Source organism: Rhodococcus sp. P-2 (assembly GCF_016598535.1).
Classification (GTDB): domain Bacteria; phylum Actinomycetota; class Actinomycetes; order Mycobacteriales; family Mycobacteriaceae; genus Rhodococcus_F; species Rhodococcus_F baikonurensis.
In genome coordinates, this window is the sequence record NZ_CP066779.1 from 692,057 (window position 1) to 1,153,429 (window position 461,373).

The 461,373-nt window shown below is 62.7% G+C and carries 405 protein-coding genes, 4 tRNA genes, 3 pseudogenes and 2 riboswitches (2 of these 414 only partly in view); of the genes and pseudogenes, 151 read left to right on the forward strand and 261 right to left on the reverse strand.

Going from position 1 to position 461,373, the window contains the following annotated elements; genetic code table 11:
* The 4 genes from I7X09_RS03290 to I7X09_RS03305 form a co-directional block, all read right to left on the reverse strand.
* Positions 1–595: the 5' portion of a response regulator transcription factor gene (locus tag I7X09_RS03290; protein WP_003940916.1), read on the reverse strand. 86 nt of this gene lie to the left of the window's left edge; 595 of the gene's 681 nt are visible here — the first part of the coding sequence; its start codon is at positions 593–595; its stop codon lies off the left edge, out of view.
* 37 nt (positions 596–632) lie between these two features.
* Positions 633–1,199 carry a PH domain-containing protein gene (locus I7X09_RS03295; protein WP_095969067.1) on the reverse strand — a complete coding sequence of 189 codons (567 nt, stop codon included), beginning with the start codon at positions 1,197–1,199 and terminating at the stop codon, positions 633–635.
* A 73-nt stretch (positions 1,200–1,272) separates the two neighbouring features.
* On the reverse strand, positions 1,273–1,848 hold the full coding sequence (locus I7X09_RS03300) for an HdeD family acid-resistance protein (protein ID WP_003941007.1): 576 nt from the start codon (positions 1,846–1,848) through the stop codon (positions 1,273–1,275).
* Between the two features lie 118 nt (positions 1,849–1,966).
* Positions 1,967–2,821: a biotin--[acetyl-CoA-carboxylase] ligase gene (locus I7X09_RS03305; RefSeq protein WP_200315556.1), complete on the reverse strand. Its 855-nt coding sequence runs from the start codon at positions 2,819–2,821 to the stop codon at positions 1,967–1,969.
* A gap of 115 nt (positions 2,822–2,936) precedes the next feature.
* Between I7X09_RS03305 and I7X09_RS03310 the strand changes: the two genes are divergently transcribed.
* From I7X09_RS03310 to I7X09_RS03320, 3 genes are read left to right on the forward strand one after another with little or no spacing between them, the layout of a single operon-like run.
* Positions 2,937–4,577, forward strand: a complete 1,641-nt coding sequence (locus I7X09_RS03310) for an acyl-CoA carboxylase subunit beta (RefSeq protein ID WP_003940853.1) — start codon at positions 2,937–2,939, stop codon at positions 4,575–4,577.
* The gene (locus I7X09_RS03315) at positions 4,574–4,915 is read left to right on the forward strand and encodes an acyl-CoA carboxylase epsilon subunit (RefSeq protein ID WP_200315558.1); all 342 of its coding nucleotides are present in this window, start codon (positions 4,574–4,576) and stop codon (positions 4,913–4,915) included. Before I7X09_RS03310 ends, I7X09_RS03315 begins: the two co-directional genes overlap by 4 nt.
* Before the next feature lie 16 nt (positions 4,916–4,931).
* Entirely contained in the window at positions 4,932–5,573 is a 642-nt protein-coding gene (locus tag I7X09_RS03320; RefSeq protein WP_007731146.1) for a Maf family protein, read from the forward strand.
* Between the two features lie 108 nt (positions 5,574–5,681).
* Here I7X09_RS03320 and I7X09_RS03325 read toward each other — a convergent pair.
* Both I7X09_RS03325 and I7X09_RS03330 read right to left on the reverse strand, forming a co-directional pair.
* Positions 5,682–6,978: pseudogene (locus I7X09_RS03325) on the reverse strand (DUF222 domain-containing protein).
* Positions 6,979–7,040: 62 nt separating this feature from the next.
* Complete coding sequence (locus I7X09_RS03330) at positions 7,041–8,738, reverse strand: MFS transporter (RefSeq protein ID WP_124566425.1); 1,698 nt, start codon at positions 8,736–8,738, stop codon at positions 7,041–7,043.
* 151 nt (positions 8,739–8,889) lie between these two features.
* Here I7X09_RS03330 and I7X09_RS03335 point away from each other — a divergent pair, with 151 nt between their 5' ends.
* The 9 genes from I7X09_RS03335 to I7X09_RS03375 all read left to right on the forward strand — a co-directional run bounded on the left by I7X09_RS03335 (position 8,890) and on the right by I7X09_RS03375 (position 17,838).
* Positions 8,890–10,386 (forward strand): condensation domain-containing protein, encoded by a 1,497-nt coding sequence (locus I7X09_RS03335; RefSeq protein ID WP_095969061.1) that lies wholly within the window; start codon positions 8,890–8,892, stop codon positions 10,384–10,386.
* A complete protein-coding gene (locus I7X09_RS03340; protein ID WP_124566427.1) occupies positions 10,386–11,849 on the forward strand; it encodes a condensation domain-containing protein in 1,464 nt (487 codons plus the stop codon). The genes I7X09_RS03335 and I7X09_RS03340 overlap by 1 nt, the downstream gene beginning before the upstream one ends.
* 118 nt (positions 11,850–11,967) lie before the next feature.
* Positions 11,968–12,873 (forward strand): sulfurtransferase, encoded by a 906-nt coding sequence (locus tag I7X09_RS03345; protein ID WP_095969059.1) that lies wholly within the window; start codon positions 11,968–11,970, stop codon positions 12,871–12,873.
* Complete coding sequence (locus I7X09_RS03350; RefSeq protein WP_095969058.1) at positions 12,870–13,286, forward strand: SufE family protein; 417 nt, start codon at positions 12,870–12,872, stop codon at positions 13,284–13,286. The genes I7X09_RS03345 and I7X09_RS03350 overlap by 4 nt, the downstream gene beginning before the upstream one ends.
* Positions 13,287–13,291: 5 nt before the next feature.
* Positions 13,292–14,692 carry a condensation domain-containing protein gene (locus I7X09_RS03355; protein ID WP_095969057.1) on the forward strand — a complete coding sequence of 467 codons (1,401 nt, stop codon included), beginning with the start codon at positions 13,292–13,294 and terminating at the stop codon, positions 14,690–14,692.
* Positions 14,693–14,830: 138 nt separating this feature from the next.
* Positions 14,831–16,627, forward strand: a complete 1,797-nt coding sequence (locus I7X09_RS03360) for an acetyl/propionyl/methylcrotonyl-CoA carboxylase subunit alpha (RefSeq protein WP_095969056.1) — start codon at positions 14,831–14,833, stop codon at positions 16,625–16,627.
* A gap of 76 nt (positions 16,628–16,703) precedes the next feature.
* Positions 16,704–17,129 carry a DUF1707 SHOCT-like domain-containing protein gene (locus I7X09_RS03365; protein WP_003940708.1) on the forward strand — a complete coding sequence of 142 codons (426 nt, stop codon included), beginning with the start codon at positions 16,704–16,706 and terminating at the stop codon, positions 17,127–17,129.
* On the forward strand, positions 17,129–17,479 hold the full coding sequence (locus tag I7X09_RS03370) for a hypothetical protein (protein WP_003940792.1): 351 nt from the start codon (positions 17,129–17,131) through the stop codon (positions 17,477–17,479). The genes I7X09_RS03365 and I7X09_RS03370 overlap by 1 nt, the downstream gene beginning before the upstream one ends.
* A complete protein-coding gene (locus I7X09_RS03375; RefSeq protein WP_095969055.1) occupies positions 17,476–17,838 on the forward strand; it encodes a VanZ family protein in 363 nt (120 codons plus the stop codon). Before I7X09_RS03370 ends, I7X09_RS03375 begins: the two co-directional genes overlap by 4 nt.
* Here I7X09_RS03375 and I7X09_RS03380 read toward each other — a convergent pair whose 3' ends face one another.
* Positions 17,839–18,639, reverse strand: a complete 801-nt coding sequence (locus I7X09_RS03380; RefSeq protein WP_095969054.1) for a tyrosine-protein phosphatase — start codon at positions 18,637–18,639, stop codon at positions 17,839–17,841.
* A gap of 144 nt (positions 18,640–18,783) precedes the next feature.
* On the opposite strand from I7X09_RS03380, the gene uraD reads away from it, so the two are divergent.
* The 6 genes from uraD to I7X09_RS03410 all read left to right on the forward strand — a co-directional run bounded on the left by uraD (position 18,784) and on the right by I7X09_RS03410 (position 25,502).
* Positions 18,784–19,302, forward strand: a complete 519-nt coding sequence (gene uraD, locus I7X09_RS03385) for a 2-oxo-4-hydroxy-4-carboxy-5-ureidoimidazoline decarboxylase (RefSeq protein WP_200315560.1) — start codon at positions 18,784–18,786, stop codon at positions 19,300–19,302.
* Positions 19,299–19,628: a hydroxyisourate hydrolase gene (gene uraH / locus I7X09_RS03390; RefSeq protein ID WP_095969052.1), complete on the forward strand. Its 330-nt coding sequence runs from the start codon at positions 19,299–19,301 to the stop codon at positions 19,626–19,628. The genes uraD and uraH overlap by 4 nt, the downstream gene beginning before the upstream one ends.
* Before the next feature lie 64 nt (positions 19,629–19,692).
* A complete protein-coding gene (gene pucL / locus I7X09_RS03395) occupies positions 19,693–20,610 on the forward strand; it encodes a factor-independent urate hydroxylase (RefSeq protein ID WP_172436498.1) in 918 nt (305 codons plus the stop codon).
* A gap of 53 nt (positions 20,611–20,663) precedes the next feature.
* Positions 20,664–21,977 (forward strand): 8-oxoguanine deaminase, encoded by a 1,314-nt coding sequence (locus I7X09_RS03400; protein ID WP_234036933.1) that lies wholly within the window; start codon positions 20,664–20,666, stop codon positions 21,975–21,977.
* Positions 21,978–21,984: 7 nt separating this feature from the next.
* On the forward strand, positions 21,985–22,794 hold the full coding sequence (locus I7X09_RS03405; protein ID WP_095969277.1) for an FAD binding domain-containing protein: 810 nt from the start codon (positions 21,985–21,987) through the stop codon (positions 22,792–22,794).
* On the forward strand, positions 22,791–25,502 hold the full coding sequence (locus tag I7X09_RS03410; protein WP_200315564.1) for a molybdopterin-dependent oxidoreductase: 2,712 nt from the start codon (positions 22,791–22,793) through the stop codon (positions 25,500–25,502). Before I7X09_RS03405 ends, I7X09_RS03410 begins: the two co-directional genes overlap by 4 nt.
* Here the strand turns inward: I7X09_RS03410 and lat are convergent.
* Both lat and I7X09_RS03420 read right to left on the reverse strand, forming a co-directional pair.
* Positions 25,499–26,827, reverse strand: a complete 1,329-nt coding sequence (gene lat, locus I7X09_RS03415; protein WP_200315566.1) for an L-lysine 6-transaminase — start codon at positions 26,825–26,827, stop codon at positions 25,499–25,501. The two genes, I7X09_RS03410 and lat, sit on opposite strands and share 4 nt — an antisense overlap.
* Before the next feature lie 65 nt (positions 26,828–26,892).
* A complete protein-coding gene (locus I7X09_RS03420; protein WP_003940830.1) occupies positions 26,893–27,357 on the reverse strand; it encodes an Lrp/AsnC family transcriptional regulator in 465 nt (154 codons plus the stop codon).
* 30 nt (positions 27,358–27,387) lie between these two features.
* Here I7X09_RS03420 and hglS point away from each other — a divergent pair, with 30 nt between their 5' ends.
* Positions 27,388–28,704, forward strand: a complete 1,317-nt coding sequence (gene hglS, locus I7X09_RS03425; protein ID WP_200315568.1) for a 2-oxoadipate dioxygenase/decarboxylase — start codon at positions 27,388–27,390, stop codon at positions 28,702–28,704.
* Positions 28,701–30,206, forward strand: a complete 1,506-nt coding sequence (gene amaB / locus I7X09_RS03430; RefSeq protein ID WP_095969046.1) for an L-piperidine-6-carboxylate dehydrogenase — start codon at positions 28,701–28,703, stop codon at positions 30,204–30,206. The genes hglS and amaB overlap by 4 nt, the downstream gene beginning before the upstream one ends.
* Here the strand turns inward: amaB and I7X09_RS03435 are convergent.
* The 3 genes from I7X09_RS03435 to I7X09_RS03445 are packed head-to-tail and all read right to left on the reverse strand — an operon-like array spanning position 30,157 to position 33,393.
* The gene (locus I7X09_RS03435) at positions 30,157–30,942 is read right to left on the reverse strand and encodes an alpha/beta fold hydrolase (protein WP_200315570.1); all 786 of its coding nucleotides are present in this window, start codon (positions 30,940–30,942) and stop codon (positions 30,157–30,159) included. The genes amaB and I7X09_RS03435 overlap by 50 nt on opposite strands.
* A complete protein-coding gene (locus I7X09_RS03440) occupies positions 30,939–32,021 on the reverse strand; it encodes an isopenicillin N synthase family dioxygenase (protein ID WP_200315572.1) in 1,083 nt (360 codons plus the stop codon). The genes I7X09_RS03435 and I7X09_RS03440 overlap by 4 nt, the downstream gene beginning before the upstream one ends.
* Positions 32,002–33,393 carry a uracil-xanthine permease family protein gene (locus I7X09_RS03445; protein ID WP_200315574.1) on the reverse strand — a complete coding sequence of 464 codons (1,392 nt, stop codon included), beginning with the start codon at positions 33,391–33,393 and terminating at the stop codon, positions 32,002–32,004. The genes I7X09_RS03440 and I7X09_RS03445 overlap by 20 nt, the downstream gene beginning before the upstream one ends.
* 134 nt (positions 33,394–33,527) lie before the next feature.
* Between I7X09_RS03445 and I7X09_RS03450 the strand changes: the two genes are divergently transcribed.
* From I7X09_RS03450 to I7X09_RS03460, 3 genes are read left to right on the forward strand one after another with little or no spacing between them, the layout of a single operon-like run.
* A complete protein-coding gene (locus I7X09_RS03450) occupies positions 33,528–34,091 on the forward strand; it encodes a helix-turn-helix domain-containing protein (RefSeq protein WP_200315576.1) in 564 nt (187 codons plus the stop codon).
* A gap of 54 nt (positions 34,092–34,145) precedes the next feature.
* Positions 34,146–35,150 (forward strand): acyl-CoA dehydrogenase family protein, encoded by a 1,005-nt coding sequence (locus I7X09_RS03455; protein WP_200315578.1) that lies wholly within the window; start codon positions 34,146–34,148, stop codon positions 35,148–35,150.
* Positions 35,151–35,202: 52 nt separating this feature from the next.
* Complete coding sequence (locus tag I7X09_RS03460) at positions 35,203–36,294, forward strand: N-formylglutamate amidohydrolase (RefSeq protein ID WP_200315580.1); 1,092 nt, start codon at positions 35,203–35,205, stop codon at positions 36,292–36,294.
* Between the two features lie 21 nt (positions 36,295–36,315).
* Here I7X09_RS03460 and I7X09_RS03465 read toward each other — a convergent pair whose 3' ends face one another.
* Positions 36,316–37,647 carry an anaerobic C4-dicarboxylate transporter family protein gene (locus I7X09_RS03465; RefSeq protein ID WP_095969040.1) on the reverse strand — a complete coding sequence of 444 codons (1,332 nt, stop codon included), beginning with the start codon at positions 37,645–37,647 and terminating at the stop codon, positions 36,316–36,318.
* 106 nt (positions 37,648–37,753) lie between these two features.
* Here I7X09_RS03465 and I7X09_RS03470 point away from each other — a divergent pair, with 106 nt between their 5' ends.
* Complete coding sequence (locus I7X09_RS03470; RefSeq protein ID WP_200317645.1) at positions 37,754–42,301, forward strand: ATP-dependent helicase; 4,548 nt, start codon at positions 37,754–37,756, stop codon at positions 42,299–42,301.
* 48 nt (positions 42,302–42,349) lie between these two features.
* Positions 42,350–43,141, forward strand: coding sequence for an Fpg/Nei family DNA glycosylase (locus I7X09_RS03475; RefSeq protein ID WP_200315582.1), 792 nt, complete (start codon positions 42,350–42,352; stop codon positions 43,139–43,141).
* Here the strand turns inward: I7X09_RS03475 and I7X09_RS03480 are convergent.
* A complete protein-coding gene (locus I7X09_RS03480; protein WP_054781863.1) occupies positions 43,128–43,697 on the reverse strand; it encodes a TetR/AcrR family transcriptional regulator in 570 nt (189 codons plus the stop codon). The genes I7X09_RS03475 and I7X09_RS03480 overlap by 14 nt on opposite strands.
* An 83-nt stretch (positions 43,698–43,780) precedes the next feature.
* Here I7X09_RS03480 and I7X09_RS03485 point away from each other — a divergent pair, with 83 nt between their 5' ends.
* From I7X09_RS03485 to I7X09_RS03495, 3 genes are all read left to right on the forward strand, one after another.
* Positions 43,781–44,722: an oxygenase MpaB family protein gene (locus I7X09_RS03485; protein WP_166811062.1), complete on the forward strand. Its 942-nt coding sequence runs from the start codon at positions 43,781–43,783 to the stop codon at positions 44,720–44,722.
* A 17-nt stretch (positions 44,723–44,739) separates the two neighbouring features.
* A complete protein-coding gene (locus tag I7X09_RS03490; RefSeq protein ID WP_003940745.1) occupies positions 44,740–45,276 on the forward strand; it encodes a hypothetical protein in 537 nt (178 codons plus the stop codon).
* A gap of 101 nt (positions 45,277–45,377) precedes the next feature.
* Positions 45,378–46,262, forward strand: coding sequence for an aldo/keto reductase (locus tag I7X09_RS03495; RefSeq protein WP_200315584.1), 885 nt, complete (start codon positions 45,378–45,380; stop codon positions 46,260–46,262).
* 42 nt (positions 46,263–46,304) lie between these two features.
* Here the strand turns inward: I7X09_RS03495 and I7X09_RS03500 are convergent, their stop codons facing one another.
* Together I7X09_RS03500 and I7X09_RS03505 are read right to left on the reverse strand one after the other, a co-directional pair.
* Positions 46,305–47,048: a 3-hydroxybutyrate dehydrogenase gene (locus I7X09_RS03500; RefSeq protein ID WP_095969037.1), complete on the reverse strand. Its 744-nt coding sequence runs from the start codon at positions 47,046–47,048 to the stop codon at positions 46,305–46,307.
* The gene (locus I7X09_RS03505; RefSeq protein WP_200315586.1) at positions 47,045–48,421 is read right to left on the reverse strand and encodes an MFS transporter; all 1,377 of its coding nucleotides are present in this window, start codon (positions 48,419–48,421) and stop codon (positions 47,045–47,047) included. The genes I7X09_RS03500 and I7X09_RS03505 overlap by 4 nt, the downstream gene beginning before the upstream one ends.
* A gap of 153 nt (positions 48,422–48,574) precedes the next feature.
* Between I7X09_RS03505 and I7X09_RS03510 the strand changes: the two genes are divergently transcribed.
* On the forward strand, positions 48,575–49,522 hold the full coding sequence (locus tag I7X09_RS03510; protein WP_200315588.1) for a LysR family transcriptional regulator: 948 nt from the start codon (positions 48,575–48,577) through the stop codon (positions 49,520–49,522).
* Here the strand turns inward: I7X09_RS03510 and I7X09_RS03515 are convergent.
* The 3 genes from I7X09_RS03515 to I7X09_RS03525 form a co-directional block, all read right to left on the reverse strand.
* Positions 49,491–50,207: a GAF and ANTAR domain-containing protein gene (locus I7X09_RS03515; RefSeq protein WP_200315590.1), complete on the reverse strand. Its 717-nt coding sequence runs from the start codon at positions 50,205–50,207 to the stop codon at positions 49,491–49,493. The genes I7X09_RS03510 and I7X09_RS03515 overlap by 32 nt on opposite strands.
* Positions 50,208–50,257: 50 nt before the next feature.
* Positions 50,258–50,800 carry a hypothetical protein gene (locus I7X09_RS03520; RefSeq protein ID WP_200315592.1) on the reverse strand — a complete coding sequence of 181 codons (543 nt, stop codon included), beginning with the start codon at positions 50,798–50,800 and terminating at the stop codon, positions 50,258–50,260.
* A 100-nt stretch (positions 50,801–50,900) separates the two neighbouring features.
* Entirely contained in the window at positions 50,901–52,643 is a 1,743-nt protein-coding gene (locus tag I7X09_RS03525) for a glycerol-3-phosphate dehydrogenase/oxidase (protein ID WP_200315594.1), read from the reverse strand.
* Positions 52,644–52,751: 108 nt separating this feature from the next.
* Between I7X09_RS03525 and glpK the strand changes: the two genes are divergently transcribed.
* Together glpK and I7X09_RS03535 are read left to right on the forward strand one after the other, a co-directional pair.
* Positions 52,752–54,242: a glycerol kinase GlpK gene (gene glpK, locus I7X09_RS03530; RefSeq protein WP_200315596.1), complete on the forward strand. Its 1,491-nt coding sequence runs from the start codon at positions 52,752–52,754 to the stop codon at positions 54,240–54,242.
* A gap of 191 nt (positions 54,243–54,433) precedes the next feature.
* A complete protein-coding gene (locus tag I7X09_RS03535) occupies positions 54,434–55,849 on the forward strand; it encodes an MFS transporter (RefSeq protein WP_200315598.1) in 1,416 nt (471 codons plus the stop codon).
* On the opposite strand, the gene I7X09_RS03540 is transcribed toward I7X09_RS03535, so the two are convergent.
* Positions 55,846–56,742, reverse strand: a complete 897-nt coding sequence (locus tag I7X09_RS03540) for a LysR substrate-binding domain-containing protein (RefSeq protein ID WP_095969030.1) — start codon at positions 56,740–56,742, stop codon at positions 55,846–55,848. The genes I7X09_RS03535 and I7X09_RS03540 overlap by 4 nt on opposite strands.
* A gap of 84 nt (positions 56,743–56,826) precedes the next feature.
* Between I7X09_RS03540 and I7X09_RS03545 the strand changes: the two genes are divergently transcribed.
* Together I7X09_RS03545 and I7X09_RS03550 are read left to right on the forward strand one after the other, a co-directional pair.
* Positions 56,827–57,741, forward strand: a complete 915-nt coding sequence (locus I7X09_RS03545; RefSeq protein WP_124566453.1) for a CoA transferase subunit A — start codon at positions 56,827–56,829, stop codon at positions 57,739–57,741.
* Positions 57,738–58,523, forward strand: a complete 786-nt coding sequence (locus I7X09_RS03550) for a CoA-transferase subunit beta (RefSeq protein ID WP_124566454.1) — start codon at positions 57,738–57,740, stop codon at positions 58,521–58,523. The genes I7X09_RS03545 and I7X09_RS03550 overlap by 4 nt, the downstream gene beginning before the upstream one ends.
* Here the strand turns inward: I7X09_RS03550 and I7X09_RS03555 are convergent.
* Entirely contained in the window at positions 58,504–59,685 is a 1,182-nt protein-coding gene (locus tag I7X09_RS03555; protein WP_200315599.1) for an aminotransferase-like domain-containing protein, read from the reverse strand. The two genes, I7X09_RS03550 and I7X09_RS03555, sit on opposite strands and share 20 nt — an antisense overlap.
* 180 nt (positions 59,686–59,865) lie before the next feature.
* Entirely contained in the window at positions 59,866–61,269 is a 1,404-nt protein-coding gene (locus I7X09_RS03560; protein ID WP_003940987.1) for an NAD(P)H-quinone dehydrogenase, read from the reverse strand.
* 154 nt (positions 61,270–61,423) lie between these two features.
* Here I7X09_RS03560 and I7X09_RS03565 point away from each other — a divergent pair, with 154 nt between their 5' ends.
* Entirely contained in the window at positions 61,424–61,894 is a 471-nt protein-coding gene (locus I7X09_RS03565) for a gamma-glutamylcyclotransferase (protein WP_003940753.1), read from the forward strand.
* A gap of 13 nt (positions 61,895–61,907) precedes the next feature.
* On the opposite strand, the gene I7X09_RS03570 is transcribed toward I7X09_RS03565, so the two are convergent.
* Genes I7X09_RS03570 through I7X09_RS03585 form a run of 4 tightly spaced genes read right to left on the reverse strand, consistent with a single transcriptional unit; the run spans position 61,908 to position 66,056 of the window.
* Positions 61,908–62,984 carry a hypothetical protein gene (locus tag I7X09_RS03570; RefSeq protein WP_200315601.1) on the reverse strand — a complete coding sequence of 359 codons (1,077 nt, stop codon included), beginning with the start codon at positions 62,982–62,984 and terminating at the stop codon, positions 61,908–61,910.
* Positions 62,985–63,039: 55 nt separating this feature from the next.
* On the reverse strand, positions 63,040–64,188 hold the full coding sequence (locus I7X09_RS03575; RefSeq protein WP_124566456.1) for a M20 family metallopeptidase: 1,149 nt from the start codon (positions 64,186–64,188) through the stop codon (positions 63,040–63,042).
* Complete coding sequence (locus I7X09_RS03580) at positions 64,185–65,345, reverse strand: M20 family metallopeptidase (protein ID WP_200315603.1); 1,161 nt, start codon at positions 65,343–65,345, stop codon at positions 64,185–64,187. Before I7X09_RS03580 ends, I7X09_RS03575 begins: the two co-directional genes overlap by 4 nt.
* 12 nt (positions 65,346–65,357) lie before the next feature.
* Complete coding sequence (locus tag I7X09_RS03585) at positions 65,358–66,056, reverse strand: enoyl-CoA hydratase-related protein (RefSeq protein WP_095969025.1); 699 nt, start codon at positions 66,054–66,056, stop codon at positions 65,358–65,360.
* 67 nt (positions 66,057–66,123) lie between these two features.
* Between I7X09_RS03585 and I7X09_RS03590 the strand changes: the two genes are divergently transcribed.
* Together I7X09_RS03590 and I7X09_RS03595 are read left to right on the forward strand one after the other, a co-directional pair.
* Positions 66,124–66,921 (forward strand): purine-nucleoside phosphorylase, encoded by a 798-nt coding sequence (locus tag I7X09_RS03590; RefSeq protein ID WP_200315605.1) that lies wholly within the window; start codon positions 66,124–66,126, stop codon positions 66,919–66,921.
* Positions 66,918–68,510, forward strand: a complete 1,593-nt coding sequence (locus I7X09_RS03595) for a phospho-sugar mutase (RefSeq protein ID WP_200315607.1) — start codon at positions 66,918–66,920, stop codon at positions 68,508–68,510. Before I7X09_RS03590 ends, I7X09_RS03595 begins: the two co-directional genes overlap by 4 nt.
* Here I7X09_RS03595 and upp read toward each other — a convergent pair.
* On the reverse strand, positions 68,507–69,130 hold the full coding sequence (gene upp / locus I7X09_RS03600) for a uracil phosphoribosyltransferase (RefSeq protein ID WP_007727319.1): 624 nt from the start codon (positions 69,128–69,130) through the stop codon (positions 68,507–68,509). The two genes, I7X09_RS03595 and upp, sit on opposite strands and share 4 nt — an antisense overlap.
* A gap of 81 nt (positions 69,131–69,211) precedes the next feature.
* On the opposite strand from upp, the gene I7X09_RS03605 reads away from it, so the two are divergent.
* From I7X09_RS03605 to I7X09_RS03625, 5 genes are read left to right on the forward strand one after another with little or no spacing between them, the layout of a single operon-like run.
* A complete protein-coding gene (locus tag I7X09_RS03605; RefSeq protein ID WP_200315609.1) occupies positions 69,212–69,526 on the forward strand; it encodes a type VII secretion target in 315 nt (104 codons plus the stop codon).
* Positions 69,523–70,515: a C40 family peptidase gene (locus tag I7X09_RS03610; RefSeq protein ID WP_200315611.1), complete on the forward strand. Its 993-nt coding sequence runs from the start codon at positions 69,523–69,525 to the stop codon at positions 70,513–70,515. Before I7X09_RS03605 ends, I7X09_RS03610 begins: the two co-directional genes overlap by 4 nt.
* Positions 70,512–70,865: a hypothetical protein gene (locus I7X09_RS03615; RefSeq protein ID WP_387412440.1), complete on the forward strand. Its 354-nt coding sequence runs from the start codon at positions 70,512–70,514 to the stop codon at positions 70,863–70,865. Before I7X09_RS03610 ends, I7X09_RS03615 begins: the two co-directional genes overlap by 4 nt.
* A 5-nt stretch (positions 70,866–70,870) precedes the next feature.
* Positions 70,871–71,161 carry a YbaB/EbfC family nucleoid-associated protein gene (locus tag I7X09_RS03620; RefSeq protein ID WP_234036935.1) on the forward strand — a complete coding sequence of 97 codons (291 nt, stop codon included), beginning with the start codon at positions 70,871–70,873 and terminating at the stop codon, positions 71,159–71,161.
* 47 nt (positions 71,162–71,208) lie between these two features.
* Positions 71,209–72,447: a primosomal protein gene (locus I7X09_RS03625; protein WP_200315613.1), complete on the forward strand. Its 1,239-nt coding sequence runs from the start codon at positions 71,209–71,211 to the stop codon at positions 72,445–72,447.
* Positions 72,448–72,462: 15 nt separating this feature from the next.
* On the opposite strand, the gene I7X09_RS03630 is transcribed toward I7X09_RS03625, so the two are convergent.
* The 3 genes from I7X09_RS03630 to I7X09_RS03640 are packed head-to-tail and all read right to left on the reverse strand — an operon-like array spanning position 72,463 to position 75,250.
* Complete coding sequence (locus I7X09_RS03630) at positions 72,463–73,548, reverse strand: adenosine deaminase (RefSeq protein ID WP_200315615.1); 1,086 nt, start codon at positions 73,546–73,548, stop codon at positions 72,463–72,465.
* Positions 73,549–73,557: 9 nt separating this feature from the next.
* The gene (locus tag I7X09_RS03635; RefSeq protein ID WP_095969017.1) at positions 73,558–74,853 is read right to left on the reverse strand and encodes a thymidine phosphorylase; all 1,296 of its coding nucleotides are present in this window, start codon (positions 74,851–74,853) and stop codon (positions 73,558–73,560) included.
* Complete coding sequence (locus tag I7X09_RS03640; RefSeq protein WP_095969016.1) at positions 74,846–75,250, reverse strand: cytidine deaminase; 405 nt, start codon at positions 75,248–75,250, stop codon at positions 74,846–74,848. Before I7X09_RS03640 ends, I7X09_RS03635 begins: the two co-directional genes overlap by 8 nt.
* Before the next feature lie 322 nt (positions 75,251–75,572).
* On the opposite strand from I7X09_RS03640, the gene sdhC reads away from it, so the two are divergent.
* The 4 genes from sdhC to I7X09_RS03660 are packed head-to-tail and all read left to right on the forward strand — an operon-like array spanning position 75,573 to position 78,899.
* The gene (gene sdhC, locus I7X09_RS03645) at positions 75,573–75,908 is read left to right on the forward strand and encodes a succinate dehydrogenase, cytochrome b556 subunit (RefSeq protein ID WP_325100626.1); all 336 of its coding nucleotides are present in this window, start codon (positions 75,573–75,575) and stop codon (positions 75,906–75,908) included.
* Between the two features lies 1 nt (position 75,909).
* On the forward strand, positions 75,910–76,365 hold the full coding sequence (locus tag I7X09_RS03650; protein WP_003940699.1) for a succinate dehydrogenase hydrophobic membrane anchor subunit: 456 nt from the start codon (positions 75,910–75,912) through the stop codon (positions 76,363–76,365).
* A 15-nt stretch (positions 76,366–76,380) separates the two neighbouring features.
* Complete coding sequence (gene sdhA, locus I7X09_RS03655) at positions 76,381–78,132, forward strand: succinate dehydrogenase flavoprotein subunit (protein ID WP_003941011.1); 1,752 nt, start codon at positions 76,381–76,383, stop codon at positions 78,130–78,132.
* The gene (locus I7X09_RS03660) at positions 78,132–78,899 is read left to right on the forward strand and encodes a succinate dehydrogenase iron-sulfur subunit (RefSeq protein ID WP_003940925.1); all 768 of its coding nucleotides are present in this window, start codon (positions 78,132–78,134) and stop codon (positions 78,897–78,899) included. Before sdhA ends, I7X09_RS03660 begins: the two co-directional genes overlap by 1 nt.
* 58 nt (positions 78,900–78,957) lie before the next feature.
* On the opposite strand, the gene I7X09_RS03665 is transcribed toward I7X09_RS03660, so the two are convergent.
* The gene (locus I7X09_RS03665) at positions 78,958–79,980 is read right to left on the reverse strand and encodes a LacI family DNA-binding transcriptional regulator (protein ID WP_124566465.1); all 1,023 of its coding nucleotides are present in this window, start codon (positions 79,978–79,980) and stop codon (positions 78,958–78,960) included.
* Between the two features lie 75 nt (positions 79,981–80,055).
* Here I7X09_RS03665 and I7X09_RS03670 point away from each other — a divergent pair, with 75 nt between their 5' ends.
* Genes I7X09_RS03670 through I7X09_RS03685 form a run of 4 tightly spaced genes read left to right on the forward strand, consistent with a single transcriptional unit; the run spans position 80,056 to position 83,748 of the window.
* Positions 80,056–80,847 (forward strand): SDR family oxidoreductase, encoded by a 792-nt coding sequence (locus tag I7X09_RS03670; protein ID WP_095969013.1) that lies wholly within the window; start codon positions 80,056–80,058, stop codon positions 80,845–80,847.
* Positions 80,847–81,887: a Gfo/Idh/MocA family protein gene (locus I7X09_RS03675; protein ID WP_200315617.1), complete on the forward strand. Its 1,041-nt coding sequence runs from the start codon at positions 80,847–80,849 to the stop codon at positions 81,885–81,887. The genes I7X09_RS03670 and I7X09_RS03675 overlap by 1 nt, the downstream gene beginning before the upstream one ends.
* Complete coding sequence (locus tag I7X09_RS03680; RefSeq protein WP_200315619.1) at positions 81,884–82,750, forward strand: TIM barrel protein; 867 nt, start codon at positions 81,884–81,886, stop codon at positions 82,748–82,750. Before I7X09_RS03675 ends, I7X09_RS03680 begins: the two co-directional genes overlap by 4 nt.
* Positions 82,747–83,748 carry a Gfo/Idh/MocA family protein gene (locus I7X09_RS03685; protein ID WP_200315621.1) on the forward strand — a complete coding sequence of 334 codons (1,002 nt, stop codon included), beginning with the start codon at positions 82,747–82,749 and terminating at the stop codon, positions 83,746–83,748. The genes I7X09_RS03680 and I7X09_RS03685 overlap by 4 nt, the downstream gene beginning before the upstream one ends.
* A 58-nt stretch (positions 83,749–83,806) precedes the next feature.
* Here I7X09_RS03685 and I7X09_RS03690 read toward each other — a convergent pair whose 3' ends face one another.
* The 4 genes from I7X09_RS03690 to I7X09_RS03705 all read right to left on the reverse strand — a co-directional run bounded on the left by I7X09_RS03690 (position 83,807) and on the right by I7X09_RS03705 (position 87,909).
* Complete coding sequence (locus I7X09_RS03690; RefSeq protein ID WP_007727336.1) at positions 83,807–84,619, reverse strand: ATP-binding cassette domain-containing protein; 813 nt, start codon at positions 84,617–84,619, stop codon at positions 83,807–83,809.
* A 3-nt stretch (positions 84,620–84,622) separates the two neighbouring features.
* On the reverse strand, positions 84,623–85,681 hold the full coding sequence (locus tag I7X09_RS03695; protein WP_003940759.1) for an ABC transporter permease: 1,059 nt from the start codon (positions 85,679–85,681) through the stop codon (positions 84,623–84,625).
* A gap of 64 nt (positions 85,682–85,745) precedes the next feature.
* Positions 85,746–86,747: a substrate-binding domain-containing protein gene (locus I7X09_RS03700; protein WP_007727338.1), complete on the reverse strand. Its 1,002-nt coding sequence runs from the start codon at positions 86,745–86,747 to the stop codon at positions 85,746–85,748.
* A 160-nt stretch (positions 86,748–86,907) separates the two neighbouring features.
* A complete protein-coding gene (locus tag I7X09_RS03705; protein WP_200315623.1) occupies positions 86,908–87,909 on the reverse strand; it encodes a LacI family DNA-binding transcriptional regulator in 1,002 nt (333 codons plus the stop codon).
* Positions 87,910–88,024: 115 nt separating this feature from the next.
* Here I7X09_RS03705 and I7X09_RS03710 point away from each other — a divergent pair, with 115 nt between their 5' ends.
* The 4 genes from I7X09_RS03710 to I7X09_RS03725 all read left to right on the forward strand — a co-directional run bounded on the left by I7X09_RS03710 (position 88,025) and on the right by I7X09_RS03725 (position 91,559).
* Positions 88,025–89,050, forward strand: coding sequence for a Gfo/Idh/MocA family oxidoreductase (locus I7X09_RS03710; RefSeq protein WP_124566471.1), 1,026 nt, complete (start codon positions 88,025–88,027; stop codon positions 89,048–89,050).
* On the forward strand, positions 89,047–89,823 hold the full coding sequence (locus I7X09_RS03715; RefSeq protein WP_200315625.1) for a TIM barrel protein: 777 nt from the start codon (positions 89,047–89,049) through the stop codon (positions 89,821–89,823). The genes I7X09_RS03710 and I7X09_RS03715 overlap by 4 nt, the downstream gene beginning before the upstream one ends.
* A 172-nt stretch (positions 89,824–89,995) precedes the next feature.
* Positions 89,996–91,180 (forward strand): phytanoyl-CoA dioxygenase family protein, encoded by a 1,185-nt coding sequence (locus I7X09_RS03720; RefSeq protein ID WP_200315627.1) that lies wholly within the window; start codon positions 89,996–89,998, stop codon positions 91,178–91,180.
* A 61-nt stretch (positions 91,181–91,241) separates the two neighbouring features.
* Positions 91,242–91,559, forward strand: a complete 318-nt coding sequence (locus I7X09_RS03725; RefSeq protein ID WP_234036784.1) for a hypothetical protein — start codon at positions 91,242–91,244, stop codon at positions 91,557–91,559.
* 39 nt (positions 91,560–91,598) lie between these two features.
* Here I7X09_RS03725 and I7X09_RS03730 read toward each other — a convergent pair whose 3' ends face one another.
* From I7X09_RS03730 to I7X09_RS03750, 5 genes are all read right to left on the reverse strand, one after another.
* A complete protein-coding gene (locus tag I7X09_RS03730) occupies positions 91,599–92,024 on the reverse strand; it encodes a hypothetical protein (protein WP_234036785.1) in 426 nt (141 codons plus the stop codon).
* 5 nt (positions 92,025–92,029) lie between these two features.
* Entirely contained in the window at positions 92,030–93,520 is a 1,491-nt protein-coding gene (iri, locus tag I7X09_RS03735; RefSeq protein WP_200315631.1) for a rifampin monooxygenase Iri, read from the reverse strand.
* Between the two features lie 120 nt (positions 93,521–93,640).
* Positions 93,641–95,026 (reverse strand): MFS transporter, encoded by a 1,386-nt coding sequence (locus I7X09_RS03740; protein ID WP_234036786.1) that lies wholly within the window; start codon positions 95,024–95,026, stop codon positions 93,641–93,643.
* A gap of 30 nt (positions 95,027–95,056) precedes the next feature.
* Positions 95,057–96,205 carry a Gfo/Idh/MocA family protein gene (locus I7X09_RS03745; RefSeq protein WP_200315633.1) on the reverse strand — a complete coding sequence of 383 codons (1,149 nt, stop codon included), beginning with the start codon at positions 96,203–96,205 and terminating at the stop codon, positions 95,057–95,059.
* Positions 96,206–96,311: 106 nt separating this feature from the next.
* Positions 96,312–97,049 carry a GntR family transcriptional regulator gene (locus tag I7X09_RS03750; RefSeq protein ID WP_050654863.1) on the reverse strand — a complete coding sequence of 246 codons (738 nt, stop codon included), beginning with the start codon at positions 97,047–97,049 and terminating at the stop codon, positions 96,312–96,314.
* A 199-nt stretch (positions 97,050–97,248) separates the two neighbouring features.
* Here I7X09_RS03750 and iolC point away from each other — a divergent pair, with 199 nt between their 5' ends.
* Genes iolC through I7X09_RS03790 form a run of 8 tightly spaced genes read left to right on the forward strand, consistent with a single transcriptional unit; the run spans position 97,249 to position 106,436 of the window.
* Positions 97,249–98,253 (forward strand): 5-dehydro-2-deoxygluconokinase, encoded by a 1,005-nt coding sequence (gene iolC / locus I7X09_RS03755; RefSeq protein WP_200315635.1) that lies wholly within the window; start codon positions 97,249–97,251, stop codon positions 98,251–98,253.
* Positions 98,246–99,145: a Cgl0159 family (beta/alpha)8-fold protein gene (locus tag I7X09_RS03760; RefSeq protein WP_020969139.1), complete on the forward strand. Its 900-nt coding sequence runs from the start codon at positions 98,246–98,248 to the stop codon at positions 99,143–99,145. The genes iolC and I7X09_RS03760 overlap by 8 nt, the downstream gene beginning before the upstream one ends.
* A 21-nt stretch (positions 99,146–99,166) precedes the next feature.
* Positions 99,167–100,039, forward strand: a complete 873-nt coding sequence (gene iolB / locus I7X09_RS03765) for a 5-deoxy-glucuronate isomerase (protein WP_007727367.1) — start codon at positions 99,167–99,169, stop codon at positions 100,037–100,039.
* A 14-nt stretch (positions 100,040–100,053) separates the two neighbouring features.
* Positions 100,054–102,009: a 3D-(3,5/4)-trihydroxycyclohexane-1,2-dione acylhydrolase (decyclizing) gene (iolD, locus tag I7X09_RS03770; RefSeq protein ID WP_200315637.1), complete on the forward strand. Its 1,956-nt coding sequence runs from the start codon at positions 100,054–100,056 to the stop codon at positions 102,007–102,009.
* A 37-nt stretch (positions 102,010–102,046) separates the two neighbouring features.
* Positions 102,047–102,952 (forward strand): sugar phosphate isomerase/epimerase family protein, encoded by a 906-nt coding sequence (locus I7X09_RS03775; RefSeq protein ID WP_200315639.1) that lies wholly within the window; start codon positions 102,047–102,049, stop codon positions 102,950–102,952.
* 26 nt (positions 102,953–102,978) lie between these two features.
* The gene (locus I7X09_RS03780) at positions 102,979–104,025 is read left to right on the forward strand and encodes a Gfo/Idh/MocA family protein (protein ID WP_200315641.1); all 1,047 of its coding nucleotides are present in this window, start codon (positions 102,979–102,981) and stop codon (positions 104,023–104,025) included.
* Positions 104,022–104,906 (forward strand): sugar phosphate isomerase/epimerase family protein, encoded by an 885-nt coding sequence (locus I7X09_RS03785; RefSeq protein WP_200315643.1) that lies wholly within the window; start codon positions 104,022–104,024, stop codon positions 104,904–104,906. Before I7X09_RS03780 ends, I7X09_RS03785 begins: the two co-directional genes overlap by 4 nt.
* A 24-nt stretch (positions 104,907–104,930) precedes the next feature.
* Entirely contained in the window at positions 104,931–106,436 is a 1,506-nt protein-coding gene (locus I7X09_RS03790) for a CoA-acylating methylmalonate-semialdehyde dehydrogenase (RefSeq protein ID WP_200315645.1), read from the forward strand.
* A 62-nt stretch (positions 106,437–106,498) separates the two neighbouring features.
* Here the strand turns inward: I7X09_RS03790 and I7X09_RS03795 are convergent, their stop codons facing one another.
* A complete protein-coding gene (locus tag I7X09_RS03795; RefSeq protein ID WP_095968996.1) occupies positions 106,499–107,071 on the reverse strand; it encodes a dihydrofolate reductase family protein in 573 nt (190 codons plus the stop codon).
* A gap of 119 nt (positions 107,072–107,190) precedes the next feature.
* The gene (locus tag I7X09_RS03800; RefSeq protein WP_200315647.1) at positions 107,191–107,589 is read right to left on the reverse strand and encodes an Rv0361 family membrane protein; all 399 of its coding nucleotides are present in this window, start codon (positions 107,587–107,589) and stop codon (positions 107,191–107,193) included.
* A 103-nt stretch (positions 107,590–107,692) separates the two neighbouring features.
* On the opposite strand from I7X09_RS03800, the gene I7X09_RS03805 reads away from it, so the two are divergent.
* Positions 107,693–109,003, forward strand: a complete 1,311-nt coding sequence (locus I7X09_RS03805; protein WP_234036787.1) for a D-alanyl-D-alanine carboxypeptidase family protein — start codon at positions 107,693–107,695, stop codon at positions 109,001–109,003.
* Here the strand turns inward: I7X09_RS03805 and yhjD are convergent.
* From yhjD to I7X09_RS03840, 7 genes are all read right to left on the reverse strand, one after another.
* Positions 109,000–110,034 (reverse strand): inner membrane protein YhjD, encoded by a 1,035-nt coding sequence (gene yhjD / locus I7X09_RS03810; RefSeq protein ID WP_200315649.1) that lies wholly within the window; start codon positions 110,032–110,034, stop codon positions 109,000–109,002. The two genes, I7X09_RS03805 and yhjD, sit on opposite strands and share 4 nt — an antisense overlap.
* 51 nt (positions 110,035–110,085) lie before the next feature.
* Positions 110,086–111,120, reverse strand: coding sequence for a tryptophan--tRNA ligase (trpS, locus tag I7X09_RS03815; RefSeq protein ID WP_003941025.1), 1,035 nt, complete (start codon positions 111,118–111,120; stop codon positions 110,086–110,088).
* 26 nt (positions 111,121–111,146) lie between these two features.
* On the reverse strand, positions 111,147–111,641 hold the full coding sequence (locus I7X09_RS03820; protein WP_095968992.1) for a barstar family protein: 495 nt from the start codon (positions 111,639–111,641) through the stop codon (positions 111,147–111,149).
* Positions 111,641–112,174, reverse strand: coding sequence for a ribonuclease domain-containing protein (locus I7X09_RS03825; RefSeq protein WP_095969267.1), 534 nt, complete (start codon positions 112,172–112,174; stop codon positions 111,641–111,643). Before I7X09_RS03825 ends, I7X09_RS03820 begins: the two co-directional genes overlap by 1 nt.
* Before the next feature lie 26 nt (positions 112,175–112,200).
* Positions 112,201–112,947, reverse strand: coding sequence for an exodeoxyribonuclease III (locus I7X09_RS03830; RefSeq protein ID WP_234036936.1), 747 nt, complete (start codon positions 112,945–112,947; stop codon positions 112,201–112,203).
* Positions 112,948–113,082: 135 nt separating this feature from the next.
* The gene (locus tag I7X09_RS03835) at positions 113,083–114,291 is read right to left on the reverse strand and encodes an MFS transporter (protein ID WP_387412481.1); all 1,209 of its coding nucleotides are present in this window, start codon (positions 114,289–114,291) and stop codon (positions 113,083–113,085) included.
* Between the two features lie 130 nt (positions 114,292–114,421).
* Positions 114,422–115,645 carry an NADP-dependent isocitrate dehydrogenase gene (locus tag I7X09_RS03840; RefSeq protein ID WP_003940772.1) on the reverse strand — a complete coding sequence of 408 codons (1,224 nt, stop codon included), beginning with the start codon at positions 115,643–115,645 and terminating at the stop codon, positions 114,422–114,424.
* 305 nt (positions 115,646–115,950) lie between these two features.
* Positions 115,951–116,091, forward strand: a riboswitch (SAM riboswitch).
* 143 nt (positions 116,092–116,234) lie between these two features.
* On the opposite strand from I7X09_RS03840, the gene I7X09_RS03845 reads away from it, so the two are divergent.
* From I7X09_RS03845 to I7X09_RS03860, 4 genes are all read left to right on the forward strand, one after another.
* Positions 116,235–117,560, forward strand: coding sequence for a bifunctional o-acetylhomoserine/o-acetylserine sulfhydrylase (locus I7X09_RS03845; protein WP_200315651.1), 1,326 nt, complete (start codon positions 116,235–116,237; stop codon positions 117,558–117,560).
* Positions 117,557–118,693 (forward strand): homoserine O-acetyltransferase MetX, encoded by a 1,137-nt coding sequence (gene metX / locus I7X09_RS03850; RefSeq protein ID WP_124566485.1) that lies wholly within the window; start codon positions 117,557–117,559, stop codon positions 118,691–118,693. The genes I7X09_RS03845 and metX overlap by 4 nt, the downstream gene beginning before the upstream one ends.
* 116 nt (positions 118,694–118,809) lie before the next feature.
* Positions 118,810–120,639, forward strand: coding sequence for a DEAD/DEAH box helicase (locus I7X09_RS03855; RefSeq protein ID WP_234036788.1), 1,830 nt, complete (start codon positions 118,810–118,812; stop codon positions 120,637–120,639).
* Complete coding sequence (locus tag I7X09_RS03860; protein ID WP_095968986.1) at positions 120,639–121,214, forward strand: SWIM zinc finger family protein; 576 nt, start codon at positions 120,639–120,641, stop codon at positions 121,212–121,214. The genes I7X09_RS03855 and I7X09_RS03860 overlap by 1 nt, the downstream gene beginning before the upstream one ends.
* 5 nt (positions 121,215–121,219) lie before the next feature.
* On the opposite strand, the gene I7X09_RS03865 is transcribed toward I7X09_RS03860, so the two are convergent.
* The gene (locus I7X09_RS03865; RefSeq protein ID WP_003940740.1) at positions 121,220–121,504 is read right to left on the reverse strand and encodes a DUF3017 domain-containing protein; all 285 of its coding nucleotides are present in this window, start codon (positions 121,502–121,504) and stop codon (positions 121,220–121,222) included.
* 5 nt (positions 121,505–121,509) lie between these two features.
* A complete protein-coding gene (locus I7X09_RS03870; protein WP_185564411.1) occupies positions 121,510–122,367 on the reverse strand; it encodes a bifunctional methylenetetrahydrofolate dehydrogenase/methenyltetrahydrofolate cyclohydrolase in 858 nt (285 codons plus the stop codon).
* Between the two features lie 31 nt (positions 122,368–122,398).
* Between I7X09_RS03870 and I7X09_RS03875 the strand changes: the two genes are divergently transcribed.
* Positions 122,399–122,911, forward strand: a complete 513-nt coding sequence (locus I7X09_RS03875; RefSeq protein WP_234036789.1) for a GNAT family N-acetyltransferase — start codon at positions 122,399–122,401, stop codon at positions 122,909–122,911.
* Between the two features lie 32 nt (positions 122,912–122,943).
* Positions 122,944–123,219, forward strand: coding sequence for a DUF1905 domain-containing protein (locus I7X09_RS03880; RefSeq protein WP_124566488.1), 276 nt, complete (start codon positions 122,944–122,946; stop codon positions 123,217–123,219).
* A 6-nt stretch (positions 123,220–123,225) separates the two neighbouring features.
* Here I7X09_RS03880 and I7X09_RS03885 read toward each other — a convergent pair whose 3' ends face one another.
* Complete coding sequence (locus I7X09_RS03885) at positions 123,226–123,846, reverse strand: pentapeptide repeat-containing protein (protein ID WP_095968982.1); 621 nt, start codon at positions 123,844–123,846, stop codon at positions 123,226–123,228.
* A gap of 33 nt (positions 123,847–123,879) precedes the next feature.
* Positions 123,880–124,560 (reverse strand): excalibur calcium-binding domain-containing protein, encoded by a 681-nt coding sequence (locus I7X09_RS03890; protein WP_166810978.1) that lies wholly within the window; start codon positions 124,558–124,560, stop codon positions 123,880–123,882.
* Between the two features lie 136 nt (positions 124,561–124,696).
* Between I7X09_RS03890 and I7X09_RS03895 the strand changes: the two genes are divergently transcribed.
* Positions 124,697–125,161 (forward strand): tRNA (cytidine(34)-2'-O)-methyltransferase, encoded by a 465-nt coding sequence (locus I7X09_RS03895; RefSeq protein WP_200315653.1) that lies wholly within the window; start codon positions 124,697–124,699, stop codon positions 125,159–125,161.
* 6 nt (positions 125,162–125,167) lie between these two features.
* Here the strand turns inward: I7X09_RS03895 and I7X09_RS03900 are convergent, their stop codons facing one another.
* From I7X09_RS03900 to I7X09_RS03910, 3 genes are all read right to left on the reverse strand, one after another.
* Positions 125,168–129,352: a bifunctional nitrate reductase/sulfite reductase flavoprotein subunit alpha gene (locus tag I7X09_RS03900; RefSeq protein ID WP_200315655.1), complete on the reverse strand. Its 4,185-nt coding sequence runs from the start codon at positions 129,350–129,352 to the stop codon at positions 125,168–125,170.
* Between the two features lie 180 nt (positions 129,353–129,532).
* Entirely contained in the window at positions 129,533–130,366 is an 834-nt protein-coding gene (locus I7X09_RS03905; protein ID WP_200315657.1) for a DUF3626 domain-containing protein, read from the reverse strand.
* A 7-nt stretch (positions 130,367–130,373) separates the two neighbouring features.
* Positions 130,374–131,537 (reverse strand): FAD-dependent oxidoreductase, encoded by a 1,164-nt coding sequence (locus tag I7X09_RS03910; RefSeq protein ID WP_200315659.1) that lies wholly within the window; start codon positions 131,535–131,537, stop codon positions 130,374–130,376.
* A gap of 75 nt (positions 131,538–131,612) precedes the next feature.
* Here I7X09_RS03910 and I7X09_RS03915 point away from each other — a divergent pair, with 75 nt between their 5' ends.
* The gene (locus I7X09_RS03915; protein ID WP_200317657.1) at positions 131,613–132,293 is read left to right on the forward strand and encodes a TetR/AcrR family transcriptional regulator; all 681 of its coding nucleotides are present in this window, start codon (positions 131,613–131,615) and stop codon (positions 132,291–132,293) included.
* Positions 132,294–132,305: 12 nt separating this feature from the next.
* Here I7X09_RS03915 and I7X09_RS03920 read toward each other — a convergent pair whose 3' ends face one another.
* Positions 132,306–133,217, reverse strand: a complete 912-nt coding sequence (locus I7X09_RS03920) for a LysR family transcriptional regulator (RefSeq protein WP_019747644.1) — start codon at positions 133,215–133,217, stop codon at positions 132,306–132,308.
* 90 nt (positions 133,218–133,307) lie between these two features.
* Between I7X09_RS03920 and I7X09_RS03925 the strand changes: the two genes are divergently transcribed.
* Both I7X09_RS03925 and I7X09_RS03930 read left to right on the forward strand, forming a co-directional pair.
* On the forward strand, positions 133,308–134,393 hold the full coding sequence (locus tag I7X09_RS03925; protein ID WP_234036790.1) for a TDT family transporter: 1,086 nt from the start codon (positions 133,308–133,310) through the stop codon (positions 134,391–134,393).
* Between the two features lie 74 nt (positions 134,394–134,467).
* Positions 134,468–135,109: a dihydrofolate reductase family protein gene (locus I7X09_RS03930; RefSeq protein ID WP_200315662.1), complete on the forward strand. Its 642-nt coding sequence runs from the start codon at positions 134,468–134,470 to the stop codon at positions 135,107–135,109.
* A 46-nt stretch (positions 135,110–135,155) separates the two neighbouring features.
* On the opposite strand, the gene I7X09_RS03935 is transcribed toward I7X09_RS03930, so the two are convergent.
* Positions 135,156–135,464, reverse strand: coding sequence for a rhodanese-like domain-containing protein (locus I7X09_RS03935; protein ID WP_095968974.1), 309 nt, complete (start codon positions 135,462–135,464; stop codon positions 135,156–135,158).
* A gap of 84 nt (positions 135,465–135,548) precedes the next feature.
* Here I7X09_RS03935 and I7X09_RS03940 point away from each other — a divergent pair, with 84 nt between their 5' ends.
* Positions 135,549–136,388 carry a CPBP family intramembrane glutamic endopeptidase gene (locus I7X09_RS03940; RefSeq protein WP_200315664.1) on the forward strand — a complete coding sequence of 280 codons (840 nt, stop codon included), beginning with the start codon at positions 135,549–135,551 and terminating at the stop codon, positions 136,386–136,388.
* A 31-nt stretch (positions 136,389–136,419) separates the two neighbouring features.
* Positions 136,420–137,310 carry a dienelactone hydrolase family protein gene (locus I7X09_RS03945; RefSeq protein ID WP_200315666.1) on the forward strand — a complete coding sequence of 297 codons (891 nt, stop codon included), beginning with the start codon at positions 136,420–136,422 and terminating at the stop codon, positions 137,308–137,310.
* Here the strand turns inward: I7X09_RS03945 and I7X09_RS03950 are convergent.
* The 4 genes from I7X09_RS03950 to I7X09_RS03965 all read right to left on the reverse strand — a co-directional run bounded on the left by I7X09_RS03950 (position 137,297) and on the right by I7X09_RS03965 (position 143,018).
* Positions 137,297–138,304, reverse strand: coding sequence for a zinc-dependent alcohol dehydrogenase family protein (locus tag I7X09_RS03950; protein ID WP_200315668.1), 1,008 nt, complete (start codon positions 138,302–138,304; stop codon positions 137,297–137,299). The genes I7X09_RS03945 and I7X09_RS03950 overlap by 14 nt on opposite strands.
* 57 nt (positions 138,305–138,361) lie before the next feature.
* Positions 138,362–139,132, reverse strand: a complete 771-nt coding sequence (locus I7X09_RS03955; protein WP_200315670.1) for a glucose 1-dehydrogenase — start codon at positions 139,130–139,132, stop codon at positions 138,362–138,364.
* A 14-nt stretch (positions 139,133–139,146) separates the two neighbouring features.
* Positions 139,147–139,494, reverse strand: a complete 348-nt coding sequence (locus I7X09_RS03960) for a hypothetical protein (RefSeq protein WP_095969264.1) — start codon at positions 139,492–139,494, stop codon at positions 139,147–139,149.
* Between the two features lie 236 nt (positions 139,495–139,730).
* Positions 139,731–143,018: an error-prone DNA polymerase gene (locus I7X09_RS03965; protein ID WP_200315672.1), complete on the reverse strand. Its 3,288-nt coding sequence runs from the start codon at positions 143,016–143,018 to the stop codon at positions 139,731–139,733.
* A gap of 268 nt (positions 143,019–143,286) precedes the next feature.
* Here I7X09_RS03965 and phoA point away from each other — a divergent pair, with 268 nt between their 5' ends.
* Entirely contained in the window at positions 143,287–144,819 is a 1,533-nt protein-coding gene (gene phoA, locus I7X09_RS03970; protein ID WP_124566500.1) for an alkaline phosphatase, read from the forward strand.
* A 37-nt stretch (positions 144,820–144,856) separates the two neighbouring features.
* Here the strand turns inward: phoA and I7X09_RS03975 are convergent, their stop codons facing one another.
* Genes I7X09_RS03975 through I7X09_RS03990 form a run of 4 tightly spaced genes read right to left on the reverse strand, consistent with a single transcriptional unit; the run spans position 144,857 to position 148,486 of the window.
* Positions 144,857–145,627 (reverse strand): (2Fe-2S)-binding protein, encoded by a 771-nt coding sequence (locus I7X09_RS03975; RefSeq protein ID WP_095968967.1) that lies wholly within the window; start codon positions 145,625–145,627, stop codon positions 144,857–144,859.
* A complete protein-coding gene (locus tag I7X09_RS03980) occupies positions 145,624–146,457 on the reverse strand; it encodes an ABC transporter ATP-binding protein (RefSeq protein WP_200315674.1) in 834 nt (277 codons plus the stop codon). The genes I7X09_RS03975 and I7X09_RS03980 overlap by 4 nt, the downstream gene beginning before the upstream one ends.
* Positions 146,454–147,494, reverse strand: a complete 1,041-nt coding sequence (locus tag I7X09_RS03985; RefSeq protein WP_200315676.1) for a FecCD family ABC transporter permease — start codon at positions 147,492–147,494, stop codon at positions 146,454–146,456. The genes I7X09_RS03980 and I7X09_RS03985 overlap by 4 nt, the downstream gene beginning before the upstream one ends.
* Entirely contained in the window at positions 147,491–148,486 is a 996-nt protein-coding gene (locus I7X09_RS03990) for an ABC transporter substrate-binding protein (RefSeq protein WP_200317659.1), read from the reverse strand. The genes I7X09_RS03985 and I7X09_RS03990 overlap by 4 nt, the downstream gene beginning before the upstream one ends.
* 116 nt (positions 148,487–148,602) lie before the next feature.
* Positions 148,603–148,750: riboswitch (cobalamin riboswitch) on the reverse strand.
* Positions 148,751–148,819: 69 nt separating this feature from the next.
* Here I7X09_RS03990 and I7X09_RS03995 point away from each other — a divergent pair.
* The 5 genes from I7X09_RS03995 to I7X09_RS04010 all read left to right on the forward strand — a co-directional run bounded on the left by I7X09_RS03995 (position 148,820) and on the right by I7X09_RS04010 (position 154,238).
* Positions 148,820–150,940, forward strand: a complete 2,121-nt coding sequence (locus I7X09_RS03995; RefSeq protein ID WP_200315678.1) for an MMPL family transporter — start codon at positions 148,820–148,822, stop codon at positions 150,938–150,940.
* Between the two features lie 67 nt (positions 150,941–151,007).
* Positions 151,008–151,475 (forward strand): hypothetical protein, encoded by a 468-nt coding sequence (locus tag I7X09_RS04000; protein WP_234036791.1) that lies wholly within the window; start codon positions 151,008–151,010, stop codon positions 151,473–151,475.
* 280 nt (positions 151,476–151,755) lie between these two features.
* A complete protein-coding gene (locus I7X09_RS29575) occupies positions 151,756–151,878 on the forward strand; it encodes a hypothetical protein (protein WP_019747629.1) in 123 nt (40 codons plus the stop codon).
* Positions 151,879–151,928: 50 nt separating this feature from the next.
* A complete protein-coding gene (locus tag I7X09_RS04005; RefSeq protein WP_200315680.1) occupies positions 151,929–153,923 on the forward strand; it encodes an SDR family oxidoreductase in 1,995 nt (664 codons plus the stop codon).
* 99 nt (positions 153,924–154,022) lie between these two features.
* A complete protein-coding gene (locus I7X09_RS04010) occupies positions 154,023–154,238 on the forward strand; it encodes a hypothetical protein (protein WP_234036792.1) in 216 nt (71 codons plus the stop codon).
* 380 nt (positions 154,239–154,618) lie between these two features.
* Here I7X09_RS04010 and I7X09_RS04015 read toward each other — a convergent pair whose 3' ends face one another.
* Complete coding sequence (locus I7X09_RS04015) at positions 154,619–155,608, reverse strand: threonine ammonia-lyase (RefSeq protein WP_200315682.1); 990 nt, start codon at positions 155,606–155,608, stop codon at positions 154,619–154,621.
* An 81-nt stretch (positions 155,609–155,689) separates the two neighbouring features.
* On the opposite strand from I7X09_RS04015, the gene I7X09_RS04020 reads away from it, so the two are divergent.
* Positions 155,690–156,610, forward strand: coding sequence for a LysR family transcriptional regulator (locus I7X09_RS04020; protein WP_200315684.1), 921 nt, complete (start codon positions 155,690–155,692; stop codon positions 156,608–156,610).
* A gap of 18 nt (positions 156,611–156,628) precedes the next feature.
* On the opposite strand, the gene I7X09_RS04025 is transcribed toward I7X09_RS04020, so the two are convergent.
* The gene (locus I7X09_RS04025; RefSeq protein WP_200315686.1) at positions 156,629–157,213 is read right to left on the reverse strand and encodes a TetR/AcrR family transcriptional regulator; all 585 of its coding nucleotides are present in this window, start codon (positions 157,211–157,213) and stop codon (positions 156,629–156,631) included.
* A 77-nt stretch (positions 157,214–157,290) separates the two neighbouring features.
* Between I7X09_RS04025 and I7X09_RS04030 the strand changes: the two genes are divergently transcribed.
* Positions 157,291–157,956, forward strand: coding sequence for an NAD(P)H-dependent oxidoreductase (locus tag I7X09_RS04030; protein ID WP_200315688.1), 666 nt, complete (start codon positions 157,291–157,293; stop codon positions 157,954–157,956).
* Here I7X09_RS04030 and I7X09_RS04035 read toward each other — a convergent pair.
* The gene (locus I7X09_RS04035; RefSeq protein WP_095968955.1) at positions 157,920–158,501 is read right to left on the reverse strand and encodes a GNAT family N-acetyltransferase; all 582 of its coding nucleotides are present in this window, start codon (positions 158,499–158,501) and stop codon (positions 157,920–157,922) included. The two genes, I7X09_RS04030 and I7X09_RS04035, sit on opposite strands and share 37 nt — an antisense overlap.
* Positions 158,502–158,578: 77 nt before the next feature.
* Here I7X09_RS04035 and I7X09_RS04040 point away from each other — a divergent pair, with 77 nt between their 5' ends.
* Positions 158,579–159,562, forward strand: a complete 984-nt coding sequence (locus I7X09_RS04040; protein WP_200315690.1) for a hypothetical protein — start codon at positions 158,579–158,581, stop codon at positions 159,560–159,562.
* Positions 159,563–159,737: 175 nt separating this feature from the next.
* A pseudogene (locus tag I7X09_RS04045) lies at positions 159,738–160,142 on the forward strand (GNAT family N-acetyltransferase); the annotation flags it as partial.
* A gap of 143 nt (positions 160,143–160,285) precedes the next feature.
* Here I7X09_RS04045 and I7X09_RS04050 read toward each other — a convergent pair.
* From I7X09_RS04050 to I7X09_RS04065, 4 genes are read right to left on the reverse strand one after another with little or no spacing between them, the layout of a single operon-like run.
* Positions 160,286–161,176 (reverse strand): sucrase ferredoxin, encoded by an 891-nt coding sequence (locus tag I7X09_RS04050; protein ID WP_200317663.1) that lies wholly within the window; start codon positions 161,174–161,176, stop codon positions 160,286–160,288.
* 42 nt (positions 161,177–161,218) lie between these two features.
* On the reverse strand, positions 161,219–161,791 hold the full coding sequence (locus tag I7X09_RS04055; protein WP_095968953.1) for a YdeI/OmpD-associated family protein: 573 nt from the start codon (positions 161,789–161,791) through the stop codon (positions 161,219–161,221).
* 9 nt (positions 161,792–161,800) lie between these two features.
* Positions 161,801–162,304 (reverse strand): hypothetical protein, encoded by a 504-nt coding sequence (locus I7X09_RS04060; protein WP_200315694.1) that lies wholly within the window; start codon positions 162,302–162,304, stop codon positions 161,801–161,803.
* Positions 162,305–162,312: 8 nt separating this feature from the next.
* The gene (locus I7X09_RS04065) at positions 162,313–162,873 is read right to left on the reverse strand and encodes a TetR-like C-terminal domain-containing protein (protein ID WP_200315696.1); all 561 of its coding nucleotides are present in this window, start codon (positions 162,871–162,873) and stop codon (positions 162,313–162,315) included.
* Between the two features lie 289 nt (positions 162,874–163,162).
* Between I7X09_RS04065 and I7X09_RS04070 the strand changes: the two genes are divergently transcribed.
* The gene (locus tag I7X09_RS04070) at positions 163,163–163,996 is read left to right on the forward strand and encodes an alpha/beta hydrolase (protein WP_200315698.1); all 834 of its coding nucleotides are present in this window, start codon (positions 163,163–163,165) and stop codon (positions 163,994–163,996) included.
* Here I7X09_RS04070 and I7X09_RS04075 read toward each other — a convergent pair.
* Positions 163,993–164,949 (reverse strand): GlxA family transcriptional regulator, encoded by a 957-nt coding sequence (locus tag I7X09_RS04075; RefSeq protein WP_200315700.1) that lies wholly within the window; start codon positions 164,947–164,949, stop codon positions 163,993–163,995. The two genes, I7X09_RS04070 and I7X09_RS04075, sit on opposite strands and share 4 nt — an antisense overlap.
* Before the next feature lie 124 nt (positions 164,950–165,073).
* Here I7X09_RS04075 and I7X09_RS04080 point away from each other — a divergent pair.
* Positions 165,074–165,712 (forward strand): annotated as a pseudogene (locus tag I7X09_RS04080) (HD domain-containing protein).
* 9 nt (positions 165,713–165,721) lie between these two features.
* On the opposite strand, the gene I7X09_RS04085 reads toward I7X09_RS04080, so the two are convergent.
* The 7 genes from I7X09_RS04085 to I7X09_RS04115 all read right to left on the reverse strand — a co-directional run bounded on the left by I7X09_RS04085 (position 165,722) and on the right by I7X09_RS04115 (position 173,039).
* Complete coding sequence (locus I7X09_RS04085) at positions 165,722–166,678, reverse strand: R2-like ligand-binding oxidase (protein ID WP_095968950.1); 957 nt, start codon at positions 166,676–166,678, stop codon at positions 165,722–165,724.
* Between the two features lie 87 nt (positions 166,679–166,765).
* A complete protein-coding gene (locus tag I7X09_RS04090; protein ID WP_200315702.1) occupies positions 166,766–168,403 on the reverse strand; it encodes a sulfatase-like hydrolase/transferase in 1,638 nt (545 codons plus the stop codon).
* Positions 168,404–168,448: 45 nt separating this feature from the next.
* Positions 168,449–168,790 (reverse strand): DUF6292 family protein, encoded by a 342-nt coding sequence (locus I7X09_RS04095; protein ID WP_095968948.1) that lies wholly within the window; start codon positions 168,788–168,790, stop codon positions 168,449–168,451.
* A 67-nt stretch (positions 168,791–168,857) separates the two neighbouring features.
* A complete protein-coding gene (locus tag I7X09_RS04100; protein ID WP_124566516.1) occupies positions 168,858–169,613 on the reverse strand; it encodes an alpha/beta fold hydrolase in 756 nt (251 codons plus the stop codon).
* The gene (locus I7X09_RS04105) at positions 169,600–170,445 is read right to left on the reverse strand and encodes an alpha/beta hydrolase (RefSeq protein ID WP_200315704.1); all 846 of its coding nucleotides are present in this window, start codon (positions 170,443–170,445) and stop codon (positions 169,600–169,602) included. The genes I7X09_RS04100 and I7X09_RS04105 overlap by 14 nt, the downstream gene beginning before the upstream one ends.
* Before the next feature lie 165 nt (positions 170,446–170,610).
* Positions 170,611–172,164 (reverse strand): DNA polymerase Y family protein, encoded by a 1,554-nt coding sequence (locus tag I7X09_RS04110; RefSeq protein ID WP_200315706.1) that lies wholly within the window; start codon positions 172,162–172,164, stop codon positions 170,611–170,613.
* Positions 172,161–173,039, reverse strand: a complete 879-nt coding sequence (locus I7X09_RS04115) for a hypothetical protein (RefSeq protein ID WP_166810914.1) — start codon at positions 173,037–173,039, stop codon at positions 172,161–172,163. The genes I7X09_RS04110 and I7X09_RS04115 overlap by 4 nt, the downstream gene beginning before the upstream one ends.
* 227 nt (positions 173,040–173,266) lie before the next feature.
* Here I7X09_RS04115 and I7X09_RS04120 point away from each other — a divergent pair, with 227 nt between their 5' ends.
* Positions 173,267–174,466, forward strand: a complete 1,200-nt coding sequence (locus tag I7X09_RS04120) for a serine/threonine-protein kinase (RefSeq protein WP_200315708.1) — start codon at positions 173,267–173,269, stop codon at positions 174,464–174,466.
* Positions 174,467–174,493: 27 nt separating this feature from the next.
* Here the strand turns inward: I7X09_RS04120 and I7X09_RS04125 are convergent, their stop codons facing one another.
* Together I7X09_RS04125 and I7X09_RS04130 are read right to left on the reverse strand one after the other, a co-directional pair.
* Positions 174,494–175,882 (reverse strand): FAD-binding oxidoreductase, encoded by a 1,389-nt coding sequence (locus tag I7X09_RS04125; protein WP_200315710.1) that lies wholly within the window; start codon positions 175,880–175,882, stop codon positions 174,494–174,496.
* Positions 175,882–176,718 carry a class I SAM-dependent methyltransferase gene (locus tag I7X09_RS04130; RefSeq protein WP_200315712.1) on the reverse strand — a complete coding sequence of 279 codons (837 nt, stop codon included), beginning with the start codon at positions 176,716–176,718 and terminating at the stop codon, positions 175,882–175,884. Before I7X09_RS04130 ends, I7X09_RS04125 begins: the two co-directional genes overlap by 1 nt.
* Positions 176,719–176,853: 135 nt before the next feature.
* On the opposite strand from I7X09_RS04130, the gene I7X09_RS04135 reads away from it, so the two are divergent.
* The 6 genes from I7X09_RS04135 (at position 176,854) to I7X09_RS04160 (ending at position 182,433) form a co-directional block, all read left to right on the forward strand.
* Positions 176,854–177,531 carry a winged helix-turn-helix transcriptional regulator gene (locus I7X09_RS04135; RefSeq protein WP_200315714.1) on the forward strand — a complete coding sequence of 226 codons (678 nt, stop codon included), beginning with the start codon at positions 176,854–176,856 and terminating at the stop codon, positions 177,529–177,531.
* Positions 177,532–177,641: 110 nt separating this feature from the next.
* The gene (locus tag I7X09_RS04140) at positions 177,642–178,226 is read left to right on the forward strand and encodes a M15 family metallopeptidase (RefSeq protein WP_124566522.1); all 585 of its coding nucleotides are present in this window, start codon (positions 177,642–177,644) and stop codon (positions 178,224–178,226) included.
* A 2-nt stretch (positions 178,227–178,228) separates the two neighbouring features.
* On the forward strand, positions 178,229–178,870 hold the full coding sequence (locus tag I7X09_RS04145) for a phosphatase PAP2 family protein (protein WP_200315716.1): 642 nt from the start codon (positions 178,229–178,231) through the stop codon (positions 178,868–178,870).
* Between the two features lie 75 nt (positions 178,871–178,945).
* Positions 178,946–179,644 (forward strand): response regulator transcription factor, encoded by a 699-nt coding sequence (locus tag I7X09_RS04150; protein ID WP_200315718.1) that lies wholly within the window; start codon positions 178,946–178,948, stop codon positions 179,642–179,644.
* On the forward strand, positions 179,641–181,035 hold the full coding sequence (locus I7X09_RS04155; protein WP_095968936.1) for a sensor histidine kinase: 1,395 nt from the start codon (positions 179,641–179,643) through the stop codon (positions 181,033–181,035). Before I7X09_RS04150 ends, I7X09_RS04155 begins: the two co-directional genes overlap by 4 nt.
* A gap of 189 nt (positions 181,036–181,224) precedes the next feature.
* On the forward strand, positions 181,225–182,433 hold the full coding sequence (locus I7X09_RS04160) for an MFS transporter (RefSeq protein WP_200315720.1): 1,209 nt from the start codon (positions 181,225–181,227) through the stop codon (positions 182,431–182,433).
* Here the strand turns inward: I7X09_RS04160 and I7X09_RS04165 are convergent.
* Genes I7X09_RS04165 through I7X09_RS04175 form a run of 3 tightly spaced genes read right to left on the reverse strand, consistent with a single transcriptional unit; the run spans position 182,430 to position 185,870 of the window.
* The gene (locus tag I7X09_RS04165; protein ID WP_200315722.1) at positions 182,430–183,884 is read right to left on the reverse strand and encodes an MFS transporter; all 1,455 of its coding nucleotides are present in this window, start codon (positions 183,882–183,884) and stop codon (positions 182,430–182,432) included. The genes I7X09_RS04160 and I7X09_RS04165 overlap by 4 nt on opposite strands.
* A 49-nt stretch (positions 183,885–183,933) precedes the next feature.
* Entirely contained in the window at positions 183,934–184,593 is a 660-nt protein-coding gene (locus I7X09_RS04170) for a response regulator (protein ID WP_003940972.1), read from the reverse strand.
* Positions 184,590–185,870 (reverse strand): ATP-binding protein, encoded by a 1,281-nt coding sequence (locus I7X09_RS04175; RefSeq protein WP_095969254.1) that lies wholly within the window; start codon positions 185,868–185,870, stop codon positions 184,590–184,592. The genes I7X09_RS04170 and I7X09_RS04175 overlap by 4 nt, the downstream gene beginning before the upstream one ends.
* Before the next feature lie 236 nt (positions 185,871–186,106).
* Here I7X09_RS04175 and I7X09_RS04180 point away from each other — a divergent pair, with 236 nt between their 5' ends.
* Positions 186,107–187,501, forward strand: a complete 1,395-nt coding sequence (locus I7X09_RS04180; RefSeq protein ID WP_200315724.1) for a PspC domain-containing protein — start codon at positions 186,107–186,109, stop codon at positions 187,499–187,501.
* Entirely contained in the window at positions 187,498–187,731 is a 234-nt protein-coding gene (locus I7X09_RS04185) for a hypothetical protein (protein ID WP_019747594.1), read from the forward strand. The genes I7X09_RS04180 and I7X09_RS04185 overlap by 4 nt, the downstream gene beginning before the upstream one ends.
* A gap of 53 nt (positions 187,732–187,784) precedes the next feature.
* Here I7X09_RS04185 and guaA read toward each other — a convergent pair whose 3' ends face one another.
* Complete coding sequence (guaA, locus tag I7X09_RS04190) at positions 187,785–189,356, reverse strand: glutamine-hydrolyzing GMP synthase (protein WP_020969072.1); 1,572 nt, start codon at positions 189,354–189,356, stop codon at positions 187,785–187,787.
* Positions 189,357–189,723: 367 nt separating this feature from the next.
* On the opposite strand from guaA, the gene I7X09_RS04195 reads away from it, so the two are divergent.
* Positions 189,724–191,493, forward strand: coding sequence for an Ig-like domain-containing protein (locus I7X09_RS04195; RefSeq protein WP_200315726.1), 1,770 nt, complete (start codon positions 189,724–189,726; stop codon positions 191,491–191,493).
* A gap of 51 nt (positions 191,494–191,544) precedes the next feature.
* Positions 191,545–193,302: an Ig-like domain-containing protein gene (locus tag I7X09_RS04200; RefSeq protein WP_200315728.1), complete on the forward strand. Its 1,758-nt coding sequence runs from the start codon at positions 191,545–191,547 to the stop codon at positions 193,300–193,302.
* Between the two features lie 84 nt (positions 193,303–193,386).
* On the opposite strand, the gene I7X09_RS04205 is transcribed toward I7X09_RS04200, so the two are convergent.
* From I7X09_RS04205 to guaB, 3 genes are all read right to left on the reverse strand, one after another.
* The gene (locus I7X09_RS04205) at positions 193,387–195,141 is read right to left on the reverse strand and encodes a GMC oxidoreductase (protein ID WP_124566531.1); all 1,755 of its coding nucleotides are present in this window, start codon (positions 195,139–195,141) and stop codon (positions 193,387–193,389) included.
* A 173-nt stretch (positions 195,142–195,314) separates the two neighbouring features.
* Positions 195,315–196,454 (reverse strand): GuaB3 family IMP dehydrogenase-related protein, encoded by a 1,140-nt coding sequence (locus I7X09_RS04210; protein WP_021332462.1) that lies wholly within the window; start codon positions 196,452–196,454, stop codon positions 195,315–195,317.
* A 27-nt stretch (positions 196,455–196,481) separates the two neighbouring features.
* The gene (guaB, locus tag I7X09_RS04215; protein ID WP_020723641.1) at positions 196,482–198,005 is read right to left on the reverse strand and encodes an IMP dehydrogenase; all 1,524 of its coding nucleotides are present in this window, start codon (positions 198,003–198,005) and stop codon (positions 196,482–196,484) included.
* 244 nt (positions 198,006–198,249) lie between these two features.
* On the opposite strand from guaB, the gene I7X09_RS04220 reads away from it, so the two are divergent.
* A complete protein-coding gene (locus tag I7X09_RS04220; RefSeq protein WP_095968927.1) occupies positions 198,250–198,654 on the forward strand; it encodes a DUF5319 domain-containing protein in 405 nt (134 codons plus the stop codon).
* Positions 198,655–198,741: 87 nt separating this feature from the next.
* On the opposite strand, the gene I7X09_RS04225 is transcribed toward I7X09_RS04220, so the two are convergent.
* The 3 genes from I7X09_RS04225 to I7X09_RS04235 all read right to left on the reverse strand — a co-directional run bounded on the left by I7X09_RS04225 (position 198,742) and on the right by I7X09_RS04235 (position 201,236).
* Entirely contained in the window at positions 198,742–199,680 is a 939-nt protein-coding gene (locus I7X09_RS04225) for an anti-sigma-D factor RsdA (protein ID WP_442800585.1), read from the reverse strand.
* A complete protein-coding gene (locus I7X09_RS04230) occupies positions 199,664–200,242 on the reverse strand; it encodes a sigma-70 family RNA polymerase sigma factor (RefSeq protein WP_003940953.1) in 579 nt (192 codons plus the stop codon). Before I7X09_RS04230 ends, I7X09_RS04225 begins: the two co-directional genes overlap by 17 nt.
* 175 nt (positions 200,243–200,417) lie before the next feature.
* On the reverse strand, positions 200,418–201,236 hold the full coding sequence (locus tag I7X09_RS04235; RefSeq protein ID WP_234036794.1) for a hypothetical protein: 819 nt from the start codon (positions 201,234–201,236) through the stop codon (positions 200,418–200,420).
* Between the two features lie 653 nt (positions 201,237–201,889).
* Between I7X09_RS04235 and I7X09_RS04240 the strand changes: the two genes are divergently transcribed.
* From I7X09_RS04240 to I7X09_RS04255, 4 genes are all read left to right on the forward strand, one after another.
* Positions 201,890–202,186 (forward strand): WhiB family transcriptional regulator, encoded by a 297-nt coding sequence (locus I7X09_RS04240; protein WP_003940939.1) that lies wholly within the window; start codon positions 201,890–201,892, stop codon positions 202,184–202,186.
* A 165-nt stretch (positions 202,187–202,351) separates the two neighbouring features.
* Positions 202,352–203,017 carry a fasciclin domain-containing protein gene (locus I7X09_RS04245; protein WP_007728616.1) on the forward strand — a complete coding sequence of 222 codons (666 nt, stop codon included), beginning with the start codon at positions 202,352–202,354 and terminating at the stop codon, positions 203,015–203,017.
* An 88-nt stretch (positions 203,018–203,105) separates the two neighbouring features.
* Complete coding sequence (locus I7X09_RS04250; protein WP_124566533.1) at positions 203,106–203,774, forward strand: sigma-70 family RNA polymerase sigma factor; 669 nt, start codon at positions 203,106–203,108, stop codon at positions 203,772–203,774.
* 1 nt (position 203,775) lies between these two features.
* Complete coding sequence (locus tag I7X09_RS04255) at positions 203,776–204,513, forward strand: anti-sigma factor (protein ID WP_200315730.1); 738 nt, start codon at positions 203,776–203,778, stop codon at positions 204,511–204,513.
* A 76-nt stretch (positions 204,514–204,589) separates the two neighbouring features.
* On the opposite strand, the gene groL is transcribed toward I7X09_RS04255, so the two are convergent.
* Positions 204,590–206,200 carry a chaperonin GroEL gene (groL, locus tag I7X09_RS04260; RefSeq protein WP_003940715.1) on the reverse strand — a complete coding sequence of 537 codons (1,611 nt, stop codon included), beginning with the start codon at positions 206,198–206,200 and terminating at the stop codon, positions 204,590–204,592.
* Between the two features lie 86 nt (positions 206,201–206,286).
* Entirely contained in the window at positions 206,287–206,586 is a 300-nt protein-coding gene (groES, locus tag I7X09_RS04265) for a co-chaperone GroES (RefSeq protein WP_003940763.1), read from the reverse strand.
* A gap of 233 nt (positions 206,587–206,819) precedes the next feature.
* Between groES and I7X09_RS04270 the strand changes: the two genes are divergently transcribed.
* Positions 206,820–208,535, forward strand: coding sequence for a TIGR03767 family metallophosphoesterase (locus tag I7X09_RS04270; protein WP_200315732.1), 1,716 nt, complete (start codon positions 206,820–206,822; stop codon positions 208,533–208,535).
* A gap of 109 nt (positions 208,536–208,644) precedes the next feature.
* On the opposite strand, the gene I7X09_RS04275 is transcribed toward I7X09_RS04270, so the two are convergent.
* Entirely contained in the window at positions 208,645–209,205 is a 561-nt protein-coding gene (locus I7X09_RS04275) for a potassium channel family protein (protein WP_200315734.1), read from the reverse strand.
* Positions 209,206–209,366: 161 nt separating this feature from the next.
* Between I7X09_RS04275 and I7X09_RS04280 the strand changes: the two genes are divergently transcribed.
* Complete coding sequence (locus tag I7X09_RS04280) at positions 209,367–210,956, forward strand: Hsp70 family protein (protein ID WP_200315736.1); 1,590 nt, start codon at positions 209,367–209,369, stop codon at positions 210,954–210,956.
* Positions 210,957–210,974: 18 nt separating this feature from the next.
* Here the strand turns inward: I7X09_RS04280 and tsaD are convergent, their stop codons facing one another.
* The 7 genes from tsaD to I7X09_RS04315 all read right to left on the reverse strand — a co-directional run bounded on the left by tsaD (position 210,975) and on the right by I7X09_RS04315 (position 217,497).
* Positions 210,975–212,012, reverse strand: coding sequence for a tRNA (adenosine(37)-N6)-threonylcarbamoyltransferase complex transferase subunit TsaD (tsaD, locus tag I7X09_RS04285; protein WP_200315738.1), 1,038 nt, complete (start codon positions 212,010–212,012; stop codon positions 210,975–210,977).
* A complete protein-coding gene (gene rimI, locus I7X09_RS04290) occupies positions 212,009–212,503 on the reverse strand; it encodes a ribosomal protein S18-alanine N-acetyltransferase (protein ID WP_124566599.1) in 495 nt (164 codons plus the stop codon). Before rimI ends, tsaD begins: the two co-directional genes overlap by 4 nt.
* A gap of 10 nt (positions 212,504–212,513) precedes the next feature.
* Positions 212,514–213,197 (reverse strand): tRNA (adenosine(37)-N6)-threonylcarbamoyltransferase complex dimerization subunit type 1 TsaB, encoded by a 684-nt coding sequence (gene tsaB, locus I7X09_RS04295; RefSeq protein WP_200315740.1) that lies wholly within the window; start codon positions 213,195–213,197, stop codon positions 212,514–212,516.
* A gap of 78 nt (positions 213,198–213,275) precedes the next feature.
* The gene (gene tsaE, locus I7X09_RS04300; protein ID WP_200315747.1) at positions 213,276–213,767 is read right to left on the reverse strand and encodes a tRNA (adenosine(37)-N6)-threonylcarbamoyltransferase complex ATPase subunit type 1 TsaE; all 492 of its coding nucleotides are present in this window, start codon (positions 213,765–213,767) and stop codon (positions 213,276–213,278) included.
* Positions 213,757–214,809, reverse strand: a complete 1,053-nt coding sequence (locus tag I7X09_RS04305; RefSeq protein WP_200315750.1) for an alpha/beta fold hydrolase — start codon at positions 214,807–214,809, stop codon at positions 213,757–213,759. The genes tsaE and I7X09_RS04305 overlap by 11 nt, the downstream gene beginning before the upstream one ends.
* Positions 214,806–216,008 (reverse strand): alanine racemase, encoded by a 1,203-nt coding sequence (alr, locus tag I7X09_RS04310; RefSeq protein ID WP_200315752.1) that lies wholly within the window; start codon positions 216,006–216,008, stop codon positions 214,806–214,808. Before alr ends, I7X09_RS04305 begins: the two co-directional genes overlap by 4 nt.
* A 55-nt stretch (positions 216,009–216,063) precedes the next feature.
* Positions 216,064–217,497 carry an NAD(P)H-hydrate dehydratase gene (locus tag I7X09_RS04315; protein WP_200315754.1) on the reverse strand — a complete coding sequence of 478 codons (1,434 nt, stop codon included), beginning with the start codon at positions 217,495–217,497 and terminating at the stop codon, positions 216,064–216,066.
* A gap of 38 nt (positions 217,498–217,535) precedes the next feature.
* Here I7X09_RS04315 and I7X09_RS04320 point away from each other — a divergent pair, with 38 nt between their 5' ends.
* The gene (locus tag I7X09_RS04320; protein WP_095968914.1) at positions 217,536–217,907 is read left to right on the forward strand and encodes a plastocyanin/azurin family copper-binding protein; all 372 of its coding nucleotides are present in this window, start codon (positions 217,536–217,538) and stop codon (positions 217,905–217,907) included.
* A gap of 54 nt (positions 217,908–217,961) precedes the next feature.
* Here I7X09_RS04320 and glmS read toward each other — a convergent pair whose 3' ends face one another.
* Positions 217,962–219,824 carry a glutamine--fructose-6-phosphate transaminase (isomerizing) gene (gene glmS, locus I7X09_RS04325; protein ID WP_200315756.1) on the reverse strand — a complete coding sequence of 621 codons (1,863 nt, stop codon included), beginning with the start codon at positions 219,822–219,824 and terminating at the stop codon, positions 217,962–217,964.
* A gap of 112 nt (positions 219,825–219,936) precedes the next feature.
* On the opposite strand from glmS, the gene I7X09_RS04330 reads away from it, so the two are divergent.
* Entirely contained in the window at positions 219,937–220,776 is an 840-nt protein-coding gene (locus I7X09_RS04330) for a poly(ethylene terephthalate) hydrolase family protein (RefSeq protein ID WP_095968912.1), read from the forward strand.
* On the opposite strand, the gene I7X09_RS04335 is transcribed toward I7X09_RS04330, so the two are convergent.
* From I7X09_RS04335 to eccCa, 10 genes are all read right to left on the reverse strand, one after another.
* Positions 220,737–221,045, reverse strand: a complete 309-nt coding sequence (locus I7X09_RS04335) for a hypothetical protein (RefSeq protein WP_200315758.1) — start codon at positions 221,043–221,045, stop codon at positions 220,737–220,739. The genes I7X09_RS04330 and I7X09_RS04335 overlap by 40 nt on opposite strands.
* Positions 221,042–222,190 (reverse strand): hypothetical protein, encoded by a 1,149-nt coding sequence (locus I7X09_RS04340; protein ID WP_200315760.1) that lies wholly within the window; start codon positions 222,188–222,190, stop codon positions 221,042–221,044. Before I7X09_RS04340 ends, I7X09_RS04335 begins: the two co-directional genes overlap by 4 nt.
* Positions 222,187–222,492 carry a hypothetical protein gene (locus I7X09_RS04345; RefSeq protein WP_200315762.1) on the reverse strand — a complete coding sequence of 102 codons (306 nt, stop codon included), beginning with the start codon at positions 222,490–222,492 and terminating at the stop codon, positions 222,187–222,189. Before I7X09_RS04345 ends, I7X09_RS04340 begins: the two co-directional genes overlap by 4 nt.
* 140 nt (positions 222,493–222,632) lie before the next feature.
* Complete coding sequence (glmM, locus tag I7X09_RS04350; RefSeq protein WP_200315764.1) at positions 222,633–223,970, reverse strand: phosphoglucosamine mutase; 1,338 nt, start codon at positions 223,968–223,970, stop codon at positions 222,633–222,635.
* Between the two features lie 154 nt (positions 223,971–224,124).
* On the reverse strand, positions 224,125–224,637 hold the full coding sequence (rpsI, locus tag I7X09_RS04355) for a 30S ribosomal protein S9 (RefSeq protein WP_095968908.1): 513 nt from the start codon (positions 224,635–224,637) through the stop codon (positions 224,125–224,127).
* On the reverse strand, positions 224,634–225,077 hold the full coding sequence (gene rplM / locus I7X09_RS04360; RefSeq protein WP_003940842.1) for a 50S ribosomal protein L13: 444 nt from the start codon (positions 225,075–225,077) through the stop codon (positions 224,634–224,636). The genes rpsI and rplM overlap by 4 nt, the downstream gene beginning before the upstream one ends.
* Before the next feature lie 289 nt (positions 225,078–225,366).
* Complete coding sequence (locus I7X09_RS04365; protein WP_200315766.1) at positions 225,367–225,660, reverse strand: WXG100 family type VII secretion target; 294 nt, start codon at positions 225,658–225,660, stop codon at positions 225,367–225,369.
* Between the two features lie 86 nt (positions 225,661–225,746).
* Positions 225,747–226,052 carry a WXG100 family type VII secretion target gene (locus tag I7X09_RS04370; protein ID WP_095968907.1) on the reverse strand — a complete coding sequence of 102 codons (306 nt, stop codon included), beginning with the start codon at positions 226,050–226,052 and terminating at the stop codon, positions 225,747–225,749.
* A gap of 183 nt (positions 226,053–226,235) precedes the next feature.
* Entirely contained in the window at positions 226,236–227,678 is a 1,443-nt protein-coding gene (locus tag I7X09_RS04375) for a type VII secretion-associated protein (RefSeq protein WP_234036795.1), read from the reverse strand.
* Positions 227,679–227,731: 53 nt separating this feature from the next.
* Complete coding sequence (eccCa, locus tag I7X09_RS04380) at positions 227,732–231,775, reverse strand: type VII secretion protein EccCa (RefSeq protein WP_234036796.1); 4,044 nt, start codon at positions 231,773–231,775, stop codon at positions 227,732–227,734.
* Positions 231,776–231,972: 197 nt separating this feature from the next.
* Between eccCa and eccD the strand changes: the two genes are divergently transcribed.
* Together eccD and mycP are read left to right on the forward strand one after the other, a co-directional pair.
* Positions 231,973–233,439 carry a type VII secretion integral membrane protein EccD gene (gene eccD / locus I7X09_RS04385; protein WP_200315770.1) on the forward strand — a complete coding sequence of 489 codons (1,467 nt, stop codon included), beginning with the start codon at positions 231,973–231,975 and terminating at the stop codon, positions 233,437–233,439.
* A gap of 14 nt (positions 233,440–233,453) precedes the next feature.
* Complete coding sequence (gene mycP / locus I7X09_RS04390) at positions 233,454–234,866, forward strand: type VII secretion-associated serine protease mycosin (RefSeq protein ID WP_200315772.1); 1,413 nt, start codon at positions 233,454–233,456, stop codon at positions 234,864–234,866.
* 14 nt (positions 234,867–234,880) lie between these two features.
* Here the strand turns inward: mycP and eccB are convergent, their stop codons facing one another.
* Positions 234,881–236,347, reverse strand: coding sequence for a type VII secretion protein EccB (gene eccB / locus I7X09_RS04395; RefSeq protein ID WP_200315774.1), 1,467 nt, complete (start codon positions 236,345–236,347; stop codon positions 234,881–234,883).
* A 157-nt stretch (positions 236,348–236,504) separates the two neighbouring features.
* On the opposite strand from eccB, the gene eccE reads away from it, so the two are divergent.
* Positions 236,505–238,085: a type VII secretion protein EccE gene (gene eccE, locus I7X09_RS04400; protein ID WP_234036797.1), complete on the forward strand. Its 1,581-nt coding sequence runs from the start codon at positions 236,505–236,507 to the stop codon at positions 238,083–238,085.
* A 15-nt stretch (positions 238,086–238,100) separates the two neighbouring features.
* Here eccE and I7X09_RS04405 read toward each other — a convergent pair whose 3' ends face one another.
* Positions 238,101–238,658: an NADPH-dependent FMN reductase gene (locus I7X09_RS04405; protein WP_124566552.1), complete on the reverse strand. Its 558-nt coding sequence runs from the start codon at positions 238,656–238,658 to the stop codon at positions 238,101–238,103.
* Between the two features lie 22 nt (positions 238,659–238,680).
* Positions 238,681–239,259 (reverse strand): TetR/AcrR family transcriptional regulator, encoded by a 579-nt coding sequence (locus I7X09_RS04410; protein WP_095968901.1) that lies wholly within the window; start codon positions 239,257–239,259, stop codon positions 238,681–238,683.
* A gap of 57 nt (positions 239,260–239,316) precedes the next feature.
* On the opposite strand from I7X09_RS04410, the gene I7X09_RS04415 reads away from it, so the two are divergent.
* Positions 239,317–240,459, forward strand: coding sequence for an acyl-CoA dehydrogenase family protein (locus I7X09_RS04415; protein WP_095968900.1), 1,143 nt, complete (start codon positions 239,317–239,319; stop codon positions 240,457–240,459).
* Positions 240,460–240,516: 57 nt separating this feature from the next.
* Here I7X09_RS04415 and truA read toward each other — a convergent pair whose 3' ends face one another.
* From truA to rpsJ, 32 genes are all read right to left on the reverse strand, one after another.
* Positions 240,517–241,401 (reverse strand): tRNA pseudouridine(38-40) synthase TruA, encoded by an 885-nt coding sequence (truA, locus tag I7X09_RS04420; protein WP_200315778.1) that lies wholly within the window; start codon positions 241,399–241,401, stop codon positions 240,517–240,519.
* Positions 241,402–241,407: 6 nt separating this feature from the next.
* The gene (rplQ, locus tag I7X09_RS04425) at positions 241,408–241,965 is read right to left on the reverse strand and encodes a 50S ribosomal protein L17 (protein WP_095968898.1); all 558 of its coding nucleotides are present in this window, start codon (positions 241,963–241,965) and stop codon (positions 241,408–241,410) included.
* 29 nt (positions 241,966–241,994) lie between these two features.
* Complete coding sequence (locus I7X09_RS04430) at positions 241,995–243,056, reverse strand: DNA-directed RNA polymerase subunit alpha (protein WP_003941016.1); 1,062 nt, start codon at positions 243,054–243,056, stop codon at positions 241,995–241,997.
* Positions 243,057–243,176: 120 nt separating this feature from the next.
* The gene (gene rpsD, locus I7X09_RS04435) at positions 243,177–243,782 is read right to left on the reverse strand and encodes a 30S ribosomal protein S4 (RefSeq protein ID WP_003940769.1); all 606 of its coding nucleotides are present in this window, start codon (positions 243,780–243,782) and stop codon (positions 243,177–243,179) included.
* Between the two features lie 22 nt (positions 243,783–243,804).
* A complete protein-coding gene (gene rpsK / locus I7X09_RS04440; protein ID WP_003940683.1) occupies positions 243,805–244,218 on the reverse strand; it encodes a 30S ribosomal protein S11 in 414 nt (137 codons plus the stop codon).
* Complete coding sequence (rpsM, locus tag I7X09_RS04445; protein ID WP_003940834.1) at positions 244,218–244,592, reverse strand: 30S ribosomal protein S13; 375 nt, start codon at positions 244,590–244,592, stop codon at positions 244,218–244,220. The genes rpsK and rpsM overlap by 1 nt, the downstream gene beginning before the upstream one ends.
* Before the next feature lie 250 nt (positions 244,593–244,842).
* Positions 244,843–244,956, reverse strand: a complete 114-nt coding sequence (rpmJ, locus tag I7X09_RS04450) for a 50S ribosomal protein L36 (RefSeq protein ID WP_003938068.1) — start codon at positions 244,954–244,956, stop codon at positions 244,843–244,845.
* Positions 244,957–245,046: 90 nt separating this feature from the next.
* Entirely contained in the window at positions 245,047–245,268 is a 222-nt protein-coding gene (gene infA / locus I7X09_RS04455; RefSeq protein ID WP_003418601.1) for a translation initiation factor IF-1, read from the reverse strand.
* Between the two features lie 313 nt (positions 245,269–245,581).
* Positions 245,582–246,379 carry a type I methionyl aminopeptidase gene (map, locus tag I7X09_RS04460; RefSeq protein ID WP_003940806.1) on the reverse strand — a complete coding sequence of 266 codons (798 nt, stop codon included), beginning with the start codon at positions 246,377–246,379 and terminating at the stop codon, positions 245,582–245,584.
* Positions 246,379–246,924 carry an adenylate kinase gene (locus I7X09_RS04465; RefSeq protein ID WP_003940868.1) on the reverse strand — a complete coding sequence of 182 codons (546 nt, stop codon included), beginning with the start codon at positions 246,922–246,924 and terminating at the stop codon, positions 246,379–246,381. Before I7X09_RS04465 ends, map begins: the two co-directional genes overlap by 1 nt.
* Positions 246,921–248,240 (reverse strand): preprotein translocase subunit SecY, encoded by a 1,320-nt coding sequence (secY, locus tag I7X09_RS04470; protein ID WP_003940773.1) that lies wholly within the window; start codon positions 248,238–248,240, stop codon positions 246,921–246,923. The genes I7X09_RS04465 and secY overlap by 4 nt, the downstream gene beginning before the upstream one ends.
* 257 nt (positions 248,241–248,497) lie before the next feature.
* Positions 248,498–248,941: a 50S ribosomal protein L15 gene (gene rplO, locus I7X09_RS04475; RefSeq protein ID WP_003940829.1), complete on the reverse strand. Its 444-nt coding sequence runs from the start codon at positions 248,939–248,941 to the stop codon at positions 248,498–248,500.
* Positions 248,942–248,943: 2 nt separating this feature from the next.
* Entirely contained in the window at positions 248,944–249,123 is a 180-nt protein-coding gene (gene rpmD / locus I7X09_RS04480; protein WP_003940751.1) for a 50S ribosomal protein L30, read from the reverse strand.
* A complete protein-coding gene (gene rpsE, locus I7X09_RS04485) occupies positions 249,123–249,794 on the reverse strand; it encodes a 30S ribosomal protein S5 (protein WP_003940718.1) in 672 nt (223 codons plus the stop codon). The genes rpmD and rpsE overlap by 1 nt, the downstream gene beginning before the upstream one ends.
* A gap of 31 nt (positions 249,795–249,825) precedes the next feature.
* Positions 249,826–250,233: a 50S ribosomal protein L18 gene (rplR, locus tag I7X09_RS04490; RefSeq protein WP_003940996.1), complete on the reverse strand. Its 408-nt coding sequence runs from the start codon at positions 250,231–250,233 to the stop codon at positions 249,826–249,828.
* A 1-nt stretch (position 250,234) separates the two neighbouring features.
* Positions 250,235–250,774 carry a 50S ribosomal protein L6 gene (gene rplF, locus I7X09_RS04495; protein WP_003940970.1) on the reverse strand — a complete coding sequence of 180 codons (540 nt, stop codon included), beginning with the start codon at positions 250,772–250,774 and terminating at the stop codon, positions 250,235–250,237.
* 14 nt (positions 250,775–250,788) lie between these two features.
* Positions 250,789–251,187, reverse strand: a complete 399-nt coding sequence (gene rpsH, locus I7X09_RS04500; protein WP_003940873.1) for a 30S ribosomal protein S8 — start codon at positions 251,185–251,187, stop codon at positions 250,789–250,791.
* A gap of 451 nt (positions 251,188–251,638) precedes the next feature.
* Positions 251,639–251,824 carry a type Z 30S ribosomal protein S14 gene (locus I7X09_RS04505; protein ID WP_003940698.1) on the reverse strand — a complete coding sequence of 62 codons (186 nt, stop codon included), beginning with the start codon at positions 251,822–251,824 and terminating at the stop codon, positions 251,639–251,641.
* Between the two features lie 4 nt (positions 251,825–251,828).
* The gene (gene rplE, locus I7X09_RS04510) at positions 251,829–252,395 is read right to left on the reverse strand and encodes a 50S ribosomal protein L5 (protein WP_003940924.1); all 567 of its coding nucleotides are present in this window, start codon (positions 252,393–252,395) and stop codon (positions 251,829–251,831) included.
* A gap of 1 nt (position 252,396) precedes the next feature.
* On the reverse strand, positions 252,397–252,714 hold the full coding sequence (gene rplX, locus I7X09_RS04515) for a 50S ribosomal protein L24 (RefSeq protein WP_003941019.1): 318 nt from the start codon (positions 252,712–252,714) through the stop codon (positions 252,397–252,399).
* Entirely contained in the window at positions 252,714–253,082 is a 369-nt protein-coding gene (rplN, locus tag I7X09_RS04520; protein WP_003940951.1) for a 50S ribosomal protein L14, read from the reverse strand. The genes rplX and rplN overlap by 1 nt, the downstream gene beginning before the upstream one ends.
* 357 nt (positions 253,083–253,439) lie before the next feature.
* Complete coding sequence (gene rpsQ / locus I7X09_RS04525) at positions 253,440–253,721, reverse strand: 30S ribosomal protein S17 (protein ID WP_003941020.1); 282 nt, start codon at positions 253,719–253,721, stop codon at positions 253,440–253,442.
* Positions 253,718–253,954 carry a 50S ribosomal protein L29 gene (rpmC, locus tag I7X09_RS04530; RefSeq protein ID WP_003940734.1) on the reverse strand — a complete coding sequence of 79 codons (237 nt, stop codon included), beginning with the start codon at positions 253,952–253,954 and terminating at the stop codon, positions 253,718–253,720. Before rpmC ends, rpsQ begins: the two co-directional genes overlap by 4 nt.
* A complete protein-coding gene (gene rplP, locus I7X09_RS04535) occupies positions 253,954–254,370 on the reverse strand; it encodes a 50S ribosomal protein L16 (protein ID WP_003940899.1) in 417 nt (138 codons plus the stop codon). The genes rpmC and rplP overlap by 1 nt, the downstream gene beginning before the upstream one ends.
* A gap of 3 nt (positions 254,371–254,373) precedes the next feature.
* Positions 254,374–255,180: a 30S ribosomal protein S3 gene (gene rpsC / locus I7X09_RS04540; protein ID WP_003941003.1), complete on the reverse strand. Its 807-nt coding sequence runs from the start codon at positions 255,178–255,180 to the stop codon at positions 254,374–254,376.
* A complete protein-coding gene (rplV, locus tag I7X09_RS04545) occupies positions 255,180–255,584 on the reverse strand; it encodes a 50S ribosomal protein L22 (protein ID WP_003940717.1) in 405 nt (134 codons plus the stop codon). Before rplV ends, rpsC begins: the two co-directional genes overlap by 1 nt.
* The gene (gene rpsS, locus I7X09_RS04550) at positions 255,581–255,862 is read right to left on the reverse strand and encodes a 30S ribosomal protein S19 (RefSeq protein ID WP_003940820.1); all 282 of its coding nucleotides are present in this window, start codon (positions 255,860–255,862) and stop codon (positions 255,581–255,583) included. Before rpsS ends, rplV begins: the two co-directional genes overlap by 4 nt.
* A gap of 13 nt (positions 255,863–255,875) precedes the next feature.
* Complete coding sequence (gene rplB / locus I7X09_RS04555; RefSeq protein WP_003940895.1) at positions 255,876–256,712, reverse strand: 50S ribosomal protein L2; 837 nt, start codon at positions 256,710–256,712, stop codon at positions 255,876–255,878.
* Between the two features lie 39 nt (positions 256,713–256,751).
* Complete coding sequence (gene rplW, locus I7X09_RS04560; protein WP_003940990.1) at positions 256,752–257,057, reverse strand: 50S ribosomal protein L23; 306 nt, start codon at positions 257,055–257,057, stop codon at positions 256,752–256,754.
* The gene (gene rplD / locus I7X09_RS04565) at positions 257,054–257,728 is read right to left on the reverse strand and encodes a 50S ribosomal protein L4 (RefSeq protein WP_003940723.1); all 675 of its coding nucleotides are present in this window, start codon (positions 257,726–257,728) and stop codon (positions 257,054–257,056) included. The genes rplW and rplD overlap by 4 nt, the downstream gene beginning before the upstream one ends.
* Positions 257,725–258,381: a 50S ribosomal protein L3 gene (gene rplC / locus I7X09_RS04570; protein ID WP_003940826.1), complete on the reverse strand. Its 657-nt coding sequence runs from the start codon at positions 258,379–258,381 to the stop codon at positions 257,725–257,727. Before rplC ends, rplD begins: the two co-directional genes overlap by 4 nt.
* Before the next feature lie 17 nt (positions 258,382–258,398).
* Positions 258,399–258,704 (reverse strand): 30S ribosomal protein S10, encoded by a 306-nt coding sequence (rpsJ, locus tag I7X09_RS04575; RefSeq protein ID WP_003938093.1) that lies wholly within the window; start codon positions 258,702–258,704, stop codon positions 258,399–258,401.
* A gap of 565 nt (positions 258,705–259,269) precedes the next feature.
* On the opposite strand from rpsJ, the gene I7X09_RS04580 reads away from it, so the two are divergent.
* From I7X09_RS04580 to I7X09_RS04600, 5 genes are all read left to right on the forward strand, one after another.
* Positions 259,270–259,746 carry a hotdog fold domain-containing protein gene (locus I7X09_RS04580; protein WP_124566554.1) on the forward strand — a complete coding sequence of 159 codons (477 nt, stop codon included), beginning with the start codon at positions 259,270–259,272 and terminating at the stop codon, positions 259,744–259,746.
* 96 nt (positions 259,747–259,842) lie between these two features.
* Complete coding sequence (locus tag I7X09_RS04585; protein WP_124566555.1) at positions 259,843–260,367, forward strand: chorismate mutase family protein; 525 nt, start codon at positions 259,843–259,845, stop codon at positions 260,365–260,367.
* A complete protein-coding gene (pabB, locus tag I7X09_RS04590; protein ID WP_200315780.1) occupies positions 260,364–262,448 on the forward strand; it encodes an aminodeoxychorismate synthase component I in 2,085 nt (694 codons plus the stop codon). The genes I7X09_RS04585 and pabB overlap by 4 nt, the downstream gene beginning before the upstream one ends.
* Positions 262,449–262,456: 8 nt before the next feature.
* Positions 262,457–263,356, forward strand: a complete 900-nt coding sequence (locus I7X09_RS04595; protein ID WP_124566557.1) for a prephenate dehydrogenase dimerization domain-containing protein — start codon at positions 262,457–262,459, stop codon at positions 263,354–263,356.
* A 6-nt stretch (positions 263,357–263,362) separates the two neighbouring features.
* Entirely contained in the window at positions 263,363–264,307 is a 945-nt protein-coding gene (locus I7X09_RS04600) for a diiron oxygenase (protein WP_200315782.1), read from the forward strand.
* 7 nt (positions 264,308–264,314) lie between these two features.
* On the opposite strand, the gene I7X09_RS04605 is transcribed toward I7X09_RS04600, so the two are convergent.
* Positions 264,315–265,169: a glycosyltransferase family 2 protein gene (locus I7X09_RS04605; protein WP_019747547.1), complete on the reverse strand. Its 855-nt coding sequence runs from the start codon at positions 265,167–265,169 to the stop codon at positions 264,315–264,317.
* A gap of 434 nt (positions 265,170–265,603) precedes the next feature.
* On the opposite strand from I7X09_RS04605, the gene I7X09_RS04610 reads away from it, so the two are divergent.
* From I7X09_RS04610 to I7X09_RS04625, 4 genes are all read left to right on the forward strand, one after another.
* On the forward strand, positions 265,604–266,584 hold the full coding sequence (locus I7X09_RS04610; RefSeq protein ID WP_200315792.1) for an ATP-binding cassette domain-containing protein: 981 nt from the start codon (positions 265,604–265,606) through the stop codon (positions 266,582–266,584).
* On the forward strand, positions 266,581–267,444 hold the full coding sequence (locus tag I7X09_RS04615; protein ID WP_200315794.1) for an ABC transporter permease: 864 nt from the start codon (positions 266,581–266,583) through the stop codon (positions 267,442–267,444). The genes I7X09_RS04610 and I7X09_RS04615 overlap by 4 nt, the downstream gene beginning before the upstream one ends.
* Complete coding sequence (locus I7X09_RS04620) at positions 267,444–268,298, forward strand: ABC transporter permease (protein ID WP_200315796.1); 855 nt, start codon at positions 267,444–267,446, stop codon at positions 268,296–268,298. Before I7X09_RS04615 ends, I7X09_RS04620 begins: the two co-directional genes overlap by 1 nt.
* Positions 268,299–268,430: 132 nt before the next feature.
* The gene (locus tag I7X09_RS04625) at positions 268,431–269,480 is read left to right on the forward strand and encodes an alpha/beta hydrolase (RefSeq protein ID WP_200315798.1); all 1,050 of its coding nucleotides are present in this window, start codon (positions 268,431–268,433) and stop codon (positions 269,478–269,480) included.
* A 79-nt stretch (positions 269,481–269,559) separates the two neighbouring features.
* On the opposite strand, the gene I7X09_RS04630 is transcribed toward I7X09_RS04625, so the two are convergent.
* The 11 genes from I7X09_RS04630 to I7X09_RS04680 form a co-directional block, all read right to left on the reverse strand.
* Positions 269,560–270,198, reverse strand: a complete 639-nt coding sequence (locus I7X09_RS04630; protein ID WP_200315800.1) for a histidine phosphatase family protein — start codon at positions 270,196–270,198, stop codon at positions 269,560–269,562.
* Positions 270,195–276,053, reverse strand: a complete 5,859-nt coding sequence (locus I7X09_RS04635) for a non-ribosomal peptide synthetase (protein WP_200315802.1) — start codon at positions 276,051–276,053, stop codon at positions 270,195–270,197. Before I7X09_RS04635 ends, I7X09_RS04630 begins: the two co-directional genes overlap by 4 nt.
* A gap of 257 nt (positions 276,054–276,310) precedes the next feature.
* On the reverse strand, positions 276,311–290,059 hold the full coding sequence (locus I7X09_RS04640) for a non-ribosomal peptide synthetase (RefSeq protein WP_200315804.1): 13,749 nt from the start codon (positions 290,057–290,059) through the stop codon (positions 276,311–276,313).
* Between the two features lie 89 nt (positions 290,060–290,148).
* Positions 290,149–318,726: a non-ribosomal peptide synthase/polyketide synthase gene (locus tag I7X09_RS04645; protein ID WP_200315813.1), complete on the reverse strand. Its 28,578-nt coding sequence runs from the start codon at positions 318,724–318,726 to the stop codon at positions 290,149–290,151.
* Between the two features lie 460 nt (positions 318,727–319,186).
* The gene (locus tag I7X09_RS04650; protein WP_200317671.1) at positions 319,187–319,792 is read right to left on the reverse strand and encodes a 3-oxoacid CoA-transferase subunit B; all 606 of its coding nucleotides are present in this window, start codon (positions 319,790–319,792) and stop codon (positions 319,187–319,189) included.
* A 41-nt stretch (positions 319,793–319,833) separates the two neighbouring features.
* Positions 319,834–320,589, reverse strand: a complete 756-nt coding sequence (locus tag I7X09_RS04655; protein WP_007730192.1) for a CoA transferase subunit A — start codon at positions 320,587–320,589, stop codon at positions 319,834–319,836.
* A gap of 3 nt (positions 320,590–320,592) precedes the next feature.
* Positions 320,593–321,420, reverse strand: coding sequence for an HpcH/HpaI aldolase/citrate lyase family protein (locus I7X09_RS04660; protein WP_003942031.1), 828 nt, complete (start codon positions 321,418–321,420; stop codon positions 320,593–320,595).
* Positions 321,417–321,905: a MaoC family dehydratase gene (locus I7X09_RS04665; RefSeq protein ID WP_003942078.1), complete on the reverse strand. Its 489-nt coding sequence runs from the start codon at positions 321,903–321,905 to the stop codon at positions 321,417–321,419. The genes I7X09_RS04660 and I7X09_RS04665 overlap by 4 nt, the downstream gene beginning before the upstream one ends.
* Complete coding sequence (locus I7X09_RS04670) at positions 321,902–323,065, reverse strand: acyl-CoA dehydrogenase family protein (RefSeq protein WP_200315815.1); 1,164 nt, start codon at positions 323,063–323,065, stop codon at positions 321,902–321,904. Before I7X09_RS04670 ends, I7X09_RS04665 begins: the two co-directional genes overlap by 4 nt.
* Entirely contained in the window at positions 323,065–325,101 is a 2,037-nt protein-coding gene (locus I7X09_RS04675) for an acetyl-CoA carboxylase biotin carboxylase subunit (RefSeq protein WP_200315817.1), read from the reverse strand. The genes I7X09_RS04670 and I7X09_RS04675 overlap by 1 nt, the downstream gene beginning before the upstream one ends.
* A gap of 5 nt (positions 325,102–325,106) precedes the next feature.
* Positions 325,107–326,696 (reverse strand): carboxyl transferase domain-containing protein, encoded by a 1,590-nt coding sequence (locus I7X09_RS04680; RefSeq protein ID WP_042453308.1) that lies wholly within the window; start codon positions 326,694–326,696, stop codon positions 325,107–325,109.
* A 98-nt stretch (positions 326,697–326,794) separates the two neighbouring features.
* Here I7X09_RS04680 and I7X09_RS04685 point away from each other — a divergent pair, with 98 nt between their 5' ends.
* Entirely contained in the window at positions 326,795–327,394 is a 600-nt protein-coding gene (locus tag I7X09_RS04685; protein WP_003941968.1) for an SACE_7040 family transcriptional regulator, read from the forward strand.
* A gap of 48 nt (positions 327,395–327,442) precedes the next feature.
* The gene (locus I7X09_RS04690; protein WP_019744227.1) at positions 327,443–328,189 is read left to right on the forward strand and encodes a GTP pyrophosphokinase; all 747 of its coding nucleotides are present in this window, start codon (positions 327,443–327,445) and stop codon (positions 328,187–328,189) included.
* Positions 328,190–328,309: 120 nt separating this feature from the next.
* On the opposite strand, the gene I7X09_RS04695 is transcribed toward I7X09_RS04690, so the two are convergent.
* Positions 328,310–328,570, reverse strand: coding sequence for a GlsB/YeaQ/YmgE family stress response membrane protein (locus I7X09_RS04695; protein ID WP_003942027.1), 261 nt, complete (start codon positions 328,568–328,570; stop codon positions 328,310–328,312).
* Between the two features lie 188 nt (positions 328,571–328,758).
* Between I7X09_RS04695 and dctA the strand changes: the two genes are divergently transcribed.
* Both dctA and I7X09_RS04705 read left to right on the forward strand, forming a co-directional pair.
* The gene (gene dctA, locus I7X09_RS04700) at positions 328,759–330,198 is read left to right on the forward strand and encodes a C4-dicarboxylate transporter DctA (protein ID WP_200315826.1); all 1,440 of its coding nucleotides are present in this window, start codon (positions 328,759–328,761) and stop codon (positions 330,196–330,198) included.
* 475 nt (positions 330,199–330,673) lie between these two features.
* Positions 330,674–331,558, forward strand: a complete 885-nt coding sequence (locus tag I7X09_RS04705) for a glycosyltransferase family 2 protein (RefSeq protein WP_200315828.1) — start codon at positions 330,674–330,676, stop codon at positions 331,556–331,558.
* A 354-nt stretch (positions 331,559–331,912) separates the two neighbouring features.
* On the opposite strand, the gene I7X09_RS04710 is transcribed toward I7X09_RS04705, so the two are convergent.
* Positions 331,913–332,248: a hypothetical protein gene (locus I7X09_RS04710; RefSeq protein WP_200315830.1), complete on the reverse strand. Its 336-nt coding sequence runs from the start codon at positions 332,246–332,248 to the stop codon at positions 331,913–331,915.
* 512 nt (positions 332,249–332,760) lie between these two features.
* Here I7X09_RS04710 and I7X09_RS04715 point away from each other — a divergent pair.
* Positions 332,761–333,648 (forward strand): glycosyltransferase, encoded by an 888-nt coding sequence (locus tag I7X09_RS04715; RefSeq protein WP_200315832.1) that lies wholly within the window; start codon positions 332,761–332,763, stop codon positions 333,646–333,648.
* Positions 333,649–333,847: 199 nt separating this feature from the next.
* On the opposite strand, the gene I7X09_RS04720 is transcribed toward I7X09_RS04715, so the two are convergent.
* The 3 genes from I7X09_RS04720 to I7X09_RS04730 all read right to left on the reverse strand — a co-directional run bounded on the left by I7X09_RS04720 (position 333,848) and on the right by I7X09_RS04730 (position 339,078).
* The gene (locus tag I7X09_RS04720; RefSeq protein ID WP_200315834.1) at positions 333,848–335,212 is read right to left on the reverse strand and encodes an outer membrane protein assembly factor BamB family protein; all 1,365 of its coding nucleotides are present in this window, start codon (positions 335,210–335,212) and stop codon (positions 333,848–333,850) included.
* Positions 335,209–336,648 (reverse strand): hypothetical protein, encoded by a 1,440-nt coding sequence (locus tag I7X09_RS04725; RefSeq protein WP_095970282.1) that lies wholly within the window; start codon positions 336,646–336,648, stop codon positions 335,209–335,211. The genes I7X09_RS04720 and I7X09_RS04725 overlap by 4 nt, the downstream gene beginning before the upstream one ends.
* 183 nt (positions 336,649–336,831) lie before the next feature.
* On the reverse strand, positions 336,832–339,078 hold the full coding sequence (locus tag I7X09_RS04730; RefSeq protein WP_200317672.1) for an MMPL family transporter: 2,247 nt from the start codon (positions 339,076–339,078) through the stop codon (positions 336,832–336,834).
* Positions 339,079–339,302: 224 nt separating this feature from the next.
* Between I7X09_RS04730 and I7X09_RS04735 the strand changes: the two genes are divergently transcribed.
* Complete coding sequence (locus I7X09_RS04735; RefSeq protein ID WP_200315835.1) at positions 339,303–340,751, forward strand: hypothetical protein; 1,449 nt, start codon at positions 339,303–339,305, stop codon at positions 340,749–340,751.
* A 54-nt stretch (positions 340,752–340,805) separates the two neighbouring features.
* Here I7X09_RS04735 and I7X09_RS04740 read toward each other — a convergent pair whose 3' ends face one another.
* From I7X09_RS04740 to I7X09_RS04765, 6 genes are all read right to left on the reverse strand, one after another.
* Complete coding sequence (locus I7X09_RS04740; protein WP_200315844.1) at positions 340,806–341,918, reverse strand: NDMA-dependent alcohol dehydrogenase; 1,113 nt, start codon at positions 341,916–341,918, stop codon at positions 340,806–340,808.
* Between the two features lie 46 nt (positions 341,919–341,964).
* Positions 341,965–343,464 carry an aldehyde dehydrogenase family protein gene (locus tag I7X09_RS04745; protein ID WP_095970285.1) on the reverse strand — a complete coding sequence of 500 codons (1,500 nt, stop codon included), beginning with the start codon at positions 343,462–343,464 and terminating at the stop codon, positions 341,965–341,967.
* A 108-nt stretch (positions 343,465–343,572) separates the two neighbouring features.
* Positions 343,573–345,240, reverse strand: coding sequence for a sigma-54-dependent Fis family transcriptional regulator (locus I7X09_RS04750; RefSeq protein WP_200315846.1), 1,668 nt, complete (start codon positions 345,238–345,240; stop codon positions 343,573–343,575).
* A gap of 4 nt (positions 345,241–345,244) precedes the next feature.
* On the reverse strand, positions 345,245–346,882 hold the full coding sequence (locus I7X09_RS04755) for an AMP-binding protein (protein WP_200315848.1): 1,638 nt from the start codon (positions 346,880–346,882) through the stop codon (positions 345,245–345,247).
* Between the two features lie 207 nt (positions 346,883–347,089).
* Complete coding sequence (locus I7X09_RS04760; protein WP_200317673.1) at positions 347,090–348,367, reverse strand: MFS transporter; 1,278 nt, start codon at positions 348,365–348,367, stop codon at positions 347,090–347,092.
* Between the two features lie 331 nt (positions 348,368–348,698).
* A complete protein-coding gene (locus I7X09_RS04765) occupies positions 348,699–349,238 on the reverse strand; it encodes a hypothetical protein (protein WP_166811284.1) in 540 nt (179 codons plus the stop codon).
* 222 nt (positions 349,239–349,460) lie between these two features.
* On the opposite strand from I7X09_RS04765, the gene I7X09_RS04770 reads away from it, so the two are divergent.
* The gene (locus tag I7X09_RS04770) at positions 349,461–350,291 is read left to right on the forward strand and encodes a glycosyltransferase (protein ID WP_234036798.1); all 831 of its coding nucleotides are present in this window, start codon (positions 349,461–349,463) and stop codon (positions 350,289–350,291) included.
* Positions 350,292–350,306: 15 nt separating this feature from the next.
* On the opposite strand, the gene I7X09_RS04775 is transcribed toward I7X09_RS04770, so the two are convergent.
* The 18 genes from I7X09_RS04775 to mftA all read right to left on the reverse strand — a co-directional run bounded on the left by I7X09_RS04775 (position 350,307) and on the right by mftA (position 371,940).
* Entirely contained in the window at positions 350,307–351,605 is a 1,299-nt protein-coding gene (locus I7X09_RS04775; RefSeq protein ID WP_200315850.1) for a haloacid dehalogenase-like hydrolase, read from the reverse strand.
* Between the two features lie 82 nt (positions 351,606–351,687).
* Positions 351,688–352,461: an ethanolamine ammonia-lyase subunit EutC gene (gene eutC, locus I7X09_RS04780; RefSeq protein ID WP_200315852.1), complete on the reverse strand. Its 774-nt coding sequence runs from the start codon at positions 352,459–352,461 to the stop codon at positions 351,688–351,690.
* On the reverse strand, positions 352,458–353,882 hold the full coding sequence (locus I7X09_RS04785) for an ethanolamine ammonia-lyase subunit EutB (protein ID WP_019744243.1): 1,425 nt from the start codon (positions 353,880–353,882) through the stop codon (positions 352,458–352,460). Before I7X09_RS04785 ends, eutC begins: the two co-directional genes overlap by 4 nt.
* On the reverse strand, positions 353,879–355,351 hold the full coding sequence (gene eat, locus I7X09_RS04790; protein ID WP_200315854.1) for an ethanolamine permease: 1,473 nt from the start codon (positions 355,349–355,351) through the stop codon (positions 353,879–353,881). The genes I7X09_RS04785 and eat overlap by 4 nt, the downstream gene beginning before the upstream one ends.
* 165 nt (positions 355,352–355,516) lie before the next feature.
* Positions 355,517–356,077 (reverse strand): DUF779 domain-containing protein, encoded by a 561-nt coding sequence (locus I7X09_RS04795; RefSeq protein ID WP_021343525.1) that lies wholly within the window; start codon positions 356,075–356,077, stop codon positions 355,517–355,519.
* Between the two features lie 91 nt (positions 356,078–356,168).
* Positions 356,169–357,692 carry an aldehyde dehydrogenase gene (gene adh / locus I7X09_RS04800; RefSeq protein ID WP_007730158.1) on the reverse strand — a complete coding sequence of 508 codons (1,524 nt, stop codon included), beginning with the start codon at positions 357,690–357,692 and terminating at the stop codon, positions 356,169–356,171.
* Between the two features lie 143 nt (positions 357,693–357,835).
* Positions 357,836–359,149 carry a helix-turn-helix domain-containing protein gene (locus I7X09_RS04805; RefSeq protein ID WP_200315856.1) on the reverse strand — a complete coding sequence of 438 codons (1,314 nt, stop codon included), beginning with the start codon at positions 359,147–359,149 and terminating at the stop codon, positions 357,836–357,838.
* Positions 359,150–359,254: 105 nt separating this feature from the next.
* Entirely contained in the window at positions 359,255–360,736 is a 1,482-nt protein-coding gene (mftG, locus tag I7X09_RS04810; RefSeq protein WP_200315859.1) for a mycofactocin dehydrogenase MftG, read from the reverse strand.
* Positions 360,733–362,130 (reverse strand): mycofactocin biosynthesis glycosyltransferase MftF, encoded by a 1,398-nt coding sequence (mftF, locus tag I7X09_RS04815; protein WP_166811277.1) that lies wholly within the window; start codon positions 362,128–362,130, stop codon positions 360,733–360,735. Before mftF ends, mftG begins: the two co-directional genes overlap by 4 nt.
* Before the next feature lie 97 nt (positions 362,131–362,227).
* Entirely contained in the window at positions 362,228–362,920 is a 693-nt protein-coding gene (gene mftE / locus I7X09_RS04820) for a mycofactocin biosynthesis peptidyl-dipeptidase MftE (RefSeq protein WP_200315867.1), read from the reverse strand.
* 102 nt (positions 362,921–363,022) lie between these two features.
* Positions 363,023–364,261 (reverse strand): HNH endonuclease signature motif containing protein, encoded by a 1,239-nt coding sequence (locus I7X09_RS04825; protein ID WP_200315869.1) that lies wholly within the window; start codon positions 364,259–364,261, stop codon positions 363,023–363,025.
* A gap of 52 nt (positions 364,262–364,313) precedes the next feature.
* Entirely contained in the window at positions 364,314–366,263 is a 1,950-nt protein-coding gene (locus I7X09_RS04830) for a mycofactocin system FadH/OYE family oxidoreductase 2 (protein ID WP_200315871.1), read from the reverse strand.
* Entirely contained in the window at positions 366,263–367,090 is an 828-nt protein-coding gene (locus I7X09_RS04835) for a mycofactocin-coupled SDR family oxidoreductase (RefSeq protein WP_200315873.1), read from the reverse strand. Before I7X09_RS04835 ends, I7X09_RS04830 begins: the two co-directional genes overlap by 1 nt.
* Entirely contained in the window at positions 367,087–369,018 is a 1,932-nt protein-coding gene (locus I7X09_RS04840; protein ID WP_200315875.1) for a mycofactocin system FadH/OYE family oxidoreductase 1, read from the reverse strand. The genes I7X09_RS04835 and I7X09_RS04840 overlap by 4 nt, the downstream gene beginning before the upstream one ends.
* 26 nt (positions 369,019–369,044) lie before the next feature.
* On the reverse strand, positions 369,045–370,223 hold the full coding sequence (gene mftD, locus I7X09_RS04845; RefSeq protein WP_003942047.1) for a pre-mycofactocin synthase MftD: 1,179 nt from the start codon (positions 370,221–370,223) through the stop codon (positions 369,045–369,047).
* Between the two features lie 55 nt (positions 370,224–370,278).
* Positions 370,279–371,496: a mycofactocin radical SAM maturase gene (gene mftC, locus I7X09_RS04850; protein WP_003942089.1), complete on the reverse strand. Its 1,218-nt coding sequence runs from the start codon at positions 371,494–371,496 to the stop codon at positions 370,279–370,281.
* 76 nt (positions 371,497–371,572) lie between these two features.
* Positions 371,573–371,860: a mycofactocin biosynthesis chaperone MftB gene (gene mftB / locus I7X09_RS04855; RefSeq protein ID WP_007728309.1), complete on the reverse strand. Its 288-nt coding sequence runs from the start codon at positions 371,858–371,860 to the stop codon at positions 371,573–371,575.
* A complete protein-coding gene (mftA, locus tag I7X09_RS04860) occupies positions 371,845–371,940 on the reverse strand; it encodes a mycofactocin precursor MftA (RefSeq protein WP_063836238.1) in 96 nt (31 codons plus the stop codon). The genes mftB and mftA overlap by 16 nt, the downstream gene beginning before the upstream one ends.
* A gap of 150 nt (positions 371,941–372,090) precedes the next feature.
* Here mftA and mftR point away from each other — a divergent pair, with 150 nt between their 5' ends.
* A complete protein-coding gene (mftR, locus tag I7X09_RS04865) occupies positions 372,091–372,690 on the forward strand; it encodes a mycofactocin system transcriptional regulator (RefSeq protein ID WP_021343507.1) in 600 nt (199 codons plus the stop codon).
* A 29-nt stretch (positions 372,691–372,719) separates the two neighbouring features.
* Positions 372,720–373,553, forward strand: a complete 834-nt coding sequence (mftM, locus tag I7X09_RS04870) for a mycofactocin oligosaccharide methyltransferase MftM (RefSeq protein WP_200315877.1) — start codon at positions 372,720–372,722, stop codon at positions 373,551–373,553.
* 6 nt (positions 373,554–373,559) lie between these two features.
* Here the strand turns inward: mftM and I7X09_RS04875 are convergent, their stop codons facing one another.
* Positions 373,560–373,763 carry a DUF4287 domain-containing protein gene (locus I7X09_RS04875; RefSeq protein WP_007728313.1) on the reverse strand — a complete coding sequence of 68 codons (204 nt, stop codon included), beginning with the start codon at positions 373,761–373,763 and terminating at the stop codon, positions 373,560–373,562.
* Positions 373,764–373,904: 141 nt separating this feature from the next.
* Between I7X09_RS04875 and I7X09_RS04880 the strand changes: the two genes are divergently transcribed.
* Positions 373,905–374,117, forward strand: a complete 213-nt coding sequence (locus tag I7X09_RS04880; RefSeq protein ID WP_003942061.1) for a TOBE domain-containing protein — start codon at positions 373,905–373,907, stop codon at positions 374,115–374,117.
* A gap of 16 nt (positions 374,118–374,133) precedes the next feature.
* Here I7X09_RS04880 and I7X09_RS04885 read toward each other — a convergent pair whose 3' ends face one another.
* On the reverse strand, positions 374,134–374,559 hold the full coding sequence (locus I7X09_RS04885) for a DUF6314 family protein (protein ID WP_200315878.1): 426 nt from the start codon (positions 374,557–374,559) through the stop codon (positions 374,134–374,136).
* A 103-nt stretch (positions 374,560–374,662) separates the two neighbouring features.
* Between I7X09_RS04885 and I7X09_RS04890 the strand changes: the two genes are divergently transcribed.
* Together I7X09_RS04890 and I7X09_RS04895 are read left to right on the forward strand one after the other, a co-directional pair.
* On the forward strand, positions 374,663–375,139 hold the full coding sequence (locus tag I7X09_RS04890) for a MaoC/PaaZ C-terminal domain-containing protein (RefSeq protein WP_095970295.1): 477 nt from the start codon (positions 374,663–374,665) through the stop codon (positions 375,137–375,139).
* Positions 375,140–375,372: 233 nt separating this feature from the next.
* On the forward strand, positions 375,373–376,158 hold the full coding sequence (locus I7X09_RS04895) for a thioesterase family protein (protein ID WP_200315879.1): 786 nt from the start codon (positions 375,373–375,375) through the stop codon (positions 376,156–376,158).
* An 11-nt stretch (positions 376,159–376,169) separates the two neighbouring features.
* Here I7X09_RS04895 and I7X09_RS04900 read toward each other — a convergent pair whose 3' ends face one another.
* Both I7X09_RS04900 and I7X09_RS04905 read right to left on the reverse strand, forming a co-directional pair.
* Positions 376,170–377,837: an ABC transporter permease gene (locus I7X09_RS04900; protein WP_200315880.1), complete on the reverse strand. Its 1,668-nt coding sequence runs from the start codon at positions 377,835–377,837 to the stop codon at positions 376,170–376,172.
* Positions 377,834–378,769 (reverse strand): ABC transporter ATP-binding protein, encoded by a 936-nt coding sequence (locus I7X09_RS04905; protein WP_124568260.1) that lies wholly within the window; start codon positions 378,767–378,769, stop codon positions 377,834–377,836. The genes I7X09_RS04900 and I7X09_RS04905 overlap by 4 nt, the downstream gene beginning before the upstream one ends.
* A gap of 68 nt (positions 378,770–378,837) precedes the next feature.
* Here I7X09_RS04905 and I7X09_RS04910 point away from each other — a divergent pair, with 68 nt between their 5' ends.
* Both I7X09_RS04910 and I7X09_RS04915 read left to right on the forward strand, forming a co-directional pair.
* Positions 378,838–379,332: a GbsR/MarR family transcriptional regulator gene (locus I7X09_RS04910; protein ID WP_007728322.1), complete on the forward strand. Its 495-nt coding sequence runs from the start codon at positions 378,838–378,840 to the stop codon at positions 379,330–379,332.
* An 83-nt stretch (positions 379,333–379,415) separates the two neighbouring features.
* Positions 379,416–379,955 carry an RNA polymerase subunit sigma gene (locus tag I7X09_RS04915; protein ID WP_166811255.1) on the forward strand — a complete coding sequence of 180 codons (540 nt, stop codon included), beginning with the start codon at positions 379,416–379,418 and terminating at the stop codon, positions 379,953–379,955.
* On the opposite strand, the gene I7X09_RS04920 is transcribed toward I7X09_RS04915, so the two are convergent.
* From I7X09_RS04920 to I7X09_RS04930, 3 genes are read right to left on the reverse strand one after another with little or no spacing between them, the layout of a single operon-like run.
* On the reverse strand, positions 379,952–380,635 hold the full coding sequence (locus I7X09_RS04920) for a MadR family response regulator transcription factor (RefSeq protein ID WP_095970299.1): 684 nt from the start codon (positions 380,633–380,635) through the stop codon (positions 379,952–379,954). The genes I7X09_RS04915 and I7X09_RS04920 overlap by 4 nt on opposite strands.
* Positions 380,632–382,023, reverse strand: coding sequence for a MadS family sensor histidine kinase (locus tag I7X09_RS04925; protein ID WP_095970300.1), 1,392 nt, complete (start codon positions 382,021–382,023; stop codon positions 380,632–380,634). The genes I7X09_RS04920 and I7X09_RS04925 overlap by 4 nt, the downstream gene beginning before the upstream one ends.
* A 31-nt stretch (positions 382,024–382,054) precedes the next feature.
* Positions 382,055–383,260, reverse strand: coding sequence for an iron-containing alcohol dehydrogenase (locus I7X09_RS04930; RefSeq protein ID WP_003942060.1), 1,206 nt, complete (start codon positions 383,258–383,260; stop codon positions 382,055–382,057).
* Between the two features lie 433 nt (positions 383,261–383,693).
* Between I7X09_RS04930 and I7X09_RS04935 the strand changes: the two genes are divergently transcribed.
* Both I7X09_RS04935 and I7X09_RS04940 read left to right on the forward strand, forming a co-directional pair.
* Positions 383,694–384,056 carry an RNHCP domain-containing protein gene (locus I7X09_RS04935; protein WP_200315882.1) on the forward strand — a complete coding sequence of 121 codons (363 nt, stop codon included), beginning with the start codon at positions 383,694–383,696 and terminating at the stop codon, positions 384,054–384,056.
* A 14-nt stretch (positions 384,057–384,070) separates the two neighbouring features.
* A complete protein-coding gene (locus I7X09_RS04940; RefSeq protein WP_095970469.1) occupies positions 384,071–384,490 on the forward strand; it encodes an RNHCP domain-containing protein in 420 nt (139 codons plus the stop codon).
* Here the strand turns inward: I7X09_RS04940 and I7X09_RS04945 are convergent.
* From I7X09_RS04945 to mdo, 4 genes are all read right to left on the reverse strand, one after another.
* Complete coding sequence (locus tag I7X09_RS04945) at positions 384,479–384,826, reverse strand: hypothetical protein (protein ID WP_200315884.1); 348 nt, start codon at positions 384,824–384,826, stop codon at positions 384,479–384,481. The genes I7X09_RS04940 and I7X09_RS04945 overlap by 12 nt on opposite strands.
* A 54-nt stretch (positions 384,827–384,880) precedes the next feature.
* On the reverse strand, positions 384,881–386,404 hold the full coding sequence (gene madC / locus I7X09_RS04950) for a MadC family VWA domain-containing protein (protein WP_200315886.1): 1,524 nt from the start codon (positions 386,402–386,404) through the stop codon (positions 384,881–384,883).
* The gene (locus tag I7X09_RS04955; RefSeq protein WP_124568254.1) at positions 386,401–387,483 is read right to left on the reverse strand and encodes a MadB family AAA-type ATPase; all 1,083 of its coding nucleotides are present in this window, start codon (positions 387,481–387,483) and stop codon (positions 386,401–386,403) included. Before I7X09_RS04955 ends, madC begins: the two co-directional genes overlap by 4 nt.
* A gap of 86 nt (positions 387,484–387,569) precedes the next feature.
* Entirely contained in the window at positions 387,570–388,844 is a 1,275-nt protein-coding gene (mdo, locus tag I7X09_RS04960; protein WP_003942095.1) for an NDMA-dependent methanol dehydrogenase, read from the reverse strand.
* A 361-nt stretch (positions 388,845–389,205) separates the two neighbouring features.
* Here mdo and I7X09_RS04970 point away from each other — a divergent pair, with 361 nt between their 5' ends.
* Positions 389,206–390,261 carry a ferredoxin--NADP reductase gene (locus I7X09_RS04970; protein ID WP_095970470.1) on the forward strand — a complete coding sequence of 352 codons (1,056 nt, stop codon included), beginning with the start codon at positions 389,206–389,208 and terminating at the stop codon, positions 390,259–390,261.
* On the opposite strand, the gene I7X09_RS04975 is transcribed toward I7X09_RS04970, so the two are convergent.
* Together I7X09_RS04975 and I7X09_RS04980 are read right to left on the reverse strand one after the other, a co-directional pair.
* On the reverse strand, positions 390,233–391,540 hold the full coding sequence (locus I7X09_RS04975) for a glycosyltransferase 87 family protein (RefSeq protein ID WP_200315888.1): 1,308 nt from the start codon (positions 391,538–391,540) through the stop codon (positions 390,233–390,235). The two genes, I7X09_RS04970 and I7X09_RS04975, sit on opposite strands and share 29 nt — an antisense overlap.
* A gap of 38 nt (positions 391,541–391,578) precedes the next feature.
* A complete protein-coding gene (locus I7X09_RS04980; RefSeq protein ID WP_200315890.1) occupies positions 391,579–392,316 on the reverse strand; it encodes a DNA alkylation repair protein in 738 nt (245 codons plus the stop codon).
* A gap of 360 nt (positions 392,317–392,676) precedes the next feature.
* Between I7X09_RS04980 and I7X09_RS04985 the strand changes: the two genes are divergently transcribed.
* Positions 392,677–393,045, forward strand: a complete 369-nt coding sequence (locus I7X09_RS04985) for an SPW repeat domain-containing protein (protein WP_019744276.1) — start codon at positions 392,677–392,679, stop codon at positions 393,043–393,045.
* Positions 393,046–393,106: 61 nt separating this feature from the next.
* On the opposite strand, the gene I7X09_RS04990 is transcribed toward I7X09_RS04985, so the two are convergent.
* Positions 393,107–393,871 (reverse strand): glutamate racemase, encoded by a 765-nt coding sequence (locus tag I7X09_RS04990; protein ID WP_200315892.1) that lies wholly within the window; start codon positions 393,869–393,871, stop codon positions 393,107–393,109.
* Between the two features lie 42 nt (positions 393,872–393,913).
* On the reverse strand, positions 393,914–395,092 hold the full coding sequence (locus I7X09_RS04995; protein ID WP_234036938.1) for an NAD(P)/FAD-dependent oxidoreductase: 1,179 nt from the start codon (positions 395,090–395,092) through the stop codon (positions 393,914–393,916).
* A 184-nt stretch (positions 395,093–395,276) separates the two neighbouring features.
* Between I7X09_RS04995 and I7X09_RS05000 the strand changes: the two genes are divergently transcribed.
* From I7X09_RS05000 to I7X09_RS05020, 5 genes are read left to right on the forward strand one after another with little or no spacing between them, the layout of a single operon-like run.
* A complete protein-coding gene (locus I7X09_RS05000; RefSeq protein ID WP_003941912.1) occupies positions 395,277–395,744 on the forward strand; it encodes an Asp23/Gls24 family envelope stress response protein in 468 nt (155 codons plus the stop codon).
* Positions 395,741–396,100 carry a hypothetical protein gene (locus I7X09_RS05005; protein ID WP_200315894.1) on the forward strand — a complete coding sequence of 120 codons (360 nt, stop codon included), beginning with the start codon at positions 395,741–395,743 and terminating at the stop codon, positions 396,098–396,100. The genes I7X09_RS05000 and I7X09_RS05005 overlap by 4 nt, the downstream gene beginning before the upstream one ends.
* Position 396,101: 1 nt before the next feature.
* A complete protein-coding gene (locus tag I7X09_RS05010; protein ID WP_003942043.1) occupies positions 396,102–396,281 on the forward strand; it encodes a hypothetical protein in 180 nt (59 codons plus the stop codon).
* Positions 396,268–397,242 (forward strand): DUF6286 domain-containing Asp23/Gls24 family envelope stress response protein, encoded by a 975-nt coding sequence (locus I7X09_RS05015; RefSeq protein ID WP_166811237.1) that lies wholly within the window; start codon positions 396,268–396,270, stop codon positions 397,240–397,242. Before I7X09_RS05010 ends, I7X09_RS05015 begins: the two co-directional genes overlap by 14 nt.
* Positions 397,239–397,802, forward strand: coding sequence for a hypothetical protein (locus tag I7X09_RS05020; protein ID WP_200315895.1), 564 nt, complete (start codon positions 397,239–397,241; stop codon positions 397,800–397,802). Before I7X09_RS05015 ends, I7X09_RS05020 begins: the two co-directional genes overlap by 4 nt.
* A gap of 114 nt (positions 397,803–397,916) precedes the next feature.
* Here the strand turns inward: I7X09_RS05020 and tuf are convergent, their stop codons facing one another.
* The 14 genes from tuf to I7X09_RS05090 form a co-directional block, all read right to left on the reverse strand.
* Complete coding sequence (tuf, locus tag I7X09_RS05025) at positions 397,917–399,107, reverse strand: elongation factor Tu (protein ID WP_003941926.1); 1,191 nt, start codon at positions 399,105–399,107, stop codon at positions 397,917–397,919.
* 125 nt (positions 399,108–399,232) lie between these two features.
* A complete protein-coding gene (fusA, locus tag I7X09_RS05030; protein WP_007728394.1) occupies positions 399,233–401,335 on the reverse strand; it encodes an elongation factor G in 2,103 nt (700 codons plus the stop codon).
* A gap of 200 nt (positions 401,336–401,535) precedes the next feature.
* Positions 401,536–402,006: a 30S ribosomal protein S7 gene (rpsG, locus tag I7X09_RS05035; protein ID WP_003941856.1), complete on the reverse strand. Its 471-nt coding sequence runs from the start codon at positions 402,004–402,006 to the stop codon at positions 401,536–401,538.
* Positions 402,006–402,380, reverse strand: coding sequence for a 30S ribosomal protein S12 (gene rpsL, locus I7X09_RS05040; RefSeq protein WP_003941908.1), 375 nt, complete (start codon positions 402,378–402,380; stop codon positions 402,006–402,008). Before rpsL ends, rpsG begins: the two co-directional genes overlap by 1 nt.
* Before the next feature lie 421 nt (positions 402,381–402,801).
* Positions 402,802–403,302, reverse strand: a complete 501-nt coding sequence (locus I7X09_RS05045; protein WP_234036799.1) for a DUF3558 domain-containing protein — start codon at positions 403,300–403,302, stop codon at positions 402,802–402,804.
* Positions 403,303–403,325: 23 nt separating this feature from the next.
* The gene (locus I7X09_RS05050; RefSeq protein ID WP_095970315.1) at positions 403,326–403,874 is read right to left on the reverse strand and encodes a DUF3558 domain-containing protein; all 549 of its coding nucleotides are present in this window, start codon (positions 403,872–403,874) and stop codon (positions 403,326–403,328) included.
* A gap of 82 nt (positions 403,875–403,956) precedes the next feature.
* Positions 403,957–404,568 (reverse strand): TetR/AcrR family transcriptional regulator, encoded by a 612-nt coding sequence (locus I7X09_RS05055; protein WP_003942008.1) that lies wholly within the window; start codon positions 404,566–404,568, stop codon positions 403,957–403,959.
* A gap of 60 nt (positions 404,569–404,628) precedes the next feature.
* Positions 404,629–405,414: an enoyl-CoA hydratase family protein gene (locus tag I7X09_RS05060; protein WP_200315897.1), complete on the reverse strand. Its 786-nt coding sequence runs from the start codon at positions 405,412–405,414 to the stop codon at positions 404,629–404,631.
* A 25-nt stretch (positions 405,415–405,439) separates the two neighbouring features.
* The gene (locus tag I7X09_RS05065) at positions 405,440–406,600 is read right to left on the reverse strand and encodes an acyl-CoA dehydrogenase family protein (RefSeq protein WP_033236424.1); all 1,161 of its coding nucleotides are present in this window, start codon (positions 406,598–406,600) and stop codon (positions 405,440–405,442) included.
* Positions 406,600–408,585 (reverse strand): acetyl/propionyl/methylcrotonyl-CoA carboxylase subunit alpha, encoded by a 1,986-nt coding sequence (locus I7X09_RS05070; protein ID WP_124568244.1) that lies wholly within the window; start codon positions 408,583–408,585, stop codon positions 406,600–406,602. The genes I7X09_RS05065 and I7X09_RS05070 overlap by 1 nt, the downstream gene beginning before the upstream one ends.
* Before the next feature lie 8 nt (positions 408,586–408,593).
* Positions 408,594–410,192 carry an acyl-CoA carboxylase subunit beta gene (locus I7X09_RS05075; RefSeq protein ID WP_124568243.1) on the reverse strand — a complete coding sequence of 533 codons (1,599 nt, stop codon included), beginning with the start codon at positions 410,190–410,192 and terminating at the stop codon, positions 408,594–408,596.
* Entirely contained in the window at positions 410,189–411,337 is a 1,149-nt protein-coding gene (locus I7X09_RS05080) for an acyl-CoA dehydrogenase family protein (protein ID WP_124568242.1), read from the reverse strand. Before I7X09_RS05080 ends, I7X09_RS05075 begins: the two co-directional genes overlap by 4 nt.
* Positions 411,334–413,055, reverse strand: coding sequence for an acyclic terpene utilization AtuA family protein (locus I7X09_RS05085; RefSeq protein WP_095970317.1), 1,722 nt, complete (start codon positions 413,053–413,055; stop codon positions 411,334–411,336). The genes I7X09_RS05080 and I7X09_RS05085 overlap by 4 nt, the downstream gene beginning before the upstream one ends.
* A complete protein-coding gene (locus I7X09_RS05090) occupies positions 413,052–413,852 on the reverse strand; it encodes a TIGR03084 family metal-binding protein (protein ID WP_200315899.1) in 801 nt (266 codons plus the stop codon). Before I7X09_RS05090 ends, I7X09_RS05085 begins: the two co-directional genes overlap by 4 nt.
* 110 nt (positions 413,853–413,962) lie before the next feature.
* On the opposite strand from I7X09_RS05090, the gene I7X09_RS05095 reads away from it, so the two are divergent.
* The 3 genes from I7X09_RS05095 to I7X09_RS05105 are packed head-to-tail and all read left to right on the forward strand — an operon-like array spanning position 413,963 to position 416,192.
* Positions 413,963–414,763: a crotonase/enoyl-CoA hydratase family protein gene (locus I7X09_RS05095; protein ID WP_124568239.1), complete on the forward strand. Its 801-nt coding sequence runs from the start codon at positions 413,963–413,965 to the stop codon at positions 414,761–414,763.
* Positions 414,760–415,620, forward strand: a complete 861-nt coding sequence (locus tag I7X09_RS05100; RefSeq protein ID WP_166811221.1) for an EamA family transporter — start codon at positions 414,760–414,762, stop codon at positions 415,618–415,620. Before I7X09_RS05095 ends, I7X09_RS05100 begins: the two co-directional genes overlap by 4 nt.
* Before the next feature lie 44 nt (positions 415,621–415,664).
* Positions 415,665–416,192 carry a gamma carbonic anhydrase family protein gene (locus tag I7X09_RS05105; RefSeq protein ID WP_095970321.1) on the forward strand — a complete coding sequence of 176 codons (528 nt, stop codon included), beginning with the start codon at positions 415,665–415,667 and terminating at the stop codon, positions 416,190–416,192.
* Positions 416,193–416,232: 40 nt separating this feature from the next.
* Here the strand turns inward: I7X09_RS05105 and I7X09_RS05110 are convergent, their stop codons facing one another.
* The 7 genes from I7X09_RS05110 to I7X09_RS05140 form a co-directional block, all read right to left on the reverse strand.
* Positions 416,233–417,219: a pirin family protein gene (locus tag I7X09_RS05110; RefSeq protein WP_200315901.1), complete on the reverse strand. Its 987-nt coding sequence runs from the start codon at positions 417,217–417,219 to the stop codon at positions 416,233–416,235.
* Positions 417,220–417,238: 19 nt separating this feature from the next.
* Complete coding sequence (locus I7X09_RS05115; protein WP_200317676.1) at positions 417,239–417,712, reverse strand: MarR family winged helix-turn-helix transcriptional regulator; 474 nt, start codon at positions 417,710–417,712, stop codon at positions 417,239–417,241.
* Positions 417,699–418,793 (reverse strand): LLM class flavin-dependent oxidoreductase, encoded by a 1,095-nt coding sequence (locus I7X09_RS05120; RefSeq protein ID WP_095970472.1) that lies wholly within the window; start codon positions 418,791–418,793, stop codon positions 417,699–417,701. Before I7X09_RS05120 ends, I7X09_RS05115 begins: the two co-directional genes overlap by 14 nt.
* Positions 418,794–418,939: 146 nt before the next feature.
* The gene (locus I7X09_RS05125; RefSeq protein WP_200315903.1) at positions 418,940–420,472 is read right to left on the reverse strand and encodes a DHA2 family efflux MFS transporter permease subunit; all 1,533 of its coding nucleotides are present in this window, start codon (positions 420,470–420,472) and stop codon (positions 418,940–418,942) included.
* Positions 420,469–420,939, reverse strand: a complete 471-nt coding sequence (locus I7X09_RS05130; protein ID WP_003941890.1) for a MarR family winged helix-turn-helix transcriptional regulator — start codon at positions 420,937–420,939, stop codon at positions 420,469–420,471. Before I7X09_RS05130 ends, I7X09_RS05125 begins: the two co-directional genes overlap by 4 nt.
* Before the next feature lie 89 nt (positions 420,940–421,028).
* Positions 421,029–421,994, reverse strand: a complete 966-nt coding sequence (locus I7X09_RS05135; protein WP_200315905.1) for an NADPH:quinone oxidoreductase family protein — start codon at positions 421,992–421,994, stop codon at positions 421,029–421,031.
* Between the two features lie 79 nt (positions 421,995–422,073).
* Positions 422,074–422,730, reverse strand: coding sequence for a TetR/AcrR family transcriptional regulator C-terminal domain-containing protein (locus I7X09_RS05140; protein ID WP_200315907.1), 657 nt, complete (start codon positions 422,728–422,730; stop codon positions 422,074–422,076).
* 65 nt (positions 422,731–422,795) lie between these two features.
* On the opposite strand from I7X09_RS05140, the gene I7X09_RS05145 reads away from it, so the two are divergent.
* On the forward strand, positions 422,796–423,785 hold the full coding sequence (locus tag I7X09_RS05145; RefSeq protein ID WP_200315909.1) for an NAD(P)-dependent alcohol dehydrogenase: 990 nt from the start codon (positions 422,796–422,798) through the stop codon (positions 423,783–423,785).
* A gap of 44 nt (positions 423,786–423,829) precedes the next feature.
* Positions 423,830–424,588 carry an acyl-[acyl-carrier-protein] thioesterase gene (locus tag I7X09_RS05150; protein WP_007728423.1) on the forward strand — a complete coding sequence of 253 codons (759 nt, stop codon included), beginning with the start codon at positions 423,830–423,832 and terminating at the stop codon, positions 424,586–424,588.
* Here the strand turns inward: I7X09_RS05150 and I7X09_RS05155 are convergent.
* Positions 424,585–424,785 carry a hypothetical protein gene (locus tag I7X09_RS05155; RefSeq protein WP_003941897.1) on the reverse strand — a complete coding sequence of 67 codons (201 nt, stop codon included), beginning with the start codon at positions 424,783–424,785 and terminating at the stop codon, positions 424,585–424,587. The two genes, I7X09_RS05150 and I7X09_RS05155, sit on opposite strands and share 4 nt — an antisense overlap.
* 73 nt (positions 424,786–424,858) lie before the next feature.
* On the opposite strand from I7X09_RS05155, the gene I7X09_RS05160 reads away from it, so the two are divergent.
* Positions 424,859–425,356, forward strand: a complete 498-nt coding sequence (locus I7X09_RS05160) for a SixA phosphatase family protein (protein WP_095970326.1) — start codon at positions 424,859–424,861, stop codon at positions 425,354–425,356.
* A 13-nt stretch (positions 425,357–425,369) separates the two neighbouring features.
* Here I7X09_RS05160 and I7X09_RS05165 read toward each other — a convergent pair whose 3' ends face one another.
* Positions 425,370–426,377, reverse strand: a complete 1,008-nt coding sequence (locus tag I7X09_RS05165; protein ID WP_200315911.1) for an LLM class flavin-dependent oxidoreductase — start codon at positions 426,375–426,377, stop codon at positions 425,370–425,372.
* Positions 426,378–426,465: 88 nt separating this feature from the next.
* Between I7X09_RS05165 and I7X09_RS05170 the strand changes: the two genes are divergently transcribed.
* Positions 426,466–426,852, forward strand: a complete 387-nt coding sequence (locus I7X09_RS05170; RefSeq protein ID WP_200315913.1) for a glyoxalase superfamily protein — start codon at positions 426,466–426,468, stop codon at positions 426,850–426,852.
* 72 nt (positions 426,853–426,924) lie between these two features.
* Here the strand turns inward: I7X09_RS05170 and I7X09_RS05175 are convergent, their stop codons facing one another.
* The 27 genes from I7X09_RS05175 to I7X09_RS05305 form a co-directional block, all read right to left on the reverse strand.
* Positions 426,925–430,881, reverse strand: a complete 3,957-nt coding sequence (locus I7X09_RS05175) for a DNA-directed RNA polymerase subunit beta' (protein WP_003941914.1) — start codon at positions 430,879–430,881, stop codon at positions 426,925–426,927.
* 117 nt (positions 430,882–430,998) lie between these two features.
* Positions 430,999–434,505 carry a DNA-directed RNA polymerase subunit beta gene (gene rpoB / locus I7X09_RS05180; RefSeq protein ID WP_003942068.1) on the reverse strand — a complete coding sequence of 1,169 codons (3,507 nt, stop codon included), beginning with the start codon at positions 434,503–434,505 and terminating at the stop codon, positions 430,999–431,001.
* Between the two features lie 439 nt (positions 434,506–434,944).
* Positions 434,945–435,820, reverse strand: coding sequence for a hypothetical protein (locus I7X09_RS05185; protein WP_200315915.1), 876 nt, complete (start codon positions 435,818–435,820; stop codon positions 434,945–434,947).
* A 45-nt stretch (positions 435,821–435,865) separates the two neighbouring features.
* Entirely contained in the window at positions 435,866–436,594 is a 729-nt protein-coding gene (locus tag I7X09_RS05190) for a hypothetical protein (RefSeq protein WP_124568226.1), read from the reverse strand.
* 99 nt (positions 436,595–436,693) lie between these two features.
* Positions 436,694–437,941: an MCE family protein gene (locus tag I7X09_RS05195; protein ID WP_124568225.1), complete on the reverse strand. Its 1,248-nt coding sequence runs from the start codon at positions 437,939–437,941 to the stop codon at positions 436,694–436,696.
* The gene (locus I7X09_RS05200; protein ID WP_003941859.1) at positions 437,938–439,215 is read right to left on the reverse strand and encodes an MCE family protein; all 1,278 of its coding nucleotides are present in this window, start codon (positions 439,213–439,215) and stop codon (positions 437,938–437,940) included. The genes I7X09_RS05195 and I7X09_RS05200 overlap by 4 nt, the downstream gene beginning before the upstream one ends.
* Positions 439,212–440,465: an MCE family protein gene (locus tag I7X09_RS05205; RefSeq protein WP_200315917.1), complete on the reverse strand. Its 1,254-nt coding sequence runs from the start codon at positions 440,463–440,465 to the stop codon at positions 439,212–439,214. The genes I7X09_RS05200 and I7X09_RS05205 overlap by 4 nt, the downstream gene beginning before the upstream one ends.
* The gene (locus tag I7X09_RS05210; protein ID WP_003942053.1) at positions 440,465–441,460 is read right to left on the reverse strand and encodes an MCE family protein; all 996 of its coding nucleotides are present in this window, start codon (positions 441,458–441,460) and stop codon (positions 440,465–440,467) included. Before I7X09_RS05210 ends, I7X09_RS05205 begins: the two co-directional genes overlap by 1 nt.
* Positions 441,457–442,536, reverse strand: coding sequence for an MCE family protein (locus tag I7X09_RS05215; protein ID WP_003941932.1), 1,080 nt, complete (start codon positions 442,534–442,536; stop codon positions 441,457–441,459). The genes I7X09_RS05210 and I7X09_RS05215 overlap by 4 nt, the downstream gene beginning before the upstream one ends.
* A complete protein-coding gene (locus tag I7X09_RS05220) occupies positions 442,533–443,894 on the reverse strand; it encodes an MCE family protein (protein WP_003942007.1) in 1,362 nt (453 codons plus the stop codon). The genes I7X09_RS05215 and I7X09_RS05220 overlap by 4 nt, the downstream gene beginning before the upstream one ends.
* A complete protein-coding gene (locus tag I7X09_RS05225) occupies positions 443,891–444,751 on the reverse strand; it encodes an MlaE family ABC transporter permease (protein WP_003941894.1) in 861 nt (286 codons plus the stop codon). The genes I7X09_RS05220 and I7X09_RS05225 overlap by 4 nt, the downstream gene beginning before the upstream one ends.
* A 5-nt stretch (positions 444,752–444,756) precedes the next feature.
* Complete coding sequence (locus I7X09_RS05230; RefSeq protein WP_003942038.1) at positions 444,757–445,551, reverse strand: MlaE family ABC transporter permease; 795 nt, start codon at positions 445,549–445,551, stop codon at positions 444,757–444,759.
* 9 nt (positions 445,552–445,560) lie between these two features.
* Complete coding sequence (locus I7X09_RS05235; protein WP_007728450.1) at positions 445,561–446,682, reverse strand: ABC transporter ATP-binding protein; 1,122 nt, start codon at positions 446,680–446,682, stop codon at positions 445,561–445,563.
* A 259-nt stretch (positions 446,683–446,941) separates the two neighbouring features.
* Positions 446,942–447,328: a 50S ribosomal protein L7/L12 gene (gene rplL, locus I7X09_RS05240; protein ID WP_003941857.1), complete on the reverse strand. Its 387-nt coding sequence runs from the start codon at positions 447,326–447,328 to the stop codon at positions 446,942–446,944.
* 78 nt (positions 447,329–447,406) lie between these two features.
* On the reverse strand, positions 447,407–447,991 hold the full coding sequence (rplJ, locus tag I7X09_RS05245; RefSeq protein WP_003942074.1) for a 50S ribosomal protein L10: 585 nt from the start codon (positions 447,989–447,991) through the stop codon (positions 447,407–447,409).
* A gap of 402 nt (positions 447,992–448,393) precedes the next feature.
* Complete coding sequence (locus tag I7X09_RS05250) at positions 448,394–449,086, reverse strand: hypothetical protein (protein WP_200315919.1); 693 nt, start codon at positions 449,084–449,086, stop codon at positions 448,394–448,396.
* A gap of 119 nt (positions 449,087–449,205) precedes the next feature.
* Positions 449,206–449,925 (reverse strand): 50S ribosomal protein L1, encoded by a 720-nt coding sequence (rplA, locus tag I7X09_RS05255; protein ID WP_003941982.1) that lies wholly within the window; start codon positions 449,923–449,925, stop codon positions 449,206–449,208.
* 109 nt (positions 449,926–450,034) lie between these two features.
* Positions 450,035–450,469 carry a 50S ribosomal protein L11 gene (rplK, locus tag I7X09_RS05260; protein ID WP_003941896.1) on the reverse strand — a complete coding sequence of 145 codons (435 nt, stop codon included), beginning with the start codon at positions 450,467–450,469 and terminating at the stop codon, positions 450,035–450,037.
* A gap of 66 nt (positions 450,470–450,535) precedes the next feature.
* Positions 450,536–451,372 (reverse strand): transcription termination/antitermination protein NusG, encoded by an 837-nt coding sequence (gene nusG, locus I7X09_RS05265; RefSeq protein WP_095970336.1) that lies wholly within the window; start codon positions 451,370–451,372, stop codon positions 450,536–450,538.
* Between the two features lie 84 nt (positions 451,373–451,456).
* On the reverse strand, positions 451,457–451,960 hold the full coding sequence (gene secE / locus I7X09_RS05270; protein ID WP_172436548.1) for a preprotein translocase subunit SecE: 504 nt from the start codon (positions 451,958–451,960) through the stop codon (positions 451,457–451,459).
* Positions 451,961–451,991: 31 nt separating this feature from the next.
* Positions 451,992–452,064 (reverse strand) — tRNA-Trp (locus I7X09_RS05275).
* Positions 452,065–452,237: 173 nt separating this feature from the next.
* Positions 452,238–452,663 carry a (3R)-hydroxyacyl-ACP dehydratase subunit HadB gene (hadB, locus tag I7X09_RS05280; RefSeq protein ID WP_047268906.1) on the reverse strand — a complete coding sequence of 142 codons (426 nt, stop codon included), beginning with the start codon at positions 452,661–452,663 and terminating at the stop codon, positions 452,238–452,240.
* Positions 452,650–453,204, reverse strand: a complete 555-nt coding sequence (gene hadA, locus I7X09_RS05285) for a (3R)-hydroxyacyl-ACP dehydratase subunit HadA (RefSeq protein WP_019744315.1) — start codon at positions 453,202–453,204, stop codon at positions 452,650–452,652. The genes hadB and hadA overlap by 14 nt, the downstream gene beginning before the upstream one ends.
* Before the next feature lie 86 nt (positions 453,205–453,290).
* Positions 453,291–453,458, reverse strand: coding sequence for a 50S ribosomal protein L33 (gene rpmG, locus I7X09_RS05290; protein WP_003941903.1), 168 nt, complete (start codon positions 453,456–453,458; stop codon positions 453,291–453,293).
* 61 nt (positions 453,459–453,519) lie between these two features.
* Positions 453,520–453,592 (reverse strand) — tRNA-Met (locus I7X09_RS05295).
* Positions 453,593–453,637: 45 nt separating this feature from the next.
* Positions 453,638–453,710, reverse strand: a tRNA-Thr gene (locus tag I7X09_RS05300).
* A 299-nt stretch (positions 453,711–454,009) separates the two neighbouring features.
* Positions 454,010–454,092: transfer RNA gene (locus I7X09_RS05305), tRNA-Tyr, on the reverse strand.
* A gap of 224 nt (positions 454,093–454,316) precedes the next feature.
* Between I7X09_RS05305 and I7X09_RS05310 the strand changes: the two genes are divergently transcribed.
* The gene (locus tag I7X09_RS05310) at positions 454,317–454,808 is read left to right on the forward strand and encodes a YajQ family cyclic di-GMP-binding protein (protein WP_003941854.1); all 492 of its coding nucleotides are present in this window, start codon (positions 454,317–454,319) and stop codon (positions 454,806–454,808) included.
* Between the two features lie 70 nt (positions 454,809–454,878).
* On the opposite strand, the gene htpX is transcribed toward I7X09_RS05310, so the two are convergent.
* Together htpX and I7X09_RS05320 are read right to left on the reverse strand one after the other, a co-directional pair.
* Positions 454,879–455,742 (reverse strand): zinc metalloprotease HtpX, encoded by an 864-nt coding sequence (htpX, locus tag I7X09_RS05315; protein ID WP_029254860.1) that lies wholly within the window; start codon positions 455,740–455,742, stop codon positions 454,879–454,881.
* Positions 455,743–455,916: 174 nt separating this feature from the next.
* Positions 455,917–456,966 (reverse strand): polyprenyl synthetase family protein, encoded by a 1,050-nt coding sequence (locus tag I7X09_RS05320; RefSeq protein ID WP_037129929.1) that lies wholly within the window; start codon positions 456,964–456,966, stop codon positions 455,917–455,919.
* Positions 456,967–457,070: 104 nt separating this feature from the next.
* On the opposite strand from I7X09_RS05320, the gene I7X09_RS05325 reads away from it, so the two are divergent.
* A complete protein-coding gene (locus I7X09_RS05325) occupies positions 457,071–458,333 on the forward strand; it encodes a geranylgeranyl reductase family protein (RefSeq protein WP_442800591.1) in 1,263 nt (420 codons plus the stop codon).
* A 56-nt stretch (positions 458,334–458,389) separates the two neighbouring features.
* Here the strand turns inward: I7X09_RS05325 and I7X09_RS05330 are convergent, their stop codons facing one another.
* From I7X09_RS05330 to menD, 4 genes are all read right to left on the reverse strand, one after another.
* A complete protein-coding gene (locus tag I7X09_RS05330) occupies positions 458,390–459,028 on the reverse strand; it encodes a demethylmenaquinone methyltransferase (RefSeq protein WP_202426445.1) in 639 nt (212 codons plus the stop codon).
* Positions 459,029–459,125: 97 nt separating this feature from the next.
* Positions 459,126–460,271: a glycosyltransferase family 4 protein gene (locus I7X09_RS05335; RefSeq protein ID WP_200315923.1), complete on the reverse strand. Its 1,146-nt coding sequence runs from the start codon at positions 460,269–460,271 to the stop codon at positions 459,126–459,128.
* Between the two features lie 68 nt (positions 460,272–460,339).
* Positions 460,340–460,783, reverse strand: a complete 444-nt coding sequence (locus tag I7X09_RS05340) for a DUF3592 domain-containing protein (protein ID WP_124568219.1) — start codon at positions 460,781–460,783, stop codon at positions 460,340–460,342.
* On the reverse strand, positions 460,780–461,373 hold the final stretch of the coding sequence (gene menD, locus I7X09_RS05345) for a 2-succinyl-5-enolpyruvyl-6-hydroxy-3-cyclohexene-1-carboxylic-acid synthase (protein WP_060939060.1). It continues 1,020 nt past the right edge of the window; only the last 594 of its 1,614 coding nucleotides appear in the window; its start codon lies off the right edge, out of view — the gene reads right to left on this strand; its stop codon occupies positions 460,780–460,782. Before menD ends, I7X09_RS05340 begins: the two co-directional genes overlap by 4 nt.

Genomic DNA, 461,373 nt, shown 5'->3' on the forward strand with positions numbered 1-461,373 from the left:
GCAGCCACGACATGTGCATGTCGAGCGTCTTCGATCCACGAAGCTCGACGTCGCCCCACACCTCACGAAGGATCGTATCGCGCGAGACTACTTCCCCGGCATGCTCGAGGAGGACCCGCAGAAGCTCGTATTCCTTGTTGGCCAAGGCGATTTCGGAACCGTTGACGAGTACGCGTCGTGCCGCGGGCTCGAGTCTGATGCCACCGACCTCGACGATCGTGTCCTCACGGCCACCGTGGCGACGCAGGAGTGCTCGCACACGTGCCATCAACTCGGCGAGACGAAACGGCTTGCTGACGTAGTCGTCGGCGCCCGCGTCCAACCCGACCACGAAGTCGACTTCGTCGGTTCTGGCGGTCAACATCAGCACGGCGAGCGAGGTGCGATGCGCGCGGATCTGTCGACAGACCTCGAGGCCGTCCATGCCCGGAAGGCCGAGATCGAGAATCAACAGATCGAAATCACCTTCGAGCGCCTGCTGCAACGCAGCGGGTCCGGTCGGTTCGACGGTCACCGAATACCCTTCACGTCCCAATGCACGGGAAAGGGGTGCGGCAATGGCCTCGTCGTCTTCGGCTAGCAATACGGCAGTCACACGAACAGACTACGGACAACACGCCTTTGCACGTTGATTACCAGCCATTTCGATCGTTCGGGTCGTCGTTTTCGACGATCGGCCGCTGCAGTGGCTGCTGTGGCGGCTGCTGCGTTGAATCGAAAACCTGGTGATACAGGAGGGCGTGAACATGCTCGACATCCGGAATGTCGTCGAACTCGAGCGGATCGTCACTGGCCGATGCGATGACCAGAGTTCCGGTCTTGAGCATTCGATCGATCAGTCCGTGGCGGAACTGAACATTGCTGATCCGCCCCATGGGAATGTCGATACCGGTATGCGTGAGCACTCCGTGGCGGATGAGCACCCGCCGATCGGTGACGATGAAATGCGTGAACTTCCAGACCGTGAACGGCGCAACCGATCGCCAGGCCACGACGCCGAGCCAGATGATTCCGACGGCAATGGACGACACGGTGCGAGCCGTGCCGTCCAATCTCGTCTGTGCGAGGCCCAACAAGAACCCGGCGACGGCCGTCGCAAGCACGAACGTCAGCGCCGGAAGCACCAACATCTTCCAATGAGGATGGCGATGCAGTATCAGTTCCTCGTCCTGAGCGAGGGCGTCTTCGGGATATCCCATGACGGGAAGTCTGCCACCCCGCACCGACTTTCAGGCACACCGACTTTCAGGCACACCCATCTTCAGGGCACGCTCAGGGCTGCGCGATCTTTCGCAGCACCAGCGGGGTCACGACGATGATGATGCCGTACAGCACCATCCATACGCCGACCACGATGCGGAAGACGTCGAGCGAGAGTTCGGGCTGCAGAAGGACGATCGCGCCCGCGACGATGCTGATGACTCCGAGCACGATCGACAGACCGCGATCGACGGTGTGCCCGGACGCTGCGTCGACCAGATCGAGAACGCCGCGGAATACCCACCAGGCACCGATCACCAGTGCGATCAGAACCACCGTCTGCAAAGGGCTACGGAGAACCAGGAATCCGAGGAGCACTGCCAACGCGCCGGAGATCGCGACAAGCGTCCGAGTTCCACCTGAAGCCGTCACGTCCGCGAACGAACGGATGATCTGGACGATTCCGAATCCGAACAACTGAATTGCAATGACCACCGCGACCACGAAAAGGGTGGCATCCGGCCATGCGAGTACCGCGATACCCAGGCCCAATGTGAGGACACCGAGCAGCACCGTCACGCCGGTGAGTACGCGGCGAGCGCTCTCGGCCGTCTCGGCTTCGGTCGGAACAACGATCGGTGTGGTCATGACGCCCCTAGGCAGCTCAGTAGATCCCGCAGTTAAGTGAAATGAAGGACGGACGGTTGGTTCGAAAACCGGCCAGGGCCAAAAATTAGCACTTTGGTGCCAGAAAATCCGGCAAGGCTCATGATTCGGCTACCGGGGCGGCCCGAAGGTGCGTGATATCACCCGCAGCGACCGCAAAGGTCTTCCCATCTGTTCCCTCGATCTCGATGACGACGCGGCCGGAAGTGTCGACGTCGGTCGCGATACCGAACACCTCCTTGTCGCCCGGCAAGACCGCGCGGACTCGTTTGCCCAGCGTCCCGCAGCGCTGCCGGTATTCGGCAGCCAACACAGATGTATCCCATTTCGATGATTCCCAAGCACGGAACTGCGTCGCCAACTCACGGGCGATTGCTCGAACGAGGGTGTCGCGGTCGACAGTCGATGCTTCTTCGACGAGGAGTGATGTAGCGGTCGGGACGGGCAGCTCCTCCACACCCAGGCTCACGTTCAACCCGATGCCCACCACCACCGCGGGATCGGGCGCAGTCCTTGCCACCTCGGCCAGAATTCCGGCAACCTTCTTGTCGCCGATGAGAACGTCGTTCGGCCACTTGAGTTCTGCGGGCACTTCGGCCACGTTGCGCAGCGCGTCGACGACCGCGATTCCCGACAGCAGCGGGAGCCAACCCATGTCCGTGAGATTCATTCCGGGCATCGACAGCAGAACCGACATCGAGATCTGCGCTTGCGGCGGACTCACCCAGGTGCGCGAATGACGGCCGCGGGCACTCGCCTGATATTCGGCGATCAGAACGTGACGGTCTGCATCCGGATCTGCCGCTCGCGCAAGGAGATCCGCGTTCGTCGAGCCGGTCTCCTCGACCACGTCGAGGCGGTTCCAGAAAACGCGCGCGTCATCGTTGTCACTGCGCACGAGTGCGCGCCGTAGGGCATTGCCGTCGAGGGGCGGTCGGTTCAAGTCGGTCCACATAGTCCCAGCCTATGACGACAGCGAGAATGTACTGGTCAGTAGCTTGAGCCTGCAAGACAGCGACAATCGGACCTGCCTTCGAAGCCCCCCACGCACTCTCGTTAAGCTCACGTCCATGACCACTGTCCAAGAGCCGAACGCGCCGGAGGCGGCGGCCGCACCCGATATCCACACGACCGCGGGAAAGCTCGCGGACCTGCGGAATCGCCAAGCCCAGGCGCAGGCACCGAGCGGCGAAGCCGCCATCGACAAGGTGCACGCCAAAGGCAAGCTGACCGCCCGCGAGCGCATCACCGCCCTCCTCGACGAGGGCTCCTTCGTCGAACTCGACGCACTGGCACGGCACCGGAGTGTGAACTTCGGTCTCGCTGACAACCGCCCGGTCGGCGACGGCGTCGTCACCGGTTACGGCACCATCGACGGCCGCGACGTCTGTGTCTTCTCACAGGACGCCACCGTTTTCGGCGGATCGCTCGGCGAAATCTACGGTGAGAAGATCGTCAAGGTGATGGACCTCGCGATCCGCACCGGTCGCCCCCTCGTCGGCATCAACGAAGGTGCAGGCGCGCGCATCCAGGAAGGCGTCGTCTCGCTCGGCCTCTACGGCGAGATCTTCCATCGCAATGTCCAGGCATCCGGCGTCATCCCCCAGATCTCACTGATCATGGGACCCGCCGCCGGCGGCCACGTCTACTCCCCCGCGCTGACCGACTTCGTCGTGATGGTCGACGAGACCTCCCAGATGTTCGTCACCGGCCCCGACGTCATCAAGACGGTCACCGGTGAAGACGTCACGATGGAAGACCTCGGCGGTGCTCGCACCCACATGGTCAAGTCCGGCGTCGCACACTACGTCGCTTCCGGCGAGCAGGATGCCCTCGACTACGTCAAGGACCTGCTCAGCTACCTGCCGTCCAACAACCAGGCAGCAGCTCCCCGCGGCGAGATCACCGACCCGATCGTCGGTTCGATCGAAGACAGTCTGACCGCCGAGGACATCGAACTCGACACCCTCATCCCGGATTCGGCCAACCAGCCGTACGACATGCACGAGGTCATCCGTCGCATCCTCGACGACGACGAGTTCCTCGAGGTCCAGGCCGAGCGCGCGATGAACATCATCGTCGGTTTCGGTCGCGTCGACGGCCGCTCGGTCGGCATCGTCGCCAACCAGCCCACCCAGTTCGCGGGCTGCCTCGACATCGACGCCTCGGAGAAGGCCGCACGCTTCGTGCGCACCTGCGACGCATTCAACGTCCCGATCATCACCCTCGTCGACGTTCCCGGCTTCCTTCCCGGAACCGAGCAGGAATACAACGGCATCATTCGTCGCGGCGCGAAGCTCCTCTACGCGTACGGCGAAGCAACGGTCGGAAAGATCACGGTCATCACCCGCAAGGCTTACGGCGGAGCGTACGACGTCATGGGCTCCAAGCACATGGGCGCCGACGTGAACCTGGCATGGCCGACCGCTCAGATCGCCGTCATGGGTGCATCCGGAGCAGTCGGATTCGTCTACCGCAAGCAGCTTCTCGAAGCCGCCAAGAACGGCGAAGACGTCGATGCACTGCGCCTCAAGCTGCAGAACGAGTACGAGGACACCCTCGTCAACCCGTACGTCGCCGCCGAGCGCGGATACGTCGACGCTGTGATTCCTCCGTCGCACACCCGCGGACAGATCGTCTCCGCATTGCGACTGCTCGAGCGCAAGGCCGTTTCCCTTCCGCCCAAGAAGCATGGGAACATTCCCCTATGACCGCAACCACCGAGGACATTCTCAGCGAAGATGTCGCACTGGCGGAGACTGCACCGACCAACGGTGCGGTAGTCGAGGGAACCGCGACGGACGCGTCGCTCACGGAGCTGACCGAGACGTCGACATCCGACGCGTCGGTCATCAAGATCGTCAAGGGTTCACCCACCGACGTCGAGATCGCAGCACTCGTCAGCGTGCTCGCTGCCGCTGCCGGCAGCGGTCAAGCTCCCGAGTCGAACATTCCCGCGGAGACCTGGGGCGATCCGACTCAGTTCCACCGCACGCGTGCGCCGTTCTCGCCGTACGCGTACCTGAACCCCGCGATCCGTCGCAGCTGACGATCACTCTGCTGACGTGACTCAACTGGTTCTGGCTTCAGCGTCCCCGGCTCGCCTCGCAGTTCTGCGGGCGGCCGGGGTTTCGCCGCTTGTACGTGTCTCCGGTGTCGACGAGGACAAGATTGCCGACAACCTCGGCCCCGACGCCGCTCCCGAAAAAGTCGTGACGGTGCTGGCGGAGGCCAAGGCCGCCGAGATCGTTCCCGGTCTTGCCGCCGACAATCTCACCGACGTAGTCGTAGTCGGGTGCGATTCGATGCTCCTGATCGACGGGCAACTTCAAGGCAAGCCGGGCAGCGTCGATATCGCCCGAAAGCGATGGGCCGCAATGGCCGGACGCAGCGCCACTCTCTTGACCGGGCACTGTGTCCTGCGCGTCGCCGACGGCCGCATCGTTCGCATGGCCTCGGATCACAGCGCAACAGTCGTTCATTTCGCGCAACCGTCCACCGAAGATCTCGAGGCATACCTGGCAACGGGCGAACCTCTCCAAGTCGCCGGAGCCTTCACGCTCGACAGTCTCGGCGGCTGGTTCGTGGAGAGGATCGAAGGCGATCCCTCGAGTGTCATCGGTATCGGATTACCTTTGGTGCGAACGCTTCTCGAGCGTGTGGGAGTTTCCGTCTCGGATCTCTGGCGCACTCAGAGCATCTTCTGACACGAATTTCCAAGCACGAGTTCGCAAAGCACGACGACCAGCCTCGCATCGGGTCCAAATCGATGCGAAGCTGGTCGTTTCATGTTGTCCCCGAAAAGGATTGCTCCCTCAGGTTGTGAAGGTGGTGTTCGCCGGCCGCGGGTGCCGCTGGGGGTCGATCGACGGCGGTGGGATGAACCACGGTTTGTTGTCGACCCCGATCCGGATCTCCCACTTTCCGACGAACCCGGATTTGCGGTGCATCAGCCGGTGATGTGAACGGCACAGCAGGACCAGGTTGTTCATCACCGTCGGGCCGCCGTTGGCCCAGTGCCGGATATGGTGCGCATCGGTCCAGGCGGGCACGCATGTGCAGCCGGGGAACGCGCAGCCTTTATCTCTCGCGATCAGCGCCACTCTCTGTTCGGCGGTGACCAATCGTTTTCCGGGTTTCGCATCGAGCGGCGCTCCGTGATCATCGAGTAGGACAGTGGACAGGAAACAGTCGCACCCGAGAAGCCTGGTCTGTGACACCGACAGCGGTCCCAGCCAGGGCATGTGCCCCACATCGAGATCCGACACAGACCCACCACCAGTGGGTGTCGCGGCGCAATCGCGGTGCTCGGCGAGATCCCGGGCATTGATGTGCACGTTCACGTGCGGCCGCTGCCCACCATCCATACCGGTCTTCGCGCAGTCCAGATAGCGGCGGATCAGTTCGGTGAACCCGTCCGCGGTCCGCTTCGCCGCGGACCGGGCATCGGGGGTTCCGTCCGGTGCCGGGGTGGGCATCGTCAGATTCGACAGAGCCGACAGCAGCATTTCGCCGGTGAGGGCGTCGAAATCGCCACGCACCACCACCCGACCATTCAAGGTCGACGCGATGCGGAGTTCGTTGCGGTCGACGTCTTCGGCGGGTGGAATTTCATCGGATTCGAAGATTCGCTCCAACGTCGCGATGACGTTCCGCACCTTCGTGGTCGTTGCTTCCACACCGGAGGCGGCAGCCAACAACAAGTCGATGCAGCGAGGCATCGCTTCGTCCGGCATCCCCTTCGGCGGCGACTCACAAAACGAGACGATCAACACGGCGTGCTCGAACGAACAATCCCCGCAATCGAACCGAGCTGCCACTGCCGGAAACGGCCGCAGCGCAACACCGAGGGCGGCGATCTTCTTCCCGTCCCGCACCTGCAGCATCGTGTTCGCCGCCAACCACGCACCCACCCCGCGACTGGCGATCACCTGATCATCCGGGCGCAACGACAACTCGTCGACCACCGCCACCCGAACGGCTTCCAGGCGCAGAATCTCCGCACTCGCCTCGGATAGCAGCCTCACGCAACTCGGCAGCCGTCAACTGCCACAGACGTCCGCGTAACCCCACCGCAGAACCAGCCACCACATCCGACAACAGAACACTCATTGAATCCCCCGATCCCCTGAAACACAGGGTACTCGAACACCCGTTCGAGTCAAGAGCAATTCTCAGACTGGCGAATTGACCCGAGGTAGGGCAGTCGACGCCAATCCGATACCGAGCGCAATTGCTGCGATGATCGCGAGTACACGGCGCTGAGCTTCGAGAAATGCTTCGCCGGCCGCCGCCCGAGTAGATGCGTACGCGGCATCAACTGCCACCTGAACGGATTGCCCCCCGGGGCCGGCAGTTCCTTCGCGGCGACACTCCGGCGCCACCTCCATCGGCGTTCCGGACGCCAATTGGCTTGTCGCGCAATCGACAAATGCCTTTTCGGCGATATCGACGAGACCAGGACTCACCCCGGCGGCTTCAAGATTCGCAACATACTCAGGCCGCTCCCCCTGCACTGCTTGCGGAGCTTGCCCAGCGACGAGCGAGAAGAACACCACTCCGATCAAGGCCAGTCCGATGGAGCTGCCAACCTGCTGAACGGTCGGAAGCAGACCCGACACCGAACCCGCGTGCGCGGGTTCGACCGTCGCGAGGATCGCGGTTTGCAGCGGTGCCACGAACAGTCCGAGCCCTGCGCCTCCGAGAAGCAGCGGGCCGGCGAGCGCGAGCCAGCGCGGATCGGTTCCTTCGTGCTCGAGGATGACCGACAACGCGATCAGCGAGCCGGCAAAGACGACCATCCCCAGGATCAGGACGCGGTTTCCGAGCATGCGGTACACCGCCGACGAGAGAACCGCCGCCACGCCCATTCCGACGGCCCACGGCAGCGTCATGACGCCCGCTCGCAATGCGGAGAACCCGAAGCCGAACTGAAGCGTGAGACTGATGGTGAAGATCAGGGACGTCAGGGTTCCGAAGAACACGAACGCAAGAACCGCGCCGATCGCAAACGCTCGGTCGCGGAAGAGTTCGAGCCGAAGGACGGGATCACCGCCGCGTTTCCCCAGCCGCGATTCGTAGAGCACGAAGGCCAATGCCACCGGCACCGACATCGTGAGCATTACGACAAGACCTGTAGGCCATCCACGCGCCCTTCCCTCAGCCAGGGGAAGGATCAGCAGAAACAGTGCCAACGACGACAGCGCGGCGCCGATGAGGTCCAGTGAGCGCACATGCTCAGCGCGAGCATCGACGAGATGGAAATACCCGAGAATCAAGGCGGCGACGCCGATCGGGATGTTGACGAAGAAGATCAGGCGCCAGCCCCAGTCGAAGAGATTCCACTCGATCAGCAGTCCGCCCACCAGAGGCCCGCTGACCGTTGCCAGCCCTATCGTCGCGCCGTAAATCCCGAATACCCGCGGATGCCTCGCCTTCGGAAACAGACCGGAGATTATGGCAAAGGTCTGCGCGGACATCGAACCGGCCGCCAGACCTTGCAGACCGCGGAAGACGATCAGCATCGTCGCGCTCTGAGCGAGCCCGCACAGCAACGAGGCGGCGACGAACACGGAGAGTGCCGTCAGAAATACGACTCTGCGACCGAACAGGTCCCCCAGCCGGGCCGCAGTGATCAACGAACAGGCAAAAGCCAGGATGTACACGCTGACCATGAGCAACTGCGCCGAGACGCCGGCTCGAAGATCGACGGCGATACTCGGGAGCGCGACGTTGACGATGGTCGCATCGAGAAGCTGCATGAATGCCGCTGCCAGACTCGTCGCCAACCCGAGCCAAGGCGTCAGAGAACCAGCTCGCCGTCCGCCCTTGTGGTCGGCGCCGACAGCGTCACCTAAAGGGTCCGGAAGCACCGAATGATCCTAATCGAACAGGACGCTTCTAGAACCTGTTCTTGTTTAGATTGTAGTATTTCGGACAATTCAGTCCCCCAGATGGGATAGTTCGTCGTCTGCCCATTTTCAGAGCAGGCTTCTCGACGACACACGCAGGAGTTCTTACTCGATGGATCTGAACCTGATCACCCATTGGCACCCGCTTCCTGGACGGGTAATCGAATGGGGCGTCACGCATGCTTCCGCTCAGAGAGCCGCCGAAGCCGAGATCGACCGAGAACTACCCCCGACCACGATGCAGGATCGCCACTTGCGACGCGCCCGCGTCACCGCAGAGAAGGGCGATCCGCAGTCTCCATGGATCGGCATCGCCTTCGATTTCGCCGGAACTCTCGACCGCGACGCCATGACCAGGGCCCTGCAGCGCTACGTCCGTCGCCACGACACACTCCACAGTTGGTTCTCGTTCGACGAGGCCACCACTGACGCTGCGGACACCTCGTTCGAGGTCCGTCGTCACGTCGTGCCGGTCGAGGGAATCGAACTCGAGTACCGCGTCGGCGACGACGTCTCCGAATCCGAGGCGATCCGAGCGCTCGTCGCAACCAAGTTCGCCACGGAAACCAGCGCGCTGCAGTGGCCGGCATTCGTCTTCGGTGCCGTCGAGCACGATCACACCGACACGGAAACCGCGCCCGGTTTCACCCTGTTCCATGCCGTCGACCACGCTCATTCGGACATGAACTCGATGGTGCTGATGTACGCGGAATTGCGTCAGCTCTACGCAGCGGAAACGACCGGGTCACATCCCGAACTGGGCCCGGCGGGAAGTTACGCGCAGTTCGGCCGTATCGAGCGCGAGCGGACAACCGAACTGACGATGCAGTCACCCGAAGTTCACAAGTGGCTCGGTTACCTCATGCGCAGCGGCGGCTCGTTCCCCGGATTTCCTCTCCCGCTGGGCGCCGAGGACGCCCCCAAACCGGCAATCGGTTCACGCTTCGATTTGGCCGACGACGTCGAATGCGAAAAGTTCGGTGCGATCTGTAAAGCCAACGGGGCCAACTTCATCGGCGGGATCTTCACGGCACTCGCGATCGCGGAATTCGAGCTGGCCGGGCGCGACAAGTACATCGCTCTCTCGCCGGTCAGCACGCGAACCGAGGCCGACTCGTTTGCGCAGGGTTGGTACATCAACCTGATCCCCGTGGGAATAGACGTCGACGACAAGCGACGTTTCACCGAGTTGGCGAAAGTCGGGCAGCAGGGTTACCACGACGGCAAAGCGCTGTTGGACGTTTCCGTTCAGCAAGTCATCGACCTCGTTCTCTCCAGCATGTCGGACGAGAATTCTTCCGCTCCCGGCGGCCTGTCGAAGACGCTCACCCCGCCGCCGATCGTCTCGTACATCGACGGCCGACGCATGCCCGATCCATACAGTTACGCCGAGACGAAGGCAACGGGAATCGTCGGCGGCAAAGAGACTCAGATCGCATCGATGTGGATCAACCGGATGCACACCGGTACCTGGATCGCCGTGTCACACCCTGACACCCCCACGGCGCACGAATCTGCCACCCGCTTCGCCGAGCATGTCTCCACCATCATCAAAACTGTTGCAGCTCAGGGCGACTACTCGTTCTCGGCACCAGAGGGAGCGTCCTGATGCATGTCACCTCGATCGATCGATACGGACTCGAGCCGGGAATCGTCACCGAATGGTCGCTCCGGCCTGCAGACGGTGCCGTCACCGAGTCCGAGGTACCACCGTCGTACAACCAGCATTTTCATCTCGAAACTGCGCGAACACACGGCATGGGCCGGAGCGTATGGATGGCAGCGGCATTCGATCTTCCGGGCGAACTGAATCGGCCGGCACTCGATCTCGCGTTGCGCCTGTTCATCAGTCGCCATGACACGCTGCACACAGGGTTCGAGGTCGGCGAGTTCACCACCACCCGAATGGGTCTCGACCCCGACGGCACACATATCGAGACTTCGGAACCGCTGAAGTTCGATTCCACCGAGAATCTGCGAGCGCACCTCAAGAAGCGATTCACGACGGTCTGCGATCCACTGACCTTCCCTGCCTACACATTTGCCACGGTCGAACGCGAAGAGCACTACACAGTCCTGAGCGCCTTCGATCACACACTGGTCGACGGGTACTCGTTGGTCATCGCACTCGGGGAACTGCGACAGATCTACGAGGGACTGATCGCCCTACCCGACCTGACCGACCACTCGGCGGTCGACGCAGTGATGAGCCGACTGGGTGACCCGGGAAGTTTCGTGCGGTACTGCGAACTGGAGGCCGACGCTCTACTTCCCGTCGACAACGACCCTCGAATCCGGGAGTGGGCAAGGTTCTACGAGATTTGCGGTGGTACTTCACCGAGTTTCCCCTTGGATCTCGGCGTCGAGGGCGGAAAGCCAGCGCCGCAGGGCGCCGATGTGCGCGTGCTGCTCGACGAGGAGCTGACGGCGACGTTCGACGAGATCTGCCTGTCCGCCGGCGGTAGCGTGTTCACCGGAATCCTCACTGCGATGGGTCTTTCCGTCCACTCGTACACCGGACAGGCGACGCTTCCCCTGCAATTCCCGCTGCACATCCGCAAAGATCCCCGTTGGGCCGACGCGATCGGCTGGCTCACCACCAGCGCGCCGATCACGGTCCGGATCACTCCCGACGCGGATTTCGGTGCATCCCTTGCACATACGCACGCGTCGTTCCGAGTTGCGTTGACGCTCGAGGGCGTCACCATGGCTCAGGTTCGAGATGCTTTGGGCGACAAGATTCGACGCACGCGCACCGACGTCTTCATGGTGTCGTACATCGATTACCGCAAACTGCCCGGCACCGACGATCACGATCTCCTCAACGCTCATCACATCAGCAACGTGACGGTCGCCGACGATGCCCAGTTCTGGATTTCGCGAACGAACCGTGGTCTCTCGCTGCGGTCGCGCTTCCCGGACACCGAGACGGCGAACGAAACCATGGTGAATTTCCTCACCGAACTCGACCGGATTCTGAGAGAGGTCTGCGCCCGGGGTGTAACCCCGATCGGAAGTGTCACCGAACAATTGAGAGATTCGAGCGTCGGAGCAGGAACACCGAGAATTTAGTATCGGCAACGGGTACGAGCAGGCAGAACCTGCTTCAGGGCGTCTCACCTTGCGCACAGCGCATAGAATCGATCAAGTCCGTGTTCGAACCGAACGATTCGCCTTCAGGAGTACGCCCGTGCCCGTTGCCCCCGATCCCTCAACCGCGTTTGCCGAGTTCGCGCATCCCGACCGGTTGGTCTCGACGGAATGGCTCTCGGCGAATCTCGGTACGCCGGGCCTCAAGGTCGTCGAATCCGATGAAGACGTGTTGTTGTACGACGTCGGCCACATTCCCGGAGCAGTGAAGATCGACTGGCACCTCGACCTCAACGATCCGGTCACCCGCGACTACATCGACGGCGCGAAGTTCGCAGAGTTGATGAACCGCAAGGGCATCAGCCGCGACGACACCGTGGTCATCTACGGCGACAAGAGCAACTGGTGGGCCGCCTACGCACTGTGGGTCTTCACACTGTTCGGCCACGAGGACGTCCGTCTTCTCGACGGTGGCCGCGACGCATGGATCGCCGAGAACCGCGACACCGCTTTCGACGTTCCCGACATCACGTCAACCGATTACCCGGTCGTCGAGCGCAACGACGCTCCCATCCGCGCATTCAAGGACGACGTTCTCGCACACTTGGGCGACGGACCGCTCATCGACGTTCGATCTCCGCAGGAGTACACCGGCGAGCGAACCCACATGCCCGACTACCCCGAAGAGGGCGCGTTGCGCGGTGGACACATTCCCAGCGCTCTCAGCATCCCGTGGGCGAAGGCAGCGGCACCGGACAGCCGCTTCCGCACCCGCACCGAACTCGGCGAGATCTACGGCGATCTGTCGGCCGAGGACAACATCGTCGCGTACTGCCGCATAGGCGAGCGTTCCAGCCACACCTGGTTCGTGTTGACCCATCTTCTCGGCTACCCGAACGTTCGTAACTACGACGGTTCCTGGACCGAGTGGGGCAATGCAGTGCGCGTCCCGATCGTCCAGGGCGAAGAGCCCGGCGCAGTTCCTTCCCCCGTATCGGCGTCATGAACGCTCTTCCTTCGGCTCTGGCCGAGATCGTCGACGACTTCGCCGCCGTGGGCGCCTCGGACAAGCTCACCCTTCTTCTCGAGTTCAGCCGAGAACTACCGCCGTTGCCGGCGGAGCTCGAGCAGAGCGCGATGGAGCCGGTCCCCGAATGTCAGTCGCCACTGTTCCTCTCGGTCGACGATTCGGACCGCGACAACGTCCGCCTGTACTTCAGCGCTCCCCCCGAGGCTCCCACCACGCGCGGCTTCGCATCGATCCTCGCGCAGGGGCTCGACGGTCACAGCGCCGACGAGATCCTCGGTGTACCCGACGACTTCTATTCGGCGCTCGGTCTCGCAGAAGCTGTGAGCCCGCTCCGTCTGCGCGGAATGTCGGCCATGCTCGCGCGCATCAAGCGGCACTTGCGGGGCTGAAAAACATGGAGTTCACCGAACTGGCCGACTATGCGATTCCGGCCGGCGCACTCGTCGAATGGTTGCCGTGCGCAACCGGGCCCTGGGTTCCGGATCCGCGGCCCGTCTCCTACATTCACGAGGCACATCTCAGCCGTTCCGCTGCAGGCGCAGGCGACAAGTCTTGGCTGGGAACAGCTTTCGAGATTTCCGGTCCACTCGACGTCGATGCGTTCCGAGTCGCTCTCGGCCGGTGGATCGATCGCCACGAAGTTCTGCGCTCGCATACCGTCCTCGAGCCGTCGAGCGGCGAGATCACCCGGCATACCGTCCCGATCGGCGGGATCGACATCGGCGTCGTCAGCCACGGCTACGACGCGTCCAGCCAGGACAACTTCGACCACCTTCACCGCTTGTTCGACGACTACGCCTCCCCGCACAGTTGGCCGTCGTACGTCTTCGCGACGTTGACGCCACGCGGTGGCGACGGTCCGTTCACCGTGTTCTTCGCGGCGGATCACTCGATCATCGACGGTTTCTCGATCGTCCTGGTCGCCCACGAGATCGGTGCGCTGTACCGCGAGGCTTCGACCGGTAGTGCTGCAAATCTGTTTCCGGTGGGCAGCTACGTCGATTTCGGTGCCGTCGAACGCGAGCAGATGGCCGACATGGAAGCCGAGAAGGCTGCGGTCGAGATCTGGCGTAAGGCTCTCGGTACGGACGGGTTACCCCAGTTCCCGCTACCGATCGGTGAACGCGGAACCGATTCTCAGAACGGCCTGTCGACCTGGCTACTCGACGCCGACCAGTCAAAGGCCTTCAGCTCGACGTGCGCAGCAGCCGGTGTCGGGTATTTCGCCGGACTTCTCGGTGGTCTTGCGGCTGTGGGTCGCGAGGTCGCGGCGGCCGATCGATTCGAGGTCGTGACGCCGGTCCACACCCGCAGCGCTCAGGAGTGGGCGGGAGCGCTCGGTTGGTTCGTCGGCCTGTGCCCGGTCGAGTTCGCGGTGGGATCGGACTGTTCGTTCGGCGACCTCGCGTCCCGCGCCGCCGAGTCGATCGCTGCGGTCAAGCCTGCCGCCGCGGTTCCGTTCGACCGGATCGGCGAGCACCTCGGAACTCCGATCCGACCGCGATTCGTGGTGTCCTACATGGACGTTCGCTTTGTACCCGAGGCCGCTCAGTGGCCTGAGTGGAACGCGCGAGCACTCCGAAGCAAGGCGTACACGCACGACGTCTACATCTGGATCAACCGCACACCCCACGGCCTCAATCTCGCAGTCAGGTATCCAGGCAACGAAACGGCGAACGCCGCGGTCCACGCCTACGTGGCCGCACTGCGCCGGACCATCGACGACATCGTCACCGAACCGGACAAGCACACCTCCGACCGCTACTCATCGGTAGTTTTCGAAACCGTTTCCTAAGCCGGAGTGGGCTTTAGCGATCCGGTTACAACCAGCGTCGAAGCGATGCATACACTCCGAAGTGATGCCAATCCCCCGATGGTGAAATCCCAGAGGAATACACCGCGGAGACAGACTATGCGAACCACAGGAGGCTCAGTGCCCAGTCATGCCAGCGCGCACATTACGAAGGTGCTTGTCGCGAACCGCGGTGAAATCGCGGTACGGGTCATCCGGGCGGCCAAGGATGCCGGCTACGGCAGCGTTGCCGTTTACGCCGAGCCCGATGCAGAAGCGCAGTTCGTGAAGCTCGCAGACGAGGCATTTGCCCTCGGTGGACAGACGTCCGCCGAGTCCTACCTCGTGTTCGACAAGATCCTCGACGCAGCCAAGAAGTCCGGCGCCGACGCCATCCACCCCGGATACGGCTTCCTCTCCGAGAACGCCGACTTCGCCCAGGCCGTCATCGACGCCGGTCTGATCTGGATCGGTCCGTCACCGCAGTCCATCCGCGACCTCGGAGACAAGGTCACCGCACGCCACATCGCGGAGCGCGCGAAGGCACCGATGGCGGCCGGCACCAAGGACCCCGTCAAGGGCGCCGACGAGGTCGTCGCATTCGCCAAGGAATACGGCGTACCGGTCGCGATCAAGGCTGCCTTCGGTGGCGGTGGACGCGGCATGAAGGTCGCCCAGACCATCGAGGAAATCCCCGAACTGTTCGAGTCGGCCACCCGTGAGGCCATCGCAGCCTTCGGTCGCGGCGAATGCTTCGTCGAGCAGTACCTGGACAAGGCCCGCCACGTCGAGGCTCAGGTCATCGCCGACCAGCACGGCAATGTCGTCGTCGCCGGTACCCGCGACTGCTCACTGCAGCGTCGCTTCCAGAAGCTCGTCGAAGAGGCTCCCGCTCCCTTCCTGACCGACGACCAGCGCGCACGCATCCACGCGTCCGCGAAGGCCATCTGCAAGGAAGCCGGCTACTACGGCGCCGGAACGGTCGAGTACCTGGTTCAGGGCGACACCATCTCCTTCCTCGAGGTCAACACGCGCCTGCAGGTCGAGCACCCCGTCACGGAAGAGACCGCGGGCATCGACCTCGTGCGTCAGCAGTTCCTCATCGCCAACGGCGAAGAACTCTCCATCAAGGAAGATCCCACCCCGCGTGGACACTCCTTCGAGTTCCGCATCAACGGTGAAGACGCCGGCCGCGGCTTCATGCCTGCCCCCGGCCCGGTCTCCGTCTACCGTGAGCCCACGGGCCCCGGCGTTCGCGTCGATTCCGGTGTCGTCGCCGGCGACGTCATCGGCGGACAGTTCGACTCCATGCTCGCCAAGCTCATCGTCACCGGTGCCACCCGCGAAGAAGCCCTCCAGCGGGCATCGCGCGCCCTCGCCGAGTTCGAGATCGACGGCCTCGCGACCGTCCTCCCGTTCCACCGCCACATCGTCGAGAACCCGGCATTCGTCGGTGACGGCGAGAAGTTCGACATCTACACCAAGTGGATCGAAACCGACTGGGTCAACCCCATCGAGCCGTACGCGGGCGCCGGTGCTCCCGTAGACGACGAGGACGAGGCTCTGCCGCGTCAGAACGTCGTCGTCGAGGTCGGTGGACGTCGCGTCGAGGTTTCCCTCCCGGGCCAGTTCTCGCTCGGCAACGGCGGCGGCGCTGCCTCCGGTGCGATCCGCAAGAAGCCGAAGGCCCGCAAGCGCGGCGGCGCCGGCGGCGGAGCAGCATCGGGTGACGCTGTCACCGCTCCGATGCAGGGCACCGTCGTCAAGGTCGCAGTGACCGAAGGCCAGGAAGTCGCGGAGGGCGATCTGATCGCCGTTCTCGAAGCCATGAAGATGGAAAACCCCGTCAACGCGCACAAGGCCGGTGTCGTCACCGGACTGTCCGTCGAGCCGGGTGCAGCAATCACGCAGGGAACGGTTCTCGCAGAACTCAAGTAGGGCCTCCGGCCCCGTGCGCCTTTCCGGTAGTCCCCACTACCGGAAAGGCGCACAGTCGTTTGAGTAGGCTGTAACGATGGCTGACGTCCCCGACATTCGCATCGGCACTGCAGAACGCGAGCAGGCACTCGATCTTTTGAGCGAGCATTTCGCCGCAGGCCGCCTCACCGTCACGGAGTTCGACGAGAGAAGCGGAATCGTCAGTGCCGCAACAACTCGCAGTGAACTCGTTCCGGTGTTCGCCGATCTGCCGGGCAACTATCAAGCCCCCGGCACCGCTCCCCTGTCGATGGTGACGCCTCCCGACGCACCGGCGGAGCGCGGCTTCAACCCCGACTGGTCCGGTCGTGTCATGGCTGTCGTCCCGATTCTCGCGGTGATCCTGTTCTTCGTCACCGGTACATGGTTGTGGTTCCTCGCGATTCCCCTGGCCGGTGCGCTGCTGTTCGGTACCGACCGGGAACGCAAGGCCAAGCGCCGCCGCGAACGGGACTCCGACTGATGGAGCCGATCGAGATCAACGCAGGCGGCTGGTATCTGCGGGCACTGCGCGCAGACGAGCGTGTGGACGACCGCCCCGCTCTTGCCGACGGCGGTATCACCGACCCCGATTACGTGAGTCAGCGGAGCGCTCAGTGGCACGAGAACAGCGTCTACTCCTGGGCAGTGTGCCAACCCAACACCGGTGAGCTTCTCGCCGAGGTCGTTCTGACGCCTCTCGACTCCACCGCCCTGCTCACCGGCTGGGCCCGCGACGGGCACACCGAGGCACTCACGACAGCTGCCGACGCCGTGACGAGGTTCGCCGAAGGTGCACTCGGGCTCGTAGTGGTCGAGGGGCAGACGAATTGAAGAACAACCGGTACTGGCCGCTGGCGATAGCCGTGGTCGTCGCTCTGATCATGCTCTTCTCTCCGGGCTCCACCGTGCCGTCCAGCCCGGAGAACACCGACAAGATCACCCACACGTTGATGTTCGCGGTATTGGCGATCACCTCGTTGCACGCCCGGATCCCGGTGTGGCTCACGGCGGTGTGGTTGGTGATCTTTGCCGCGACATCCGAGGTTCTTCAAGCAGCGCTGCCCATTTCGCGTTCGGGTTCGATCTGGGACGGCAGCGCCGATCTGCTCGGCATTGCCGTCGGGATCGGTATCGTCAGCCTCGTGACGCGGCGTCGAAACGCCCGCAACGACCAGCCGAGCAGGTTCTGATCAGCTGAGCAGGTTGCTCCGCAATTGTTCCTGAGTCGACGCGTCGATCTTCAAGCCGTCGGTGAAGTAGGCCTCGATGGATCCGTGAACCTGTGCGAGCTCTGCCATCGACGCCTCCAGGTACTCGCGCCTGACACCGAGGACACCTTCGAGCAGGGTCGGGTCGATACCCTTGGCCTCGAAACGCTCGAGGAGCGGCGCGAACATCGGCAACAGAACCTTGTTGGTTTCGAGGTAGTCCGCGAAGACCGCGTCCTCGGAAGCCCCCAGGAACAGCAGCAGCGCGGCCGCGGCCCAGCCCGTGCGGTCCTTGCCCGTGGTGCAGTGAACGAGTGCCGGCGAGCTGGCCGGCTGCGCCAAGTCGACGAACAGTTGCCGGTACGACGCGACCGCACTCGGCAAGGTCACGAAATCGCGGTAACTTCCCTGAAAGTACTCGAGCGCCTGGCCGCTGCCCAACGCTTCGGCAGCAAACGCAGGGTCGGCGATCATCTGCTGCATCTGAGCCGGAATTGCGCGATACTGCTTGTCCGCCAGGACATCCAGGCCGAGTTCACGGATACCGTCCGGCGTCAGGTCCGGTGCCGTTTCCCGTTCGGATTCGGTGCGCAGATCGTAGATCGTGACGATGCCCAGATCGGCGAGGGTCTGTGCGCCGTCCGCGCTGAGCGATGCCAGATCAGTGGAACGAAACACGCTCCCGGTGCGGACGGTGCCTCCGAAGCTCGATTCGGGGCCACCGATGTCTCGGAGGTTCGCCAGCGACGGTACGACGGAAGACAACTTCGGAGTATCGGTCATACCTAGACTGTATCGGGCGTTCGACCGTGCCGGACAAGAGCCGGACCAAAGCCGGACAGGGCCGGCGAAAGAAAGTTTGCGACGCATCATCTCCCGTAATTGCTGCGCTACAGATCCGTAACATGCTCAAGTAATCCTGTGGACATGCCTACAACGAATTCCAGTGGTCTCAGAGCCTTCGATGCGCTCGGAGACCACCAGGCAGTCGCGGCGCTGCTCGAGTGTTGCCATTCCGCCGTGTGGGCACAGGAAATCGCCTCGTCTCGCCCGTTCGCCGATCTGGAGGCACTGCTCGACAAAGCAGATGCGGTGCTGGCCGAGCTTCCCGAGTCCGAGATCGACGACGCACTGTCCGGCCACCCGCGAATCGGAGAGCGAACAGAGAGCGCAGCCTCGGCCAGGGAACAGTCGGGAGTCTCGTCCGCGACAGAAGACGTACTCGAGGAACTTCGACAGAAGAACGCCGAGTACGAGGACACATTCGGCCATGTTTACCTGGTCTGCGCGTCGGGGAAATCTGGGACGGAGCTCCTCGACATCCTTCGAGGCCGTCTCCGAAACGACCCGGCGACCGAGCGTTCCGTGCTTCGAACCGAACTGGCCGCCATCAATCGGATCAGACTCGCCCGTCTGATCGATTCACTCGCCGGAGGCGCAGCATGAGCAAGACCCTCAGCACGCACGTTCTCGACGCTACGACGGGCAACCCCGCGGCGGGGATTCGCGTCGAACTTCGTGATCGAGACGGCGCCACCCTCACCACTGCGGAGACCGACTCCGACGGCCGTATCCCCGAACTTGCTCCCGGCGGTCTGACTGCCGGCCACTACACCCTGACTTTCGACACCGGAACGTATTTCGAGACCACCGGACAAGAGAACTTCTACCCGGAAGTGACAGTGACCTTCCGGGTAGACGACACGGCACGGGGCTATCACGTCCCACTGTTGCTGTCGCCCTTTGCTTATTCCACCTATCGCGGGAGCTGAACACGTGACTACCGAAAACATCACAACCGGCAACATCACGACCGGCAATACAAGCGCCGAACGGTTGAGCGGATCGATCGAACTCTCGGGTCACCAGTACGGCAAAGCGGAAAATCGAGTAGTCCGAATCTACCGAGACACCCCCCGTCACGAGATTCACGACATCAACGTCTCCACTTGCCTGCGTGGAGATTTCGCCGATGCGTACCTCACCGGTGATCAGTCGAAGGTTCTGCCGACCGACACGCAGAAACAAACGGCCTACTCCTACGCCAAGGAAAAAGGCCTGATCTCGATCGAGACGTACGGACTCGAACTCGCCCGTCATTTCGTCGACGACATCGAACCGGTCAGTGGCGCGCGGATCGAGATCGAGGAATACGCCTGGGAGCGTGCGATTGTCGACGGCAGCGAGCACGACTACACCTGGATTCGGAAGGGTCAAGAAGTTCGGACGGCGTCGATCACCATCTCCGACGCCGGGACGGCCGATGCCGGGACGTGGGTGATCGGCGGCTTGAAGGACCTGGTGATCCTCAAATCGACTGGTAGTGAGTTCTCGGGTTTCCTCGAAGATCCGTACACGATCCTCGAGCCGACCGACGACCGCGTCATGGCGACCACGTTGGTCGCCCAGTGGCGATTCGTCACCACCGACGTCGACTGGGAATCGGTCTACGTGGGCATCAAGGCACAAATCGTCAAACAATTCGCGCAGGTACATTCACTTGCCCTGCAGCAGACGCTCTTCCACATCGGCAAGGCAATTCTCGAAGAGTTTCCGATCATTGCCGAGGTTCGACTGTCCGCACCCAACAAACATCATTTCGAATATGCACTCGGCCGCTTCGGAGTCGAGAACGACAACGAGGTGTTCCACGCCGCCGATCGCCCGTACGGCCTTATCCAAGCCGCGGTCAGCCGATCCGACGCGCCTGACGCGGGACCATCGTGGACCACCTATGCCGGCTGGTTGTCGTGACCGAATCAGCGCTCGGGACAACACTCGTCATCGCCAATGCCCATGTGGTCACGATGGACGGCGACCGCTCCGAGTACTCCGACGGCTACGTCGTGATTTCTGGCAACAAGATTGTCGACGTGGGGAGCGGAAAGGCCCCCGCGTACCCGAATGCGCATGTGATCGACGGCAGCGGTTGCCTGATCACACCCGGACTGGTGAACACACATCATCATCTCTACCAATGGATCACCCGTGGCCTGGCAGCAGACTCGACGCTCTTCGAGTGGCTGACCACGCTGTACCCCGTCTGGGCGGGTATCGACGCCGACGCCGTCCACGTGGCGGCCACCGGCGGCCTCACCTGGTTGGCAAAAACCGGATGTACGACCACCACCGACCACCACTACGTCGTCCCCCGCGACGCCGGTGATGTTTTCGAGGCCGAGATCACCGCGGCTGCGCAGGTCGGCCTTAGATTCCACCCGTGTCGTGGGTCGATGGACCTCGGTCAGAGTTCCGGCGGCCTGCCGCCGGATCACGTAGTGGAAAAACTCGACGACATCCTGACCGGCACACAGTCGGTGATCGACCGCTGGCACGACCCGAATACCGGGTCGATGTTGCAGATCGCGGTAGCTCCCTGCTCACCCTTCTCCGTGACGGAGTCATTGCTCCGAGAGTCCGCGACTCTGGCCCGTGAAAACGGCGTGCGTATGCACACGCATCTGGCCGAGACCCTGGACGAGGAGCGCTTCTGCCGAGAGCTTTTCGGTTGCACGCCGATCGAATACATGGAACGCGTCGGCTGGGTGGGCCCGGACGTCTGGTACGCCCACGCAGTCCATCTCGACGACGCCGGTATCGAGACGATGGCGCGAACCGGAACTGCGGCGGCGCACTGCCCGACCTCCAATGCCCGCCTGGGAGCCGGTATCGCCCGTGCCGCCGATCTGGTGAACGGCGGGGTCACCGTGGGGCTCGGCGTGGACGGCGCCGCGAGCAACGAAGCATGCAGTCTGATCGAGGAGTCTCGTCATGCGCTCCTGTTTGCTCGGGCCAAGGGCGGACCGCAGACGATGAGGGTGCGAAGAGCCTTGGAATTGGGAACGATCGGCGGCGCACGAGTTCTGGGCCGTGACAGCGAGATCGGATCGATCGAGGTCGGAAAACTCGCCGACCTGGCGGTGTGGAAACTCGACACCCTCGCGCATGCCGGCATCACCGATCCGGTGGCAGCGCTCGTACTCGGCTCGACTCCCCCGCTGAAGTTACTGCTTGTCAACGGGCGAACCGTAGTTGCCGACGGACGAGTCACCACCGTCGACGAGGACGTCGTGGCCTCGGATGTCGCACGCGCACACCGCGACCTACTCGGAAAGGCTTGAGGCCGCGATGGACCTGCACAGCGTCGACGAAGTTCTGGTGCCGCGGACCCGGGCCGAACTACCCTGTGCGTCACCCGGCATCGGGTTCATCGGCGGCGGCACCTGGCTGTATTCGGAACCGCAGCCGCACCTGACCACGCTCGTCGACTTGTCCGGCCTCGACTGGAGGGCAGTCGAGGTCAGCGATCACGGGATCGAAATCGCGGCCACCTGCACCATCGAGGAACTGTGCCGCGCCGAGCTTCCCACATCTTGGTCCGCCGCAGCGCTGTTCCAACACTGCGCTGACGCACTGCTCGCATCGTGGAAGGTGTTGCGATACGCGACTGTCGGCGGCAACATCGCGCTCTCCTTCCCGGCCGGAGCGATGACGACTCTGTGCACCGCACTCGATGCCGAATTGACGATCTGGCGACCGGACGGTACCGAATACTCGGTCCCCGTAGTCGATTTCGTCATCGACGATTCTCGCAACGTGCTCGGACCCGGCGAGATCATCCGCTGCGTCCGAATTCCCGTGCATGCACTCACTGCGCGTACCGCGATGCGCAAGCTGGCACAGACGTCACTCGGGCGATCTGCCGTGGCCGTGGCCGGACGCTGCGGCGCCGACGGTTTCACCCTGGCGGTCACCGCCGCGACCCGCCGTCCGTACGCACTGAAATTCGACGAACTCCCCGACACCGCTGCACTTGCGGATGCATTGCGCAACAGGATTCCGGAAGACGCCTACTTCACCGATGTCCATGGAACTGCGCCATGGCGGAAGGCGATGACCGAGCTTCTCGCCGAAGAAATCCGAGGTGAACTGGAATGAAGTACTCGGTGGACGGAGTTCCCCGCGACGACCGACCCCGCCCAGGACAGTGCCTGCGAACCTTCCTCCGCGAGCACGGAACGAACTCCGTCAAGAAGGGGTGCGATGCCGGAGACTGCGGCGCCTGCTCGGTGCTGGTCGACGGTCACCCCACCCATTCGTGCATCTTTCCCGCCCATCGCATCGGCGGCCACGACGTCGTCACCGCCGCCGGCCTCGGTACGCCGGAGAAACTTCACCCCGTTCAACAGGCATTCGCGGACGCGGGTGGATTCCAATGTGGTTTCTGCACCGCAGGAATGGTGGTCACCACATCAGCGCTGTCGGTAGAACAAAAATCCGATCTCGCGTGCTCGATGAAAGGTAACCTGTGCCGTTGCACCGGCTATCGGTCCATTCGTGACGCCCTCGCGGGTACATCCAATACCGAGACTGCCAAAATAGGCGGGGCCCAAGGGCGTTCGATCGCAGCCCCGGCGTCCGCACGCATCGTCACGGGGACCGAGCAGTACACCATGGACTTCTCCCCGGGTGAGAAGCCGATCGACCTGCTTCACGTCGCAGTACTCGGCAGTCCGCACGCACACGCACACATAACCCGGATAGACACGGCAGCAGCCGAAGCGGCGCCGGGCGTCGCCGTGGTCCTCACCTTTCAGGACAGTCCGGACGTGCTGTTCTCGACTGCCCGACACGAGGACCGCAACGACGACCCGGACGACACGCGGGTGTTCGACAGCACCCTCCGTTTCCACGGCCAGCGGGTCGCCGCGGTCGTTGCCGAAACCCCGACGCAGGCAGAACGTGCACTCTCACTGATCGAAGTCGACTACGAGGTACTCGACGCGGTGTTCGAACCAGATCTGGCACGTTCCCCCGGCGCTCCGCTCCTGCACGGCGACAAAGACGAGAGCTCACGGATAGCCGAGGCACCCCGAAACGTGGTTGCCGCGCTTCACGACGGCGTCGGCGACCTGGACCGTGCGCTCGCGGATGCGACTGCAGTCGTCGAAGGTACGTGGAAAACTGCGCGAGTCCAGCACGTGGCCTTGGAAACTCACGGCGCTGTGGGGTGGCTCGACGAGGACGACCGCCTCGTCATCAGAAGCAGCACACAGGTGCCGTTTCTGGTTCGGGACGAATTGGCGCACATCTTCGATCTCGATCGCAGCCGAATCAGGGTGTTCGCCAAGCGGGTAGGTGGAGGCTTCGGCGGAAAGCAGGAACTACTCACCGAAGATCTGGTCGCACTGGCCGTCCTGCGAACCGGTAGGCCCGTTGCTTACGAGTTCAGCCGAAGCGATCAGTTCACCATCGCACCGTCGCGGCACCCGATGCGGGTATCGGTCCGTGCCGGCGCCGATGCCGACGGCACTCTCACTGCGCTGGCCATCGACGTCCTTTCCGACGCGGGGGCGTACGGGAACCATTCGATCGGAGTCATGTTCCACGGTTGCGCCGAATCCATGGCGGTCTATCGCGCTGCGACCAAACGCGTCGACGCCGAGGCTGTCTACACGAACAACGTTCCGTCCGGCGCCTTCCGTGGCTACGGTCTCGGTCAGATCATCTTCGCGGTCGAGTCGGCCATGGATCAGCTCGCGGATCGTCTCGGCATGGACCCCTTCGAGTTTCGGCGCCGCAACGTCGTCGTACCCGGAGACGATTTTGTCGACTGGCACGTCGAGGACGGTGATCTCGAATTCGGCAGCTACGGACTGGACCAGTGCATCGACCTCGTCGACAGTGCACTGTCGAGCGGACGCGGCGAGGCTGCACCAGCAGGGTCGCGTTGGCAGATCGGTCGAGGCATGGCAATTGCCATGATCGCGACGATCCCGCCGCGTGGTCACTTCTCCGACACCACCGTCGCACTCGAGGCCGACGGTCGGTACGTCGTGACTATCGGTACTGCGGAATTCGGAAACGGAACCACCACGATTCACCAACAGATCGCGGCCACCGAATTGCGGACGACAGTCGATCGCATCTCTATTGTTCAATCCGACACCGATGCCGGCGGATACGACACCGGAGCATTCGGGTCGACAGGAACGGTGGTCGCCGGAAAGGCGCTCCTGATCGCCTGCGAGCGCCTTCGCGAGCGGATACTGACCCGTGCGGCGCGATTGAGTGGCCGCGCCGCGCAGATCGACGATCTTTCGCCGGACGGGGTCGAAACGTCCCACGGTTGCCTCGATTTCGCGACGCTACTCGAAGGTGGCCCGCTCGCCGCTGACGGTCGCCACGACGGAACACCGCGCTCGGTCTCGTTCAACGTTCACGGTTTTCGCGTTGCCGTCGACACGGATACCGGCCGGGTGAAGATCCTGCAGTCGGTTCAGGCCGCCGATGCCGGCACCGTCATGAACCCGGCACAACTCCGCGGGCAGGTGGAAGGCGGTGTGGGACAAGCGCTCGGTGCTGCGCTGTCGGAGGAGATAGTCATCGAGGAAGGTAGGGTGGTCAATCCGCAGCTGCGCAATTACCACGTTCCCCAGATCGGGGATCTGCCGATCACCGAGGTACTGTTTGCCGACACGTACGACAAGCTCGGCCCTTTCGGCGCGAAATCGATGAGCGAGGCGCCCTTCAATCCGGTGGCACCGGCGTTGGCAAACGCAATCGCGAATGCTTGTGGAGTTCGGATGTACTCCACGCCGATGACACCGGACCGGGTGTGGGGCGAACTCCAGGCGGGGACCTAGGCTTCGCGTTCGAGTACGCGCTCGACGGCGTCGACCGCGTCGTCCAGTTCACTGGTCGTCACCGTCAGTGCGGGCCGGAACCGAATTCCTTGCTTACCCGTCGGCAGAATCATCACATGCTCGTCTTCCCGCAGTCGCTGGACGACGCGATCACGAAGGTCACTGTCCGCCAACGTGATCGCGCACATCAAGCCACGACCCCGAGGCTCGGTCGCCGTCGCGTAACGCCCGCACACTTCGGTCAACCGGGTAAGGAGATGCGCGCCCGTGAATCGCGCGCGGTCGATCAGTCGGTCCTGTTCGACGACTTCGAGTATCCGCCGGGCGCGCACCATGTCGGTGAGGTTGCCGCCCCACGTCGAATTGATCCGGGAACTGACGTGAAACACATTGTCGTGCACTTCATCCACGCGGCCACCGGCCATGATGCCGCACACCTGCGTTTTCTTGCCGAAGGCCACCACATCCGGGTGCAATCCCAATTGCTGGTAGGCCCAAGCGGTTCCGGTGATCCCGCATCCCGTCTGCACCTCGTCGAGGATGAAGAGGGCGTCATTCTCACGACACAGCTCTTGCATCGCCTGCAGGAATTCCGGCCTGAGGTGATGGTCACCGCCTTCGCCTTGGATCGGTTCGGCGATGAAACAGGCTATATCGTCGGGGTTGTCGGCAAACGCTCGGCGCGCTTGATCGAGAGTTCGCCTCTCCGCTGCTTCGACATCGCGGCCGTTTGCCAGGTACGGCGAGTCGATGCGGGGCCAGTCGAACTTGGGGAATCTCGCGACCTTGCCCGGTTCGGTGTTGGTGAGCGACATCGTGTATCCGCTACGACCGTGGAAGGCCTCGGTCAAATGCAGGACCTTCGTCCCCAGATCGCGTGACAATCCACGGCTTTCGTTCAACCGACTCTTCCAGTCGAAAGCAACCTTGAGCGCATTTTCCACCGCAAGTGCCCCGCCGTCCACGAAGAACAAGTGTGGAAGCGCCGAATCCCCCAGGACACGAGCGAAAGCCGCAACGAACCGCGCCATGGGTTCGGTGTAAATGTCGGAGTTACTCGGCTTGTTGGAGGCGACAACAGCCAACTCCTGCTGAAATTCCTCGTCGCCGGTGATCGCCGGGTGATTCATCCCGAGGGCAGAGGAACCGAAGAAGCCGAACATGTCCAGATACTCGGTTCCGTCTCGCAGGTCGCGAAGATAGGAACCTCGTGACCTTTCGACGTCGAGAATCAGATCGAATCCGTCGACGAGCATGCTGGCTTTCAACACCTCGTAGACCGGAAAGAGCGCACTGTCACCGAAGTCTCGCATCGCAGTACTCATACGCGAAGGTTATGTCAATTTTACGAGAGTGTCGATAGAACACCGTAAAAGTTATTGAACAAGCGTCATTCGTCGTAAAAAGTTTGTAGGATGATGGTGCTTCGTGTGTTGACGTTGGCTGCCGTACGGATCTCCTGCAGCAATCGCTCCAACGCCCGAGGTGACGCCACCCGGACCAGGAGGACGTAACTTTCACTCCCGGCCACCGAGTGGCACGAAACGACCGCCGGCAGGTGACGCAAACGAGCAGGAGCATCGTCGGGCTGCGAAGGATCGAGAGGAGTGATGGCGACAAATGCGGACAGATTGTGACCGAGTGCCTCAGGATCGATCTTCGCCGAGTAGCCACGGATCACCTTGCGAGACTCCAATCGACGCACTCTCGACTGGACTGCGGAGATCGAGAGTCCAGCCTTCTCAGCAAGACTCGCGAGAGTGGCACGGCCGTCCAAGACCAATTCACGCATCAAAAGTCGATCGGTTTCGTCGACCGGAACACCGGCAACGTCACTGGTTTCTGTTTCTCGCACCTGCGCAGGCTAACGCAATCGGACATTCGTATGGTTGAAACCTGGGAGCTACGTGCACGGTTCGCTGCGGCCCTCGCCAAGATGTACGGCGACGAGGTCCCCGCTTACAACACCTTGGTAGATGTAACGCTGCAGGTGAACCGTGATTTTGCTGCCGAACATCCGGATCCTGCGGAGCGCCTGGGCAGCCTGGCGAGAGTCAGCGCCGAGCGTCACGGCGCCATCCGACTGGGGACTCTCGACGAACTACGTGACGTGACCACCGTCTTCGGCGGATTCGGTATGTTTCCGGTCGGCTACTACGACCTCCGGCTCACCGACTCCCCCATTCCCGTTGTCTCGACGGCTTTTCGCCCCACCGAGCCTGCCGAACTCGCCCGGAACCCGTTCCGTGTTTTCACCTCCGTACTGACCGGCTCCGATTCCAGGTTTTTCGACACCGACCTCGAGCGTCGGATCACCGGGTTCCTGCGTCGCCGAACCCTGTTCTCTCCCGCACTTCTGCAGTGGGCACGGCAAGCAAACCGCGAGTGCGGCCTCCCGGAGCCCGAGGCGACACAATTCGTCGAAGCGGCAACCTCGGCGTTTCGGCTCGGCACCGAACCCATCGACGCCGGTTGGTATCGCGAACTTGCCGCGATCTCACCTGTCGCCGCAGACATCGCCGGCCAGGGCTCGACACATGTCAACCACCTCACCCCACGGGTACTCGACATCGACGAATTGTACCGCCGAATGACCGAGCGCGGCATCGCCATGATCGACCGCATCCAAGGCCCGCCGAGATGGAATGGGCCGCCACTGCTTCTGCGGCAGACGTCGTTTCGCGCACTGGCCGAAGACAGACGTTTTCGTCGGCCGGACGGATCGGTCACCACAGAACCTGTCCGCGTCAGATTCGGCGAGGTCGAGGCACGCGGAATCGCGTTGACCCGCAGCGGGAGGGCGATCTACGACCGACTGATCGCCAGGCCCGAGGACGCCGACTGGGGCAGCGAATTTCCGCACACCGAGGACGGACTCGACGACGCGGGGTTGGCGTACTTCACGTACCGAAGCGAAGGAACTGTCGTCGTCCGCGACCCGATCGTCTACGAGGACTTTCTACCGGCATCCGCGGCCGGGATCTTCGCGTCCAATCTCGATTCCGTGACCGGATTCGTTTCCGATGCGCCCGGCGCCGAATACGGGCAGGATCGATTGGAGGGCGCCATCGACCGCACCATCGAAGATCCGTTCGAGCTGTACCGCGCACAACAAGAGGCATCACGTGCCGTGCTTTCTCCCGCCCACAACCACCCCCGACTACAACCACCCCCGCCTACAACCACAGAGGACTCCCAGTGAACCTGCCTGATTCTTCGAGCCTCGCCGACCGCGCCGAGAACGCCCTCGCTGCCTGCGGTGTCGAGTGGCCCGCCGGCGATCTGAGCGCACATAGTCCGATCACCGGTACACAACTGCGTACGGTCCGGCAACACTCCGGCCGAGAAGTCGACGACGCCGTCGAAGCGGCTCATCGAGCGTTCCTCACCTGGCGCACCGTCCCCGCTCCGGCGCGCGGGGCGGTCGTGCGGCGGCTGGGAAGCCTACTGACCGAGCACAAGGAGGATCTCGCGGAGATCGTGACGCTGGAGGCAGGCAAGGTCACCTCGGAAGCTCTCGGCGAGGTACAGGAGATGATCGACATCTGCGAGTTCGCGGTCGGTCTCTCCCGGCAGCTCTACGGACGCACCATGCCGTCCGAGCGTCCTGGCCACCGGTTGACGGAAACGTGGCACCCGCTCGGCGTCGTCGGGGTCATCTCCGCGTTCAACTTTCCCGTCGCGGTGTGGTCGTGGAATACCGCCATCGCTCTCGTGTGCGGTGACGCCGTCGTGTGGAAGCCTTCGGAAACCACGCCACTGACCGCACTGGCATGTGACGCCCTCCTCCGACGCGCACTCGCCGACTGTGATGCGCCGATAGACGTCCACCAGTTGATCATCGGCGGACGCGACGTCGGTGAGGCCTTGGTGGACAACCCACTTGTGGCCTTGGTCAGCGCTACCGGTTCCGTGAGAATGGGCCGCGCCGTGGCTCCACGAGTTGCCGAGCGTTTCGGACGAAGTCTCCTGGAGCTGGGTGGAAACAACGCCGCCGTCGTCACGCCGTCGGCAGATCTCGAGCTTGCCGTGCGCGGAATTGTCTTCTCCGCCGCCGGAACTGCCGGGCAGCGCTGCACCTCACTGCGCCGGCTCATCGTTCACGAGTCGATCGCCGACAACGTCGTCGACCGCGTTGCGTCCGCATACGCGCAACTCCAGGTCGGCAGTCCCTTCGACTCCGGTGTTCTGGTCGGGCCGCTGATCAACGAAGCCGCGTTCGAGGCGATGCAGAAATCGCTCTCGGCCGCGCGCGCGGACGGCGGGACCGTAGTGTGCGGCGGCGACCGCGTCGGCGAATCCGGTTTCTACGTGACACCTGCACTCGTTCGTATGCCCGCACAGACCGAGGTGGTACGGGCCGAGACTTTTGCACCCATCCTCTACGTCTTGACCTACACCGATTTCGACGACGCCATTGCGCTGCACAACGATGTGCCTCAAGGTCTTTCGTCCTCGATCTTCACGCTCGATCAGCGTGAGGCCGAGCGTTTTCTCGCCGCCGACGGTTCCGATTGCGGCATCGCGAACGTGAACATCGGAACGTCCGGTGCAGAGATCGGCGGCGCTTTCGGCGGGGAGAAGGAGACGGGCGGCGGACGCGAATCGGGTTCGGATTCGTGGAAGGCATACATGCGCCGAGCCACCAATACCGTCAACTACTCGGACCAGTTGCCGCTGGCTCAAGGGGTCGAGTTCGGCTGAACACCTGCTGGGCGAAATCGGTGATCGCGTCGATCAGCTCCGGAAGCGCCGACAACTGAGGTGCATGATCGGTGCCCAGGCTGACCATCTGGGCACCGGGGACAAGTCTCTGCATGGCACGTTGAGCCTCGATCGGCACAGTTCGATCCAGGGTGCATTCGACATAGAGCCTCGGCACGGTTCCGAATCGCTCTTCGGTCCAGTCCGCTGCCATCAAACGGGCGGACTCCAATTGTGGGACAAGCATGCGCGCTGCGCCTATCGCATCGGCGACCGGCGCTTCGTGGAAGAACACGGCGGCAGCGGCTTCCGGCGGAACTGCCGTCGCTTCGCCTTCGCCGACAGGGACCAACCAACGCGAGATCCCGACCGGACTTTCCAAACCGGCTTCAGCACACAGCATCCCGAAATCCATCTGTGACGGCAGCATCATTCCCGCGACATATACAAGACCCGTTACCTGCGAAGGTATCCACTCGGCCACCTGCGAGGCCACGATCCCGCCGCCTGAGTGCCCGACCAGGATGGCCGGCCCGTCCAATGACTCCATCACTGACACAACATGTTCGGCGACATCGGCCAGATCGATCACGTCGTCGGGGTTCCAACTCCCGGAGCCGGGAAGCTCCACCACGACGGGATCGAAGCCGGCCGACTTCAGAGGGCCACGCACCCGATCCCAGACCCAACCACCTGCCCAGGCGCCGTGAATCAGGACGATGTTCCGAGGGCTCACTGCTTCACCTCGAACTCGGCCGCCGAGAGCACCCGTGCCGCCTCACGAACTGCGGCGGTATTGGACTTCCCCTGCCTCGACCCGGCCAGCTTGGCTTTGATGTGATCGCGAACAGTGATGGGTTCGTATTCCAGGCCGGAGTCGTCGCGAAAGCGCGGTAGTGTCGCGATCACCGCATCGACGTTTCCGTCGTGAAAGAACGCGGCCGATCGTCGACGTTTGACGGTGCCGTTCACCACCGGAGGCGCAACTCGGTGCAACGTGGACATCCACTTGTCGTTGGTCAGGCGCGCGGTGAGATCCCCAAGATTGACCAACAGCGCATCGTCTTCCGGCCAGACGTCGTGCCAGCGTCGGTCGCTCCCGAGCACTTGCAAACCTTCGACCTGATCCGCCCACAACACGGTGACCAGCCCGAAATCGGTATGTTCCCCCATCCCCTTCAACTCGCCGTCCAACGTCACCGCCCCTTCGGGCAATGCGTAATTGTTCATCCGCAATACGTCGATGGAATGGTCGGTGATCGACTCGAAGAATCCCGGGGTCAGGCCCAGTGCGTCGTCGAAAATGGTGGTGAGTGTCCGCGCCACCCGCTCGCCATGGGCGTAGTAGTTCTCCACTCGCTCCGCGAATCCACGCACTGCCGGCCACAGGTTGATTCCGTAATCCTCCTCCGACAGTTCGAGTTCGGTGAATGATCGGGCTTCGGTTCCTATGTTGAACGCCTCGAAAAAGTCGTTCATCCGGGTCGCGGATTCGACGCCGAGACTCAAGCTCAGCGACTCACTCTTGGGCGGACTGTACCCACGATTCGCGCCCGCGATTCGGTAGCCCGATTTGGTCTCCAGCGGCAGTCCGAAGAAGTCGTCCATGGCGTCGGCGAGGCCGGAAGAAATGTCGACTGGAACGCCGTGACCCCGAATCTGCATGAAACCGACAGTTCGACAAGCATGGTCGACGTCAGCAGCCACTCGCGCCTTGTCCTGGTCGGCACCACCGAGCACGTAAGGCGAGATGTCGATGACGGGCACTTCGAAGAGATCGGATCCTGACAGAGAATCAGACTGTGACGATGGCACTGGCGTCTCCTGCAGAACTGGTAGCGGGTTCATTTTTTGCAGTGGGGTGAAGGCTCTCGCGCGATCGTCTCGCGAGTTCACCGAGTCGGCTGTGATTGAACAGCAGGTTGAGCGAAAAGGCCGAGGCCGCAGCCAAAGTGATGCCACTACCGAGGAGGATCTGTGCCGAGGAGGGGAACCGCTCGAACATCCCCTCCGCAAATTCCGGCAGAATGCCGATTCCGACGGATACAGCAGCGATCGTGGTGTTGATCGGGTCACTGAGATCGACCTTGCGCAGCGTGTTGATTCCGACCACGGCGACAGTCGAGAACAAGATGATGCCAACACCGCCGACCACCGGATCAGGTAGGGCGGCAACCACTTCACCCATTCGCGGGATGAGGCCGAGGACGATCAGAATGGCACCGCTGGTAGCGGTCACGTACCGGCTGTACACCCGGGTAGTGGCCACAGCGCCGACATTCTGGGAGAAAACAGTGTCGACAAAGGCATTGAAGATTCCGCCCAGAACTCCCGACATACCGTCGGCCACCAGGCCTCGTGCCAGATCTGCTTTCTTCAAAGGCTTTCCGGTGATCTCGCTGACGGCCAGCATGCTCGCCGTCGATTCGGCGAAAACCACTGCCATGACGATACTCATCGCCACCACCGCGGTGACGGGAAACTCCGGAGCTCCGAAATGGAACGGCATCGGGAAACCCACCCAGGCCGAACCACTGACGCCACTCAGATCGATCAGACCCATCGGTATGGCAATCACGGTACCGATCACCAATGCCATCAGCACTCCGAGTTGTGTCCACATCCCGCGGCCGAGGCAGATGAACGCCACCGCGACTACGACGACAGCCGCAGCCAGCGCCAGGTTCTTCGGGTCGGCGAACGACGGGGAGGTGGGGTCGTTTCCGACGATCAAGCCTCCTGCGACCCCGATCAACGAGATGCCGATGACCGTGAGGACGACGCCGGTGACCAGGGGCGGGAAGTATCGGACGATCTTGGCGAACGGTACGGCCAGAGCTATGCCGACTACACCACCGACCAGCATGGACCCGTATACCGCCTGCAGGCCGTACTCCTTCGCGATCAGAATCATCGGCGTCAGTCCGGCGAAGGTCGCCCCGCACACGATCGGCAGCCGAACACCGGCGACCTTCCCGACGCCCAAGCTCTGAATGATCGTGATGATGCCTGCAACGAGCAAGTCCGCGCTGATCAGCATCGCGACTGTGCTGCGATCCAGCCCTACGGCGGCACCGAAAACCAGCGGAACCGTGATGCAGCCGGTGTACATGATGAGGACGTGCTGAAGAGCAAAAGCAGACTGGCGGGCAATGGGGAGCCGCTGGTCGACTGGATGGATGGCCATGCGCCGATCTCCGTCCGAAGCTGGAAGTGTTTCGTGTACGGGACTATTCAGCACGTCGATAATTTCTTACCGTGGTCGAATTTGTTTCGTCTGTGTAATCAAAACTTTCACCAGAGCACTGCTATCTTCGGCACATGGACGACGACCAGAAGACGATAGCGACCGCAATCGGGGCTGCCGTGCGGACGGCGCGCAAAGAAGCCGGACTGACGTTGCGTGAGGTCGCCGTGAAGTCGGGACTGTCGCAGCCCTTCCTGAGCCAGACCGAGAACGGCCACGCAGTACCCAGTGTCATGAACCTTCATCGCCTCGCGCAATCGATCGGCACCACCGCTCATGCGCTGTTGGCACAAGGTGAACGAACTCCGTCCAGCCTCGTCCGCGCCGGGGAAGGGCGAACGTTCGAACTGGCACACGATTCGGTGATCCGCTTCTGCTCCACCGGTTCACGCACCATGGAACCCAACGAGATCACGGCAGCCCCTCACTCCGAGGCAGGCGAACACACCGAGCATGCCGGCGAAGAGTTCATTCACGTACTCGAAGGATCTGTCGAAGTCGAGGTGGGACTGGACGAGCATCACGTCCTTCACGTCGGTGACACCCTCCTCTACACCTCGACCATCCCGCATCGGTGGTTCAATCGCACCGATGCGGTGGCGAGATTCCTCATCGTGAGTTCGCCGCCCTCGTTCTAGATGCGCGGTTCCGGTTCCACACCACAACCCCCGCTCACGGCTTACCCTGACAGCGTGACCAAGTGGCCGGAGCTTGCGCGTGAGATCGCCGATACCGTTCTGTTTCCCGTCGCCGACAGCGTCGACGCCGACGGAGAAATCCCCAGCAGCCATTTCGACGCGCTCGCCGCCGACGGCTTCTACGGCATCGCCGCCCTCGGGGAGGGCGGACCCAGCAGCGAAGAACTGGTCGACGTCCTCGAAACCTTGTGCGGCGGTTGCCTGGCAACGACCTTCACCTGGATGCAGCATCACGGCGTCGTCGGAGCCTTGGCTTCGAGTTCCAATATGTCTCTGCGCGAACAATACTGGGACGGGCTCGTTTCCGGCACGATTCGCGGTGGCGTTGCGTATGCCGGCGCCATCCCCCGGCCGCCGCTCCTGTGGGCGAAGCGGGTGAACGACGGCTACGTCCTCGACGGCATCGCACCCTTCGTCACCGGCTGGGGAATCGTCGATGTACTCCTGGTCTCGGCGCGAGACGAGTTCGACAATTCCATCGTTCACTCCGTCGTACCAGTGGGAGAGGCCCCGGGGCTGACGATCGAGGAACTTCCACTGATCGCGGCACGCGGGAGCAACACCGTCCGAATCGTCTTCGACGCTTTCGACATTCCCGACACCGATGTCTGTGCAGTCGTCAGTGACGAACAGTTCCAGAGCACCCAACTCCCCGGATTGTGGCTCAACGGCGCGATGGCCATGGGCATCACCCGCCGCGCAGTGACCGAACTCGCGAATCTGGGAGTCGACGCCGACGCGTTCGAGGAACAAGCCGCCCGGGCGCGCGCCGATCTCGATGCAGCACTGCGCAACGGAGGCGACATGTCGGCTGCACGCGCCCGCGCATCGGAACTTGCTGTGCGTGCGTCGGCCGCGCTCGTCACTGCGACCGGAAGCCGCGCCCTGGTCGGCAGCAACACCGCCGAGCGGCTCATGCGTGAAGCCACCTTCACTCTGGTCGCGGCTGGTCGGCCGGAGATCAAAGCAGCTCTCGTGGAACGACTCAGCGGATACTGAGTCTGCACGGTTGTACTCGATTGCACGGTTGCACTCGATTACGCTGGGGCTCATGACCAGTGGAGCACCAGTACTCATCCCGGCCGGAACCGTGTTCACGCCGGAGGACCTGACGTTCTATGCCGATCGCGACTCCCGCAGTCTCGACGACGCCATCGCCGAAGCCGACCTTCTCGTCAGTTGCCCACACTCGGGTTCCGCGATTCCAGCAGAACTCTCACGCTTTCTCGCACCTGAATTCACACAGCGACTGCAATTCGACTTCACCGACATGTCCACCAGTTCCATCGTGCGCCGTTGGGCCGAAATCGATTCGCGCATCGTGTACGTGGAGAATCCGCACCCTCGCATGATTCGCGATCCCAACCGTGCGAAGCCCGAAAACCTGGAAGCGTCACTGCGCGAAGCCTTCGCCCGCGTCCACAAGGCCGGTGCCGGCAACAGAGCGGACCTCACCGGCGTCGACGCAGTTCGCCCTGTCACATTCTCGTTCTACCCCCTGTTGCTCGAGCCGAGCGACGACGCGGGCTGGAAGGACCTCGCCGAGACCTTCACCGAGACAGCTGAACACGGTTTGGGCGTCTACGAAAGAACTCGCGACGCACTGATCGAAGCCATGGTGGAGAAGAGCTTCGAACTCGGCCGATCGTTCACGACGTTGTCGTTCCACGACACGATGAACCACACCACCCGGCGGGACGGCGCCGTCAATGTCGAACGGCCGGAAGCAGATCGGCTCCCCGACGTCGTTGCGCTCTCCAATCGTGGCGATCACGACGGCAATCGACGCGGCGACAATCCCGTGACTATGGATCCGGAGCTCATACGCACACTTGCGGTCGCACATCGCAAGGGATTTCAGGTCGACGATCCCGATGCGGTCGCTCTCAATCAGCCGTACCTCGGCAGTTTCGAAATCATCGCGGCCGGAGCCAGATTCGCCGACTCGCGCGCCCGCGCTGACGAGGCAGGGATCACGTTGAGCGCGGTTCAGGCCGAATTCAAACGAGAATTCCTACTGGGAGACGAACTGGCCGCATACATCATGGAACCCGGCGTCGACTGGCCTACACCCGACGCCGAACGGGTGGACCAGCTCGCTCACGCGTGCAAGGCGAGCTGGGACCACTACCGCAACAGCTGACGTAAGACTCAGCCTCAACTCTCAGCCGAGCACCACTCCGAACAGAGCACCGGCCGCAATCGTCGTCACGGCCAAAATGATGGTCGGCAGGAAGAACGAGTGGTCGACGAGCTTGGAGCCCAGCTTCGTGCTGCCCGAGAGGTCGAAGTTCGCAGCCGCGATCTGCGAACCGTTCGTCGGCAACAGATAGACACCGGCAAACGCTCCGGCCCACATTCCGCTCACCAGGCCGGGTGCAATCCCGGCTGCGAGACCGATCGGCACAATGGTCCGCGTCGCGGTCGACTGACTGGTCGTCAGTACACAGACCAGGAAGACACCGAGCGCGAAGATCCACGGCGCGGCGTTGACCCAGTCGCCGACGGTGCTCGTGATCAGCTCGGAATGGGCGCTGATGAATGTGTCCGTCAGCCATGCCAGACCGAACAGCGCGATGGCCGAGACCATACCGGCGCGGAACACGGTCGAGGACGGCACGTCGGCGACATTCGGGCGGCACACCAGCAGGATCAACGTGCCCACGACGAACATCAGCATTTCGATGATCGGTGTCATCCCCATCGGGGTACCGTCGGCGGCTTCGGGGCGAATTCCCTTGAACAGGCCGAATATCACGATAGCCAGGACGCCGGCCAGGAAGATCAGTGCCGCGTTTCGTCCGGTCTTCGTCGAGACGAGTTCGGTCTTGGACGCTGCACCCGGTCCGGCCAATTCGCCCGACTTCAACTTCGCCTGTATCTCCGGGTCGTCGTCGAGATCCTTGCCGAGGCGGTTGACCGCGATGGAGGAAAGGACGATGCCGACTACGGCAGCGGGGAAGGTGATCTTGATGATGTCGATGAGTTCGAAATCGTAAGGCGGCACGTCGGTCAGCGTGACCATTGCGGCCATCGCCGCGGACACCGGGCTACACGCCAGCGCCACGCCGGTCGAGACAACTGACAGCGACAGCGGCCGTGACGGCCGCACACCGTTCTTGTACGAGACGTCGTAGATGACGGGAAGCAGCGGGTAGAGGATGTTGGATGTACCGGCACCGACCGAGAACAGGAATGACACCAACGGCGCGATCAGCGTGATCTGTTTCGGGCGGGATTCGATCAACTTCGCTGCGATGGTGACCATCCAGTCGATACCACCGGCCGCCTGCATCATCGACGACGCAAGGACGACGGACAGGACGATGAGGAGAGCGTCGACAGGCGGACTGCCGACGTCCTCTCCGAAGACGAACACGAGGACGGCAACACCTGCGCCGCCCCACAGACCGAGCGCGACACCGCTCGATCTGGTACCCATGACAATCGCCCCGAGCACTACCGCCAGCTCGAGGACAATCTTGACTGCTTCCATCAGGCACTCGCCTTCTCGATAACAAGAGAATAGCTATAACAGGGCAAATAGTATGCTCTGCACTTCGGCTGCGGGCATGAACACGCTGTCGGTGGGAAGGGGCAATATGGTGGTCGTGACCAACGTCCTCGGTAGGTTCTCGCCCGCCACACGCGAGTGGTTCGGCGGCGCTTTCAGCGCTCCGACTGCTGCGCAGCTCGGCGCCTGGGAATCCATCGCGAGTGGCTCTCACACACTTGTCGTCGCACCCACCGGCTCCGGCAAGACATTGTCGGCGTTCCTCTGGGCTCTCGATCAGCTCGCAGCCAAGGACGAAGGCGAACGCACCACCAAAGTCCTCTACATCTCGCCACTCAAGGCGCTCGGGGTGGACGTCGAACGGAACCTTCGCGCTCCGCTGGTCGGTATCACCCAGACGGCGAAACGTCTGGGCCTCACTCCGCCCGAGATCACCGTCGGTGTCCGTTCCGGCGACACGTCCCAGGCCGATCGGCGCTCGTTGATCAAGCGGCCGCCGGACATCCTGATCACGACGCCGGAGTCGTTGTTCCTGATGCTCACCTCCGCCGCCCGGGAAACACTCGTCGGCGTCGATACCGTGATCGTCGACGAGGTTCACGCGGTGGCGGGCACCAAGCGCGGCTCACACCTTGCGCTCTCGCTGGAACGCCTGGATGGCTTGCTCGAGCGTCCGGCGCAACGCATCGGATTGTCGGCCACTGTCCGTCCGCACGAGGAGATCGGGCGGTTCCTGGCCGGTTCGGCACCCATACGGATCGTGGCACCGCCTGCCGCCAAGACCTTCGACCTCACCGTCCGTGTTCCCGTCGAGGACATGACCGAACTGGGGATCGCGACGCCGGCCGACGGTTCCGAATCCCCCACCCCGCAAGCCGGTTCGATCTGGCCCCACGTCGAAGAACAGATCGTCGACCTCGTTCTCGACCACCGATCGTCCATCGTGTTCGCCAACTCTCGACGCCTCGCCGAACGTTTGACAGCCAGGCTCAACGAGATTCATGCAGAACGCATCGGTCTGGCCGTCGAGAAGACACCTCGCCCGCCCGCGCAGATCGGAGCTCCCACCGAGGTCAACTACGGTGCAGAACCTCTCCTTGCGCGCGCCCACCACGGATCGGTCAGCAAAGACCAGCGCGCCCTCATCGAAGACGACCTCAAATCGGGTCGATTGCGATGCGTCGTCGCCACCAGCAGTCTCGAACTCGGAATCGACATGGGCGCCGTCGACCTGGTCATCCAGGTGGAGGCACCGCCTTCGGTTGCCAGCGGACTGCAACGTGTCGGCCGCGCCGGCCACCAGGTCGGCGAAATCTCGCGAGGGGTGGTCTTCCCGAAACACCGCACCGACCTGATTCACTGCGCGGTGACCGTCGAGCGCATGGTCGAAGGCAAGATCGAGGCGATGGCCGTTCCCGCCAACCCCCTCGACATACTTGCCCAGCAAACTGTTGCGGCCACTGCACTCGAGCCGATCGACGTGGACGACTGGTTCGAGACCGTGCGCCGAAGCGGTTCCTTTGCAACGCTTCCCCGTTCGGCCTACGAGTCGACTCTGGATCTGCTCGCCGGGCGGTACCCCTCGGACGAGTTCGCCGAATTACGTCCGCGTCTGGTCTGGGATCGCGAGTCCAACACGCTGACGGGCCGGCCGGGTTCGCAGCGTTTGGCAGTCACTTCCGGCGGTGCCATCCCCGACCGCGGGCTCTTCACGGTCTACATGGTCGGAGAGAAAGCATCACGCGTCGGCGAACTCGACGAAGAAATGGTCTACGAATCCCGGGTCGGCGACGTCTTTGCGCTCGGCGCCACCAGTTGGCGGATCGAGGAAATCACCTTCGATCGGGTCCTGGTCAGCCCCGCCTACGGCATGCCCGGTCGTCTGCCCTTCTGGCACGGCGACGGGCTCGGTCGCCCTGCCGAACTCGGACAGGCGTTGGGCCAATTCGTTCGAGAGACCGCGCTGGGTAACGAAGCCGACGTCGTCGAGCGTTGCCGCGTGGGCGGACTCGATCACAACGCCACAACCAATCTGATCCAACTCGTCGGTGAGCAGAAGACTGCCACCGGACAAGTACCGTCGGATCGCACGCTGGTGGTCGAGCGCTTCCGCGACGAACTCGGCGACTGGCGTCTGGTGCTGCATTCCCCGTACGGCCAACGTGTTCACGCGCCGTGGGCCCTCGCCATCGGGGCGCGCTTGCAGGAACGATACGGCGTCGATTCCAGTCCGACGGCCTCCGACGACGGCATCATCATCCGGCTCCCCGACACCGAGAACGAGCCTCCCGGCGCCGAACTGTTCACCTTCGACGTCGAGGACATCGAAGATCTGGTCACCCAGGAGGTGGGCGGCTCTGCGTTGTTCGCCTCCCGATTCCGCGAATGTGCCGCCCGCGCACTGCTTCTCCCCCGCCGCAATCCCGGAAAGCGTGCACCGCTGTGGCAGCAGCGTCAGCGGTCCGCGCAACTGCTGGACGTCGCCCGCAAGTTCCCGACATTCCCGATCCTGCTCGAGACCGTGCGCGAGTGCTTGCAGGACGTCTACGACCTGCCTGCACTGAAGGAATTGTTCGGCAAGATCGAACGGCGCCAGATCCGAATAGTCGAGGTGGAGACGCCCTCACCTTCACCGTTCGCGAGGGCTCTCCTGTTCAACTACGTGGGCGCGTTCATGTACGAGGGCGACAGCCCCCTGGCCGAGCGACGCGCCGCCGCTTTGTCCTTGGACTCCACGCTGTTGGCCGAACTCCTCGGCCGCGTCGAACTGCGCGAGCTTCTCGACGCCGGAGTGATCGAGCAGGCCGAACGTGAGCTGCAACGGCTCGTCCCTGAGCGAAAGGCCAAGGACCTCGAGGGTGTTGCCGACCTCCTGCGCATGCTGGGCCCGCTGACCACCGAAGAAGTCACCGAACGCTGTCTCGAGGATCCGGGCTCCTGGCTCGACAAGTTGGTTGCGGACAAACGCGCCCTCCACGTCTCCTATGCAGGCGAGAGCTGGTGGACGGTCGTCGAAGATGCAGCGCGGCTTCGCGATGGACTCGGCGTTCCACTGCCGATCGGCGTTCCGGCGGCGTTCATCGAGCCGGTCGATCAGCCACTCGACGACCTCCTGAGCCGATACGCACGTACCCACGGACCCTTCACTCTCGCCGACGCGGCTGCACGCTTCGGTCTCGGAGTATCCGTCGCGCGTGACGTTCTCGGTCGGCTCGCGCTCGAAAAGCGTGTTCTCGAAGGAGAATTCCGCCCGTCTGCAACCGGGAGCGAATGGTGCGACGCCGAAGTCCTACGTCGCTTGCGGCGTCGCTCGCTCGCCGCGGCCCGGCAGGAGGTCGAGCCGGTCAGCACCGCAACACTCGGACGATTTTTTCCCAGTTGGCAGCATGTCGGCGGCACGCTGCGCGGAATCGACGGTGTTGCAACGGTGGTCGATCAACTTGCCGGCGTTCCGATTCCGGCGTCCGCTCTCGAATCGTTGATCCTGCCGAGCCGAGTTGCCGACTACTCCCCCGCGATGTTGGACGAACTCACGTCGACGGGTGAAGTCCTGTGGTCCGGATCGGGAGCTATATCGGGCAAAGACGGGTGGGTGGTGCTGCACCCCGCCGACCTGGCACCGATCACGCTCAATTCGCCCGCCGACACCGACGTCTCGGAGTTGCAGAAGCGCATCCTCGACCTGCTGTCCGGCGGCGGTGCCTACTTCTTCCGCCAGTTGGTCGACGCGTTGCGAACCACGGAGTCGGCTGCGGACACGGTCGACAGTGCGGTGACGACGGCACTGTGGGAGTTGGTGTGGCTCGGACACATCGGAAACGACACCGTTGCACCGCTGCGCGCACTTCTCTCCGACACCACCCGGACAACAACAAGTCACCGATCCCCTCGACGTGTTCCGCGGGCACGTCCGTACCGCGGAATGGCACGCGCTTCCACCCCGGCCCGCACGGGACCGGCGACCGCTTCCGGTCGGTGGTTCCAACTGCCGGCGATCGAACCGGACCCGACCATCCGGGCGCACGCCACGGCCGATCTGTTGCTCGAACGGTACGGCGTCGTCACCCGCGGATCGGTGATGAGCGAGAACGTGCCGGGCGGTTTCGCGTTGATCTACAAGGTTCTGAGCACGTTCGAGGACAACGGGCGCGCTCGACGCGGATACTTCGTCGATACCCTGGGCGGCGCTCAATTCTCGACTCCTCCCGTGGTGGACCGCTTGCGCACGTTCGGTGATTCCATCGAGGGACGCCATACTTCCTCGGCTGCAGTCACTCTCGCGGCGTGCGATCCGGCAAACCCGTACGGCGCGGCGCTGCCGTGGCCGGCGTCGGGGGGCGAGGAATCACCAGGACACCGACCCGGACGAAAAGCCGGCGCACTGGTAGTTCTGGTGGAGGGTGAGTTGGTTCTGTTCGTCGAACGCGGCGGCCGCACGATCCTGACCTTCACCGACGACGGGGGCACCTTGCGGATGGCAGCACTGTCACTTGCACACAAGGTGACCTCTCGCGCCATCGACAAGTTGGTGGTGGAGAAGGTCGACGGAGAGACCATCCACGGCAACGATTTTGCTCCCGTCCTGGTCGAAGCCGGCTTCGCGGCCACCCCTCGCGGATTCCGCTTGAGATCATGATGGTTGAGAAGCTGAGTGTTGCGATCGTGAAGAGTGGGGGCGGCGACCATGCCTGAGGGCGATACCGTGTGGCGGGCCGCCAACGATCTGCGCGCTGCCCTGGCGGGGAAGGTACTCACTACCTGCGATGTCCGCGTTCCTCGCTACGCCACCGTTGATCTGTCAGGTCATCGTGTGGATTCCGTCGCCAGTCGCGGAAAGCATCTGCTGATCCGCGTGGGCGAAGCGTCCGTTCACACGCATCTGAAGATGGAAGGTCAGTGGCAGATTTATCGCCCCGGCGAGCGCTGGCGCAGACCCGCCCATCAAGCGCGCATCATCTTGGCCACCGAAGACTCTGTAGCAGTGGGCTTTTCACTGGGAATCACCGAGATCCTCGAACTCGGGCAGGAACAGGAGGCCGTCGGACACCTCGGAACGGACCTCCTCGGAACGGACTGGGACAGTTCCGTGGCCGTCGAAAATCTGCGCGCTGCAGACTCCGAACCGATCGGAATCGCGCTCCTGGATCAGCGGGTGATGGCCGGACTGGGCAACGTGTACCGAAACGAGATCTGCTTCCTACGAGGCATTCACCCGAGAACGCCGACACGTCTCGCCGGAAATCTCGACGCGATAGTCGACCTGTCGTTCCGCACCATCAACGCCAACAAGTCACGTCGCATCCGGGTCACGACCGGCGACACCCGTCCAGGTAGGCAGACCTGGGTGTACGGCAGACGCGGAAAACCCTGCCGCCGTTGCGGAACTCGCATCACCGAAGACACCCTCGGACCGGATCAGCTCACCGAGCGAAATATCTTCTTCTGCCCGGCCTGCCAGCCCTTCACGCCTGGTTAGCGTTGATCAGCAGCCTGACGCAGTGGCGAACAAATCGTTCGCGGTCCACGACGATCGTGCCGTCCAGATAACCGATGAACAGCGTGAACAACGCCCCGACCAGTCCGACGGCCACCAGTTGCTTGTCCACGGGGTCAGCGATCTCGGACAACTGGTCGTACACGAGGTCCACGAACGCCGGCATCGATTCGATACCGCGTCCGCTCAGGACGGGTTCCGAGAGCGGAGCGATCAGGAGCACTCTCCCCATCGCCGGATCGTCGACCATGAGCTTGACGAAAGCGTCGACCGCAGCGGTGGCGACGGCCTCGGATGTAGTCTCCGACTCCACTGCCGACGCCAGCGCCGACTGCGCCCGCTCGGCGACAAACGTGTGGACCGCGACAACGTACTGATCACGATCGGTGAAGCTCTCGTAGAAGTACCGCTCGGTCAAACCGGCGGCCTTGCAGACCGCACGCACATTGACGGCCGGACCGTCGACCGCACCGAGCAGTGTCACTCCGACGTCGAACAACGTCGCCTTTCGAGTGGCCCTGCGTTCTTCGATGCTCACAACTTCCCCACTTCGCCGACACCTGATCGATTCAACTGGCTTTCAATCTTGACTACCGCTGTTGTCGATCCTAATCTGACAACATGCGTAGTCAACTTGACGACAGCAGCACCCCGGTTCCCCTCGGTCCGGATTCCCTGACCTGGAAGTATTTCGGCGACTGGCGCGGGATGCTGCAAGGCGTCTGGGCCGGTTCGATGCAGAACATGCACCCCGGGCTCGGCGCCGGAGTCGAGGAGCATTCACAGTTCTTCGACGAGCGGTGGGAACGGCTGTACCGCTCGCTGTATCCCATTGCAGGCGTGGTGTTCGACGGCGATCGCGCGCAGCAGACAGCCGAAGAAGTCCGCGGCTATCACACACGAATCAAGGGCGTCGACAAGTTGGGGCGTCGATATCACGCACTCGATCCCGACACTTTCTACTGGGCGCACGCAACGTTCTTCATGGGCACCATCGTCACGGCCGAGAACTTCTCGGGTGGCTTGACCGAGGCCCAGAAACGTCAGCTCTTCACCGAACACATTCAGTGGTATCGCCTGTACGGGATGAGCATGCGCCCTGTTCCCGAGACCTGGGAAGCATTTCAGGAGTACTGGGACCACATGTGCCGCAACGTACTCGAAGACAACAAGGCGACCCGCGACGTACTCGACCTGTCGGGACTCGGCAAGCCCCCGTACATGACGTGGCTTCCCGATCCGTTGTGGCGGCTCGCCCGAATCCCCCTCGCCCGCGGATTCGTGTGGCTGACGGTCGGAATGTACGACCAACCGGTTCGCGACCTTCTCGGTTACTCGTGGAGTGGCCGAGACCAGAGAATCCACACCGCCGTCGGCCGGAGCGTCAACGCCGTCTTCCGTCTGGTGCCGTGGCGATACCGGTATCAGCCACGTGCTCGCGCGGGATGGGACCGAGCGAACGGCCGAATCCCCGCCGACGCACCACTGGTCCACACACCGGCGCGCAACCTGCCCCCGGTCGAGCAGCGAGATAACCCGATGCACTACAGCCCCAGGGTCTGATCTGCCATGCTCTGAACATGGAGTGGGACCTGCGAACCCTGCTGAACCGGCCGATCACCTCTCACGGTGCGCCGCTGGGACAAGAACGTGTCGCGGCGAGGACCACCGCGTACATCTACGGCAACATTCTTGTCCTCGCCGCACTCATACCGGTGACGAAATCTCAGGAATCGCTTGGCGCCGCGATTGTGGTCGGCACGGCATTGTCGACATACATCGCCCACACCTTCGCCGAAGGTGTCGGCGAGAGCATTCGCAACGATCGTCGACTGACGACCGCGGAGAGAATCGACTCGCTTCGCGATTCCGTCCCGATCCTCACCTCTGCGGTTGTTCCTGTCGTCATTCTCGCGACAGCGTGGTTCAACTTCCTGGAACCGCGGACGGCGCAGTTGATCGCGGAAATCGTCTTGATCCTGCGGATCGGTTCCACCAGTTACGTGATCAGCCGACTTCACGGCGAGAAAGTCAGTACGAACACCCATCTGGCAGCGTTCGGACTCGCCGCCGTCGCCACCCTCATAGTCGGCTTGAAGATAGTGCTCACTCATTGACCAGTCTCCCGATCGCGAATTCCCAGGCCTGAAGGGGTACTGCCGTTACCCGGCTGAACAATCACTCCCGCCCGACCAGCGCCGCCACTACCGTGGACGACATGAGCATCCCGACCCTGAAACTGAACAATGGCGTCGACATCCCCGCGCTCGGCTTCGGCGTCTACCAGACGCCGCCGGACGAAACAGTCGCCGCCGTCGAGTCCGCGCTGTCGACGGGGTATCGCCATATCGATACTGCGGCGGCCTACGGCAACGAGAAGGGCGTCGGTGAGGCGATCCGGCGATCCGGCCTCGATCGCGGCGAGATCTTCGTCGAAACGAAAGTCTGGATCACCGACTACGGGTACGACGAGACTCTGCATGCCTTCGACAAGAGCGCCGGCAAACTCGGTGTCGAACAACTCGACCTCCTCATCCTCCACCAGGCGTTGCCGAGCGATTTCGAGCTCACCATCGACGCGTACAAGGCGCTGGAAAGGCTTCTGGCCGACGGAAAGGTCCGCGCCATCGGAGTCAGTAACTTCATGCCGGATCACCTCACCCGACTCCTGGACGCAACGTCCGTGGTGCCGGCGGTCAACCAGATCGAGGTCCATCCGTACTTCCGGCAGTCGACCTTGCTCGAGGCCGACGCCGATCACGGCATTCTGTCTCAGGCATGGTCGCCGATCGGCGGAATCACGTTCTACCGCGACGGCTCCCACGGCTCGACCCTCGAGGACGCCACCATCGGCGCCATCGCGTCCGCTCACGGCAAGTCGCCTGCACAGGTGATGCTGCGCTGGCACCTCCAGCAGGGCCGCCAGGTGATCCCCAAGTCGGTGACTCCCTCGCGGATCGCGGAGAACTTCGACGTGTTCGACTTCGAACTCACCGCCGAAGAACTCTCCGCAATCGACGCACTCGACACCGGAGTTCGCGGCGGCCCCGAACCCGAAGTCATCACCCGCGAGAAGTTCGGAATCGAGATTCCCGAGGCCTGAGCCCAGCAGTCGACCGACCAGCAACCCGATCGACCGAGTGGCCTAGCTGGCGCTCCACCCGCCGTCGATGGTGTACGACGCCCCCGTCACCATCGACGCCTCGGTCGATGCCAGCCAGCCCACCAGCGATGCCACTTCTGCAGGCTCGACCATCCGTTTGATCGCACTCTCGGTGAGCATCACCTTTTCGACCACTTCGGATTCGCTGATGCCGTGAACCTTTGCCTGGTCGGAAATCTGGGACTGCACGAGGGGCGTCAAGACGTAGCCCGGATTGACGCAGTTGCTGGTGACGCCGTGTGGGGCGCCCTCGAGTGCCACAACCTTCGACAGTCCTTCGAGACCGTGTTTGGCCGTGACGTACGCACTCTTGAACGCCGAAGCGCGGAGGCCGTGGACCGAGGAAATGTTCACGATGCGGCCGAAACCGTTGCGATACATGTACGGCAGGGCGGCCCGAGCGAGGAGGAACGGCGCTTCGACCATGAGGCGCTGAATCTTCCGGAAGTCCTCGACGTCGAAATCCTCGATGGGACTGACCCGTTGAATGCCGGCGTTGTTGACGAGTATGTCCGTCTCGAGTGCCAGATCCACGAGTTGGTCGGTGTCGAGGAGATCGACGGCCCACGCAGTGCCGTCGATCTCCTCGGCCAGCGACTTCGCCGCGACGTCGTCGAGATCAGCGACGGTCACACGCGCGCCGCGGGCGGCAAGGAGTCGAGCACACGCCTCACCGATCCCGCCGGCACCGCCGGTGACCAGTGCCGTTTTACCGGAGAGCGTCATGCGGACACACCGGCCCGCTCGTCGGCTAGCACTCGCGCGTCAGCGGCGTCGACGGACTCGAGCGAGATTCCCTTGGTCTCCCGCGCGAAAATGACTGCGACGATGGTGACCAGGGATGCCAGCAGAAGATAGATCGCGATGGGGACCGAAGAATCGAACTTGCTCAGCAGTCCGGTCGCGATGATCGGAGCCAGTGACCCCGCCACGATCGACGTGACCTGATATCCCAGGGAGACACCGGAATAGCGCATCCGAGTCGGGAACATCTCGGCCATGATCGCGGGTTGGCCGGCGTACATGAACGCGTGGAACACAAGCCCGATGATGATTGCCGACAAGATGACTGCATTGTGCCCGCTGTTCATCATCGGGAAGGCGAAGAACCCCCACGTTCCGGCGGTGACGGCGCCGATCATGTACACCGGGCGTCGACCTATCGTGTCGGACAGCTTGCCTACCAACGGAATCACTGCGAAGTGCACGGCATGTGCCATCAGCATCCACCAGAGGATGTGCGCCGTGTCCGCATGAACGACGACCTTGAGGTAGGTGATCGAGAAGGTCACCACGAGGTAGTACATGACGTTTTCGGCGAAACGCAGGCCCATCGCGGTCAACACTCCGCGCGGGTAACGCTTGACTACCTCGAAAACGCTGTACGAGGTTGCCTTGACCAGTTCCGCTTCCTTCTGTGCGGCAATGAAAATGGGAGCGTCGGTGACCTTGGTCCGAACGTAGTACCCGACCAGAACGATGACTGCGGAGAGCCAGAATGCAACGCGCCAGCCCCAACTCATGAAGGATTCGTCCGAGAGCGTCGATGTCAGGATCAACAGCACGACAGTGGCCACCAGATTACCCATCGGCACGCCCGCCTGAGGCCAGGACGACCAGAAGCCGCGAGATCGATTCGGGCTGTGTTCGGCGACAAGGAGTACCGCCCCACCCCATTCGCCGCCGACGGCAAATCCTTGGATGAAGCGCAGCGTGACCAGCAGTGCCGGCGCCCAGTAGCCGATCTGACCGTAGGTCGGTAGGCAGCCCATCAGGAAGGTCGCGGCACCGACCAGCAACAAGCTGAACTGCAGCAACTGCTTTCGGCCGAATTTGTCGCCGAAGTATCCGAAGACGATCCCGCCGAGTGGGCGTGCGGCGAATCCGACGGCGTAGGTGATGAAAGCCGCGATGATCGCATCCAGCTCGTTGCCGCCGCCGGGAAAGAAGACCTTACTGAAGACCAGCGTGGCCGCCGTGCCGTACAGAAAGAACTCGTACCACTCGACGACGGTACCCGCCATCGAGGCGCCCACCACCTTCTTCAGCGCCGATGGTGGGGCTTGGCTCTCGGGCTTCGGCATGTTGTCGACGCTCATCGTGGACTCCCTCGTCTTCAGTTCGCGATTCGCCTGCTCGTCACGATCAGGAATGTGACCGCTCGCACATTTTTTGTGACTCGATGAGTATCAGTGCAGATTGACGGCGCGACAATGGCAAATCTCGCACCATATAGGTGCAAAAATGCAGATATGACTTTCAAACTGAGCCCCGACGACCTACTCGTCCTTCTCGCAGTCGGCCGCACCGGCCGCTTCAACACCGCCGCGGACGACCTGGGTCTCAATCACACCACCATCTCGCGCCGCATCGCCTCACTCGAGAAGAGTCTCGGCGGTCGTGTCCTGGTTCGCTCGTCCGGCGGCTGGGAGTTGACCGACCTGGGCAGACAAGCACTCAACGCGGCCGAGCGCATCGAGGCTGCGGTGAACGAACTGGCGCTCGACTCCACCGGTCAGCAGCAACTCGACGGCGTGGTGCGGGTCTCGGCAACCGACGGATTCAGCGCGTACATCGCGGCCCCTGCCGGCGCAGCAGTTCGCAGACGCCATCCTCGCGTGAGCGTGGAGATAGTTGTCGCGACCAGAAAGGCTTCGCAGATACGCTCGGGGCTCGACATCGAGGTTGTTGTCGGCAAGCCTCAAGTTCACCGCGCCGAAGCCGTCCATCTGGCCGACTACGCGCTGGGTTTGTACGCCTCCCGCGAATATCTACGTCAGAACGCCGTTCCCGAAAGTGCCGAAGATCTGGCCGAACACTCGCTCGTGTATTTCATCGACTCGATGCTGCAGGTCGACGAACTCGATCTGGCTCGCAAGCTCACGGTTTCCATGCGCGAGGCCGTCACGTCCACCAACGTGTTCGTCCACATCGAGGCAACGCGCGCGGGTGCCGGCATCGGCCTGCTCCCCTGTTTCATGGCCGAGCAGCACGACGATCTGATTCGCGTACTGCCGGCTCACATCGAAGTCAGACTTTCGTACTGGCTGGTGGCCCGTTCGGAATCCTTGCGACGCCCGGAAGTCGCAGCGGTGGTGACGGCACTTCGAGAGACGGTGGATCGCAAGCGATCTCAACTCCTCGGCTCACCCGGGACGAACGAAGCGCTCAGTCCAGAGTCGAACGATGTTGGACGATGACCTTACGCGCCAACTCGGCGATCTTGACGTTCATGTTCTGCGAGGTTCGCACGAGAATGTCGAAGGCCTCGTCGTCGGACACACGATGCAATGCCATCAGTAGACCGACGGCCTGACCGATTTCGCGACTGCTCGCCAGGCCGCGCCGCAGCGAGTCGGCATCCTCTCCTCGGGTCAGCGCGGTGACGGCCACGGACGCAAACGACGCCAACATGATCGCGTGGTCGGCAACGGTCTCGGTGAAAGCACCCGGAGTATCCGAGAAGAGGTTGAGGGCACCGAACTTCTGACGATCGACCATCAGTCGGAACCCCATCGAGCCGCGAATAGGTGTATCCGCCACTACCTTCCGGGCGAATTCCGGCCACTGATTCGGAGTCCGAAGGTCCGACTCGAGCTGCGGCGCCTCCGTGTCGAGAGCGTCGATGCACGGCCCCTCACCCGTGGCCCGCTCGAGATCGTCTGCGTACTCGGCAATCTCGTCGCTGGCAGCCACCGTGACGTTGGTGTTTCCCCGTCGCAGCATCAGACTTGCGTGATCGCAACCGGGAATCAACTCGACGGCCGCCGAACAGATCGCGGAGTACACCTCGGCGCTGTCCGCCGCGGAGTAGAGAATCTCCGCCAACGCCGCGAACACTGCCTTGGGATCTGTCAGTGCTTGGTCGCGCTCAGCCATCTCCATACACCTCGGGGTCTACCGTTCATCGAATTCTTCATGGAACGGTACAAACCTTACTTACTCGAGCGGATGGGGTCGCCGCCGCTCGCCGATTGCCGCCCCTCCACCCCCTGAAATGCCTCGGTGGCTGCGCGGTGATGCAGTCCCGTCACGGTCCTGATCTGCTTGGACACCAGGTCGTTGAGCTCGCGGTACTGCTCCTCCGTCTCCCCGGCCGGGATGTCTCTCAGAACCTCCCACATCGCGCTCTTGCCGCACAGCGCGGTCCGCATGATCTCGAGAGTCGCCAGCTTGACCAGGCGATTACGCCAGATGGCGTCGACGTGAACGAGGCGTCGGATCCGATTGACCGTCGCATCGATCTTGGAGTACCGCGGCAGCGATATGCCCTGAGTGTCCTCGATCAGCTGAAGCAGTTGTTCGATCTCGTACTCGAGCTCACCCGGCAACGAGTCCAGCTCGCCTTCAGCCCAGGCACCGTACGAGTCCGAGAGTGACCGCGAGAGTTGCAGCCCTACCATCGCTCCGCACAGGTGAGTGACCAGATAAGCGGTGGCTATGTGCTCCTCAGCAGACCTCGACCGACTACCGAACATTGGGATCCTCCTGGGCGACGCTCGACCGGTCTGTGCTGACACGGGTGGTGATTCGTCATCCGGCCTACCCACGACAGAGCGAGAGCAAACGACGGGCGACTCAGACCCGATCCGGCACCACGACGACGGGCTCGAGGATCTCGGCCCGCGACTCCGGCGCTGCGGCGCGCAAGGCATCGGCCGACTCGTCGTCCGGCTGGGTCTGTGACTCGATCTCCGCTTCGACACGTGCTCGGTAGGTGTCGACTTCACGCTCGACGGTGGCGGCATCCCAACCGAGAATCGGTGCGACCAAACCGGCGACCTGTTGCGCGCAGTTGACCCCACGATGCGGATACTCGATCGCGATGCGCATGCGGCGAGCCAGGATGTCGTCGAGGTGCAGGGCGCCCTCGGCCGCAGCCGCGTACACAGCTTCGACCTGGAGATAATCGGGCGCATCCGTGATGGGCTGCAACAACTCCGGCGTCTTGCGGCCGAGTTCGAGGACCTCGGTGATCAACGAACCGTAACGGTCGAGCAGGTGCTTGACTCGATACGGATGCAAGCCGTACTGCTCACCCAGTTGCACGGTCTGGTTGATCAACGCGAAGTAGCCGTCGGCACCGACGAGCGGCACCTTCTCCGTGATCGACGACGCCACGCGCGCGGGAATGTCTTCTGCAGCCACGTCGACGGCGTCTTCCGCCATGACCCGATACGTCGTGTACTTTCCGCCGGCGATGGCGACCAGACCGGGAGCGACCCGTGCGACGGCGTGCTCGCGCGAGAGTTTCGACGTCTCGTCGCTTTCACCGGCAAGCAGCGGACGCAGGCCGGCGTACACACCGTCGATGTCGGCGTGCGTCAACGGCGTGACCAGGACGGAGTTCACGTGGCCGAGGATGTAGTCGATATCTGCTTTGGTTGCCGCCGGATGTGCGAGATCCAGGTTCCAGTCGGTATCAGTGGTGCCGATGATCCAGTGACTGCCCCACGGAATGACGAACAGCACCGACTTCTCGGTACGCAGGATGATGGCGGCTTCACTGACGATGCGATCGCGCGGGACGACGATGTGTACGCCCTTCGACGCTCGCACCCGGAACCGTCCGCGCTGACGTGAGAGCGCTTGGATCTCGTCCGTCCAGACACCGGTCGCATTGATGACGACGTGACCCTTGACCTCGGCGGTACGGCCGTCTTCGCAGTCGCGAACACGAACTCCCGAGACCCGATCCGCTTCCCGCAGAAAGCCGACGACCTGCGTCGACGTTCGGACGACCGCGCCGTAGTGTGCAGCGGTCCGTGCGACGGTCATGGTGTGCCGAGCGTCGTCGACGACGGTGTCGTAGTACTGGATGCCACCGGTCAGCGAACTGCGCTTGAGGCTCGGCGACATGCGTAGTGCGCCCGCCCGCGTCAAGTGCTTCTGGGAGGGGACCGACTTTGCGCCGCCCATTCGGTCGTACAGGAAGATTCCCGCCGCCATGTACGGGCGCTCCCACACTCGGTGAGCCAGAGGGAACAGGAACTTCAGCGGCTTGACCAGGTGCGGAGCGAGCGTGGTCAGCGAGAGTTCGCGCTCACGCAATGCTTCACGAACGAGGCCGAATTCGAGTTGCTCTAGATAGCGGAGACCGCCGTGGAACATCTTCGACGAGCGACTGGACGTGCCGGATGCGTAGTCACGGGCCTCGACCAACGCAACCTTGAGTCCGCGGGTGGCCGCATCGAGCGCAGCTCCGACACCGACAACACCGCCGCCGACAACGACGACGTCGAATTGCTCGGTCTGAAGCTGTTCCCAAGCAGCTTCACGCTGCCGCGGGCCGAGAAACTGCGCACCTTGCTGCTTACTCAACCCGGTCTCCTGTAAGTCGACGACGAATCCGTTTACAGGCTAGTAGCTTGATCCACATACTGCGACAGCGCACGGATAACTGCGAACGCGCCCGAACATAGGAGCACAGTGAATCAATACATCGCCGCCATCGACCAAGGCACGACGTCGAGCCGCTGCATGATCTTCGATCACGACGGCGCCGTGGTGAGCGTTGCGCAGAAAGAACACGAGCAGATTTTCCCGCGTGCCGGTTGGGTCGAGCACGACCCGGTTGCGCTGTGGATCAACACCCGGGAGGTGGTGGCCGGCGCTCTCGCGAAGGTCGACCTCACGCGGGCCGACATCGCGGCCGTCGGAATCACGAATCAGCGTGAGACGACCGTCGTTTGGGAGCGTTCGACGGGCAAGCCGATCTACAACGCGATCGTGTGGCAGGACACGCGCACGGATCAGCTGTGTGTCGAACTGGGCGGCGACGAGGGTCCCGACAAGTACCGAGACAAGACCGGACTACCACTCTCGACCTACTTCGCCGGGCCGAAGATCCGCTGGATTCTCGACAACGTCGACGGTGCGAGAGCCAAAGCGGAGGCCGGAGAATTGTGCTTCGGCACCGTCGACACGTGGATCGTGTGGAACCTGACCGACGGCGTCCACGTGACAGATGTCACCAATGCGTCACGCACGATGCTGATGGATCTCGAGACCCTCCAGTGGGACGAATCGATCTGCGCGGACTTTGGAATCCCGGTGTCGATGCTCCCGGAAATCCGTAGTTCGTCCGAGGTCTACGGCACCGGGCGCCCACGCGGCAATCTCGCCGGTGTGCCGGTCGCCGGAATTCTCGGTGACCAGCAGGCAGCCACCTTCGGTCAGGCCTGCCTCTCCGAGGGTGAAGCCAAGAACACCTACGGCACCGGCAATTTCATGCTTCTCAACACGGGAACCAAGCCGGTGCACAGCAAACACGGACTGCTGACCACCGTCTGCTACAAGCTCGGCGAAGCGCCTGCCGTCTACGCACTCGAAGGCTCCGTCGCGGTGACGGGTTCCTTGGTCCAATGGCTTCGAGACAACCTCGGAATCATTCAGAACGCCAAGGACATCGAGCCGCTCGCCGCGAGTGTGGACGACAACGGCGGCGCCTACTTCGTGCCCGCTTTCTCCGGACTTTTCGCACCTCGGTGGCGACCGGACGCGCGGGGTGTCATCGTCGGCCTGACGCGCTTCGTCAACAGGGGGCACATTGCCCGCGCTGCGCTCGAGGCGACGGCGTACCAAACTCGTGAGGTCATCGACGCCATGCGAGCGGATTCGGGCGTCGAACTGTCCGCACTGAAGGTCGACGGCGGCATGGTGGTCAACGAAACCCTGATGCAGTTCCAGTCGGACATCCTCGGAGTTCCCGTCATCCGTCCTGTGGTCAACGAAACGACAGCGCTCGGCGCTGCCTACGCAGCGGGCCTCGCCATCGGTTACTGGGCGGACACCGACGACATCCGCAACAACTGGGCCGTCGGCCAGACCTGGGAACCGGCGATGGACGAGTCCGAACGGGCACGGCTGTACGCGGAGTGGAACAAGGCCGTCGAGAGAACGTACAACTGGTCCGAGTAACGACCCAGATCACTCGGGCTAGCTCAGACGTCTTCCATACCGGAAAAGCTGATCCTGGTCGCCTATTGATACTTCAGAGGTATCAATAGGCGACCAACTTGGTATTGGACGTGACCTACACCACTCTGCGAATCTCATTCAGGCGCGCCACGTTTCGGCGCCACGAATGATGCAGAGAAAGGTCGCCACGCATGAGTTCACCCACTCGCAGTTCCGAGGAGATCAACGCCAAGGCCCGAAGAGCCGGTATCGCTTCGTTCATCGGAACCACTATCGAGTGGTACGACTTCTACATCTACGGCACCGCGGCTGCCCTGGTATTCGGCGACATCTTCTTCTCCGACACTCTCCCGAGCGGAGTCGGAACTCTCCTCGCCTTCATCACCCTCTGGGCAGGCTTCCTCGCCCGGCCCATCGGCGGGATCATCTTCGGTCACCTCGGCGACCGGATCGGACGCAAGAACACTCTCGTCATCACCTTGATGATGATGGGCGTCGCCACAGTCGGCATCGGACTCCTCCCCACCTACGCACAGGTCGGGATCTGGGCGCCGATCGGCCTGGTCACCCTTCGCGTCATCCAAGGAGTCGCGGTCGGCGGCGAGTGGGGCGGAGCAGTGCTCATCGCCAGCGAGAACGCGCCCAAGGGGAAGAGCATCCTCTACTCCGCGTTCGCTCAACAGGGCTCACCCGCCGGGAATCTGTTGGCCACCATCGCATTCTTCTTTCTGTCCGCGATGCCGACGCCGTCGTTCCTCCTGTACGGATGGCGCATCCCGTTCATCATCTCTTCGGTCCTGGTCATTCTCGGGATGATCATCCGCCTCAAACTCGAAGAGTCCGACGAGATGAAGGCCGTTCTCGCCCGCAAGAAAGTCGTCAAACTTCCACTCGCCGAAGTATTGCGCAAGCATTGGGTACTGGTTCTTCTCGGCGCCGGCGCACTCCCCCTCGCTCAGGTCACCTACTTCAAGAACACCTTCGCATTGTCTTGGGCTACAAAAGAACTGGGATACGATCGAGGTACCTTCCTGGCCGCCATTGCGATCGCGCTTGTCGTGCAGTTCATCGTCCAACCTTTCGGTGCCGTCCTGGTCTCCAAGATCGACATGCGAAAAGCCATGTGTCTGATGGTGATACCGGAGTTCGTACTCATGCCCGCGATGTTCTTCGCGATCCGAACCGGGAACTTCACCATCGCGGTCGTCGCGATGTGCCTGGCCACGATCCCGCATTCGATGTTCTACGGCGCCATCGCCGGCGTTCTCGCCCGGGCCTTCCCCGCCAACATCCGTTACACCGGATTGTCGACGGCGTACCAACTGTGTTCCCTCGTCGTCGGCGGCGGAACTCCGGTACTGGCGCAGTGGATGCTCAACACGTCCGGCAACATCGTCGGGGTCGCGATCGTGTCCGGGCTGTACGCCTTTGTCTCGCTGATCTGCACCCTTCTGCTGCTCCGCCGCACCGGGTACAACGCAGGCGAACTGTCGACGGCCGAGCAGGCGGATCACGACGAGCTCGAACTCGAGAACACTCGTGCCGCTCCGTCGAACTCATCGCAATCCGAAGCGGGTGAAATCGCTACCGGTCGGGCAACCGTCTAGGCCAGGGACGGCAGCGCCTGCTCGGACAATTTCAACACTTCGAGAAGAGCAGGTCTGTCGTCTCCCTCTCGCCAGGCGATACGCAGTTGAAGAGGAGGAGGTGGATCCATGACGGGAACAAAGACCACATCCGGGTTCACGATGCTCCGGGCCACCGAGGAAATCGTCAACGAGCATCCGATTTCTGCGGACACCAACGCGATCAACGACATCGAATCGGGTGCCGTCTGGACGATCCGAGCCAGAAACCCGGCGTTCTTCGACGCAGTGAGCAGTGACTCTCGGAGAATCGAACCTGGTTCCGCCGGCAGTGTCACCCAATTCTCGGACTCCAATTCGATCAACCGAACCGATTCCCTCGACGCCAACGGATGGTCTTTCGACATGGCCACCAGAAAGTCCTCCTCGGCGATCAATCTCGACGTGATCCCGAGCGGTGGGACAGTCCACCGGACCATCCCGATGTCGAGTCGTCGATCGAGCAACATCAACAACGCTTCGTTCGCGAAAGCGGAACTGTCGAGCACGAATTCGATACCTGGATTCGTCTTTCTCACCAATTTCGCCCACCGCCCGACGAGCAGGTGCGAAGAGGTTCCCGCAAAGCCCAGGCGAACGCGACCTGTCGTTCCCTTGCCTGCCGCCGACACCGCGATCTCGGCCATCCGGCACGCGTCCAGAATCTCGCGCGCCGGAAGCAGCAGCGCTTCACCGGCAGCAGTGAGCCGCACAGTTCGAGTACTTCGATCGAACAACGGCGAACCGAGCTGTTTCTCGAATTGCCGGATCGTTCGACTCAGCGGCGGTTGCGCAATCCGAAGCCGCTGTGCCGCACGGCCGAAATGTAGCTCCTCAGCCACCGCGAGAAATGCGTTGATCTGATGAATTTCCACCCGACATTGTTGCGCCACACCGGCCGAACATGTCAAGTTTCCGAAACCGACCGAGTGCGCGAGAGAACAAGAAGAGGTACACCCGTGGACAAGACCCTCTCGATGACAGAGGCCATCGGCCGATACGTCGAAGACGGGATGACCGTTGCGCTGGAGGGATTTTCGCATCTCATTCCTTTTGCGGCGGCGCACGAGATCATCCGGCAAGGCAGGAAGGACCTCACGCTCTGCCGGATGACGCCGGACATCGTTTCCGATCAACTCGTCGCCGCCGGCTGCGTCCGAAAGCTGGTTGCCTCGTTCTTCGCCAGCGGCTCCGCAGGTTCCCTGTACGAGTTACGCAGACGCATCGAGAACCAGGACCCGCTCCCCCTCGCAGTCGAGGAATACAGCCACTACGGCATGGTGTGCCGGTATCAGGCGGGAGCCGCCAGGCTCCCCTTCTTCCCGCTGCGGTCGTACGCCGGTAGCGATCTACCCGCGCTCAACCCACAACTGCGACTCGTCGAGGATCCGTACGGCGGCGGGAGCGTCTACGTTGTGCCGCCCCTGAATCCGGATGTGACGATCATCGGCGCACAGCGAGCGGACTCGTCCGGGAACGCGCAGATCTGGGGCATCGCCGGGGTGCAGCAGGAAGCCGTGTACGCCGCGAAGAAGGCGATCGTCGTTGTCGAAGAACTGGTCGACGACGAGGTCATCAGGTCAGACCCGAGCCGAACTCTGATTCCCTCGCACGCAGTCGACGCAGTTGTGGTCTGCCCGCGCGGCGCGCACCCGTCGTACGCACAGGGATACTACGACCGCGACTGCGGCTTCTACCGACGCTGGACCGAGATTTCCAAAGATCCTTCGCTGCTGAGAAATTGGCTCGACGAATGGGTGTACGCACTTGGCGATCACGATGAATATCTCGCCAAGCTCGGAGCAGACTACTGGTCGGATCTCGAGGTCGGATCAAAACTCTCCACACCTGTCGACTACGGGAGCAGACTATGACCACCACGATTGTCAGCAGTAACACCACCTCGACCGAAACGATCGTCGCCGTCGCGGCACGCGAGTTGGCGGGTAAGCGCCGGGTTTTCGCCGGAGTCGGACTCCCCACGCTCGCAGTCGATCTCGCGCGGCACACGTCGAATCCGGACGTCGAACTGATCTACGAATCCGGAGTGTGCGGCGCGCATCCTTCGGCCATGGCCGAAGGTATCGCCGACTCCGTCGTGGTCTCCGGTGCCGAATCCGTGCTCAGTATGGCCGCGCTCTTCGGTTATGTCCTACAAGGCGGCAACGTCGACGTCGGATTTCTCGGGGCCGCTCAAATCGATCGAACGGGAAGTCTGAACACAAGCTTCATCGGGGACTGGAAGAACCCGACGGTCAGACTTCCCGGAGCGGGAGGGGCAGTCGAGATCATCGCGAACGCCGCCGAGATCTTCGTAGTGATGCGCCGCCACGACCTCAGTTCCTTCCCCGCCGAGCTCGACTTCTGCACCTCACCAAGCCCCGCTCGCGCCTTCGCCAGCGGAAAGGGCATCATGCCGGCAGGTGCAGGAGTGACCAAGGTGTTCACCAACCTCGGTGTCCTGACACACCAGGGCCCCGGCGGCGAGTTGGAGCTGACCAGTGTCCACGAAGGCGTCTCGGTCGATCAGGTGCGAGAGTCGACGGGATGGGATCTGGCCGTCGCCGACCACGTCACTGTCACCACCCCGCCGTCCGGCGCGGAAATCGATCTGCTCCGCAACACTATCGACAAGGTCAGGCTGTACCTGAGGTGACACTGTCCCGGAGCCTGCCCACTGCATCGATCAGCACGGCCTCGGGATACGTCGCGAAACACAATCGAGCGCTTCGACGGAGGTCCGCCTCGACCGCGAAGGCCGTGCCCGGGACAAATGCCACGCCGTGCTCCAGCGCGACCCCCAGGAGTTCGGTGGTGTCGACGTCGCCGAGGAAATCCATCCAGCAGAACATGCCGCCGCGGACCTCGGAAAAGCGTGCCAGGCCACCCAATTCTGCCTCGGCAGCGGCAACCAAGGCCTTGGCTCTGGCGCCGTATCCCTCGCGGAGCATGTCGAGGTGCGTTTCGAACCACTCGAGGTCCGAGAAGAGATCTGCGGTGATCTGCTGAGTGAGGGAAGAACCGCACAGGTCAGCGCCCTGCTTGATCAGTTCGACCGCTTCGCAGACCTTCCGGTCACCGTGCAGCCAGCCGACTCGCAGCGCCGGCGCCAATACCTTGGAGGCACTGGACAGCCGAATCACCCTGTCCGACAGCGCCGCCAGCGGCGCGGGCGGTTGCTCGCCGAAGTACAGTTCGCCGTACGGGTCGTCCTCGAGAACCCAAAATCCATATCGGTCGGCCAGGGCAGCCAGGTGCGTTCGGCGCTGCGCCGAGAGCACCGCGCCCCGCGGATTGTGGAAATTACTGACGGTGTGAACAACTTTGGGTCGAAGACCGGCGTCGAGTTTCGCTTCGAGTGCGGTGGTGTCCATCCCGTCCTCGTCCAGCTGGACCGGAACGAGACGAGCCTGCGCCGTTCGAAAAACCTGCAGCGCACCGGTATACGCCGGCTCCTCCACGACCACGACGTCACCGGCGTCGAGGAGGACCTGCGCGAGCAAGCTCAAACCTTGCTGAGAACCGTGGGTGATCACAACTTCGGACACGTCGAGTGCCCGCCCGATCTTGGAGGATTCGCGCTCGGCGATCACCTCACGGAGGCGCCGCAAGCCGGACGTCTCGCCGTATTGAACGGACGACGGGTCACCGAGTGCGTCGTGGGCTGCCTTCGAGATTCGTTCCCGCGGAATGAAATCGGTGTCGGGCAGTCCGCCGGCCAAGCTGATGACGTCGGACCGGGCAGTCAGGGTGAGCAGATCGCGAATTGCAGAACTACGGAGTCCGTCCATACGAGCGGACAGCGCGGCGTGTGTCATGTGAAGCTCCCAGGCACGCAGAATGAAGGGTCAGAGGAAAACCCCTGAGCCGTCCTGGGTCAACGGGGCGGGAGAGCGCCGAGATACCGACCCTTGATTCGGTCGGCATCTCGACTATCTCACCAATGCTTCAGTATGTGAAACGAAGATCTCACATTGTAAGAATACTCTGGTCTGCTATCAGTCCAGGTCGTCGTGCCGCATGAGCTGACGAGCAGCCTCGGTGATCGATCCGGTCAGCGACGGGTACACCGAGAACGTCTGAGCCAGGTCGTTGACCGTCAGGTTGTTCTGTACGGCGATCGCGATCGGCAAGATCAGTTCCGAAGCGGTGGGTGCGACCACGACACCGCCGATGACCACGCCGGTAGCCGGGCGGCAGAAGATCTTCACGAAACCGCGGCGCAAACCGGACATCTTGGCGCGCGGGTTGGTGTTGAGTGGCAACATGACGGTGCGAGCGGGCACCTCTCCGTTGTCGATCGCTGCCTGCGAAACACCCACCGTTGCAATTTCCGGGCGCGTGAAGACGGCCGACGCGACGGTCTTCAACTTGATCGGGCTGACGCCTTCACCGAGTGCGTGGTACATCGCGATGCGTCCCTGCATCGCAGCCACCGACGCGAGCGGGAGCAGTCCGGTGCAGTCACCGGCGGCGTAGATACCGGAAACCGTGGTGCGCGAGACCCTGTCGACACGCAGGTACCCACCCTTGTCCAACTCGATGCCGACCCGCTCCAGGCCGAGACCGTTGGTGTTGGGGACGGAACCGACGGTCATCAAGGCGTGGCTTCCTTCGACCGTGCGGCCGTCGGAGAGCTTGACGACGATGCCCTTCTCGGTGCGCTCGACGGCGTCTGCACGGGCGTGCTTGACGAGAGTGACACCGCGCTCGGCGAGGGCGTCCTCGAGCACGAGCGCCGCATCGGCATCCTCGCCGGGCAGAACACGGTCACGGCTGGACACGAGCGTGACCTTGACGCCCATCTCGGTGTACGCGGAGACGAACTCGGCACCGGTGACACCGGAACCGACCACAACCAGGTGCTCGGGCAGCTCGTCCAAGTCGTAGAGCTGACGCCACGTCATGATTCGCTCACCGTCGGGCTCGGCTCCCGGGATGATGCGGGGGCTGGCGCCGGTGGCGATCAACACGACGTCTGCGTCGATGGTCTTCTGCTCGCCGCTTCCGAGTGTCGCGCGAACCTGGTGTGCTGCCATGCCGAGGAGCGGATCGGTCAGTTCGGCGGTGCCGGAGAGAACCTCGACGCCCACCGTCTGCAATCGTGCGCGAATGTCCGAGGACTGGGACAACGCGAGACTCTTGACTCGGGAGTGGATCTTCGGCAGTGACACCGAAGCCTGCTCCGGGTCCAGAGTGATGCCGAGGTCGGATGCACGACGCATGTCGGTGCGGATTCCGGTGGACGCGATGAATGTCTTCGACGGAACACAGTCGAACAGCACACACGCACCGCCGACGCCGTCCGAATCGACCAGGGTGACCGTGGCCCCGTGCTGCGCGGCTACCAGTGCCGCCTCGTAGCCGGCGGGTCCGCCACCGATGATCACGATCCGGGTCATGTGTCCTCCAAGTCCTCGCGTGGCCGGCAGGGGTCTCCCGTCGACCAGTGTCACGCTATTCGAGCACCACGTGTCGCGCAGTGCTTGTACCAGATTACTTGCGTCCGGTGGTCCGCTTCGCCACACCCTCGGACCACGGTTTAGGCTTGTGCCCGTGTCGATTTATGCCGCCTACGGTTCCAACATGCATCCCGAGCAGATGTTGTTGCGCTGCCCACACTCGCCCATGTCCGGGACAGGGTGGCTGCGAGGCTGGCGCCTGACCTTCAGCGGCGAGGACCTCGGCTGGGAGGGGGCTCTCGCCACCGTGGTCGAAGACCCCGACTCCAGTGTTTTCGTGGTCCTCTACGACGTCCCGGAAGAGGACGAAGTGAGTCTGGACCGCTGGGAAGGTGCCGAACTGGGACTGCACCGCAAGATCCGAGTGCGGGTCGACACGGCGGGCGACGCGGTACTTGCGTGGCTCTACGTCATGGACGCGTACGAAGGTGGACTACCGTCGGCCCGCTACATCGGCGTTATGGCCGACGCGGCCGAAATCGCCGGAGCGCCGGCCGAGTATGTACGAGAGTTGCGGACGCGAAACAGCCGCAACGTCGGTCCGGGTAACGGAGTGACCGACTAGAGCGCTCGCCTGCTCACAGCAGCAGGAAATACGCGAGTACTGCCAGTGCTGCGAGTACGACCACAATCGTCAGGCCGACGAGAATACGCTTCGAACCGCGCGACTCCGATTCGCCTGAGACAACTGCAGTTTCCGGCTCGGCTGTTGCCACCCCGGCTACGGTTTCAGCCGCCACCTTCTCGCGTCCCAGGGTGTCGAACACCTCGGTGACGTCGTGTGAAGGCGGCAAGCCGATCGGCACGATCGTGTGCGACGTCGAGGTGAATCCGGCAGCGAGGATCGCGGCCCCCAGCGCGGCGGACTGCTCGGGTCCTGGACCGAGTTCACATCGGACACCGAGCTTTTCGGCGATACCGGCAGCTATGGACATCATGGCTGCTTTGTCTGTCGCCGGCTCCCCGTCACCGGTGACGACGACGGCGTCCAGGTTCTCCGGCATCCAACCGAATGCACCCAGTGCCGTCGCGAGGCGTGAACTCGGCGAACTCCCGTCGCCCGCAAAGCCGAACGCGCGGCCGGCCGCGACACCAGAACGCACCAGCGTGACTGCTGCCCCGGTGTCGTCTACGTGATAAATGCCGATGAGCGTGCCGGCGAGCGCTGCGATTTCCGACTCGAACCACGCCGACACAGCCTCGGCATCCGAGACGAGTGTGACCCGTTCGAGGCCCGCGTAGACCAGGGAGTCCTTCATGAGGGCAGCAGTGGACGAGTCCCAGCGCGACGGGTACGTGGCGACGATGTCGGGGGCTCCCCCGCTCCGCCCACCACGATCGGGCAGCGGTTCGCATTCCTGCAACAGACAGCGAATCGAGGTCGCCACCAAATCCTCGGCGCGGTAACGAGTATCGGCCGTTCCAGCGACGCCGCTCGGGTCCCCGACGCGGCCGACAAAGCCTGACCAGCTCTCGGCGAACTCACGGCCGGCGCCCAGTTGCTCGGTGCCGCCGAGCACCGTCGTTCCATCCTTGCGTTGATTGAGGATCGTGTCCCTGACCAATACCACCGGATCAGCCGAACCCGGATCGTTCGACGCAACGACAGCCGTCGACACCAATGTGCCGATTCGCACTCCCACACCTATGGACATGCCCGTACCTTCACTCGAACGACACGAAAAACGGTACCCCCGACGGGAACCGGAACTATCCCAGAACCAGGCTCGTCAGAACCTTCACACCGACGCCGAGTGCACGCTCGTCGAGATCGAACGTGGGTTGGTGGATGTCGAGCTGATCGCCTTCACCAGACCACACACCGAGCCGCGCCATGGCACCCGGCACAGTCTCGAGGTACCACGAAAAGTCTTCGCCACCACCGGATTGCGGGGTGTCGGCCAAAGCATCCTGTCCGACGGTCGCGATGGCGTCCTCGAACATCCGAGTGGACACCTCGTCGTTGACGACCGGTGGCACTCCGCGACGATAGTTGAGTTGGTAGCGAACTCCGGTGGGTGCGAGCAGTCCGTGGACGATTTCTTCCACGAGCGGTTCGAGCAACTCCCACGTGTCGTGATCGCCCGTACGGACCGTGCCCGTCATCATGCCGGTCTGCGGAATCGCGTTGGGCGCCTGACCTGCACTGACCGCGCCCCACACCATGACGGTGCCGGTGCGCGGATCGATACGGCGGCTGAGCATTCCCGGCAGCCCGGTCACGACTGTGCCGAGTGCGTAGATGAGATCCGTGGTCAGGTGCGGCCTCGACGTGTGCCCACCCGGAGAATCGAGGACGACCTCGATCGTGTCGGCAGCCGAGGTGATCGCGCCCAGACGCATGCCTACCTGGCCTGCCTCCAGTCGCGGATCGCAGTGCAGAGCAAAGATTCTGGACACGCCGTCGAGCGCACCCGCGGCGATGACGTCGAGTGCGCCGCCCGGCATGACTTCCTCGGCGGGCTGAAAGATCAGCCGAACCCCGACGGGAAGTTCGGGCAACGTGGCCAGAGCCAATCCGGCGCCGAGCAGGATGGTGGTGTGGGCGTCGTGGCCGCAGGCATGGGACACACCGGGGACCGTGGACGAGTACGTCGCTCCGGTCGCCTCCTGCATAGGCAGAGCGTCCATGTCGGCGCGAAGTGCGATTCGTGGACCATCCGGTCCGATGTCGCACGTGAGACCGGTGCCACCGGGAAGGATCTTCGGTGACAGCCCAGCGGCAGTGAGGCGGGTGGCGACGAATTCGGTGGTCGCGTACTCGCGGCGAGCCAACTCCGGGTTGGCATGGATGTGTCGACGCCACGCGACGAGGTCGTCGGTGTGCGCGTGAATCCACGTATCGATTGCCGCGTTCACCGGCGATCTACCCCTTCCAACAGACGGGCGCGTTGTTCTGGATCGGACGCTACCCGGACAGCAGTGCGGGCCAACGCAATTGCACCGTCGACTACCGCTCGATCTGCGGAGGAGGTGATACACGCAGCCGCGAACTCCGGCTGATGTGTCACTGCCCCCGATGAATCCAAGCCTATGACCGGGTGAATTCCCGGAATCACATTGGTCACATTACCCATATCCGTACTACCCAGTGGACGGGAGCGCTCCCATTCCGCTGCCAGTGGCACCCGTCCGAGATCGACGATCTGTTCACGGTACGCCGCAGCCAGCCACGGGTCGGGGGTCAACTCGGTGTAAGTAGGCGATACCGTGCGGATTTCGTGGGCGCACCCGGTGCCGAGCGCTCCAGATGCGAAGCAGGCGTCGGCACGCTCGGACAGATTGGCCAACGACGCGGCCGTTTCGGCACGCAGGTAGTAGAGCAATTCGGACCGAGCCGGAACGATGTTGGGAGCCGTGCCGCCGTCACTGACGATTCCGTGAATCTGCTGACCTGGCTGCAGGTGCTGACGCAACAGACCGACCGCCACCTGCGCGAGCGTCGCCGCATCGGCGGCATTGCGACCGAATTCCGGCGCAGCAGACGCGTGCGCCTCGCGACCGTGATAGCTCACGGCGATGTCCGCCAAGGCCAGCGAGGTGGCACCGATGATGTCGATCGGTCCGGGGTGAACCATCATGGCCGCGCCGACGCCGTCGAATGCACCACGCTCGAGCATCAGGACCTTGCCGCCACCGGTTTCCTCCGCCGGAGTACCGATCACTCGGACGGTGATCCCCAGTTCATCGGCGACGGTAGCCAACGCGATGCCGGCCCCGACCGCGGCGGCGGCAATGATGTTGTGCCCACAGGCATGACCGATCTCGGGCAGCGCGTCGTACTCGGCGCAGATCGCGATGACCAGTTCTCCGCTGCCGTAGGTGGCATCGAAGGCCGTCGGCAGGTCGACGATCCCGTCGGTGACCGCGAAACCGTGCTGCGCCAGCAGGTCCGACACTTTGGCAGCGCTGCGAAACTCCTCGAAGGCGAGTTCCGGGTCGCTGTGAATCGAATGCGACAGCGCAATCAGATCGGCCTCTACGGACCTGACTGCGCTGTCGACATTCTGGTTCACGCGATCATTGTCTCACCCGAAGGAGAAGTTGCTCTTGTCAGTCACCTGAGCGAGGTCCGCAAGAGCATCGCGGTGGATGCCTGCCTTGATTCCCGCCAAGTTCTTGCCGTGAGTCGACGTCAGTGCGGACGCCTTGGCCACTGCTGCGGCGAGCACTCCCTCGCCGTCGACCGTTTCCTGCACGATGCCGGCAGCGAGCGCGTCGGCACCGCCGAAGCGACGCCCTGTCGTCATGGCGTCGACTGCCGTCTGCTTGGGCAGACGACTGTTCAACAGCGCGGACATCCCGACTGTGAACGGCATGTTCAGTCCGACCTCGGGGAGGCAGTAGAAGCCGCGGTCCGCGCGCATGATCTGGAAGTCGTGCGAGGAGGCGAGCATCGCACCGGCGCCGAATGCGTGCCCCTGCACGGCCGCGACCGTGGCCATCGGGAAGGTCAGCAAACGGCTGTAGATGGTGTGGACCTTGTCGAGGTAACCGGGCAGACCGTCGAGATTGCCGAAGATCCACGTCGTGTCCAGGCCGTTCGTGTAGAACTTGCCCGTCGCCGTCGTTACCAGGGCCGCCGGCCCCTCGTGCGCTTCGACCTCGTCCAACTTGCTGTGAACAGCGTCGATCCACTCGGGACCGAAGCGGTTCTCGTTGTCCGTTTCGCCCTCGTTGCCGAGGTACAGGATGAATACGTCGCCGTCGCGTTCGAGATAAGGCATGGATGGGAGAGTAACGCCCGCCAACTCACCCGGCGAACCGACCCGACTCCTCAGTAGGGTTGCTCACATGGGAACGATCGCCGAGGCCGCCGCCGCTGCTCTGTCCGCCATGACTGGCTCTTCGTCACCGTCAGTCGCCATCGTGCTCGGGTCGGGGTGGACCGATGCCGCAGACGTCTTCGGTGACGCCGGTGCGGACGTGACAGCTGAAGTCTCGATGGCGGATCTGCCTGGGTTCGCCCCACCGTCCGCCCTCGGCCATGCGGGCACCATTCGTTCGGTGCGCGTCGCAAACACAGAAGTCCTGCTGCTGCTCGGGCGCGCGCATGCGTACGAGGGTCACGATCTCGCCACCGTCGTCCACCCGGTCCGGACAGCCATTGCGGCCGGCGCCGACACGGTCATTCTCACCAATGCGGCCGGCGGTATCCGCGAGGACTACGCAGTGGGGCAACCGGTGCTGATCAGTGACCACCTGAATCTGACGGCCCGCTCCCCCCTCGTCGGCGCGGAGTTCGTCGACCTGGTCGACGCCTACTCGCCCGAGCTGCGCGCGCTGGCTCGCTCGATCGACCCGGGCCTTGCCGAGGGCGTCTACGCCGGCCTTCCCGGACCGCACTACGAGACTCCGGCCGAGATTCGAATGCTTCGTACGCTCGGCGCCGATCTGGTCGGCATGTCGACGGTTCACGAGACCATCGCGGCCCGCGCGCTCGGCGCCCGGGTGCTCGGCATCTCGATGGTCACCAATCTGGCCGCCGGAATCACGGGCGCCCCGCTCGATCACCAGGAAGTGCTGGCGGCAGGCAAAGCATCGGCGGCCCGGATGGGAGTGCTGCTGCGCCAACTGGTCGAACAGCTGTGACACCACAGAACGTCACCGAGTGGATCGACGCCGATCCGGACCCCGTCACTCGCGCCGAACTAGCAGCACTCTCGGAACATGAACTGGCCGAACGATTTTCCGCACCACTGGCGTTCGGCACTGCTGGCCTCCGCGGGCCAGTGCGCGGCGGCCCCAACGGCATGAACCTCGCGGTCGTCATCCGAACCACGGCCGGTCTGGCGGCCTGGCTGACAGCTCGCTGCCAGGGCGGGTCCCGCATCGTCGTCGGCCGCGACGCCCGGCGCGGTTCCGAGGAATTCGCTCTCGCTGCCGCCGAGGTCATGGCGGCGGCCGGGTTCGAGGTGACCCTGCTCCCCCGCCCACTGCCGACGCCTCTTGTGGCGTTCGCGGTGCGCAGGCTCGGGGCAGCGGCAGGTATCCAGATCACCGCCTCCCACAATCCTGCCGCCGACAACGGCTACAAGGTGTACCTGTCGGGTGGGGCGCAACTCGTCTCCCCCGCCGATCGTGAAATCGAGAGCGAGATCGCCCGCGTCGGTGGTGCTGCCGACGTCCCTCGAGTCTCGGTGATTCCAGCTGACGAATCGCTGGTCGAGGCATACATCGCCCGCGTCGCGACCCTTCCCCACGGTAGCTCCCGCTCGGCCCGAATTGCGCTCACGGCGATGCATGGCGTCGGCGGCGAAACTGCGATATCAGCTCTGCGAGCAGCAGGATTCGAGGACCTGCACGTCGTGGCGGAGCAGTTCGATCCCGACCCCACGTTCCCGACCGTCGACTTCCCCAACCCCGAAGAGCCCGGCGCGGCCGACCGCCTGCTCGCACTGGCCCGAAGAGTCGACGCTGATCTGGCGATCGCACTCGACCCGGATGCCGACCGCTGCGCCGTCGGAGTTCGCGACGGTGATCAGTGGCGCATGTTGCGCGGCGACGAGACCGGGGTGCTCCTGGCCGACCACGTGCTGAGCACGGCGCCCGAAGATTCGTTGGTGGCGACGACGATCGTCTCCTCGACTCTGCTCTCGAAGTTGGCGAAAGCTCGCGGAGCGAGGTTTGCGCAGACACTCACCGGGTTCAAGTGGCTCACGCGCGCCGGCGACGGACTGGTTTACGCCTACGAGGAAGCAATCGGGCACTGCGTCGATCCGGATGTGGTGCGAGACAAGGACGGAATCTCGGCTGCCGTACTGGTGGCCGACTTGGCTGCCACCCTCACGAACAGCAACCGAACCCTGTTGGACGTGCTGGACGACTATGCCGTCGAATTCGGACTGCATCGCGGGGACCAAGTGTCCCGCCGCGTCGAGGATTCGAGCGACATCGCGGACATGATGAAACGACTACGCGCCGATCCGCCTGGCCGACTCGCGGGCGAGCCGGTCACGATCGAGGACTTGGCCGAAGTTCGCGGCGGTATGCGCACCGACGCAGTGATGTTCGACGGACCGTCGATCCGCGTGGTCGTTCGACCGTCCGGAACCGAGCCCAAGCTCAAGTGTTATCTCGAAGTTGTCGTCCCGGTCGCGAACCGCGGCGACCTCGCGACCGCCCACGAGGCGGCGAAGGCCCGGCTGGCCGAACTCCGAACCTTCGCCCTTTCGCTCTAGCGGGGTCCGAACTGCCGATCGCCGGCGTCACCGAGACCGGGGACGATGAAAGCGTTCTCGTCGAGTCCGTCGTCGATGCTCGCGATGACCAGACGGACCGGGTGGCCGGACGCTGCCAACGCGTCGACGCCGGCCGGAGCGGCCACAACGCACACTGCCGTGACATCGGTCGCGCCACGCGCAACCAGCAAGTCGATGGTGTGCACCATCGAACCACCGGTGGCGAGCATCGGATCGAGCACGAACACGGGGATACCGGACAGATCCGCCGGCAAGGATTCGAGGTACGGAACCGGCTGATGCGTCTCTTCGTCTCGTGCCATTCCGACGAAGCCGACGCCGGCCGACGGAATCAGCGCACTCGCCTGTTCGACCATCCCCAGACCGGCCCGCAGCACGGGGACGAGCAACGGCGGCTTCGCGAGCCGGATGCCCGTCGTCGCAGCTACCGGGGTGTCGACCGGGAACTCCTCGACCTCCGCGTCACGCATGGCCTCGTAGACCAGCATGTGCGTGAGCCTACGAAGTGCGGAACGAAAAGTCGCGTTCTCACTGCGTGCGTCACGCATTGTGGTCAAGAGGGCCGCCGCGAGCGGATGGTCGACTACGTGCGTTTGCATGACCATCAGAATAGTTCCTCGGGAACCGGGGCACCCCGCGCGGCGTCCAAGAAGGAGTAAGCGCAACGGGGGGACGACAAGTTGACAAATCTGGATCTGGACACCGAAAGCATCGCGGAGTTCGCTGCGCGGTTGGGCACTGTGGCCGACAACGTCGCCCAAGCGCGACAGGACGCGGCGGGCGGCGATCACCGGGCTCTGGCCGCTGTTCTGGGGCTGATCGGCAGCGACTTCATCGGTGTCGCGGGCCGGGCACAACAAGCGCACATCGACGACATCGATCGACTGTCCGCTGTGATTTCCAGTGTCCAGTCGGCCACCCGCGACGCCCACGCCACCTATCTCGACTCCGAGGAATCGGTACGAACGACTCTCGCTGAGGCTGGACGCTCATGATCGACGTCGACGCTCTCGCACGACCGATCATCGATTTGGTCGACACCGTCGGGACCGGTGTTCCCAGCGCCGGTGGACCCGACGCCGGTATCCGAATCGCTTCGGACGTCCTCGAGATCGCATACCGATTGGGAAGCGCTGCTCTGAGCGAACTCGCGTCCTCGCAGAGTTCGTCGACTGCACTCACTGCGGCGGTGACCACAACCGAGCAGACGCAGGCGTCGACGCGAAATCTCGCCGATCGTGGGAGCGACATCGCCGGTGTCGTGGACGAAGCGACAACATCGGTGTCCGCGGGAATGACCGAACTCGGTGAGATTCTTCAGTCCTTTCTGACCCTCGCGATCAAGGCCGGACCGACGCTCATGACGCCGACAGGGCAATTGATGTTGCTGTCGGCCGCGTTGGAGCACCTCGGACGCGCGGTATCGGTAATCGAGCGGGTACGCGGTGAGCTGTCCGGGTCGACCGAGAAGATGTCCGCGCTGATCCCACCCGTCCCGATACCCGAACCCGCGCCTGGCGCATCCGGTTCTGCGAGTGGTTCCGGTGCCACAGGTGTTTCCGGTGCCACAGGTGGCTCCGGTTCCACAGGCGGAGTAGAGGTTGAACTTCCCGACGGATCGACAGCCACCGCACCGAACGCCGAGGCCGCTGCCGCCGTACGCAACGCACTCACTCAACAGGGTGTCCCCTACGCCTGGGGAGGGACGACACCCGGAGTCGGCCTGGACTGCAGCGGGTTGACGCAATGGGCGTACGGCCAGGCCGGAGTCGACATTCCGAGGTTGGCACAGGAACAGGGAATCGGGAACCAGATCGATCAGAACAATCTGATGCCGGGCGACCTCGCGGTCTGGGACGGTCACGTCGCGATGGTGATCGGCGGCGGCCAGATGATCGAGGCCGGCGATCCCGTCGAGGTAAGCGCCATCCGAACCACGAACAGCGGCATGGGCTTTCACGGCTTCTACCGTCCGACGGAATGACAGGAAACATGTCCGAGAACATGCGTGAATCACCGCCGATCATCACAGCCGTCGCCGTCAACCGATCTGGAACCATCGCAGTCCGCGCCACGGAGCACGCCGTTCCCGTGGACCTGCGGATCAGCCAGGACGAACTGCGGTACGGCGGGGAACGGTTGGCGCAACAGATACTCACGCTGTGCTCGAAAGCGGCCGTCGAAGCCGGCGCCCTCCATCGTGTGGAGCTCGAGGCGACCGGCGTTCCGGCGGCGATTCTCGATCGACTCGGTCTCGCGACCCGAGACGAACTGGCCGATGTCGACGCCGCCGAGGATCAGAGCCTTCCGTCGAGCTGGATGCGTTCGCTGTGAACGAGATGGATCGAATCATGGAGTTGGCGAAACACCGGACCGGACTCTTGCAGGACGCCGTCGACGGGGTCAACGCTCTGCGGGTAGTCGTCTCGAGCGAGGGTGGGATAGTCACGGCAACTGTCGACGGGCTGGGCGCTCTGGTCGACCTACGGGTAACCGACGCAATCACCGCGATGAATTCTCGCACGGTGGCCGCACTGACGGTGGCAACCATTCACCAGGCAGTTCAACAGTCCAACGACCAACGAGAGCGACTGGTCAGTGAGCTCCGGGTGGCACTGAAACAAACGTGACGAACCCCCGCTATGCCTTTCGCTCTGCGGTGGATAGGCTTCCGCCCATGGCTGGAGACATCGTCCCTATCGAAATCGGACTCACCGACGGAGACCTCGTCACTTTGTGGGCTCCCCGCTGGCGCGAGGGCGACGACGAGTGGGAAGCGTTTCTCGGCCATGAGGAAGACCTGTACGGGTTCTCCTCCGTCGCAGAACTCGCGGCCTTCATCCGAACGGATTCCGACAACGATCTGGTCGAGCATCCGGCGTGGGCCGTCGTTTCCGGACTGTCGGCAGCCGAGCTCGAACCGGAGGAGAACTTCACCTTCGACTTCGTCGGCGTGCCCGAACTGGCCGCAGGCGACCCTGAGGCACTGGTGGTCTCGGAACTCGAAGACACCCTGAACATGGCTCGCAACATCGGTGAGGTGTGCGAACTCGACGCAGTCATCCGCTTCTTCAGCGGCCATCCGGTACTCGGAGCACTTGCCACCGGAGCCGGCACCTTCGAAGGCCGCGAAGGCCTCGAGCTGTGGGATCAGGTCGGCGCTGCGATCGTCAAGGACTGGGACGCCGTGCTCGACGCCATCGACAAGGTGGTCACCTCCCCGAAGGTCGATGCAGCTGCCGTGGCGGTCGCCGAAGCCGAACTGCTCGCTGCCGCCGAGAACACCGTCGATGCCGACGATGTCGCCGAAGAGGGCGAGGACGAGGAATTCGACGAAGACGACCTCGACGAGGACGAAGACGACGTCGAGACTTTCTGGGGCGAGGTCGGCGTCGACCCGATCCGCATCATCACCTCGGCCGAGACGTTCTACACTCTGCGCTGCTACATGGGTGATCAGGCGATCTTCCTCGGCAAGGACGGACTGATCACCGTCTTCCGTAGCGAGCGCGCACTCGCTCGGTACCTCGCCGACAACCACGAACACGATCTCTCGCAGGTCAGCACGTACGGCGAAATTCAGAATGCTGCCGTCGACGGTTCTCTCGAAATCGAAGTCACGGACGAGAACGTCTACGTTCTGCCCGGCATCGCCGACGACCTCGCCCAGGGCCCCGACGTCGTCGACGCCGAGCAACTGGAACTCGCCGTCGAATTGTTCACCGATGCAGCTGATTTCGCCGACGACGACTCCACCGAGGAAATTCTGTCCGCATCGAACGAGCTGGGCTGGTACGTCTCTTACCTCCTCAACCCCGATCCGTCGCGGATGGCTCCGAGCGCACCGTTCACCAAGGAGTCCGAGACCTGGCGCGAACTCGAGCGCGAGTTCGAGGCTCGGCTGCGGCCCGAGTAGACCGGTGACCGGCCTCTAGCCGATGAGCACGGCGTAGCCCGGCTTGATCACGTCGTCGATCAACGCTAGGCGCTCGTCGAACGGGATGAAGGCCGACTTCATCGCGTTGATGGTGAAGCGTTCCAGATCGGTCCAGCCGTAACCGAAGGTCTCGACCAGCGCTGCCATTTCCCGACTCATGGTGGTGTCGCTCATCAGTCTGTTGTCGGTGTTGACGGTCACGCGGAAGCGCAAGTCCGCCAACAGTCCGAACGGATGGTCGGCCAGCGCAGCCACGGCTCCGGTCTGCACGTTCGAACTCGGACACAGTTCGAGGGGAATGCGCATGTCACGGACGTAGTTCGCGAGTCGACCCAACTCTGCCCCATCTCGGCCGTTCACGTCGATGTCGTCGACGATCCGCACGCCGTGGCCCAACCGGTCCGCTCCGCAGAAGGCGATTGCTTCGTGGATCGACGGCAATCCGAAGGCTTCGCCCGCGTGGATCGTGAAGTGAGCGTTTGCATCACGCATGTATTCGAATGCGTCGAGGTGGCGGCTCGGCGGGTTTCCGGCCTCGGCACCGGCGATGTCGAAACCGACCACCCTGCGGTCCCGGAATCGTACGGCGAGTTCGGCGATCTCTCGTGACCGGGCGGCATGCCTCATCGCCGTCAGGAGACACCCGATTCGGATCTCCCGTCCCGCGACCCTGGCCGCGGATTCGCCGGCTCGGAAACCTTCGAGCACGTGCTCGACGACCTCGTCCAAGGTCAGGCCCTGTTCCAGGTGCTGCTCGGGCGCAAAACGGATTTCGGCGTAGACGACGTTGTCGTCGGCCAGGTCCTCGGCACACTCACGCGCTACCCGTGCAAGCCCTTCCGGGGTCTGCATCACGGCGACGGTATGCGCGAAAGTCTCGAGGTAGAGCTCGAGCGATCCGCTGTCGGCGGCAGTCCGGAACCATTGCGCCAGTTCGGATGCCGAATTCGCCGGCAGTCCGTCGTAACCACACTGCTCGGCCAGTTCGAGAACTGTCTCGGGCCGGAGTCCTCCGTCGAGGTGGTCGTGGAGTAGAACTTTGGGTGCGCTGCGGATCGTGGTCAACTCCGGTGCGTTCATTCGCCAACGCTAACGCGAATCACCCACAATTCGCTCGATGAGCAGCGGGCGCGCAACGGTGTCGGATTCCGTCCCGATCGACCAGCCACCGCCGAGGCTTCGACGCGCAGCGTCGAATCTCTCAGGTGTGTCGGTATGCAGTGTCATCAGCTTCTGTCCGGCGCGGACCGCGTCGCCAGGCTTTGCGTGCAGCTCGACGCCGGCACCGGCCTGCACGGCTTCACCCTGTCGTTCGCGTCCGGCTCCCAGTTTCCAGGCTGCGACGCCCACCGCCATGGCGTCGAGTCGAGTCAGGACGCCGTCTCGGTCCGCGGTGACGACGTCGCTGTGCCTGGCCACCGGCAGTGCTGCGTGCGGGTCCCCACCTTGGGCGGCGATCATCGCGCGCCATCGGTCCATGGCCGTGCCGTCGGCCAGTTTGTCTGCTGGGTCGATCCCGTCGATCCCAGCCGCGGACAGCATCTCCCGAGCCAGGACCAGGGTCAGCTCGACGACGTCCGAGGGCCCGCCGCCGGCCAGCACCTCGACGGATTCACGTACCTCGAGAGCGTTGCCCGCTGTCAATCCCAGCGGGGTGTCCATCCCGGTGATGAGAGCACTGGTACGCACGCCGGCGTCGTTGCCCAGCTCGACCATCGTGCGCGCCAACTCTCGCGCGTCGCCGAGGTCCTTCATGAATGCTCCGGAACCGACTTTGACGTCGAGCACCAGGGCGCCGGTTCCCTCGGCAATCTTCTTGCTCATGATCGAACTTGCGATCAGCGGAATGGATTCCACCGTTCCCGTCACGTCGCGCAGCGCGTAGAGCTTCTTGTCGGCGGGGGCCAGGTTCGCTCCGGCAGCACAGATCACGGCGCCGATTTTCGGGTCCGCGAGAATGTCGACCATCTCCGTCGCCGTGAGGTCGGCTCGCCAACCCGGAATGGATTCGAGCTTGTCGAGAGTTCCACCGGTATGACCGAGTCCGCGTCCCGACAACTGCGGGACTGCAAGACCACACGCAGCGACGAGGGGCGCGAGCGGAAGGGTGATCTTGTCCCCCACGCCACCGGTCGAATGCTTGTCGACGGTGGGCAGCGGCAAGTCCGAAAAGTCCATCCTCCCGCCGGATTCGATCATCGCCTCGGTCCATCGACCGGTCTCCGCCCGCGACATTCCGCGGAAATAGATCGCCATCGCGAGCGCCGACATCTGTTCATCGCCGACGACCCCCTGCGTGAACGCCTGAACTATCCAGTCGATCTCGGTTCCCGACAGCTCGCGACCGTCACGCTTGGCGCCGATGATGGAAACTGCGTCAAACATGGCGGAGCCCTTCTGCTTGTTCCGGCCCGAAAGCATCGGGCAACAGTTCGCTCAGCGGCCTGAAACCACTGCTCGTGTCGACCAGCATCTCACCCCCGCCGTGTTCGAGAAGAAGCTGTCTACACCGGCCGCAAGGCATCAGAATCGACCCCTTCGCGTCGCAGCACGTGAAGGCCACCAGCCGCCCACCCCCGGAGGCCGCCAAGTTACCGACGAGTCCACACTCGGCGCACAGGCTCAAACCGTATGAGACATTTTCCACATTGCATCCTGAGACGATTCGGCCATCGTCTACCAGGGCAGCTGCACCCACCGCATACCCCGAGTACGGTGCGTATGCCCTCCGCATGACCACTTGCGCGTTGTGCCGCAACAACTTCCAGTCGATGTCACCCATGGTTCGTTATCCAATCACGCTGACTGAATGGATGCAGAAACCACGCCGTAACCGTCTCGCAGAGATTGGAAAGGCAAACCTTACAAAGAGTTTGGTACGCGTACGAATCCCGCATCTGATTAGTTCCCGGTTTCACATAGGTTTAGAGTCTGAGTCAAGTCGGTTCAGGATCCCGTCGAGCCCGGGCTGAGGTACATCGAAGCTCTCTGCAGGCTCGACGCGTCCACCAATGACGTTGGAGGCACAGCACTCGATGAGTACTACGACTGAAGCCGCTCCTCAGAAGGAGCGCACGAGGTCGCTTTACCGGGGCGACCCCGGAATGTGGTCCTGGGTTCTACACCGGATCACAGGCGTCGCTACTTTCTTCTTCCTATTCGTACACGTTCTCGATACGGCACTCGTCCGGGTCAATCCCGATACGTACGACGCCGTCATCGACACGTACAAGAACCCCGTCGTCGGCCTCATGGAGATCGGCCTCGTCGGCGTAGTCCTCTACCACGCCCTCAACGGCGTGCGCGTGATGTTGGTGGACTTCTGGTCGAAGGGCCCGAAGTACCAGCGCGTCATGCTCTGGACCATTCTGACGATCTGGTTCCTGGTGATGATCCCGGGCGCCGGACGCATCCTCATCAACATGTTTGCGGAGCACTGACATGGCGACTACTCACGGACCCGAAGCCAAGAGCTTGGGCACCTCATACGACCGTCCCGCAAGCCTGGACAACCCGCGGTCCCCGCGCGCGAAGGCTCGGAACAACTTCGAGTTGTACGCATGGCTGTTCATGCGCTTCTCCGGCGTCGCCCTGATCGTTCTGGTCCTGGGCCACATGTTCATCATGCTGATGCTCGACGGTGGCGTTCACCGTTTGAACTTCGCATTCGTCGCAGGTCGCTGGTCCAGCCCGTTCTGGCAGTTCTGGGATCTGACGATGTTGTGGCTGGCACAGCTGCACGGCGGTAACGGTCTGCGCACGGTCATCGCGGACTACTCCCGCAAGGACTCCACGCGCTTCTGGCTGACCACGATCCTCGTTCTCTCGATGATCCTGATCATGGGCCTGGGCACGTACGTCATCTTCACCTTCGACCCCAATATCTCGGCGAGCTAGGGGAGCACAGACTTCATGCAGGAACATCGTTATGACGTGGTCATCGTCGGCGCCGGTGGCGCAGGCATGCGTGCGGCGATCGAAGCCGGCCCCCGTGCCCGCACGGCCGTACTGACCAAGCTCTACCCCACCCGCAGCCACACCGGCGCGGCCCAGGGCGGCATGTGTGCCGCACTGGCGAACGTGGAGGAAGACAACTGGGAGTGGCACACCTTCGACACCGTCAAGGGCGGCGACTACCTCGCCGACCAGGACGCCGTCGAGATCATGGCAAAAGAGGCCATCGACGCGGTGCTCGACCTCGAGAAGATGGGCCTGCCGTTCAACCGCACGCCCGAAGGCAAGATCGACCAGCGTCGATTCGGTGGCCACACCCGTGACCACGGCAAGGCACCCGTCCGCCGTGCGTGTTACGCAGCCGACCGCACCGGTCACATGATCCTGCAGACGCTCTACCAGAACTGCGTCAAGCACGACGTCGAGTTCTTCAACGAGTTCTACGCGCTCGACATCGCCATCACCGAGACCGAGGACGGCCCGGTTGCCACCGGCGTCATCTGCTACGAGCTCTCGACCGGCGAGCTGCACATCTTCCACGCCAAGTCGATCGTCTTCGCGACCGGCGGCTCGGGACGCATGTACAAGACGACGTCCAACGCGCACACCCTCACCGGTGACGGCATGGGCATCATCTTCCGCAAGGGCCTGCCCCTCGAGGACATGGAGTTCCACCAGTTCCACCCGACAGGACTCGCCGGTCTCGGCATCCTGATCTCGGAAGCCGTCCGTGGTGAAGGTGGCATTCTCCGTAATGCCGACGGTGAACGCTTCATGGAGCGTTACGCCCCCACCATCAAGGACCTCGCTCCCCGTGACATCGTGGCGCGCTCGATGGTCCTCGAGGTTCTCGAAGGCCGCGGCGCCGGCCCGAACAAGGACTACGTCTACATCGACGTGACCCACATCCCCGAGGAAGTTCTCGACGAGAAGCTCCCCGACATCATGGAGTTCTCGCGCACCTACCTCGGCGTGGACCCCGTCAAGGAGCCCGTGCCCGTCTACCCGACGTGCCACTACGTCATGGGCGGTATCCCCACCAAGATCAACGGTGAGGTGCTGCGCAACAACGACGAGATCGTCAAGGGCCTGTACGCCGCCGGCGAATGCGCCTGCGTTTCGGTCCACGGTGCAAACCGTCTCGGTACCAACTCGCTTCTCGACATCAACGTGTTCGGCCGTCGCGCCGGCATCGCTGCCGCCGAGTACGCGAACTCCACCGAGTTCGTCGACATGCCGGAAACCCCGGCTGCGATGGTCGAAGACTGGGTCGGCGTCATCCTGTCCGATCACGGCCACGAGCGCGTTGCGGACATCCGTACCGAACTGCAGCAGTCGATGGACAACAACGCTTCCGTCTTCCGCACCGAAGAGCGCCTCACCCAGGCACTCAAGGATGTGCGTGCTCTCAAGGAGCGCTACAACCACATCACGGTCCAGGACAAGGGCAAGCGCTACAACAGCGACCTGCTCGAGGCCATCGAGCTGGGCTTCCTCCTCGAAATGGCAGAGGTCACCGTCGTCGGCGCCCTCAACCGCAAGGAATCGCGCGGCGGCCACGCTCGCGAGGACTTCCCGGATCGCAACGACGCCGAGTACATGAAGCACACGATGGCGTACAAGGAGGGTGACGGCCTGCTCTCCGACATCCGTCTGGACTACAAGCCGGTGATCCAGACCCGCTACGAGCCGATGGAGCGTAAGTACTGATGTCTGCGCCTGCTGTAGATGCACCCAAACTCCCCGCTGTTCCCGAGGGGGCCGTCATGGTCACTCTCAAGATCGCGCGGATGAACCCTGAATCAGGCGAGGGCCAGCACTGGGACAGTTTCCAGGTCCCGGCACTGCCCACCGACCGTCTGCTCAACCTGCTGCTGTACGTGAAGGGCTACCTCGACGGCACCCTCACGTTCCGTCGCAGCTGCGCACACGGTGTCTGTGGATCGGACGCGATGCGGATCAACGGTGTGAACCGTCTGGCCTGCAAGCTGCTGATGAAGGACATGCTGCCCAAGGACGGCAAGCCGGTCACCATCACGGTCGAGCCCATCAAGGGCCTGCCCGTAGAGAAGGACCTGGTTGTCGACATGGAGCCCTTCTTCGACGCATTCCGCGCCGTGAAGCCGTTCCTCATCACCAGTGGCAACGAGCCCACTCGTGAGCGCATCCAGAGCCAGCACGACCGTGCTCGTTTCGACGACACGACCAAGTGCATCCTCTGCGCATGCTGCACCACGTCGTGCCCCGTGTACTGGAGCGACGGCAGCTACTTCGGTCCCGCTGCCATCGTGAACGCACACCGGTTCATCTTCGACAGCCGTGACGAGGCCGCTTCCGAGCGTCTCGACATCCTGAACGACAAGGACGGCGTGTGGCGTTGCCGCACCACGTTCAACTGCACCGACGCGTGCCCCCGCGGCATCCAGGTGACGAAGGCAATTCAGGAAGTCAAGCGAGCGCTGCTCTTCGCTCGGTAGTCGGGCCTTCGGCCCTGTGCGCGGTTAGGGAGTCTCCGGACTCCTTAACCGCGCACAGCTATGTCGGGGGCATGTTGAGCGGTGTCACGACCTGAACCGGCGACGTCGTAAAGCCGAAGTGAGCGCCCATGGCGCCGTGTTCGTTCATGACCACCTGACAGGCAGTGCGAACATCCGCCCGCAGATCGTGGTGGAGCACCGCCGATATTCGTCTCTCCCCCAGCAGCTTTCGGTTGTCTCCGTCGAGATCGTGGGCGACGAAGACACTGCACTCCCGGTTCAGTTCTTCGAACGCGTCGACCGTGGCCACGTTGCCGCCACCGATCGAATAGACAGCCCGGATCTGTGGATCGGATTCGAGTGCCGCTCGCACCAGTTTCCTACTCGTCTGATCCAGTCCGTCGCTGTTCGGAATGTCGATCAGCCGTCGATGCGGAGCCGAGACGCGCATGGCGGAGCGGAATCCCATCTCCCGTTCTTCCTCCCCGCGGAAGAATCCGCTACTCATGCTCACCAGCACGTTGCCGTCCCGATCCCCCAGCCACTGATCTATCAAGTACGCCGCAGTGGCTCCGGCGGCCCGGTTGTCGATGCCGATGTAGGCGGCTCGCCTGCTGCCGGCAACGTCGGTCACCAACGTGACGACCGGAATCTTTGCCGCCACCAACCGGTCGATCGCCGCCACGACTTCCGGAGTGTCGGGAGCCTTGACGATGACTCCGTGGGAGCCGCGCCGGCGAATCTTGTCGAGCGTCGACGTCATCGCTTCTACCGAACCGGTTTCACGAAAGTGGAACCGAGACCGCACCACTGCGGGCGCAAGGGTCGGCAGTTCGGCCTCGAGCGCGTCACGGACGGCGTCGGAAAACCGTGCGGGAGTTTGCAACACGACGTCGACGATGAACGTGCGGCCGACCAATTTCAATTGCGAGCGTTGGCGTTCCAGGTCCGTGATCGCCTGGCGAACCTCCGATCGTGTGCCCTCACGAACTCCAGGACGGTCGTTGAGCACCCGGTCGACGGTGGCCTCACTCAGGCCAGACTGCTGGGCAATCTCCCGCACTTTGAATCGATGCGCCACAACTACCTCACAATGATGGATATTTGATGGTTTTTCGCTGTTGCTCGAGGTCTTCGTCACAGCCAGACTAAACCCATGACTTCACCGCCGGGCGTAACCAGGCCCGCACTCCTGACCGACACCGTCCTGCTGGTCAGTGGCGGCTCCCAAGGCGTCGGTGCCGGCGTCGTGCGCGCCGCAGTCCGTGAGGGCGCTCAGGTGGCTTTCACCGGCCGACGCCCGGACGTCGGAAAAGCGCTCGAGGCAGAACTACCGGGAACCCACTTCATCGAAGCCGATGTGGCACAGACGGATTCCGCACTCGCCAGCGTGGCCGAGACGATCTCTCACTTCGGCCGTGTGGATGCTCTGGTCAATTCCGCCGGGCTCACCTCCCGCGGAACTCTGCTCGACACCACCGAGGAACTCTTCGACCAGCACATCGCGGTGAACCTTCGCGGTCCGTTCTTCACGATGCAGGCCGCCGTCAAGGACATGCGTGAGCGTGCGGTTGCGGGGTCCATCGTCAACATCATCTCCACGTCCGAACTCGGCGGCCAGCCGTATCTCGCTCCGTACGTGGCAGCGAAGGCCGGGCTGGCGGGACTGACGCGCAACGCCGCCCATGCGCATCGCTGGGATCGGATCCGGATCAACGGTCTCGACATCGGGTGGACACAGACCGAGGGAGAAGACCTCACACAGAGGGCTTTTCACGACGCGGGTGACGACTGGCAGGAACGCGCGGGCAGCACCCTTCCCATGGGCAAGCTCGGCCAGGTCGACGAAATCGCCGACTTCGTCGTGTTCCTGCTCTCCGATCGCAGCGGAGTCGTGACGGGTTCGATCATCGACTGGGACCAGAACGTCTTCGGAGGGCTGGACTGATGGGCGCTCGCATCGGAGTCGTCGGACTCGGAAGAATCGGCAGCTACCACGCCCGAAACTTGCTCGCGATGGACGGCGTCGACTCACTGGTTGTCACGGACGTCGACGCACGTCGAACCTCGGACGTGGCAACCGAACTCGACGTGGAGTCCGCTGCCGATCCCGACGCGCTTTTCGCCTCGGGAGTCGACGGCGTCTTGGTGGCCGCATCGTCGAGTTCGCACGCCGAGCTGATCGAAGCCGCTGTCCGCCGGGGAATCCCGACGTTCTGCGAAAAGCCCGTCGCCGATTCCATCGAATCTTCTGTTCGTGTACTCGAAGCCGTCGAGCTGACGTCGGTACCGGTCCAGATCGGATTTCAGCGCCGGTTCGACCCGTCATTCGTGGCGGCGTACGACGCAGTTCGATCCGGCGAACTCGGTTGGATACACACTCTCCGATCGACGACCCTCGATCCCGCTCCCCCGCCGATCTCGTACATCGAACACTCCGGCGGCATCTTCCGCGACTGCTCGATCCACGATTTCGACATCGTCCGGTGGGTCAGCGGCCGCGAAGTCGCCACGGTTTTTGCGACTGGTTCGAATCAGGGCGACCGGGCGATCGCCGAGACCGGTGATGTCGATACCGCCGCAACGGTTCTCACTTTCGAAGGCGGAACCATCGCGGTCGTGTCGAACACCCGCTACAACGGTCGCGGCCACGACTGCAGGCTCGAAGTGCTCGGTTCGGTGGATTCGGTTGCTGCGGGGCTGGACGACCGCTTGCCGCTCCGCTCGCTCGACCCCGGAATCTCGTTCCCCGCGAAGGCGCCGTACACGTTCTTCATGGACCGCTTCACCTCCGCCTACCGTGCGGAACTAGAAGCATTCCTCGACGTAATCGCCGGGCGGCGGGAATCGCCCTGTACCCCCGCAGATGCGGTCGAGTCGGCCTGGATCTCCGAAGCTGCAACGCATTCTCTGCGCGAGGGTCGGCCCGTCACGATCACCGAAGTCAAAGATCTGTTCCTTCACGACAAGAATGAGGCACACACATGAGCACTCCCCGCATCGCCGGCGCACCGATCTCCTGGGGTGTGTGCGAAGTCCCGGGCTGGGGCTACCAACTCGACCCAGCGCAGGTTCTCCGCGAAATGCGCGAAGTCGGTCTGGCGGCAACGGAAATCGGACCGGAGGGCTTTCTGCCGACAGCACCCGCCGAGATGGCCAGAGTTCTCGCGGATCACGATCTGAGCGCAGTCGGCGGGTTTGCACCGGTTCTACTGCATGATCACGAACATGATCCGGTGCCCGGCATCTCCCCCATCCTCGACGGTTTTGTCGCCTCAGGCGCCGAAGTTCTGGTCCTGGCTGCCGCGACGGGCTCCGACGGCTACGATTCACGTCCGGAACTGGACGAGCAGAGTTGGAAAACCCTGCTGCACAATCTCGATCGCCTCGCTGACGCCGCGGCCGAACGTGGCATTCGGGCGGTCGTCCACCCTCACGTCGGAACAATGATCGAGCAACGCGACGAGGTCCTTCGAGTGCTCGACGGCTCGGCCATCCCACTGTGCCTCGACACCGGCCATCTGTTGATCGGGGGCACCGATCCCGTCGACCTGGCACGTCAGGCTCCCGAGCGCGTCACCCACGTACATCTCAAGGACGTCGACGATGCCCTCGCATCACGCGTTCGCAGCGGTGAGCTCACCTACACCGACGGAGTCAAGGCGGGAATGTACCGCCCGCTCGGTGGCGGCGACGTCGACATCGCCGGTGTCACAGCCATATTGCAGCGCCACGGTTTCGACGGGTGGTACGTGCTCGAGCAGGACACCATTCTGACCGAGGCCCCGTCCGACGAGGGACCGGTGCGCGACGTGCGAGCCAGCGTCGAGTATCTGCGGTCGGTTCTGTGACGGTCACTCCGCTGCGAATCGGCATTCTGGGAGCGTCACGCATCGCCGAGAACGCGATGATCAAACCTGCAACGGCCACTGGGCACCGCCTGGTGGCCGTTGCCGCACGCAACCCCGAGCGGGCCGAAGCCTATGCGGAACAACATGGAATCGAACGGGTTGTCGGTTCGTACGCCGAGCTGATCTCGGATCCGGCGGTGGACGTCGTCTACAACGCGCTGCCCAACGGCCTGCACGGGCCGTGGAATCTCGCCGCCATTCAGGCCGGCAAGCACGTGCTGACGGAGAAACCGTTTTCGAGCAACGCGGTGGAAGCGCGTGCTGTAGCCGACGCAGCATGCGTGAGCGGAGTGACGCTGCTCGAGGGATTCCACTACCTCTTTCATCCGGTGAACCGGCGCCTGTTGGATATGGTTCGGAGCGGCACAGTCGGCGCGGTCACTCGGGTGGAAACCGTACTGCGGATGCCCAAACCATCCGAGAACGACCCGCGGTGGGAGCTCGCCTTGGCAGGCGGGTCACTGATGGACTTGGGCTGCTACGGATTACATGCGTCCCGGACGCTGGGTGACGCATGCGGCGGTGCACCGAGTGTCACCGAGACCCGCCACGAGGAATATGCTCCGGGGGTCGATTCGTGGTTCGACATCGAACTCGAGTATCCCGGCGGCGCCACGGCATCCGTTGTGACAACGATGTTGGACGAGCAGTACCACTTCACCTTCCGGGTCTTCGGAACCAACGGAGACGTCCTGGTGCACAACTTCCTCCAGCCGGACGTCGACGACCGTGTTTCTGTCACGGCGAGTGGGCGCACAAGTATCGAGCATCTGGGCACGAAGTCGTCGTACACCTACCAACTCGAGGCGTTGGCCGATCATCTGTCCGGGGTCTCAACGCTACCCATCGGGCCGGCCGACGCCGTAGCCAACATGACGTTGATCGACGAGGCGTACGTGCATTCCGGCCTCGGGGCTCGGCCGACAACCATCCTCTGACGAAACGACTGCGGCCTCGGTTCGAGTCGAACCGAGGCTGCAGTCGTAAGGTTTCGATCTAGCGGCGAAGCTCGTGGGTCAGTGTCTCGAGCTCGTCACCGCCCGCCATCTCCTTGGTGAGTTCTTCGAGCGAGATGTCGTCGTATTTGGCGTCGAGTTTCTGACGTCCTCGGTTGAGGAGTACGAAGTGATCTCCGACCATGTAGGCGTGGTGCGGATTGTGCGTGATGAAGATGACGCCGAATCCCTGTTCCTTGGCAGCGGTGATGTAGCGCAACACCATTCCTGACTGCTTGACGCCGAGCGCTGCGGTCGGCTCGTCGAGAATCAGCACACGCGCGCCGAAGAAGATGGCGCGGGCGATGGCAACGCACTGACGCTGTCCGCCCGAGAGGCTGCCGATCGGTGCGTCGACGTCGGGCAGTTCGATGCCCATCTTCGACAGTTCCGAGAGCGTCGTCGCGCGCATGGCGTTGGCGTCGAGCGACTTGATGAGGCCGCCCTTACGAAGTTCCTGGCCGAGGAAGAAGTTGCGCCACACCGGCATCAGCGCGACGACGGCAAGATCCTGATAGACCGTCGCAATGCCTTTGCCGAGGGCTTCTTTCGGAGAGTGGAACGTGGTCGGTTCGCCGTCGACGAGCAGTTCACCTTCGCTCTGCTGGTGCAGTCCGGCGATGATCTTGATCAGCGTGGACTTGCCGGCACCGTTGTCACCGAGCACGCCGGTCACTTCACCCGCGCCGACGCGCAGGTTGATGCCCTTGAGCGCGATGATGTTTCCGTATTGCTTACCGACGTCCTTGAGTTCGATCAGTGGCACGTTGCCGCCCGAGTTCGAGAGAGCGGGAACTTCAGCTGTGGTACTCATGTGTCACCTTTTCGCAGCGTAGTTGCGGAATGCGTTGTTGGCGATGACCGCGAACAGCAGCATGGCGCCGAGGAAGAACTTGAACCAGTCCGGGTTCCAGCCTGCGTAGACGATGCCCTGGTTGGTCATACCGAAGATGAATGCGCCGATCGCAGCGCCGATCGCGGTTCCGTAACCACCGGTGAGCAAGCAACCGCCGATGACTGCGGCAATGATGTACAGGAACTCGTTACCGACGCCCTGTCCGGACTGAACCGTGTTGAACGAGAACAGCAGATGCATGCCGACGAACCAGGCGGCAAAACCGACGGTCATGAACAGACCGATCTTGACTGCGGTCACCGGGACACCGATCGCGCGTGCGCTGTCCTGATTGCCGCCGACCGCGAAGATCCAGTTGCCGATCTTGGTCTTGAACAAAACAAACGTGGCGATGGCGGTGAACAGCAGCCACCACACGACCGTGATCTTGACCGACACCCCGAAAACCGAGAACGACGATGCGAATACCTTTTTGGCGGAATCGAATCCGGCCATGTCGGAGACGCTGGGTGTTGCAACCTGACCACTCACGAGCTTGGTAACGGCCAGGTTGATACCGGTCAACATCAAGAACGAACTCAAGGTGATGAGGAAGCTGGGAATCTTCGTCTTCATGACGAGGTAGCCGTTGAAGAATCCGACCGCGAGCGAGACGACCAGCGCCAGAATCGCGCCCACCCACAGATTGAGGTGCAGGTTGTAGGCGATCATCGACGCGGCGAGCGAGGACGTGGTGACTGCGACGCCGGCGGAGAGGTCGAACTCGCCGCCGATCATGAGCAGGGCGACGGCACAAGCCATGATACCGATCGTAGAGCTGGAGTAGAGCACTGTCGCAAGCGCTTCCGGCGTACGGAACGGTGCCGCGACGATACAGAAGAAGATGAAGATGGCGATGGCGCCGACAAGTGAACCCATCTCCGGGCGGAGCAACAGACGCTGAATGCGCTTCTGCTCCTTCACCCGTTCATCGGTGACGACCTTGTGGGCGGCAAGGTCGAGATCTGCCTGAGTGGACATGATTTCCCTTCCGTGCTGGACAGGCGCACGGAGGGGTGGTGTCTCAGCCCTCCGTGCGCCCGGATCAGCGAGTTCCGTTCTTGGCGTACTCGGCGACCGAGTCGATGTTGGTGTTGTCGATGAACGCGGGTCCGGTCAGGGTCGGCAAGCCGCCACCGATCACGTTGCCGTTGTTGAGGTAAAGCCACAGCGAATCGATGGCGAGATAGCCCTGCAGGAAGGGTTGCTGGTCCACTGCCCACTGCACGTCACCCGATTTGATGGCGTCGACGAGCGCTGCGTTGGTGTCGAAGGTGACGACCTTCGCCTTGCTGCCCGCATTGCCGACCGACGTCACGGACGTCAAGGCAAACGGCGCACCGAGCGCGAGAACTCGATCGATTGCCGGGTCCTGTTGAAGTTTCGCGGTGATCGTCGACTCCACCGACGGCATGTCCTTGCCGTTGACGTTGAGAATCTCCGTCGTTCCCTTGAACGACTTCTTCACACCGGCACAACGTGATTCGAGGCTCACGTTGCCCTGCTCCTGAATGACGCACAGCACCTTGGTGGCGCCTTCAGTGTTGAGTCGTTCGCCGGCAGCTTCACCGGCAATCGACTCGTCCTGACCGAAGTACTCCTTGACGCCCATGTCCTTCCAGGTTTCGAGGCCCGAATTGAGGGCGACCACCGGAATGCCTGCGGCAGTCGCACTTTGGACCGCAGCAACCATGGCGTCAGGCTTCGCGAGGGTGACGGCGATCCCGTCGACCTTGCTGTCGATCGCGCTCTGAACCAGGTTCGCCTGGTTCGGCGCCTCTGGATCGGCAGAGTACCGAAGTTCGATGTTGTCCTTCGCCGCTGCGGTTTCGGCGCCCTTGCGCACCAGATCCCAGAATGTGTCACCGGGAACTTCGTGGGTGATCATCGCGATGGTGGCGCGGGGCGTGTCCGCCGTACCCGCACCCATTCCGGATCCTGAGGAATCCGGCTTTCCACCGGTACTCGAACAGGCGGCCAGACCCAAGACCACGACTGAGGCTCCGGCCAGTACGGCAACGCTCTTGCGTCCCGTGAGAAACGACATGTGAACTCCCTCTCGACATCAACCAACGGCCCGCGAACGGATGGTGCTCGGTTGTATGTGAAAGATGTAATACCCGTCACAGTCGAATGTCAATAGTTTGTTCTGACATTAGGACTGCTTATCAAAGACCGGACAAACTGGTTGGAGCCGAAACAGCTGGTCAACGCCCCGCGGGTCCAGTTGAACCTCGAACCACAAGTTGCGGCTGCACGACAATGTCCTTTCCCAATGGCCCACTTCCACCGTCGAGACGTTCGGAGATCCGCTCGACCGCAGCGCCACCCAGAAACGCCGTGTCCTGCCCGACGCTGGTCAGATCGATGTGCGCCAAACCGGCCAATGCGCTGTTGTCGAATCCGATCACGGACACCTCGCCCGGCACCGAGATTCCGGCTCGCAGAAAGACGTCGAGAACTCCGAGTGCGCAGCGATCGTTGAAAGCGAAGACCGCCCCGGGCAGTCCCCCCTCGACCATCGACTGCGCGGCATCTGCGCCGAACTCCTCCGTGAGACCACCCGGAAGAATCCTCGACTCCAGACCTGCCGCCCGCATGGCCTTGCGATAGCCCTGACGCCTCTCCTGAGCGCCGGGACCGCGTCCACCGTCGACGTGGACGATCGAGCGGTGCCCGAGTTCGACGAGATGATTCACGGCCATCACGGCGCCCGCCTCGTCGTCCGTGCGGACAACGTCCACATGTGCTGAGGGCATCTTCCGGGCGAGCACGACGACGGGAACCTTGGCAGCCAGGTCGACGATCTCCGATTCCGGTGCCTGTGAACCCAACAGCAAGATCGCCTCGCATCGGTCGTCGAGAAGGGTACGCACGGCGCGCGAGCCAGGCCTGCGATCCGAGACGGCACTGAGGACGACGTCGTAGCGCAACCTTTCCGCCGCGTCGTAGATCTCGTCGAGCAACTCCGCGTGAAATGTCTGCGCTGCAACGTAGCTCACGCCGATCAAGCGACTGCGATGTTGACGCAACAGTCGCGCCGCGGTATCGGGTCGATAGCCGAGTTGATCAGCAGCCGCCTTGACCCGAACGCGCGTCGCATCGCTGGCACCCGGGACGTCACGAATGACGATGGACACCAGTGCGCGTGACACACCGGCCAGGTCTGCTACGTCTTGCAAGGTGGGACGTCGACTGTTCACCTCCACAGACTAGATCGTTCCAGCAAAAATGCACCGAAACGTTGACGCGAGGAGCAACCGGCGCTTTACTGACAGCACTAGAACGATCTAGTTCCTCACTCTCACTCCGAACGGAGCCCCAATGTCTGCCTCTGTTGCAGTCGGTCTCATCGGCGCCGGATGGATCGGCCGCTTCCACGGCGAATCCGTCGCACTGCGCATCCCTGGCACACGTCTGGTCGCCGTCGCCGACCCGGTGCCCGGCGCTGCAGCGTCATTGATCGAGCGCGTCAGTCCCGACGCTCGCGCGTACACCGATGCCCTCGCGTTGATTGCCGATCCGAACGTCGAGGCGGTGCTCATCAGTACGCCCGCCCCGACACATACCGATCTCGTGGTCGCGGCTGCGGAGGCCGGCAAACATGTCTTCTGCGAGAAGCCGATGGCTTTGACACTCGCGGACGCCGATCGAGCAATCGACGCTTGCGCCACGAACAACGTTGCGCTGCAAGTCGGTTTCAATCGCCGTTTCGCCGACGATTTCGCGGCGGCCCACGACGTGATCACTTCCGGCGGAATCGGGACCCCACAGCTACTGCGTTCCCTGACGCGCGATCCTGGCATCACTGCCGACGTCGCCGCCCGGGTCAAGCCGTGGACCATCTTCAACGAGACACTGATTCACGACTTCGACGCTCTGCTCTGGCTCAACCCGGGGGCTCGCGTCGTCGAGGTGTTCGCACAGGCCGATGCTCTCATCCACCCGCAGTACAAGGAACAGGGTTACCTCGATACGTCGATGGTTCAGTTGCGCTTCGACAACGGCGCCCTCGCGTCGGCCGAGGCCAACTTCCAGGCCACCTACGGTTACGACGTGCGCGGCGAGGTTTTCGGTTCCGGTGGAATGGTCAGCGCAGGCGAGGTCACGCGGACCGCGATGCGCCATTTCAGCTCACCGGGCGTTCTGGCCGACACACCTCGGGTGAACATCGAACTGTTCCATGACGCATATGTGGCCCAGTTGGCACATTTCGCCGACTGCATCCGCTCCGGTGCTGCGCCGTCAGTCGACGGTCTCGATGCCCGCAATGCGCTGGAAATCGCCCTGGCGGCAAAAGAATCCGTGGAGACCGGACTGCCCGTTTCGCTGCTGTCGGTGCGGCGATGAGCCCCTTCGACTTGGCGGTCTCCGCCGAGATGACGTTCACCGAACTCCCCTTCGTCGAGCGTGTCCAGCGGATCTCGGAGGCGGGATTTGCAGTCGAGATCTGGAGTTGGCAGGACAAGGACCTCGATGCTCTGGTCGCCACCGGGGCTCGGTTCTCCTCGATGACCGGCTACCTCCACGGCGATTTGTTCGACGAAGCGGGCAGCGCCGAACTGGTCCGCACGGCCCAGTTGTGTCTCGCTCCGGCAGCGAAACTCGGTGTTCCCCGGCTGAACTTCCATACCGGCGAGTTGGTCGACGGACAGGCTGCGCGCCCGCAATATCGAACTACGGGAGCGATGTGGCTGACGGCCCAACGCGCTCTGGAGAAGATCGCGCGACTGGGCGAAGACGCCGGAGTCGTCTTCTGTCTCGAAAACCTCAATACGATCGTCGATCACCCCGGAGTACCGATGGCCCGCGCCAAAGACACTCTGGCACTGGTGGAATCCGTCTCACATCCAAACCTCAAGATGATGCTCGACCTCTACCACGCCCAGATCGGCGAAGGAAATCTCATCGAACTCGTGCGGCGCTGTGGTGACAACATCGGCGAGATTCAAGTGGCAGACGTTCCGGGGCGCTGTGAACCCGGCACGGGCGAGATCAACTACCCCGCCATCGCACGCGTTCTCGCCGAGCAGGGATACACCGGCACAATCGGTTTGGAGGGGTGGGCATCGGGAGACAGTGACACCGCACTCGATGCTTTCCGGAAGGCCTTCACTCTCTAGCTCTCACCCGGGAACGTGATCCCGTCGCAGCGCGCGGATCTTCCGTCACCGGTCCAGTCCACGGGGCCGCTTGCTGAGGGCTTTTTGATGGATTTCAGGGGTAGTTTCGATGGCTTCACCTTGGCAGTCTTGAGGACCAGCTCATCGTGAACACCGTAGGAAAGGTCCCCGAATGACTTCCCCACTGACCGACCACACCGTGCCGTTCGCGGGTAGGTTGCACCGAAAAGATTGCAACATCGACGCCTTCGCAGCTCTGGTCACGCACGAGACAGACCTTGCCGATTACCCGTACACCGATTCGGTGGCCGACGGCGTTCTTCTGTACCGCTCGGACTCACTGGTCGAGCAATCGGCGAATCCTGAAATCCGTGCCGAGATCCAGGACGAGATCGCCCGGGCGTTACTCACAGGCCCCGGCATCACAGTCTTTCAAGGCGCGTTCGACGCGGAGATACTGGATCGCGCCAGCGCAGTTTTTCGTGAACTGATTGCGCGCCAACACGAATCCGGCGCAGCGTCCGGAGATCACTTCGCCAAGCCTGGCGCCAACGATCGGATCTGGGGTGCACAACTGAAGTTGGCGCTCGAAGATCCCCGGACCTACGTGGACTACTACGCGAACAGCATTGTCGATTTGGTTTCGGAAGCCTGGCTGGGCCCCATGTATCAGGTGACGTCGGACGTCAACGTCGTCAATCCCGGTGGCGCCGCGCAGAACCCACATCGCGACTACCACCTCGGTTTCATGTCGAGCGACGTAGCCGCGAAGTTTCGGGCGCATGTTCACCGCTTGACCCCTGCCCTCACCTTGCAAGGTGCCGTCGCCCATGTGGACATGCCGGCAGAGACGGGGCCGACGAAGTATCTGCCTTACTCTCAGCAATTCGAATCCGGATACCTCGCGTTCGAGCGTCCCGAGTTCAAGGAGTTCTTCGAAGCCAACTACGTCCAATTACCTTTGAAGAAGGGAGATGCCGTCTTCTTCAACCCTGCACTGTTCCACGCCGCCGGCCACAACAAATCCGCCGACGTCCTGCGTATGGCAAATCTTCTCCAGGTGTCGTCGGCCTTCGGTCGAGCCCTCGGAACCATCGACCGGGAAGCACTCGTCAACGCGATCTATCCGGCACTGCTCGCCCTCGGCGAGGCGGGGTCCGACGACGCAGTTCGGTGCGCCGTCGCCGCCTCTGCCGAGGGCTACGCCTTCCCGACCAATTTGGACCGAGACCAACCGATCGAGGGCCTCGCGCCTCAGACGCAGGCCGAACTCGTGACGGAGGCGGTTCGTGAGCGGATCTCACCTGATCGACTGGCCGATCTACTGAAGGCACAGTCCGAGAGACGAATGAGCTGAGGGACGGCAGCGCTGAACAGACTTGGACCGCTTAATGCCGGTCGGTCGGTACGCTCGGAGCATGGGGTGGGATTTGTTAGTGCTGTTCGCCATGGTCGGCCCGTTGGCGGTGTTCGGGTGGGCGGCTGTCCGGGCGAAGCGCCGCGGACTCGGTGGCTCGTTCGTGGGGCCGTTTCAGGAGATGTTCGATCCCGGTGCTGCGCGAGCACAGACGGTCGTCGAACAGATCGCGGAACTACCGGATCCTGCGGACTCCGGCGATCCGGACAACGACGACGATGTGCCGTACACAGTCGCCTACGAGGGTGTTCGGCTCCACATCAACCCAGGTAGGGCTCGACAGCGTGGGGGCGACGGGACCGCCAGGCGAGCCGAGTGACAGTCGGGCCGGATACAACGCGAGGGAGAACTGGTTCGGTCAGGATCCGCGCAGTTGATAGGTGACACCGTTCTCCAACTCATCTGAGCTGAAGGACTCCGGAGAGAAGTGGCCCAAGCCCACCTCGTAGTTTCTCTGGTTTGCGGGGATGGCATCGAAATGCGCGGTGTAGGAGCAAGTACTCGTTCCGTCGGGAAGCTGATCGATTGCCTCGACCTCGAGCGTCGACCTTGTGGATCCCGCGCCGCTGCCCCCGAAAATGTCGATTTGGTCGTTCGGAGCAACACGGATCATGTCGATCACGCACGCTCCGGAGCCCGTCTCGGCCTGCTCTGCCTGACCGGTCACCGTTATCGTGGCGGCAAAGGTTTTCGGCACATCGACATTGGTTGCGCAGCTTGTCAGCATCAGCGCTCCCACAGAGCCCGCTGCCGCGGCCGCAACCTGTGCTGACCTTCGCCTCATAGTCGTCAACGGTAGTGCGTCCGAGACGCCTCGGGGTCTCGGTTGTCGAAATCGAAGGGTCGCGTGCGGTCCCTCGCCGGCCGACCGAACCACGTGGACAGCTGAGTGTCCAACTCCGCCTGCGTATCCCCCAGCCACACCACATGACCGTCCGGTCGAAGCAGGACGGCCGGAGCGTCCAATTCAGCGCTGGTGTCGATGACGTGATCGACGCGGTCGTTCCAACCATCGACCGACAGTTTGCCGCCCTGGTCGAGCAGAAGTCCACGGCCGGAGCGCATCAGGTCGTACAGGTTGCCGCGCGTCAGGGCGATGTCCCTCAGCCTCCGACCGAGTAGGTCGTCGCCTGCGCCGAAGTCGTAGCGAATCGAGATCGCAGTGATCTTCTCGGTCAGATAGCGCTTGACGTCTTCGAATTCCATCAACTCGGAGACCAAACGACGGACCGCTTGCGGACCGGCCGCGGTGGAGATCAACTCTGCCTGCGCACGCGTGTTGTCCAGTACGTCGGCAGCGACCGGACGCCGTTCCGATTCGTACGTGTCGAGCAGACCATCCGGTGCCCAGCCGTTGATCTCGGCCGCGAGCTTCCAGCCGAGGTTGAAGGCATCCTGGACACCGAGATTGAGGCCTTGACCGCCCATCGGCGGGTGGATATGGGCGGCATCGCCGGCGAGAAAGATCCGGTCACGCCGGTAGTGCTCCGCCAGACGGGTGGCGTCACCGAAGCGCGAGAGCCACCGCGGCGAGTGCACACCGAAGTCGGTGCCCGCGATGGCCAGTAGCTGTTGCTTGATGTCGTCGAGGGTGGTGGGAACCGCGCGACCGTCGGCAACTTCGGCCGCGGGTACCACGACACGAAAAGCGCCGTTGCCGGCGGGACCGACTCCGAATCGTTTGTGCGTTTCGCGAATTTCGGCGACAACTGCTGCCAGTTCGTCAGCCGGCATGGTCACGTCCATTTCGCCGATCAGGGTGTCGGCGCTCGACGGCTCGCCGGGAAACCCGACGTCGATCAGCTTCCGTACAGTGCTGCGGCCACCGTCGCAGCCTACGAGGTAACGCACATGAAGTGTTGTGCCGTCCGACAATTCCGCTGTGACATTGTCGGCGTCTTGACGGATCGCGACGACGCGCTTTCCGCGCCGAATGTCCGCGCCGACGTCGATGGCGTGTTCGGCAAGAATCCTGTCGATCTCGGGCTGAGGTATCCCCAGTACGTATCCGTGGGCAGTATCGAGGTGAGCGGGTGCTGGTTTGCTGATCCCGGCAAAGAATCCACCGAGCGGGTACTTGCGGCCGTGCGCGAGGAACGTGTCTAGCAACCCGCGCTGCTCCATGATTTCGATGCTGCGCACATGGATACCGAGGGCACGGACGAACTGAGTCGGCTCCTCGTCCTTGTCCACGACGACGACATCGACGCCCTGTAGCCGGAGCTCACCTGCCAACATCAATCCAGTTGGTCCAGCACCGACAATGATGACGTCACTCATGCGATCCCCTCCTTCGGGCAAGGCATTTGCTTGCTCGCAGCAGACGAGTGTGCACCATCACCCGGGCCTTGCCGCAAGCCCCGGGTCCCGCGTTATGATGAAAGTGGCGGGAGGCACTTCTCATCGGCGCGCCAACACCACAGCACCTGTATCGCGTGGGAGCCGCCAACTTTCGATCACCGTCGGCACCAGCAAGATTCCGAGGACACCCAGAGTCAGCGAAAACGGCGCTCCGCCGCCGACATCGCCCGATTCCGCCAACGTTGTGCAGAGCGTGATCACCAACGCGGACAGCGCAATACCCAGACCGGACGCCAGCTCCTGCAGGGTTGCATGCAAGGTATTGGCATCGGTCAGCTCCCCCGAGTCGACCTCGGCGAACGCCACGCTGTTGTACGCAGTGAACCCGATTGATCGCAGCGCGCCACTGACGAACAGCGCGACGGCGACAACTCCGTCCGGTGTCGACGACGAAATCAGCGCCAGCGCACCGAAGCACACCACCGACAGAACGCCGTTTCCCACCAGAACTCGCCTGATCCCGAACCTGCGCATGAGCGGCGTGGTGAGCGGTTTGATCGCGATATTGCCCGCAAACAGGGCCATCACCAACAGACCGGCCTTGAACGCCGACATTCCAAATCCCACTTGGAACAACAGTGGCAGCACAAACGGCACACCCGTGATCACGAGCCGGTACAGCGAGCCGCTCGACGCGACGATCCGAAACGATCGGAGCCGGAGGACCCCGAGCGCAATGAGCGGGTGATCCGACCGGAGGAGGTGAATGACGGCCAAGGTCAACAAGATCAGAGTCACAACGATCCCGAGGCCCACTCGAATCCAATCGGTCCCGGAACTGTGCACGCTGTCGAGTGCCACAACGAGCACGGCGACGCCTGCTCCGATCACCACCAGGCCCAGCCAGTCGAGGCTTCGTTTTTGCACTTTCCGAAGATCGGGCACCATGCGCAATGCAAGGAGAAACCCGACGATCCCGATCGGGACGTTGATCAGGAAGATCCAACGCCACGACGCGATCGACACGACGGCTCCGCCCACAGCGGGCGCGAGGACCGGCGCTGTGAGCGCCGGCCACGTCAGGTATGCGATAGCCCGTACGAGTTCCGCCTTCGATGTCACTCGCAATACCGCGAGCCGCCCTACCGGCACCATCATGGCGCCGCCTACCCCTTGAAGTGCGCGCATTCCCACCAGCATCGGCAGGGACGTGCTCAGTGCACATCCCACCGACGCCACCGTGAAAACGGCTATGGCAGAGATGAAGACACGTCGCGTTCCGAACCTGTCGGCCATCCATCCGCTCGCCGGGATCAGGACGGCCAACACCAGGAGATACGAAGAAACGGCGATATTGACGTCGACGGCGTCAACTCCGAAGGAATGGGCTATCGACGGCAGCGCCGTCGTGAGAATCGTCGCGTCTAGCATCTCCATGAACAGTGCTGCTGCCACCAGCAACGCCAGTCCGCGGGGAAATGTCACTGCGCCAGAGCCTTTCGGGGAAATTCTCGATCAGCCGAGAGAAATCCAGCCACCGGAGGAGACCGAGGCGACCATCGCGTCCAGAGCCTGCGCGGACGCGACGGCATCAGCGACAGTCGCGCCCCGCGGCGCTCCGCCCACGATCGAGGAGACGAAATTGCGAGCCTCGATGACCTTCAGGTCGTCATAACCCATGGCGTTGGCCGCGCCGGGTTGGAAGCGGCCGAACTCTCCCGACTCGGGGCCGACCAAAACCGTCGTGACGGATTGGTCCTGATACTTCGAGCCGAGGCTGGTGCCCAGTTCACCCATCCGGCGGTAATCCCAGAACACGGCACCCTTCGTACCGTGAATCTCGAATCCGTAGTTGTTCTGCTCTCCCACGGCGACGCGGCACGCTTCGAGTGTGCAGCGGCCGCCAGAGCCGAGCCGCAGCAGTGCGCTGACGAAGTCTTCGTTCTCGACAGCTCCCATCTCCCCACCGCTGGCCCGGGCATGCCCGCTGGTCGCGGCGGACGGACGCGCGCGCTCCGGAATGAAGATCGCAGTATCCGCAACGAGAGCGTCGACGTCGCCGAGGAGATGCCGGATCAGATCGATACCGTGCGAAGCCAAGTCGCCCAGGACGCCCGCGCCGCCGCGCTCACGCTCGTATCGCCAACTCAAAGCACCTTCGGGATGCGCCGCGTAGTCACTCAGGAAGCGAAAACGCGAATGCGTGATCGTGCCCAACTCCCCCGAGTCGATCAGGGTTTTTGCCAGGGCGACTGCCGGCGCATTTCGATAGTTGAAACCGACGGTCGACTGCACACCGGCCTTCGAGACAGCTGCTGCAACAGCTTTCGCATCATCCGTCGACAATCCGACGGGCTTTTCGATCCAGATGTGTTTGCCGGCCTCTGCCATTGCGATGCCGATGTCACGGTGCAAGAAGTTCGGGGCCGTGATGCTCACCGCGTCGATGGTCGGATCGGCCGCGATGTCACGCCAATCCTGGGTGAAAGCCTCGAAACCGAATTGGTCCGCCGCTTCCTGCCCTCGGCCTGGCACCTCGTCGGCGACGGCGGCCAGGCGGATCACGGGGAGCTGGGGATAGTGCTGCCGCAGACGCAGATACGCCTGCGTGTGGACGCGGCCCATCCATCCGAATCCGGCAACTGCTACTGAAATGCCTGTCATGAGGCTCCGTTCGGGTCAAATGATCGAAGGATCGCAGAAATGTCGGGACCACAAATCACCCCCACTGACTCGGTCAGGCGGGTACTCGTGTCACCGGGATCGAGATCTAGCGGTCGACCACGGTGGTGTCGAAGTAGTAACGCGACGCTCGGTAGCAGTGGCTGCCGTACTCGACGGCACTACCTGAATCGTCAAATGCAGTGCGGCTCATGGTCAAGAGGGCAGCACCCACTTTCTCGTCGAGCAATCCTGCTTCTTCGCGAGTCGCCGCCCGAGCGCCGATTCGCTGCCGTGCCACACGGATGTGAACGCCGCGAGTTCGCAAGGTTTGGTAGAGCCCCTGCGTCTCCAACTCCTCGGGATCGGGTGCGATGTCCACCGGAATGTAATTGGTCATCACTGCCAGCGGTTCGCCGTTGGTGCTGCGCAGACGCCTGATGGTGGCCACTTCGGCGTCGGGTTCGAGGTTGAGTTCCGCGGCAACGCCCTCGGCGGGAACTCCCACCGTGAACTCGAGCAGCTTGGTCGTCGGCGCCTGGCCTGCCCTCGCGAGGTCGTCGAACAGGCTGGTGAGCTCGACCGGGCGGTGCACCGGACTCTGCACCACCTGAGTTCCGACTCCCCGCTTACGAACTAGTAGGCCCTTGTCCACCAGTTCCTGGATCGCGCGTCGCGTGGTCGGACGCGAGAGATTGAGCCGTTTGGCCAACGCCAGTTCGTTCTCGAAGCGATCACCTGGGGCAAGTTCGCCACCGAGAATAGCTCCCTCGATTGCCTGGGCCAGCTGAAAATACAGTGGCACCGGGCTCGAGCGGTCCAACTCGACGGCGAGTGCTGCGACCACGGTCAACTCCGATCTGTCTTGGGAAGGCGCCGTATAGACGCTACTTCTCTCGGCAGTGTATGCGAACACTAACATTCACTTGACCGCAAGTCATAATGTCCAGACAAACTATTGACAATCGCTGTGTCGCGGCGCACAGTTTCAGTCATACATCGGTGCCCTGCGTGGGCAGCCCACCACGAACTCTCGGGAGTCAGTCTTGACAAGCATCAACACTCACCAGAGCGGGTCATACATCCCTGACGCACCATTCGACGTGCTTGCCATCGGCCGATCGGGGGTGGACATCTACCCACTTCAGACCGGTGTCGGACTCGAAGACGTCGAGACGTTCGGCAAATTCCTCGGCGGCAGCGCAGCCAATGTGTCGGTAGCGGCCGCCCGCCTTGGACGACGAGCAGCGTTGATCTCCGGGGTAGGAAACGATCCCTTCGGAAAGTTCGTCACACGCGAGTTGGCACGTCTGGGTGTCGACAACAGGTTTGTCGTCACCAATTCCGAGTACCCGACACCCGTGACGTTCTGCGAGATCTTCCCCCCTGACGACTTCCCGCTGTACTTCTACCGCAAGCCGCATGCGCCCGACCTTCGGATCACCCCGCAAGACATCGACCTCGACGCCGTTCGAACAGCATCGCTCTACTGGTCGACGGTGACTGGGCTGTCCGAAGAACCGAGTCGCGGCGCACACTTCGCCGCCTGGGAAGCCCGTGAACGCCGCCCGCTGACGGTTCTCGATCTCGACTACCGCCCGATGTTCTGGTCGACGCCCCAGGAAGCGACCGCTCAGGTGCAGCGAGCCCTCGCACACGTGACGGTAGCCGTGGGAAACCGTGAAGAGTGCGAGATCGCGGTCGGTGAGACCAACCCCAACAAGGCCGCCGATGCGCTTCTCGACCTCGGAGTCGAACTCGCCATCGTGAAGCAGGGCCCCAAGGGCGTACTCGGCAAAACGCGAAAGCAGTCGATCACCGTGCCGCCCAACGCCGTCGACGTGGTCAACGGGCTGGGCGCGGGCGACAGCTTCGGCGGATCACTCTGCCACGGACTGTTGGCCGGATGGCCGCTGGAGAAGATACTGCGCTACGCCAACGCGGCCGGTGCGATAGTCGCGTCTCGGCTCGAATGCTCCACGGCGATGCCGACCGCCGAAGAAGTCCACGATCTCGCCGAAGCCACAGCCACGGAGGCAGTCAATGTCTGACAAGCTCGCCGCCCGCCCCCTCGCCACCACCTACGCCGACGTGACGGAACTGCGTGCGAGCGATCCGCAGATCATCGAAAAGGCCTGGGCAGCACGAACTCCTCGCGCCACTGTTCGAGGCAACGGCCGGCTCATGATCGTCGCTGCCGATCATCCGGCGCGTGGAGCACTGTCTGTCGGCGGCAAGCCGACAGCGATGAACAGTCGTACCGATCTGCTGGACCGCTTGCGCACTGCTCTCGACAATCCCGGAGTCGACGGCGTTCTCGGTACCGCGGATATTCTCGACGATCTGCTCCTCCTCGGCGCCCTCGAGGACAAGGTCGTCTTCTCGTCGATGAATCGCGGCGGCCTGGCGGGCGCGAGCTTCGAACTCGACGACCGCATGACCGGATACACCGCGGCCGGCACCGCGAAGTTCGGCATGAACGGCGGAAAGATGCTGCTGCGCATCGCCCTCGACGACGCAGGCACCCTGCCCACGATGACGGCATGTGCCGAAGCCGTGGACGAACTGGCCGCAGCCGGACTGATCGCGATGCTCGAGCCGTTCCTCTCCAGCCGCGTCAACGGCAAGGTCGTCAACGATCTCAGCCCCGACGCCGTCATCAAATCAATCCACATCTCCCAAGGTCTCGGCTCCACCTCGGCGTACACGTGGATGAAACTGCCGGTAGTCGACGAGATGGAACGGGTCATGGATGCGACCACCCTGCCGACGCTCCTCTTGGGCGGCGATCCGCAGATCGCGCCGGAAGAGACGTATGCGAAGTGGGACGCTGCCCTTCAGCTGCCGTCCGTGCGCGGATTGATAGTCGGGCGCGCGCTGCTCTACCCACCCGACGGCGACGTGACGGCTGCCGTCGACACCGCCGTCAAGCTCGTCCACTAGAACCGACCTGGCAGGAGCAAGATGTTCAGCAAGTACTACGTCCCCGCCGGCTCTTCCGCCGACGGTGATTTCACGACAGTGGTCACACCGGAGTCCGCCGGGTGGACCGAATCCAGCTTGTGGACACTCGAACTCGCCCCTGGCGCTGACGTCCACCTGCAGTCCGGTGAGAACGAGATAATCGTCGTTCCACTGGCGGGTTCAGCCGTGGTTGTTGCCGAGGGGACGGAGATTCCCCTGACCGGCCGCGCATCGGTTTTCGACGGTCCGAGCGATTTCGCGTACGTCGGTCGCGACGCCGACTACTCGGTCAGCAGCACGGGCGGAGGCCGCTTCGCCCTGTGCGGAGCGCGCGCCGGCGCCAAGCTTCCCCATCGATACGGTCCCGCGTCCGGAGTCGCGGTCGAACTTCGCGGCGCCGGAAACTGCAGCCGACAGGTCCACAACTTCGCCACCGCAGACACTTTCGAGGCAGACTCCATCATCGCGTGTGAGGTCATCACCCCCGGCGGGAACTGGTCGTCCTATCCCAGCCACAAGCACGACGAGAACAGCGATGTCGAATCGGCTCTGGAAGAGATCTACTACTTCGAGATCGACCGAAGCCCCACCGGCACCGAGGGGTTCGGCTACCACCGCGTGTACGGAACCGCCGAGCGACCAATCGAGGTGCTCGAGGAAGTTCGCTCCGGCGACGTCGTCCTCGTACCGCACGGCTATCACGGCCCGTCCATCGCAGCGCCGGGCCACCACATGTACTACCTCAACGTCATGGCAGGTTCGGGCGAGATCCGGGCGTGGAACATCTGTGACGATCCGCAACACACCTGGCTGCGTGGAAGCTGGGATCACCAGGACATCGACCCTCGACTGCCGTTGCAGTCCCACAACTGACGGAAGTGAAAGCTGTGGCACCCACCGACAACGCAACCGGCAATCGTCTACCTCGCGACGAGCCGACCGTACACCTCACCGTTTCTCAAGCTGTCGTACGCTTCCTTGCCAACCAGTACACCGAACGCGACGGCCAGCGCACCAAACTGTTTGCCGGATGCTTCGGGATCTTCGGGCACGGCAACGTCGCCGGGTTGGGGCAGGCACTCCTGCAGGCCGAGATCCAAGATCTCGACGCCGGCCGTGAGCCGACGCTCCCCTACGTTCTCGGCCGCAACGAACAGGCGATGGTGCACTCGGCGGTCGCCCACGCCCGCATGAAGGACCGCCTGCAGACATGGGCGGTCTCGTCCAGTGTCGGCCCGGGCGCCACCAACATGATCACCGGCGCTGCCCTGGCCACCATCAATCGTCTCCCTGTATTACTCCTGCCCGCAGACACTTTCGCGACCCGAGCCAGTGCCCCGGTCTTGCAGGAACTCGAACTCCCGTCGAGCGGTGACGTCACAGTCAACGACGCTTTCAAACCGGTCTCACGATACTTCGATCGAGTATGGCGCCCGGAGCAGTTGCCGAGTGCTCTACTGTCCGGCATACGCGTTCTCACCGACCCCGTCGAAACCGGCGCGGTCACCATCGCCATCCCGCAGGACGTGCAGGCCGAGGCTTTCGACTGGCCCGAGTCGTTCTTCGCCGAACGAGTCTGGCACGTGGCCCGCCCGCTCCCCGAGCGATCGGTGATCGAACGCGCCGCCGCGATCATCCGTTCGGCTCGCAAGCCGCTGATCGTCGCCGGCGGCGGCGTGATCTACAGCCAGGCCACCGCCTCACTGGCAGCGTTCTGCGCGCAGACCGGAATCCCCGTGGGGCAGAGCCAGGCCGGCAAGGGTTCGTTGGTCTACGACCATCCACAATCCGTCGGGGCGGTAGGGTCCACTGGCACCACGGCTGCAAACGCGTTGGCCACCGAGGCGGACGTCGTCATCGGAATCGGCACGCGGTACAGCGATTTCACGAGCGCGTCCCGCACCGCATTCACCAATCCCGACGTTCGCTTCGTCAACATCAACGTCGCTTCACTGGATTCCGTGAAGCAGGGCGGTGTCAGTGTGGTGGCCGATGCGCGTGAGGCTCTCGACGCGCTCGCACTTGCACTGAACGACTACCGGGTGGACGACGAATACGCGTCCAGGATCGGTGACCTCGCCCGCAATTGGGATGCGATCGTCGAATCCGTCTACAACCCAGCCGAACCCGCTGCCGACGGCTCACTGAATCAGAATCAGGTCATCGGCCTGGTCAACACATTGTCCGATGCATGTGACGTCGTGGTGTGCGCTGCCGGGTCCATGCCGGGTGACCTCCACAAGCTGTGGCGAACCCGTGATGCCAAGGGGTATCACGTCGAATACGGCTACTCCTGCATGGGATACGAAGTTGCCGGTGGTCTGGGCGTCCGGATGGCATGCCCCGATCGCGACGTGTTCGTCATGGTCGGCGACGGTTCCTATCTGATGATGGCCACCGAATTGGTCACCGCCGTGCAGGAACGCCTCAAGGTCATCGTCGTCCTGGTGCAGAATCACGGATTCGCCTCCATCGGTTCACTGTCCGAGTCGCTCGGTTCCCAGCGCTTCGGCACGCAGTACCGCTACCGCTCGAATGACGGACGGCTCGACGGAGGGGTCCTCCCGGTCGATCTGGCCGCGAACGCCGCCAGCCTCGGCGTCGACGTCATCCGCGCCAACACCGCTGCCGAGTTCGCCGATGCGATCAAGGTCGCGAAAGCCAGTGAAACCAGCACTGTCATCCACGTCGAAACCGATCCGCTGATCGGCGCCCCCGACAGCGAATCCTGGTGGGATGTACCGGTATCGGCCACCTCCGAACTGGAATCGACCAAGAACGCCCGGACAACCTACGAGTCCTGGAAGAAGATCCAGCGACCGTACCTCCGTCCATCCGACTGACCACACCCCAGACTTTGCCCGCGAAAGGAATCTAGACATGAGCGCGATTCGCGTCGGATCAGCCCCCGACTCCTGGGGCGTGTGGTTTCCGGACGACCCTCAGCAGACCCCGTACACGCGATTCCTCGACGAGGTCTCCGCGTCGGGATACGAATGGATCGAACTCGGTCCGTTCGGATACCTTCCGACCGATCCAGCCAAGCTGACTGACGAACTCGGAGCACGCGGCCTCAAGCTTTCGGCCGGTACCGTTTTCGAAAAACTGCACCAGGACGATTCCTGGGATGCCGTCTGGAATCAGATCAAGGACGTCGCCAAGTTGACCGCAGCCGTCGGCGGCAAGCACGTAGTGGTCATCCCCGAGATGTGGCGCGATCCTTCCACCGGAGCGGTACTCGAAGATCGAAATCTGACTCCCGAGCAGTGGCGCAAGAAGACCGACGGCATGAATGCTCTCGGCAAGGCAATGCTCGAGGAGTACGGCGTCATGGCGCAGTACCACCCTCATGCCGACAGCCATGTCGACATCGAGGACAACGTCTACAAGTTCCTCGAAGGTACCGACGAGCGTTTCGTGAACCTGTGCCTCGATACCGGCCACATCAGCTACTGCGGCGGCGACAACCTCGCCATCATCAACAAGCATCCGGAGCGCATCGAGTACCTGCACCTCAAGCAGGTGGATCCGGCGATTGTCGCCAAGGTGGAGGCGGAGGACCTGCCGTTCGGCGAAGCCGTCAAACTCGGCGCGATGATCGAACCACCGCGTGGAATCCCGGACATGCCGCCGCTTCTGGAGGCCATCGAGAAGCTCGGCATCGACGTGTTCGCGATCGTCGAGCAGGACATGTATCCCTGCCATCCCGACACACCGCTGCCCATCGCACAGCGCACTCAGAAGTACCTGTCCGCCTGTGGCGTTCCCGCCGTCCGTTTCAGCTGAGCAACACAATCGAGGAGTACCACCGCATGTCTGACAACCAGGATCTTCGGATCGCAGTGCTCGGCGTCGGCATCATGGGGGCCGATCACGTCGACCGCATCACCAACAAGATCGGCGGGGCCCGAGTCACCGTCGTCAACGACTACTCGCTGGCACGCGCCGAGGAAATCGCAGCATTGACGCCGGGGTCACGCGTCGTCGTCGATCCGTTCGATGCCATCGCAGCCGAGGACGTCGACGCCGTTGTTCTCGCAACCCCGGGTCCAACTCATGAGAAGCAGGTACTCGCCTGTCTCGAAGCGGGCAAGCCGGTGCTCTGCGAGAAGCCGCTGACCACCGACGCGGACAGTTCGCTGGCGATCGTCAAAGCCGAAGCAGCGCTGGGAAAGAAACTGATCCAGGTTGGTTTCATGCGCCGGTTCGATCACGAATACATCCAGCTCAAGGATTTGATCGACAGCGGCGATCTCGGTCGCCCGCTCGTGGTGCACTGTGCGCATCGTAATCCTGCGGTTCCTAAGGGTTTCGACAGCGCGATGATCGTCAAGGACTCACTCGTCCACGAGGTCGACGTGACACGTTTCCTGCTCGACGAAGAGATCACCTCGGTGCAGATAATTCGGCCGTCTGTGAATTCGCTTGCACCCGAGGGCATTCAAGACCCACAGATCGCGATCTTCGAGACCGAATCCGGTAGGCACGTCGACGCCGAGGTGTTTGTCACCACCGGAGTTGCCTACGAGGTGCGCACCGAAGTTGTGGGCGAACTCGGCAGCGCGATGATCGGACTCGACGTGGGCCTGATCCGAAAGACGAAGCCCGGCAACTGGGGTGGACAGATCACCCCCGGATTCCGCGAACGCTTCGGGCAGGCATACGACACCGAGTTCGCACGATGGATCAAAGCAGTGAAGATCGGTGCCGGCACCGGCAACTACGTCGACGGACCTGGCGCCTGGGACGGGTACGCCGCAGCCGCTGTCTGCGCCGCTGGTGTGAAGTCTCTGGAGACGGGTCAGCGCGTCGCCGTGGACATGGTTGCGCGCGACTCTGTGGCCGGAACTCAGCGATGAAGGTCGCACTCGATCCCACACCTTTCCATCACGATTACTCACTGCTGGAGCTTCCCCGAGTTGTTGCCGACCTCGGGTACGAGTACCTGCAACTCACACCGCACGTCGACATGATCCCGTTCTTCAATCACCCGAAGGCCGACGACGCGCTCGTCGCCGAGTTCCGGAAGGCTTGCGCGAGTGCGGGAGTCGGCATCGCGTCGGTGCTCCCGGTCCTTCGCTGGTCCGACCCGGACGAGGACGCTCGCGAAGCAGCAGTGCGTTACTGGAAGCGGGCCATCCAGATCACGGTCGACCTCGGCGTCAACGTCATGAACACCGAATTCTCCGGCCGTCCCGAGAAAGCCGAAGAGTCCGAGCGTGCGTTCTATCGTTCGATGGAGGAACTGCTTCCGATCATCGAACGCGAGGGGATCGACGTCCTGATCGACCCTCACCCGGACGATTTCGTCGAAGACGGACTAGCCGCGATCCGCACGATCCGTGGTGTGAACTCCAAGAACCTCGGCATGGTGATCGTGGCGTGCCACCAATTCCACATGGGTGGGGACCTTCCCGCCATCATGGAGGCCGCCGGCGACATGGTCCGACTCGTTCACGTGGCGGACACCATGGATCATCACCGTTCCCACGGACTGCGCTACATCACCAATCCGCCAGGCAATGCCGTTCGAGTGCATCAGCATCTCAAAATCGGTGACGGAGACGTCAACTGGGACGAATTCTTCGGCGGTCTCGACAAACTCGGCTTCTACGATCGCGACAACACCGTGATGGTGTCGAGCGTCTTCGCCGAGAACGAAAACGCGCACGAGGTTTCCCGGTACCAGCGCGAGACGATGAACGACTACGTCGCCAAGTACACCTCCCCGAACTCCTGAGCCACCAGACCACTAGGAAATACCATGACCAGCACTGATACTCGTGTCATCGCACACTGGCTGGACGGCAAGTCGTTCGCCGGAACATCCGAGAACACCGCCCCCGTCACCAACCCCGCCACCGGACAGATCACCGGCCGACTCGCCTTGGCGAACCTCGAGGACGCCCGCGCTGTCATCGACGCTGCTGCGGCGGCCTTCCCCGCCTGGCGTGACACCTCCCTGGCCCGGCGCACACAGATACTGTTCAACTTCCGCGAACTTCTCAACGCTCGCAAAGGCGAACTCGCCGAGATCATCACAGCCGAGCACGGCAAGGTCATCTCCGACGCTCTCGGCGAAATCAGCCGTGGGCAGGAGGTGGTCGAATTCGCCTGCGGAATACCGCATCTCCTCAAAGGCGGATACACCGAGAATGCATCGACCAAGGTCGACGTGTACTCCATCCGCCAACCCCTCGGCCCCGTCGGCATCATCTCGCCCTTCAACTTTCCCGCGATGGTCCCGATGTGGTTCTTCCCGGTCGCCATCGCCGCCGGGAACACCGTGATTCTCAAGCCCTCGGAGAAGGACCCCACCGCGGCGGTCTGGCTCGCCGAACTCTGGGCCGAAGCCGGTCTGCCTCCCGGCGTCTTCAACGTCCTCCAAGGTGACAAGCTCGCCGTCGACGAACTCCTGGAAAACAAAGCAGTCAAAGCGATTTCGTTTGTCGGATCCACCCCCATCGCCCAGTACGTCTATGCCACCGGCACCGCCAACGGCAAACGCGTGCAAGCACTCGGCGGCGCCAAGAATCACGCCATCGTTCTGCCGGACGCCGACCTCGACCTTGCCGCCGACGCAATGGTCAACGCCGGATTCGGCTCCGCGGGCGAACGGTGCATGGCGATCTCCGCCCTGGTCGCAGTCGGCGACATCGCCGACGAGCTTGTCGCCAAGATCGTCGAACGAACTGCCCCCCTGGTCACCGGTGACGGCACCAAGAACTCCGACATGGGCCCGCTCGTCACCAAGGCCCACCGCGACAAGGTCGCCTCCTACGTCGATGCCGGAGAGAAGGACGGCGCCACCATCGTGGTCGACGGACGCACAGTCCAGGCCGATGGTGGACCGGACGGCTTCTGGCTGGGGCCCACCCTCATCGACAATGTCACTACCGACATGTCGATCTACACCGACGAAATCTTCGGACCTGTCCTCTCCGTCGTGCGCGTCGATACCTACGACCAAGCCCTCGAACTGATCAACGACAACCCGTACGGCAACGGCACCGCCATCTTCACCAACGACGGCGGCGCTGCCAGACGCTTCCAGAACGAGGTGGAGGTAGGCATGATCGGCATCAATGTCCCCATCCCGGTTCCCATGGCCTACTACAGCTTCGGCGGCTGGAAGAACAGCCTCTTCGGTGACACCCACGCTCACGGGACCGAAGGTGTTCATTTCTTCACGCGAGGTAAAGCCGTCACCAGTCGCTGGCTCGACCCCAGCCACGGCGGTATCAACCTCGGCTTCCCCGAGAACAGCTAACCGGCAAGACATCTGTGGCCGAGACTCTCGAAGAGTCTCGGCCACAGATGTTTTCGAGAGGTCTACGCGACCGTGGGGTGGTACGTCAGTACCTGAACTCCGGATTCGTACCGACGATCGTCCTTCAACTCGAGGACGATCTTGTCGGCCGATTCGGGGAACACTCTCCCGCCGGACCCGAGAATGACCGGAAAGACCATCAGGCGCAGCTCGTCGACCAGACCGGCCAGCAACAACGCGTGGACGAGCGTCCGACTTCCCGCGACCAGGATTTCGCCGTCGATCTGCTCCTTCAGCTTCGGAACGGATTCCTCGATGGGACCGTCGAGGGCCGTCGAGTTGTTCCATTCGAGCGGCTCCGTCGAACTCGTGACGACGTACTTGGGCATCTCGTTCATCTTGTCCGCGAAGCCTTGGTCGTCCTCGCGGTCAGGCCAGGCACCTGCAAAGCTCTCGTAGGTCCGCCGACCGAGTAGAAGCACGTCCGCGGCGAGGGTTTCGTCGAGTTTGAACTTCATCTGATCGCCCTCCTGGTATGGAAAGACCCATCCAGAATGCGCATAGCCCGGTTCACCACCGGGCGCTTCCATGACCATGTCCAAAGACACGAATTCCGTCACCACGATCTTGCCCATACCGATCCCCTGTCGTCAGTGTTCCTGCACCGTGCGAGTAGTCGACTACCCCACTGTTACAGACTCTGCTTGGTCGGGGAACTCATCGACGGCAATCGGCAGCGTCAGCACCCGAAGAGTCAGCACACAACCCAGGCGCCGTTCTCTTTGATCAACGTGATGTCCTCGCGCATCATCCGGGACGGATCCTCGGTGCTGTAGTGGCGAGTGTCAGCCGTCGCCGAATCCCCGTTCACCACGATGTTCTCCACACCGTCCAGCCTCAGACTGGCAAGTGTGTCGTCGAATGGCGACTCGTCGACCCGCGGACTCTCACTGCGCATCGAACTGCACTGAGTGCTGTCCACTGCCTCCCAGTCCCTTGCCGCCATGAATTCGAAACTCTTACCGACGACTGCCGAAATTTGACTCTCGGCCGACGGCTCCGACTCGCCGGAGCACCCCACCGCAGCTGCCAACGCTCCGAGAAGTGTCATTGCCGCGAGCGTCCGGCGTCCGCGTATACCTACGAGGTTCATCCGTCCACTATGCCCGATCTACAAACCGAATCGTCTGTTTTCGATCTCCGCGCTAGCGTGGCGATTCGGACGTTCCCTCCGGTTCGCATACCCTCGTATATCGATGATGTGGCGTCGAAAGTGTGCAGTGGCAGTTGCCGGAACAGTGCTCTCAGGAAGCATTGCGTTCACCGGTGTCGTAGGGACCTCGGGAATCGCCGGCGCCCAACCGGCCCCGCCGCCGCCCACCACCACCGAGGCTCCGTTCACCACACCCAACACCGACAGCTGCCCGTTCACCAGTCTCCCGGCGCCGGCGATCGATCTCTCCGAAGCACCCGCGCCCGGATCCACGGCCCCCACCGCTGTCCCGATTCCGAAAAGCCCTGTCGGTGGAGACAAACTCGGCGAGTGTGGCGTCGTACTTCCAGACGGCGCTCCCCCGCTCCCGGCCGATATCGCGGCATCCGGATGGGTACTCGCGGACGCCGAGACCGGTGAAGTCCTCGCCGCCAAAGATCCGCACGGTCGCTACCGACCGGCCAGCACCATCAAGATGCTGTTGGCTCTCGTCGCACTCGACGAACTCGATCTCGACACCGAAATCACCGCAACCGCCGAAGACGCGGACGCTGAAGGTAGCGCTGTCGGCATCGGCAAGGGCGGCAAGTACACCAACCGGCAACTGATGCAGGGTCTGGTCATGGCGTCGGGAAACGATGCCGCACATGCTCTTGCCCGCCAACTCGGCGGTGACGCTGCGGCCGTGTCGAAGATGAACGCCCTCGCCGCCGACCTCGGCGCCCTCGACACCCGCACGGCAACTCCATCCGGACTCGACGGCCCGGGCATGAGCAGCTCGCCATACGACCTGGCCGTGATCTTCCATACCGCCCTGCAGAATCCGACGTTTGCCGGTCTGATCCATACCGAAACCGTCGAGTTTCCCGGCTTCCCCAAGGATCCGACGATTCCTGACGATCAGGACCGCCCTGGATTCACACTGGCGAACGACAACCAGTTGCTCTACAACTACGACGGCGCTTTGGGCGGCAAGACCGGCTTCACCGACGACGCCCGCCACACGTACGTGGGTGCTGCGGAGCGCAACGGCCGGAAACTACTGGTGACATTGATGGGCGGCGAAGCCAAGCCGATCCGTCCGTGGGAACAGGCTGCCCGTCTACTCGATTACGGATATGCGCTCCCCGCGAGCACAACCGTCGGCTCGTTGACGGACCGATCCACCGACGACGCCACGCGCGACGTCACTCGCACACCCTCTGCCGCCGCACCAGGATCGATCTCGGCAGCACCCACCGCTACCGACGCCGAGTCGGACACCACTGACCGCATCCTCGTCGGTGCTGTCGGCGCAGTAGTGGTGATCGCGTTGGTGGCGGGAGCAGTTGCTCTCAACCGTCGAAGGCGCTAGCGCGGCCGACGACGCATGAAGCCCGAAAGACCCAGACCTGCAACCGCACCCGTGGCGATCAACGCAGCCACGCGCGATGGTGAAGCCCCGTCACTGACAACGATTCGGGGCGAGATCACGGCCGGGTCCGGCGGTGGAACGAACGCCAGAGCCATGCTTTCCTTGGTCGTCGCCGCCCACGCCGTGCAGAACAGCAGCATCCTCGACGCCGTGAAGACGAACACGAGCAAACCGATGATCGGGCCGAATGCCACGCCCGCCGGGCCGCTGGTGACGGCCGCGAGGTAGATCGCACCTACCTGCTTGAAGATCTCGAACACGACCGCGGCGATAAGCGCTGCCTGCGCGGCGCTACGCAGCGTGACAGGCTCGCGCGGTAGCCGGGCAATCACCCACAGGAACACCGCCCACGTCGCCAGGAGTGAGAGCACCAGTGAAACGACTCTGAGCCCGACTCCGACACCGGTGATGTTCTCGAGGTTGAGCCATTTGACGATCTGAGTCGCGACCGGCCCGCTACTCAAGGCCGACATGCCCAGCGAGACGACCATGGCGAGAGCCAGACCGATCAGGGCACCAGCGTCACCGAGCTTGGTACGCACGAAACCCTTCGGCTCGCGCTTGCTCTCCCACATCGCCGTCAGTGCGTCACGAACATTGGCCATCCAACCGAGACCCGCGTACGCAGCACCCAGGAGACCGAAGATTCCGACGCTCGCGCGCGAGTCGATAGCCGAATCGATCAGCGTGTTGATGGTGTCACCCAAGCTGCCCGGAATGCTCTTGGTGATCTCCTCCTGAATCGACTCCAAGTACTCGGGATGCCCGGCCAATACGAAGCCGGCCACTGCAAACGCGACCATCATGATCGGAATCAGTGCGAGAACACTGAAGTACGTGATTCCTGCAGCGTAGTAATCGCCTTTTTGCTCTTGGAACCGTCCAGCCGCGCGAACCAGATGATCGAGCCATGGTCGCGCTGCCCGTTGCTTCTCGAGAAAGCTCGGTGCGTCGTCGTCCGTGTCAGCCATTGCCGTCCCCCTCATGTTCGGTCAGGCGTCGTGAGTCCGAATTCGCGTCGGTCAACCCTTCGGTGCCAGGAATCCGACCTTGTCATAGACAGCAGCGAGAGTGCGTGAAGACACCTCACGAGCGCGGTGCGCTCCGGCCGCGATGATGCGATCCAGCTCCGCCTCGTCGGCGAGGTAACCGTCGACCTTCGCCTTGAGCGGGGTGACGAACTCGGTCAGCACATCAGCGGTATCGGTCTTGAGGTCGCCGTACCCCTTGCCCTCGTAGCCGGCCACCAGAGTCTCGATCGGTACTCCCGAGAGAGCCGACTGAATGGTGAGCAAGTTGCTGACGCCTGGCTTGGCCTGCGGATCGAAGCGAATCTCGCGCTCGTTGTCGGTGACCGCCGACTTGATCTTCTTCGCCGACACCTTGGGATCGTCGAGCAGATTGATCAGTCCGGCTGCACTGGCAGCGGACTTGCTCATCTTCGCGGTCGGATCCTGCAGGTCGTAGATCTTTGCCGTGCCTTTGATGATCTGCGGTTCGGGAACAACGAACGCCTTGCCATAGCGGGTATTGAACCGGCCGGCCAGATCGCGTGCGAGTTCGAGGTGCTGACGCTGATCCTCACCGACCGGAACTCGCTGCGGGCGGTACAGAAGAATGTCCGCGGCCATCAGAACCGGATACGTGAACAAACCGACACTGGCGTTGTCGCTGCCTTGTTTGGCGGACTTGTCCTTGAACTGCGTCATACGGCTGGCTTCACCGAAACCGGTGATGCAGTTCAGGACCCACGCCAACTGCGCATGCTCGGGAACCTGACTCTGCACGAACAGCGTCGCCCGATCGGGATCGATACCCACTGCAAGTAACTGAGCGACCGCCACCTTGGTGCGACGACGCAGTTCCTTCGGGTCCTGCGTCACCGTGATGGCGTGAAGGTCCGGAATGAAGTAGAAAGCGTCGAAATCGTCCTGCAACGGAACCCACTGCTGCAGCGCGCCCAGGTAGTTGCCGAGGTGGAAAGAATCCGACGTCGGCTGGATGCCGGAAAGCACGCGAGGCTTTGCGGTGGGCTTCTGTTCTGCAGGGGTCGACATGGTTCCGATCTTTTCACGAGTGGAAATCAGTGCAGTGGCGTGGTGCCCGGGTAGGTGAGTTCGACGAGGTCGTCACCGCGGGCTGTGAGGTCGTCCGCGCCGAATTGGTAGACGGTCCGGAAAACGACGGGTTCCCATTCTTCGGCGTAGAAGTCCATCGTTTCGCGGAACCACTCCAACTGATCCTGTTGCTCGGACAGTAGAGAACCAGCACCGCGGACCACAACTACATATCCGGCGCCGAGTCCGAGTACGTCGTCGAGATCGCGCATGACATCGTCGAAAGCGTCTTTGTTGCGCCCGAAGTGGGACGGAAACTGGAAGGCCGCCGCGAACTCGTCGAAGACCTGCGCCGTTGTTCGCATGTTCTCTCCGCGAACCACCCGAACGACAAAATTCTCGCCACGGAGTTCCCGTGCAAGATCATCCGCAACGGCCGGGTCGCCCTGCAGCGCCACCGAAGCCACATCCGAAGACGGATCCAGCCACTGCACCACGCTGACCGTGGACGAGTCGGACATCAGCGAATCCTCACAAACGTGTCGTAGTGATCGAGGGTGTACCACGCCGAACCGTCGTTGCCGGTGACGATCCGCTCGGCATCGCGACCTTGGCCGTTCTTCTTCGCGTTGACGTCCCATTCCTGGTAGACGACACGTCCGCCACCGGCACCGACCGCGGGTAGACGCCCTTCGCTGTTGCGGAAGGTGATGCCGCCCTTCGTGCCCGGCGCATTGGCGGAATCAGGCCACCGCCCGGCGTCGATCTCCACCAGCGTGGCGAGAACCCGCGCCGGCGCATCAGTGCTTGCCTGCTGCGTTGTCTTTGCAGCGGAACTCGACGGCTCGGAACTCGACGGCGCAGCCTTGGTAGTTGCACCCGGTTTGGCTCGAGCACTCGAAGGCTGGACACTCGCGGACTTCGTAACCGACGACGATGACGCCGAAGATGCCGAACTGTCGGAATCCCGCGAAGACAGGGTGACCGCCAGCACGAGTGCCACCACCGCCACGACAACCGTGATGATGGCGTTGCGCGTCTTTGCGCTCGGCATTTTCAGACCTTCAGGCATGCGCGTCCCTACCGGTACGAGACGGTGACAGGTGCGTGATCCGACCATCGGAGGTCGTAGGACTCAGCGCGTTCGACGACCGCGACCTTGGCCCGCTCGGCGTATCCGCGGGTGGCAACCTGGTAGTCGATACGCCAACCCGAATCGTTGTCGAAGGCCTTGCCGCGGTACGACCACCACGAGTACGGACCGTCGACACCCGGATGGAGGGTGCGGAAGACATCGACCCACGCGGAATCTTCGGCGAACAGCAGATCCATCCAGGCGCGCTCCTCGGGAAGGAATCCCGAAGACTTCTTGTTGGTCTTCCAGTTCTTGAGGTCGAGTTCGGTGTGCGCGATGTTCCAATCGCCACTGACCACCACGTGACGATCGGCAGCCTCGGCCGCCGCAGCGGTGCTAGCGAGGTGAACTGCGAAGGACGCCATGAACCGCTCCTTCTCCTCCTGCTTCGGCGTGAGCGCCTCACCGGACGGCAGGTACAGGCTCGCGACGGTCAGATCCGCGAAGTCGGCTTCGATGTATCGGCCGGCGTCGAGAAACTCGTCGTCCCCGTGGCCGATCCGCACCGCGTCAGGCTCGGTACGTGAGAGCACCGCGACTCCGTTTCGTCCCTTCGCAGACGGCTCGGCGGAGACCAGGAACCATCCGTTGCCGAGCGCTGGTTCGAGAGTCTCGCGAAGCTGATCGTCCGACGCACGCGTTTCCTGAAGGCAGATGAAATCCGCCGACGTCTTCTCCAGCCAGTCGAGCATGCCCTTGCGGGCCGCTGCTCGAACGCCGTTGACGTTCACGGACGTGATGGTGTGGGGCGCAAGAATGTGGGAGTCAGCAGTTTGTGGCACGGCAAGCACCGTAGCCGATTCCACCGACGCGGATGGGCTCCCAGGTCAGCGCACGGCCCTACGCTGCAGAATCACCGCAACCGCCAGCACGACGAGACCTGCGACGGCCAGCAACGACCCAACTGCCGCCGGCGCGGTGTACCCGTAACCGGCCGCGATGACGACGCCGCCGATCCACGCTCCGAAGGCATTGGCGATGTTCAGCGCGGCGTGATTGAGAGAGGCAGCCAAGGTCTGAGCGTCCTCGGCGACATCCATCAACCGTGTCTGGAGGCCGGGAACCATCGAGGACCCGGCGAGCCCGATGAGGAAGACGAAGACAAGCGCCGTGTACGGATTGCGCACGGCGATCACGAAGACCGCGAGGATCACCACGAGGGATCCCATCGACAGGAACAATCCCTTCATCAGTGCGCGATCCGCGAGGTATCCGCCGACGAAGTTGCCGGCCACCATGCCCAGTCCGTACAGCATGAGTGCGAGGGGAATGAACGAAGCGCCAAGCCCGGACACGTCGGTGAGAGTCGTACTGATGTAGGTGTAAACGGCAAACATGCCGCCGAATCCGACCATGCCCACGATCAAGGTCATCCACACCTGAACGCGGCCAAGCGCTCCGAGTTCGGTGATCGGATTCGTCACCGGCATACCGTCCAAACGCGGTATCCAGACGAACAGCGAAGCAACCGTTGCCACCCCGATTACGGCGACCAAGGCGAAGGCGCTGCGCCAGCCGAGTGCCTGGCCGATCCAGGCCGCGACCGGCACCCCGATCACGTTGGCCACGGAAAGGCCCATCATCACCATGGCCACGGCCTTCGCGCGTTTTCCTGGTTCGGCCAGGTGAGCTGCGACCAGTGCGGCGACTCCGAAGTAGGCGCCGTGCGGCAATCCGGCGACGAAGCGAGCCATCATCAGCGTCGTGTAGGAGGGCGCGAAAACCGAAGCGGCATTGCCGACGGTGAAAGCGACCATGAGTGCGATCAACAGCGTGCGGCGCGGTACTCGTGCGGTGAGTGCAGCGATCAGCGGAGCGCCGACGACAACGCCGAGCGCGTATGCGGAGATCACGTGGCCCGCGACGGGTTCCGAGACGCCGAGCCCGGATGCCATTTCCGGGAGCAATCCCATGGCGACGAACTCGGTGGTGCCGATACCGAAACCGCCGAGGGCGAGAGCGAGCATCGCCGGACCTCTGGTGGAACGAACCCCGGGAGTCGAGGTGTCAGAACGGGAGAGGGTAGACGAAGTCACTGATCAATTGTGGTCTCACATCTGGTTGAACTTCCAAGTGAGAGCGGGTGAGTTCACTCACGTGAGACCACGAACACAAATGGGACGCCCGGTTTCCCGGACGTCCCATCTGAAAGGTGAAGCGGTGAATCTACTTCGCGGCCATGGCCTTCTGCAGATTCACGTCGAGTGCGCCGAGGAACTCCTCGGTGGTCAGGTAGCCCTGATCGCCGCCGACCAGCATCGAGAGGTCCTTGGTCATCTGGCCGCTTTCGACGGTCTTGATGACAACGTCTTCGAGCGCCTGCGCGAAGCCGATGACCTCAGGGGTGCTGTCGAGCTTGCCACGATGCTCGAGCCCGCGGGTCCACGCGAAGATGGACGCGATCGGGTTGGTCGAGGTGGGCTTGCCCTGCTGGTGCTGACGGTAGTGACGCGTCACGGTGCCGTGAGCAGCCTCTGCCTCACAGGTCTTTCCGTCCGGTGTCAGCAGAACCGACGTCATGAGGCCGAGCGAGCCGAAGCCCTGGGCCACGGTGTCGGACTGGACGTCGCCGTCGTAGTTCTTGCATGCCCAGACGTAGCCGCCCTCCCACTTGAGTGCGGAAGCGACCATGTCGTCGATGAGGCGGTGCTCGTAGGTCAGACCTGCGGCATCGAACTCAGCCTTGAACTCGGTCTCGTAGACGTGCTGGAAGATGTCCTTGAAGGCACCGTCGTACGCCTTGAGAATGGTGTTCTTGGTGGACAGGTACACCGGGTAGTTCTGCTGCAGTCCGTAGGTGAGCGACGCGCGAGCGAAGTCACGGATGGACGTGGTGAAGTTGTACTGCCCCTGGACGACGCCGCCCTCTTCGGGGAAGTTGACCAGTTCGTGCTCGATCGGTGCGCTGCCGTCCTCAGGCGTGTAGGTGATCATCACCTTGCCGGGGCCGGGGACCTTGAAGTCTGTGGCGCGGTACTGGTCGCCGAATGCGTGACGGCCGATGATGATCGGCTTGGTCCAGCCCGGAACGAGTCGCGGAACGTTGGAGATGATGATCGGTGCGCGGAAGATCGTGCCGCCGAGAATGTTGCGGATCGTTCCGTTCGGGGAACGCCACATCTTCTTGAGACCGAATTCCTCGACACGTGCCTCGTCCGGCGTGATCGTGGCGCATTTGACGCCGACGCCGTGCTTCTGGATCGCGTGCGCTGCGTCGATGGTGACCTGGTCGTCGGTCTCGTCGCGGTACTCGATACCGAGGTCGTAGTACTCGAGGTTCACATCGAGATACGGATGGATCAACTTGTCTTTGATGAACTGCCAGATAATGCGCGTCATCTCATCGCCGTCGAGTTCGACGACGGTGCCCTCAACCTTGATTTTGGACATGGGTGCTTCGCGTCCTCCTAGGAAGTTTCCCTGGTTACACGGTTGCGGTCACACTTTGTGAGTGGGTCCGCGAACGGTTCGATTATCAAACCTAGACGGTGTGGACTGATCTCGGGAGATGAGTCCCAAACAAGACAAGCGTACTGCTAACCCGTGAGGCTGCAACCGGCAGGTCCACCCACCGGTCTCTACTCGCGAGTAACTTTTGCCTGCTAGTGGGCTGCGTCGCTCTGTCTCGCGTGCGGTCGCGGCTCACATTTCGCCCCGTGTCAGGACTGCGCTCACTTCCCGGTAGAATCCGACTTGGTCATGAGTGCCAGCGTCAAGCCCCGGCTCGCTGGACGGCAACCCTCCAACCGCGGTGGGGTGCCCCGGGTGATGACCAGGTTTCCCGACGTGGATCTGCTCACGCAGTTCCACCGCAATTCGGGTGACAAGCGCGGGTCCGACAGGGACGGACCCCAGACCGGGCCGAGCCCCACGGAGGTAACTCAGTATGTGTCGCACTTGTAGATAGACCCCAGCACGGGGCGGCGATCCTTCGCCCCCGTCCGACATCTATCCGTCAGACCACTGGAGTGAACAAATCGTGACCGACAACACAGCCGACGCCGCAGCAACTTCTGATCCGACCGCCAACTGGTCGTTCGAGACAAAGCAGGTGCACGCCGGGCAAACAGCGGACACCGCCACCAATGCGCGCGCTCTGCCGATCTACCAGACCACCAGCTACGTCTTCGACAGCACCGATCACGCTGCGGCACTGTTCGGCCTCGCCGAGCCGGGCAACATCTACACGCGGATCATGAATCCCACACAGGACGCCGTCGAGCAGCGCATCGCCGCCCTCGAAGGCGGAGTCGCCGCACTCCTGCTGTCCTCGGGTCAGGCTGCCGAGACCATCGCGATCCTCAACATTGCCGAGGCCGGCGACCACATCGTCTCCAGCCCGTACCTGTACGGCGGCACGTACAACCTCCTGCATTACACGCTTCGCAAGCTGGGCATCGAAGTCACGTTCGTCGAGGATCCCGACGATCTCGAGCAGTGGCGCGACGCCATTCGCCCGAACACGAAGGCCTTCTACGGCGAGACGATCGCCAATCCCAAGAACCACATCCTCGATCTCCCAGGAATCTCGTCGTTGGCCCACGAGAACGGTCTCCCGTTGATCGTGGACAACACCGTTGCGACGCCGTACCTGCTCCGCCCACTCGAACACGGCGCCGACATCGTCGTTCACTCCGCCACCAAATACCTTGGCGGACACGGCACAGCGATCGCCGGCGCCATCGTCGACGGTGGCACCTTCGACTGGACGCAGGGTCGCCACACGAACTTCACGACGCCTGATCCCAGCTACCACGGCGTCACCTTCGCAGACCTCGGCGCGCCGGCATTTGCACTCAAGGCGCGCGTCCAACTGCTGCGCGATCTCGGCTCCGCCGTGGCGCCCTTCAACGCGTTCCTCATCGCGCAGGGCATCGAAACCTTGAGCCTGCGCATCGAGCGTCACGTGTCCAATGCACAAAAGGTCGCCGAATTCCTCGACGGTCACGGCGAGGTGGCCTCCGTTTCCTACGCGGGACTCCCCTCCTCACCATGGTTCGAGCGCGGAAAGCAGCTGACGCCCAAGGGAACCGGCGCCATCGTCACCTTCGAACTGCCCGGCGGTATCGATGCGGGCAAGACGTTCGTCAACGCCCTGACGCTGCACAGCCACGTCGCCAACATCGGTGACGTTCGCTCACTCGTCATCCACCCCGCCTCGACGACGCATTCGCAGCTCACCCCCGAAGAGCAGCTAGCCTCCGGTGTCACACCCGGGCTCGTCCGCCTCGCGGTCGGAATCGAAGGAATCGACGACATCCTCGCCGATCTCACCGTCGGCCTGGCTGCGGTGGCAAACTCGTGACCGTGAACGAATTGGAGCCCAGGATCGACCTCCTCCCCCCGCCCGACGGCCAGGTGGGGTTCGTCGACATCGGTGCCTTGGAACTCGAGAGCGGCGCGGTACTCCCATCGGTTTCGCTCGCCGTTCAGCGGTGGGGTGAGCTGTCCCCGAACCGCGACAACGTCGTACTCGTCGAGCACGCACTGACCGGAGACTCACACGTCACCGGACCGATCTCCGCAAATCAGCCCTCCCCCGGCTGGTGGAACGGAATGGTCGGCGCCGGCGAACCGATCGACACGGGCGAATGGTGCGTCATCGCAACCAATGTCCTCGGTGGTTGTCGCGGCACGACCGGTCCCAGTTCGCTGGCCGACGACGGCAAGCCGTGGGGCAGCAGGTTCCCGGAGATTTCCATCCGGGATCAGATCGCAGCGGAGAAGAAGCTCGTCGATCTTCTCGGGATCGACCAGTTGGCCTCGGTAGTCGGCGGATCCATGGGCGGCATGCGCACGCTCGAATGGGCAGTAACCTACCCGGACAGCATTCGCTCCGCGTTGGTGCTCGCAACCGGTTCACGGGCCACTGCGGATCAGATCGGCACCCAGACGACGCAGATCGCTGCCATCGTGTCCGACCCGGACTGGCAGGGCGGTGACTACCACGGAACGGGGCGGGTACCTCGCGCCGGACTCGGCATCGCCCGTCGCATCGCGCACCTGACGTACCGCACCGAGTCCGAACTGGACGCGCGCTTCGAGAACTCTGCTCAGAACGACGAAAACCCTTGGAATGGTGGACGATACGCCGTCCAGAGCTACCTGGAACATCAGGCAGACAAGCTCGTCGACCGCTTCGACCCGAGCACGTACGTCCTCCTGACCGAGGCCATGAACCGGCACGACATCGGTCGTGGACGCGGCGGCGTTGCGGCGGCGTTGGCATCGATCACAGCGCCGGTCGTCGTGGGCGGCGTGGACTCGGATCGGCTGTATCCCCTTCGTTTGCAGGAGGAGATCGCCGACGGCATTTCCACGTGCTCCGGCCTCGAGATCCTCAAGTCCAAGGACGGCCACGACGGCTTCCTGACGGAGGCGGACGCTGTCGCCGGACTGCTGCGCCGAACGATGGAGTTCGCACGCACGGCCCGCTGATCCGGCACAGAGCCACATTTTCAGGATCCGTCAATGTCGGGAAAACCACAGCTGATCTGCAGGTTTTCCCGATTTTCATTGGCGTACCTGAGCTGGCGCGGCTAGCATCGGCGAACGTGAATCAGCCATGCTCGACGCGCCTGCAGGCTACGTACATTCCCGAGCACATGTCCTTCGCGTTCTGGGGTGATGCAGACCCGGAAGCGCGACTGGCGGCGCTGGGGATGCCGACCGGGTCGCCGGGCATCTGCCGCCTCGCGATCCCCGTCGACGAGTCGATCGCAGCAACCGACGTCGAAGCGCAACTGCTCGACCTCGCCACCGCGGTCGACGCCCTGCACACCCTCGATGCACGTCGCGACGACCTCGGGCCGTCGTTGCTCGCATGGAAGCGCGTCGTCGACACCGGCGCACATGACATTCCGACCGCAGCGCATGCAGCGATCGACGGCGACGACACAAAAATCAGAAGCGCCCGGTCCACGGTGCAATTGTTCACCCAAGCGCGCGTGGCAATCGAGAGTCTTCACCGGGCAAATATTCAGGCGACATTGCGCCCGTATCAAGTGCACGGAGTTGCCTGGTTGACTGCGCTGTCGGGTTCGGGCGGTGGAATTCTCGCCGACGAGATGGGTTTGGGCAAGACACTGCAAGCGATTTCGATGATCGCGATCCGCGCGGACGACGGTCCGCATCTGGTCGTGTGTCCCACCTCGGTGATAGGAAACTGGCGCCGCGAGATCGAGCGATTCGCTCCGCATCTGCCACTGCACGTTCATCACGGAACCGCTCGCGCACTTCCCACTCGTATCCCCGCCGGCACCACGGTTCTGACCAGCTACAGCGTCTTGCGTTCCGACACAGCCCAATTGGCCCCGATCCAGTGGAGTTCGGCGACCTTCGACGAGGCGCAACAGATCAAGAACCCCGCTTCCCTCGCTGCGAAAGCAGCAATGCAGTTGTCGGCCGACGTCAAGGTGGCGATGACGGGCACGCCGGTGGAGAACCGCCTCGAAGAATTGTGGTCGCTCTTTCGCGTCGCCAATCCCGAAGTCCTCGGAACTCGCGCACGTTTTCGCCAACGGTTTGCCGTACCGATCGAATCCGGTCGATCCGCCACCGCGGCGACCAGGCTTGCCGCGGTCATCGATCCTTTCATTCTGCGCAGAACCAAAGACACAGTGGCCAAGGATCTTCCGCCCAAGCAATTCTCCACCGTCTCGTGCACTCTGACGTCGGAACAAGCGCGCATCTATCGGTCTGCTGTAGTAGATGCTTTCGACACCGGTTTGGGTACGGGAATTGCCCGGCGCGGCAACATCCTTGCGCTTCTGACCACCCTCAAGCAGGTATGCAATCACCCGGCGCAGGTCACCGGCGATACGGACGACCTCTACGGAAGATCCGGAAAGCTCGACCGCGCAACGGAAATGATCGCCGAGATCGTCGATGACGGCGATCGCGCGCTGATATTCACGCAGTACCGGACGATGGGCGAGATGCTCTCGCGGCATCTGGGATCCGAGTTGGGAATCGGCGCACTCCCCTTCCTCCATGGCGGCCTGAACACCGACAAGCGAGACGGGATGGTCGACGCCTTCCAGAACGACGCGGATTCCCCGCCGGTTCTGATTCTGAGCCTGCGAGCCGCAGGCTTCGGCCTCAACCTCACGCGTGCGAGTCACGTCGTGCACTACGACCGGTGGTGGAATCCGGCCGTCGAAGATCAGGCAACCGACCGGGCACACCGCATCGGCCAGAAGCGCACCGTCAACGTCCACACCTTGGTGACCGGCGGAACCGTGGAGGATCACATCGCAGCGATGCACGAGTCCAAACGAGCTGTGGCCGACGCTGTTTCCGGGAACGTCGAGGCCGCCCTGGCCGATCTCCCCGACACCGAACTGCGTGAACTTCTCGAACTGGACGGCGCGGTGATCATCTGATGGCCAACGAATTCGGCGTCACCGCTTGGGGTCGAGCGTGGCTGCGGACGGTGGAGCGGACGGCGGCATCAGGTCCGAACCCGTCCCTGCCGACAGCCCGTACCCTGGCACGCAACGGTTCCGTGGAGTTCACCGTCGTCTCATCGGGGACCGTCGTAGCCGAGGTGAGCACCAAAGCAAAAACTTCGTCGGTGACGATTGGTGTCCCGCTCTGGACCAAATCCGAGATCGCTGCAGTGAAGAACCTTCTCCGCTCGGCGGGAAAGGCCAACAGATCCGTCTCCACCGGCGAACTGCCGGACAGCATCGTCACCGAACTGCAGGCTCGAAATATCGCAGTCGCCGTTGATCTTTCGGAGTGCACTGCCAACTGCGACTGCTCAGGTCGACGCTCGCCGTGCGTTCACCATCTCGCCGCGATCTACGCCCTCGCCGGGCGAATCGACGAGGAACCTGCACTCGCGGTGACGCTGCGAAGTGCGCCGGTCAAGGCTGGAAAGAAGTCGACATCCACACATCCGCCGGAGTGGATCCCTCTGAGTGATATCGACATTCGCTCGTTTTACGGGGACTGATCTTCTCAGTCGGTGCCGAGCGGATCGATGGTCAGGGCGAGCGTCGCGATCAACACACCCATGACGCCCATCGCCGCGGTGTCGAAGACCCTTCCACGCACCGCGAGCAACCCCACACGATTCTCGGGAACGAACCACCGAGCAGCAGCACCGATGATGACGGCAACACCGAATACGAGGGCGCCGCGACGCCACCGGTCGGCCAGCACGAGAACGACGGCTGCCGCGATCACGGCGAGGACCGCGAGCATGGGCAGATTCTTCTTCGCGAGGCCGACCAGTGAGGACATCGGACTCAGGCTCCGGCCAGAACCCGCTCGGCGCGCTCGACCACGTTGGTGATCAGGAACGCGCGGGTCAGCGGTCCGACACCACCGGGATTGGGTGAGACGAAACCGGCGACCTCGTTCACGTCGGCTGCGACGTCGCCGCGCAGGCCGTCGTCGGTGCGGCTGACGCCGACGTCGAGGACCGCTGCTCCGGGCTTGACCATGTCCGCGGTGATGAGGCCGGGAACGCCGGCGGCAGCGACGATGATGTCGGCGCGGCGAACCTCGGCCGCGAGATCGCGGGTACCGGTGTGGCAGAGCGTGACCGTCGCGTTCTCGCTACGACGCGTCAGCAGCAATCCGATCGGACGACCGACCGTGACGCCGCGTCCGACAACCACCACGTGTGCACCGGCAATCGGGACCTCGTAGCGACGCAGAAGGTGGAGGATTCCACGTGGGGTGCACGGCAGCGGGGCTTCCTTGCCCAACACCAGTCGACCGAGGTTGACCGGATGCAAGCCGTCGGCATCCTTGTCGGGGTCGATACGCTCGAGGGCCGCGTTCTCGTCGAGGTGCTTGGGGAGCGGCAACTGCACGATGTAGCCGGTGCACTCGGGATTGGCATTGAGTTCGTCGATCGTCGCGTTGAGCTGTTCCTGCGTGATGTCGGCAGGCAGGTCACGTCGCAAGGAATTGATACCGACCTTGGCGCAGTCGTTGTGCTTGCCGCGCACGTAAGCCGCGGATCCGGGGTCGTCGCCCACCAGGATGGTGCCCAAGCCGGGTGTGATGCCCTCTGCCTTCAGAGCGCTCACCCGCACCTTCAGGTCTTCGAAGATTTCGTCGCGGGTAGCTTTGCCGTCGAGGATCGTTGCAGTCACGGCGACCATTGTTCCAGGTTAGGGTCGATGAGTGACAACGGCTCCGGAACTACGCGGCCCGAGGGTGCTCCTCTCCCCCGTCTCGCCCGACCATCACGCTCGTCTGCGGGCAATTCACCTGCACCCGGACGTCGTGCAGTGGTGGCAGAATCCCGACGACGACTGGCCTGCGGCGCCGGAGGCCGGCACCACGCGCTACAGCATCTTCTACGACGACCACTTGATCGGCTTCATCCAGTGGTACGAAGCGGAAGACAACCCCGACTTCCGCCACGCTGGTCTCGACTTGTTCCTCGATCCCGACTTTCACAGCAAAGGGTTCGGCCGCGAATCGATACGGGTGCTGTGTGCCCATCTGATCGACGACCTCGCATTTCACCGTCTTGTCATCGACCCGGAAGTCGACAACTCCGTCGCCATCGCTTGCTACCGATCAGTGGGCTTCAAGGACGTCGGGGTGATGCGCGAGTACTCGCGAGATCGCCACGGTAAGTGGAAGGACGGCCTGCTGATGGATCTGCTCGCACGGGAATTCATCCGCTGATCGACAGGCCCCGGCCCGAGAGGACAGACATCATGTTGCTGGACAAGGAATTCACGGCCACCTTGCAGAAGAGTGACGCCAAGGGTGGGTGGACCTACGTCATCTGGCCGGAGTCCGCCGAGTTCTTCGGCACCCGCGGCCTGGTCAAGGTTCGCGGGACGATCGACGGACATCCGTTCCAGAGTTCGTTCATGGCCTTGGGAGACGGCAACCACAAGCTGCCGGTCAAAGCCGATCTCCGCAAAGCCATCGGCAAGGAGGCGGGCGAACTGGTGACCGTGCACCTCGAGGAGCGCGTGCAGAGCTAGGCGCTACTACTTCATGTCGACGACAAGACCGTGCGCCGACGCATAAGCCACGGCCTGCATCAACTCGATCTGCGCGTTTCCGACAGACGCGGACGTCCACAGACTCGGGTCGATCCGCGCACCGCGCAGGTCTGCACCTTCGAGTTTGAGTCCACCCGTGCGAGCACCGGACAGATCCGCCGACGCCAGAACCGCGCCCCGCATGTCGGCCCGAACCAGGTTCGCTTCACGGAAGCGGCACGAGGTGAAGTCGATCTTCCTCAAGTCCGCCCCGCCCAGTGAGGTCAACGAGAAGTCGACTTCGTCGAGCGTCAACGGCCGGATACGGCAACCGTCGAACGTCGAACCGAGCAGACTGCAGTTTCGGAACGTGCTGTGCCACAGGCTGGTCCGAGCAAAATTGCAGGAGCGAAATGCAGTACCCGTGTGCACGGACTCCCCCAGATCGGTGCCGGTGAAATCACAGTCCGTGAACACCACCGACTCCGTCGTGAGTCCGGTGAGGTCGGCGTCTCGGAAATTGCAGTTGGTGAAAGTGCGCTGACGCCACTTCTGCCCGGCCAGCCGCGCGTCTGAATAGTCTTCGCCGACGACGTCGTCGGATTCTTCGGGGAGCATGACGTCCATACTGCCCCGCCGCACCGACACCGGTTCGACCGCCTAGGTCTCGCAGGCCACGCCGTCACCGTCACGATCGAGCTTGGACGAATAGCCGGGATCGCCGCGGTAGATCGGGGCCGCACCGGCCGCTCGCACCGCTGCGCAGTTGGCGTAATACACCCCTGCATCAGGCACCTTGGCCGGCGGAGGAACGTAGGCGGGTTCCGTTGTTTTCGGCGGCGTGTACGCCGGGGCGGGCGGAACGTACGGCGTAGTCGTGGTCTCCGGGACCTGCGGAACCAGCGGCACTATTGCGACGGTGGTTGTCGTCGGTGGCGGCACGATCGTTGTCGTCGTCGGCAAGAGGGACGAAGTCGTGGTCTTCGTCGTAGACGGGACAGTGGTTTTGGTCGTCGTCGCGGCAGCTGTCGTCGAAGAGGTCGCGGCGGGTGTCGTCGATTCTTCCGACTTGCCCGCTCCCGTTGCCGCGGCTATGGCAACGAGCCCCACGACTGCTGCGCCGGCGATCCACGGCCACTTACGCCGCGTCTTGCCTTCCTCGGCGTTTGTGTCCGGCACCGCCGATCCGGGTGCACCGAAGACCTGAGTGGGAGTGCCGAAAGCCTGAGTGGGTGCGTCGACGCCCTTGGGCCGTGTCTGCGCGGTCCACTGCTGACCGTCCCAGTAACGGTCGATCGTGGGGTCGAAGGGGTCGGGGTTCCAACCGGCGGGAGGGTTCATCAAAATGTCCGTTCTGCGAAGAGTGCCGGAAATAGATTCGCACGAACTGGCCGGTTTGTTACCAATTCGCCCACACTCCTCGCCTGCCCTTCTCACGAACGCGGGCACCGCTGAGCCGCCCGGTACAGTTCCTCGAGTGTTCCGAGTGATGTTCCACGAGCCCCGCATCCCACCCAACACCGGAAACGCGATCCGCATGGTCGCGGGCACCGGTTGCGAACTGCACCTGGTCGGCCCTCTCGGGTTCGACCTGTCGGAGCCGAAGCTCAAGCGCGCAGGCTTGGATTACCACGATCTGGCTACTGTCACGGTCCACGAGAACCTGGCCGCTGCCTGGGACGCCGTCACTCCTGCTCGCGTGTTCGCCTTCACCGCGCACGCGACCACGTCGTATGCCGATATCGCCTACCAACCCGGCGACGTCCTGCTGTTCGGGCCCGAGCCCACCGGACTGTCCGAAGAGGTATTGGCGGACGAACACATCACCGAGCGCCTGCGTATCCCGATGCTTCCCGGACGCCGGTCCCTCAACCTGTCCAACGCTGCCGCCCTCGTGACGTACGAGGCGTGGCGTCAGCACGGGTTCAAGGGCGCCGTCTGATCGACGTCAGTAGACGTCTCGGACGTACCGCTTCTCGGCCGAGAGAGCCTTCACGTACGCCTCCGCACTACGAGGTGCCAGTTTTCCGTGTTGAGCGACCACCCCGTTGAGGGCACTGTCGACGTCCTTGGCCATCCGGTTGGCATCGCCGCAGACGTAGAAGTGGGCGCCCTTCTGCAACCACTCCCACAGCAGCGCACCCCGCTCACGCATCCGGTCCTGCACGTAGACCTTGTCGGCTTGATCCCGGGAAAATGCGAGGTCGAGTTCGGTGAGGAATCCGTCTTTCCGCAATTCTTCGATTTCTTCGCGGTAGTAGAAGTCGGTAGCGGCGTGCTGTTCCCCGAAGAACAGCCAGTTCGGACCCGTGTGCCCCAATGCCCGCCGCTCATGCAGGAAGGCACGGAACGGCGCGATGCCGGTCCCCGGTCCGACCATGATCATCGGGGTCTCGGGATCGGAAGGTGGCCGGAAATGGGTCGACTTCTGCACGTAGATACCGATGTCGTCATCGCGGGCGTGGTCGGCGAGGTAAGTCGAGCACACCCCACGCCGTGGGACACCCGCAATGTTGTATCGCACCGCGGACACCGTCAACTGCACTTCGCGTGGGTTCTCCTTCGGACTGGAAGAGATCGAATACAGCCGCGGCTGAAGCGGTTTGAGTAGCGAGAGCCATTCGTCCGTCGAGGCACGAACGGGCGACTGCGCGAGAATGTCGACGGACTGTCGTCCCCACGACCAGTCTTTGAGCGTGGAGACGTTCTCCGGCTTCAACAACTCGGCCAGGTCCGAATCGCGGGTTCGTTGATGCACGAACCGAATCATGTCGCTCGAGATTCGAGTGATCTCCAAGCGCTCGGTGAGCGCGGTACGCAAAGTCATGGAACCGTGCTGCCCCAAGTCGACGGTCTCCTCACCGTCGAGGCCGGTAAGGGTGAGCCACTCGTCGACGAACGGGGAACTGTTCCGCGGCCAGACTCCGAGAGCGTCTCCGGCTTCGTAACTGACAGTGTCGTCCGGAAGGTGAAAGCCCAACTGCCGCACATCTTTGGAAGAGCCTGGCCGGTTGAGCACGATATTGCGCGTCAAGGCTGTGGCCAACGGCGCCTTCTTGTTGTATTGCAGCGGCGCCGATATCGCCGGTGAAATCGGCATGGCCGCAACGGTTGTCCCAGAATTTTTCTTTGCAACGAGGACGTCGGTCGTCGCGCCAGCTTCCGAGCGCTGAAGTTCAGCCGTGACCGCGTCCAGCCATCCAGCAGCGATGTCCTCGAAATCGGGCTCACAGTCGGCGCGATCGACGATACGACTGGCGCCCAGTTCGGCAAGGCGGGCGTCGAGCTTTCGTCCGTGTCCACAGAAGTCGGCATAGTTCGAGTCACCGAAAGCGATGACTGCATAACGTGTCTCGGCCATGCGGGGCACCGTGTCAGCAGACAATGCGTCCCAGAAACCGCTGCCGTTGTCCGGGGATTCGCCGTCACCGGAGGTACTGGTGATCAGCAGGACCTCTCTGGTAACTGCCAGGTCGGCGGCCTGGAACTCGGCCATCGCGTGCATCACCACGGGCAAGCCGACTCCCCCGAGACGAGCAGCGCAGGCCGCGGCAAACTCCTCCGCGTTTCCGGTCTGCGATGCCCAGAGCACCGCGATCGGCGCGCGTTCCGGCGCAATGCCCGCACTCGATGGCAACGCAGGCCCATCCGTGTCAGGGAGTGCGGTCCGCGAGTACAGGCCGGCCAATACGCCGTCGACCCACATCCTCTTTTCGGTCTCGAACGGCGCAGTCGACGGCAAGGTCGGCACACCGGCAGTACGATCACCGTCCGCACGCAACGCCGCGAGAAGGCCGGCCAGGTAGCTCTGTTGCAGTGCGTCGAATACCACTGCAGGTGTTCCTGTTTGACCGATGACCCCGGCCAGGACATCGGTTCGCGACAAAACCCGATCATCCGGCGCAGGAGCCTCCCGCGGCGACTCGGCGAGCACTGTCTCGGGTGTGTTCACGGCGACCTTCGTCATAGTGACGGCACAGGCTTTGAACTCCGGTTGTTGCGAGGCAGGGTCAATCGCGTCGTTGGTGACGGCGTTGATGGACAGGTACTCACCGAAGGCGTCGTTCCAGTGAAACGGTGCGAAGCAGTTTCCCGGACGCACTCGGTCGGTGATGACGGCCGGAAGCACAGCGCGACCGCGGCGTGAGGCAACCTCGATCGAATCCTGGTCGACGACGCCGAGCCTGGCGGCGTCGTCGGGATGGATCTCGACGAAGGGACCTGGGTTGAGTTTGTTCAGCTTGGCGACCTTGCCGGTCTTGGTCATGGTGTGCCACTGGTGCGCGAGACGACCGGTGTTGAGCAGGAATGGATAGTCGTCGTCGGGCATTTCGGCGGGAAGCATGTGCGGCCTTGCGAAGAACATCGCCCGGCCAGTGGCGGTAGGGAATGCGAGCCGCGGAGTGCTGCCGTCCTCGCGGATCAGGAGCCTTTGACTGACACCGTCATTGAGGTATCGGATGGGATGACGGTCCTGATCACTGTCGGGCGGGCATGGCCACTGAATTGACGTCTTGCGGAGGCGCTCGTAGCTGACGCCGCGCAAGTCGTAGCCGGTCTTCGGATTCCAGAACTGCTTGATCTCCTCGAACACCTCTTCGGCGCAGGTATAGGTGAACGCCTCCCCATACCCCATCTCGCAGGCGATGCGGGCGATGATCTGCCAATCAGGCAGCGCCTGCCCGACCGGATCCAGCGCCTGCTGAAAGAGCGTCAGGTTGCGTTCGGAATTGATCATCACTCCGTCCGACTCTGTCCACAGTGACGCGGGCAGCAGAACATCGGCGTATTCGTTGGTCTCGGTACCCAGGAACGCATCCTGGGTGATGACGAGGTCAGCCTTCTCCAAGCCGTCGATGACGGTCTTGCGGTTGGCTACTGTTGCAACAGGATTGGTGCAGATGATCCAGCACGCCTTGATCTCCCCCGCCGCCATGCGGGAGAACAGGTCGATGGTTCCGCCGCCGATGTCGGTGCGCAGAGAACCCGCCGGGATCCCCCAACGCCCTTCGACGAATTCGCGATCGGCGTCGACCGTCACGGCACGCTGGCCGGGCAAACCTGGCCCCATGTAGCCCAATTCACGCCCGCCCATCGCGTTCGGCTGCCCGGTCAGCGAGAACGGACCGCTGCCGGTCTTGCAGATTGCTCCAGTCGCAAGGTGAAGGTTGCAGATGGCATTGGTGTTCCACGTGCCGTGGGTGCTCTGGTTCAACCCCATGGTCCAACAGCTCATCCAGTTGGCAGCCTCACCGATCCACTGCGCTGCAGTGCGGATGTCGGCTTCGGGGATACCCGTGATCTCACTGACCTTCTCCGGGGTGTACTCCGCGAGGAAACCGGGCATCACCTCCCAGCCTTCGGTGAAGTCGGCGATGAAGTCCGGATCGGTGTGGCCGTTCACGACGAGCAGGTGGAGTAGCCCGTTGAGTAGCGCAAGATCTGTGCCGGGAGCAATCTGCAGGAACAAGTTCGCCTTGTCCGCGGTGGCGCTGCGTCGAGGATCGACGACGATCAACTTCGCGCCTGCCTTGATCCGCTCCTGCATCCGCAAAAAGAGGATCGGATGGCAGTCCGCCATGTTCGCGCCGGTCACGAAGAACACGTCGGCGTGTTCGAAGTCCTGATAGGAACCGGGCGGTCCGTCGGCCCCGAGAGATTGCTTGTAGCCGGTGCCTGCACTCGCCATGCACAACCGGGAATTCGATTCGATCTGATTGGTTCCGATAAAGCCCTTGGCCAGTTTGTTCGACAAGTACTGGGCTTCGAGAGACATCTGCCCGGACACGTACAACGCAAACGCGTCGGGGCCGTGCTCGTCGATGATCCCACGCAGGCGATGGGCGGTTTCGGTGATGACGGCGTCCATGTCCGCGGCTTCGATCGCATCACCTCGGTGTGGACGGCGATATGCAGATTCCATACGCCCCGGACCTGCGAGCATGTCTGCTGTCGTGGTCCCTTTGGTGCACAGACGCCCGAAGTTGGTGGGATGTGTCTTCAGACCGGAAGACTTCGCAGCCTTCCGACGACCCGTCTCCGGATCGGTGATGATGTCGAGGACGAGACCACAGCCGACCCCGCAGTACGCGCAGAGTGTGTCGACACTGGTGGTAGTGAGTTGAGCGCCCATCGATTCATGCATCCCTTCGACCGAGGATCAAGGTCGATTTCCATCTTCGGATGCAGTTGTTTCGGGAGTTCATGCCCGATGTTGCGTAACAATCACTCTTTCCTCACCGTCCCCTTCTGACCGATGTGCGGTCCCGGAACCAGCAGTCGTCGACGGGCGGCGACACGCGAATGCCCAGTTCTAACCCCTGCCGCCGAATCGAGCGATGTAGTGCCAGACCTTCTTGACGCCCTGCGCATCGAAGGACGCACCCCGGGCGAACCCCAGGACGGCAGGCGTCAGTCGCCCGTCGATTGCGATCTCTCGCGCGAGGTCGACGACGGCCGCTCCCCGATATTCGGGATGTTCGGCGACTTCCTCGACGTCGACCGCGTAACCGTCGTGCCACAGCACCGGGCATGGGAGCGAGTGGGCGATCTCTTCGATGCGTGAGCCCCGGTAGCTCGGGTCCAGGACGAGTGCCTCGACGTCGGTTCCGATGTCGACGGCGCCGTGGACGTGCGCCTCGATGTAGTGGTCGAGCGGATCGTCGAACTCGGCGGCTCCTGCGGCGTCGACCAGGCTCATCGCGTCCGCCGTTCCGAAGAGATCAGGCTCGAAGACACTGTCGGGAAAGCAGAAAGTGGTGCGGTCGAGTGTGTGCTCGGCAAGCCGGAAGTAGGACGAGCCGAACCGAGGAGATGCCCCGTACGGATCGGCGGAAAAGTTCAACGATCCGTACTTCGGCCGTTCCGACGGCTCTCTCTCGTCGTAAGCCCCGCCGAATATCCGACTCTCCCAACGCCAACGATCGCCTCCGTGATGCGCCGTCAGTCCGCCGTTGCTGGTTCGAGTCTCGAACTGTGTCACGTAGGTGCCTCGACGTGCGATCGAGGCCAGTGTCAGACCACGTTCAGACGGGAGGTCCGGATGAAAGTGCAACGTCACCCGGTGATTTCGATCCAACGGGGCGCCCTTCGAGAGGCCGCTCACGTGCGCAATCGCGGCAGACGAGGGAGTGGAATCAACAGGCATTCGCCCATTATCCGGATACGGAAGCAGCACCGGTGAAGAAGTCGACCAGTGAATACGGTGCGCCTTCACCGAGGCAGAGATCAAGGATCACGTGCGAGTCCGCGGCCTCGGATGCACTGCGTACAAACATCGCTTCCTCGTAGCCGCTCAGTGCCGCTTCGATGTCGTCGGGGTGCGCGGCGATCGCCCTTCCCAGTTCGGCGCCGTCGAACATGGCCAAGTTCGCGCCCTCACCGGATGGAGCCATCAGGTGTGCCGCATCACCGAGGAGCGTGACCCCGGGCACACGATCCCATCGATGCTCGTCGGGAAGGGCATGGATCGCCCGCGGAATCGGAGCGGTTTCGCCGTCTGTGATCAGTGCAGTGAGTTCCGGTGCCCAACCGTCGAACTCGGCCGCGACCCGCGCTGTCGCAGCGGCAGCGTCGGTGAAATCGATACCGGCAAACCACTCCGCCGTACGGTTCAGCTGGACGTAGGTGTGCACGATGTCCCCCGCCTCTCGATGCGCGGCGATCGCTTGTCCTGGTGCGGGCGCGTACATCGCCCCGTCACCGACTGCCTCGGCTGCAGCCGAATGCTTCTCGTCGACGTCGTACAGATACGTCTCGACGAACGTGGTGCCGACGTATTCGGGCTTCGCATCGGAGAGCAAGGGGCGGATCTTCGACCAGGCACCGTCTGCACCGACGAGGAGGTCGGTAGTCACCGTCGAACCGTCGGCAAAGGTCAGTTCGTGTCGGCCGTCGGCGCGCTCGTCGGCGGTGTTCGGTGAGCCGAGCGAGCGGACACTGTCGACCTTGCGTCCCCATTCGATCGTGCCGTCCGGAAGGGAATCGATCAGGATCCGACGGAGGTCTCCGCGCAGCACCTCAGGACGTGCTCCCGTGCCGTCGTCGGGTTCGTCGAGGAGCACGGTGGCGTGTTGATCGAGTACGCGCGACGCGGCGCCGCCCGCGTGGATGATCGCGCGGAACTCGTCGATGAGGCCGGCAGCCTGGAGCGCCCCCTGGCCATTGTGTTCGTGGATGTCGAGTTGGCCGCCCTGCGTGCGAGCTTCTGCCGACGGTTCCGCCTCGTAGATCTTCGACGGAATTCCGTGAACGTGGAGGACGCGCGCGAGGGTCAGACCGCCGAGGCCCGCCCCGATGATCGTTATCGAGTTGCTCATGTTTGTTTCCTTTCAGCCTTCGGCTGGAACGACGTTCCAATGACCATCTTGGAACGGCGTTCCAGATATGTCAAGATGGTTCGCATGGCGATCAGGAATCAGCGGACCGAACGACGTACGGACGCGCTCTCGAAGGAGCGAATCGTCGAGGCTGCGATCGAGATCCTCGACGACGAGGGCGAAGCTGCGCTGACATTTCGCGCACTCTCCGCACGCCTGGCCACAGGAAGCGGGGCGATTTACTGGCACGTTGCCAACAAGAGCGAACTGCTCACCGCGGCGACCGACGACGTCATCGCCCGCGTGACCACCGAAGGAACCGAAAGCGCAACCCCACGGGAGGCGATCCGGATCATCACTCTCGGTGTGTTCGACGCGATCGACGCGCACCCGTGGGTCGGCACCCAACTGTCTCGCGAGCCGTGGCAATCAGCGGTGATGCAGATCTTCGAGAGTCTGGGTGGGCAACTCCAAGCACTCGGCGTTCCCCAACCGGCACAGTTCGACTGCGCGTCCGCACTCCTGAATTACGTACTCGGCCTCGCCGGCCAGTACGCCGCGGGCGCCCGCCTCCTCCCCCGCGAGACAGACCGATCCGCTTTCCTTTCGACCGTCGCCACACGATGGGAAGAACTCGACCCTGCGAAGTACCCGTTCCTCAATCAGGTGTCGACACAACTGCGCGACCACGACGACCGCGAGCAGTTTCTGGCAGGTATCAATCTCATCCTCGCGGGGATCGACACCGCCAGATAGCAGCCGCAGCCGTCAGCGCGAATGAACAGCGGTGTTGGAACCGAGCGCGATGTCGAGGAAATCCCTTGCTGCACCGCGTAATCCGCGATCTGGATCCCAGACGGCCTGGAGCCGCCTCGGCATCCGCAAGCCGTCGACGTTGACCGCGACCAGTCGCCCGTCCGTCAGATCTGCAGCCACGGCCAGCGACGAGAGAACGGCGGGCGCATTGCCGGCCACTACCGCAGCTTTGACGGCCGTGCACGAAGTGAGCTCGAGCAACGGCGGCACACAATCGGGAACGGCATTCTCGAGCGTCAACCGCGTACCGGACCCTGACTCGCGCTGGATGAGCGGTGTGCGTGCGAGGTCCGCAACCGGAACGGGCACACCATTGGCCCAGTCGTGTCCTGGCGGCACAACCACGACGAGGTGATCACGTGCCACCTCACACGACGCGAGCGCCGACGGCACATCCGGCCCTTCGACAAATCCGATGTCGGCCTGGCCTGCCTGCACTTGAGCAGAGACGTCCGAGGAATTGTGCAAGCTCACCGACGCCACGACGTTGGGGAACTTGTGCCGCATCGCGACCGTCCATCCGGGCACCAGATACTCGGCGATGGTCATGCTGGCGGCAACGGTGACGGCAGCGTCGCGTTCACCGCGAAGTGCCGCAACTCCCGATGCCATTTCCTCGGCACTGACGAGGATGTGACTTGCCCACTCGAGAATCAGACCGCCCTCGGCGGTGGGACGAACACCGGTCGCCGCTCGATCGAAAACCTTGATGCCGAGCTGACGTTCGACCGAACGCACACGGGCGCTGACTGCCTGCTGACTGAGTCCGTGCTCCCGGCCGGCAGCACCCATGCTGCCCAGACGCCCTACGGAAAGCAGGACGTCGAGGGCACTGAGCTCCGGCACCCGAGGGGACAACGACATAGACCAAGATTAGACCCACAAGGCGAGTTTGTGGGCATTCAAGGACAACCGGTCTACCGGTACGAACCGGATGAGACGACAGTGAAATACATGACCACCACCACGAGTCCCACCTTCGCCCACATCACCCCGAACTGGTTCGCGGCAGCGATGGGAACGGGAATCGTCTCGGTGGCCGCCGCTTCGCTCGAACCGGAGATCGAGGGCTTGAAACTGGTCTCCGAGATCTTCTGGGTTCTGGCGGTTCTCGTACTGTGCGCCTTGATCGGAGCATTTGCCACCCATTGGTCACAACATCGATGTCAGGCCCTCGCCTACCTGCACAGCCCCGCGATGTTCCCCTTCTACGGCGCCGTCGCAATGGCACTTCTGACCGTGGGATCCGCAACCGGCATCACCGGCCCGGACTTCCTCGGCCACGACGTGGCGATCACCGTGTCGCTGACACTGTGGACACTCGGCACGGCACTCGGCCTGGTCACCTACGTCGTGATGATGATTCGACTCGTTCGAGATGCCGGGATGGCGACGGCAATGCCGTTCTGGCTCATGCCCGTCGTACCCCCGATGGTCTCGGCCACCACCGGCGCAGCCGTCAGCACCCACATGCCCGAAGGCGCTCCGCGCATCGCGGTACTGGTCTTCTGCTACATCCTGTTCGCTCTGGCGCTGACCGCCGCCATCGGCATTCTGGTAGCCGTCGCCAGGCAGTTCGCACGCAACCACTCGGCGGGCGTCGACGTGATCCCGTTCAATGCCATTCCCTCACTGTGGATTCCGTTGGGCGTGATCGGACAGTCGATCGCAGCATCCAACCTGTTGGCCGCCGCCTCACGGCATGCACTCGGTACCGAGCACGCCGACACCCTGCACGAATTCGGAATCGCATACGGAACCGTCGTCGGAATCATCGGCGTGATCGCGTTTGTCACCGTCACCGTCGTCACCATCCACGCACTGCGCCGCGGCTTGGACTTCTCACTCGGCTGGTGGAGCTTCACTTTTCCCATCGGAGCATGTGCCGTCGGCGCGAATGCATTCGGAGTCGCCACCGGTTCGACGCTGATTCTGGGAATCGCACTTGCCCTGCTGACCGTGCTGATCCCCATCTGGGCAACCGTCGCGGTACGGACCGTCCGCTCGATCCGCAGTGGCGCACTTCCCGCAGCCGCCTGAAATCGCACCGATGAGTTTCGGCTCGCCGTACGGTCTGTACTCACGTAGACCATTGTCGAGAGCGGGAGTACACGGTGAGTCAGTTGCTACGAGTGCAAAATTTCAACATTTCCAGCGACGGAATAGCATGCGGTCCGGACCAGAGTTTCGAGAGCCCGTTCGGCCTCGACCACGGTGAAATGTTTGCGTGGGCGGGAGCTACGGCCAGCTGGCCCAACCGCACCGATCCCGGCGGCAGCCGCGGCCTCGACGACTATTTCACCCGAGACTTCTCCAACAACATCGGTGCCGAAATCATGGGCCGCAACAAATTCGCACCCTACCGCGGCCCTTGGGCGAATCTCGAGTGGCAGGGCTGGTGGGGCGACGAGCCACCGTTCCACACCCCGGTATTCGTCTTGACCCACCACGTGCGGCCGTCGTTCACACTCTCGGACACGACATTCCACTTCGTCGACGCCGACCCGGCGACGGCCCTCGAGCAGGCACGTGAGGCGGCGCAGGGCAAGGACGTTCGACTTGGCGGCGGAGTGAGCACTATCCGTGAATTCCTCGACGCCGATCTGGTCGACACGATGCACGTCGCTGTCTCCCCGATCGAATTCGGATCCGGTCTACGCCTGTGGGAGACACCCGACGAATTACGTGATCGCTTCAACCTCGAAATCGTGCCGAGCCCGAGCGGCGTGACGCATCACCTGTTCTGGCGAAAGTGACCTGTTGGGGCAGCGCCGAATGCGGGGCTGCCCCAACAGCTACGCCCTATTCCCCGGTCTCGACCTGACGACCCGACTGGTACCACGCCATCGTTCCACCGGCCACCGAAACGGCATTGATGCCACGGGCCTGGAGATATTCAGCGGCTTGCAAGCTCCGTCCCCCGACGGCGCAGATGATGTACACCGTTTCTGCGTCCGGGATCTCGCCGACGCGAGCGACGAACTCGCTGAGCGGAATGAGCGACGCACCCGGAACGCGCACCTGAGCGAACTCGTCGGCCTCACGGACGTCGATCAACGGCTCACCCGCCGCCAGCGCCGCGTCCAGTGCATTCAAGTCGACTTCCAACATTTTTCTGCGTCCTGCCTTCGTGTTCGCTGCTGTCCGAATAGACGGTACCGCGTGTTTTCCTGCGGCTCCCTTTACGATCTGACAATGACCAATACCGTTCCCGAAAAGTCGGGTTTTTGGAGTCGCCCGTCCTTGTGGAAGTTGCTCTCGGTGATCGTCGCCTATTTGGCCTTCTACCTCGCCGTCGGGCAGGTTAGCTCGCGGGTTTTTGCCGACCAGATCGACACGGACAACGTTGTCGCAAGCGCTTCCAGCATCATCTTCGGCGTCGCATTGCCTATCGCGATCGGCGCAATCGCACTGCTGATCTTCGCGACCAAGCTGGGCTGGCTGCGCGACATCTTCGGACCACAACCCATACGCGGGCGCGGGTGGATGTGGATCGGCCCGATTATCGTGGTCGCCGCCATCGCTGCACACCTGGTCGGAACGGATTGGAACGAGTGGTCGACCGGGGAGATCGTTTCCCTGATCGCTCTCGGTGTGTGCGTGGGGCTCGCGGAAGAACTGCTCACCCGAGGTATCGCCGTGAAGATGCTCCGCGACGCCGGCCACCGCGAACGGTTCGTCGCGGTCGTATCGTCCTTGTTGTTCGCGCTCATGCACACCGTGAACTTCATTGCGGGGATGGAACTGGCAACCGTTCTCGGCACAGTCGTCTATACGTTCGGATTCGGCATGTGCATGTACCTGACCATGCGAGTGACGGGGACTATCTGGGCCGCAATCGTGTTGCACGGCCTCACCGACCCCACCACCATTCTCTCGACCGGCGGGTTGGACACGTCCGTGACTACAGAGGTGAGTGGCGGCGCCGCGATCGCGTCCCTCCTGACGGTCCTGTTGATCGCTTTCGGTGTAGTCGCCATATTCCTCATTCGAGGCCGAGTCGGCGAAGACCAGCCCACACACGTCACGGCCTGACGGCTCGAGACGTTCGGACATACTTGTACCCATGCCTTCTCGGACCACACATTCGATCGCCGTCGTGACCGCATCTTTTGTTCTGGCACTATCGGGTGCCGTCACACACGCCAGTGCGGGGGTTCCGGCCGCTCCCGAAGCCGCGACTACCGAATCCATCGCATCGGAGTCGATCAGCGATCTGTACGCAGCCCAGGGTGCGCACGAGGTGGCTGCCGATTCCGTTCCCGGGTACCAACTGTTTTACCCAGCCGACTTGTCCGCTGACGGCAATCGGCTTCCCGTCGTCACCTTCGGCAACGGCAGTTACGCGACTTACGAGGAGTACGAAGCCCTCCTACGTCACCTCGCGTCGTGGGGTTTCGTCGTCGTGGTAGCCGACAGCAGCGTCACCGGAGACGGTACCGAGATCTTGGCTGCCGCCCAGTACATCGTGGATCAGGACACCAACGCGGAAAGCATCTTTCACCAGCGGATCGACACCGACAACATAGCCTCGGTGGGGCACTCGCAGGGTGCAGGCGGCGCGATCAACGCGGCAACTCGGTCGGCGAATCTGATCACCGCCACGGCGGTGCTCGATTTGCCGGACCCATGGTGGGCCTCGCGACCCGTCGACGTGATCGACGTGGCGAAGTTGACCGGGCCGACGTTCTTCATGACCGGCGCCGACGACCCTGTCTCCACCGCCGATCCGCAAGCGGAGTACTTCGACAAAACCGCGGGGCCGGCCGTCCGCGGCAGACTGCTTGGCGTCGGCCACAATTGGGCCGTCGACGGCGAAGGATTCCGGGGTTACCTGACAGCGTGGCTGAGGTTCACCCTCAGCGGCGACCAGACTGCCGCACGTGCGTTTGTCGGCGACTCGGCGGAAATCCTCACCGATCCCCATTGGGACCGCCAAGCAGTCAAGGGTTTGTGATGACGATCTTGCCGTAGGCCCGCCCGGACTTCTGCTGCTCGAAAGCGTCAGCGAGGCGGTCGAGGCTGTAGGAAGAATCTATGACGGGACGAAGCGCGAGGCTTTCCAGACCTGCAACCATTTGCTCCTGATGTGTACGACTGCCCACCAGAACACCTTCGATGGTGACCTGTTTGGTCAGGAGCGAAGTCAGGTCGATCGACGACGAGGGGCCGTTCATGATCCCCAGCGCACAGATCCGCCCGCCGGGTCGCACTGCCACGAGAGATTGACCGAGGGTGGACGGCCCGCCGACGTCGAGGACAAGATCGATTCCGCCGCTGAGCCGCATCGCCTCCGCTCCCCAGTCCGGGCGCTCGCGGTAGTTGACCACGTGATCGGCACCGAGCTCGGTCAATCGAGCCATCTTGTCGGCGGCCGACGAGGTTGCGATCACCTGAGCTCCAACCGCTTTGGCCAGCTGCACGGCAAACAGCGCTACCGTGCTGGTCCCGGGGATCAACACCGTCGAACCTGGGATGATCGGAACGCCGGCAAACAGTGCGCGCCACGCTGACAATCCCGCGGTGGGCAAGGTAGCGGCTTCCTCGTAGGTGTAGTTTCGCGGCATCACTGTCACAGCAGATACCGGCACGGTGACGGTGTCGCGGGCGAACCCGTCGGCACCGTCACCCGGTGAATTTCCGAATCCGTCGAAATCCGGTGCGCCGCTCCGCCAATGCGGCAGATAGGTGCTCATCACGCGATCTCCGACGCTGAACTGCGTTACGCCGTCTCCGACCGCAACGACCTCCCCGGCAGCATCGGACAACAGGATCCGCGGACCGTCGGTGGCTATCTCGCCGGTCGCCACGAGGTAGTCGTGGTGGTTGAGCGAATTCGCGTGGATCGCGATCGTCACTTCGCCCGCGTCCGGCCCTGGCGTCTCGATGGTCCTCGATTCGAGGTTGGTCAATCCTCCGGGCGGAAGTACGTACACGGCGCGGTTGGTCATGGTGTGGATCCTCGCACGAATGATGATTTCGGGTGATGTTCGGAAAGGTGCTGCGGCTCAGAGAAGAGAAGCGGTGAACCCTCCGTCGAGAACCAGACTGCTGCCGTTGCACCACGACGACTGGTCACTGGCAAAGAACACGGCCGCGGCGGCAACTTCCTCGGTCCGGCCGTAGCGCGTCTGCTTCGTGACCATCAAATCGTCGAAGCCGCCGGATTCGAGGCCGAGGGCGTTCTCGAAATCCTGCTGGTGACTCTTGACCAGGTCGGTATCGATGAATCCGGGCAGCAAAGCGTTCGCGCGGATTCCGTGAAAGCGAAGTTCGGCCGAGAGGGTTTCGGTGAGATTGCGAACCGCGGCCTTGGCGGCGGCGTAGCTGCCGATCAACGGCGACCCTGTTGTCGACGAGATCGACGAGATGTTCACGATCGAACCGCCACCGGATGCGACGAGCGCGGGTAACGAATGACGGACGGTCAAGAACACTCCGTCGAGATTGACGGACATGACTTTTCGCCAGTCCTCGAACGAGGTCTCGATCAGTGGAGTTGTGGTGGCGATGCCGGCGTTGGGTACTACTACGTTCAGTCCGCCGAACTCGTCGACCGCTCTGGCGACGAGATCCTTGACCTGCTGTTCGTCGGTAACGTCGGAGGTGACAGCGATCGCCCCGTCGATCGAGTCCGCCACTGCCTGTGCTGCGTCACCGTTGATGTCGGAGACTACGACGCGGGCACCTTCCGCCCCGAATGCCCGGGCGATTGCCGCACCGATGCCTGCGCCTGCGCCGGTGACTATCGCAACTTTGTTCGCGAGAAGATCGGACATGTCAGCGTTCCCCTTCAGCTCTCGGCCGGGACGTAGAAGAGCAATTCGGGACCGGTCTCACCGGTGGTCGCGATGGCCTCGGACATGTCGAGAGTTCCGTCGCCCAAAGCACTTCCCAATGCCTGGGCGGTGCCCGCGAGATCTTCCGTGTCGAGTTGATAGATGCTCAGGTAGCGACGCGCGGGCAATGCCGCCTCGGGCAGCAACTGCACATCCGCGAGAGAGAATCGAGAGGCGGAGACAACCCCGGGCACTCGCTCGACGACCTGCGGAATATGTACGTCGTCGTACCAGCGGTTGAATGCTTCCTCCGAAGACGGATCCGCGGGATGTACGTGTGCGACGAGAATCGCTGTGCTCATGAAGTTCCTCTTCGACTCGAAGTGCTTTGGATTCAGCATGTTTGGAAGGCGACGATATTCACCAGCGAGGCCACAGGCCGTAGCCGTGCCAGGTGATTCGATCGCCGCTCAAGCGACAACCCTAGGGAGCGATTGTGACCCGCGCCATATGCTCGGAGGTCAGAGTTGAGCTCCGCCTTTGTCCTCTCGGCACAAAACTGTGCCCTCGACACAAAACGGTGGGGCAGAATCGGACATCAGCGAAAGTCTCGCGACTTGGCTGTGACTCGCAGATCCATCAGCTGCATCCGGTCTGCCACGACGGTGACAGCGCCTTCTGCATTTTGCACCTTCCCTCGAATAAGCAACGCCGGCGCCGTATTTGCCAGTTTTCGGTACTTTGCCCACAACCCCACCGAACACACGACATTGACCATGCCGGTTTCGTCTTCGAGGTTGATGAACGTGACGCCCGCAGCTGTTGCCGGGCGCTGCCGGTGTGTGACTGCTCCCCCCACCAGCACACGGTCACCGTCCGGGATGTCGAGAAGTCTCGACGCCGGCACCACGCCAAGCGCGTCGAGCTGTGGGCGGAGAAACTGTGTCGGGTAGGTGTCGGGAGATACTCCTGTCGCCCAGACATCCGCTGCCGCCAATTCGACGTCGCTCATTCCGGGCAGGGTGGGAGCTGTGACCGATGCACCGATACCCGGCAAGCGGTCGGGGCGCTCCCCTGCCGCAGCGCCCGCTGCCCACAGCGCTTCTCTACGCGAGATGCCGAAGCTGGCGAGCGCACCGGCGGTCGCCAACGATTCAGCCTGTGCGGTAGTCAGTTCCACCCGGCCGGTCAGATCGAGAAACGACGTGAACGGTCCACCGAGGTCACGCTGTTCGACGATCTTCTCGGCCAGTGCATCGCCGATGTTGCGCACCTCCCCCAATCCCAGCCGAACCTCGAATCCACCTGCCTCGACGGTGGCGTGCGCAAGGCTGACATTGATGTCTGCACCGTGTACCTGCACTCCGTGCCGGCGCGCGTCGGCAACCAACGACTGCGGCGAGTAGAAACCCATGGGCTGCGCGCGCAGAAGTCCGGCGCAGAACGCAGCGGGATGATGGAGTTTGAACCACGAGGAGTAGAAGACCAGCGCGGCAAAACTCTGTGAATGGCTTTCCGGGAAACCGAAATTGGCAAACGCATACAGCTTTTCGTAGATCCGGTCGGCAACCTCGTCGCCGATGCCGTGTAGGTCTCGCATGCCCTGATAGAACCTCGCGCGCAGTTGTTCCATCTTCTCGGTGGAGCGTTTCGATCCCATTGCCCGACGCAATTGATCGGCCTCGGACGGCGTGAAGCCCGCAACGTCGACGGCCATCTGCATCAACTGTTCCTGGAACAGCGGAACCCCCAACGTGCGTTCGAGTGCCTTCTCGAGCGACGGATGGTCGTAGGACACAGGTTCGAGTTTGTTGCGCCGACGAATGTACGGATGCACTGATCCGCCTTGAATCGGCCCCGGACGGATGAGCGCGACTTCGACCACCAGGTCGTAGAAGTTTCGAGGCTTCAGACGCGGCAGTGTCGCCATCTGCGCACGTGATTCCACTTGGAACACCCCCACCGAATCTGCCCGCTGCAGCATCTCGTACACCGCCGTTTCCGACAGATCGAGTTGCGCCAGATCGACTGTGATGCCTTTGTGTTCGGCCACCAGATCCATCATGTAATGCAATGCAGAGAGCATGCCGAGGCCGAGCAGGTCGAACTTGACCAGCCCAGCGGCAGCACAGTCGTCCTTGTCCCACTGCAGGACACTACGATTGGCCATTCGCGCCCACTCCACCGGGCAGACGTCGGCGATAGGACGATCGCAGATGACCATGCCGCCCGAGTGGATACCGAGGTGCCGCGGATAGCCTTCGATCTGCGCCGCCAGTTCGAGTACCGGACGCGGAATATCTGTATCCGCATTCTTGTCGATACCACCCCACCGGCCGACCTGCTTACTCCACGCATCTTGCTGTCCCTGCGAAAAGCCCAGTGCCCGAGCCATGTCCCGCACCGACGACTTTCCTCGATAGGTGATGACATTGGCGACCTGCGCGGCATACGTACGCCCGTACTTCGCGTACACGTGCTGGATCGCCTCTTCCCTACGGTCGGACTCGATGTCCACGTCGATGTCGGGCGGGCCGTCACGTTCGGGCGCAAGAAACCTCTCGAACAACAATTTGTTGCGAACCGGATCGACATTGGTGATGCCGATCGCGTAACACACCGCCGAGTTCGCAGCGGAACCTCTTCCCTGACAGAGGATGTCGTTGTTCTTGCAGAACGACACGATGTCATGCACCACCAGGAAGTATCCGGGAAAGTTCAATCCCTCGATGATGGCAAGTTCATGTTCGAGCTGTTTGTATGCCTTCGGTGCACCTTCCGGCGGTCCGTAGCGTTCCAGCGCCCCCACCATGGTGAGCTCACGCAACCACGACGCCTCGGTATGCCCGGCGGGAACGTCGAACGGTGGCAATTTGGGCGCGATGAGCTTGAGATCGAAAGCGCACTCACGACCAAGATCGGCGGCACCACTGACAGCCTCGGGATAGAGCGAGAACAGTGTCGCCATCTCCGCGCCGGACCGCAGGTGCGCTCCGCCGGTAGGGGCCAACCATCCTGCTGCCTCGTCCAAGCTTTGACGCGACCGCACAGCCGCCATTGCCATGGCGAGGCGTCGACGCGGAGGAGCGGCGAAGTGCGCGGCGGTGGTCGCCACCGTACGTAGTCCATGCTCTCTCGCTAATTCGGCCAGAACGGCATTGCGCTCGTCGTCCTCCGCCAACCCATGATGGGTGAGTTCCACCGACACTCGCTCCGCCCCGAATCGCTCGACCAGATCCAGCAAGGCCTCCGCCGCCGCTTCGCGACCACCCGACGTCAAGGCTTGCCGCACATGACCTTTCCGGCACCCGGTCAGGATCTGCCAGTGGCCACCGGCCGCTTCGGTCAGCACGTCGTAGTCGTACTGCAGTTTGCCCTTCTCGCCGCCCGCCAGATGCGCGGCAGCGATCTCCCGCGAAAGCCGGCGATACCCTTCCTGCCCACGGGCAAGCACCAGGAGGTGTGTTCCACCGGGATCTGCCGTGCCGGTTCTGGGTACCGAGTCCAGAGAAAGCTCAGCTCCGAAGACTGTGCGCATTCCCCATTCACGTGCGGCTTCCGCAAACCTCACCACGCCGTAGAAGCCGTCGTGATCAGTGACGGCGATAGCTTCGAGCCCGAGACGCACTGCTTCCTCGACCAACTCTTCCGGCGGCGATGCGCCGTCGAGGAAACTGAAGGCCGAGTGAGCGTGCAGTTCTGCGTAAGGAACTACACCGGCACCACGGGTGAGCTCGCCCGCGTGATACTCGCCGCGCTTTCTTGACCAGGCGGGGCTGTCACTTCCATCGCCCGGAAACAAATCCTCATGTTCCACACGGCCGGGTCGTCCGGAAAGCACCCGTTCCATCTCGGACCACGTCGGCGGCCCATTTCCCCAACCCACACTGACCTCGCACCTGATCGAGTCGGCCGTCAGGGACGACCGACTGCTCGAGGATGCCGAAAGGGAAGACGCACCACATGCATCGAACTGATGTTCGATGCGGATTCAGTCTGCCAGGTCACTCACCCACAGTCAACAGAGCGAATCTCAACCCTCACCGTCTCGTCACATTCAGATGTACGCATGTCTGCACTCCGTTCACTTTGGCCCCAGATCATTAGCGGCGTTCATAATCTCCATCCATACTGTTTCCAGGAGTACTACTCGTATGTCGTTCTCGCGCAACACACGTAGGTTGACGGCCGTCGCCGGCGCCGTCGCCGTTCTGGCCGCTGCCGGCTGCAGCAGCAGCGCCGACGAGGCCACAGGCTCGAACGGCGCGACCGTCGATCGCGCCGCGACCGGCGAACTGTCCTCGAACGGTGGCGCTCGTCGCATCGACGGTGATCAGTCGGCCGCAGTGCGCGACGCCGTCAATGCCTCCGGCGCGAAGAACGTCATCCTCCTGATCGGGGACGGCATGGGCGACTCGGAGATCACAGCCGCACGCAACTACGCCGAAGGCGCTGCGGGCAGCTTCCCCGGCCTCGACGCCCTGCCGATCACCGGCCAGTACACGCACTACGCGTTGACCAAGGACGGCAAGCCCGACTACGTCACCGACTCCGCTGCCAGTGGATCGGCATGGTCCACCGGCACCAAGACCTACAACGGCGCGATTTCCGTCGACATCAAGGGTCAGGCCCAGTCGACCGTCCTCGAGATCGCCAAGGCGAACGGCAAGGCCACCGGCAACGTCTCCACTGCCGAGGTGCAGGACGCCACCCCCGCAGTGCAGGTCGCACACGTCAGTGGCCGCAAGTGCTACGGGCCGGAGGCAACGTCCAAGTCCTGCCCGGAGAACGCCATCGAGAACGGCGGCAAGGGGTCGATCAGCGAACAGCTCCTCGACACCCGAGCCGACGTCACCTTTGCCGGCGGCGCCAAGTCCTTCGCTGAGACCGCGAAAGCCGGTGACTGGCAGGGCAAGACACTCAACGAGCAGGCTGCCGCTCGCGGCTATCAGCTGGTGAAGAATGCCGCCGAGATGAATGAGGTCGGCAAGGCCGATCAGGATGCACCCGTGCTCGGCTTGTTCGCCGACGGCAACATGCCCGTCCGCTGGGAAGGCTCTGTCGCCACCCGTGACGGTTACCTGCAACCCGCCGAAACCTGCGTCGACAACCCCAAGCGAACCTCCGACGTACCCAAGCTCGCGGACATGACGCAGAAGGCGATCGACCTACTGAAGGTCAACGACAACGGATTCTTCCTCCAGGTCGAAGGTGCCTCGATCGACAAGCAAGACCACGCAGCCAACGCGTGCGGTCAGATCGGTGAAACCGTCGACCTCGACGAAGCTGTGCAGAAGGCACTCGAATTTGCGAAGACCGACGGAGAAACCCTGGTCATCGTCACAGCCGACCACGCTCACACCAGCCAGATCGTCACCAACGTCAGCGCAGACGACATCGCCACCATCGCCAAGGACCAGAACATCCCGGTCGAGCGCGCCCAGGAAATCGTCTACCCCGGTCTGACCCGCAAGCTGACCACGAAGGACGGCTCGGAGATGACGATCAGCTACGGAACGTCCGAAGATCCGGCCGTCGAATCCGAAGGGCATACCGGAACTCAGTTGCGCGTAGCAGCTTTCGGCCCGCACGCGGCCAATGTCAGCGGCCTCACGGACCAGACCGATCTGTTCTTCACGATGACCGATGCGCTGGGACTCGACCGTTCCAAGGTCGCAGCTCACTGACCTGACAACACCCGACCCGGTAAAGGCCTGGGTCCAGTCACACCAGAGCAGCCAAGGCGCGCACCCGATCTTCGGGTGCGCGCTTCGGGCAACTGGTGCACTTGCCTTCACCGGGCACCTCGTAGATCAGGCAGCACGACGCCCGCTGCGTGAATCTGCGTCGCCCTGATGCCACTGGTGTCAATGGATTGGAAACGCGCACAACACTTTCATTGCGGTCGACATCGACGAAACGCGGAACCGGAATGCCCGGGTTCTCGCCGCGGAGAACATCGATCAGACCGGCCGCAAATGCACTTCCACGCTCCCTCGCGCTACCGGCTGCGTCAAGGCTGCGATTGGCGATGGAATCCGTCGTGATCGCCCACAGCGCCTGCTGCCGAACGCCGGACACCTCGGCGAGTACTTCGATCACGGGGCTGAGTGAGCGGAACATCGCGTGACCCAACTCCGCCACACTCCGCGAGATCGGAATGACCGATCCGGCAGCAAACCCGCCCAGATAGCCGTTGTCACGCAAGAAGATCCGCCCACCGTCCAACGATGGATCGGCCGCGAACCCGGTGACCATCCCGGTTCCGATCGGAATGCCGGTCAGCGTCGAGCTGGCCGAGTACCACCACAACGTGCCGTTCACTCGGCTGTCCGAACTCCCCCACCGCTCGGCCGTATCGGCGACGCGAGCTGCCAACCACTGGGGGTCGGTCATCAACACCGCGGGCACCGTATCCGGATATGCGGTCAGGTCGTCGAAGAACGGCACAGCTACTGCCATACGGGCGTAGATCCCGGCTATCGATTCCGTCATGCCAGCCCCAATATCTCCATCCGCGGACGTACGCCGCGTTCGACTCGCGCCTTGATGCCGAAAACCTCGGCCAACAGCGGCTCGTCCAACACCTCGACCGTAGACCCACACGCGCGGAGTTCACCTTCGGTGAGCACGGCAAGGTTGTCGCAGTACTCGACTGCCAACCGTAGATCGTGCATCGTGACCACAACTGCGAGCCCCGCCGACGCCAGTTCGGCGAGCAATTCCATCACGATCAACTGGTGACGAAGATCGAGATGATTGGTCGGCTCGTCCAACAACAGAACCTTGGGCTCCTGAGCCAATGCGCGCGCTATCGAGACACGTTGCCGCTCACCGCCCGACAGAGTCGACACGTCCCGTCCGGCAAGCTCGACCAAACCGACCTGCTCGATGCATCGATCCACGATGGTTGTGTCACGATCCGTGCTTCGGTCCAACCAGCTGCGGTGCGGAGTTCGTCCCAGTGCGATTGATTCACGGACCGAAAGTCCTGCCGAGACAGTAGGTTCCTGAACACTTGCCGAGATGGTTCGGGCGATGTCCTTACGCGAGAGCGTCGTCGAGTCGGCTTGATCGATCAGAACTGCGCCACCTGTCGGAGTCAAAGCGTTGTAGCAGCAGCGCAGTGCCGTCGTCTTGCCACTGCCGTTCGGTCCGACCAAGCCCAATATTTCACCGGACGTCACTGCGAAAGTGATGCCGCGCAAGACTTCGCGGTTGCCGAGCCTCGCCCGGGTCTCGACGAGTTCGAGCAGAGGCGCAGCTTCGGCGTCCTTCGGGAGTGTCCCTGTTCTGGCCTGTGTCACTGTTCTGATCTGCGTCACTGTTCGAGCCTCCGATACTGCCGGTAGAGCATCCAGACGAAGATCGGTGCACCGACGAGAGCGGTGATCACTCCGACCGGAACTTCAGTGGATTGTGCCACCGAGCGCGCAGCGGTATCCGCGGCAACCATCGCGACGGCGCCCAGCAGGGCTGCAGCAGGGAGCAGTCGAATTGCTCTGGTGCCAACGATGAAACCGGCCAGATGTGGGATCAGCAGACCGATGAATCCGATTCCACCGGCAACGCTGACTGCCGCGCCCGCCAGTACGGAGACCGCAAGCAAGGACAACACACGGAACCGTCGGACGTTCATACCGAGTGCAGCAGCCCCGTCGTCACCGGTCTGCAAGACGTCCATCCACCGCGAACTGAACAGAAGGGCGGTACCGACGACGACCAGCGTGATCGTCGGGAAGATCAGCGTCGACCATCGCGCATCACCGAATCCGCCTGCAATCCAGTGCATCACCGACGTCACGTGCCGATCGTCGGCCAACACCAGGATGCAAAAGGTGATGAGCGCCGAGAATATCTGGGCGAGCGCGACACCCACCAAAATGATCGCGGTCGGCTGCGGATACCGGCCGCCGATCAGCAGTGCGAGAAACAACGGGATCATCGCCCCGACGAATGCCGCGACCGGGATCGTGAAAACCCCGAGGAGGCCGGCGCCGAAACCCAGCACCGACACGAGCACCACCATGAATCCCGCACCCGACGAAACTCCGAGCAGATACGGGTCGGCAAGAGGATTCCGTGTGACAGCCTGAGCAACAGCACCCGACATCGCCAAGGACGCACCCACCACCGCAGCCGTGAGGGCACGCGGTAGGCGAGAATCGATCACGATCGACTCCCGCGCCGCGGTCCACCACGTCTCGAAAGTCCCTGGCGCCAAACGAGCTCCGACTATCGCCCACACGTCCCCGACGGGGATGCGAACCGATCCGAAGGAGACGGCCAGCCCCAGTACGACAGCCAGGGCGACCGACAAGCCGACAAGGAGGGCGCCGTACCCGTAGCGCGTGCGAGTCACTTCGCCGCGTCAGCGCCCGGATGGAATGCCGTCGCGATGGTCTGTGCCGAACGCACCAACCGTGAACTCTCGAACAGGTCCGCGAGAGGAACCACGACGAACCGGTTCTGCTGAACAGCAGGGGTGGTCGCCATCAACGGCTGAGCACGGAGGAAGTCGATCTTCTGCTCGGCTGTCTTGTCGCCGTAGTCGATGACCACGATCGCCTGGGGTGCACGCTCGGCAACAGCTTCCCACGATGCATCGATGTAGGGCTTCGTCCCTTCGGCGAAGATGTTCGAGACGCCGGAGTATTCCGCAACCAGTTGACCGACACCGACTCCGCCGATGGTTGTCGGAACCTGATCACCGCTGTCGTAGAAGAAGGTGGGTACCGGCGCTGCGTCGCCGACCGAAGCGCGGACGGAATCGAGACCATTGCTGATCTCCTCGGCTACCTCACGGGCCGAATCTTCGACGCCCAGGACTCGGCCGAGTTGCGTGTAGTCGTTTTCGAGCAATCCGATATCGGGGAAACCGGTGCCACAGTATTCGGAGAAGAGGAAGGTGTTGATTCCACGCTCGCCGAAGGCGTCTCGGGAGCGCCCTTGCTTCTCGTTGAAGGCACTGGTCATTCCTCCGACCACGAAGTCCGGATCGACGTCGAGAACCTGCTCCATGCTGGGGAACGTATCGGAGAGGCTGGGAATCTTGTTGAATACATCGGCGGTCTCAGCAGTCGGCGGGTTGTCGCTGTACGCCCGACCGACGATCCGATCACCCGCACCGATTTCGATGAGCGCCTCGGTGACATGCCCGTTCAAGGACACGATGCGTTGCGGCGGCGAATCGAATGTCATCTCTCGATCGCAGTTGGTCACCGACACCGGTTGCGCGAAGGATTCCGCAGCCGACGCGGACTCCGATTCCTGACCTTTGGAACAACCTGCCGAAACCAAGGCGACCGCGACGAGAACAGCGGCGGTGCGGGACGGGGAGAACTGAAGTGACACGGGGACCTCGTAAGGGCTCTGAGCCACGAATGAGAATCCGACAGACAACTCCGCCCGCACGCTGATCCTCGGCCAGAGCTCCTGCTGGACTTCCTTTTCGTAGACCACGACGAATGGATGTCGCACACCGCGCGGTGGGTAATCGGGCTTGCCGACGCTCGGTGACTACCGAGAATCGACCTACCGTTGCGGGTCAGCGCCGGATTCGGACCGGCTTCCCCCACACGCGTGGCTTGCAAGTGCTTCGAGCAGTATGCATGACGTTTCCGATTCAAGACCAAACGCCCACTACAGTCGATCTGGCCAGACACCCCCACACACCGGAGTTGATACATGACACGCTGGGCCCAAACCGTCGTCGCCCGGAAATGGTGGGTACTGAGCCTCGCGGTTCTGATTGTTCTCATCAGTGGGGTGTGGGGACTCGGAGTGTTCGGCAAGCTCAGCCAGGGCGGATTCATCGATCCGGGCAGCGACTCCGCGAAGGTCGCCGACATCATCGAAGACAATCTCGGCCCGCAGACCCCGGACATCATCGCGATCTACACGCCCACGGACGGTAAGTCTCTGGACGACATCGGCCCGGCAGTGACGGCCGCCGTCGACCAGTTCAAGACGGAAGTGCCGACGGCATCGGTGAAGTCGTACTGGGGAACGGACGCCGCGGCCAAGGCCAGCATGCTCTCGAACGACGGATCCATGGCGGCCGTTGCGATCACGTTGGCACCGGACTCGGGCGTCACACCGGCCACTTTCGCCGATCTCTTGCCGAAGCTCGAAGTCGATGGTGCCGAGGCACAATTCGCGGGTAATACGGTTGTCGGCGTCGCGTTCAACACCAAGCTGGAGAAAGACCTGGTGGTCGCCGAAGCCATCGCCATTCCGATCACTCTGGTACTGCTGGTCTTCATCTTCGGCGGCGTCGTCGCTGCTGCGGTTCCCGTGTTCGTGGGTGTTCTCAGTGTCCTGAGCGCGTTGGCGGTTCTGCGGATCCTCACGTTGATCACCGATGTGTCCTCGTTCTCGATCAACGTCGCTTCTCTTCTCGGGTTGGGACTGGCCATCGACTACGGACTGTTCGTTGTCGGCCGGTTCCGTGAAGAACTGAATTCGGGCTCGGACCCGGGAGCGGCCGCTCAGCGGACAGTTCTGACCGCGGGTCGCACCGTCATGTTCTCGGGTCTACTGCTGATCTGCGCGTTCAGCGGCATGCTCGTTTTCCCGCAGGCCGTCATCCGGTCTCTGGGCTTCGGTGCGATCGCTGCAGTGCTGAGCGCGGCAGTCCTGTCGCTGACCGCTGTGCCTGCGCTGCTTGCCATTCTGGGGCACCGCATCAACGCCCTGACGTGGCGCAAGGATGCGGCGCAACGCGGCGAGGAACGCTCGCGCAAGTTCTGGGGCCGCGTCGTCACGTGGGTGATGAAGCGTCCGGTCGCGGTCTCGGTGACGATCGTGGCCGTGCTGCTCGTGATGGCCTCGCCCCTGCTCGGCGCCCGTTTGGGAGAACTCTCGTACACCGCGCTGCCGGACAACGACCCCGCTCGCGTCGCAATGGACACGTTGGTCAACGACTTCCCGCAGACCGGAAACGGCGCGACGATGATCCTTCAGGCCGAGGACGGGAACACTCTCACCCCGGCCGAAGGTGCAGCGATCGCCGAGTCCGCCGGTCAGGTCGAGGGCATCGGTCAGGCGACCGTCGTCGCGAGCACCAATCAACTGATCGCGGTTCAGGCTCTCTACAGCGAGGGCTCTACACCCCAATCACAGAGCGCCGCAGTGACAGATTTGCGCGAGATCTCCGCTCCCGACGGAACGGTGCTGCTTGTCGGCGGTGGTCAAGCCATGGTCGACGACGGCAACAACGCCGTCCTGCACTGGTTGCCGGTGATGATCCTCATCATGGTCGGATCCACCTTGATCCTGTTGTTCCTCGCGTTCGGTTCGGTGGTGCTACCTATCAAGGCGGTGCTGATGGCCGCACTGAGCCTCGCGACCACCTTCGGTGTCCTCACCTTCGTCTTCCAGGACGGTCACGGCGTCGAACTCCTCGGGGTCAGTCAAACTCCGCTGGAAGCGACGTTCGTCGTGCTCATCCTGGCGGTGGTCTTCGGATTGTCCACGGACTACGAGGTTTTCCTGATGTCACGGATGGTCGAGGCCAAGAACGCGGGAGCGACGACGGAGGAAGCAGTCAAGTTCGGAACCGAACGCACCGGCCGCATCGTGACGGCCGCCGCCCTACTCCTGATCGTGGTGACGGGGGCCTTCGCGATGTCCGGGTTGTCGGTGATGAAGTTCCTGGGCGTCGGCATGATCGTCGCGCTGATAGTCGACGCGACCATCATCCGCATGTTGCTCGTGCCCTCACTCGTGAAGTTGATGGGCGAAGCGAATTGGTGGGCTCCCGCGTGGATGAAAAAGGTCCACGCGAAGGTCGGCATCGGCCACTGACCGTGACTGGGCCATGTCGCTGGAGAGTGCCTGGGATCCTGCGGAGAGTCGTGTTTGACTAGGGGTCGTGGATGACCTACCTGAGAGTGTTGTGGTCGGCTCAACAGCGTTTTCGCGAGTCGACTCGGACGATTCGTTGGCGTGCTGGACATCGATCATCGATGTCCAGGGGGTCGGTGACACCAGGCCGGTGAGTCTGGTTGTCGAGCCGGCCACCGTGCCGGAGTCGGCGGTGCGTGAGCTCGCTGCGACCGTGATTGCCCGGTTCGGTGAATTTGCCGAAGTCGCCGCCGATTACCTGCGTCAACAGCTGCGTGAGCCACAGTTCGGCCTCCCCCACTCCGAACTTGTGGAGTTGGACGCCACGGAGTCACTGTTCGGCGAACCTGAGGCGGTGATCTGGGCTGACGGAACCTGGCTGCTGCGGTTCGCTGAGTCAAGGCTCGAGATGGCCGATCCTTTCGGGATCGGTGTTCTGTTCGCGGGAACGACCCCGTATGCGGTCGAGGACTTGTCGGGCGCTGAACCGGTCTAAGTTTGTCGGCCTGGCCACGCCATCGCCTCGACGATGGTGCGCCGGTCTACTGGCGGACGGCCCGTGGCCTTCACCCCCTCGGAACAACGGCCGCCGCATCTCATCCGAAATCACGTAACGCTATGCAAGGAGGGCGCACCCCACTGCGCCCGAAACTCTTCAGCAACAGGACATAGTGGATTTCCCTGATCGGGCAGTCGTCCTCGAGGATGACTGCCCGATCGCCTAAATCGCTCCGCAGGGCGATGTTCTCCGAAGCTGATTTCGTCAGACTTGGAGCATGACAATTTTCGAATGGATCCTTGCAATCCCCGCTCTTGCACTTGCCGTCGCGTTCCTGTTTTCCGGAATCATCACTGCGGGCATCGACTTCGACACCGAGGATGGCGTCATGACGCATTGATGTCCGGTTCCCTCTAGCCGTCCATCTTACTTTGGAGTAAGTTACCGACCATGTCCACATACATCGTCACTGGCGGTACCGGGTTCCTCGGACGAGCCGTACTGCCGCTCCTGCTCGAGCGTGATGAAACCGCCCAGATCCACGTGCTGGTCAGAGCCGGTTCCGTCGCCAAACTCGAAGAACAGGTGTCGGCGATTCCCGACGGCGATCGGGTGCATCCACTCATCGGAGATCTCACCGAGCCCGAGCTGGGGATCGACTCTCCCCCGCTTGCCGACCACGTCCTTCACCTCGGGGCGATCTACGACATCACAGCCGGAGACGAGCAGGCTTCGACAAATGTCGAGGGCACACGCTCCGTGGTCGAACTTGCCGCGAAACTGGGAGCCACACTTCATCACGTGTCATCGGTCGCAGTCGCGGGCGACTATCCGGGCACCTTCAGCGAGACCGATTTCGATTGCGGCCAAGGCTTTCCGACGCCATACCACCGAACCAAGTTCGAGGCCGAGAAGCTCGTTCGAGGACGAGAAGGCCTCACCTGGCGCGTCTATCGACCGTCTGCCGTTGTCGGCAACTCCGTCACCGGAGAGATGGACAAGATCGACGGTCCGTATTACTTGTTCCCCGGCCTGGCGCTACTCGCGAAACTACCTGCAGCACTACCCGTCCCGATCCCCAACCTCGGCGCAACCAACGTGGTGCCGGTCGATTACGTGGCCACTGCCCTCGTCGAGTTGATGCATGTGCCCGGCCGTGACGGCGAAGCGTTCCATCTCGTCAATCCGAAACCTCAACCGGTACGGGAAATCTATGCCGGCCTCGCCAAGGCGGCAGGAGCGCCGCGGCCCGCACTCAGCCTGCCGGGCGTGATCGCCAAACCCTTTGTCTCGCCATTGCCGATCGACTCGGCAGAATCGGCACGAAAGGTCTTCCTCGATCGCATCGGCATGCCTGCAGCATTGCTCGACAACATGACGATGGCGCCGACCTTCACCTCCGAGAGAACCGTTGCCGCCCTCGCCGGATCAGGCCTGACGGTCCCCGAGTTCGGGTCGTACTCGACCGTGCTGTGGAAGTACTGGCGCGCAAACCTCGATCCCAATCGCGCACGTCGCAACCATCCCGAAGGACCACTTGTCGGTCGGATGGTTTTGATCACCGGCGGCTCGTCCGGAATCGGCAAGGCCTCTGCCATCGCCGCCGCCCAGAAAGGCGCCACAGTTCTCCTCATCGCACGCCGCACCGACGAACTCGAGGCCGCGGTACAGGAGATTCGATCAACCGGAGGCAAGGCGTTCGGTTATCCCTGCGACATCACCGACGACGAGTCGGTCCAGCAAACGATCAAAAGCATTCTGGCAGAACATGATCACGTGGACATGTTGGTCAACAACGCCGGCCGATCCATACGGCGCGGCATTTACCATTCCACGGATCGTTTCCACGACTACGAACGAACGATGGCCGTGAACTACTTCGGCGCTGTGCGATTGGTGCTCGCATTGTTGCCCACCATGCGTTCTCGCCGCTTCGGCCACATCGTGAATATCAGCAGCGCGGGAGTCCAGGCGGCAACGCCTAGATTCTCTGCCTACGTGGCGAGCAAGGCCGCCCTCGACGGCTTCTCCGACGTAGCTGCCTCCGAAACCCTGGCAGACGGAATCACTTTCACGACCATCCACATGCCTCTGGTCGAAACGCCGATGATCGCTCCGACCGGCGAATACAACAACGGCCCGATCACCAGCCCGGAAAAGGCTGCGGCAATGGTGATCCGCGCGCTGATCGAACGCCCCAAGCGCATCGATGTGCCGTTGGGAACTCTGGGTGATCTGGGAACCCTGTTCGCACCGCACACCAAGGACCGGATTCTCAACCAGATGTACCAGGCCTTCCCGGATTCTCCGGCGGCAAAGGGTCAGGTAGACAAGGAAACCCCGTCAGACGTTCCGGCAACACCGTCGAGTCAGCGCCATTCACGCTCGCGCATCCGCAAACTCGGCCGTCGTGCTGCCCGACTCGTGCCCGGTACGCACTGGTGACCGGTGATGCGACTTCGCCTCGGAGCGCATTGGCCACCGCAAGGGATCTGCAGTGCTAGTCATCCGAATCTATCCTGACCATCGCCATCCCAGTTCGCTATGGCTGTCGAGGTTTTCGACTGGTACGACGAGGGTTATCGGATCGTGGGCGAACTTCGCGCACAGTTCCCGATGGTGCACGTCAAGCCTGAATTTGCCCAGTACGTCTTTTCGGTCAACGAGAGACGGGAAAGCATGGGGCTTGTGCCGGTCAGCCTTCCGAACGAACCAAAGGCCGGACATATAAGCATCACTGAACTCCTGCACCCCACGTGAGTTTCAGGGCCATGGCGATGACTGCGATCGATACTGCGGCAGTGATCGAGTTTTCCCATCCGAGGGCGAAATACTCTGCGACTGAATCGAAATCCACTGTCTTGCAGGAGGCTACGGGAAACGGGATCCAAGCCCACCCTGCTTCTTCGATAAATCCGCTTCCGTACGAACTTGATCTGCAAAGCTCCGATGCGGACGCCGGGAACCCCCAACGTGAGGTCACCCCGAAGCTCACGATCACCCCAATGACACCTACGACCAGCATGAGTGCGGAAACTTTGCGAGTGCGTGACTTTTCTCGGGGTGAAGTCATTGGCACACCGTACTTCGTCTTTCCGTCAGTTCCCTGCCACTGCACATTGTTCCGATCGTGTTATCGATTAACTGACGACCCTGCGGATCTCGCTCTCAGAGGCATTGGCGCCCGTACAGACGACGGCAACGCGCTTGCCCGCGAAGGTGTTCGGATGTGCGTAGACGGCAGCAAGTGCGGCCGCACCGGCGCCTTCGCTCAAAGTGTGAGCGTCGTAGAGCAACGCCCGCTGCGCGAGGGTGATGTCATCGTCCGTGACGAGCAGGAATCCTCCTAGCCGTTCTCGCATGATGCCCTGAGTCAGTGCGAATCCGGCCCCGGTCGCGAGTCCTTCGACACGGGTGGTGTTCGGGCGCTCGACGCACGTGCCGGAACTCCACGAGTCATGTGCGGCTCGTGCGGCCTCAGACTGCACTGCGAACACCTCGAGGTGCGGTGCAAGCGCACTGGCGACGAGACACGCCGCCGCCGCACCGCTGCCGCCACCGACTGGGACCACCACCGCGTCCAGATCAGGTTGTTGTTCGAGGAGTTCGACGTAGGCCGTTGCAACACCGGCGAGGATTGCCGGCTCATTGGCGGCGCTCACGAGACGCAGGCCGTCACGTTCGCTGATGAAATCGGCGTGAGCACGTGCCTCGTCGAAGTTCACACCGTGCTCGATGAGCTCGGCTCCGAGCATGCGGACAGCGTGAGCCTTGACTGGATTCGCCCCAACCGGCATGACGATCACACACCGCACGCCCGCACCCGCTGCGGCATACGCCAAGGATTGAGCATGGTTTCCGGTCGAGTAGCCGACAATCCCCCGCGCCCGCGTCGCCTCCTCCAGTCCTGCCACCAGATTCAGTCCGCCGCGAACCTTGAACGCGCCCGTGGGGTGCACGTTCTCGTGTTTGACGAACAATTGGCTGCAGGAGCCCGCACCCAACGTCGGGTGCGATATCAGGGGCGTGACCGGTAGATGCCGTCGGACGACCTGACTGGCACGCTCGATGTCTGCCCATACGGGTGGATGTAGCTGGTTTGATGCCGTGAGATCAGATGCCGGTGCCATGTGATTCACCCTGACAAAAACTGATTCATAGGTCCAATACGTGTTTTCGTCCAAAGCATCGAAATCTTCTATGATTTTGGCATGCTCGATCTGATTCGGCTGAGGGTCCTGGTCGCTGTTGCACAGGAAGGATCGGTGACAGCCGCCGCCGATTCTCTCGGTTACGCGCAGCCCTCCATCAGTCACCACCTTCGACAGCTCGAGTCTGAGGTCGGTGTTCCATTGTTCCAACGAGCCGGCCGTGGTCTGCGACTGACGGACGCCGGCGCAGTCCTGGTTCAGCGAGCCACCGAGATCCTCGGCCACGTCGATGCCGCAGTAGCCGAAGTCCAGACGTACGCAGGACTGAGAGCCGGGCGGCTACGACTTGCCGCATTCCCGTCGGCCTTGGCAAGTGTGATTCCGCAGGCCATGGCAGCCTTCACGTCTCGGCACCCCGAGGTGTCCATCAGCCTCGTCGAGGCAGAACCACCCAAAGCGCTTGCACTGCTTCGTAACAACGATGTCGACGTTGCAGTCGTCTTCGCGCACGAGGACACCGCCGATGTCGGGCTCAAGCATGTCACGCAGACGACGTTGCTGGAAGATCCGTTGTACCTGATCACCTCGGCCCGGAATATAGATGCTGCCAACGAGATCACGGACTACGCCGGTGAGACCTGGATTGCAGGCTGCCCGAGTTGCCGCGCCCACCTCCTGACCGCCTGCGGACGAGCTGGATTCGTACCGCGGATCGAGTTCGAGACCGACGACTACGTCGCGGTCCAAGCGCTGGTCGCCTCCGGAAGCGGAGTCAGCACCCTTCCCGCCCTCGCTCTCCTGGCACATCGGAATCCGGATATCCGCGCGCACCGTATTCCCGACGAGCGACGCACCATCTCCGTCGCGACATACAGGAGACCTCCACATGCTCCGGCGATCGACGCGTTCGTCCAAACTCTGACAGCAGTCTCGAAATCCATGCGTGAGCGCGTCGAACTGGATGGACATCCTTGGTCATGAGATCACGGCTACACGGCACTACCCCGTCGGTGATGGCCTGCCGACTACCGCGACGATCAGCGCGGCAAGTTCACCTTTAGCGTCCTCGGGTGAGAGCACTCCGATTACCGCCGAGTGCGAGAGGGCCTCTGCAGCACCGAATATCGCGGTCATCGATGATTGCGCAAGCCCGTCTGCACTGAAAGGGGTGAGCACCTCGCGACAACGCTCGGAGTAGGCGCGTTCCGACTCACGCTTGACCTGCTCCAACTCTGGCGAGCCCTCCAGCGCTGCAAGCACTCCCGTCAGTTCACGACCCTGTGCCAGCGAACATCCGACATAGGAGTCGGCGATGGCATTCGCCCGCCCGCTCAGGGACTCGTCGGCGGCCTCGAGATACTCCGCGAGCATCACAGTCTGACGATCGTCGAATTCCTTGAAGAGGGCAGCCAATAACACGGCACGCGAGGCAAAATGACTGTAGACGACCGGTTTTGCAACGCCGGCACGTTCAGCCAACCGGCCGAGAGTCAGTGCGTCTGCACCCTCCTCTCGCACCAAGGCCCACGCCACCTCCACGAGCTGTTCGTACCTGCCGGCCCGCGACAGTCTCGTACGTGCCATCGGACACCTCCTTGCGCTATATACGAATAGTAACCTACTCTTAGTACATAAGCGCACCATCTACTGAAGGAACGCTCATGACCACACTCGTCGTAGTTTCCCATTCCGATCCACACTCGCTGACCCAGCATGTCGCTCGAACTACCGCCGACGCGATCCGCGACATGGGTGGTGACGTCGACATCGCAGACCTCCACGCCGAAAATTTCGATCCCCGTTTCTCCAAAGACGATCTGAACCTGTTCCGCGGCAACGGGACTCCGCCGACTGATGTTGCAGCCGAACAGGACAGAATCGATCGTGCAGACGATCTGATTCTCGTGTTTCCGATGTACTGGTGGTCGATGCCCGCATTACTCAAAGGTTGGATCGATCGCGTCTTCGTCAGCGGATGGGCGTACGAATTCACCCCTGGAAGCGAATTCGTGAAGAAACTGGACCGACTCACCGTCCATCTGATTCCGGTCGCGGGTGACGATGCAGACAGTTTCGAACGCCACGGCGTGTACGAGGCCTTCCGAACACAGATCGAGCGCGGCATCATCGAATACTGCGGTGCCACACTGGGATCGACAACCTTCGTGCACGAGTCGGATACGAAGAGCCGAGACCTCCTCGCAGCAGAAATCCGAGATCTCAGCGAAAGTATCGCGGCACGCGTCGCCTATCCTGCGACCGCAACTTCCCGTGGACGTGCAGACATCGGTCAACTGACGCGCGACACACCCGTTTCCACCCAGTAGCGAAGCGTGTCTCCCGAATGGCCGAGGTTGCGCGACAACTGATCAGCTGGGCGCACGCTGTCGAGTAGACCACCACACCCTTCGATCGCCTTACGCGAACCCGCATTGGTTTCGTCGCAGGTAATCAGGACTCGACTGAGCCCTACCGGGTCACCGGCATACGCGAGCACTTCCCGCAGAGCCGCCGACGCCAGACCTTTCCGGCGCTCCGACGGCCTGACCCCATAGCCGATATGGCCACCTACATCGGCCAAGAACTCGTTCAGGCTGTGTCGCAACTGGATAGCGCCGAGATACCTGCCGTCTCGAACGATCCACCAGTTGGTTGCCGGGACAACGTCGGGCCCCGGCACTGCCTCAGGCTGCGCCAACAACTCCTGCACCCACTGCCCGAATCCGTCGCGGGATGCGAGATCGAGGTCTAGACGTTGCGCAACGCCCAACGCCGAACCGGGCTGATCCGCCTGCGGTCCGCCCCACTCGTCACGCGACTCCAACCAGGACGCCCACATGGCCTCGTCAGGCGCAACCAAATCGACAGTCATAGCAGCGATGCTACTTCGCAACCAGCAATGGTCGAGACTTAGCCTCATTCCATCGCATAGGCACATAGTGTTCCTGTATGAGTGGACGTTTCATAGCTGGGGTCTTTGTCGCCGTCGTCAGTGTCGTTGCCGTTGCGTTGGTTTGGGCCGGCGTTCGAGACTACGAATCTTTCACTCCCCCAGTCGCGACAGCAGTCGATCGGGCAGACTGCCTGGCCCCCGATATTGCCGCCGCGCTCGTCGCCCCCGAGGCACGTGACAGCAGCATCGCCCTTCGCCCTGAGGGAAGTGGATACCCACCTCCTGATTTCAGCCCCGTCGCAGTTGTTCGATGCGAACGCGGAGAAGCGTCCGACGGCGGGTTGACCATCGACTCCATACGCCTCGAGGGAGACATCCACGCGGTAGAGGATGCGTTCCGCGAACAGTCTCGTCGATTTCCTGCCAACGTCCAGGCCGACTGTGCGTACCGTCTCGTCCCGCCGGCCGGATTGTGGTTGGTGGACGAAACAGGAGCCGCCATACGCCCTACCTGGCCGGCTGCGCCCTGCGGCCTGCAAGAGCAACCACACGCAGCACTGAACCGATTGCAGGAGGTCGGCCGCGAGCAACGCCTGGTCGACGGCGAAGCTGCCGACGATGCTGGAATCTGCCCGGAGTCGATCGGACAACCGTTCACGACAAGCACTGAAGCTGACAAGAAACGCATGGAAGAACACGAAGACACTCACGCGCGCCCACTGACGGAAACAGCCTTGGCTACACCGATTTCCGACGTCGGCAGACTACGGGTGTGCCGCTATTCCACCGAACCACCGCTTCCAGAGTCCCGAATCCGCTTGTCACGCCAGCAGAGTGCGGATCTGATGGGGGCTGTATCCACCGCACCACTCGCTGGCCCATGCGATCGCAACGCCCAACACATCGCTTCGATCGAAGTACTTCGTCCTGACGGATCGGGCGGCACGCGGATGGCAGTCGAACTCGACGGATGCCAACGCGTAAATCTCCTCGGACAACGTCAACTAACGCCCGGGGTCATTGCGCTGCTGTTGGAGTAATGCTGACCCGCGGCAACGGGTGTCGTCGGCCGGAGCGGTCTGTCTGGCAGCGCTCAGAATGATCACCCGCACTCGTCATGCCCAATCATCGACGGGCTTGTCACGCCGATGTCGAAGTGGTTGAGAGGAGAATTCGGAGTGGTAAATCTTAACCATCGCCCATAAGGTCCCTGGCATGGAAGACTCTCGAGCGCCAGGAACGAGCATCTCGCTTGAAACCGATCGACTGATCCTCAGGGCGCGCAGAGTGTCCGACGCCGCTGTCCTGCGGGAACTTTGGACCGAGCGCGATCCTCGTGTCCCGCCGCGCCGTCAGATCGATTCCGATGGCCGGCCCACGATCGAAGATATCGAGGACCAGATTCGCAGTAGCTCCCGCGAACTCAATCTGTTGACAGTGGAACGAAAAGTATTCGGCGATGTCATCGGCTACTGCGGACTGATTGACACTGTGCGTGGATCCGACGGAGAGCCTGAACTGGCATTTGAGTTTCTTCGTAGGACATGGAGTCAGGGATACGCGACCGAGGCCTCCTGGGCCGTCCTCCATTGGGCACAGTCATCGGGATATCGACGTCTTTGGGCTACAGTCCGCGACTGGAACGGAGCGTCTCGTCGAGTGATGGCAAAACTCGAGTTCGTCGAGACCGCCCGTGTGGAAGCGGACGAAATCCACGGCGACCTGCTGATCACGACCAAAGAACTGTGACTACAGTCCGAGAATCACAGGTCTCGAATCGACGTGACGACAACTGGCCTCACCGGCTTGGGAGCCGCACCGCAACTCGGTGGACGCGGCGCAAGTTCGGAGACCGCCGTCTCCACCACCCACCGCCGGCCGTCCGCATGTGCGACGACGCACGTCTCGTCACTCGCCTGCTCTACGACAGCCAAGTCGTCGATTCCACAGCTGATTTGTTGTCGCACAGCAATTTCCGAAACCTGCCCCGCAGGAGGCCAGCAACTCCGTCCACGCAGGCCTGACAGATGGACCTGATCTCGCGAAGCCACCTCCACGGCCGTGACACTCTCACCAGCGGACAGACGACCGTATGTATTGCCGCTCGGCAGCAAGATCATCGACGGCGCAAATCGGTGCCCTCCGGTATGAGAACACTCCCACACCTGGGGTCCGAAGGACGACATCAACGCTGCCGCAATCGGTCTGCCGAACACAGCGCAGCACTGGTCGCGCTTGCCGTGAGCGCAGACCAATACGACAGGCTCGGTCACCTGGTCGCCCAATCCTGGCGGCGGCCCATCCAGCAGGGAGAAATCGACGTCGAGTAGATCCATCGGTGAATCGATGCGCAACCTTTCGCACCATGAGTCGCTCGGATCGGAGCGCGCAAGCAGGACGGTGTGTCCATCAGTCAACGGATCGGTGCGGCCGGGTCGACGGATGAACATGATTCGTACATCGGCAGCGTCGGCTCGTCGACTGAGCTCGGCGGCAAGCTCCTCCCCCAAGGCTGTTCCGTCCAGTACGTCACGACCCCACGCTGCGTTGAATTCGAGGCACACCCAACCCCGCACGACGGCAGCACTGCCTGCCAGCGGTTCGTCAACAGCAGACAACGCGGAACAGGTCTCGGCTTCGATCACGAGCCCTATTGTGTCAGCCTCGCTGAAAGTCGATCAGCCGTCCCAGTCAGCTCAGTAGAACTTCTTGCCCTCGGCAAGCTGGTTCACGAACTTCTCGATCCGCCGGGTTCGCGTCTCCGGACGCTTTGCCTCCTGTAATCGGTACGCGATGGCGAACCGGTTGGTGGAATTGAGCGTCGCGTAGAACTCGCGAGCCTTCGGGTTTTCTGCAAGAGCATCGAGAAAGTCCTTCGGCACCTCGGCCTTGGCTGCTCCCTCGTACGCGCGATCCCAGCGGCCGTCTGCCTTGGCCTTCTCGATCTCGGCGATGCCGGATGGCTCGAGTAATCCTGCAGCATCAAGACGGGCGACTATCTCGACGTTGCGTTTGGACCACGGACTCCGCGCAGTGCGGCGCGAAAACTTCTGCACGAAAAAATCGTCGTCGATTCGCCGGGACAGGCTGTCGATCCAGCCGAAGCACAGCGCCACGTCCAATGCTTGGTCGTAGTCGATCGAACTGTGTGACGAGTTCTTCTTGGCCATCTTGAGCCAGAGCCCGGGGACTGCCTCATGGTTCTCGGACAGCCATCGACGGAACTCTTCTCCGTCAGAGAAGTATTCGGTACCGAGTTCGACTGCCATCAGTGCTCCTCATTTTCGCGATACCCATACTCTGACAAAACCCTGCGACAAATATCCGAGAGTTCCAAGTGCGAGCACCCATTTGCCAATACTGACCGTCGAGACGGCGCGAACCCTCGAGTCGGTGATGCTGTCGCGGTGATCGAGGAAACGGAGTCCGACCACGTTCTCGACGTAGTCGCCGGCCGCTGACAGCACGGGCGCTACGGCCAGCGCGCGCCGAGTTGAGGGCGATAGGGGCACCCGCTCGCCGAGCCGCGTGCCTGCTGACCGCAAAGCCATCGCGTAGATCACTGGATGAACGAAGTCGGGGTAGTAGTGACTACGAAATCGCGACGTGGCCTCCGCATCCATGGAGTCCAAGATTTCGATGTACCGACGAGCGGAAAATGCTGTCTGCACGTCCAAGACCTTGGGAGCCACCGGCCCGAGTAAGCGAGCAATATTCGCTTGTGAGACACCAAAAGCGGTGGTCCACAGTGCCATTGCCTTCGCAGATCCAGTTGGTGCCATGTCATCGATCATTTCACTATTGGATCGACGCCGACGACAAGTGCAACCAATTTGTCGATGTCGATACGAGGCTCGGTGTTCTGGGAAACCGCTGCCAGCCGGATCGGCGAAGCTATTGCCGTGAGAACAGTATCGGGATCAGTGCCGTCTGAAATCTCGCCGCGTTCGATCCCGCGGTCGATCATTACCGCTGCCGCATCGAATCGAGCCCGCCAGAACTGTGCGCGCGCAGCCAAGATTTCCGCGTCGTCGGTAGGCATCACGCCCGTGCGGGCCAGTGCCAATCCGGTATCTGTCGCGAGCCAATCCTGCAGGCGTCGAGCAAAAGCTCGAAGATCGCCGAAGAGTGTCCCAGTGTCAGGTATCGGCAAACCTGCATCGGTGAACTCGCGAAGAGCATCCACGACCAGCAAGTCGACCGTCGCCCATCTGCGGTAAATCGACGTCGGATGAACGTCCGCTTCGACCGCTATGGCGGCAATCGTCACCGACTGCGGTCCTAGTTCAGCAACCTTCCGCACAGTCGCTTCGATCACGGCCGTTCGGACCGCTCGACCCCTTTGCTTCATGACCTCATTGTGCCAACCGTGACACCCAGTCATATCGCAATAAGAACTTGCGATATGTTCGAATGTGAGCAATCCCTTACCAGCGAGGTGGCGATTTACATGGTCATGTTCTTCGAAGTTCTATTCGTTCTCGCGTCGGTCGCGATGACATGGTTTGCCATATACGTCATTTACCGCCTGATCCGGGACGACTGACAATGACGTCGTCTCGGATCTGATCACCGACGAGTGAGGTTGCAAGAAAGCGGGCATCCCGTATCGATCATCGGTCCGATAGCGGGGAGCGCGCATGTCGCCCAAGTCCAACCCGACTGTTCTGTTCATCCACGGACTCTGGATGCACCCGACCACGTGGGATCCCTGGGCGCAGCTTTTCAATGCGCAGGGGTACGCCACGATGGCACCCGGATGGCCAGGGGATGCGTTGACGGTGGGTGAGACGCGCGAACATCCGGAGGACATCGCGGGACACGGCATCGAGGACGTGACGGATCATTACGCAAAGGTGATCGCAGATCTCGACGAACCACCGATCGTGATCGGGCACTCGTTCGGAGGCTTGATCGCCCAGAAACTGCTGGGCCAGGAGTTGGCGACTGCGGCAATTGCCATCGACCCCGCTCAGCCCAAAGGTGTGTTGAAACTTCCTCTCGTTCAACTGGGCAGCGTGTTCCCTGTCCTGTCCAACCCCGGCAACTACCGGAAGGCCTACTCACACAACAGGAAATCGTTCCACAAATCCTTCGCCAGCGCCGTGTCCAGGGACGAGTCCGACGCCTTGTTCGAACAGTATGCAATTCCCGCCCCCGGACGGCCGTTGTTCGAGGCAGCACTCGCCAACTTCGCGCCCCACAGCCCCGCTGCAGTGGATTTCAACGCCCGCCGCGGGCCACTGCTGATGATCGGCGGCGGTAAGGATCGCACGGTACCGAAAGCCAGTTCGGACAGCTCGTTCAAGAAGTACGCCAAGGCGCCGACGGTCAACGAATACAAGGTCTTCGGCGATCGGGGTCACTCACTGACCATCGACCACGGCTGGCGTGAGATCGCCGACTACAGCCTGGCCTGGCTCGACAAGCAGGGTATGAACCCACCACAGGGAAAGCACGAGAGCCAGTCCTAGCCGAATGCTTGAAAACGACGACGGTACACCTGCGGCGAGATTCCGAGATGCGTCGAAAATGCTCGACGCAAGGATTCCGAGCTGCCGAATCCTGCCAACTGCGCGGCATCGGTCACCGAGTGGCCGGCATCGAGAAGCGCCTTCGCGGAATCGAAACGGATCAACTCGACGTATTTGGCCGGCGTCGTATCGAGCTCCTCACGAAAGAGCCTCGTCAGGTGCCGCGGGCTCAGGTGCGCCAAGGCAGCCAGTTCGTCGACCGAGTACTCCCCCGCCGGATCCGCTGCCACCACATCGACCACTGCGCGAAGAGCCGGCACTCGTGGCCGCGGCCCGCTCAGCGACGGTGAGAACTGTGACTGCCCACCTGGACGCTGGAGAAAAACCACCAGAAGCTGCGCGACGCGTCGAGCCATTTCTGCACCATGATCACGCTCGAGCAATGCGAGCGCGAGGTCGATCCCGGCAGTCACGCCCGCAGACGAGAACACCGTGCCGTCCTCGATGAAGATGGCGTCGGGAACCACCGTGATCTGCGGATAGGCACGCGCCAACGTCGCCGTGTGCTGCCAATGCGTGGTTGCGCGGCGTCCGTCGAGCAATCCGCTGGCTGCAAGGATGAATGTTCCGGTACAAATCGAGGCAACCCGATCCGACCGCCCTGCCAGGTCGCTCGCCGCCTCACGCAGTTCCGGACTCACCGGCGTGGACGGGAACACGTCACCACCCATGACCAGCAACGTGTCGAAGAAACCGGAATCTACGACGTCACAGTCGACCGGAATGCGCATCCCGGTCGACGAGTCGACATCGTGCCCACCTACCGAACAGATCACCAACTCGTAGTTCGCCCCGCCGCGATTGGCCTCTGCGAACACCTCGCTCGGACCTGCGACGTCGAGCAGTTTGACGCCGTCGAACACCAGGACGGCAACTCGATGCCCTGCGGTCACGATGCGCTCTCCTTCGTCCTGATCTGTGGACAGTATGGCCGAGATCAGGGTGCGACCGCGTGCGTGCTCGACCGACACTGGGATGACCGAGAATTCGCAGCAGCGACGAGCAGAGCAGGTACCGATGAACACGATCATTGCCGGTGTGAAAATCCCCGATTCGAAGATGGCTGCCGATGCCACCGACCTGGTACGAGATACGGCATCCGAGTTACTGTTTCACCACTCGCGACGCGTCTTCCTCTTCGGATCACTTCGAGGAACGCGTCTGGGTCTGCACGCCGACCCCGAGTTGCTCTACGTCGGTGCCATGTTCCACGACCTGGGTCTCACCGAGAAATTCCGGGACAGTACGTCACGATTCGAATTGGACGGAGCAGACGAAGCGCGACAGTTCCTCACCGGCTAAGGGGTCGACGAAACCGACATCCGCACAGTGTGGGAGAGCATCGCTCTGCACACGACGCCAGAGGTACCCTCGCGGCTGGAGCCCGAAATCGCCTTGGTGACAGCGGGCGTGGAGACCGACGTACTCGGAATCGGGTACAAGGAACTCGACCAGGCCGACATCGACGCCGTCACCGCGGCCCACCCCCGTCCGGATTTCAAGAATCAGATTCTGAAAGCCTTCACCGACGGCTTCAAGCACCGCCCCGAGAGCACGTTCGGAACGGTCAACGGTGACGTGCTCGAGCATTTCGTACCGGGATTTCGGCACATCGATTTCGTCGAGGTCATCCAGAACTCGGCTTGGCCCCAATAGAATTCGAGTTCAGCCGGCTGCCTCACTCATCGCAGCGGCATCTTCTTCCCCGAACTTTTCCTCGAGAGTCTCCGGGGAATAGTCGAGGTCGATCTCGGCGACGTCGCGCCCGCGCGCGGACTCGATCGCCGAAAGTCGGCGTTGCGCACGGTCTGCGGCGTACTCGAGGAACTCCTGGTTGTCCAAACCGAACGGCTGCACCTCGAATTGATCGTTGACCCAGTTGATCATTCCCAGTGCCATGGGCATGAGTTCGCCCATCCGCTGCTGGACGACGTCCCAGTTGTGATCGTCGGCGGCGACGTGCCTGCGGCAGGTGAACGTTCCCCACGCCATGTGCCGTCGTTCGTCGTCGCCGATCTTTCGCACCAATTGCTGCATCCCCGGCAGAATTCCGCGCGTCGCACAGACTTTCTGCCAGGCGTAGTAGCCCGTCAACGCCAGGCTGCCCTCGATGACGTGGTTGTACGTGACGCTGGCACGCACCTGGTTGACCGGGCTGGGGTCTGTCTCCAGAATGCGTAGCGACGACGGCAACTCCTCGTAGAACAGTTGCCGGTAGTACGGATTCTCGGCGACGTAGGAATGCAGGTCACTGGTCAGACCCACTTCGTCCATCCACAGCCGAAAGACCTGGGTGTGCTTGGCTTCCTCGAAACAAAACTGCGTCAAGTACATCTCGTCGCCGAATCGCCCCTCGGTCGACATCGCTTTCATGAACGGTTGAATGTCTTCGGTGACGGCTTCTTCACCGGCGATGAACTGCGCACACAGGAAGGTGGCGCTGCGCTGTTGTTCGCTGGTCAGCTCCTGCCAGTCACGGGCATCCTGCGAAAAATCGAGGTCGGTTGGGTTCCAGAATTTGGCATTTCCCTTGGTGAACAATCGGAGTGGGAACGAATCCCAGTTCAACCCTCCCGACCGAAGAGAACTGAAACCTTCTCGCCCCGGCGAGGTGACAGTCATGACATTCCTTCTTCCCGAACCGAAGACAGATGCCCCACCAGCATGCCCGCAGAACTGAAACGTGAATCAGTTTTGACGAAATTCGATCTATTCCTTCAGAGAAACGCCCTTCGTCTCCATCACTGCGAAGAGCTTGGCATTCATCTGCGCCGCCAGATCCGGCCGATACGAGCCGATGTTGAGCGGATTGGCGAGATTGTTCAGTTCCAAGGGGTCGGCTTGTAAGTCGTACAGTTCGTATTGCGGCGCAGCAACTCCCGCAGGATCGAAGTACATCGTGTACTTCCATCGGCTCTCCCGGATGGAGCGGATGTGATTGGGCTGCGTGACGATGTTCTGACCGTCGGGCGTCGCACAGTTCTGATCGTCGTAGGTGAACAGAATTGTGTCCTGAACCTGCGCGCTGGGACCTTGTGGGTAGGCGGCAGCGTCGACGATGACCGGTGTCAGATCGGTACCCAGGAAGTTCCACGATTCACGCGCCGGCGCCTGGGCGAGCGTGGCGAGAGTGGGCATCACGTCGATCAACGATGCCAGGGCGTCGGTTCGAACAGGTTCGGGGAACAGCAAGGGATTGCTGATGACCAGTGGAACGCGCAGTGTTTCCTCGTAGGCGTTGAACACCTTCTGCCGCAAACCTCCGTGGCTCATCCCCATCTCCCCGTGATCGGACATGCGAACGATCACCGTGTCGTCGAGCAGCTGTGGGGTGGCTTCGATCGCGTCGAGCACGCTGCCGATGTGCTCGTCGACCACCTTGTGCATGTAGGCGTAGAAGTTGATGTAGTTGCGCGCCTGATCGGGCCCGAGCAGCGGTCCGAGTCCGGCTGCGAGCAGCAATTCCGACTGAACCTGCGCTGTCGGTTTGTGATTGAGTGCCAGGATCTCGTCGAAGGTGGGTGGTAAGTCGATACCTTGCTCGAAGGCGCCGGGCGCGTCCGATCCATAGTTGTCGCACGTTCCGTTCATCGCATTCCAAGTCTGGGGGTACGCGAGTACGTCGTGTGGATTCACGAACGAGACGATCAGCGCCCAAGGCTGCCCGGAGGTGACGGCAGGTCCGGAGAGGAAATCGACTGCCTCCTCGGCAACACGGCGATCATGGTCTGCGCAGCCGCCACCGAAGTGGTCCGGATTGGTGTCCTGACCCGCGTCGGGGGGAATCCACCCTTCGAAGCCGAATCCCGCTACATCGTTACTTGTCGGATCACCACCCTCGACGCCTTTGCTCAGATGCCACTTCCCCCGGTACTGAACGTTGTAGCCCGCCGACGCCAGCAGTTTTGCCATGTTCTGTTCGGAGACCTGCAACTGGGGCTCGGTGGGTGAGACAGTGCCGCCTTCGGTGAGGGTTCTGGTGACCCCGTGCTGCGCGGGATAGAGGCCGGTGAAGAACGTACTGCGACTGGGCGAGCACATCGCGGTATTGCACACTGCCTGGTCGAACGTCAGCCCGTGATCGGCAATCCTCTTGCGGTTGGGCAGATTCTGATCAGCCCAGCCTCGCGGCCAGTACATCGGCCGGCGCTCCTGATCGGTGATGATGACAACGATGTTGGGTTTCTGCGGAAACCGATCGGCGGGCGCTGCTTTCACCGGCGCCGCGCTCGCCGCGCCGGTTGCGACGTCTGCCACTCCGGCGAGGACAAGAGCACCGACGCCACCGAGGAACGTCCGGCGCGGCAATGAATGACAAAGCGGGGCTGGAACGTTCTCTGGGTTCACGGGCGTCGTCCTCTCGGAGCCGTTGTGGCCCCAGAGTTGACCGAATCAGTGTTCGCTACACATGCGCGAGCAAACTGTCTGGGCGCTGATCAGCTCGATAACCCGATCCGCACAGCGCAGCGGATCCGGAGTCCGGCCGATGCCGAGGGTGTCGACTATCGAAATCGTCCTTCGCACGTCGGACTCCTCGACGCCCCACGACCAACCGAAGTCGTGATTCCAGAGCAGAACTGCGGTCTTCCCCGGATGGTTTCTGGCATGAACGGGAAGGACGATCACCGCATCCATGCTCGGCGCCTGTGGCCATCGGACAGTCTCGCCGTGAACCGATCGTGCTACCGCGTCGACGTATTCGTGTGCGGACCAGTCGTTGCCGTTGGTATGCATGGAAGTACATTCGGTGCCACACACGTTTCGGATGGGTACGCGGCGGGACCGATCGAATATTGCGCTTTCAGGAAATGAACGGCAACACAACGGATTCGAATTGGCGATGACCGTCGCGGTGGACACTGTGTCCGGTACGGAACGAGACCAACTCGCAGCGTGCGACGGTGGCTGCAACAGCGTCGAGGCGAACGGGGTCCACCATCCCGCCCAGACCTCCACGCAGGAACAACATGTCAGCCTCGATGAGCGACAACCGATCCCACCACTGCGGATCCGGTCGGCGGAACTGCTCGAGCGCGGATCGCGTCATCGAGCGATCGAACGTCAGCGCCGCGCGCGGATGCCGCACCAAACTTGTTGTGGCGTGCCACAGTTCTGGCACACTCGGCAATTTCCTCGCGAACACCTGTTCCGGGTCACCTGCGCGTAGTGGCAACGGCGCTTCCTCGATGACCAACTTCCGCACCGCCGTGGGGCGTTTCTGAGCGATCAACGACGCCGCGTGCCCGCCGAGCGAATGACCGACCAGATCCACCTGGTCGAGTTCGAGATGATCACACACGTCCATGACGTCGTCGGCGAACTCGTCGAAGAGATACGACGACGCCCGAGCGCTCCGTCCGTGGCCGCGAAGATCGACCGAGACAACTCGTCGGTTGCGCGATCGCAAGGTCCGCGCGAACTTGTCCCAGGTACCGCTGTCGCCGCCCATCCCGTGCACGAGGATTACCGGAGGCAGATCGGCGACACCGGGATGCGAACCGGAATCGCGGTAGCTGATCTGGACCCCGCCGGCACTTCGTACGTTAGCGACACTCACGAGTTCCCAGGATAGACCTGTCCTCGTGAAATGCTGACGCGGTCGGCCGAGGCGGCAACTCCCCTGGCCGCGTGACCTCGTCGTAGCGACCGAGCCCTATCCTCGCGATGTTGCGCAGCGACTCGCTTGGGTCGGCGAAGTATCCGCAATGCCCTCGAATGGAACCGGTGTCGAAAACAAGGGCTCCGTGCTGCGCCCGTACTGGAGACGGACCGTGCCCGAGGCGACCGATCTTCACGCGCGGGAAATACCGGATCCAGTCCGAGGGCCCCAGAGCAGCCCAGAGATTTCCGGCAAAGCACAGGTCTTCGCGAGAACTGGTCCCCATCCCCGGACTCCCGAGCACCACACAATCGTCTACTCGCGCCGACGGGAGGGCGAGTCCGCACACCACGGCCCCGTAGCTGTGTCCGACGAGCGTCACATGCGCCGAACGCGGCAGGATGCGAGTCAATCGCGCCAGATCGATCGCACCACGTTCTGCGAGTGTCCGCGAGAACGACTCGAGAAATCCCCACGGCGTCCGATAACCGACCCACACGATCACCGCGACGTGGTCGTTCCGCCCGAGCGTTCGGAGCATCCTTCCCAGTGTCCATCCGCTCGCGCGTGGTCCGGTCGGACGGTTCTCGTCGAAGTAGTTTCCCAGTCCGTTGTCGTTACCCGGGACGAAGATGACGATGTGCTCGGCTGTGGCGACATCGCCGAACACCTCCACGATCCGGCCTTCGCCGGACTCGTCGTACGCCAGAAGTTGTGCGTCGTGCAGTTCCGTCAGCGCGTAGTGAAGTCGATCGGTTCCGGAAACGTCAGCTCGGCCCGCCGTTTTCATGACACTCCTCGTGAAGAGTTACAACGACGAGAATCATTGCAACAGTAAGTTTTCGAATGTCGTCAACGCTAGGATCCGAACGTCGGCATGGCGATGGTGCCAACGCCCCTACTGTTCGTACAGCCGACTCGACCATGGCCGGTACAGCTGGCTATACCTGTGAGCTCATTCGTACACACCCTCCACCGACCATCCACCGCTTTCACAGATCATCAGCAACGCCCGCGATTCCTCCAGCAGAACCTGAGCCCGCGCCGCCGTGCGTGCCGAAGCTGCGTCCCACCATCGCTCGTCCACCGGCCAGGGCCCGGCCCATCCCTGCACTGCCCATTCCTTACTCCCCCACTTCAGCCTTCCCGGCTGCGAACTGAAGACACCGCGCTCGGTGACGTACACGGCGTTGCCGGCCGCATCCCCCAGCCACACCTTGGGATTGTCGACGAAGATCGACCCCGGAGACGGTTGCGGCAGACGACCCGGCCACGGGGCTGTCGGATCGTGAGCAGCTATCCGCTCGTCACCCAAGGGCAACAAGGTAATTCGCTCCGAGGGCCCTCGCCCACCGCTCAGGACACCGACCTGAACCGATTCGCCGCCCAGAAGACCTTGCACACGTACCAATGCTCGCCTGGCTCGTTCCTCCTCGTCGCCGACACCGCCCCACAGCCCCAACTGCAAGGCACCGGCACTGACCACCTCCACCGGTTCCAGACGCAACACAGCTATACCTGCGGTCGGCCGGGTCTCACTGCGCCCGGTGAGCCAGCCGTCCAGTTGCCATCGCACTCGATCGGCCGTTCCCTCCGGCGTCAGAGGTTCGGCGCAACGCCAAGTCCGAGAAAGATTTTCACCGTTACCCGTGCTGGCCGAAATCGACAGACGGGTGCACGCCACTGCGGCGGCGGACAGCTTGTCGTGCAGCAGACTTGCCAACGCGCGCCCGGCAAACGCTGCGGCATCCACCCGCTCGATCGACGGATCGTAATGCTGCTCCACATCCAGATCCGGCGGAAGCGTCCGCGCCGACGGTGGCCGCTCGGGTTCACCACGCGCCGCACGATGCGCGAGCACCGCATCAGCGCCGAAACGCGAAGCGACGTCCACAGCCGGTAAATCCGCGAAAGCACCGATGGTCCTGATCCCGAGCCTGCGCAGCAGATCCACCAACTCTCCGCGATGCGGTGCAGACAGGCTGGGCTCGGCCGCCAACTCCGGCATGGGTAGCGGCGCCAGAAACCGTGCTCCCTCCCCCGGCGGCACCAGCGCTGCCCGGCGCGCGGCAATGACCGCGGTGGACAGTTGATCCGCCACCCCCACCTGGCTCTCGACGCCCGCAGCAGATGCCTGATCCACCAATCGTTCCGCCGCGGCTTCCTCCGAACCGAAGTACCGACTGACACCTCGTGCGCTGAGCACCAACAAACCAGGACGGAGTACCTCGACGCCCGGTGCCACCGCATCGATGGCCGCGGCCACCGGCTCGAACAATCTGGCGTCGCGTTCCGGATCTGCCGTCGCCACATACAGTTCCGGGCAGCGGGCCTGCGACTCGCGTCGTCGTAGGCCTCGGCGAACACCCTCCGCACGAGCCGTCGCCGAACATGCGATCACACGGTTACCCGAGGTGACCGCGACGGGATGTGTTGCCGGAAGATCGGCAAGTGCTGCCGCTGCCACCGCCGGCCAATCCGGGCACCACAACGCCAGAACTCTGCTCACAGTGACACCACCTGCTCCGACATCACATCCTGCGACATCACACCCTCGACCGGCCGAGAAGGTACCCACTCGACCCGCCCGGCTGAACTGCAGATGTCCAGACGCGTGGTCCGGGGCTGGAACGAGCGCCCCCGAGCACGAACCGCGAGGCTCAGGGAATTGAGCCGACCACGCCCCAACTCTCGGCCCTGACCGAACCCACCGTAACCATGAACCCGAGCGTCCAAGCGAACCTCAGCACCGTCCCAGTGACCTTCGGTGACAACAAGAGTCGAGCCCTTGCTTCGAGCGCGTGCCACTACCGCCCGAGCACGCGACGGGGATACCGATGCACCCGCCAATCCCAGAATCACCAGATCCATACCGTCGAGCAGCACAGCGGCAATCTCGACCGGATCCGGCCCTGGCGCCGGAACGAGTGCCAGACGTTCCAGTTGCGCACCCATCTCGTACGCCGCCAGCAATCCCAGTCGAGGCTGCCCGATGACTGCCACATGCCCTCCGGACGCCGTCACCGACGCGACCAATCCCAAAAGCAAGGATGCCGCGCCGTCGACGGACACCACGGTTCCGCGTACCAAACCACCCTGCGGCAACAATGCCCCGATACCTTCCGGCACCGGGAGAACACCAGCCTTGTGCGCGCGGTCCACGACCGGCCTGTCCCTGTCCGCAACACTCTCGGACGCTGCTGCACTTGTCTCGGAAACACCAGCGACGGACACACCAGCCACCGACACGCTCGGTCCAGAGAACGACGTATCGCCCCGAGAGGGAATGGACGCGATCTGTCGGCGGAGCTGCGCCAGCCGATCCTGACGGGACAATCCCGCCGCATCTGCCGACAGCTCCACCAACTCGGTCACCTCGGTCATCCCCATCCTCCGGAACACCGGAAAAACTCACTCGGCAGCAATCCATAACCAGCCGGCAAACCGCGGGGAAGTCGGGTCTGACATGCATCCAACGAACAGCAATTTCGAACATATTTTCGAACTGTTTTCAGTAAACCGTGTCACCCCCGACACGTCAAGCAGAGCAAAAATCCCAGTTCACAGGAGCCTCGAGCGTCACAGTGGCATCAATCCATTAACCTTGAGATGTGACAGCTCAGGAGCAGACCGGGAGGGGCATCGGGCCCGAATACCTGCTGGCGGGGCGGTACCGACTCCGCTCCAAGATCGGCGACGGAGGGATGGGCGCCGTCTGGCTGGCCCGCGACACCCTCCTCAGCCGTGACGTCGCGGTGAAACAAGTCACAACCACGGAAGGCCTCGACACCGAAACGGCCGAAGAGGTCCGCGAACGTACATTGCGCGAGGGCAGGAACGCCGCAAAGCTCACCCATCCCCACTCCATCGCCATGTACGACGTCGCGATCGAGTCCGGCGAACCGTGGTTGGTCATGGAGTACTTCCCGGCCCGCAGCCTCGCCCAGGCCATGAACCTGGCCGACACGTTGCCACCGCTCGAGGTCGCGCAGATCGGCGCACAGATCGCTGCGGCACTCACCGAAGCGCACGCCGCCGGCATCGTCCACCGCGACATCAAGCCAGGCAACATCCTGATCGCAGATCGAGGCAAGTCCCTCGGCACCGTCAAGATCAGTGACTTCGGCATCGCCCGCGCAAAGAGCGACGTGTCCGACTCCCAGGACGAGGTCATCACCGGCACTCCCGCGTACTTCGCACCCGAAGTTGCCCGCGGCGATGATCCCACCGAGGCCAGTGACGTCTTCTCACTCGGGTCGACGCTCTACACCGTGATCGAGGGTCAACCGCCCTTCGGCATCGACTCCGACGCCATCGCCCTCCTGCACCGGGTCGCCAAGGCCGAGATCTACCGCCCCACCAAGTCCGGACCGCTCACCGACGTTCTTCTTCAGCTCCTCGAGCCCGACCCCACCCGCCGGCCGACGATGGCTCAGGCACGCGACGCACTCGCCGCTGCCGCGACAGGCGGCGGCACGATCGAGCAGTTGATCGACGCTCCCGTCTACTCGTCCGAGGGTGCCGTACCGGCCTGGGCGCACCGGACCACACAACTCGCCGACCCACACCGTCGCAATCGCCTGACCGGCTCCACGATCACCGGACTTCCTGCAGTGCAACAGAACACGCCTCTGCGAAACGTTCCCAGTCCGATGGACATGTTCTCCTGGCCGCCGCGGATACCGACCGGCCCCGCCGATGCCAGCACCCGAGACAAGGTAGTGGCCTGGGCTCCCCTCGCCATGACCGGCATGGTTGCCGTCATCATCCTGGCCGCACTGATCGTCGTCATTCTGGTGTTCACTGTCTGACCGGTGTTCACGGTCTGAGTACAAGCTTCACGCAGGCAGGATGTTCGCGTTGAGGTGAAACACGTTGTCCGGGTCGTACTTCGCTTTTACCGCGGACAATCGCGCGTACTTCGCCGCGCCGTAGGAAGCTCGCACCCGGTTCTCGTCGACATCGGTCATGAAGTTGACGTACCCGCCTTGGTTGGAAGAGAACGGACGCAACGCTTCCCAGGTCTCACGCACCCACGATCGGTCCAATTCCAGCGTCCCGGCATCGGTTGCCGTCGCCGTCATATTGCACACGTAATGCGGTGTGCGAGAACCACCGAACGCAGTGTCGTCCTCGCCGACGGAAGTGAAAGCTCCCTGCAGCGGAAAGATCGGCATGAAGGACATCGGCGACGATTTCTTGCCCGCTTGTTCGGTCAGAACATCGATCACGTCGTCGGAGAAATCCATCAGATCCAAAGCCTTCTCATAGGCGTACGCACCCCACGGCTCCGATTCGTCGAGCATCGACTGCAACCCGATGTACGGGAGCGGGGTGACGAACTCGAAAAGCGTCGGCAAGCCCTCTCGAATCGGCGCAATCGCATTCGAGTGTTCCTCTTCCGATCCGAAACCGGCTACCAGCAAGGCGTAGCCGGGCAGTAGGTGAAATTGATCCGGGACAAACGGCGCCGGTGGCGCGGACAAACTGACGGCAACCATCGCACCGGTATTTCTCGGCAGGGCAGGCACCACCTCGCGACACAGACGAAGCGCTGCGGGTCCGTCCTCCATCCCCCAGAAGAACAGTCCCAGATGCACTTCCGGACCGATCTCGCTCAAACGGTACTCGAATTCGGTGACCACCCCGAAGTTTCCGCCACCGCCGCGCAGTGCCCAGAACAGGTCGCTGTGATCGTTCTCGGAGGCTCGCACGATCGAACCGTCGGCAAGTACCACCTCTGCCGACACCAGGTTGTCGATCGCCAGGCCGAGCGTGCGCGTCAACCACCCCATGCCACCGCCCAGAGTCAGGCCACCGACACCGGTATCGCTGATCACTCCGCCGGTCACTGCCAAGCCGTGTTCCTGCGTCGCCGTGTCGAGGTCGGCGATCGTTGCACCACCACCGACCCTGGCTCGCTTCGCGGACGGGGCGACGCTGACTACGTTGATCGCACTGAGATCGATCATCACACCGCCTTCACACACCGACGTGCCTCGGTAGGAATGCCCGCCACCTCTGACCGAGACCTCCAACGAGTGGGCTCTGGCAAAAGCAAGTGCCACAGACACATCCGACGCCGACCTGCACCTGGCGATCACCGCCGGCCGGTGATCGATCTGTCCGTTCCAGATCGATCTGGCGTCGTCGTACTCCGGATCTCGGGGACCGTACACAGAACCTGTGACCGCCGATTTCAGCGGCGCGAACTCGACCGTCGTCATCACACACCTCCTTTGTCGGGTGTCGCGGTGACCAGCAGGTACTCCCACTCCATCGCGAAGGGCTCGCTTCCGCTGCCGTACTTTTTCGCCAACTCGAGCAGATCTCGATCCAACGCCTGCGTCCGCGCCGGGTCGTCGGCGATGTTCCGGTACACCGCGATGGTCGGGCCGTAGTTCTTCTTGAAGAAGTCACGAAAATCTTCCGGCCCACTGAATCTGTCCACACGCAGGACGTTTTTCCTGGTGACGACATCGCCGAGCAGATCACGAACATGGTTCTCGTCACCCCACAACGGCGCCGGTTGGGTTCCGGGAGGCGGCGGCGGTGCGTACGGTTTCATCGTCTTGAACATCTCGCCGATGAACCCCGTCGGAGTCCAACTCAGCACCCCGATCTTTCCGCCGGATCGACACACTCGCAGAAGCTCGTCCGCGGCGCGCTGATGATGCGGTGCGAACATCACGCCGACACACGAGAGCACCACGTCGAACTCGTTGTCGCGGAAGGGAAGAGCCTCGGCATCTGCTTCCTGCCAATCGAGTTCGACGCCGGCGAGCGCAGCGGCCTCCTTTCCGGCCACGAACAATTCCGGAGCGAGGTCGGTGGCGATCACCTGCGCACCCAATGCGGCCGCCGGGATCGCCGCATTACCCGACCCCGCCGCGACGTCCAGCACGCGATCACCTTCCTGCACGCCGCACTCGCCGACCAGTACCGGCCCGAGATCCGCGATGACCTGCGCCGCTACCGCCGGATAGTTACCCAGACCCCACATGGCCCGGTGCTTGGCCTTCAGCTCGCGATCCAGCCCGAGCGTTCCCGTTGATTCACTCATTACGGTTCTCCTTCAATCTTTTTCGTACTTCTAGCCGACAAACGTCGATGCCGTTACTTCGACGCTACGACGGCTGTCCGCCCCTCTCCAGTACGAAATCTGTACCGGAGCATCCCAGAGGCCTACGATCGAGAGATGGGGTCCTCGTACCACCAGTTCTGCCCCGTCGCCAAGGCGATGGAGCTACTCGACGAGCGGTGGACACTGCTTCTCCTGCGCGAACTGATGATGGGAAGCGAGCACTTCAACGATCTCCGACGCGGACTTCCGCGAATGTCACCGACATTGCTCTCCACGCGACTGCACCAACTTGCAGTTGCCGGCATCGTCGAGCGAGAAGAAACCGACTGCGTCGTCAGCTATCGTCTGACCGACGCCGGCCGCGAACTGCGGCCTGTGGTCGAAGCTCTCGGCATCTGGGGTACCCGGTGGATCGGCGAGCTGGGCGACGAAGACCTGGATGCGAAACTGCTGCTCTGGGACATGCATCGCCGCGTGGATCACTCCGTGGTGCCCGACGGCAAGACCGTGGTGCAGTTCGTTTTCTCCGGAGTACGTGGACATTCACGACACTGGTGGCTCGTCATCAATTCCGGCGAAGTAGACATGTGCGATATCGATCCGGGTTTCGACGTCGCAGTGTCGGTCGCCGCAGGCTTGCGACCGATGACCGAGATCTGGCGCGGTAACCTGACCTGGTCGGACGCCATACGGTCTGGCGACGTCACCATTTCGGGGCCCGCAGCATTGCGTCGCAGCTTGCCTTCGTGGTTCGAACTGTCGACTTTCGCATCGATTCCGCGCCCTGCTTAACACATCCTCACCAGCACCGTTCCGTCCTGTTACAGAGCTGTTGCAGACCGTGACACCGTCGACGAACGGTGACCACCTGTCGGTGACACTGACCGAGCAGTCTCTGTCGTATGCCCAGCCACCGCGGAATCATCCGCCTCGTCGCACTCGGTGCAGTCGCACTCGGTACGCTCACGCTCAGCGCGTGCTCGTACACGGAAGAAGCAAAGCCCAAGAGCGGTAACTACCTTGCCACTCAGCCTGATTCAGGGCCAGCAGGTGGCGAGATCGAGGGCGGCATCAGCTTGCAGGACACTCACGTGCCGGCTCTGGCCCGTCTCGATTCCGCCCTACTCGCGGCGTTGCAGTCGGCAGCGGCCGACGCACAGGCATCCGGGGTTGCCATGCACGTCAGTTCGGGTTGGCGATCCGCTGCGTATCAACAGCGGTTGTTCGACGAAGCCGTCGTCAAGTACGGCAGCGTGGACGAAGCGTCCAAGTGGGTGCACTCCCCGAGTCTGTCGAAGCATGTCAGCGGACAGGCCGTCGACATCGGACCGACCGATGCCGACGACTGGCTCATCCAGCACGGCAGCGATTACGGCCTCTGTCAGACCTACGCCAACGAGATGTGGCATTTCGAGTTGGCGACCACTCCCGGCGGGGAATGCCCGCCCCAATTGAGCAACCCTTCGGACGAGAGAGCGGAAGGCTGATCATGACACGAGTCAAACCATCGAGACTGATTGCCGCACTGGCACTTCTGATCCTCGGAGTCATCGAGTTCGAACTGGCAGTCAACACGACCGGTGGCCAGATCATCGACCAACAACTCATGGTGGGCGCGGCCACCTCAGAAGGCCTCGGTGTCTTCTCCACCGAGTTCATCGGCCTCGTCACTCCGATACTGATAGTGGGAGGAGTGCTCGTGGCGCTCATGATCACATTGCGCAACAACCCGATTGCGCTGGCCCTACGCGTCGTCGTCGTGACCCTCGGTCCCATCACGACGGCCTGGGTTCTCAAACAATCGTTGGATCGACCGGACCTGAACGGTCTGGTGATGCACAATTCCTTCCCCAGCGGCACTCTGACGGCCATCGCTGCTCTGGTCTGCGCGATCGTGCTCGTCACGCCCTCGAGGTGGCGGGCAGTCGTTGCAGTCAACGGCGCGCTGCTCACTATCGGAACCGCGATCTCGGTAGTCGTGTTGCAATGGCACCGGCCGAGTGACGTGATCGGTGCGCTACTGCTCGTCGGCTGCTACACCCTTGCTGTGTCGGCATTTCCGTTGAACACCAGCGTCGCACGGCACGCGGTGCTGGCAGACTCGGGCAACGAGCGACTCTCGAGAGTGTGACCCCTGTACCCTTGGCTGACCGAGATTCCTCCGACCGCAGAAGGCCCCCGATCATGGCGAGTCCAAGGTGAGCGCATGGTGAGCATTCTCTTCATAGAAGACGATCCAGCGGTGGCCGAGGCAATCACGTTGGGGCTGAACCGACTCGGGCACAACGTCAGCCATCGCCCCGATGGTAACGGCGATCTCGACGACGCCCTCGGTGCCACGGACCTCGTCCTACTCGACCTCGGGTTGCCAGGAGCCGACGGTTACGAGATCTGTCGACGCATCCGCACTCGCAGTTCCATCCCGATCATCATCCTGACCGCCAGATCCGACGACATCGACACTGTTGCCGGTCTCGAGGCCGGTGCCGACGACTACGTCGTCAAACCGGCCAGTCCGCGTGTCCTCGACGCTCGGATCAAAGCCGTCGTGCGGCGCTCGGCACCAGCAACGACGCGTCCGGATGCGGCGCCGGGTGCAGAGACATTCGGCGACCTGGAATTGGATCGCTCGTCATTGCAGGTCCGCAAGGCCGGAACGCTGCTGACCCTGACTCCCACCGAACTCCGACTGATACTGGCACTGACCGAGAACCCAGGGCAGGTCCTCAGCCGCCGGCAGTTGTTGTCCGCAGCTTGGGACCAGGAATACCTGGGCGACTCCCGAATCGTCGATGCAGCGGTGCAACGACTGCGCGGAAAGATCGAGGACGACCCAGCCACACCGACCGTGATCGAAACGGTGCGCGGGTTCGGGTATCGCTTCAACACCAGCCCGGCCCGATGAGACCGACCTGGCTTCGGGTCGACGGTCTGCGGACGCGGCTCGTGCTCGTGTTCATCGCAATCGTCGTGATCATCGCCGGGGCAACCGCAGGCGTCGTCTCGTTCATGGCGCGGTCGTGGATCTATTCCAACGCTCAGGACGTGGCGACGGCACAATTTCGCGACGAACTGCAGTACAGCAATGGACCGCCGGTAGACGGGTTGACACCTGACACCCTCGACCAGATCTTCCAGTCCGACATGACTCTGATCGTCGACGGGGAAGTCATCCGTCAAGGATCAGTGGATGCGGCAACGATCCCACCCAGCTTCGAAGAGGGTTTGGACAGTCCCAAACTGATCCGCTTCGAGAGACTCGACTCCCAGCGCATCATGTTGGGAATGTCGGTCAATGTCGTGGACATGACTGCAGACGACGGCTACGACAACGAGACACTGGTCAAAGCCGTCACCATCCGGCCGCTGGTAGGGGTGCAGGACAAGTTCGACGACCTGCTTCGAGCTGTCGGTCTCACCCTCGCCGCCGGTGTGTTGGTAAGCGGTCTGCTCGGGCTGTGGATCGCGTCGACGCTTGTCCGCCCACTCAAACGCCTCGACGAAGCCGCCGCCCGCGCCGCCGACGGCGACCTGAGCGTCCGGCTCCCCGAAGACGGAGTAGCCGAACTTGCCCAGGTCACCACAACGTTCAACAACATGGTCGCTCGCAACGAAGCAGTCATCCGAGGTCTGGAAGAATCGGAAGAGCAGTCGAGAAGATTTGTCGCCGACGTCTCCCACGAGCTTCGAACGCCGCTCGCAGCACTGGTGCCCGTCAGTGAGATCCTCCGCGAAGAGATCCCCAACCTTCCGCCGGACACCGCCGCTGCCGCGCGCATCGTGAGCAGCGAAATCGGCAAACTCACTCGACTCGTCGAAGATCTGATCGAAATGTCTCGCCACGACTCACAACAGGCGCGCCTCGTCCTCGACGACGTCGACCTCGTCGAATTGACCGAGCGCACACTCGAGAGCCGCGGCTGGATCGAAACCGTCGAACTCCGCGCACTTGAAAACGTCAGTGCCAGAGTGGATTCGCGCCGAATCGACATCGTCGTCGCCAACCTCGTCGGTAACGCACTGCGCCACGGCGCGCCCCCGGTTCGCGTCGAGTTGAGTGTCGAACCCGGTTTCTCCGTCATCACCGTCGTCGACCACGGCCCCGGCATCTCACCCGAAGATCGGCAGGCAATCTTTCGGCGGTTCTACAAGGTCGACACCGCGCGCGGACGCAGCGAGGGCAGCGGACTCGGACTCTCCCTCGCCGTCGAGAACGTGCATTTGCACGGCGGCACCATCGGCGTCGACCAGGTGGACGGGCGCACGGTCTTCACGGTTCGCCTGCCCCGTCGCTGACCCCCTTCCCGAGCGAACGTACCTTTCAGCGCACCCAAGGCGATCGTCGTACCGTTCGCTCGAAAAGGGGTGGGCACCTCGCACCCCAGACCGCCCACATCCGACCAAATAGTGGGATTCTGGTTTCAACATGTGAAACTACGCGAGTAGCGTCGGTATCGTCGAACAGCGTAGAAATCGGAGGGCACCATGACGCAGGCGTCGCGGTTGGACAAGACGGCCGTCTCCCCCAAGGCGTGGACGATGCTCGGAATCGGCGTCGCCGCCCAGGCAGCAGGCACCGTCTTCGTCAGCACCCCCGCCTTCTTGATCCCACTACTGCATTCCGAGCACGGCCTCTCGTTGACGCAGGCCGGAACCCTGGCCGCTGCACCCACTTTCGGCATGGTTCTCACGCTGGTGGCCTGGGGCGCGATGGCCGACAGATTCGGTGAGAAATGGGTCATCTCCATCGGACTCGCGTTGACGGCGATCGCTGCGCTGGCGGCGACAACCACCGACAATTACGCCCTCCTCGGGATCGCGTTCCTGCTGGGCGGCATGGCCGCGGCGAGCACCAACGCTGCCAGCGGACGTGTTGTGGTCGGCTGGTTCCCCAAGGATCGGCGCGGCGTCGCCATGGGTATCCGGCAGATGTCACAGCCCTTGGGCGTGACCATTGCGTCGCTGACCATCCCGACCCTCGCCGCCAACGTCGGCATCGGTTGGGCCGTCGGCCTGTCGGTAGCTCTTAACGGCGTTCTCGCCCTGATCTGCGCTGCCGCATTGGTCAATCCCCCGCGACCGGCGGCGCAGCCCACCGATGTCCCGGTCGAGACGGTCAACCCCTATCGCTCGAACTGGTTCCTCTGGCGCATCCACGTCGTCTCGGCACTGCTGGTGTTTCCGCAGTTCACCCTCTCGACGTTCGGTCTGGTCTGGCTGATCAGCGAACAAGGATGGGATGCTGCGCCCGCGGGACTCCTGATCGGGATCTCCCAGTTCGTGGGCGCGCTCGGACGCATCGTCGTCGGCGTCTGGAGTGACCGTGCCGGAAGCAGAGTAGGCCCCCTGCGGTTGGTTGCCGTCTCTGCATCTGCGGTCATGTTGGCAATGGCGGCGGCCGACGCAGCGCCTTGGGGCGTTCCCGCCCTGATTCTGCTGCTGGCAACCACCGTCAGTGTCGCCGACAACGGTTTGGCGTTCACATCCGTCGCCGAGGCGGCCGGGCCGAAATGGCAAGGAAAAGCGTTGGGCGCACAGAACACCGGGCAGTTCATTGCCGCGTCAGTAGTGGGCCCGGTGGTCGGTGCGCTGATCGGCGCGGTCGGCTACCCGCTCGCCTTCGCGATAGTCGCGGCATTTCCGGCCGCAGCAATCCCCTTGGTGCCCAGCCGAGACCGCGACATCAGCGTCTAGTCCACGATCGGATTCGGTTGCACTGCAGGACCCGTCAGATCGCAATGCGGCTTGCAGGCAACCGAATCCGCTTCCTGAACCGGCTCCACAATCGGAGTACGGATCAGCGCCGCGGCGATCACGGCACCAACCAACAGCAGCGCCACACAGATGTACATCGCGTATCGGAATCCGTCGGAGAAACTCGTCGGATCGACCAGGCTCTCGGCGTCGATCCCCACTAGGGCCGGCAGGGCGGCAACGGCAAGAAGTTGACTCGTCCGGGCAACGGCATTGTTCACACCGGACGCGATTCCCGACTGCTCCACCGGCACCGAGCCGAGCACCGCGGCGGTCAACGGCGCCACCATCACCGCCAGGCCGAGCCCGAACACCAGAACTCCCGGCAGCACGACGGTCAGGTACGACGCATCCGGGCCGATCCGCGTCATCAACACCAACCCCACCGCGGCAACGGCGGGCCCGACCGTCATCGGCAATCGCGGTCCGTGCGTCTGCGCGTAACTGCCCGCGCGCGAAGACAACAGCAGCAATGCCAAGGTGATCGGCACCGTTGCGACGCCGGCAGCCACCGGCGAGTACCCCGCAACCAATTGCAATTGCAGCACGAGCAGGAAGAACACACCGCCCAGCGCCGCATAGACCGCGAGGGTCACCAGATTGGCCGCAACGAACATCCGCGAACGAAACAGGGACGGCGGCACCAACGCACTCGGCGATCGACGTTCCACGACAACGAACAGGCACAGCGCGAGCACCCCGACCAGCCCGACTATCGGGTTGACTTCGATCAGCCCGTACGTCAGCGCGCCGAGACCGACTACTGCGCAGGCAGATCCGACCACATCCAGGTGCTCGGGCGGATGCGGGTCGCGGCTCTCCGGCACGTGGCGCACCGCTGCCCACACCACCACGATCGCCAACGGAATATTGAGCAGGAACACAGATCGCCATCCCGCCACTTCCACCAGCCAACCACCGAAAAGCGGACCGACAGCGCCGGCGACGCCACCCAAGCCCGACCACAAGCCGATGGCCGCGCCGCGGTCCTCCTCGCGAAGTGACGCGGAGATGATGGCAAGGCTGCCAGGCGTCAAGAGCGCAGCCCCCACTCCCTGCAGGATCCGTGCAATCACCAGAAACGTGATGTCTGGCGCTATTCCGCACAGCAACGACGCGACCGCGAACCAGACCGTCCCCCACACGAATACCCGTCGCCGACCCCACCGATCACCGAGAGCGCCACCGAGGAGTATCAGCGATGCCAACGCCAAGGTGTAGCCGCTGAGCGTCCACTGCAGTCCGGCGACACCGGAATCCAAGTCCTCACCGATGTGCGGCAGAGCAATGTTGACGACGGTGCCGTCGAGAAGAGCCATGCTGGAGCCGAGAACGGTGGCGGCGACAACCCAACGCCCACGTCTCGACGCGAGCGCCAGTGGTTCCGTCATCGCTCCATGGTGCGCCCTCACGCGCAATCGCGAAAGAGCGCGCGGAAATTCAGTCGATCTGGCGGCGATGTGCCCAACGCGTCAGCGCATTGCGATTGGACTGCTGAGTCTTTCGCAGAACGTTCGATGCGTGAGTCTCGACGGTCTTCACGGAAATCACCAGGTCCTCGGCGATTTCACGGTAGGTGTACCCACGTGCCAGCAATCTGAGCACTTCGAGTTCTCGCGGAGTGAGCGAGTCGAGTTCCGGATCGAGTTGCGGCTCCGGCGCATTGGAGCGTCCGGTGAAGGAGTCCAACACGAAGCCTGCCAGGCGCGGCCCGAACACCGCGTCACCACCGGCAACGCGTCGCACGCCCTCGGCAAGTTCGGATCCCGAGATCGTCTTGGTCACGTATCCGCGCGCACCGCCGCGGATTACCGCGATCACGTCTTCGGCGGCATCGGAAACGCTGAGCGCCAAGCACACCGGGCCGGAATCGATTCCGCGCAGAACTGCCACTCCGCCACCGTCAGGCATGTGGACATCGAGCAGAACGACATGCGGCTTCGTCGAGTTGATACCCGCGATCGCCTCCGCGACGCCACCTGCTTCACCGACGACGTCCATGTCTGCCTCGCGCGAGAGTTCCGCCCTCACCCCGGAGCGGAACACTGCATGATCGTCGACAAGAAATACGCGGTACGGGGGCGGCGCAAGCGAAGTCACTGGGGCTGTTCCTCGGGGTTGTCGACACGGTCAGCAGTCTGGTCCCACTTTAGAGCAGAGTCACCCAGCGGCATGTGCACGCGGATCTCGGTGCCCTTTCCGATGTCGGATCGAACCACGACGCGGCCACCGCGCCGCTCGATGCGGCCACGAATCGACTTGGCCAGCCCCTGGCGATCCTCCGGCACCGCGTCGACGTCGAATCCGACGCCGCGATCACGAACGAACACACTGACCTGGTCGCCCTCGACCTCGGCGAACAGATTGATTTCCATCTCCCCCGAGTGCTTTGCCGAGTTCACGAGAGCTTCACGCGTCGCCCCGAGGAGCGCGGTGAACGCCTCCTTCGGCAGGCCGTTCTCCACGCCTTCACCTTCGAGTTGTACGTCGCCGACCGTGACGGGACGGACCGTGACACCGTGCTGGTCTTCCACTTCACCGGCGATGATCTTCAGGCCTTCCGTCAGGCTCGTGTGGTCGATGTCGCCGCCACTGAACAACCATTTGCGCAGTTCGCGTTCCTGACCGCGGGCCAGGCGCGCCACCTCTTGCGGGTTGTCGGACTGCTTCTGAATCAGAGCCAAAGTCTGAAGTACGGAGTCGTGCAGATGCGACGCGATCTCTTCACGTTCGTCGTTGCGAATGCGGGCCGCACGCTCGGCGCCGAGAGCTCTCCACATCCGCAGCCACAGCGGCACCGTCAACAAACCGACACCGATCAGCGTCACGACCACGGCCAACAGGGACGAGCGGAGTGCTTCGAGGTCGACCTGTGCAAGGACGACAACGCCAAGACCCAAGATGATCAAGGTGGCTCCCCCGACCACCCGCGCCCACGTGAGAACGGTAGGCCGCTGCGGCAAGCCGATGACGGTACGGGGACCGTCGGAATCGAACTCGCGCCACACCAAGGCAGCACCGATCGCGACGACGAAGAACGGCGCGAGCACCGAACCAGCCGTGCCACTGAACAACCAGGACAACGCAGCAGCGCCGCCCAAGCCGAGGGCGATCAATCCGTACGCCCTCTGCCGCTCGGCTGCGGACGGTTTCTGCGTGTCCGTGCCGGCGGAGGTGAAGATCCAGAGAGCGCCGTAAATCACGATGCCGGACCCGGCCATCGCCGCCAGAATCGCGAAAGCCACTCGCACTTTCAGGACGTCGATACCGAGATGATCGGCAATACCGCCCGCGACACCGGCGACGATTCGACCGCCAGCGCGTCGCTCCAACTTTCGCAGCGGAACGCCGCCCGGGATGGGCACACCCTTCTTCATGGGTACGGCAGACGCCGGTACCCCGTTGACGGGTGGGCCTCCCGGAAACCCGGGAGCGGGACCGCTCACGAACGGTGGAGCTGACAGATATTGCACATAGTCGATACTGGCACGAACCACGCAGACACACATCAGGGTCCAACCCTGAATCAGGGCGCCACCCTCACCCGCGATCACCACAAAGATCAGGGTTGGCCCTGATGCGCGGAGGCCGCCCCGGAAGCCAGGATTGATTCATGAACAATCCGACTTTCCAAGAACAGATCCAGGATCTGTGGCGGACCCGCCCCGTGCGTCTGCCGGCACAAGGTCACGTGGCCGGGGTATGCGCCGGAATCGGATACCGGTACGGCATCGACCCCATTCTGGTACGCGTGGCCTTTGTCGCCTCCACCATTTTCGGCGGCTCAGGCATCCTTCTCTACCTCGCGGGCTGGTTGGTGCTCGCCCGCGCCGGTGACGGATCGTCTCCCGCTCAGTCGTTGATGGGCCGCGGACACAGTTCCGATTCCAGTACCAAGACCATCGTCTTGTTGGTGGCTCTCGCCATCGCGGCCACGACCGTCGGGCCCGTCGGCGTCGGTCTGGGTGGCTCCGGACTGATCGGGCTGATCCTGATGGTCGGCGGCCTGTGGCTGCTCTACCAGCGAGCGCCCGTCCCGCCTGCGCTGCCGCAGAACACGTCGCCGTACGTCGGCGCGGGTACCGCGTATCCAGGAACCGGATTCACGCCTGGTCCGTTCACTCCCGGATACTTCGCACCCAATCAGCCGCCCGTGTACACGCCGTACACCAAACTCCCCGACAGCTACGTGCCCGAGGAACGGCCGGTCGAACAGTCGCAGCAGTCACCGCAATCTCAGGCCGGTCATCCGACGATCGACCTGTCGAAGGACCCCGGCGCTTCGGCCGCCACCAATCCGACCGAGGTGATCGGCGAGGCCGCCATCACACCGCCGTCCTGGGATCCGCTCGGTGTTGCTCCGTTCGCCTGGGATCTTCCGGACCCGGCAGTCAAGGCCACGCCGCTGCTGCCGTTGCCACCGCGGAAGCGTCGCTCGCGTTGGACGCTGACAGTGCTCGGACTCGCGATCATCGTCGCCGCCGTCACCGGGGCTGCGGGCGCGGCAACCGGCAACGAGTGGTTCACTCCTGGCCGAGTCGGCGCGGTCGGGCTGGCCGTCATCGCCATCGGTCTGATTCTCGGAGCATTCTTCCGAAAGGGATACGGCCTGCTGGTCGTCACCGGACCGCTCGTGGGCTTCGTACTGCTTGCCTCGTTGGTCTACCCCATTGAGTTCGACGCCTCGGGTGAGCAAAGGTGGACTCCGGCAACAGCTTCCGAGTTGGATCCGTCGTACTCGGGAGCCTTCGGCAGCTTCACTCTCGACCTCAACGAGGTCACGTTCACCGAGGACACGACCATCGACGTCGCGGCGTCGTTCGGCGAGTTCACCGTCATGGTGCCGCCAAGCGTCAACGTCAAGAACAGTTGCACCGTCGTCATGGGTGACGGATCCGGTTGCCTCGACGGCGGGGTACACCCGGGTCGTGAAGCGAGACCGGATTCGCCCACACTGACCATCAACGCCAAAGCCACATTCGGCAGTCTGAAGGTGACGCAATCATGAGCGAGTACGACGAGACGACAGACCATGACGAGACCCGAGAGTCCAAGCGCCCCTCGGCACTTCTGCTGATCGCAGGACTGGCCGCACTGTTGGTCAGCGTGTGGGCGTTGGTCGGGCCGTTCTCCCTGGCGCCGGCAGCGAACATTCAATTCCGTTGGCTGTTCGTCGGTGCCGCCGTCGTGGCAGGACTACTACTGGTGATTCTGCCGAATCGGCGCAACCGCAAGTAACTGCTGTGCGCCTTTATTAACCGCGGGGGGTTAATAAAGGCGCACAGTTGTTTTTACTCCCACTCGATAGTTCCCGGCGGCTTGCTCGTCACATCGAGGACTACGCGGTTCACATCCGCAACCTCGTTGGTGATTCGAGTCGAGATGCGCTCGAGGGTTTCGTACGGCAGACGGGTCCAGTCCGCGGTCATCGCGTCTTCACTCGAGACCGGACGCAGCACGATCGGATGACCGTACGTCCGGCCGTCACCCTGCACGCCCACGCTGCGGACGTCGGCGAGGAGAACCACCGGGCACTGCCAGATCGTTCCGTCCAAGCCTGCAGACGTAAGCTCCTCGCGCGCAATGGAATCTGCCTGACGCAGAATCTCGAGGCGATCGCGGGTGACCTCACCGATGATGCGGATACCGAGTCCGGGACCGGGGAACGGCTGGCGTCCGACGATCTCTTCCGGCAGGCCGAGTTCGCGGCCCACTGCACGGACCTCGTCCTTGAACAGCAGACGCAGCGGTTCGACCAATTTGAACTGCAGGTCTTCCGGCAGTCCGCCGACGTTGTGATGGCTCTTGATGTTTGCGGTTCCCGTGCCGCCGCCGGACTCCACGACGTCAGGGTAGAGCGTGCCCTGGACCAGGAAGTCGACGGTCGCACCGTGAGATGCGTTCTCGCCCAGAACATCACTGACTGCGCCTTCGAAGCTGCGGATGAACTCGCGGCCGATGATCTTGCGCTTGGTCTCGGGATCGGTGACCCCTGCCAGCTCACCGATGAAGGTGTCAGCAGCATCCACGGTGATCAGGCGCGCACCGGTTGCCGCGACGAAGTCCTGCTCGACCTGCGTGCGCTCACCAGCTCGCATCAAACCGTGATCGACGAAGACACACGTCAACCGGTCGCCGATTGCGCGCTGAACCAAAGCCGCAGCGACAGCGGAGTCGACACCACCGGACAGACCGCAGATGGCGTGTCCGTCGCCGACCTGCTCGCGAACCTGCTCGATCAGCGCATCGGCGATGTTCGACGCCGTCCACGCTGCCGGGATACCGGCGATCTCGTGCAGGAAGCGACTCAGGACCTGCTGACCGTGCGGCGAATGCAGAACCTCGGGGTGGTACTGCACACCGGCGAGCTTGCGGGCGCGATCCTCGAACGCCGCGACGGGAGCGCCATCGCTGGTCGCGGTCACCTCGAAGCCGGAAGGCGCTTCGGTGACGGCGTCGCCGTGACTCATCCACACCGGCTGCGTCGCGGGAAGTCCGTCGTGCAGCAACCCACCGGATACCGCGATGTCGGTACGGCCGTATTCACGGGTGCCGGTCTCGGCAACGGTGCCGCCGAGGGCGCCTGCCATGGCCTGGAATCCGTAGCAGATTCCGAAAACCGGGATGTCGTGATCGAAAAGTGCGGGATCGAGCTTGGGAGCACCGTCTGCGTAGACACTCGAGGGCCCACCCGAGAGCACAACAGCCAAGGGGTTCTTGGCCACGATCTCCTCGACGGTCGTGGTGTGCGGAATCACCTCCGAGTAGACCTTGGCTTCGCGAACTCGCCGTGCGATCAACTGCGCGTACTGCGCTCCGAAGTCGACGACAAGAACTGGTCTCTGCTGCTCGATATCTGCCACAGGTGCAGTCTAATCGCCGCGGCCAGCGCTTCTGCGCATGCATGGACTCGGCCCGCTCCTCGACCGAGTGAGCGCGAGGTACGTCACTACACAGGCCGACTCTCAGAACTGCGAGGCGACCTCGCGCTGATCTAGACCACCGTCCAGGTCAACGACGCCCCAATCACCCGCACCTTAGCTTCGGCAATCAAATCAGCGACATCATCGCAGGCCAGGGCCCGAAATAGACGAAGGGTGAATTTTCTGGACGTTTGACCGATTCGCCTGAACCAAACGTCCAGTAAAGGTAATCTCGCCCGTCAAGTGATCAGGATCACGATCGCAAACGGCCGGCGCCGCCGAACGGCGCTCACCTCGAGGAGGACCTGTGCGTCGATTCATACGACGACTCGCCATACCTGTCGCGGCTGTGACGGCTGCCGCCGGACTTCTAGTCCTCGGCACGCCGGCCACTGCTGACGAAGCCCCGCCCACCAGCTTCACCGGCACGACCGACAACCTGATCTTCACGAAGAGTGTCATCGGGAACGCGGCAGTTCACCCGGGCGACACCGTCACGTACAAGACCGAGATCAAGCACAACGAAAGCGGCATCGAACGGTCGATCGCAAAGATCCGTGACATCCCGCCCGCTGGATTCGTCCTCGTGCCGGGCAGTGCCAAGGCCACCTACCTGGGTGTGACCACCCGGGCCACCATCAGCAACGAATCGGATGGCGGAGTCTCCGCGAAGTGCTCGAGCGGATGCACCTTCCTGGTCGGTGGATTCGTCGTCAAGAAGAACCAATCCGTGACACTGGAAGCGACCTACACGGTCCCCGTCGCAACGGCCTTCGGTACGTACGACAGCGGCATGCTCTTCGACGTCAACGCCTTCAGCACGCAGCAGGGCCTCAACCCGATCAACGTCAATGTCCAGGTCGTCGACCCGTCTGTCGCCACCGGGACCACGCTGGTTGCACCGGCAACGGCGAAGGTCGGCACTCCGGTCGACCTGACCGCGACAGTTGCGCCGTCCGACGCGACGGGCACAGTCCAGTTCAAGGACGGCGGAAACGACATCGGCTCCCCCGTCCCGGTTGCCGCCGGTAGCGCCGCCCTTTCCCACACCTTCGACAGCGTCGGCGCCCACGACATCACCGCCGCGTACAACGCCGGTGCGGGATTCCACAGCTCGACCTCCGGAGTCCAGACCGTCGACGTCTCCGCGGACACCACCACCACGATCTCGGCTCCGAACGCCGCATTGGTCGGTGACAGCATCACCGTGAGCGCCGTCGTCACACCGGCGAACGCCGTGGGCACGGTGCAGTTCAAGGACGGCGACACCAACCTCGGCGCACCGGTGGCCGTGGTCGACGGAACGGCTTCCCTGACCCGCAGCTACGACGCTTCCGGCACGCACAGCTTCACCGCGGTCTTCACCGGCGAGGCCGGCTACGGCGATTCAGTGTCCACCGCAACCCAACTCGACGTCAGCGACCCCGACTGGGGAACCACGACCACAGTTGTCGAACCGCTCACAGCAATGGTCGGTGAACCGACCAACCTCTCGGCCACCGTCTCCCCCATCCCGAGCAGCGGAACCGTGACGTTCAAGGTCGACGGCGCCGAGGTCGGTAACGCGCCGGTCGGCACGGGTGACGGCGTCGCGATCCTCCCGCACACCTTCGCATCAGCCGGTGCCGCAGCCGTGGTTGCCGAGTTCTCCGGCGGAACCGGATTCGTCGGCTCCACGTCCACGTCGTTCACGGTGAACGTGACCGATCCCGAGCCTGCCCGCGCGGACACCACGACGGTCCTGACTGTCAGCGGCGCCGCTCAGGTCGGAAAGGCATTGCAGCTCAAGGCCACCGTTGCACCCGGAACAGCAAACGGAATGATCCAGTTCAAATCCGGCACGACGCCCATCGGTGCACCCGTTGCCGTCGTCAACGGCGTCGCGACACTCACGCACACCTTCGACGACGAGGGAACGTTCGGCCTCACTGCCAACTTCGTCGGCGACGCCGGTTGGAAGAACTCCGTCTCCGGCCCGACGGTCGTGCAGGTCGGCACCGCACCGACCGACGGCGGCGGCACCGGAAGCCTGGACACCGGTTCACTGAGCGGCCTGGTCCCGCTCTTCGGAAGCTAGTCCCCCACATCAGCTTTGGACACCACTCCCGTACCAAGCTCAGGAGAATCCATGTTCGTGTATTCCAGACGCCGCATCGCGGCGCCGATCGCCGCCACGGCACTCGCCAGTGGCGTCATACTCGCGGGAATCCCCGCATCAGCAGCACCGGTGACGACAACTTTCGGAACGAGTTGCCTCGCAACCCCGTCCGCTGTCGCCGGTCCGACCACGCAGTCCCAGTCCGGTTCGGTCATCGTCGACGCACCGGAGAGCGTCGGAGCCGGTGAGACCTTCGAGGTCACCATCCAACCCGGCCCCATCGCCTTCCCTGGATCCGCTTCGGGGGCCACCGTCCAGAACGTCTCCCGTATCAAGGTCGACGTCGATGTTCCCGCGAACGCCACCCTGGTGGAAGCCACCATCGTCCCCGGTACTTCGGCTGGGCTCAGCGGTGTCGCGCCGAACATCCTGCGCGTCAACGAGAACGGCAACGTCGATCCCAACGGAACGATTCTGCGTCTCTCCGGAAACAACCAGGTCATCGGAAACAGCCCGAGCTCGAGCATCAACTCCGAGGGCGGCATCGTCGTCAAGGCGACCGGTAAGAACGTCGACGGCTCCAATAACGCCGACGGCTACACGCAGTTCCAACTCCCCCAGGTCAAGGCAATTCTCAAGGCCGGCGATTCAGGGGACGTTGCGATGAAGGTACGCACCGGCGGCAGCGCAGGAGCGTGGAACAACGATCGCAACTTCCTCACGTTCCTCCCCAAGGCCACCTTGGTCATCACCGCCTGGGCACCCACGCGATGCACCCCGCGTGACGCCGAGAACGGTCCGCTCAACAGCGGCGCAGGCCCCCTCGCCACGACGCGGATCATCGAGGCGGACAAGGCAACCACCACCACGGTGGTCGGACCGGCCAATGCCAAGAACGGAACCCCCGTCACTCTGTCGGCCAACGTGAGCGGCGGCGCAACCGGTGGAACCGTCCAGTTCTTCGACGGCGACACCCCCCTCGGAGACGCGGCGCCGGTAACGGCTGGATCGGCCAGCATCTCCCCGACCTTCACCGAGGACGGACCGCACTCCATCACCGCGAGCTACAGCGGCGCCCCCGGGTTCCTGGCGTCGACGTCGGCGTCGGCCAAGATCGTGACCGTCACGACCGATGCACCGCCGGACGCCGTGACCACGACGGCCACGGTGTCGCCGTCGACCGCAAAGGTCGGACAGGACGTCAATCTGACTGCCAAGGTCGATCCGCAGGGTACCGGCGGCACGGTCGACTTCATCGTCGACGGCACCGAAACGGTCAGTGCCACGGTCGGAACCGACGGAGTTGCCATCGCTCCGTACACCTTCACCTCGACCGGAACGCACAAGGTTGTCGCGAAGTTCACGGGCTCACCAGGATTCGCGCCGTCCGCTGCCCCGGCATTCCCGGTCAGTGTGACGACTCCGGCTCCGGCCGACGTCGAGACGACCACGGTCCTCGACGCCGTCGGAACTGTTCAGAAGAACACCCCGGTGACGCTCAAGGCAACGGTCGATCCGGCCGGAGCCTCGGGCAAGGTCCAGTTCAAGGTCGGTGACACCCTCATCGGTGGACCGGTCGATGTGGTCAACGGTGTCGCAACGGTACCGGCGACGTTCTACAACTCCGGGACCTACAGTGTCACTGCAGAATTCGTGGGCGCTGCGGGCTACACGTCCTCGGCATCCGCGCCGCAGACCCTGACTGTCCCCGGTGATACCGACGGCGGACCCGGCGGCGGAACCGGCAGCCTCGACCTCGGCACTCTCTTCGGATCGCTGGGCGGCTGACAAGGTGGGCTGACGATCTGAAACTGCGAAAGGGGCGTGCCGTCGAATCCTCGACGACACGCCCCTTTTTCGGTTCTCGGTGAACTATCCGGCTGCAGGCTCCACCGGAACAGCAGTGGCCGTCTTGCCGCCGGTGATCTTCACGATCGGCAGAACCAGCGCGGCCGGAGCCGACGCCGGCACGACGGGCGACTTGGGTGCAATCGGTGCCAAGCGTTCGTAGCCGCTGCCCTGGGCGGGACGCAGGTCGGTCTCCCCCTTGTTCGGCCACAGCGAGGCCGAGCGCTCTGCCTGGGCGGCAATGGTCAGCGACGGATTCACGCCGAGATTGGCCGAGACCGCTGCACCGTCGACGACGCTGAGCGTCGGGTAGCCGTACACCCGGTGGTACGGATCGATGACGCCGTGATCGGAATCCGACGCGATAGCGCAACCGCCGAGGAAGTGCGCCGTCAGCGGAACGTTGAAGATCTCGCCCCACGTGCCGCCCGCCACGCCGTCGATCTTCTCGGCAACTCGACGCGTCGCCTCGTTACCCTCCGGAATCCACGTCGGGTTCGGCTGACCGTGGCCCTGCTTGCTGGTGACCTTGCGTCGACCGAACAGGCCCTTCTTCGTGTACGTGGTGATGGAGTTGTCGAGGTTCTGCATGACGAGCGCGATGATCGTGCGCTCACTCCAGTCCTTGACCGTCAACATGCGCAACATCTGGTACGGGTTCTTCGCGACCACACCGAGGAACTTGATCCACCGGGGTGTCTTGCCGCCGCCATCGGTCATCAAGGTCTGCAACAGGCCCATCGCGTTCGATCCCTTGCCGTAGCGGACCGGCTCGATGTGGGTGTCGCTGCTCGGGTGGAACGACGACGTGATCGCCACTCCGCGGGTCAGGTCGAGAGCAGGATCGACCTTGTACTTGCCTGCGCCGACGATGGATTCGGAGTTCGTTCGAGTCAGCTCGCCGAGCTTGTCGGAGAGCTTGGGCAGCGCTCCGGTGTCCTTCATGTCGAAGAGCAGATGCTGAGTGCCCCACGTTCCGGCCGCGAGAATGACGTTCGCAGCCGTGTAGGTGCGGCGGTTCTTGCGTCCGAATGCGCCGGTTCGCTCGGTGAACACGTCCCACGAACCGTCGCGAGCCTCGCGTAGTCCGGACACGGTGGTCATCGGAATGATCTCGGCGCCGGCTGTCTCGGCAAGGCCCAGATAGTTTTTGAGCAGAGTGTTCTTCGCTCCGTGACGGCAGCCCGTCATGCACTCGCCGCACTCGATGCAACCGGTGCGCTCGGGTCCGACGCCGCCGAAGTACGGGTCCTTCGCCTTCTTGCCCGGCTCACCGAAGTAGACGCCGACGGGCGTCTGGATGAACGTGTCACCGACGCCCATGTCGTCGGCGACCGACTTCATGATCTCGTCAGCGGGCGTCATGTGCGGATTCTGAACGACGCCGAGCATCTTCTGAGCCTGCTCGTAGTACGGCGTGAGTTCACTGCGCCAGTCGGTGATGTGAGCCCACTGCTTGTCCTGGAAGAACGGCTCCGGCGGCTGGTAAAGCGTGTTGGCGTAGTTCAACGACCCACCGCCGACACCCGCGCCCGCGAGAATGAGGCAGTCGCGCAGCAGGTGTACGCGCTGAATGCCGAAACAACCCAGTTTCGGAGCCCAGAGGAACTTCTTGAGATCCCAACTGGTCTTCGCGAAATCTTCGTCGGCATACCGTCGGCCGGCTTCGATGACGCCGACCTTGTAGCCCTTCTCCACGAGACGAAGCGCGCTCACGCTTCCGCCGAACCCGGATCCGACGATCAGTACGTCGTAGTCCGTTGCCCGTTGCTTGCCCATCAGGACACCTCCACCGTGAACCGTAGTTACCCGCCAGTATGCACCTATCCCTTGTGACTACCACCACAAGGGGCCTCATAAGCGTAACCACAAGTATCAGGAACGGGAGAAAGTCCTGCACAACGAACTGTGGCCCCGGTTCACGAAGAACCGGGGCCACAGAAAGGTACAAACTACGCGCGGACGGTCAATCCGACCTTCTGGAACTCCTTGAGATCGGAGTATCCGGCCTTGGCCATCGACCGACGGAGACCACCGACGAAGTTCAGCGAACCGTACGGATCATCCGAAGGACCGCTCAGAACCTGATCCAGGCTCGGACGCTCACCGTAGGAAACCGGAAGAAGCGCTCCACGCGGAACCGAAGGATGAGCCGCAGCGGACGGCCAGTACCAGCCGCCACCCGGCGCCTCGGCGGACACGGCCAGCGGCGCGCCCAGAACGGCAGCGTCGGCACCGCAGGCGATGGCCTTCGCCAGATCACCCGAAGTTGCGATGTCACCGTCGGCGATGACGTGGACGTAGCGTCCACCTGTCTCGTCGAGGTAGTCGCGCCTGGCTGCTGCAGCGTCGGCAATGGCCGTGGCCATCGGAACGCCGATACCCAGGACCTCACCGGTGGTGGTTGCACCCTCGGTGGAGCCGTACCCGACGATGACACCGGCAGCGCCGGTACGCATCAGGTGCAGCGCGGTGCGGTGGTCACTGACCCCACCAGCGACAACCGGAACGTCGAGTTCCGAGATGAACGTCTTGAGGTTCAGCGGTTCCTGCTCGGTGTGCACGACGTGCTCGGCCGAGATGATCGTCCCGTGGACGACCAGCAGGTCGATTCCGGCCTTGATCAGCTCGGGCGTCAGTGCGCGCGCATTCTGCGGACTGACTCGAACGGCAGTGGTGACCCCCGAATCACGGACCTGCGCCACCGCAGCAGCCAGAAGACCCGCCTGCAGCGGTGCCGCGTGCAGCTCCTGCAAGTAGCGGATGGCTGCGTCGACGCCACCGTCCTTTTCGGCGATCTCGACGAGACGCCGGAGCTTCTCCTCGACATCGGGGTGACGACCCCACAGGCCTTCACCGTTGATGACACCGAGGCCGCCGCGCTTACCCAGCTCGATCGCGAAGGTCGGCGAGACCAACGCGTCGGTGGGATGTGCGAGGACTGGGATGTCGAACCTGTAAGCGTCGAGCTGCCAAGCAGTCGACACCTCCTTCGACGAACGGGTTCGCCGGGAGGGAACGATGTTCACATCGTCCAACTCGTAGGTACGTCGGGCCGTTCGACCCATGCCGATCTCAACGAGGTCGCGCACGCGCACCCCTTTCTCGTGTACTGGTTGCTAACGAGCGGTGTAGTTGGGTGCTTCGACAGTCATCGTGATGTCGTGCGGATGGCTTTCCTTCAAACCGGCCGCCGTGATCTGGACGAACTGAGCGTTCTGCAGGTGCTCGATCGTCGCCGACCCCGTGTAACCCATGGCAGCGCGCAGACCACCGGTGAGCTGATGCGTCACCTGGGAGAGCGGGCCACGGAACGGAACGCGTCCTTCGATGCCTTCCGGAACCAACTTGTCCTCGGAAAGTACGTCGTCCTGGAAGTACCGGTCCTTGGAGTACGACTTGGCCTCGCCACGCGACTGCATCGCGCCGAGCGAACCCATGCCGCGGTAGCTCTTGAACTGCTTGCCGCCGACCAGAATCAGTTCGCCGGGCGATTCAGCGGTACCGGCCAGGAGCGAGCCCAGCATGGCCGTCGACGCACCCGCGGCGAGAGCCTTCGCGATGTCACCGGAGAACTGGAGTCCACCGTCGGCGATGACGGGCACACCGAGCGGCTTGCACGCGGCAACCGCTTCCAGGATGGCCGTGACCTGAGGGGCACCGACACCGGCGATGACGCGAGTGGTGCAGATGGAACCAGGGCCGACTCCGACCTTGACTGCATCGACGCCGGCTTCGACGAGAGCCAGGGCACCAGCGCGCGTAGCGACATTGCCACCGATGATCTGAACCCGCTCGCCCAGTTCACGCTTGAGCTTGGCGATCATGTCGAGAACGTTGGACGAATGCCCGTGTGCACTGTCCACCACGAGGACGTCGACACCGGCATCGGTGAGCGCCATCGCACGCTGGAAGGCGTCGTCACCGGCACCCACTGCAGCGCCGACGAGCAGCCGACCGTCACGGTCCTTGGTGGCGTCCGGATGCTGCTCGGTCTTGACGAAGTCCTTGACCGTGATCAGGCCGGTGAGCTTGCCGTTGCCGTCGACGATAGGCAGCTTCTCGATCTTGTGCCGACGGAGAAGGCCCAGTGCTACGTCCGCGGTGACGCCTTCCTGAGCGGTGATCAACGGCATCTTGGTCATGATCTCGACGACCGGACGATTCTGGTCGACCTCGAAACGCATGTCACGGTTCGTGACGATGCCGACCAGCTGGCCGGCGTCGTCGGTGACCGGGAGACCCGAGATGCGGAAGCGAGCGCACTTCGCGTCGACCTCACCCATCGTGTCGGTCGGCTTACACGTGACGGGGTCGGTCACCATGCCGGCCTCGGAGCGCTTGACGGTCTCGACCTGTCCTGCCTGAACCTCGACGGACGAGTTGCGGTGCAGAACTCCCATACCGCCGGCGCGCGCCATCGCAATGGCCATGCGCGACTCGGTGACAGTGTCCATCGCAGAGCTGACCAACGGAATCCGCAGACGGATGTCGCGGGTCAGTTGACTGGACGTGTCGACCTGGCTCGGGATGACGTCGGACGCGGCAGGCAACAGCAGCACGTCGTCGTATGTCAGTCCCAGCATCGCGACCTTGTTGGGGTCGTCTCCTCCGGTGTGTACATGTCCTGCAGAACTACTCATGCGGTCAGGACCCTCCATGGACCTAGATTCGCCCAGGGCGACCGCTGTAGCAGCCGCCTCGAAACGGATTACGAAAAGCTGGATATCGGATAGAAGGCGCCTACACGGAAAGAAATTCCTGGCACCTTTTCCCGGCGTTGCACACCATGGTATCGGCTCACTCAAAGGTCCGAACCATCCCACCCACGCTGCGGGTACGCGTAACAAGTGGCGCTGACCCCCCTGACCTGCGTACCGTGGTGCTGTGCGTGATCAACTGCCCCCCGGTCTGCCGCCAGATCCCTTCGCCGGCGACCCAGCTGACCCCTCCGCGGCTCTCGATGCCATCGAGCCGGGTCAACCACTCGACTCCCATGAACGCCAAGCGGTCGAGGAGGATCTCGCTGACCTCGCCGTTTACGAGGCACTCCTCGCTCACCGCGGCATCCGCGGTCTCGTAGTGTGCTGCGAGGACTGCCAACAAGATCATTACCACGACTGGGACATGCTGCGCGCAAACCTGCTGCAGCTCCTCGTGGACGGAACCGTCCGCCCCCACGAGCCCGCCTACGACCCGATGCCTGAGGCATATGTCACGTGGGACTACTGCCGCGGATACGCCGACGCGTCGATGAACGAGGCGATGCACGGCGACGGTTTCGACAGCTGAGCGAAACCCCACCGAGTTCATACGAAAGTGGCCGACAAGCAATTGCTTGTCGGCCACTTTCGTTTGACTCGGATCGGAACGATGCGATCAGGGCGGGGGTGACGAAGAATCACCCGACGGCGACGAGGCCGGGGCCAGTGAGGTCGTTGTCGTGGTTGTGGTCGTCGTTGTCGTGGTGGTTGCCGTGGGCGACGATGACGGTGTGGACGACGCCGCACTTGGCCCAGGCGCTTGCATGATTCCAGGGTCGGGCGTTGTCGTCGTGGTTGCGCCGCCAGGCTGCTGAGGGTTGGCCGGGTTGACAGAAGTCCCCGGAATCGCCGTGGGCGAGGTGGCAAGCGAGGACTGCTGATCGGTCGTCAGCGGCGGCGCCAAGGGTGACGTGGTCTCCTGGACCTGCGTCATCAACTTGCCCCAACGCTCGACGAGGTCGGTCTTGTCCTGCGAGTCCTTGACCGCATCGGCACGGTGAGCTGCGTTGTCCAGCACCATCTTTGCCGCGGGAATGTCCCCGGCAGCCAACAGACGCTCGGCCTTCTCCAGCTCGGATGTCGTGTCGATCTTCGCAACCGTCGAGTTGGCCTCGTCGGCGAAGACGACCTCCTTGACGCCCCAGAGGGCATCGCCGGGCTGGGCGCCGTATGCCATCGCCGTGGCGCCACCGAAGACCACTGCTGCGACAGCTGCTGCGGCGGCGATCGGGCGGACCACGCGCAGTCGGGAACGGGAACGTGAACGCTGACGATCGGAGAAGCCGGACGGCGTCGCTGTGATTGCAGCGATGACATCGTCCAACAACGGACCCTCGGGCATCGGAGTCGCAACGACATCGTCACGCCATTGCGAGAGAATCAACGCAAGTTCGTACTGTTCGGTGCTATCGGTTGCTACCGGTCCACCACTCGAAATGGATTCGATCAGCGCATCGTCACGCCGAACCGCAGCCAAGTCCACTGGCGTACCGTCGTCGGCGAGATCACCGAGATTCGAAGCGTCACGCCCCTCGTCTCTAGCCAAAGCTCTCACCTGCTTTCGTCACTTCTTTTTTCAGTTTCGCGATCGCCCTGTGCTGAGCGACTCGTACAGCTCCGGCGGTACTACCGACGGCGACGGCCGTTTCCTCGGCCGACATCCCGACCACCAGGCGAAGTATCAAGATTTCTCGATGCTTCTCCGGAAGTGTGCCGAGCAGTTCGTGCATCTGTCTGCTGGACTCCGAATCAAGTGCTCGTTGTTCGGGACCATCATCCAGTGCTATTACATCCGGTACTTCGGAAACGGGCTCCGACTTGTTACGGGCGGAGCTTCGATGTGCGTCCGCAACCTTGTGTGCCGCAATTCCGTACACAAAGGCCATGAACGGGCGTCCCTGGTCCTGATAACGCGGCAGCGCGGTCATCACGGCCAGACACACTTCCTGTGCGACGTCGTCAGCGGACAGGTGTCCCCGCTCGGCCGCACCCACTCGACCGCGGCAGTAGCGCACCACCATCGGTCGGATGTTCTCCAGAACCAAAGCTAGAGCTGTACGGTCGCCCTGCGCAGCAGCGGCGACCGCGGTGTCCAACTCATCGCTCGTATTTGTCATCGTCAGCGAAAATCCTGGCGTTACAGTGGCACCTCCCGAGCGGGTGTGCTCCCGCTCTCAGCGGAACCCTCTAAGAGTAACCATCCGGACCGGCTGGTCTCCGCATGCCCGCCCAGCAGTCGCGATAACGAAACAGCCCTGCGGGAATCGTTCGCAGGCGACTTCGGCGGAGCAATTACGACAAAGGTAGGAGTAATCCACCGCGCATCGCGATCAGATCGCCGATCTCACGAGCGCTCGGCGAGGTCCTCCCACCACTCACGCCCTCGATCAACAACGACGACGCCCAGGCCAGGGGCAGCAGACCGTATCGCTGACACCGCGCAAGCACATCCGTCGCCAACTCCACGGCCGCGCTTGGGTCTGTTCCGGTCAAAGTGGCACTGAGCAGTAGATCCGACTTCACGCGGTGCCGGACAGACTCCGATTCCCCCGACAATTCGACGGCGCGTTCTGCGTGTCTGCCTGCGCGCGCGAAGTCACCTCCCGCCAGTGCGAGTTCCGCCGAGACCCATTCGATCCGAATTTCCTGCCGCCACAGCCCGGCCTCTTCACCCAGACGCGCCCGACACTGCGCCAGCAGGCGCCAGCCGAGCGGGAGCCGGCCACAGCCGAGCGCATCCGCAGCCAGACCGGTCAGAGCGTCACAGGCGGCCTCTGGATCGTCTTGCAGGCCGCCGACGATCGCCAGTGCGCGACCGTCCCACGTCGACGCGAGTGCATGGCGTCCGCTCTGGCGAAGAAACGACGCCCTCGTGCTGGCAGACAGAGAGGCAAGGACTCGATCCGAATGCGCCGAGAACCCCGAAGTGCGCCGATCCAGGACATCCAATGCGGCCCGCGCTCTGGCGTAATGCCCCTGCCCACCCAGAATTACTGCTGTTGTCCACCACTCCCGGGTGGTACTCGGCACCGGGAGGCGGTCGAGATCCGGATCCGCCCCGAACGCGGCGGACTCGAGAGTGCTTGGACGTGCAGCTGCTTGAGAGGGCACAAATGATCCGGTGGGCGCAGATGGTCCAGGGGGCGCAGGTGTCGACACAGGTAGATCATGGCAGCAGCACCGCCAGACAAGCGCTCGACCGATGCCAAAAATCGCACAGAAACACGAAATGGCAAGTTTGTCGGAGTTAATCAGATATTCAACTGAGATTTGCCGAATGTACTCGTAATGATATTTAACGGGCATATATCCGTGACGTTAACTGTGCATTACTTATTGGACAGATGTCCTAGTTGAAACTTGGGCACTAAGTCCCGAAATGGCACACTATCCCGCCTGCGCAATATCGGACAAATGACGCAAACCGAGCCGAATGACTGAGTGATTTCGCCGGGCGATCAGCAGCAAACATATCCCTGATCTGTGGGTTTCGCATCTCGAGCAGCCAGGCTCGCCGCCCACCACCTCGATCGACCCGATATCAACATCGGCACAGCACAACGCATGAGGGGCCCGAAATGTAAATATATACTTCGTTAACTCTCGTATTTCGATATATGCCGATCGCCACTGAACAAGCCTATTGACGCGATTTACTCAGCACCCTTACGGTTAGCAAGCGTGAACGATTCAGAAGGCCCGGATAACCTCCGGGCAACTTGGTCCGCTCGTTGATCAACGCGAGCTTGCAGTAAGGAGTCAACATGCCTGCACCGAATCACCTTCCAGGCCCCAACGCAGACATCTGGGACTGGCAGATGCACGGTCTGTGCCGCGGAGTCGACTCCTCCATGTTCTTCCATCCCGATGGCGAACGCGGTAGAGCACGTGCCCAGCGCGAAACCCGCGCAAAAGAGATGTGCCGTCAGTGCCCGGTACTGATGCAGTGCCGCAGCCACGCGCTGACCGTCGCCGAGCCGTACGGCATCTGGGGAGGAATGTCGGAAACCGAACGTGAACTACATGCGCGCCACCGTCGCACCACCCGCATAGCTTCCTGATACGCGCAGGTCGAGTGCACCAGGCCCCCGAGAGTTTTCGGGGGCCTTTGCTTGTCTACGTCAGCTCCTGAAAAGAATTTCCGACTCCGACCCATCCTGTCGACGACCGACTCCGAATGCCTTCTGACAGTGCACCTCAGCACATCCCTTCAGGAAGGCAGACCCATGAACACCTCTACTCGAGTTCTGGCAGTCACCGCAGCAGCCTCTTTCGCCGTCTTCGGCGTCGTCGGTTGCTCCTCCGACGACAACGATTCGTCGACCGACACCTCGAGCGCCGCCATGACGTCTTCTGCAATGGGATCGAGCATGTCTCCCAGCAGCGCGATGGCAGAGCCCGCTTCTGATCTGGTCGGTGCCGGTTGTGCCGACTATGCAGCCGCAGTACCGAGCGGCGCCGGATCGGTCAGCGGAATGGCCCAGGATCCGGTTGCCACAGCGGCATCCAACAATCCGTTGCTCACCACCTTGACCGCGGCTGTCTCCGGCCAGCTCAACCCGGACGTCAACCTGGTCGACACCCTCAACGGCGGCGAGTTCACCGTCTTCGCACCGATCGACTCGGCATTCGCGAAGATCGACCCCGCCACGATCGACAGCCTCAAGACGGACAGCGCCACACTGACCAAGATCCTCACCTACCACGTGGTTCCCGGCCAGATCGCCCCTGACGCGATCGACGGAACGCACCCCACCGCCGAGGGCGGAACGGTCACGGTCACCGGATCCGGAGACAACATCAAGGTCAACGACGCAACTGTCGTCTGCGGTGGAGTCAAGACTGCAAACGCCACCGTCTACCTCATCGATTCGGTGCTGATGCCGCAGTAGTCCCCACCTGCTGTGCGCCTTTACTAACCCCCCGCGGTTAATAAAGGCGCACAGCGGCCAACGGCGGGCCAAGAGAAAAGAACCGGACATGCACGCTACGGTTGTACGCGATGAAGCGAGACAACTCTTCGTGAGCGAGCCAGACCATGCGTCGGATGCGGCCGACGCATGCCCGACGGACAATTCTGCGGCCCGCACCGCTCGAATCGCGGAATCACGCGAGCTGGCAGTGATCCTCGCGAGCGTCGCCGGTGGCGACCAGAACGCCTTTGCCGAGTTCTACGACCGAACCAGCTCCCGCGTCTACGGCATGGTTCTTCGTGTACTCCGTGATCCAGGCTTCTCCGAGGAAGCGGTCCAAGAGGTCTACCTCCAAGCCTGGAAATCGGCCGACAGTTTCGACCCCGCCAAGGGGTCCGCACTCTCCTGGCTTCTGACTCTTGCCCACCGACGCGCGGTGGATCGCGTGCGCTCCGAACAGTCGAGTTCGGATCGACAGGCTCTCTACGACACCACCAATGCCACTCCCGAGTTCGACGTCGTCAGCGACGAAGTGACGCGAAGAGACGAGCATCGTGCTGTCACGGACTGTCTCGAAACGCTGACGGACACTCAGCGCCAATCGGTGACTCTCGCCTATTACGGCGGCCGAACGTACCGCGAAGTGGCCGAAGATCTCGGCGTGGCGATTCCCACGATCAAGTCGCGAATTCGCGACGGACTACTGCGCCTACGTGGATGTTTGGGGGTGATGTGAGATGGACGAAGAGCTGATCGACTACGCGTACGCCTACGCGATCGATGCGTTGGACCTCGACGAGCGCCGTGAGGTCGACAGATGCCTCGCCGCTTCGGACTCCGCGACCCGCGCCGAATTCGACGCGCAGGTCCGACTCACCGCCGAAACCATGGCCGCGATGACCGTCGTCGACGCCGTCGAGCCCCCGCCGTCACTGCGTAGTAGCGTCCTCGCCTCGATCTCGGCACAGACGACTGCTGCCGACGCCCCCATCTCGCTGGCCGAGCGCCGTAATCGTCGACGTCCGTGGACCGTTGCACTTGCCGCGGCAGCCGCAGTCGCAATCCTGGTCGGCGGCATCGGAATCGGACGCACGCTGTCCGACAACACTCCGCCGCAGAACGCAGCGTCCGAAATCATGGCAGCACCCGACGTTCATGCCACGACGCGTGAAATCCCGGGCGGCGGTAGTGCCACGACGCTGTTCTCGCCCTCCGAGGATGCCGCAGTCCTCGTGATGAACGATGTGACTCCCCCGAGTCCGGATACCGTCTACCAGATGTGGCTGGTGCCGGGCGACACCGACGACACCACGATGATCCCGATGGGGACGATGGCTCCGGGCGACGTCAAACCCACTACCCAGGTGGTGCTCGACGGCATCGGCCCGAACACGAAGTTGGCATTCACGGTCGAACCGCCCGGCGGATCGCAGCAGCCCACCAGCGAGCCGTTCGCGACGATCCCGCTCATCTGATCGCCAGACGAAAGAAGAGATCCCCCACCGGAATCCGGCGGGGGATCTCTTCTTTGTCGAAACTACGAGCAGCGAATCAGTGGCTGTGACCGTGTCCGGTGTCGGCAACTTCCTCGGTCGGCTTCTCGACGACGGCGCTCTCGGTGGTGAGGATCATGCGCGCGACGGAAGCGGCGTTGACCACTGCCGAGCGAGTGACCTTGACCGGGTCGACGACGCCGTCGGCAAGCAGGTTTCCGTAGGTGAGGGTGGCGGCGTTGAAGCCTTCGCCCTTGGTCATCTCGGCGACCTTGCTGACGACGACGGAACCGTCGATGCCTGCGTTGCTGGAGATCCAGAACAACGGAGCGTTGAGGGCTTCACGGACCACGGCAACGCCGGTGGCCTCGTCACCCGTCAAGCCGAGATTCCCGATCAGTGCCGTACCGGCCTGGACGAGAGCCGATCCGCCACCGGGGACGATGCCCTCGGAAACTGCTGCCTTGGCTGCGTTGACCGCATCCTCGACGCGGAACTTACGTTCCTTCAGATCGGTTTCGGTGGCTGCGCCGACCTTGATGACGGCCACGCCGCCGGACAGCTTCGCCAGACGCTCTTCGAGCTTCTCGCGATCCCAATCCGAATCGGTGTTCTCGATCTCGCGACGCAGCTGTGCGACGCGGGTCGCGATGTCGTCAGCGGTGCCTGCACCGTCGACGATGACCGTCTCGTCCTTGGTGACGACGACGCGGCGAGCGCTGCCGAGCAGTTCGAGGCCGGCTTCCTTGAGGGAAAGGCCGACGTCGGTGTTGATGACGGTGCCGGCGGTGACGACTGCGAGGTCGTCGAGGAATGCCTTGCGACGATCACCGAAGAACGGCGCCTTGACGGCAACGGCCTTGATGGTCTTGCGGATGGAGTTGACCACCAGGGTGGAGAGAACTTCACCCTCGACGTCCTCGGCGATGATCAAGAGCGGCTTGCCGGATTCGGCAACCTTCTCGAGCAGCGGGAGGAAGTCGGGAAGCGAGCTGATCTTCTCGCGGAAGAGCAGGATCAGCGCGTCTTCGTAGACGGCCTTCTGCGCATCGATGTCGGTGACGAAGTAGGGCGAGAGGTAGCCCTTGTCGAACTGCACACCTTCGGTGACGACGAGTTCGGTTGCAACGGTGGAGGATTCCTCGACCGTCACGACGCCGTCGGTTCCGACACGGGTGAGTGCCTCGCCGACGAGCTTGCCGATCTCCTCGTCACGCGAGGAAACGGTGGCGACCTGAGCGATCGACTTCTCGCCTTCGACGGGGGTGGCTGCGGCGAGCAGTTCCTCGACGACCTTGTCGGCTGCGGCGTTGATGCCGACGCCGAGAGCCATCGGGTTCGCGCCCGCTGCGATGTTCTTGAGTCCGCCGCGGACGATGGCCTGGGCCAGAACGGTCGCGGTGGTGGTGCCGTCGCCGGCAACATCGTTGGTCTTGGTGGCGACACTCTTGACGAGCTGTGCGCCGAGGTTCTCGAAGGGATCTTCGAGCTCGATCTCACGGGCGATGCTCACACCGTCGTTGGTGACGGTGGGGCCGCCGAATGCCTTGGCGAGCACGACGTGGCGTCCACGCGGGCCCAAGGTCACCTTGACGGCGTCGGCAAGCTTGTCGACTCCGGCTTCGAGAGCGCGGCGTGCGGTCTCGTTGAACGCAATTTGCTTGGACATCTGTTCTGTCAGCTCCTGAATCTTCGGGGCGTGAACGCATTCCGCCCCGGGATCCTGTGTGGACTCCGGGGCGGATCACGTGTGTCTTACTTGGAGACGACAGCCAGCACGTCGCGTGCCGACAGGATCAGGTATTCCTGGCCGGCGTACTTGATCTCGGTTCCGCCGTACTTGGAGTAGATGACCGTGTCACCCTCCTTGACGTCGACCGGGATGCGGTTGCCCTGCTCGTTGACGCGGCCTTCGCCGACTGCAACGACGGTGCCCTCCTGGGGCTTTTCCTTGGCTGTGTCAGGAATGACCAGGCCGGAAGCCGTCGTCGTTTCAGCCTCGTTGGCCTGGACGAGGATCTTGTCCTCGAGCGGCTTGATGTTGACGCTCGCCACGATGAGCCCTCCACTTTGGGGTATGTGCGTCCGAGGCGATCCTCGGACAGCTGTTTGGGTATGCCGTTTACGGCGCGTCACTGCAGTCCCGTCGTCGCGGGTGCCGGAACTCGATCAGCGCCAATTGGCACTCTATACGTGAGAGTGCCAACCCTCAAGGACTGGGCGCATTTTTCTCTTCGTCCAGAGCGAAACAGGACAGCCGTCCACCACGTTCACCTATTGTTCACTTCGTGACGAACATCAATCGCCGTAGTTTTCTGACCTTCGCCGGACTCGGCGCCGTCGGCGCGGTCAGCCTTGGCAAGCCGTGGGGCCTGCAATACGCAGGCGCGTCGACCATTCCGACGTCCGGCCCCGGCACCACTCTCGAGTCCGTGTCCACCCCCGTCAGCAGCAGCGGCTACACCAAGCTCACCGCCGGGCCCGGTTGGGCGAACATCGTGCGCAGCGAGTTGGCCGAGCCGAAGTCGGGACGCGAGGACCGACGCACCGCGCTCGCCTCACTCGTGCAGTTGACCGACGTCCACATCGTCGACGCCCAGTCCCCCATGCGCTTCGAATACGTCCATCAGATCACCGGCTCGGCGTTCCGCCCCCAGGAGACCTTGACGGCGCACGGGTTGATTTCGCTTGTCCGACGCGTCAATTCGATCGGCAGTGGCCCGCACACCTCTCGCCCCTTCGATGCCGTCGTCACCACCGGCGACAACACCGACAACAAGGAATTCGCCGAACTCGACTGGTTCCTCACCTCACTCAACGGCGGTACCGTCGTCGCCAACACCGGTGCCAAGGACCGCTACGAGGGCGTGCAGAACTCGGGTGCCGATCTCTACTGGAACCCCGAGTCACCGATGCTCGACATGTACAAGAAGGCCGGTTTCCCGGAGATCCCGGACTTCTTCGGTGCCGCTTTCACTCCCGTGTCGAGCCCCGGCCTGAACACCCCTTGGTACTGCGTGTTCGGCAACCACGACGATTCGGTGTCCGGCACGGTGCCCAGCGGCATCCCGCCGCTCGAAGCGATGTACACGGGATCTCTCAAATTCGAGGTGCCCGGTTCACCGGAGCAGGCCAAGCAGATCGACGTCGCCACCAAGTTCGATCCCAGCGCGATTCCCGGAATCCTGTCCGCCTTCACGACGCCGCCGCGCCAGGTCACCCCCGACCCGTCGCGCGCGCCGTTCACACCCCGGCAGTTCATCGCCGCACATCTCGACCCCGCGCACACCGGTCCCGGTCCCGTCGGGCACGGTTTCGCTCCCGACGCCGGAGAAACCGGTATCGGTTACTACTCGTTCCAGATCGCACCGGGCGTCGTCGGTATCAGCATGGACTCCACCAACCGCGCAGGCCTTGTCGACGGTTCGCTGGGCGCCGCTCAGTTCCAGTGGATCGAGAACACCCTGCGCGCCGGCAGCAGCACCTACTACGACGCCGCGGGCTCTCGTGTCACCGAGTCGCGCAGCGACACGTATTTCGTGCTGTTCAGTCACCACACGAGCGACACGATGGACAATCTCGTTCCCGACCCCGAGAACGTCCTCGAGCCGCGCCTGCGCGGTTCACAGCTTCTCGACTTGCTGCATCGTTTCCCGAACGTGCTTGCCTGGGTCAACGGACACACCCACGAGAACAAGATCACCCCGTGGCCCGGCGCGACCCCCGAGCAGGGCTTCTGGGAGATCAACACCGCCTCTCACATCGACTACCCGCAGCTCGGGCGCATCATCGAGATCGCGGACAACCACGACGGAACGGTGTCGTTGCTTGCGACGCTCTTCGAAGCGGAAAGCCCCAATTCCGTCGACCACAGCGACAAGTCGGCGGCCGGACTCGCCTCGCTGTACCGCGAACTGTCGTTCAACGACATCCACCGCGACCCGAAGCTGACGGGTGCCGGCGTCGACCAGAACGTCGAATTGTTGGTCCACACCGGACGATGACTCCGTGTGCCGCAGTGTCCTGGGTGACTTCAGGGTCCCCGGTGACTTCAGTGTCCTAGGCGACTTCAGTGTCCTAGGCGACTTCAGTGTCCTAGGTGACTTCAGTGTCCTAGGTGACTTCTGGTCCGCTCGAAGGCGAGCTGTGCGCTTTCGCCCACGACACTGCGGCAACGACGAATCGAACTCCGAATCCGATCAACACCAGATTGCAGACGATCTGAAGGCTCACGAGTCCCCTGGCAAGGTCCGTCTGTGCAGCGATGTCACCGAAGCCGACGGTCGAGAACACCGACAGCGAAAAGTACAGGGCCGCCATACGCGACAGCGGTTCGGTGAAACTGCCGACGCTCGCATGCTCGACCGAAAAATAGGTGATGGACACCAAGAGTAAGTAGGTCGGCATCACGACCGCCACTGCTTCGACCGCCTGCAGAGAGGGCACATCGGAACGCAGAATTCGACGCACCTGCCAGGTCGTTACGGCAAGCACCGCGGCTCCTCCACCGATCAAGAGGAAAATCGCACCCACGGTGTGGACATCGATCCACGGCAGGAAGAAGTACGCACATCCGAAGGCGATCATCGTCAGCGTGGGTCGAAGCAGTGCACCCCGGATCAGCGTGCGTCGTCGATCCCGGTCGATGTGGGGAGAATCGCCTTTTTTCCGCATGAATCAATGATCGACAATTTCGCAGGTAAAACCACCCTTTCGGTCCGAAAAGGACGTCACGGAGACGAAAAGCAATGAGCAATCCTCACGAACCTTCTGTAACGTTCATATAACGGCGGTCGATTGAACATTGACCGGCATTGACTGTGAGGAGGTGTGCGATGAGTTGTTCACTGGGAATTTCCACTGGATCTTCCGGTGTCTATTCAGCACTCGTCGACACCGATACCAGCACAAACGCGCCAGGCGCCGTGCCTGCCGAGACTCGCTTCGTCTCGGCGGATCAGGCCAATTCCAACGTCGGTGACCTCGTCAGAGCATCCATCAAGCTGATGACGACGCAGGTAACGGACGGATCTGAAGCGCCGCGCTCGATCGGTGTCAGCTATCGCACCGACGACCAGCTCGCGAGCATCAAGTCATCTCTCTCGCGCTCGCCGAAGCAGGTCCGTGCCATCCCTGAACCTGCCGCAGTACACGCGTATCTCGCCGAGACCGGGAAAACCGAGCGGTACGACACGACAGCTCAGGTCGACGTCGGCGATCAGGGTCTGACGGTGTCCGTCGTCGACCACACCGGTGAAGTTCTGCATTCCGACCGCATCGACGCCCTCGCGGGGGCCGGAATCGACCGGGCATTGGTCGACTTCGTGACCGAGAAGGCGCCAGGGCACCTGCGCCGGTACACCGACGCGGAACTTCTTTCCGCCCGGTGCCACGTCGCGAAGGAGCAACTGTCCACTGCCACCAAGGTGACCATCGACCTTCCCGTCGACGCCATGGCAATCACGCGCGACGAGTTCGAAGCCATCATCGCCCCGGATATCGAGCGCGCCGTCACCTTCATCCGTGAAGTCGTGAACGGCTCACCGCGGCCCGTCGGAGCCGTTGTGCTCATCGGCGGTGGCGCACACATTCCGGCCGTGCGGTCCGCCGTCGCCGCTGCCGTCGATCTCCCACTGGTCGAGATCGTCGAGCCCGAGACTGCGGCAACCAAAGGTGCTGCACTCCTGGCAGATTCGATCACCGCAATTCGTTTCCCCCTGCTGGGCTCCGGAAGTGACCAGCGCTCCGGATCCACCGCCAAGGTCTCGGGCGCTTTGATCGGTGCGCTCGTGGTCGGCGGACTGGTACTCGGCTACGGCGCAAAGGAATTGGTTCCGACCGACGACACCGCGGTCTCGCCTGTCGGAACCGGTTCGACCACGACGACGGTGAGCCCCGAAGCGACGACGAGCACCGGATCGACGATCATCCCCTCGCATGATCCTCTACCTTCGGTAGCAGGCAGCACGTTCCCGCAGTACGGCTATCCCACAACGCCGTTCGACTCACAGCCCTACGACACGCACTCGTACACAACACATCAGTACACACTTCCGCCTGCGCCGATCCCGGACAGCGAGACGACAACTACGCCGCCGACGACCACACCAACCTCACCGGGTTGGCCGACCATCCCAGGGGTCACACTGCCCGATCCACCGGCGTGGTGGCCGACGCTCCCGGACACCGAGGCGACGCCTCCGGTCGATCCGACCGAGGCGAACCCCGGCGGCGGTATCGGCCCGGGCGAAAGTGGCGGAGAAAACCCGACGACGCCGGAAAACCCTGGAAGCGGTTCCACCGAAACCGAAATCACGACCCCCGGCGGTGGTGATCCGACGACTAAGCCCGGTGAACCGAATACCTCGATGCCCGAAACCGGTCCCGCGACCACACCGGATCGGGAACCGGTCCCAGTCGGTTGATTCTCGGTCGGTCGATTCTCAGCGCATCAACTGGCTGATCGAGACCGACAGCCCCGGGTCCGTGGCGACACTCAATTCCGAAGGGCCTGCGCCGTTTCCGATCAGGTGGGCGGCCAACGAAGCGATCATCACGCCGTTGTCCGTGCAGAGTCGAGGTTTCGGAATGCGCAACGTGATGCCGGCTTCGGCGCAGCGCTGCTCGGCGAGTGAGCGAATACGTGAATTGGCCGTGGCGCCGCCGCCGAGGACCAAGGTGTCGACCCCGACGTCCTTGGCTGCACGCACTGCCTTCATCGTCAGGACGTCGGCAACGGCTTCCTGGAACGAGGCGGCGATGTCCGGAATCGAAAAGGTCTCGCCTGCGCGCTCTTTCGATTCGACATAGCGGGCGACGGACGTCTTGAGTCCCGAGAACGAGAAGTCGTGCCGCGAATCGCGCGGCCCCGTCATGCCGCGAGGGAAGGCGATCGCGTTCCGATCCCCCTCTTGCGCTGCAGCATCGAGTGCCGGTCCGCCGGGAAAGCCGAGTCCGAGCAGTCTGGCCACCTTGTCGAAGGCCTCGCCGGCGGCGTCGTCGACAGTCGTTCCCAGCTCGACGATGGGCTTGCCCAGATCTTCGACGTGAAGCAGGTGCGTGTGACCACCGGAGACCAGCAAGGCGACGCACGAGGGCAACGGACCGTGTTCGAGAGTGTCCACCGAGACGTGACCACCGAGATGATTGACCGCATAGAACGGGATGTTCCATGCTGCCGCATAGGCTTTCGCTGCGGCGACACCGACCAGCAGCGCGCCGGCCAGGCCGGGTCCGATGGTGACGGCAAGTGCGTCGGGCTTCTCGATACCGGCGGCCGCAAGAGCGCGGCGCATCGTCGGTACTATCGCCTCGAGGTGAGCCCGTGAGGCCACTTCGGGAACGACTCCCCCGTATCTGGCGTGCTGATCCACGCTCGATGCCACCTCGTCGGCCAACAGGTCGCAGGTTCCGTCACCGTTCCAGCGAACGATGCCGACACCTGTTTCGTCGCAAGAGCTTTCGACACCCATGACGATCATGCTTGCTGCTCCTCAATTTCGCGGACACCGAGCACGGCGGGCCGTCTCATCGTGTACGCATCTGCCCCGCTGGGCTGGTAGTACTTCTTTCGTGTTCCGACGATCTCGAATCCTTCGCGCCGGTACAGCGCGATGGCAGGTTCGTTGTCGGTGCGCACTTCCAGGAACACCGGGCACTGCCGTGAATCCGCCAGGGCCAGAAGCGCATCGAGCAACGCGCCGCCGATTCCCAGTCGCTGAGTCGAGGGATCCGTACCGATGGTGTGAACCTCGGCCTCCATGTTCGGCGACGCCCCCAACAAGGCAACTCCGGCGTATCCGAGGACGTGACCGTCTGGTTCTCTCGCAACGAAGTAATGATTATGTGCGCCGGCAAGTTCCGAAACGAATGCTTGCGCGCTCCAGGGACCGTCGCCCGCGAACAACGCACGTTCCAACTCCGCGCACCGTTCGGCGTCATCGACGTTCATCGGCTCGATGCTGTACTTCATCTGCTCTGTCTCACTTGCCACGTTCTGCGAGGGTCTTCGCGTCCGGGCGTCGGAGGTACAGCGGCTCCCGCGGGGCCGGAACCGAGCCGGCCAGAATCTCGCGAGCAGCGACTGTCACCAACCCGGCCGGTGACGGTGTTTCCGCCGGGTCGACGGGCAGATCGAAGAAGTCCACGTGCGAAGCGGATCCGGCAATCAGCGTCGAAGGCGAAGGATCAACGTCGCCGGCGGAATTCACTGCCGGTCCTTCGACGCGCACCCCTCCGTCATAGCGCGCCCAGTAGATCTCGCGACGCCTCGCGTCAGTCACGACGAGCAGGCTCTGTGTGGTCGGTACCGCAGCCGCGATGGCGTCGAGACTGCAGACGCCGTACACGGGAACACCGAGTGCATCACCGAAGGCAGCGCCTGTCGCCATGCCGACGCGCAGTCCGGTGTACGGCCCCGGCCCGACACCCACGACAACGGCGTTCAACTCTGCCGGAGTGACCCCTGCCTCGGCGAGGCATTCGAGGACGTGAGGGGTCAAGACCTCGGCGTGCGCACGAGGATTGACCGTGACACGCACGGCAAGCGTCTCCACTGTGTCCGGAGACACTGCGTCCGATGTCTCTGTGTCCGGTGACGGAGCCGACAGGGAGACGACTCCGGCAGTGACCGCCGGAGTGGAGGTGTCAATTGCGAGAACAAGCACGATTTCTCAGGGTACCCGCACGTGAAGAACTACTTCCGGCCCGGGAGGGTCACGACGTCTGGAACATCAAACGCCGTTTCACGACGTCCAGATCCAGCTGGCCGTCCGCACATCAGATTCAGGTTCCCGACGAAGCTGCACTCGCAAGTGTCGTTCGACGAGCCTTTCCACGACGTCACCACCCCATTCCACCACCACCACTGCATCGGTGAGGTCGGTGTCGAGGTCGAGGGCATCGAGTTCATCGAGCGCGTGCGGTCCGCTGTCACCCAGCCGGTATGCGTCGACGTGAATCATGCCGACAGGAACTCCGCCGCCGGGGCGGGTACCTGGGCGATGCTCGCGAGCGATGACAAACGTCGGGGACGTCACCCGGCCCTGTACCCCGAGACCGGCTCCGATTCCACGAGTCAACGCGGTCTTGCCTGCCCCGAGTGGCCCGTCCAGCACCACCAGGTCGCCGGCAACAAGTCCCGCCGCCAAGCGTCGGCCGAAAGCCTCGGTATCTTCGGCCGTTTCCAACGTGATCTGTCCGGACACGGGAAGTCCAGTGGAGTTCTCAGCCGACATCGGACCGCTCTTCTACCTGCGCTCGCTGCACGAGCTTGTCGATTGCGTCCGTCACGATCGCCGGGAACTCGAGCTGCACCAGATGGCCTGCCCCGTGAACTCGCACGAGTTCGGATTCGGGGAGATCGGCAGCGAGACGCTTCGAGCTGATGAACGGAATCATCATGTCTTGATCGCCGCAGATCACGACTGCCGGTGTGTTCGCGAGGACCTCGAGGGACGCGGACTCGTCGTGCAGTTCCAACGTCCGCAAGAAATTGACGATGGTCACGACCGAGGTCCGGTCGAGCATGCCGTCCGACAGTTCATGCAGCCGCGGGCTGACATCGGTGCCGTACGAGGCCGCACGCAGGATCGGCGTGATCAGTACTCGCGCAGCGCCGCGCGCATGCTGAACCACTCCTGGCGAGGTGCGCACTGCCAACCGGAACCCGTCGATGATCGGATTCTGCAGATTACGGGTCAGACCGGTCTCGGCCAGCCCGGCCGCCGTCGTCGCGACCAGCCCGACGCCGATGACTCGTCCCTCGAACCATTCGGGTCGCTGACCGGCGAGCGCGAGCACCGTCATGCCACCCATCGAGTGACCGACCAGAACTATCGGTCCCTTGGGCACTTTGGCCTCGACGACAGTCGCGAGGTCGCGGCCAAGCTGCGAGACCGTACAACTCTTCGAACGCGACATGCCCGAATCTCCGTGTCCGCGCTGGTCGTAGAACACCATGCGAACCTTGTTGCCCCATCGCTCTTCGAGCTGGCGGCGCTGGAAATGCCAGGACAGCGCACTCAGGCAGTACCCGTGCACGAAAACGACTGTCAGCGGAGCGTCATCCGGTCCCACTTCGCGAACTGCCAGCTCGACGCCGTCCTCGGTGCGCACAGTGCTCTTGCGGTCGCGCGTCATGAGGTCGAAGTCCTCGTCCGCGTAGATTTCCCGGCCCGGACGCGTCGCGGTCTTGAATGCATTCACGCCGGCCATCGAGCCGAGCGCCACAGCGCTGAGCAGGCCACCGAGAATGCTCATCTTTCCTGCAGTCTTCATGACGTCTCTCCCCCGATGTACGTACGCACAGTGCGTCCACGTATTCCGGTCACGACCTCGTAGTGAATCGTGTCGAGTACATCGGCCCAGGCCTGCGCGTTGGGTTCGCCCTGATCGCCGTTGCCGAAGAAGATCGCGGTGTCACCTTCGCGAACTCCGTCGCCGTCCGGCCCCAGGTCCACCAATACCTGGTCCATGCAGATCCGCCCGACGGCCTGGCGACGCTTACCGCCCAACTGCACTTCGAACTTGCCGCTGAGTGAACGAGACAGACCGTCGGCGTAGCCGACTGGAAGCAGCGCAAGAGTGGTGTCGTGCGGTGCGACCCACTGATGCCCGTAGGAGACGCCCTCTCCGGCGGCCACCTTCTTCACCAGAATCACCTTCGCTCGCAGCGTCATCGCCGGTCGTAAACCGAAATCTCCGAGTTCGGGCACCGGAGACAATCCATATATCGCAATTCCGGGCCGAACCATGTCAAATTGCAGGTCAGGACGGGTGACTGTCGCGGCGGAGTTGGAAAGATGAACCACTTCGGGTTCGAATCCGCGAGCGCGGACGTCGGCAACCGCGTCGATCAAACGCTGCTTCTGCATGTCGATGACGTCGTGATGCGGTTCGTCCGAGTGCGCAAGATGGGAGAACACTCCGCGCAGCCTGATCGTGCCCTCGTCCCGGGCAGTTGCGAGGTCGTCGAGCATCTTCGGCCACTCGGTTCTCGATACGCCGTTGCGATTGAGACCGGTGTCCACCTTGAGCGTCACCGTCGCTGGTTGTCCCAGAACCCGTGCCGCGTCGACGACAGCAGCCAGGTGTCGCGGCGAGGACACGCCGATCTCGACATCGGATCGGATCGCCGAGGAGAAATCGGCGTCGACGCCATGCAGCCAGGCCAGGACGGGAGCGGTGATGCCTGCCTCGCGAAGAACCAATGCCTCCGCGATGGTGGTGACGCCGAGTTCCCGGGCTCCGGCCGAGAGCGCCGTTCGCGCCACCGCAACTGCGCCGTGGTTGTATCCGTCCGCCTTGATGACCGCCATCAACGCGGCGTCCCCGGCAAATTCACGCAGAACACGCACGTTGTGCGCGATCGCGTCCAGATCGACGACTGCCTCCGTCTGCGGCCCTACTGCGTCTTCGAGTCGGCTCGCCTTCCCCTCGGCAGGCTCCTTCGGTGCTCTTCCCTGGGCAAGCGTCATGGCGACAATCCTGCCACCCACGCAGAATCGGACACGTGTTCGGGTTTGAACACCCTCAATCAAGGGCAAAAGAGCGAAGCACACGCACCGACTCGCGCAGACCTCCCAGCAGGGGCGAAGCCGAAATCGGTGCTCCGGCGACATCGCTCTGATCGCCGGCAGCGGCGATATTCGCAGCCAACGCGTGAGCCCGCGCCCCGACGGCCCCGGCTTCGAGAGGGCTCAGTCCCGCCGCCAGCAACGCGCCGATCACACCGGAGAGGATGTCGCCCGAGCCTGCGGTCGACGCCCAGGAGCCGCCGGCGTCGTTGACCAGGACCTCACCGCCGGGATCCGAAATCACCGTCGTACGGCCCTTCAGCAGAACGGTGACTCCGAGGCGCTCGGCGAGAGCACGTGTGGACGCGATTCTGTCGTCGCCCAGGGGTGTGAATCGTGCGAACTCGCCGGCGTGGGGCGTCAACAATGTCGGCGCGGTGCGGGCTGCGACAAGTTCGGGACGCTGAGCGAGGAGGGTGAGTCCGTCCGCATCGACAACAACGGGTACATCAGTAGCCAGCACCGACGCCAGAAGCCGCGCGGCGTCGTCGTCAGTACCCATGCCGGGGCCGACCACCCAGGCCTGAACCCGCCCCGCGGCGTGGAACGTCTCACTGGCAATCACTTCCGGGAACCGGGCGAGCACCTCGGCGGAGCCGTGCCCGGCGTAGCGGACCAGGCCGGAAGTGGCGGTCACCGCGGCGCCGGTACAGAGCACACCCGCGCCGGGATACTGCTCACTTCCCGCAACGATGCCCACCACACCCTGCGAATACTTGTCGTCCCCCGGGCCGGGCACCGGCCACAGCGCACCGACTTCCGCCGGATCGAGTGAACCGAACTCGGGTTCGCCGACGTTCAATCCGATGTCCACGAGTTCGACACGACCACACAACGGAGCCGCGAGTACGTGTACGGGCTTGAGCGCGCCGAATGTGACCGTCACGTCAGCGGTCACCGACGGGCCGTCCACCGAGCCGGTGTTCGCGTCGACGCCGCTCGGAAGATCGACCGCCACGATCGGTGCATCCACATGGCCGACGAGTTCAGCCGCGTCAGGTCGCAGACCGCCGTGTCCGGAAATCCCGACGATGCCGTCGATCACCAGATCCGGGGACCCGACGTCGGCAGCGACTCGGCCACCGGCCTTCAAGAGAGCGTCGAGGCCCGCCCGATGAGCGCGCGCCGGATCGAGCAACACGGCCCGCACGCTCACACCTCGTTTGCGGAGCAACGCACCCGCCCACAGGGCATCACCGCCGTTGTCGCCGGTACCGACCAGAAGCGTCACCGACCGATGCGCGACCGATCCTGTACGGGAACGTAATTCGTCCGCGACGACTCGCGCAAGGCCGTAGGCCGCTCGACGCATCAGCACCCCGTCGGGCAGCTTGTCGAGCAGCGGCGCCTCCGCTGCTCGCACCTGATCGGCTGTGTAGTACCCACGCATGTCGGAACCCTTCAGTTGCCGTCGCTACCCTCGGAACCATGAAATCACGTCTTCGCCCGGCAATCGCGGGACTCGTCCTCGCCCTCGGTCTGGTCGGGTGCAGTTCCAGCACAGACACCACACCATCTGCGGCCGAAACGACGGCGAGCGGACCCGTGGTGACCATCTCCGGGATGGCGTACTCCCCCGCTTCCCTCACCGTGAACGTCGGCGACACCGTCACGTGGGTATTCGACGACAACGGAATGGCCCACGACGTCAACGGCCTCGGCGACGCGAAGGGCAAACTCCGCAGTCCGCTCAAGAAATCGGGAACCTACACCTACACGTTCACCGAACCCGGAACTTACGACTACACCTGCACACCGCATCCCGAGATGCGCGGAACCGTCGTCGTTCAAGCGCCGTAATGCACTCGGGCCCCGCAGTCTTTCGACTGCGGGGCCCGAGCTGTCTTGCGAAAGCTATTCGACCGTAACCGATTTCGCCAGGTTACGCGGCTTGTCGACGTCGTAGCCGCGTGCGGCTGCAACCTCGGCCGCAAAGATCTGCAACGGAACCGTGGACAGCAACGGCTGCAGCAGGGTAGGTGATGCCGGAATCTCGATCAGGTGATCCGCGTGCGCCGCGGCGACGGTGTCGCCTTCCTCCGCGATGACGATCGTCGTCGCACCGCGCGCTTTGATCTCCTGAATGTTGGACACCAACTTCGAGTGCAGGACAGCGCGGCCCTGCGGCGACGGCATGACGATGATGACCGGAAGGTCCTCCTCGATCAAGGCGATCGGGCCGTGCTTGAGCTCACCGGCGGCAAAGCCCTCGGCGTGCATGTACGCAAGCTCCTTGAGCTTGAGCGCACCCTCGAGCGCCACCGGGTAGCCGACGTGGCGACCCAGAAACAGCACGGTCGACGCGTGCGCGAACTGGCGTGCCAACGCGCGCACCGGTTCTGCGGTCTCGAGTACCTTGCTGACCAAAGCGGGCATCGCTTCGAGGTCGGCATACTCGCGGGCAACCTCGTCCGGATATTTGGTGCCGCGCGCCTGCGCCAAAGCCAAACCGACGAGGTAGTTCGCGGTCACCTGCGCAAGGAACGCCTTGGTGGACGCGACCGCGATTTCCGGTCCTGCCCGGGTGTAGAGGACGGCGTCGGCCTCGCGAGGGATCTGCGCACCGTTGGTGTTGCAGATCGCGAGGACCCGTGCCTTCTGATCCTTGGCATGCTTGACAGCTTCGAGTGTGTCGGCCGTCTCCCCCGACTGCGAGATCGCGACGACGAGCGTCGAACGATCGAGAACCGGGTCGCGGTAACGGAATTCGCTGGCGAGTTCGACCTCGACAGGTAGACGCGTCCAATGCTCGATCGCGTACTTCGCCAACAGACCGGAATGGTAAGCACTACCGCAGGCGACGACGAACACCTTGTCGACGTCGCGCAGCTCCTGGTCCGACAACCGCTGCTCGTCGAGGACGATCTTCCCGTTCTCGAAGTGTCCGAGGAGGGTGTCGGCAACCGCAGTCGGCTGCTCTTCGATCTCCTTGAGCATGAAGTAGTCGTGACCACCCTTTTCGGCGGCCGCGAGATCCCAGTCGATGCGGAACGGGCGTCCTTCTGCCTCGTTGCCCGCGAAGTCCGAGATCCGGTAGCTGTCGGCAGTGATCACCACTGCCTGATCCTGTCCGAGTTCAACCGCATCGCGCGTGTGCTCGATGAACGCGGCGACGTCGGAGCCGAGGAACATCTCGCCCTCACCGACACCGACGACGAGCGGCGTCGAGCGACGGGCGGCGACGATCGTGTCCGCGTGGTCGGCGTGCGTGAAGACGAGCGTGAACGCACCTTCCAACCGGCGAACCACCGACAGGGCACTCTCGATGAAGTCGCCTGCCGTCGGCCCCTGCACGTACGCCCGGGCTACCAGGTGGACTGCCACCTCGGAATCCGTGTCGCTCTGAAGCTCGACGCCTGCAGCCTCGAGCTCCGCTCGCAGCGGGGCGAAGTTCTCGATGATTCCGTTGTGAACGACAGCCAGCTTGCCCGACGCATCACGATGCGGGTGTGCATTGCGATCCGTCGGACGCCCGTGCGTCGCCCACCGGGTATGGCCCATACCGGACGTACCGACGAAGTGATCCGCGCCGTACTCGCCGAGCTCCGCCTCGAGGTTGGCCAACTTACCGGCCTTACGCTCGATCTCGACCCCACCGGTTCCGTCGAGAATCGCGATTCCCGACGAGTCGTACCCGCGATACTCCATTCGCCGTAAAGCCTCCACCACAACGCCCAGAGCTGGGCGGTGGCCGACGTATCCCACGATTCCGCACATGGTGACTCAGGGTACTTGGACATCGGCAGTGGGCGCATTTTGCGGTTCCCGCACCTGGTTGCAGTGTCCGCTCCGCATACACGAGGCGGCTCATCGGATAACGTCTTCAACCGTGGCACCGAAACTGAAGACACTGACCCGTGAGCTGTCCAAGCGCGGCCCGCATCGAGTTCTCCGCGGCAACCTCGCCCTGGCCGGACAGCCGGGTGTCGTGTACACGCCGGAAACCGGTTTCAATCTCCCCGCCGTTGCCTTCGCGCACGGGTGGATGGTCGGGTCCCACAAGTACGAGCAGACACTCCAGCACCTCGCTTCCTGGGGAATCGTCGCAGCGGCGCCCGACAGCGAACGCGGTCCGGTCCCGTCACATCTCGGATTGGCGGCAGATCTTCGGGCCACTCTCGACATCTGCGTCGGCGTACGCCTCGGCCCCGGCCAGATCAGCGTCCAACCCGATCGGGTCGCCTTTGCCGGTCACGGCATGGGCGCGGGCGCGGCAGTGCTGGCGGCAGCTCAACGTGGGGATGTCGGTGCGGTGGCCGCGCTGTTCCCAGCCCCGACGGCACCCAAGGCGGAGAACTACGCGTCGAAGATCACAGCGCCCGGATTGATCCTCGCCGGCGAAGACGACGTCGATTCCATGACCAGCAATGCCCGCCCCCTGAGCGTGGAGTGGGGCGGACCCGTCGTGGCACGTACCGTGAACGACGGTCAGGACGCCGGACTGATCGAAGGCCGACGACTCCTCGGCGCTCTGGGTCTCGGTGGGTCCGAGCGTAAGACACAGGCCGCCACACGGTGCCTGCTCACGGGCTTCCTGTTGTTCCATCTGACCGGAGACAAGAAGTACAAGGACTTCGCTGATCCCGACGTCGAGATTCCGCACACGTCACCGTTGCTCCCTGTCGAACCTCACTCCGACGCGCGGGCCAGCCAGCTGTTGCGTAAGTAGGGGTCCGGGCTCGCCCCCGTCATCGGCGGCGGGCTCGGCTCAGTCGGCGTCGGCTCGGACGCGGACCGCAGGTACGGGCCGACTCCGACGGAGCTGTCAGGATCGCTGTCAGCGGTGTCGTTCGCGGCAACTTCGGTATCGAATCGCAGCGACGGTGGGCTCCGACGCGCTTCCTCGGTCCCCGCGACTGCTCTGCGCTCACGGAAATCGTCGAGTTGAGCATCGAGGGTTCGCCGGATCGCTTCGAACGGCGCGTGTACGGACTTCACAGCGGACCAGCGCCGGCCAACTCGGCACCCGTCTCGTCGGCGGGGACGGCAGACGACTCCTCGGGCACTGCGACAGGCGGCTCCGCGTCTGGCTCCATCTTCGGACCCGGCGCCGGCAATACCTCAGCGGCGGAAACCTCAGTGATGGATACCTCGGTGGTGGTTTCAACCGGCAGCTCGGGCTGAAGTACCTCCGACTGGGGCGGTTCCTGCAGCGTTTCCTGATCGGCATCGAATACTATTCGCGGCCAACCATTTTCGTCCAACTCCACGCTGACCGACGCAGCGCTCCCGTCAGCGCCGGTGACCTCGAGACTCACCCCGCGACCGTCGGGAGTAATCGAGAAGCCCCACACGCTGCCGCCGATCGAAAACGAGAACGGCGAAGCCGCGGCACAGGAAGCGCTCGGCTCCGCGACCGGCAAGCTTGACGGGAACGCATCTGTCAGCCACTGCGTCGCAACGTCGAAAGCATCACCTACTGCACTCGCGCACTGCGTACACGCCCTGTCGAATTCGTCGCGAGCGTCCAGATACACCGAACGAAAAACTGTCTCCAGCCATTGCTCCGCACCACAACCGCTGGAAGCGGCGCGGGTCAGCTGCTCGATCTCCCCCACGCCCAGACCGCCGATCGTCGCCCGGTCGAGACTGGCCACCTTGAAAGCCTTGTCGGCCAGCGCCGTTCGAACAGTCCGCGCGAATTCGTCAGCCAGTGCGATCAACAGTGGCGCCGAATCTGCATCGGACCGAGCTTCTCGCCTCGCCCCGAAGACCTGATCTACGACCACATCCACTCCGGAAACATTCCACACCGCTGGAAGGTTCTCCGCCAGGGCCGTCAGCATCGTGATCTCCGCGACCGAACCATCCACGGCCCCAGCCAAGTCCGACACGTCTCGCGTCAGTGCCTCCAAATCGATGCCCACTTCTGCACGATACGAATCCTCGTAGGACGTGAGCAGTCGTTCTTCGAAACCCAACTGAGTGGCCAGGTCGTGAAATCGACCGAAGAACTGCAGTCCTCTCGCACCAGCATCCAGGATCTCGTCGGGATGCACGAGCGAATCACGCAGTGCAAGAACATCTTCGACGAAGCCAAAGCCGCTCGCCACGGCGTGAGGCGTCACGCTGTTGGGGGTCACGAAGTCGACCCGCCGGAGCCGCGCAACCGCTGCGCGCCCGCACGGTCCACGTCGACGACCGCCTCGGTCGAGGAGGAAAGCCTGCGCCCCAGCATCTCGAGAAAATCGGCACGCCCGACCAAGCGAGAATTCACGACCGCCAATGCCGAAGCCAACGCGACTCCGTGCTCGGCATAGTCACGGCCCGAAACACCACCGCCGAATCGCAAATGCCTGATCGATTCCGCAGAAGCTCGCAGATCCTGAGCCGCCGACACCGCATGGCGTGCCAATTCATCTGTTCCAGCACGGTCGACGTCCACGAGCGACCCCCAAGTTTGAGCGGAACCACTCGCACGTCGAGCGGCCTATGACTCCTTGGACGCAGCGGGGCGCATTTACGTTCCCTCGAAAACGCGAACGCGTCTACGTTTTCTCGGCAACGCGAACTCGCGATGTGGGGCTACACCGAACCGACGATCTCGGCCAACTGGTCGGCCAACTTCTGCGCGAGCGGGAGTTCGGTTGCTTCGACCATGACGCGGACCAGTTGCTCTGTCCCCGACGGACGCAGGAGCACTCGACCACCGTCACCGAGAACGCGCTCGGCGTCCGCGACTGCCGCAAGTACCGACGGCGACGCTGCCACCGTCGCCTTGTCGCCGACCTTGACGTTGATCAGCACCTGCGGGAGGGTGGTCATCGTTGCGGCCAATGCGGATGCCGACTTGCGCGTACGAGCCATGCGTCCGAGCAAACGGAGACCGGTGAGAATTCCATCGCCTGTGGTACCGAACGCCGGCAACACGACATGGCCTGACTGTTCTCCACCGAGGCTGTACCCGCCCGCACGCAGTTCTTCCAAGACATAGCGGTCACCTACGGCCGCCGTCACGACGTTGATTCCGGCCTCCCGCATCGCGATGTGCAACCCGAGATTGCTCATGACGGTCGCGACGAGAGTGTTCTCGACCAATTCGCCGGCTTCATTCATCGCGATCGCCAGAACAGCCATGATCGCGTCTCCGTCGACCACCGCTCCGGTCTCGTCGACTGCCAGGCAGCGGTCCGCGTCGCCGTCGTGTGCGAGCCCTAGATCCGCCCCGTGATCGACCACGGCTTTCTGAAGATTCTCCAGGTGCGTCGATCCGCAACCGTCGTTGATGTTGAGGCCGTCGGGATCGGCGCTGATCGCGATGACGCGAGCGCCCGCTGCGGCGTAGGCAGCCGGTGCGAGCGCGGAAGCGGCGCCGTTGGCGCAGTCGACGACAACGGTGAGTCCGGCAAGCGGCTCGCTAGCCGCGCTCGCCAGATGTGCCAGGTACAACTGAGAGGCGTCGTCGGCGGTACGGACTCGGCCGATCCCGGCACCGGTCGGAAGTACAGGCGCTGCAGCGCCGTCGAGCGCATCCTCGATCGCCACCTCGACGGCGTCGTCCAGCTTGTGTCCACCGGCCGCGAAGATCTTGATTCCGTTGTCCGGCATGGGATTATGCGATGCCGAAATCATGACACCGAGACTGGCGTCGAGCTTTGCCGTCAAGTAGGCAACTGCCGGAGTCGGAAGAATACCCACGTCGAGCACGTCGACGCCTGCGGAACTCAACCCGGCCGTCACCGCAGCCTGAAGCATCTCACCGCTGGCGCGAGGATCGCGGCCGATCACGGCGGTCGGGCGTGCATCCGAGGTGTCGGCTGTCAGTACGCTCGCCGCGGCCACTGCCAATCTCAATGCGAGATCTGCAGTCAGATCCGAATTGGCAAGTCCACGAACACCGTCAGTACCGAACAACCGACCCATAGAACGACTCCTGAATCCTGTGAACCTCGAGAATGGAACTCGAGAATGGAATTTCTCCGAGAAACACAAGAGCGAGCGTCCGGTAACGATGGACGCCCGCTCTCGTGGTGAACAGGTGCCGAAGCAGACCCGTTGGGTCAACCTCGGCAAAGCATCAGCGCTTGGAGTACTGCGATGCCTTACGGGCCTTCTTCAGGCCGTACTTCTTACGCTCGACCGCGCGGGCGTCACGCGTCAGGAAGCCTGCACGCTTGAGGGCCGGACGATCATCAGGGGTTACCTCGATGAGTGCGCGCGCGATAGCCAGACGCAGTGCGCCTGCCTGACCGGACGGGCCGCCACCGTGCAGCAGTGCAATGATGTCGAAAGACTCGGGACGCTCGACAAGCACCAGCGGAGCCTTGATCAGCTGCTGGTGAACCTTGTTGGGGAAGTAATCCTCCAACGTACGGCCGTTGAGCTTGAACTGACCGGTGCCGGGAGCCATCCGGACGCGAACGACAGCCTCCTTGCGGCGACCGACGGTCTGGACCGGGCGATCGAGGACGATCGGTGCGAGCGTAGCTGCAGCAACCTCTTCGACGACCTCGACTGCGTCAGCGGCGACAAGCTCTTCCACTGCTTCGATGTTCTCTTCGGACACGTTCTGCTCTTCCGGCGATGTCACTGTGCGACCTGCTTGATCTCGAACGGCACCGGCTGCTGCGCGGTGTGGGGGTGATTCGGGCCCGCGTAGACCTTGAGCTTGCTGCTCATTGCGCGGCCGAGCTTCGTCTTGGGGAGCATGCCGACAATGGCCTTCTCGACGAGACGATCGGGAGTCCTGTCGAGGACCTCACCGACAGTGCGGGACTTCAGGCCACCCGGGAATCCGGAGTGGTGGTAAACGTTCTTGCCCTGCAGCTTGTTGCCGCTGATGGCAACCTTCTCTGCGTTGATGATGACAACGAAGTCACCACCGTCGATGTGCGGCGCGTAGGTGGGCTTGTGCTTGCCACGCAGCAAGTTCGCTGCCTGAACGGCAAGACGGCCGAGCACCACGTCAGTGGCGTCGATGACGTGCCACGTGTGGGTCACATCTCCGGCCTTCGGGGTGTACGTAGACACAGATCTTCCTCGTCTTAATTCATTCCACTGCTGACCATGTGCGTATCGCGTAAACGATCCTCGGCGGCCAGTTGAGACCCGAGAACCGCCGGTCTCCACGCATTTCTGCCGGAGCCCTACGGCACGCCACCGATAGACGATACCGGTCTACCCGCTGCCAGGTCAAAGCGCAGCCATCGCCGTCGACAACGCCCTCGTCCGAAACCAGGGGGTAAGCGATCGACATGCGCCTGCCCCGGCAACCTGACGGTACCGGGGCAGGCGGGGTGTCATCACGACATGAATGCTGTCAGCGACCGAACCCGTTTGCGGCGATCCGATCAGCTTCCTGCATCTTCTCCGAGCCGCTCGCCGTCGCTCCGGCGATCTGCGCGAGAACCATGTTCAGTTCTTCGGAAGCCTGGGCCCAGCGGCGCTGTGCGTCGTTCCACGCTTCGGAGCCTGCCCCTTCCCAGCCTGCTTGCAGCTTGTCTACGACAACCTTGATGCCGCCCTGCTTGTCGTTGATCGCTTTGGCCTGCTGTTTCATCTGGTCGGACAGCATTGCGAGGCCGCCGAAGTCGTACTTGATCCTGTCGGACATAACTGCTCCCGGTTCGGTGTGACTGGAGAGAAATTGTGAGAACTACTGGCTGAGGACTGCTTGATCGAACGGTGAAGCGCTCACGGTCAGGACATGTTCACCGTCGCGCCGCGAAGCGCGCTGACGTTGTCGTCTTCGGTCGAGTCGAAGGTTCCAGCAGCCTGTTTGATCTGCTCGCAGATGTCGGTCAGAGCAGTGTCCAACTTCAGGGCCGCGCTGTTGTATCGCTCCATGATTCCTGCGTATTCGACCTGTGCGGCGCCGTTCCACGAATTGTGCGAAGCGTCGGCCTCCGACCGAACAGCGTTGACCAGTCCCCTGATGTCACCGAGATGTCCGTCGATGGTCCCCGCCGAATCGATCAGTTCAGCGGTAGTTGCGGTAAAGCCCATGTCGTCCCCCTGGATTCGGTGAGTACCGTTCGGTATCGGCGATCACACACGACGGCTTGCCCGTCGAATGTGCACCGGGGTCCGAGCGGAACTCCCTGATGTGCGCTACACATACTTTGACGCGATCTCCGTGCCAACGGTTCCGGCCCGACCGAAGAATATTTTCAGAACCGACCGATCCGATCAGGGTTTGAATTCGATTGACTGCCACATCCGCAGACAGTCCGCTTCGAGACTGTCCCACTCGCCGACCAGATACTGGCAGCCGATACTCACTTGCCGACCGTTGCCGACGTACACGTGCCAACGCACCTCGGAGAAATCGTCCGGAAACTCGACGTACACCACTGCCTGTTTTCCTGCGGCATCGTCGATCACAGAAAACTCTCCGAACCGCAACGGGTCCTCGAACGCCGAAAACTGCTGACGCAAAGCAGCTTCGACGGAATCGAATCCCGCACCTTCCGCAAGACGTTTCTCGATGACCACGATCTTGCGATCCTCGCCGGAACTGGGTATCAAATCGGTACGACCGCTCGAAGTCCCTGGTGACAGAAGCTTCCAATCGGAAGGCAACTCTGCTGCAACGCTTTCCAGGTCCACACGCCTGAGTTCCGGCGTGACATCGGGCTCGATCGACGGAATCGAAGTCTTCGGTGCGGGCTTCCCCTGATCTTTCGACGCCTCCGCGATCTCAACTTCGTCTTCCGCCGTAGCTGCGACCGACCCTGCCGACCGAGAATCGCTTCGATCGCGAGTGAACACCACAACCGTTGCCGCGACCACAGCGACGACGGCGACCATCGCAAGCGCCGCAGCGAACCATCGACGGCCTCCGTTCCTCCCGCCGACTCGACGCGGTGAGGAGGCAGTCGAGTCCATGGAAGTAATCGACATCGCGCCATCCGAATCGCCTACCCACCCGGCGCCAAAAGCCGAATTGTCGACGATTCGACCGGAACTGTCCCGCGCGGTTGTCTGGCGAACGAGCGTCTGAGGATCCACCAGAGACGACGCCACCCGACTCTCGTCCAGAATTCGAATGCTCGCGTGGCCGTGGACATTCGTCGAGCCACGTTCGAGCGAAGCCGCAACGGCATGGGAGCGCGGCCCGACCAGCACCACGGCGTCCCGAACCGACAAGTCCCCGATTGCGGAAAACAACCCCGCAACGTCTGCGATCGCCGAACTTTGTGCCCCGTCGATTCGGAGTTCGCCGTCGACCTCACCGACAACAGACGCGACCACCGTTCCGCCACGCAGTTCGAGGACGACGCACCGCGATCGCCAGGCTGTGTGAGCCGACCTCGCCGCCGCGACCGACGTCGGAACGAGGACGACGTCGTGCGCCACTCGCCGTGCGGCATCGAGCAATCGCCGCCTGCGTGGGGCACCCCAATCCGAGGGATGACTGAGATAGAGAATGTCTACATCGACGATTCCGCACCCGTCCATCGCCCTGGAAATCAGCCTGGCCAGCTCCAAAACCGTCGGGACAATCCGACCATCTACGTCGACGTAGTCGTCGTCGACGAAATCGATCGCATTTTCACCGGTACCGGGACCCGACGCCGTTTCCCGTCTGAGGTCTGCACTGCAACAGAATTCGCGTTGACCCGATACCACCCAGATATTGGATGGACCCCAATGTAACGAGACTGACACCAAGGACGGAACGGTCACAGCGGTGGCATCCACGGAACTTGGACAAGTTGGGTTTGCGAGCGAGAAACGTAGACCCCACGACCTTCCGGCAATGTCGACGCGCGGACGGTGCCGACGAGATTTCCCTCGTCACGACTCCCGCTCATGATCAATCCGGCCGGTGCCATGTCGCGAATTCTCGCGATCACCGGCTCGTACAATGCTCTGGCCGCACCACCGGAACGGCGGGCAATCACCAGGTGCAAACCGATGTCCTTGGAATGCGGAATGTATTCGAGCAACGGCGCCACCGGATTTCCACTCGGTGTAGCCACAAGGTCGTAGTCGTCGATCAGTACATAAATCTCCGGCCCACTCCACCACGATCGTTCCCGCAATTGCTGCTGCGTTGTTTCGGCGTTCGGCATCCTCGCGGCGACGATCCGAGCCAAGTCGACCATCAACTCTCCGAAGGTCGTCGACGACGCCGAGTACCCGCCGAGGTGATTCCCTTCGACCACTCCCAGCAGGGAATGCCGATAGTCACCGATAATCAGCTTGGCCTGGGCCGGTGTGTTCGACGCGATGATCCCTTCCGCTATTGCGCGCAGAAGAGATGTCTTGCCACACGCGGTGTCGCCGAATATCAAGAAGTGCGGGTGTTCCCGGAAGTCCATGTACACCGGCGCGAGGTCGGTCTCACCGAGGCCGATCGGCACGGTGAGGCACCGACCGTCGGCCGCACTCGGTGAGGGCCACCGGGTCCCGACAGCTTCGAGAAGTTCTGCCCGCGAGTACGAATCCGGAAGCATCCGCACGGTCGGTGCCGGACGCGAATTCGACATGGCCTCAATACGTTCGACCGTCGCCGTCACACTCCCGCTGGAGTTCTCACTACCTGGCAAACCGTCGATTCGAGGTAGTCCGGTAAGAAGGTGAAGTCCGTCGCGTGTGATGCCACGACCCGGTCGACCTTCCGGCACCAGGCCGGCTTTCTGGCGACCCGCATCCGAATCTCCCGGATCGCCCAACCGAAGTTCGATACGAGTACCCAGTTGGTCCTTGAGTGCCGGCCGGATCTCGGCCCACCTCGACGTCGTGACGATCACGTGCACACCGAAGGACAATCCTTGACCGGCGAGCATGTTGATCTGAGGCTCGAGCGATTCGAAATCCGAACGAACACTGGGCCAACCATCGACGACGAGGAAGACGTCACCGTACGGGTCATCTCGGAGTCCCGCCGCCACACCTTCCCCGGTGGGATCAACTGTTCGCAGTCTTCGGAAATCGGCCATCGAGTCGATGCCGAGGTCACGAAACAGCCGCTCTCGTTTCGCGACCACACCGAGTACCTCGGCAACCGTGCGCCGGACGCGGTCGGAATCCAAGCGGTTTGCCACCGATCCGACGTGCGGCAGATCCTTCAACCCGAGGAGCGTTCCACCGCCGAAGTCGAGGCAGTAGAACTGAATCTGTTCCGACGTGTGCGTCATGCTCAGAGACAGGATCAATGTGCGCAACGCCGTCGATTTTCCCGACTGCGGGCCGCCGACGATCGCAAGGTTGCCCGTCGATCCGTTGAGATCGGCGACGAGAAGATCGCGGCGCTGATCGAACGGCCTGTCGACTATGCCGAAGGGTGCGCTCAGATTTCCGCGAGGTTGATCACCGGCCGCCCACCGCGGCAGCAACTGGTCAAGCGTCGGAGATGCGTCGAGTGGCGGGAGCCACACCTCGTGCGCGCGCGGACCGTGACCGCGCATGCGGTCGACGAGGACTCCCATGAGAGTACGTGCATCGTCACCAATTTCACCCATGTCGACGACATCGGGCTCGACGGGACCGACAACAGCCTCCGGCCCGATCACGGGCGTCGCGGTAAAGGGCAGCGGCGCGAGTTCGACGGGGGAATCGACCGAGAATCGAGTGGGCACCATCCGCTCGCCCTCGAACGGGCCTGACACGTATGCACCTTGGAAGCGAACGATCTCAGCAGAATCGGACTTCAGATATCCCGCACCGGGCGTGCCTGGTAGGTGATAAGCATCGGGAACACCGAGAACGGAACGAGACTCGTTCGCCGAGAAAGTTTTCAAACCGACCCGATACGAAAGATGGCTGTCGAGCCCCCGAAGCTTTCCTTCGTCGAGCCGCTGACTGGCCAACAACAAGTGGATGTGAAGTGACCTCCCCAATCGCCCGATGGCCACGAACAATTCGGCAAATTCCGGCTGTTGACTGAGCAGTTCGGAAAACTCGTCGACAACCACGAAGAGTGCAGGCAACGGATCGAGTGCAGCGCCGGCCAGCCTCGCCTTCTCGTAATCGGACACGTTTGCGAAGTTTCCCGCCGCACGCAGCAGTTCTTGTCGACGATTCATTTCGCCGGCGAGCGCGTCCTTCATACGATCGACCATCGCCAATTCCTCGGCAAGGTTGGTGATGATCGCAGCAACGTGCGGCGCCTCTTCGAGGCCGAGAAAGGTTGCACCACCTTTGAAGTCGATCAGGACGAGGTTCAGTGCGTTGGGTGAATGGGTCGCGATCAGGCCGAGCACCAAGGTTCGCAGGAACTCCGACTTGCCAGAACCTGTGGCTCCGATACACAGCCCGTGCGGACCCATACCGTTCTCGGCCGATTCTTTCAGATCCAGTTCGACGGGGTTTCCGTCTTGTCCGACACCGATCGGCACGCGGAGTCGGTCGCGCCCCTGACGTGGCAGCCAGCCGTGCTCGGGATTGAACCTCGCAACATTTCCTATCCCCAACATCTGGCTCCAAGTCCGAAGGGACCGGTCGTCGTCGGCTGCGTCCACGGCGTTCTGCGATGCCGCGCGGAACGGTGCGATGCGACGTCCGAACGACTGGGCCAGGCTCGTCGTCGCAGCGTCAGGCGTCGCAAAGTTCTCGACTCCTGCGCTGCTCACCGCGCCGATCTGCTCGCTACCGACGACCAGTCGCAGACCACGCGCCGCCGCCAAGCGCGGGCAGAACCCGCACAGGTCGAGGACGGTCACCGAGTCGAGCCCGGATTCGGACAACAGGCCGGTGTCACCTTCGAGCAAGCCACCGTCCACGACCAACACGAGATGCGGAACGCCCGCACTCGCTGGAGTGTTGCGGGCGAACCGAGCACGCATCGAAAGCGATTCACCGAGGGAACTCTCGAACTCGAGGTACGAACCGAACACCATACGTGAAGTGCCGGCGCCGTCCTGAGACTCCGGATGTTGCACGTGTGGGAGCCACTTGACCCACTCCCACTCGGATTCGGTATCGGGACCGCACACCACCGCAACTTGGACCGTGTCCGGACCGTGGAAAGTGCACAGCTGCATCAACATCGAGCGGACAAGCGCACGAGCGGAATCTCTCTGCCCCTCGATGGACATCGCAGCAAATCCGCGAAGCGAGACGGCTGTCGGCAGATCCTTGACAACCGAATGCGCACGAACGAATCGCCGAAGCGAGACAGCGGCGACGGGTTCGAGATCCTCGACCGGCCCGGTCTCCGGAGATACGAGTCTGGTGGCCAATCGCTGTGTACCCAGACCGACCCGAACGTGGCAGTAGTCCGAGTCGGTGATCTGACGTTCCCACATCCGCACAGTTCCGACCAACGTCCAGAGCAACGACGGCTCGGGGTTGCTCCATTGCAGTGCAGCACGCTGCGCACCAGACGTCGCAGCAACATCGCTGCGCATCTGATCCAGGTACCGCAGGTAGTCCTTGCGGTCCTCGTTCGCTTCGGACGCCCGTGCTCCACCGCTACGACCGCCCCCGGCGAGCATCCCGAGCATCGACACCATCATCATGACCGGAAACAGGAGAGACATCGGATTGCGCGCCATGCCGGAAGAGAACATCAGCGCCACCATGCCGATCATGGCAACCACCATGATCACCGGAAGTAGTTTGGTCAGTAGGTTTCCCGGCGTGACGCGAGGAATCTCCGGTGGGGCCTGAAGCGTCACCTCGCCGCCCGGTGTGCGCGGCGATTCACGGCGCGCTCGACGCGCAAATCTGACAGTGCTCAATTCACCCACCCCCATCGGTGCTGCAACTGTTGCCGACATGCGCCTCGTCCCGGCTACCGCCGGCCCCCCAAGGCGTTCTCGCGCAATTGCAAGAGAGTAGATCACAACACCGACACTCGGGTCGGTGCCACCTGTTGTCGGCGCTGTCTCCGACACGGGCGCGCAGTTCATGTCGTATCGTTCGGGTGAACTGGGGTGACGCGACAGGGGAATCGCGTCATGGGAGGGGACAGATCTTGACCAGCACCACTACAACCAGCGCTGCACACACCGAACACGGACCACGCGCGACCCATTCTGCCGAACTGTGCAGGTTGACGGTACTTTCAGCCCATTCGCAGGTGGATCTTGCGGTGCCGCTTCGTGTTCCACTCACGGCGGTCATTCCGGGCATTGTGGACACAATTGTCAACCACAGCAATCTCAACGAGTTCGACCACAGCACCGAACAATTCGAGCCCGTCGACTGGACTCTGTCGAAAGTCGGCAGGGCGCCGCTGGCACCGATGCTGTCGCTGCACGAGCACGGAATACGCGATGGGGAATTGCTCGTACTCGAGGCCGCGGACATGGCTGCCCCGCCCCCACTCTTCGACGACATCATGTACACCGTCGCGGCCACGGATGCAGACATCTACCGGCGCTGGACTCCGATCACCGCACGCGTCGTCGGCTCGTCCGCCGCCCTCGTCGCAGCGCTCATCGCGGCCCTCGCCCTGGTCCTCGGCGATACAGGTCTGATCGGCGCTGTCTGCGGCGGAGTCACGTCCTTGGTGCTCACCGTCACCGCCGTCGTGGCAGCGCGCGTGTACGGAGACACTGCAAGCTCCATCACACTCGGATGCACGGCGGTGCCACTGGCTTTCGTCTCCGGCGCACTTTGTGTACCCGGTACTGTCCTTTCTGCTCATCTCCTTCTCGGTTCGGCATTCGCAGCCGCGGTAACTCTGATCTGCCTCCGCTTGTGCGGTGCCGGATTAGCCGTCTTCACCACACTTCTCGTCGTCCTCCTTGCTGCGGTGAGCACCTTCGCCGTCACGACGACGCTTCCCGAGGCGCGCACCGCGACGGTCAGCAGCGCGGTGATTGCCGCGGCATTGATCGTTCTCACGTTCACTGCTCGACTGTCGATGCTGTTCGCGCGATTACCGCTTCCCCCTGTTCCGACGCCGAGTAATCCCCTCGACGACGATCGCGACGGAGTGCCCGAGCCCGAGCTACCCGGGCTGACCGAGTTGACCGACAGGGCGGGGCGGGCTCGTAGCTATCTGACCGGACTGATCGTGGCCACGTCGGTGGTCGCGCTCACTGCCGCAGTCGCACTCGCATGGTCCTGGACCGGTCAGGGAATCGTCTGGCCGAACCTTGCTCTCGCATTGGCGACGGCCGTCGTGCTGATGTTTCGCGGGCGCACCTATGCGGGCGCACAGCAGGCGGTCCCTCTCATCGCGGCAGGCATCTCGGTGATTCTCGTTCTCCTGGGCGACATGGCGTGGACCCATCGCGACCATGCATTGGTCGTCTTCGCCATCACTATGACTGTTCTCCTCCTGTCACTGATTCTGGGAATCCTCGCCCCCCAGAACACATTCAGCCCCGTGATGCGGCGCGCGGCCGAACTGTTGGACCTCGCTGCTATTGCAGCAATCGTTCCGCTGATCTGCTGGGTCAGCGGGCTCTTCGCGCTCATGCGCGGTCTCTGAGCGATCGGATCTCGATGGTGATTCGACGCGCGACAAACACCTGTGCCGCATTCGTGATCGTTGCCTTCACAGTTCTCGCCGGGGCGGGTGGCGCATCGAGTGCGGTTCCTTCCCCCATCGATCCTGCAATGCTGCCCGAGGACGGTCCGCCCGCACCTCCCCACCCCACCGAACAGCGAACCCTGTGCGTCCCCGCCGTAGCGGGTGGTGACGGTGCGGATATTCCACGTTCTCAACAGGATCTGGGATTCGATTCGGTGTGGCCGATCACCCGAGGGGCAGGGCAGCGAATTGCTGTCATCGACACCGGCGTCAGCAGACATCCCCGGCTACCTGCACTCGAAGGCGGCGGTGACTATGTCGGGACCTCCGACGGCGCCGATGATTGTGACTCACATGGAACAGTCGTGGCGGGTCTCATCGCCGCCCAGCAGGTCGAGGGTTCCGGATTCACCGGAGCTGCGCCGGACGCACAGATCATCTCGATCAGGCAGTCCAGTGCCGCTTTCTCGGTGACCGGCCAACGCGAAGACCCTGCTGTAGCCGAGAACTCGTCTGGCTACGGAAACGTCGACACCATGGCATCGGCGGTCCGTCACGCTGCGGACATGGGTGCAAGCGTCATCAACATCTCCGAAGTCGCCTGTAAGCCTGCCGGGGACGGGATCAACGACCAACGACTCGGCGCTGCAATCGAATACGCCACGATTGCGAAGAACGTCGTAGTCGTCGCTGCTGCAGGTAACGTCGGATCAGGAGGGTGCAAGAACCAGAATCCACCGCCGGATCCCCTCGCTCCCCTAGCCGATCCGTGGGACTCGGTTGTGACGATTGCCAGTCCGGCTTGGTACGACGACTATGTCCTCACCGTCGGGTCGGTAGACCCCACCGGCGCCGCCAGCTCATTCAGCCTCGGCGGTCCATGGGTCGACGTGGCGGCGCCCGGCACCGGAATCACCTCGCTTCACCCGGCATCACCCGGTCTGACCAACGGGGTTTACGGCCCTGACGGCGCCGTACAGTCGTTCAACGGGACCAGTTTCGCTGCGCCCTATGTCGCGGCAACCGCCGCACTGGTCCGGTCGGTTCACCCGGAACTGACTGCGCTCGAGGTCATGCGACGTATCGAAGCCACGGCCCACGCTCCGGCGCAGGGTTGGAATCCCTACGTCGGTCACGGCGTCATCGATCCACTCGCTGCGGTAACTGGCGAATTGGCACCGGGGGAACCCGTCCAGGTCCATCATCAGTCGGTATCGATCGATCCCCTACCCACGCCGCCGACCCCCGACAACCGATCTCGCGACGCGGCACTCGTCGGAGCCGGAACGGTCGGCACCCTCGCCCTACTGACGCTGTTGGCATCGATGCCCCTTCGTCGAGTCATTCGTCGGCATCTTCCCGAACGCCGGAACATCGATCTCTGAACCGTCAGCGCTGTTCAGTTCACCGGAGCGGCCGGCGCTGTATCGGGGGCGACTCCGTCGTGAGCTATCAGTGCGTTTTCCTTCTCGAGCGCAGGACCTGATGCAAGTAGGTCGAGCATCTGCCACGGCGCGCGATCAGGAGTTCGCGTCAATCCGAGTGCGCGAGCCGAGGTTTCGTCCGGAACTCCGTATTTCACACCGGTATCGGATACGTAGAACACTCCGTCGCGCCTGGTGCTGCTCGTCTCGATTCCGGTCGCTTGAACAAATCCGCCGAATCCCTGTTCGACATGGACGCTGTCGAGATTGTCACCCGATCCGTCCGCCTGCGCCAGGGATACCAACTTGCCCCCCTCCGGGATCGGAACCTGCAATCCAGCGACGAGTTTCAGCGTTGCAGAACTACTTTCGCCGCCCTCGACTGCAGGCGAGGGAGCCCATTGCAGACAGCCGACAGGTGCGCCGCGATCATCGACGATCTCCGGAACCGCCTGCGGCAACGAGTCGACGGTCAACTCGTTCACCGAGGGAATACGACTGATGGCATCAGGGGTGACGCTCGTGATCCCGGTGGCGCCCTGTGAATCCGAGAAGTAGATCAGTTGAGCGACTGCCGCGCCGACCTTCTGGATACCGTTCTCGAGTACCACGTAGTACTGCGGTTCCGCACCCGCCGAAACCTGGACGACGGAGCCGACAGTTTTGTTCTGCAGAGGAAACCGGGGTGCTGAGCCCAGTTCGGGAATTCGCGGAGCGTCGACGCGCGGAACTTCGGGAATCGAATTGAGGAATCCGGTACTGATCGGTCGCGCCTGTGCCCCTTCCAGCCCCAAAGCCCGCGTGATCGCCGGATTGTCCACATCGATTTCCGCTCGCTTTCCGTCGTACACGAGAAAGTGATCGGAACCCGACTTCACCAGGAATGCACGGTCATTCGTCAGATATGTCGTGTTTTCACCGACATTGGACGAGCCGACCAGGACCGAAGTCGTCAACGATTTTCTCCCGTCGGATCCGACGGAATCGCAAACCGTCCACAATGCGTTGGTCGGGTCGGCCGATTCCGGCAGCGCGGACGGTGCGCCGGGAATGCCGACGAGCGCGCCCCGTGGTTCCGCCTCGACCTCGGATGCCTTGACTATTGCCGGTTTTCCTGGCGAACCCAGAATCAGTCGTGCCGAGGCCAAGTTCAGCACAGGGCGAAAAGTACCCTCCATGGCGACGAACATCGCGCCCGATTCCTTTGCAACGACGATATCTGCATCGCCGATCTTGTCCTGTGGCCGAAACAGAGCGAGTACCGCGCAACCCGCCAATCCCAGTGCAGCGAGGACTATTCCGACGGTGAAGGCGCGCGACTGTGACCGCATCGGATCGTGAAGCATCCGAACGTCTCGTCTGACCAGCGCGTGTTCCATCCGCCTGACCAAGAATCGGTACCCGTTGACCTGCCAGCGAGTGGTAGGTGTCGCAGCCATCATTCCCCCCGTGCCTTACATCCCCTTGCGAAGACACAGTACAGTTTCGCCGGGGCGGAAATTTTCGGGTAGTTCGCAGGTCAGGTATCGGGGAGGAACCGTGGACCGATCGCGGTTGAGGCATTGGCCGTCGTCGCACAGGATTTCGACGCACGAATTCGTGTCGGCACAGATTCTCGGAATCGGTGCGGGCGGAATCGCGATGGCCAGTGGGCTGGATTGGCTCTGGGCGCTGGCAATCGGTTGTATGGTTGCCGGATCAATGCTGCTTCATGTGGGCGGTTGGTCGGTAATGTCCTGGATTGTCAAGTACTTTCGCTTTCTGCGCCACAAGGACGTCGGCGGCGGCACGATCGTCAGTTTTCACTCCCCCTCCGAGCAGTCGATCGGGCTCCGAGTGGAGGGATCTTCACTCGTCGCTGTCGTCGAGATCGCTCCCCCACGCGACTACCTGACCAGAATCGGGCGTCATTCGTTCGACGCTTCCCACCTTCTTCCCACGGCAGCCCTCGCCAATTGTCTGTATCAGCACGATATTTCACTGACCGGCATCGACATTGTCAGTCACGGATACCGCGCCGCATCGGGAACGCCGGCCACCGAAGTCTACGAACGTCTCATCGGACCACTACCGGCCACCGCCACCAGAAGTGTCTGGCTTGCTCTACGTTTCGACGCTTTGGAGGGTGGTGCAGCAGTCGAACGCCGAGGCGGGGGCGAACAGGGCGCGGGTCGCGCGATCGCTGTTGCCGCAAATCGTGTCATCCGGGTGCTCGATTCAACGGGATGCAAGGCGCGGATCCTGACCGCACCGGAGATCGCATCGTCCACAGCCCAGGTGACAAGAGGAGTCGCCAGCCACGAGGTCACCGAAACGTGGCGAAGTACCCCCTTGCCCGGCGTGTCCAACGTCGGATACGGGATCGAACCCCGCTTCATCACAGCCGCGACCCTGACTCAGGTATGGGCCGTGGCAACGGTCGGGACGTCCGTGACAATTCGGTTGCGCCCGACCGGCGAACGCGGAACGGCGAAGGTCAGTGCGACCTGTCGCTTCACCACACGCAATCCACCTGAGAACGCACCGCTGGCCGGTTTGGTCTCGCTACGTGGGCGCCAGCGCGACGGATTGCTGACCAACTTGCCGACCGCACTGACCGCGCTGGATCCGATCACGCCGCACATCCGTATGGACGGCGGCAGACTCGACTCACTCGCTCTGCCCCTGGCCGGCTGCGGCCAGCTCATCGGCTCGGACCGAAACGGGCACGGCGTCACGGCAAGAATCTCGGGACCCGGCGTCAACACCGTTTTCGTCGCGGGCGAACTCTATCTGGCTCAACAGTTGATCTTTCGAGCCATTGCGACCGGCGCACGAGTACTCGTCCACACCGATCGACCGGACGCCTGGACCCCGCTCACCGACTCCATGGGAGTGCCTGACCGACTCCGTGTGTCCGGGCAGGGTGGAGGATCTGAGGGAGCCTTCGACACCGTCCTGTTCGACGGCGTCGTGGGCCTACCTCCGCGTGCGGGCGTGACCGCGATCTACGTATACGGACATCCCCGCCAATGGCCTCGGATCGACCCTGAAATCTCGATAGTTCAGCCATTCGCACTCGGTGACAAGATCACGGTCGAAACCGGCCGCACGCGCGTTGAACTGACTCTGGTGACCATTGCTTCCGAGACCTCGTTCATCGGCCGTCCACGAGCCGGCGACGCTCACCAGATGGCGTGATCGTGCCGGTTCCGATCAGCCGGGGTAGGGGTCACTCGCACGCAACGTCCGCAATCCGCTCCCCCACCAATGCAATTCACGAATCATCTTCTCGCGTGCATCGATCGCGATCGAATCGACGTCGAACGGCTGGTGTCCGAATTGCTTACGTACCCGATGAATGGTCACGCACTGACGCACCGAGACCATGTGCAGCTCCGCCACCACTTGCCTCAGCTGTTCGACGGCCCGAACACCACCTGAAATCCCGCCGTAGGACACGAAACCGATCGGCTTGGCCCGCCACTCGTGTTTCACGGAGTCGAATGCGGTCTTCAGAGCGGCCGGATACCCGTGGTTGTATTCCGAGGTCACGGCAACAACCGCGTCGGCGCGCCCGATTCGCTTGCGAAAATCCTCCGTAACAAGTGAGTCCGAGAAGTCCTGGGGCAACGACAACTCCTCGAGATCGATCACCGACACGTTCCACGACGGATTCGCGGTTGCTTCCTCGACAAACCAATCCGCCACTGCGCGTCCTATTCGCCCCTCACGGACCGAACCTACGATGACTTCGACGTTCAAAGGTGCCATGAACGTCGATGCTAGCGACTGGTCACGCAGTGATCCCATCCGTGATGAGTGCGGCCAATTCCCTATAGGCGCTGGCATCGTCCAGTCCTGTTGCCCGGTAGACCGCTCGTTGCTGGATCCGAACCATCGTCGCCGCGGCGGCATCGGCCACAAATGATGCGTGTACCTGCCGGAATGCGCCCGAATCCACGCCCTCGACGATGAGCGCTCGCACACGATCAGCAGCAATTGACGTGTTCTTCTCGTAAACCTGGCTCGCCGACGCCGATTCGGCCAGGTCTTCCATGAATTGACTGGACGCCGCGGACAAGCGATCGCCGACTGCTTCGAGATAGACCGCCACTCGACGAGTGGGTGTCGCTTCTGCGGTCACGGCACTCTCCACCGCATCGGTCGCCGCACGGAAGAAGTGAACCGTGACGGCCCGCACCAGATCCTCTTTTCCCGCTGCCACGGTGTACAAGGTGCTCTTGGAGCAATGCAATCGGGCTGCGATCTCGTCGAGCGTGAAGTGGGCGAAACCCTCACTCAAGAACAGCTCGACCATTTGGTCGAACAGTTCAGCCCTGCGTGCAGTCGTCTTGTGAGCCACCCTTGCCATACTGAAAACAGTACTGCAGTATCGTTCACAGTACTACCGTCTAGCTAGGAGCCGACCGTGCCCGTCGAACGCCTCATGCCCAGCCAAGAAGCTCGCGATCTCATCGAACTGACGCGTGATGTCGCGGACAAGGTACTCGCGCCCAAGGTCAACGAATACGAAAAAGCCGAGAAGTACCCAGACGGCGTGTTCCCCGCACTCGGACAGGCAGGACTACTGAGCCTTCCGTATCCCGAGGAGTTCGGCGGCGGTGATCAGCCTTACGAGGTCTACCTCCAAGTCCTCGAAGAAATCGCCTCGCGCTGGGCAGCGGTTGCAGTGGCGGTCAGTGTCCACAGTCTGTCGTGCTTCCCGCTGTTCACCTTCGGCACCGACGAACAGAAGAACCGCTGGCTCCCGGACATGCTGGGCGGCAACACCATCGGCGCGTACAGCCTCTCCGAAGCGCAGGCCGGGTCCGACGCCGCCGCATTGTCGTGCAAGGCGACGCCCACCGACGGCGGCTACCGCGTCAACGGCTCGAAGGCGTGGATCACCAACGGCGGCAAGGCAGACTTCTACAACCTCTTCGCCCGCACCAGTGACGACGGCTCACGTGGCATCTCCTGCCTCCTGGTGGACAAGGACACCGAGGGCCTCAGCTTCGGTAAGCCCGAAGAGAAGATGGGACTACGCGCGGTCCCCACCGCATCCGCGAATTACGACGATGCCTTCATCCCTGACGAGCGGCTGATCGGTCAGCGCGGCCAGGGGCTGCCGATCGCCTTCAGCGCTCTCGACTCCGGCCGACTCGGAATCGCTGCCGTTGCCGTCGGAATCGCTCAGGGCGCACTCGACGACGCGGTCGCCTACGCGAAGGAGCGCAAGGCTTTCGGCAAGCGGATCATCGATCACCAGGGACTCGGATTCGTGCTCGCGGACATGGCTGCCGCGGTCGACTCCGCTCGGGCCACCTACCTCGACGCAGCCCGCCGCCGCGACGCCGGAGTTCCGTATTCGCGCAACGCCAGCGTCGCCAAGCTCGTTGCCACCGACGCGGCCATGAAGGTCACCACCGACGCCGTGCAGGTATTCGGTGGGTACGGCTACACCCAGGACTTCCCCGTCGAGCGCTACATGCGCGAGGCCAAGATCACGCAGATCTTCGAGGGCACCAACCAGATTCAGCGGCTGGTCATCGCGCGCCAACTGGCCGGTTAGGCGCTCACGTGAAATGCCCTCCCACACAAAGTGGGAGGGCATTTTGCATAGTGGTCGTCAGTCGCCGCAGCATCCACCCGACGACGGAATCTCGCGGGTTTCACGAGTAATCGCGTTGCGGGCGGCCAGTTCCGAGTAGTCGGGGTAGTCCACGCGAACCAACGAAAGTCCGTGCGCCGGCGCAACGAGGATGGAACTTGATCGCGAAGTTTCGTCGAGCAACCCTGCCACCCAGTCGGCGGTGCGCCGCCCCTCACCGACCGAGAGGACTGCCCCTACAAGACTCCGGACCATCGACCAGCAGAACGCATCGGCGTTCACGTAGGCCGTGAACACCGTGCCCTCCTGCGCCCAGTCGAAACGTTGCAACTCCCGCACCGTGGTCGCACCTTCACGACGCTTGCAGAATGCCGCGAAGTTGTGGAGGCCGAGAAGCCGAGTCGACGCTTCCTGCATCGCTCCGAGATCGAGTGGTTTGGGGTACGACACCGTATCGCGTGCGCGCAGGGGTTCCACTCCGAATGCCGCGTTGGTCACCCGGTACTCGTAGTAGCGTCGCTTCGCCGAGAAGCGCGCGTCGAACTCACCGGGAACCACCGAGATCTCTTTGACCCGAACGTCCTTGGGCAGGAAGCGTGCAAGCCTGCGCACGAGTCGCGACGGGTCGTCCGGGAGCAACTCGCCCGGGACGTCGACGTGCGCTACCTGACCCGTGGCGTGGACACCGGCGTCGGTCCGACCGGCAACAGTCAGCTGAACCGGTTGCCGCAGTACCGTTCCCAGCTTGTCTTCGATCTCGCCGCACACAGTGCGCAGGTCGGTCTGGCGGGCCCAACCCGAGAAGTCGGTGCCGTCGTACGAGATGTCGAGCCGCAATCGAACGAGCCCGCCGTCCCCGATGGGGGCGGCGGGCTCGTTCGATTCAGCGTGTGCCGAAACCAAGGGAGACTAGTCCTTCTTGGCCTCTTCGGCCTCGGGAGCGTCGGCCGCAGTTGCGGTCTCGTCCTCGATGGCCTCGACGACTGCGTCAGCGTTCTCGACCTCAGCGTCGGTCGCGTCGGCCTCTACGGCCTCGACGACGTTCTCTGCGGCGGGAGCGTCCTGCGAAGCCTTGACGCGACGTGCGCGGTCAGCCTCGGAGGTGACGGTCTTTTCCTTGACGAGCTCGATGATTGCCATCGGAGCGTTGTCGCCCTTGCGGGGGATCGTCTTGATGATGCGGGTGTATCCACCGTTACGGTCCGCGTAGAACGGGCCGATCTCGGCGAAGAGGGTGTGAACGACATCCTTGTTACGGATGACCTTCAGCACCTCACGACGGTGAGCCAGCGTGCCGGCCTTCGCGTGCGTGACGAGCTTCTCGGCGTAGGGGCGCAGTGCCTTGGCCTTGGACTCGGTGGTGGTGATGCGACCGTGCTCGAAGAGCGCGGTAGCCAGATTGGCGAAAATCGCCTTCTGGTGGGAAGCCGACCCGCCGAAGCGGGCACCCTTCTTGGGCTTGGGCATGATGATCTCCTAGTAAAGGACCTGAGCTGCTACAGCTGTTCGGTCTCGGCGTAGTCCTCGGTACCCTCGGCATCGCCGAAGGAACCGGCATCAGTGTCACTCCACGTTCCGGTGGCGGCGTCGTAGCCGGCAACGGTGGTGGGATCGAAGGATGCGGGGCTGTCCTTGAGGGACAGGCCGAGCGAATGCAGCTTGACCTTGACCTCGTCGATGGACTTCTGTCCGAAGTTGCGGATGTCGAGCAGATCGGACTCGGTACGGCCGACAAGCTCACCGACGGTGTGAACACCTTCGCGCTTGAGGCAGTTGTAGGAGCGGACCGTGAGGTCCAGATCCTCGATGGGGAGTCCGAAGGAAGCGATGTGATCGGCCTCGGCGGGCGAGGGTCCGATCTCGATTCCTTCTGCTTCGACGTTCAGCTCACGGGCCAGGCCGAAGAGCTCAACCAGGGTCTTGCCCGCCGAAGCGAGCGCGTCCCGTGCGGTGATGGAGTTCTTCGTTTCCACGTCGAGAACGAGCCGATCGAAGTCGGTGCGCTGTTCGACGCGAGTGGCCTCCACCTTGTAGGTGACCTTGAGCACCGGCGAGTAGATCGAGTCGACCGGGATACGGCCGATCTCTGCGCCGGACGCCTTGTTCTGGACGGCGGGGACATAGCCGCGACCGCGCTCGACAACGAGCTCGATCTCCAGCTTTCCCTTGTCGTTCAGGGTGGCGATGTGCAGATCAGGGTTGTTCACGGTGACGCCTGCCGGGGGCACGATGTCGCCTGCAGTAACAGCGCCGGGGCCCTGCTTGCGGACGTACATGGTGACCGGCTCGTCCTCTTCGGAGTTCACGACGAGGCCCTTGAGGTTCAGGATGATGTCGGTGACATCTTCCTTCACTCCCGGGACGGTGGTGAACTCGTGGAGAACGCCGTCGATACGGATGCTGGTGACAGCAGCGCCGGGGATCGACGAGAGCAGCGTGCGGCGCAGCGAATTGCCGAGCGTGTACCCGAAACCTGGCTCCAGGGGCTCGATGACGAACTTCGAGCGGTTATCAGCGATGACCTCTTCGGTCAGCGTGGGTCGCTGAGAAATGAGCATTGGTATTTCCTCCTGTACGGACGTCCACTATTTGACGCCCACGATGGGAAAGGGCCTGCGGCCCTGTGAGTGGTTGAGGAGTCCGGAGACTCCTCAACCACTCACGGGGTGCGAAGCGCCTTACTTCGAGTAGTACTCGACGATGAGCTGTTCCTGCAGAGCGATGTCGATCTGCGCGCGCTCGGGAAGCTGGTGAACCAGGATCCGCAGACGCGAGCCGACAACCTGCAGCCACCCGGGAACCGGGCGATCGCCGACGGTCTCACGCGCAACCTGGAACGGAAGCGTGGAGAGCGACTTCTCCTTGACATCGATGATGTCGTACTGCGAGACGCGGTAGCTCGGGATGTCGACCTTCTTGTTGTTCACGAGAAGGTGACCGTGCGTGACCAGCTGACGTGCCTGACGGCGCGTGCGAGCGAGGCCTGCGCGGTACACGACGTTGTCGAGACGCGACTCGAGGATGCGAAGCAGGTTCTCGCCGGTCTTGCCGGGGCGGTTGTTCGCCTCCTTGTAGTACAGGCGGAACTGCTTCTCCATGACGCCGTAGGTGAAGCGAGCCTTCTGCTTCTCCTGCAGCTGGAGCAGGTACTCGCTCTCCTTGATACGCGCGCGGCCGTGCTGTCCGGGCGGGTACGGGCGACGCTCGAATGCCTGGTCGCCTCCAACGAGGTCGACGCGCAGACGACGCGACTTGCGGGTGATGGGTCCGGTATAACGTGCCATTTTCTTCTACCTATCCTTCCCGCTATACCCGACGCCGCTTGGGCGGACGGCAGCCGTTGTGCGGCTGGGGGGTTACATCGGAAATGGTGCCGACCTCGAGGCCAGCAGCCTGGAGGGAACGGATTGCGGTCTCGCGACCGGATCCCGGTCCCTTGACGAAGACGTCAACCTTCTTGACACCGTGCTCCTGCGCCTTACGGGCAGCGCTCTCAGCAGCAAGCTGAGCGGCGAAGGGAGTCGACTTACGCGAACCCTTGAAGCCGACGTGTCCCGAAGACGCCCAGGAAATGACATTTCCGGCGGGGTCCGTGATGGACACGATGGTGTTGTTGAAGGTGCTCTTGATGTGAGCGGCGCCGTGCGGGATGTTCTTCTTATCCCTGCGACGCGTCTTCTGGGTCTTCTTCGGACCGGTGCTACGTGACTTCGGGGGCATTACTTCGCCTTCTTCTTGCCGGCAATGGTGCGCTTCGGACCCTTACGGGTACGGGCGTTGGTCTTGGTGCGCTGACCACGCACGGGCAGACCACGACGGTGGCGCAGGCCCTGGTAGCAGCCGATCTCGATCTTGCGACGGATGTCGGCCTGAACCTCGCGGCGAAGGTCACCCTCGACCTTGAGCGACTCCTCGATGTACTCGCGGAGCTTTGCCAGGTCCTCGTCCGAGAGGTCCTTGCTCCGGAGATCCGGGCTGACGCCGGTGGCGTCAAGGATTTCCTTGGAGCGGGTACGGCCGATGCCGTAGATGTATGTCAGTGCGATCTCCATGCGCTTTTCGCGAGGAAGATCAACACCAGAGAGACGTGCCATGGTGGCATTTCCTTATCGGTGTGCGGAGGTCTGCTCCCAGCCCTTCCCCTGTGCCTCTTGCCGAGTACCGGCGCCGTAAGGCGCAGATGATCTCATCAACTAACTCAGTGGGGCCCCGGCCTCCGTGCCGGGGGTGAACCATTGTCCGACCTTGGCGATCGGTGAACGATCGCGTGGGGTCTCGTCAACAATGGCTGGTACTGGGAGGTCTTCTTTGCTTGTTGCCAAGCAGATCTTCGAAAAGCTAGATCTAGCCCTGACGCTGCTTGTGACGCAGGTTCTCGCAGATCACCATGACTCGACCGTTACGGCGAATCACTTTGCACTTCTCGCAGATCTTCTTGACGCTCGGCTGAACCTTCACGTCTTCTGATCTCCTGTTTTGTCGCAGCCCGCCGCGATGAACCGCAGCAGACATACTTCTCCCTGACCCAGGTCAGGTCCGGGAAGTTCGTTACTTGTAGCGGTAAACGATGCGTCCGCGCGACAAATCGTAGGGCGAGAGCTCTACGACAACGCGATCTTCCGGGAGGATGCGAATGTAGTGCTGACGCATCTTTCCGCTGATGTGGGCGAGGACCTTGTGGCCATTCTCGAGCTCAATGCGGAACATCGCATTGGGCAGCGGCTCGACTACTCGTCCTTCGACCTCGATGGCCCCGTCTTTCTTAGCCATATCCTCCGCGATCCGTTTGGTTTGGCATGCTTCGTGCATCGGCTTCCGTTACATTGGCACGCAATGGAAAGATCGTCGGCACTTCGCGGACCCGATCCCGGAGCGATCCGGGCGTAGGCACACGAACTATCGACGCGCATAGCGCACCGCCTAGCCATGTTACGCGATGTAAACGACCAGGCCAAATGCGCCTCCGGTCAGGGCGACGACGCACACCGCTCCCCGAACGAAAAAGTCCCAGCCTCGACATGAGGCTGGGACTTCTCGAACGTGAATCATGCTCGCTGCCAACACTTGTCAGCGCCGGGGTCGACTACTCCGGGCGGAGAGTCAGAATCCGCGGACCGTCCTCGGTCACAGCGACAGTGTGTTCCCAGTGCGCCGCACGGGACCCGTCGGTCGTCACAACGGTCCAGTCGTCGTCGAGAATCACCGTGTCGGTGGTACCGAGCGTGAGCATCGGCTCGATCGCCAGGCACGATCCGACTACCAGTTCAGGACCCTTACCCGGGGCACCTTCGTTGGCGAGGAACGGATCCATGTGCATTTCCCGACCGATTCCATGTCCACCGTATCCGTCGACGATGCCGTAGGAACGACCGTGCAACTTCTCGGCGGCATGGGTACCGACCTCGATCGCGTGCGATACATCCGTCAGACGGTTGCCGGCGATCATCGCCGCGATCCCGGCTTCCATCGAAAGCCGAGTGGCTTCGCTGAGCTCCTGATCGGCAACGCTGATCTCCCCCACTCCGAACGTCCAGGCAGAGTCACCGTGCCAACCGTCGAGGATCGCACCGCAGTCGATGGAAACGAGGTCGCCTTCAGCCAGGATGTCCTGAGCTGAAGGGATCCCGTGAACGACGCGATCGTTGACCGAAGAGCAGATCGAACCGGTGAAGCCGTGGTACCCGAGGAACGAGGGCACGGCGCCGGCGTCACGAATGACGGATTCTGCGACCGCGTTCAATTCCAAAGTGCTGACACCGGGCTTCGCCGCAGCGCGCACCGCCACCAGAGCCGAACCCACGATCGCGCCGGCAGCAGCCATCGCGTCGAGTTCGCCCGCGGAGCGGAACGGAACAACCTTGCGTTTACGCCCGAAGACCATTACTTACCCAACGCTGCCAGTGCGCGAGCGTTGACCTCTTCGACCTCGCCGATCGCGTCGACGGAGACGATGCTGTCCTTGTAATAGTCGAACAGCGGTGACGTCTCGTCGCGGTAGACCCGGAGTCGGTTGCGGATGACGTCCTCGGTGTCGTCTGCACGGCCGCGAGCGAGCATGCGCTCGACCACGATGTCCTCGTCCACGACGAAGGAGAGAACACCGTCGAGCTTGGTGTCGAGGTCCTTCAAGATGCCCTCGAGAGCCTGAGCCTGTTCGACCGAGCGCGGAAATCCGTCAAGGAGGAAACCGTTTGCGGCATCCGGTTCTGCGACGCGAGCCTTCACCATGTCGTTGGTGATCGAGCTCGGTACGAGTTCGCCGGCGTCGATGTACTTCTTTGCTTCCACACCGAGAGCGGTGGCCTGACCGATGTTCGCGCGGAAGAGATCACCCGTGGAGATATGGGGAACGCCGAACTTCTCGGACAAGATAGCGGCCTGGGTGCCCTTGCCGGCACCGGGAGGACCAAGGAGGACAAGTCTCACTTGAGGAACCCTTCATAGTTACGCTGCATTAGCTGACTCTCGATCTGCTTCACGGTGTCCAGACCGACGCTGACCATGATCAGCACCGCGGTGCCACCGAACGGCAGGTTCTGCGCGCCGCCGCCATTCCCGATGTCGAGGAACAGGTTGGGCAGAACAGCAATGGTGCCGAGGTAAATCGCACCCGGAAGGGTGATGCGACTCAGCACGTAGTTGAGGTAGTCCGCGGTCGGCTGACCGGGTCGGATACCGGGGATGAAGCCGCCGAACTTCTTCATCTCGTCGGCGCGCTCTTCGGGATTGAAGGTGATGGCGACGTAGAAGTACGTGAAGAAGACGATCAGGCCGAAGTAGATCGCGATGTACACCGGGTTGGCCGGGTTCACCAGGTAGGTGTTGATGAGGCGCTGCCACCAACTGGGGTCGACCGCTGTGCTGGCCGAAGTCAGCTGTGCGATCAAGTTCGGGAGGTACAGCAGTGAAGACGCGAAGATCACCGGGATGACGCCGGCCTGGTTCACCTTCAGAGGCAGGTACGTCGAGGATCCGCCGTACATCTTGCGTCCGACCATCCGCTTTGCGTACTGGACCGGGATGCGGCGCTGACCCTGCTCGACGAAGACGACGCCGGCGATGATCAACAGCGCTGCGAGGCAGACGAAGGCGAAGACCAGCGGACCACGGCTGTCGAGGATCGCCTTGCCCTCGCTCGGGATACGCGATGCGATACCGGCGAAGATGAGGAGCGACATACCGTTGCCGACGCCGCGTTCGGTGATGACCTCGCCGAACCACATGACCATGGCAGCACCGGCAGTCATGACCAGCACGATGATGACAAGGCCGAAGATCGACTTGTCGGCGATGATGTCGTCACAGCCCTGGAGCAACTGTCCGCGTGCCGCGAGAGCGACGATGCCGGTCGACTGCAGGATTGCCAGAGCGATGGACAGATAACGCGTGTACTGCGTCATCTTGGCCTGGCCGGACTGGCCTTCTTTTCGAAGTTCCTCGAACTTCGGGATCACCACGGTCAGCAGCTGCACGATGATGCTTGCCGTGATGTACGGCATGATGCCGATCGCAAAGATCGACATCTGCAGCAGAGCGCCGCCGGAGAACAGGTTGATCAGCGAGTAGATACCTGCTGAATCACCGGAGTTGGCGATATCGATGCACTGACGCACACGGCCGTAGTCGACACCTGGGGACGGAATGAGAGCGCCGACCCGATACAGAGCCACCAAGCCGAGGGTGAAGAGGATCTTCCGCCTCAGGTCTGGGGTCCTGAGGGCCGAGACGAAGGCGGAAAGCAAAGATCCTCCTGGCACGACGGTAGGGAGACAGATCGTTTTGACCTGTCGAACTTTTGAACTCTAACAGTGAGCATTTGGGAACTAGGCGGGCAGACCACGAAAACCGGGTAAGCCGAAGATACATTTGCCACTCGGTGACCAGAATACTGGCCCGTCCGAGCGTGCACGACCAATCTGTGACAAGACCTGGTAGACGCCGATGGCCGCAGCGCAGCAAACGCTGCGCTGCGGCCATCGGACTAGCTACGCGTGATCACTCACAGCTCGGTGGCGGAACCACCGGCAGCAGCAATCTTTTCCTTGGCGGAACCGGTGAACTTGTCGACGGTCACCTGAACGGCAACTGTCAGTTCGCCGTCGCCCAGAACCTTGACGAGCTGGTTCTTGCGGACTGCGCCCTTGGCGACGAGATCCTCGACCGTGATTGCTCCACCTTCGGGGAACAGACGGGCGATGTCGCCGACATTGACGACCTGGTACTCGACGCGGAACGGGTTCGTGAAGCCCTTGAGCTTGGGCAGACGCATGTGAAGCGGCATCTGTCCACCCTCGAAGCCCACGCGCACGGTGTTACGTGCCTTGGTGCCCTTGGTACCGCGACCTGCGGTCTTACCACGCTTGCCGCCCTCACCGCGTCCAACACGAATCTTGTTGGACTTGGATCCGGGAGCGGGGCGCAGGTGGTGCAGTTTGATGGTCATGGTTAGACCTCCTCAACTGTTACGAGGTGGCGCACCACGTTGATCAGACCGCGGTTCTGTGCGTTGTCCTCACGAACAACGGTCTGACGGATGCCCTTGAGACCGAGCGTGCGCAGAGAATCCTTCTGGTTCTGCTTGGTCCCGATGATGCTCTTGATCTGAGTGACCTTGAGATCTGCCATTACTTCACACTCCCAGCAGCCTGTGCGCGAGCGCGAAGCATGCCGGCGGGTGCAACCTCTTCGAGGGTGAGGCCGCGGCGAGCCGCAACTTCCTCGGGACGCTGCAGACCCTTGAGCGCAGCAACGGTCGCATGCACGACGTTGATGGCGTTGTCGCTACCGAGCGACTTCGACAGGATGTCCGCGATACCAGCGCACTCCAGCACGGCGCGCACAGCGCCACCGGCGATAACACCGGTACCGGGGCTTGCCGGGCGAAGCATGACGATGCCGGCAGCAGCCTCACCCTGAACGGGGTGAGTGATGGTGTTGGCGATCATCGGGACGCGGAAGAAGCTCTTGCGAGCCTCCTCGACACCCTTCTGGATGGCCGCGGGAACTTCCTTGGCCTTTCCGTAGCCGACGCCGACCAGTCCGTTGCCGTCTCCGACGATCACCAGAGCGGTGAAGCTGAAGCGACGACCACCCTTGACGACTTTGGAAACGCGGTTGATCGTGACAACGCGCTCGATGAACTGTGACTTCTCCGCAGCGTTTCCGCCACGGCCACCGTCGCGACGGTCACGGCCGCCACCACGGTTGTCCCCACGAGCGTTGCTGTTGTCACCGCTGTTGGGGCCATTCTGTCCGGCGGGTCCGCTTCCGCCGTCACGCCTTTGACGTCCCGGCATCAGGCTGTCCTTCCGTTGAAAATGTTGGTCATCAGAACTTCAACCCGCCTTCGCGAGCCGCGTCTGCCAGGGCCGCGATGCGACCGTGGTAGCCGTGTCCGCCGTGGTCGAAGACAACTGCTTCCACGCCGGCAGCCTTGGCGCGCTCGGCGATCAGCTGACCGACCTTCGCGCTCGCAGCCTTCTTGTCGCCTTCTGCCACGCGCACGTCTGCTTCGATGGTCGACGCGGAGGCCAGGGTGTGGCCGGCCAGGTCGTCCACGAGCTGGACGTGGATGTGGCGCGAGGACCGGTTGACGACCAAGCGGGGACGCTCGGGCGTGCCGGAGACCTTCTTGCGGAGACGGAAGTGACGACGCGTCTTCGAGAGACGACGCTTGGTGGACGCATCCTTGCCCAGCGGAATCCGCTTGGCTTTCTGGTTTGCAGTCTGGCTCATATCACTTACCCGTCTTTCCGACCTTGCGGCGGATCTGCTCACCCTCGTAACGCACGCCCTTACCCTTGTACGGGTCCGGACGACGGAGACGACGGATGTTGGCCGAGATCTGCCCGACCTTCTGCTTGTCGATGCCGGACACCGAGAACCGGGTGGGCGACTCGACGACGAAGGTGATGCCTTCAGGAGCCTCGATCGGCACCGGGTGGCTGAAGCCGAGCGCGAACTCGAGGTCCTTGCCCTTCAGTGCCACACGGTAACCAACACCGTGGATCTCCATCTTCTTCGTGTAACCCTCGGTGACACCGGTGATGATGTTCGCAACCAGGGTCCGCGACAGACCGTGCAGCGCGCGGCTACGACGCTCGTCGTCGGGGCGCGTGACGCTCAGCGAGCCGTCCTCTGCCTTTTCGATTGCGATGGGCTCGGAGATGGTCAGCGCGAGGGTGCCCTTGGGACCCTTGACGGTGACATCCTGGCCGCTGATCGTGACGTCAACGCCCGCGGGGACGGTGACCGGAATCTTTCCAATACGCGACATTGTGGTGGCCTCCCTTACCAGACGTAGGCGAGGACTTCCCCGCCTACTCCTTGATTGGCCGCCTGGCGATCGGTGAGCAGACCGGACGACGTGGAGATGATGGCCACGCCGAGGCCTCCGAGGACCTTGGGCAGGTTGGTGGACTTCGCGTAAACCCGGAGACCGGGCTTGGAAACGCGACGCACGCCGGCGAGGCTACGCTCGCGGCTGGGACCGTACTTCAGATCGACGATGAGGGTCTTGCCGACCTCTGCGTCTTCGGTACGGAAATCGGAGATGTAGCCCTCGCGCTTGAGGATCTCGGCGATGTTCGCCTTGATCTTCGAGTGGGGAAGCTTCACCTCATCGTGGTACGCCGTGTTGGCGTTGCGCAGACGCGTCAAGAAGTCTGCGATGGGGTCAGTCATGGTCATAGGTCGACCTCGACACCTTTCTCGCTGTGGTTCCCATGCAACACCGGACGAATCCGATCGTGGGCCTCCAGCAATTCGGCTGGGCCGTCCGACTTGTGTCAGACGGCGTAAGTTACCGCACCGAGCTGAACGCATGCGTCAGCCACGGCAACCGCTCTAGTGTAGGGAACTTTGGCGCAGGTGTCCACCGGGATACCGCGTCGCCTCCCCCACTGCGGCTCGCGGCCGCGGATCGGGCAGGTGTCGACGCGCCCCGAAATCCGAACTGCTCGTTCGAGACCGAAGTGCGACGTCGACGAATGATGATCGCTTTCAACCAGAGTCGCAGCGAGACAGTCCTTTTCAGGATCGGCACGACATACATCTCGACGGAAACCACGAATGGGTGTGGGTTCCAAAGGAACCCACACCCATTCACATGCGTGGTGTGACGAAGCCCGAGGGCCTCAGATCACCAAGAGCTCTTGCGAACTCCGGGAAGCTCGCCTGCGTGAGCCATCTCGCGAACGCAGATACGGCACAAGCCGAACTTGCGGAACACCGAGTGCGGGCGACCGCACCGCTGGCAGCGGGTGTAGGCGCGAACCGCGAACTTGGGCTTCTTGTTGGCCTTGTTGACCAATGCCTTCTTAGCCATGCGCTCAGTTCTCCTTGAACGGGAAGCCGAGGTGCTTGAGCAGTGCACGGCCTTCTTCGTTGTTGGTTGCGGTGGTCACGACGGTGATGTCCATACCGCGGGGGCGATCGATCTTGTCCACGTCGATCTCGTGGAACATCGACTGCTCGTTGAGGCCGAACGTGTAGTTGCCGTTGCCGTCGAACTGGTTGCCCGACAGACCGCGGAAGTCGCGGATACGGGGCAGAGCGACAGACACGAGGCGGTCCAGGAACTCCCACATGCGGTCGCCACGGAGGGTGACGCGCGCGCCGATGGGCATACCTTCGCGGAGCTTGAACTGCGCGATGGACTTACGTGCCTTGCGGATCTCGGGCTTCTGGCCCGTGATCAGCGACAGGTCATGGACAGCGCCGTTGATCAGCTTGGCGTCACGGGCAGCGTCGCCGACGCCCATGTTGACGACAACCTTGACGACGCCGGGGATCTGCATGACGTTCGAGTAGTCGAACTCGCTGTTGAGCGCGTCCTTGATCTCAGCGCGGTAGCGTGCCTTGAGGCGCGGCTGGACCTTGTTTTCGGTGGAGGTCATGTCAGATGTCCTTCCCGTTCTTCCGGGAAATCCGAACGCGCTTGCCGGACTCTTCGTCGGTGCGGTAGCCCACGCGGGTGGGGTTTCCGTCCGAGTCGACGACTGCAACGTTGGAAACGTGGATCGGGGCTTCCTGCGTGACGATGCCGCCGGAGGATGCTCCGCGCTCGTTCGCGGAAACCGCGGTGTGCTTCTTGATTCGGTTCACGCCTTCGACGAGGACCTTGTCGGTCGCGGGGTAGGCCTGAATGACCTTGCCCTTCGCGCCCTTGTCCTTGCCGGCGATGACCAGAACGGTGTCACCCTTGTGCACCTTCATCACAGCACCTCCGGGGCAAGCGAAACGATCTTCATGAACTTCTTCTCGCGCAGCTCACGGCCGACGGGTCCGAAGATGCGGGTTCCACGGGGATCACTGTCAGCCTTGATGAGCACTGCAGCGTTCTCGTCGAACTTGATGTAGGAACCGTCCGGACGACGGCGCTCCTTGGTCGTGCGAACGATGACGGCCTTGACGACCTCACCCTTCTTGATGTTTCCACCGGGGATTGCGTCCTTGACGGTGGCGACGATGACGTCACCGATCCCGGCGTAGCGACGTGACGAACCGCCGAGAACGCGGATGCAAAGGATTTCCTTGGCACCCGTGTTATCAGCGACGCGAACTCGCGACTCCTGCTGAATCACTTGATCTCCCTAGACCTGGAATTTCGTGCGCAACGGATTACCGACCCGGTGCGCGCGGTCATTGTTGCCACCTGCGTCGTGTCTGAGCTGCAGTCCCACCGACTGACGTCGGGAGACGATCACTGCAAGCACCGTTCGAGCTGCGCACGTGAAGACACACCTCTGCCACAGGCAACCGTTCTATTGTAGGGAAGGGTTCACCGATTACCAAATCAGCCGTACTCGACGCAACTCGAACCCTTAGCCCGGCAAAGCCCCGGAAAGCCTGCGAAAGTCACGGAAAGCCGAATGGCCCACTCCCCCAAGGGGAAGCGGGCCATTCGGTGATACTCGATCAGCTCGAGGATTCGATCAGGCTTACTTGGCCTTTTCGAGGACCTCGACCAGACGCCAGTGCTTCGTCGCGGACAGCGGACGGGTTTCCATCAGCTGAACGCGGTCGCCGACGCCGGCAACGCCGTTCTCGTCGTGCGCCTTCACCTTGGTCGTACGGCGGATGATCTTGCCGTAGAGCTTGTGCTTGACGCGGTCTTCGAGCTCGACCACGATCGTCTTTTCCATCTTGTCGGACACGACGTATCCGACACGGACCTTACGGCTCGCGCGCTCTTCTGTGCTCACTGCTTTTTCCTCACTCATGCCGCGTCACCTGCATCCGGACCCACAGCGAGTCCGAGCTCACGCTCACGCAGGACGGTGTAGATGCGCGCGATCTCGTGACGAACGGTGCGCAGTCGTCGGTTGTTGTCCATCTGGCCGGTAGCCATCTGGAAACGAAGGTTGAAAAGCTCTTCCTTCGACTCACGGAGCCGGGTGACCAGCTCGTCTTCACTGAGCTCGCGGAGCTCTGCTGCTGGGGTTCCAGTAGCCATCAGAACTGCTCCTCTCTGGTCACGATCCGGCACTTGCACGGGAGCTTGTGCATCGCGCGGCGCAGGGCCTCACGAGCAATCTCCTCGTTGGGGTATGTCATCTCGAACAGAACGCGTCCGGGCTTGACGTTGGCAATCCACCACTCGGGCGAACCCTTACCGGAACCCATTCGGGTTTCGGCCGGCTTCTTCGTGAGGGGGCGATCCGGGAAGATGTTGATCCAGATCTTGCCGCCACGCTTGATGTGCCGAGTCATGGCGATACGAGCGGACTCGATCTGCCGGTTGGTGATGTAGGCAGGCTCGAGAGCCTGGATGCCGTAGTCACCGAAGGTCACCTGGGTACCGCCCTTGGCGGCACCCGAACGGCTCGGGTGGTGCTGCTTGCGGTGCTTGACCCGCCGTGGGATCAACATGCGTCAGCCCTCCTGATTCTGTTCAGTTGCGGGAGCATCGGCGGTTGCGGTCGCTGCGCGGCCGGCCTCGGTGCTGGTCGCAGTGGTACCGGTGGCACCGGAACGACGCGGACGGCTCGGACGCTCACGACGCGGGCGATCCCCGGCCGGTGCGGCCGTGTTGGCGGCGAGCTCACGCTTGCCACCGACGATGTCGCCCTTGTAGATCCAGACCTTGACGCCGATGCGACCGAAGGTGGTCTTGGCCTCGTAGAGGCCGTAGTCGATGTCCGCACGAAGCGTGTGCAGCGGCACACGGCCTTCGCGGTAGAACTCCGACCGGGACATCTCGGCGCCGCCGAGACGACCGGAGCACTGAACGCGGATTCCCTTGACGTTGGGCTGACGCATGGCCGACTGGATGGCCTTGCGCATTGCACGACGGAAGGCAACGCGGTTCGAGAGCTGCTCGGCCACACCCTGTGCGACGAGCTGTGCTTCAGCTTCTGCGTTCTTGACCTCGAGGATGTTCAGCTGGACCTGCTTGCCGGTCAGCTTCTCGAGCTCGGAGCGGATGCGATCGGCTTCGGCGCCGCGGCGGCCGATGACGATGCCCGGACGTGCAGTGTGGATGTCCACGCGAACACGGTCACGGGTGCGCTCGATTTCGACCTTCGCGATTCCTGCGCGCTCCATGCCGGTGGCGAGGAGCTTACGGATCGCGACGTCTTCCTTGACGTACTCCGCGTACTGCTTGTCTGCGTACCAGCGAGACTTCCAGTCGGTGGTGATGCCGAGACGGAAGCCGTGCGGGTTGATTTTCTGGCCCACTACTGAGCACTTCCCTTCCGGCGATTACGGGTCGATGTTCCGGTCTTCGGCAGGCTCTCCACGATCACGGTGATGTGACTGGTGCGCTTGCGAATACGGAACGCACGTCCCTGTGCACGCGGCTGGAACCGCTTGAGGGTCGCGCCCTCGTCCACGAACGCCGTAGCAACGACAAGCGTGCTGGGGTCGAGGTCGAGGTTGTTCTCGGCGTTGGCTGCTGCGGAGGCGATCACCTTGGCGACCGGCTCGCTCGCTGCCTGCGGCGCGAACTTCAGGATGTTCAGGGCGTCTTCAACCGAGCGCCCGCGGACCAGGTCCACAACTCGACGTGCCTTCATCGGCGTAACGCGAACGTGCTTCGCTACGGCCTTGGCAGTCGGGTTGGCGGTTTCGGTGTTGCTCATCGCCTCTTCGCCTTCCGATCATCCTTGATGTGACCCTTGAACGTGCGGGTCGGTGCAAACTCTCCGAGCTTGTGTCCGACCATGGAGTCGGAAACGAACACGGGGACGTGCTTGCGGCCGTCGTGAACTGCAAACGTGTGGCCGATGAAGTCCGGGATGATTGTCGAACGACGGGACCAGGTCTTGATGACCTGCTTGGTTCCCTTTTCGTTCTGTACATCCACCTTCGCGAGGAGGTGGTCATCGACGAACGGGCCCTTCTTAAGGCTGCGTGGCATCCTTCACTCCCTCCTAGCGCTTGTTCTTGCCGGTGCGGCGGCGACGGACGATCATCTTGTCGCTTGCCTTGTTCTTGCGGGTACGGCCTTCAGGCTTACCCCACGGGCTGACCGGGTGGCGTCCACCTGAGGTCTTGCCCTCGCCGCCACCGTGCGGGTGGTCGACCGGGTTCATCACGACACCACGAACGGTCGGGCGCTTGCCCTTCCAACGCATACGGCCGGCCTTGCCCCAGTTGATGTTCGACTGCTCGGCGTTGCCGACCTCGCCGACGGATGCGCGGCAGCGCACGTCGACGCGACGGATTTCACCGGAAGGCATACGCAGCGTGGCGTAGCTGCCTTCCTTACCGAGGAGCTGGATGCTGGCGCCTGCGGAACGAGCCATCTTGGCTCCGCCGCCGGGACGCAGTTCCACACCGTGGATGGTGGTACCAGTCGGGATGTTGCGCAGCGGCAGGTTGTTGCCCGGCTTGATGTCGGCGCCTGCACCGGACTCGACCGGTGAACCCTGCACCAGGCCCTTGGGGGCGATGATGTAGCGCTTCTCACCGTCTGCGTAATGCAGGAGTGCGATGTTTGCTGTGCGGTTGGGGTCGTACTCGATGTGAGCGACCTTTGCCGGGATGCCGTCCTTGTCGTTGCGACGGAAATCGATCAGTCGGTATGCACGCTTGTGTCCGCCACCCTTGTGACGGGTGGTGATACGACCGTGTGCGTTACGTCCACCGCGACCGTGCAGCGGGCGAACCAGCGACTTCTCGGGGGTCGACCGAGTGATCTCGGCGAAGTCCGAGACGCTCGAGCCACGACGGCCCGGTGTTGTCGGCTTGTACTTACGGATTGCCATGAGTCTTCTCGTCCTCTATGTCTCGTCAAGTCCCGGCGCTTACGCGACCGGTCCTCCGAAGATCTCGATGGGCTTGCTGTCAGCGGACAGGGTCACGAGCGCGCGCTTGGTGTCCTTGCGCTTGCCGTAACCGAATCGGGTCCGCTTACGCTTGCCCTGACGGTTGGCGGTGTTGACGCTCGTCACCTTGACGCCGAAGACCTTCTCGACGGCAATCTTGATCTGCGTCTTGTTCGAGTCCGGGTGCACCAGGAAGGTGTAGGTGCCTTCCTCGATCAGTCCGTAGGACTTCTCGGAGATGACCGGAGCGAGCAGGATGTCGCGGGGGTCAGCGATGGTGCTCACTTGGCGTCCTCCTTGTTCTGAGCGCTCTCTGCGGGCCCGTGGATGAACGCGTTGAGTGCCTCGACGCTGAACACGACATCGTCTGCATTGAGCACGTCGTAGGTGTTGAGCTGGTCGGGTGCAATGGGATGCACGCCTTCCAGGTTCTGCACGCTCTTCCAAGCGGCTACATCCTGGCGACCCACGACGAGCAGCAGCTTCTTGCGATCCGAGATCTCGCCGAGGAACGCGATTGCGCCCTTGGTCGAAGGCGTCTGCCCTGCAACCAATTCGGTGATGACGTGGATGCGCTCGTTGCGTGCGCGGTCAGAGAGGGCACCGCGAAGAGCGGCTGCCTTCATCTTCTTGGGGGTGCGCTGGCTGTAGTCACGCGGCTGCGGGCCGTGAACGGTTCCGCCGCCGACGAACTGCGGTGCGCGAGTCGAGCCCTGGCGTGCGCGGCCGGTGCCCTTCTGGCGGTACGGCTTCTTGCCACCGCCGCGGACGTCGCCGCGGGTCTTGGTGGAGTGGGTTCCCTGACGAGCAGCTGCGAGCTGCGCGACGACAACCTGATGGAGAAGCGCGATGTTGGCCGGAGCGTCGAAGATCTCAGCGGGGAGATCGACGGTGCCGTTGGTCTTGCCGCCGGCGACCTTGACGTCCAGGGTCAACTTGGTCTCGGTGCTGGTCATGCCCGTGCACCACCCTTCACTGCACTCTTGACGATCACGAGGCCGCCCTTGCGGCCGGGGATCGCACCCTTGATCAGCAGCAGGCCGTTCTCGGCATCCACCTTGTGGACCGAGAGGTTCTGCGTCGTGATGCGGTCGCTACCCATGCGTCCGGACATGCGCATGCCCTTGAACACGCGGCCGGGAGTTGCACAGCCACCGATGGAGCCCGGGCGGCGGTGAACAGCCTGGGTACCGTGCGACGCGCCCTGTCCCTTGAAGCCGTGACGCTTCATGGTTCCGGCGAAGCCCTTGCCCTTGCTGGTTCCGGTGACGTCGACGTATGCGCCGTCCTCGAAGACCTCGGCGGTGAGCTCCTGGCCGACCTCGTAGTCGGAGGTGTCCGCAACGCGGAGCTCCACTACGTGGCGACGCGGGGTCACACCAGCCTTGGTGAACTGGCCGGAAGTCGGCTTGTTCACCTTGCGCGGGTCGATGGCGCCGAACGCGAGCTGAACGGCGCTGTAGCCGTCACGCTCTTCGGTACGGATCTGGGTTACGACGTTCGGCCCAGCCTTCACGACGGTGACCGGGACAACCCGGTTGTTCTCGTCGAAGACCTGGGTCATGCCGAGCTTGGTGCCCAGGATTCCCTTGATCTTGGTATCAGTCATTGTTTTTGTCTCCGCCGTCACTGAATGTTCACGTCGACACTGGCCGGAAGGTCGATGCGCATGAGCGCGTCAACCGTCTTCGGCGTCGGGTCGAGAATGTCGATCAGCCGCTTGTGAGTACGCATCTCGAAGTGCTCGCGCGAGTCCTTGTACTTGTGCGGCGAGCGGATGACGCAATATACGTTCTTCTCGGTCGGCAACGGCACAGGTCCAACGACGCGGGCACCCGTACGGGTTACCGTCTCGACGATCTTGCGCGCTGACGCGTCGATCGCCTCGTGGTCGTAGGCCTTGAGCCTGATGCGGATCTTTTGTCCCGCCACGCTTAGTGTCCTTTTCTTGCCGCGTTTCGTAGCCCGCCTGGTCAGGCTCGAGCTACCTCGTCTGCACAGTCCTTGCCTGGACGATGACACGACGAACACTGAAGCGATCGGGACCAAGTCGAAGTTCGGGAGACCGTGTTAGCGGTAAACCGAGCATCGGATCGAGATCAGGATCTGCTGCCGCTGTTCGTTTGTCATTGTTCTCCGGTACACGCGGTCGGGCGTGTCGCCTTCTCACTCATCCTGCGCCGGACAATCTTTCGATCATCTGGCGCGTGATGCGTACCGGACGTGTTCGATGTCGAACACAAAGTAGGTACTGCTTCCGTCCTGCATTACTTCTCGTCTTGCATGGTCACAGTCGTTGACCCGATTACCCTGACGGGATCTGCGATCGATCGTCTGTGACGTCTTACCCTTACCCGATCACGGCCGCAAACGACCGCGTCCCGGACAAGGCAACCCGACCAGTATGCCGTACCTGGCCCGATTCCTCAACTCCCCCGAACCAGCCTTTCCGAGTGAGCTGCGCGACAACAACCTTACTCAGAAGTAAGATAGGCACATGACTACTTCCAGCCCCACCTATCGCGGATGGCAGAAATTGCCGGACAACGCCCTCGGACATGCAGTTTTCTCGGCGGCGATGTCCATTCGTGTGCCCTACTTTGCCTCCGTCCTCCCCCGGGTGACCAAGCTGGAACCGGGACTGTGCGAGGTCCGCTCCCCCAAATGGTGGGGCGTCCACAACCATCTCGGCACGTTTCACGCGATCGCAGCATGCAATCTCGCGGAGGTCGCAATGGGCATGCTGAGCGAAGCGACGGTTCCGAACTCGCACCGCTGGATCCCCAAGTCGATGAAGGTCGACTACCTCGCCAAGGCCGAGACCGGCCTACGGGCAGTCGCCCGACTCGAGACTGTGCCGGACTTCGCGGCGATCGAGCGCGGTACCGAACTGGTCGTTCCCATCTCGATCTTCGACCGAGGCGGCAAGGAAGTAGTCCACGCCGAAATCACCACCTGGGTCTCCCCCAAATAGGCACCCCCGTAGGCGCTCACGAACCCGCCTGCATCGCAAGCTGATTCGCCCGCCGGCAGGTTTCGCAGAATTGGGCACCACCGCAGGTTTCGGCGAATGACGATCGTGGAACACCTCCCCGAACGGCGATGGTCGGTCGGGGTTCCGGTGTCCGGAGGTGAGTTGCGTTCCGGGCACCACATTGTCGACCTCGCGTCACGCCGAGCACCGGGAGGCCTCGTGGAAGAGTTCTTGACCACAACGAGTTCCGAAGCAGGCACGCAGACCTCGTCGTATCCGGACAAGGCCGAGGGATTGGACAGCTTCCGGCGCGACCTCGACGCCATCGACGCGCTACTTCTCGAGACGGTGCGGCAGCGGCTGGAACTCTGCCTGCGCATCGGCGAGTGGAAGCGCTCCCGTGAGGTTCCGATGATGCAACCCGGCCGAGTCCGCCTCGTGCAGGAACGGGCGCGTGAATTCGCTCGTAGCCACGACCTCTCCCCTGACTTCTTCAACGCCCTGTACGAGCTGATGATCGCCGAGACCTGTCGACTCGAAGACCTGGTGATCAACGCACCTGTTGAGGAGGAGGACACTGTTCGGGAATCCGTCGGACCGAGATCAGGATCATCGACATGAGTTCCCGCACCCTTCTGGTGGACAATTACGACTCGTTCACCTACAACCTGTTCACCCTGTTGACCGAGGTCAACGGGGTTGTTCCCACCGTGGTCCGCAACGACGCGGATTGGGATTCCCTCGATCTGGCGTCGTACGACAACGTGGTCATCTCCCCCGGTCCCGGCCGGCCGGATCGCGACCGTGATTTCGGAATCAGCCGCCGTTTCATCGAGGAAGCGCCTCTCCCACTTCTCGGTGTCTGTCTCGGCCACCAGGGCCTGTGCGAGTTGTTCGGCGCGGATGTCGTGGTTGCGCCCGTACCGATGCACGGCCGGATTTCGCTGATCGATCACGACGGCTCGGGCATCTTTGCCGGACTTCCGTCGCCGTTCCGAGCTGTTCGCTACCACTCGTTGACCGTCGAGAATCTGCCGAATGCCTTCGTTCGTACCGCGTGGACATCCGACGGTCTGCTCATGGGTGTCCGGCACCGGACCAAGCCGATGTGGGGCGTGCAGTTCCATCCGGAGTCGATCAGTACGGAGTTCGGCATCGATTTGCTCGAGAACTTCCGTGATCTGTCTGTCGGACGAACTCTGGATTCGGTGATCCGACCCGAACCGGCTCCGCAAACACCCGACCTGCGACCGGCGATCAACTACGACGTCGACGACGTGACTCTCGATTTTGCGGTGGATCCGTCGGCGGCCTTTGCAGCACTCTTCGCCGACGGCCCGAACGCGTTCTGGCTGGACCGCGCGGCAACTGCAGAGCCGAGCGCACGCTTTTCGATTCTCGGCGATTCGTCGGGGCCGCTGGCCGAGTTCATCACGTACGACGTGCAGGCCGAGGTACTGACCGTCAGTCGAAAAAGCTTGTCCGACGAGCACATTCGAGTTCCGTTCTTCGATTACCTGGACGGGCAACTCGCGACGCGCTTCGTGCCCTCGCATCCGGAACTCGATTTCAACCTCGGCTACGTGGGCTACCTCGGCTACGAACTGAAGGCGCAGACCGGGGGAAGGGCAGTCCATCCGGCGCCCACTCCTGATGCCGCCCTGGTGTTTGCCGATCGCGCCGTCGTCATCGATCACACCGCCGGCCGCACTCACGTTCTGAGGTTGCGCGAGAAAGTCCGCGACGCCGGCCACGACGATTGGCTCGAATCGACCGTCGACGCCCTGGCGCGACTCGGCGCGGACCTTCCGGAACGCACCCCCGTTCCATTGATCAGCGACACCGTCTGGACGCAGGCTCGCCTGCGGCATGATCGCGATCAGTACCTGTCGTTGATCGGAACGGCCCTCTCGGAGATCCGGGCAGGTGAGTCCTACGAGGTATGTCTGACCAACATGGCGAGCGTCGACGAGACGATCGACGCACGGCGGGCGTTCGAGTATCTACGCTCGATCAATCCGACGCCGTACAGCGCACTGCTCGACTTCACCGGCATCTCGGTGGTCTCGGCCTCGCCTGAGCGGTTCCTTCGCGTCGACTCGGACGGCAACGTCGAGTCCAAGCCGATCAAAGGGACCCGCCCGCGCGGCGTCACGCGAGCGCGTGATGCTGCCCTGAGGCAGGACCTGCTCGACAGCGAGAAGGACCGCGCCGAGAACCTGATGATCGTGGACCTCACTCGCAACGACCTCACCAAGGTCTGCGTTCCGGGAAGTGTCCACGTTCCGAGGCTGTTCGCGATCGAGTCGTACTCGTCCGTTCACCAAATGGTGTCGACTGTGCGTGGACATCTGAGTCCAGGATCGTCGGCGGTGGACTGTGTCCGTGCCGCGTTCCCCGGTGGATCGATGACAGGCGCCCCGAAGGTACGGACGATGGAGATCATCGACCGCCTCGAATCCGGCCCACGTGGGGTCTACTCGGGATCGATCGGGTACTTCGCCCTCGGTGGCGCCGCGGACCTCTCGATCGTAATTCGGTCGCTCGTCTGCACCGAGAGCGGCGTGACCTTCGGAATCGGCGGTGCCATCACAGCGTTGTCCGATCCGGAAGAAGAATTCGACGAGACCACGGTCAAGGCGTCCACGCTGCTCCGTGCGCTCGACGCGGTGTCCTCGCGGGTCCTCGAGTACGGCGGGTAGATCCAGCCATGACGGCGGCATCGGGCACAGCGACGGTTGTCGGCGGGCTGGGTGCCGTCGGATCCATGTTCGTCGAACTGCTTCGTGCCGAGGGGTGGACGGTCACCGTCGTCGACCCAGCGGGCAGCGATCCTGACGGAGACGTAGTCGTCGGAGACATCACGAAACCCAGTGACCGGGTCCTCGCGCACGTGGAGTCCTCGAGCATCATCGTGCTCGCGGTTCCCGAACAGGTCGCTCTGGCCGCACTACCGACGCTTCGAACATCCGGCGCTCTCGTTGTGGACACTCTCTCGGTCAAATCGCGGATGGACGCAGCAATCGCCGACGCGGGCCGAGTACGGGAGTTCCTCGGACTCAACCCCATGTTCCGTCCGTCGCTCGGCCCGCGCGGTCGGGCCGTCATCGCCGTGCCGTACGTCGACGGTCCGCAGTCTCAGAGCTTTCTCGACGTCGTGCGCTCGTGGGGAGCCTCAGTCTCGGTGATGGATGCCGATCGTCACGACCGACTCGCTGCTGCTTCCCAGGTTCTGACCCACGCGTCGGTTCTGGCATTCGGCGTTGCCCTGGCCGAACTCGGAGTTTCCGCGGACGATCTCCTCGCGGTCGCCCCTCCCCCGCATCGGACCTTGCTCGCGCTCCTGGCGCGTGTAGCCGGCGGCGAACCGGAGGTGTACTGGGACGTACAAGCGGGCAATCCGTATGCAGGTGCGACACGAAAAGCACTGTTCGATGCCACCTCACAGGTGGACGCGGCGGCCGAAACCCTCGCGGACTTCACGACGCTGATGAAAACCGCCGAGGCAGCGCTCGACGACCGCTCAGGCCAACTGAACGCGGAGTGCCAGAGCTTGTTCGATCGCATTGCCGAAGGGCACAGAGACATCGCCGAAGGGCACAGAGAGTAGGGCACGATGAGACCTGGAGTCATTCCGCCCAGCCTCCCGGAATTCGACGCTTCCGATCCGGTTGAGAGTGCAATCGTCAGTCGGCTTGCGAGCAACTGGGCACGCCGGGCAACCGTGAAGAAAGCGGAGCCGGAACTGGACGATCTCTTCGATTCGTCGCTGTCCGACTACCCCGAAGCATTGCTCCCGTTCGCAGAGCATCCAACCTACCTGGCATTGAGTCCCGAGCAGAAGCAACGCCTGCAGGCCTGGGCATGGATTGCGTTCAACAAGAACGTTATGGACATCGAGAAGTACGTCGTCAATCCCGGATTCGACGTTCTCGCCGAAGACCGACTCGGCGTCGGTCTCGGAGATTGGGCTGCAGTGGCCGTCAATCAGGCGATGGTCGACGAGCAATATCACACGCTCATGCACTTCAATGCCAGTTCAGCGACCCGTCGAGGCAGGGGCTGGGGGCTGCCGACCAAGGCATTGCCCGACGTCCTGACGGTCCGCACGCGGGCGCAAGCCCTCGACGCAGCCGGTGATCCGCGCAAGATCGCGCTGACACAGTTGGCGTTCATGACCGTCGCCGAGGTGTCGATCACCGCATACCTCGACCTGATCTCCGACGACCCGGGCGTTCAGTCGATCAACCGCGCGACGATCCGGTTGCACGCTCGCGACGAGTACTGCCATGCCTCGATTGCCGGGGAACTGGCGGTGCTGGTCTGGGATTCCCTGGATCGTGGAGATCGCAGCTATCTGTTGGAAGGCTTCGAGGGCGCCATGCGCGCTTTCAGCGGGACCGACTTCGGCGCGTGGCGAGCAATCATGGAGATCGAAGCCATACCCGGCGGACAGAAGATGCTCGACGACGTCGAATCGGGACGGCGCAACGAGCAGTTCGTGCAGGACTACAGCGGTATCGAGAGGTTGTACAAGACCTTGAATCTGGACAGGATGTAGCCGACTCTCACGAATCCACGGGCATAGTGCGGGCTCCGGAACCCGACAGCAGTTTCCGCCATGACAGCCGATCGGTTTGCCGGTCGTACATTCGGTACGCCGGCCACAACAGAGCATGCAGAATTGACGTCTTGAGAATCATCAAACGAAGTCGTGTAGTCATAGCCTGGTGATACTCGAGCGTTGTCACCGATGCCTTGTTGTATGACAGAAACTCGATGGGTCCAGTCTCTCCCCTTCGACCGGAGATTTCGCTCCGCATGTCCAGGTCAGTGCCGAACTGCATCCCTGCCTTCACCAGGCACAGCGACAGATCCACGTCTTCGTGAATGTCGGTGCGATCACTGACCTTGTCGCGGATCGAGCGCCACGACGTCGCCCGAATCGCCATATTCGAACCAGTCAGTGCGTGCGCCGGTTTGATTCCGTGGAAATCGCCACGGGCCTCGGCTTTGTTCACCGCTGCTCGTTGAAGACCCGAAAACGGTGACTCGTAAAACAACGAGAAACCGGTGACGGCATCAAGATCATGAGAAGCGAAGGAACTTCGAACCGCTCGCGCCCACCCTGGTGCGACACGCGAATCCGCATCGACCCTTCCGATGAATTCACCCACTGCGATGTCGAACCCGGCATTACGTGCATGAACAACGCCTTGACGCGGTTCTACAAGATATCGAATTCGAGAATCCCGCTGCTCGAAAGAACGCGCGATTTCAGGGGTGCGGTCGGTGGAATTGTTGTCGACAACAATTATCTCGAGGATTTCGTCCCCTTGACGAGCGAGGGACTCCAAACACCCGGCGATGTAGTCCTCCTCGTTGTACACGGGAACCACCACTGACAACGTGCCGATATCCATGAGCAGTAGGTTACCTCGCCAGAGGGAGTCGACTTGATGATCGAGTCAGGGGTACCCGTCGATCGAGTACGAACTCGTAGTACTCGACGAGCACTCAGCACGCGCGAACACGGTTCACACCTGTCGGCGACCCGAAATCAGGCCCGGTATCGGACACTGTGCGATATCGCACAGTCCAGTCGGTCGGCCTGACCGCGGCTTATCGCCAAGCTGCACATTTGTATCGATCCCCACCGCGCGAAGGCTGGAACGAGGTTGTCCCTCCGGTAACATCCACTGTGCATACGGAGATAGACGTACAAGGTTCCCGCAACCACTGGGGTCCTTACCAGTGACTCCGGCTCGGGCTACGACTTGCTCGAGAAAGGACACGGCCGAGAAGCCGTGTCCAAGCACTGCTCGGCCCGAACACCCATGTAGACAGCGGAGAATTGATGCCCTTATCGACGGACGCGGCGGTAGTCGTGGAGGACGTTCACAAGTCCTTCAAGGATGTGCACGCATTGCGTGGCATCAACTTCCAAGCTCCCAAGGGCACAGTACTCGGCATCCTTGGACCCAACGGCGCAGGTAAGACCACCACCGTCAAGGTTCTGTCCACGTTGATTCGGCCTGACCGCGGCGTCGCAATGGTTGCCGGATACGACGTCGCTCGAAACCCAGCCGACGTTCGTCGTTCGATCATGATGACTGGCCAATTCGCCGCACTCGACGACGCACTCACCGGACGCGAGAACATCGAACTGTTCGCCCGCCTGATGGGCCTCGATCGTGCATCCGCCAGGCAACGAGCCGTGGATCTTCTCGAAGAATTCGATCTCGTGGAAGCTGGTGGTCGAGTTGTTGCAGGATACTCCGGCGGCATGCGACGACGCATCGACATTGCGTGCGGATTGGTGGTGAGGCCAGAAGTCGTATTTCTCGACGAGCCGACGACTGGACTGGACCCTCGCAGCCGCCAGAGCGTGTGGAACCTCGTGCAGACTTTGAAGGAGCAAGGCATCACGGTTCTGCTGACCACTCAGTACCTCGAGGAAGCTGACCTCCTCAGCGACAACATCATTGTCATCGACAAAGGATCTGTCATCGCGGAGGGGACGGCCAACGAATTGAAGGCACGAACCGGCGCGAGCTTCTGCGAAATCGTTCCCGCCGAGACAAGCTTGCTGGGACCAGCAGCCAACGCGTTGGGTAATTTGGTTCCGCCGGACTTCCGCTTCGATCTCGCAGTAGAGAACGGCCGAATTGCAATTCCCGCACCCCGTGGTTCTGCAACCCTTGCAGAAGCCCTGCGGCGTCTCGATCACGCACGGATTCCACTCGCGGACATCGCCCTGCGCAGGCCTTCACTTGACGACGTGTTCCTGTCGTTGACGGGGCAGTCACGTCCGAGCGAAACAAGCGATGCGACGTGACCACGACGACGAAGTACGCAACTCAAGATCTTGCCTTGAAACAGGTAGGTCAACGGTCCATCACCGTGCCGAATGCATCTCGCATCGGACGCCATCGTCGTCCGCAGCCGTCCGCTGTTACACAGTGGTGGACTCTTACCGGCCGTACCGTTCGCGCAATGATTCGCCGCCACGAATTGCTCGTCGCAATCGTCGCGCCATTGATCTTCACGGTCGGCTTTTACCTGCCCCTCAAGTTTGTAATGCAGCTGCAGGGAATCAATTACGCACAGTTCTTGATGCCGATCATCGTCTTGCAGGCGATGGCCTTTACTTCGATCTCAGCGGCGCAGATGTCGGCGACCGAACGCATCACAGGCTTCAGCAGTCGGATGCAAACCATGCCGGTATTCGGCCCGGTTCCACTGTTTTCGCGGATGAGTAGTGGATTCCTCCGGTCAGTCGTCTCACTGACAGCAGCTCTGATCTACGGATACGCGATCGGATTTCGCTTCGTCGGTGGTCTGTCACAGGCCGTGCTCTTCTGCGTGATCGCGTTGACTTTCAGTACATGTTTGGCGCTCGGTGGTGATGCAATCGGCTCACTGTCGAAGAGCCCGCAAGCAACCAGTCAGGCATTGACACTTCCCCAATTGATCCTCGGAATGCTCTCGTGTGGATTTGTTCCGGAGAGCGGATTCCCGGAATGGATCAGACCGTTCGTACGCAATCAGCCCGTATCTCAGTTCTCCTACGCCATGCGTGACCTGGCTGCCGGCACCCTCACACCGAATACGTTGGTGCCAGTTGCGGCTTGGTCGATCGGCTTGATAGCGGTATGTGGGCCTCTCGCATACTGGGCAAGTACGAGGCGTGTGTAATGAGTTCTCTCGAAAAGAGCGAGGAAATACGCAGCGGGCGGACGCTCGCTTTCCCACTACCCAACGCTGCACTACCCGAGAGTTCGGCTGGTGCGCTCTGGACCCACAGCCTCATACAGGCGAAACGCCTTCTGATCACTTGGGCGCGCGATCCTTCGACCACAATCCAAGCGCTCGTTTACCCCGCATTGACCTTGATCATGTTTCGCGTTGTTCTGGGTAATTCCATCACCGCTGCCACCGGGCAATCGAGTATCTACGGGACAGTCCCGCTCATCATTCTCGTGGGAGCGATGTTCGGTTCGATCGCCAGCGCAGTTGGCTTGCGGAGCGAGAGGAAGAGCGGTCTGCTCGCTCGTTTCTGGACGCTGCCCGCACACCGCGCGTCGGGTCTAGTAGGCCGGATGATGGCCGAGGCCGTTCGAGTTCTACTGACCACGATCGTCATCATCGGCGTAGGTTATGCCGTCGGGTTCCGGTTCACTCAGGGCCCGCTTGCGGCAGTGGCAATGATACTTCTACCCATCGCATTCGGCATCGGGTTCGCGGTAATGGTCACGGCTCTCGCCACCATGTCGGAAAATGTCCCCCTCGTCGAATTGGTTTCCATTGGGTGCACCTTGTTGATGTTCTTCAACAGCGGTTTTGTCCCGACAATGGCATATCCGGTTTGGCTTCAACCCGTAATTGCCGCACAACCGATGTCCGTCGCAGTCGACGCGATGCGCGGACTTTCACTCGGCGGGCCGGTGCTCGTACCGGTACTGAAAATGCTTGCCTGGTCAGCGGGAATGATCGCTGTATTTCTGTATCCTGCGATTCGGGGTTACCGCCGCGCGGCGGAGACTTCATGACAGACACAACCAGCGCGTGTGCCCTTCCACAGAATTTGAAAATCTGAATCCGGTAACGGACCACAAACAATAACCGACTTAATTCTCTGAATGCGACATGGTCGCAATCGATCAACCGAAAGGTATGAGGTCTTGACGCGAAATTCCACTACCTGGCGACGCACCGTACAGATCGGTGTATTGGCTGTTGCCAGCTCACTGCTCACAGCCGGCCTCGCGCAGGCCACCCCCGCGCGCGTCGGTGGCGACTCATCCGAATCAGCGTCGACAGGCTCCTACATCAAATCCGTCGAGAAGGTCAACGACCGTCAGCTCGTCGTCAACGTCTACGCGGCGTCGATGGACAAGGACGTTCCGATTCAGGTGATCACCCCGGCAGACAACTCGGAACCTCGCCCGATCGTCTATCTGCTGAACGGTGCCGGCGGCGGAGAAGATGCCGCCACATGGGAACTACAAACTGACGTAGTCGATTTCTTCGCTGACAAGAACGTGAACGTCGCCACGCCTGTCGGTGGGCGTCTCTCCTACTACACCGACTGGGAGAAGGACGACCCCAAGGCCGGACGGAACAAGTGGTCGACCTTCCTGGGCAAGGAATTGCCTCCATTGTTGAACGAAGAGCTGGGTAGCAACGGTAAGCAAGCCATCTCGGCCATCTCGATGTCCGGTACATCAGTACTGAACTTGGCGATCGAGTACCCCGGTTTCTACAGTTCTGTTGCCGCCTACAGTGGCTGCGCACAGACCAGCGATCCCCTCGGACAAGCATTCGTCCGGACAACCACGGAATGGATCGGCGGCGTCGAGGACATCACGAATATGTGGGGTCCATTGGACGGACCGGGATGGGTCGAACACGATCCGCTCGTCAACGCCGAGAAGCTGCGTGGGACGCCCATTTACATGAGCACGGGCAACGGAATTCCCGGAATTCCGAACGACACTTTCCTCAACCCACGCCTGAGCGATGGTCGCGCGTACACCGAGAACCAGATCATCATCGGCGGCCCAATCGAGGCAGCGACCAACCTTTGCACTTCGAACATGGCCAAGCGCCTGTATGAATTGAATATTCCGGCCGTTGTCGACTTCCAGCCGGTCGGGACCCACTCGTGGGGCTACTGGCAGGATCAGCTACACAAATCATGGCCGTTCATCGCCGGTTCGCTCGGAATCTAAGACAACCGCGGGAACATAACCAGCCAGCCTGTTCTTCTCGATCAAATGCGATAAGAACAGGCTGGCTTTCCTCTATACCTCAGTCCGTAGGTACATGGCTTGCGGAATAGCTGACATCAACGAGGGCTTCGCCAGAAAAAGTGACTGAAGTGATCGAAGTGTGAACCACATCGCGTTCATGCTGTCGACGCCACAATGATTCGCTCCTCAACGAACGCCGCAAGGTACAGATGGGCAGCTCGTGACTGAAGCACACGCCCTCCTTGCCCGCGCTCCGACGCCGAGCCGAATCCAGGGCAGCAGACATACGTCTGACCATCGATTTGTAGCTCTCCCCCCACGAAGGCGTCACTGGATTCCACGTTTTGAGCAGCAACCCGACCGACGGCTTCAGTCTCGGGTCTCCCGCTGCGATCCCGTCGAACCTTCCCTCCCACTCCACAAGATCTTCGTTCTTCTCGATGGGTAGATTCAACAAATCGGCTAGCGGAGTGGCAGTCTCAATCGCACGTTCGAGCGGGCTGGAGAAGATCGAAGAGATTGGACGATCACCGAGAATCTCGGCGACTGCCTTCGCCTGGCGATTGCCCAATTCGGAAAGCGAGTATCCGGGTAGCCGGCCGTAGATTACTTTCGACGGATTGAACACCTCTCCGTGACGTACGAAATGCACGACAGTGCGAGGTTCGGCCGACCGAGCCGGGGTTTCATCAGTCATGACGAGCGCTTCTCCTGCATACGTAGGTACTCGGCGACGATCGGCCCGATCAACTCGAGCTTGTCCGGATGCATCATCGACGTGTGATTGCTGTCGATATCGATGTCAGTGATCTGTCCACCGATCACCGATCTCCATTCGTCTGTCACTGTGAAGTCCATGTCCATGTCCGCAGCTGCCCGGAACATCACCACGTCGCCATCATATTTGCGCGGCGCATACCCGGAGATCAATTCACCACTCGCCGAAGCGAAGTCGTAAAGTGCGCCAATCTGTGTCTCAGTCATGAACGACACCGAGTCCAGCGTTTTACCGATAGCGATGATCTGGCTGCGATCAAGAGAATTGGCGTCGGCACCTTCACCGAGTTCCACTCCCCAACTAGCTGCCATGTCACGGGTGTTCTCGAGCGCTACATCATCGTCGACCTCCCTCGGATGACGTGGGTCCACCATGAACAGAGAGACCTCGAAACCTTGCTCGCGTAAAAGAACAGCACATGCATGGCCGATGAACCCTCCAACTGAGTGGCCGATTATGTTAAACGGTCCAGTCGGATTCACATCGATCATCTCACGCACGTAACGGTGCGCTAGCTCGTCGACAGAGGTCGGTAATGCCCACGCCTCCGTCATTACGGGAGTTTGCAGGCCGTAGATCGGTGTATCTGCCTCTAGATACGGAGCGAAGCCCGAGGCCTTCCACGCCAGACCACTCATTGCATGGATATAGAAGAGCGGTGGCCGCTGTCCTTCGATGCGAACGGGAAAGAGCACGCCGATCGCATGATCGTCCGGTGTCGCGGAACCTGATTCCCGAGCATCTTCGATCCTGGCAGCGAGCAATTCGGGTGTCGATGCGCCGAAGAGCATGCGGACAGGAACATCGAAATCGAGTGTGCTGCTCAAGTTGGCGGTCAATTTCATCGCGATGAGGGAGTTGCCACCCAACTCGAAGAAATCATCATCCAACCCCACCCGATCAACACCCAACACACCCACAAACGCCGACGCCACCACCAACTCCACCGACGACACCGGAGCCCGAAACACCCGAGCCTCGAACACCGGCTCCGGCAACAACGCCCGATCCAACTTCCCCGACGAATTAAGTGGGAACGCATCCAACACCACCACAGCAGCCGGAACCATATAACCCGGAACCCGCTCCCCCACAAACCCCCGCAACACACTCACATCCACAACCGACCCCACCGCCGGCACCACATACCCCACCAACTGATCACCCATCGCCGACCCACGCACCACCACCGCAGCCGACAACACCGACCCATGCGACACCAACGCCGCCTCGATCTCCCCCAACTCGATCCGCTGACCACGGAACTTCACCTGAAAATCAGTACGACCGATGTACTCCAACTCACCAATCGAGTTCCAACGGACAAGATCCCCCGTCCGATACATCCGCTCACCCGAACCGAACGGCGACGCCACAAACCGATCCGCACTCAAATCCGGACGACCCACATACCCCCGAGCCAACTGCACACCCGACAAATACAACTCACCCGCAACACCCACAGCAACCGGCCGAAGGCGCGAATCCAACACAAACACCCGGCAATTCCACTCCGGCACACCAATCGAGACCACAGTCCCCGACCCAGCAGCCGTCACATCCGCAAACGTAAACGACACCGCCGCCTCAGTCGGACCATACAAATTATGCAACCGCGCCGACGACACCAACCCGAACTCACGCACCGCCTCCACCGGCAACGCCTCACCGATCACCAACACATCACGCAACGAACCCAACAACCCCGGATCCACCAACGACGAAAACGTCGACAACATCGTCGGCACAAAATCCGTCACCGACACACCCTGATCATCAATCACCGACGCCAAATACCCCGGATCCCGATGACCATCAGCCGCCGCCAACACCAACACCGCACCCACCCGCAACGGCATGAAAAAACCCCACAACGACACAGCGAACGTCGTCGCCGTCGTCTGCAAATACACATCAGACGTCGGCCAGCGGTACTCGACCGGCATGAACTCCAACTGATTCACAATCGCCGCATGCGAGACCGCCACACCCTTCGGCCGACCCGTCGACCCCGACGTGAAAATCACATACGCCGTATTCGACGCCCGCAACGGCGAGCGCCGATCCACATCAGAAACCCGCGCACCCGAAAAACCAGACACATCAACAACATCCACACACACAACCCGACGACCCGACGCCACGAAACCATCACGCTCCGTCGACACCACACACACCGGGTCCGCCGAATCCAACACATACTCATTACGCGAAGACGGCGCATCAGGATCCAACGGCACCCACGCCCCACCCGCACGCACAATCGCATACAAACCAACCAACAAATCAACCGACCGCCGAACAGCCAACCCCACCAACGACTCCGGCCCAACACCCAAACCAATCAAATAACGCGCAAACCTATTAACCCTCTCATCGAACTCCCCATACGAGAGCACCACATCCCCACACACCACCGCCCGCGACCCCGAACAAACCCCCACCACAGAATCAAAACCATCCAACAACAACCCACCCACAACCGGACGAGACGTGTCGTTCCACGACTCGAGCACCAAAGCACGCTCAGGCGCCGTCATGACCTCGACGTCACCGACCGCTGAACCGGGATCTGCGACCATCGCGCGCAGTATGCGGACAAACCGATCGGTGAAGGCGGACACGGTCGAGGCATCGAACAGATCCGTGGCGTAGAGCCAGGACAGCACGATCCCCGCGGCATCCCCCGACTCGTTTTCCCGTGGAGCTGCGGTCAATTGCAAATCGAACTTCGCGATGTCGACGCCCGCGTCGAATCCGGAGACACGCAGTCCGGGCAATTCCAGTGCGTCGTCGGCCATGTTCTGGAAGAACAGCGCAACTTGGAACAACGGGTGGTGCGCTTGGGATCGTGCCGGGTCGAGCACTTCGACAAGCCGCTCGAATGGCACATCGGCGTTGGCGAAAGCCCCCAGATCGATGTCACGCACATGGTCGAACAAATCGGAGAAGCTTGCTCCTGGGTTCACGGCCGTGCGTAACACCAGGGTGTTTACGAACATGCCGATCAGATCGTCGAGTTCGGGTTCCCCTCGTCCAGAGATTGGTGAACCGATCGCCACGTCACCGCTGCCGCTCGACCTTGCCAACAGTACCGCCAGCGCCGCATGGACGACCATGAACAGTGACACGTTGTGGTCAAGTGCGAGTTGCTCCAGGGCACTGTGCAATTCAGCGTCCACGTCCGAACGGTGGACGCCGCCCCTGGTGGAGAGAATTGAGGGTCGTGGACGGTCGGCCGGGAGTTCGATCTTCTCCGGCAGGTCTCGCAAGGTCGTCTTCCAGTACGCGAGCTGCTCGGACATCAATGATGTAGGATCGGAATCCACGCCGAGAACCTCACGCTGCCACATCGCGAAGTCTGCGTACTGCACCGGCAGCGGTGTCCACTCCGGACTCCGGCCGTCCACACGCGCAAGGTAGGCGAACGCAACGTCCCGAACCAACGGCGCTACGGAAACGCCGTCCGCTGAAATGTGGTGAATGACCATCGCCAGGACGTACTCGGACGGATCCGTCTGGAAAAGCTTGACCCGCAACGGAACTGCCGAGCTGACGTCGAATCCGGCGGTAACGAGCGTCAACAGTTCGCCGAGAAGTGCCGAATCGGCCAACGGAACGGGATCGAGGTCGATGTCTGCGGTCGATTCCGGCAGAATTTGCTGATAGCCCACACCGTCGATTCTTGGGTAGACAGTACGAAGGACTTCGTGCCGAGCTACGACGTCACCGACCGCTGAGGCGAGCGCAACCGTGTCAAGCTCACCACTCAGGCGGAGGACGATCGGAATGTTGTTGACAGCAGATTCGGAATCGAACTGGCTCAGGAACCACATCCGTTGCTGCGCCAGCGACAACGGCACATGTTCCGGACGAATCACCGGCGCAAGCTGTACTCTGACGGACCCCTCCGCCTCGGCTTCGATTCGGGCAGCCAATGCTTCGACCGTCGATACCTCGAAGAGGGTTTTCACCTGAATGCGTGTCCCGAACGCAGCTCCGAGACGTCCAGCCAGCCTTGCTGCAACAAGTGAGTTGCCGCCGAGTTCGAAGAAGTCGTCTTCGGCACCGACCCTCTCGACTCCGAGCAGGTCGGCGAAGGCCGCTGCCACGAGTACCTGTGCAGGCGTTGATGGTTCGCGGTACGCACGCGAGATGAAGATCGGCTCGGGAAGGCTGTCGGTGTCCAACTTACCCACTGGGGTGAGAGGAATCCGGTCGATGACCATGATCGATGCAGGCACCATGTGGCGCGGAAGAACGGCCCGAGCGCTGGCGGTCAACGAGTCTGGGTCCAGGTCGACGTCGGCATTCGCCATGACATACGACACCAGCGCGGCGTCACCTGAGGAACCGGTGATCGCGACGGTGGCGACGAAGTCGACTCCGGGTTGGGCGGCAAGGACGGCATTGATCTCGCCCAGTTCGATCCGGAAGCCGCGAATCTTGACCTGTGAGTCCCCCCGCCCGAGATATTCGAGGTCGCGCTCACCACCGGTCTGATCGGTGGCTCCGCCATCGCCGCCGGTGCGGATCCACCGCACGGTATCGCCGGTCCGGTAGAGCCGCTCCCCGGCGCCGCCGAGCGGATTTGCGACAAAACTTGCCGCCGTAGTTGCGGACAGGCCGTTGTACCCGCGGGCAAGGTGGGTGCCCGACAGGTAGAGTTCGCCGGCGGTTCCGGTGGCGACCGGCTGAAGTCGAGAATCGAGGACGAACACGCCGACACCACGGACGGGACCACCGATCGTCACGGGACGATCGACGGTCAACTCGGCGATGTTGCTGGCGACGGTGGCTTCCGTGGGTCCGTATGCGTTGAAGAACCGTCGGCCGGGCGCCCAGGTGGACAGCAGCGCGGGTGAACACGCTTCACCGCCGACGACCACCACCGCGAGATTGTCGAACTGGTGGGCGCCGTCAAGGGAAATCGAACCCAGCGCTGCCGGGGTCACAAACGCGTGCGTGATCTTTTCCGCCACCAGGAGTTCCGCGAGTTCGTCGCCGCCGAACATGTCCGGACGCGCGATCACCATCGTCGAGCCTGCACCGACGGCGAGCAGCAGTTCGAGCACGGAAGCGTCGAAACTCGGCGAAGCAAAATGCAGTGTCCGCGACGTAGAGGTGAGCGCATACCGTTCGACCTGTTCCGCACACAGGTCTGAAAGCCCGGCGTGGGTGACGACGACGCCCTTGGGCCGTCCTGTCGACCCCGAGGTGTAGATCACGTATGCCGGATGATCCACGCGAAGGGTTCGAACGCGTTCGGTATACGAGACCGGATCCGGGGAGATACCGGACAACTCGGCCGTCAACACGTCGCCGTCCACTTCCAGCCATTGGACGCTGCGAGGGCGGTCGATAGCGTACGCGGCCGTGGTCAGCCCTATCGAGGCTGCAGAATCGGTGATCATGTGTTCGACGCGGTCTGCAGGATAGCTGGGATCGACCGGCACGAAAGCTGCGCCGGTCTTGGCCACCGCCCACACCGCACAGACCGACTCGACGGAGCGGGGAATCGACACCGCCACCCGGTCCTCCGGCCCGATTCCGCGGCTGATGAGCAACCGAGCCAGACGCGAGGACAGCGCGTCCACTTCGGCATAAGTGAGGGTTTGACCCCCGAATGTGATCGCCGGTGCTGCTGGGTTGAGGTCCACTGCAGCTGCGAGTAACTGAGGCAGCAATGGCACCCGCGCGCGCCTGGTGCGTGCCGGTCGTTCGTTCCTGCCGGCGCGAGATGTCTTCCGCCGGGTCGCGTCGTCAGTACTCATACGACCGCCACCTGCGGTCGAACGGTGTGTACGGAGACCCAACGCTGCATCGAGCAACTCACCTTCGCGTCATACTTCTGAACTGTCACTACCGGTCTGTCCAGACTGGACGCCGGGGAACCCACAATTGCATCAGTGGGTTCCCCCAACACATCCAACCCCTACCGCCCATTGTTACAGCCGGTAACACCGATCCGGGCAACGGCACGATCACCTATGAATTCGGCCACTGGCACGGTCGCCGACGAAGCCCGATCTCACCACCCGAGTAGTTCGCCCGTTGCGAGGACGTACTCGAGATCGGGTAAGTCGGTTCGGTCGACGGCCGAGCGGACCTCGTCCGGAAGCACCACATGCGTCACCCAGTCGTCAGCAAGTGAGTCTTCGATTGCCTCGTCGTCACCGAGAATGACGACAGCCGCTCCGGCTGACGCCGCCAGGAGGACCGCGACCGAGTGCTCCGGCGAGCCGACCGCGCCGGCGAATGCCAACCTCGACTCGAAGTCGACGGAATACCGCTTACGCAGCTCCGCCAGAGAGTCCGACAGGTCGCCGTACGTCAGCACTCGGTCACCGTCGACGATCGCCGGATCGTCCGCCATTGTCGACCGGGCGCGATCGACGTAGCTGATCGGACGATCCGACATCGTCGCCAGCCGAGACTCGATCTCCGGTGACGTCAAGAGCAGCGTCGAGGTGTCGGAGTCATTCGACAGGGTCAGGCTTGCCGGATCCGACGGATGCGCCCCGGTAAAGGCTGCGCCGGCCTTCACCACAGACCAGTAGGCGATCACGGCATCGACACCACCACCGATGGAGATCGCAGTGCCGGGACCTGCACCTTCCTCGATGAGCAGGCGAGCCAGACGCGAAGACTTCGCGTCGAGTGCCGCGTAAGGGGTCTCCTCGCCGTCTGTTACCACCGCAGGCGCGTCCGGGTCGCTTTCCACGACGGAGGCGAGCAACTGAGGCAGCAACGTCGTGCTCGCGACTGCGCTGGCTTCGCGAACGCCGCCGGCGACCTCGGACTTCTCCATGTCGGTCAGCAGATCGAGATCGCCGACCTGCCTGGTCGGATCGTCGGTGACCTGCTCGAGTACACGAACGAACCGCTGTGCGAACGACTCGACCGTGGTCTTGTCGAACAGGTCCTCGGAATACAGCCACAGGCCGGAGAGTCCGAGGCCGTCCGCTGCGGTGGTCAGGGTGAGCTGAAGGTCGAACTTCGTGGTCAGGACTCCGCTGTCGACGGCGCCTATGGTCAGGTCTGCCAATGCAAACTCGGTCTGGGCGGTCGGTTCCAGCGACAGGACGATTTGGAACAGGCCCCCCGCCCGAGGCGGCAGCGCCTCCACGATTTCCTCGTAAGGAACATCGGCTTCGCCGAACGCGGCCAGGTCGACGTCGCGCACATGCGAAACGAGATCCTCGAAGCGTGCACCGGCATCGACCGTGGTGCGAAGCGCGAGTGTGTTGACGAACATACCGACGAGATCGTCGAGGGCGCGCTCGCCCCTGCCGCCGACAGCGGTACCGATCGCGAAGTCGGAGCCTCCACCCAACCTCGAGATCAGGACCGCCAGTGCGGCGTGGATTGTCATGAACACCGTGGCGTTCTTCGCTCGGGCGATGTCGCTCAGTCGCGAGTGGACATCAGCGTCGACGGTGAACTGGACGGCCCCCGCTGCGGCGGACTGCACCACGGGACGCGGTCGGTCTGTCGGCAAGCCGACATCGGTAGGCAGATCGTCGAGCGCTGTGCGCCAGAAGTCGAGTTGGCGCGCGGCGATCGTTCCCGCGTCATCTACCGATCCCAGTACGTCGCGTTGCCACAGCGCGAAGTCTGCGTACTGCACTTGGAGTGGGCTCCACGATGGTGCACTGCCCCGGGTACGCGCTTCGTAGGCCACCATCACGTCGCGGGCCAGTGGCCCCATCGACTGCCCGTCGGCCGCGATGTGATGCGCGACGAGTACGAACACGTACTGATCTTCTCCGATCTGGAGAAGATCAGTACGTACCGGAACCTCCGATGACACATCGAATCCGGCGGTCGTCGATTCGACGACCTTCGTGTACATCTGCGCGCCGTCGTGGACCGCTGTCGGTTCCCCGAATATGGGCACGAGGTCGGCGCCGACGATCCGCTGCACCGGCCCCAGCCCGTCGGACGGGTAAAGCGTTCGCAGTGACTCGTGGCGCGAAATCACGTCACGCAGAGCAAATTTCAGCGCATCGACGTCCAACTGCCCGGCCAGACGCAGCGCCATCGGGATGTTGTAGGTCGAGGCGTCGGTGTCCATCTGGTTGAGCACCCACATACGCTGCTGCGCCAGAGACAGCGGAATGCGCTCGGGGCGATCTTGGGCAACGAGCTGCTTTCGCGAACCGGTTCCGACGTGGACTTCGATCGCGCTCGCGAGTTCTTCGACTGTCCGGGTGTCGAACAGAGTCCGTACGGGGACTGTGGCGTCGAGGGATCGGCTCAGTCGTGCCGCCGCCCGGGTCGCGATCAATGAGTTACCACCGAGTTCGAAGAACTCGTCGTCGAGTCCGACCTGAGGAACCTCCAGCAATTCGGCGAATACCGTCGCCACGGCCTTCTCGGTGTCGGACACCGGCGCTCGATATTCGGCGGAAGCGAAGACGGGTGCAGGCAGCCGAGCGGAGTCGAGCTTCCCGTTCACCGTAAGGGGCAAGGCGTCCAACAACACTGTCGCGTCGGGAACCATGTAGCCGGTGAGGAAGTCGGCCGCACTTGTGCTGACCGTGCTCGCGTCGAGGTCCGAACCGGCCTCGGGCACGACGTACGCGATGAGCCGATCGCCCAGATCTGCGTCCTTGCGGACGACGGCCACGGCACGGGCGACACCACCGACTCGGAGCAGGGCCGTCTCGACCTCGCCGAGTTCGATCCGGAAACCTCGAAGCTGAACCTGCGAATCGGAACGCCCCAGGTATTCGAGCTGGCCGGCGCGGTTCCAGCGCGCCACATCGCCGCTTCGGTACATCGACTCGCCGTGTGATGCAAACGGATTCGCGACGAACCGCCCGGACGTCAATCCACTCTGCCCCAGATACCCGCGTGCCAGTTGTCCGCCGGCGACGTAGATCTCGCCGGCCGTGCCGATCGCAGCGGGCTGCAAACGGTCGTCGAGTACGTACACCCGAAGGCCGTCGAGTGGTCGACCTATCAACGACGCCGTCGCGGTCTCCGCGCTCGCACGATCGAGCGGGAGATAAGAGACGTGCACCGTGGTCTCGGTGATTCCGTACATGTTGACCAGTTGCGGCGAGTCGTCCGGATGACGGTCGTACCACCGGGTCAGCTGTGCGAGATCGAGTGCCTCGCCACCGAAGATCACGTACCGGAGCGCAAGATCCGACGCGGTACTGTCCGATCCTCCGGAAACACGGTCCGCCTCCGCAAGCTGGTAGAAAGCCGACGGAGTCTGATTGAGCACCGTGACGCCCTCGGTGGTCAGCAATTGTCTGAACTGGTCTGGCGAACGCGACGTCTCGAAGTCGACGACCACGAGTACACCGCCGTGAATGAGCGGACCCCACAGCTCCCACACCGAGAAGTCGAATGCGTAGCTGTGGAACAAAGTCCACACATCCGAGGAATCGAATGCGAATTCCGTCTGCGCGTTGGCGAACAACTCCACAACGTTCCGATGAGTGACCGCAACACCTTTGGGGCGGCCGGTAGATCCTGATGTGTAGATGACGTACGCCAGGTCTCTCGAACGCAAAGGCCGCACGCGGTCTGCGTCGGTCACGGGGCGGGAGTCGGCTGCGGCGTCCCGGGGCGAGACAGAAGGGCAGGGCAGTTCCCGCAGCGAATCCGGTGCGACGATCGCGCACACCGGAGACGCGTCGGCAAGGGTATATGCGATCCGCTCATCCGGATAGCTCGGATCGATCGGCAGATACGCGGCACCAGACTTGACGACGGCGAGCAGCGCCACGACCAGATCGACCGATCGCGGCAAGAGGACCGCTACGAGGTCCTCGGATCCGACTCCCGAATCGATCAGCGTGCGGGCCAGACAGTTGGCGCGGGAATCGATGTCCCGATACGTCAATCGCTCGTCTCCGAAGACCACCGCAATCTCGTTCGGTGATCGGGTCACCTGTGCATCGAACAGTCCGGCCAGAGTGGTCGAGTCGTCGACGACCGCCCCGGGCGTGGCCCACCCTTCGAGTATCGTCCGGCGTTCGTCCTCACCGAGAATGTCGATGTCGCCGACGGCACTGGACGAATTGGCGACGACGGATGTCAGCACGGCGTTCAGTCGTGACTCGAGGCCTGCAATCGTCGATTCGTCGTAGAGATCGGTGGCGTAGGTGACGGCGAAGGTGAGCCCGCCCGCCTGAGCCGGAGTCTCCCAGACCGTGAACTGCAGGTCGAACTTGGCCAACGTCGGCGCAATGTCGACACCCGAAATGCTCAGGCCCGGAATCTCTACGGATCCGTGCGCACCCTGACCGAGATTCTGGAACGAAAAGCCCACCTGGAAAAGCGGATTACGCGCCTGCGACCGTTCGGGGTCCAGCGCTTCCACCAGACGCTCGAACGGAACGTCAGCGTTCTCGAAACCGGCCAAATCGGTGTCCCGTACCTTCGACAGGAGTGCAGTGAACGACTCGCCCGGGTCGACCTCGGTCCGCAGGACCAAAGTGTTGACGAACATGCCGATCAGATCATCGAGAGCCTGTTCACCTCGTCCGGCCGCTGGTGTACCGATCACGATGTCGGCGGTGCCGGACAGCTTCGCCAGCAGGACGGCCAGCGCACCGTGCAGAACCATGAAGAGTGACACATTATGTTCTCGCGCAACACGATTCAATGATTCGTGCATGTCCGGTTCGATATCGAAGCAGTACTCGGCACCGGAGTGTGAAGCGACTCGCGGACGCGGCCGATCCGACGGCAGGGTCAGTTCGACGGGCAATCCGTCCAGTTGCGACTTCCAGTATTCCATCTGTTTCGAGATCAACGATCCCTGGTCGGACTCGACACCGAGTACCCGGCGCTGCCACAGCGCGAAGTCCGCGAATTGGATCGGTAGCGGCTTCCACGTCGGAGCGATTCCCTGCGACCTCGCGGCGTACGCCGAGACGACGTCCCGGACCAACGGCCCCATCGAAAAGCCGTCACCGCTGATGTGATGGATGGCGAACACCAGAACGTACTGCGAGTCGGCAAGATCGAACAGACGTGCCCGGACCGGCACGTCTGCAGTGACATCGAATCCGGCGAGTACGTATTCCGCCACCCGGTCGGTGACGACGGACTCGTGGATACGTACTGGCGACAGATCAGGCAGTGCATCCACGGTGTCGAGGACTCGCTGGTATCCGATACCGTCGACTTCCGGATATGTGGTCCTGAGAATCTCATGCCGCTCGAACAGATCACGAAGAGCTGCCTGCATGGCCTCGATGTCGAGATCCCCCGTCAACCGGATCGCGATCGGAATGTTGTCCACTCCGGACGCCGAATCGAATCGGTTCAGGAACCACATGCGCTGCTGCGCGATCGACAGCGGAACCAACTCAGGGCGCTCCTGTGGTTCGAGCGGCGGACGGCCGCCCCGCCCCACGAGCACGTCGATTCGCGCCGCGAGCGACTCCACTGTCGATGCATCGAACAGGATGCGGACCGGCACAGTGGTGTCGAGTGCATGCCCGAGCCGAGCGACGATCTGCGTCGCGATCAATGAATTACCGCCCAGCGCAAAGAAGTCGTCGTCCAGACCGACCTGCCCGATACCGAGGAGGTCCGCGAAAATACGCGCAACTTCGACCTCGACCACAGATTCGGGTTCCCGGAAGACCGCGATCTCGACCTCAGGATCGCGCAGTTGCTTCCGGTCGAGTTTTCCCGAGGCGTTGAGCGGCAGTTCGTCCAGAACAACATGCGCCGTGGGCACCATGTATGACGGAAGATGTTTCCCCAGTATCGATTCCAGTTCCAGCCAATCGATCAGAGACTCACCGGCCGCCGTCAGGTACGCGACCAGTTGATCGTTCCGGACGGCAACCACCACCGAACCGACCGACGGATGATCACGCAGGATCGACTCGATCTCCCCCAGCTCGATGCGTAGTCCGCGTAGCTTGACCTGAAAGTCGGTACGTCCGATGTATACCAACTCACCCGACGCATTCCATCGCACCAGGTCTCCGGTCCGATACAGGCGTGAGCCGGCAGGTCCGAACGGATCGGCGACAAACCGGTCCGCGGTCAGGTCCGGCCGAGCCACGTACCCCCGGGCCAACTGCACTCCCGCGAGGTAGAGTTCGCCCGCGACCCCGACGGGCACCGGATGCAGTCGTGAGTCGAGTACCAGAACGCGTGTGTTCCAGACCGGCGCGCCGATCGGCATGGTGGTGGTGTCGGCGTCCGTCACCTCGTGGAAGGTGACGTCGACCGCGGCCTCCGTCGGTCCGTACAAATTGTGCAGTTCAGTTCCGGGAAGAGCCGTCCGGAACTGTGCGGCCACCTGCGGGGCGAGCGCCTCACCCGATGCGAAGACTCGGGTGAGGGTAGAAGACCTCGTGACGACCGTATCCGCGAGGAACACTTCCAACATCGACGGCACGAAGTGAATGGTGGTCACTCGTTCGGACGCGATCAGCGCGGCCAGATAGGCCGGATCTCGGTGGCCGTCGACGGCAGCGATCGCCAGTCGAGCTCCGACTTGCAACGGCCAGAAGAACTCCCACACGGAGACATCGAAGGTAAAGGGAGTCTTCTGGAGGACCACGTCGTCGCCGAGGAGGCTGTACTCGGCCTGCATCCAGATCAGCCGGTTGACGATCGCGCGGTGTGACACCGCAACGCCCTTCGGTTTGCCCGTCGACCCGGAGGTGAAGATCACGTACGCCGTGTTCTCCCCTCGCAGCGGGCCGAGGCGGTCCGCGTCGGTGACCGGCGCGTCGGAACAACCGGACAGGTCTACGGTATCGATCCTGACTACCAGCACTCCCTCAGCGTCGAATCCATCTCTCTCTGTGGTCAATACACAGATCGGAGCTGCAGTCGACACGACGTATTCGTTGCGCTCGACGGGCTGATCGGGGTCGATGGGCAGATAGCCGCCGCCGGCCTTGACTACCGCGTACATCGCCACCAGCAAATCGAAGCTTCGGCGAATGGCCAAGCCGACCAGGGTATCCGGGCCGACGCCTTCCGACACGAGTTTGCGGGCGAGTTGATTGACCCGCCGGTCGAATTCGAGATACGTCAGCTGATTCCCATCGAAGGTCAGCGCGATCGAATGGGGAGAGCGGACGACCTGTTCATCGAACAGATCCACCAGCGTCACATCGCGAACATCGTGACCGGTGCTGTTCCAGCGCTCGACGACCAGCCCCAGATCGGAGTCGCCGACGACGTCGACGTCCCCGACCGGCCCAGCGGGGGCAGCCGCGACCGCCGAGAGAGTCGCGGTCAGATACTGGACAAAGGAGGCCACCGTCTTACGGTCGAACAGATCCGTTGCGTAAGTGAAGAGTCCACGGAGTTCACCGTCATGCTCGGTGATCGTCAATTGCAGATCGAATTTCGCCACGGACGCATCGACGTCGAGGGCCGATACCGTGACGCCGTCGATGTCGGCCGATTCGTCGCTGCCCTGGGCGACGTTCTGGAACGTGAGCATGACCTGGAACAGCGGATTGCGTGACTGCGATCGTTCCGGGTTGATGATTTCGACGAGGCGCTCGAACGGCACGTCGGCATGCGCGAACGCTTGCAGGTCCGACTCACGCGTGCTGCGAAGCAATTCCGTGAACGACAGCGACAGATCGACGTTCGTCCGCAACACGAGTGTGTTGACGAACATTCCGATCACATCGTCGAGTTCCTGCTCACCACGCCCCGCGACCGGAGTACCGATCACGATGTCGGAGGTGCCGGACAGGCGCGCCAGCATCACGGCGAATGCACTGTGCACGACCATGAATCGCGAAGCCTGATGCTCACGCGCAATTCGGTCGAGGGAATCGACGACGCCCTGCTCGATGGCAAATTGGTACTCTGCACCACCGTTCGTTGCTACGGCTGGACGTGGCCGATCGGTCGGCAGGTCCAGCTGATCCGGGATTCCCGCGAGCCGGCTCTTCCAGTAGTTGACCTGGCCCGAGATGATCGAGTGCGGATCGTCCTCGCTGCCGAGCACCTCACGCTGCCACAGGGTGTAGTCGACGAACTGGACAGCCAGCGGCGACCAGGACGGCGCACGCCCGTGCGATCGCGCCGCATACGCTGTCACCACGTCACGTACCAACGGCACCATCGAGAAACCGTCTCCGCTGATGTGATGGACGACGAAGACAAGCACGTACTCATCGTCGGCAAGTTGGAAGAGCGCGGTACGGAGAGGGATCTCGACCGTGACGTCGAATCCGGGCTGGATCAGCTCCCGCACACGGAGTTCCACAGCCTCGGCCGGAACTCGAACCGGTGACAGATCGAGATCGACTGCCGCCGAACCGAGAACCTGCTGGTAACCGACGCCGTCAATCTCGGGATAGATCGTGCGTAGGCTTTCGTGACGGTCGATCAGGTCCCGCACGGCCCCCGCCAGAGCCGCCGTGTTCAACATTCCGGTCAACCGCACGGCGACCGGAATGTTGTCGACCCCGGATTCCGGCTCGAACCGGTTGAGGAACCACATTCGCTGCTGCGCCAACGACAGCGGGACTCGCTCGGGACGCTCCTGCGGGACGAGAGGCATCCGCCCCGCGTCGCCGGTGTGAGTGCTCAGTCGTGCGGCCAGGGCCTCGACCGTCGACACGTCGAACAGCAGTCGTACCGGCACTACGGTGTCCAAGGACTGACCGAGCCGTGAGACAACTCGCGTGGCAATCAACGAGTTGCCGCCGAGTTCGAAGAAGTCGTCGTCGAGACCGACCTGAGCTACACCCAGAACATCCGAAAAGATCTGGGCCACAGTTTCTTCGACCACAGTGGTCGGAGCGCGGTATGACAGTGTCGCGAACGTCGGCTCGGGCAGGGCCCGCCGATCGACCTTTCCGTTGGCGTTCAATGGAACCGTCTCGATCGCCACGAACGCGGACGGCACCATGTAGTCAGGCAGACGCGCCGCGACGGTCGAACGTATCGCCGCGATGTCGACGTCGGCCCCGTGTGCTGGTACCAGATAAGCCACCAGGCGGTCTCCAACCAGGCTGTCCTTGTGTACCACCACGACAGCAGCCGATACCGAATCGAGTGCCACCAGGGCCCCTTCGATCTCGCCGAGTTCGATTCGGAGTCCACGGATTTTGACCTGGAAGTCGGTGCGGCCCAGATAGTCCAGCTCTCCCGAACCGTTCCACCGGACCTGGTCTCCGGTACGGTACAGCCGCGAGCCTGCCGACCCGAACGGATTCGCCACGAACCTCTCGGCAGTAAGGTCGAAGCGTCCGCCGTATCCGCGGCTGACTCCCACACCTCCCACGTAAAGCTCACCGACCACTCCGGCCGGGACCAGCTGCAGGCGCGAATCCAGCACGTAGAGTTCGATATTCGGAATTGGAATCCCGATGGGGACTCCGTTGACGTCTCCCGGTGCCGCCTCCTGGAAGGACACTACGTCGGAGGCCTCAGTCGGGCCGTAACTGTTGACGACGCGCACACCGGCCGCCATCAGATCTTTGAGCCGACCAACCTGAATGGGCTCACCACCGAGGAACACGACGTCGAGCGATTCGAGGACGCCGTCCACGTCGGCATCGACCAGTGCATCAAATGCACTCGGCGACATGTTCGCGACCTGGACGTCGTCGTCGGAGACGGCGCGAAGGATCTCGGCGGGGTCGAACCCCGCTGCGGCGACGTGAACACTGCCACCGCTGGTAAGCGGTCCCCACACATTCTTCTGCGTGAGATCGAAACTCGGTGACGACGCAACGACCACACCAGCGGCGTCCGGAAGTTCGGATCGGTACCAGGCTGTCGTATTCTCGATGCCCGCCATCGGTACGACCGTGGGCTTGGGCCGACCCGTCGAACCAGAGGTCGAGATGACGTATCCCACACGCTCACCTGCGCCCCGCTCACGCCAATGGTCCACCCATTCCGGAACAGAATCGCCGGATTCCGCCCCATCAGTGCTCTCGACCCGCAGCACCGGGAGCGCCGTCTGGACGCCGCCGGACGCGATCACCACGCGGGCACTGGTGTCTTCGAGCAATGTATTCACGCGCTCGGTCGGCAACGTGGGATCGATTGGTGTGTAACCGGCGCCCGTCTTCCACACCGCGAGCATTGCCACTACCCACTGCCACGACCTGGGCAGCACCAACGCAACCACGTCGTCCGCTCCCACACCCGCGGCGAGCAAGTCCTGAGAGAGCACCGACGACCGCGCATCGAGTTCCCCGTAGGTGAGGGTCCGATCATCGGCCACGACGGCAACCGTCGACCGGTCGCGACTGACATGCCGGGCAAAGAGTGCAAGTGGCGATCTGTCGCCGATCGACACACGCTGCCCCACCGACCAGTCGAGCACGCGGGCTGCCTCGCCGGCGCCGAACAGATCGATCTCGCCGACGAGAACGGCCGGATCGGCAGCGACCGCACCGAGCAATACGGACAGCCTGGAACCGAACGTCTCGATGGTCGAGGCATCGAAAAGGTCACGCGCATAATCGATGACGACTGACAGCCCGCCGACCTCGATGTCTTCCCACACCGTGAACTGGAGGTCGAACTTGGCGACTGCGGACTCGAGCTCGAAACCGCTTACCTCGAGGCCGCCGAGCGTTGCGCCACTTTGTGTTTTCTGGCCGAGGTTCTGGAACGCGAGCATCACCTGGAACAGCGGATTGTGTGCCTGCGAGCGTGCCGGGTCGAGCACCTCTACCAGGCGCTCGAACGGGACGTCAGCGTTACCGAATGCATCGAGGTCTGCAATCCGTGCCTGGTTCACCAGCTCGTCGAATGTACTTGCCGGATTGATCTCGGTACGCAGCACCAGGGTGTTGACGAACATGCCGATGACGTCGTCGAGTGCGCGATCGCCACGACCCGCCACCGGGGTGCCGATCGCGATGTCAGTGGTTCCGGACAAACGCGCCAACAGCACGGCGATTGCGCTGTGCAATACCATGAACACCGTGGCCTTGTTCGCCTGCGCAATCGACTCGAGGCGCGCGAGTACGTCCGCACCGATAGTCATCGTGTGCGACGCTCCGCGATAACTCGCGACGGGCGGGCGGGGTCGATCCATCGGCAGGTCTAGCCGCTCGGGGAGCCCGTCGAGCTGCTGTGTCCAGTAATCGATCTGGCGCGATATCACCGATTCCGCGTCGTGCTCGCTGCCGAGGACTGTTCGCTGCCAGATCGAGAAGTCTGCATATTGCACGTCCAGCGGCGTGAATTCGGGTGCGCTGCCAGCCGCCCGACTCGCGTAAGCGGTCACGACGTCGCGCACCAAGGGGCCCATCGAGAAGCCGTCACCACTGATGTGGTGGACGACGAATACAAGGACGTATTCCGACGCGGCCACCTGGAAGAGCTTGACCCGCAACGGCACCTGTGAGGTGACGTCGAATCCCCCGGTGATCTCCGTGATGACACGCTCGGTGATCTCGGATTCGGCCACAGCGACCGGCGACAGATCGAGCTCCACGTCGGAGACGGTCAAGATCTGCTGGTAGCCGACGCCGTCGACCTCCGGGTACACAGTACGCAGGCTCTCGTGCCGCTCGACGAGATCATCGATCGCCGAACGGAGCGCAGCGGCATCGAGCATTCCGGTCAGCCGGAGAACGACTGGGATGTGATCGACTGCCGAGGTCGAGTCGAAGCGGTTGAGGAACCACATACGCTGCTGCGCAAGCGAAAGCGGGATCCGGTCGGGACGTTCCTGTGCAACGAGAGGAGCCTTCGTACCGCGGCCGGCAGAATCGCCTACGAGAGAAGCTAATTCGGATACCGTCGGAGCATCGAAGAAAGCTCGCATGTCGAGTTCCACGCCGAGTTCGGCGTTCGCGCGCGCCACCACTCGCGTCGCGAGCAGTGAATTGCCCCCGAGGTCGAAGAACCCGTCGTCTATGCCGAGATCGTCGCGGCCGAGCAAGTCGGCAAAGATCGCTATCAACGTCTTCTCGACCGGGGTGCTCGGTGCGCGGTATTCGACAACCTGCGCTGTGAACTCGGGCGCCGGCAGCGCCTTGCGGTCCAGCTTGCCACTGGCATTGAGCGGAAACGCCTCGAGTTCGACAAACAGCGACGGCACCATGTAGTCCGGCAGGCGTCCACCCAATTCACGTGCAAGAGCGTCGGTGTCGAGCACAACTCCCGATGCGGGAACCACGTATGCCACCAGATTGTCGCCCAAAGCCGCATCGGAGTGGACGAGAACGGCCGCTTGTGCGATTGCGTCGTTGTCGAGTAGCGCTGATTCGATTTCGCCGAGTTCGATGCGCAGTCCCCGCAGCTTCACCTGGAAGTCGGTGCGGCCGAGGTACTCGAGCAGGCGGTCGGCGCCGGCACCGCGCCATCGGACCAGGTCGCCGGTTCGGTACATGCGCTCGCCGTCCGAGGTGGAATGCGCGACGAACCGATCCGCCGTCAGATCGGGGCGGGAGACATACCCTCTGGCCAGCTGGACCCCCGCGAGGTAAAGCTCGCCGGGGACGCCGGGAGGTACTGGACGCAGTGCGTCGTCGAGGACGAGTAGCTCTGTTTCGGCGACAGCACGGCCGATCGGAATGGAGACCTCGTCCTGCGGTCCGGTTGCGTAGTACGTGACGTCGACGGCTGCCTCGGTCGGTCCGTACAGATTGTGCAGTTCCGCGGTGCTGACGTCGCGCAGCCGCGCGGCGGTCTGGGCGGGAAGCGCTTCACCCGAGGCAAAAACGTAACGTAGCGAGGTGATCTCGGAAGCGCGCGGTTCAGCGACGAAGACCGCGAGCATCGAGGGGACAAAATGTACAACGGTGACGCCGTACTCGATCATCGTCGCTGCGACGTAGGCCGGATCACGATGCCCGTCCGGCTTCGCGATCACGAGGCAAGCGCCGACCTGCAACGGCCAGAAGAACTCCCACACCGACACGTCGAACGTAAACGGCGTCTTCTGCAGGATGACGTCTTCGCCGGTGAAGGGATATTCGCTCTGCCTCCATCGGAGGTTGGCGACGATTGCCTCGTGTGACACACCGACGCCCTTTGGCCTGCCGGTCGAACCCGACGTGAAGATCACGTACGCAAGATTGTCGGTGCGCAGCGGTGACAGCCGGTCACCGTCGGCAAGCGGCGCGCCTGAGTGCGCCGAGACATCGATGTCATCGATCCGCAGTACATCGACGTTTTCGGGAATGCCGACCGCGTCCACTGACGTCGTCAGCACGAGGACGGGCGCGGCGACGTCGATCACATACGCCAGACGCTCAGCGGGATGGTCGGGATCGAGTGGTAGGTACGCACCACCGGCCTTGACGATCGCGTACATCGCAACCAGCAGTTCGACGGACCGACGGATACCCAGGCCGACGAGTGTGTCCGGTCCGACGCCACGGGCGACGAGCTCGCGGGCGAGCTGATTGACCCGGCGATCGAATTCCGCGTAGGTCGACGCCGTGGAGCCGAAACGAAGGGCGACGGCATCGGGGGTACGCGCGACCTGCTCCTCGAACAGACTTACGAGAGTCGACTCGACGACCGACGGAGCCTCGAAAGCAACGACGGAAGTCGCGTCGGCGATGAGCGCACCGACGACGGATTCAAGGCCACCCTCTCGTGTGGCGAGCAACTCCGGCAGCAGCGTGGAGATCACGACCGGTACAAGTGCGTCCGGGCCGAGCGCACCACCCATCGCGGAGTCGAGTGTGGTCAGTTCCGAGTGCAACCGTTCGTAGGTGACCTCGGCGTCTGCATGAACAAGCGCTGTCCGGTCGGGCTCCGCCTCGGCTACTGCAGCGATCAATCTCGGCAGTTCCTCGATCGTCAGCGACTGTGGTCCCGGCATACCGACGGACATCAACACTTCCTCCAACTGACGACAGCACGGCGCAGATCCAACGCACGACTGGTCGTACAGATCAACGCCCATGGGGCAAATACTGCATATTACCCGTCCGTACCGGAACCCTTCCCCAGCGTGGCCTGCGCGTCAGTTATCAAAGACTGGACGAGCGAGGTAATACCGTCGGCGCCTAGTGCCGGAAGAATGCCCGGAACCAGACCGTTCAGCGAAACCGAGACCAATGCGTCGGCAGTGAGCGCCGCACCCATCGTCTGCTTCATCACAGCCAGTTTTTCGGCCAGCTGTGTGAAGGTCACCGCGGTGTCACCGTGCGTGAAGGCAACCGCCGTCGGATCTGCTGCGGCGGCCGCTGATGCGAGGTCCGGAAGATCGGCGGCGGTCTTCGGCTCGGCTGCCTCGATCAGCGCGCGTTCGAAGTCCGTCACGATGTCGATGGTCCGCAGAACCACCGTCGGATCTGCGGCAACGGCGTCGACCACGGCCCGCAACCTGGCCGCGAACAGTTCCATGGTTGCGGCGTCGTACAGATCGGTTGCATAGGTGAATCGCATCCGGATATCGGACAGCGTACCGCCCTCGTCGAACTCCTCGATACCGGTGAGCTGCAGGTCGAACATCGCCGAGTCGAATCCGTCGTCCACCGCCGACAGTTCGAGCCCTGGCAGCGCAAACGTACCCAGTGCCATGTTCTGGAACGTGAGCATCACCTGGAACAGCGGTGAGTATGCCTGCGAGCGCTCACGGCCGACCTGCTCGACCAGACGCTCGAAGGGCACGTCTGCGTTTCCGAACGCCGCGAGGTCCTTCTCCTTCACTTGCTGCAGCAGGTCGACAAACGTGGTTGCCGGTTTCACCTGCGTGCGCAACACCAGCGTGTTGACGAACATACCGACCAGGTCGTCCAGGACTCGCTCGCCGCGACCCGCCACCGGTGTACCGATCGCGATGTCGTTCGAGCCGCTGAGCTTGGACAGCAGCACCGAGAACGCGGCGTGCACGACCATGAACACGGTCGAGTTCTGCTCACGCGCAATCTCCGCGATTCGACGCGTGGAGTCGGCGCCGAGCGTGAACAGGAAGTCCGCGCCCTTCATCGACTGCGTTGGTGGACGCGGACGGTCCGTCGGCAGTTCCAGAAGTTCGGGAACGCCGGCAAGTTCCTGCGTCCAGTAGGCAAGCTGCGTCGACAGTTCACTGTCCGGATCGTCCTCGGAACCCAGAACGTCGCGCTGCCACAACGTGTAATCCGCGTACTGGACTTCGAGCGGAGCCCATTCGGGTGCCGCTCCCCCGGTACGCGCCGTGTACGCGACCATCGTGTCCCTGATCATCGGTGCCATCGAGAACGCGTCGCCGCTGATGTGGTGGACCACGACGATCAGGACATGCTCGGTGGGCGTGATCTGGAACAGGCGAACGCGCAGCGGAACACCGGCAGTGACGTCGAAGCCCTGACCGACGACCTTCGCGACCTCGGCCCCAATCGTGTCTTCGCCGACATACAGCACGGCCATGTCGACAACGGCTGCCGACTTGGACTGAATCGACTGCGTCGGGCCGTCCCCGAGATCGGGATAGAACGTCCGCAGGATCTCGTGGCGAGCAACAAGGTCGGAGACGGCCGACTGCAATGCTGCGACGTCGAGATCGCCGGACATCCGGATCGCGACCGGGATGTTGTACGCGGCAGACCTGCGGTCTATCTGGTTGAGAACCCACATCCGCTGCTGAGCGAGCGACAACGGAATCTGCGACGGCCGTTCCTGCGCCACCAACTGTGCCCGCGAACCTGAACCGGCGTGTTCGAGCACCCGCGACGCCAGCAGTCCGACAGTCGACGCTTCGAAGATGATCCGCACCGGAATCTGGGCGTCAAGTGCCTGACCCAACCTGGCCACGACCTGTGTGGCGATCAGCGAGTTCCCGCCGAGATCGAAGAAGTCGTCGTCCAACCCGACTCGTGGAACGCCCAGGACTTCGGCAAACACCGAGGCCACGATCTCTTCGACCGGATTGCTCGGGGCACGGAACTCCGTTGCCTCGAATTCGGGTTCCGGCAGCGCCTTTCGATCGATCTTGCCGTTGATGTTGAGCGGCAATTCGCTCAGCACCATCAACGCCGACGGCACCATGTAACTCGGCAACTCGCGGACGAGTTCCGCCTTCACGCTGTCGACGTCGACGGTGGCTCCGGCCTGCGGAACGAGGTACCCGACCAGTCGATCCCCCAGTCGCGGATCGGTTTTCGCGACGACAACCGCGGCGTCCACGGACTCAGCAGCTCTGATAACAGCTTCGATCTCACCGAGTTCGATGCGGTAGCCGCGGATCTTCACCTGGAAGTCGGCACGATCGACGTACTCGAGTTCACCGCCACTGCGCCAGACAACGAGGTCGCCGGTGCGGTACAGACGTGTGCCCGGTTCTCCGAAGGTGTTGGCGACAAAGCGTTCCGACGTCAGGTCGGCGCGGCCGTGATAACCGCGAGCCAACTGGGTTCCGGCCAGGTACAGCTCACCGGTAACTCCGACCGGAACGGGATGCAGTCGCTCGTCGAGCACGTAGACCTGCGTATTCCATTCCGGGGCACCGATCGAGACCGACGAGGTGTCGCTCTCGTCCACATCGTGCGCGGTCACTGACACCGCAGCCTCGGTCGGACCGTACAGATTGACGAGTGCCGAGTCGGACATTTTGCGGAACTCTGCCGCCGTTGCCGCGGGCAAGGCCTCACCGATGGCAAGGACACGCTCGAGCGACTGCGGAAGAGTGCCGTCTGCTGCGGCCGTCAGCATCGAGAGCATGGACGGCACCGCGTGCAGCGTCGTCACCTTCTCCTGAGCGATGAGCGCCAGCATGTACTCGGCGTCCTTGTGGCCGTCCGGGTCGGCGATGACCAGGCGGGACCCGGATGTCAACGCGGACCAGAACTCCCAGACCGAGAGGTCGAACGTCGCTGCAGTCTTGAGCAACATTGCGTCGGTCTGGTCGAGACCGTAGCGATCACGCTTCCACAGAAGCTGATTGACTATCGCGGCGTGGGACAGCGCCACACCCTTCGGCTTGCCGGTCGATCCCGACGTGAAGATCACGTACGCGGTATTCGCCGAACGAAGCGGTGCGATCCGCTCGTCGCCGCGCACCGGCGCTCCGGAGACGCGCGACAGATCGAGGGTGTCGATGAGAAGAACATTGTCGATCCCCGCGAGCGACGGTGCGTCGTTCTCGTTGCTGAGCACGCAGACCGGCGCGGCCATCTCGAGGACGTACCCGGTGCGATCGGCCGGATGATCCGGATCGATCGGAACATAACCGCCGCCTGCCTTGGCAACGGCGTACATGCCGATCACCAGGTCGATGGAGCGTCGCATTCCCAATGCCACCAACGACTCCGGACCGACACCCAGTTCGATCAGGTGACGGGCGAGCCGGTTGACCTTGTCGTCGAACTCCACATACGTCAGCGATTCGAGCCCGTGCACCAACGCGACGGAATCACCGTGCGCGGCAACCTGCTGATCGAACAGATCGACCAGTGTCGCCTCGGCGTCGAGTGCCTGCTCCGTTGCATTCCATTCCTGCAGAACCTGATTCGACTCACGCGGATCGAGCACGTCGATGTCGCCGACCACGATCGACGGATCGGCAACCACCGCTGCCAGAACGGTGTTGAACCGATCAGCGAAGGACTGCACTGTCGACTCGTCGAAAAGGTCGTGCGCGTAGCTGAACACGGCCGAGATGCCGGAGGCAACGCCACGCTCGTCGTAGTTGTCACCGACGATCAACTGCAGATCGAACTGAGCGACACCGTTGTCGATCTCCAGGCCCTTCACCGTGAGACCAGGCAGTTCCAGGCTTGCCTGTTCCATGTTCTGGAAGAGGAAGCCCACCTGGTAGAGCGGGTGCCGAGCGGTCGAACGTGCCGGGTTGAGAACTTCGACCAGTCGCTCGAACGGAACGTCGGCGTGCGCAAACGCCTGCAGGTCGTTCTCTCTCACGCGGGCAAGCAGTTCCGTGAAGCTGTCGGAACCGTCGACGTGTGTCCGGAATACCAGAGTATTGACGAACATGCCGATCAGATCGTCGAGCGCACGCTCGCCACGGCCCGCGATCGGGGTGCCAACGGCGATGTCGTCGGTGCCGGAAAGGCGCGCCAACAGGACCGCGAATGCCGCGTGCGTGACCATGAACAAGGTTGTTCCGTGCTCACGGGCCAGTGATGCCAAGCCCTGATGCACTGCTGCATCGATCTCGAAGTGGAGGTAACCCCCACGGTACGACTGCGCGGCGGGACGCAGACGGTCCGTCGGCAGGTCCAGCTGATCGGGCAACCCGGCCAAAGCCTGGCTCCAGTAGGCGATCTGCTCGGACGACACTGATTCCGGGTCTTCCTCGCTTCCCAGTACCTCACGCTGCCACAAGCTGTAATCCGCGTACTGCACATTCAGCGGAGCCCAACCCGGCGCCGTTCCCTGTGCCCTGGCCGCGTAGGCCATGACGAGGTCACGGGCGAACGGAGTAGTCGAGGAACCGTCCGCGGCGATGTGGTGCACCACCACGGCAAGGACGTACTCGTTCTCGGCTAACTGGAACAACCGAATCCGCAGCGGGATTTCGGCCGTCACGTCGAACCTCGTCGACGCCAATTCGACCAGCTTGCCGACAATCTCGGCTTCCGTGACGCTTTCGACGTCCAATTCCACCGGTGTATGTCCTACCGGTTCGATGACCTGGACCGGTCCCGAATCGGTTTCCGGATACACAGTGCGCAGGGTTTCATGACGGCCTACTACGTCGCCGATCGCTGCACGCATCGCGCCCAGATCGAGTTCACCGCTCAGTCGCAGAGCAAACGGCATGTTGTAGGCACCGGCGGAGCCGTCGAACCGGTTGAGGAACCACATACGTTGCTGCGCAAGAGAAAGCGGAATCTCTTCCGGTCGATCCTGAGCTGTCAGCGCAAGGCGGCTTCCTTCACCGACGTGTGATTCGAGACGTGCGGCGAGTTCCTGAACGGTGGACGCTTCGAACAGAAGGCGAACCGGTACGGCCGTCTCGAGTTCTTCGGCGATGCGCATGACAACCCGAGTCGCGATGAGGGAGTTGCCACCCAACTCGAAGAAATCATCATCCAACCCCACCCGATCAACACCCAACACACCCACAAACGCCGACGCCACCACCAACTCCACCGACGACACCGGAGCCCGAAACACCCGAGCCTCGAACACCGGCTCCGGCAACAACGCCCGATCCAACTTCCCCGACGAATTAAGTGGGAACGCATCCAACACCACCACAGCAGCCGGAACCATATAACCCGGAACCCGCTCCCCCACAAACCCCCGCAACACACTCACATCCACAACCGACCCCACCGCCGGCACCACATACCCCACCAACTGATCACCCATCGCCGACCCACGCACCACCACCGCAGCCGACAACACCGACCCATGCGACACCAACGCCGCCTCGATCTCCCCCAACTCGATCCGCTGACCACGGAACTTCACCTGAAAATCAGTACGACCGATGTACTCCAACTCACCAATCGAGTTCCAACGGACAAGATCCCCCGTCCGATACATCCGCTCACCCGAACCGAACGGCGACGCCACAAACCGATCCGCACTCAAATCCGGACGACCCACATACCCCCGAGCCAACTGCACACCCGACAAATACAACTCACCCGCAACACCCACAGCAACCGGCCGAAGGCGCGAATCCAACACAAACACCCGGCAATTCCACTCCGGCACACCAATCGAGACCACAGTCCCCGACCCAGCAGCCGTCACATCCGCAAACGTAAACGACACCGCCGCCTCAGTCGGACCATACAAATTATGCAACCGCGCCGACGACACCAACCCGAACTCACGCACCGCCTCCACCGGCAACGCCTCACCGATCACCAACACATCACGCAACGAACCCAACAACCCCGGATCCACCAACGACGAAAACGTCGACAACATCGTCGGCACAAAATCCGTCACCGACACACCCTGATCATCAATCACCGACGCCAAATACCCCGGATCCCGATGACCATCAGCCGACGCCAACACCAACACCGCACCCACCCGCAACGGCATGAAAAAACCCCACAACGACACATCGAACGTCGTCGCCGTCTTCTGCAAATACACATCAGACGACGTCAAGCGATACTCGCCCTGCATGAACTCCAACTGATTCACAATCGCCGCATGCGAGACCGCCACACCCTTCGGCCGACCCGTCGACCCCGACGTGAAAATCACATACGCCGTATCCGACGCCCGCAACGGCGAGCGCCGATCCACATCAGAAACCCGCGCACCCGAAAAACCAGACACATCAACAACATCCACACACACAACCCGACGACCCGACGCCACGAAACCATCACGCTCCGTCGACACCACACACACCGGATCCGCCGAATCCAACACATACTCATTACGCGAAGACGGCGCATCAGGATCCAACGGCACCCACGCCCCACCCGCACGCACAATCGCATACAAACCAACCAACAAATCAACCGACCGCCGAACAGCCAACCCCACCAACGACTCCGGCCCAACACCCAAACCAATCAAATAACGCGCAAACCTATTAACCCTCTCATCGAACTCCCCATACGAAAGCACCACATCCCCACACACCACCGCACGCGAACCCGAACAAACCCCCACCACAGAATCAAAACCATCCAACAACAACCCACCCACAACCGGACGAGACGTGTCGTTCCACGACTCGAGCACCAAAGCACGCTCAGGCGCCGTCATGACCTCGACGTCACCGACCGCAGTGGACGGCGTTTCACCGATTTCTGTCAGCAGAGTCTCGAGGCGACCCAGCAGGGCCTGCGCGTACGACTCGTCGAAGAAGTCGGGTAGGTAACGAAGCGTCAGGTGCAGTTGATCGTCGAGACCGATCAGCAGTGTGAGCGGGTAGTTCGTGGAATCGTCGGAGGCGACATCGTCGATCACCATGCCGTCCAAGAACTCTGCTTGCGCTGCAAGACCGTCACGGTCGACCGGGTAGGACTCGAAGATCACCAGAGTGTCGAAGAGTCCGCCGACGCCCGCGGCGCTCTGCACATCGGTCAGGCCGAGGTAATGGTGATCGAGCAATCCCGCCTGTTCGATCTGAACCCGAGAGAGCAATGCCTCGACGGACTCGGCCAGATCCAGTTGGACACGCACGGGCAGCGTGTTGATGAACAGACCCACCATCTTCTCGACGCTGTCGAGTTGTGGCGGACGGCCGGAGACCGTGGCACCGAAGACAATGTCCTGGCGACCGGTCATGCGTCCCAGCAGAATTGCCCAGGCAGCCTGGACGATCGTGTTGGCGGTAACGCCGGTCCTCGATGCCAAACCGGTCAGTGTCGCGGTCACCGATTCGCTGAGCGAGATCTGCAACTTCTGCGACAGCGCACTGAATTCCTGACCAACGACGGTGGGAGCCAACAACGTCGGCTCTTCGACGCCGCCCAACGCTTTCGCCCAGGCATCCATGGACACACTGCGATCCTGCTGGACCAGCCACGCGAGGTAGTTCCGGTAGCTCAGTGACCGCGTCTGAGCGGGAATGTTCCCACGCATGGCGTAGTGGCCGAGGAGCGTCTGGAGCAGCAGCGGCATGGACCAGCCGTCGAGGATGATGTGGTGGTTTGCCACAACAAGGCGGTATTCGCTCGCCGCGATCTTGATCAGCGTGAACTTGATCAACGGCGGGTTCGACATGTCGAAGTGCGTGGCCTGGTCCTCGACAAGAATCCGATCCAACTCGCGGCGTCGTTCTTCGCTGTCAGCGATTGTGGTGAGATCCAGTTCGCGCCACGGCACGTCGATGTCACCGAGAACTACCTGGACCGGCGTACCCGTTCCGTCGACCACAAATGCGGTGCGCAGGTTCGGGTGACGATCGATGATGGCCTGTGCTGCGGCGTGGAGGCGATCCGCGTCGACGCGGCCGGACAGCGAGAGAACCATCTGCACGGAGTACAGGTCGACGGTGGACTCGGCCATGACAGCGTGGAACAGCAGACCCGACTGCAGCGGAGCCAGCGGCCAGACGTCCTGCACCGCGGGGAAACGCTGCTCGAACCCGTCGAGATCCTGCTGGGTCAGCGTTACCAGCGGCACGTCCGACGGCGTGAGTCCGCCTGCGCCGACGGCCTGTGCGTGCTGCGCCAGCGCTGTGAGTGCTCCGACCCACAGGTCGGCCAGGGCTTGCACCTCGGTGGCGCTCAGCAATCCGTTCGGGAAGGCAAACGACGCTTCGAGCACCGCGCCGTCAGGGCCGTCGTTGACGATGGCATTGATGTCGACAACCTTGTTGGCCGGCATGTCCGGGTCTTCCGGCGCAGCGACATCGGAGAAGTCGCGTGCCGGAATCCATCCGAGGCCTTGCGCTGCAGCCGGAATATCCTCCGCCACAATGCGACCCAGGTAGTTGAAGCTGACCTGCCCGCTGCTCAGCTTCGACAGCTCAGTGCAGGTGTCGTCGTTGACGTACCGCAGCAGTCCGTAGCCGACACCCTTGTCGGGAGCGGCGAGCAACTGCTCCTTGACTGCCTTGATCGCCGCTCCCGCAGCAACTCCGGCGTCGAAGGCGTCGTCGATGTCGATACCGGCAAGGTCGAGTGCGACGGGGAAGGCCGCCGTGAACCAGCCGACGGTGCGTGAGAGATCGGCACCCGGGACGACGCCCTCTTCGCGGCCGTGGCCCTCGAGCTGGAGCAGTGCCGCTTCGCTGTCGATGCCCCGCTCACGGCGCCAGCGCACCAGTGCCAGAGCAAGTCCGGCCAGCAAACCGTCGTTGGCTCCGCCGCGGAACACCTCGGGCAGAGTTGTCAGCAGGGTTTCAGTGACGCCTGTGGGCACCTCCACGCGCACACGCTCGACTGTTGCCGCAACGTCGACGGACGGATCGAACGCCCGCGAACCGAGAATCGGGTCTGGAGTCGACAGCGTCTTGCGCCAACGTGGCAGTTCTGCCAGTCGCTTGTCTGATCGTGATTCCGCAGCGAGCGAGTGCGCCCAGGTACGCATGGACGTGCCCGTCGGTTCAAGCACGGGTGCACTTCCGCCACTGCGCTGAGCCCACGCGGAAATCAAGTCCGGCACGATGATTCGCCAGGAGACGCCGTCGACGATCAGGTGATGCGCAGCCATGATCAATCGGCCGGTGCGTGTGTCACCGAAGTCGATCCACACGAACTGAGCCATGACACCGGCGGCCGGATCCAACCGGCCGAGAGCGTCGTCGAGAGCACCCGACGCGATGGCCGTCAGGTCTGCGCCCGAAATCGCGGGGTCCACCAGCACCCGTCGCACCAAAGAATCAACGTCGACGGTTCCGGGCGCGGACACAGCCATGCCCGGACCACGCTGATCATCGACCAGACGCGAACGGAACATGTCGTGGTGATTGATGACGGCAGCCAGTGTGTCGACAACACCGGTCCGGTCGATGCCGAGCGGCAACTCCAGCGTCAACAACTGGTTGAAACGCTGGAAGCTGCCGGGCCGTTCGAACATGAATCGCTTGATCGGCGTGAGCGGCATCCAACCGATGCCGCCGCCTTCGATCTCGGCGAGAACAGTGATCGCATCGGCGTCGGAGCCGAAGACGGCAACCTCGGCCAACTCAGCCACCGTCTTGTTCTCGAACACGTCCTTGGGCGTGAACAGAACACCGCGGGCCTTGGCCCGGGACACCAACTGGATCGACATGATCGAGTCTCCGCCCTGAGCGAAGAACGAATCGTCGGTACCGATCTGATCGAGGCCGAGAACGTCGGCAAAGACCTCGCTGAGGACGCGTTCCATCTCGGTCGTGGGAGCGCGGAACTCCTTGACCTCGAATACCGGCTCCGGCAGAGCCTTTCGGTCCAGCTTGCCGGCCGGGGTCAGCGGCATGTCGGTCAGAACCATGATCGACGCAGGCACCATGTGCGCCGGCAGAGTGCGTGAAACGAACTCACTCAGATCCGCCGAGCTGACAGCAGATTCCTTGCCGACAAACACGTACGACACCAGCGCCGGAGCACCGGACGTCAGCGTGGTGCCCATCGTCGCGGCGAACTCGACGTCCGAATGTGCCGTCAGTGCCGCGTCGATCTCACCGAGCTCGATACGGAACCCACGGATCTTCACCTGGAAGTCGTTGCGGCCCACGTACTCAACCTGGTAACGGTCAGTCCAACGCACAACATCACCGGTGCGGTACATGCGCTCACCGGACAGGCCGTGCGGGTTGGCAACAAAGCGATCCGCGCTCAATCCCGGGCGGCGATGGTATCCGCGGGTGACCTGGGGACCCGACAGGTACAGCTCACCGGCAACGCCAACCGGAACGGGCTGCAGACGTGTGTCGAGAACAAACGCGGCCATGTCGCCGATGGTTTCGCCGATGGTCATCCGGTCGCCCGGCATCAGCGGCACACTGACATTGGTGACGATAGTGGTCTCGGTGGGACCGTAGACATTGAGGAACGTACGTCGACGGTTCGGCTGATCCGCCCACTTGGCCATCAACTCCGGCGAGTACGCCTCACCGCCGACACCAACCACCTCGAGATCGTTCAGGCCAGACGGATCCATGGAAGCCAACGCCGCGGGCGTGATGAAGGCATGTGTGACGCGTTCGGACTTGAACAGCGCGGTCAATTCGTCGCCGCCGAAGATCGATGTCGGGACGATCACCATGGCAGCGCCTGTCGCGACAGCCAGGAACAGTTCGAGCATCGACGCGTCGAAACTCGGTGACGCGAAGTGCAGCGTGCGGGAGTTCGGCGTCACCAGGTAGTGCTGTGCCTGCGTTGCGCTGAAGCTCGCGAGGCCTGCTCCCGTAGCAACAACACCCTTGGGCAAGCCTGTTGTGCCCGACGTGTAGATCACCCAGGCCGGATGCGCCGGAAGGACGAGGCGCACACGCTCATCTTCACGAATCGGTGAACTATCCTGCGTTGCCATCAATTCCGCGCAAACAGCACTGTCGATCGCAAGCCACTCGACGGTGTCGGTAAGCCCTGCGAGTTCAGCTTCGAGAGTCAGACCGACCGAGACGCCCGAGTCGGAGACCATATGCGCGATGCGGTCAGCCGGGTAGTGCGGATCGATGGGAACAACGGCGGCGCCTGTCTTGGATACCGCCCACACCAGCAGGACCGATTCGATAGAACGCGGAATCGACACTGCGACCAGGTCTTCGGCGCCCAGACCGCGAGCGATCAGGACGCGGGCGAGGCGCGACGACCACTCGTCGACCTCGGCGTACGTCATCGACCGATCCTGGTAGCGGAGAGCTTCGTTGGAGGGATACAGCAACGCGGTCTCGGCCAGGATGTCGGCCAACGGCTTCGGCTCGATGCCCGAGGACGCTCGGCGACTGGTCAATTCGATACGCTCAGGCGCTTCGAGGATGTTGATGTCGCCGACAGCCTGCGTCGCATCCACGGCGACGGCCTCGAGAATTCTAGTCAACCGCTCGGCGAAGGAGACAACTGTCCCCTCGTCGAAGAGATCCGTCGCATAGGTGAAGGTCGCCGTCATGCCGTGACCATCGGCAGCTTCCACCAGAGTCAACTGAAGGTCGAACTTCGCTACAGTTTCCGCGATATCGAATTCAGTGATATCGAGTCCCGGCAACGTCAGGTTATTCTGCCCCAGGTTCTGAAATGCCAAGGCAACCTGGAACAACGGGTTGTGAGCCTGCGAACGAACCGGATCGAGTACCTCGACCAGCCGCTCGAACGGCACGTCTGCGTGAGCGAAAGCCGCGAGATCACTCTCACGCGCCGACGTCAGCAGATCGAGGAAACACATCCCCGGATCGACGTCGGTACGCAGCACGAGCGTGTTGACGAACATGCCGATCAGATCGTCGAGCTGCGCTTCACCGCGACCGGCGACCGGGGTGCCGACTGCGATGTCGGTGGTGCCGGACAACCGGGCAAGAAGTGTTGCCAACGCCGAGTGCATCACCATGAACAGCGATGCCTGGTGCTCGCGACCCACAGCGGCCAGTCCGCGGTGAACATCCGCGGAAATCGGGAAGCTGTAGGTGGCTCCCCGGCCGGTGAACACGGCTGGACGCGCGCGGTCACTGGGCAAGGTGATCTGGTCCGGAACTCCGTCGAGAGCTTTGGCCCAGTAGCCGATCTGCTCTGCGAGTACGGATTCCGTGTCACCCTCGGAACCGAGAACCTCGCGCTGCCACAGTGCGTAGTCGGCATACTGCACCGGCAACGGCGCCCACACCGGGGCTTGACCCTGTGAGCGGGCGAAGTACGCGGTCATCACGTCCCGGGTCAACGGACCCATCGAGAAACCGTCGGTGGAGATGTGGTGAATCACTATCGCCAGTACAAACGAGTCCTCCGCGAGCTGGAAGAGCTTGGCCCGCAATGGAACCTCAGCGGTGACGTCGAAGCCTGACGTGACGAAGTCCGTCACCGCCGCCACGATGTCGGATGCTTCGATTTGCACGGGAGCCAGATTCACCGGAACTGCCGCCACCGGCAAGATCCGCTGGTAGCCGGCACCGTCGACCTCGGGGTAGACCGTGCGCAGAACCTCGTGACGCTTCAACACGTCCACGACAGCGTCGTACAACGCCGCCTGATCCAACTCGCCAGTGAGAGTGATCGCCATCGGAATGTTGTTGGCTGCCGATTCGCGGTCCAATTGGTTGAGGAACCACATGCGCTGCTGCGCCAACGACAACGGAACCTGCGCCGGACGCACCTGCGCAGTCAACGCCGCACGCGAACCACCACCGACATGAGAACCCAAACGAGCAGCCAACGCCTCCACCGTCGACGCCTCGAACAACTCCCGCACCGACACCGAAGCATCCAACGCCTGACCCAACCGAGACGTCACCTGCGTCGCAATCAGCGAGTTACCACCGAGAGCAAAGAAATCATCATCCAAACCAACACGCTCGACGCCCAGAACATCCGCAAACGTCTGCGCCACAACCTCTTCCACCACCGACGTCGGAGCACGGAACACCGCAACCTGCAACGACGGAACCGGCAACGCCCGACGATCCAACTTCCCGTTCACCGTCAACGGAATCGCATCCAACACCACAAACGCCGACGGCACCATGTACTCCGGCAACAACGAACCCACACCGGTGCGGACATCGTCGACCGACACGCTCACACCCGCAGCCGGAACCACATACGCCACCAACCGCTGATCACCCGGAGAATCCTCACGAACAACCACCGCCGTCTGCGCCACCGACACATCCGCCAACACCGCAGACTCGATCTCACCGATCTCGATCCGGAAACCACGGATCTTCACCTGATCATCCGCGCGACCCAGATACTCCAAATCACCAGCACTGTTCCACGACGCCACGTCACCCGTGCGGTACAACACCTCGCCCGCATTGAACGGATTCGCCACAAACCGCGTCGACGTCAACCCCGACTGACCCAGATAACCCCGAGCCAACTGCACACCAGCGACATACATCTCACCCGCAACACCAACCGGCACCGGAGCCAAACGCGTATCCAACACGAACACCCGCAGACCCGAAATAGCCTGACCCACAATACTCGCCGACGCATCCGCCGCCATCGCAGCATCCAACACACGATGGCTCACATGCACCGTCGTCTCCGTGATGCCGTACATGTTCACCAACGTCGGCGCACTGTCACCGCGACGGCCGTACCAGTCCGACAAGCGTCGAAGCTCGAGCGCCTCGCCACCGAAAACAACCCACCGCAACGACAATTCGGCGGCCTGACCGGATTCCGACGCCAACCGATCAGCCTCGGCCAACTGATAGAACGCCGACGGCGTCTGATTGAGCACCGTCACCCGCTCAGCAGCAAGCAACTCCAAGAACTGCTCCGGCGACCGCGACGTCACATAATCCACAACCACCAACGTGCCGCCGTACAACAGCGGACCCCACAACTCCCACACCGAGAAGTCGAACGCATAACTGTGGAACATCGTCCACACATCGGATTCGTCGAACCCGTACACACCCTCGGTATTCGCAAACAACTTCGCCACCGTCGTGTGCGGAACCTGCACACCCTTCGGGCGACCCGTCGAACCCGACGTGTAAATCACATACGCAACATTCGAAGACCGCAACGGCGCAACACGATCCGCATCCGTCACCACCGAACCATCGAACTCCGACACATCCACCGCGTCGACATCGACCACCGGCAAACCAACAGGCAACACCAACTCACGCCCGGACCACGAAATCGCGCACACCGGAGCAGCATCGGCCAACATGAACTCGACACGATCACTCGGATACGACGGATCCACCGGCAAATACCCCGCACCGGACTTCACCACCGCCAACAACGCCACCACAAGATCCGCCGACCGCGGCAACGCCACCGCCACCAACGACTCCGGACCACAACCCTGAGCAATCAACCTGCGCGCCAAACGATTCGCCCGCACCGACAACTCACCATACGACAACGACTCGTCACCGAACCGCACCGCAACCCGATCACCAAACCGCGCAGCAGCATCATCGAACCACGCCGACAACGTCGAATCCACACCACCATCGGTGCCGACCCCACTCCAGGAGAGAACACGGTCCAACTCACCGACAGTGAGTACGTCCACATCACCGACAGCGAGATTCGGATCCGCGGTGACGCCACGCAGAACATGCAGGAAGCGATCGGCGAAGTCGACAGCGGTCGATTCGTCGAACAGATCCGTCGCATACGTGAGGGTCGCAGACATTCCGGCTTCAGCCTCTTCGAGAGTGAGCTGCAAGTCGAACTTGGCCAGTGCGGCGTCGAACTCGACTGCAGCAGCACTGAGGCCGGGCATGTCGAGAGACGTCTGACCGAGGTTCTGGAACGTCAACGCCACCTGGAACAACGGATGACGAGCCTGCGAACGAACCGGATCGAGAACCTCCACCACACGCTCGAACGGAACATCCGCATGCGCGAACGCCTGCAGATCCACCTCACGCGTCGACGCCAACAACTCGGCAAACGACATCGACGGATCAACCTCGGTACGCAGCACCAAAGTATTGACGAACATGCCGATCAGATCGTCTAGCTGCGCTTCACCACGACCGGCGACGGGAGCGCCGATCGCGATGTCTGTTGTCGCGGACAACCGTGCCAAGAGCACGGCCAATGCCGAGTGGACAACCATGAACGGGGTTGCGCCCGCCGTCTGACCCGCAGCTTCAACGTCGGCCCACAGCTGTGGCTCAATCGTGAAACTGTGATTGGCGCCACGCCCTGAAGCAATCTCGGGGCGCGGACGATCACCAGGCAGATCCAATTGCTCCGGGAGATCAGCCAATGTGTCGGACCAGAACGAAATCTGCTGCGCGATGACGGACTGCGGATCGTCCTCGGACCCGAGAACCTCACGCTGCCACAACGAGTAGTCGGCGTACTGCACCGGCAACGGCGTCCAGGTCGGAGCCTGGCCGTTGGTTCGCGCGTAGTAGGCGGTCATCACGTCGCGGGTCAGCGGGCCCATCGAGAAACCGTCAGTCGAGATGTGATGCATCACGAACGACAACACGAAGTCGTCATCGGCGACCTGGAAAAGCTTGGCACGCAACGGAACCTCGACAGTGACATCGAAGCCCTGGGCGAAGAACGAATACAGCTCCGCCTGGATTCGGTCGTCTGTGACACGCTCTGCACCGAGATCGATCGAGACATCTTCTACCGAGAGGATCTTCTGGTAGCCGACACCGTCGACCTCGGGGTAGATCGTGCGCAGAACCTCGTGGCGGCCGATAACGTCGTGAACTGCCGAATCCATGGCGGCCAGATCGAGCGCACCCGTGAGTCGAACGGCAACGGGGACATTGTTGACAGCAGAAACGGTGTCGAATCGGTTGAGGAACCACATGCGCTGCTGCGCCAACGACAACGGCACCTGTGCCGGACGCACCCGCGCCGTCAATGCTCGTTCCCCGTCGCCGCCGACGTGGCCTTCGATGCGCGCAGCGAGTTCTTCCACACTCGACGCGTCGAACAGCACCCGAACGGGAATCTTCGTCTCCAGCGCTTGCCCCAGCCGCGACATCACCCGGGTCGCGATCAGCGAGTTGCCACCGAGCGCAAAGAAGTCGTCGTCCAAACCGACACGTTCGAGGTCCAGGACATCCGCGAACGTCTGCGCCACAGCCTCTTCCAGCGGGCTGACCGGGGCCCTGAAAGCTACGACCTCGAAAACCGGTTCAGGAAGAGCATGGCGATCGACTTTTCCATTTGCGTTGAGTGGCATCGCGTCGAGCACGATGAAAAGCGCCGGGACCATGTAGTCGGGCAGGCGATCACCCAGGTGTGCCCGCAGGGCATCGGGTTGGATAACTCCGGAATCCGGCGCGACGTACGCGACCAGTTGGTCCCGATACACCGTCACGACGGCCGACGCCACCGTATCCACTGCTACCAGAGCCGACTCGATTTCTCCGAGTTCGATGCGGAGGCCACGCAGCTTGACCTGGAAATCGGTGCGCCCCAGGTATTCCAATTCTCCCGAGCGGTTCCGGCGAACCAGATCACCTGTCCGATACAGGCGAGATCCACTGCTGCCGAACGAATTGGCCACAAATCGTTCCGCTGTCAGGCCGAATCGCGCGCCGTAGCCGCGACCCACTCCGACACCGCCGACGTACAACTCCCCTACGACACCGACTGGCACGATCTGCAACCGCGAATCCAGCACGAACAGATTGATATTGGGAATCGGTGATCCGATCGGAACACCCGCGATGTCATCGACCGACGCGTCACGCCGTGACACGACGTCGGACGCCTCCGTCGGACCGTAGCTGTTCACGATTCGGACACCTGAGTTCATCACTGCGGCCAGGCGCCTCACCTGAATCGGCTCGCCTCCGAGAAAAGCCACTTCGAGGCCCGACAACACACCGTCGGAATCCGCATCCACCAACGCTTCGAATGCGCTTGGAGACATGTTTGCCACCTGCACAGGCGAATTTGCCACCAGACCGAGTATCTCCGACGGATCGAATCCGGCGGAAGCCACGACCACGCTTCCGCCACTCGAAAGCGGACCCCACACGTTCTTCTGTGTCAGATCGAAACTCGGCGAAGACGCCACCAGGACACTCGCAGCGGGCGGAATCTCCTTTCGATACCACTCGACTGTGTTGGTGATACCTGCCATCGGAACGATCGTCGGCTTCGGACGACCGGTAGAACCCGACGTCGAAATTACATAGCCTGCCCGAGATTCTGCGCCAAGCTCGACCCAGTGATCCACCCACACCGGCATACCTGCCGTGTCCGACACGTCTCCAATGCGAACTACCGGCACCGCCGCAGAGACGTCATCGACAGCTACTACACACCGCGCAGCAACATCGGACAGAACAGCGTCAATCCGCTGCGCCGGCAGTGACGGGTCGATCGGCAGATAGGCCGCCCCGGCCTTCCATACTGCTACCAATGCGACGATCCACTGCCATGAGCGTGGAATCATCACACCCACGACATCGTCCGCACCCACACCGGCCACAGCCAGCTCCGCTGCCAATACGGACGAACGCACATCCAGATCGGCGTACGACAACGTCAGGTTGCCGGCAATTACGGCTGACCGGTCCGGGAACTCGGCCACTGTCTTTGCGAACAATCCGAGAATCGAGACGTCAGCCGGCGGTGCGCGATGTCCGCGCGACCATTCCAGAATCTGCGACGACTCCCCATCTCCGAGTATCTCCACCTCACCAACCGGCGCCGTGGAATCCGTCGTCATACTTTCCAAGACACGGCACAATCTGTCCGCGAAAGTGGCCACTGTCGACTCGTCGAAAAGGTCTGTTGCGTAGGTAAACTGAGCTGCAATTCCGGAAGGAGCACCGGAACGGTCGAATGTTTCAGTGAGCGTCAACTGCAAGTCGAACTTTGCAACTGGAAGATCGGTAACCAGCGGCGAGACCGTCAGATCACCGAGAACCAGCTCGGCGCCCGAGAGGTTCTGGAACGACAACATGACTTGAAATAGCGGATGGCGAGCCTGCGAGCGGACCGGTTCCAGGACCTCGACCAAACGTTCGAAGGGCACATCTGCGTTTGCGAACGCCTCGAGATCCATCTCGCGCACAGACGACAGCAATTCGGCAAACGAACCGGCCGGATCTATCTCAGTACGGAGCACGAGAGTGTTGACGAACATGCCGACAAGGTCATCGAGTTGCGCCCGCCCGCGACCTGCAACGGGCGTTCCGATCGCGATGTCGTTCGTACCAGACAAGCGTGCCAGTGTCACAGCAAGAGCTGCGTGCACAGTCATGAACAGAGATGCGTTGTGCATGCGGCCCAAGGCTTCTAGGCTCTGCTGCATCTGTCCGTCGATAGTGAAGTCGTAGTTGGCGCCGACTCCCGACGCGCGCTGCGGGCGAGGGCGGTCGTTGGGCAGTTCGAGCTGCCCCGGCAACTCGGCCAGTGCTTCGCTCCAGTATCCGATTTGGCGGGCGATCAACGACTGCGTGTCGCCCTCCGAACCGAGGACATCGCGCTGCCACAGTGTGTAATCGACGTATTGGACCGCTAGCGGCGCCCAGGACGGAGCGCGACCACGCGTGCGAGCCTCGTAGGCAACCATAAGGTCTCGCGTCAGGGGCGCCATCGAGAAGCCGTCGGTGGAGATGTGGTGCACGACAAATGCCAACACATACTCGTCATTGGACACGCGGAAGAGCCGCACGCGCAACGGAACTTCCGTAGTGACGTCGAACCCGACAGTCACCAGCGCGGCAATTTCGGCTTCGATCGCTACTTCGGCGACGGCAACCGGGGTAAGTCCCGACCACACCTCGGACACGGAAAGGACTTCCTGACAGCCGATCCCGTCTGTTTCCGGATACACCGTACGGAGCACCTCGTGGCGCTCGACGACATCGCGCACTGCAGCGTCAAGCGCGGCAATGTCCAGATTTCCGGAGATACGAAGCGCGGCCGGAACATTGTTGACCGCAGACTCCGGTTCGAACCTGTTCAGGAACCACATGCGCTGCTGCGCCAACGAAAGTGGGATCCGAGCTGGCCGGGGCTGCGGCACCAGCGGCGCTGTGGCACCCGAGCCGGCGTGCAGCTCGAGCCGGACGGCGAGTGACTGCACGGTCGACGCTTCGAAGAGCGCACGAACCGGAACGCTTGTGTCGAGCGCCTCCCCCAGTCGTGCGGCGACCCGGGTCGCGACCAGCGAGTTGCCTCCGAGTTCGAAGAAATCATCGTCTCGGCCGACCTGTGCCACTCCGAGAACTTCGGAGAACACCTGCGCGACAGTCTCTTCGACGGTCGTGACCGGCGCTTGGTAGACCTTCGACTCGAACGCGGGTGAGGGGAGAGCTTTGATATCCGTCTTGCCCGCGGTGGTCAACGGAATCGAATCGAGCACCAGGACCGAGTCGGGAACCATGTAGCCGGTGAGGAACGTAGACACCGACTCGATGACCTGTGCGGGATCCACCTCGGCGCCGGCCTGTGGCACTACGTAGGCAACGAGGCGATCGCCGAAGTGATCGTCGGAGCGTACAAGAGCTACAGCTTGCGCAACGCCCGCGCATCGGGTCAGTGCGGCCTCGATTTCGCCGAGTTCGATACGGAACCCACGGATCTTGACCTGGAAGTCGCTGCGGCCCACGTACTCCACCGCGCCACCGTCGATCCACCGGACCACATCACCCGTGCGGTACAACCGCTCACCGGGCGCCCCGAACGGGTCCGCGACAAAACGACCCGCTGTCAATGCCGGCTGTCCCAGGTATCCACGAGCGACCTGAACACCCGACACGTACAACTCACCCGCGACACCAACCGGAACGGGCTGCAAGCGGCCGTCCAAGATCCGCGCGGCCATACCCCGAATCGGGCCGCCGATGTTCATGCGGTCAAACGCGGTCAGCGCATCACTGATGTTCGACGCGACCGTCGACTCCGTCGGACCGTACGCATTGAAGAATCCACGCACACCGCCGCCCGGGAGTGGCACCGCCCACTTGGCAACGAGAGACCGCGAACTGGCTTCGCCACCGACGACAACCACCCGCAACGCGTCGAGGCCACTCGGATCCACCGATGCCAGAGCAGCGGGCGTCACGAACGCATGGGTCACGCCCTCCGAGCGCATGATCTCAGCCAATTCCGCGCCGCCGTACACCGTCGTCGGCGCAATCACCATCGTCGATGCCGCTCCGAATGCCATCAGCAACTCGAGAACAGAAGCATCGAAACTCGGCGATGCGAAATGGAGCGTCCGAGCATCGTTAATCAACGCATAGCGATCGACCTGCTCGGCACAGAAATTCGCCACGCCGGCATTGGTGACCACGACGCCCTTGGGCAGACCCGTGGTGCCGGAGGTGTAGATGACGTAAGCAGGCTGCCGCTCGTCGATCGCACTACGTCGATCCGAATCACTCACCGGCGCGCAAGATTCTGCCGCGCACGCCGCCACTGTCTTCTCGTCGTCGAGAACAACCCACGTCAACGCCGACGGCAATCCTGCCTCGACGTCACTGAGCGCAAGACCCAGCACCGCACCGGAATCGGTAATCATGTGGGCGATACGGTCAACCGGATACGTCGGGTCGACGGGCACGAATGCAGCACCCGTTTTCGCCACTGCCCACAGGGCGAGAACCGAATCGGCCGAACGCGGAATCGCGATCGCGACCCGATCCTCCGGCCCGACGCCCTTCGCCATCAGAACACGAGCGAGTTGCGACGAGCGCTCGTCGAGTTCGCGGTAGCTGATCGACTGACCGTCGAAGCGAATCGCATCCGCCGACGGATCCACAGCGGCCGCCGCTGTGAGGATCTCGACCAGGGTTCCCGAGACCGCCTGACCTCCACGAACATCGGCCAGCGCACCACGCTCAGCCGCATCGAGAATGTCGATGTCACCGACGACAATCGAGGGAATCGATACGACAGTCTCGAGAATACGAACCAGTCGCCGAGCAAACCCTTCGACCGTCGACACGTCGAACAGATCTGCAGCAAACGTGAATTCGGCCGAGAGCCCTTGCTGGATCCCGTCTTCGCCGATCGACTCGGTTACTGCGAGTTCGAGGTCGAACTTTGCAGTGGTGGTGTCGATTTCGGCGGCCTTGATAGCCAGGCCCGGTAGTTCGAGTGTCGTTTGCGCGAGATTCTGCAAGGACAGGACAACCTGGAACAGCGGATGTCTGGCCTGCGACCTGGCCGGAGCCAAGACGTCCACCAACCGCTCGAAGGGCACGTCCGAGTGAGCGAACGCTCCGAGCGCAGAATCACTCGCCGCAGCCAGCAGATCCGTGAATGCCTGGGCCTGGTCGACCTCGGTGCGCAGAACAAGCGTGTTGACGAACATACCGACGAGATCGTCGAGCGCCTCGTCGCCACGACCGGCAACGGGAGTGCCCACGGCAATGTCCGAGGTCCCGCTCAGTCGGGCCATCAGAACGGCAAGCGCCGAGTGCAACGCCATGAAGAGCGTCGCGTTGTTCTCCCGTGCCAACGCGTCCAATCGACGGTGCACATCACCGGAGATCTCGAAGGCGAATCGTTCGCCGCGCATCGAGGCTACGTCGGGTCGAGGCCGGTCCGACGGAAGCTCGATCACATCCGGTAGGTCAGCCAGAGTCGAGGTCCAGTAGGAAATCTGCTGCGAGATCAATGATTCCGGGTCGTCTTCGGACCCCAGAACCTCACGCTGCCACAACGAATAGTCGGCGTACTGCACAGCCAACGGGTGCCACGCCGGCGCAATCCCGTCCTTGCGTGCCGAGTAGGCAATCATGAGATCGCGTGCCAGAGGCGCCATCGACCAACCGTCGGCGGCGATGTGATGAACCACGATCGCGAGGGTGTGCTCGGTGTCGCTGACCGTCAACAGGCGGACACGGATCGGCACGTCGACGGTGACGTCGATCGCTGAGGATCCGATTGCAGCGACTCGACTTTCGAGCTCGTCCTGATCCGAAACCGACTCCACGGTCAGTCCGCCGAACGCCTCCGAAAGCGACAGAATCGACTGCTTCGGTCCGGAAGCCCCGTCCGGATATACCGTTCGGAGCACTTCATGCCGGGCCAGTACGTCCTCGAGCGCCATTTCCATCGCGGCCACATCGAGATGGCCAGTCAGGTGCAGTGCAAAAGTGATGTTGTAAGCAGCGGAGTCGGTATCGAAACGGTTCAGGAACCACATGCGCTGCTGCGCCAACGACAACGGGATTTCTGCGGGACGCGCCTGTGCGACGAGTGCCTTCTTCCCGCCGACACCTACGTGCGACTCGATATGTGCGGCGAGCGCCTCGACGGTGGAAACGTCGAAAAGCGTCCGCACCGGCACGGTGGTATCGAGCGCCCGTCCCAACCTCGAGGTGACCTGGGTGGCCACCAGGGAGTTGCCACCGAGTTCGAAAAAGTCGTCGTCGAGGCCGACTCGTTCCACGCCGAGAACATCCGCGATCACCTGCGCGACAATCTCTTCCACCGGAGTGGTGGGCGCACGGAACTCGCGGACCTCGAAAACAGGCTCCGGCAAAGCCCGGCGATCCAATTTGCCCACCGGTGTCAACGGAACCTCGGCGAGCTCCATGATGACGGAAGGAACCATGTAGCTCGGCAGAGATTCTGCAACGAACGAGGCGAGCAGGTCCCGATCGAAACTCGAACCGTTAGCCAGTTCGACGTAGGAAACGAGGGTTGTGACACCCGCCGCGCCTTCGCTTCCGACCGTCACCGCGAAGCGCACAGACTCGTGCGAGGACAGAACTGCGTCGATCTCACCGAGCTCGATACGGAATCCGCGAACCTTGACCTGGAAGTCACTGCGGCCGACGTATTCGAGGACCCCCGCGTCGCCGCGCGCGTCTCCGCCGGTCCAGCGCACGACATCGCCGGTCCGGTACATTCGCTCGCCGTCCGGCGAATACGGGTTGGCCACAAACCGTTCCGCAGAAAGACCTCGCCGCTCGTGGTAGCCGCGAGCCAATGCAGCGCCCGCAAAGTAGAGCTCTCCCCTGGTACCGACGGGAACCGGATGCAGACGCTCGTCGAGTACCAGTGCAGACATGCCCTCGACGGGACGCCCGATGTCGATCGATCGGCCGATCGCGAGATCGCCGAACGACGAAATGATAGTGGTCTCGGTCGGACCGTACCCATTGAAGTAGGCGCGCCCTGGAGCCCATTCCGCCAGCAACTCGGGAGTGGTCATGTCACCGCCGACGGAGACGACTCGCAATTCAGGCAGCTCTGCCGGCTCCATCGTCCCGAGTACTGCGGGTGTGATGATGGCGTGTGTGACCTTCTCGGCATGAAGAAGATCCGACAACTCGTGTCCACCGATTATCGTCGACGGAACGATCACCAAAGTTGCACCCGCTGAGAAGGCAACCATCCATTCGAGCACTGACGGGTCGAAGCTCGGTGAACAGATATGCAGGAACCGCGAGGTCTGATCCACCCCGTACCGACGCTGAGCTGCGTCCCTGACACCACGGAGACCACCGTGAGTTACGCTGACACCCTTCGGTTTTCCCGTGGAACCGGATGTGTAAATCACGTATGCAACGTGTGAACTGTGAATCGGAGCGATTCGGTCCTCGTCCGTGACCGGCGCTGAAGATTGCGCCGACAGTTCTCCGTTCAGAGCCTGGCTGTCGAGGACCAACCAATCAGTGACCGCAGGGAGTTGATCAACGAACTGTGCCGACGTGAGTCCGATCGCGGCCGAAGAATCGGCCAGCATGTGCCGGACACGATCTTCCGGATAGCTCGGGTCGACTGGCACGTACGCCGCCCCTGACTTCGCCACCGCCCATACTGCACAGACCATCTCGTACGAGCGAGGAAAGGCGAGAGCAACGATGGTCTCGGGGCCTGCGCCACGTCCGATCAGAACCCGTGCGAGTTTCGACGACTGCTCATCGAGCTCGCGGTAGGTGATCGATCGACCCTCGAAGCGCACAGCAACCGAGTCCGCTTCAGCCGTGCCGGACAGGAAGATGTCGACGAGACTCTGCCGGGGCATCGCGTCGTCCGAGGCAACGACCGTCAGATCGGTGCGCTCTGGGCGTGAGAGCAGGTCTACATCACCGACGACCGTTTCAGGTCGGGTAGCCACTGCATCGAGAATGCGCACGAACCGAGTAGCGAAGGTGTTCACCGTGGCCGGATCGAACAAGTCCGTGGCGTAGGTGAAGGTGGCACTCAAGACATCCGAGTCTTCGGTTCCTTCAGGATTCTCGGACACCATGAGTTCGAGATCGAATTTGGCGACCGGAACTTCCAATTCAGCTGCCACTGCTTTGACGCCCGAGAATTCCAGTTCGCGTCGTCCACTGATCTCCGCAGTGAGCGCAACCTGGAAGAGCGGGTGACGAGCCTGCGAACGCGCTGGGCTCAGCACCTCGACCAACCGCTCGAACGGCACATCGGCGTGCCCGTAGGCAGACAACCCCGATTCCCTTACCCGAGCGAGCAACTCGTCGAACCGTTCGTTCGGATCGACCTCGGTGCGAAGCACCAGGGTGTTCACGAACATGCCGATCACGTCGTTGAGTGCTTGATCGCCTCGCCCGCCGATCGGGGCACCGATCGCGATGTCGGAGGTACCACTGATCCGGCTCAACAGCGTTGCATAGGCCGCCTGCAACACCATGAACAGCGAGACGCTCCTCGAACGCGCCAACTCGTTCAGCTTGCGCGTCGTGCGTTCGCTGATCTGAAAATGGTGCTTGGCACCGTGATTGGACGCGACGGCAGGACGAGGTCGGTCTGTGGGCAGATCCAACTGATCCGGCAGATCAGCGAGCGCCCGGCGCCAGTAGTTGATCTGGCGAGACGATTCCGATCGGGGGTCTTCGTCGGATCCCAGTGCTTCGCGTTGCCACAGCGCGTAATCGGCGTACTGAATCGGCAGCGGCGTCCACGCCGGCGCCGACTTCTCACTTCGCGCCGAGTATGCGACGAGAAGGTCACGTGCGAGCGGACGGAACGACAGTCCGTCTGCAGCGATGTGATGGAGAACCATCACCAGCACGTAGTCCGTCGGAGACACCTCGAAGAGGGCAACCCGTACCGGAATTTCGAGCGTCACGTCGAAGCCGCGAGACGCCACGTCGAACAGGGCCGCGTCGAGATGCGAATTCCGAATCTTGACCGGGTTCAACTCCACTGCAGCCCGGTCGACCGGCAGAACCAGCTGTTGCGCGGTTCCGTCGACATCGGGGTAGATCGTGCGCAGAGACTCGTGCCGCTCGAGAAGGTCCATCACCGCGGCATGCAGGGCGGACGGGTCCACCGAACCGGTGAGCCGGACCGTGAACGGAAGGTTGTACGCGGGTGTCGACGGGTCGAGACGGTTGATGAACCACATACGCTGCTGCGCAAGCGAGAGCGGGACGACCTCGGGACGAGGCTTGGCGATCAGCGGGGTGAGCTGCCTGGCGTTGCCCGCCACCGACTCGGCGCGGGCCGCCAAGGTAGCGACCGTGGTGGATTCGAAAAGCTCCCGAACGCCGAGTTGCACTCCCAATGCCGAACCCACTCGGGTCACCAATTGTGTTGCAACCAGAGAGTTTCCACCGAGCTCGAAGAAGTCGTCATCGATACCGACGCGCTCGACACCGAGCACGTCGGCAAACACGTCAGCCACGATGCGTTCGATTTCGGTGCGGGGCTCGCGGTACTGCTTCGCACTCGCGAACACCGGCTCGGGCAACCCGGCACGATCCAATTTGCCACTCGTGTTGAGCGGCAACGCATCGAGCACCATCAACGCGGCCGGAACCATGTACGACGGGAGGCTTCGACCGGCGAACTCGCTGAGGACAGCAGCATCGATGTTTCGGCCAGGCCCCGGCACGACGTAGCCGACCAATTGATCACCAGTCGGGGTGACGGTCACCAAGACGACAGCCTGGGAAACATCGGGGTGTGCCAGAAGAACGGTCTCGATTTCGCCGAGCTCGATGCGCTGCCCACGGAACTTCACCTGGAAGTCGGTACGCCCGATGTAGTCGAGATTTCCGTCCTCACGGCGTCGGACGAGGTCGCCGGTTCGGTACATACGCTCACCGGCCGTGCCGTACGGATTGGCGACGAACCGATCCGAGCTCAGATCAGGTCGACCCACGTACCCACGCGCGAGTTGGACGCCGGCGAGGTAGAGCTCACCCGGCTGTCCGATGGGCGTCGGTCGAAGTTGCCCGTCCAGTACGTGTGCCTGAGTGTTCCACTGCGGCATACCGATCGGCACGGAAGTAGTGTCCGAGGACACGGCCTCGTAGTACGTGACCGACACCGCGGCTTCAGTCGGACCATACAGGTTGTGCAGTCCGGCTCCACAGAGTTCACGGAAGGCGGAAGATGTCTCCGGTGGGAGCGCCTCGCCGATGACGAACACGTGGCGCAACGAATCACAAGATCCGGCAGGTGCATTCGCAGTGAACAGCGTGAGCATGGATGGCACGAAGTCGGTGATCGTGACGCCGAGTTCCGCGATCTTGTTTGCCACGTAGATCGGGTCTCGATGACCGTCCGGAGTCGCAACTACCAGTGTGGCGCCGACCTGCAACGGCATGAAGAATCCCCACAGCGACACGTCGAATGTCGTGGCGGTCTTCTGCAGGTAGATGTCCGACGCCGAAAGCCCGTACTCGGCGTTCATCCACTGAAGCTGATTGTTGATCGCTGCATGAGTGACCGCGACACCCTTGGGTCGCCCGGTCGACCCCGAGGTGTAGATCACGTACGCAGTGTTCGAGAAATGCAAGGGAGACAGGCGATCTGCGTTGGCGATCGACCTACTGTCGAGCTGTCCGTAGTCGAGGGTGTCGATCTCGATCACCCGTGTCCCCTCGGGCAGATCCACATCGTCCCGCGCAGTAGTCACAACACACGTGGGCTGCGCCGACTCGAGAATATATGCGGTGCGGTCGGCTGGATGGTCGGGATCTACCGGCACCCAGGCTCCGCCGGCCTTGGCGATCGCATACAGACCGACCATCAAGTCCAGAGACCTGCGGATCGACAGTCCCACAAGCGATTCGGGCCCAACACCCATGCCGATGAGCTGACGGGCCAAACCGTTTGCGCGGGCGTCGAATTCGGCGTACGTGAGGCTGGCGCCTTCGAAAACGACAGCGGTGGCATCGGGCGTACGCTCGACTTGACGCTCGAATGCTTCGGTGATGGTCTGCGAGGCAACGTGGAAGCCGGTGCGGTTCCACAATGCAACCTTGTTCCGCTCCTCGTCGGTTGCGACAGGGAGATCCCAGACCTTGCGGCTCGTTTCGGCCGAGACGAACTTCTCGAGGAACTCCACGAACCGCGAGTGATTTCGCTGGGCGTCAGCGGGCCCGTACAGATTGGGATTCGACTCGAAGTCGATGTGCGTACGGGTGTCGCCGACGCTCTGGTACAGGTTGACACCGAGGTCTTCGATCAACCCCGTGGACAGGATGTGAAGCTCGCCGACGAGGGGCCCGAACGCCAACTCGGTGGAAAACATCATGATGTTGATCCACGGGCCGAAGAATCCGCCCCGACCCGGCCCGTCACCGCCGCGAACCATGTCCTCGTGTCGGTACCGCTGATGGCGCAGTGCGCCGGACATTTCGTTCCTGACGTCGTCCAGAAGATCCTGGACGGTGGTGTCCGCAGTGACGGTCAGTCGCAGCGGGACGACGTTGGAGACCATGCCACCGGACCGGCGCAGCACGGCTGTCGTTCGACCGGAAACGGGCAAACTCAGCGACACGTCCTCTCGTCCGGTCATCTGAGCGAGGTACGCCGCAAACGCCGCGACGACAGTGCCGGCAACAGTGGTCTTCTCTACGCGCTCGAGGAACCGCCCGAGCAGCGCCTCGACGTGGTTGGACAGCGCTGCACTGTCGATCCGACTGACCGGAGCAGGCGCGGCACTTCGACCCGCGAGGCTCGAGATCTCGTCGAGATTCTCGATCTTGTCTGCCCAGTACTTGCGATCGGTTTCGAACCGACTCGACTGGCGGTACTTGTTGTCCACCTCGTAGACGTTCCGGAGATCGGAGGCCTCGCTCGGCTCCGGATCCCGGCCCTCCACGCGCGCCGAGTACAACTCCGCCACACGAGTGACGAACGTCGAGGCACCGAAACCGTCGAGAATTGTGTGGTGAACCCGTGTGTACCAGTAGTAGCGGTTCTCACCGAGGCGCAAAATCGTGGCAGAGATCAGTCGGTCCGCAAGCATGTCGATCGGCCGACTGCGATCTGCTCGCATCCACCGCATGGCTGCGTCGTGTGAGTCGTCTTCACTACGAAGGTCGACGTAGCCGACGGAATCATCGAGTGTGGGGTCGATGATCTGGTACGGCTGGGCGTCGATCTCGAAGATCCGAACGAAGGCCGATCCAATTTCGCGACCGGCGTCTGCACAGGCCTGACGAAGAGCATCAAGCTCGAGAGCACCACGGAGTTCGACATACTGAGCGATGTTGACCGGTACGGCGGGATCAAGGTGCTGCGCGAACCACATACCGAGCTGGGCCGCTGAAAGCGGGAATGCGTCTGATCGCTGAACGTCTTCCGGCGAGCTGCCGACCTCCGGCTTGCCGCTCCCCAGTTCTCCGTTACCCAGCGAATTCACGCCCACAGCCTCTCTTCCACACCATTGCGCACCCGTGCGAGCCGAACGTCCGATTCGCAGCAGCTACCGACCTCATCCAACCTCGACGAGCCAGAACCACCCATTGTCTCCGATACATAGGTGACAAGAGAAATCCATACCCCGGTATATCGACGGTTTTGCTGCAATTCGTTACAAATCGCCCAGCGCATCTACCCCCCGATCGCATTGCCGAAACGCACGGTTCAGACGCTGTGCGCGAAATCTCCACCCCTGGAACAATCAATCTGCAGCCGACGATCTGCACCCCCATCCACATCAGTCACCTCGGACAATTTACAGGCCCGTCAGCTACTCGGCGCCCGAGCTCGAATCAGATTCAACAGTCGCTGATCGAGACTATCGGTACACGCCGACAGACCGACGAAAGAACGCGCCGACCAGCGGTCGGCGCGTTCTTTCGAGTGGAGGTACGAAGGCTTCAGGAAAAACCCACACCAGTCACACTCTTCAGGTGTTCGCTGGTGACCCCTGGAGCTAGCTCCACAAGCTCCAGACCCTCCGCGGTGACGTCCAGCACCGCGAGGTCGGTGATGATCCGGTGGACGACTCCCTGCCCGGTAAGCGGCAGGGTGCACGCCTCGACGATCTTGGGGTTGCCCTCGCGATCGGTGTGCTCCATCACGACGATGACGCGGCGGGCTCCATGGACCAGGTCCATCGCCCCGCCCATGCCCTTGACCATCTTGCCGGGGACCATCCAGTTGGCGAGGTCACCGGTCTTCGACACCTGCATCCCGCCGAGCACCGCGGTGTCGATGTGGCCGCCGCGGATCATCCCGAAGGAGAGGGCCGAGTCGAAGAACGCGGCACCGGGATTGACGGTGACGGTTTCTTTACCGGCATTGATAAGGTCGGCATCGACCTGATCGTCGGTCGGGTACGGCCCGGTGCCGAGGATGCCGTTTTCGCTGTGAAGGACCACCTTGACGCCCTCGGGCAGGTAGCTGGGGATCAGCGTCGGCAGGCCGATGCCGAGGTTGACGTACTCCCCCGGCCGCATCTCGGCGGCAGCGCGAGCGGCCATCTCGTGGCGGGTCCAGCCGATACGAGTTTCCTCTGCACTGGTCACTTGGTACCTCCTGAGACGGTCCGCTTCTCGATCCGCTTCTCCTGCGGGCCTGTATGCACGACGCGCGCGACGAACACTCCAGGTAGGTGCACGTGCGCGGGGTCGATGTCGCCCGGCTCGACGAGGTTCTCCACCTGCGCGATGGTGATCCGGCCGGCCATGGCAGCAAGCGGGTTGAAGTTCATCGCCGTCTTGTTGAAGACGAGATTTCCTTCGGTGTCGCCGTAGTCCGCGTGCACGAGCGCGAAGTCAGCGGTGATCGCCTCTTCCAATACATACGTGCGGCCACCGAACACTGCCGTCGCCTTCGGTGGCGACGCCACGGCGATCGAACCGTCCGGGTTGTATCGCCACGGCAAGCCGCCCTCGGCGATCGGTGTGCCGACGCCGGCCGGAGTGTAGAACGCCGGAATGCCGGTACCGCCTGCTCGCAGCCGCTCGGCCAGCGTCCCCTGCGGCGTCAACTCCACTTCGAGCTCACCGGCGAGATACTGGCGGGCGAACTCCTTGTTCTCCCCCACGTACGACGCCGTCACCCTGGCGATCCGGTGCGCGCCGAGCAGGATGCCGAGACCGTAGTCGTCGACACCGCAGTTGTTGGAGAACACCTCGAGATCGGTGGCGTCGCCGTCGGCGATCGCCGCGATCAGTGCGTCGGGAATACCGCACAGCCCGAAGCCGCCCACTGCGAGCCTGGATCCGCTCGCGATGTCGGCAACTGCCTCAGCTGCCGTATTCACGACTTTGCTCATCCGCTAGTTCTCCTTCTGCTGAAAGATTCCGGCTCGGTGAAGAAGCTTCTCGGCGTGACGAAGAACGGGAGCGTCGACCATCTTGCCCTCGAACGCGAACACACCACGTTCAGTAGACACCGCGGCAAGCACTCGTGTGGCCCAGTCGATCTCTTTTTCCGAAGGTGCGAAGGCACCACGGATGACCTCGACCTGACTCGGGTGGATCGCAACCTTCACGTCGAAGCCGACTGCGACGGCGTCAGCGGACTCGACGCCGAGGCCCACGAGGTCCTTGATGTCGAGGTACACGGAATCGACCGCCAACCGGCCGTAGCTCTTCGCGGCCAGCAGAGACGTAGATCGGACATGCTTGGCAACGTCGCGGTACGAACCGTTCGGGTGCCTGCTCGAGTTACCACCGAGACCGGCAACCAGATCCTCGGCTCCCCACATGACACCGATGGCGTTCGCAGCAAGCGCGATGTCGGCCACGGCGAGGGCTCCTCGCGGGGACTCGACGAGCGCAACCACGTCCGCCGGTGCGAGCGAGAGGACGTCCTCGGCCGATTCGCACTTGGACAGCATGAGACGCGAATAGTGTGTGCCGTCCAGCGCGATCAGATCGAGTTCGTGATCAGGCGTCCCGACCGGATTGACGCGCACGACCGTCCGCTCCGGATCGAGAGGAGTGTCGATCAGGGCCGCACGTGCGGCTTCCTTGTCGGCCGGAGCCACACCGTCTTCGAGATCGAGGATCACGACGTCGGCAACGGCCGCGGCCTTCGCGTAACGTTCGGGACGATCCGCCGGGCAGAACAACCACGCCGGCCCCGGCGGCGTCCACGTCATGAGGACACCTCAGCCGGGCGGAGCTGCACCAACGTCTTGCGCGTGGCAAGTGCGACGACGTCACCGTGCTGGTTGCGACCGGTGTGCACCAGCGTCACGATGCCTTCACCTGGACGGCTCTTCGACTCACGCTTGTCTGCGATGAGCGTCTCGGCATACAAAGTGTCGCCGTGAAAGAGCGGCTTCGGGAAGCTGATCTCGGAGAAGCCGAGGTTGGCGACGATGGTGCCCTGCGTCAACTGCGCGACCGAGAGGCCCACGATGGTCGACAGGGTGAACATCGAATTGACCAGCCGCACACCGAATTGAGTGTCCTCGCTGTACGCGGCATCGAGATGCAACGCCTGCGTGTTCATCGTCAAAGTCGTGAAAAGGACGTTGTCAGCCTCGGTCACCGTCCGGCCTGGGCGGTGCTCGTAGATCGCGCCGACCTCGAACTCCTCGAACCAGAGCCCGCGCTGAGTGATCTTCTTGGGGTTCGTCACAGCCCTGCCTCACGGGCGATGAGCATCAACTGCACCTCGGTGGTTCCCTCACCGATTTCGAGGATCTTGCTGTCACGGTAGTGGCGCGCGACGGCGTACTCGTTCATGAAGCCGTATCCGCCGTGGATCTGCGTGGCGTCGCGCGCGTTGTCCATGGCAGCTTCGGAGGAGATGAGCTTGGCGATGGATGCCTGCTTCTTGAACGGCTTGCCCGACAACATGAGTGCGGCCGCGTCGTAGTACGCGGTACGTGCGACGTGGGCGCGAGCCTCCATACGCGCGATCTTGAACGCGATGGCCTGGTTGTGTCCGATGGGGCGACCGAACGCCTCGCGTTCCTTGGCGTATTTGATCGACTCGTCGACGCAGCCCTGGGCGGCACCGACACTCAACGCTGAAATGGCGATGCGGCCTTCGTCGAGGATGCGCAGGAAGTTCGCGTAGCCGCGCCCGCGCTCACCGAGCAGATTCTCTTCGGGGACACGAACATCCGCGAACGTGAGCGGATGGGTGTCGGAGGCGTTCCAACCGACCTTGTTGTACGCCGGTTCTGCCGTGAAGCCGGGCGTTGTGGTCGGCACCAGGATCGTCGAGATCTCCTTCTTGCCACCGTCCTTGACACCCGTGACCGCGGTGACTGTCACGAGCTTGGTGATGTCGGTGCCAGAGTTGGTGATGAACTGCTTGTTGCCGTTGATGATCCACTCACCGCTGTCGAACTTCGCGGTGGTCTTGGTTCCGCCGGCGTCGCTACCCGCACCGGGCTCGGTCAGGCCGAAGGCAGCCAACGACTTGCCGCTGGTGAGCTGCGGAAGCCACTCTTCCCTCTGTGCCTCGTTACCGAAACGGTAGATCGGCATTGCGCCGAGGGACACACCAGCTTCGAGAGTGATCGCGACGCTCTGGTCGACCTTGCCCAACTCTTCGAGCGCCAGGCAGAGCGCGAAGTAGTCGCCGCCCATTCCGCCGTACTCCTCGGGGAAGGGCAGGCCGAACAGTCCCATGTCGGCCATCCCGGCCACCACCTCGTACGGGAAGGTGTGGTTGGCGTCGTGCTCGGCAGCAACCGGTGCCACGACGGTCTTGGCGAAGTCGGCAACGGTCTTGGCTAGCTGCTGGTATTCGTCCGGAAGCGCTCCGGTGGCAAGGTAATCGGACATCAGGCGTCTTCCTTCTGCGTCGTGTTCTCGGTCTTTACTTCTGCAGTCTCTTCTTCGGCAGGTACCACGCGGGCCAGAACCTGATCCACCATCACCTGATCGCCCTGACGGACAAGCACTTCCACGATCCCTTCGATCGGGGACGTCAAGGAGTGCTCCATCTTCATGGCCTCGACCACGACGAGTGGTTGTCCCGCGCTCACTGCCGCGCCGTTCTCGACGTTGACCGCGATGACGGCACCGGGCATGGGGCTGGCGATTTCGGCGTCACCGGCATGCTTGTCCTCACCGCGAACGCTGACTTCGGCAACCTCGCGCACGTGCCAGGTTCCGCCGCCTGCCAGCCACAGACCACCATCGGTCTGGGCGACGACAAACGTGCGTCGACGTCCGTCGATCACCACCGCCAGTTCGGATCCCGTCAGGGTCGCGCTGAATGCGCGAGGCTGTGAACCTTCGACCTCGACCTTTGCATCCGCGGGAACGCCGACGATCGCAACGTGCGCCGTTCGGGTGCCGGCGGAGAGCCTGATGCTGGTCGGAGCGGGAGTTCCGACGCGCCACCCACTCGGGACGTCCCAGGGATCAACGGATTCCGAAGTTGTCCACCGCGAGAGCCAGCGATACGCCGCGGCAGCAATGAGCACCTCGTCGGAGGCGTCGGCTGCGACAAAGTCTTCGACGCGACGATCGAGCAGACCGGTGTCGAGGTTGCCCGCGATCACATCCGGATCAGCGAGGAGGAACCGTGCGAATTCGATGTTGGTCACGACTCCGAGCACTGCGGTGTCACCGAGTGCGCGATCGAGCTTGCGCAGTGCGCCCGCGCGGTCGGGAGCGTGGGCGATGACCTTGCTGAGCATCGGGTCGTAGTCACTGCCGACGACGGTGCCCGCGAGCAGTCCGGAATCGACGCGCACGCCGGAACCGGACGGCTCGACCAGATCGACGACGCGGCCGCCGGTCGGCAGGAACCCACGGCCCGGATCCTCCGCGTACACACGCGCTTCGATGGCGTGCCCGGTCAGTGTGATGTCGCTCTGGGAGAAGGCCAACTTCTCCCCTGCTGCCACACGAACCTGCCATTCGACCAGATCCAGTCCGGTCACCATTTCGGTGACGGGGTGCTCGACCTGCAGGCGGGTGTTCATCTCCATGAAGAAGAACTCGTCCGGCTTGTCGGCGGAGACGATGAACTCGACAGTGCCGGCGCCGGTGTAATCGACGCTTCGAGCGGTGTTGCACGCTGCCGCGCCGATCCGGTCACGGGTCACCTGATCGAGCAGTGGCGACGGAGCCTCTTCGATGACCTTCTGGTGACGCCGCTGCAGGCTGCATTCGCGCTCACCGAGGTGAACGACGTTGCCGTGCTGGTCGGCGAGAACCTGGACCTCGATGTGCCGGGGCCTCAGGACGAATCGCTCGAGAAACAGGGTGTCGTCACCGAACGACGAAGCGGCCTCACGACGCGCACTGCGAAGAGCCTCGGCCAGATTGGCCGGATCCTCCACCAGACGCATTCCCTTGCCACCGCCGCCTGCCGAAGGCTTGACCAACACCGGGTAGCCGATGTCCTCGGCTGCGGCGATGAGTTCTTCGTCGGTCAGATTCGGGCGCGCGATACCCGGGACCACCGGCACGTCGAACGCGGCAACAGCGTTCTTCGCGGTGATCTTGTCGCCCATCACCTCGATGGCCCGCTCGGAGGGGCCGAGGAAGGCAATTCCGGCAGCCGCGCAGGCAGCCGAGAACGCCGAGTTCTCCGACAGGAAGCCGTAACCGGGGTGAATCCCCTGAGCGCCGGTGGACTTGGCAGCGTCGATGACCTTGTCGATGACGAGATAGCTTTCACGCGCCGCGGCCGGTCCGATGTTGACGGCAGTGTCGGCCTCGCGGACGTGGCGAGCATTCGCGTCGGCGTCGCTGTAGACGGCAACGCTGCGAATTCCCAACTCACGCAACGTGCGGATCACACGAACCGCGATCTCACCGCGGTTGGCCACGAGAACAGTATCGATAGTGCGCAACTCAGTCATTTCGCTCACATCCGGAAGACGCCGTAGGAGACCGGCTCGATCGGTGCGTTTGCGCACACCGAAAGGGCCAGGCCGAGAACAGTTCTGGTATCTGCGGGGTCGATGACACCGTCATCCCACAGCCGTGCGGTCGAGTAGTACGGATTGCCCTGAGCCTCGTACTGCTCGCGGATCGGCGCCTTGAAGGATTCTTCGTCCTCGGCCGACCACGGATTACCCGCACTGTCGAGCTGGTCACTACGAACGGTCGAGAGCACCGAAGCGGCCTGCTCGCCGCCCATGACCGAGATGCGCGCGTTCGGCCACATCCACAGGAAGCGAGGTGAATACGCGCGTCCACACATCGAGTAGTTGCCGGCGCCGTACGAGCCGCCGATGACAACCGTCAGCTTGGGGACCCGTGCACACGCAACTGCCGTGACCATCTTGGCGCCGTGCTTGGCGATGCCGCCTGCCTCGTAATCGCGTCCCACCATGAAGCCCGCGATGTTCTGCAGGAACAGAAGCGGCACACTGCGCTTGTCGCACAGTTCGATGAAATGTGCTCCCTTCATGGCGGATTCGCCGAAGAGCACGCCGTTGTTGGCGATGATGCCGACCGGATGGCCCTCGATGTGGGCGAAACCGGTGACGAGCGTCTTGCCGTACTCGGCCTTGAACTCCTGGAACGCACCACCGTCGACGAGCTTGGTGATCACCTCGTGCACGTCGTACGGAGTACGGGGATCGGTCGGAACGACGTCGTAGAGCTCGCTCTGATCGGCGACGGGCGGAACGGTGGAGATGACGTCCCACGGGCGTTCGGAGCGAGGGCCGAGTGTGGCAATGATGTTGCGCACGATGCGAAGTGCATCGCGGTCGTCCTCGGCCAGGTGGTCGGTGACGCCGGAAACCTTGGAGTGCAGGTCGCCGCCGCCGAGCTCTTCCGCCGTGACGATCTCACCGGTGGCCGCCTTCACCAGCGGCGGACCACCGAGGAAGATGGTGCCCTGGTTGCGGACGATCACTGCTTCGTCACTCATCGCGGGCACGTAGGCGCCGCCCGCGGTGCACGAACCGAGAACTGCGGCGATCTGGGGAATCCCCTTGGCGCTCATGGTCGCCTGGTTGTAGAAGATCCGGCCGAAGTGCTCGCGGTCCGGGAAGACTTCGTCCTGGCGCGGCAGGAAGGCGCCGCCGGAGTCGACGAGGTAGATGCAGGGAAGGTTGTTCTGCAACGCAACTTCCTGCGCGCGCAGGTGCTTCTTCACCGTCATCGGGTAGTAGGTGCCGCCCTTGACCGTCGCGTCGTTGGCGACGATGACGCACTCACGGCCCGACACACGGCCGATACCGGTGATGACGCCGGCGCCGGGGCACTCGTCGTCGTACAGGCCGTTGGCCGCCAGCGGGGACAACTCGAGGAACGGGCTGCCCTGATCGAGCAGCGAGTCGACGCGATCTCGCGGCAGCAGCTTCCCCCTGCTCACGTGCCGCTCGCGAGAGCGCTCGTTGCCACCCAGCGCTGCTTGCGCCAGTTTCTTCTTCAGTTCGTCCACCAGAACGGTGTGATCGGACCGGTAGCCCGATCCTTGCGTGATTCCACTGGGAGTCATCCCGCCGCCTTCGCCATGAGTTAATGCTCGATAACTGAAACTAGATTAACTATGATTAACTGAGTTGTCCAGAACACAAGCGAAGAAAGATCGAGAGAATGACCTCTGAGCAGGTAGCAGCTCCGACGCGACGCGATCAGATGAAGGCCGACCGTCGTCGTCAACTCTTGGACGCCGCCGCCCGGTTGATCGCCGAGCGCGGATTCGTGAGTGTGCGACTCGAAGACCTCGGCGCGGCCGTCGGCATCAGCGGCCCGGCCGTGTACCGGCATTTCCCCAACAAGGATGCCGTCCTCGTGGAACTTCTCGTCGGCATCAGCACACGACTGCACGAAGGCGGATCAGCGGCAGCAGAGGCAGCGGACTCACCGAGCGCTGCTCTCGACGCACTGGTGGAGTTCCACCTCGACTTCGCACTGGGCGAGCCAGACCTGATCCGTATCCAGGACCGCGACCTCGAAAGCCTGCCGGCCGACGCGCGTCGACAAGTACGCCAAACGCAGCGCAAGTACGTCGAGGTGTGGGTCGGTGTGCTCGAGCAACTCGATCCCCAACTCGACCAGGCGGATGCGCGCATCAAAGCGCACGCCACCTTCGGTCTGATCAACTCGACCCCTCACAGCGCCAACCCCGCTTCGCCGGCACGCGCACGCCGCGTCCTGCGGGATATGACACTCGCCGCACTGCGCACCCACTGAAACCGGACACGGCACAATCGGTGGCAGACTGGTTACACCAGCTAACAGATGAGGGTGCCGAACGTGGAAGACAGCAGTGGGGTCAGCAGAGCCGATTTCGCCGAACTGCGGACCGAGTTCTCCCGCTTCATGATGTTGTACCAATTCGGAATCTCCGAACTGATGACCAAGGTGAACATCCTCAAGGACGAGTTCACTCACATCAATCAGTACAGCCCCATCGAACACGTGACGTCACGAGTCAAGTCGCCGGACAGCATCCTGCGTAAGGCTCAACGCCTGAACATCCCGCTCACGATCGACGACATCTCGAAGAACATCTTCGACATCGCCGGCGTGCGCATCACCTGCAGCTTCATTTCCGACACGTACCGGATCGCCGAGATGCTCACCAGCCAGACGGACCTTCGGGTGATCGAGCGCGAGGACTACATCGCCGATCCGAAACCCAACGGCTACAAGAGCTTGCACTTGATCGTCGAGGTCCCGGTTTTCATGAGTGACCGCGTCCGGCACGTTCCGATCGAACTCCAGATCCGCACCATCGCGATGGATTTCTGGGCGAGCCTCGAACACAAGATCTACTACAAGTACAACCGCGAGGTTCCCGTCGAACTCCTCGACGAACTCACCGAGGCTGCTGCCGCGGCACACCGCCTCGACGTCAAGATGGAACGCCTCAACGACGAGTTCGCGAAGATCAAAGCGCTTCCGCATCCTGACGACGAAATCCTCGAGCAGGATCTGCCTGCCCAGTTCCTCGAGGCGCTGCATCTGCAGCGACGGGCGCTCTGAATTTAGGCACCCCTCCCCTGAGCGAACGCGCCTTTCGGCGCACCTGAGGCGACGAGAGTGCCGTTCGCTCACAACTGGGGTCGGACAACTAGGGCAAACAAAAAGAATTGCGTTGGCTTGCTATTTCTTGCCAGTGACGGCGCTGTAGCCGATCGAGAGCACGGCCGCCGCGGCGATGCTGATGATCCAGCGGATCCAGTCGATTCCGCCCGTATCGCCCTTGTCCGAGATCGCTCCCCAGACCCAGTACCCGATAAGCGCTCCGGCGATACCCAGCACGACGGTCACGATCATGCCGTACTGCTGCTTACCTGGCAGTACGAGACGAGCCAGGATTCCGATGACTGCGCCGAAAATGATGGTTCCGATAATTTGCCCCATGACAGCCCCTCTCACACGTCGTGCATGCACGCGGACGGAAGATCACCGCTCAGGGAAACAATAACCACAGTCACACACAACTGTCGCTTGTTGACCGAATTGTTGTCCGAGATGCAACCTCGACGCGTTACACCCATGACATTCGCGAGTTATTATTTCGCAATCAAGCAGACCTACCGTTCTCGTCCATGCCCACTCCCGTAAAACTGCCGAACAGCGAGCTCGCGCGACTTGCCAACAAGCCTCCCTGGTACCGATCACTGTTCGTGCAATTGATCGCCGCTATCGTCATCGGTGTTCTCATCGGCTGGTTGTGGCCGGAATTTGGCGCGAACCTCAAACCCCTTGCCGACGGGTTCATCAAGCTGATCAAAATGCTGATCGCGCCGATCATCTTCTGCACCGTAGTGATCGGGATCGCCCCCGTCGGCGATCTGAAAGCGGTGGGGCGCATCGGCGTCAAGGCTCTCATCTACTTCGAGGTCGTGACCACCTTCGCCCTGTTGTTCGGGCTGCTCATCGGAAATCTGATGAAACCGGGTGCGGGATTCAACATCGATCCGGAGACGCTGGCGAACGGTGCGGACGCCGTGGCCGCCAAGACCGGAAGTGGCGAACTACCCCACACCGTCGAATTCCTGCTCAACATCATTCCGGTGTCTATCGTCTCTGCCTTCGCCGAAAACGCACTCCTCCAAGTCCTCTTCTTCGCCGTACTGTTCGGACTCGCCTTGGCCAAGGCAGGCGAGAGTGGACCACCGATCGTGTTCGAACTCGTAGATCGCCTGAGCCATTTGTTCTTCACGATCATCGGCTGGATCATGAGACTGGCGCCGTTGGGCGCTTTGGGCGCGATGGCGTACATCGTCGGCCAGTACGGGATCGCTTCGCTCGGAAGTTACGGAAAGCTGATCGCCGCATGCTATCTCGCGGCCGTCCTGTTCATCCTCATCCTGGCCGCGATAGTCAGGTACTTCGCGGGCGTGAACCTGTGGAAGTTCGTCAAGTACATCAAGGACGAACTCTTCCTCGCGTTGGGAACGGCGTCGACCGAAGTAGTCCTGCCCCGAATCATGGTCAAGCTCACCAACGCCGGATGCTCGCGCACGACAACAGGATTGGTGGTGCCGACCGGCTACTCGTTCAATCTCGACGGCGCGACGCTGTACCTGTCGATCTGCATGCTGTTTCTGGCGCAGGCACTCGGCGTGGACCTGACACTCGGTGAACAGATCACTGCCGTCCTGGTTCTGATGCTCACGTCGAAGGGAATGGCCGGCGTGCCGGGATCGTCATTCCTGGCGCTGTCGGCCACCGTGGCCGCAATCGGTCACGGCGCAATTCCCGTAGCCGCAGTCGCTCTCCTACTGGGCGCCGATCGAATCATGGATTCGATGCGGGTGTCGGTGAACCTGCTCGGGAACTGTGTCGCAACCTTCGTGGTCGCCAATTGGGAGGGGCAGCTCGACAAGGAGCGCATGCGCCGAGTGCTCGACGGCGAAGACGTTCCGCCGCTCGAGGAAGTCGATCCGATCACCGGAAAGATTGACCCTGCCCCCGAAACCGAGGGCGCCGTGCCCTGTCGAGGGGATGGTGACCAACTGCTCCACGTCGGAAATCGGTGCTGAAGGTTCGCGGGGGACGCACTTCACCGGAATACCGAGACCAGCACGCCCGAACGCAAATATTTGCACAAGTAGCGAGCTTGCCAACAAAAGGACCGGTGCAATCACAGATATTCGACGTGCGCTGGGCTAATTCGACGCCAGGGAAAGCGTCCTTCATTATCTCGATATTGCTACGCGGTTGCCATCGTTCTGATCCAGAGATCAGCGAACGGTCAGCGTTATGTTTGCCTGAAACAGAAGGACTAAAGTCCACTGTTCAGCCGACAAACAGACTTGCGTGAGCAAAAATCAAACATTACGGAAACCCTTTTCCGACACAGAAACGCGCATCTAGCTGCAGTTACCTCAATTCCTCAACGGTGTGGACATTTGCCAAACTGCCGAAATATCACCGCTCCAAATTGTCGGAACGGACGCCCATTGCTATCGTAAACTTTGCGAAGGACTGGACGAATTGCCCCAGCAAAGGAGCCAAGTGAGCGAGTCCATGCAAGAAGTTGAACACTTGTCCACTCATCGACTCTCCGTGGTTGTTCCAGTATTCAACGAAGAAAATTCTCTTTCGAACTGCATCGAGCGCTTACTGATCCAGGCCGAAATCGATGAGATTCTGATCGTCGACAACAACTCGACAGACGGCACCGCCTCGATCATCCACGAATTCGCCGAGAAGTACGACCGAGTGAGGTATGTCTTCGAGGCCCGACAAGGCGTCGTTCATGCGCGGAACGCCGGCTTCGACGCCTCGACCGGCAACATCATCGGTCGAATAGACGCAGACACGCGAGTCCAACCGGGATGGGCCCGTGCGGTCAAGGGCTTCTTCCAGCGCAGCACTGCGCATTCAGCGGTCGCCGGACTCACGTATCTCTTTGAATCGCCGTTTGCTCGAATCCACCGTTTCGCACTGGACCGTCAGGTCAAGCACGGAAAGTTCGATTGCGAACGTCAAGTACTCGCTGTCGCCGGAGCAAACATGGCGATCAGAAAAAGCGCATGGCTGAGCGTTCGCGAGCGAGTCAGCGACCGGCTGGACATCCACGAAGATATCGACCTTTCACTATGCCTTCGTGAGGAAGGAATGACGATCGGTCAGATCGCCGACATGCGAGCAGAAACGTCCGGGCGACGCGGCGAAACCCCTCCGTTGGAGTACCTGAAGTACAACCAGGCATCCGAATCGGTCTTGCACCTTCACAACATCATGAATTGGCGCCTCAAACTGACAATCTGGGGCGACTCGATGCTCCACGCGCTCGTGTGGCCCGTCTACCGCCTCTACAACTTCGAGCAGGAGCGCCTGGAGTTCAGGCGCTTGTTTGGCAGATCGCAAGGTCGAATCATGCCAGTTCACCAGTAGCCCATCGATTTCGATACTCACCATCGACGACAATTCGGCCGCGAGGGCGAGGTCCACCAACTCTTCGACGATCACCGTCGTGCTGCATGTTTGATCGACGGAATCTTGAACACTTTACCGACGGAGGTTGGTGGAAGCTCGTCGATTACATGGATGAAGACCGAGCCGCCGGCTCGGTCGCGTGGGCTCCCTCGCAGGCAACGAGGGCGTCGACGCTCAGCTCGATGGACCAGGACAGGCAGGCGTGCCGTACCGACACCCCATCGAAATGCTCGACAATCCGCCAAAAAATCTTCGACGGCCACTCTGGCTCGGTAGCCGAGTGGAACCAAGATCCGCGAGCGTGGTGCCTCCCTACAGCGGAGCCAACCCGATGAAGTAGACGGCATCGACATGGAACCGCGGCAGATCCCTCAGCACTAAAGCATCGGCCAACTCTGCGAGCTGAACGGGCAACTCCGCCAACGAGACTCCATTCAGCTGAGGATAAGCGGAAACTTGCGGCACCCGTCGTCTCCGGGTATGGAAGTACGCCGCCACGTCGTCGAGAGTCCGGCATACTTCGAACGTGAGTAGTCGGCACGCAACAGATCGAAGTCGCCGGTCGCAATCTCGGCCACGGACAACTCCACGGGCAGCGCAGCGCAACAAGATCTCGACCTCTTCCAGTGGGAAGATGTCGATCGCCATTGGGCCTGAGTTGGATTCTGCGACGGGTCGAGTTCATGCGCCAGACAATCGAAGTGTGGGCGCCGCATCGGAATGGAAGCTCCGAGGTGGTCCCGGTCGGTGTGGGCCTGATACTCAGTGAACAGGTCACCGCCGCCCTCGTACGGATGCTCACATCCCAGGGAATGGCCGGGCACAGCGCTCTTCGTGCTGTGCGCCACGATGGCCGCAATCGGTCACGGCGCGAATCGAATGCGTGAGATACGGCATACAGAACGAGTTCTGGCACTCGAACAACGGCGCACACATCGATCTGAGAATCGACGCCGCAATAGCCTCCTATCGAACAGGTATCCCACTACCTGCAATTTCACGACGAGAATCTCAATAAAGAGAACAAATCGTACACCAGCAGCCATGCGGCCGTTTCGGCATGGCCTATCTACCCGACTGCCACGATTTTGAAGGTGAAAATTTGATTGATACCGTTATTTCGTGAAGATTCGCCCGAACCGTACACCTCAGGAACAAATGTGACATCCACAGAGCAATCGACTGAGAATCCTCACCGCCGTCACCTGTCGGTCGTTGTACCTGTGTTTAACGAAGAGGCAGGAATCGCTGACTGCATTGACCGTCTGCTCGCCCAAGGTGACGCAATCGACGAGATCTTGATAGTCGACAACAACTCCACAGACCGAACTGCCTCGATAATAAAACGCTACGCAGGGTCACACGAAAAAGTTCGATATATCTTCGAGCCACGCCAAGGTGTCGTACATGCCCGAAATGCGGGTTTTGACGCGACTTCTTGTGAACTGGTCGGCCGAATCGACGCCGACACCCGGGTCCAGACCGGATGGGCGACCGCGATTTGCGAATTCCTCGGCCCCAACTCCACCCATTGCGCCGTTGCGGGCGTTACATACCTCTTCGAATCCCCTTTCTCGCGCGTCCACCGGTTCGTACTTGACCGACAAATTCGACGTGGAAAGTTCAATCATGATCGCCGGGTGCTCGCTGCTACCGGAGCGAACATGGCTGTGAAGAGATCTGCGTGGCTAGAAGTGCGGAAGAATTTGAGCGAGCGCACTGACATTCACGAAGACATGGATCTCTCGATATGTCTCCAGAAGATCGGGTTGACAATCGGACAGTGCGACTCTATGCGCGTCGAAACATCGGGGAGACGGGGAGAAACACCTCCGCGCGAATACTCGAAATACAACCGCGCTTCTGAAGCGGTCCTTCGGCTCCACAACATCATGAATTGGCGCTTTAAGTTCCTGATCCGGCTGGACACAGTGGTCCACGCCTTGGCTTGGCCGATGTACCGTGCATACAATTTCGAGCAGGAGCGTCTGGAGTTGAGACGCTTGTTCGGCAAGTCGCAAGGACGAATCATGCCGGTCAACCAGTAGCCAATCCAGCTTCGCTACTCACTACAGGTTCGAAGGGCTAGTCCAGCAGAGACCCCCTCGTTCCTGATTCACACGAAAAGTTCGCCGTGTCCTCCACGAGGTACACCGAAACCCGCTCAACGATGACCGTTCGGGCCGCTGACTGCCGAGTACCGGGCGCTTATCCGAGTGTAATTACGGACACGCACCACACCGGATCTCACGACACCTTCAACGCCGTGATGCGGTCTTCACTGGAGCGCACCAGCACCTTGTCTCCCGCCCACAGCTCCCGCGGCATCGCCCAGGGGGTGAACTCGTCGTCCCCGTCCCGCTCCACTTGAACCTCCCAACTCCGTTGGCCGGTCCTGACATCTGTTCCGTAGACGTTGCCGTCGTCGACGACGACATCCCCGTGCCAGACGATCTCTCCGGCGCGCTCGGCGTTCGATCGCCACAGGACCTCACCGGTGAACAAGTCCACGAACTGGACCTCTGGCTCGGCACCGGAACGAGTCACGGCGACCACGTTGCCGATCACCGCCAACGACTGCGCGGCATCGAACACCTCGCTGTCGGTCCACAGTTTCTCGCCAGATTTACGGTCGAAACCACTGTTTCCCAATATAATCGGAGTCGATCCTCCCGCGGGATCATCTCGGCTGTATCGGCCGCCGAAATACGAGGACTCCGAGGGGAGTTCGTCCGTCCTGGCGAACTCGCGCCCGTGCGGATCGAGCGCGTACTCACTTGTCGGACGGCCGTTGCCTTCGCAACCGCCGTCCGATACCAAGGTCACGCCGTCTGACGATGTATGCGCGGTCGAGCAGGTGGAGTAACCGTGCACCCACCGCTGTTCACCGGTCTTCAAATCGAATCCCAAAGACTCGTCGAGAGCGATCACACCCAGATCACCGTGAACTGACATCATACGATCGACGTATCCGTCTTCCCACGATCCACCGATGTCGAACGCCTTGGACCAGTTCGCTTCCGGATCGTCGACCGTTCCGCTGTGCACGCGAACGTCGTTGCTCTCGATATCACCTTCGAGCGCGAGGACTGTGTCACCCGAGACAACCGCAATGATCGGCGCCCACGGCGTCTTGATGTCTCGTCGCTCTCCAGTCTCGATGTCGAACAGCGAGTACGAACCACCGGATACGTACGGCCCGGAGAAACACAGCAACGAGTCGCCGAGCAAGGTTTCGGAACAACCACCGATGTCGACCGCCGACGTGCGCCAACGGACAGCGCCGTCCTCGGCGTCCAATCCGACCAATTCCGCGTCGTCCAACGAATACGCCTGACGATCAGGCATACCGATCATCGTGACCACAAGTGATCCGGCGTCGATGAATCCACCCATGTCCATGTTGAATTCGGTTCCCACGAGTGGGCTCCGAAATATCGCGAACTCGCGCCCCAGAATCTCGGAGGCCTCGACGCTCCATAGCGGCGACGAGATCGCTGTCGGTTCGGAACTCGTCGACGTGACCACCGTGGCGATGGCGGCAGTGACGGTGACTACGGCTGCGGCGGCCGCGATCCGAAGGCGCGATTTCGGGGAGAATCTGGTGGTCATCGAATCTCCAAGCCTTCGGTCGTCGCGAGAAACTCCAACTGCTCGAACGTCATCGGATCGTTCGGGATCGCAGCCGACGACGAAACCGAGACTTGGGTCCCATTCGGGCGGGTGACGACCACCGACCTGCTCGTTTCCTGCGTCGATTCTGCTTTCGAGCCGTCATTTGTCATCGGCACGGTCGCGTAGTGCCGTTCGTCTCGCTCGATCACGGATCCATCCGGTCGCGTCACCACCTCCAAGGGGTGCCCGTCGTAGGAAGGGTCGTATTTGTTGGGCTCCGTGGGGAGTGGTTGTCCGCCGGTAATTGTCATGTTGAGCGTCGCCTCGCTGTCTCCCGTCCGAGTGGGAAGTCTCTGACATGCGGTGGACTTGTCATTCTCCGCGACCGTCAGGGTGCCCGGTCCGGCGTCCAGAATCGGAAAACCCGGAGGTACAGCGCGCCATCTGACCTCGAGTACGGCGTTGAGACGTTCGATCGTCGCGCGATCGAGTTCGGCCCCGTCGCCGGAATCTCGAGGGATTCCGTGGCACTCTGGCGAAAGCGGTGCAGTGCCCGGGGGAACAGGCGTCGTGATCAGCAGTTGTGGCATTGCGACAAGGGTTGCAAGTTCGTCGAGCGTCAGTGGCACCACGCCGGAACTCTCGGCGTCCCTACCTCCGTCGTTGTTCGTGTCGTTGACATACGCCTGAATCCGGGTCCCGTCGGCGCCGTACAACATTGCCGACCGATTAAGGGTGCGTACACCATTGGTTTCGGTCCACGTATCCTGCAGATCCACCACAGACTGATCGGCCAGCACCCGACGTTCGACGAGCGACCCCGCGACACACGATGGGATCGGATCAGAACTCGAGTGCAGCATCAGGCTGAGCGCGCCGATCTTCCCGTCCCGAATCAGCGTCCCGGACGCTGTGGTGGACGCCAACTCCTCTAGCGAGAATCCCTCGGGCAGCCCATCTGTGTTCGAAGGTGCAGAGATCGGCCCGAACTGCAGCGAATTGCCCGGGCTGGCGAACTTCAGCTCGACATCTTTCGGGAGCGCCTGTTTGACCGCGTCGGACATCGCGGCTGCCTTGGCGCTCGAGAACCACGGAAAGCGCGGATCGTCGTACGTGTCAGAACCGTCCAGAATGTAGGAGAAGAACGAATCCTCCTCTGGCGCTTCGACACTCTCACAACCCGGAATGGTGGTCGGGTACACCGCGCTCGGTGTGACGTACGAGAATTCAGGCACGTCCTCCGGCGCCATCTCTTCCGGTGTGGACGTCATGCTGATCGACGAAGACGCAGCTACCGAGATGTCATCGGACGGCGAACTGCTCCAACGATCCACCAGCCCGGCAACCACTGTCCCGCCGGCGATCAGGGAGACGACCGTCAGCGCGAAGGTCCACTTCTCGGCCCGACTCGAATCGGTTTGCTCCTTCGACACGTACCCTCGCAGTCACCGTCTCGGCTCGCCCCCGATGCGCGTCGCCTCTGGAAGTCCTGTCGCGATCACAGCGATTTTTGTTACCAACCGGATGGTTTCCTATCGCGCTCGCGCCGTATGAACACACAAGAACGGGGTGCCAGTTGCTGTGCAACCGGCACCCCGTTCTGACGACCTGAGTGCTTACACCCTCACAGGCACCTGATTCGGGTCTGGATCGGAATCCGGATCCTGCTCGATCGGAATTCGCCGAATCGCTTCACCCTCGATGTCGACGTTCGGCAGGATCTTGTCGAGCCACGCGGGCAACTTCCACGCCGAATCACCGAGGATCGACATGACCGCAGGAATCACGATCATGCGGATGATGAAGGCGTCGAAGAAGACTGCCGCCGCGAGGCCGAAGCCCATCATCTTGCTTGTCGTCTCCGAGGACAGCATGAATGCACCGAAGACGGAGATCATGATGATGGCCGCCGACGCAACCACTCGGGCGCCATGGGTGTAGCCGGAGATGATGGCGTCCTTGGCCGACAATCCGTGCACGTATTCCTCGCGCATTCTCGTCACGAGGAACACTTGATAGTCCATCGCCAACCCGAACACCACACCGATCATGAAAATCGGCAGGAACGAGATGATGGGTTGTGTGTGCTCGATCAGCCCGAAGTCGCCCTCCTGGAAAATGGCCACCGTGGCGCCGAAGGTCGCGCAGACGGAGAACAGGAATCCGAGAGTTGCGGTCAGCGGCACCAAGATCGAGCGGAAGACGACCATCATGATGATGAACGCCAGCCCGACCACCACGATGAGATACGGGATGAGCGCGGAACTGAGCTTCGACGACATGTCGGCAACGATCGCGGTTTGACCCGCTACACCGAGTTCTGCGCCTTCCGACTTCACCGTCGATCCGTAATCCCGGATCTGATTCATCAGCTCGTGGGTTTCGGGACCGCTCGGCGACATCTGTGGGGTGACCGCGATGAGCGCAGAGTTGGCGCCCGCCATCGGGTTTGCCGCGTCGGGTCCGTTTCCGACCCACATCAACTGATCCGGCGTTGCGACGTTGTCGAGGCCCTTGATGTGCGCGACAGTGCCTTCGGCAATCGCGGTGATGTCGGTACCGTCCGGAGCGTCGAGCACGACGAACAATTCGCCGTTGACGCCTTCACCGAACCCACGCTGCAGCAGGGCAAGTGCCGGTCGCTCTTCGTCCTGAGTGAACGAGAGTCCGAGTTCGAGCTTCGTCATCGGAATAGCCGCGATCACCAGGAGGACCAGCGCAGCACCCGCGATCGGCCACGGGTACTTGGTGACTATCTTGGCCCAGCGATGCCCGTTGGATTCCATCGTCTCGGGCTCGTCACCGTGGCGCAGCCCGGGGATACGAGGCGAGAACGCGAACCGACCGAAGATACCCAGAACCGCTGGGATCAATGTGATTGCGCCGAGCACAGCGATGATGACGGCAACCGCTGCCGAGATTCCCATCTGCGTGATCATCGGAACCCCGACCACCGCCAGGGCTGCCAGCGCAACCACCACTGTCAGGCCTGCGAATACGACAGACGAACCGGCAGTACCTACTGCCCGCCCGGCTGCCGCTTCCCTGGTTCCGCCCAGGTTGAGCTCACTGCGGTAGCGCGACACGATGAACAACGCATAGTCGATCGAGACTGCGATGCCGATCATCGTGACGATTCCCGTGACGCCTTCGTTGATGTCGAAGAAGCCCGAGCCGAGTGTGACCGTCAGAGTGGCCAGCGCAATTCCCAGAATTGCAGTGAACAACGGAATGAAGGCCGCGATGAGGGCGCCGAACGCCACGATCATCACGATGAACGCCACCGCGAAGCCGAGCATCTCCGACAGGCCGCCCGCGGCCTGCACCTGCATCATCGAACCGGTTCCTTCGACTTGCAGGCCACCGGAGCGGAATTTTGCCATCAAATCGAGAAACGCAGTCTTGTTGGCCTGCGTCTGATCCTCGATGCGAATCGACTGATTGAGCTGGATCAGCCCGACCTTGCCGTTGTCGCCGAGAACGGCTGACGCCACCGCTGGATTGGCCTCCGCGAGAGTGACCGGATTGACGATCTTCTCGGGATCGACGATGTCCGGCAACGTCTTCGCCTGCGCGATCAACTGGTCGATCTGATCGCTGTGTGCGGCAAGTCCGTCGTCTGCCGCGATGAGGATGCTGGTCGACGCCTGAGTTTGCTGCTCCGCTGCAGCTGCAAAGTTCTCGTTCATCAACTCGGTCGCACGCTGTGAATCGGTGCCCGGAAGATTGAATTCCTTGGAGAACGTCGGATTTGTGGCGCTGATAGCGCCCCCCACCACCGCGATCACGATAATCCACGCGGCCACCACAAGATACTTGTGGCGGAAAGCGAACTTCCCCAACCTGTAAAGATACGTAGCCAACGTAGGCCTCTCTCGCCGTGGACTGGTCTGTCCGAAGAACACGGGGTCTTTCGGTGCCAAGGTCATACGGTACGGACCGATCGGCCCGTTGGCACCCGGTATATCTGCGAAAACGGCATATCCGGCGCGCTCTCCTTCTCCTTTTCAGACCGCTCGGTACCGTGGACACGACACGGGCAGGCGCCTCACCAGAGCAGACGTCACGCAGTACGAAAGGCAATCCCATGAATCACGGCCAGGCCGTCGATCGCGATCACCTCCTTGCCGGCCAACGGCGACTCGACGCGCTCGGCCCACGATTGACGGGATCGCCTGCACACCACGCGGTGGTGGAAGAAGTCGCGAACGAACTGACCGAACTGGGCCTCGAAGTCCGGCGTGATTCACACACTTTCGAACGTTGGGATCTACCGGCGACATCTGACGGACTTCGCATCGAATTGCCGACGGGGCCGATCAACGTTTCGTCCGCATTCCCCTACTCCGGATTGACCGGACCACAGGGAATCTCCGCTCCCCTGGTCTACGTCAGCGCGCGACGCCCCAAATGGTCCGCGGCCAAAGGCGCGATCGCAGTGATCGAGGTCCCGCACATCGATCTTCCCCGCAAGCTCCTGGTCAGCGAGTGGGGTCCGATCGCCACCGACGAGACTCTTCGAAATCCGGTTCTCTCCGCAACTCTTCTGGGCCCGAAACTCGACAAGGCTCGCAAGGCCGGAGTGCTCGGCGTGATCGCAGTGTGGCGAGACATTGCTCCGGACAACGCGCTGGGACAATATCTTCCGTTCACGCAGCCGTACCACGACATCCCCGCCGTCTGGGTGGCCGGTGACGAGGGCAGGAAGGTTGTCGCTGCAGCGCGTTCCGGCCAGCGGGCGACTCTGGTTCTGGATGCAACTCTGCATCCAGGCACCCGGACCGACACCGTGTGGGCGGTATCCCCGGGGACATCACCGGAAGAGACAATTCTGCTCATCACTCACAGCGACGGAACCAACGGCGTCGAGGAGAACGGGCATCTGGGAATGTTGGCTTTGGCGCGGCACGCCGTCGCGCAGCCGCATCGACGGTCGTACGTTTTCGTCCTGGCGACCGGCCACCTTCGAATTCCGGCGGTGTCCAAGCACGGGCAGGCAACGTCCACCTGGCTCGAAGCGCACCCCGAGATGTGGAAGGGCGAAGCCGGTCAGGCGCGAGCAGTGGCCGGGATCGCGATCGAACACCTCGGTGCACTGGGCGATACCGGGGACACCTCGACCGGCAGCTATGCCTTGGAGACCAGTCCGGAGCCGGAACTGCTTTACGCAACAAGTCGGGAAGTACACGACATCGTTGCACCACTGTGGCGCGACATCGGAGCGGGCGATCGCCGAATCGTGGCGCCAGGACCGGTCATTCACTTCGGTGAGGGTGAACCACTGTTCGAGCGGAAGATACCGACAGTCGCCTTGGTGACGGCGCCGCAGTACCTACTCGCTCTGCGTGATGCCGGCGCCGTCACGCACGTCGATCTCGACGCGATGGTGAAGCAGGTCGAAAGCTTCCGCGATCTACTCGACGCGTTCGACGCAACCGACACTGCGGCTTTCGGCCCGGTGGTCTCGCGTTCGGTGTTCGCGAAGTTCTCGGCACTACTTCAGTTGATGCAGATTTTGTCGAAAGCCAAGAAATAGCGCTGTGCGCCTTTATTAACCGCCCGCGGTTAATAAAGGCGCACAGCAGGTGTCCTACTTGTCGTGAATGATCACGCCACGGATGTTCTTGCCGTCACGCAGATCCTGGTAGCCCTGGTTGACGTCTTCAAGGTTGTAGGTATTGGTGATCAGTTCGTCGAGCTTGAGCTGTCCCGCATCGTAGAGACGGAGCAGACGCACGATGTCGTACTGCGGATTCATGGATCCGAACAGCGTGCCCTTGATCGTCTTCTGATTCAGCGTCAGATCGGTTCCCGACACGTGAACGGTCAGCTTGGCCGGATCGGCGAGACCTGTGATCACCACGGTGCCGCCCTTGCCGATCACTGCAGTCGCTGCACTGACCACGTCCTCGTCGACGGTGCCGACAAGGATGAGCGCGGCGTCGGCGCCCTGTCCCCAGGTCAGCTCGTTTACCTTGGCAGCAGCGCTCTCGGCATCCGCAAAGGCATGCGTGGCACCGAACTTGAGTGCGGTCTCACGCTTGAGCGCAACCGGGTCGACCACCACGACGTACTTGCAGCCTGCCGAAACGGCGCCCTGAACGGCGTTGATGCCGAGGCCACCGATGCCGTAGATCACCGCAGTGTCGCCGGCGCGGAGGTTACCGGCGTTGACGGCCGTTCCCCAACCCGACGGCACGCCGCAGCCGACCACCACTGCAGTCTCCAACGGAAGCCAGTCGTCGATCTTGACTACCGAGTGCTGGGAAATGGTCGCTCGCTCGGAGAACGTTCCGAGCATGCACATTCCGCCGAAATCCATTCCGTTGCCGTGGAAACGGAAGGACCCGTCCGTCATGGAACCTTCGAGGATGGTGGCACCCATGTCGCACAGGTTCTGGCGACCGGTCGAGCAGTAGCGACAGGTGCCGCAGTTGGGAATGAAGCTGCACACGACGTGGTCGCCCGGCTTGACCTTCGTGACGCCGGGTCCGACCTCTTCGATGATGCCCGAGCCTTCATGTCCGCCGACGATCGGGTAACGCGGCGGGAGATCACCGTCGGTCAGGTGCAGATCCGAATGGCACAGTCCGGCAGCGGTGTACTTGATCAGTACCTCACCCACGCCCGGGCCGTCGAGGTCGAGTTCCATGATCTCGAAAGGCTTTCCGGGCTCGAGCAGTACAGCAGCTTTGGTCTTCACTGGTGATCTCCTTGATTGTCGGACGAGAGAATGAGCGTGGGGTCGGTCAGAGGGCGATGTTGACGGCCTTGGTCTGGGTGTAGAGATCGATGGCGGAAGCGCCGAGCTCACGACCCCAACCCGACTGCTTGTATCCGCCGAAGGGCATTGCGGTGTCGAATCCGTTGTACTGATTGATCCACACCGAGCCGGCCTTCAGACGCTTTGCCGTGCGGTGGGCCTTGGAAATGTCCCGGGTCCAGATGCCGGCGGCAAGGCCGTAGATGGAATCGTTTGCGGCAGTGATCGGTCCGTCGTCCGCGTTGAACGGCAGCGCCGCCACGACGGGTCCGAAAATCTCCTCCTGAACGATGGAGAATTCGGGCTTGACGTCGACGAAGACGGTGGGCTCGACGAAGTAGCCCTGATCGCCCCAGCGATTACCGCCGGTGAGTGCGCGTGCGCCGTCGGCGATTCCCTCACGCAGGTAGCCGGTCACCTTGTCGAACTGCTCCTGCGAGACCAGCGGTCCGAGCTGGGTGGTGGGATCGAGACCGGGTCCGATCTTGACCTGGCTCGCTGCGTGGGCGACAGCCTCGGTGAACTTCTCGAAGATGGTGTCCTCGACGTACAGGCGTGTGCCCGCAACGCAGCACTGTCCGTGGTTGAACAGCCAGGCGTTGAGCGAACCCTCCACTGCGGAATCGAAATCCGCGTCGGCGAACACGATATTGGGGCTCTTGCCACCGAGTTCGAGCGTGACCTTCTTCAGATTGCCCTTGGCGGCGTCCACGATCTTCTTGCCCACCTCGGTGGAACCGGTGAACGCAACCTTGTCCACGTCGTCGTGGCCGGACAGTGCAGCACCAGCATCGCCGAAACCGGGAACGATGTTGACGACGCCCGGCGGGAAGCCGGCTTCTTCGAAGACCTCTGCGAGAAGGAGCGCGGTGAGCGGGGTCTGCTCGGCGGGCTTGAGGATCACCGTGTTGCCGGCAGCGAGAGCGGGGGCGAGTTTCCACGACGACATCAGCAGCGGGAAGTTCCACGGCACGATCAGTCCGCAGACGCCGATTGCCTCACGGAGTGTGTAGGCGTGGAACTCGCCTCCCGGAGAGAAGGGCATCGACACGTTGACGGTGCTGCCTTCGATCTTGGTGGCCCAGCCAGCGTAGTAGCGGAAAACGTCTGCGGCCCATGCAACGTCGACGGCAGTGGCGATGGCAACGGACTTGCCGTTGTCGAGAGCTTCGAGCTGGCCGAATTCTTCGGCGCGGGCGGTGAGAATGTCGCCGACACGCCAGATCATCCGCTCGCGCTCGTTTGCCTTCATACGTGACCAGGGGCCGTCTTCGAAGGCTGTGCGAGCGGCGCGCACCGCGCGGTCGATGTCTTCGGCTTGCCCGTGCGCCACGTCTGCGAGCTTCTGTCCGTCAGCCGGGTTGTACGTCGCGAAGGTCTGCCCCGAAGCGGCGTCGACGAATTCGCCGCCGATGTAGAGCTTCTTCGATCCGTTCAGGAAACCCTGTACCGCGGAACTGATGGTGTGTTCGGCTACTGCCGTCATCGGAAACTCCCCTGAAGTAGTGAGGTGCGAATGTGATGCACGCCATACTTCCGCGCTTCCAGGGGTGCTAACTGTCCGAACTTTGTACAACTGGAATCGGACAGAAAATTACACAGTGATATCGAGAGCCCGCATGCGTGTGTAGAGAGTGCTTCGGCTGATTCCGAGCTGTGCCGACGCGTGAACCTTGTTGCCGCCGCAGTCTTTCAACGCTCCGATGATCGCCTGACGCTCGGCCTTCTCCCGCCCGGCCAACCGCGACACCTTGGTGGTGGTGCGATAGTCCTCGGGCAGATCTGCGACGTCGATGCGATTGCTCGAGCGATCGCCCGAGGCGCGATGGAGTACGACGCGCAATTCGGCCAGATTGCCCGGCCAGCTGGCCGCCGCGAGCGCTTCGGCGGCGCTGGCGGTCAACCTCAGTTCGGGCGAGATCCCCTCCAACATCGCCTGCGCCAACTCGGCGATCTCGGCTTGTCTCTCGCGCAGTGGGCTGATGGCAATTCTGGAGGCACAACGCGAGATGAGCGACGCGATTGCCGGCGGTAGATCCACGACCGCGCCGCTGGTCAGTACGATCCTCGGCCCCTCGGCGCTAGCATCGATCAGGTCTGCAACAAGCGGCAACACCGAGTCCGGAAGGAGTTGGACCTGTTCGATCACCACGACGCCCGAACGCTTACGAGCGGCTCGCACGAGATCGGTGACCCATTGCTCACGGCCGTCAAATGCGATTCGCGTGGCGTCGAGCCAACTCGCATCAACGCTGCCGACGACGTCCGATGCTGCCGAGGTTCGGCCGGAACCCGCTTCACCCGAGATTGCCACGGCGGCAGAACCCGCGCGCGCTCGCAACAGGTCTCGGCGCAGACGCTCGCCCGGAGACGGTGCACGCTCGTGTGTTCGGCGGATCGGTGCCCGTTCCCGCTGGAGCGGTTCGACCAGGAAGAGCGCACCGCCGTCGGCGCCGGAAATCCGGTCGGCTTGAACTCGCGCCAGCGCACCGGACGCCAATTCGACTGTCACCAATCGTGATTGGTCCGGGTTGAGGTCGGCAATCAAGGAACGCAGCGATACGTGGTCGGCGGTGTCGAGCAGATCCAAGGCGGTTCGGTTGCTCAGCAGGATGTCGTCACCGATGGCCGCGACGGCAATGTGGCGTTGATGTGACACTCGCTGAAACGCGTCGACCAACCGCTGCTCCGACGCTTTGGAGCCTTCGAGCAGCCGTTTCTCGATGTCTGCTGCCGCACGCGCAAGGAAGGGCGCGAACAGTGGGTTAGCCTGCGAGACAACGCCGGTCATGTCGAGAATGCCTTCGACGCGACGTGTGACGGGATGCAGGATCGGCTGGCCGTAGCAACTCAATCCCTTGAGGCTGTCGAGAAAATGCTCGTCACCGTGGATCACGACACTTCGTCCGACCTCGAGCGGCGTCCCGAGCGCATTGGTGCCGGCGTGCTCTTCACCGAAGCGTGAACCGTTGACAACACCCAACCGCTCGATCGTCCGCTCGACGCGGCTGTCGGAGTACACCGAGGCCACCACTCGGCAATCCCGATCGGCCAGCAGCACACAGAACCCGGTGCCCGCGATCTGTTGCGACACCTCGTCGAGCACGGGTGCGGCGGCCCGGAGTAGACGAGACTCGCCGTCCTGCTCCTCGGTGTCCACGGCGATTGCCGACGACGGATCGAGGCCACTGAGTCGAGAGCGCTTCCAGGAGAGCGCGATCTCGGGGCGTACCGGCTCACGCTCCCCTGGGTTCGCGGACATACTCTCAGGCCTGACCGATCAATTCGATCGCCTGTTCTCGCATTGCGATCTTGCGAACCTTGCCCGTGACTGTCATCGGGAACTCGTCCACGACATGGACGTACCGTGGAATCTTGTAGTGCGCAAGTTTGCCGGTGCAGAAGGCACGTACCGAATCGGCGTCCAGATCGTCTGCACCTTCGCGCATCTGGACCCACACCATCAATTCCTCGCCGTACTTTGCGTCGGGCACACCGATGACCTGGGCGTCGAGAATGTCGGGGTGGGTGTAGAGGAACTCCTCGATCTCACGCGGATAGACGTTCTCACCACCGCGAATGACCATGTCCTTGATGCGTCCGGTGATGGCGACGTACCCGGCCTCGTCCATAACTCCGATGTCTCCGGTGTGCATCCACCTGGCAGCGTCGATCGCCTCTGCGGTCTTCTCCGGGTTCTCCCAGTATCCGAGCATGACCGAGTACCCACGCGTGCACAGCTCACCAGGTTCGCCGCGCGGCACCGTCAATCCTGTTGCCGGATCGACGATCTTGATCTCGAGGTGCGGCCCCACCCGCCCGACCGTTTCGGTGCGTTGCGCGATCGAATCGTCGGAGCGAGTCTGCAGCGACACCGGCGACGTCTCCGTCATGCCGTAGCAGATGGACACCTCTGCCATGCCCATCCGATCGATGACCTGCTTCATCACCTCTACCGGGCAGGGCGAACCCGCCATGATGCCGGTACGAAGGGACGACAGATCGAAGCTCTCGAAGTCCGGCAAAGCCAGCTCTGCGATGAACATCGTCGGAACGCCGTAGAGAGATGTGCACTTTTCGGCCTGGACGGCTTCGAGCGAAGCGCGCGGATCGAATGCCGGGCCCGGAATGACCATGGCAGCACCGTGACTGGTGCACGCAAGATTGCCCATCACCATGCCGAAGCAGTGGTAGAACGGCACCGGGATGCACACCCGATCGATTTCGCTGTAGTGGCACAACTCGCCGACGAAGTAGCCGTTGTTGAGAATGTTGTGGTGGCTGAGCGTCGCACCCTTCGGGAAACCGGTAGTGCCCGAGGTGTATTGGATGTTGATCGCATCGTCCGCCGACAGCGCGGCCTGGGCAGCTGCGAGCGGAGCCGGATCGCTTGCCTGCGCCGCCAACCCGTCTGCAAGCACGGCGTCCCACTCGGGTGAGCCGAGCAGGAGCACCGAAGTCAGATCCGGGCACTGCGGCCGCACTGTCTCGATCATCGACGCGTAGTCCGAGGTCTTGAAGCTGGCCGCCGAGACCAGGGTCGAGATTCCGGCCTGCTCGAGCACGTACTGCAACTCGTGCGAGCGGTATGCCGGGTTGATGTTGACCAGGATCGCCCCGATCTTTGCCGTCGCGTACTGCGTGAACGTCCACTCCGGACAGTTGGGAGCCCAGATCCCCACCCGATCACCCTTCCCCACACCACGGGAAAGGAGTCCGGCAGCGAGCCCGTTCACCTGTTCGGCGAACTCTCGGTACGTCCATCGTCGACCGCTGGCATGGTCGATCAACGCATCACGGTCACCGTGCGCGGCAACCGTGCGATCCAGGTTGTCTCCGATGGTGTCGCCCAGCATCGGACCGTCCCATACTCCGGACGTATAGCTGGGCAGCGGCGTACTCATGTGTTCTGTCCTCTCCGGTTGCCTGTTCAGGCACCTATGAGAGGGGCCGCCGCAGCGGACCCTCTCATCTACGAATTTACTCGATTCGGTGTGATGCACGACATACTTCCCGGTGCGGGGTGGCCGTAACTGTTCGAAGTCCGGACACCCCACCCGACTGCTGTGCGCCTTTATTAACCGCCGGCGGTTAATAAGGGCGCACAGTGGTTACAGCGCGTGGTCCTTGGTTTCGACGAGCGCCCAGGTGCAGACCAGACTCACCACACCGAGGATTGCCAGCATGATTCCGATGGCCATACTCCCGTAGGCCGAGGCCAGCGGTGCGGCGATCAGCGGCGGCACTGCACCACCGAGCACTCCGGCGAGGTTGTAGCCGAGGCCTGCACCGGTGTAGCGGTAGCGGGTCTGGAACATTTCCGGAAGCAGCGCACCGCAGGGGCCGTACGCGATTCCGAAGATCATCAGCGTGCCGAACATTCCGAGGATGAACGCGATCGGTGTTCCGGTGTCCAGGAGCGGGAACAGAACGAGCGCCCACACCACAGCGAGACCACACGAGATCATGATGACCTTGCGACGCCCGATGCGGTCCGAGTACAAGGCGGAGGCGATGATCGCCGCACCGAAGACGAAGGCCGACGCGATACCGACCGACAGGACGAACGGGCGGGAGAAGCCGAGGGTCTTGGTTCCGTAGCTCGTGAGGAACGCCGTGCCCATGTAGAAGAACGCGAACAGGCAAGCGAGGGCGCCGGCCGAGAGCAGGATTTCCTTGGTCTGGAATCGCCAGGCATCCAGGAACGGGAGGGTGCGAGGTGCTTCGTTCTTCTGCTCGGCGACGCGCTCTGCCTGCTCCGCCTTGAAGACCGGGGTCTCCTCGATAGCGAGTCGCATGTAGAGGCCGATGCCGACCAACACGATGGAGAACAGGAACGGGATACGCCAGCCGTAGTCGAGGAAGGCCTGATTGGTATCGCCGAGAACAGCGCCGGTGATGAGGAAGGTACTGCTCGAGAGAACGAAAGCGATTGCGGGGCCGAGCTGCGGGAACATCGCATACAGACCACGTTTGCCCGGTGGGGCGTATTCCGCGGTGAGCAGAGTTGCGCCCGCCCATTCGCCACCGACCGCGAAGCCTTGGCCGAATCGCAAGAGCACCAGGATGATCGGAGCCGCAACACCGATGGTTGCCGCACCGGGCAGCAAGCCGATCAGGAGCGTCGAGATACCCATGAGCAGGAGCGTCGAGATCAGAGTCTTCTTGCGACCGATGCGATCACCGAAGTGTCCGAACAGCATTGCGCCGACGGGCCGCGCGATGAATGCGACTGCGAAGGTCGCAAACGATGCGACGGTTCCCGCGGTGGCACCGAGCGCGGGGAAGAATACCGTCGGAAAGACAAGTGCCGCAGCGGTTCCGTAGATGAAGAAGTCGTAGAACTCGATGGTCGTGCCGATGCAGCTCGCGATCGCGACGCGCCGCACACTGGTGGTGTTCTGCGGGGGTTGCGTCGCACCTGCGGCACTCGCACCCCCGGCGCCGGCGGCACTGGTGCCGCCCGTGGGAGAGACTGTGGTCACTCGATTCCTCCGTGGTCCCGTGGTGTCGCCCTGTGGGCATCACCGTCGATAAGAGGAAAGGTAGTGATGTGGCTCACCCCCGCACTACCCCCGAAAGGGGGTGAAAGTGATCTGAGTCACGACTTGTATGCAATGGTAACGAGTTTCACGGCCGCTGACATGCCACAGGCCGTCCGATTCGTTCTCACGAATCGGACGGCCCATTGTGAACGGCGTCAGGGTAGAACGCTACGGATCAAGCCTTACCGGCAGCCCCGAACAGCTCCTGACGGATCTCCCCCCACACCGTGGCATAGGAGTCGATGATCGGTTCCGAAATCCACTTGGACTCCCCCGCTTGAACTTTCGCGAGAGCGTCCGAGAAGAGATCCTGGTAGCGAGACAACCGCGGAACGAAAGCCGACAGATCGTCGAACAGGTTTGCCGCCCGGCGATCCAGCTCTGCAAGGGAATCCGCGTCTGCGCCGTCGACGAGTGCGACGAACTCGGCGTCCAAGGGAAGGAACGCCTCGTACACCTCACCGATGGAGTCCTCGTCGATCGAGACCCGCTCAGCGTCCAACTGATCTTCGAGTTCTGACAAGCCCTTCTCGGTCAGGCTGATGGCGTCGTCCGATTCGACCGCTTTGCCCTGCTCGACAAGTGCGTCGTACGCAGCTTGACCGGACGCTGCGCTGACGCCCAAGTGCTCGGCCAGGACCACCGCTCCGACCCGCTCCTTGAGACGTACTGCTTGAAGCAGCGCCAATTCGTCCACGTTGCCAGCGAAGGCCATCGATTTCTCCTACTCACGTGCCGCCTCTGCGGCTCCAGCATGTCAGCGGACACCCCTGGGTCTCCGCAGCCCAGCGAAGGGCTCGAAAGAATCAGATCACACACGCTTAGCCGTGTGTCGAGTAGCTGACGAGGGGCTCCCCGACTGACAATTCGGACGATCCGGTATGTTTGCAGCGTGATAGCTCCGATGGTGTCTGTGATAATCCCCTGCCTAAACGTCATGAAATACATCGACGTCCAGCTGACTGCGTTGAGCGAGCAGAACTTCGGCGGAGTTTTCGAGGTCATCGTGAGTGACAATGGATCGACGGACGGTCTCGAACAGCACATTGCAAATCACCCGCTCAGGGCTGAGCTCGACCTTCGATATATAGATTCTTCTCAGAGAGCTGGAATCAGCTTTGCCCGGAACAATGGATCGGCACATGCGCGTGGGCAGTTTCTTGCATTTTGCGACGGTGACGACCGCGTCCACAGTTCCTGGCTGACACAGCTGCTTCTTTCGGCAGAATTCGCAGATCTGATTGCCGGCGGCGTGGAATCAGAATCGATCAATTCGTCGGAAGTGCATTCGTGGCGGCCACTTGCCTCGACGGACGGGTTGGTTCTCGGCCGCTTTCTTCCTTCTGCGATGGGTTGCAACATTGGAATCTGGAAGCGCGCCTTCGATTCGATCGGCGGCTTTGACGAATCGATGACAGCGGGCGAAGATGTCGAGTTTTCGTGGCGAGCCCAGATCTCAGGCCTGTCCTTCGCCCACGCGCCTAAGGCAACCGTCGCCTACCGGCTTCGATCAACCCTTAGCGGAACATGGCACCAGACCGTGTCGTACGGTATGGCTGAAGTCGAGCTATTTCTTGCATTTCGTGACTACGGGGTCCGACGACCGACGATAAAATCTTCGCTCACCACTCTTGCCGGCCTAATCTTGCTGAATCCGTTGATTCCACAAAGGCTCAGCGGAATGCCGCGGGGTCGATGGATCGCCTTTGCCGGTCTACAGGTGGGCAAGCTCAAATGCGCCGCCAGGAATCGCACCTTCTACTTCTGAGCGCCCGATATCGTTTCAGGCGACGGAATCGACCTGATCGGGGATCACGCTGCCGTCCGCACGAGTCACGGCGCCTTTGGCCCCGGCCGCGTCGGTGTAGGCCTCGGTCGAGCAGTGATAGGGGGCATCTGCCTGGGCTTTGGGTTCGATGAACATGGGGTTGACCAGCCATTTCCCGTCACTGTTGTCGTAGGCATTGCACATCAGTTCGGGATTGTTCCGGTTGATCACCAGACGCGCACCGCTCGCATCTCCGAGAAAAGTCACGTCGGTGACGGAATCACCGGCAGCAAACACCTGACGCCGATCGGCAGGCAACTGCTCGAACGCCGTAGGCCCTTGGACCCCGTAGACAACCTCGTTGACCTGGCACCGCTTGCCGTCGATGTACGGAATGACCGAGTCGTCACCGTCCGCAACGCCACCACATCCACGCAGGCGCCCGGACAGAACATCGTCCTCGACGATGGGCCGCACGCCCATCACGTGATCGGCGTCCAATCCCAGCTGTTCCGCCCAGACTCGAACGACCGGTTCGGCCGACGCGGAGATGATCCGCACGTCGAACCCATGAGCGCCGAGAGACTTCACCAAATCTTCGATCTGCGCGTAGTAGCGCACCGAGCCGTCGACTTCCGTCGTACCGACGATCTGATCGGATCCTTCTGCAGCAGTGAGATTCTCGGCACGCGCTGCGCGCGCGTACTCGGTGACCTCATCCTCGGTGTGCCCCGCCATCAACTGCACGGCCCACGCATACGCGGCCTTGGTCCGGCGGTGATCGTAGCCGTCGAATGCGGCCTGACCGTCGCGCGTCTTCTCCGCGAGCACCGCAACGATCTCGTCCGCGCAGTCCAAGTCGGTACTGGTCACCAGGGGTTGACCCGGGGCGGTCTCCGAGCCACACGCGGCGGAAAGGGCGGCAGCGCCCGCTGGAGTCATGAAGCGACTGGTGGTTACCCAGTCGCCCCCGGCGGGCTGTAACACCTTGTTGTTCTTGATCATCCAGAATGCAGTGGCGCTTCCGATGTCGTTCTTGACAACTGTGTTGTCCCAATCGAAGAGCGCCAACGGAGCACCGTCATCGACATCACCCGCAGCTCCACACGTTCCGAACTCCGTCATCATGGCATCCAACCTCACACGGTTGTCGCCGTACCACGCCAGGCTGGGATCCAACGCCGCGCAGGATGAACCACTCTGCGCCGCATCCTCTTTCGTGGCGCTCTCGGCCGAACTACATGCAGTTGCACTCAACAGGACACTACCTACGGCCAACGCGCACAGGGCGCGGGCATGCAGCGAACGGAACATCGATTCCCTCATTTTCGTCGTGATTCGGGTACGACGGCATACCCGAGTGTCGATCGACCCGGGTATGCCGTGCAGCTGTCAACTAATCGAGCGTCAGCACTTCTCCCGACGCAACGGCGTCGGCGCGAGAGGTGTCCTTGAGGTCGACGCCGGAGCGGCCCAATTGGCGCGCTCCCGCCACCAGCCCAAGGACAACACGAGCAGCCTGCTCGTATCCGAGCCCCTCGGGTGGGTGGACATTGGAAATGCAGTTTCGATCCGCGTCGGTGCGACCGACGCGCGGGAGGTGAGTCAGATAGATACCGACGCTGTCCGCAACGGAGAGCCCTGGACGTTCGCCGATCAGGACGATCGCCGTCTGCACTCCCATCGCTGCGGCGATGTGATCGCCCAGCGCCACACGGGCGTTGGTAGCAATCACGGGCGGCGCGATGGAGTACCGCTCCCCCAAAACCGTGACCAACGCGGACAGGAGTTGCTCGCCGTGGTCCATCAGTGCTCGCGGGGAGAGTCCGTCGGCGAGGATGAACCCGATTTCGTTGTCGGAGCTCGAGATCGCGCTCAGGTCCGCGGGCTGGCGCCCTAGGTCGGGCCTCCGGAGATACTCGCTGCGGGTGGAGACGCTGCTCGCGACTACCACCGGAGCCCCGATACCCACCCCTTCGACCCGACTGGCGAGAGTCTCGGAATCGAGAGGCTCGTGGACCGCGTCGCGAGCTGCGGCGTGCGCCGCCTTGAATTCGAGAACCCGCTTGGTGGGCAACGAATCACCGGCGCGGCCCAACCCGATACGCGATTGTGTGGTCTTGCGCAGTGGACCCCAGAAATCGAGGATCGGTGCCTGATCTTCTGTCATGAGTTCACCGTCAGAGCCCGCAGCGGCGACATCTCGGCATCGATCGGAAGAACCCGACCGTTTGCGTCGGTCATCCCCAAATTGTGGAGCCAGGTCTCGAACTCCGGGGCAGGCTGCAAGCCGAGAACCTTACGCACGTACAGCGCGTCGTGGAACGCCAGACTTTGATAGCCGAGCATCACGTCGTCGGCGCCGGGCACCGCGATCACGAACGCCGCGCCGGCGACGCCCAGCAAGGTGAGCAGGTTGTCCATGTCGTCTTGATCGGCTTCGGCGTGGTTGGTGTAGCAGACGTCCACTCCCATCGGCAGCCCGAGGAGTTTTCCGCAGAAGTGATCTTCCAAGCCCGCGCGAATGATCTGCTTGCCGTCGTAGAGATACTCGGGACCGATGAAGCCGACCACGGTGTTGACCAGCAACGGTTCGAGATCACGTGCCACGGCGTATGCCCGTGTTTCGAGCGTCTGCTGATCGACCGGGGCTCCGCCGGTGCCGTAGTGGGCACCTGAACTGAGGGCGGATCCCTGCCCCGTCTCGAGGTACATGACGTTGTTGCCGACCGTTCCGCGGTTCAAGGAGCGCCCGGCCTCGTTGCCCTCACGCAGGAGCGGAATATTCACTCCGAAACCGGAATTGGCGCCTTCGGTACCGGCAATCGATTGGAAGACCAGATCGACCGGCACCCCCGATTCGATCAGTCCGATCGTGGTGGTCACGTGCGAGAGCACGCACGACTGAGTCGGGATCTCGAATCTCTGACGGATGTCGTCGAGCAGGTGGAGCAGATCCGAGGTGGCCTGGGGCGAGTCCGTCGCGGGGTTGATACCGATGACGGCGTCGCCACATCCCATCAGGAGACCGTCGAGCGTTGCCGCCGCAATGCCGCGTGGATCGTCCGTCGGGTGATTCGGCTGGAGTCGAGTGCTCAGCCGTCCAGGTAGCCCGATGGTCGTGCGGAACCCCGCGGTGACCGTGATGGCCTTCGCGACGGCGATCAGGTCCTGATTGCGCATGATCTTGCTGACCGCGGCAACCATTTCCGGGGTGAGCCCGGGACTCACGGCGGACAAGCGTGCGGAAGCTTCCGGCGCCGACGCAGTCTCGAGCAGCCAGTCCCGCAGTCCGCCAACCGTCAGGTGGGCCACCGGCGCAAACGCGAGGCGATCGTGGCTGTCGATGATGAGGCGAGTTACCTCGTCGTCCTCGTACGGAACCAACAGATCTTCGAGGAATACGGTCAGCGGAAGGTCAGCCAGAACCCATTGGGCAGCAGCACGTTCGGCGTCGGAGCTTGCCGCGCATCCGGCGAGCTCGTCGCCCGAGCGCAGCGGTGTCGCTTTTGCCATCAGATCGACGAGACCGTCGAACGAGTAGTTGGTTCCGGATACCTGCTGGTGATACTTGGCCATCCCGCGACTCATCCCAATTCTTCTTCCGCCTGTGCAAGTACAGCAAACTCCTCGTCCGGCGAGTTGGCAACAAGGTGGTGGCGACTGTAGAGACCGAAGTACGCCATCAGAACTCCGAAGGCAACCAGGGTCAACAGTGCTGCAACGGGATCGACCAGGAAGGTGGCCACCACCGATACTGCCGCGATCACGAGCGCAAACGAGGTGGTGGCGATACCACCGGGCGTACGGTACGGGCGCGGCATGTTCGGCTCGCGCTTACGAAGGACGATGTGACTCACCATCATCAGGACGTAGCTCACTGCCGCGCCGAACACCGCCATGTTGAGCAACATGGCACCTTCACCGGTGAGTGAGAGCGCGAAGCCGATGATTCCGGGAACGACGAGAGCGAGAGTGGGTGCCTTGCGCTTGTTGGTCACCGACAGGTTCTTCGGCAGGTAACCGGCGCGGGAGAGCGCAAACGTCTGACGGGAGTACGCGTACATGATCGAGAAGAAGCTCGCGACCAGACCGGCGAGGCCGATGTAGTTGACGGCCTTCGCCGCGCCGCTGTCCCCCAGAGCCTCGACGAGCGGATTTCCGGAGGTCGACAGGGCATCGGCGCCGAGCGCACCGGTGGCGAGGAAGAGAACCGTTGCGCCTGTGACGATCAGGATCAACATGCTGATGATGATGCCGCGGGGTACGTTCTTCTCCGGCTCACGCGCTTCCTCGGCGGCCAGTGGCACACCCTCGACAGCAAGGAAGAACCAGATCGCGAAGGGCACGGCGGCCCAGATTCCGAGCAGACCGAACGGCAGGAACGACGAAGATCCGACCGCGCTGGTGTCGACGGCGATATCGGTGAGGTTGGACGAATCGAAAAGGCCGACAGCCGAAACCGCGAACACGACCAGGCCGACGAGTGCAATGGCGGTGATGATGAACATCGCCTTGAGTGCCTCACCGGCGCCGGTGAGGTGAATACCGATGAAGATCGCGTACACCGCGAGGTACACCCACCACCCGTCGGTGATCCCGAACAGGTTCAGGGATTTGACGTACGCACCGATGAAGGTCGCGATCGCCGCGGGCGCGATCGAGTACTCGATGAGAATTGCTGTGCCGGTGGCAAATCCGCCCCAGGGCCCCATGGCCCGTCTGGCGAACGTGTATCCGCCACCCGCGGCCGGAAGTGCCGACGACATCTCGGCCATGCCGAGCACCATCGCCAGGTACATACCCGCGATGACAACCGCCGCGATGAGAAGGCCACCGAAACCACCTTCGGCCAGACCGTTGTTCCAGCCGGCGTAGTCGCCGGAAATCACATAGCTGACGCCCAACCCCGCAAGCAGCACCCACCCTGCTGTTCCCTTTCGGAGTGTTCGTTTCTCCAGATACGAATTGTCTTCCGCATGGAAGTCTGCGCCGTCGTGGTGTGCACCCGCGGCACCGGCGTTTTTGCCGGTTGCGTGGTCGGAAAGAGACATGTCCATCCTCTGAATCGGTCAAGAATGAGACGACGCACGGTGGATGCGTCGCGTGAAATGAACGGTATGTGGGCGATGTGCGGAGAAGGTCGCCTGGAGATGACCGTGCTGTTAACTGGCTGTCATGTGCGCGGCCCCGAGTCTGTTCAGATCTTCTTCAGGCGGCCGTTCTCAGGATCGGGCGGCCGTGCCCGGCACCGGGCAGGCATCGACGGCCTCGGCGACCACCTGGGGAACCGTCGGAGGCAAAGGTCGCACGCCCGCTTCCCAGTCAGCGCCTACGAGAATGCTCGACGCGCCGAGTGCTTCGTTTTCGTCCGGTGTGAATGCCCTTGCTCGACTGAGGAATCTGAATCCCTCAGGAGACTCCAGGCTGAATCCACTACCGCGGCCGGGCACGACGTCCAGCACCAACTGGGTGTGCTTCCAGGCTTCGAACTGTGATCCGGAAATCCAGACCTGGACTGCGTCGGTTCCGGTGGGAAGGTCTTCGGGAATCTCCCCGACAGCAAGTCGGAGATCGACGATTCCGAGTAGTACGTCGCGGTCCCCGACGATGAATTCGCCTGAGGGATAACACATCGGGGCCGAGCCGTCGCAGCATCCGCCGGATTGATGCATCATCAGTTCGCCGTGAGTCCCGCTGAGGCGGCGCAGGAGGTCAGCCGCCCCAGCGGTGGTCACCAACCGGGGTGGAACGGCGCCGGTATCGGGTGTGTCCGTGGCGCTCATTCCAACCTCCGTGTGTTTGTGCAGGTTTCGCGTGTTGCAGTCGTGCTCACCGGCACCCGCAGCGAGGGGCTCACGGGTGCCGGTGGGTCGATCAGAAGAAGCCCTGAGCCTTCTGGGCGTAGCTGACCAGGAGGTTCTTGGTCTGCTGGTAGTGCGAGAGCATCATCAGGTGGTTCTCGCGGCCGATGCCGGACTGCTTGTATCCACCGAAAGCGGCGTGTGCCGGGTACTGGTGGTACGTGTTGGTCCAGACGCGACCGGCCTGGATGTCGCGGCCCGCGCGGTACGCAACTCCGCCGTCGCGGGACCAGACACCGGCACCCAAACCGTAGAGGGTGTCGTTGGCGATTTCGATGGCCTCGTCGTAGTCCTTGAACGAGGTGACCGAGACGACGGGTCCGAAGATCTCTTCCTGGAAGATGCGCATCTTGTTGTTGCCGGTGAACACCGTCGGCTGGACGTAGTAGCCGCCGGACAGGTCTCCGCCGAGTTCGGCCCGCTCGCCGCCCGTGATGACCTTGGCGCCTTCGGCCTTGCCGATCTCGATGTACGAGAGGATCTTCTCGAGCTGGTCGTTGCTGGCCTGCGCACCGATCATGGTGTCGGTGTCGAGCGGATCCCCTTGGCGCACAGCCTTCGTGCGGATGGCCGCCATTGCGAGGAACTCGTCGAAGATGTCTTCCTGGATCAGCGAACGTGACGGGCAGGTGCAGACCTCGCCCTGGTTGAGGGCGAACATCGTGAAGCCCTCGAGTGCCTTGTCCTGGTAGTCGTCGTTGGAGGCGAGGACGTCGGAGAAGAAGATGTTGGGGCTCTTGCCACCGAGTTCGAGGGTCACGGGGATGAGGTTCTGCGACGCGTATTGCATGATCAGGCGACCTGTGGTGGTTTCACCGGTGAACGCGATCTTCTTGATACGCGGGCTCGACGCCAGCGGCTTGCCGGCCTCGACGCCGAAGCCGTTGACGATGTTGAGAACACCGGCAGGCAGCAGGTCACCGATGATGCCGATGAGGTGCAGGATCGACACGGGTGTCTGCTCGGCAGGCTTGAGCACGATGGCATTGCCGGCAGCGAGGGCGGGAGCAAGCTTCCACACGGCCATGAGGATCGGGAAGTTCCACGGAATGATCTGGCCGACTACGCCGAGCGGCTCGTGGAAGTGGTACGCCACGGTGTCGGAGTTGATTTCCGAAAGCGACCCTTCCTGTGCGCGAATGGCTCCCGCGAAGTAACGGAAGTGATCGATGGCGAGAGGAATGTCGGCGTTGAGGGTCTCGCGGATCGGCTTGCCGTTGTCCCACGACTCGGCGAGTGCGATCGATTCGAGGTTCTCCTCCATGCGATCAGCGATCTTGTTCAAGATGATCGCGCGCTCGGCGACCGAGGTCTTGCCCCAGGCCGGAGCTGCTGCGTGCGCTGCGTCGAGAGCGAGTTCGATGTCTTCTGCGGTGGAACGAGCCACGTCACAGAAATTCTGTCCGGTCACCGGTGTCGGGTTCTCGAAGTACTGACCCTTGACCGGAGCAACCCATTCGTTGCCGATCCAGTTGTCGTATCGAGACTGGAAGGACATGATCGCGTCGGCGGTACCTGGGCGGGCGTACACGGTCATTGCAAGCTCCTATGTAAACGTGATCTTCCTGGGCGCACCCACCAAAGCGGTGACTGCAATCCCACCCCCCGGTGGGGTGTGATTCACAACACTAGGAGTTGCAACGTTGCAAGTACGTTGCGTGCGAGAAACGCAGATGATTCTCAGATGCCCAATTGGCGGTCGAGGAGATCAATTCTTGCCTGGACCTGTGAATACAGCGGAGATTGAGGATCCAATGTGGACAGGTAGGCCTCCCACACGACGGAGTCTTCGCGCCCGTGTACGGACGTGGTCCACCGGGCCAGAAGGTTGGCGTCACCTCCACGCAGCAGTGCCGCCTGAACCCTGGTGCGTAGCTCTTCCCGCACCTCTTCGATGCCGGGAGAGGCCGAGCCTACCAGCACCGGGCCCGAATACAGTTTCATCGCCGTCGCTGCGTCTCCGCGATCCAGCGCCGCCCGCACGTCGCCGACGTCTGTCGTGAACTCCGTGATGATCCGATAAGGACGCGAAGCCAAACGGTCGGCACCGAAAACCTTACGAAGACGCGACATTTCCGCGCGAATGGTCACTGCGTCGAGTTCACCCTCGTCGAGCAGGACCGCAAGGTGGTCGGAGCTGAGACCCTCCGGATGTTCGGAGAGCAGAAGGAGAATCTCGGCGTGACGCTGCGAAATCGGGATGCGGTCACCGCCGCGAACCAGCGTCGGCCGGCCTGCTCCGAATGTTTCGAGGCGCGGAGCCGTGGCGCTGAGCGGGATGGGCGAGTTCAAGAGGTGGAATCGCAATTCCGATTCGGCGGCCGCAACAGTTGCACGGATCAGTGACAGCACTTCGGGAACCGCGACCCTGGGACCACCGGTGATGTCGATGGCACCGAGGATTTGCCCAGTGGTGGGATCGTGGACGGGTGCGGCCGAACAACTCCAGTCGTGCACGGTTCGGTTGAAATGCTCGGATCCGAATATCTGTACGGAGTGATCGAGAGCAAGAGCCGTTCCCGGCGCATTGGTGCCGACACGATCTTCGCTCCAGTCGGCGCCTTCGACGAAGTTCATGGACAACGCCTTGTCCTTGGCCGAATTGTCACCCTCCACCCAGAGCAAACGACCGTGTGCGTCGCTGATCGCGATCAGCAATCCGGTCTCGGCAGCATCCTCCACCAGGAGTTTCCGAATCACCGGACGAATCAGTGACATGGGATGCGCGGAGCGATATTTTTCGAGCTCCAACCCTTCGAGCATCTCAGGGTTGCCGACAACATCAGGGTTTACCCCCTTGTTGCGGCTTCGCATCCAGGACTCGAGCACGACCGAACGGACATGGGAGTCGTCGGTCAGCCCTTGGCCGGGCACGCCGCGGGCATCGATGAACGACTGATGGGCAGACGAAAGTCGCCGCGCAAGTAACGCGACGTCATCGCCTGGCCTGACCGCCACCCACGGGTTGCCAGGCACAGCCTGTTCACGTGCCATATTTTGCGTTCCTCCGCTCCGTGGACCACTGTAACGCCGATCACAGCCCATAGGCGAGAACGACCATTCGGTATGACTGTCGACCTAGCCTGCCGCCCCTCGCGGTCACTCGTCACCGAGCAGGATGGCGCTTGCTCGTTCCGCGACCATCACCGCGGTCGCGTGTGGGCCGCGGGTCGGGATCGTCGGCAGGATTGACGTGTCAACAATACTGAGTCCTTGCGCGCCGATCACACGGCACCGATCATCGACGACTACGAACGGGTCCGATTCGGCACCCATCACGCAGCTACCGGACATGTGCAAGGACGTACCGAGGCGAGATTCGATCCACTCGTCGGTGTACTCCACGACGGGGCGGTCGATCAACCCGGTCTCGGCGATCGACTCGAGAAGGTTCTCGGCGATCTGCATTCCTTCCCGAAGGGCTGCTCGATCGTGCGTCGACGCGACGTAGTTGTATCGAATACGCGGTGCCCCAGCGGGATCCCCCGATGCCAGTTCGATACTTCCCCGGCTGCGCGGCGCCATGAGAACCACTCCGACGCCGTGATCCATACGAGGCACACCGGGAACCAAATCCGTGAAAGATGCGGTGTACGGACGGATTTCAAGCTCGGCTAGATTGAGAGCAGTCTCCAGCACCGGTGTCTGCGAGCGAATCGTGCGAGGCGTCGAAAAACGGTAGGGCAGCAGCACTTCCGGATGGTCGACGAAGTTCTGTCCGACGCCAGGCCTGTCGAGAATGACGGAAACTCCTTGCTCTGCAAGTTGTTCCGCCGGACCGACACCGGAATTCAAGAGAATGTGCGGCGTCGCCACAGCACCCGAACACACGATCACGTGGTCGGCACGAATGCGTCGGACGTTGCCGTCGTCGAGAACGTCGACGCCGATCGCACGGGTTCCCGAGAATACGATGCGAATGACGTTAATTCCGGATTGCACCCGCAAATTCGGGCGGTGCAACGCCGGCATCAGATACCCGATCGCAGTACTGATCCGACGATGATCCGCCACGTTCAGTGGCACTCGGCCGACGCCGAACGAGTCCGGCGCATTCTTGTCGACGTCGTCGGGAAAGCCCGCTGCGAGCGCTGCCGCCTGGAATTCGCCGCTCAGTGGATGCAGTTGGTCCCACGCTCGACGCTCGACCGGGATCGGACCGGCCGTCCCGTGGAACTCGCCCTCGAAATCACGATCCGTCTCAGACTTCTTGAAGTACGGCAAGACGTCGTCGTATCCCCATGAGCTCGGCCAATTCTCGAAATCAGCACGGGTCGCGCGGGTGAAGTACGCACCGTTGACGGCCCCGGACCCACCGAGTGTCCGCCCGCGCGCAATCGTGGACGCCCGACGCGGTGTCAGTTCGACCGGATACGTCCACGTGTATTCGCTCGCAGGTCCGACCGGCAACCGGTACGGATCACCCAGGACATCCGGAAGTTCGAGCGCCGAACGATATCCACTTCCCGATTCGAGGAGCATCACCGTCGCGGATGGATCTTCACTGAGCCTGGCTGCGACGACGCAGCCACACGTGCCACCACCGACAACCAGGAAATCTGCGTAGTCGGCTTCTGTCACTTGGTGATTCGAGGTTTCAGTGCCGCCCAGTCACGGGCGTCGAACGCACCCCGCCAGAGTCCGGCTCCATACGCGATGTCGTCTGCTCGTTTGAACAAGACGTACCGAACCGGACCCAACCCGCCCGGCTCACGGTGGCGATACCAGTCCACCACACCTTCGGTAACGGCCGCAGCGACGGCCAGTCGCCGAATTCGACGGGAGGCGATCACCGCCAAGAGCGTCACGGGCCAGTAGTGACGACACATCGCCGAGGCGAGTTGCCAGAATCCTCCGACAAACCCCTGCGCAGTGAGGATCGCTGCGATCCGGGTGGGCTGACTCAGGCCGTTGAACATCTTTCGCAGGCGATACACGGTGAAGAGCAGTGCGCCCAACGCACCCGCAAGACCGGAACGGGTCAGTGTTGCGGCGGCGATGCACGCGAAGAGCGTCGAGAACGACATCGCCATCGGCGGAACCGAACCCTCGTGTCTTGCAGCCAACGGCGCCGCACCCGTGCCGTAGAACGCTCTCCTGGCGAACCACTTGTCGAACTGAACTCGATGATCGTGGGCGACATGCGCTACCGGTTCGTACCGCAGTCGCCAACCCGCAGCCTGCAGTCGCCAGCAGAAATCGACGTCCTCCGCTACTTCGAGACTCTCGTCGAAACCGTTGCATTCGAGCGCCACGTCGCGCCGGACGATCACGGCCGCGCTGGGGACATAGGCGACCGGACTGCCCGACTTCACCGCAGCTTCCTTGCGTCCGAGGTCGAGCGACGATCGCATGTTCTCGTACCGCGCCAGCGCCGTCCCGTACGGATCGAGGGCGACGATGCGGGGTGCAACAAGGGCAACCCCTGGATCGCTGAAGTGGCCCAACATCAACTCGAGCCAACCGGCACGCGGTATGACGTCGGAGTCGAGGAAAGCTACGAAACGTGTTTGGGCCGAACGCAATCCCGAGTTTCTCGCTGCCGATGGTCCGCGGGCGCTCTCGTGCCGCACCACTGTGATGGTGCCGGTGCCCGGGCAGGCGCGACGAGGCTCCACCGGCACTTCCGAACCGTCGTCGACAACGATGACGGTCAGATCCTTGAGGACGGGCAGCAACCGTTCGACGCCGGCCTGGTTGTCCTTGACCGGAATCACCACGGTGACATCGGCAGCGGACGGCGTCGACATCGGACGAGGATTCGCAACGCCTGAATCAAGGAGGTGCCGAGCAACCGCAGCGCTCTGCTGATCGACCACCTCGAGGAAGCCGTCGCCGATCATCGCCGCAGCCGTCGGAGCCAGCTTGAGCATCCGTGTCGGAGAGCCGCCGATGAGCACCCGGCCGCCCGAGTACGTGCGCACCTTGGGGTCCAACCGAATGCCGAAGCCGTCGGGGAGTCTTGCTGGTCGCATCAGATGATCGTAAGGGACGTAGCCCGTCGTGCTGCAACTCGTCGCAGCCTCGAAAGCCGTCGCAGGTGGACCGTCCGCCCCCACTCGGTCGTGGTCGTCACCGAAGCCTCCCATCTGGACCAGGCTCCCACCGGGCCAGTCCATCCGTCACGCGTCCTACCAACTCACCGAAGATGTATGCGCCGTCTTCGGCGGTAGCCCCGACTGGATTGCCGAGAACGCCGTTTTGCGACACAGCGACCATACCGCCCGAACGCATTCCTGGCATCAGGTCCGCGATAGGAGACAAATTTCCTGTCTCAGCAAGGCTCATGTGCACCAAATCGGGCGAAAGGTGCAGCAATAGGCTCGTTTCAGTGTGTCCCGCGTGCGCATCGGCACCCGCAACAGCGCACGGCACCCACGCGGCGTCACGTCCCTCGTATCGAAGAAGTGCCACAGCTTTGGCCAGCGCGGGACCGTTTCCGCCGTGGCCGTTGACGAACAGCACCCGCTTCGTCCATCTGAACGCCGACCTTCCGTATTCCACGACGAGGGTTTCCATGGCCTCGGCACCGATCGAAATCGTGCCGGCAAACCCTTCGTGTTCGCCGCTCGCCCCGTATTCGACGGCCGGTGCCACGACGACGTCGGGCAGAGCCTGTGCGACTGCTCTCGCGATCCGCGTGTCGGTATCGAGAGGCAGGTGCGGTCCGTGTTGTTCGAAAGAACCGACCGGGACCACGACGGTGAGCGCAGTGCCCTCGAGCGCGGGACTCGGGATGGCAGCAAGGTCACGCGGAGAACTCATCCCTCGATGGTATTGGTGCCGGCCCCTCCCACCGCAACACAGCATGCGGATACACCGGAGCATGGTTGTGCCCCGGTGTATGAGTTTTCAGTGGGCCGCGGTTCACGCCGCTGTCGGTGGGCTGTTCCCGCCGATCGGCTGCTGATACGGGTCAACGGACATGGGCGGATAGAACACCGTCTTCCGATCCGGGCCGATCTCCACTCTCCATTCCGTGTGGTGCAGCGTCCGGTGATGGTGGCCGCACAACAAGATCAGATTGTCGAGATCTGTTGGGCCACCATCATTCCAATGAACGATATGGTGAGCATCGCACCACCCCGACGGCGTCCCGCACCCCGGGAACGCGCACCCACCATCACGAACCGCCAACGCCCGCCGCTGCGGCACCGTCGCGGTTCTCGCTTCCTTGCCGCAGTCGAGCGGAACACCGTTCTCGTCCAACAAGATCCGCGTCACGGTGCAGTCGCAGGCCAGCATCCGGGCCGTGTCGATACTGATCGGGCCCACCCAATCCGCCCACGCGAACCCCAACTCCTCCGTGGACGGCAACAGATCTTTCAATGCTTTGAGATCCGTCATGTCTTTCGCACTGGCGGTGACCGTGACGTGCGGTTTCACCCCGCCCTCGATCGGACCCAACCCCGCCCGCTCGTACCGGCGCAGGAGTTCGCAGAACCCGTCCGCGCGTCGTAATGCCGGCGTGCGGGTGTCTTTGACGCCGTCCTTCTCCGGTGTCGGAGCCGACAGGCTAGACAACAACGTGATCAGACGGGCCCCGTTGATCGCATCCAAATCACCCTTGACTGTGACCCGCCCGTACAAGCTTTTCGAGGCGTAGAACTCGTTACGCTCCGAATCCTCGCCTACCGGGACGCCGTCCTCGCGTGTGCCGTACTGCTTCTCGATCCGCCGGATCGCCGCCCGCACCGCATCACAATCCGCAATGTTCTTCGATGCCATGCCAAGCAGAATCCCGCGAGCCTTGTCCACGTCCGCCGGGGTCATGTTCTTCGGTGGATGCTGACAAAACGACGCCACCTGCCGGGCCTTCAACGCATCCACATCACCCCGATGAAACGCGTCCGCGACAACAGGTTCGAGCATCAACAACCGCGCCAACCCGACCAGCAGACTGCACTCACCGATCTCCAGATTCGTCGACCCGTGCAACCACTGCGCGATCGTCCGAAAACCCTTCCCGCCGAGAACCTCCCGGGAAAACATCTCCACGATCAGCAACACCATCCGCGACTGCAACTCGTGCCGGACACGCACCAGATCCAGAACCTCACCCTTGAGGTCCTCGCCATCCAGCTGCCACGCATCTCGACTGTCCATGTCAAAATCTTAATCGAACATACTTTCGATAACCAGGGACATATCGGACGACTTATATCGCCAACGCAGCCCGATGCCCCTCGATGACGGCTGCATGTGAACGTCTCGGGGACAACGCATCACCGATGCGAAATATCTCGAAAGAACTTCCCTGCAAGGTGTTCCACAAATCGTCGACAGGTTCCTGCTGTGTCGCGAAGACCACCCAGTCGACCGCAACTTCCTCGACCACACCCGACGGAAGGTGAACCAAGCTCACGAGCGGCGAAGCCCCACCGCTCACCGACGTCACCATCAGATCCGTCCGTTGCATGATCGACTTCTCGAACGCCCGGCGGTTCCACCCCTCGAAATCCAGGGTGATGCTCAGATCTTGGGCAACCACCATGCCGTTGGTCGCGATCGTGACAATGCAACCTCGATCAGCGAGGAATTCCGCCACCGACGTGCCTTGATGGAATCCCAACTCGTCGTACACGAGCACCGTTCCACTCGGCAGAACCCTGCCGTCGAGAACGTCTCGAACACTCACCACACGTTCTGATCCACGCCCCCAGGCCGGTCGCACAGGCCGCGCTCCGGTTGCAATCACGACCACGTCGGGCGCCTGCTCCTCCACGATCGCGCGATCAGCTCCAGCACCCAGCTCGATCGTCACACCGCTTCGGCGACACTCCGATTCGAGATTCCGGACGAGGTCGGCGAGCTCGCGGCGAGCCGATACCACCGAGGCGGTGAGAATCTGTCCGCCAAGTCTTCGTTCACGCTCGAACAGCGTCACCGCATGACCTCGCTGGGCCGCGGTGGCCGCAGCTTGCAGGCCGGCCGGGCCTCCGCCGACCACCAGCACAGTGCGACCTCGTCGCCGCGGCATCGGCAGCGGTACCGATTCCCGACCAGCGCGCGGGTTTTCCGTGCACCCCAACCAACGTCCCAGACCCATCCGCCCGACACATTCCTGGTTGCAGGACAGGCAGGTTCGCACCTGTGCCGATTGTCCGGCACGCGCCTTGTTCACAAAATCCGGATCGGCGATCTGCCCGCGAACTACGCCCACCAGATCGCACACACCGTCCTCGAGTGCAGCTTCAGCGTGCTCTGGTGTCTTGAAACGGCCGACACCGACGACCGGAAGATCGACCGCTTCCTTGATCGCAGACGGGACGAAGTTGGCGTAGCCAGTGGGCACCGCCATCGACGCTTCGACCAGATGCAATGTTTCCGTGGCCATTCCGACGGTGGTGTTGATGTAGTCGACGTGACCGCCAGCTTCGACGAGTCGGGCGGTGGCTACTGCGTCGGACAGTTCGATCCCACCCCGCGTTCCTTCGTATCCACTGAGGCGCACGCCGAGCACACGATCCGGACCGATGGCCTCACGCAGTACCCCGAGCACTTCGAGAAGGAAACGCGCACGATGTGCCACGCCCCCGCCGTAGCGATCGGTGCGCAGGTTGGTCGAGGATGCGAGAAACGCGCGCACAATGGACGACTGCGACGCCTGCAGTTCCACCCCGTCGAAGCCACCGGCGACGCAGTTGCGCGCAACAAGGGCGAACCCTTCGAGAATCTCGGCGATGTCCGCGTCGTCGACAGCCTTGGGCACCTCGCGGAACAACGGATCGGCGACGGCGCTCGGTGCCCACAGCGGCAATCGTGAGTAGGTTCCAGCGCCCTGACCCCCATTGTGGTTGATCTGCGCGAGAATCGATGAACCATGTGCATGAACGGCGTCGGTGATCCGCCGGTATCCCTCGATCGCTTCGGGCCGATAGCCCGCAATCATCTTCTCGTACGGTCGATCCGAAGGATGCGTCGAGTGCTCCTCGGTGATGATCAGACCCGCACCACCGCGTGCCCGCGCCTCGTAGTAGCTCGCGTGCTGCTCGGTCGGCAACCCGCTCTCCGCGTAATTGGTCAGGTGCGCGGAGAACACGACCCGATTGCGGAGTGTCAGGTTGCCCAGGCGCAGTGGCGCGAAGAGGCGCGGGTACGGCGTCATCAGACCTTGGAGTTTCCTTGATCGAGCGCGATATGACTTGCCGTGACGGTGCGTGAACCGTCACCGGCGAGCCACAGGACGGTGTCGGCGATCTCGTCGGGTTCGGCGAACGCGATGTCCGAGAGGATCGGAGTGAAGTTGGGAAGGTACTGCGGGAACTTGGCAAACACCTCGAGCGCACCCTGGTCGACACCCATCGGCGTGTTGACTCCGTAAGGATGGATCGAGTTGACCCTGATCTTGTACTCCCCCAGTTCCTTTGCCGCGGCCTGCGTCAGTCCGACGAGACCGAACTTGGCGCTCGCGTAGTGCGCTTGCCCGGGCAGCGCCTTGAGTCCGGCCACCGAGCTGACCACGATGATCGATCCACCGCGCCCACATTCGATGATCGCCGGCACCGAGGCCTTGAGGGTTTTCCAGACTCCGGTCAGGTTGATGTCGATCAGGGTTTCCCACTGCTCGTCCGACATTTCCCAGAATCGATTCCAATTACAGACCCCGGCATTGGCGACCACGATGTCGAGACGTCCGAACTGCTCGACACCGTCCTTGACCACCGCGGTGAGCGCTGCACCGTCACGGACATCGACCTCGCGAGCGAGGATCTTCCCACCCTCCGCTTCGACCAGACGTATCGTCTCGGCAAAGTCCTCGGAAGTTGCTGCGTCGTAAGAATTGTCCGACGCCACCGACGCGCACACGTCGACTGCGATAATCGCTGCTCCCTCGCGCGCCATCTTGACCGCGTGCGCACGTCCTTGACCGCGCGCTGCGCCGGTGATGAAAGCAACTCGGCCTTCGAGCGAACGAACTGAACCCTGTGTCATGAGATAGCCCTCTCTGCAGAATTGAAACTCGTTCTAGTAGTAAACCCTGCACACCGCCCTTCGCGGATGGATTCGAGAACAGTTCTCGGAGCAACCGAGTCACCCACCTGGATGTCGGCCGCCTCCCCCAGCGTTTCGTTCGGCAGACGAGGCGAACAGTCGATCACCACTTCGCACTCGAGCTGTGAGCGCTCACCGGTATGGACGTGTTCGACGCAGACGGCCCCTGAGGCGATTTCGACGACACGCGACGCGAGCACCCTGGTGATCCCGGCCCGCTGGATGCGAGTGTTGGCGCCGACCAGATCCCCACTCGCGCCGAGCCGCGAGCCGACGATGCTGTCCGGGGTGACAATCGAGACGGAAGCGCCCTGGGCCGCGAGTGCTTCTGCGAGGGCCACTGCGACCGGTCCACCGAGCGGATCGATCAGCACGACCGGACCCGGCCCCACGGGGCTCAACTTCTCGAAGGTTTCCGACGCATCCAGCCACCGAACCGAGTCGTCGACCGGATACGTCGGCGGCCGCGCAGCACTACCGGTGGCAACCACAACCAGCTCGCCCCGACGGCGTGCCTCGCCCAGGTCCTGCGAGTCGACCGCCGCCCCGGTCCGCATCGTCACGCCGCTGCGACGGCATTCGTCCTCGAGCCACTGCGCGAGGAGTGCGAACCGGCCGCGGCCGTCACCTCGCGCAAAAGTTCGGATCATGCCACCGAACTGCGATGAACTCTCGACGAGTGTGACCGAGTGTCCCGCCACCGCTGAGATCCGCGCCGCCTCCATCCCGGCGGGGCCACCCCCCACGACCAGCACGGCTCCCGGTGTCGAAATCTGCTCTCGCTCATCGAGGTCCACCGACTCGAAACCCGCGCTCGGATTCCCGACGCACGTCACGACAGGATTTCGAGGATCACGCACGAGGCACGTCTGATTGCAGAGCACACACGGCCGGGGCCGATCGCCGCGCTCAGCTTTCACGACCAGGTCCGGGTCCGCGATCTGGGCCCTGGTCATCTCGACGAACTCGGCTACTTGCAGTGCTGCGTGAGCGTCGGCGATGTCCACGACGCTCCCCTGCAGGACAACGGGAATCGACACCGCGGCCTTGATCTCACGGCACAGGTCGAGGTTGAAGTTCGTCGGGCAGTGAAAGTCGGGGCGGTACCTGTCAGACGAATAGAGTCCGCCACGAACGACAACAAGGAGATCGAGGAGCGGAGACACTTCACGCGCAATACCGATGGCGAGATCGGGCGTCAGGCCCGCCCATGGCGCTTCCTCGTCGCAGGACAACCGCAAGGAGACAACGCGATCCGGTCCTAGTTCGTCACGCACGGCCGAAAGGATCTCGCGAACGAGGGCAACGCGATCAGTACCGTATCGGTCGTGCCGAGTGTTGGTCAGGCCCGAAAGGAATTGCCGCAGAATACTTCGAGGGCCGGCATCGAGTTCCACTCCGTCCATTCCCGAAGCGACGGCCAGCGCCGACGCTTCGCAGAAGCCGGCGATCAGCTGGTCGATTTCCGGCTGCCCCATTGCCATCGGCAATTCGCGAGTCACCGGGTCGGCCACTCTTGACGGTCCCCACAGCACCGATTGAGAGTATGCACTGGAACCCTGCATCCCGGTATGCCCCAGCCCGGCAAGAACCAACGCTCCGTACGGAGCGCACGCAGTCGCGATCGACTGCCACCCCGGGCCACATTGCGGCGCCAGCGGTGCCCGCTCGTACGGCCAGTCGTCGGCAAGTACCGACGCCACTTCGGTGACGACGATCCCGGCACCGCCTTCGGCGCGGCGCTGGTAATACGCCCGGTGCCGATCGGAAAGCGAGCGCCCCACAGCAAGATTGGTCTCGTGCGGACCGAAAACAACCCTGGACCGGACTCTGCGTCCGGCCAGGGTTGTGTGTTCGTGAAGGCTCAACTCACAGCTCGATCAGAGCCGGAGATTCAGCTCGCACCCAGCGTGCGGGTGAAGCCTTCCGGGATCACCAGATCCGCCGGACTCAGCTCGGTGATGGATGAGTGGCCGAGACCCATCAGCCCCGAGTCGATGCCCATCCGCATCAGGTCGAGCACGTTCTCGACACCGGCCTGGCCGTTCGCCGAGAGACCCCACAGGTAGGCGCGCCCGAGCATGACGGCCTTGGCTCCGAGTGCGAGTGCCTTGACGACGTCGCCGCCGCGTCGAATACCGCCGTCGAGAACAACTTCCACCTGATCGCCCACGGCCTCGGCGATGCCCGGGAGCACGCGGATCGGCGCCGGGGTGCCGTCGAGGTTGTTACCACCGTGGTTGGAGACCGAGATAGCGGAGACACCGGCGTCGACAGCTCGCTTCGCGTCGTCGATGCGCATGATGCCCTTGAGCATGAACGGTCCACCCCACTGCTCACGCAGCCAGGCGATGTCTTCCCACGTCGGAAGCGGAGTCTGCATCCACTCGCCGTACGCGCCGAAGAACGTCGGTGCCGGCTGGCCGGGAGCCGCGAGGTTGGGTGTGGTCAGATCCGGGATCTTGCCGGTCTTGGCGAACTCCAGCAACCACTTCGGACGCATGATGCCCTCGGGGGCGAACTGGAACATCGCCTTGAGATCCATCTTCTCGGGGATGGACGGGCTGCCCCAGTCGCGACCGTACGAGAAGGACCAGTCGGTGGTGATGATCAGGCCCTTGGCACCGGCAGCGCGAGCGCGCTCCATACGCTGGAGAAGCACGTCGCGGCTGCCGACCCAATACATCTGGAAGAAGACCTGCGGGTTGGCCGCGGCAACTTCTTCGATGGACTTGCTGGCGAAAGAACTCAGTCCGATGGCTGTTCCCCGTGCTGCAGCCGCACGAGCTACAGCTACCTCACCGTCAGGGTGCACTGCCTGCACACCGGTCGGTGAAATCATGACGGGCAACGAAATGTCCTGGCCCATAATGGTGGTGGACATCTCGCGCTTGTCCGACAGTCCCGCAGCGTGGGGAGCGAAACCCAGTTCGCTGAATGCCGCGACGTTGTCGTCGACAGTCAGCCCTTTCTCGGATCCCGCCACCAACGCCGCGTACACGGACTTGGGCAACCTCTTCTTCGCACGGCGCTGTGCTTCTGCCACCGTCTCGAAGAAAGCATTCTTAGCCATTGAACTGACCTCTCTGGGGTGCAGCTTTCGCCGCACTGTCGGTATCGCGCAGTAGTTACTGCATTCCCGCAAGCGGGTTTTCGTCACAAATCTTGGCGGGCGGACGCATCATCAGTGTCAGGGGCACCGATGCACGTGGGGTCTTACGTTGACCGGAACGGGAGTGATCGACACTGGACTTCGGGACCTCTCCCGCCGACGCCAATGCCATTTCACCGTTGCCGATGACGCACTCGGGGTCAGGTCCGTCCATCGGCAGTCCGGTGAAGAACTTGGCCGCCATGCAGCCGCCGCGGCAGGAGTCGTAGTGGTTGCACTTGCTGCAGGCGCCACCGGTCTGCGGCGAGCGCAGCTCCTCGAACAGGTCCGAGTGCTGCCAGACTTCCTGGAATCCACCGTCTTTCACGATGTTTCCGGCAAGGAACTGCTCGTGAATCGCGAACGGGCACGCGTACACGTCACCGACCGGATCGATCAGGCACACGACTCGGCCCGCACCACAGAGATTGAGACCAGGCAGTGCATCGCCGAAGGCGGAGAGGTGGAAGAACGAGTCGCCCGTCAGGACGCCTTCACCATTGGCCACCAGCCAGTTGTAGAGCTCACGCTGCTGCTCGGGGCGCGGGTGCAGGTCGTCCCACACGTCGGCGCCGCGGCCCGAAGGACGCAGTCGAGTGATGCGCAGGGTCGCGTCGTACTTGTCCGCGAGAGCCTTGAACTCGTCGAGCTGACTGACATTGTGCCGCGTGACGACCACCGAAATCTTGGCGTCCTTGAAGCCGGCTTCCTTCAGGTTCGCGAGAGCGCGCTCAGCCATCGCGAACGAACCAGGCCCGCGCACAGCGTCATTGACCTCAGCGGTGGCACCGTCGATGGAAATCTGCACGTCGACGTAGTCACTGGCGGCGAGGCGCGCCGCGACCTTCTTGTCGATCTTCACTCCGTTGGTGGAGAACTTCACACCGACCTGGTGGTCCGTCGCGTAGTCGACGAGCTCCCAGAAGTCGGAGCGTACCGTCGGCTCGCCGCCACCGATGTTGACGTAGAAAACCTGCATACGCTGCAGCTCGTCGATGATGGACTTGCACTGTTCGGTGCTCAGCTCGTTGGGGTCACGACGACCCGAAGACGAAAGGCAGTGCACGCAGGACAGGTTGCAGGCGTAGGTGAGTTCCCACGTCAGGCAGATCGGGGCGTCGAGTCCGAGTTCGAACTGATCGACGAGGCGACCCACCTTGGCGGGCGGGGAGGGCTGTTCAAGAACTGAGGTCATGGCTGTGTCCTCGCGAAGAAATGAAGCGGGCGAACGTGCAGAAGGGCTGTTCCGCACGTGGGGGCGAGCGTCTGGCTCAGACAGGCACGATCATGTGCGAATCGGCGAGAGTGCTCAGCGCGCGGGCATATTGGGGAGCCGCGTCATCTTCGATGCCCTGCGCACGTAGTGCGGACCGGACATCAGGATGGTCTGGCAACGCCTTGACCACCGCAACGATGGTCGTGTTCTTCAGGAACGACAGCTTGCGCGTTCCGAAGTGGTAGAGCAACGCCCCGAAAGGTTCGGGACGAAGCGCTACCTGCGGGTGGAGTTTCCACCCCGCATCGAGATCCAAAGCAGACACGGTCAGTACACGCCGCACATGCCGTCGATGGAAACTTCCTCCACGAGGGACTCCTCGACGAGGTCGTTCTCGAGCGCCTTGTTGTCACGATCTGACATGGATTCCTCCTGCGGTCGCACTCCGTCTGGAAGTCTGTAGATCAGACTTCCAACCTGGGAGTTGGTGGTCACTAGTGGGACTTCACTGTGACTCGGTTCACCACTGTAATGGCATCGAGTGCAGAATGACACACATGGAGCGAAAAAAGTATGCGTAGCCGCAAGAAACCGTCCGCTCGGATAGGTCGTCGCCCCTCCACAACGAAGGAGGGAATCAGCACGATCGGCATCGAACTGTTCTCCACAGTCGGCTTCAACGAGGTGAGCGTCGATCAGATAGCCGACGCCGCCGGCATCGCGCGTCGGACCTTCTTTCGCTACTTCCCGTCCAAGAACGCAGTTCCCTGGGGAGACTTCGACGGGCATCTCGACGAGATGCGCGAGCACCTGGACTCACTGCCCGCCGACATCCCGTTGGTAGACGCACTCGAATCCGCATTGCTGACGTTCAACACCTTCCCACCGGAAGAGACTGCGGTACATCGCAAACGGATGGAATTGATCCTCGAAGTTCCGACACTTCAGGCATACTCTGTGGTGATGTACGAAGGTTGGCGGCAGGTGGTCGCCGACTACGTCGCACGCCGAATGGATCTCGAGCCGACCGATCACGGCCCACGCACGGTCGGCTATCTTCTGCTCGGGGTGGCCATGTCGGCGTACGAGCAGTGGCTCACCGACGATTCACTCGAGCTACCGGAACTCTTGAAAACGGGTACGCAGTCCCTGCGGACCGGCATCAGCACCTGAGAAAGCATCACCACCTGAGAAAGGCGATCATGTCCACCATCACGAACGAACCGGTCTTGGATTCGCTGGCACCGTCGACGCCGGGCTTGTGGTCGTTCGGGCATGTCACCGTCGAACGCGTCGAGTCCGGTCCGATCTCGCTGGATCGCCGGGGCGGTCGCCTCCACGTCAGACACTCCCTCACTCCCGCCGATCTGAGTGAGCGACTCGTCGCCGGAGTCACCTCGTCGATCCAGGACGCGGAGTTCGGTCAGGACGAATTCGAGTTGACGATGGTCGGCCTGGTTCGCTCCACCGTGGACGGCGCTCTCGAATCCTGGACCACGTACTATCGGAACTCCCTTGCCGAACTACTGGACGGCACTGCAGATTTCGCGCCGATTCACGACAAAGCCGAAGAACTGGTTCGCGGTTCCGTGCTCGATCTGGGTTCCTGCTTCGGTTTCCTGCCACTACGGCTCGCGCGCGCCGGAATGGACGTGACCGCCACGGACATCCTGCCCGGAACGATGATCCTGCTCGACGCGGTAGCCCCCGAACTCGGCATCACGATCGACACGGTGATCTGCGATGCGGGTGAAGTACCGGCACCGGACAACAGCGCCGACACCGTCACCGCGATTCATCTCCTCGAGCACGTCGACGACGCAGTCGGCGAGGCCGTGATCGCGCAGGCACTCCGAATCGCACGTCGGCGGGTCGTCATAGCCGTCCCCTTCGAGGACGAAGCCACCGCGTGCCACGGCCACATCCGCACTTTCGATCTCGAGTCACTGCAGGCGGTCGGCCGGCAGACCGGTGTGCCGTTCGAGGTATTCGAGCATCACGGCGGCTGGTTGGTGCTGGACGGTGCTGCCGCCTGAGGCGACTCACCCTTCTTTCAAGGTATGCGCGACAAGGGCATTCGCGTGTCCATGACCCATACCGTGCTCCGACTTCAACCAATTCACCAATTCCATGTGCTTGGTGAGGTCTGAGCTTCTGATCAGCTCTTGCCACTCACCGATCGGCCGACCGTACTTCTTCTCGATCGACGGAAAATACGACGCCGGGCCTTTCACGGGTTCAGTCATGACCGGAATCTACCTCCACTGCCCGACAATATTCGCGCACCGACGGCGCCCGCATGTCCGCACCTGCGGAATCACTGGGTCGATACGCGACCGTCGGATTATGGTCGGAGTACACCCGCCCGAGAGCACAGGAGTTCAGCAATGCGACTGTCCACACGAAATCAACTCACCGGCACCATCACCGAGGTCAACCTCGGCACCGTCATGGCAACGGTCAAGGTGAAATTGGACGGCGGCAACCAGATCGTGACTTCGTCGATCACCCGCGATGCCGCGCTGGATCTCGACCTCGAACCAGGCCAAGCTGCAACGGTATTCGTGAAGTCCACCGAGGTGACGATCGGCGTCGAATAACTGGCACGACCGCTGTTCAGGGCCGAGTGAGATGCGTGGTCATCGTGTAGTCCTTCCTCGGCCCCGTCACGGTCCAGACCACAGCCCAAGCCGATCCATCCACGGCAGCGATGTCGATCCGCCCGCGATAGGTGTCCGCACCACACAGGTGCTCGACTTCCTCTCCCGGCGCCCAGTCGTGGAACTCTCTGCCGTCTTCGAAGGTCACGGCCCACTCGAGGCCGCGCTTCGCGATGAACAGAGTCCGGAACACCGGCAGTTCCACATCGCCGTCACGCAGAGTGCCACTCTCGTACCAGCGCATTCGACCGTCACCGGCGTCGGAGATAGTGGTCTCGCCGAAGACTTTCTTGGTGGAACCGGAAAGGCGGTCGACGATGTCGCGCTCGAAGTGCCACGTCCCTGCCAGCGCCCTCGGCTCGATCTTCGCGTCGTCAACCATGTGACGATTCTAGTGACCCTGGACAAGGACTTGCGAAGGAGCCGAACACACTGCGGGAGTATGTTCCGAGTACACCCGTAACACGCAGGAGATTTGCACAACCATGAACGATTCGGCCGCCCTTCACAAACGCACAGTGTTCGCCGAGGATCTCGAGATCGGCCAAGTGATCCCTTTGGGCTCGTATTCGGTAACCGAAGAGGAGATCGTCGAGTTCGCAACCCAGTGGGATCCCCAGTGGTTTCACATCGACAAGGAAGCCGCCGGGTCCGGTGTCTTCGGCGGGTTGATCGCCAGCGGGCTGCACACCCTGTCGATCTGCCAGAAATTGGTGGTCGCCGGCCTCTACGACCAATGGAACGTGATCGCCGGAAAGACCATGCGCGACGTGAGCTTCCTACGTCCACTTCGCCCCGGTGACACCCTGAGCGGAAAGGTCACCGTCGACAACGTCGTGTTCGACAATCGCGCGCGGGGATTGGTCACCATCACAGCGAAACTGGTCGATGCACACGGCAATCGCGTTCTCGACGTAGTCACTGACGCTTACCTGCACTGTCGCCCGACTCGCGGACAGTGAATTATCGGTAAATTCCGCACCGCATTGCCTGAATTGCCGTACTTTCAGTGACGTTGCGACGCAACAATACCCATCCCCGCAAACAGGAGTTCCTCACACATGAGCAGCCTCGGCGAGATCAATCCCCTCGGCATTCTTCAGATTCTCATCTACATGCTCTTCGGTGGGTCGTCCAGCACGCCCGAGTAGACCCTAGCTTGCCATTGCCATAGTCAGCATCTACTGTGCTGACTATGGCAATTACTAGTCAGGTCTCCGTGACGGCCGCGCCGTCAATCGACGCAGCGCGTCATCACACCGAGTTCGACTCCAGCTGGCGAAGTTTCGACGGCATTCAGGGCGGACTCGCCGTAGCACGGATGCTGCGAGTTGCCGCCGAGGCGTCCGGAGCCGAACCTATGGCGGTCACGGCACACCTGGACCGCCCCGTCCCTCCGGGGCCGGCCGAGTTGACCGTCGGCGAGATGCGGGGCGGGCGGACTGTCAGTTGCCACGTCACGCTGACCGATGCGGGATCCGCCCTCGTTCGGTTGGCCCGCGACACAGGAGCCACGACGCTGTCCGCCCCCGGAATCGAGCCGAGTCCGGTCGACCTGGCAACCCTGCCACCGCTGGAGATCCCGGTGGACTTCGTGCCGTTCTCCCAGCACCTCGACATCCGTCCGATCAATTCCGCGAGGCCGTTCGCCGGTGGCGACTCCCCGGAATTCGACGTCTGGATCCGATTGCTGACCGACCTCGATTTCACGGCCCAGGAGCGCGCCGCCGTTCTGCTCGACGCTCTTCCGCCCGGACTGTTCGCGACGCTGACGACGCCCGTGGCCATTCCCACCGTCGAGTTCACCGCGCATTTCATGCCGGAGTACGTCACGGCAGATCAGTCACCGTTCCAGTGGTATCGCCTGCGTCATGGCACCGTGTGGGCAACCGACACACTCTGCGTCGACGAAACCGAATTATTCGACGCCGCAGGACGGCTCGCTGCACGGGCTCGCCAGCTTCGTCGAATTCTGAGTTGAGTTCAGCTCTCCTACACCTGGATGTCGCGACGACGGAAAGCAACAAGCGATGCTGTCGAAAGTGATACTGCCACAACGATCATTGCCAGCAGGGGTAGAACTGTCACCGGCTCGGCAGGGGCACCCGGCACGTGGGTGAAGGGCGACAGATCCAGCACTACCTGCGGAAGCTTCAGCAACGTGCCGAGTTGCCCGAGCACGATGCATGCCGCCAGGATTCCCCAGGAGAGCGCCGATGCGTAGGCCGGAAACAGTCCGAAAGCCAACGACACCAGCCCCACGACTACGAGCACCGCAGGCAGATAGGCCAAGGCAGCGCCGGTCATTCGGAGTGTGTTGCCGCCGATGTCGTCCGTGACGAGCCCGAAGGCAAATCCGGTGAAGGCACCCATCAGGACGTGCGCAAGGACCACACCGCCCACAACCACACCCAGGTGGGAAAGCATCCACCTCCACCGAGACAAGGAGGTTGCCAGCAACGGTTCGAGCCGTCCCGATGTTTCCTCGCCCCGCATCCGGAGAAGACTCTGGACCGAATACGCCGCGATCACTATCGACGTGAGCCCCAGAGCAGTGGCCAGGTAGGAATCCACCAGATCCGTTCCGCCGCCACCAAGTTTCTCGAACATCTCCGCGGTTTGCTGCGACGATCCCACCATCGCGTCGATCTCGTTGCCCACGGCACCGTACGCGAACCCGAGAATGACAACGGCAAAGATCCACCAGAACATCGTCATTCGTTGCATCCGCCAGGCCAGGCCCCAGGCGGAAGGCAACCACGATGCCGCGGTCGGTGGGCCGGGACGGGGCTGAACGAGTCCCGCTCCCTGATCGCGATGACCGATGAGAACGAACGCCACCACCACGTGTACGGCAGCAAATCCGATCAGCAACAACAGGATCCACCAGGCGTCGTCGTCGAACGGTCTGATCTGTTGTGCCCATCCGATCGGCGAGAGCCACGACAACCAACCGCTCACCACGCGAGTTCCGTCGTCGACGACCGTACTGTTCACGTCACCGATCGCGCGCAGCATGAAGGCAACGCCGATCGCGGCACCCGCCAGACCGTTGGCCGTGCGAGCACCGTCGGTGATCTGCGCAGTCACCGCCGCCACACCGGCAAACGCGATTCCGGTACCGCCAACCGAGGCACCCAGCGCAAGCGAACCACCGACCGGCAGACCGGCGGCCATCGCCCCCAGCGCGATTCCCAGTGCCAGAACGACGTTCGCACCGACCGTGACGGTCAGCGCGGAGGTGAGGAGCGCTCGTCTACCAACCACCGCTGCACCGATCATCTCGGCGCGGCCGGTCTCCTCGTTCTGTCGCGTATGACGAACCACCGCAAGCGTGCTCATCAATGCCGCCACCAACGCGAACACGAGCACCGACTGGCTGGCGACTATCGCGCCCTGCGAATCGCCGGACACGATTCCGTTGGTCGCCAGCGCTACCGGCGAGACCGCGGAACTGACTGCGATGTTTCGCAATTCCTCGGGTGTCTTATACAGCCCGGTCACACTGGCGACGACGAGCAACATGAACAAGACGATCGAGATGACCCACACGGAAAGCTGAATTCGGTCCCGACGCAAAGCGAGCCGGACCAGTCGGCGCGTACCGGTGAATTGGCTCGCCGACGCCGGTACCGGTGGAGCGGCCTCGACGACGGTCACGGCCGTACTCCGGTCTCGGCTCGCAGGTGGACCGAAGTCTCCCTTGCCCGCTCGTCACCGTAGTGCCGCAAGAAGAGTTCTTCGAGTGTCGGCGGAGTGGAGCTGAGCGCAACGATCCCGAAGCCGACCAAGTACGTCATGAGAGGTCCGAGTTGCGCGCTGTCGACTTCGCAGGTGACATGGTTCCCGTCGATCACCGCGTCGTGGACACCGCCGAGCCCGTCGAGGCTACCGATCGGTCGCTGCGTCTCCGCCGAGACAGACGTGCGCGTGAGATGTCTGAGTTCGGACAGCGTTCCCTCTTCCACCGTCCGCCCGTCGCGGATGATGCTCACTCGATCGCACAGCGCTTCGACCTCGGCGAGGATATGGCTCGACAGCAGGACCGTCTTCCCGGCGTGAGCCACCTCCTCGACGCAATCCTGAAACACCGCTTCCATCAACGGGTCGAGCCCCGATGTCGGTTCGTCGAGGACGTAAAGGTCGACGTCGGACGAGAACGCCGCCACGAGTGCAACCTTCTGCCGGTTACCTTTCGAGTACGTCCGCGCTTTCTTGGTCGGGTCGAGTTCGAAGCGCTCGAGCAACTCGCTTCGACGTTTTCGGTCGAGGCCACCACGCAGACCGGCCAGCAGATCGATGGCCTCCCCGCCGGTGAGATTGGGCCACAGGTTCACGTCACCAGGCACGTAAGCGAGACGTCGATGCAAAGTCACGGCGTCTCGCCACGGATCGCCGCCGAGGACGGTTGCGTCTCCGGAATCAGAGCGGAGCAGGCCGAGGAGTACCCGAATGGTGGTGGATTTTCCGGAGCCGTTCGGCCCCAGGAATCCGTGCACTTCGCCCGTCGAGACGTCGAGGTCGAGGCCATCCAGCGCGCGGGTGGTACCGAACGTCTTGACGAGGTTCTTCACTGAAATCGCCGCACCCATGAACTTGACCGTACGCCGATTTCACAAATGTGTGAAGATAGAAAAAGAGGAAAGATCGAAGGGTTCCGATGACCGACACCAGCCATACCGTTGCACCGGACGAGAGCCGCCATTATGTCGAGCGACTCTCACTCGTACTGAGCGACATGGGTTTTCCGCCGATGCCCGCCCGCGTCTGGGCCGCATTGATGACCAGCGAGACGCCCTCGTCCACGCCAGGAGATCTCGGATCTCGGTTGGGCGTGAGCCCCGCCGCCATTTCCGGTGCCGTCAGATACCTCCAGCAAGTCGGGTTGATCGAGCGTGTGGCCGTCCCCGGATCGAGGCGTCAGCACTACTGCGTCAGCGTCGACATGTGGGCCGACGCGTTTGTCACGAAACAGTCCTCGCTCTACCAGGTCTCGGCAGTGGCGGACGAGGGCATTCGGGTCCTCGGTGAAGGAACGACGGCCGGCGATCGTATGGCAGATCTGCGCGACTTCTTCGACTTCATGGCCGCGGAAATGCCGCGCATGCTCGCGGACTGGCGCTCCCGGCGAAAAGACCGGACACCTGGCAGGTAACTTCAGGTTTACCCGCAATTTCGGCGGGGTACCTCAATTCTCGTTCCAGCATGGTGAGGCGCGGTGTACTCGAGGAGTTGCTGATGAAGCTGTCGATCAGGGGCGCGAACACTTCACCGACTTCACCGTCAGTACGTACCGCTTCACCCGAGATCTGTGAACGATCGATTTCCTTGAACCGCACCGCCGCCGAGGCATTCGCCGGCGACCACCGAGCGCTCGCGAAACTCCTGGCCCGCGTGCACCCTCGCGTCGTTCTCTACTATCGCGCCAGGCTCCTCGGGACGTCTGTAGCAACATTCGCCGACGATCTCGCCCATCAATGCACCCTGGACGTCGTCACACGAATGTCCGACACGATCTCCGCCGACACGCGCATCGAGACTTTCGCTTACGAGTTGGCCTCTCGACGGATTGCGTCAATTCCCCAGTCACACAACACCGACGGGCGATTCAAACGCCCGCGCCGCCTGACCGACGACCAACGTGAGGTTCTCATATTGCGAATCGCAGTGGGTCTGACTGCCGAGATGACCGCGTCGACTCTGCGCACGACTCGATCGAGAGTGCTGCTCGTACAGCATCAGGCACTGCGCGCCTGGACCGTCTCCGAGCGCAGCTAGATCAGACCTTGCTTACTCGCGGCGTAGACAGCCTCTGCTCGACGGCTCACCTCGAGTTTGCGCATGATGTTGCTGACGTGAAACTTGACGGTGGTCGGTGAGATGAACAATCGCTCGCCGATCTTGATGTTGGACAGACCGTTTGCGAGAAGCCGCAATACTTCCAGTTCGCGATCGGTCAACCGTTCCTTGGTTGCCGATTGCCCGTTGAGCGAACGGACGACAGCAGATGCGCTGCGAGAGTCGAACGCACTCTCACCCCGCGAGACCGCCCTGATCGCACGCACCAGTTCGGTGGTGTCGACATCCTTGACGACGTAGCCACGAGCGCCTGCGTGCACCGCTCGCACCACCAGCTGATCATCGAGAAAGGTGGTGAGAACCAACAGTCCCAGCCCGGGATGTGCCGAGGACAGCTGACCGCAGAGGGTCAGCCCCTCGTAATCGGAACTGGCGGAGAGTTTGAGATCCATCAGGACGATGTCCGGGCCGACCTTGTCGACCACCGCGAGCGCCTCGGCCAGGGACGACGCCTCCCCCACGATCTCGAGGTCGCTTTCGCGCTCGAGCACCGAGCGGAGTCCTTGCCGAAGTATCGCGTGGTCGTCGACCAGGACTATGCGAACCGAACTTTGAACCGGCGACGTTCCACGGGTGACAAGGGGACGAGCAGTGGTCATGATTCCTCGCTCTCGATTTCAGGTGTAGAGCAAAGGTTTTCCATGCCCGAGTCCAGCGGCGGCGCCTGCGGTAGCGGTAGTGGCAGTCGAACGAGAATCTGAATCCCACCGATCCGTGCCCGCCGCACTTCCAACGCGCCACCCAACTCCGAGGTTCGCGCCTGCATGTTCGCCAGTCCGCGGTGGCGACCGTCGACATCGTTGGTGGCTGCGAGTTTGAGGATCAGACGCATTCGCGCGGGGTCGCCGTCACCGTCGTCGGAGACCGACAGCAACACGGAGTCCGCGCGATAGGTCAGACGAAGCACCGCCCGATTCGCATGAGCATGAACCGCTGCGTTGAACAGGGCTTCTCCGGCAATCCGGAGAAGGGCATGTTCGGCATCGCCCGGAAGCTCCGTCGGGGTACCGCCGACGCGAACGCTGACCGCCAACTCGTCCGGCATGTGAACCACGCCGAGTTGCTCGAGCATCTCGGGCAGCGACGTCCGGTCCGCGTCCGAGGAATGATTGAGAGCGTAGATCGCCGAGCGAAGCTGCTCGACCGCACGCCTGGTCAAATCCTTGGCCAAGTCCAGTCTTTCACTGCGTTCCGCCTCCGGGATGTCGCTGCGGCAGACCTCGATCTGCATGCCGGCCGACAACACGGCCTGTGTCACGCTGTCGTGAAGTTCGCGGGCGATCCGGTGCCGTTCGTCGTCGACCACCTGATGCCGGTGCGCCACACCGAGTTGACGCTGCGTGGACTCCAATTCGCTGTTGCGCACCGCGAGGTCGGCTGCAGTGCGATTTGCCTCCGCGTACGCATCTTCGGCTCGTTCGAGCAATAGTTGTCCGCGCTGATAGAGCGCCGAGTTCTGCAGAGCCACGGCAGTTTGGCTGGCCAAAATGCTCAGCACGGCTCCGTCCGTCGTGTCGAGCGTCCGGTTGGCCGGTGTCCAGGCTGCAAAGGCTCCGACCACGCCGCCGCCGAGCACGATAGGCACAAACGCATAGTGTGCGTCGATCACCGAGTTGGACTCGATTCTCCCGTACCGGATGTCGTCAAGGCATTCGACGACGTCCTCCGGAAGCGGTGGTCCCTCCACGTTGTCGACCAGGAACGGCGTCGCATCCGGACCGAGAACCAATCGGCGTGGCCCGGCGTCCGGCAAGGTCCCGTCGGCCAAGGCGAACACTATCCAGTTGGCACTCAGATGAGCGCGGGCAGCTTCCGCGACCGCGCAGACCAGGGTTTCCGGCCCTTCGACGGTTCGCACCAAAGCCCGCGAGATCAACTCCAACGCATGTACGACGCGTTCGAGGCGCTCCGCCGCACCGCGATACTGCGGATAGAACGAACTCTTCCCCGACCGTAATCCGGTGAGCCTGGACAGGTCCGCGGTCATCGTCCGCACCGATTCACAACGCACCTCTTCTTCACAAGGCACCTCGGAACAACGCCACCATCTGCTCCTGCGTCGCTTCCCTGGGATTGGTGGACATGCAGGCGTCGAGCAACGCGAAGCTGGCGAGCCTGCTCAGATCTTCCTCGCGAACACCCAACTCCCCCAGACCCTTCGGCACGCCGACCTCGCGTGCGAGCCGTTCGACCCGGTCGGCCACTGCCAGCGCAGCTTCCTCCGGTGTGCCGCGCTGCTCGGGAAGACTCAACGCCGCAGCGATGGCAACGAAGGGGGCGGCGTCCGTCGTGGAATTGAACCGGATGACGTGGGGCAACAGAATCCCGTTGATGACGCCGTGCGGCAGGTCGAGCATGCCGCCCACCTGATGACTCATGGCGTGCGCGGCGCCGAGTATCGCGTTGGTGAACGCCAACCCGGCCTCGAGGCTGGCCTGCGCCATCACCGACCGCGCTTCCATCTCCATCGGGTCCTGGATCGTGTGCACCAGATTCTCCGTCACGAGGCCGACAGCGCGGAGCGCGTGATGATCGGTCAACGGATTGTGCGCCAGCGATACGAAGGCTTCGATTCCGTGCGTCAGTGCGTCCAATCCTGTTGCCGCATTGAGCCACTCGGGCATCGTCGTGAGCAACCGCGGATCGATGACCGTTACATCTGGCACCAGCGCCCGGCCGATGATGGTGATCTTGGTGCCGCGGGTCGTGTCCGTGACGATGCAGAACTGCGACACGTCCGCACCGGTGCCGGACGTGGTGGGAACCATCACCAACGGCGGGATCGGTTTTGTCGCCTGATCGACGCCTTCGTAGTCGAGGATGTTGCCGCCGTTGGCAGCGAGGACGGCGACACCTTTAGCCGCGTCGATGACGGAACCGCCGCCGAGCGCGATGATGACGTCACACTCGCCTTCCTGGTACACCTCGAATCCGGCCGCGATCTCGAAGTCCTTGGGGTTGGGCGTCAGCCCTGACCACACCGTCGCGGTCAATCCCTGCTCCGTGAGATGGTCCTCGAGTTCGCTGACCCATCCCGCGTCGATCAAGCCGGGATCGGTGACCAGAAACGGGCGGAACCCGCCGAACCGCAGAGTCGCGTGTGCTGCCTCGACCAGGGAACCGATACCGAAGACGATCTCGGGGGCGTGAAATTTGACCAGTCGAGCAGCAGTGCCGCGGCGATGAACACCGTGGTTCACAGCATCCGGATATGCCACGGACACGACCCCACTCTCCTCTCGCTGCCCTGAGATCTCCGCTCGGGACTTTCCGTCCGTCGCTCTCAGTGCATCAGCTCTCACGTGCACCAACAGGTGTGATTCACCTTACAATCGCTGGCCCCGAGCCTACGCGGACGTCAGTCGCCGCACACCCACCGAAGGAGAGGCGCCTACCTACCCGTTCGGGCAGGTACACATCGCCGAAAAATAGATGGCGCGGCGATCGGGTCGCGTTGTACTTTCGGTTGCGGCCAGAGCGGTCCGCAATACCGATCCAGAAGGTGTTTATGACCCAGCCCGCGCCGAGCGCGCCTCCCGCCTTTGCACAGTCCGCGACCTCGACCCTCACCTGCTGATCCCCGAGACGACGGACTGACAGCGCGAGGCCCCTCGGCCTGCTCCTACCTGCCTTGTTCACTCAGCTAGGAGTTCTCCAGTGCCTCAATCACACAATTCCATCTCGAAAACCGACACCTTCTCCTGCGTACAGTGCGGACTCACCGTCATGACGTACGGCCCCGAGGGCGATCGCCGAAACCATTGCCCCAGTTGCCTGCATTCCTTACACCTGTTCGACCAGGTGGACGGTGGGCCGTCAGACTGCGGCATGCGCATGGCTCCCATTTCGATCGCTGTGCTGCGCAGTGGCGATTGGATGATCATCCACCGCTGGGCACAGTGCCTCGAGCTCACCTCCAACCCCGTCAGCCGAGACGACAACCAGTTGTTGTTGATGAGAATGGCAGTGCGTCCTCTCACGCAACCGCCCTTCCCGCTCGAAGCCTTCGGCGACCTGTGAGGGGTGAACCGCAGATGCCACGTAGGAACCCCACCACCCGGTCCCGGCGGACACCGCAACGCACCAAACACGTATTACACGGAACAGGTGGCGAGCACGGATCGAGTTTCCGTTGTCTCACATGCCGTTTGGACATCTCCACCGAGGCGCCGGGTACCGCTCATCGGAACCACTGCCCGAACTGCCTGGCCAGCCGTCACGTGGATGGTCGCGTTCCGGGCGACCGAGCACAACAGTGCAGAGGTGCCATGGCGGCGCTGTGCTTGTCGGTCCGGCGAGACGGTGAATGGATGCTCGTTCACCAGTGCGTCGAGTGCAATACGTTGAAAGTCAACAGGATCGCCGGCGACGACAACGCCTTGGTCCTGCTGCGCTTGGCGCTACGCCCGTTGGCGGATCCCCGACTGGGCTCGCGAGCATTGCTAGCACTCTGATCGATCGCCCGGCGTAATCGTGCGGTCCTGCGCGCGATTACGCCGGGCGAACACCACGAACACGATCCCGGCAAGCAAGCCGACTGCTGTCGGACCGAGAACCAATCCCGAATACAGCCACGGGGCAGGCTCTGCCGGAACGAGGTCTATGAAATCAGGTCCGGTGAACGTCGGGTCGGAAAACGGTTCCCGATAGGATCCGCCGGTCAGAATGTGAGGTGATGCCAACGAGTTCCACCACCACTGAAACACGCCGAGCGCCACCAGCCCGCACACGGCGCCGAGCACGGTCAGTGCCGCGATCGGTCGCCAGATCGATCCCCTGATTTCAGACATGAGATCAAACTAGTTCACGACAGATCGCAGTGATATCAGTGAAGTGCAGTGACATCAGTGAAGTGCATGCCCTAGTTCGGCCGCCTTTGCCATCAGTTGCGCGGCATCTCGGGCAACGACAACCTCGTCGCAGATCTCCGAATACTCCGGCATCGCGCACGACGCCTGGTTCCAGTAGCGCTGTGGTTCCGGCGTGATCCAAGCCAGACGGTGGACCTTGCGTCGCACCTCTTCCAGCTTGTCCACCTGCGGGGGCAACCCGTTGCACCGACCGTCGCCCACGATGATGACGGAAGTCCTCGAGTTCAAGGTGTTTCCGTGTTCGTCCAACAATTCGGTGAGCACCCGCCCGTAGTCGCTGCTGGCTTCCAGATCCAGGCCCGGGTGTGCGAGCACCGCTGCCAATGCACCGTCACCACTACTGGCGAGCAGGGTGTCGGTCACGTCGACCGGACGATCGACGAACGCGAGAACTTCACAACGATCAGCCCGGCGATGCATTGCCTGAGCCAAGCGCAGAGTGAACGCGGTGATGGGGCGCACGGACAGCGACACGTCTGCGATCAAAAGCAGTCGGACTCGATCGGGGCGAGGAGCTTTCACGACCAGATGGAAAGGTATCCCGTCAGTGCGCAGGCTCGAACGCACCGTGCGTCGCATGTCGAGATGTCCTCGAGAGCGCTCCCGAGGACGAGGCCTGGACGGTCCTCTCATCCTCCGAAGCACCTCGTGGCACGCGAGTTCGATGTCGTTGTGCGTTGCGCCTGCAGCAGATTCACTGTCGGGCGCGTCGGGAGCGGATTCGGCGAGTGCAGCGGCCGAGAGCGCTTGTACGAACGCTTCGACCGCCTCGACGAGCCGGTTCAATTGTGCTTGCGTGAGTGGCCCGTCGTCGGAGACGTCCGCATACGCTTTGCTCGGGTCGTAGGCATCCAACCAGGCGAGGATCGACGTCGGATCGTCCCACGACAACGAGCCGACCACTGCTGCAGCAACACTGGTGCTCAGGTCACCGACCACTGCCGACGCGGCACGATCAACGTCGACCGTGTAACTGACTCCCCGCCGGCCTGTCTCCGAACCGGTATCGACCGACAGTTCCGCATCGCTGGATGTCATCGATACATCGTCGTCGTCCTTGTGCGGGTTGAACCCCTTCTCCGCCTCCGGAGTGTCGAAGTAGTCGCCGACCTCGGCTGCACGCTCGTTGTACTCGGCATACCGGCCTACTTCTTGATCCTCGTCGATCCCGAGGGCGGTGGGCAGACCGTCCGCCACTTCGGCTCGCGACGCCATCCGCTCGGCGTGGGCCTTCTCCGCAGGCGGCCGGAACAACGCATCGAACGCCCGCTCGAAACCGGCCTGCTCGTGAGAGTACTTGGCGCACACTGCCCGAAGGCAGGCTCGTAACGTCTCACGATCCGAAGCGCCCACCATCGCGAGCACACGCCGAACTTCGATGACCTCGGCCGGTGACGCGGAAACTCCGGCCGCCCTCAACAATCGGCCGAAACTCGCGGACACCACGTCGAGGACAAACGACGGCTGCCACACGGCGAGGCCACCGAGCGTCGTCATCGCGTCGAACGGATTCCGCTGCCGCCGCGGATTCCCTGTTGATGGGGGTCTCGTCCACCGGTCCCCCGGAACACGGCCGTCGTCGTGTTGGCGGGTTTGCTTGCCACCGTTGCTCGCTCGATCGGCTCACCACCGTCACGCGACGGAGATTCGAGAAGCTTTCCGTCGAATCGTTCCTTGGCCAGCGTCACATCCGACGAGTACTTGAGCAACGCCGTGAGCAGGATGTCGCGCACCTTGGCGTCGGAAGCGGTGTCGAATCCACTGGCCGCAAGGACGGTTGCCGCCCTGGCTGCGTCGATGACCTCCGAGATGGAGGGACTTTTGCGCAGCGGGAGGTCACGCAGGATGCGAGCCAATTCGACAACCTCGGTGGCAGTAGCGGCGTCCACTTCCGGCGCTCGGGCCGTGACGATCTCGCGTTCACGCTCCGACGTCGGATAGCCGAGATGGTAATGCAGGCAACGACGCTTGAGCGCGGGCGAGAGTTCGCGAGTGTCGTTGGATGTCAGGATGACCCAGGGCTGCGAACGGGCCACGAACGTACCGACCTCGGGAATGGTGATCTGCTGTTCGGCGAGAATCTCGAGGAGCAACGCTTCCATCGATTCCTCGGTGCGGTCCACCTCGTCGACCAGAAGCACTACCGGCTCGGGTGAGAGGATCGCTTCGAGCAGCGGCCGCACGGACAGGAAGTTCTCGGAGTACAAACCGAAATCCTGATCGGCGAGAAACTTCGACGCTTCGGCGACACTGTCGAATTCGGAAACCTGATCGCTGATCCGGTCGCGGAGCATCTGCACGTGCAGGAGTTGCTTCGCGTAGTCCCATTCGTACAGGGCGCGATTGTCGTCCAACCCTTCGTAGCACTGCAAGCGCACCAGCTTGCGTCCGCCGATCGCAGCCAGCGACTTCGCCAGTTCCGTCTTGCCGACACCCGCCGGCCCTTCGAGCAGGAGCGGACGCCCCAGCGCCGTCGCCAGATGAACGACTACCGCGAACTCGTCATCGGCAATATAGTCCTGCTCTCGCAGAGCATCTTTCACTTCGATTCCGCTGGAGAAACTGCGACCGGACATGGAATACCTTTCGATAGGGGCACAGCCCCTGTGCGCGGTTAGGGAGCCTCTGGACTCCTTAACCGCGCACGGGGCCGAAGGCCCTGCTAGAAGTACGACTTGTTGATCGCGTGATCGACAACCGGGATCATCGACTCCACGGTGACCTCACGGGGATTACCCGGGGTGCACCAGTCGTCCTGAATGTGCTCGGAGATGGCGCGCACAGTCTTCTCGTCACCCTTGATGACATCACCACGACCCTCGTACTTCTTGGTGTTCATCTGGTTCTTCGCGTACGAGTCGGTGCGGACCTGACCGAAGTTGTCGGGGATACCGACGTCCTTGGCCAGACGTATCGCAGCCTCGACGGCAGCATCTGCGGCCTGAACCGTGGTGAGGTTGCGAGTGTCGACACCGAGTGCTCCGGCCAACTGGGCGTAGCGCTCGTAGCGTGAAGGCAGATTGTACTCCCACACACGCGGCAACGCGATGGCGTTGTTCAAGCCGTGGTGGCTGTCGAAGAAGGCACTGACCGCGTGCGAGATCGAGTGAACGATGCCGAGGCCACCGGAGTTGAAGGCCTGCCCGGCGATGTACTGCGCGTTCATCATTCCCTCGCGGGCCTTGAGGTTACGTGGCTCGAAGACAGCCTCGCGCAGGTTCTTCGCGACCAACTCGACCGAGTAGATCGCATTACCGAGTGAAGGCGCGAAATCGAGACGAGACACGAAAGGCTCACTGCCGTGCGCGAGTACGTCGAAGCCGCAGTACGCGGTGAAGTGCTGAGGGCAGGTGTAGTAGAGCAGCGGATCGTCGATCGCCAAGGTGACAATGGTGGCCTCGTCGAAGCCCACCCACTTGTGCGGGTTGTTCATGTCCGACGTGTCGGTGATGACGTATGCCCACGACGTCTCGGAACCCGTTCCGGCCGTGGTGGATACGGCGATGTGCGGCGGGTTCTCCTTGTTGGTGGACTTGGCGAAGCCCTCGAACTCGTTGATGTTGCGACCGTCGTGTGCGATCACGACGCGAGCACCCTTGGCGGCGTCGTGGCTCGAACCACCACCGATCGAGATGATCGAGTCGCACTTCTCCTTCTGGTAGAGAGCCGCGGCCTCCATGACGTTGTAGTCCTTGGGATTCGACTCGACCTTGTCGTAGAGCACGACCTCGACACCCTGGTACTCGATCTTGCCCACGAGTTCCTCGATGATGCCCGAACCGCGCAGACCGGTTGTCATCAGGAGGGTGCGCTTGAAGCCGAGATTCTTGGCCTCCACACCGATGATGTCGTGAGCGCCCACACCCATCAGGGCGCGCGGGAAGGGGTGGAACTCCTTGATGGGAAAGTCCCAGATCTGGTTGAGCTCGATAGCCATCGGTATCTCCTCAGGGATGTGCACGAATGTGACTGCGGGAGGGATTCGAGCCGATTCTTTGTGACCGGCGTCTCACCTGGTTCCCACTGTGTACCGACAAACAGCCCGTGCACAGGCTTCGGCAGCTCAACCGCCCGGACGCCGCCCGTGAACCGCCCGTTCGGGCAGGTGATCGCCACCCCGGACCGCCAGGACGGTTGGATCAGACCGCCGCGGTTCCCGCTGATCGGGAACGTGTTGCTCGGCGACTACGATCCCCAGTAGCTTTTCATCACTGCTAACATTGAACTAGAACACGTTCTAGATGTTGCACTTCACTGACCTGCGCTTTACCCAGCTTCACGAGAGGACTAGCTTCGCGATGACGACAGTCGAGGTACCGCACAGCTCGCGATCGGCGGTACTCACCGTGTCCGGAGTCATCGAAGAGACTTCCGACGCCCGGTCGCTGGTGTTCGAGATTCCCGCAGAACTGAAGGACAAGTTCGACTACAAGCCCGGTCAATTCCTGACCCTGCGCATCCCGAGCGATCAGACCGGCTCGGTCGCACGCTGCTACTCCCTGGCCAGTTCGCCTTTCACCGACGACGCCCCCAAGGTGACCGTCAAGCGAACCGTCGACGGTTACGGCTCCAACTGGTTGTGCGACAAGCTCCAGGTCGGCGACACCATCGAAGTGCTGCCGCCGTCAGGTGTCTTCACGCCCAAGTCGCTCGATCACGACTTCCTGCTCTTCGGTGCAGGCAGCGGAATCACTCCGGTGATCTCGATCCTCAAGTCCGCCCTCACGCAGGGCAACGGCAACGTCGTGCTGATCTACGCGAATCGCGACGAGAAGTCCGTCATCTTCGGCGCCGAACTTCGCGAGTTGGCAGCGCAACACCCCGGCCGCCTCACGGTGGTCCACTGGATCGAAACCGTGCAGGGACTCCCCGCCGTCTCACAGTTGGCGACACTGGCCAAGCCATTTGTCGCGTACGAAGCCTTCATGTGCGGTCCAGGCCCCTTCATGGACGCCGTCCACAAGGCACTGGCAGAGGCCGGCATGCCCCGCACGCAGGTTCACGCCGAGGTCTTCAATTCACTCGCCGGCGACCCGTTCCGTGACGTCGAGGTAGCCGAGGTCTCCGACGAAGAAGCAGCCGACGCCGCAACCGTCGAGGTCGAACTGGACGGTGAAACCCACACCCTCGTCTGGCCGCGCAAGCAGACGCTCGTCGACATCATGCTCGCCAAGGGCCTCGATGTTCCGTACTCCTGCCAGGAAGGTGAGTGCGGGTCGTGTGCCTGCACCGTCACCGAAGGTGAAGTTCAGATGGACAACTCCGAAATCCTCGACGCCGAGGACGTGGCGAACGGCTACATCCTCGGTTGCCAGGCGAAGCCGATCACCGATCACCTGAAGATCGAGTTCTGAACCCTGCTTCGATGCATGACGGCCCCTGATTCCCTGCGGAATCGGGGGCTTTGTCATCATCCGAGCCATCTTCGGAGTCCCGCCCCGACACCCACGCAGGCGCCGTCGTGGGCAACCGCCACAGTGCGAAGATCAGTACCAGGGTCACGATCAGGAAACCCTCCCGCAGGACCAACCCCACCGGCAGCAGGAGAGGCGACGTCTCGATGAACTGCTGGCCCATGCTCGGCCCGCAGTAGACGATTGCCAAGCCCAGAGCGGCCGAACCGAACTGCAGCGGCGATCGAAGCCGAAAGAGAACCGTGACGGCAGCAGGCACGAGATACACCCAGTGGTGAATCCAGCTGATCGGCGAAAGAATCGGCGCGCTCAATCCGATCACCAACGCCGCATCGACCGCGCGCCCGACGCGATAGACGTCTCGGGCGATCCAGAGCGCTACCGCCGCACACAGCACTGTCAACGGCATCGTCAGAGACGCTGTCCATGTGCCCAGCGCCGCAAGTCCGCCCTGCAGCGAACTGTTGCCGGCGCTCGCGATCGCCTGCCCACTCAAATCCACCCGGTCACTGAGATTCCAGACGACGTCCGACCAGAAGGTCCAGCTGACGGCCGGGTCCACCACTGCCGCGACGGCAGTCGCCGCGGCAAATCCGATCGAACTCCAGATCGCGAGTCGCCACTGCTTCGTGACGACGAAGTAGACGACGAACAGCGCCGGCGTCAGCTTGATCGCGGCCGCGATACCGATCAGAAGTCCTCGCGGAAACCACCGGCCGAACCTCGAATGCTCACTACGGGTCACGTCGAGCAGTACGAGCACCATGAGCACCAGGTTCACCTGGCCGAAAGAGATGTGTGCACTGACGATGGGCGTCACCGACACGGCCAGGACCAATGCCGCCATGACGAGCGGCCGCTTCGGGACGCGAGCGGGAGTGAACCTCGCAACCGTCCACACCACCGCCGCGATGCACAAGCCCGACCACAGCAGATAAGCCGTCCACCAGTCGAAGAGAACAGTCGGCCGGAGAAAGATCGCCGCGAACGGGGTGTAGGTGAACGGCATGCCCTCGTCGACGATCAACGGGCCGACAAGATTGCCCTCGTAGATGTTCGATCCCGCTGCGAATGCCTGGGCGGCGTAGCGGTAGACGAGAAAATCTACGGGTTCGACGGCTCGAACGGAGTACACCAGATAACACAGAGCTGCGACGCCGGCAGCGATCAGTGAACCGATCGTCACAATTCGAGACGCCTCGACACGGGTGGCGGGCATACCGAGAATCGTCCCACAACCTACCGAGCGGTACTTCGCTAGCGGGCCGCTCGGAAGTGCGCTCGCTCGTCTGCGGTCAGGTGTTCGCACGCGTAGCTCAGCGCTGTGCGTCCCATGTCTGCTGCATTCTCTGCGAGGAAGTCGGTCAACAAATCCCGATCCACCCGTTTGCCGACCTCGCGGAGCATCCAACCCATGGCCTTCTGTGTCAGGTCCCGTCGATCGCCCAGCACCTGCGCGGCGAGTTCGAGCGTGGTCGACGCGTCGCCACGAGTGATGAACCCGTACGTCGTCAGCAGCGCCACCCGTCGTCGCCACAGGTCACCCGAATCGGAAAGCTCGAAGATCAGCCGACGATCTCGGTCGTACAACCAGCCGCCGAGGATCTGTCCGGCGGACGAATCCACGAGATCCCAATTGTTCACCCGCCCGTCCTCGACAGCGCCGAGATAGAAGTCGGCGATGCGGGCGCGACTCTCGCCGTCGAAAAATTTTGGGCGACTGACCTTTTCGAATTGAGCAACCAGGATCAGCAGCCCGGCCAACCGGTGCTCGTGGACGTCGCTGTCGAGAAGGAGGCGTACCTGAGGCAACGCGAGGCCGACATGTTTCTTCACCACCGAGCGCGTCTTCGGCACTCGCACTCCGATGAACACGTCACCCTCGCCGTACTCCCCCGGCCCCGTCTTGAAGAACCGCTGTAGGTGGACGGCATCCGCGGGATCCGCGAGATCGGCCAACTGCTCGATCACGTCCTGGGCACTCGATTGCGTCACTCCAGAACCTTCTCACGGGTTGCGGTGCGAACTCTTCGATTCTCTCAGCGTCCTCACACCGTGCGCCCTGCTCGGCCACAGGTCGGCAGACGACACTCGAGGACAGTCAGTGAAAGGACCACCCATGATCACCGCCGCTATCGCATTCACCACTCTCACCCTCATGGCACTCTCGGGACATATCGCGGCAAGTGCTCCGCGCGGCCTCGTGGCAATCCGGACGAATGGTCACAAATCTTGATATTCAAGCCTCCGCACCGCTTCTAACTGCAACGCGAATGCAATTGGCGGAGAGTTGATCTCGACTTGCCGCGGGCGTGTACTACAGGTGGACACACTCTCGTCTTTGGAGGTCTCGTCATGAAGTCGTGGAATCGAATGCAAGATGCCGTCGCGGTGGTTCTCGGCGTCTTTGCGGCTCTCTCGCCGATGTGGCTCGACACCACCGATCGGGCAATGTGGTCACTCGTCGTCCTGGGTGTCCTGGTTGCACTGTCGGGTCTGGCACACATGGCTCGTCCGGACATGGCCATGGCGGATTACGCGATGGGCGTTTTCGGCGTCTTGATGTTCATTTCACCCTGGGTCATGAACTTCGACGCTCTACGCGGTGCGTCGTGGACGGCCTGGGTGGTCGGGGTCCTGACCGTTGTGGTCGCGGTGAGTGCGATGCCGGTGATGAGTGCGCGGATGCATCACGGGGGTCACGGCGGCGTAGCTGCCCATTGACACGGCGGCGTTGCTGCCCATTGACACGGCGGCGTTGCTGCCCATTGACAGGGCGGCTGGATCAGGCTTTGATCGCGCCCAACAACCGCCCGGCGTCGAAGGCTTCGGCGCTGGGCGGTAGTGCGCCCGGACGTCCACTCACGAAAACCTCGACGGTTCCCGATCCTTCACCCGCGGCACCGAGCCCGTCGATCCGCCGCAAAGTCTGTCGTGCAACGGCTTCGGCGCTGTCGAAGAGTGTGACGCCGGCGGGTAACCGCGCTGCGATTTCGTCGGCGAGCAGTGGGTAGTGCGTGCAGCCGAGGACAACGCCGCTGACGTCGTCCGGTGTTCGCGCCACTGCGGAATCGATGGCAGCGAGTGCGGCCGCGCGATCACCGAGATCGATCGAGTCGGCCAGGCCGTGGCACGGCACTCCGACGACCTTTGCACCGTTTCCGAACTGTTCGATCAGATCAGCTTGGTACCGGCTGGCAGTCGTGGCGGCTGTAGCCCAGATCGCCACGGAATCGCACGCGGCGGCGGCGGGCTTGATCGCGGGCACCGTTCCGATGACCGGCACACCCGGTCCGACCAGTTCGCGGACGTGCGGCAGCGCGGTGACGCTGGCGGTATTGCACGGAAGAACGATGACCTGCGCCCCACGATCGAGGCTCCGCCGCACAGCACCGAGTACCCGGTCGACGACCCACGGCTCGGGCTTGGGGCCCCAAGGGGCGCCGTCCGGATCCAGGGACAGCACCAGATCGAGATCCGGGCGCAGGCGTCTGAGCCACGCAGAGGTAGGCAGCAGGCCCAGTCCCGAGTCGATGAGTGCAACGATCACCGCACAAATCTATCGTCTCGGAACCGGTCCTGCCGCATCCGTTCAGGCCGGTGTGGACTCCAACACGTCCGAGATGGGCGTGCCGGCCGCGATCTTTGCACGCATCTTCATCACCGCTCCCGCACTGCCTCCGCCGACGACAGCCGCCAACACGCCGTCGCGCTCGTAGTAGGCGACGAACTTGCGGCCGTCGTCCTTGACGATGTGAACGGTGTCCGTGGGTGCGACGGTGCCCAATGCCTGGATCTTGACGTCGTACTGATCGCTCCAGAAGTACGGAACCTGCGCCGGAGCATCCGGATCACCCGTTCCGGTGATCGCTCCCGCCAGGATCTTGGCCTGGTCGCCCGCATTGGTCCAGTGCTCGACGCGCTTGCGTCGATCACCGATCTGCCAGGACGCGACGTCGCCGACCGCCCATACGTGTTCGGTACTGGTGCGGCCGACGCCGTCGCAGAGCACTCCGTTGTCGAGTTCGATTCCCGAACCGTCGAGCCACCCCGTTACCGGCACCGAACCGACTCCGATCGCGACCACGTCGACCGGGATCTCCGAACCGTCGCTCAAGGTCGCAGCGGCAACCGCTCCGTCGCCGGACAACGAGGTCAAGCCGGTACCGACGCGGACGTCGATGCCCTCGTTCCGATGCAGACGCTCGACGAGGGCGCCAACGGTGGGTCCGAGTACAGACGCCAGCGGCGTCGGCTGAGGTTCGAGCAAGACGACGTCGACGCCGTGAGACTTCATGCTTGCGGCCAGTTCACAGCCGATGAAGCCGGCCCCGACGATCAGCGCACGCTTGCCCGGGGCCAGATCGGCGCGAAGAGCCAACGCTTCCTCGATGGAGCGCAGAACGTGCACCCCCGAGAGGTCCGGAAGGCCGGCGATGCGACGCGGCGTCAGGCCGGTCGCGATCACCAACTCGTCGTAGTCCAGGGTGGATCCGTCGGCGAACGCCACCGACTTCGCCGCAGTGTTCACGGACGTCGCCGGCGAACCGAGCTTGAGGTCGACCTTGTTCTCGACGTAGAACTCGGCCGGACGCAAGGTCGTCTCGTCCTTGTCACCGCGGATCACTTCCTTCGACAACGGAGGCCTGTCGTAAGGCAGATGCGTTTCCCCACCGGCGAGCGTCAACTCACCCTCGAAACCCGCTCGCCGTAGTTCCTCGACGGTCCGCAGTCCTGACAAACCCGCACCCACGATCACTATCCGTGCCACCACGTACCACCCTGTCCGACCCACGTCACTTGCAGCGCTCACTATGAACGCCGTCACTATTTGCCTCCGACTCTGCCATACCAAATGCCGGAGTAGGTGTGGTGCATCCCGCATGGCCACCTACCAGTCACTACAGTTGGAGGTACTTCAGACGCACGCACTGACACATGAGCAGGGAGCCCCCATGACCAGCGATTCCAGTGAAAAGAACAGCGTCCGATTCGGCGCCGACGGTGGCGCGGAACTAGTCAGCACCCAGGGCAAGACGATCATCGCCGACGCCGTGGTCGCCAAGATCGCCGGTATAGCAACACGCGAGATCAACGGCGTGTACGACGTCGGCGGGGGCACAGCGCGTGCGGTAGGGGCACTTCGCGACCGCATTCCGGGCGCCCGCGTCAACCATGCCCAGGGCGTGGCGGTGGAAGTGGGCGAGAAACAAGCCGCCATCGACATCGGCATTGTCGCCGAATACGGCGTCGCACTCCACGAACTGGCGGTGGGTATCCGTCGAAACGTCATTGCCGCAGTCGAAAGCATGACCGGCCTCGAGGTCACCGAGGTCAACATCACGGTCTTCGACGTCATGCTCTTCGAGGATGCCGAGAGCGGCGGCAGTACCGATCCGGAAGCCAAGCCGAGGGTTCAGTGAGTACCGCCGACGCCGGCCGCGAGATCGACGCGGCCGAGGTTGTCGCCGACGCAGTTCTTGCGATCCCGGAAGTGGCAGATCTACACGGCGGACAGTTCGGCGAGGTGGGAACCTACCTACCGGGACGTCGAATCACCGGCGTTGTCGTCGACGAAAACTCTTGTGCTGTACACATTTCCGTTCACTACCCGGCCGACGTTCGCAGCGTCGCCGAACGCGTCCGAGCAGTGGTGGCGAGATTGGTCGACGTACCGGTGAACGTGACGGTCGGAGACCTGTCGACCGCGGGATATCTGCCCAGCGCCTCCGAGAACGCAGTCACCGACATCGCACCGAACATTCGAGAAGGGAACTGACATGAACAGCACCACCGTCGGACTGCTGGTCGGTCTGCTCCTCGCGCTCGCCGGAATCATGGGTGGGTTCAGCGGATTCGTCTTCGCAGTCCTGCTCGGCGCCGCCGGTATGGCGATCGGAGCACACCGCGACGGGCATCTCGATCTCGGCGCGATCCTCCGAAGCCGTGGCCGTGGCTGAGCCGTCCGATCCCAGCGCAGCGGACGATCCTGGCCTACGCGGCTCGTTGGTCATCAAGGACCGTGCGATGGCCAAGATCGCCACGGCCGCAGCGGTGAACGTTCCGGGAGTGGTCCGTCAGTCAGGCGGTTTGACCCGCCTGACCGGGCGCGACCTTCCGCGAGCCGACATCTCGATGGGCAGTGACGCCGTGGCCATCAATCTGTTCCTCGCTGTGTCGTGGCCGTGCTCGGTCACCGAATTGACGGGCCGCGTGCGGGCAGAAGTCGGACGCAGTGTCGAGTCGCTGACCGGCCTGCCCCTCCACGACATGAACGTCATGATCGCGGCAACCGAGGGCACTGACGAGTCATGTGTTTCCGGCGTCGAAATCGCCGAAGGCCCGGCGCAGGAGGCACTCTCGGATCCGATTCCACCCCGAGTTCCCTCCGCGAACCCGGCGGCCGCGGTTTCGGCCGTCGTCATCGCGTGCGGTCTACTCGCACTCGCCTTCGTGGTCTCGCGCGAATGGTTCATCAACCGTGGAACTTTCGAATCGGCACCCTGGATCCGAAACTCCGTGGAGTGGACGTCGCGGCTGCACTGGCAACCGTGGCTGCTTCCGGTAGCGATCGCTGCCGTTGTCGCGGGTGTGGTCCTGATAATGTCGGCGATCAAACGTCGTGCGAAAACCCATGTCCCACTGGGTAACCCGAAAGCATCGACGGTATGGATGCGACCGACGGACATTGCACGCCTGTGCAGTAGCCACGCAGCGGTCGTTCCCGGCGTCGATTCGGCCCACACGAGCGTCGACCGCAGACACGTCAAAGTCCACATCGAATCGACCGGTGGCGATCGGGCCGAACTTGCCGCGGCCGTGGACGCGGCCGTACGACCACATCTCGCGATACTGCAGCAGCCACTGCAACTTTCGGTTGTCGTGCGAGAAGCTGCCGTACGACGAAAGGACGCCTCGTGAACCGTTGGATTTCCGCGGTCGATCGGACCATCGTCCTGATTTCCGGAATCGCGCTCCTGGCGGCAGGCGCCTACGCCATCGCATGGGACGCGGGTGCCTCACTGATTCGAACCTGGGTGTCACGACTCGATCGGGAGGTCCTCTTCGGCCTTCCGGAGGAGCCTTGGTGGCACTGGGTGCTGTCCGGCACCTTCGTACTCTGCGTCTTCACCGGTTTCGGGCTTTTGTACCTGAACCTTCGCCGGCGCCGAACGAGCGCAGTCACGTTGCGGCACAACGAATCCGGTACCGACGTCAGTGTGGATCTGGGACCAGTCGCCGACGGCGTGGCCTCCGAACTCGCACAACTGCCGGGCGTGCGAAGCACCCGAAGCAAAGCGACGGTCGATCGCGGACTGCCGACGCTGTCCGTCGTCGTCACGGCGGACCCGGCGATCGACGTCGTCGGCTTCACTACTCAGGCAGAAGGCATCGCCCGTGCGACCAGGCGAAGCCTCGACGGCTCACCCGTCGCGGTACAGGTCCTGTTACATCTCGACCGGGTCGAAGCAACGAAGTAGGCAAACCTCACCAGCCACCAGACCGCCTGACCACAGACACAGAAAAGGCGCTCACTCCCCGAAGGGAATGAGCGCCTTTTTCAGTGCTGTGAATCAGCTAGCGAGACAAGAGTCTCACTTGATGATCTTGGCAACCTTGCCGGCGCCGACCGTACGGCCGCCTTCGCGAATTGCGAAGCGCAGGCCCTCGTCCATGGCGACAGGCTGGATGAGCTTGACGGACATCTCGGTGTTGTCACCGGGCATGACCATCTCGGTGCCCTCAGGCAGCGTCACGACGCCCGTAACGTCCGTGGTACGGAAGTAGAACTGCGGGCGGTAGTTGTTGAAGAACGGGGTGTGGCGGCCGCCCTCGTCCTTCGACAGGATGTATGCCTGGCCCTCGAACTCCGTGTGGGGAGTCGTGGTGCCCGGCTTGACGACAACCTGTCCACGCTCGACATCTTCGCGCTTGATGCCACGAACGAGCAGTCCGACGTTGTCGCCGGCCTGGCCCGAGTCGAGCAGCTTGCGGAACATCTCGATACCCGTGACCGTGGTCTTGGTCGAGGTTTCCTTGATGCCGACGATCTCGACCTCTTCGTTGACGTTGACAACGCCACGCTCGATACGACCGGTGACAACGGTGCCACGGCCGGTGATCGTGAAGACATCCTCGACGGGCATGAGGAAGGGCTTCTCGGTCTCACGAATCGGGTCCGGGATGGACTCGTCGACAGCAGCCATCAGGTCGAGAATGGACTGCGTCCACTTCGGGTCACCCTCGAGTGCCTTGAGTGCCGAGATCGGAATGACGGGGGCTTCCTCGTCGAATTCCTGAGCGGCCAGCAGTTCGCGGACCTCCATCTCGACGAGCTCGAGGATCTCGTCGTCGTCAACCATGTCGGCCTTGTTCAGGGCGACGAGGATGTAAGGAACGCCAACCTGGCGAGCGAGCAGGACATGCTCGCGCGTCTGGGGCATCGGGCCGTCGGTAGCTGCGACGACGAGGATAGCGCCGTCCATCTGAGCTGCGCCGGTGATCATGTTCTTGATGTAGTCGGCGTGACCCGGTGCATCGACGTGCGCGTAGTGGCGCTTTTCCGTCTGGTACTCAACATGCGAGATGTTGATCGTGATGCCACGAGCCTTTTCCTCGGGAGCCTTGTCGATCTGATCGAAGGCCGAAGCCTCGTTCAGGTCGGGGAATGCATCCGCGAGAACCTTGGTGATGGCCGCCGTCGTCGTGGTCTTGCCGTGGTCGACGTGACCAATGGTGCCGATGTTCACGTGCGGCTTCGTCCGCTCGAACTTCGCCTTCGCCACTTTGTGTCCTCCTGGACTGTTGTTGCTTGCCGTATGCAGCAGTGCGGTTGGTTGTTACTTGGTCGTGCTTCGTGCCGGAAGAAACCGAGGTCGCTTGCCGGCGCGGGCTGGGGAGCTCGCTGTGCTTACTCGCCCGTCGCCTTGGCGATGATTTCCTTCGAGACGTTCGCGGGAACCTCTGCGTAGGAATCGAACACCATGGAGAAGTTCGCTCGGCCCTGGGTCTTCGACCGCAGGTCACCGATGTAACCGAACATCTCCGAGAGCGGAACCAGCGCCTTCACGACACGGGCACCACTGCGTTCCTCCATGGCCTGGATCTGGCCACGGCGGGAGTTGAGGTCGCCGATCACGTCGCCCATGTACTCCTCGGGCGTTGTGACCTCGACAGCCATGAGCGGCTCGAGAATGACGGGGCCGGCCTTGCGGGCGGCTTCCTTCAGTGCCTGCGAACCGGCAACCTTGAACGCCATTTCCGAGGAGTCGACGTCGTGGTAAGCACCATCGAGCAGCGACAGCTTCAGGTTCACGAGCGGGTAGCCGGCGAGAACACCGTACTGCATCGCGTCCTGCGCACCGGCATCCACGGAGGGGATGTACTCGCGCGGGATACGTCCGCCGGAGACCTTGTTCTCGAACTCGTAGGTAGCACCGTCTTCGCCCACGAAAGGCTCCAGAGCGATGATGACCTTTGCGAACTGGCCCGAGCCACCCGTCTGCTTCTTGTGGGTGTAGTCGTGCTTCTCGACCTTCTTGGTGATGGTCTCGCGGTACGCAACCTGCGGCTTACCGACGTTCGCCTCGACCTTGAACTCGCGGCGCATGCGGTCGACGAGGATGTCGAGGTGGAGCTCGCCCATACCGCCGATGACGGTCTGGCCGGTCTCTTCGTCGAGTTCGACCGAGAAGGTCGGATCCTCTTCGGCGAGCTTCTGGATCGCGACGCCCAGCTTTTCCTGGTCGGACTTGGTCTTGGGCTCGATGGAGACCTGGATGACCGGCGCGGGGAACGACATCGACTCGAGGACGATGGGGCTCGCCTGATCGCACAAGGTGTCACCGGTGGTGGTGTCCTTGAGGCCGATCATCGCGTAGATGTGGCCGGCTACGGCCTCGTCTACCGGGTTCTCCTTGTTGGCGTGCATCTGGAAGAGCTTTCCGATGCGCTCCTTCTTGCCCTTGGTGGCATTGAGCACCTGAGCACCCGGATCGATACGACCCGAGTAGACGCGCACGAAGGTCAGCTTGCCGAAGAACGGGTGAGCAGCGATCTTGAAGGCGAGAGCCGAGAACGGCTCGTCCTTGCTCGGCTTGCGAGTGATCTCTACTTCTTCGTCACCGAGCTTGTGGCCGATGACCTCACCGATGTCCAACGGGTTCGGAAGGTAGTCGATGACAGCGTCGAGCATGGGCTGAACGCCCTTGTTCTTGAACGCGGAGCCACAGAGAACCGGGTACAGCTCGGAGGCGACCGTCATCTTGCGGATGGCGCCCTTGATCTCCTCGATGGTGAGCTCTTCGCCGCCGAAGTACTTCTCCATGAGAGCTTCGTCGGACTCGGCAACCGTTTCGAGCAGCTTCTCGCGGTACTCGGCAGCCTTCTCGACGAGATCCGCGGGGATCTCCTCGATGGTCGGAGCGGTTCCCGTCGGGACCACGCCGCGCCAGGTGATGGCCTTCATCTCGACCAGGTCGACGACGCCGTCGAAGTCGTCCTCAGCGCCGATGGGCAGCTGGAGAACGAGCGGCTTCGCGCCCAAGCGGTCGATGATGGTCTGGACTGTGAAGTAGAAGTCCGCGCCCATCTTGTCCATCTTGTTGACGAAGCAGATGCGCGGAACGTCGTACTTGGCAGCCTGACGCCAAACCTGCTCGGACTGCGGCTCGACACCCTCTTTACCGTCGAAGACAGCAACTGCGCCGTCGAGCACGCGCAGCGACCGCTCCACCTCGACCGTGAAGTCGACGTGGCCGGGGGTGTCGATGATGTTGATCTGGTTGTTGTTCCAGAAGCAAGTCACGGCGGCAGACGTGATCGTGATGCCGCGTTCCTTCTCCTGCTCCATCCAGTCCGTCGTCGACGCACCGTCGTGCGTCTCACCGATCTTGTAATTGACACCGGTGTAGAACAGGATGCGCTCGGTGGTGGTGGTCTTGCCGGCATCGATGTGCGCCATGATGCCGATGTTGCGGACCTTGTTCAGGTCAGTCAGCACTTCCTGTGCCACAGGTTTCTTCCCCGCTCGTTGCTTGGTTTTCGGGTGTCGGCCTTATCGGTGTGTTCCACCGTCAGGGCCATGGTCTTTCAATTATGTCTCTGCCGAGGCGAACCTGGCCACCTGCGTCCGGAATCCGGCGAGATGAACAAGTCGCCAACGGCGACAAGCGTCGGAGCCCCACCCGATGGCAGTTGCTCCGACGCTTTACATCACCAGCGGTAGTGGGCGAATGCCTTGTTGGCTTCGGCCATCTTGTGAGTGTCTTCGCGACGCTTCACAGCTGCACCGAGGCCATTGCTGGCATCGAGGAGCTCGTTGGCGAGACGCTCGACCATGGTCTTCTCACGACGTGCACGCGAGAAGGTGACCAGCCAGCGCAGTGCCAGCGTGGTGGAACGACCGGGGCGAACCTCGACCGGCACCTGGTAGGTAGCGCCACCGACGCGGCGGCTACGAACCTCGAGTGCAGGCTTGACGTTGTCCAGGGCGCGCTTGAGAGTGACGACCGGATCGGTGCCGGTCTTCTCGCGTGCCTGCTCGAGAGCCTGGTACACGATTCGCTCTGCGGTGGACTTCTTGCCGTCCAGCAGGATCTTGTTGACGAGCTGCGTCACCAACGGGGAACCGTAAACCGGGTCGTTGATGAGCGGGCGCTTCGGAGCGGGGCCCTTACGTGGCATTAGCTCTTCTCCTTCTTGGCGCCGTAGCGGCTGCGTGCCTGCTTGCGACCCTTGACACCCTGGGTGTCGAGGGAGCCGCGGATGATCTTGTAGCGGACACCCGGGAGGTCCTTCACACGACCGCCACGGACGAGCACCATGGAGTGCTCCTGAAGGTTGTGACCTTCGCCGGGGATGTACGCGGTGACCTCGACCGAAGTCGTGAGGCGAACACGTGCGACCTTACGGAGCGCGGAGTTCGGCTTCTTGGGGGTGGTGGTGTACACGCGAGTGCACACGCCACGACGCTGCGGGCTGCCCTTGAGGGCTGCCGTCTTGACCTTGGCGGTCTTGTCGCGGCGACCCTTGCGGACCAGCTGGTTGATGGTTGGCATTTACCGGCTTTCTTGTGACGAACAGACTGCTCGAGCGAACTCGGGCCGTTCGAAAACGTGGCTGTTCTGAAATTAGGGATCTAGCAGTTGGAGCAAGAGAGCTGCTGCTCCTCACCCACCTCAGAGTGTGTACTCAGCACTTTCATGCCGTGCACCGCCCCCGAGGTCGGGCGTGTCGCATACCCCCACACAGGCAGCCGGATGCTCGTTCATCAGCAGATTCTGCTCGAACGCGCGCACGGCAATACCTAGCTAGGCACACAGATCGGCCCGGGCATGCCGGACACGACCCATGACGATACCTGTCGGCGCGCCACGAGGTCAAAGCGAGGCCACGGTGATAGTGACCTCACGCCCTGACCACCCACTCTGAGCGCCACTCTGAGCGCGCAGTGCGACCACCCAATCGGACCGGTCGCGATCAGATGCTGCGGTTCAACGTCAAAGCGCCGAGCTTTGCCGCTGCGTCGCACGGATCCGCGCCGCCTTGTGGCTCGGTGACCCACCACCCGAACACTCCCCCGGCCGGTGCGCTCGCGCTCACCCCGCAACTCTGCGGATCAGCCGGCTGGCGGACCTGGTACCCGCCACTGCCGTTGATGTCGATTTTCGCCACCACGTATCCGAGATGTTCGAAAGCAGCGCGCTCGTGATCGAGTGTGCCCGTCTCGAACCAGTTGAAGGTGATCTTGATCGGACCCGCGGCGCCGATGCCGTCCCAACGGCAGATAGCGCCGAAGAACCCACGCCCGACGGCGTCGGCACCCACGGCGCCGGCGATCTGCTCGTCGGTGACGGCTTCGCATTCTTGGAGGACGTTCGCGAATTCCTGGCTGTCACTACCGCCGTAGCTGCCCTCCGCGCGGGGAGTCCCGGTAACCACCGAGCCGCAGCCTGTCAGCAGAACCAGCGACCCGGCCACGGCGAGTCCGATCCTTACTCGCTTCACTGTGCCCTCGACACTGTTTTTTCCATCAGATCCCGTGCCACCGTGCACGGATCCGCGGTCGGTGGCAGCAAACCGTAGGTGATCGACCAGTGCACGAAGTCTCCGCCGAACGCGATACCCAACTCGCACAACGAACCTGCCGTGGACGCGATGAAGCCCTGGTGTCCACCGATCGTGATGTCGTCGGCGGGGCGTCCGAGCAGGTCGGACCCGGCCCGTTCGCGGCCGATCGGGCTTCCGCGGTACCAGGAGAAACTGACGCTCGGACCGTTCGAGCCGGCGACTTCCCACTGGCAACCGACGCCGTTGCGCGTCGTCGTCGCAAAAGCGCCGAGATTGAAGGCGCTGACAACTTCTTCGTCGGTCACCGAGCCGCATTCGGCGAACATCGGTCCGGGATCCGTAGGTGCGAGTGCCTGCGAACCCGCTCCGTCGCCCGGCTGATCGACGGACCCGTCGTCGGAGCTGCATCCGACCACAGCCGAGAGCACGGCGGCCGAGACCAATACCGAAGTCCCGATCGAGGTGAGAGTGCGTGCGGCCATGGAGCCGACTGTACTTCGCGGCGGCCCCCGACACACGCCACGTGCGCGTCGCGCGCATCGGTGCGCCCACGCCGCTGCCGATTCAGGGAGTTGCGACCGGTACCCGAACCAGCGTGGAATCCAATTGCGCCGCCCACTGTTTGACCACCTCGGTGCGTCGGCGCGAGTCGTCGGTCAAGACGTCTGCAAGCCCCAGCCCACGGGCCAGGTCCAGGGTCGCCTGTACCAAGCGGTGCGTCACCGGATCGGAGTCGTCGACACCCAGACTCTCGACGGCCATCCGGTGCGCGATGCGCCCGAACCGTTCCTCGAGGGGCAACACGCGAGCCCGCAGGTCGGGGTCGGAGGCGGCGGCCGTCCACACCTGCAGTGCTGCTTTGAACAACGTTCCGGTGTAGTACTCGACCAACCGCGAAATAATCGCCTCTGTTCGTCCGGCACCCACCGGAAGGTCGGTGGATTCCTTGCGTGCCTGGTCCATCCTGGCGTCGAACATCACCTCGAGCGCCGCGGTGATGAGGTCCTCACGCGTCGGGAAGTGATGCTGCATCGCACCTCTTGACACCCCGGCGCGCTGCGCGACGACGCTCATCGTCGTTGCGCTCCATCCGAGTTCGGCGAGACACTCCACAGTCACTTCCAGCAGGTGGGAGCGCGTGACTCGACTTCGGTCCTGCTTGGGCTCTCGAGTCATCGCGCCGCCATCCCTTCTACTGCTGTGTTCCAGCGCTTCTGTGTCCCAGCTGCGCAGTTTCTACTGCGCCCAGGCCGCTGGACGCTTCTGCAAGAAAGACATCATGCCCTCACGAGCCTCGTCGGACGAAAACAGCCGAGCCGATTGCGCGATCATCTCCTCGCCGTCCCGGTCGAATCCGGCCAGGACCGAACGCGTCGTGATCCACTTCGATTCGGCAAGCCCTTGCGGTGAACATTGGCGCAGGGTCCCGAGCAGCTCGGTGATCGACTCCCCCGTGTCCTGCGACGCGGCGGTGACGAGTCCGATGGATTCGGCCTCGTGCTGGCCGAACTTCTCTCCGGTGAGTAGATAGCGGCTCGCAGATCGCTGGTCGAGCCTCGGTAGGACGGTGAGCGAAACGATGGACGCTGCCAAACCCAACCGTGATTCCGTCACCGCGAAGGTGCTCGCCGGTCCGGCGACGACGATGTCGCACGCCCCGACAAGACCCATACCCCCGGCCCGGACGTGACCGTCGATCCGCCCGATCACCGGCTTGGGAAGCTCGAGAATGCTGCGCAAGAGCGTCAACATTCCCCGTCCTCGCTCCTTGACGGCCTCCTCCGGAGATGCCGACGACCCCGAGGCCTCACTGAGATCGGCTCCCGCGCAGAATGTTCCACCGGTGTGAGTGAGCACCACGGCTCGAACTTCCGGATCGGCCGCCGCCGACGTCAGCCCAGCCTGCAACTCCGTGACCAACCGCGTCGAAATCGCGTTGCGGTTGTGTGGTGAGTCGAGAGTGATCGTGGCCGCACCGCCCGATACGTCGTACCGTACGTATGGCTTGTCCTCGTCCGTCATGCTTCGCCCTTTCTCGTGAGACCGTCTAGTAGGACCGAGGCAGACCGAGAGAGTGTTGCGAGACGAAGTTGAGGATCATCTCGCGGCTCACCGGGGCAACGCGGGCGATACGTGCCGCGCCGAGCATGGCAGCCAACCCGTATTCCTTCGTCAGGCCTGCGCCGCCGTGCGTCTGGATCGCCTGATCGAGTGCCTTGATGCTGGCTTCGGCGGCCGCGTACTTCGCCATGTTCGCGGCTTCGGCAGCACCGAAATCGTCGCCACTGTCGTAGAGCACCGCAGCCTTCTGCATCATCAGCTTGGCGAGCTCGAGTTCGATCTTCACCTGGGCGAGTGGATGCGAAATACCTTGGTGCGCACCGATCGGCGTCTTCCAGACGGTGCGCTCGTTCGCGAACTTCACCGCAGCGTTCAGGGCGTAACGGCCCATTCCGATGGCCATCGACGCACCCAGGATGCGCTCGGGGTTCAGGCCGGCGAACAACTGCATCAGAGCGGCATCGGCTTCGCCGACCAGAGCGTCGGCCGGCAGACGCACATCGTCGAGAAAGAGGATGAACTGGTGGTCCGGTTCGATGATGTCCATCTCCATCTGCGTCTTCACGAATCCGGGAGAATCCGTGGGGACGATGAACAGAGCGGGCTTGAGCTTGCCGGTCTTGGAGTCCTCGGTGCGCGCAACGATGAGAACCGCATCAGCCTGATCGACACCCGAGATGTAAATCTTGTTCCCGCTCAGGATCCAGTCTTCTCCGTCACGCCGAGCAGTCGTCGTGATCTGATGCGAGTTGGAACCAGCGTCCGCCTCGGTGATTCCGAACGCCATGATCTTGGATCCATCGGCGAGGCTGGGTAGCCATTGCTGCTTCTGCTCCGCCGTGCCGTACTTGCCGATGATGGTGCCGCAGATGGCCGGCGAGACGACAACCAGGAGCAGACCGGCACCCTGTGCCGCCAATTCCTCCTGCACCAGCGCGAGTTCGTAGATCCCCGCACCGCCGCCGCCGTATTCCTCCGGCAGGTTGACGCCGAGGAATCCGAGTTTGCCCGCCTCGTTCCACAATTCGGTGAGCGGCTCACCCTTTCGTGCCTTGGGCAGCACGTAGTCGACGTAGTTGAAGCGCTCACCCAGTTTGGAAACGGATGCCCGCAGTTCCTTCTGCTCTTCGGTTTCGATGAAACTCATCATGCTTCCTCTTCTGTAGCGGGTTCTTCCACACGTGCGAGTACCGATCCGACCTCGACCTGCTGGCCGACGGCAACCGGAAGTTCCACCAGGACACCGGCAGTCGGCGCGGTGACGGTGTGTTCCATCTTCATGGCCTCGAGCCACAGAATCGGCTGGCCGGCAGTGACGGTGTCACCGAGGGCGGCGCCAAGGCGGATGACCGAGCCCGGCATCGGAGCGAGCAACGAACCGGCGGCGACCTCCGCCGACGGATCCACGAAGCGCGGTGCTGCCGACAACGCGACGGGCCCGAGCGAGGAGTCGACGAAAATCTCACTCCCGTAGACCGCCACGTCGAACGAACGCCGTACTCCGCTTTCCTCGAGCACTACCCGGGACGCAGTAGCCGACACCAGACTCACGTCGTCGAAGCCTTCTGCACTCAGCACGCCGCTTCGGCTCAGGAAGTAGCGGACGTCGTAGTCGCCCGACGCAGTGGAATAACTCTTGCTCTGCGGCTGCGACGGCAGGTTGCGCCACCCGCTGGGCAAGCGGCCGATGACGCGGGCCGACGCCCGGTTGTGCGCGGCATCGGCAAGTGCAGCCGCCAGCGCCGAAAGTCTTTCGGCGTCAGTGTCGGCCAGAGGCGTTGACAGTTTCTCGAGGTCGTGGGTCTCGAAGAACGCCGTGTCGGTGTCTCCCGCAATGAAGGCCGGGTGGCTCAGGACGTTGACGAGCAGGTCCCGGTTGGTGCGCAGGCCGTGAATCCTGGTGCGCGCCAGCGTCGATCCGAGCAGCCGCGCAGCTGCCGTTCTGGTCGGCGCGTACGAGATGACTTTGGCCAACATCGGGTCGTAGTGGACGCCGACAACACTGCCGTCGACGACGCCGGAATCGAGGCGAACACCCTGCTCGCGCAGAACACTGAATTCTGCCACGTTTCCGGGCAACTCGATGTGGTGAACGGTTCCGCTCTGCGGCTGCCAGTTCTTGGCGGGATCCTCGGCGTACAGACGCACCTCGATGGAATGTCCGCGGATCTCGGGCTGCTCGTCCGGCAGCGTGTCACCCGACGCCACCTGCAATTGCAGCTCCACCAGGTCGAGCCCCGTGGTGCACTCGGTGACCGGGTGCTCCACCTGCAAACGAGTGTTCATCTCGAGGAAGAAGAAGTCGCCCTTTTCGTCGGCGAGGAACTCGACGGTTCCCGCCCCTTCGTAGCCGATGGCATTGGCGGCGAGCCGCGAGGCGTCGAAAAGCTTGTCGCGCATGGCGGGGATGCGTTGCACGAGCGGAGACGGCGCCTCTTCGACGACCTTCTGGTGTCGACGCTGGATCGAGCACTCGCGCTCTCCCACCGCCCACACGCCGCCGTGGCGGTCGGCCATGACCTGAACCTCGATGTGCCGACCGGTTTCGAGGTAGCGCTCGCAGAAGACCGTCGGGTCACCGAAAGCGGACTGCGCCTCACGCCGCGCCGCTTCCAGTTCGCCGTCCAGCGCCGACAATTCACGAACGACACGCATTCCGCGTCCGCCGCCGCCCGCCGACGCCTTGATGAGCACCGGCAGATGCGCTTCGGTCACCGCAGCGGGATCGAGTTCGGACAGCACCGGCACTCCGGCGGCATCCATGATCTTCTTGGACTCGACCTTCGACCCCATCAGCTCGATGGATTCGACGGGTGGGCCGATCCACGTCAGCCCCGCGTCGATGACGCTGCGCGCGAACTCCGCGTTCTCGGACAGGAACCCGTAGCCGGGGTGAATGGCGTCGGCGCCCGAAGCCTTTGCAGCGGCGATGATCAGCTCACCCCGCAGGTAGGTCTCGGCGGGCGTGTTACCCGGCAGCCGAACGGACGCGTCGGCTTCGGCGACGTGCGGGCTGTCGGCATCCGCGTCGGAAAATACCGCGACCGTGCCGATTCCGTTCTTGCGGCAGGTTGCAAAGACACGGCGGGCGATTTCGCCACGATTGGCGACCAGTACAGAAGTGATTGTCACGGCGTGCCTCACATACGGAAGACGCCGAAGTTCTCGGTGCCTTCGATCGGGGCGGTGGCAATGGCCGACAGGCACATTCCCACCACGGTGCGGGTGTCTCGGGGATCGATGACGCCGTCGTCGTACAGACGTCCGGACAGGAACATCGGAAGTGACTCGGCCTCGATCTGGTTCTCGATCATCGCGCGCATACCGGCATCAGCCTGCTCGTCGAACACCTGGCCGCGGGCCTCGGCAGCAGCGCGTCCCACGATGGAGATGACGCCGGCGAGTTGCGCTCCGCCCATGACGGCGGACTTGGAACTGGGCCAGGCAAAGAGGAATCGCGGATCGAACGCCCGTCCGCACATGCCGTAGTGACCGGCGCCGTACGACGCTCCGAGCAGGATCGAGATGTGCGGAACCTTGGAGTTGGCAACCGCATTGATCATCATCGATCCGTGCTTGATCATGCCGCCCTCCTCGTATTCCTTGCCCACCATGTAGCCGGTGGTGTTGTGCAGGAACAGCAACGGCGTGTTGGAGCGGTTGGCGAGCTGGATGAACTGCGTGGCCTTCTGGGATTCCTCACTGAAGAGAACTCCACGGGCGTTGGCCAGGATGCCGATCGGGTAGCCGTTCAGCTCGGCCCAGCCGGTCACGAGAGAGGAACCGTAGAGCGGCTTGAACTCGTCGAAGTCGGAACCGTCGACGATGCGGGCGATGACCTCACGCGGATCGAACGGGATCTTCAGATCGGCGGGAACGATGCCGAGCAACTCTTCCGGATCCTCGAGCGGTTCGATGATCTCGGTGCGAGGCGCCGGCCCCTTCTTGGTCCAGTTGAGTCGCTTGACGATCGAGCGCCCGATGCGGATCGCATCCTGCTCGTCGGCGGCGAAGTAGTCGGCCAGACCGGACTTACGAGCGTGCATTTCGGCGCCGCCGAGTGCCTCGTCGTCGGATTCCTCACCGGTGGCCATCTTGACCAGCGGCGGGCCTGCGAGGAACACCTTGGAGCGTTCCTTGATCATCACGACGTGGTCGGACATGCCCGGGATGTACGCGCCGCCGGCCGTCGAGTTACCGAAGACCAGTGCAATGGTGGGGATTCCGGCTGCGGACAGCTGAGTGAGGTCACGGAACATCCGGCCACCGGGAATGAACACCTCTTTCTGCGTCGGCAAGTCTGCGCCACCGGACTCGACGAGCGAGATCACCGGAAGGCGATTCTGCATCGCGATGTCGTTCGCGCGGAATCCCTTACGCAGCGTCCATGGATTGCTGGTGCCGCCGCGCACGGTGGGATCGTTGGCGACGATCAGGCATTCGACGCCTTCGACGACGCCGATACCGACCACGGTGCTGGCGCCGACCGGGAAGTCGCTCCCCCACGCAGCGAGGGGGCACAGTTCGAGAAACGGTGAATCCTGATCGAGCAGAAGCTCGATCCGCTCGCGTGCCAGGAGCTTTCCCCGCTTGTGGTGACGCTCGGTGTACTTCTCGCCACCGCCCGCCAACGCCTTGGCGTGCTCGACCTCGATCTCGGCGAGCTTGGTGTTCATGGTCGATGTTGCGGTCTGGTAGACCTCGGAGTTGGTGTCCAGTGTTGACCGAATGACACTCATGACTGATACCCCAATCGCTTGGCCGCGAGGCCGGTGAGGATTTCGGTGGTTCCGCCACCGATTCCCAGAATTCGCATGTCCCGGTACTGCCTCTCCACTTCACTTTCCTGCATGTATCCGAGGCCGCCGAACAGCTGAACGGCTTGGTTGGCAACCCATTCACCCGTTTCGACCGCCGTATTCTTGGCGAAGCACACCTCGGCGATCAGATCGCCGTCACCGGCCATGTACCGCTCGATCACCGAGTGCGTGTACACCTTGGCGACGTCGATCTTGCGGGCCATCTCGGTGACGGTGTTCTGCACTGCCTGCCGACTGATCAGTGGGCGTCCGAAAGTCTCGCGGGCGCGGCACCATTCGAGGGTCAACTCGAGGCATCGCTCGGCGCTGGCATACGCCTGCGCAGCGAGGGCGACGCGCTCGGAAACGAAGGCCTGCGCGATCTGCGCGAAGCCGCTGTTCTCTGCCCCGACCAGATTCTCCACCGGGACCCGGGCGTCGACGAAGGACAGCTCGGCGGTATCCGATGCACGCCAGCCCATCTTCTCGAGTTTGCGCGAGACCGTGAATCCCGGTGTGCCCTTCTCGATCACGAGCAGAGAGACGCCACCCGCGCCGGGGCCACCGGTACGCACGGCAGTGACGACGAAGTCTGCGCGAACACCGGAGGTGATGAACGTCTTCGCACCGTTGACTACGTAATGGTCGCCGTCGCGCTTGGCTGTAGTTGTCAGGTGCCCGACGTCGCTGCCTCCGCCGGGTTCCGTGATGGCGAGCGAGCCGATCTTGTCGCCGCGCAGGGTCGGCTTGACCCACTTCTCGATCTGCGCCTCGTCGCCGGCCGCAATCAGGTGCGGCACCGCGATGCCGCAGGTGAACAGCGAGGCGAACAGCCCGCCCGACGCACCTGCCTGGTGCATCTCCTCACAGATCACGATGGAGTCGACGGCGTCGCCGCCCTCACCGCCCGCCGATTCGGGCGCACTGGCCCCGAGGAGGCCGAGAGCGCCTGCCTTGCGGTGCAATTCGCGCGGAATCTCGCCGTCGCGCTCCCACTGCGTCAGATGCGGCAGAATCTCCTGGTTCACGAATCCGCGTACGGTCGCGCGAAGCGCAAGCCTTTCCGGTGTGGTCCACACGGTCACCGTGAATCCTCTTTCTCGTCAGTTACGGGGAGTAACGAAATCGGGATGTCGATGTGGCGCGAGCGCAGCCATTCACCAATTCCCTTGGCCTGCGGATCGAACCGCGCCTGCGAGGCCACACCCTGACCGAGGATTCCCTCGATCACGAAGTTGACGGCACGTAGGTGCGGAAGCTGGTAGCGAGTGACGTTCAGGTCTGCTGCTTCCGGTAGCAGTTCCTTGAGCATTTCGACGGTCAGAGTGTGCGCCAACCACTTCCACTGCTCGTCGGTGCGAACCCAGACTCCGACGTTGGCGTTTCCACCCTTGTCTCCACTGCGCGCACCGGCGATAGTGCCGAGCGGCACCGAGATCGAGGACTGCGGCGGCAAGGGCTGTGGTCGCTCGGGTTCGTCGACCGGTTCGAGGTCCAGCGTCAGCGTCGACGGAGCGATGTCCACGCGCGTGCCGTCGGGAAGTACGGCGACGTGAGGCACCGATCCCGCGTCGACGTAGCCGGGGGTGAACACTCCGTACGGCTGGCCGTTGCTCGGCGGCGCGGTCAGCGAGAAGCCGGGGTAACTGGCGAGTGCCATTTCCACCGCAACCGCGGAGAAGGGACGACCGATCACCTTGGGGTCGGCGTCACGAACCACGCAGCGCAGCAACGCACTCGCTGTTTCCTCGGTGTCGGAATCCGGATGATCCGTGCGGGCGAGAGTCCAGACCAGTTCGGCCGGCTTCTTCGTCAGCCAGGATTCGAGTTGAGTCTTCGCCAGATCGGCCTTGGCCTCGATGTCGAGACCGGTCAGGATGAAGGTGGCCTCGTTGCGGAACCCGGCCAGCGTGTTCAGCGAGACCTTGTACTGCGGCGGCGGGGCCTCTCCCGTGACGCCGCTGATCAGCACCCGATCCGGGCCTTCCTGGGTGAGCACCGCATTGTCGATGCGGGTGGTCACGTCCGGTCCCGCGTAGCGTCCACCCGTGATCTCGTACAGCAGCTGCGCCGTCACGGTGCCGACGCTCACCTCGCCGTCCGTTCCGGCATGTTTGGTGATGACCGAAGATCCGTCCGCGTTGATCTCGGCGATCGGGAATCCCGGCCTACCCAAGTTGGGAATCTCTGTGAAGAACGCGTAGTTGCCGCCGGTGGCCTGAGTTCCGCACTCGATGACGTGGCCCGCCGCAACAGCACCGGCCAGCTGATCGAAATCATCTCGCTTCCAACCGAAATGGTGAGCGGCCGGACCGACGATCACCGACGCATCGGTGACACGTCCGGTGACCACGACATCGGCGTCGGCCGACAATGCTTCGACGATGCCCCAGGCACCGAGGTACGCATTGGCCGTCAGCGGGGAGCCGAGTCCGAGTTCGTCTGCGCGAGAGATCAAATCGTCGCCCTCGACGTGGGCGATCTTCGCGTTCAACCCCAGCTTGGTGTTGACCTCGCGCAGCGCATCGGCCAGGCCGGCGGGATTGAGACCGCCTGCATTCGCGACGATCTTCACCCCCTTGTCGAGCGCGAGGCCGAGAGTGTCCTCCACCTGCCGCAGGAACGTCTTCGCGTAGCCGAGCGACGGGTCCTTCATCCGATCCCGGCCGAGGATCAACATCGTCAGTTCGGCCAGGTAGTCGCCGGTCAGGTAGTCGAGTTCGCCGCCCTCGAGCATCTCGCGCATCGCCGAGACGCGGTCGCCGTAGAAACCGGAACAGTTACCGATCCGTACCGAACTCATTTGTCCACCTCCGCTTCTCGTGCGGTTCGTCCCTCGCCGCTGGGTCCGGCAAATGCCTGCGCGAACCCGAGCCACTCGTCCGCGTCGGCACCGACGGCGACCAGGTCGAGATCAGCGCGATTGGCCCGCTGAGTGACCAGCAAGCAGAAGTCCAACGCCGACCCGGTCACCTTCTGCGGCGCACCTTCCGGCCCCCAGGTCCAGAGCGAGCCGTCGGGCGCGGTCAACTCAACCCGGAAATCGTCGGCGGGCGGCGTCTTCTCGTTGACCGAGTACGCGAAGTTCCGCGTCCGCACACCCAGGTGAGCGATGTTCTTGATGCGCGCCGTCGGGGCGCGTTCGACGCCAAGGGCATCAGCGACGTCCTGTCCGTGTGCCCACGTCTCCATCAACCGAGCGGTTGCCATGGAGACTCCGCCCATGGGCGGGCCGTACCAGGGAAACTTGGTGCCGGCCGGCGCTGCGGTCAGTGCCTCGACGAGAGCGGTGCGCCCCGCTCGCCAATCGGCCAGCAACTCTGCAGGCGGGCGAGCAGCCTGCTCGGCGACACCGTCGTCGACGAACCCCGCCGGATTCACGAACGCCGCCTTCAACTGCTCCGCGAACCCGTCCGGGTCGGTGATCGCCAGGATCACGGCACTGTCCGTCCAGTGCAGGTGCCCGATCTGATGCGCGATGGTCCACCCTTCCGCAGGCGTCAGTGTCGCCCACTTCTCCTCGGGCAGATCTGCAACCAGGGCGTCGAGGCTCTCGCCTTCAGCCCGCAAGTCATCGATGAACGTCTGAAGTTCGGCCATGCGACCAGCATCACACTCACTCCCATAAAAATCAAGCACGAATGATTGTTATTGCGAAATCTCATGGTGAGAGACTGAGCTCAACTGCCATCGACTACCAGGAGCAACCCATGAGCGACGCCGTACTGATCTCGCGAACCGGCGATGTGGTCACGTGGACCCTCAATCGCCCGGACACCCGCAACGCGATCTCCGAGATCGACATGATCGAAGCTCTCGAAGACGCGGTCACCGCGGTGAACCGAGATCAGAGTGTGCGCGCAGTCATCCTCACGGGAGCCGGGTCAGCCTTCTCCTCCGGTGGCAACGTCAAACACATGCGAGACAAGGAAGGCATGTTCGGTGGCGCGCCCGGCGAGATCCGCCAGGGCTACCGGCACGGCATCCAGCGCATTCCACTCGCGCTGTACACGTGTGAGGTGCCGACCATCGCAGCCGTCAACGGCCCGGCCATCGGAGCGGGCTGCGATCTCTCGCTCATGTGTGACCTCCGCATCGCCTCGACGGCGGCGGTCTTCGCCGAGAGCTTCGTCAAGGTGGGACTCATCCCCGGCGACGGCGGAGCGTGGCTGCTCCCCCGCGCGATCGGTAACGCCCGCGCCGCCGAGATGGCGTTCACCGGCGAACCGATCGATGCTGCGAAGGCACTCGACTGGGGGCTGGTCTCGCAGCTCACCGAGCCCGAGGAATTGCTCTCCGCAGCGCATGCCCTGGCAGCGCGGGTAGCGGCCAATCCCCCGCAGGTACTCCGGATGACCAAGAAACTGCTTCGCGAGGGCCAGCACCAAAGCCTCGAGAGCCTGCTCGAACTCTCGGCCGCCATGCAGTCGATCGCCCATCACACCCGCGATCACCACGAAGCCGTCGCTGCCATGCTCGAACGTCGTAGTCCTGAGTTCACCGGAGAATGAAGACCGGCAGTCAGCTACTGCCGGTCGGCGCAGTCCTCACCTCGATACTGTCGCTCCAGTTCGGAGCGGCATTCGCGACGACACTGTTCTCGCAGATCGGACCTGCCGGCGCCACGACGCTGAGACTGACGATCGCCGCGATCATCCTCGGCGTCATCGTCCGCCCGCGTTGGAGCCGGTGGTCGAACCGACAGCGCAAGGGCATCTTCGCGCTGGGCATCGCCCTGGCCGTGATGAACGGTGCCTTCTACCTCGCTCTCGAGACCGTGCCCATCGGCACCGCCGTCACCATCGAGTTCCTCGGACCGCTCACCCTGGCCGCAGTTCTGTCTCGTCGGTGGGCCGACGGGGCATGGGTGCTGCTCGCCTTCGGCGGAGTGTTGCTGCTGGGGTTGGGCGATCACGGCGAATCCGGTTTGGACCCGATCGGGGTGATGTTCGCGTTGATCGCCGCTGCCGCGTGGGCCGGCTACATCGTGGCCGGTTCCCACCTGGCCGCGACGCTCCCGAGCGCCGACGGGTTGGCGGGCGCAAGCATCGTCGCGGCAGTTTTGACGCTTCCCTTCGGCGCCGTCTCCGGCGGGAGTGAACTGCTGGATCCGAAGATGCTCGCCGCCGGCGCGGCCGTCGCCATCCTCTCGTCCGTCATCCCGTACAGCTTGGAAATGTGGGCGTTGCGATCATTGGCCAAGAAGGTCTTTGCCGTCCTCATCGCCCTCGAACCCGCTGCGGCCGCACTGGCCGGAGTTCTCGTGATCGGGCAGAGGCTCGACGCGTTCACACTCGTGGCCATCGGGCTGGTGGTGACCGCGGGCGTCGGCACAGTCGTCATGAATCGAAAGCCCACACCGAAATAGTCCAGGTACCGTCAGAGCACGTCATTCCAACGCACAGGAGAACCATGACCAACCCGATCATCGCCACCGTTCTCGGACGCACCCCGCAGATCGACGAAAGTGCGTTCATCGCACCCAACGCCACCGTTGTCGGCGCGGTGACCATCGCTGCGGGCGCCAGCATCTGGTACGGCGCAGTCCTGCGCGGCGACGCCGAATCGATCTCCATCGGCGCGGACACCAACATTCAGGACAACTGCACGGTGCACGCCGACCCCACGTTCCCCGCGGTACTGGGCGAACGAATCTCGGTCGGCCACAACGCGGTGCTACACGGGTGCACCGTCGAAGACGACGTGCTCGTCGGCATGGGCGCCGTGGTGCTCAACGGCGCGCACATCGGTTCGGGATCGCTGATCGCCGCCGGCGCGGTCGTGTCCCAGGGGATGCAGATCCCGCCTGGATCACTGGTCGCCGGCGTGCCCGCCAAGGTCAAACGTGAACTCTCCGAAGGTGAAAAGGCCGGTATCACCGCAAACGGCGCCGGCTACATCATGCTCGCGAAGGCTCACCAGGACATCGAGCACGCTTGATCGAGACGACGCTCGCGGCCGGTAGCAGCAAGGCCGACGACTAGCCCCGGGGCCGCAACGTACTGTTCGGCAACTCGGGCGCCGGGAGCGCCGGACCGTCGTATCCCGGCACGACGCCGAAACGCTGGTCCGGGACGCTGCCGTCGAATCCGGAGGCGAGCTCAGCCTGCCACTTGCGTCGATACTCGACGATCTCTTCATGTGTACGGCCCATGAAGTTCCACCACATGACGACCTGCTCGCCCAACGGTTTTCCGCCGAGAAGTAGCAGTCGAGCCGGTTCGGATCCCGGATTGCGCAAAGTCAGTTTTCCGAAACCCGGTGCTTGGTAACCCAACTCGGCCCAGCCGACGGTGGTACCACGCAGCACCACCGATCCTCGATCGACGATCACGCCGTGCTCATGTGAGCGATCGACATCGAGGGCGATCTCGGCCCCAGGATCGAGAATCACCTCGGCACCGAGTAATTCGGTGAAGGTAGACACCGGAGATGTGTCACCGGCGAGCGAACCGAGGAACACACTGAGCGTGGCGCCATCGGTGGTCACCGGATCTGGTCGATAGTGAACGAACGCGGGTGCGGTATCGCGCGCCGCATCCGGCAGTGCCACCCACAACTGCATCCCGTGCAGAACCTTGGTGTTCGGCGTCGACACCTCGGAGTGCGCGATCCCACTCCCGGCCGTCATCAAATTGAGTTCACCCGGCCGCACCATCGCATGGGAACCGATGCTGTCCCGGTGCTCGATCTCTCCGGTGAACAGCCAACTCACCGTTTGCAATCCGGTATGCGGATGCGGCGGCACATGCATGCCCGGTCCTGAGCCGACATCATCCGGACCGTAGTGATCGGCAAAACACCACGCTCCGATCAACGAACGCTCGCGTTGCGGGAGGGTGCGTCGCACTCGCATCGCCCGCGGGCCACCGAGCGGAACGTCGCGCGGGGTGAGAATCTGAATCTCGCTCTCGGCCGGATGGCCTTCGCATTCCTGCTCGACGGGTTGCGCTTCGAGGTTGCTCATACTTCCATCCTGCCTCTAGTCATGACTGCGCGAGACGCAGACGCGTGCACAATTCCGCTAGTTGCCGGAGTTCATCGGCGTCCAACGCTGGTCCGACGTGGCGCCGAATGCTCGCTGCATGGCGGCGGCCCACTGATTTCTGCAGCGCTGCACCCGCTTCGGTGAGTTGCACGACCGTGCCGCGGCGATCGCGCGGATCAACACTCCTCGATACCAGACCTTCGCCCTCCAGCCGCTCCACCAGGCGACTGAGCGACGGTTGGCTCAACAGAATCTCCCGATTCAGGTCATGCAGGCGCAGGCAGTTCCGCGGCGCGAGACTGAGAGTGAACAGCACGTCGTACTCGCGCATCCTCACCTGATCCCAGACGTCATCGGCAGCCAGCCGCCGCAGCACCGACACCTGGGCGCGAAACAGGGCTTCCCAGGCGTCGGTGGCGAGTTCGGTGGTACTGACCGGAACGTCAAGCGGTTGCTCGTCAGGCAGTGACACTGCTTGCCTCACGAGCTGCCTTCATCGACGCGTGAGTGGGCGGGTTGTCCGGCACATGTGCGGGCCGCCTGGCCGCGAACTCACGGCGCAGAACCGGAACAACTTCCTCACCGAGCAGATCGAGCTGCTCGAGCACGGTCTTCAGCGGCAGCCCGGCGTGATCCATCAGGAACAGCTGGCGCTGATAGTCACCGAAGAAATCGGCGAACGCCAACGTCTTCTCGATGACCTGCTCAGGGGAACCGACGGTCAGCGGCGTCTGCTCGGTGAACTCTTCGAGTGAGGGGCCGTGTCCGTACACCGGAGCATTGTCGAAATACGGACGGAATTCCTTGACCGCGTCCTGACTGTTCTTGCGCATGAAGACCTGACCACCGAGTCCGACGATCGCCTGATCCGCCGACCCGTGGCCGTAATGCTCGTAACGCCGGCGGTAGAGATTGATCAGCTCGATGTAGTGCTCTTTCGGCCAGAAGATGTTGTTGGCGAAGAATCCGTCGCCGTGATAAGCCGCGATCTCGGCGATCTCGGGGCTACGGATCGAACCGTGCCACACGAACGGCGCGATGCCGTCCAGCGGGCGCGGCGTGGACGTGAATCCCTGGAGCGGAGTGCGGTACTCCCCCTGCCAGTTCACGACCTCCTCGTCCCACAGCCGGCGCAGAAGTTGATAGTTCTCGAGCGCCAACGGGATGCCGGCGCGAATGTCCTTGCCGAACCACGGGTAGACCGGCGCGGTGTTCCCGCGTCCCATCATCAGATCGACGCGCCCCTCGGCGAGGTGTTGAAGCATCGCGTAGTCCTCGGCGATCTTCACCGGGTCGTTGGTGGTGATCAGCGTCGTGGACGTGGAAAGGGTGATCTTCTCGGTCTGGGCCGCGATGTATCCGAGCATCGTGGTCGGCGATGACGGCACGAACGGCTTGTTGTGATGCTCGCCGGTCGCGAAGACGTCGAGGCCGACTTCCTCGGCGTGCTTGGCGATGGTCGTCATGGCCTTGATGCGCTCGTGCTCTGTCGGCGTCGTCCCCGTCGTGGGATCAGTGGTGACGTCACCGACCGTGAAGATTCCGAACTGCATGGTTGCTCCTCCGCGAACTAGATCCATGCGTTTGCATGTAACTGATCAAACATTCAACCATCAAGCTCTATTCCACGGCAAAAAGGTGAGGGCGGCACACAAGATGTGTGCCGCCCTCACCGGACGAACGATCTATCGAAAAGCGGTCAGTGCATGACGATCGGCGTTGCCGCCTCGCCCTCGGCCACCGGCCTGGTGGTCTTGCTCCGCGGCAGGAAGAACGCCGGGATGAGGGTCAGGACGATCAGCACAGTGGCAACGAGGAAGGTGTTACCGAAGGCATCCGACGCCGCGCTGAGAATCGAATCTGCAGCGGACTCCTGCGGACTTCCCGGTTCGGTCGGAATGTGCGACGCCGCTCCGACCATCGTCGTATCGAGTCCACGATCGAGAAGCTGGTTGGTCAAGACCACCGACATCACGGCGGTACCGATCGAACCTGCGGTCTGCTGAACGATGTTCATCAGGGTGGAGCCGCGAGCGATCTGCTCGTTGGAAAGCGTCACGATAGCTGCGGTCATCAGCGGCATCATGGTGCAACCCATACCGAGGCCCATGACGAACAGCGCGCCCATCAACAGCCACGTCGGCGAGTCGGAAGCGACCTGCGTGAACACACCCAAACCGATGAGAATCAACGGCAAACCGGTCAGGACGATCTTGCCCGGGCCGATCTTGTCGACCAGTCGACCGGCGATGGGCATGGTCACCATGGCGCCCAGACCCTGCGGAGCCATGAGCAACCCGGCAGCGAGCGTGGTGTGACCGCCGACCTGAATGAAGTAGCTCGGGAACAGCAACCCGGCTCCCATGAACGCGACGATGAACAGCGACGTCGTGATGACGGCGGTGGTCAGCTGACGGTTCTTGAACAGGTGTAGGTCGATCAGCGGGTGATCCTTGTTGAGCGCGTGGAACACGAAGGCGATGATCAGCGCCAGACCGATACCGGCCGACACCAGAACCCGAGCCGACGCAACGGTTCCCACCTCGGGAATGGACGACACACCGAACAAGAACAGCGCGAGGCCGGGCGAAAGCAGGATCATGCCGAGGAAGTCGAAGGACTCCGAAGGCTTCGCCTTGTCCGACGGCAAGATGATGAATGCCGCTGCCAACGCGATGATGCCGATCGGCAGGTTGATGAGGAAGATCCAGTGCCAGCTCGCGGCCTCGATCAGCCAACCACCGAGGATCGGGCCACCGATGGGGCCGAGCAGCATCGGGATACCGAGAACTGCCATGACGCGACCGACGCGGTCCGGACCGGCAGCCCGGGTCATGATCGTCATACCGAGCGGCATCAACATGCCGCCGCCGAGGCCCTGAAGCACACGGAAGCCGATGAGCGAGGTGATGTCCCACGCCATCGCACAGGCGACCGAACCGAGCACGAACAGCACCAGGGCCGTCATGTACAGGCGCTTGGTACCGAAACGGTCGGCAGCCCAGCCGGTAACCGGAATGACCGTCGCCAAAGCGAGGGTGTACGCCGTCATCGTCCACGCGACGGTGGCGTACGAAGTTTCGAAGTCCTCGGCAAAAGTGGTGAGCGCGACGCTCACCACGGTTACGTCGAGAATCGACATGATGGCGCCGAGCACCACCACGGAAGCGATCTTGAGGACCGCCCCGTCAAGTTTGTCGGACGCCGGTGCCGGCGCGTTCGGCGATGTCATCGCGAAGTCTCCTGGTTAAGTGCTCGCAGATAGTCACCCGCGAGAATGGGCTTGAGAGCCTCGAACAAACGAATCCGCTCTGGCTCAGGAACACGCGACGCGAATTCACGAAGCTGGCCGCGCTTGCACTCGATGTGGTTGGTCGTCACCTTACGACCGGCCTCCGACAAGGAAACCCGCTTGACGCGTCGGTCCCGCTCGTCTTCACGGCGATCGACCAGGCCCATGTTCACGAGCTGATCGATGTTCCGCCCCGTCGCTGCCACCGAGAGCCGAAGCTCGTCGGCAACCTCGTTGATCGGGATCGCCGCATCACGTTGCGCAAGCACGAACAGCACACGCACCTGAGAGAACGAGAGATCCAGCTCGATCAACGCATCGATCGACTCCGAATCACCGGCGCTCATCAGGCGAGTGAACAACTCGTCGAGTGCTCCATACAGGTCATCAGAATCGGAAGCGATCACCTGGCAAATGGTAGTGCGGTTGCAACTATTGCCCAAATGAAAACATGTTGCAACTTATTATTTGGTGACCACCATCACGTTGCGAAGAATCATTCCTGCAGCAAGATGGCCTTTCCGAGAACTTTGCCGCTTTCGAGATCAGCCAGGGCAACTGCTGCATCGGCAAGGGGATACCGTGCCTTGACCAGGGGTCGCAAGCCGTTTCGGACGTGTTCTACCAGCGATGCGTGCACCTCGGCTACCGCTTCGGGATTGGTGCGTGTGAACTCACCCCACGCGGCTCCGACAATGCTGATGTTCCGGAACAGCACCCGGTTCACCTTGACCTCGGGGATGCCGCCACCGGCAAATCCGATCACCACAAGACGGCCCTCCGGCGCCAGAACACGCACCGCGTCGTCGAACGCGTCGCCGCCCACCGGATCCACGACGATCTGCGCGCCGACGCCGTCGGTCAGTTCCCGAATACGCTCGCCCCATCCCTGGGCAAGCGGGACCACCTCGTCGGCGCCGAGCTCACGAAGGAAGTCCTCGACGCCCTCGCGTCGTACCACCGCGATCACCCGGGCACCGTGTGCCTTGGCCAGCTGGATGGTTGCCGTTCCGACACCGCCCGCAGCGCCGAGTACAACGACCGTCTCCCCCGCGACGATCTTCGCGCGACGAGCGAGCGCGAACTCCATCGTCTGATAATTGATGATCAGCGACGCCGCCTCGTCGAAAGCGAGTCCGTCCGGAATTCGAAGCACCTGCGCCGGGTTGACGGCAATCCGCTCTGCATACCCACCCAGATACGCGGCCGCGAGAACACGATCACCCGGAGCGAAACCCGATCCCTCCGGCGCGGAGACCACGACGCCCGAGATCTCCGCTCCGGGAATGAACGGCGGTTCCGGGCGGATCTGGTACTTGCCGTAGGTGATCAGCAGATCCGGAAAGCAGACACCGCTGGCCTTCACATCGATGAGCACGAGACCTTCGGCGGCGGGCTCGGGGACCTCCTGCGCGACAATTCCTTCGGGACCGGACAGTTCCGTAACCACCATGGCGCGCACAGAAAGCTCCTCTTCGGGACATCTGAAGTCTGGACCGGTAACCCGGTTTTCTCGACTTTAACCCGGTACACACGTCAGATCATCGTTCACTCCCGATGTGCAGACGGTCGAGACCGTCGAGAATCAGATCCAGACCGAAAGCGAATTCGGCGGCATAGCTGTATCCGGGCGCCAGGACATGCTCGGTGGTCAACTCGGCCAGGTGCGGATACTGACCGCTCTCGAACGACCCCATGATCGCGTTCGCCAGTTCCGACGTTTCCTGCGCGGTTTCGAACGGCAGACTCACCTCTTGGAGCACAAAGCCGTAGATGTACGCATCCATGATCGAAAAGGCGTGCGCAGCAAGGGCAACCGGAAATTCTGCGGCGCGTAGTGTTCCGATGACGGCGTCGTGGTGGCGCAGGGTCGCGGGACCAGGCGTCGTTCGGGACTCCATCAACGGAGTTGCCCACGGGTGCCTCCCCAACACTTCCCGCGTCGATACCGCTCGCGCGTGGAGTTCCGTGCGCCACGGGTGTCCCGGCGTCGGCAGATCGATCTCCGCGAAGACCGCATCGACCATTCCGTCGAGCAGATCCCCCTTGTCGGAAACATGGTTGTACAGAGACATCGCCTCGACGCCCAGTTCGGTCCCCAGCTTGCGCATGGTCATCGAATCGATTCCGACGGAATCGGCAAGCGCGACAGCAGCGCGTACAACGTCGTCTCGGGTCAATCTTGCGCGCTTTTCCACGTTGACAGAACTTACACCGTAAGTGCAATACTTACGACGTAAGTATTCGACGAACGGAGACTCGCATGGCGAAGGAACTGATGACGGCCGTCGTACAGGATCGCTACGGCGAGGCCGACGTTCTCTACGTCGACCGCATTCCGCGGCCCGCTGTCGCCGACAACGAAGTGCTGATACGCGTCGAGGCCGCGTCCGTCGACCGCGGGGCATGGCATCTCATGGCCGGACTGCCATATCCGTTGCGCCTAGCTGGTTTCGGACTGCGCGCACCCAAAAATCGGGTCCGCGGGCTGGACGTGGCCGGCCGCGTCGAGGCCGTCGGCAGCTCGGTTACCCGCGTGGCAGTCGGCCAGGAGGTGTACGGGATCGCGGTCGGTTCGTTTGCGGAATACGCACGCGCACTCGAAACCAAGATTGCCGCAAAACCTGCCCGGTTGTCGTTCGCACAAGCAGCAGCGGTGCCGGTCTCCGCCCTCACAGCGCTGCAAGCCGTACGCGACCACGGCCGCGTGCAGGCGGGGCAATCCGTCCTCGTACTCGGCGCATCCGGTGGCGTCGGGATCTACGCGGTGCAGGTGGCACAAGCCATGGGCGCTCACGTCACCGGCGTATGCAGCACCTCGAAAACCGACGCCGTCCGCTCCCTCGGAGTCGACGAGGTTCTCGACTACCGCGTCGACGACGCCACCGACGGATCACATCGATACGACGTCATCATCGACACCGGTGGCAACCGCCGACTGCGAGACCTACGACGAGCGCTCACACGCACCGGAACGCTGGTGATCGTCGGCGGCGAGAACGGCGGACGGTGGCTCGGCGGAATCGATCGCCAGATCCGCGCACACTGCTTGTCTCCGTTCATATCTCAGAAAATGGGCACCCTCATCGCTTCGGAGAACGCCGAAGATCTGGAGGTCCTGACGCAGATGATCGACGCCGGAGACATCACCCCGGTGATCGACTCCGTTCATCCCCTTGCCGACACCGCCGTCGCTGTGGCACGAATGGTCGACGGTTCCGGCTGCGGAAAGCAGATAATCGCCACTCGCTGAAAAGCCTGACAGAATCGGCTCACTCCAGCGAACAGGAATCTCACGTGAACCCAGATCTCACGCTCGCGCAGCAGCCCGACAGAGGACCGATCTTCGTCAAGTCCCGCCCGGTCCGCACCGGCGACATCGACGTCGCCAAGCAGGTCAGGCTCGACGCCGTCGCCCGCTACCTGCAGGACATCGGCAACGACAACATCGAGGCCGCCGGCGCCATCGACACCCATCCGCTCTGGATCGTGCGTCGTACGGTCGTCGATGTCGTACGCCCGGCGATCTGGCCGGAAGAGTTGACGATGACTCGCTGGTGCTCCGGCTTCTCCACGAGATGGGCGAACATGCGCGTGCGCTTCGACGGCAGCAACGGCGCCCTGATGGAGACCGAAGGCTTCTGGATCAACATCAGCGCCGAGTCAGGCATGCCCACCCGGATGAGCGACGACTTCATGCGGCCGCTGGAAGAATCCACCGATGAGCATCGTCTGAAGTGGAAGCGTGTCCTCGCCGAGAACGCACCGGAGGCGGACGACGCCGGTGTTCTCGACACGCCGTTCGCTCTGCGCGCCACCGACATCGACCCGTTCGACCACGTCAACAACGCCGTCTACTGGCAGGCGGTCGAAGAGGTCCTCAGCGCTCGCACCGAACTGCGTACGGTTCCGCATCGAGCACTGATCGAGTACCTCTCCCCCATCGTCTCCAGCGACGACGTCGTCCTGCGCAGCCGCGTCGACGACAAGACCGTCACGGTGTGGTTCCTGGTCGGCGAAGCGCTCCGCGCCGTTGCGCAGGTGAGCGCCCTCTAACGCAGTTTCTGGGTCGCGACAGCCGCGACACCGAACACCAACGCGAGAAGAATCGCGGCCCAGAAACCGAAGAGCCACCACACCACGCCGAACACGACCACTGCCGGGGCAACGGTGATGAAAGCGATGGTGGGGCTTTCGCGTACAACCTCGAGTGCAGTTCGGGCATTAGTTCGATCGAGCTTCTTACCGGCCATCGAAAACCTCCTTCAAGGTCCTGACCATCCAGAGTAACCGGACTGACGGGCATAAAGCGGATACCGTGAACGCATGGCCGACCACCGCACCCTCGTCCTCATGCGACACGGCAAGTCCAGCTACCCCGAGGGCATCCGTGATCACGAGCGTCCGCTCGCCGAACGGGGCCTGCGCGAGGCCCGCCTCGGCGGCGAATGGATCCGCGAAAACGTCCCGCCCGTCGACGCCGTCCTGTGCTCCACCTCCCGGCGGACCGTCGAAACTCTTGCCTCGACGGGAATCGAAGCTCCCGCCGGATTCGAGAAGTCCATCTACGGCGGCTCACCCGCAGACGTCATTGCAGCTGCGCGAACCACGTCCGACCACGTCAAGACGCTCCTGATCGTCGGACACGAACCCGGAATTCCCTGGACTGCACTCGATCTCGCATCGAACGAAAACTCCGAAGCGGCCCAACGTATCCGCGACAAGTTCCCGACTTCGGCGATCGCCGTCCTCTCCGTACCGGTGCCGTGGACCGACCTCGACGACTCCGTCGCGACGCTGCTCGAGTTTCACGTGCCTCGTTAGATCAACCACACTGCTAGAGCACCTCACGTAGCAGGCGGTCCGAAAGTGCAAGCGCGTCACGGTCGTACGTCGACGCCGACGCCAACACTTCGTCGGCACCGGTCCGCTCGGCCAGATCGTGAAGTTGCTGCTTCACCTCGACGGGCGTCCCGTGCAGCGCCGACGCCATGAACGACTCGATCCGCCTGGTGTTTCGGTCACTGCGCGGGGCGTGCCTGATCTCGTCCGGTGACACCAGCGGCGGAAACTCCCCTGTCCGTGACGATTCTGCGCGTGCGTATGCCTCCGGGATCAGCAACTCACGCGCCGCGTCGGTAGTATCGGCAACCGCCACCTCGAGAGAGACCACCACATAGGGTTCGGGATGAGCGTCGGTGGCCCGGAAAGCCCGGCGGTACTCGTCCAGTGCATCCACCCGGCCGGTACCCCCGATTCCGAGTATCGGCCCACCCACGACCACCGGAAGCCCCAGTTGCGCTGCCACTTCCAGGCCCGTGCGCGTCGCGAGCACGAAGATCGGCACCCCGGTCTCCGACGCCGGCCGTGCCGTCACAGCCGCAGATCCGTCAAGGTAGCGCCTCACCTCTTCCAGATCCGACGCAAACGTGTCCGGAGCGTCCTTGCTGCGTCGTAATGCCTGACGAACAGGCTCCGTGAATCCCAGCGATCGACCGAGGCCGAGATCGATTCGCCCCGGGTACAGAGCCTCCAGCATCAAGAACTGCTCGGCGACGATCAGTGGTTGGTGATTCGGCAGCATGACCCCACCGCTCCCGAGTCTGATCCCGCGCGTCTGCGCGCCGATCGCGGCGAGCAGTACTGCCGGCGACCCGCTCCCGATCCCGGGCACTGCGTGATGCTCGGCCACCCAGAACCTGTGGTAGCCGAGCGCGTCGGCGTGCGCGGCGCGTTCGACGGAATGCGTCAGAGCTGCGGAGTCGGGGTATCCGCTCCTGGTTCGGGATCGGTCGAGCAGTGAGAGAAGCACTCTCGGAGCAACAAGGAATTCGGAAACTTTCATCCGGGCGTCCAACGAGGACCGTTTCTGACCGCAATACCCGCAACACTGGACCTGTCGCCGGAATTCACCATCACATGAAGGGCACGTCATGGACATCAAGCTCGAACTGGTCGCCATTCCCGTCACCGACATCGACCGCGCCAAGGACTTCTACGTCCGCCTCGGCTTCAATGCCGACCACGATCACACGGTCAGCGAGGACCTGCGATTCGTCCAGCTGACACCACCCGGCTCCGCCTGCTCGATCTGCATCGGCAAGGGAATCACCGACGCCGAGCCCGGTTCCGTCGTCGGCATGCAGGTAGTGGTCAAAGACATCGAAGAGGCCGAGCGCGAGTTCAAGAGCCGCGGCATCGACATCAGCCCGATCGACGACCAGGCCTGGGGACGGTTCATCTACTTCGCCGACCCCGACGGCAACAAGTGGGCTGTCCAGGAGATCGTCATCCCGGACCTCAGCGGCAATAACTCTTGAACACGAACCACTCCTGCCATGAAAAATCCCCCCACCTCTTTCGAGGTGGGGGGATCTTCTACGAACTAACCGCTAGCGGTAGTCGTTGCTGAAGCCGTAGTCGTCCAGCGGAACTGCAGCACCGGTGTTCTGGCCGAAGCCGTCCGGGCTGTAGTACTGGTCGTCGTACGACGGCACTGCGTAAGCAGCGGCGCGTGCCTCTTCGGTGGGCTGAACCTGGATGTTGCGGTAACGGTTGATACCGGTACCGGCAGGGATCAGCTTGCCGATGATGACATTTTCCTTCAGACCGATCAGCTTGTCCGAGCGGCAGTTGATAGCCGCGTCGGTCAAGACACGAGTGGTCTCCTGGAACGATGCCGCGGACAGCCACGAATCCGTCGCGAGCGACGCCTTCGTGATACCCATGAGCACCGGACGGCCGGCTGCGGGCTCGCCACCCTCGGCGACAACGCGGCGGTTTGCCGACTCGAACTCGGCGCGCTCGGTGAGCGAACCGGGCAGGAACTCGGTGGCACCGGAATCGATGATCGTCACGCGACGAAGCATCTGGCGCACGATGACCTCGATGTGCTTGTCGTGGATCGACACACCCTGGCTCCGGTACACCTCCTGGACCTCGTTGACCAAGTGGATCTGAACCTGACGCGGACCCATGACTCGCAGGACCTCGTGGGGATCGGCAGCACCTTCCATGAGCTGCTGTCCGACCTCGACGTGGTCACCGTCAGCCAAGAGGCTTTCGCGACCGTCGGCGTGCTTGAAGACGCGCAGACGCTGACGCTTGCTGAGCTTGTCGTAGACAACCTCTTCGCCGCCGTCGTCCGGAACGATGGTGATCTTGTAGAAACGATCGCCGTCTTCGAGCTGTACCCGACCGGTGACATCCGCGATAGGAGCCTTGCCCTTGGGCACACGTGCCTCGAACAGCTCCTGGACACGCGGCAGACCGCCGGTGATGTCATCTCCTGCGACACCACCCTGGTGGAAGGTACGCATGGTCAGCTGGGTACCGGGCTCACCGATCGACTGAGCGGCGACGATACCGACAGCCTCACCGATGTCGACCAGCTTGCCGGTGGCCATCGAGCGGCCGTAGCAAGTGGCGCAAACGCCGGTGCCGGTGGTGCAGGTCAGGACAGAGCGGACCTTGACCGTCGTGATGCCGGCTTCGAGCAGAGCATCGATCGCGGGGTCACCGAGATCGTGGCCACGCTCGACGATGACGGTGCCGTTCGCGTCGACTGCATCGGCCGCCAAGGTACGGGCGTACGTGCTGGTCTCCACGTGAGCATCGCGGATCATCGTGCCGTCGGCCTGCTTCTCGGCGATCGTGGTGACGATGCCGCGCTCTGTTCCACAGTCGACCTCGCGGACGATGACGTCCTGCGAAACGTCCACCAGACGACGGGTCAGGTAACCCGAGTCGGCGGTGCGGAGTGCGGTATCGGCCAGACCCTTACGAGCACCGTGCGTGTTGATGAAGTACTCGAGAACGGTCAGGCCTTCCTTGAAGGAAGACTTGATCGGACGCGGGATGAACTCACCCTTCGGGTTTGTCACCAGACCCTTCATACCGGCGAGCGAGCGAACCTGAGTCATGTTGCCGGCTGCGCCGGACTTCACGATCATCGGGATCGGGTTGCTGTCGGGGAAGTGAGCCTCCATGGCTTTGCCGACCTTGTCGGTCGCTTCCTGCCAAATGGTGACCAGAGCGCTGTTGCGCTCCTTCTTGTCCAGAGCACCACGCTGGTACTGCTTCTCGATCTTGTCGGCCTGAGCCTCGAAGTCCTCGATGATGGCAGGCTTCTCCGGCGGCACGAGCACGTCGGAAATCGAGACCGTGACACCCGAACGGGTGGCCCAGTAGAACCCGACGTCCTTGAGCTTGTCGACGGTCTGAGCAACCACGATCATCGGGTACCGCTCGGCGAGATCGTTGATGATCGTCGCCTGGCGCTTCTTCGGCATCTGCTCGTTGACGAACGGGTAGTCCGCCGGAAGCAGCTCGTTGAAGAGCACACGGCCGAGTGTCGTGGTGGCGGTCCAGCCGTCACCGTAGTTCCAGCCCTCGGGGAACAGTTCGTTCTCGAGGTCGCGCGGCGGACGCTGCTGCGTCAGACGCACCTTGATCTGAGCCTGAACCGAGAGCGCGCCGCGGTCGACTGCCATCTGAGCCTCGGCGGGCGAGGAGTACACGCCCTGCTCTGCCTCGTCGTTGGTCGGAGCAACGAGCTCACCGGTGACACCCTCGTCGAGACGGGTCAGGTGGAACAGACCCGTGACCATGTCCAGACGCGGCATGGCGAGCGGGCGACCCGAAGCAGGCGAGAGGATGTTGTTCGAGGACAGCATCAAGATGCGTGCCTCGGCCTGAGCCTCTGCCGACAGCGGGAGGTGAACAGCCATCTGGTCACCGTCGAAGTCGGCGTTGAAGGCCTCACACACCAGCGGGTGGAGCTGAATGGCCTTGCCCTCGACGAGCTGCGGCTCGAATGCCTGGATACCCAGACGGTGCAGCGTAGGTGCACGGTTGAGCAGCACGGGGTGCTCGGCGATGACCTCTTCGAGGACGTCCCACACCTGGACGCGCTTGCGCTCGACCATGCGCTTTGCAGACTTGATGTTCTGCGCGTGGTTGAGATCGACCAGACGCTTCATCACGAACGGCTTGAACAGCTCGAGAGCCATCAGCTTGGGCAGGCCACACTGGTGCAGCTTGAGCTGAGGACCGACGACGATCACGGAACGACCCGAGTAGTCGACGCGCTTACCGAGCAGGTTCTGACGGAAACGACCCTGCTTGCCCTTGAGCAGATCGCTCAGGGACTTCAGCGGGCGGTTACCCGGTCCGGTGACCGGACGTCCACGACGGCCGTTGTCGAACAGGGCGTCGACGGACTCCTGCAGCATCCGCTTCTCGTTGTTGACGATGATCTCGGGAGCACCGAGGTCGATCAGTCGCTTGAGGCGGTTGTTGCGGTTGATGACGCGGCGGTACAGGTCGTTGAGGTCGGACGTCGCGAAACGTCCACCGTCGAGCTGAACCATCGGGCGAAGCTCCGGCGGAATCACCGGAACAGCGTTGAGGACCATGCCCATCGGCGAGTTGCCGTTGGTCTGGAAAGCCGCAACCACCTTGAGGCGCTTGAGTGCGCGCAGCTTCTTCTGGCCCTTGCCGCTGCGGATGGTCTCGCGGAGAGACTCTGCCTCGGCGTCGAGGTCGAAGTTCTGCATCAGGATCTGGATGGACTCTGCGCCCATCGCACCCGTGAAGTACTCGCCGTAACGGTCGACCAGCTCGCGGTACAGGAGCTCGTCGATGATGAGCTGCTTGACGCTCAGCTTGGTGAAGGTGGTCCAGATCTCGTCGAGACGATCCAGCTCACGCTGCGCGCGGTCACGGAGCTGACGCATTTCGCGCTCGCCGCCGTCCTTGACCTTGCGGCGGACATCGGACTTCGCGCCCTCTGCCTCCAGCTCGGCAATGTCGGCTTCGAGCTTCTGCGCACGTGCCTCGAGATCGGCGTCACGCTGATCTGCGACGGTCTTCTTCTCGACCTGCATCTCGGCCTCGAGGGTGGACAGCTCGTTGTGACGGAGCTCCTCGTCGACGCCGACGATGACGTAGGCAGCGAAGTAGATGATCTTTTCGAGATCCTTCGGAGCCAGGTCGAGCAGGTAACCGAGACGGCTCGGAACACCCTTGAAGTACCAGATGTGCGTGACCGGTGCGGCCAGTTCGATGTGACCCATGCGCTCACGACGAACCTTGGCGCGAGTGACCTCGACGCCACAGCGCTCACAGATGATGCCCTTGAAGCGGACACGCTTGTACTTACCGCAGTAGCACTCCCAGTCCCGGGTGGGGCCGAAGATCTTTTCGCAGAAGAGGCCGTCCTTCTCGGGCTTGAGCGTGCGGTAGTTGATGGTCTCCGGCTTCTTGACCTCGCCGTAGGACCAATTGCGGATGTCCTCTGCACTGGCCAAGCCAATGCGGAGTTCATCGAAGAAGTTGACGTCGAGCACGTAACTTCCTTTCCCCGTTGGGGTTACGGTTGCCGGTCACCCGGCAACCTGACTGCCAATTCAAATGTGAACTACGCCCCCGGGCCGCTCTTTCAAGAGCAACCCGGGGACCGAAACCTAGTTCGCGAGGTCGTCGACCGTCGCAGCTTCGTTCCTGGACAGGTTGATGCCCAGGTTCGCTGCGGCCCGCTCCAAGTCCTCGTCGTCGCCGTCCGCCATCGTGATGGCCGCGCCGTCCGAGGACAGCACCTCCACGTTGAGGCAGAGCGACTGGAGCTCCTTGAGGAGCACCTTGAACGACTCGGGGATGCCGGGTTCGGGGATGTTCTCGCCCTTGACGATGGCTTCGTACACCTTGACTCGACCGACCACGTCGTCAGACTTGATGGTCAGCAGTTCCTGCAGCGTGTAAGCCGCGCCGTAGGCCTGCATCGCCCAGCACTCCATCTCACCGAAGCGCTGGCCACCGAACTGGGCCTTACCACCGAGAGGCTGCTGCGTGATCATCGAGTACGGACCGGTCGAACGAGCGTGGATCTTGTCGTCGACCAAGTGGTGCAGCTTGATGATGTACATGTAACCGACCGAGACCGGGTACGGGAACGGCTCGCCGGAACGGCCGTCGAACAAAGTGGCCTTTCCGTCGGGTCCGACCATCTGCTCGCCGTCACGGTTCGGCAGCGTCGCGCCGAGGAGACCGGTGAGCTCGTCTTCCTTCGCACCGTCGAACACCGGGGTGGCGATGTTCGAGTCGGCCGGAGCGGACAGCATCTCTTCCGGCAGGGTCGCAGCCCAGTCGGGACGAGAGCCGTCGGACGCGATCTGAACGTTCCAGCCGGTCTTGCCGATCCACCCGAGGTGGGTCTCCAAGACCTGACCGATGTTCATACGACGCGGGACGCCGTGCGTGTTCAAGATGATGTCGACAGGCGTGCCGTCCGAGAGGAACGGCATGTCTTCCTGCGGCAGGATCTTGCCGATGACGCCCTTGTTGCCGTGGCGGCCGGCGAGCTTGTCGCCGTCCTGGATCTTGCGCTTCTGTGCCACGTAGACGCGGACCAACTCGTTGACACCGGGAGGCAGATCGTCGTCTTCGTCACGCGAGAACACGCGGATTCCGATGACCTTGCCGGTCTCACCGTGAGGAACCTTGAGGGACGTGTCACGAACCTCGCGAGCCTTCTCACCGAAGATGGCGCGAAGGAGGCGCTCTTCGGGGGTCAGCTCGGTCTCGCCCTTCGGCGTGACCTTTCCGACCAGCACGTCGCCGTCACGAACCTCGGCACCGATACGGATGATGCCGCGCTCGTCGAGGTCGGCGAGGACCTCGTCGGAGACGTTCGGGATGTCGCGAGTGATTTCCTCGGCACCGAGCTTGGTGTCGCGGGCATCGATCTCGTGCTCCTCGATGTGAATCGAGGTCAGGACGTCCTCTTCCACGAGACGCTGCGACAGAATGATCGCGTCCTCGTAGTTGTGGCCTTCCCACGGCATGATCGCGACGAGCAAGTTCTTGCCCAGCGCCATCTCACCGTTCTCGGTGCAAGGGCCGTCGGCCAGAACCTGGCCGGCCTCGACACGCTGTCCCTCGTCCACGATCGGACGCTGGTTGGCGCAGGTGCCCTGGTTGGAACGCGCGAACTTGCGCATCCGGTACGTCTTGCGGCTTCCGTCGTCAGCCATCACCGTGACGTAGTCCGCGGAGATCTCCTCCACGACACCGGTCTTCTCGGTGATGATGACGTCGCCGGCATCCACAGCTGCACGCAGCTCCATGCCGGTTCCGACGAGAGGCGCCTCGCTGCGAACCAGCGGGACAGCCTGACGCTGCATGTTCGCGCCCATCAGGGCACGGTTTGCATCGTCGTGCTCGAGGAACGGAATCATCGCGGTAGCGACGGACACCATCTGACGCGGCGAAACGTCCATGTAGTCGATGTCGGAGGACGCGACGAACTCGACCTCGCCACCCTTACGGCGGACGAGAATCTTCGAGTCGGTGAAGCGACCCTCGCGGTCGATGGCCGAGTTGGCCTGCGCGACCACGTGGCGGTCTTCTTCGTCAGCGGTCAGGTAGTCGACCTCGTCGGTGACCTGTCCGTCGACGACGCGGCGGTACGGGGTCTCGATGAAACCGAACGGGTTGACGCGTGCGTAGACCGACAGCGAACCGATCAGGCCGATGTTCGGGCCTTCCGGGGTCTCGATCGGGCACATGCGGCCGTAGTGCGACGGGTGAACGTCGCGAACCTCGAGGCCGGCGCGCTCACGGGACAGACCACCCGGGCCGAGGGCGGACAGACGACGCTTGTGCGTCAGCCCCGACAGCGGGTTGTTCTGGTCCATGAACTGCGACAGCTGGGAGGTTCCGAAGAACTCCCTGATCGCAGCGACGACGGGACGGATGTTGATCAGCGTCTGAGGCGTGATTGCCTCGACGTCCTGCGTGGTCATGCGCTCACGAACCACACGCTCCATGCGGGACAAGCCCACGCGGATCTGGTTCTGGATGAGCTCGCCGACCGTACGCAGACGACGGTTGCCGAAGTGGTCGATGTCGTCGACCTCGACGGGAACCTCGACGCCGCCCGGAGCCGTCATCGAGGTGTCACCTGCGTGCAGACGCACGAGGTACTCGACAGTGGCGACGATGTCTTCTTCGGTGAGAGTGGATGCAACGATCGGCTGACCCGCGTTCAGGCCGAGCTTCTTGTTGATCTTGTAACGACCCACGCGAGCGAGGTCGTAGCGCTTGTCCTTGAAGAACAGGTTCTCCAGCAGGGTCTGCGCGCTCTCCTTGGTGGGGGGCTCGCCCGGACGCAGCTTGCGGTAGATGTCGAGCAACGCCTCATCGGTGCCGGCGGTGTTGTCCTTCTCCAGCGTGGCCATGAGGATCTCGGAGAAGCCGAAGCGCTCCGTGATCTGCTCGGTGGTCCAGCCGAGTGCCTTGAGCAGGACGGTGACAGGCTGACGACGCTTGCGGTCAATACGGACACCAACGGTGTCGCGCTTGTCGACGTCGAACTCGAGCCATGCGCCGCGACCCGGGATCACCTTGACGCTGTGCAGATCCTTCTCGGTGCTCTTGTCGACGCTCATGTCGAAGTACACACCGGGGGAACGCACGAGCTGCGAGACGACCACGCGCTCGGTGCCGTTGATGATGAAGGTGCCCTTGTCGGTCATCATCGGGAAATCTCCCATGAAGACCGTCTGGCTCTTGATCTCACCAGTGTTGTTGTTGATGAACTCCGCGGTGACGAACAAAGGCGCCGCGTAGGTCATGTCCTTGTCTTTGCACTCGTCCGTCGAGGCCTTGACCTCGTCGAATCGAGGGTCGGAGAAGGACAGCGACATAGTGCCGTTGAAATCCTCGATCGGAGAAAGCTCCGCGAGGATGTCCTCGAGACCACCGGACACTGCATTGTCGCCGAGTGCCGCTGCTCGTTCGCGCCAACTCTGCGCGCCGATCAGCCACTCGAACGAATCTGTCTGTACGTCAAGAAGCCCGGGAACTTCGAGGGGTTCGCGAACTTTCGCGAACGAAACCCTCTTCGGGGCTCCGGGGATTCCGGAAACTGCCTTGGTCTGGCTAGAGACTGCCAAGATGCGTCCTTCCAGCACCTCACGCGGGCCGCTCCGTGCTGTTGCGACCGCCGCTGTATCTGCTTCGAATTTCGCTGGTTACAACCCGAACGAAACCCGTCGCAGAAAGCAAGAAGTACTTGACTTCGCAGCGGTTGAGACGAGGGGTGGACAGGAGGCAGCCAGCGCAACGTCCAAAAGTACACCCTTACTCTGGAAATGTCGAGTCGGGTGTAACTGAGGGTCGAATTCAGAAACTGACGTGAGACTGCCGATCACTCGTCCGTGCATGTTCACCGATCAGAGTGGACCTTGCGGACCGCTCCGTCAAGGGCGAGAGCGCGTGTCGCAGCATTCGAACATTCGTGACGCGCATTCGAACACTGCCACCGGAAGTGTAGCCAGCAACGGCGTCACATACGAAAAATCTGGACCGAGATCGTGCGTCGGTCCAGATCCTCGTCGTGGTACGCAGGTGCTACTGGTCGCGAATCTCCGAGATCAGCCAGTTTCCGTCTTGTTTCTCCAGGCTCACGATGACCATTCCGGAGCGAGAGTCTGCCGCCACGCCGTTCTGCGTCGAACTGACGTTCAGTTGGGCGAGCAACTGTGCCCGGTCCTTCTCGAGTCGTGTGATCCCGATCAGCGGGACATCAGCGGTCGTTGCCGTCTGAGTTTGTTCGACACCGGCCTTCTGCGTGTCCTTGTACTGCGTCAGCTGGTCACGCATCGACTGATTCAGTCCCTGGACACCCTTGTCGAAATCGGCGTCGAACGTGTCGGGAGAAAACGTGAAGACTGCCGCCAACGCCGACGGCGTCACGCGAAGAACCTCGGCCGTGGCGCCTTCGTCCACCCAGGCGATGTCGTCCGTCTTCGCGCCGACTTTGAAGAAGGCGATGCCGGCGACGATCGCGACGATCACCGCCGCGGCCCCCAGGATCGCAACCAGGCGCCAGCTGCCCTTCGGCTGTGTGGATGTTGCCGGCGACTCCCCCGCGTCGGCCTGCGGGGCAGTGGGGGCGGCGCCCTCCGCTTCTCCCGCGGCTACCTTCGGTTCGTCTGCGGCTGTCTTCACCGGCTTGGTGAGATCGGGGACCGGGGTGGATTCCGGAGCGTCGGTTTCCGGCTTCGGCGGCTCGGCGTCTCCGGATTCTGCCTTCGCGAGCGTCGGCTTCGCAGCCTCCGATGTCACAGCCTCCTGTGTTTCTTCTTCCGGCTTTTCGATCGTGGGCTCGACCGAATCCGAATCGGACGTCCCCGCGGGGACGTTGAGTGAACGAGCGCTTCCGGCGATCTTCGGCCGACGGTTCTGCGGGGAGGACGGTCCGCCGGTACGACGTTTGGGTGGCATTACGCGCTTCTCCTTCGAGGGATGTCGGTGTGCAGATTCGACGAACTACTGGCCACCGGAATCACCACCCTCGGTTGTCGGTGCAGGAGCACCGGACGCAGGTGCCTCGGTCCCCGAACCAGGGGCAGGCGTTGCATCAGGTGCAGGCGTGGAGCCGTCGGCCGCCGGCAGAGTGCCGGAGCCGAGATCGAGTCGCGATCCGATCGGATCAGCTGACTGCGCCTTCCAGACCCCGTCGACCTCGACCATGCCCAGCCGCATGCCGAGCTGATTCTTGACGAACTGATTGCCCTGCGTCGTGGTCACTCGAACGACGACCAGAGCCGTGGCGGTCCGGTCATCGGTGTTGAGTTCGGTGAGCGCGGACTGAACGACTTCGGTGTCAGCCTTCGAGCCCGAGTTACGCAACTCGTCGGTGATGGAATCCTGAACGGTCTGCAGGTACGTCGTCATCTCGTCACCGGTCACCGAAGAACGCATGTTCTCGATCGACTGGTCGAGATTCGCCGAATCCGCGTTGTTGAGGTTGATCGCGACTTGCTGCGCACCGACCAGCGCGTCGTCACGCATCTCGGCGGTAGTGCGGTCGGTGGTGAGCGCCCGGACGTACGGGACGCCGAACACACCGAGCGCAACCACTGCCGCCAGAAGCAAGACACCGACCGCAATCAGAGACGCTGTCAGCCCCTTCGGTCTACCGGTTGTCGGCGCTCCCGATTCGACTTGCTCGGGCCCGCTGGACTGCGGGGAACTGTTTCTCTGAATCACACTCACTACCCTACTTACCTGTTTTGCCCAGCCTCTGGCCGCGAATCGTCAACTGCCACAACTCAGTAGCCTGAACTGCACAAACTCGATCACATTCGGATCGGTCTACTTCGGTGTCACTCCGAGCAACGGCGCCAACTGCGTCGCGATCGGGTTGAGGTTCAACTTGTCCGGATCGACCTTCGGCTTGAAGTCCCAAGGCTGGATCGTGTCGGGATCGGCGTACACCACGCGGTTGGCACTGCGGACGCCCGTCTCGCTGCCCAGCGGCGTCTCACACGACGCCGCGGTGTTGAGTGGGAAATCCTGCTGCGTGTCGTCGAAATTGGGGTTCTGACGCTTCATCTCGTCCAGGATTGCCATGGTGCCTTCGTAACCAACCGTGCACGAGAGCGGATTGTTGGTCTCCAGCACCAAGCCCTGATGGACCGTTCCGTCGCCGGGAGCAACCGTCGGTGCGGCAGCGGCGAGGCCGGGAAGGAAGATCAGGAACGGCTGCAACGCGATCGTTCGCGGTGCAAGCGTTTTGGTGGTGGCCGCCAGGTTTGTCAGGTCGGTCGTCAGGCTCGGACCACCCTCGTTGATCAGGGCGCCGATCTGATCGCTCGCCGGGATGCCGTTGTCGATCAAGCGTCGGATATCCGGATCGCTGGTCCGCAACTGCGCCGTCACGGCATCGAGATCGGTGCTGAACTGCTTGATCGCGGAGGACTGATCCGACTGCGTCGTCAGTACCGTCTCACTGTTCCGAATCAGCGCGAGCGTCTGAGGCAGAGTGTCGAGCCCGGACTGCGAGAGACCGGACAACGAATCGGCCAGGACCTGAATGTCCTCGCCCTTGCCGTTGAACGCTGCACCGAGTTCGACGGCGACGGTGTGGAGTGCGTCGACCGGCACGGACTTGACCAAGCCGTTGGCACTGGTCAGCACATCCTCGATCGGGATCGGAGTTGTGGTGTCCCCCACCGCGATCACCGAGCCGTCCTCGAGGAACGGTCCCTGATCGGTATCGGGCTGGAGGTCGACATACTGCTCACCGATGGCGGAGCGGTTAGCCACGACGGCACGGGCCGACGCAGGAATCTCCGGAGCACTGTTGTCGATTTTCAGGTCGACCTGAATTCCGTCCTCGGTCAACGACATGTCGCCCACTCGCCCGACCGGCACGCCGCGATACGTCACTTCGGCGTTGGTGAAAATTCCACCGGACGTGGCCAATTCGGTCTTGACCGTGTACTGCCCGAACCCCATGAGGTTGTCCAGGCGCACGTACTTGGCGCCGACGTAGATGAGACCCAGGAGCGCTACCACGACAAAGCCGACGAGCTGCCATCTGACCAGAGCTGATCTCACTGTCCATCACCGCCGATTCCGAACTGTTCCAGCATTCCCTGGATGGGGTTGAGTGGGTTCGCCGCGGGCGCCGGCGTTGCCGGATCACCCGCTGTTGTGGCGGGAAGACCGGCGACAACGGGAACCTGCGGCAGGATCGGAGCGATCGGCAGCAGTGACACCGTCGGCCAACCCGGACGCGGGCCGTTTCCGTTGTAGTACGGGTTCGACGGATCGACTACCGGCTTGGGATTGCCGAACTTCGGCTGACGGTATTCCGGTTCGCCTTGTCCGACACCGAGACCCGAGAGAGTATTGCCGATCTGCAGGTCGACACTCAGGAAGAGGTTCACGGAACCACCCTGTGCAATTTTCTCGACACCGTCCGGGAACGGGAACGTCGGCAGGAACGGAAGTGCCCCGACGAAGTCGTCACCGGAGTCTGCGAGCGCCTGCAGCGTCGGACGCAGAGCCTGAAGATCGGCGATCAGGTCGTCCTTGGACTGTGTGAGGACGTCGGTTCCCACTGTTCCGAGTCGATCCACCTGAGCGAGCATCTGAGTCAACTGCGGACGCTGCTCGTTGAGAACCTGTGTCGCAACGGGGAGTTCCTCGAGAATCTTCCCGATCTTCTCGTTCTGATCGTTGACGCGGGTCGAGAGCACATCCAGGCCGTCGAGCGCTCGTGTGATGTCGTCACGCTGCTCGTTGAGTCCGCCGATGAGTGTGTTCGCCTGCTCCAGAAGGCTTCTCGTCTTGCCTTCGCGACCGTCGAACGCGGCACCGAGTTCTTCGACGATGGGTTGCAACTGGCCCACACCGCCGCCGTTGAGCAGCAGCGACAATGCGCCGAGAACCTGCTCGATCTCGGTGGCGTGGCGAGTGCGATCCAACGGAATCAGGTCTCCGTCGGCCAGCTTCGCAGAGTCCGGTCCGGACGGCGGGGCCGACAACTGGATGAACTTCTCGCCGAGCAGGTTGGTCTGCTCGACCGCGGCAATTGCGTTGGCGGGTAGATCAACCGACGAGTCGAGGATGATACCGACGTCCGCGGTCCATCCGTCCGGTCCGACGGACACGTCGTCGACGCGCCCGACGGGAACTCCGTCGACCTTCACAGCGGACTGCGGAACCAAGTCGAGCACGTCGTCGAACTGAATGGTCAAGTGCATCGGATCGGAACCCACATCGGGACCGCCGGGAAGCGGGACCGCGTAGATGCCCTCGGACGAGCAGGCGGTTGCCGAGATCAGGACGGCGCACAGTCCGGCGCCGACTATCAATGAACGCTTCACTCGCCCTCCCCGTTTCCACTGTTGAGTCGCGGTGACACGACGCCAGGCACAGTGCCCGGAACTACCTGCATCTGACGTTCGGATCCGGCGAGGATGCCGAAGGGAAGATTCAGTCCTGCGGCCTGATTCGCTGCATCGGTCATCGCGGCGACATTTGCACACTGGTCGATGGCCGGTTGCATCTGCCGTCCCAGCGCCTCGAATCGCGGATCACCGGGCAACAGCTTGCCGAGGTCCATCAACTTGCAGAGCACCCCGGCCGGGTTCTGCAGATCGGGGAACGCCAGACGTGAAGCCAGCACACCCGATTCGGCGTCGTAGGAGTTGACGAGGTTGGAGATCGCCAGCGGAAGCATGGTGAGCGTGTTGGCCAGCGCTTCCTTGTTGTTCGCCAGTGTCTGTGTCGGTTCGACGAGTCCCTCGGTTGTCTGGACCAATTGATCACGGTTGTCGGACACGAACTTCGCGACGTCGCCGAGAGCAATCGACAGCTGATTCAGGGCGGCGCCGAGGTCGTCGCGTTCACCCGCCAAGAACCCGGTCAGATCCGACAGCTGAGTGTTGAACTGACGCACCTGCTGATCGTTGGCCGCGAGTGCGCCCACGAAAGTATCCAGGTTCTTGATGGTCAGCGAGATGTTGTCACGCGAATCGTTCAGCGTCCGAGCAGCATCCGAGAGGTTGGTGATGCTGTCCCCCAACGCTTCGCCGTTGCCCTCGAGGTTGGCCGCACCGGTCTCGACGAAATCGGACAGCGCGCCGTTCTTGTTGGCGCCCTCGGGACCGAGCGCCGACGCGAGTTCGTCGATGCTGGAGTACAACTGGTCGACCTCGACGGGCGTCGCCGTCTTCTCGATCGGAATTACTGCACCGCTGGCCATCTTGTCGCCACCGGTGAAGACCGGGGTCAGCTGGATGTAGCGGTCGGCAACCACCGACGGCGTGATCTGAGCGGCGCTGGCACCGGCGGGGATGTCGATCCCACGATCGACACGCAACTCGACCTTGACCTGGTCTCCCTGAGGTTCGACTGATTCGACGGTGCCGACCTTCACTCCGAGAACACGAACGTCGGACCCGTCGTAGATACCCACCGACTTGTCGAAGTAGGCGGTGATCTTGGTGGTCCCGGCGCGAGTGAACACCCACCACAGCGCACCACCGATCACGAGTAATCCGATCAGAACAGCAGCGATGATCGCGATCGAGCGCTTCTTGGAGCCGCTTCCGGCTTCGGCGGTATCAGCCATCAGTTGCCTCCCAACGTACGAACGGGGTCACGGTAGCCCGGAATATCCGGCAGACCCGGCGGAAGGAGGTTCACGACGACCTGGTCGAACCAACGGCCGTTGCCGACCACGTTGGCGTACAAGCGAATGAAGGGTTCGTAGAGCTTCAGTGCCTTGTCCAAGTTCTCGTTGTTGGCCTTCAGGATGTCGATGACGCCGTTGAGCTGCGTCAGCGCCGGTCCGATTGCCGCCTCGTTGTCACGAACGAGACCGGTGAGCTGCTGAGAGACGCGCTGAGTTCCGGTGAGCAGCTGCGAAATCGCCTGCTGGCGATTGTTGAGCTCCTGCACCAGCAGTCCGCCGTCCCGGATCAGCTGGGTGAATTCCTTGTTGCGGTCAGCAAGAATCTGCGACGTCTTCCCGGTGGCGGCGAAGAGCTTCTGCAGGTCCTGATCGCGACTCGCGATCGTCTGCGACAGCCGACTGACACCGTCGAGCGACGCGCGGACATCGCCAGGTGTCTCGGAGAATGCCTGGGACAACGTCTCCATGCTCTTCGCCAACTGGTCGGTGTCGATGTCGCCGACCGTGTCCGCTGCGGCCGAGAAGGCCTGAACGACGTCGTACGGAGACGTGGTGCGCTCGAGCGGAATCCGGTCCTTGGGATCGAGGTTGTCGGTTCCACGCGGATCGAGTGCTAGGTACTTCTGTCCCAGAATCGTCTTGATCTGAATGGACGCAGAGGTTTGATCTCCGACCCACGCGTCGCTGACCTTGAAGTCGACGAGAACACGGTCACCGTCGAGATCGACGGAAGTGACCTTGCCGACCTTCACGCCGGCGATACGAACCTCGTTACCAGGCTTGAGTCCCGCAGCTTCGGAGAACTCGGCCGAGTAGGACGAGCCTGCTCCCACGAACGGAAGCGAATCGAGGAAGAACGCGGACAAAGTGGCCAGCAGCACCACGAAGATACCGATGGCTCCGGCCATTGCCGGACTGCGACGTTTGCTCATCGACCTTGCAACTCCCTCATACCGTCTTGAGTGCATCGCGTGGCCGCGTTGGTGTAAATCGGCTGATTGACCGTCGGCAGGCCGGTGGGCAGATTCAGCGACGCAGACTGTCCTGGACCGGCAACGATGTCGATTCCGCACAGGTAGAACTGGAACCAGGAACCGTAACTCGCTACGCGAGCAAGCTTCTCGAGCTTGACCGGCAAGGTTTCGAGCACCGCGTTCACGTCGTCACTCCGACGGTTGAGTGTGGTCGCCAACGTGTTGAGAGCCGTGATCGAACCCTGAATGGACGGCCTTGTCGGCTCGAGCAGGTCGGCCGTTGCGTCGGTCAGGCCCGCAAGTGAGGTGACGGCCGAACCGACCACGCCACGCTCGTTGGCCAACCCGGTGACGAGTTGCTGGGTGTTGACGATCAGTGAATCGAGGTTCTTGTCGTTCGCGTTGACGGTGTCGAGAACGTCGTTGAGGTTCTTGATCACCGCCCCGATGACGGCGTCCTTGTCCGCGACGGTGTTGGTCAGGCTCGCGGTGTTGCGCACGAGCTCGCTGATGGTGCCCGATTCGCCTTGGAAGACCTGGATGATCTGGTACGACAGCTTGTTGACGTCGTCCGCGCTCAGGGTGGTGAACAGCGGCTTGAAGCCGTTGAAGAGTGTCGTGAGATTGACTGCCGGGCGCGTCTGGGACAGCGGCAGGGTATCGCCGCCGGTGATCTTCTTGCCCTGGCTGCCTTCACCTTGCGAGAGCGAGATGTATCGCTGCCCCACCAGGTTGCGGAACCGGATGGTGGCAATGGAACTGGCCGGCAACCAATCACGGTCGGATACCGAGAACTGAACCTCGGCCTGGTTGTCGTTGACGATGGCGATCTTCTCGACCTGGCCGACACGAACACCGGCAATGCGGACCTCGTCGCCCTCGTTCAACGACGTGACGTCGGAGAAGACGGCGTTGAACTTGGTACCGCCACCACCGCCGAGGTTGGCGATGCTGGCTGCCAGCAGTCCTGTCGCCAGGACCGTCACCACCACGAAGATGATGAGCTTTGTCAGCGGAGCTGCGAGTCCTCTCATTGGACGCTCACCTCCGCACCTGCGAATGCCGGAGCGCTGACCATCGTGGTCCACGCCGGAACATCGTCCGGCGCAACACCGTTGGCCTGTCCGTAGATCACCTTCAACGTATCCTCTTCGAGTTTCGAGCCCGCGTAGCCGGCCTGCTGAGCAGGACCGCTGTTGTTGGTCGAGAACAACTGAGGTCCGGAGCCCTCGGGTGCAGGCAGGAATTCCATGGTGGCGGGACCTGGATTGCGGGAAGGAACCTGGTAGGAACCGTCACCGTACGAACCGCCGGGGTATTGCGGGAACGGACGACCGGGCTCGGTGACGTTGTCGTAGCAAACCGGGCCGCGGTTGTCGACGAGTCGTGGCTCGTCCTGGTTGGGCAGGTAGCGACCCTTGGGGTTCACGATCTGAATACTCGCACGCACACCAGGATTGGGCGCGTCGGTGGACAGGATCTTGGCAGCTTCCGGAGCGGTGTCCGAGAAGCCCTTGAACGTGCACCCGAAGGTCGGTGAGTACTGAGCCAGAAGCTGGAGAGCTTCCTTAGAATCCGCAGCGAGCGTGATGATCGAGGACGAGTTCGCTTCGAGGAAGGCTGCGGTGTCCGACGATGTCACGGTGAGCGACGCCAGCAGTGTCCGCAACTGGTCCTGCTTCTGCACCACCGTGTTACCCGTGGTCCGCAGATTGTCGAGAGCGTTGATCAGATCGGGCGCTGCGTCCGAGTACGTCTGGGAGAAGTCCGCGAACTTGCGCAGATCCTCTTGCACCGCGGGCAGCTCGGTGTTGACGCCGCGGAAGATCTCCTCGAGACGATCGACCGTCAGACCGAGCTCGGCGCCGCGCCCCGTCAGACCCTGCGCGAGAGAACCGAGAGTGTTCGCCAGATCCTGCGGCGGAATGGCCTGCAGAAGTGGGAGCAGCCCGTCCAGAACGTCGCCGACCTCGACAGCATTGCCGCTCTTGTCCTGGTGGATCACCGTTCCCGCGGAAATCGGGGTCGCGGTGGTTCCCTCCGGAATGATCAGGGAGACGTATCGCTCACCGAATAGCGTCTTCGGAAGCAGACGCGCCGTGACATTGGACGGAATCAGATCGGCCTTGTCCGGCTCGATCGCGAGGACCGACGTGACCTGGCCGTCTTTCGTCGACGCGGACCGCACCTCGCCCACAAGCAGCCCACGAACCTTGACGTCAGCGTTGGGTGGCAAGGCATTTCCGACGGTATCGGTCACGAGGTCGATCTTCACGACGTCCTTGAACGTCTTGTTGAAGGTTCCGATGGTGAAGGCCAAGAACAAGGCCAACACCACGAAGAACACGAGTCCGAGCACACGGCGGCGCAGGACTGACGGAGCCTCGATCATCCGGCCACCCTCACAGTCGTCGTGGTTCCCCAGATAGCAAGGCTGAGGAAGAAGTCGAGAACGGCGATCGTCACGATTGCGGCGCGAACTGCGCGGCCGACGGCCACACCGACGCCTGCGGGACCACCCGAGGCATGGAAACCGTAATAGCAGTGGATCAGAATCAGCACGAAGGCGAAGACCAGGACTTTCGCGAACGAATACAGCACGTCCTGCGGTGGCAGGAACAGATTGAAGTAGTGGTCGTACGAGCCAGTCGACTGCCCGTTGAACACCGTACTGATCACTCTCGAGGCGAGGTACGCCGCGAGTAGACCCACGATGTACAGCGGGATGACGGCGACGAAGCCGGCGATCATGCGCGTCGTGACCAGGAACGGCACCGACGGAACTGCCATGACCTCCAGTGCGTCGATCTCTTCGGAGATTCGCATGGCACCGAGTTGCGCGGTGAAACCACAACCGACCGTGGCCGAGAGCGCAAGGGCCGCAACGATCGGAGCGATCTCACGGGTGTTGACGTAGGCGGAGAGGAAGCCGGTCAGAACCGAGCTTCCCAACTGCTCGAGAGCTGCGAAGCCCTGCAGACCGACGACGACACCGGTGAATCCCGACATCATCGCGATGACGCCGATCGTTCCGCCGATGACTGCGAGCGCACCGCTACCGAACGTCACTTCGGCGAGTAGCCGAAGCGTCTCCTTCCGATACCGGTGCAGGGTGCGCGGAGTCCACGCGATGGCGCGCGCGTAGAACGACATCTGCTCGCCTGCGCGGTCCAACGCGTTCACTGGAATTCTGGCAACTTTGCGGCTCTTCAGCAGGAACTGATCGCCGCGGCCTCGTGCGATGGTCATTTAGGTCAAGATCCCTTCGCCGGCACGATCTGGAGGTACACCATCGTCAGAATCAGATTGGCGAAGAACAACAGCAGGAACGTGATGACGACGGCCTGGTTCACCGCCTCACCGACGCCCTTCGGGCCACCGGACGGGTGGAGTCCCTTGTACGCGGAGATCACACCAGCGATGACACCGAACACCGCGGCTTTGATCTCACCGCTCCAAATGTCCGGTAGCTGGGCAAAAGCTGAGAACGACGAGATGTAAGCACCGGGGTTACCGCCCTGCAGGATGACGTTGAAGAAGTAACCACCCGCGATACCGACCACGGACACCAGTCCGTTGAGCAGCACAGCGATCAGCACCATCGCGAGTACACGCGGAACCACCAGGCGCTGAATCGGATTGATTCCGAGGACTTCCATCGCGTCGATCTCTTCGCGAATGGTTCGCGAACCGAGGTCGGCCGTCACGGCCGATCCGGCCGCACCGGCGACCAGCAACGCTGTCACCAGAGGGCTACCCTGCTGGATCACCGCCAGGACGCTGGCAGCGCCGGTGAACGATTCTGCACCCAACTGCTTGATCAGCGAACCGGTCTGCAGTGAGACGACGGCGCCGAAAGGGATGGCTACCAATGCCGTCGGCAAAATTGTCACGCTGGCGATGAACCAGGCCTGCTCGATGAACTCACGGAACTGAAATGGACGCCGGAACGTATTCCTGACGACGTCGACGAACAGTTCGACGATGTTTCCGGCCTGAGTTAATGCTCCGTTGACCGGACTCAGAACCGAGTTGCGGGTAACCCCCATCCGATATGCCTACCCTTGCCCGTGTGTCGTGTTTCCGTAGGGATCGCCCTCGTATGCAGGAATGACCTGCGTGTCTTGCGAGTTGTCGTTCCACTCCCCCTGATAGCCGCTCGCTTCGGCGTACTGGGGATCGTACTGCCCAGTTCCGTCAACCTCGTCCAGGCTGTCCTGAATTGCCGCCTGAGCGTTAGCTGGGAGGGTGTGCATGATCTGGCGGACGCGCTCCTGGCGACGACGAACAGCCTGACGCTCGGGGTTTCCGGGGGTGGCCTTCATCTGCGGCACGATGCCCTCGACGTCGTCGACACCACCAGCGTGGTGACCGGCGTCGACGAGCGCCTGCTCGTGCGCCATCTGAGCCTCGTCCTTCTCCTCCGACATACCGATCGGACCGATCATCGTTCCGTTCAGGAACTGCTTGACGACGGGCTCGTCCGAAGTGAGCAGCACCTCGCGAGGACCGAACATCACCAACTGACGACGGAAGAGCATGCCGATGTTGTCCGGCACCGTACGTGCGAGGTTGATGTTGTGCGAGACGATCAGAATCGTCGCGTCGGACTGGGCGTTGATGTCGATCAGCGTCTGGCTGATGTACGTCGTACGCACCGGGTCCAGACCGGAGTCAGGCTCGTCGACGAGGATGATCTCGGGATCGAGCACGAGTGCACGCGCCAGACCGGCACGCTTGCGCATACCGCCGGAGATCTCACCGGGAAGCTTGTCCTCGGCGCCGACCAGACCCGTGAGGTCCAACTTCTCCATCACGATCTTGCGGATATCGGATTCCGACTTCTTGGTGTGCTCACGAAGGGGAAAGGCGATGTTGTCGTACAAGTTCATCGAGCCGAACAGCGCGCCGTCCTGGAAGAGAACGCCGAACAGCTTGCGGATCTCGTAGAGCTCCTTGGAGGAGCACTGCAGGATGTCCGTGCCGTCGATGACGATGGAGCCTTGTTCAGGGCGGAGCAGTCCGATCAGGGACTTCAGGAACACCGACTTACCGGTACCCGAAGGCCCGAGCAGTGCGCTGACCTCACCCGCGGGAAGTGTCAACGACACGTCCTGCCAAATCCTCTGCGACCCGAAAGACTTTGTCAGTCCTTGTACCGCTACCTCGACTCCCACCATTACCTCCGCGACGTCCGTTGCATGCATGCACCCGTGTGGGTTGGGTCACTCTATCGCATGGGAGTGGTACCCGTGACTGCGAATACTACTAACGAGTAGGGAAGAAGCATAATTCAGGTCACAGCCTAGTTCGGACACCCCTCCCACCTGCATGGATTCCGACATATCACCCGCGAAAAAAGTTCAAAAAAAGAGGGCCACTCCCCGTGGGGAGTGGCCCTCTTCGTTACTACTCGCGAAGAGCAGCGGGAAAACCGTCTTACTTGATGACGATCTTTGCGCCGGCAGCTTCGAGCTTTTCCTTGGCAGCCTCTGCGGCGTCCTTGGCAACCTTCTCGAGGATGGCCTTCGGAGCGCTCTCGACGAGGTCCTTGGCTTCCTTCAGGCCGAGGCCGGAAACGACCTCACGGACGACCTTGATGACCTGGATCTTCTTGTCGCCAGCCGACTCGAGGACGACGTCGAACTCGTCCTGCTCTTCAGCAGCTTCTGCGCCGGCAGCCGGTGCGCCTGCAGCGGCGACGGCGACGGGAGCAGCAGCGGTGACCTCGAAGGTCTCCTCGAATGCCTTAACGAACTCCGAGAGCTCGAGGAGGGTGAGCTCCTTGAACTGGTCCAACAACTCTTCGGTGCTGAGCTTCGCCATTGTGGCGGTCCTTCCTGTAAGTCCCATGTCGCTGATCCGCGACCGGGCGGGGTTATAGCAGTGATGCGCGGGTGCGGATCAGCTTTCGGCTTCGGCCTCGGCCGGAGCCTCGGTGGCAGCCTCTGCGGGGGCCTCTGCGGCTCCGCCTTCTGCAGCCTTCTTCTCCTGCAGGGCAGCGGCCAAACGGGCCATCTGCGAAGCGGGAGCATTGAACAGGCCTGCGGCCTTTGCCAAGTTGCCCTTCATCGCGCCGGCAAGCTTTGCCAACAGGATTTCGCGGGATTCGAGATCCGCGATCTTGTTGACCTCTTCCACGGACAGCGCAGCGCCGTCCATGTAGCCGCCCTTGATGATGAGCGCCTTGTTGTCCTTAGCGAAGTTCTTCAGAGCCTTCGCAGCGTCGACCGGTTCGCCCTTGATGAATGCAATGGCGGTCGGACCAACGAACAGGTCATCAAGGCCCTCGATGCCAGCCTCTGCGGCGGCACGCTTGACCAGGGTGTTCTTGGCGACGGAGTAGGTGGCACCTTCTCCGAGAGCGCGTCGCAGTGTCGTGATGTTGCCAACCGAAAGGCCACGGTATTCCGTGACCACAGCGGCGGTCGAACCCTTGAACTGCTCGGTGATTTCCGCAACTGCGGAAACCTTCTCAGGCTTTGCCATACTTCGCCTCCTCTCGTGACAGTCGTTGTCCCACTCAGGAACCGCTGCACCTCATCGGGGTGAACCCGAGAAGACACAGTCCGCGACACGCAAAACGCCCCGGCGCAAGCGCACGGGGCGTACAGAGGAAACATGAAGAAGAGGCTTACGAATCAGCGTAACGATGCAACGCAAAGCAGTGCATAACCAGGCAAACTGTAGAACCACTACATCAAGCTATCCCCCTACCTCGTTCACCTACGTGGGCCGCCGGGCACTCCCGGACTTTCAACCACACTCATCACTGAGTGCAATCACCAACGGTCTTGGGTAGAACATGATTTTGGGGTGAAGTTCATATCCAGCACTGAACTCCGCGTCGAAGACTACCTGACTGCTCGCTGCAAAACCAAATCGGGTTCGTCACGCGCCTATAGCCCTGGCGATCTTGTGTTCGATCTCTGCCCGAGCTCGGTCCGGCAACACCAGCAGCCCATCGAGTTCCTTGTGGGCCTTCCGATACGCACTCTGACGTTCCTGTGGCGTCGCGCCCTCGTCCATGGCCAGTCGCAGCAGACGCTGCGCCCGTACCAGGCGCTCTTGTTCGTCGAGGGTGAATCCGCTCCGTCGGCGACGCTTCGCCTCCGCTTCCGCGATCTCGAAGGCGATCGAGTACGCGTGCACCGCCTCGCGATACTCGGTTTGTGCCTGCTGATTGCCGATCATCGTCTCCGGGTTGCCTGGACGGAGCAGATCGGCACGATATTTGGCTCGATGAAAATCGGCCGTCAAAGGCTCACGCATGTCCGTCAACATCGGGGTGTCGAGCAGTGTGACCGGATCGAGCTCGTATGAGAACCATCGGGCGTCGACCGCATCGTGCTGCTCGATTACCTTCGCCAGCTCTCGGCGCTGTGTTTCTTCGTCGGCGTGATGTTGTGCGTTGGCCTGCGCGATGGCGACCTTGGTCTGCTGCTCGAGCCGGAAGCGCTCTTGCCGGCGCTCGATCCGCCTTTCGTTGGCAACCGCGACACCTTTCAGCGCCCCACCGATGGTGCCGCCGAAAACGAAGATCAGCCACCAAAAGTTTCCGAGGAACTGGAACGCTTCGTGCATACCCCGATGATGCCACCGTTGGACCGATACCACCGGCAGGGATCACTCCCTCCCGAAACAGACAAGAAGGCCGGCAGGGAGTTGATCCCTGCCGGCCTTCTTGTTCGTATGCGGACTGCTTACGCGTCTGCAGCATCCTCGAGGAGGTTGCGAGTACGGTTCGGATCCACCGGGATGCCCGGACCGGTGGTGGTCGAGACCGTGATCTTCTTCACGTAGCGTCCCTTGGCCGACGAGGGCTTCGCACGCAGGATCTCGTCCAGGGCTGCGCCGTAGTTCTCCACCAGCTTCTCATCGTCGAACGATGCCTTGCCGATGACGAAGTGCAGGTTGGCCTGCTTGTCGACGCGGAAGTTGATCTTTCCGCCCTTGATGTCGTTGACAGCCTTGGTGACATCCGCCGTGACGGTGCCCGTCTTCGGGTTCGGCATCAGGCCACGCGGTCCGAGGACACGGGCGATGCGGCCGACCTTGGCCATCTGATCAGGAGTCGCGATTGCGGCGTCGAAATCGACCCATCCACCCTGGATGCGCTCGATCAGGTCTTCTGCACCGACTACGTCAGCGCCTGCAGCCTCGGCTTCTGCTGCCTTCTCGCCAACAGCGAACACGATGACGCGAGCGGTCTTACCGGTGCCGTGGGGCAGGTTGACCGTTCCGCGGACCATCTGGTCAGCCTTACGGGGGTCGACGCCCAGACGAACTGCAACCTCAACGGTTGCATCCATCTTGGTGGACGACGTCTCCTTGGCGAGCTTTGCAGCCTGAAGCGGGCTGTAGAGCTTGTCTGCGTCGATCTTCTCAGCGGCGGCGAGGTACGCCTTGCTGCGCTTTGCCATTTGTTCTGTCCTTACTTATCACTGCAGCGAATTACCTGTGCAGTGGTGAATGGTTCAGTTGTGGTCGGGGCCTGGCCGGCCCTCCCACGTAATGCTGTGGAGCGGACTACTAGCCCTGGACCGTGATGCCCATGGAACGAGCGGTGCCGGCGATGATCTTCGCGGCCTGCTCGATGTCATTGGCATTGAGGTCTTCAGCCTTGGTCTTCGCGATTTCGCGCACCTGATCCATGGTCACCGAGGCGACCTTGGTCTTGTGCGGTTCGCCGGAGCCCTTGGCGACGCCGGCTGCCTTGAGGAGCAGCTTGGCGGCGGGAGGGGTCTTCAGCTTGAAATCGAAGGTCCGGTCTTCGTAGACCGAGATCTCGACCGGCACAACGTTGCCGCGCTGGGACTCAGTCGCCGCGTTGTAGGCCTTGCAGAACTCCATGATGTTCACGCCGTGCTGACCGAGCGCGGGACCCACGGGAGGTGCAGGGTTAGCCTGACCTGCCTGGATCTGCAGCTTGATGAGCCCGGCGAGCTTCTTCTTCTTTGGGGGCATCTCTAGTTCCTAGTTTCTAGCTTGGGTGTGTGTCTTGCGTCGAACAAATTGCAAGTTTTGGGGTGGTCAGATCTTCGCGACCTGGTTGAAGTTGAGCTCAACCGGGGTTTCACGACCGAAGATCGACACGAGAACCTTGAGCTTTTGCTGCTCGCCGTTGACCTCGCTGATGCTGGCCGGAAGGGTTGCGAACGGGCCATCCATGACGGTGACCGACTCGCCGACCTCGAAGTCGACCTCGATGAGGGGCTTGCCGAAGGACTCGGACGGTGCCTCGCCTGCTGCGACGGCGGCCGCTGCAGCCTGCTGCTTCTTCTGCTCCTGCTGCGGGAGCAGGAACTTGACGACCTCGTTGAGGGTCAGCGGCGAGGGACGCGACGTGGCACCGACAAAACCGGTGACGCCAGGCGTGTTGCGCACGGCGCCCCACGACTCGTCGTTGAGCTCCATGCGAACGAGGATGTATCCGGGCAGAACCTTGCGGTTGACCTGCTTGCGCTGGCCGTTCTTGATCTCGGTGACCTCTTCGGTGGGAACTTCCACCTGGAAGATGTAGTCACCGACGTCGAGGTTCTGAACGCGAGTCTCGAGGTTGGTCTTGACCTTGTTCTCGTAACCGGCGTACGAGTGGATGACGTACCAGTCGCCCGGGGCGCGACGAAGCGCAGCCTTGAGTTCGGCAACGGGATCCTCGACCTCGAGCTCGGCGGCGGGAGCGGCCTCGTCGGAGTTCTCGGCATCGTCGGAGATGACGTCCTCGGTCGCTGCAGCGTCTGCGTCGGTGCCTTCGGCAACGTCCACATCGGTGCCTTCGGCAACCACGACGTCTACTTCGGCTGCCGCCTCGGCAGAAACACGCTCTTCGGCCAAAGCCTCATTCGTGTCGTTCTCGGGGGTGCTCACTGGGGCACTCGCTTCCTCTCGTTACTCGGACCCGGGTCGGGTCTTGTCGCGCTCGCAGGCAAAGACGCCCGGCTGCTACGGCGATCAGCCGAACAGCCAGGTGACACCCTTGATCACAGCGATATCGACGCCGCTGATGAAAGCGACCATGAAGACCACGAACGTCAGCACGACGCTGGTGTAGGTGATCATCTGCTTGCGGTTCGGCCAGATGACCTTACGGAGTTCTGCGATGACCTCGCGGAAGAACTTGCGCAGGCGCTTGAAGATGTTGTCTTTCTTCGCCTTGGGCTTCTTGCCTGGGTTCGTTGCAGTCGGCTTGGCCGAAGATGTCCGGGATGCCGTCCGGGCCGGAGTCTTCACGGTGGACGCACTGACCGAGGCGCCGCGTGCAGCGCGCTTGCCGGTCGGCTTGTTGGAAACCCCACTAGGTGCGGAGGGTGCCTTCTCGGCGCCGTCCTTGTCCAGCGACAGATCGGAACGCGTAGTCGCGTCAGCTGCAGTGTCGTCGACACCGGTCGAATCGGCAGACGTTGAAGTCTCCGCATCCGAAGTGTCGGCGTCGCGCTTGGCGCGCTCCTCGCTCACGTCGTTCCTCTCAGTCGCTGGCATCCGGGGGCAGGGGCGACAGGACTTGAACCTGCAACCTGCGGTTTTGGAGACCGCTGCTCTGCCAGTTGAGCTACGCCCCTTTGGTTGACCTCGACAGGTAGACCCTGCCTGAATCAACCGTTCTGCGATCACACAACATACGCGCTACCCGAGGTGAATGTCTTGCAACATTCAGGGCAGCGCGCAGCGCTGAGGAATCCCAGAAATCTCAGTGTACTTCAAAGCCCCGGAACAAACACAATCCGCCCTGCGATCAGGCTAGACGGACCGTGGCGGTGGCCCGACCGAAGATTTTCTTACCTTCGGACTTGGCCACGATTGCCAGTACTGCGGTCTTGCTTTCTTCGTCGACCGACTTCACCTTGGCGGTGAACTCGATCTCGGCCGCCTTGTCGGCTGCCACGATCACCGGGCTCGTGAACCGTACGTTGTACTCGGTCACTGCGCCCGGATCTCCCAGCCATTCGGTGACGTAGCCGGCACCGATGCCCATGGAGAGCATGCCGTGCGCGACGACGTCCGGCAAGCCGGCAAGTCGTGCGACCTCGTCACTGAAGTGAATCGGATTGGGATCTCCCGAAACACCCGCGTAGTTGGCGAGGTTTCCACGCGTCAGGGTGACGGACTTCTCGGGGAGAAGTTCGCCGACACTGACGTCGGAAAATTTACGAAGCGACATGCATCATCACGTCCTTGACTGCGTGGGCGATGTTCTCGTCCACTTCCCCACCCGTACGAGCAACGAGCGTCGTCCACGTGGTGACAACTGCTTCGTCGTTCTGATCGGTGATGATGTTCTTGGTCACGATGATGTCGCTACCTGCGGCCTGCCTGAACGAATCCAGGAAAACGTCGCAGAAGAGTCGGTCACCGACCTGCATGGGCTTGTGCAGCACCAGTCGCTGATCGGTCTGAAGAATCTGACTCAGGTCGTAGCCTGTGACGATCTCTTCGAACAGACGTCGCTGAGCAATGGCACCCACGATGGCGACGAACGTGATGGGAGCGATCAGGCCGTCGTATCCGAGGCCTTTGGCTGCCGACTCGTCGTAGTGCGCGGGATGAGCGTCCTGGACGGCGCGAGCGAACTCGCGCACCTTCTCGCGTCCGACCTCGTAGAAGTCTTCGACACGATAGTGGTGACCGACCATCTGGACGGCATGAGCGGCCGGGTCCGTGGGGACCTCGGCCGCTGCCTGGTTCTCTTGCAAATCTGTCACGCGGTGAGACTCTCTTCTAGCTAGGACCCGAAGACGCAGGCCCAGAGAGGGTCTTCCGCGAAAATCGTCGTCCTGTTAAGGACTTACTACTTCGACTCGCGATGCGACTGGTGGGTTCCGCAGTTGGGGCAAAACTTCTTGAGCTCCAGGCGATCGGGGTCGTTGCGCCGATTCTTCTTGGTGATGTAGTTGCGGTGCTTGCATACCTCGCAGGCCAAGGTGATCTTGGGCCGAACGTCGGTCGAGGAGGCCACGGGATGCCTTCTTTCGGGTGTATCTGATTACGAGCAATCAGGGTGGATCATGCATATTGTGTAGCGGTGACCGGACTTGAACCGGCGACGCAACGATTATGAGTCGTTTGCTCTACCAACTGAGCTACACCGCCTCGGTGTCGAGTGTCGCGCGGAAAGCACGGCACCACAATCCAGCGAGCCCCCTAACGGAATCGAACCGTTGACCTTTTCCTTACCATGGAAACGCTCTACCGACTGAGCTAAGGGGGCGTGGCTCAGGAGTGCGTTGCCGCTCTCTTGAAGCCTCCGAAAGATTACACACGAACGAGCGCCAGCACCAAATCCGCTGGTCATCGGGGCAAAAATGGTGCCGGAGCCCATTGTTGCACCGATCGGGGCCGCTGGCGAGGGCTTTACGGGAACCCGCTTGACCCTGTACTCCCCCGAAACCCTCCCCCGGCGCCCCTGAGCCGCGGCCGGCGTCGGCGTCGGCGTCACGCCCGACCTCGGAACACGCACAAAAAAAGTCAGCCCCGACTCTCGTGAAGAGAATCGGGGCTGACTTGGGGTGGCAGATGTAGGATTCGAACCTACGTAGGCATAAGCCGACGGATTTACAGTCCGCTCCCATTGGCCGCTCGGGCAATCTGCCGTGCTTGCACCAGGCTTCGATCCGGCGCATTCGCAAGTATATCGCGACGTGCGGCGGCCGAAAACGGCTTCCTCGGTGCGGTGAGAAGAATACAACGAACACACCCCCATTTTGCAAACCGGGTGGTAACGGGCGGTGCCGACCCGATAACGTCGAGGTGTCCACCGGTATGGAAGGTGGACGGAACTCGATGTTCGTGAACTACCGGAAAGCGGGAGTGTGAAGTGGCTGATTCGTCCTTCGACGTGGTGAGCAAGGTTGACCGTCAAGAGGTGGACAACGCCCTACATCAGGCTGCCAAGGAGTTGACCACGCGTTTCGACTTCCGAAACACGGGAGCGTCGATCGAGTGGTCTGGTGAAGAGACGATCACGTTGAACGCCGACACCGAGGAGCGACTGCTGGCCGCCCTCGACGTGTTCAAGGAGAAGTTGATCCGTCGTGACATCTCGCTGAAGGCATTCGATGCCGGCGAGCCGGCGCAGTCCGGAAAGATCTACAAGCTGTCCGGAACCTTGGTCCAGGGCATCAGCAGCGAGAACGCGAAGAAGATCACCAAGAAGATCCGCGACGAGGGCCCCAAGGGCGTCAAGGCGCAGATCCAGGGTGAAGAGCTTCGTGTGAGCAGCAAGAAGCGCGACGACCTCCAGGGCGTCATCTCCCTGCTCAAGGGTGAGGACTTCGGGATCGCCCTGCAGTTCGTGAACTACCGGTAGTAGGGGCTGCGCCCCCGTGCGCGGTTAAGGAGTCCTGGGACTGCCTAACCGCGCACAGGGGCCGAAGGCCCTACATCCCGGCCATCTTCTCCAAACGCTCGATCCGGTCCGCCATGGGCGGATGCGTGGAGAACAGCTTGCTCACCTTGTCCCCCGCTCTGAAGGGGTTGGCAATCATCAGGTGAGACTGCGCGGCGAGCTTCGGTTCGGGCGGCAACGGCGCGGCCGCGACGCCCGACTCGAGCTTCCGTAGCGCCGACGCCAACGCCAACGGGTCACCGGTGAGCTCGGCTCCCGATTGATCGGCCTGATACTCGCGAGAGCGCGAGACGGCCAGCTTGACCACGGTTGCCGCGATCGGTCCCAATAGGGAGACGAGCAGCAGCGCGATCGGATTACTTCCCTGCCCGTTCCCTCGGCCACCGAAGATGCTCGCGTACATAGCGAAGTTGGCCAGACCCGAGATGACGCTGGCCATCGCGCCGGCAACGGACGAAATCAGTATGTCCCGGTTGTAGACGTGGGAGAGTTCGTGCCCGAGCACGGCCCGCAATTCGCGTTCGTTCAGAATCTGCATAATGCCGCTGGTCACGCATACCGCGGCGTGGCGAGGGCTACGACCGGTGGCAAACGCGTTCGGGGCGTTCGTGGGACTGATGTACAGCCGAGGCATCGGTTGGTGCGCTGTCGTGGCGAGTTCGCGCACGATCCGGTAGATCGCCGGTGCCTCGACCTCGGTGATGGGCTGCGCGCGCATCGATCGGAGCGCCAGTTTGTCGCTGTTGAAGTAGACGTAGGCATTCATGCCGACGGCAAACAGAACGGATCCCCACAGAAGGAACGGGCTGTTGAACAGTGAGCCGATGAAGACGATCAGCGCCGACATCCCCACCAACAACCCGAATGTCTTCGCACCGTTCGCGTAGCCGTGCAAACTGCTCACCTCTTGCCTCGCCGGAGCCGAAGGCTCACCCGAACTGCCCGGCGTGTGCACCGGGTCTGTTCAGTCAACGAAGGACAGGGTCATCAGGGTTCCCACCCAGGGTCGTCAGGGATTCACCCCAGGGACTATCGGGGTTTCCACCCGGGAACCCCGATTCGTCGAGTGTCAGCCGACTCGTTCGATCGTGTAGTCCACGAGACGCACCAGTGCTTCGTTCGCCGGCCCCTGGGGCAGTTCGGCCAACTGAGCCTTTGCCGCGACGGCGTACTCGCCGAGCTTTGCCTTTGCCTTGACCATGCCCGGCGAACGCTCGAGCAGTTCGAGTGCCTCTTCTACCAGTGCGTCTTCGGTGACCGGGCCCGCGAGCAGCTCCCGCAGGCGATCTGCGTCGGCTCCTTCTTCGCGGAACGCGTACAGAACAGGCAGGGTGTGCACGCCCTCGCGCAGGTCGGTGCCCGGTGTCTTGCCGGACTGCGCCGACACGGACGAGATGTCGATGATGTCGTCGGAGATCTGGAACGCGGTGCCGACGGCGTCACCCAGGCGCTCGAGGCGCTCGATGTGGGCTGCGTCGGCGCCGGAGAAGGTACCGCCGAATCGTCCCGAGGCAGCGATCAGCGAACCGGTCTTCTCCCACACGACCTTCAGGTAATGCTCGACCGGATCCTGCTCCTTCTTGACGCCGATCGTCTCGCGCATCTGGCCGGTGACCAGTTCGGCGAAGGTTTCGGCGATGATCCGAACGGCTTCGGGTCCGAGCGTCGACACCAGGCGTGATGCGTGTGCGAACAGGTAGTCGCCGGCCAGGATCGCCACGCTGTTTCCCCAGCGGGCGTTTGCGCTGGGTGCCCCGCGCCGCATGGACGCCTCGTCCATGACGTCGTCGTGATAGAGCGTTGCGAGGTGAACGAGTTCGGTGACGGTCGCTGCGGTGATGATCGACGGATCGTTCGGCACCGGTCCGAGCTGCGCGGTCAGGATCGTGAACAACGGACGGAAGCGCTTTCCCCCGGCGCGCGCGAGGTGCAGCGCTGCCTCGGTGAGGAAGTCTTCTCCGTCGGACAGCTCGCTGACCAACAACTCCTCGACATCGGAGAGTCCACCACGCACTACTGCGGCGAGCTGTTCGTCGCCGAGGTCGATGCCTGCAACGACGGTGCTCGATGCGGTTGCGTCGGCAGCAGTCTTTTCGGTGCTCACGATGTCAGTACCCATTCCTGTCGTCAGTGACGGCTCGGTTCCCACGGTAGTGAACCTAGCGGTTCGCACTCGGGACGGCCTCGCCACGGTGGCGATCGCGAGCCTGGGAAGATGTGAGTGTGTCCGTAGAAGAGCAGTCCCCCGTCGTCGATTCGCTTCCGACCGAAACCGACATTGTGGTCATCGGTGCAGGTCCCGCGGGTTCTTCGGCCGCTGCATGGGCCGCCCGCAGCGGCCGAGACGTCGTCCTCGTGGACGCTGCCGTGTTCCCGCGAGACAAGACTTGTGGTGATGGACTCACTCCGCGCGCCGTAGCGGAACTGGATCTCCTCGGCCTGGGTGAGTGGGTTCGGTCACATACGACGAACAAGGGCCTGCGATTGTCCGGTTTCGGACAAGAACTCGAACTCGAGTGGCCGGGGAAGTCGTTCCCGCCGATCGGCAGTGCCATCCCCCGCACCGAACTCGACGACGCCATTCGCCGGTGCGCAGTCGAATCCGGCGCGGTCATGGTCGAGGGCACCAAAGCAGTGGACGTCGAACTCGACGGTGATCGAGTTGCCGCCGTCGTACTAGCCGGCCCCTCGGGACGCAGCACCCTTCGTTGTCGGACGCTGATCATCGCCGACGGCGTTCGCTCGACGCTCGGCAAGAAGCTGGGACGGCAGTGGCACCGGGAGACCGCGTACGGCGTCGCGGCACGCGCGTATGTCGCGACGCCGCGCAGCGCCGATCCGTGGATCACCTCGCATCTGGAACTGCGGGACGGCGAGGGCACGTTGCAGGCGGGGTACGGCTGGATCTTCCCGCTCGGCACCGGCGAGGTGAACATCGGCGTCGGGACACTGGCGACGTCGAAGCGTCCGGCACCAGGTGCCCTGCGACCCTTGCTCGATCTCTACACCGATCAGCGCCGAGGCGAGTGGCAGTGGAGCAGCGAAATACATTCCGTCGCTTCGGCTTTGCTACCCATGGGTGGAGCAGTTTCGAACATCGCGGGACGCAACTGGGCCGTGATCGGTGACGCCGCGGCGTGCGTGAACCCGCTCAACGGTGAGGGCATCGACTACGGCCTCGAAGGCGGACGTTTGGTGGTCGAACAGCTCGGCGCCGACGATCTGACGCAGCTGTGGCCGAGCGTGCTTCGGGAGCATTACGGGCAGGCGTTCTCGGTCGCGCGCCGGCTCGCAGGCCTGCTGACGGTTCCGCAGTTCCTGCCGGCGTCGGGTCCGATCGCGATGCGCTCACGGGCGCTGATGACGGTCGCCGTGCGGGTCATGGGGAACCTCGTCACCGATGCCGACGCCGATCTGACGGCGAAGGCCTGGCGCGCGTCGGGGGCCGCGTCGAGAAAGATCGACTCCCGACCGCTGTTCGGTTGAGCAAGTGCTGTGCGCCTTTATTAACCGCCGGGGGTTAATAAAGGCGCACAGCAGGTTCAGGCAGTTGCGTAATGCAGCGCCACGATGCCGCCGGTGAGGTTGCGCCACTTGACGTTCTTCCACCCGGCCGCCTCGATCTTGCGGGCCAACTCTTCCTGGGTCGGCCAGGCACGGATCGATTCGGCGAGGTAGACGTAGGCATCGGGGTTACTGCTGACAGTGCGTGCGACCCGCGGGAGCGCCTTCATGAGGTATTCCATGTAGACCGTGCGGAAGGGTCCGAAGACGGGCGTCGAGAACTCGCTGACGACGAGACGACCGCCCGGCTTGGTGACGCGGGCGATCTCACGCAGTCCGGCCTCGAAGTCGGAGACGTTGCGCAGGCCGAAGGAGATCGTCGCGGCATCGAAGACGTTGTCGGCATAGGGCAGGTACATCGCGTCACCTGCGACCATCGGGACCTTGCGAGAGATTCCGGCCTTCAGCATTCCCTTGGAGAAGTCGGTGGCGACGCACCACGCACCGGAGCGTCCCAGTTCGACGGTCGAGACACCGGTTCCGGCGGCGAGGTCGAGTACCTTCTCGCCCGGCTTGAGGTCGAGGGCTTCGCGGGTGGCCTTGCGCCAACCCTTGTCCTGGCCGAAGGACAGCACGGTGTTGGTGAGGTCGTATCGCTCCGCGACGTCGTCGAACATCGACGCGACTTCGTGCGGTTGCTTCTCGAGAGTTGCTCGGGTTCCGTGTGTAGTGGCCACACCCGAAACGCTACCAACCCTCGGGCAGCGAGGGCGTTCAGGCTGCTCTGGCACCCGTTCGCCGCCCGAGGCCCTGCACGTCCTCGTAGTGGCGGAGCAACTCTTCGCAGATTGCCGGCCAGGTCCGGTGCAGCACCGAGCGCCTTGCCGCGGAGCCGAACTGCACCCGCAGATCCCGCTGACGAAGTGCGTCGACGGCGCTTGGCAGGAGTTCGGTGAACCTGTCGGTCGGCAGGAGGTAGCCGTTGCGGCAATGCGAGATCAGGTCACGCGGGCCGCCGGCGTCCGGTCCGACGACGGGGACACCGCTGGCGAGAGCTTCCTGGACCGCCTGGCAGAAGGTCTCGTGCTCGCCGGGGTGAACGAATACGTCCAGGCTCGCGTACGCATCGGCCAGGTCGGTACCGCCGAGTTGTCCGGTGAAGATCGCGTCTGGCATCAGTCGCTGCAGATTCTGCCGGTCCGGGCCGTCACCGACGACGACGATCTGCACGCTGGGATCGGCGGCCAGCACGGCCAGTCGCTCGACGTGCTTTTCGGGCGCGAGGCGACCGACGAAGCCGACCACCAACCGGTCGCTGTCGCCGATCCAGGACTGCCGCAACACCGAGCTACGACGCGAAGGTGCGAATCGTTGTGCGTCGACGCCCCGGGCCCATCGGTGCACGCGCGGAATGCCGTGCTCTTCGAGCGCGTCGACTGCCGACGTGGAGGGCGCGAGGGTCCTGTTGCAGCTCTTGTGGATTCGACGGGTCCACGCCCACGCGGCGCGGCTCGTGACGCCGAGCCCGTAGCTTTCGGCAAATCCGGCGACATCGGTTTGGTACACCGCGACGGTGGGGATCCCGAGCCTCTTGGCGACGGCCACTCCCCCGGCGCCGAGCAGGAACGGCGATGCCAGATGGACGACGTCGGGCGCGAAGGTCCGCACGGCTGTGGTCAGGCGTGGTTGCGGCAGACCGACGGGAAGTGAACTGACTTTGGGAACCATGACGGCCGGCACCCGAACTACCTGCACGCCGTCGTGTTCGGTGGCGGCAGAGGTGTCGGATCCGACGGTGTCTGGCGCAATGACCATGGCGTCGTGGCCAGTGCGATCGAGGTGTTCGAGCACGCGTAGTACCGAGTTGGTGACGCCGTTCATGTTGGGCAGGAATGACTCCGCAACGATGGCTACTCTCACATCGAGAACGGTGACAGGGCCAGGAAAAGTCCACGTCATGTTCGTGTGAAGTTCGGGCGAAGCGCGAACTAACTCGAGGCGACCGGCGCCGAACCTGCCGCCTGCGCTTCCCGCTTGCGCAGGTACCAGATCGACGGTCCTGCCAGGAGCCATGTCACGACGATCACGGATCCGGCCGGGATCAGCGCCACCGTCGCGTTGCGTCCCGCTACCCGGACCAAATCGGGGTCGACCTTGGAGTACTCGACTTCGATACGTTGTCCCACAGTCAGATTGGTGGGATAGAGCACGCCCAGTTCAGGGTTGTGATTCGCGCCGTCCGGAGTCACGAAGCTGATCGCCGACCGTAGCGAGCCCGCCGAGAGCACCTCGGCGGTTGCGGTCCCCATGTTCGATTCGATGGTCCGATCGTTGCGCCAGGCGCCGAGAACCAGGATCACCGCGAGCACCGAAATGCCTACCGCAACCACCAGTACGCCGATGCGGAGGCGACGCAGAACCGTTTGCGTCACAGCTGTGCCCGCACGGAAGCGTGGAGTTCGCGCAGTCCACTGCGATCCGTCGCGACCTCGAGAACCCGAATGCCGTTGGCCGGTTGCGCGAGCGTCGTTGCCAGGGCGTCGACGGTGACCGCTGCGTGCGGCACGCGGTAGGCGGCGCACAGCGCAGCGAGGTCCATGCCGTGGGGTGTTCCGAACACTCGCTCGAAGACGCCGGCGTACTGCGGGTCGCCTTGTTCGAGGAGCTCGAAGATACCGCCGCCGTCGTCGTTGGCTACGACGATGGTGAGGTCGCTCGGCCTCGGCTCACCGGTCCCGATCAGCAGCCCGGACGCGTCGTGCAGGAAGGTCAGGTCGCCCATGAGAGCGACGGTCCGTCCGCCCTCGTACGCCAATGCGGCACCGACCGCCGCCGAGACGGTGCCGTCGATACCTGCGACGCCGCGATTCGACAGCACCCGCACGGCGGGCTTGGGATAGCTCACGAGTGCCGCATCGCGAACAGGGTTGGATGCGCCGAGCAGAAGCTGGTCGCCGTCCGCGAGAGCATCCATCACAGCAGCTGCCACGTGTAGGCCGGTGGCCTTGGGGTGGGCGTCGAG

Bases quoted from the DNA above. Each gene is read 5' to 3' on its own strand.
- I7X09_RS03295 (WP_095969067.1), bottom strand. From the start codon at position 1,199: ATGGGATATCCCGAAGACGCCCTCGCTCAGGACGAGGAACTGATACTG.
- I7X09_RS03300 (WP_003941007.1), bottom strand. From the start codon at position 1,848: ATGACCACACCGATCGTTGTTCCGACCGAAGCCGAGACGGCCGAGAGC.
- I7X09_RS03305 (WP_200315556.1), bottom strand. From the start codon at position 2,821: ATGTGGACCGACTTGAACCGACCGCCCCTCGACGGCAATGCCCTACGG.
- I7X09_RS03310 (WP_003940853.1), top strand. From the start codon at position 2,937: ATGACCACTGTCCAAGAGCCGAACGCGCCGGAGGCGGCGGCCGCACCC.
- I7X09_RS03315 (WP_200315558.1), top strand. From the start codon at position 4,574: ATGACCGCAACCACCGAGGACATTCTCAGCGAAGATGTCGCACTGGCG.
- I7X09_RS03335 (WP_095969061.1), top strand. From the start codon at position 8,890: ATGGATCTGAACCTGATCACCCATTGGCACCCGCTTCCTGGACGGGTA.
- I7X09_RS03340 (WP_124566427.1), top strand. From the start codon at position 10,386: ATGCATGTCACCTCGATCGATCGATACGGACTCGAGCCGGGAATCGTC.
- I7X09_RS03350 (WP_095969058.1), top strand. From the start codon at position 12,870: ATGAACGCTCTTCCTTCGGCTCTGGCCGAGATCGTCGACGACTTCGCC.
- I7X09_RS03355 (WP_095969057.1), top strand. From the start codon at position 13,292: ATGGAGTTCACCGAACTGGCCGACTATGCGATTCCGGCCGGCGCACTC.
- I7X09_RS03365 (WP_003940708.1), top strand. From the start codon at position 16,704: ATGGCTGACGTCCCCGACATTCGCATCGGCACTGCAGAACGCGAGCAG.
- I7X09_RS03370 (WP_003940792.1), top strand. From the start codon at position 17,129: ATGGAGCCGATCGAGATCAACGCAGGCGGCTGGTATCTGCGGGCACTG.
- I7X09_RS03380 (WP_095969054.1), bottom strand. From the start codon at position 18,639: ATGACCGATACTCCGAAGTTGTCTTCCGTCGTACCGTCGCTGGCGAAC.
- uraD (WP_200315560.1), top strand. From the start codon at position 18,784: ATGCCTACAACGAATTCCAGTGGTCTCAGAGCCTTCGATGCGCTCGGA.
- uraH (WP_095969052.1), top strand. From the start codon at position 19,299: ATGAGCAAGACCCTCAGCACGCACGTTCTCGACGCTACGACGGGCAAC.
- I7X09_RS03400 (WP_234036933.1), top strand. From the start codon at position 20,664: ATGGACGGCGACCGCTCCGAGTACTCCGACGGCTACGTCGTGATTTCT.
- I7X09_RS03405 (WP_095969277.1), top strand. From the start codon at position 21,985: ATGGACCTGCACAGCGTCGACGAAGTTCTGGTGCCGCGGACCCGGGCC.
- I7X09_RS03410 (WP_200315564.1), top strand. From the start codon at position 22,791: ATGAAGTACTCGGTGGACGGAGTTCCCCGCGACGACCGACCCCGCCCA.
- lat (WP_200315566.1), bottom strand. From the start codon at position 26,827: ATGAGTACTGCGATGCGAGACTTCGGTGACAGTGCGCTCTTTCCGGTC.
- hglS (WP_200315568.1), top strand. From the start codon at position 27,388: ATGGTTGAAACCTGGGAGCTACGTGCACGGTTCGCTGCGGCCCTCGCC.
- I7X09_RS03445 (WP_200315574.1), bottom strand. From the start codon at position 33,393: ATGGCCATCCATCCAGTCGACCAGCGGCTCCCCATTGCCCGCCAGTCT.
- I7X09_RS03450 (WP_200315576.1), top strand. From the start codon at position 33,528: ATGGACGACGACCAGAAGACGATAGCGACCGCAATCGGGGCTGCCGTG.
- I7X09_RS03460 (WP_200315580.1), top strand. From the start codon at position 35,203: ATGACCAGTGGAGCACCAGTACTCATCCCGGCCGGAACCGTGTTCACG.
- I7X09_RS03465 (WP_095969040.1), bottom strand. From the start codon at position 37,647: ATGGAAGCAGTCAAGATTGTCCTCGAGCTGGCGGTAGTGCTCGGGGCG.
- I7X09_RS03470 (WP_200317645.1), top strand. From the start codon at position 37,754: ATGGTGGTCGTGACCAACGTCCTCGGTAGGTTCTCGCCCGCCACACGC.
- I7X09_RS03475 (WP_200315582.1), top strand. From the start codon at position 42,350: ATGCCTGAGGGCGATACCGTGTGGCGGGCCGCCAACGATCTGCGCGCT.
- I7X09_RS03485 (WP_166811062.1), top strand. From the start codon at position 43,781: ATGCGTAGTCAACTTGACGACAGCAGCACCCCGGTTCCCCTCGGTCCG.
- I7X09_RS03490 (WP_003940745.1), top strand. From the start codon at position 44,740: ATGGAGTGGGACCTGCGAACCCTGCTGAACCGGCCGATCACCTCTCAC.
- I7X09_RS03495 (WP_200315584.1), top strand. From the start codon at position 45,378: ATGAGCATCCCGACCCTGAAACTGAACAATGGCGTCGACATCCCCGCG.
- I7X09_RS03500 (WP_095969037.1), bottom strand. From the start codon at position 47,048: ATGACGCTCTCCGGTAAAACGGCACTGGTCACCGGCGGTGCCGGCGGG.
- I7X09_RS03505 (WP_200315586.1), bottom strand. From the start codon at position 48,421: ATGAGCGTCGACAACATGCCGAAGCCCGAGAGCCAAGCCCCACCATCG.
- I7X09_RS03510 (WP_200315588.1), top strand. From the start codon at position 48,575: ATGACTTTCAAACTGAGCCCCGACGACCTACTCGTCCTTCTCGCAGTC.
- I7X09_RS03515 (WP_200315590.1), bottom strand. From the start codon at position 50,207: ATGGAGATGGCTGAGCGCGACCAAGCACTGACAGATCCCAAGGCAGTG.
- I7X09_RS03520 (WP_200315592.1), bottom strand. From the start codon at position 50,800: ATGTTCGGTAGTCGGTCGAGGTCTGCTGAGGAGCACATAGCCACCGCT.
- I7X09_RS03535 (WP_200315598.1), top strand. From the start codon at position 54,434: ATGAGTTCACCCACTCGCAGTTCCGAGGAGATCAACGCCAAGGCCCGA.
- I7X09_RS03550 (WP_124566454.1), top strand. From the start codon at position 57,738: ATGACCACCACGATTGTCAGCAGTAACACCACCTCGACCGAAACGATC.
- I7X09_RS03555 (WP_200315599.1), bottom strand. From the start codon at position 59,685: ATGACACACGCCGCGCTGTCCGCTCGTATGGACGGACTCCGTAGTTCT.
- I7X09_RS03560 (WP_003940987.1), bottom strand. From the start codon at position 61,269: ATGACCCGGATCGTGATCATCGGTGGCGGACCCGCCGGCTACGAGGCG.
- I7X09_RS03570 (WP_200315601.1), bottom strand. From the start codon at position 62,984: ATGTCCATAGGTGTGGGAGTGCGAATCGGCACATTGGTGTCGACGGCT.
- I7X09_RS03585 (WP_095969025.1), bottom strand. From the start codon at position 66,056: ATGCCTTATCTCGAACGCGACGGCGACGTATTCATCCTGTACCTCGGC.
- I7X09_RS03590 (WP_200315605.1), top strand. From the start codon at position 66,124: ATGGGAACGATCGCCGAGGCCGCCGCCGCTGCTCTGTCCGCCATGACT.
- upp (WP_007727319.1), bottom strand. From the start codon at position 69,130: ATGCAAACGCACGTAGTCGACCATCCGCTCGCGGCGGCCCTCTTGACC.
- I7X09_RS03610 (WP_200315611.1), top strand. From the start codon at position 69,523: ATGATCGACGTCGACGCTCTCGCACGACCGATCATCGATTTGGTCGAC.
- I7X09_RS03615 (WP_387412440.1), top strand. From the start codon at position 70,512: ATGACAGGAAACATGTCCGAGAACATGCGTGAATCACCGCCGATCATC.
- I7X09_RS03620 (WP_234036935.1), top strand. From the start codon at position 70,871: ATGGATCGAATCATGGAGTTGGCGAAACACCGGACCGGACTCTTGCAG.
- I7X09_RS03625 (WP_200315613.1), top strand. From the start codon at position 71,209: ATGGCTGGAGACATCGTCCCTATCGAAATCGGACTCACCGACGGAGAC.
- I7X09_RS03630 (WP_200315615.1), bottom strand. From the start codon at position 73,548: ATGAACGCACCGGAGTTGACCACGATCCGCAGCGCACCCAAAGTTCTA.
- I7X09_RS03635 (WP_095969017.1), bottom strand. From the start codon at position 74,853: ATGTTTGACGCAGTTTCCATCATCGGCGCCAAGCGTGACGGTCGCGAG.
- I7X09_RS03640 (WP_095969016.1), bottom strand. From the start codon at position 75,250: ATGGGTGACATCGACTGGAAGTTGTTGCGGCACAACGCGCAAGTGGTC.
- sdhC (WP_325100626.1), top strand. From the start codon at position 75,573: ATGTGGTCCTGGGTTCTACACCGGATCACAGGCGTCGCTACTTTCTTC.
- I7X09_RS03650 (WP_003940699.1), top strand. From the start codon at position 75,910: ATGGCGACTACTCACGGACCCGAAGCCAAGAGCTTGGGCACCTCATAC.
- sdhA (WP_003941011.1), top strand. From the start codon at position 76,381: ATGCAGGAACATCGTTATGACGTGGTCATCGTCGGCGCCGGTGGCGCA.
- I7X09_RS03660 (WP_003940925.1), top strand. From the start codon at position 78,132: ATGTCTGCGCCTGCTGTAGATGCACCCAAACTCCCCGCTGTTCCCGAG.
- I7X09_RS03670 (WP_095969013.1), top strand. From the start codon at position 80,056: ATGACTTCACCGCCGGGCGTAACCAGGCCCGCACTCCTGACCGACACC.
- I7X09_RS03675 (WP_200315617.1), top strand. From the start codon at position 80,847: ATGGGCGCTCGCATCGGAGTCGTCGGACTCGGAAGAATCGGCAGCTAC.
- I7X09_RS03680 (WP_200315619.1), top strand. From the start codon at position 81,884: ATGAGCACTCCCCGCATCGCCGGCGCACCGATCTCCTGGGGTGTGTGC.
- I7X09_RS03690 (WP_007727336.1), bottom strand. From the start codon at position 84,619: ATGAGTACCACAGCTGAAGTTCCCGCTCTCTCGAACTCGGGCGGCAAC.
- I7X09_RS03695 (WP_003940759.1), bottom strand. From the start codon at position 85,681: ATGTCCACTCAGGCAGATCTCGACCTTGCCGCCCACAAGGTCGTCACC.
- I7X09_RS03700 (WP_007727338.1), bottom strand. From the start codon at position 86,747: ATGTCGTTTCTCACGGGACGCAAGAGCGTTGCCGTACTGGCCGGAGCC.
- I7X09_RS03710 (WP_124566471.1), top strand. From the start codon at position 88,025: ATGTCTGCCTCTGTTGCAGTCGGTCTCATCGGCGCCGGATGGATCGGC.
- I7X09_RS03715 (WP_200315625.1), top strand. From the start codon at position 89,047: ATGAGCCCCTTCGACTTGGCGGTCTCCGCCGAGATGACGTTCACCGAA.
- I7X09_RS03720 (WP_200315627.1), top strand. From the start codon at position 89,996: ATGACTTCCCCACTGACCGACCACACCGTGCCGTTCGCGGGTAGGTTG.
- I7X09_RS03725 (WP_234036784.1), top strand. From the start codon at position 91,242: ATGGGGTGGGATTTGTTAGTGCTGTTCGCCATGGTCGGCCCGTTGGCG.
- I7X09_RS03730 (WP_234036785.1), bottom strand. From the start codon at position 92,024: ATGAGGCGAAGGTCAGCACAGGTTGCGGCCGCGGCAGCGGGCTCTGTG.
- iri (WP_200315631.1), bottom strand. From the start codon at position 93,520: ATGAGTGACGTCATCATTGTCGGTGCTGGACCAACTGGATTGATGTTG.
- I7X09_RS03745 (WP_200315633.1), bottom strand. From the start codon at position 96,205: ATGACAGGCATTTCAGTAGCAGTTGCCGGATTCGGATGGATGGGCCGC.
- I7X09_RS03760 (WP_020969139.1), top strand. From the start codon at position 98,246: ATGTCTGACAAGCTCGCCGCCCGCCCCCTCGCCACCACCTACGCCGAC.
- iolB (WP_007727367.1), top strand. From the start codon at position 99,167: ATGTTCAGCAAGTACTACGTCCCCGCCGGCTCTTCCGCCGACGGTGAT.
- I7X09_RS03775 (WP_200315639.1), top strand. From the start codon at position 102,047: ATGAGCGCGATTCGCGTCGGATCAGCCCCCGACTCCTGGGGCGTGTGG.
- I7X09_RS03780 (WP_200315641.1), top strand. From the start codon at position 102,979: ATGTCTGACAACCAGGATCTTCGGATCGCAGTGCTCGGCGTCGGCATC.
- I7X09_RS03785 (WP_200315643.1), top strand. From the start codon at position 104,022: ATGAAGGTCGCACTCGATCCCACACCTTTCCATCACGATTACTCACTG.
- I7X09_RS03790 (WP_200315645.1), top strand. From the start codon at position 104,931: ATGACCAGCACTGATACTCGTGTCATCGCACACTGGCTGGACGGCAAG.
- I7X09_RS03795 (WP_095968996.1), bottom strand. From the start codon at position 107,071: ATGGGCAAGATCGTGGTGACGGAATTCGTGTCTTTGGACATGGTCATG.
- I7X09_RS03800 (WP_200315647.1), bottom strand. From the start codon at position 107,589: ATGAACCTCGTAGGTATACGCGGACGCCGGACGCTCGCGGCAATGACA.
- I7X09_RS03805 (WP_234036787.1), top strand. From the start codon at position 107,693: ATGATGTGGCGTCGAAAGTGTGCAGTGGCAGTTGCCGGAACAGTGCTC.
- yhjD (WP_200315649.1), bottom strand. From the start codon at position 110,034: ATGGCTGACACGGACGACGACGCACCGAGCTTTCTCGAGAAGCAACGG.
- trpS (WP_003941025.1), bottom strand. From the start codon at position 111,120: ATGTCGACCCCTGCAGAACAGAAGCCCACCGCAAAGCCTCGCGTGCTT.
- I7X09_RS03820 (WP_095968992.1), bottom strand. From the start codon at position 111,641: ATGTCCGACTCGTCCACGGTCAGCGTGGTGCAGTGGCTGGATCCGTCT.
- I7X09_RS03825 (WP_095969267.1), bottom strand. From the start codon at position 112,174: ATGCCGAGCGCAAAGACGCGCAACGCCATCATCACGGTTGTCGTGGCG.
- I7X09_RS03830 (WP_234036936.1), bottom strand. From the start codon at position 112,947: ATGCTCGACTGGCTGGAGAAGACGTCGGCGGATTTCATCTGCCTTCAG.
- I7X09_RS03840 (WP_003940772.1), bottom strand. From the start codon at position 115,645: ATGTCCAAAATCAAGGTTGAGGGCACCGTCGTCGAACTCGACGGCGAT.
- I7X09_RS03860 (WP_095968986.1), top strand. From the start codon at position 120,639: ATGGCCAACGAATTCGGCGTCACCGCTTGGGGTCGAGCGTGGCTGCGG.
- I7X09_RS03865 (WP_003940740.1), bottom strand. From the start codon at position 121,504: ATGTCCTCACTGGTCGGCCTCGCGAAGAAGAATCTGCCCATGCTCGCG.
- I7X09_RS03880 (WP_124566488.1), top strand. From the start codon at position 122,944: ATGTTGCTGGACAAGGAATTCACGGCCACCTTGCAGAAGAGTGACGCC.
- I7X09_RS03885 (WP_095968982.1), bottom strand. From the start codon at position 123,846: ATGGACGTCATGCTCCCCGAAGAATCCGACGACGTCGTCGGCGAAGAC.
- I7X09_RS03890 (WP_166810978.1), bottom strand. From the start codon at position 124,560: ATGAACCCTCCCGCCGGTTGGAACCCCGACCCCTTCGACCCCACGATC.
- I7X09_RS03900 (WP_200315655.1), bottom strand. From the start codon at position 129,352: ATGGGCGCTCAACTCACTACCACCAGTGTCGACACACTCTGCGCGTAC.
- I7X09_RS03905 (WP_200315657.1), bottom strand. From the start codon at position 130,366: ATGCCTGTTGATTCCACTCCCTCGTCTGCCGCGATTGCGCACGTGAGC.
- I7X09_RS03910 (WP_200315659.1), bottom strand. From the start codon at position 131,537: ATGAGCAACTCGATAACGATCATCGGGGCGGGCCTCGGCGGTCTGACC.
- I7X09_RS03915 (WP_200317657.1), top strand. From the start codon at position 131,613: ATGGTTCGCATGGCGATCAGGAATCAGCGGACCGAACGACGTACGGAC.
- I7X09_RS03920 (WP_019747644.1), bottom strand. From the start codon at position 133,217: ATGTCGTTGTCCCCTCGGGTGCCGGAGCTCAGTGCCCTCGACGTCCTG.
- I7X09_RS03925 (WP_234036790.1), top strand. From the start codon at position 133,308: ATGACCACCACCACGAGTCCCACCTTCGCCCACATCACCCCGAACTGG.
- I7X09_RS03935 (WP_095968974.1), bottom strand. From the start codon at position 135,464: ATGTTGGAAGTCGACTTGAATGCACTGGACGCGGCGCTGGCGGCGGGT.
- I7X09_RS03940 (WP_200315664.1), top strand. From the start codon at position 135,549: ATGACCAATACCGTTCCCGAAAAGTCGGGTTTTTGGAGTCGCCCGTCC.
- I7X09_RS03945 (WP_200315666.1), top strand. From the start codon at position 136,420: ATGCCTTCTCGGACCACACATTCGATCGCCGTCGTGACCGCATCTTTT.
- I7X09_RS03950 (WP_200315668.1), bottom strand. From the start codon at position 138,304: ATGACCAACCGCGCCGTGTACGTACTTCCGCCCGGAGGATTGACCAAC.
- I7X09_RS03955 (WP_200315670.1), bottom strand. From the start codon at position 139,132: ATGTCCGATCTTCTCGCGAACAAAGTTGCGATAGTCACCGGCGCAGGC.
- I7X09_RS03960 (WP_095969264.1), bottom strand. From the start codon at position 139,494: ATGAGCACAGCGATTCTCGTCGCACACGTACATCCCGCGGATCCGTCT.
- phoA (WP_124566500.1), top strand. From the start codon at position 143,287: ATGTCGTTCTCGCGCAACACACGTAGGTTGACGGCCGTCGCCGGCGCC.
- I7X09_RS03975 (WP_095968967.1), bottom strand. From the start codon at position 145,627: ATGACGGAATCGATAGCCGGGATCTACGCCCGTATGGCAGTAGCTGTG.
- I7X09_RS03995 (WP_200315678.1), top strand. From the start codon at position 148,820: ATGACACGCTGGGCCCAAACCGTCGTCGCCCGGAAATGGTGGGTACTG.
- I7X09_RS29575 (WP_019747629.1), top strand. From the start codon at position 151,756: ATGACAATTTTCGAATGGATCCTTGCAATCCCCGCTCTTGCACTTGCC.
- I7X09_RS04005 (WP_200315680.1), top strand. From the start codon at position 151,929: ATGTCCACATACATCGTCACTGGCGGTACCGGGTTCCTCGGACGAGCC.
- I7X09_RS04010 (WP_234036792.1), top strand. From the start codon at position 154,023: ATGGCTGTCGAGGTTTTCGACTGGTACGACGAGGGTTATCGGATCGTG.
- I7X09_RS04015 (WP_200315682.1), bottom strand. From the start codon at position 155,608: ATGGCACCGGCATCTGATCTCACGGCATCAAACCAGCTACATCCACCC.
- I7X09_RS04020 (WP_200315684.1), top strand. From the start codon at position 155,690: ATGCTCGATCTGATTCGGCTGAGGGTCCTGGTCGCTGTTGCACAGGAA.
- I7X09_RS04025 (WP_200315686.1), bottom strand. From the start codon at position 157,213: ATGGCACGTACGAGACTGTCGCGGGCCGGCAGGTACGAACAGCTCGTG.
- I7X09_RS04030 (WP_200315688.1), top strand. From the start codon at position 157,291: ATGACCACACTCGTCGTAGTTTCCCATTCCGATCCACACTCGCTGACC.
- I7X09_RS04035 (WP_095968955.1), bottom strand. From the start codon at position 158,501: ATGACTGTCGATTTGGTTGCGCCTGACGAGGCCATGTGGGCGTCCTGG.
- I7X09_RS04040 (WP_200315690.1), top strand. From the start codon at position 158,579: ATGAGTGGACGTTTCATAGCTGGGGTCTTTGTCGCCGTCGTCAGTGTC.
- I7X09_RS04055 (WP_095968953.1), bottom strand. From the start codon at position 161,791: ATGGCAGTCGAACTCGGTACCGAATACTTCTCTGACGGAGAAGAGTTC.
- I7X09_RS04060 (WP_200315694.1), bottom strand. From the start codon at position 162,304: ATGGCACCAACTGGATCTGCGAAGGCAATGGCACTGTGGACCACCGCT.
- I7X09_RS04065 (WP_200315696.1), bottom strand. From the start codon at position 162,873: ATGAAGCAAAGGGGTCGAGCGGTCCGAACGGCCGTGATCGAAGCGACT.
- I7X09_RS04070 (WP_200315698.1), top strand. From the start codon at position 163,163: ATGTCGCCCAAGTCCAACCCGACTGTTCTGTTCATCCACGGACTCTGG.
- I7X09_RS04085 (WP_095968950.1), bottom strand. From the start codon at position 166,678: ATGACTGTCACCTCGCCGGGGCGAGAAGGTTTCAGTTCTCTTCGGTCG.
- I7X09_RS04095 (WP_095968948.1), bottom strand. From the start codon at position 168,790: ATGCATACCAACGGCAACGACTGGTCCGCACACGAATACGTCGACGCG.
- I7X09_RS04105 (WP_200315704.1), bottom strand. From the start codon at position 170,445: ATGAAAACGGCGGGCCGAGCTGACGTTTCCGGAACCGATCGACTTCAC.
- I7X09_RS04115 (WP_166810914.1), bottom strand. From the start codon at position 173,039: ATGACCGAGGTGACCGAGTTGGTGGAGCTGTCGGCAGATGCGGCGGGA.
- I7X09_RS04125 (WP_200315710.1), bottom strand. From the start codon at position 175,882: ATGACGACGGTCGAGTTCGCGCCGCTGAAATCGGCGGTCACAGGTTCT.
- I7X09_RS04130 (WP_200315712.1), bottom strand. From the start codon at position 176,718: ATGAGTGAATCAACGGGAACGCTCGGGCTGGATCGCGAGCTGAAGGCC.
- I7X09_RS04135 (WP_200315714.1), top strand. From the start codon at position 176,854: ATGGGGTCCTCGTACCACCAGTTCTGCCCCGTCGCCAAGGCGATGGAG.
- I7X09_RS04140 (WP_124566522.1), top strand. From the start codon at position 177,642: ATGCCCAGCCACCGCGGAATCATCCGCCTCGTCGCACTCGGTGCAGTC.
- I7X09_RS04145 (WP_200315716.1), top strand. From the start codon at position 178,229: ATGACACGAGTCAAACCATCGAGACTGATTGCCGCACTGGCACTTCTG.
- I7X09_RS04150 (WP_200315718.1), top strand. From the start codon at position 178,946: ATGGTGAGCATTCTCTTCATAGAAGACGATCCAGCGGTGGCCGAGGCA.
- I7X09_RS04155 (WP_095968936.1), top strand. From the start codon at position 179,641: ATGAGACCGACCTGGCTTCGGGTCGACGGTCTGCGGACGCGGCTCGTG.
- I7X09_RS04160 (WP_200315720.1), top strand. From the start codon at position 181,225: ATGACGCAGGCGTCGCGGTTGGACAAGACGGCCGTCTCCCCCAAGGCG.
- I7X09_RS04165 (WP_200315722.1), bottom strand. From the start codon at position 183,884: ATGACGGAACCACTGGCGCTCGCGTCGAGACGTGGGCGTTGGGTTGTC.
- I7X09_RS04175 (WP_095969254.1), bottom strand. From the start codon at position 185,870: ATGAAGAAGGGTGTGCCCATCCCGGGCGGCGTTCCGCTGCGAAAGTTG.
- I7X09_RS04180 (WP_200315724.1), top strand. From the start codon at position 186,107: ATGAACAATCCGACTTTCCAAGAACAGATCCAGGATCTGTGGCGGACC.
- I7X09_RS04185 (WP_019747594.1), top strand. From the start codon at position 187,498: ATGAGCGAGTACGACGAGACGACAGACCATGACGAGACCCGAGAGTCC.
- I7X09_RS04200 (WP_200315728.1), top strand. From the start codon at position 191,545: ATGTTCGTGTATTCCAGACGCCGCATCGCGGCGCCGATCGCCGCCACG.
- I7X09_RS04205 (WP_124566531.1), bottom strand. From the start codon at position 195,141: ATGGGCAAGCAACGGGCAACGGACTACGACGTACTGATCGTCGGATCC.
- guaB (WP_020723641.1), bottom strand. From the start codon at position 198,005: ATGAGTAGTTCTGCAGGACATGTACACACCGGAGGAGACGACCCCAAC.
- I7X09_RS04230 (WP_003940953.1), bottom strand. From the start codon at position 200,242: ATGACAAATACGAGCGATGAGTTGGACACCGCGGTCGCCGCTGCTGCG.
- I7X09_RS04240 (WP_003940939.1), top strand. From the start codon at position 201,890: ATGCCTGCACCGAATCACCTTCCAGGCCCCAACGCAGACATCTGGGAC.
- I7X09_RS04245 (WP_007728616.1), top strand. From the start codon at position 202,352: ATGAACACCTCTACTCGAGTTCTGGCAGTCACCGCAGCAGCCTCTTTC.
- I7X09_RS04250 (WP_124566533.1), top strand. From the start codon at position 203,106: ATGCACGCTACGGTTGTACGCGATGAAGCGAGACAACTCTTCGTGAGC.
- I7X09_RS04255 (WP_200315730.1), top strand. From the start codon at position 203,776: ATGGACGAAGAGCTGATCGACTACGCGTACGCCTACGCGATCGATGCG.
- groL (WP_003940715.1), bottom strand. From the start codon at position 206,200: ATGTCCAAGCAAATTGCGTTCAACGAGACCGCACGCCGCGCTCTCGAA.
- I7X09_RS04275 (WP_200315734.1), bottom strand. From the start codon at position 209,205: ATGCGGAAAAAAGGCGATTCTCCCCACATCGACCGGGATCGACGACGC.
- I7X09_RS04280 (WP_200315736.1), top strand. From the start codon at position 209,367: ATGAGTTGTTCACTGGGAATTTCCACTGGATCTTCCGGTGTCTATTCA.
- tsaD (WP_200315738.1), bottom strand. From the start codon at position 212,012: ATGATCGTCATGGGTGTCGAAAGCTCTTGCGACGAAACAGGTGTCGGC.
- rimI (WP_124566599.1), bottom strand. From the start codon at position 212,503: ATGAAGTACAGCATCGAGCCGATGAACGTCGATGACGCCGAACGGTGC.
- tsaE (WP_200315747.1), bottom strand. From the start codon at position 213,767: ATGTCGGCTGAGAACTCCACTGGACTTCCCGTGTCCGGACAGATCACG.
- I7X09_RS04305 (WP_200315750.1), bottom strand. From the start codon at position 214,809: ATGAAGACTGCAGGAAAGATGAGCATTCTCGGTGGCCTGCTCAGCGCT.
- alr (WP_200315752.1), bottom strand. From the start codon at position 216,008: ATGACGCTTGCCCAGGGAAGAGCACCGAAGGAGCCTGCCGAGGGGAAG.
- I7X09_RS04315 (WP_200315754.1), bottom strand. From the start codon at position 217,497: ATGCGTGGGTACTACACAGCCGATCAGGTGCGAGCAGCGGAGGCGCCG.
- I7X09_RS04320 (WP_095968914.1), top strand. From the start codon at position 217,536: ATGAAATCACGTCTTCGCCCGGCAATCGCGGGACTCGTCCTCGCCCTC.
- glmS (WP_200315756.1), bottom strand. From the start codon at position 219,824: ATGTGCGGAATCGTGGGATACGTCGGCCACCGCCCAGCTCTGGGCGTT.
- glmM (WP_200315764.1), bottom strand. From the start codon at position 223,970: ATGGGTCGGTTGTTCGGTACTGACGGTGTTCGTGGACTTGCCAATTCG.
- I7X09_RS04365 (WP_200315766.1), bottom strand. From the start codon at position 225,660: ATGTCCGACAGGATCAAGTACGACTTCGGCGGCCTCGCAATGCTGTCC.
- I7X09_RS04370 (WP_095968907.1), bottom strand. From the start codon at position 226,052: ATGGGCTTTACCGCAACTACCGCTGAACTGATCGATTCGGCGGGGACC.
- eccCa (WP_234036796.1), bottom strand. From the start codon at position 231,775: ATGTCGGCAACAGTTGCAGCACCGATGGGGGTGGGTGAATTGAGCACT.
- mycP (WP_200315772.1), top strand. From the start codon at position 233,454: ATGGTGATTCGACGCGCGACAAACACCTGTGCCGCATTCGTGATCGTT.
- eccB (WP_200315774.1), bottom strand. From the start codon at position 236,347: ATGATGGCTGCGACACCTACCACTCGCTGGCAGGTCAACGGGTACCGA.
- I7X09_RS04405 (WP_124566552.1), bottom strand. From the start codon at position 238,658: ATGGCACCTTTGAACGTCGAAGTCATCGTAGGTTCGGTCCGTGAGGGG.
- I7X09_RS04410 (WP_095968901.1), bottom strand. From the start codon at position 239,259: ATGGCAAGGGTGGCTCACAAGACGACTGCACGCAGGGCTGAACTGTTC.
- rplQ (WP_095968898.1), bottom strand. From the start codon at position 241,965: ATGCCCAAGCCCAAGAAGGGTGCCCGCTTCGGCGGGTCGGCTTCCCAC.
- I7X09_RS04430 (WP_003941016.1), bottom strand. From the start codon at position 243,056: ATGCTCATTTCTCAGCGACCCACGCTGACCGAAGAGGTCATCGCTGAT.
- rpsD (WP_003940769.1), bottom strand. From the start codon at position 243,782: ATGGCACGTTATACCGGACCCATCACCCGCAAGTCGCGTCGTCTGCGC.
- rpsK (WP_003940683.1), bottom strand. From the start codon at position 244,218: ATGCCCCCGAAGTCACGTAGCACCGGTCCGAAGAAGACCCAGAAGACG.
- rpsM (WP_003940834.1), bottom strand. From the start codon at position 244,592: ATGGCACGTCTCTCTGGTGTTGATCTTCCTCGCGAAAAGCGCATGGAG.
- infA (WP_003418601.1), bottom strand. From the start codon at position 245,268: ATGGCTAAGAAAGACGGGGCCATCGAGGTCGAAGGACGAGTAGTCGAG.
- map (WP_003940806.1), bottom strand. From the start codon at position 246,379: ATGGTCTTCGGGCGTAAACGCAAGGTTGTTCCGTTCCGCTCCGCGGGC.
- rplO (WP_003940829.1), bottom strand. From the start codon at position 248,941: ATGACCATCAAACTGCACCACCTGCGCCCCGCTCCCGGATCCAAGTCC.
- rpmD (WP_003940751.1), bottom strand. From the start codon at position 249,123: ATGGCAGATCTCAAGGTCACTCAGATCAAGAGCATCATCGGGACCAAG.
- rpsE (WP_003940718.1), bottom strand. From the start codon at position 249,794: ATGCCGGGACGTCAAAGGCGTGACGGCGGAAGCGGACCCGCCGGACAG.
- rplR (WP_003940996.1), bottom strand. From the start codon at position 250,233: ATGAGCCAGACTGCAAACCAGAAAGCCAAGCGGATTCCGCTGGGCAAG.
- rplF (WP_003940970.1), bottom strand. From the start codon at position 250,774: ATGTCGCGTATTGGAAAGATTCCGGTCACCGTCCCCGCGGGCGTTGAC.
- rpsH (WP_003940873.1), bottom strand. From the start codon at position 251,187: ATGACCATGACTGACCCCATCGCAGACTTCTTGACGCGTCTGCGCAAC.
- I7X09_RS04505 (WP_003940698.1), bottom strand. From the start codon at position 251,824: ATGGCTAAGAAGGCATTGGTCAACAAGGCCAACAAGAAGCCCAAGTTC.
- rplE (WP_003940924.1), bottom strand. From the start codon at position 252,395: ATGACCTCCACCGAAAACAAGGTCCAGCCGCGCCTCAAGGCACGCTAC.
- rplX (WP_003941019.1), bottom strand. From the start codon at position 252,714: ATGAAGGTGCACAAGGGTGACACCGTTCTGGTCATCGCCGGCAAGGAC.
- rpsQ (WP_003941020.1), bottom strand. From the start codon at position 253,721: ATGAGTGAGGAAAAAGCAGTGAGCACAGAAGAGCGCGCGAGCCGTAAG.
- rpmC (WP_003940734.1), bottom strand. From the start codon at position 253,954: ATGGCTACTGGAACCCCAGCAGCAGAGCTCCGCGAGCTCAGTGAAGAC.
- rplP (WP_003940899.1), bottom strand. From the start codon at position 254,370: ATGTTGATCCCACGGCGGGTCAAGCACCGCAAGCAGCACCACCCGAGC.
- rplV (WP_003940717.1), bottom strand. From the start codon at position 255,584: ATGAGCAACACCGAAACCGCCAACCCGACTGCCAAGGCCGTAGCGAAG.
- rpsS (WP_003940820.1), bottom strand. From the start codon at position 255,862: ATGCCACGCAGCCTTAAGAAGGGCCCGTTCGTCGATGACCACCTCCTC.
- rplB (WP_003940895.1), bottom strand. From the start codon at position 256,712: ATGGCAATCCGTAAGTACAAGCCGACAACACCGGGCCGTCGTGGCTCG.
- rplD (WP_003940723.1), bottom strand. From the start codon at position 257,728: ATGACCAGCACCGAGACCAAGTTGACCCTGGACGTCAAGGTCGCCGGC.
- rplC (WP_003940826.1), bottom strand. From the start codon at position 258,381: ATGACTGATACCAAGATCAAGGGAATCCTGGGCACCAAGCTCGGCATG.
- I7X09_RS04580 (WP_124566554.1), top strand. From the start codon at position 259,270: ATGACTACTTCCAGCCCCACCTATCGCGGATGGCAGAAATTGCCGGAC.
- I7X09_RS04585 (WP_124566555.1), top strand. From the start codon at position 259,843: ATGACGATCGTGGAACACCTCCCCGAACGGCGATGGTCGGTCGGGGTT.
- pabB (WP_200315780.1), top strand. From the start codon at position 260,364: ATGAGTTCCCGCACCCTTCTGGTGGACAATTACGACTCGTTCACCTAC.
- I7X09_RS04595 (WP_124566557.1), top strand. From the start codon at position 262,457: ATGACGGCGGCATCGGGCACAGCGACGGTTGTCGGCGGGCTGGGTGCC.
- I7X09_RS04600 (WP_200315782.1), top strand. From the start codon at position 263,363: ATGAGACCTGGAGTCATTCCGCCCAGCCTCCCGGAATTCGACGCTTCC.
- I7X09_RS04605 (WP_019747547.1), bottom strand. From the start codon at position 265,169: ATGGATATCGGCACGTTGTCAGTGGTGGTTCCCGTGTACAACGAGGAG.
- I7X09_RS04610 (WP_200315792.1), top strand. From the start codon at position 265,604: ATGCCCTTATCGACGGACGCGGCGGTAGTCGTGGAGGACGTTCACAAG.
- I7X09_RS04620 (WP_200315796.1), top strand. From the start codon at position 267,444: ATGAGTTCTCTCGAAAAGAGCGAGGAAATACGCAGCGGGCGGACGCTC.
- I7X09_RS04630 (WP_200315800.1), bottom strand. From the start codon at position 270,198: ATGACTGATGAAACCCCGGCTCGGTCGGCCGAACCTCGCACTGTCGTG.
- I7X09_RS04635 (WP_200315802.1), bottom strand. From the start codon at position 276,053: ATGAGTACTGACGACGCGACCCGGCGGAAGACATCTCGCGCCGGCAGG.
- I7X09_RS04640 (WP_200315804.1), bottom strand. From the start codon at position 290,059: ATGTCCGTCGGTATGCCGGGACCACAGTCGCTGACGATCGAGGAACTG.
- I7X09_RS04650 (WP_200317671.1), bottom strand. From the start codon at position 319,792: ATGGCCGCTCGCGCTGCCGCCGAGATGCGGCCGGGGGAGTACGTCAAC.
- I7X09_RS04655 (WP_007730192.1), bottom strand. From the start codon at position 320,589: ATGAGCAAAGTCGTGAATACGGCAGCTGAGGCAGTTGCCGACATCGCG.
- I7X09_RS04660 (WP_003942031.1), bottom strand. From the start codon at position 321,420: ATGACGTGGACGCCGCCGGGGCCGGCGTGGTTGTTCTGCCCGGCGGAT.
- I7X09_RS04670 (WP_200315815.1), bottom strand. From the start codon at position 323,065: ATGTCCGATTACCTTGCCACCGGAGCGCTTCCGGACGAATACCAGCAG.
- I7X09_RS04675 (WP_200315817.1), bottom strand. From the start codon at position 325,101: ATGACTGAGTTGCGCACTATCGATACTGTTCTCGTGGCCAACCGCGGT.
- I7X09_RS04680 (WP_042453308.1), bottom strand. From the start codon at position 326,696: ATGACTCCCAGTGGAATCACGCAAGGATCGGGCTACCGGTCCGATCAC.
- I7X09_RS04685 (WP_003941968.1), top strand. From the start codon at position 326,795: ATGACCTCTGAGCAGGTAGCAGCTCCGACGCGACGCGATCAGATGAAG.
- I7X09_RS04690 (WP_019744227.1), top strand. From the start codon at position 327,443: ATGAGGGTGCCGAACGTGGAAGACAGCAGTGGGGTCAGCAGAGCCGAT.
- I7X09_RS04695 (WP_003942027.1), bottom strand. From the start codon at position 328,570: ATGGGGCAAATTATCGGAACCATCATTTTCGGCGCAGTCATCGGAATC.
- dctA (WP_200315826.1), top strand. From the start codon at position 328,759: ATGCCCACTCCCGTAAAACTGCCGAACAGCGAGCTCGCGCGACTTGCC.
- I7X09_RS04710 (WP_200315830.1), bottom strand. From the start codon at position 332,248: ATGGCGATCGACATCTTCCCACTGGAAGAGGTCGAGATCTTGTTGCGC.
- I7X09_RS04720 (WP_200315834.1), bottom strand. From the start codon at position 335,212: ATGACCACCAGATTCTCCCCGAAATCGCGCCTTCGGATCGCGGCCGCC.
- I7X09_RS04735 (WP_200315835.1), top strand. From the start codon at position 339,303: ATGAATCACGGCCAGGCCGTCGATCGCGATCACCTCCTTGCCGGCCAA.
- I7X09_RS04745 (WP_095970285.1), bottom strand. From the start codon at position 343,464: ATGACGGCAGTAGCCGAACACACCATCAGTTCCGCGGTACAGGGTTTC.
- I7X09_RS04750 (WP_200315846.1), bottom strand. From the start codon at position 345,240: ATGTCCGCGAACCCAGGGGAGCGTGAGCCGGTACGCCCCGAGATCGCG.
- I7X09_RS04755 (WP_200315848.1), bottom strand. From the start codon at position 346,882: ATGAGTACGCCGCTGCCCAGCTATACGTCCGGAGTATGGGACGGTCCG.
- I7X09_RS04765 (WP_166811284.1), bottom strand. From the start codon at position 349,238: ATGGCCTTCGCTGGCAACGTGGACGAATTGGCGCTGCTTCAAGCAGTA.
- I7X09_RS04770 (WP_234036798.1), top strand. From the start codon at position 349,461: ATGAAATACATCGACGTCCAGCTGACTGCGTTGAGCGAGCAGAACTTC.
- I7X09_RS04775 (WP_200315850.1), bottom strand. From the start codon at position 351,605: ATGTTCCGTTCGCTGCATGCCCGCGCCCTGTGCGCGTTGGCCGTAGGT.
- eutC (WP_200315852.1), bottom strand. From the start codon at position 352,461: ATGACAGAAGATCAGGCACCGATCCTCGATTTCTGGGGTCCACTGCGC.
- I7X09_RS04785 (WP_019744243.1), bottom strand. From the start codon at position 353,882: ATGAGTCGCGGGATGGCCAAGTATCACCAGCAGGTATCCGGAACCAAC.
- eat (WP_200315854.1), bottom strand. From the start codon at position 355,351: ATGGACATGTCTCTTTCCGACCACGCAACCGGCAAAAACGCCGGTGCC.
- I7X09_RS04795 (WP_021343525.1), bottom strand. From the start codon at position 356,077: ATGAGCGCCACGGACACACCCGATACCGGCGCCGTTCCACCCCGGTTG.
- adh (WP_007730158.1), bottom strand. From the start codon at position 357,692: ATGACCGTGTACGCCCGCCCAGGTACCGCCGACGCGATCATGTCCTTC.
- I7X09_RS04805 (WP_200315856.1), bottom strand. From the start codon at position 359,149: ATGGCACGTGAACAGGCTGTGCCTGGCAACCCGTGGGTGGCGGTCAGG.
- mftF (WP_166811277.1), bottom strand. From the start codon at position 362,130: ATGCGACCAGCAAGACTCCCCGACGGCTTCGGCATTCGGTTGGACCCC.
- mftE (WP_200315867.1), bottom strand. From the start codon at position 362,920: ATGAGTTCTCCGCGTGACCTTGCTGCCATCCCGAGTCCCGCGCTCGAG.
- I7X09_RS04825 (WP_200315869.1), bottom strand. From the start codon at position 364,261: ATGGACAGTCGAGATGCGTGGCAGCTGGATGGCGAGGACCTCAAGGGT.
- I7X09_RS04830 (WP_200315871.1), bottom strand. From the start codon at position 366,263: ATGACGCCGTACCCGCGCCTCTTCGCGCCACTGCGCCTGGGCAACCTG.
- I7X09_RS04835 (WP_200315873.1), bottom strand. From the start codon at position 367,090: ATGACACAGGGTTCAGTTCGTTCGCTCGAAGGCCGAGTTGCTTTCATC.
- mftD (WP_003942047.1), bottom strand. From the start codon at position 370,223: ATGGCTAAGAATGCTTTCTTCGAGACGGTGGCAGAAGCACAGCGCCGT.
- mftC (WP_003942089.1), bottom strand. From the start codon at position 371,496: ATGACCTCAGTTCTTGAACAGCCCTCCCCGCCCGCCAAGGTGGGTCGC.
- mftA (WP_063836238.1), bottom strand. From the start codon at position 371,940: ATGTCAGATCGTGACAACAAGGCGCTCGAGAACGACCTCGTCGAGGAG.
- mftR (WP_021343507.1), top strand. From the start codon at position 372,091: ATGCGTAGCCGCAAGAAACCGTCCGCTCGGATAGGTCGTCGCCCCTCC.
- mftM (WP_200315877.1), top strand. From the start codon at position 372,720: ATGTCCACCATCACGAACGAACCGGTCTTGGATTCGCTGGCACCGTCG.
- I7X09_RS04875 (WP_007728313.1), bottom strand. From the start codon at position 373,763: ATGACTGAACCCGTGAAAGGCCCGGCGTCGTATTTTCCGTCGATCGAG.
- I7X09_RS04880 (WP_003942061.1), top strand. From the start codon at position 373,905: ATGCGACTGTCCACACGAAATCAACTCACCGGCACCATCACCGAGGTC.
- I7X09_RS04885 (WP_200315878.1), bottom strand. From the start codon at position 374,559: ATGGTTGACGACGCGAAGATCGAGCCGAGGGCGCTGGCAGGGACGTGG.
- I7X09_RS04890 (WP_095970295.1), top strand. From the start codon at position 374,663: ATGAACGATTCGGCCGCCCTTCACAAACGCACAGTGTTCGCCGAGGAT.
- I7X09_RS04895 (WP_200315879.1), top strand. From the start codon at position 375,373: ATGGCAATTACTAGTCAGGTCTCCGTGACGGCCGCGCCGTCAATCGAC.
- I7X09_RS04905 (WP_124568260.1), bottom strand. From the start codon at position 378,769: ATGGGTGCGGCGATTTCAGTGAAGAACCTCGTCAAGACGTTCGGTACC.
- I7X09_RS04910 (WP_007728322.1), top strand. From the start codon at position 378,838: ATGACCGACACCAGCCATACCGTTGCACCGGACGAGAGCCGCCATTAT.
- I7X09_RS04915 (WP_166811255.1), top strand. From the start codon at position 379,416: ATGAAGCTGTCGATCAGGGGCGCGAACACTTCACCGACTTCACCGTCA.
- I7X09_RS04920 (WP_095970299.1), bottom strand. From the start codon at position 380,635: ATGACCACTGCTCGTCCCCTTGTCACCCGTGGAACGTCGCCGGTTCAA.
- I7X09_RS04925 (WP_095970300.1), bottom strand. From the start codon at position 382,023: ATGACCGCGGACCTGTCCAGGCTCACCGGATTACGGTCGGGGAAGAGT.
- I7X09_RS04940 (WP_095970469.1), top strand. From the start codon at position 384,071: ATGCCACGTAGGAACCCCACCACCCGGTCCCGGCGGACACCGCAACGC.
- I7X09_RS04945 (WP_200315884.1), bottom strand. From the start codon at position 384,826: ATGTCTGAAATCAGGGGATCGATCTGGCGACCGATCGCGGCACTGACC.
- madC (WP_200315886.1), bottom strand. From the start codon at position 386,404: ATGACGACGCTCGGTGGCCTCGCCGTGTGGCAGCCGTCGTTTGTCCTC.
- I7X09_RS04955 (WP_124568254.1), bottom strand. From the start codon at position 387,483: ATGTCCGGTCGCAGTTTCTCCAGCGGAATCGAAGTGAAAGATGCTCTG.
- mdo (WP_003942095.1), bottom strand. From the start codon at position 388,844: ATGGCTATCGAGCTCAACCAGATCTGGGACTTTCCCATCAAGGAGTTC.
- I7X09_RS04970 (WP_095970470.1), top strand. From the start codon at position 389,206: ATGACGACAGTCGAGGTACCGCACAGCTCGCGATCGGCGGTACTCACC.
- I7X09_RS04975 (WP_200315888.1), bottom strand. From the start codon at position 391,540: ATGCCCGCCACCCGTGTCGAGGCGTCTCGAATTGTGACGATCGGTTCA.
- I7X09_RS04985 (WP_019744276.1), top strand. From the start codon at position 392,677: ATGAAGTCGTGGAATCGAATGCAAGATGCCGTCGCGGTGGTTCTCGGC.
- I7X09_RS05000 (WP_003941912.1), top strand. From the start codon at position 395,277: ATGACCAGCGATTCCAGTGAAAAGAACAGCGTCCGATTCGGCGCCGAC.
- I7X09_RS05010 (WP_003942043.1), top strand. From the start codon at position 396,102: ATGAACAGCACCACCGTCGGACTGCTGGTCGGTCTGCTCCTCGCGCTC.
- rpsG (WP_003941856.1), bottom strand. From the start codon at position 402,006: ATGCCACGTAAGGGCCCCGCTCCGAAGCGCCCGCTCATCAACGACCCG.
- rpsL (WP_003941908.1), bottom strand. From the start codon at position 402,380: ATGCCAACCATCAACCAGCTGGTCCGCAAGGGTCGCCGCGACAAGACC.
- I7X09_RS05050 (WP_095970315.1), bottom strand. From the start codon at position 403,874: ATGGCCGCACGCACTCTCACCTCGATCGGGACTTCGGTATTGGTCTCG.
- I7X09_RS05055 (WP_003942008.1), bottom strand. From the start codon at position 404,568: ATGACTCGAGAGCCCAAGCAGGACCGAAGTCGAGTCACGCGCTCCCAC.
- I7X09_RS05060 (WP_200315897.1), bottom strand. From the start codon at position 405,414: ATGACGGACGAGGACAAGCCATACGTACGGTACGACGTATCGGGCGGT.
- I7X09_RS05065 (WP_033236424.1), bottom strand. From the start codon at position 406,600: ATGAGTTTCATCGAAACCGAAGAGCAGAAGGAACTGCGGGCATCCGTT.
- I7X09_RS05075 (WP_124568243.1), bottom strand. From the start codon at position 410,192: ATGAGTGTCATTCGGTCAACACTGGACACCAACTCCGAGGTCTACCAG.
- I7X09_RS05085 (WP_095970317.1), bottom strand. From the start codon at position 413,055: ATGAGTTCGGTACGGATCGGTAACTGTTCCGGTTTCTACGGCGACCGC.
- I7X09_RS05090 (WP_200315899.1), bottom strand. From the start codon at position 413,852: ATGGCCGAACTTCAGACGTTCATCGATGACTTGCGGGCTGAAGGCGAG.
- I7X09_RS05095 (WP_124568239.1), top strand. From the start codon at position 413,963: ATGAGCGACGCCGTACTGATCTCGCGAACCGGCGATGTGGTCACGTGG.
- I7X09_RS05100 (WP_166811221.1), top strand. From the start codon at position 414,760: ATGAAGACCGGCAGTCAGCTACTGCCGGTCGGCGCAGTCCTCACCTCG.
- I7X09_RS05105 (WP_095970321.1), top strand. From the start codon at position 415,665: ATGACCAACCCGATCATCGCCACCGTTCTCGGACGCACCCCGCAGATC.
- I7X09_RS05110 (WP_200315901.1), bottom strand. From the start codon at position 417,219: ATGAGCAACCTCGAAGCGCAACCCGTCGAGCAGGAATGCGAAGGCCAT.
- I7X09_RS05120 (WP_095970472.1), bottom strand. From the start codon at position 418,793: ATGCAGTTCGGAATCTTCACGGTCGGTGACGTCACCACTGATCCCACG.
- I7X09_RS05125 (WP_200315903.1), bottom strand. From the start codon at position 420,472: ATGACATCGCCGAACGCGCCGGCACCGGCGTCCGACAAACTTGACGGG.
- I7X09_RS05145 (WP_200315909.1), top strand. From the start codon at position 422,796: ATGGCGAAGGAACTGATGACGGCCGTCGTACAGGATCGCTACGGCGAG.
- I7X09_RS05155 (WP_003941897.1), bottom strand. From the start codon at position 424,785: ATGGCCGGTAAGAAGCTCGATCGAACTAATGCCCGAACTGCACTCGAG.
- I7X09_RS05160 (WP_095970326.1), top strand. From the start codon at position 424,859: ATGGCCGACCACCGCACCCTCGTCCTCATGCGACACGGCAAGTCCAGC.
- I7X09_RS05165 (WP_200315911.1), bottom strand. From the start codon at position 426,377: ATGAAAGTTTCCGAATTCCTTGTTGCTCCGAGAGTGCTTCTCTCACTG.
- I7X09_RS05170 (WP_200315913.1), top strand. From the start codon at position 426,466: ATGGACATCAAGCTCGAACTGGTCGCCATTCCCGTCACCGACATCGAC.
- I7X09_RS05185 (WP_200315915.1), bottom strand. From the start codon at position 435,820: ATGCCACCCAAACGTCGTACCGGCGGACCGTCCTCCCCGCAGAACCGT.
- I7X09_RS05205 (WP_200315917.1), bottom strand. From the start codon at position 440,465: ATGGCTGATACCGCCGAAGCCGGAAGCGGCTCCAAGAAGCGCTCGATC.
- I7X09_RS05210 (WP_003942053.1), bottom strand. From the start codon at position 441,460: ATGAGCAAACGTCGCAGTCCGGCAATGGCCGGAGCCATCGGTATCTTC.
- I7X09_RS05215 (WP_003941932.1), bottom strand. From the start codon at position 442,536: ATGAGAGGACTCGCAGCTCCGCTGACAAAGCTCATCATCTTCGTGGTG.
- I7X09_RS05220 (WP_003942007.1), bottom strand. From the start codon at position 443,894: ATGATCGAGGCTCCGTCAGTCCTGCGCCGCCGTGTGCTCGGACTCGTG.
- I7X09_RS05225 (WP_003941894.1), bottom strand. From the start codon at position 444,751: ATGACCATCGCACGAGGCCGCGGCGATCAGTTCCTGCTGAAGAGCCGC.
- I7X09_RS05230 (WP_003942038.1), bottom strand. From the start codon at position 445,551: ATGGGGGTTACCCGCAACTCGGTTCTGAGTCCGGTCAACGGAGCATTA.
- I7X09_RS05235 (WP_007728450.1), bottom strand. From the start codon at position 446,682: ATGGTGGGAGTCGAGGTAGCGGTACAAGGACTGACAAAGTCTTTCGGG.
- rplL (WP_003941857.1), bottom strand. From the start codon at position 447,328: ATGGCGAAGCTCAGCACCGAAGAGTTGTTGGACCAGTTCAAGGAGCTC.
- rplJ (WP_003942074.1), bottom strand. From the start codon at position 447,991: ATGGCAAAGCCTGAGAAGGTTTCCGCAGTTGCGGAAATCACCGAGCAG.
- I7X09_RS05250 (WP_200315919.1), bottom strand. From the start codon at position 449,086: ATGCACGAAGCGTTCCAGTTCCTCGGAAACTTTTGGTGGCTGATCTTC.
- rplA (WP_003941982.1), bottom strand. From the start codon at position 449,925: ATGGCAAAGCGCAGCAAGGCGTACCTCGCCGCCGCTGAGAAGATCGAC.
- rplK (WP_003941896.1), bottom strand. From the start codon at position 450,469: ATGCCCCCAAAGAAGAAGAAGCTCGCCGGGCTCATCAAGCTGCAGATC.
- hadB (WP_047268906.1), bottom strand. From the start codon at position 452,663: ATGTCGCTTCGTAAATTTTCCGACGTCAGTGTCGGCGAACTTCTCCCC.
- I7X09_RS05320 (WP_037129929.1), bottom strand. From the start codon at position 456,966: ATGGGTACTGACATCGTGAGCACCGAAAAGACTGCTGCCGACGCAACC.
- I7X09_RS05330 (WP_202426445.1), bottom strand. From the start codon at position 459,028: ATGTTCGACGACGTCGCGGAGCGATACGACCTCACCAACACCGTGCTG.